The following is a 461373-nucleotide window of genomic DNA, read 5'->3' on the forward strand; positions in this document are numbered from 1 at the left end:
ATTTTAAAAGAAACCGAACCCACTCATATCATTGCCGTCTTCGATCATCACTTACAAGATAGAGGATGGCGAGCAGAAGTATTACCTAAATACAAAGAAGACAGAAAACCAATGCCTGAAGCACTGCAAAAAGGCATGGACAGCATTCAAGATGCATGGTGGAAACTCGGCATTGACTCCTTGTTATCTGATGGTGATGAAGCCGATGATTTAGTGGCCACTTTGGCAAATAAGGTGGCGGCTCATAATGAACAAGTAACCATCATTTCGACAGATAAAGGTTATTGCCAATTACTGTCTCCAACGCTGCGAATTCGTGATTACTTTCAACATCGTTGGTTAGATGCTCCTTTTATTGAAAAGGAATTTGGTTTAAAACCAGAGCAATTAGCTGATTATTGGGGACTAGCTGGAATTAGCTCAAGTAAAATTACGGGGATCCCGGGCATTGGACCTAAAGCGGCCTTAGAAATTTTAACTCAATTCCCAACCATTGAAGCAGCAAACGAATCTGAAGAGTTACCGAAAAAATATCGTAAGAAATTTGATGAGCATTATGACACCGCTATTTTGTGCCGTAAGGTTGCAGGACTAAGAACTGATATTGAACTTGGGTTTAATTTGCAAGATATACGATATGAGAAGCCAGAATCAGGGACTAGGGACTAGGGACTACCAAGTATCATGAATATAGTGTGCTTTTCTGCAAAAGAAAGATGGCTATATTTGATGTGGTTATCAAAACGATGACAAACAGTTTTTTTTGCGCCAAAGCACACCATATTCAACATCGTATCTCAATAATCTCAACGCCGAATAACCATTGTTGAAGATAAATAAAAACGCCCGCTGATTATCAACATCAGCGGGCGTTTTTTATTTCTCAATAATTTGGATTACATCAATATTTGTATAACGAAATATTAATGTGGAGAAATATTTGAAATCGCTTGGATATGAACCGTAATTTCTTCACGGTCATGATACAAGTGCTTAGCTTGAAGCTTGTATTGGAAGTTATTCTTCTTCAAAAACTCTTTTAAGTTTTCAATATCTTGAAGTACTTCATCGTAACGGCCTTTCATTGGTAATTTAAGGTTAAATAGCGCTTCTTTCGCCCAACCTTTAATTAGCCATTCACCCATAAGGTGCGCAACACGAGCTGGTTTCTCAACCATGTCACAAATTAGCCATGTTACGTTCTTTCTTTGTGGCTCAAATTTAAAGCCATCAACCATGTGGTGTTTAACTTGGCCTGTATCCATTAAGCTCTGTGCCATCATGCCGTTATCAATTGCATGAACAAACATAGAACGCTTAACTAATTGGTAAGTCCAACCACCAGGGCACGCACCTAAATCCACACCCCACATGCCAGAAGCTAATCGAGTATCCCACTCATCTCGTGGAATAAATACGTGAAACGCCTCTTCCAACTTAAGCGTTGAACGGCTTGGTGCATCTGATGGGAATTTCAAACGAGGAATACCCATGAAGAATTTTGAGTTATTGTTGGTGTAAGAATAACCAACATAACACTGACCCGGTACAATAAAACAAATATGCATAACAGGGATTCGATCTGAATCTCTTGGTGTTAGCATCTCTTTACCACGTAATGCAATACGCATTGGTACTGTAAATTTACGGCAGAATTTCAATAATTCTTTTGCTTCATTCGTATCAGGCGTTTCAATACGAATATCACCACAACATGGTAAATTTTCAACATCAACTAATGCATTCAAAATTGGTGAGATACGATCTTCAGAAGGTAAATCACTTAATTCAGTTGCTACCGCAAACATTTGACGAGCAAAAATCAGCTCATTAAATTTAATCTCACGGATCAATTTATCTGCATCGCCTTCCTGGTAGCATTCAAATAGCACATAGCCTGTATTATTTTTTAGGCGAGGAAAACCAAACACTTCAAGTTGAGTGGCTTTATCTTGGATCTCACCTGCACACTCTTTCTCAAAACCAGAGCGACAATAGAACATTACTTGTTTCACTTTGAAACCTCAGTCAAACGATAAGTTGAAACAGCCAGCGTTAGCCAACCGATAATAAAACAGAGTCCACCTAATGGAGTAATTGGCCCAAACCATTTTATTCCTGTGAACACTAATGCATATAGACTACCACTGAAAAACAACATCCCAATGGTAAATAGCAAGGCGGCGTATGATACCCCTTTTGAAAATGAATTTCTCAACAAAATTCCACATCCAAATAGAGCAAGGGTATGCCACATTTGGTATTGCACCGCAGTCTCATACACATCAAGTAGATACGGAGATAAAACAGACTTTAGACCGTGGGCACCAAAAGCGCCTAAACCGACAGTTATTGCACCGCTAATACTAGCAATAAGTAAACATAAGCGACTATTCATCATCTGTTATCTCTTGTTCACTGCGCGCTTTACTTAATATCCACTCTCTAAACGTTGCAATACGCCCTGTGTCAGCTTGCTTTTCACTGCATACTAAATAGAACGCGTTCTTACTTATTAATAACTCTTCAAAGGGAGCAACTAATCGACCTGCATCCAGCTCTGGTTGAGCAAGAACATTATTTCCTAGTGCAATGCCCTGCCCATGTGCCGCAGCTTGTAATACCATGGTTGAGTGACTAAAGATCGGTCCTTGATTCACATTCATGCCTTGTAAATCAAACTGCTTTACAAACAACTTCCAATCTTTGCGTGACGTATCGTGCAGTAACGTATGAAAACGTAAATCATCAATTGTTGCTAAGGGCTTTTCATTTAACAACACTTGCGGTGAACATAATGGCAATAACTGTTCTTGGTATAACAAATCAACTCGTAAACCCGGCCAATTACCTCGGCCATAGTAGATGGCAACATCAACATCTTCAGTTAACGAACCTTCATCCATATCAACCGCTTTAATACGCACATCAATATCTGGTTCTTGATTATTAAAATCAGACAATCGAGGCACAAGCCATTGAATTGCAAAACTTGGTGGTAAACTGATGGTTAGAGCACCTTTCGCACTTCTTTCCAATACTTTATCTGTTGCTTCTGATAAAGAAGAGAAGATTTCTTTAATATCCAAAAAGTAACTTTGCCCCTCTTCAGTTAGAAGTAAAGAGCGGTTACGACGACGAAATAGCTTCAAGCCTAGAAATTCTTCTAATGCTTTGATTTGGTGGCTAACTGCCGCTTGTGTAACAAATAATTCTTCAGCAGCACGAGTAAAGCTTAAGTGTCTAGCTGCCGCTTCAAACACACGCAAAGAATTTAAAGGTGGTAATCTACGAGACATAAGAACTCACATTCTGAACCATTAGTTTTTTTAATGCTAAGTATTATAAATTGTCCATTGCCGAACTACCAGATAAAACCTAATATTGGCTCCGTTGTTTAGAGGAAAGACATATATTCCTCCCTGAGTATCTTTTTCGACCCTCTAGACTCCAATGTTGTGTTTGCATATTGGCTCGACTGTTAGAGCCCCGAGTATTGATTTCAAACTATTTGTTAGCAATACCCAATTATTTACTACATTTTGACCTTTTGGTTAAAAAAGATTCTAGCACCGTTTAATACGGTGCTTTTTTTTGCCTGTAATTTTGACTTACAAGCCAGAAATCCGCATCATTGTCGCTGCCCGCTTACCCTATAAAGAAAATCCTTATGACTGCATTTACTGTTGACGCTGTTCGCTCTCAATTTCCAGCTTTAACCCAAGACGTTAATGGCCAACCTATTGCCTACTTTGATAGCGCAGCAACGACACAAAAACCATTGTCGGTATTAAATGCGCTTCAAGATTACTATCAAAAAAGTAATGCTAATGTGCATCGCGGTAGTCATAGCCTAACCGCCTCAGCAACACTGCAATTTGAGCAAGCTCGTGAAACCGTTCAACACTTTATTAATGCTAAAAGCAGTAAAGAAATTATTTGGACTCGCGGTGCAACCGAAGCAATTAATTTAATAGCTCAAACCTACGCTCGTAGTACATTAAAGGTCGGTGATGAAATCCTAATCAGTGAATTAGAGCATCACGCTAATATTGTGCCTTGGCAAATTGTGGCGGAACAAACGGGAGCTACTGTTGTAAAAATCCCAATGAAAACCGATTGCACATTAGACATGGATGCATTTGAGTCATTGGTAACCCAGAACACTAAAATTGTTGCCGTTGCTCAAGTCACCAACGTAACGGGAACCTTAAATCCAATTGATGACATTATTACAGCGGCACATCTGGTTGGTGCTATTGTGGTTATTGATGGCGCTCAAGGAATTGTTCATCATGATATTGATGTGCAAGCAATGAATGCCGATTTTTATGCCTTCTCTGGTCATAAATTATTTGCTCCTGCTGGCATTGGAGCTCTCTATGGCAAGCAGCATTTATTAGAATCTATGCCAGTGTGGCATGGTGGCGGTAAAATGGTTGAGAAAGTCTCATTTGAGAAGACCACTTTTGCAGAACTTCCTGGAAAGTTCGAAGCAGGCACTCCAAATGTAGCGGGCGCTATCGCTTGTGCCACTGCCATTAACTGGGTCAAGCAATTCGCCCATGATGATCTAAATGCTCATATTAGCGAATTACGCCACATGGCAATCGAAGGAATTAAAGATATTGAAGACTTACGTTTTGTCGGTTTACAAGATAACGCGAGCCTATTTTCTTTTGTTATTGATGGCGTCCACCACCAAGATATAGCGACCCTACTTGATCAGCAAGGCATTGCTGTTCGCTCTGGTAACCATTGTGCTCACCCTATGTTGGATGCATTAGGGTTAACGGGGACTGTACGCGTTTCATTTGCCTTGTATAATACAAAGCAAGATGTTCAACGTTTTATCGACGCGCTAAATAAAGCCGCAGATATGCTATAAGCTCAAATTTAAGGTATTTTATTTATGTCTACATTCCCATCGTCACCTTTTGGTTTTGACATCACTCACACGACAGTTCTTGATTTAATGAGTGAAGCAAAAGGTTGGGAGGATCGTTACCGTAACGTGATTCAATTAGGTAAAAAACTGCCTAAAATGCCAGAAGAACTGCAACAAGATAACGTGACCATTTCAGGCTGTGAAAGCAAAGTTTGGCTACAACATGAAGTTGTTAATGGGATTTATTATTTCAGTGCTGATTCTGACGCGCGTATTGTTAGAGGGCTTCTCGCGTTAGTAATGGCTGCTGTTAATAATAAAACCGCACAAGAGATTAGCACATTTGATATGGATGGGTACTTTGCTCAATTAGGGCTAATAGAGCATTTAAGCCCATCACGTGGTAATGGACTTAAAGCGATCATTGAAACGATCAATGAACTAATAGAGCAGGCTTAAGGCCGCTTCGCTTGAAGGATTCAGGGAGGTCGTTGGAATAATAGCGCCTATACCTGAAACCTTTAGGGAGCTTGCGACCGTCCTGAAACCTAGTCCCTATTACTATGTTTCTCAATCAACTTCTCTACAATTCTCGACACCGCAACAAATCCAAACGTCGCAGTTACCACCGTAGCAGCCCCAAAACCACTCGCACAATCCATACGTTTAGGACCTTCAGCGGTTGCTTTAGTCGCACACACAGACCCATCGGCTTGTGGGTATTTCAAATGCTCTGTTGAGTAGACACAATCAATGCCAAATTTACGCTTTGGATTTTTTGTAAAATTATGATGGCGACGTAGAGTATCACGCAATTTCTTCGCTAATGGGTCTTGAATGGTTTTGGTTAAATCCGTGATTTGAATTTGAGTTGGATCGGTTTGCCCACCCGCCCCACCAGTCGTGATCACTTTAATCTTATTGCTCTTACAATAAGCCAGTAATGCCGCTTTAGGTTTCATGCTGTCGATAGCATCAAGTACGTAATCAAACTCTTTAGAAATGTATTCAGCTTGGTTTTCAGGCGTAATGAAATCATCAATTAAATTAATTTTACACTCTGGGTTAATTAATTTAATGCGCCCAGCCATCACCTCAATCTTACTTTGACCAATCGTGCCCGTCATTGCATGAATTTGACGGTTAATATTTGTCACACATACATCATCCATATCAATCAAGGTTATCTCACCAAGACCTGTACGAACTAATGCTTCAACCGCCCAAGAACCAACACCACCAATACCTACTACACACACATGTGCAGCACGCATAATTTCTACTTCACTATTACCATACAAACGGCGAGTGCCACCAAAACGTTGGTCATAACTTTCAGAAGCAGGAGTGGTTAATTCGCGCATGGGGTTACCTTACTCAAAAACAAAAAAAGAGCACGATTTATACGCACTCTTTTTTAGAAGATCAAGTGTTAAGCGATACAAGCGGCCAACACATTATTTTGATTTAGGCATTTCCCAAGGATTTTCAGTTTCAGTATCCTGCAAACCCAATTTCCACACTCGACCAAAATGCTTAAAGTGACCCGCAGCAATACCTGCTTCTGTTCCCATTCCATAATATTGATCTAAATGGTTTTCTTTCACTGCACCACCCGTATCTAAAGCAAGTAATACTTTAAGTACGTGCTTCCCTGTCCACTTACCGTCTTTATTTAATTGAGGGACTTCAGCAAGGATTGGGGTTCCCATAGGCAATAAAGTACGATCAGCAGCTACAGCGGCTCCGGCAATTAAAGGGATACCAGCAGTCCCTAATACATGATGAGCGTCTCTTGGCGAAAAGAAGACATAAGATGGATTAGTCTCTAATAATTCACGAACCGTCGCTTCATCATGTTTAGCAACCCATTCTTTAATCGCTTTAAGTGACATATCTTTACGATCAACCTCACCGCGCTCTATAAGAATACGACCAATACTCACGTAGGGGTGATTATTTTTTCCACCGTAGGCAAAATACTCTAGTTTGTCATCATCACCAAAATGAATAAAACCACTGCCTTGAACTTCCATGATAAACGGGTCAATCATATTATCCGAATAGCCAAGCTCTAACCCTAAACCAGATAAAGCACCTGCATTAATTTCTGCTCGTGTTGGGCAATTAGAGCCACAATCAGGTTTATCATAAACAGGATATTTAAACGTTTCGTTTGGCGTATGACGCATTTCAATCACAGGAGAAAAATAGCCAGTGAACATCACATTCCCTTGCTTATCGCCACCGCCCATTTGAGCAAATTGAATACCATAAGCCGAAAGCTCTGCTGGATTTGAACTTTCATCAATCCACTTTTGTAATTGTACGTACAACTCCTCATAGCGTAATGCCATTGCCTCTGAACGATTCACGACTTCTGCGCTTTGTTTTTTAAAGGCACTAAAATCAGAAGGTTTATCAGAATGAATTTCACTTACTTCATTTAAGTTACTGCTGAACCCGCCATCTAAATATTGCTGAGCTCGTTCAGTGGGGCGATCAGCACAACCCGCTAAAGCCAGAAGAACACACACAAGAGAAAATTTACGAAACACAATAAAGCCTTATTGAAAAATAGTGCAAGAAGAATGACAAACAAATAGAAGGAGAGCAATTCCTTACATTAGAATAAATGTAAGAAAGGGATAATTTTGACAAAAATTGACACAAACTGATGAAGAATTTCCAAGTAAATGCCATTAAGAATATTTACTTGGAAAGTGAAAAGCTTATTGTTTATGAAAAGTAGATTTATAATGCGTTGGTTTTATGCGTAATAACTCTGCGCCATCCCGATCTTCAACCATATAAATATAAGTTGTTTCACCGTGTTTATAACTCAATTTACTACCATCAAATTCAAACTTAGTACTAATTAAACGGCCATGAGTATAAATCCCTCCCTCACTCACAGTAAAACTGTCCTGAGCATAATAAGGCACTCCATCTTCAACCCAATTACCATACAATTGAGATGCTGGCATTTGAGCAAAAGCACCCGATTTATACGTTGCTGCAATCACGGATGCGACCAATCCAACGGCAACAAAACTAATTAAAACTAGTAATCGAATTTTTCTTCTTTTTAACTCTTTTTCTTGAGCGCGACTCATTTTGAGGCCTATTAAAAATAACTATGTTATTAAGCTTATCGGCAATCCTTCAAAATATTAAGAAAAACTTATGTGACCTTGTACTAAACACTTGTAGATATATAAATAAATAGTCATTATAAAAACATAAAAAATCACTCATGGATGAAGTATAGTGAAATTTCGTAGCACTGCGCTAGTTAAAGGCTTCCGTCAATCAGCACCTTATGTAAATGCTCACCGCGATAAAACGGTTGTGATAATGCTTGGTGGCGAAGCCATTGCCAATCCTAACTTTGCTAACATCGTTAATGATATTGCACTTTTAAACTCACTCGGTTTACGTATTGTAATTGTTTACGGCACTCGCCCTCAAATGCGTGAAGAACTTAAGTCAACTGCTCATCATGCGCCTTTCCACAAAGGAATAAGAATTACTGATGAGCAAACCTTAGAGCTCATCAAACAAATTGCAGGACAATTACAGCTCGATATTACCGCCAGATTATCAATGAGTTTAAATAACACTCCAATGGCTGGCGCTCAGATTAACGTTATCAGTGGCAACTTTATTATTGCTCAGCCTCTCGGGGTTGATGACGGGGTCGATTACTGCCACAGCGGTCGTGTACGTCGAATTGACACTAATGGCATTAATCGGATGCTAGACCAACAATCTATCGTCCTACTTGGCCCCGTTGCCAGCTCTGTTACTGGTGAGTGTTTTAACCTTTTATCCGAAGATGTTGCGACTCAATTAGCTATTCGACTAAACGCAGATAAGCTCATTGGCTTTTGTTCTGAGCAAGGCGTACTTAATAACAATGGACAAATATTAGCTGAGCTTTTTCCTAGTGAAGCCGAAGAAATTCTTGAGCGATTAGAAAAAGAGGTGTCACTAAATGATGGCATTTCAACAGGTACAATTCGGTTTTTAAAAGGCTCTATTACTGCTTGTAAAGCCGGTGTACCACGTAGCCATCTTATTAGTTACAAAGAAGACGGAGCATTAATCCAAGAACTATTCTCTTTTGATGGAATTGGCACTCAAGTTGTAATGGCGAGCTCAGAACAAGTTCGTGATGCAGAGATTGATGATATCGGTGGAATAATGGATTTAATCCACCCTCTTGAAGAAGAAGGCATTTTAGTTCGTCGTTCTCGAGAACAACTAGAGCAAGAAATTGCACAATTTACGATTATAGAAAAAGATGGATTAGTCATTGCCTGCGCTGCTCTATACCCCTTTTCTGAAGATGGAATGGCTGAAATGGGATGTGTTGCTGTTCATCCTGATTACCGCGATGGTGATCGTGGTGTGACCTTACTTAACCGTTTATGCACTAAAGCAAAACAATTCAAACTATCACAACTGTTTGTTCTTACTACTCGCAGTCTCCATTGGTTTAGAGAGCAAGGTTTCATTGAAATTGACGTGTCGCACTTACCGATGAAAAAGCAGAAACTGTATAATTTTCAACGTAAGTCAAAGATCTTAGTATTAAAAATACTATAAAAAAAGGCCGCATTAGAGTTATCCAGTGCGGCCTTTATTATAAATAATAAGTAAGCTTAAACTCTAGTGACCAGCAGTGTTAGAAAATAAATTAACGACTAATACACCAGATAAAATAAGAGCGATCCCCGCTACTGCAGGTAAATCTAGTTTTTGCCCATAAGCGAAATATCCAATACCCGCAACTAGCACAATTCCTGCTCCACTCCATATTGCATAGACAATTCCAACAGGCATACTTTTGACAGTAATTGAAAGCAAAAAGAATGCAATAGCATAACCAACACCAACAATTAAGCTTGGCGTTAATTTGGTGAATTGTTCTGTTTTAGGAATATAAGAGGTAGCTATCACTTCTGAAATAATAGCAATAATAAGCGCCATAGCAGGCGGCATTGAAACAAGTAATTTAAACATATAGCAGTAAAACTCTAGATCCAACCATTAATCATCTAATTAACATGGCTGGTAAAAATAGAATATCCGACATTCCTTCCGAATTTTATTGGCGCAATTATAAGCATTTCTTCACTCTTTACTAGATCTAAAGAAGAAAATCATTATTACGTATATGAAATAATACAGTGGTTGATATTTGCGTTATCAACCACTGTCATTCACTTAACTCATCAGCGACGTTAAGCCACTATTTCTCTGAGTTTTAATCATTACCCCTCGAGCCACCACTTTTTCTGTTGCGAACAGATCGAGCTTTTTCTTCGCACGAGTCACACCTGTATAAATTAACTCACGCGTTAAGATTGGGCTAAACTCTGCGGGTAGCGCCAATACTGTATGTTCAAATTCAGAGCCCTGAGATTTATGGATCGTCATGGCATAAACGGTTTCATGCTCAGGTAACTGGCTTGGTAACACACCACGAATCGAACCATCTGGCATATCAAAATAAACACGTAAACGCTGATCAACAGGATCTAGCATCGCAATACCAATATCACCGTTATACAAACCGACACCATAATCATTTTGCGTCACCATGACAGGACGACCTGAGTACCAAATTTCATCACCATGAGGAATTAAATCGGATTTCTTCAGCGCTTTTTCAATACGTTGATTTAATCCAACCACACCAAAATCCCCTTCACGCATCGCACATAATAATTGAATTTTGCTAAATGCTTTCAGTACGATTTCAGGTTTATCACCTGCATGGATATGCCCTAAGTAACTGCGGTAACCATTCACCATCATGGTGATCATTGCGTTATAGCTATCATTACTTAAATCATGAAAACGAATGTCTGAGAACCCTTTGGCCCATACTGCTTCTACTTTAAATTTACTGCCTTCATTAATGGCTTTGGCAAGTTGTCCAATACCTGAACGCGCATCAAAACGGTAACTCTTTTGCAGCATACATAAGCTATCTGCAACGGTGTTATTATGTGATTGTGCCGGTAGATTAAAGCCAGTTAGTTGAGATAATTGCTGCGCTTGATTCTGGCTGTAACCCATTTTGGTAAACTGACAAATATCACCTAACACCGCTCCCGCTTCAACCGAAGCTAGTTGATCTTTATCGCCCAATAAAATAACACGTGCGTGTTCAGGTACCGCATCGAGCAATCGAGCCATCATAGGCAAATCGACCATAGACGCTTCATCCACCACCAATACATCAAGGTGTAATGGATTGGATTTGTTATGACGAAAATCCACTTGATTGGGAATATAGCCAAGCAGTCGATGCAGTGTACTCGCATCAGTCGGGATCGCTTCTTTCACTTCTGGTGCTAAACCAATGGATTGTACCGCCTGACCAATGGATTCAGTCAAACGCGCCGCGGCTTTACCCGTTGGCGCAACCAGTTTAATCGCTATATTTTTATTATCCTGCTGAGCTTGCGTCACTAAGGAGGCCAAAAGCTTAGTTACTGTGGTTGTTTTACCCGTACCTGGACCACCAGAAATAACAGAAAATCGACGAGTTAGCGCCACAGCTGCTGCTACTTTTTGCCAATTAACACAGTGGCTATTTGGAATGAATTGATCTAACGTTTCGAGTTCTGAAGATTTAGTCGCGGCTAATAACACCGTATCAATCGCCTGCCAATCAAGATCATCTGATTGAACAACATCAAGCATATCGCACACTAATTGTTGGCGAGAAACTTGATTATTATTCTCTAACTTTTTCAATGCTGAAAATAAAAAATGATACTGACGAGCAAACAACTCATCCAATGTATTCGATAGCTGAGGATTTACCGCCACACTTTGCGCCGCTTTAGTAATACGGTTAGACACACGTTGCTCAAATGCCCAGTAGCGTTGTAAATACAAGCGAGTACCATCAAAAGCTAAAGGCTTGGCTTCTGTACCATTTGAGACGGTTGATGCATTAATTAATTGTTCTGCCCAAGCGCTTCTTTCTGGAACTAATTCTAATAGCGCATCACGATACTTTGCTGGGAGAGTAAAAAGATCGCCCTGTTCTATCTGCTCAATATCAATACAGACGTGACCTTTTCCTAACTCATGACTTGTAATCGCAGACAACAGCATGATGAGATTTTTATCGCTATTTTTTTCTTGTTGAGCGATAAATTTAGCAAATTGAAGATCCAATGGGCGAAGTACACCGTGAGCCATTAAGTGTTGTAATTGCTTAAGCATCGACTGTTTCTCCATCTACCAATTTCTCTAACTCTTCTAACAACGCTTTACTCGGTTTTGAATAAAATACACCATTAGAATTTGCATCATGTCCTTCATGTGTCTCTTCAACACCACGCAAGAAAATATAATACGCACCACCAAAGTGGGTATCGTAATCATAATCAGCAATACGGCTTTTTAAGAATCGATGAAGCGCTAAAGCATATAACTGGTATTGGAAGTCATAACGGTGATCTCGCATTGCCTCAACTAAGGCTTCTCCACCATAACACTCAGGGGCATCTCCCAAATGATTAGATTTCCAATCGAGAACGTAATATTTACCTTCATGCTCAAACACTAAATCGATAAAGCCTTTTAGCATGCCGCTAACGGTCGAGAAGCCAAGTTCTCCTGCTCGTGCTGATACTTCATCATGCTTCGCTATGGTTTTATTTACTAAACTTGAGTTCAGTAATTTAATAGGAAGTAAAAACTCCATTTCGACTAAGCGTTGAGTTGGACCTTTACTTGCCAAACGTAAGTTCTCACCATCGAGTGGACAATCCAACACTCGTTGCATCATGTTTTGAACGACTTCTAACCATTCTGCATCGTAATTTTCTTTCTCTAGTAGCTTAATGATGATTTGCGTATTTTCTTCACTGTTAATTGGCTGAGTAAATTCAACCTCTTCAAACAATGAGTGTAAAAACGTACCCGCTCTCGCTCCACGAGGGAAAGTAAATATGGTTCGTTCAGGCTCTAAATCCAACTCTTTATCGTCTTTATCTTCTGCTGAATCGATATCTAAATTAATAAGCTCTAATGAAGCATCATTATGGTGATTACCTTGCTTTACTAATCCAGAATAACTGGTCATCCACCAATTACTTTTCACAGGTTCAATTAACTTATTAGCATGCAGCTCAATGTGATCATCTTGAACCTCTTGATACAGCTCATCGGTGATGGTTTGAGGTGATTGGATCACCATAGGCGAATTGCCTGCAATCAACTTTTCAAGACACGCTTGTAGTTCTTCAACATTACATTCATCTGCCTGTTGAATTAGATAACCTAACCCCGATAAATGCACGCCCGTTGGTGGTTTTTTAGAGATACCTTTAGTGATAGGAGCCATGCCGATATAACAAGCATAAACCGCACGAGTTAGTGCTACATAAATCAAACGTAAATCTTCAGCTAAACGCTCTTTCTCTGCCTTCTCAACAGAATCGTCTTCTTTTAATAAATCCAATACCGAGTAACGGTTGGCTTCATCATAAAAACTAACTTCGCCTTTTTTATCTATCGCACGATATGAGCAAACAAAAGGCAAAAAGACTAAGTCATATTCCAACCCTTTAGATTTATGAATAGTGACAATTTGCACCAAGTTACGCTCTGATTCTAAACGTACCGTCTGCTCTTCTGAATCCCCATTAGGTTCTGAAATAGACTCAGACAACCAACGTAATAAACCATAATCACTGTCTAAAGTTTGACTGGTTTGTTGCAGTAATTCGCCGATATGCAATAAATCAGTCAGTTGACGTTCACCGCCATTTTCAGCTAATAAACGCTCTGAAATACCTTGTTGGGTAATGATTTGATGCAACATCGGCATGATACCGCGCTGTAGCCAATGCTTACGATAGGCGCGAAACTCATTAACCGCTTGCTCCCACTGCATTTCATCGACATTAAACTGATGCAATTGATCGGCAGTATAAGCAAATAATGACGATGCTAATGCTGAGCGAACCGCCCTTGCATCTGTCGGCGTCATTGCCGCTTGTAATAAACGCAGCACATCTTTCGCTAATGGAGAAGAAAATACGCTATCACGATTAGATAAATAAACACTCGCAATACCTTGTTTTGATAAGGCTTCACGAACTAATTTACCTTCTTTACCTGTACGAACCAGAACCGCAATATCACCCGCTTTGATGGCTTGTTTTTTCTCACCGTTTTGTAAATACGCAGAGCCTTGCTGAGCCCCAGTCAAAATAGTTTGAATTTGTGCAGCGGTTGATTCTGCCATCACACGCTGATAACTGGTTTTATTTACCGGGTTACCATCTTTACTCTCTTGCAACCAAAAGGTCATCGCGGGTTGAGTTTGATTCTCTAACGCCCATGATTTTTGCTCGGCATTAACAGGATTGAATTTTACTGGGTAAAACGGAATATCGTCATCGTACAAAAAAGGCTGTTTGCCATGTTCAAAAACACGGTTCACTGACGACACCATATCTGCGGTTGAGCGCCAGTTAGTATCCAAGGTGTAATGATCTGCAACTTGGCGGCGCGCTTGAATATAAGTAAAAATATCTGCGCCACGGAAAGCATAAATCGCTTGTTTTGGATCACCAATCATGAATAAACCACACTGTGGCTGATCTTGATAAAGCGTACTAAAAATCGAATATTGCAGCGGATCGGTATCTTGGAATTCATCAATCAAAGCGACTGGATATTGCTCGCGGATTTTTTCTAGCAATAAGGCGTTCTCTTGATTTTCTGTCGCTTGAGATAATTGAGTAAGCAAATCATCAAACGATAACCAATTTTTTTGCTCTTTGGCTTGCTGTAAAGTTTTACGACATTGATGAATCGCCAATGATAGTAGTGGCTGCTTGATTTCTAATGGCTGAGCCAGAAAGTCATCAATGAGTGTAAATACCGCGTGTTCTGGAGCTTCGCCCTTTTTGGTTTTTTCAATTAATAATTCTTGAGAAAACTTTTCTAGCTTATCGTGTACTTGCAATGAGGTGGTTGGGTTATTGGCCCACGATGACACTTGCTCTAACCAATTAGGTAAATTCTTTTTGGTGTAGCTGCGTTTATCCACACCCGAACCTGAGATCAAGGCTTCAAAATCTGCACAATGTGCTGACCACTGTTTTTTTAATTCATCAATACGAGCAATGCCTTGCTGGCAAAATTCTTCTAATGAACTCTCTAACGGCTCTACGGTTAAATGCTTTGGGACACCGGTAAGACTATTGCCCATATCACCCAATAAAGCAGATGGACTTGACCAACAATCATAAACACTTTCAGCCACCATTTTTGGTAGATGATAAAAACTGCGACGCCAAAAATCTGCAGCCACTTGATGCATTAATTTGGCTTGGTCAGTAACAAATTCACTCTCAAACTGCGCACCAGACTCAAAGGCATTTTGAGTTAGCATACGTTGACAAAAACCATGAATGGTGAAGATTGAGGCTTCATCCATGCTGCGTTCGGCATTCAAAAGGATCTGTGCAGCTGATTTATGGTCACCAATAGAAGCCAACAGTGGATCAATAACCGGATCACCGCTCTTATAATCATTATTATGAACAGCACGAGCAAACGCTAAACGAGCATCATGAATTTTTGCTCGAATACGCTCTCTCAACTCAGCCGTTGCTGCCTCAGTAAAAGTCACTACCAATATTCTGTCTACGGTTAACTCTTCACTATGACGGCTATTTTCCTCGCCATGTCCCAGCAATAAACGTAAATACAAACTGGCAATGGTAAATGTTTTACCAGTACCGGCTGAAGCTTCAATTAAACGTGTCCCATGTAAAGGAAACGTCATTGCATTCAATTGATTTGGAGCTGCGATTGTCGTCATCGAACATCACCGTTTTAAACATCAACATCCTGTTTTTACAAGATATCTGTGTGATCCATATCGTAATTCATTGGGAACAACGATAATAAAATTAATAAAGCCATCAATGTGAGATCTTTCTCACGGTTCACTTTTTGAGCTTTGTTACACTCAGCGCCAAATTATACCAACTCAAATAAGCAATCGCTCATTCTTGCTTGTTAAAATCGATTATAATTGCGTTATAAATTTTGTAATTAGACCCACTAGTTCCTTCAATTTATGCCTTATTTTAATCAATTTTTCCTGCGCAATAATCTGAACAACTGCATATCTGAATTGGTATTACAAAGAGCTCATTAAATGTGCATTTGTAATCAGGATTCGGTCAACCTCTGACCTGTGGCCGTACAGCGAACGCCCTACACTAAAAATGATTTACTGGCGGCCACCCTACTCCTACCAATAACAACTCTTCTTTTGATTACAGCTTTTCTTTCTCACTATGCAATAACGCATCGTGCAATACTTTTTGAGCATTCTCAAAAATAGTCTGACCAAACTCATCATTCCATTCTGGCCACATACGCATTACATAATCATTGCTATTTTCGCCCGCATAACGAGTGCCATTGTATTCATCTGCCATTTTTTTCAGGGCTTTTTGATGCGTTTCTTCGTCATCATTCCACACACCTTTTTTATCAACATGCGCTTCGAGCCCTGCTAATGCCGCTTTAGGTAAATAAGGCAATGGTGCACAGTTACCCGAAATATAAAGACTTAAAATGGTTTCTAAATGTTGGTACGCTTTTTCTGTTTCAATCGCTTCAAAGTGATAAATCGCATCTGTACCAAATAGGTGAGTAAATTGCTGCTGGCCCATGGCACATAAACAAAGATGATCGATCCAAGTGGCTAAAATTTCATGCGAGCGAATTTTACCACCACGATAACGTAACATTCCTGCCTGATAACGCTGCTTTAACCAACCTTGTAATTCCATCTCACCATGAGGGAAAGTAAAGCGTAAACGTACTTCTTGATCGTCTAATGGTGACATCGTTAATGGTTGAATATGGGTCACTAAATCTTTAACGGTGTTCACTTCTTTATCTGCCGCTATCTCACCAAAACTACCAATCGGTAATTTGCCTTGGGCTTTTTGCTGCTGATAAAAATCACGACTGATTTGAGATACTTGGTTAGGAGCATCATAGGCCAATAAGTCCTCCAGTAGATCCGATTTCATACCATAGCCAGTACGACCATCGATGGTAAACGGCTCATCATCTTCAACTCGACTCTCTACTGTTTCAAAAAAGACTTTCAAGCCACGGTTAAAAAAATACGCAACAGGTAGACGCCAAAAACGTTGTAGCTCTGTGAGATCTAATTCTTTTGTTTCTGGTGCATAAACTAACGGTGCAGTCTGAAATTCAGGAGCCGCTGCCCCTTCTAGTTTTGCAGTTGGTAACCACTCACTGGCATAACTTGTATTGTCACCAATAAAACTTTGTTGGCTATACGGGACTAATGGATGAACAATGGTTAATTGCTTAACTAAACGCTCTGCTGATTCTTCAGGGTTTAATGATTCATCGCCCTCTAGGCAGTAACCTTGTTGGCAATATTCAAGTAACTCACTGACTAATACTGACGGTGCTTTTTCTGTGTTATCGCGAATTGAACGCCCAATATAACTTAAATAAAACGCTTTATTTGCCGATTGCAGCGCTTCTAAGAACAGATATCTATCATCATCTCGACGTGAACGGTCACCCGGTTTCATGCGTTTTTGCATTAAATCGAAACCTTCAACAGGCATGGTTCGCGGGTAAGACCCATCCGTCATCCCAAGCAAACACACCACATCAAATGGAATAGAACGCATTGGCATTAAGGTACAAAAGTTAACTTGTCCGGCTAAGAATCGTTGACTCGCTTTACCGCCAGATAAATTATTTTTCAGATAATTATTAATAATTGGCGCTGAGATTGGCGCATCAAAACCCGCATCTTCTAGATTTTCTTCCAGTTTTTGCAGTTGATCTCGAATGCTTTTAACGACCAGTTCACCTTCTAATTCAACATCTAAAAAATCATCCATTAATTGATTGATGGTGGTTCGCCATGCACTAATAGTTTGCGGTTGGCCTAGGATGATCTGATAAGTCAAAAGCTGATCAATAAACTGCGCTAAGTTACCGGCAATTTCCGCATTCATGCCCTGCACTTGTTCGTAACTCGCCATGCCTTCGAATAGCCCAGCACCTTGCTCCATCGCATAACCAAGCAACATGCGTTGAATACCAAATAACCAAGAGTTTTGATTGTGTTCAGGAAGATCAAACTGTGCAGATGTGGTGTTATCTAATCCCCAGCGAATACCGGTTTCTTCAGCCCAGCGTTTCACAATTTCAAATTGCTCGGCATTGAATTTAAAACGAGACATTACCGCAGGAACTTCAAGTAAAGTGAGTAATTCAGAAAGACCACAACGGTTCTCAGGCAGCGCCATTAAGCTCATAAAAGCCAATAATACTGGATTTTCTTGCTCGGCACTTTGGTCTGAAATGGCAAAAGGAATATAACGATCAAAAGCCGCATTTCCAAATACCGCTTGAATAGCTGCACTGTAGACATTTATGTCTGCCACCATCACGATAATATCGCGTGGTTTTAAGTCTGGGTCATTAGCAAACATATCCAATAACTGATCATGTAAAACCTCAACCTCTCGCATTGGACTATGACATGAATGCAAAAGAATTGAACGATCATCAGAACTGATTGGCTGTTTATGCTGACTGTTATCAAGCACGTCATCACGACTGCGCTCTTCAAGATTTAAAATATCCGATTGGATAGAATGCAGCAGATTATCGTTATCAACATCGACAAAGGCATCAATCTCCTGTGCTTCCATTTCTGATAATAAACAAAGGTTATCTCTGCCTAATTTACCCCACGAGGCAAGCAAAGAATTCCCCACTTCAGAAGTATGTAATTCATCCTCAAAATTTGCATCAAGCGATCCTTTTAATTGTTCGGAATCACCAATGTGCTCACTATGATCATCTAGCCATTTAACTTGCAGGCGATTACGGGCTTCTAAACGAGCAAGGTATTTTCTGTCTCGAATTTCTCCCCAGTAATAACGGCAAGGATTGGTAAACATTAAATGCACATCAATATGCTGACCTAACGCCGCAAGCGCATCTAAATAACGAGGAGGAAGTGAAGTAATGCCCACCACAAACAAACGCTTAGGCATCCCTTTTGGCAAGGTGCCCGTTTGCAAATAGTTATCTAACGTTTCAATAAAGTGTTCAAACATATTGGCACGATGATAAGGCGAATGACCAAGCGCTAAGGTTTGATCATATAACGCTCGCCATAAAATAGACTGCCAAGGGTGTTCACCTTCGAGATCTACGACCTCTTCACCCGCTTCCCACTTTTGGATCCACTCTGGGCGAAATACTAAATATTGGTCAAAGATATCGGCAATTTTTGCAGCTAATTGGTAGCACTTAAGTTGGTTTTCATCATTTTCTAAATAGCGCTGTAGAGGTGCAAATTCATCTTGTTTTAATAACTCAGGTAATAATGTCACTATCTTCCAAGTCATCGCTTCTTTATGGAAAGCACTGCGCTTTGGCACATCATCAAGAACCTGGGTAAACAGATCCCAAATAAAAGTAGCAGGAAGAGGAAAAGTAAGGTTAGCCGCAATCCCTAACTCTTTTGCGAGTTCGATTTTAAGCCATTGTGACATGCCCGGGCTTTGAACGAGGATTTGCTCATGCTCAAATGGGTTATCTAGAGGGTTAAGACGAATTAATTCAACGACAAGTGATTTAAGAACATCAAGTTGATTTGAATGATAAACAGTAAACACACCCAGCTCGCTTATAAAGAAATGAAAGTCTCTATAGCTTAACGTAACTGGATGTGTTTTAAGAGAAAAAAAGCGTATTAATTAATGTGCATGTTTAGGACTTACTAAACGATTTGCCATGCGAGTAATTGGACGATAATGAGCTAAATAATGAATCGCAACATAACTCACGACACAAGTAGCAACCACTAACTCAACTACCGCCAATGTTCTTACTTGGTATACATAATTAGTAGAAACACCTTGAGATAGCATCCAGTTCGCGGTTTTAAATAATGCCGTTGCACCAATCACCATAGGGAAGGTAAATGCAGCATAACCTGGGCTAAATGGTAATCTCATTAATTTAAAGAAAGCCATGTAAATTACGCTTGTCATTAACACAGCAATACCAAATAGAAGTGCAATAATCACAGGTGATGGTGAAGCTGTCACCGTTAAATAACCTGCTAACGATAAACTTGCTGGTGCCGCCATGATTGCGATGGTTGGTTTTGCTGCATCCGGTACTTCATGACTAAAAATTAAACGATAAATCATAATTGGTAGCATGATTGCATAGATAACCAAACCAAACATAAGAACCCAATGTGCGACAGGTGCTAATGCTTGATTACCTGAAAAAGAAACATCAGCAACCACTAAACCTACTGGTGGAACAAACCAACTAGGCACCATATGATGCAATTCAAAATCTTTTGCTCGATGATAAATAAAAGAGACTAAGAAAATAATATGAAGTGCGATTGCAGCAAGCCATAACGCATCCCCAGCCGCTGGATAAAAATGACCAATGCTACTAGATACCACCATTGTGCCCATAGCAAAAGTTGGAGCAACACTACCTACAACAGGATGAGCAAGTTCACTCCATAATACCGTTGGGTGTAATAAAAATTTAATCGCTAATACCAGTAATAATACTGAAGCGATTGCTGCTGAGATCCATTGCGCATAGCCATTGAGCGGCAATGCATTTTCCCAGCACCAACCTAGACTTGCAATCCCAAGAGCTAACCCTGCCATTGGCGTTGGAGCACCTGCTACTTTTTGTTTTGTGTAATTAAGCATGACATTGTTCTCTTTACTATTTAACGATGAAGCTATTTTACTTCTTGCTAAGCATTAATAAAATTTGAATAAACTTAAGGTTACGTTAATATTAACTAAACGACTTAAGGTTTATTTATTAGGACTTCCTGTCATGAGAATTTCACTAAAACAGCTCAATGTATTTACCGCTATTGCTCAAGAAAAAACAATGACTAAAGCAGCAGAGCGACTTTTTATCACCAAGCCTGCTGTGAGCCTTTCGCTTTCTGAGCTTGAAAAAAACCTTGGTTACAAAGTTTTTGATCGTGTAAATAATCGATTAGTGTTAAATAGTGAAGGCCGCCAACTTCTTCCTTTAGCAGACGAATTACTAGAACGAGCAGAGGCTATCGAGCACCAATTTACGGCAGATAGTCAGTTGACGGGTTCATTAAACATTGGCGCTAGTGACACCATTGGTAATCACATTGCGCCGGTATTACTCAGTCAATTTCAGCAGCAACACCCTTGCGATATTCAGCAACTGTTTATTTCAAATACTGCACAAATTATTAATCGACTGCTAGAGTTTCAGCTTGATATCGGTTTGGTTGAGGGTAAAGCGCATCATCCCAAACTAAATATGATTGAGTGGCAATGCGACGATATGTATATAGTGTGCGCCCCTTCTCATCCTTTGGCAACTAAGAATCAAGTATCTCTCGATGATTTAGATCATTCGACATGGTTACTACGAGAAGAAGGTTCGGGTAGCCGTGAATATTTTATTAATCATATCGCCGCTAATTTAAATGATTGGCATGAATCATTACAACTTCATACAACTGAGGCTATCATTAATTGTTGTTCTGAAAACATGGGATTAGCATGTATTTCTCAACTCGCAGCACAAAATGCCATTAATGATAGACGCCTAGTTAAAATTTCTTATGAAAAACGATTAACTCGCCAATACTGGTTACTACTTCATAAAGAAAAATATCAAACACCCTTATTACAACAATTCCTCGCTTATTGTGAGAAAAGTTAACTCTATCTAACTTTCGTTTCTCTAAGTGGACACATAAGCCTGCTTACTGTATAAAACACCAGTTAATTAAATAGGAGAGACGACCATGGCTGTTATCGTCAAATATGTAGTTGAGCGCAACGGAGAAGAGAAGATGACTTTTACCTCTAAATCGGAAGCCGATGCTTATGACAAGATGCTTGATATCGCAGATGAACTTTTTACTTTTCTTGGTGAAAGTGAATTAATTGAAGATGAAGCGAAGCAAGAAGAGATGTCTTTATACCTAGCAAAACATAAAGAAGATCTGTTAGTTGCTCTTGGTGCTAAACGCAAACCAGCACCAAAAAAAGCAAAGATTGAAGCGGTAAAAGACGAAGAGTCCGACGCGGCTTAATTCTACAAAAAACACATTTTAAAATATAAATAGCAGCTTAGTGAGCTGCTATTTTATTTTCAACTCCCTAACGATTAATCCCCTTTTCTTACACTTTTTCTCCCTACATCGTAAATATTTCTTACTTTCGCCCTTCTATATCACAGCAACTCTCTTTATGATGTGAAGTAAGATTTATTTTTAAATACTCATAATTATATGGAAATGGAGAATCATTACATGGCTCATTTTGCTCTTGCCTTTGGTACCGCAACAAAAAACCGCGACAATAAAATCATTGAAGCATTTTTCCCACACCCAGTATTAAACCCTTCTGAAGCACTAGTTAACTCTATTGCTCAAGCAAGTGGTTATGCTGAAGGCAACCAAGCTATCGAAATTTCTTCTGAAGTTTGTACTGAACTTGCTAATGCATTTGCCGCAAACGGCGATATTGCAAACGCAGCATTTGCAGAAAAAGCAGTTCAATCTAAACAACCTCTTGTTCTTGTTGTGCTAGCGACTGATGAGCAACCTCAATCAGTTGCTGAAGGTTTCTTAAAACTTCAACTTATCTCTAACCGTTTAGTTAAACCACACGGTACTGTACTTGATGGTATCTTTGGTCTTCTGCATAACATCGCATGGACTAACCAAGGTCCAATCGATTTACCTGAACTTGCTGATCGTCAAATCGAAGCTCGCCTAGCTGGTGAAACACTAACTGTAGATTGCGTTGATAAATTCCCTAAAATGGTGGATTACGTGGTTCCTACTGGTGTTCGTATTGCTGATACTTCACGTGTTCGCCTAGGTGCTCATGTAGGTGAAGGCACAACAGTTATGCACGAAGGTTTCATCAACTTTAACGCTGGTACTACGGGTGTTAGCATGGTTGAGGGTCGTATTTCTGCGGGTGTTGTTGTTGGCAATGGTTCAGATATCGGCGGTGGTGCTTCTATCATGGGCACACTTTCTGGTGGCGGTAAGATGGTTATCTCTATTGGTGAGAACTGTCTACTTGGTGCTAATGCCGGTCTTGGTTTCCCAATGGGTGATCGTTGTACGATTGAATCAGGCCTATATGTTACTGCTGGCACAAAAGTAAGCATGTTAGATAATCAAGGCAAAGAAGTTGAAATTGCGAAAGCTCGTGATCTTGCTGGTAAAACAGACCTTCTATTCCGTCGCAACTCTATCACTGGTCAAATCGAATGTTTAACGAATAAATCTGCGGTTGAACTAAATAGCGAATTGCACAGCAATAACTAATTTTTAGTCTAATGGCCTGAGTATATTCATGCTCTATTCATAAAGACCAAGATAGTATTATGGCCAGTAACTAAATAGTTGCTGGCCATTTTTTATTTATATAGGAAACTCAATGAGACTATTACTTGCTTTATTACTGCCTTGGTTACAGTTTTTTACTATAGGTCGTCCATTTAGCGGCATCATTTGTCTTATCTTACAAATAACCTTAATCGGTTGGATCCCTGCCGCTATTTGGTCGGTTTATGCGCTAAGCCAATATAGAACAGATGAAAAAATTAAAGACGCTTTTGGGCGATAAACATTAAATCCAAATAATAATCGAACATTAAACTCTATAAGTAGAAACGCTTTTTTCAATGGTTTGAATGAGTAGTTCTTTGAGCCATTGATAGCGTTTATTTTCTTTATTTCTTGTCTGCCAAATCAATTGAATATCAAACTCACCTACATTAATTGGAGGCTCGGAGTGCGCTAATTTTTCAGAGAAAAGATCTAATTGAGCCATCAACTCAGGCACCACACAAATTAAATCTCTTTTTTTCATTAAATGTCTGATAGTTAAAAAATGTTTAGATGCCACGCTAACAGCACGATTCACACCTAACGCTTTTAACTCTTTATCTACCCCTGTTTTTAATGCTCCATCAGGGCTGACTAATGCGTGAGGCAAAGAAATATAATCATCAAGGCTGATTGGCGTGCTAAACGGGTGCCGCTGTCCATCCCACATGCATACATGTTTTTCTGTATATAATGTTTGATATTGAAATTCTTTTTGCTCAGGCTTCATGCTACCAATCACTAAATCAAGTGGCTCAGAATCAAATCTATCTTGATAATTGGCTTTATCTACTGTGGTGAAACAGAGCTGTGCATTTGGTGCTAATTGATGAATGGCATCAAATATATCAGCGGCAAAAAGAAGCTCTGCGTAATCCGTCATTCCGATTTTAAACGTACCAGTAAATTCACTCACTTCAAATGTATCTACTTTTAAAATATCCCCTGAGATTGTCTGTAATACCTGAGTGATCATTGGATAGAGCTGATTAGCTTTAGCTGTTGGGATCATTTTATGCCCTTGTCGCTCAAACAAAGGATCATTTAATAATTCACGTAAACGAGCAAGGCTATGGCTCATCGCTGATTGCCCAACAAATAATTTATTTGCCGCTAATGAAACACTTTTTGTTTCCATTAATGCGCTAAAAACGACCAATAAATTGAGATCCACCGCCTTCCAATTAATTTCATTCATAGTTAGTAGTAATTTAATCGATTTGAATAATTGGATAGTAACTCGTAATCTTTATCCCATCAAAATGGAATGTCCGAATTTGGATGATACGTCAAAAGTTGAGTAGATTATGTTTGAAATATTTAAGCGATTTTTTTTATTAGGTTGGGTTAGCTTCGGTGGGCCTGCCGCTCATATCGGTTACTTCCGCAATGAATTTGTTCAAAAGCGAGGTTGGATAAGTGAAGAAGAGTACGCGCAACTGATCGCTTTAAGCCAGTTCTTACCTGGTCCAGGTTCAAGCCAAGTAGGCTTTGCTTTGGGTTATCATCGTAAGGGACTCTTTGGCGCTCTACTCGCATCAATTGGTTTTACATTGCCCTCTATTCTTATCATGGTCTTATTAGCAAACATAAGCCATTCATTCTTTGGTTATGACGTCTTTGAAGGCATCATTCATGGATTAAAATTATTAGCCGTTGTTGTCGTTGCTGATGCAATCATGGGAATGTATAAAAGTTTTTGTAAGGACAAAATTACCGTACTTTTATGTATTATGACGGCGAGCTTGTTATTAATTATTCCTTCAATAAGCACTCAATTAATGGCCTTATTAATTGCCGCTATCGTTGGTCGAATTTATCTAAAATCAGACCAAGTAACAGAAATTAAAAAGGAATCAAAAGGTATTAATTGGATACCACTCGTTATCTTTGCTCTTTGTTTCTTTGCTTTACCGGCTATTGTTAATCATTCACCTCTGCTTGTGCTTTTTTCTGATTTCTTCCAAGCCGGTAGTTTAGTCTTTGGCGGCGGTCACGTAGTACTTCCATTACTGCAAAATATTGTTGGCGACCAAATTAGCACTGACAGCTTTTTAACTGGCTATGCTGCTGCACAAGCAGTTCCTGGTCCAATGTTTACCTTTGCTACTTTCTTAGGTTACGAACTATGGAGTGAGCAACCTGTTCTTGGTGCTTTAATTGCAACGGTAGCTATCTTCTTACCGGGTTTTTTATTAGTACTTGGAGTATTTAGTCATTGGCAGGTTCTAGCTCAAAAACCAGCATTAGCAGGGGCTATAACGGGAATTAATGCTTCTGTCGTCGGTTTACTAATCGCAGCACTGTATGACCCTGTATTTACAAGTGCTGTAGGCTCAGGGCTAGATATAGCATTAGTTATTATTGGCTTTGCATTATTGAAAGTACTTAAACTACCGATTGTAGGTTTGGTGAGTTTCTTTATTGTCGTAGGTGCTATGTTGCCTTTTGTTGGATGATTTATAATAAATTAGGTTCAAGCAAATGTTTGAACCTAATAAAATTCACTGTATCTTGATATCATTGTTTGCAAAGTAACTTCTTGAACTTCATTCCATCTGTCACTCCACTCAGCTTTAATATTAATTTCTTTTAGTGTAGTTACATTTGCACCCGAAACAACAATTGGCATGCTATCAATCACATTCCAACTAACTTTATAGCCATTAATAACCTCTGGTGTAGCTTGAGCAACTATCGTCTTAAACTTAATTGTCCCATCTTCACCATCTATTGAACGAGTCCTAAAATATTCAAGTTTAGATTCCGCCGCATACAATGCTTGAATACTATTTGCTGCATATTCTGATTTTTTATCAACGTAAACTTGTAGTTTAATCAGCCCCATAACACCGACAACCAGCAATACAAATGAAATAAGGACTTCAAGTAAACTAAATCCATTTTGTTTAGAAATCATGCCAAGATCCTTTTACCCAGCGTGGTTGTACAAGACCTGAAACTAACTCATTTACAATATCACTGTTATATTTAAAATTTGAACTAGTATAAAAAATAGCAGATTGATCTTTCGTATCAAAAAATTGCCCGCCTAACAGAGTAAATGCACCATGCTGATAAAAAGAGGCCGTAGATAAGAATTCTGATGGATATAATGAGTTAGGCTTTCCTCCATGAGGATATAACTTACTATATGCATCACTCCCATCCCAATTACTCCCATCAGTAGGAACTGAATAATCATGATTAAAATGAAAAATAACACCTTTCATATCTTTAGCAATCGCACCAGAAGGAGCCCCCATTATTGATAAAGAACCGTCATGAATAACAATAAAAGCTCCATTCAAACTATTATTCATAGCCTCTGAAAAACCTTTATATTGCGCCGAAGTAATTTCACAACTACCTTCAACCCAAATATATGCTTCACCTGCATTAAGTCTATTTTTTAATTTGGTACCACATTCAGATAAACGTTTATCATTCTCACTCCCTGAACCATACAAAATATCGAACTTTTCATTGTCTCGAATCGTGTTGTGGTCACTTGGTTCTATACCAAATAGATCTTTAAACGGTGATATTTTATCATCTTTTAAAAAATCAGATTTAAAATTAGAACTACCCGCTGCTGAGTTTGTTTTATGTTCAGGACTACAATCTTTACCTTGATTATCAAAATCACTACTAGGTTTAATGCTATGATTTACCCCTGCATTTTTAACTGTACCAAAAGCACCAATTTTATCTTTATATCTTACAGCTACGCACTCCCATCCATCTGCCCCCAATCTTACAGGGTCAGGAGATGTAAAAAGAATACTTGAATAAAAATATAAATTAGAAGCAGATTGAATAGCACCATCCCCACCAGAACCTCCGATTGTAAAATCTTTTTTTACGATTTGTGATAATTTATCTGCTTTAATTTGATAATTCATCCCTTGTGTAATCTGCAAATCAGTTAGCTCTAAAGACGCACACTCAGGAATTGGTGTGCTAGGAACCGATCCTATCGTCGATACCTTGGTAAATGCACATTCAACACCACCTTCTGCTGCCCAGTATCCTTTTCTCGCCTCGACTTCATTTTGAGCTCGCTTTATCTGATAAAAAATATGCTTATAACTCCCTAAAGAAAAAATCAGTGACGCCATTAAAATGAAACTAGAAACAAGAAGGGTAATTGCACCTTTTTGGTTTTTCATTATTTCCAATTCCTTTGCTTAATGTTGATCTCAGAAGAATACTGATGAGTTGTATTCTTTAATTCTGCGGTTGTTAATATAGATAAATATGCAGAACTTACAGAACTACCAAGTGCTGTATAGTTCAATGTAAAATCAGTTACTTTAATAAGATTATTATCAACAAGTGACAAACATTGTGGTGAAAAATATATATCAGGGATAAATGACATATTTTTCCTTGAGCATATTTTTAATGTTTCAGATTCATATTTAAAACGAGCAAAGCGCCACTCAGAAGGTGAACCTGATTCAGATTGATAAATAAAACTTAGCTGAGCACCTGATATATGAATAACATCATTCGCTCCTGACAATATTTCAGAATAAGAACCGGAACGACTATAACCAGCCCTCTGACTCTCTTCTTTTATAAAACGTAATGCATCATTTAAGTCTTGAATTAATAATAACTTTTGACTTCTATTTGCTGATATTTTTTGTCCCTCAACAAAAACATTACCAATTAACATTAAAGCAATTAAACCAAGACTTGATGCAACAAGAAGTTCAATTAAAGATGCACCTGATTGTTTATGATTAACACTCCTTGTAACCATAAAAAGTACCTCCATTTCCACATAATTTAATACGCCCTGTAATATTATGAGTTGATAGCTTTAATTGCTTACCATTATCTTTATAAAAATAGAAACTTCTTGATAAGTTAGGAGTTGCCCTAACTGAATCAAAAATAATTGATGACACACTCGAGGAGATTTTTATATTAGGATGATTTATTGAATCAATATAAGATAAAGAGGTTAATTTTATGCCTGAAATTGTTGTTGCGGTACTACCTACGGGGTTTAAAGATATAATCCAATCTGTAGATTCATTAAGATAAAATAATTTTAATTCTTTATTTTGTAATACAGCCTCTGATTTTGCTTGAATAAAAAAACCTTCAACTTCACCTGCAAACCTCTTCATACTTTGATTTTCTAACAGATGTGAAAAACTAGGCCCTGCTGCTACCAATAAAGTAGAAAGCACAGCAATAGCTATAACCAATTCAAACAGAGTAAACCCGCGAGGCATTTCGCAATTTCCTTTGCAACATTCCATAATGGAAATTTCATCTTGCTACAGAGAGTAACACCGATTAAAAGTAGGTATATTTTATTTCAATAAGTTATCGGAATGATTCGAATTTTTAGCCAAGTAAAGACATGCAAGTTTCATCACGGCGTGACATTAGTCGAATTACTAATTGTTACTTCAATCATTGCAGTCCTAAGTACAATAGCTTATCCAAGTTATACTTCCTATGTATTAAAAAGCTATAGAACTGAAGCTCTTGAAGCACTCACTAAAACTCAACTTCATATAGAGAGTCTCTACTCAACCAGAACTGAAAGTACTTCAAAGGAAAAATATCAAGCGCTACTAGAACTAACCATCAATAAAAGTAATGGTTCTTGTCTACAAGAACATATCTGTAAAGTTGATGATAATAGATATCTTCTTTCTTACAATTTAACTAACTCTGGTATGAATATTTATACTTTAACAGCAACTCCACAACCTGATCTTGGCCAGAATAATGATAGATGTGGTATTTTAACTTTAAATGCTGGTGGTGTAGGCTTAGGTAATAGTTCAGGGTGTTGGTAATATTATAGGACGTAGGTGACATATAAAGTCGCCCATACCTTTCACGAACTCCCAACACGCGCGTTCTTATGGTGGGGGAATCCGCTGCTCTTTTCTCAATCTGCAAATAGTAAAAAGGCCCATATCTTTCGATATGAGCCTTCTTAAATATGGCAGGGGTGGAGAGATTCGAACTCCCAACACGCGGATTTGGAATCCGCTGCTCTGCCAGTTGGAGCTACACCCCTGTAGTTATTTTAAAGACTTAACTCTGTCTATAAATAAGTGGCGGAGTGGACGGGACTCGAACCCGCGACCCCCGGCGTGACAGGCCGGTATTCTAACCAACTGAACTACCACTCCGCAGTGTCTATTCAGCATAATGCTATTTTTGATTTTACTTTTATTAAAAAGTAAAAATAAATAGGAGCCTGGCGATGTCCTACTCTCACATGGGGAAACCCCACACTACCATCGGCGCTATTACGTTTCACTTCTGAGTTCGGCATGGGATCAGGTGGGTCCATAACGCTATGGTCGCCAAGCAAATTCTTTCTATCTACCTCAATAAGAGATAAATAATAATCTGGAAAGCTGTTTCTCTATATAAAGAGCTGTTCTTAATCACATTCAATACGTTTCTTGCAACTTCAAATCCGTTCAAAACCCCTTGGGTGTTGTATGGTTAAGCCTCACGGGCAATTAGTACAGGTTAGCTCAATGCCTCGCAGCACTTACACACCCTGCCTATCTACGTCGTAGTCTCCAACAACCCTTTAGGATACGTAAAGTATCAGGGATGACTCATCTCAAGGCTCGCTTCACGCTTAGATGCTTTCAGCGTTTATCGATCCCGAACTTAGCTACCGGGCAATGCTACTGGCGTAACAACCCGAACACCAGAGGTTCGTCCACTCCGGTCCTCTCGTACTAGGAGCAGCCCCTTTCAATCATCCAACGCCCACGGCAGATAGGGACCGAACTGTCTCACGACGTTCTAAACCCAGCTCGCGTACCACTTTAAATGGCGAACAGCCATACCCTTGGGACCGACTTCAGCCCCAGGATGTGATGAGCCGACATCGAGGTGCCAAACACCGCCGTCGATATGAACTCTTGGGCGGTATCAGCCTGTTATCCCCGGAGTACCTTTTATCCGTTGAGCGATGGCCCTTCCATTCAGAACCACCGGATCACTATGACCTGCTTTCGCACCTGCTCGAATTGTCATTCTCGCAGTCAAGCGGGCTTATGCCATTGCACTAACCTCACGATGTCCAACCGTGATTAGCCCACCTTCGTGCTCCTCCGTTACTCTTTGGGAGGAGACCGCCCCAGTCAAACTACCCACCAGGCACTGTCCGCAACCCCGATAAGGGGCCAACGTTAGAACATCAAGCATACAAGGGTGGTATTTCAAGATTGCCTCCACCAATACTAGCGTACTGGTTTCAAAGGCTCCCACCTATCCTACACATGTAGGGTCAATGTTCAGTGCCAAGCTGTAGTAAAGGTTCACGGGGTCTTTCCGTCTAGCCGCGGGTACACTGCATCTTCACAGCGATTTCAATTTCACTGAGTCTCGGGTGGAGACAGCGTGGCCATCATTACGCCATTCGTGCAGGTCGGAACTTACCCGACAAGGAATTTCGCTACCTTAGGACCGTTATAGTTACGGCCGCCGTTTACTTGGGCTTCGATCAAGAGCTTCGACCGAAGTCTAACCCCATCAATTAACCTTCAAGCACCGGGCAGGCGTCACACCGTATACGTCATCTTACGATTTAGCACAGTGCTATGTTTTTAATAAACAGTTGCAGCCACCTGGTATCTGCGACTCCCGGCAGCTTAGAGAGCAAGTCTCATCACCGCTAGGAGCGTACCTTCTCCCGAAGTTACGGTACCATTTTGCCTAGTTCCTTCACCCGAGTTCTCTCAAGCGCCTTAGTATTCTCTACTCGACCACCTGTGTCGGTTTGGGGTACGATTCCTTACAATCTGAAGCTTAGAGGCTTTTCCTGGAAGCATGGCATCAATGGCTTCACTACCGTAGTAGCTCGACATCGTGTCTCAGCCTAACAAGAGTCCGGATTTACCTAAACTCTTAGCCTACGCACTTGAACTTGGACGACCGTCGCCAAGCCCACCTAGCCTTCTCCGTCCCCCCATCGCAATTATAAGAAGTACGGGAATATTAACCCGTTTCCCATCGACTACGCTTTTCAGCCTCGCCTTAGGGGTCGACTTACCCTGCCCCGATTAACGTTGGACAGGAACCCTTGGTCTTCCGGCGAGGGGGTTTTTCACCCCCTTTATCGTTACTCATGTCAGCATTCGCACTTCTGATACCTCCAGCATGCCTTACAGCACACCTTCGACGGCTTACAGAACGCTCCCCTACCCAGCACAATAAATTGCACTGCCGCAGCTTCGGTGTATAGCTTAGCCCCGTTACATCTTCCGCGCAGGCCGACTCGACCAGTGAGCTATTACGCTTTCTTTAAATGATGGCTGCTTCTAAGCCAACATCCTGGCTGTCTGAGCCTTCCCACATCGTTTCCCACTTAGCTATAACTTTGGGACCTTAGCTGGCGGTCTGGGTTGTTTCCCTCTCCACGACGGACGTTAGCACCCGCCGTGTGTCTCCCGGATAGTACTTACTGGTATTCGGAGTTTGTAAAGGGTTGGTAAGTCGGGATGACCCCCTAGCCTTAACAGTGCTCTACCCCCAGTAGTATTCGTCCGAGGCTCTACCTAAATAGATTTCGGGGAGAACCAGCTATCTCCAAGTTTGATTGGCCTTTCACCCCTAGCCACAAGTCATCCGCTAATTTTTCAACATTAGTCGGTTCGGTCCTCCAGTTGATGTTACTCAACCTTCAACCTGCCCATGGCTAGATCACTTGGTTTCGGGTCTATATCCAGAGACTGAACGCCCAGTTAAGACTCGGTTTCCCTACGGCTCCCCTAAACGGTTAACCTTGCCACTGAATATAAGTCGCTGACCCATTATACAAAAGGTACGCAGTCACATAACAAGTATGCTCCTACTGCTTGTACGTACACGGTTTCAGGTTCTATTTCACTCCCCTCACAGGGGTTCTTTTCGCCTTTCCCTCACGGTACTGGTTCACTATCGGTCAGTCAGTAGTATTTAGCCTTGGAGGATGGTCCCCCCATATTCAGACAGGATATCACGTGTCCCGCCTTACTCGTTTTCACTGATGATGAGATGTCGGTTACAGGGCTATCACCTTGTATCGCGCCACTTTCCAGAGGCTTCACCTGTCTCATTAAAAGCTTAAGGGCTAACCCAATTTCGCTCGCCGCTACTTTCGGGATCTCGGTTGATTTCTCTTCCTCGGGGTACTTAGATGTTTCAGTTCTCCCGGTTTGCCTCGCTGCGCTATGTATTCACGCAGCGATACTAGCTTATGCTAGTGGGTTTCCCCATTCAGAAATCGTAGACTCAAATGGTTTTTACTACCTAATCTACGCTTATCGCAAGTTAATACGTCTTTCATCGCCTCTGACTGCCAAGGCATCCACCGTGTACGCTTAGTCACTTAACCATACAACCCCAAGAGGTTTCGTATGGACCGTTTGCTTTCACTTTTAAAAAATGAAGACAAAACAGCAACCAAGGTTGAACTCGTCGCTATCTCTGTATAAAAGATAGGGAGTTCTGGTTTTTCGCCGGATTCAAAATACAAGAACACTTGAATGTGTTTTTAATTTGTTTATCTAAGATAAACAAAAGATATTAAGAACTTTTAAATTTTGATTTAACTTAATTACAGCCTAAGCTGTTTTGTTTTACTTTTTCAAAAGTAAAAATAAATTAAGCTAAATCAGTCAGCTTTCCAAATTGTTAAAGAGCGATTTCACGCTAATGCGTGTAACCATTTTTAAATACTCTTAAAGGCGTTACCTAAAAGAACGTTTAAAGATGGTATCCCGTAGGGGAGTCGAACCCCTGTTACCGCCGTGAAAGGGCGGTGTCCTAGGCCTCTAGACGAACGGGACACTGGATACTCTAAATTAAAACCTAATTAATCTGTGTGAGCACTCATAAATCGTAATCTATCGTTTAAGGAGGTGATCCAGCCCCAGGTTCCCCTAGGGCTACCTTGTTACGACTTCACCCCAGTCATGAACCACAAAGTGGTGAGCGTCCTCCCGAAGGTTAAACTACCCACTTCTTTTGCAGCCCACTCCCATGGTGTGACGGGCGGTGTGTACAAGGCCCGGGAACGTATTCACCGTGACATTCTGATTCACGATTACTAGCGATTCCGACTTCACGGAGTCGAGTTGCAGACTCCGATCCGGACTACGACGCACTTTTTGGGATTCGCTCACTATCGCTAGCTTGCAGCCCTCTGTATGCGCCATTGTAGCACGTGTGTAGCCCTACTCGTAAGGGCCATGATGACTTGACGTCGTCCCCACCTTCCTCCGGTTTATCACCGGCAGTCTCCCTGGAGTTCCCACCATTACGTGCTGGCAAACAAGGATAAGGGTTGCGCTCGTTGCGGGACTTAACCCAACATTTCACAACACGAGCTGACGACAGCCATGCAGCACCTGTCTTACAGTTCCCGAAGGCACTAAGCTATCTCTAGCGAATTCTGTAGATGTCAAGAGTAGGTAAGGTTCTTCGCGTTGCATCGAATTAAACCACATGCTCCACCGCTTGTGCGGGCCCCCGTCAATTCATTTGAGTTTTAATCTTGCGACCGTACTCCCCAGGCGGTCTACTTAACGCGTTAGCTCCGAAAGCCACGGCTCAAGGCCACAACCTCCAAGTAGACATCGTTTACGGCGTGGACTACCAGGGTATCTAATCCTGTTTGCTCCCCACGCTTTCGCATCTGAGTGTCAGTGCCTGTCCAGGGGGTCGCCTTCGCCACTGGTATTCCTTCAGATCTCTACGCATTTCACCGCTACACCTGAAATTCTACCCCCCTCTACAGCACTCTAGTTCACCAGTTTCAAATGCGGTTCCGAGGTTGAGCCCCGGGCTTTCACATCTGACTTAATGAACCACCTGCATGCGCTTTACGCCCAGTAATTCCGATTAACGCTCGCACCCTCCGTATTACCGCGGCTGCTGGCACGGAGTTAGCCGGTGCTTCTTCTGTCGCTAACGTCAAGATGTGCAGCTATTAACTACACACCCTTCCTCACGACTGAAAGTACTTTACAACCCGAAGGCCTTCTTCATACACGCGGCATGGCTGCATCAGGCTTTCGCCCATTGTGCAATATTCCCCACTGCTGCCTCCCGTAGGAGTCTGGACCGTGTCTCAGTTCCAGTGTGGCTGATCATCCTCTCAGACCAGCTAGAGATCGTCGCCTTGGTGAGCTCTTACCTCACCAACAAGCTAATCTCACCTGGGCTAATCTTAGCGCGAGAGGTCCGAAGATCCCCCTCTTTGGTCCGAAGACATTATGCGGTATTAGCTATCGTTTCCAATAGTTATCCCCCACACTAAGGCATATTCCCAGGCATTACTCACCCGTCCGCCGCTCGTCAGCGAATTAGCAAGCTAATTCCTGTTACCGCTCGACTTGCATGTGTTAGGCCTGCCGCCAGCGTTCAATCTGAGCCATGATCAAACTCTTCAATTAAAGTTTTTTGGTTGCTCTGTCTTTTCTATATTAAAGAGAAGCAGAAACAAAACCGGCTCAATGATTAATACTGATTGTTACATAAAAGTAATTTTGTGTAGTCACTCAGTTCATTGATTATTTTGTTCGCCTTACTTCGAGAAGTAAGAGCAAACTAGTGATTATCAACTCACAAGTGCCCACACAGATTAATAGGTTTCAAATTTTTAAAGAGCAAACTTCAAGTTTCGAAGCCTTTCGGCTTTCTCTTGAAGCGGACGGCCATAATACTTACTTAATATTAAGTGTCAAGCACTTAACTTAATAAATAATTAAAACAACCTCACTAAACATTAAACTTAGATTTAACTCATCCGTTCCGTGTCAGTGAGGCGGCATTATAGAGAGTCTTTAATATCATGCAACTGTTTTTTAGTAAAACAACAAAAAAACAGTTTAAGTGATTAAAATTAACCCAACCCGCTTATTTACCCATCAAAAGTCGTCATTTTGAGTGGTAATTAGATGATTATCTTTCACCTTTAGTTTAATCGCTTCACCAGTTCTTAATTTGCCACTTAAAATGTCTTGGGCTAACGGGTTTTCTATATAAATTTGAATTGCTCTTTTTAATGGCCTTGCTCCATAAACAGGATCAAATCCAGCTTCTGCAATTAAATTCAATGCATCGCTTGAAATCTCTAATTGATAGTCTTTTTCATTTAATCGTTTTTCCAAACGTTGCAACTGAATAGAAGCAATATCCTTAATATGATCTTGGCCTAACGGATGGAAAACAACGGTTTCATCAACTCGATTTAAAAACTCAGGTCTAAAGTGCTGGCCAACAACTTCCATTACCAACGCTTTAATTCCCTCATAATCTAGCTCTCCAAAATGTTGCTGGATTTTATCTGAGCCTAAATTAGAGGTCATAATGATCACGGTATTTTTAAAATCTACCGTTCGGCCTTGACCATCAGTGAGTCGACCATCATCCAAGACTTGCAAAAGTATATTGAATACATCTGGATGTGCTTTCTCTACTTCATCAAGTAATAAGACCGAGTAAGGTTTACGTCTAACCGCCTCAGTTAAATACCCACCTTCTTCATATCCAACATATCCTGGAGGAGCGCCAACTAATCGAGCGACTGAATGTTTTTCCATAAACTCCGACATATCAATACGGACCATCGCATCTTCACTATCGAACATAAAGTTAGCTAATGATTTACAAAGTTCAGTTTTACCTACACCTGTTGGACCTAAAAATAAAAATGACCCTATTGGGCGGTTAGGATCAGAAAGCCCAGCTCGGCTGCGTCGAATGGCATTGGATACCGCTTCAACTGCTTCTCCTTGTCCTATCACTCGCTTATGTAGTTCACCTTCCATCTTTAATAGCTTATCTCTTTCCCCTTCAAGCATTTTATTAACAGGTATGCCAGTTTGACGAGAAAGAACCTCTGCGATTTCACTGTCAGTTACTTTATTCTTTAATAAGCTCATCTCTTGCATTTCAGCTTGAGCGGCAAGATCCAATTGCTTTTCTAACTCTGGAATACGCCCATATTGCAATTCAGACATACGATTCAAATCGCCTGCACGTCGAGCAATGTCCATATTGCTTCTTGCTGTATCTAACTCTGTTTTTATATGTTGAGTTCCAGAAAGTGCTGCTTTTTCTGCTTTCCAAACTTCTTCTAGTTCAGAGTAATCTCGCTCTTTCTCTCTTAATTCAAGATTTAATGAGTCTAAACGTTTTAAGCTAGCATCATCACTCTCTTTAACTAAGGCTTGTTGCTCTATTTTTAGTTGGATAATTTTACGATCAAGTTTATCTAGTGATTCAGGCTTAGAATCGATTTCCATTCGAATACTCGATGCGGCTTCATCGATCAAATCAATTGCCTTATCCGGTAATTGTCTGTCAGATATATAGCGATGAGACAATGTCGCTGCTGCCACAATTGCAGGATCGGTAATCTCAACGTGATGATGGATTTCGTAACGTTCTTTTAAACCGCGTAATATAGCGATCGTATCCTCGACAGTTGGCTCATCAACAATGACCTTTTGAAAACGTCTTTCTAATGCAGGATCTTTTTCTATATATTGACGGTATTCATCTAATGTCGTTGCGCCAACACAATGTAAATCACCACGAGCTAATGCAGGTTTAAGCATATTACCTGCATCCATAGAACCCTCACCTTTACCTGCTCCAACCATAGTATGAACTTCATCAATAAAGAGAATAACATTACCTTCTTCTTTTGCCAGTTCATTTAAAACCGCTTTTAAGCGCTCTTCAAACTCACCTCGAAATTTAGCACCTGCAACCAATGCGCCAATATCTAAAGACAATACTCTTTTATGTTTTAAGCCTTCAGGAACCTCACCATTGATAATACGTTGAGCTAAACCTTCAACAATGGCTGTTTTGCCAACACCTGGCTGACCAATAATGACTGGGTTGTTTTTAGTTCGTCTTTGAAGAACCTGAATTGTCCTACGTATTTCATCATCACGCCCAATAACAGGATCAAGCTTGCCTTGCTCTGCTCGCTCAGTAAGATCTACAGTAAATTTCTCTAATGCTTGGCGTTTTTCTTCAGCATTTTGATCATTTACTTTCTCACCACCACGGATCTCATCAATAGATTTTGAGATCTTCGCTTCAGTAAGCCCAAGTTCTTTAAATAAATTACCTAGTGGTCCTTTATCTTCGATAGCTGCAAGCATGAATATTTCAGATGAAATATAAGCATCTTTTCGTTGTTGAGCGATTTTGTCACACAGATTAAAAATAACGCCCATGTTTGATGACAATTGTACGTCACCACCAATGCCTGTGACTTTTGGGGCTTTGTCTAGAATTTCAGATAGCTTAGAACGAAGTTGGGTTACATCAATATTAAGCAATGTCAGTAGTGGCCTGATAGTACTGCCATCTTGATTTAATAAAGCCACCATTAAATGGGTTGGCTCAATATATTGATGATCTTGACCCAGTGCTAATGATTGAGCATCTGAAATGGCGATTTGAAATTTACTGGTAAATCGGTCTAAACGCATAACCCTCTCCTAGAGAAGAAAAGTAAGTAACTATTACTTCTTAAATGGGGTTTAGTGCTTTAGAAATCAACTAAGAGGAATGGAAATAAAAAGGTTCATCGCGGCTTTCCGGGGAAAGCCGCTTTTATCTTCATAAAGAAATAGTCTGTATCTCTGTAGCCATACCCCATTCTTTTGATCAGCTTAATTTTGTTATTTATTCCTTCCAGTGTACATGTATTTAATCGATATAAAGCCGAACTAACAATTCCGTGAAGGTATGGTTTTAACTTTCGTGCAAAACTGATTAATGGTTGGATCCCACTCTCATTTACCTGTTGCCACCATACATCCCATAGTTCTATTGCCTGCGTTTCTGAATCACAATACCAGAGCTCTTTTAATTGCTCTCCTAGCAAATGAGTCACCATTAAATCGTGGTTTACCGAAAGTATTTCATCTAGATAACTCTGTTGATTTGCGTCTAGGTTGTCTCTATTTTTCAAAAGGATCCAGCGTGAACGCTTAATCCAACGACGAGCTTTTTTGTCTTCTTTGAGTTGATTCGCTTGATCTACCCTAACTCTATCCATTACCTCTCGTCCATATTTGGCTACCACATGAAAAAGATCGTATACAATACGCGCATTAGGGCAATGAGCTTTCACTTCGAGATCGAAAGCTGTATTCATATCCATAGCTACTGCTTCGATATTTTCGGCATGCTCACCAAGCTCTTCAAAGAAAGGCCTGATATCAGTTCGGCTTCTACCTAAACCAATCCAAAGCACTTGATGTGTCTGCGCATCGGCAATCACTGTTGCATATCGATGTCCTTTAAATATGGCAAACTCATCCATCACTAGTTGACGTAATTTATCCCATGGTATGTCAGGGATAACTCGTTTAAGTCGTTGTTTATCAATGTTCTTTATCGTGTGCCAATGTACTCCAGTCAGTTCTGAAATATGTTTAATCGGCAGCAAAGGCAGCAGTTGTTCAATATATTCTATCAATCGATTAGTCAGGCGTGAGTATGGTTTAAGCCAAGATATTGCTTCCGTTTTTGTACCACATAGCGAACATGTAATGCGCCTAGTCTGAATCAAAAGTTCAACTGGAGTTCCTAATATCATAGCGTCTTTAATAGTTCGCCACTGAGTATCGTGAGTAAATTCAGAGAGTCGCCCACAAGAGCAGAATGCTGGGGAATCAGGCTTTAAGGTTATAGAGATTAATGAATCAGTTTTATGAGATTTTACGATCTGAAAACCTTTCCAGAATGATGATAAAAAAGTATTATTTGGCATGAAAACGGCAGTTTATGAAAAGTTGTGTTTGGCGATGTAACTTTACCACTAACTGCCGTTTTTGTTTTCAATTCCCGCTAATCTGCGATGAACCAATAAAAAGGGATCATTCAAACCAAATTAAGGTTGCTTGACGACCGGTTTCTCCCTCTTTTCTATAAGAGAAAAATTGATCTGTATTTGAATAAGTACACAGATTTGAGTAATAAACCTCTTGAACACCAACACCCTGTAAGCGTTGAGTAGCAAGCAGTTCTAAATTCGCTAGCCATTTGTCTAGATTATGACTTGGAATAAAAGCGTTTATCGCTTGAGGGTCTTGTTCACAAAACAGTTGCTTAACTTCATTACCTACTTCAAATGCAGTAGGGCCAATGGCTGGTCCACACCACGCAATAAGCTCATTCGAAGAAAAATGCTCTACTGTATTTTCTAAAATACCATCAAGAAGACCACGCCATCCAGCATGAGCTGCTGCAACTTCTGTTCCTTCCTTGTTACAAATAACAACTGGCAAGCAATCTGCAGTCATTACACAACATACTTGATTTGCTGTATTTGTATATGCAGCATCAACAGAAGGAGGATTCATTGAATTTGAATGAGGAAGGGTAATAACCTTAGTCGAATGAATCTGATTTAACCACGTTGGTGCAGTAGGTAACTGCGCCAACGTAATAAGTTTTTCACGATTGAGCACAACATCATTATGATTGTCACCAACATGATCACCTAAATTTAAACTCGAAAATGGAGCTTTAGACACACCATCTAAACGAGTCGTACTAACTACGTTAATATTTTTAGGAGCAGACCATTCTGGCAACAATAGTGACATTTAATACTCGTCCTCATGCAATAGACGTTCATCGTCACGTAAAGCTTGAGATAGAGCAATCATGTCATCAGGGATTGGTGCATGGAATTCCATGACTTCACCTGTAATAGGATGATCAAAACGTAACATGGCAGCATGAAGCGCTTGACGGTTAAAGCCACGGATCATGTCAATTAACTCTTGTGACGCACCTTTAGGGATACGAGCGCGACCACCATAAGCAGTATCACCTACTAGTGGATGCTGTAGATAAGACATGTGCACACGAATTTGGTGAGTACGACCTGTTTCAAGACGTAAACGTAAACGAGTATGAATTCGGAAATGCTCAGCAACACGGTAATGTGTTACAGCATCTTTACCTAATTCATGAACTGCCATTAACGTACGCTTTTGAGGGTGACGTCCGATTGGTTTTTCAATCATACCGCCTGCCGTCATACGACCTAATACTACCGCCTCGTATTCACGAGTGATCTTACGTTTTTGTAGCGCACGAACCAAACGCGTTTGAGCTGGTACTGTTTTCGCTACTACCATTAAACCTGTCGTGTCTTTATCTAAACGGTGCACGATACCTGCACGAGGTACCTCTGCGATGCTTGGGTAATGGAATAACAATGCGTTTAGTACCGTTTTATCCGGCGTACCAGCACCTGGATGTACAACGAAGTCACGAGGTTTATTAATTACTAATAAATCATCATCTTCATAAACGATATCAAGAGGAATATCTTGAGCTAACCAACGCTGCTCATCTTCTAACTCCGCTTTAACTGAAATTTCTTCTCCGCCCATCATTTTTACACGAGCTTTAGTGATAACTTCACCGTTAACGGAAATTTTACCCGCTAATACCCACTCTTTAATGCGTGAACGAGAGAAATCAGAAAACAACTCTGCAGCAGCTTGATCTAAACGCTGACCTAGTTGACTTTCTTTTACTGTACTTGTTAACTCTATTTGTTGTGCCATATCGAACTTTTTTTAAATTAGTGGTACTAATACCAAACAAATACGTCATATTTGGTATCATCAACACTGTAAGTGAAATAAACTATCTGCCATTGTATCTGTTAACGACGCATTTCGTAATGGATAACTTCAGTTTTTTTAGTCAAGGATCATTTTCAAGCATGAAACGCTTAACACTTTCTTCATTATTAGCCGTCTCTTTACTGGTGGGTTGCTCAAGCAGTGATGATGTAATCCCTGATATCCCACCATCAGAATTATATTCCCAAGCTCAAATCTCTTTACAGGCAGGTAATTGGACAAGTGCGATAGAACGCCTTGAAGCTCTAGATTCTCGTTATCCTTTTGGGGCCTACTCTGAGCAAGTTCAACTCGATCTAATTTATGTATATTACAAAAATGATGACCTCGCTTTAGGCTTAGCCACCATTGAACGCTTTAATCGTTTAAATCCAACTCATCCGAAAGCAGACTGGGTATTATATATGCGTGGACTGACTCATATGGCTCAAGACCGAAGCTTCATGCATGATCTTTTTAGAGTCGACCGTTCAGACCGAGATCCAGAACCAGCACGTGCCGCATTTAAAGATTTTAAGCGATTACTTGATCGTTATCCAAATAGCCTTTATGCAGAAGATGCCCAAACACGTATGTTCTCATTAAAAAACCGTTTAGCTGAATATGAATTCGCGACAGCTGATTTCTATTTACGTCGAGAAGCGTGGATTTCTGCAATAAAGCGCAGTCAAGAACTGCAACGAACTTATCCAGATACAGAGGCGGCAAGAAAGTCGCTAACGATAATGCTAGCTGCATATAAAGAATTAAAATTGGATGATGCAATAAAACGCACTGAAGAATTAATTGCATTGAACCCTCAATAACAGAGTTTAGTAAAAACAAAAAGCCGCACTTAAAATAAAGTGCGGCTTTTTTATGTCTCTGCTTGTTCTGAAATGCTCAAACTCACAAAACCTACAAGGCTAAAAATTAACCATAAAAAACAATAGGTTGAGGTAAAGCCCTAAAAACAAGAATTTCTAGTAATCAACCCTTTCAATCTACCTACTTTACCCAATTCATCAAGTTTTTTTTCAAAAAAAATCTGAATGGCTTGCCTGAGATCACATTCAACCACCTTCTCTACAAAACACTTTAAAATAGTGATCTAGATCACTTTATTTTTACTGTGGATCCGTAATCTGAATACATGCCAAACGGGGCAAGAGAGAGGAAAATCATATGAAAGTAGAAATCACTGGTAACAACATCGACATCACTCCAGGCATCCGTGAACGTATTGAAGGGAAATTTAAAAAACTAGAAGAAAAAAGAAATCTAGACATTATTGGTCGTCACGCTAGTGTTACAAAGCGCGCAAATGGCAAACATAAGGTAGAAGCGCAAGCAACTATTGCAGGTGGCAAAGTTGCAGCCTCGGCAGAACAAGAAGACCTATTCGGTGCAATTAGAGAGATGTACCAAAAACTAGAACGCCAACTAGATAAGCTACAACACAAAGGCGAGGCTCGCCGAGCAACTCATGCTCAAGCACCTATCGTTGAAGAGCCAGAAGTTGACCTAGAAGAGGAATACGAACAGTAATTAAATTGTCAACTCAAACGTTTTCTGAAACAGCGCTCATTTGAGCGCTGTTTTTTCTTGACGCAAACTTATCGATTCCTTATTGTGAATTAACTCTTAATTTACTAGGTTTGCATATTCATGACTGATACCCGCTATTCTCTGGATGAGATCCGTTTACGCCTTAATGAACTTGATAATGAACTATTAACCCTTTTTTCTGAACGTCGTAAACTCAGTCTTGAAGTTGCTAAAAGCAAAGTCCAAACCGCCAAACCTGTTCGAGACCCAAAACGTGAGCAACAATTACTTGTAAAGTTAATTGAAAATGGCAAAGCATTCGACCTTGATGCTTATTACATCACTCAACTATTCCACATCATCATTGAAGATTCTGTTTTATTACAGCAAGAATATTTTCAAAATCTAGCCAATCCAGAATTAAGCAGAAAGCCTGTTGCAAGAGTTGCTTATCTTGGTTCAAAAGGCTCTTATTCAAACTTAGCAAGTCGTCGCTATTTCAGTAAGAAAAATATTGAGCTGGCAGAACTTGGCTGTGAAAACTTTAGAGAAGTCATTAAAACCGTAGAATCAGGTCATGCTGATTACGGTGTGTTACCGATTGAAAATACCAGCTCGGGCTCTATCAACCAGGTTTACGATTTACTTCAACATACAAGCTTATATATTGTTGGGGAATTAACCCAGCAGATTGATCATTGCTTATTAACCACTACAGAAACCTCTCTAGAAGCAATTAAGACCTTGTACTCTCATCCGCAACCACATGAGCAATGCAGTGAGTTTTTAAACCGTTTGGATAATGTAGAGCTTATCTCTTGTGCAAGCACAGCAGATGCAATGATCACCGTAAAAGAACTAAACTCACCAGAAGTCGCAGCTATCGGTAACTCTGACAGTGGTAAACTGTATGGTCTTCAATCCTTGATTGGTAACATATCAAATCAAACAGATAATCAGACTCGATTCATTGTTGTAGCAAGAAAACCCGTTGATGTATCAGAACAAATACCAGCGAAAACCACACTGATCGTATCAACCTCTCAAGATGCAGGTTCACTAGTAGAGTCACTATTAGTCTTACGAAAATATGGTATTAATATGACGAAATTAGAGTCTCGCCCTATCATGGGTAACCCTTGGGAAGAAATGTTCTATATTGATTTACAAGCACACTTGAAATCAGAAGCAATGAGTGCAGCTATTGAGGAATTAACCTCTATTACACAGTATTTAAAAGTTCTTGGATGCTATCCAATAGAAAATGTAACTCCTACTGATATTCCTCAAATGAAATAATTACTTTTTATGACCTATAAATCAACGAATACAAAAATATATGTTCGTTGATTTATATAAAGGATTACATTTAAACATGATACATAACGTTATTATAGCTTCACTTAACCCAGCTAAAATACATGCAGTAGAAGCAGCATTCACTCAAGCATTCCCTACTATGGATTTTGTTTTTGAAGGGGTCTCAGTTAAGAGTGAAGTTGCTGACCAACCAATGAGCTGCATTGAAACCAAACGAGGAGCAGTAAATAGAGTTAATAATGCCAAACTATTACGCCCAAAAGCCAGTTACTACGTTGGCCTTGAAGCTGGAATAGAAAATACCGCAACGTTTGCCTGGATGGTTATTGATAATGGAAGAATGGTTGGAGAATCACGATCATCTAGCTTACCTCTTCCTCCAATGGTCATCGCTGCTGTAAAAGAAGGGAAAGAATTAGGTCATGTAATGGATGCACAATTTAATACTGAAAATATAAAGCAAAAAGGTGGGGCTATTGGCTTATTAACCAATAACCTATTAACAAGAAGCTCTGTTTATCAACAAGCACTTACTCTTGCTCTGATCCCTTTTCTTCATCCTGAACGTTTTTAGCACTTTGTTGAAGTAATTCCATTAGCCATTCTTTTTCATCATAAGTATGGCTTTTTAATTCATTTGAACCTCGAGTTATTGTCGCAATACCTACACCTAATAATTGGCTGATCTGTCGCTGACTTAACTCACCTTGCAATAATTCATGACAAATATTGACTCGTGCAATTAGGGCATCACGCTCATCAGGGGTCATCAACATGGTCAACAAAGATTGATGCTTACCTTGTTCTGCAGCATTCGCTATCAATGTCATCACTTGTGACCAATCAGAATATTTTGCTGAACCTGACATAAAATCCTCATTACAATAATAAAAAAGGGAGCTCTTAGGCCCCCTACTTTATAATCAATCTAAAATAATTAATACTCTAAATTCAGTTCTTTCTCTGATAGGAAAGATCCTTTTTCACCAAGTAAACTACGATAGTAAGTTTCAAACATTAAAATGTTTTGTACGTAACCACGCGTTTCCTTAAAAGGGATAGCCTCTATAAATGCGTAAGCATCTAGTTTCTCATCAGAGACCGCCCTCCATCGTTTTACACGGTGAGGACCCGCATTATAACCCGCTAATGCAAATATTCGATTCCCATCATAATCATCCATTAAACCTTTTAGATAATTCGACCCTATATGAATATTTACATCAACATCATTTAAACTACTAACGCCTTCATACTTATTATAATCGATCTTTTTCGCCGTATATTTAGCAGTCCCTGGCATAATTTGCATTAAACCACGAGCTCCAACCGGTGATTGAGCCTCTGCATATAAAGCACTCTCTTGGCGAGATAACGACATTAACGTCACTTTATCTAAACCTAGCTCTTTACTGTAATGTCCAAACCACCACTGATGTGCAATAGGAAAACGTAAACTCAAATATCCCCACATTCTCCCCTTAATTGTCGCGAGCACTGTAAAGTGATGCCAACGATGTTGAGCCGCATAACTTGCAAGCTCTTTCACTTCAGTTTTTGATGCCCTATTAAGTAAATATTCCCATTCACTTTTTGCTGTTGGTATTTCATCAATAGCAATCAGCTCCTTAATTCGAGCTAACTCAATGTTATATTTTTCTTTTACAGGCTTAATATTCGTTGGCGCGGTATTCATTGGGTATTGAACTGGCTCCCCTAAAATATTTGCAGCTGCAACACTGTAAAAATTACGCTGACCAAGCAGTTTATGTAGTCTTTCATTCGCTTTAGCGTGCTCACCATTTTCACTCTCAATACGAGCTTGCCAGAACTGCCAACGTAATGACGCTTTACTTTCTGGAGTTAAGTATTCCATCCATTTACTGATATCATTCCAATCCGCAGCACGAATTGCGACACGCATACGGCGCTCTATATAAGAATCTTCTGGATACTTTTCAAGTTGGGTATCTCGCCATTGTGCAAGATCATCAGAGCTGGTCGACATAATGCTACTCACAATGCGATGTGTAACTTTCACTAGCTCTTCTTGAGAAAACTTTTGTTTCTTTGCGATAGCTGGGAGCATCTCAATCGCTTTACGTGGATCTTTCCTTGCTTCCCTTTCCATAGAAATAAAGGTTAATTGTTTGGTAAATTCAGATGATTTATTCTTAACTGAATATGAAACAAGTAAATCAGGATCATTGAATAACGCAATTATATCTTTAGCTTGTTCTTTCGCTTTATCTGACTCTAACATCTTTTCTAAATAGGAGAATAAGCTGTTATTACGAGCCTTATAAACCAATAACATTCGGTCAATAATTAACTCATCCGTTAGCTTGCCAGCATCGGACCACGCTTTAAATAAATCATCACATTCATAGGTAACAGATCCACCTGTTAGCCATAATTTTTCAGCGCCTTTCCATGCTGCTTTTTTATCTCCAAGTTCATTTTTTGCTTGATAGTAATAACATTTTAAGTTTGTACTGCTTGGTTCATTAGGAAAGTAATCCAAAAATTCTTTCCAGCGCTCATTTAAACCAAGTACCACTAAATACTGATAATCTAAAGAATTGCCAATCGCTAAGGTTTTATGGGTATGCCTAAATAGTCGAATATCGTCTGGTGTTTTAGAACTCAAATCCATTCGTAATTCACGATAATCTAAATAAGGAGCAAGAGGATAATCCTTTAGGCTCTCTCTTACTGTTATGTACTCATCAAGCTTCTTTTCAGTAAGCAACTCCTTTGCTTCTTGGTATTGAACTCGTGATTCATCTATCGATAATGCCTCAACGGTATGCACACTCATTCCAATGCACAACACTGCCATCATCCCTAACTTCTGCTGTGTATATTTCATTGATTCTTTAAACACCTAACTTTCCAACCTTTTCATCGACACGTTGAGTATGGGACAGAGTTAAACAACTCTCTAATTTCTTCTTTTAGTTTACTTATATTACCCTAGTAACTACCAGAATGAGTGTTAAACTGTGTATCATAAATAGTAAAATAATATTTCCGTTAACCTACTCTAATAAGTGATTATGGCTGAATACGTATATACAATGTCACGAGTGAGCAAAATTGTTCCTCCAAAAAGACAAATCCTGAAAGACATTTCTCTTAGCTTCTTCCCTGGTGCAAAAATCGGTGTTCTTGGCCTAAATGGTTCAGGTAAATCAACCCTTCTTCGCATTATGGCAGGTTTAGATACCGATATTGATGGTGAAGCTCGTCCACAAGCTGGATTAAAAGTTGGCTACCTACCACAAGAGCCTGTTTTAGATGAATCAAAAACAGTTCGTGAGATTGTAGAAGAAGCCGTTTCGGATGTTGCAGGTGCACTTGCTCGTCTTGATGCAGTTTATGCGGCTTACGCCGAAGAAGGTGCCGATTTCGATGCTCTTGCCAAAGAACAAGGTGAACTTGAAGCGCTTATCCAAGCAAAAGATGGGCATAACCTAGATAATGCTCTAGAACGTGCAGCTGATGCCTTACGCCTTCCTGAATGGGATGCGAAAATCGAATTTTTATCTGGTGGTGAACGCCGTCGTGTTGCAATTTGTCGTCTATTACTTGAAAAGCCGGACATGCTGCTTCTTGATGAACCAACCAACCACCTTGATGCTGAGTCAGTTGCTTGGCTTGAGCACTTCCTTGTTGATTACTCTGGTACTGTTGTGGCAATTACCCATGACCGTTATTTCCTAGATAATGCGGCAGGTTGGATCTTAGAGCTTGACCGTGGTGAAGGTATTCCATGGGAAGGTAACTATACGTCTTGGTTAGAACAAAAAGATGACCGTCTAAAACAAGAATCAGCAAAAGAAAACGCTCGTCAAAAAACGATTGAAAAAGAACTTGAATGGGTTCGTCAAAACCCTAAAGGTCGCCAAGCAAAATCAAAAGCGCGTATGGCTCGTTTTGAAGAACTTCAAAATACAGATCACCAAAAACGTAATGAAACAAATGAACTGTTCATTCCGCCTGGTGAGCGTTTAGGTGATAAAGTTCTTGAAGTAAATAACCTAACTAAATCATTTGGTGATCGTGTTCTTATCGATGACTTATCATTTAGCATGCCTAAAGGCGCTATAGTCGGTATTATCGGTGCCAATGGTGCAGGTAAATCAACATTATTCAAAATGTTAAGCGGTACAGAAACACCTGATTCAGGCACTATTGATTTAGGTGAGACAGTTAAACTGGCTTCTGTTGATCAGTTCCGTGATTCTATGGATGACACTAAAACTGTTTTCCAAGAGATCTCTGAAGGCGCAGACATTATCAAAATCAACAATTTTGAGATCCCAGCTCGCGCTTACTGTTCTCGTTTCAACTTCCGAGGTAATGACCAACAGAAAATAATTGGTGATCTTTCTGGTGGTGAGCGTAACCGTGTTCATTTAGCGAAATTGCTAAAAACGGGTGGTAACGTATTACTACTTGATGAACCAACCAATGACCTTGATGTTGAAACATTACGAGCATTAGAAGAAGCACTTCTTGAATTTCCAGGCTGTGCAATGGTCATCTCGCATGACCGTTGGTTCTTAGACCGTATTGCTACACACATTCTTGATTACCGTGATGAAGGCCAAGTAAACTTCTTTGAAGGTAACTACACAGAATATAGCGATTGGCTGAAGAAAACATTAGGCGCTCAAGCAGCAGAACCTCATAGAATCAAATACAAACGTATAACGAAATAATTCAACATTTCACATATTATTTGATGTTTATCATAAGGGCCGCAGTATTGCGGCCTTTTTATTAGACTTAGAACAAACCAAACATCATACTTAGAAGTTAAGCGTATAATATAAGGATAGTATTATGATCGAACGACGTAAGTTTTCACGCGTGGTCTATCAAGCCAATGCCATTATTTTACATAATGAGACATCATTAAATGGATCTTTAATTGATTTATCTCTTCACGGCTTACTCGTCGCATTAGACGATGATTGTGAACTTGAACCAAATGAAAAAATGACGGTGAGATTTACTCTTAATGAGAGCGATATTCATATCATTGCTGAATGCAAACTCATTCAGAGAACAAATAATATACTAAGACTCTGTATTCAACATATAGATATTGATAGTATTAGCCACCTTAAACGTTTAATAGAACTCAATGTTGGAAATAACGATATGTTGTTACGCCAACTCTCAGAGCTAACCACACTAACCTAATGTAATAAGTTGTTATTTTTATGCCAGATAAAATTCGTATTTCCGTTTCTCATAATAAGGGAACTCGTTTCTTCGCTATTTCTCCTAAACGGAAAAACCTTGTCATTTTATCTCTTTTACTAGGGGTTAGTTCATTCATATTAAGCGGTTTTGGATTACATTACTTTTACCAAAAGCAACAAGCTTCTAAGCTAGCCATCGCACAACTTCAAGTACAAAACAGTAATCTAAACAACCTCATTATTGAAAACAACAATAATAATCATGATTTAACTCAACAACTTGAAGCGAAAGAAAATGAATTTATAGTTATTAGTCAACGAGTTGAAGATGTTGAGTCAGTACTTGGATTACAAGATGTCTCAGAAGAAGATACTCTATTATCTGAAAAAACATTAGAGCAGCGTCTAGATGTAGCAACCATTGATTCTGCAGTTAGAGCGACAATGTTTCGTTTAATACCTAACGATACTCCAATTAATTTTATTAGAAATTCATCCAGTTTTGGAAAAAGAACAAATCCTATTTCAGGTAAAAGACAACGTCATTTAGGGCAAGATCTTACTTGTAAACGTGGTACTGAAATTTATGCTCCCGCCGATGGCGTCGTTGAACTCGCACGTCCAAGTAATAAAGGTTATGGTAATCTACTTAAAGTTCAACACTCATTTGGCTTTATGACCATGTATGCTCACTTACAAAAATTTAAAGTTCGCTCAGGGCAATTTGTAAGGAAAGGTGAGCTAATTGCAACGTGTGGTAATTCAGGAAACTCTACAGGGCCACACTTACATTATGAAGTACGATTTCTAGGCAGAGTATTAAACCCTCAATCTTTTATTGATTGGACGCCAGAGCGCTTTGAAAGCTTATTTGAAAAAGAGCGAAGTGTTAAATGGACGCCACTTGTCGAAATTATGAATAACATGGTAAAGCTTCAATTAAAATTAACTCAAAAGCCAACCGTTGAACAAATTGAAGCCATTAATACAGTAAAAGCAGAACAACAAATACCGATGTCAATAACTCAATAAATTAACTTCATTTACATATAAAAAAGGTGAGCAAGTGCTCACCTTTTTTATTTATCGTAACTTAAAATCTCGTTTTAACTAGCTTCGTTCTCTATGAATCGAATCATTCGCTTGTCTAAGTAAGCCTTTACTTTCGATTAGAAATTGCTCTGCATAATCTCCAAACCAATGTTCAACTTCTTTAAAATTATCAATAAAGCCTTCACGATTATGATTTTCTAATAACACAATTGCATCACCAAATCGTTGATGAAAACGCTTTATCATTTCAATATTTTCTTCTGATGAAAGAATAATGTCAGCATATAGATTAGGGTCTTGTGCAAACAATCGCCCTACCATCAATAACTCCAAACGATAAATTGGAGAACTTAAATTAAGTAGTTGTTCAATATCAGGATTTTCTTTAGCAAGATGTTGACCATATGCAAATGAAGTAAAGTGACGCAGAGCTTGGATTAGTGTCATTCCATGATCATGCTCTGTTGCAGATATATCACGAACGATTGCACCCCAAATTTCAAACTGATTTTTAAGCCAAGCGTAACTTTCTTTGTTACGTCCATCGCACATAACAATCACTTGTTTCGCTAAACTAGGGATATCAGGACCAAACATTGGGTGTAAACCAACTACTGGACCTTTATGAATATCCATCATTGCTTGTAGTGGCTTTTTCTTTATGGACGTTAAATCACATAGAATACAATCTTCAGGTAATCCTGAGAGTTTATTAATTACATCAACGGTCAAATTAATAGGAACAGTAACAACCACCATGCCTGCGTCATTTAAAATTGTCTCTGCATTATTCCAATCTTTACTGCCAAGGATCCGTACTTCATAGCCAGATAATCGAAACATTTTGGCAAATAAACCACCAAGCTGTCCATTACCGCCAACCACTACAATTGGCCGTAATTCAGGTTTTAAACATTTGAAGCCTGAGTCATTTTCACTACTATAAGATTCACGCATTGTGCGACGTAAGATATCTTCGATTAAGGATGGCGGAACTCCTTTCTTTTCAGCTTCTTGTCGTCTTGAAGCAAGCATCGCTGCTTCCCTGCTTGGATCATAAATAGGTAATCCATGTGCACTTTTGACTTCACCAACTTGTTCAACTAAATGCAAACGTTGAGATAAAAGATCCAACATTTGTTTATCTACTGCATCAATTTGGTCGCGTAAATGACTCAGTTCTACCGCCATCTCGTTCTATCCTTTTAAACGATCTTCCAATACTGGAATTAATTCTTTATGAGTATGACGTAATAGTGCCTCAGTTGAATCCCAATTGATACATGCGTCTGTGATAGAAACCCCATATTTCATCTCTGATAATGGAATGTCAGAAGGTTGATTTCCTTCATTTAAATGACTTTCAATCATCAATCCTATGATTGATTTATTCCCTTCACGAATTTGATGAATGACATCTTCGGCAACCAATGGCTGGCGACGGTAATCTTTACGAGAATTAGCATGGCTACAATCGATCATTAGCGCCGCATCAAGATTAGATTTCGCTAACTCTTCTTCACATTCAGTTACTGATACCGAATCGTAATTTGTCTGCTTACCACCACGTAAAATTACATGACCATTGGGATTGCCCTGCGTAGTTAATAACGCTACCTGTCCTTCACTGTTAATCCCCATGAAACGATGGCTTGAAGCTGCTGCTTGCATTGCATTAATTGAAGTAGAAAGACTACCATCCGTGCCATTTTTGAAACCAACAGGAACAGAGAGGCCGCTCGCCATTTCACGGTGTGTTTGCGATTCCGTTGTACGAGCACCAATAGCCGCCCAACTAAATGTATCACCAATGTATTGTGGACTAATTGGGTCTAACGCTTCAGTCGCTAATGGAATTTCCATTTCAGCTAAATCAACAAGTAGTTGTCTTGCTGCATGTAAACCATGTTCTATATCAAAAGAACCATCAAGATGTGGGTCATTAATTAATCCCTTCCAACCCACGGTGGTTCTTGGCTTTTCAAAGTAAACACGCATAACAATATAAAGCTGATCTTTAAGATCTTCAGCGATCGCTTTTAAACGCTTAGCGTACTCTTTCGCTGCATCGATATCATGAATTGAACATGGCCCACAAACGATCAATAAGCGGTGATCTTTCTTATGGATAATATTTGAAATAGTTTGGCGAGATTGCTGGATAAATTGGCGAGCATTATCACTTAATGGAATTTTATTTTTTAACTCTTGTGGTGTGATCAGTACTTGTTCATCGCTGATATTGATATTACTTAGTTCGCTTTTTTTCATACTCTATACCTGTAAACTTTTATTTCCATTAAGTGTCTTTTAAGACGAATAGAAATAATTTAACATCTATAGGATGAAAATCAACTGTTGTAATTAAATAAATACAAATTAACCTAACTGTAAATAATTAATTACACCTTAATTTAGACATAAAAAAAGGTACGCTGATAACAGCGCACCTTCATAGCACATTTGAGAACGTTCTCGTGTGCGTTACTTTTTAGCCAGCTTCTCTTTGATACGAGCTGATTTACCAGAACGCTCACGTAGGTAGTACAACTTGGCACGACGTACTGCACCGCGACGTTTAACTTCGATGCTGTTTACAACTGGAGAGTGTGTTTGGAACGTACGCTCAACACCTTCACCGTTAGAAATCTTACGTACAGTGAACGCAGAGTGTAGACCACGGTTACGAATAGCGATTACAACGCCTTCGAATGCCTGTAGACGCTCACGGTCACCTTCTTTAACTTTAACCTGAACTACTACAGTGTCACCTGGAGCGAATTTAGGTAGGTCTTGTTTTAGTTGCTCATCTTCAAGAGCTTTAATGATGTTGCTCATTTTTGTATATCCTAGAATAAACTGATACTAAATTTCTTAATTACTTACTTTGCTGATGTTCTTCACGAACAAACTCAGCCAGTAATAATTCCTGTTCGTCAGTCAGAGCTAGATTTCCCAGGAGCTCTGGTCTTCTTAGCCAAGTACGGCCTAACGATTGTTTCATTCGCCAACGAGCGATATCTTTATGATTTCCAGATTTAAGTACACTAGGTACTTCCTTACCATCCAAAACCTCAGGCCTTGTATAGTGCGGACAATCTAACAAACCATCTGCAAAAGAATCTTCTTCAGCGGACGTGAAATCCCCTAATACACCCGGAACAAACCGAGATACAGAATCAATCAACGTCATAGCAGGGAGTTCCCCGCCGGTAAGCACAAAATCGCCAATTGACCATTCTTCGTCAACTTCTGATTGTATTATGCGCTCATCTACTCCTTCGTATCGGCCACAAATAAGAATTAAATTCTCATTAGTTGCTAACTCCTCAACACCTGCTTGATTCAGCGTTCTGCCTTGAGGTGAAAGGTAAATCACTTTCGTTTTGCCTGGTGCTGCTTCTCTGGCTGCTGTAATGGCATCGCGCAAAGGCTGTACCATCATTAACATTCCAGGACCACCACCATAAGGTCGGTCATCAACAGTGCGATGTTTATCATGAGTGAAATCTCTAGGATTCCATGTCTCAATAGATAAAAGACCTTTTTTAATTGCTTGGCTAGTTACCCCAAAATCGGTAACCGAACGGAACATTTCAGGAAATAGGCTAATAACCCCAACCCACATGTGCCCTCGCTTTACCTAGGGATTAGAACCCAGGATCCCAGTCAACTTCGATCCGTTGAGCTTCACGATCAATTAATTTGATCACTTGCTCATCAATAAAAGGAATCAATCGTTCCTTTTTACCAAAAGCATCTTTCAGGTTTGCTTTGACTACAAGAACATCGTTTGATCCGGTTTCAAAAATGTCGTCAACAACACCAAGACCGTAGCCTTGCGTTGTAACCACTTCCATACCAAACAATTCACGCCAGTAGAACTCATCTTCTGACAGCTCAGGTAGTACATCTGCTTTAACTGCAATTTCTAGGTTAGTATAAGTTTGAGCTTCTTCTCGAACTTCTAACCCTTCCAGTTTGCACACCAAACCTTTATGACGTTTCCAGCTTTCGACTGAAAACTCGACCCACTCACCTTTAACTTGGATAAGCCAAGGTTTGTAATCGAAAATGCTTTCAGGTTGATCTGTAAAGGAAACTACTTTCAACCATCCACGAATACCATAGGAAGCACCAAACTTACCTATAACAATAACTTCGTCTTGCTTACTCATAAATTCTTTACCTTTAACCAACTAATATTAAGCCGCTTTTTTAGCGTCTTTAACTAGCTTAGCTACACGATCAGAAAGACCAGCGCCTTGCTCAACCCAGTGACCAACACGATCAAGATCTAGACGTAGACCTTCTTCTTGACCTTGTGCTGTAGGGTTAAAGAAACCTACTTTCTCAATGTAACGACCAGTTGCTTTGAAACGGCTGTCCGCTACTACGATTTGATAAAATGGACGCTTCTTAGCGCCGTGACGTGCCAAACGAATGGTAACCATATCGTCCTCTATTTGCTTTGTATAAAAATTAAATTGGCCCAAAAAAAATATTTTTCTTGAGCCCTCGTGCCAAAATAAAGCCCCGAAATTTTACTCTTATGAGCTTTCAATGCAAGGGCTTTAGCTACTTTTTCACCAATTATTTCTGTAATTAATGAAAAAATTGGGTAAAAAAGGTGCGCTAGGTTAAATTTATCAATAAATTAACTTGTCGCACCTTGTTATCTGATTTTTACGTCGAGAGAATAAGAGTTAACAGTTAGCGACCAAAGCCACCCATACCGCCCATTCCACCACCCATCATTCCTTGCATATTACGCATCATGCCTTTCATTCCACCTTTCTGCATTTTTTTCATCATCTTTTGCATTTGAGTGAACTGTTTCAGCATACGGTTTATATCTTGTACTTGGGTACCAGAACCTGCTGCAATACGCTTTTTACGAGAACCCTTAATTAATTCAGGGCGCTCACGTTCTTTTAATGTCATTGAGTTAATAATAGCTTCCATTTGATGGAACATTTTATCATCAACTTTATCTTTTACATTATCAGGTAGTTGAGACATGCCTGGAAGTTTATCCATCATGCCCATCATACCGCCCATGTTCTTCATTTGGCCAAGTTGCTCACGAAAATCTTCAAGATCAAAGCCTTTTTTCTCTTTGAATTTCTTCGCTAATTTTTCCGCCTTTTCTTTATCTACATTCTTTTCAAGATCTTCGATTAAAGAAAGAACATCCCCCATACCTAAAATACGAGAGGCAATACGTTCTGGGTGGAAAGGTTCTAATGCATCAGTTTTCTCACCAACACCCAAAAATTTAACTGGCTTACCGGTAATATGACGAACAGATAGTGCAGCACCACCACGAGCATCACCATCAACTTTCGTTAAGATAACCCCCGTTAGCGGTAACGTATCACCAAATGCCTTTGCTGTATTCGCCGCATCCTGACCTGTCATTGCATCAACAACAAACAAGGTTTCAATTGGGTTTACATGCGCGTGAAGTTGTTTGATTTCATCCATCATTTCGGTATCAACAGCCAAGCGGCCTGCTGTATCGACAATGACTACGTCAAAAAACTTTAATTTTGCGTGACTAATTGCACCATCAACAATATCAATCGGCTTTTGCTCTGCACTTGATGGGAAGAAGTTCACATCAACTTCTGCAGCCAATGTCTCTAGTTGTTTGATTGCCGCTGGACGATATACATCGGCAGACACAACAAGAACTTTCTTTTTATCTCTTTCTTTTAATAGCTTAGCTAATTTACCTGTACTGGTTGTTTTACCTGCACCTTGCAAACCTGCCATTAAAATAACCGCCGGAGGCTGACACGCTAAATTAAGAGCCTCATTAGAGTCTCCCATTATTGCCTCTAACTCAGACTGAACGATTTTTATAAATTCTTGCCCTGGTGTTAGGCTTTTTGAAACCTCAACACCAACCGCATTTTCTTTTACTCGTTTAACAAAATCACGAACAACAGGTAAAGCAACATCCGCCTCTAGTAGAGCCATACGCACTTCACGCAGTGTTTCTTTAATGTTGTCTTCTGTTAATCGACCTTTACCACTGATATTTTTCAGTGTCTTGGATAGTCTATCCGTTAAATTATCAAACATATTCTTGCGCCTACTTTGCGACCATATCTCGATTATACCTAAATCTGAGACGTTATAATTAAAATTTTTTATACTAACTGAATCACACCTACCGAGATGGCCCTCTAAAGGGTATAATCAAATTGTTGATAAATCGGATGATCAGTGAATTATGGATACCATTACAGCAATCAGTGCTGCTCTTTTTTACTTTCTTGCATTGGCTTTTATTGTTCCTGGCTTAGCTGGCCAAAATAAAATTCAAACAAATGTTGTATTTATATGCGCATCACTTGCGTTACTTGTGCACGCCTGGCAGCTAAAAGAGCTGATCTTAAATAGCTTTGGACAGAACCTCAGTATTCTAAATGTTGCATCTCTAATTAGCTTTATTATTTCTTTGGTAATGAGTGCTTCCATGCTCAAATTTAGAGTGTGGTTTATCCTGCCCGTTGTTTATAGTTTCTCTGCAATAAACCTACTGGCTGCAACCTTCTTACCTGGTGCTTTTATTACCCATTTAGAAAACCATCCAAGCCTATTAATTCATATATCGCTAGCATTATTTGCGTATTCAACGTTAATGATAGCAACACTTTATGCTCTACAACTTGCTTGGCTTGATCATAAACTAAAAAGTAAGAAGTCATTAACTCTTAATCCAAATCTTCCCCCTTTAATGATGGTAGAACGTCAACTTTTCAAGATCATCCTTGTAGGTTTAGGCCTATTAACTCTTACATTATTGACCGGCCTCACATTCATTCAAGATATGCTCGCTCAAGGTAAAACGCATAAAGCGGTTCTTTCCTTCTTGGCTTGGATAATCTATGCGGTATTAACTTGGGGACACTATCGTCAAGGTTGGCGTGGACAAAAAGCATTGTGGTTTAGTCTTGCTGGAGCATTTCTACTTACGCTTGCTTACTTTGGTAGTCGTTTTGTTCAAGAAATTATTTTGACTTAACACCGATAACCTACTCATTTTTCACGATCAAAATTGACATCTTTACTATTAGTATTGATAAATACGCTTTACAACTATTTTTAAATTGAGGACTTAGACACTTGGACGACATATCAACCGGCGCCCTATTTACTCTACTTGCTGTACTTATTGTTATCTCTGGTTACTTCTCAAGCTCAGAAACGGGCATGATGTCGTTAAACCGCTACCGCCTAAAGCACCTATCCAATCAGGGTCATAAAGGTGCGAAACGTGTTGAAAAGTTATTAGGTCGTCCTGACCGTCTTATCGGACTCATTCTTATTGGCAATAACCTCGTAAACATCCTAGCCTCAGCAATCGCGACTATCCTTGGTATGCGTCTATATGGTGATTATGGTGTTGCTATCGCTACAGGCATACTAACACTTGTTATTCTTGTTTTTGCTGAAGTAACCCCAAAAACACTTGCGGCTATGTATCCTGAGCGAGTGTCTTACAGTAGTAGTATTGTCTTAAATATATTAATGAAACTTCTTTCTCCATTAGTCATATTAGTTAACTTTATTACAAATGGTTTCTTAAAAATCTTAGGACTTGGAAACCGCAATGATGATAAAGATAATCTGAGTTCAGAAGAGCTTCGAACAGTAGTACATGAGGCTGGAGGCTTAATTCCTCGCCGACATCAAGATATGTTAATTTCAATTCTAGACCTAGAACATGTCACAGTGAATGACATCATGGTCCCTCGTAGTGAAATTACAGGCATCGATATTAACGACGATTGGAAGTCTATTTCCCGTCAATTAGCACACTCTCCTCATGGACGTATTGTACTGTATCGAGATCAAATTGATGAGGTCGTTGGAATGCTGCGCTTACGTGAATCTTACCGATTGATGCTTGAAAAGAATGAGATGACGAAAGAAACCCTATTACGAGCAGCTGATGAGATTTATTTCATTCCAGAAGCAACACCACTAAACAGCCAATTACTCAAATTCCAACGCAATAAAGAGCGTATTGGACTTGTCGTAAATGAATATGGTGATATCCAAGGATTAATTACATTAGAAGATATCTTGGAAGAAATTGTTGGTGAATTTACAACGTCGATGGCACCAAGTTTAGCTGAAGAAATTACACCTCAACCTGATGGCAGTTTCATGATTGAAGGCAGCGCTAATATCCGAGATATAAATAAAGGCTTGAAATGGGATTTACCCACAGATGGCCCAAGAACATTAAATGGGCTGATATTAGAACATTTAGAAGAAATACCAGAGACTGATATAAATCTTGAAATTGATAATCACAATATGAAAATTATTGCGGTTGAAGAAAATAAGATCAATTTAGTTAAAGTATTTCCAACACCTGAAGAAAAGACAAAATAAACCTTTATAAAAAAGCCCGTATTAATTCGCTAATACGGGCTTTTTTAGATCATAAGTAAGTAAACTAATTAACTGATAGCTCTTTTAGCATTGATTCAGGCAGTGCAAGTTCATCATTTTTATTAACTCGAATCCCCGAAGCTAAAATAGCAGTAGCAATCGCCTTGGCTTCTTCTAATGAATGCATTGCATACGTACCACACTGATACTCATTTAATTCAGGAATTTTATTTTGAGCTTCCACTTTTAATACATCTTCCATTGAAGCAATCCAAGCATTTGCCACTGTTTGTTCTGCTGGGGTTCCAATCAAACTCATGTAGAAACCAGTACGACATCCCATTGGCGAAATATCAATAATTTCTACTTCAGTACCATTAAGGTGATTACGCATAAAGCCAGCGTATAAATGCTCTAACGTATGAATACCTTTTTCAGACAAGATATCTTTGTTTGGGGCTGTAAATCGCAAATCGAATACCGTAATCGTATCGCCTTTTGGTGTTTGCATTGTTTTTGCAACACGAACAGCAGGAGCCTCCATACGAGTATGGTCAACGGTGAAACTATCTAATAATGGCATTATTTAATCCTTTAATTTATGAATGGTGACTTACCACCACCAACTACTTTGTCTTTCAAGCTCAGCTTTACATTGTTTTAATTGCCAGCCATAAGTTTTAGCTTGAGACTCAACTCTACGTGCTATCTTAATCAATTGCGGCTTACTTTGATAGCTTTTGCGTTTATAACCACCTCGCCCTTCATGATAAGCAAGATATTGGTTATACGGATCCCACTTTGAAATCCCTAAACGCTTTTGGGTACCATCAGTATACCAACCTATAAACATTATCGCATCATCAAAACTACTGCGTGAGCCGCCACCCGTCGCATCTTCATATTCCTCCCATACAGGATCTTGTGCTTGAGCATATCCATAGGCAGAGCTTGGACGGCTCCATGGAATAAATCCTAATAATTTCGTTCTTGGTGGACGCACATCTGAGCGAAAGCTACTTTCTTGCTTCATTATAGCCATAGCAACATTGATTGGAGTACCATACTCTTCTGTCATGTCTTTGGCATCATCATACCAACCACTTTTCTCTCGAAAGATCTCGCATAAATTATCTTGCTTTGTTGGTGGTGTAGTCGCGCAACCCGATAGTATTAATAATGCTAATGTTGCGATAGAAAATTTATAGTTCATATATTTACTCAATAAAAAAGCACTGCTACTCATAGAATAACAGTGCTTTATAATTTCAGGTGCCGTTACTTCAAATAACTGAAATAATCTTCTAAATATTCAGAAAAGGACTGCTTATCGTTCGATTCAATCTCTTTCTGAGCTAGAATAGAGCGCTTAACTTCAGCATCTAACTCTTCTTTTGTATAAAAGCTATATTGATGACTAAGGTGCGTTTCTCGATGCTGAACCGCAAGATCACAGCCTACCTTACCAATACCACCACCTTTTTTAGTTTCTGCAAGTAGGCGACCTGAAATCGTTAATTCAGGATCTTCAATCATTGCAGTTAAACGCTGATGAGTTTGTTGGTATTCATCATCGCCATTTACCGAATCTATCTCTTTAGCAATAAGAAGCAAATCATCAAAGACGCGTTCTGCCCATGCTTTTTGAGTAAGCCTTTCACCTTGACAACCAATTTGAAGCTCTAGCCCAGGTTTACGGCCTTTCTCAATAATCTTATTCCAATTATCTTTCCAACAAGCCATTTCACTGTCATTCATTGGCGCTGAATCTGTTAATACTGCCCAAGTTAGAAATAGGTCAAGGAAACGCACTTGGTCCTTATCAACACCAACCGAACTGAATGGATTCACATCTAATGAACGAACTTCAATGTATTCAACACCTGAACGTTCTAATGCTTCTGATGGGCGTTCACCCGATTTTGCTACGCGTTTAGGTCTAATCGGTGCATATAATTCATTTTCAATTTGAAGCACATTCGCATTTAATTGAATATGCTTTTCACCTTCCTTTAGTCCAATGTTAGCAAACTCAGCAGATGGAGTGCGAATCGCTTTATTTAAGCCTTCAACATATTCATCAACGCTGTTTAGGCTAATTTTCAAGTCACTTTGAGCGTCATTAGTATACCCAAGATCACTTAGGCGCAGCGAAGTGGCATAGGGTAAATATAATGTATTACCTACAGATTCAAATTCCATTGACGTTTCACGCCCTTGGATAAATGAACTACATAACGCAGGCGATGCACCAAAGAAATAAGGGATTAACCAACCAAAGCGGTAATAGTTACGAATAAGGCTAAAATACGCATCTGACACAGAGGCTTGTCTATCTTGCTCTGTTTGTTCACCAAATAATTCATCCCAAAATTGTGTTGAGAAAGAAAAATTAAAATGCACTCCTGAAATAACCTGCATAACACTGCCATAGCGACGCTTAAGGCCTTCACGATACGTTGTTTTTAATTGACCTACATTCGACTCACCATATTGAGCCAATGCAATGTCGTCATCTTTAGTAACAAAACACGGCATTGATAATGGCCAAAGCTTCTCTTCGCCCATATGAGATACGGTGTAATGATGCACATCTTCAAGTTGATTAATTACACTATCAACATCATTTGATACTGGCGTAATAAATTCTAATAAAGATTCTGCAAAATCTGTTGTTATGTATTTATGAGTTAATGCTGAACCTACGCCTACTGGATGCGGCCTTGAAGAAAGCGATCCGCCAAGAGTAAATCTTAGGGTTTCTCTTTCAATTCCTCGGCCTGCTTTTTTAAATGCCAGAGGATTGGAAGCGACTTTCTGTAATCGGTTGATAAATTCGGTCAAAATACATTCTCGCTATTGAGGTAAGCTCAACATAATGTTGATTTATATCGTGGGATATTAGCAAATTTTAATAACAATTGGATACGAAAAAACGGCAATATTAATTTGATATTGCCGTTTTTCTAACAATAGCTACTCCTTAGGAGTTATCAACTCAACCGGTAATCCTAATGTTTTCAATTTTGGAGTCAGTGATTTTTTATCTCCAACAACAATTATTTGATATTTTGTAGGATCAAACCATTTCGTAGCTAAATCATTAAACTCATCGCGTCCCAGAGTAGCAATCAACTCATTTTGCTCATCAATAAAATCAGTATCTAACGAGTACGTTAATATTTTACCTAATAAATTGGCTTTCTGACTTGGTGTTTCATACTTCAACGCGTCTTGTTGACCAACCGCCAAGCGCATAAAGTTAAGTTCATCCATTGTCATGCCATCATCAGCAAATTTCTGCATCTCTGCGGTAAACTCTTTGATTGATTCAAGCGTCACGTCTGCGCGTACTTGAGCATAAAAAATGGACATACCAACTTCTTTATTTCCAGTTAGATAACCTCCCGCACCATAGGTGTAGCCTTTATCTTCGCGAAGATTTTGGTTAATTCGACTATTGAAGTTCCCACCTAAATTAAAATTAGCAAGTTGCGTTTCGAATAACTCACCAGTGGCATCAAAAGGCATACCTTGTCGAACAAAACGAATCACACTTTGAGGTGCATTAGGTTTATCAATTAAATATACTTTTTGTTGAGTTAACTTTGGTAATTTTTGTGGTGCTAACAATTGTGGTGCTTCACCTTTCCACTGAGACAGAAACGAAAGTTTTGATATCAAATCTGATTTATTAATATCCCCTACAGAAACCACTTGCGTACCTACTGAGGTATAGTTTTCTTTATAAAAACGCTTTACATCATCTAGAGTAAGATTCTTTACTGAAGCAATCGTTCCATCTGGTGAGCGGTCAAATATTGTTCCTTTAAACAAAATTTCTCTTGTAGCTTGAGAGGCTAGCCATGATGGTTTTTGATGACTATAAACCAAACCTTCTACCGCTTGTTTTTGTAGACGATCAAAGTCAGCTTGCTTGAATGCAGGAGAGAACAACATTTCATTTACGATAGACAAGGTTTTATCTAAATTTTTAGTTAATGAAGAGACTGAAACTCCTGTCGTGTAGTTACCAGAGTTAAATGAAATTCCACTGCCTAGTTTATCTAAACGTTTCTGAAGAGCTTCTGAACTTGAGACTGTAGTTCCTTCTTCCATCATTGCTGCTGTTAATGAGGCTAAACCTTCTTGGCCTCGTGGAACGTAACGATTTCCGGCGGGAATAGATATTTGTAATTGAACCGTTGGCGTTTCAATTGCTTCTGAACCTAGCACCTCAATACCATTAGCTAATTGCGCACGGAAAATATCTGGTGTTTTAGCGGTAACAGCTTTTGATGGTAATGGCATCACAGAGCGATCAAAATCATCAACTGCTTTACGTACATCTAAGCTACTGTCATCAATTTTCTTATATTCAGGTAAATCGCGCTTTGGTGTCGTAAAGTTAGGCGCTTTAACTTGCAGTTGCGTTTTTCCTTTTGGTACAACACTTAACGTTACTTTGTACTTATTCGCAATATACGTATCAAAAGCTTGAGAAACTTTTTCTGGAGTAACCGCTTTAAGTTCAGCCAACTGTTTTTCTAGCTGATCAGGGTTACCATAAAAAGTTTCATTAGAAGCAAGCTGAGACACTTTTCCAGAAACTGATTGCAAACCAAAAATAGCGCCAGCTTCTGCACTCCCCTGCACTTCAGCAAGGTCTTCTTGAGATACTCCTTCTTTCTCAAACTTATCTAAAACATCCATCACTTCTTTATATGCAGTAGCAAGGTCATTCTTATCACTAGAGTCAGTCATCGCATAGACATACATAGTACAAGACAGCTCTGCACAATCATGGAACGCTCCAGTATCGACTACTTTGCCCGTCTTCACTAGATCTTGATAAAGCAAACTCGTTTTGCCATCACCAAGTAAGGTGGCTAACATATCAAGACTAGCTTCCGTTTTCTCGCCACGATACGTTGTTGGCCAACCAATCATCACCATCGGTTGTTGAATTCTATCTTCCAAAGTAATAAAACGATCTTCAGTCAGAGTCACTGGTTGCTTAGGTGCATTTTCAACTTCTGGTCCACGAGGAATTGAACCAAAGTATTTATTTACCCACTCTAATGTCTGCTTACTGTCTAAATCACCACCAATGGTAATAACCGCATTATTTGGGCCATACCAACGTAAAAAGAATGCTTTAAGATCATTCACATCTACACGATCTAGGTCTTCAACATAACCAATTGTTTGCCATGAATAAGGATGGTCTTGTGGAAATAAAGCCTCTCCCATACGTTCATAAATTAACCCATAAGGTCTATTATCATAATTTTGACCACGTTCGTTCTTAACTGTACTGCGTTGAATCTCAAATTTCTTCTGGGAAACGGCGTCAATTAAGAATCCCATACGATCTGACTCTAACCAGAGCATTTTCTCTAATTGATTTGCTGGCACGGTTTCAAAATAATTGGTTCTATCACGGTTCGTTGTGCCATTTAACGTACCACCCGCTTCAGTAATAATCTTAAAGTGTTGCTGATCACCTACATTTTCAGAACCTTGGAACATCATATGTTCAAAGAAATGCGCAAAGCCTGATTTACCAATTTCTTCTCGTGCAGAACCAACATGATAAGTAACATCAACGTGCACAAGTGGATCAGAATGATCTGGGCTTAAAATAACCGTCAATCCATTTTCTAATGTGTATTTTTGGTATGGAATAACCGTTGTGCCTTCTTTTGGCAATACTTGTTTAACTAAAGTAACGCCTTGTGGTAAGTCAGCGCTTTTTGGCGCTTCAAATTCAGAGTTACTGCAACCCGCTAGAGCCAGTACTATCGAGAGACCTAATAATTTTTTCATTTTAGTTCCTATAAAATCCCATTAACTGCGAGCGATAACAGAAGATATCGTGCAGCCTTTCCTATCCCAATTAAAATTACGCATGGCCAGAATCTCATTCGTAACCATCCGGCTGCAAGACAAAGAGGATCACCAATAATAGGTAGCCAACTGAACAATAATGTCCAATAACCGTACGTTTTGATCCATTGAATGGCTTTATGACCATGTTTCTGTGAAGAAGTTTTATCAGGAAGTAACAAACCAATCCAATAATTTGTTATTCCGCCTAGCGTATTTCCCAATGTTGCAACGGCGATTACTGTCCACATTGAAAAGCTGTTTAGATTTAATGTTGCAATTAAGCTTGCTTCAGAGGCTCCAGGAAGTAAAGTGGCACTTAAAAATCCAGAACTAAATAATACCCATAATGCTGAATCTGTATTGAACCAATCAAACATGACTGAATTAATTCCATTGATTACGATTTATATTACTACAGCATAAAATAAAAAAGGGCGCGCCTGCACCCTTTTATTGTTAAGTTTTATTTGGAATTACCCAACAAGAGCTAAAAGGATACCTGCCGCAACAGCTGAACCTAATACCCCTGCCACATTTGGTCCCATTGCATGCATTAATAAAAAGTTTTGAGGGTTAGCTTCAAGCCCCACTTTATTAACAACTCGTGCAGCCATTGGTACTGCAGATACGCCTGCTGCACCGATAAGCGGGTTAATGTCTTCTTTTGAATACTTGTTCAATACTTTAGCCATTAATACGCCACCGGCAGTACCAACACTGAAGGCAACTGCGCCCAATAATAAAATACCCAAGGTTTCTACATTCAAAAAAGTTTCAGCTTTTAGTTTTGAGCCAACGCCTAAACCTAAGAAAATAGTAACAACATTGATTAATTCATTTTGAGCGGTATTCGATAAGCGATCAACAACACCTGATTCTTTCATTAAATTACCCAAGCAGAACATCCCAACTAATGGCGTTGCTGATGGTAAAAATAAAATCGTCATTAGTAGTACAGCAAGAGGGAAGATGATCTTCTCTGCCTTACCTACATGGCGTAATTGAGCCATTTTAATTTGACGTTCTTCAGGTGTGGTTAATGCTTTCATTATTGGCGGCTGAATAATTGGAACAAGCGCCATATAACTATAAGCAGCAACAGCTATCGCTCCTAATAAATCAGGAGATAATTGGCTCGCTAAGAAAATAGCCGTTGGGCCATCTGCACCACCAATAATTGCGATTGATGAAGCATCAGCTAGTGTAAATTCCATTCCCGGAACATAGTTGAGTAAGATTGCACCAAACAGCGTTGCAAAAATACCGACTTGGGCCGCAGCACCTAACCACAAGGTTTTTGGATTCGCAATGAGCGCACCAAAATCTGTCATTGCACCTACACCCATAAAGATTAGTAATGGGAATATCCCCGTTTCTATCCCTACGTAATACACGTAATACAATAACCCACCAGGATCAGTGAATCCTGCGTTTGGAATATTAGCCAATACTGCACCAAACCCAATTGGTAGCAATAGTAATGGCTCGAATCCTTTTTTAATCGCTAAGAACAAAAGCCCACAACCCACGAAGATCATAATAAGTTGTTCAAACTTAAAATTCGCAATTGCGGTTTCATTCCACAATGTTAATAAACCATCCATGTTTAACTACCTTACGCTAGAGAAAGCAACGGTGCACCAACTGCTACCGCATCGCCTTCCTTAGTTAAAATATCTTGCACTGTACCATTGCGCGAAGCTCTGATTTCAGTTTCCATTTTCATAGCTTCAAGAATAAGTAGTACGTCACCTTCAGCCACTTCAGCACCTGGTTGCACTAAAACTTTGAAGATTGTACCTGCAAGTGGAGCATCTACAGATTCTGCATCTACCGCTGACAATTGTGCTGATTGAACAGGTACTGCTTGTGCTGATATAGGTGAAACAGAAGAAATAATGCCTTGAGGACCAACCTCAACATTATAAACTTGACCATCCACCTTAACGCTATAAGCTTCAACGCCACCTTTTGCAGGCGCCGCTTTAACATCAGCGTCTGTTTCGGTTCCTGGCGCTGGTTCAAATGCCTCTGGATTATTACGGTTATTAAGGAATTTCAAACCTACTTGTGGGAATAGTGCATAGGTTAGAACGTCATCCACTTGTTGTTCTGCCAATTCAATATTGTCTTCTTTTGCTTTAGCAATCAGTTCATCAGTCAATGTATGAAGTTCTGATTTTAATAGATCCGCAGGACGGCAAGTAATTGCTTCTGCTCCATCTAATACTCGGGCTTGTAACTCAGCATTGACCTCTGCAGGAGCTGAACCATATTCACCCTTTAATACACCTGCTGTTTCTTTTGTGATGCTCTTATAGCGCTCACCAGTAAGTACATTAATAACCGCTTGAGTACCTACAATTTGAGAAGTCGGTGTAACTAGAGGAATATAGCCAAGGTCTTTACGTACTCTAGGGATCTCTAGTAGTACCTCATCCATTTTGTCTGCAGCGCCTTGCTCTTTAAGTTGACTTTCCATATTAGTAAGCATGCCACCAGGAACTTGGGCGATAAGAATACGAGAATCTACACCTTTCATTTTTCCTTCAAATTTCGCATATTTCTTACGAACTTCACGAAAATAAGTTGCAATAGGTTCTAGTTGCTCAAGGTTAAGATTAGTATCACGACCCGTTCCTTCTAACATTGCGACAACAGTTTCTGTTGGTGTATGACCATATGTTTGGCTCATTGAAGAGATAGCTGTATCTAGAATATCGATACCCGCTTCAACCGCTTTTAATGCTGTCGCTGTAGATAAACCTGTTGTAGCATGGCTATGTAACGCAAGAGGTACATCACACGACGCTTTGATACGAGTAATCAGCTCTTCTGCTTCATAAGGCTTAAGCAGACCTGACATATCTTTAATACATAAAGAATGACAACCCAGATCTTCAAGGCGTTTTGCTAAATCAACCCAAGTATCTGAATTATGTACAGGGCTCGTTGTGTAAGAAAGAGTTCCTTGTGCGTGAGCACCAACGTCTATCGTTGCCTTTACTGCTGTTTGAAAGTTTCTAACGTCATTCATTGCATCAAAAATACGGAAAACGTCCATCCCATTCGCGTGCGCTCTCTCAACAAACTTTTCCACCACGTCATCAGCATAGTGACGATAACCTAATAGGTTTTGGCCGCGTAATAACATTTGCATCGGTGTATTTGGCATCGCTTTTTTTAATAAACGTAGACGTTCCCATGGATCTTCACCTAGGTAACGAATACAAGCATCAAAAGTTGCTCCACCCCAAGTTTCTAATGACCAATAGCCGATTTTATCAAGCTGTTCAGCGATTGGCAGCATATCTTCGACACGCATACGAGTAGCAAACAATGATTGATGAGCATCACGAAGTACCACATCAGTGATAGAAAGTGGTTTAGACATACTTACAAACTCCTTGTAATAATTTTCCTAAAACAGTTTATCGATTCTTTTGACGGTGTAATTTAACCGCAGCAGAGATCGCAGCAATAATTTGAGGCTGGACTGTTGTTTGATCGCGATTTTGAACCTTTTGGATCGCTAATGCCTGCTTAGGAGCGAGCTCCACGGGCAGCAATCGAGACATAAGTCGAACGAGGTAAACGAGGATGGTAAGGAATGCGAATACGACGCCCATGCCTGTAAGCATTAACGTTGCAGCTTCCCCTAATAGACTTCCAATGTCTGTCATCTTTTATTCCTTTTTTGATGAGAGTGACAATGTAAAACTTAATAACAAATTGTGTTCTTTTATTCTAAAAAGAAAGAGTGATTATCTCGACATCAATAAATTTGTCAAATACGAAACGATCACAAATTATTCAAAAAAGCGTTTTATAGTGAGGTATGTCCATACACTGCCACTAATCACTTAAGAATAAACTGATTACAATCAAATTACCTAATAATAACCTATAATTCGATCTATTTAATAATAGTACCAATTAATTAACGAAATTTCTTATAGGCATAAAAAAACCCGACCATAAAGATCGGGTTCTTTTAAATAATGGTGCGCCAGGGAGGATTCGAACCTCCGACCGCCTGGTTCGTAGCCAGGTACTCTATCCAGCTGAGCTACTAGCGCACAGTAATTCTAATTGTCTTTGTAACTAAATATTGTAACCAATAAACAGTTACAAAAAGAAATAATGGTGCGCCAGGGAGGATTCGAACCTCCGACCGCCTGGTTCGTAGCCAGGTACTCTATCCAGCTGAGCTACTAGCGCACAGTTAATTCTGATTGTTTTTGTAACTAATATCGTAACCGATAAACAGTTACAAAAAGAAATAATGGTGCGCCAGGGAGGATTCGAACCTCCGACCGCCTGGTTCGTAGCCAGGTACTCTATCCAGCTGAGCTACTAGCGCACAGTTAATTCTGATTGTTTTTGTAACTAATATCGTAACCGATAAACAGTTACAAAAAGAAATAATGGTGCGCCAGGGAGGATTCGAACCTCCGACCGCCTGGTTCGTAGCCAGGTACTCTATCCAGCTGAGCTACTAGCGCACAGTTAATTCTGATTGTTTTTGTAACTAATATCGTAACCGATAAACAGTTACAAAAAGAAATAATGGTGCGCCAGGGAGGATTCGAACCTCCGACCGCCTGGTTCGTAGCCAGGTACTCTATCCAGCTGAGCTACTAGCGCACAGTTAATTCTGATTGTTTTTGTAACTAATATCGTAACCGATAAACAGTTACAAAAAGAAATAATGGTGCGCCAGGGAGGATTCGAACCTCCGACCGCCTGGTTCGTAGCCAGGTACTCTATCCAGCTGAGCTACTAGCGCAAAATAATTCTTTTGCGTTCTTGCTGAATAAATCAACATGAACAAATAATGGCGGTGAAGGAGGGATTCGAACCCTCGATGCGGGTATAAGCCGCATACTCCCTTAGCAGGGGAGCGCCTTCAGCCTCTCGGCCACCTCACCGTTTTGTATTTCGCTTAATTCGTGATCATCTGCAAAAAATCACTACTATTGACAAATAAACTTATCAATAAAAATAATGGTGCGCCAGGGAGGATTCGAACCTCCGACCGCCTGGTTCGTAGCCAGGTACTCTATCCAGCTGAGCTACTAGCGCACTATAATTCTTTTTCATTCTTGCTGACCATAAAGATCAACATGAATCAATAATGGCGGTGAAGGAGGGATTCGAACCCTCGATGCGGCTATAAACCGCATACTCCCTTAGCAGGGGAGCGCCTTCAGCCTCTCGGCCACCTCACCGTCTTGAGGAGGCACATATTACGGTTTACCAAAAATATGTCAATGACTTTTTTAGTAAAAAATAACGCTTTTTGTTCAACAGCCTATGAAATAACCAAAATGAGCAAAAATAGAACGTTATACGTAGTTTGCACCTTTATTTTCTGTTTATTTATCTGTTCTAAAACAGGTAAAAACAAACAAGGCTGACAACGTCAGCCTAATTCATACGAATTAAAAGTTACCTTGTAAAGCAGCCGGTGTTCCTTTTTCCGCTTGAATGCGCATATAAATCTCTTCACGGTGTACAGATACTTCTTTAGGTGCATTAACACCAATACGTACTTGGTTGCCTTTAACGCCTAGTACAGTAACTGTTACTTCGTCACCAATCATTAGAGTTTCACCTACACGGCGAGTCAAAATTAGCATTCGAATGCTCCTTGAGTTATCTCAGTATTATAATAAATGTATGTATTGTCGGTTATCGCTTATTTTCATAAACGTCTCTGCTCAAGAAACAGCGATCATAAGGTTATTATCTTGTGATTGCTCTGTAATAACAAACGTTTTGTGTAAAATTTCTGCCGCTCGTTGTAAATCAGCTTGATTCACGATAACTGACACACTTTTCGGCTCTATATCATATTGATAAATATCAATACTATTCACCATTAGTTGATTGCAAGCAGAGTCTACCATCCCTTCAACATTATCCCCGACTAACGTCAGAATTGATAAGCTACTAATATTGCGTATTTTTGTATTAAATGCCAGTTTCAATTGTAAAAAAGTTGCTTTTGGCACAACAATTTGAAAACAATCACACCTTTCATCTAACACTTTATATTGTTTATATAGCTCTCTTTGTTCCTTTGCTGAAATACCTGCGCATTCAACAAGAAAGAGATCTTGTTTTAAAGCTAACCCAGTTACAGCTAAAACTTCTTTTGGATTCTCACAGATAAGGGTCCCTTCCCCATCATCAAAAGAAGATAAAACTCTCAACGTTACCGATGAGTTCCAAGCATGAGTAACAGACTGCTCTTGAAGAACCTTAGCCCCTGACTTAGCTAATACATGCATATCAGAGAAAGAAACTTCTTTTAAGCGGCGAGTATTAGAAACAAAACGAGGATCTGAAGAATAAACACCATCAACATCCGTAAAGATCTGACACTCGTCTGCATTTAGTGCAGCAGCTAAAGCAACAGCGGTGGTATCAGAGCCACCTCTGCCTAATGTTGTAATATTACCTATGCTATCTCGACCTTGAAAGCCAGCAACAATAATCACATAGCCCTTATTTAGCCATGTTGTAATTAAATCAGTTTCAATATGTTCAATCGTTGCATCATTAAATACATCGTTTGTCTGGATTCCAGCTTGATCTGCAGTTAAAGAAATCGCCTTGATGCCCTTTTGGGTTAAAGACATGGCTAATAGCGCAATAGAAACTTGCTCTCCTGCGGAAAGAAGCATATCTAGTTCACGAGGTTCTGGAACCTCACTAATTTGATTTGCTAAATTCATTAGGCGATTGGTTTCACCAGCCATAGCTGAAACAGCAACAACGACATCATGCCCTTGTTGCTGCGTTGAGATGATACGTTCAGCAACCGATTGGATCCGTTCAATAGATCCAACCGATGTACCACCGTATTTTTGTACAATTAATGCCACTGATACGACCTATTACAGACGCTCAGTTAGCCAAGCTTCAACAGAAGCAAGAGCTGCAGGTAATGCTTCTGCATCAGTACCGCCAGCTTGAGCCATATCTGGACGACCGCCGCCTTTACCACCAACTTGTTGTGCAACCATATTTACTAGTTCGCCAGCTTTAACTTTACCGATAAGGTCTTTAGTTACGCCTGCAATCAAGCTTACTTTACCATCTGAAATATTCGCTAATAGAACAACACCGCTGCCAATTTGGTTTTTAGCGTTATCAACCATGGTACGTAAATTTTTACTATCTGCGCCATTTAAAGCGGTAATTAATACCTTAGTACCTGCAATTTCTTGCATTTTTCCCATGATATTTGCACTTTCAGCAGTCGCTATTTTCTCTTGAAGTAGTTGGATCTCTTTTTCAAGTTGCTTCGCTTTTGATGCTGCTTCACTTAGTTTCTTATCTGCTGCTTTTTGTTGAGCTTCAATTGCATCTAGTGCTGCTTCACCAGTAACCGCTTCAATACGACGAATACCTGCTGCGATACCACCTTCTGAAGTGATTTTAAATAAACCAATATCACCCGTGCTTGCTGCGTGAATACCACCACATAGCTCAGTTGAGAATTGCCCCATAGAAAGTACACGAACTTCATCGTCGTATTTCTCACCAAATAGAGCCATTGCGCCTTTTTCTTTTGCAGCATCAATGTCCATTAGGTTTGTTTCAATCTCATGATTCAAACGAATTTGTTGGTTAACAATACGCTCAACTCTACGCAATTCTTCAGCTTTAACACCTTCAAGATTAGAGAAATCAAAACGTAAGCTTTCAGCTTTAACTAATGACCCTTTTTGAGTTACGTGCTCACCTAATACTTCACGAAGTGCTGCGTGTAATAGATGCGTAGCTGAGTGGTTTAGAGTAATCGCAGTACGACGTTCTTCATCAACTTGAGCCATTGCACTATCAGCCGTTGATAATACGCCTTCAACTAACTTACCGTGATGACCAATAGCATTACCTACTTTTTGAGTATCGGTAACAACAAATTTACCCGCTTCAACAGTAATAATACCAGCATCACCAGATTGACCACCTGACTCAGCATAGAACGGCGTCACATCTAAAATTAGAATCGCGTCATCGCCAGCAGAAAGAGTTTCAACAGCTTCGCCTTCACGGAAAATCTCTAGAACTGTCGCTTTAGCTTCAGTCGAGTTATAACCATGGAATTCGGTTTCTGATTCTACCTTGATAACAGCATTATAATCAGTACCAAATTGGCCTGCTTCACGAGCACGTTGACGCTGCTCTTCCATCGCTTTTTCAAAACCATCTTCATCGATAGTTAATTCACGTTCACGAGCAACATCATTAGTTAAATCTGCAGGGAAACCGTAAGTATCATAAAGTTTAAATACCGTTTCTCCATCAAGAACAGTACCTTCTAGGTTATCTAACGCTTCGTTTAGAATCACCATGCCACGCTCAAGCGTACGGCCAAAGTTCTCTTCTTCAATCTTAAGTACTTTTTCTACAAGTGCTTGTTGCTTTTTAAGCTCTTCGCCAGCCGTACCCATGATTTCAGCTAACGGGCCAACTAGTTTATAGAAGTAAGAACCTTTAGCGCCTAACTTGTTACCATGACGTACTGCACGACGAATAATACGACGTAATACGTAGCCACGACCTTCATTTGACGGCATAACACCATCAACAATTAAATAAGAACAAGAACGGATGTGATCGGCAACAACACGTAAAGATTGGTTTGAAAGATCATCATAACCAACAACTTTTGCTGTTTCTTTAATTAACGTTTGGAAAATATCAATTTCATAGTTTGAGTGTACGCCTTGCATGATTGCTGCAATACGCTCAATACCCATACCTGTATCTACTGATGGCTTTGGAAGTGGTTCCATAGTGCCATCAGCTTGACGGTTGAACTGCATGAAAACGTTGTTCCAAATTTCGATGAAACGGTCTCCGTCTTCTTCAGGAGTTCCTGGACGGCCACCCCAAATATGCTCACCGTGATCGTAGAAGATTTCAGTACATGGACCACAAGGTCCTGTATCACCCATCTGCCAGAAGTTATCTGATGCATAAGGTGCGCCTTTGTTATCACCGATACGGACTATACGATCTGCAGGAATACCCATTTCTTTATTCCAGATTTCGAATGCTTCGTCATCTGTTTCATAGATAGTCACTAACAGACGGTCAGCAGGAAGCTCTAAACGCTCAGTTAAGAATTCCCATGCATATTTAATCGCATCTTGCTTGAAGTAATCACCAAAGCTGAAGTTACCAAGCATTTCAAAGAAAGTATGATGACGAGCAGTAAAGCCTACGTTTTCTAAATCGTTATGCTTACCACCAGCACGAACACAACGTTGTGCTGTCGTTGCACGAGTGTAGTTACGCTTCTCTGAACCGAGGAAACAGTCCTTAAATTGGTTCATACCTGCATTGGTAAATAAAAGAGTTGGATCATTTGCTGGAACTAGAGAAGAACTCTCAACAATTTGGTGTCCTTTGCTTTCAAAAAAAGCAAGAAACGCACGGCGGATCTCGTCAGTGCTCATATACATGTGGATATTCCTGATTGAATCGTAGTTTAACTCACCCTTGTACTCAGTTAAGCCAAGCAGTGTTTTTAAGACAGAATTTCAGATATTGTATACGCAAATGAGAGCGAAATATAGATTGAGAAGAGCGATCAAAGAAGGAAAGGGAAATAATTCTATTTGTGATTAGTACCGTCTCTTTTTATAGACGTAAAAAAGCCAAACAAAAAAGTTTGGCTTTCTATTATTTTATTGAGAATTGAATAAATTAAAACTCTTCGTTTTCTTCTTCAATTTTTTCTTCGATTTCAGGTTGTTCTTCTGCTGGCGTTAATAGCATTTCACGTAGTTTATGATCTAGCTCTGCTGCAATCTCTACATTCTCACGCATGAATTTAGACGCATTTGCTTTACCTTGACCTATTTTATCGCCGTTATAGCTGTACCAAGCACCCGCTTTATCTACAAGTTTATGCTTAACGCCTAAGTCAATTAACTCACCTTCACGGTTAAAACCTTTACCGTATAAGATTTGAGTTTCTGCTTGCTTAAATGGCGCTGCAATTTTGTTTTTAACTACTTTAATTCGAGTTTCGTTACCAACAACTTCATCACCATCTTTTACTGCACCAGTACGACGAATATCAAGACGAACAGATGCGTAGAACTTAAGTGCATTACCACCGGTTGTCGTTTCTGGGTTACCAAACATCACACCAATTTTCATACGAATTTGGTTGATGAAGATACACATACAATTTGATTGTTTTAGGTTCCCCGTTAACTTACGCATTGCTTGAGAAAGCATGCGAGCTTGAAGTCCCATGTGGCTGTCGCCCATTTCACCTTCAATCTCAGCTTTTGGCGTTAGTGCAGCAACTGAATCGACTACGATTACATCAACCGCTCCAGAGCGCGCTAATGCATCAACGATTTCTAATGCTTGCTCACCAGTATCTGGTTGAGAACATAATAATTGGTCAATATCAACACCCAGTTTTTGAGCGTAGATTGGGTCTAGAGCATGCTCCGCATCGATAAATGCACAGGTTTTTCCTGCTTTTTGTGCTTGAGCAATCGCTTCCAAAGTTAGTGTTGTTTTACCTGATGATTCAGGACCGTAGATTTCTACGATACGTCCCATTGGTAAACCGCCAGCACCTAGAGCAATATCAAGAGATAAAGAACCAGTAGACACAGTTTCAACATCCATTGTGCGGTTATCGCCCAACTTCATAATTGAACCTTTACCAAATTGTTTTTCAATTTGACCTAATGCTGCGGCCAGTGCTTTTTTCTTGTTATCGTCCATTTGATTCTCCAGATTTCTAGATCACTAAATCAGTTAATAACCAGTAGTATACTGTCTATTCATACAGTGTCTATAGGCTTGTGATATTTTTTCTTATTTTTTCGAATTAACGCTACAAAAAACAACATTAACCAACTGAATTAATTATAGAACTCCAATCTATTCTTTATTATGAGAAATGCATATTCGATCGCACTTTGCCTTACTTCACTACGATCACCAGTAAAATACACAGTAGTTTCTTGATGCCAATTCGTTTTATCTGCAAAACCAAAACACACAGTCCCAACAGGCTTATCTTCTGTTGCCCCTCCTGGGCCTGCAATGCCACTAATTGAGACACTAATATCAGCATGGCTGTTGCGTAACGTCCCTATTGCCATCTCTTTGACTACCGCTTCGCTTACCGCACCAAAAGCACTTAACGTATCTAAACTAACACCCAATGACTCTTGCTTTGCTTCGTTACTGTAGGTAACAAAACCTCGTTCAAACCAAGCTGAACTGCCTGCATTTTCTGTTGCGCAAAAAGCGACACCACCACCAGTACAAGATTCTGCACAAGCCATCGTTTTACCTTGTTGCATCAATAGTTCGCCAACTTCTTGTGCGAGTTGAGCATTTTTTGTCATATCCATGAAATTCTTCCCATCTTGATTCGAATTTTATTCATTCTATCTTTGATTGCAGTCTTGATTCACGTATTCTTAACGGCAAATATTCTCTCCATCTATTAGGTCTCGTTGTGGCAATAAAATCAACTGAAAAACACACCCCAATGATGCAACAGTACTTGCGTTTAAAATCTGAAAACCCGGATATCTTACTGTTCTATCGTATGGGCGATTTTTATGAACTTTTCTATGATGATGCCAAACGAGCCTCTCAGCTTCTTGAAATATCGTTAACTAAACGAGGCTCTTCTGCTGGTGAACCGATTCCAATGGCAGGTCTACCTTATCATGCCGTTGAAGGTTACTTAGCCAAATTAGTTCAGCAAGGCGAGTCTGTTGCTATCTGTGAGCAAATTGGCGATCCCGCAACAAGTAAAGGCCCTGTAGAGCGTAAAGTGGTTCGTATTGTCACTCCAGGGACGGTAACGGATGAAGCACTTCTTCCTGAACGCTTTGATAACCTAATTGCGGCGATTTATCATCACAAAGATAAATTTGGTTACGCTACATTAGACATTACTTCTGGCCGATTCAAAGTCTCAGAACCAAGTACTGAAGAAGCAATACTTGCAGAATTACAACGAACCTCTCCTACAGAGCTTTTGTTTAGTGAAGATTTCGAACCCGTTCATTTATTAGAAAAACGTAGCGGTAACCGTCGTCGTCCAGTATGGGAATTTGAGTTAGAAACCGCTAAACAACAATTGAACCAACAGTTTGGTACACGTGATCTCATTGGTTTTGGGGTAGAAAAAGCGGAGTTTGGTTTATGCGCAGCTGGCTGTTTAATTCAATACGTAAAAGACACGCAACGTACAACCTTACCTCACATTCGCTCTATTGTAATGGATCATCAAGATGACTCAGTGATCTTGGATGCAGCAACACGCCGCAATTTAGAGATTACTCAAAACTTAGCGGGTGGCTTTAATCATACGTTATCAGAAGTTCTCGATCACACATCAACTGCGATGGGTAGCCGTCTGTTAAAACGCTGGTTACATCAACCAGTAAGAACTCACAATGTATTAAACCAACGCCTTGATGCGATTGGGGAATTAAAAGAGAGCGGATTATTCACAGAACTAGCTCCACAACTAAAACAAATTGGTGATGTTGAACGAATTCTTGCACGCTTAGCCTTACGCTCTGCTCGTCCAAGAGATTTAGCTCGTTTACGTAACGCATTACAACAATTACCTGAATTGGCACAAAGCACTCAAGAGTTTGAACAAAGCCATTTATTAGAGCTTGCTTCCCTTGCACAGCCTATTGATTCTATTTGTGAGTTATTAGAACGAGCAGTAAAAGAGAACCCTCCTGTTGTTATCCGCGACGGCGGTGTATTAGCTGATGGTTATAATGAAGAGCTCGATCAATGGCGAGATCTCGCTAATGGTGCGACGTTATTCTTAGAAAAATTAGAGCAAGAAGAGCGCGAACGTCATGATATTGATACTTTAAAAGTCGGTTATAACAACGTTCATGGTTTTTATATCCAGATCAGCAAAGGTCAAAGTCACAAAGCACCTGCTCACTATGTTCGTCGCCAAACATTGAAAAATGCAGAACGCTACATTATTCCTGAGCTGAAAGAGCATGAAGATAAAGTGCTAAGCTCAAAATCAAAAGCACTAACGATAGAAAAGAAACTGTGGGAAGAATTGTTTGATCAACTTCTGCCTCACTTAGAACAACTTCAATTAATGGCTAATGCGATTTCTGAATTAGACGTATTAAGCAACCTTGCTGAGCGTGCTGATACCTTAAATTATTGCCGCCCTACCTTATCATCAGATATTGGAATGAAGATCGAAGGTGGTCGCCATCCTGTTGTTGAACAAGTGATGAGTGACCCATTTATTGCCAATCCAATCAATCTAAATGATAACCGAAAAATGTTAATCATTACCGGACCGAATATGGGGGGTAAATCAACCTACATGCGTCAAACAGCATTGATTGCTTTAATGGCTCATGTTGGTTGTTATGTTCCTGCCGATTCGGCTCAAATAGGCACATTAGATCGAATTTTTACTCGAATTGGAGCATCAGATGACCTGGCTTCTGGCCGCTCAACTTTCATGGTTGAAATGACAGAGACAGCAAACATACTTCATAATGCCACCAAACACAGTTTAGTTTTAATGGATGAAATTGGTCGCGGTACAAGTACTTATGATGGGCTATCTCTTGCTTGGGCAAGTGCCGAATGGTTAGCTACAAAAATTAATGCAATGACACTATTTGCAACTCATTACTTTGAATTAACTGAATTACCAAATTTATTTAATGGTTTAGCCAATGTCCATTTAGACGCCGTAGAACATGGTGATGAAATTGCCTTTATGCACGCAGTGCAAGATGGCGCAGCCAATAAATCTTACGGCCTAGCGGTTGCTTCACTGGCTGGCGTGCCAAAAACAGTCATCAAAAAAGCAAAACAAAAACTTCAACAACTTGAGAATGGGCAGCCTAAAAATCAACCATTAACAACAACTCAAGTAAAACAAGAGCATCAACTGTCTCTTATTCCTGAACCAAGTGAAGTTGAAGAAGCATTAGCAAAAGTGAATCCTGATGATTTATCTCCACGCCAAGCATTAGAAGAACTGTATCGTCTAAAAGCACTCTTGTAACTTCTATTTCCCCAATTGAATTAAGGCAATGATTTACTGTTATTGCCTTTTTATACATTCCCTTTCCTTCTCTTTATTCTTTCCTATCTTATTTATATAAAAAGTATGATCTCTATAGAAAATTACCTCTCATTATTTTTAACTGAATTTGACTATTAACTCAAAAGGCCTTTTACTTAACATATATTTAACAATAAATAAGAACTATAAATTGCAGGATGCCGCCATGAGCCAATCATTATTCGATCACAATGCTAACCCACAACTCCCTCACGAGGCGATGCTTGAATGGGCTGAAAAAAAACCAAATGATATTTTCCTTCGTCAAATTAAAGAAAGAAATTTTGTTGATTACACTTTCTCGGAAGTTGTAGATAAAGCATTACGACTGGTTACTTCATTACAGCAACTTGGTATACAGCCAAAAGACAGAGTTGCTTTGATTTCTAAAAATTGTGCAGAATGGTTTATTACTGATTTAGCTTTAATGCTTGGGAATTTTATCAGTGTTCCTATTTTCCCAACTGCTAGGTTAGAGACAATTGAACATTGTTTAACGCATAGTGATAGTAAAGCGCTTATCGTTGGGAAACTCGATAATAATGAAGCAACAACGCAAGCCATACAAAATCTTCCTCAACTCTCTACTATCGCTTTTGATTATGATTCCGCGGCTTCGTGTCAGTATCAATTTGAGCAACTAATCCAAAATAACCCACCGTCCGAATTTAGACCCGACCATAATGGCAATACATTAATGTCGATTGTCTATACCTCTGGAACCTCAGGGTTACCAAAAGGAGCAATGTTAACCTTTGGTGGGTTCAGTCGCTCATCCAAGCACTTAGTTAATCATATTGGCATGAAGCCTGATGACCGATTATTTTCTTATTTACCTCTCGCACATATTACAGAGCGAGTTTATATTTTAGGTTCAGCCTTCTTTGGCGGTATTCAAACAGCCTTCCCTGAATCTTTAGACACCTTTATCGATGATGTAAAAATGCATCGCCCAACGCTATTTATTTCTGTTCCACGATTATGGACGGTCTTCCAACAACGAATTCAAGATAAATTGCCTCAGAAAAAACTCAATATATTACTCAAAATCCCGTTTGTTAATAGCTTAATCAAACGTAAATTGGCTGATGGTTTAGGCTTAGATAAAGCTCGAGTTCTAGGTTGTGGATCTGCACCAGTTTCTGCCGGATTATTAAAATGGTATGAAAGCATTGGTTTAAATATTACTGAAGCATGGGGAATGACAGAAACATTTGCTTATAGCACGCTCAACCACCCTTACCGTTCAGATAAAGTTGGTACGGTTGGCTCAGCAGGTCCTGGCGTTGAATTAAAAATAGCAGCCGATGAAGAGATTTTAGTTCGAGGAGACGGACTCTTTGCAGGCTACTATAAAAATGATGAAGCAACAGCAGAAACGTTTAATCAAGAAGGTTGGCTACATACTGGAGATATTGGCTACATTGATTCTGAAGGGTTCTTAACAATACAAGGCCGTAAAAAAGACACATTCAAAACAGCTAAAGGGAAGTTTGTTGCTCCTGTTCCTATCGAAAAACGTATTTTTGATTTAAGTAACTTAGAAATGATGTGTCTTATTGGTTCTGGTCTACCTGGCCCCATTCTACTCGCAGTCCCTCATTCATATACAAACTTCGATCAAGCTCGTTACGAGCGAACAGCTCTCAAGAACTTAGATACCATCAATAGTGGCTTAGAGTCACACGAAAAACTAAAAGGTATACTAATGGTTAAAGAGGCTTGGAGTATAGAAAATGGCATTTTAACCCCAACACTAAAGATTAAACGTCATATTTTAGAGAAAAAGTATCATGACTTTGCTTTTGAATGGCCAAAAGATAAAAAAATAATCTGGGAATAAGCAATAGAACCCAAAGATAACATAGAATAAAATCAATCTAAAAACAAAAAAGACAGTAAACGGCTATAAAAATCACTTTACTGTCTTTTTTATTGAAAAAATAAAGAAAAAAATCGCCGATTGAATAATAAAAATAAAAAACACGTTAAATTTCATTGAATTCTTACAAATAAACTAATCTAGTACAAAACTGAGAATTAATAGCTTATTTATTAAAAATATAAAGTAATGCAACCGTTTGTTATAAATAACAAACAATACAAAGTAAAACAAACAAAATCAATCACTTAAATTAAATTAAACTACATACAAAGAATAGGACTAACTTTTCCTTATTGACATTGTTATTATTTTCTTTAGACTCCTGTCCGTTTATCAAAATACTGACCAAAAAAACATTCAGACAAACGGAGTTACACATGTCTCATGACAATGATTTCAGTTTAGGCCCTGTACCTAAGACCGCAAGAAAAGGCGTTGTTTCACTTACTTTAGTAATGCTTGGACTCACCTTTTTCTCTGCAAGTATGTGGACAGGGGGATCGTTAGGGACAGGGCTCTCTTTTGATGATTTCTTCCTTGCTGTTCTCATTGGTAATTTAATTCTCGGTATTTACACTTCTTTTCTTGGCTACATCGGCGCTTCAACTGGTCTCTCTACTCATCTCCTAGCTCGTTTCTCTTTTGGTTCTAAAGGTTCTTGGATCCCCTCTTTACTTCTTGGCGGTACTCAAATCGGTTGGTTTGGTGTTGGTGTTGCGATGTTTGCAATCCCTGTCCACAAAGCAACAGGCATTGATACCAACGCATTAATCGTAATCTCAGGTCTATTAATGACAGTTACCGTTTATTTTGGTATCTCTGCATTAATGGTTCTTTCTATGATTGCCGTCCCAGCTATTGCCATTCTTGGTGGTTACTCAGTATTAACGGCTGTTGATAGTGTTGGTGGCATTACAGAGCTTCAAAAGATTCAGCCGACAGAGCCGATGGACTTTTCTGTTGCACTTGCCATGGTTGTAGGTTCATTCATTAGTGCAGGTACATTAACCGCTGATTTTGTTAGGTTTGGAAAAAAAACAATGGGCGCAGTTGCTATCACCATGATTGCATTCTTTATTGGTAACTCATTAATGTTCATCTTTGGTGCTGCTGGTGCAGCAGTAACTGGTCAGTCTGATATTTCAGAAGTAATGATAGCTCAAGGTCTACTGATCCCAGCAATCATCGTATTAGGTTTAAATATCTGGACAACTAACGATAACGCTCTTTACGCATCAGGTCTTGGCTTCTCAAATATCACCGGCTTACCAAGTAAGTATATTTCAATGCTTAATGGGTTAATTGGTACTGTTTGCGCATTATGGTTATATAATAACTTTGTTGGCTGGTTAACTTTCCTATCAATAGCTATCCCACCAATTGGAGGGGTTATCATCGCTGACTTCTTTATGAATCGTAAGCGTTACATGGATTTTGAAAACACAAAATTTCAAACGATTAACTGGGCAGGTATAATCGCTGTTGCTATTGGGGTTGCTGCTGGTAATTTCCTACCTGGTGTTGTTCCTGTAAACGCCGTTTTTGGTGGCGCACTAAGTTATCTAGTACTTAACCCTCTTTTAAACAAAGAAAAAGCATCTAAAACAGAAGCTGCACAGAAGAATTCTTATGACTAATTTATTAATTAAAAATGTGGCATTACGAGACCAAGAAGGGTTATTCCAAATCTTGATCCAAGATGGTCAATTCAAAACTATCGTATCAAATGAGCAAGATCTTGCTTTTTCAGGTGATACCTTAGATGCAGAGGGCGGCCTTGCCAATGCACCATTTTGTGAGCCTCATGTTCACTTAGATACGACTCAAACTGCAGGTGAGCCAAGCTGGAATATCTCAGGTACTCTTTTTGAAGGAATTGAACGTTGGTCTGAGCGTAAAAAACTACTCACTATTGAAGACGTTAAGAGTCGCGCTAAGCAAACTCTGAAATGGCAAATCGCTAATGGCATTCAGCATGTTCGTACCCATGTAGACGTATCTGATCCAACTCTTATTGCACTAAAAGCAATGCTTGAAGTAAAAGAAGAGATGAAAGAATGGGTTGATATCCAAATTGTCGCTTTCCCTCAAGAAGGCATTCTTTCTTACCCAAATGGTAAAGAGCTATTAGAAGAAGCGGTTCAGCTTGGTGCTGATGTGATTGGTGCTATCCCTCACTTTGAATTTACTCGTGAATACGGTATTGAATCTCTGCATTACGTTTTTGAATTAGCACAAAAATACGATCGTTTGATCGATGTTCATTGTGATGAAATTGATGATGAACAATCACGTTTTGTTGAAACCCTAGCGGCACTTGCTCATAAATTTAATATGGGTGAAAAAGTAACAGCAAGCCACACCACAGCAATGCACTCTTACAACGGTGCTTACGCTTCTCGCTTATTCCGTTTATTAAAAATGTCAGGCATCAATTTTGTTGCAAACCCATTAGTGAATATTCACTTACAAGGGCGCTTTGATGACTATCCTAAGCGTCGTGGTATTACCCGCGTTAAAGAGATGCTTGCAAGTGATATCAACGTCTGCTTTGGTCATGATGATGTATTTGACCCATGGTATCCATTAGGTACAGCAAATATGCTACAAGTACTGCATATGGGGCTGCATGTATGTCAAATCATGGGTTATGAGCAAATTAACCAAGGTCTTGACCTAATTAGCTATAAATCAGCAAGAACGCTAAATATTCAAGATAACTATGGTATTGAAGAAGGTAAGCAAGGTAACTTAATTATTTTACCTGCAGAAAATGGTTTTGATGCACTTCGTCGCCAAGTTCCTGTTCGTTACTCAATCCGTCAAGGTAATGTGATTTCAGAAACTCAGCCAGCAACAACGACCATTACTTTAGATAAACCAGAAGTGGTTTCATTTAAGCGTTAATTGGAAATTCAATAATCAGATACCAATGGGAGCCTTTGTGCTCCCATTTTTTATGAATATTCTTTAAGGGTGAATGCTATACTTACCCTAATTCAAGATAAATGGCGATATTATGACACAGCAAAATAACCCGCTTCACGGTTTGACCCTGCAGGCAATCTTAACAGAATTAGTTGAACATTACGGTTGGGAGGAATTAAGCTACATGGTTAACATCAATTGTTTTAAATCTAATCCAACCATTAAATCGAGTTTGAAATTTTTGAGAAAAACCGAGTGGGCGCGAGTGCGAGTAGAGAATATCTATTTAAAACTTCAACGTCATAAAGAAAAAGCAGAAAAATTAAATTAATCTTAATAATACCAATCTACATAAGTATTTGATCATTCTTACTTGTGAAAATCGATTAAAAACAAAAAGCCCCGCAAGTAAACTTGCGGGGCTTTTTTAATTAAAGAGCGTTAGCCAGAATTACTTCTTAGCGTTAGCTTCTTTAACGTCAGCAATTACTTGCTCTGCTACGTTCATTGGACAAGGTGCGTAGTGAGAGAACTCCATAGAGAACTGACCACGACCAGAAGTCATTGTACGTAGTGAACCGATGTAACCAAACATTTCTGAAAGAGGGATGTCAGCTTTAACACGAACACCAGTTACGCCAGCCATTTGGTCTTTGATCATCCCACGACGACGGTTAAGGTCACCAATTACATCACCAACGTGATCATCTGGGGTGAACACGTCTACAGCCATGATTGGTTCTAGAAGTTGAGCACCAGCTTTAGGCATAGATTGACGGAATGCACCTTTCGCTGCGATTTCAAATGCTACTGCAGATGAATCGACTGCGTGGAAACCACCATCTAGAAGTTCGATTTCAACGTCAAGAACAGGGAAACCAGCAAGAACACCAGTATCCATCATGCCTTTGAAGCCTTTCTCGATTGCAGGCCAGAATTCTTTAGGAACGTTACCGCCCACGACAGAAGACTTGAATGAGAAGCCTGAACCAACTTCACCTGGCTTCATAACGTAATCGATCTTACCGAATTGACCAGAACCACCAGATTGTTTCTTATGCGTGTAGCTATCTTCAACAGGTTGAGTGATAGTTTCACGGTAAGCTACTTGAGGTTGACCAACAGTAAGGTCTACACCGTATGTACGACGAAGGATATCTACTTTAATGTCTAGGTGAAGCTCCCCCATACCTTTAAGGATTGTTTCGCCAGTTTCTTCGTCAGTTTCAACTTGGAAAGATGGATCTTCTGCAACCATTTTACCGATAGCAATACCCATTTTCTCAGTACTGCCTTTATCTTTAGGCGTTACTGCGATAGAGATTACTGGTACAGGGAAAACCATTGGCTCAAGCGTTACTGCGTGCTTAACATCACATAGAGTGTGACCAGTTTGCACGTTTTTCATACCTACGATAGCGATGATATCACCAGCTTGTGCGTAAGTTAATTCGTTACGATCATTCGCTTGCATCTCAACCATACGGCCAACACGCTCAGTTTTACCTGTGAATGAGTTAAGAATTGTATCGCCTTTGTTCAGTTTACCAGAGTAAATACGAACGAAAGTTAGAGCACCAAAACGGTCATCCATGATTTTGAATGCTAGCGCTTTGAATGTTTCATCAACAGAAACGATAGCGTGTTCGCCAGTTTCTTCGCCTTCTTCGTTCATTAGCGGTTGTGGATCTACTTCTGTAGGAGAAGGTAGGTAATCAACAACAGCATCAAGGATTAATTGCATACCCTTGTTTTTGAACGCAGAACCACAGAATGCAGGGAAGAAGTCCATTGTGCGAGTACCCTTACGGATACATACTTTAAGTTGCTCAATAGTTGGCTCTTCGCCTTCCATGTATGCTTCCATTAGGTCGTCGTCTTGCTCAACAGCAGTTTCAACTAGCATTTCACGGTATTCTTCTACTTGATCAACCATGTCCGCAGGAACATCAGTGATTTCGTAGTTTTCAGGAAGACCAGAGTCATCCCAAACGTATGCTTTACGAGTTAGAAGGTCTACAACACCAACGAAATCGTCTTCGATACCGATAGGTAGAACCATAACTAGTGGGTTAGCACCTAGTACGTCTTTAGTTTGCTTAACAACACGGAAGAAGTCAGCACCCATACGGTCTAGTTTGTTAACGAAAATAATACGTGCAACTTCTGATTCGTTCGCGTAACGCCAGTTAGTTTCTGATTGAGGTTCAACACCACCAGAACCACAGAATACACCGATACCACCGTCAAGTACTTTAAGAGAACGGTAAACTTCTACTGTGAAGTCAACGTGTCCAGGAGTATCGATAACGTTAAAACGGTGATCTTTCCAGAAACAACTTACAGCTGCTGATTGGATAGTAATTCCGCGCTCAGCTTCCTGTTCCATGAAGTCAGTAGTAGATTCGCCATCATGAACTTCACCAGTTTTGTGGATCTGACCAGTAAGTTTTAGGATACGTTCAGTTGTGGTAGTTTTACCCGCATCAACGTGCGCGAAAATACCAATATTTCTGTATTTTGATAAATCAGTCATTGTTTTACTCTATTAATAGGATAGAAAATGCGCGCAGAGTATAACATAAACTGCCAATTGGTATATGCTTTGTTCTATTTTTGGATAGAATTTAGCCCAATTAGCCCCTGCTTACTTTCTGCTATGGCAAATTATAGACGAATTTACACAATTTCAAATACAAAGAATAGTGAAAATTCGTAATTATTATCGATTATAGCTCATCGAAGGCATCAATTGCCTCTGATAATTTCTTCACACCATGAATTTGCATGCCTTCAATACCGCCTTTAGGCATATTGGCAGCAGGAACAATCGCGCGTTTAAAACCATGTTTATAGGCTTCCATTAAACGCTCTTGTCCACTTGGTACTGGTCGAATTTCGCCAGCCAACCCGACTTCACCAAAAACCACTACATCTTTTGGTAATGGACGGTCTTTGAAACTGGATAATAATGCCATGATTAAAGCTAAGTCAGCACTGGTTTCTGCCACTTTGACACCACCAACAACGTTAACAAAAACATCTTGGTCGGCCATCTGTAACCCACCATGTTTATGAAGTACAGCAAGTAACATTGATAATCTATTTTGATCTAAGCCAACAGAGACACGGCGAGGATTTGATAATTGAGAATAATCAACTAGCGCTTGTATCTCTACAAGCAGAGGACGAGTTCCCTCCCAAACAACCATCACTGAGCTGCCTGATGTTTCTTCCTCTCCACGAGATAAGAAAATAGCAGAAGGGTTATTAACCTCTTTTAGTCCCTGCCCTGTCATGGCAAATACACCGAGTTCATTCACAGCGCCAAAGCGGTTTTTATTACAGCGTAATGTTCTAAAACGACTGTCAGCACTACCATCAAGCAATACTGAACAGTCAATAATATGCTCGAGAACTTTAGGCCCAGCTAATGTACCGTCTTTTGTTACATGTCCAACAAGAAAAATAGAAACATTATTTTGCTTTGCATAACGCGTTAGAGTGGTTGCTGACTCCCTCACCTGAGAAACACTGCCTGGGGAAGACTGCACATCATCAACATGCATAACCTGAATTGAATCAATAACCATTATTTTAGGTTTTTCTTTTTCTGCGATCTGGCAAATTTTATCAATACTGGTCTCAGATAACATTTTTAAATTATCTTTTGGCAACCCTAGTCGAGATGCTCGCATCGCTACTTGTTGAAGCGACTCCTCACCAGTGATATACAGGGTAGGCATGTGTGCGGCTAATTGACACATAGTTTGCAATAACAGCGTTGATTTACCAGCGCCAGGATTACCACCAATCAAAATAGCAGCTCCCGGAACAATGCCACCACCGAGTACCCTATCAAACTCTTTAAATGTAGTCGTAAACCTAGGGACTTCTTGCAGATCAATACTCGATAGAGATTGCACTGTCGATTCTATAGTAGAACCAGCATAACCACCTATTAACCGCTCGTTTCGAGCAACTTGAGGAGAAGCTGCCAATCTTACTTCTGTTATCGTGTTCCACGCCCCACAAGCACTACACTGCCCTTGCCAACGAGGGAAGTCTGCCCCACAATCATTACAAACGTAGGCTCGTTTTGCTTTTGCCATATATCACCGACATAAATATTATTAAAGTGATGGGTATTACTATTTAACTCATTAGTGTTAAATATTTTAGCAATTCTGCCGATAACCCCATTAGATTGTTATTACTGTACCAGAAATCATGCAGCAAGAAGAATATCAAAGCTACGTAGATCAACTTATCCCTGTCTTTGGCGAACCTGATTTTGAATTAGTTTGCGCTCAAGTTATGGCACATGAACACCCTTCTGTTCATTTAATCGTAAAGATTGAATTGAAGCGCATCATGACGCCTTGTAAAAAGAACATTGATTTACGTGGTCGAGTAAAAGGACAGTGCCATCAATATGAATTAGATGGTTATACTCACTGGCTGGATGATGTTGCCATTAATACTTACCATAAGACTATTGAGCGTTATGGTAGCTACACTGAAGGTGTATGGGCGGCATTAACTAACACAAGAAATAACTTTCGAGTTCTACATAAAAACAAAGAACTTATTGCTGCTGTTGATGGAAGTAACGACATCAACCTATTTAAAGCAAGATTAATTCGCTTTGGGCATTATTTAACGCGTAGTGAAAATCGATTACGTATGTCTACTCAAGTGACCGTTTTATTACCTAATGGTAATCTTATTCATGGCACAAGCAGCGATTTATCTTCTTCTGGTGCTCGAATTAAAGTACCAACTGCGTTTGAATATGGTTTAGGTCAGATTATCCAAGTCAGCTTCCCAAGTCTTGCAAAAGATACGGGAATCAAAGATCTTAATGGTGACTTTCCTTATCGCATACTTGGTATTCATGACAGCGAAGAAAATGACAGCTACCGTTGGTTACGCTTAAAAATGGAAGCAAATCATGATGTCATCGCGACAGCTATTGATGAGAAATTAAATAAAAATAAGCGCCGAACTCAACATGATCAAAAAGATCAAATAGTACGAGCTAGAACTCAAGGTTATGAACATTGTTTTTTAAAGCATACTACAAATATTCCTCTGTTCTTCTCTGGTGATAGCCTAAAGTACGCCGTAATCACAGAACACAATGAATCCCTTTGGAAGCATTGGCATGATGAAAAAAATCAGCCAGTCATCAATCATCTATTTAAAACTGAACGCATGCAGTTTTTAACCAAACCAGGATTAAAAGCCAGTCGCACGCATTTTTATAGCTTTAAACATGATCATGAAGATCGAGAGCTTTTCTATTCCATGATGTCATCAGAAGCAACTCAAGAAGAACGTCAGTTGTTTTGGCATATCGGCGCAAAAAGAAAAAGCTGGAAAGTGATACGTCTTTCACTATTTGAATTAGAGAAAGGCGATAAAGAAAGACTTCTCACAGTTGCTCCGGAGATGGAGGGCGTACTTTCGACTCTAACACACATGGGGATCTTAACGGAAATTAATCTTTCTGAAACACAGAAGGATTACCTACTAACGGATAAGCCAAGCCTTGAACCGAAAGCGTTAAATTCATATCGCCATCCTGTAACACCACTTTGTCAGGCGCATGCTTTATATTTTGACTCTGCTCCACGTCGAACAGAGCCAAGGTTCAATTATCAAACATTAATTACGTTATCTCACCCTAGTTTTGGAGAGATAACAGGTAGAACTCTCGATATTTCAATTAATGGTTTATCTATTCTTTTGGATAAACCTGCATTGCTAACTAAAAAATCTGACGTAAAAATAACGTTTAATGATCTACAAAATCTAGACAAAAATACGCCATTAAGTCGTATTGGCTATCATGTATTGAAAGTCGCGTCTGATGGAAAAAACATTCAATTACATATTGAAGATAACCTACAAACTCAAAAGAGTAAGGCATTTTTAGGTCGCTTAATCCAACATAATATCGAAAGATTACCAATGGATTATGAACAACTGCCATCAATGGACATGCTAAGAATTATGCATCAATTGTTGTTAACAAAACTAACAACAACACCATTTTTTATTGAGAAAGATAATCATAAAATTAAAACCCGATGTATTGGGGTTAATTTTCCACTTAATCGATTAAATAAAATTTGGCAGCATTTAGGCGATGAACAAAGTTTAAACTTAGAACCCATTTTCAAATCAAGAGTGCAAAAACTACTGATTGAACCATTGAAAACACCAGCGAATCAACGATCTCATCATCATGAGATTTATATTGCTGTCGTAATAAAAGATGGAAAAATAAAATCCGTATTCACTCGAATGCTACAAGAGTTTTCATCGTATAATGACCGTTTGACTTTCATAAGGAAAGCCAAAGAACACGGTGAGTTTTTAGCAATTAGAGTAACAACTACTGCGGTTAAAAACCCATTGTCAACAACCTCTGAAATTGAACTAAGCCAACTAGCACAATATGCAATTCATTATGCAAGAGCGCTAGAAGATGAGTTATCAAGCATTGTGGGTTGTGGCGAAATAGCAGATATTACAGACGAAGTTCTTATCCGACTAGAACTAGGGTAACCCTTGAAAAGTGGAAGATTATTCAATAATTAAATGAATAATCTTCCACTTTAATAATCTACCAACTCAATTTTTTATTAAGTAGAAGGGATGCAGAAAGTATACAAGCAACGCCACCCAAATCAGCATGGCGCACTGCGGTTTGCGCTTGTTCTTGAACTTTTGGTTTTGCATGATAAGCGATCCCAAGCCCTGCGGCTTCCATCATTACTAGATCATTGGCACCATCGCCAACGGCAACGGTATTGCTTATCTCTATGTCATATTTATCCGCTAGTTCTACTAAAATTTCAGCTTTAGTTTCAGCACTTACAATTTCACCTAACACTTTTCCCGTAAGCTTACCGTCTATTATTTCTAGTTGATTTGATTGAGCATGAACTAGATTTAATTCTTCTTTTAGATAATCAGAGAAATAAGTAAAACCACCAGAAGCAATAGCTGGTTTCCAGCCCTGTTGATGCATGGTAGCTATAAGTTCTCTGATTTCAGGCATAAATGGGAGCGTTGATTTCACTTGAGCTAATATTGATTCATCAGCCCCTTCAAGAGTGCCTACACGCTGAAGTAAACTGTCTTTAAAATCGAGTTCACCTTGCATTGCTCGCTCTGTTACTTCAAATACTTGTTTACCTACACCAGCAAGCTTTGCAATCTCATCAATACACTCTATCTCTATAGCAGTAGAGTCCATATCAAATAAAATAATACCCGGCTTGGATAAATCTGGAATGTCTTTTATTTCAGCATAATCAAGTTCTAGAGCATCAAGAATCGTTTTGTGTTCAGAGGTTATTGCACCGGCTATAGCGGCGACTTCATAATGGCCAACTTTCCAAGTCGCTATGACTTTAGGTGACTCACCAACAAAGAAATCGATGTCTTGAAAATGTTCTGGGGACAAATGATATCCATACACTATCCAACCTATTTTTTTTATATCAAGTTGACTTATTTCTAGCGTTGATGAGAACCGCTTTAACAAAGGTATGTTTTTCTTAATTAACAGTGGAGCTATCGTATCCATGATTCGTATCCTTACTAATCCTATCTCAAAAATACCGATTGAAGAGCAGATGAGCAATAGTCAAACGACATAAACTGCTATTTTTTTTTAATTTGGGTATAATTCCGACACTCTAATTTCTCTGGTGCTAATTAATGTTGTCTCAAAATTTTGTCATCAAAGGTCTAATGTTACTTTCTCTTATGGCGTTCAGTTATTTCATCTTAATTAACAGTACAGTGATCAGTGACAGCAACCAAGTTATTCAAAATAAACAATTACAAGACCTAAGTCGAACTATGGCTCGCCAAGCCGCTCTTTTTTCTGTTGATAACATTAAACAAGATAATCATGAAGGATTACTATTATTAGCGAATAACTTAGCTAAAGAATCTTTAGTATTTGATGCCACTATTTATGATTCTGAAGGTGGTATTTTAGCTAAAAGTGATAACGCACTTACAGCATCTCAAATTACAGGCTTAAATACGCCACTATCAATTGATGGGATTGGTCGACAACAACTGATTGAACCGATTGTCAAAAATGACCATTTACTGGGATTTTTAAGAATTACCTTTGAGAAATCAACCTTAACAGGCTTTGCTAACCATCACTATCGCAAAAGTGACCGTTTGATGTTTGGTATGCTAGCAATAAGTTTGGTCTCTGGAATGCTTATTATGGCTTTACTTCGAAAACGTAAAAATTCGAGCAAGCCTATTACTACCTTATTTGGTGGGAAATCATAAAAAGAAAGGCGGTGAAGTTACCTTCATCGCCTTTTTTACATCTAAACGTTTTGGTTATACGTATTATTTGTCGCCAAGTAGGACTGAATCTAATGCGATTAACATCATCTCATCAAACGTTGTAGCACGCTCATCAGAAGTAGTTTGCTCACCAGTCTTAATGTGATCTGATACGGTACAAATTGCCAGTGCTTTTGCACCATATTCTGCAGCAACACCGTACATGCCAGCCGCTTCCATCTCTACACCTACGATGCCATATTTGTCCATTAGGTCAAACATGCTTGGATCTGGCGTATAGAACAACTCAGCAGAGAAAAGGTTACCTACTTTTACATCGATACCACGTGCTTGAGCAGCTAATTCTGCGTTACGAACCATTTCATAATCAGCAATCGCTGCAAAGTCATGATCTTTAAAACGAATGCGGTTCACTTTTGAATCAGTACATGCGCCCATACCGATAACAACATCACGTAGTTTGATGCCATCATTCACAGCACCACAGCTGCCTACACGGATCACTTTTTTAACGCCAAAATCTTTTACTAATTCAGTCATGTAAATAGAACATGATGGAATGCCCATGCCATGGCCCATAACAGAAATCTTACGACCTTTATAAGTCCCGGTAAAACCATACATATTACGTACATCGCACACTTGAACTACATCGTCTAAAAAAGTTTCAGCAATATATTTTGCACGGATTGGGTCTCCAGGCATCAGTACTACGTCTGCAAAATCACCCATTTCAGCATTAATATGTGGAGTAGCCATAAGTTTATATCCTTTCTTTTAACTTTAAATAGAAAAAAGCAGTAGAGAGGGCCCTACTGCTTATCATTTTTATAGGAAAGATTTTCCATATTCCATATCAGAGGTTTCAAAGTACTCTGCTAAGGTTTGACCAATATCTGCAAATGTATCACGACGCCCTAATGAGCCAGCAGGTACTTTATGACCATAAACAATCACTGGGATATGTTCACGTGTATGATCGGTTCCCGGCCATGTTGGATCACAACCGTGATCCGCTGTTAGAATAAGAAGATCATCTTCTTTTAGCATATCCATGATCTCAGGAAGACGACCATCAAAATATTCTAACGCTGCAGCATAGCCAGCAACATCACGACGGTGGCCATACGCTGAATCGAAATCGACAAAGTTAGTAAATACGATAGTGTTATCACCTGCTGTTCCAATCGCATCTTTAGTCGCATCAAACAGTGCAGGAATACCTGTCGCTTTGGTTTTTTGAGTAATACCACAACCTGCGTAAATATCAGAGATTTTACCAATTGAATGAACGTGGCCGTTCCTCTCTTCAACTAATTTTTGCAGTACAGTCGTTGCAGGTGGCTCTAATGATAAATCACGACGATTACCTGTACGCTCAAATTTACCTTTGCCTTCACCAACAAATGGACGCGCAATTACACGGCCAATGTTGTAATCAGCAAGCTCTTCACGAGCAATCTGACAAAGCGTTAGCAAATTATCTAAACCAAATGTCTCTTCATGACAGGCAATTTGGAATACTGAATCGGCAGAGGTATAGAAAATAGGCATGCCTGTTTTCATGTGCTCTTCGCCCAAATCATCAAGTACTTGAGTTCCTGATGCATGGCAGTTACCTAGGTAACCAGAAAGATTTGCACGAGCAAGAATTCGATCAGTCAGTTCTTTAGGGAAGCTGTTTGTTTTATCAGAAAAGTAACCCCAATCAAACAATACTGGAACACCGGCGATTTCCCAGTGACCTGAAGGCGTATCTTTACCTGAAGACAATTCAGCCGCATGGCCGTAAGCACCAATGATCTCAGCGTTCGCATCTAAACCTGCTGCAAATTGACCTGTTGATTCTTTACCCGCCATCGCTAAACCAAGCTTAGAAAGGTTCGGAAGAGTTAAAGGTCCTTGACGATTACTGTTGTCAGCTAGGCCTTTATCACACTGCTCAGCAATATGACCCATAGTATCTGAACCTACATCGCCAAATTTTTCAGCGTCGCCTGCGGCACCGATACCAAATGAATCTAGTACTAAAATTATTGCACGTTTCATGTTTTCTTCCTTACACATCTTCAGGGCGAATTGTGCGATAAACTTCCGGAGTCATTTCTGGTTGTTCATCACTAATCACGATTGCTGCTTTTACCGCATCCGCTGCTTGTTGCCATTGTTCTTCACTGCGAGCATGGATCATCGCTAGTGGTTGTTCTGTATCTGCTGTTTGACCAAGACGGATCATATCACTTAAACCAACCGCATAATCAATAGTATCGGTTGCAACACGACGGCCACCGCCCATACCTACAACTGCCATACCCAAATCACGAGTATCCATTACATTAACGAAACCGGCTTTATCTGCAAATACAGGTTTAATAATTTGTGCGCTTTCTAAGTGGTTATCGTAATTTTCAATAATGTCACTTGGACCACCAAGACCAAATACCATTTTACCAAAGCATTCTGCTGCTTTGCCATTATCTAATACCGTTTGTAATTTAGCTCGAGCTTCTTTTTCATCTTTTGCTAAGTTAGCAATTACTAGCATCTCAGCACATAGTGCCATCGTTACTTCGTATAAACGAGGATTACGATATTCACCCGTTAAGAAACGAATCGCTTCACGTACTTCTAATGCATTACCGGCTGTAGAGGCCAATACTTGGTTCATATCAGTAAGCAGTGCAGTTGTCTTAGTTCCAGCTCCATTTGCTACTGCTACGATAGATTTTGCTAACTCTTCAGATGCTTCGTAAGTTGGCATAAATGCACCAGAACCGACTTTAACATCCATTACTAACGAGTCTAAACCTGCCGCTAATTTCTTAGATAAGATAGAGGCCGTGATCAATGAAATATTATCAACAGTTGCTGTTACATCACGAGTGGCATACACACGTTTATCAGCAGGAGCTAAATCACCTGTTTGGCCAATAATCGCCACACCCGCTTCTTTGGTTACTTTTCCAAAAATCTCATTGCTTGGCATAATATTGTAACCAGCAATTGATTCTAGTTTATCCAATGTACCACCAGTGTGACCTAAGCCACGACCAGAGATCATTGGAACATAGCCACCACACGCAGCAACCATAGGACCAAGCATTAATGAAGTCACGTCACCAACGCCACCTGTTGAATGTTTGTCAACAATAGGTCCGTCAAAGTTCATGTGACTCCAATCAATCACCATTCCTGAATCACGCATTGCACAGGTTAATGCGATACGTTCAGGCATTGTCATTTCATTAAAATAAATCGCCATAGCAAACGCTGCGATTTGTCCTTCCGACACGGTATTATTTGCAACACCTTGAATAAAGAAGTTAATTTCTTCTGTTGTTAGTACTTTATTGTCACGTTTTCTGCGAATAATCTCTTGTGGTAGATACATTAGTGCCTCCCCAATCTTGGTTGGGTAATTTAATATAAGTAGGGTTGAGGTAGGTGAGACGGTAATGCCTCACCTAAGTCGATTTATTTTTTAGCTATAAATCAAGTAACGAGAAACTAGTAAGCAGTTGGATCTGCTGTTTCTTCTGTCACTTCTAATGTATTCAAAAGATTAGTCAGTAGGCTTGAAGCACCAAAACGGTAGTGCATGTTATCAGCCCAATCGCCACCTAAAATATCATCAGCCATTGCTAGGTATGCTTGTGCATCTTCAGCAGTACGAACGCCGCCAGCAGGCTTAAAGCCAACTGTTTTAGCTACGCCCATATCACGAATTACTTCTAGCATCATGCGTGCGTATTCAGGTGTTGCGTTAACTGGCACTTTGCCTGTTGATGTTTTAATGAAATTAGCGCCTGCTTCAATACAGATTTGAGAGGCTTTTTTGATCAATACTTCTTCTTTTAGCTCACCCGTTTCGATGATTACTTTAAGCAGAACATCACCACACGCTTCTTTACACTGTTTAACCAGTTCAAAACCAACTGTTTCGTCACCAGCAATCAATGCACGGTATGGGAATACCACATCAACTTCATCTGCGCCGTAAGCAACAGCGGCTTTCGTTTCTGCAACTGCGATAGCGATATCGTCATTACCGTGTGGGAAGTTAGTTACTGTTGCGATACGCACTTCTGGTGTGCCTTGCTCGCGCAGCGTTTTCTTAGCGATAGGAACGAAACGTGGGTAAATACAAACTGCTGCGGTATTGCCTACTGCTGTTTTTGCATTTTTACAAAGTGCAATTACTGCTTCGTCTGTATCATTATCGTTAAGCGTCGTTAAATCCATTAATTGTAATGCACGTAGTGCCGCTGCTTTTAAATCGCTCATTGTTATCTCCAAAATAGAATAAATTCTTTGATAGTTTTGCTGTTCATATATTTAAGTTCAACAGCAAATGAGCGGACTTGATTCCCTGAAGACTTGAGCAAAACAACGCTCAATCAATATCCATTTTGCCGCCAGTACTTACTCATGAAATGAATAAATACCGCTTTAACGTCTCATCATGAGACACCGTTGAAACATGATTCATCTTATCAATACTTCGTCAGAGGCACTAGTGAAACCATGTTTCCATATAAAGACACTTAGATTATGAAAAGAAACGCTCAATAATCCATTGATACCCCACAGCGCCAAGATAAACACCGACGATACCCATAACGCCAGATAATACTGGAGGTGCCGGAATTGGTAATTTAATTGCTGAAAAAACAACACCAACAATCAAACCAGCAAAGACTGATAACAAAACTTCATTCAACATAATCCACTCTCAAGTTACTTTTTGTGTATGCATTAAATGTAGTTTAGTTTTCAAACTCTAACAGTCTTTCTCCTTGCTATGGGTCTCATTATATCAAGATTAACCCAAGGGAATGTTTCTAGCTGGTAACGCAATCGGTTTGCATCTCAAACTTTTTGCATAAAAAATGTGAAATGCATTTATTCCCACATCACTAATTTTAATTTAATAACAAGCATAAAAAAACCCGCAATAAATGCGGGTTTTTAGGTATCTAACTTACTTTATAACGATTATAGAGATAAGAATAGACCTGCGATTGTTGCAGACATTAGGTTTGATAATGTACCAGCAGCAACAGCTTTCATACCCATCTTAGCGATGTCATGACGACGTTCAGGAGCAAGACTACCTAAACCACCAAGTAAGATTGCTACAGAAGAAAGGTTAGCAAAACCACATAGTGCGAATGAAATGATTGCTTTCGTCTTCTCAGACATTTCAACGCCAGTTTGTGCAACTAACATGCCGCCATCAGCAACGTCTTTTAGGTAAGGTGCAAAGTTTAAGTAAGCAACGAATTCGTTAACTACTAATTTTTGACCTAAGAACGAACCTGCAACTGTCGCTTCTTCCCACGGCACACCGATTAAGAAAGCAACTGGCGCGAATACGTAACCAAGAATAAGCTCTAGCGTAATTTCTGGCATACCGAACCAACCACCAACACCACCTAGGATACCGTTGATTAGCGCGATTAGACCGATGAAAGCAAGAAGCATTGCACCTACGTTTAACGCAAGTTGCATACCTGTTGCAGCACCTGCAGCAGCAGCATCGATTACGTTAGCTGGCTTGTCATCGCCTTTTTGCTCTAAAGCATCAAATTGATCAACAGGCGTTTCTGTTTCTGGTTTCATGATTTTAGCAAACAGAAGGCCACCTGGTGCAGCCATGAATGATGCCGCGATTAAGTACTCTAGAGGAACGCCCATAGAAGCATAACCAGCAAGTACACCACCAGCAACAGAAGCTAGACCACCACACATTACTGCAAACAATTCAGATTGAGTCATTTTTGGAATGAATGGACGAACTACTAGAGGCGCTTCTGTTTGACCTACGAAAATATTCGCAGTAGCAGATAGAGATTCCGCACGAGAAGTGCCTAGTGCTTTTTGAAGAGCTCCCCCTAAGAAGTTGATAACTACTTGCATGATTCCTAAGTAGTAAAGAACCGCTGTTAGTGAAGCGAAGAATACGATGACAGGAAGAACACGCAGTGCGAAGATGAAACCGCCGCCGCCAAATAATTCAAACATTTTACCCGATACTAGGCCACCGAATAAGAATTCGATACCAGTGTTACCGTAGTTTATTACATTAGCAACCGCTTCAGATGCACCTAAAAGTACATCACGCCCCACTGGTACATAAAGTATGAATGCACCTAAAAGAAATTGAATGGCAAAAGCGCCACCGACAGTACGTAGATTGATTGCTTTGCGGTTATCAGATAGAAGTACTGCAAAAGCAAGCAGTGCTACAATCCCAACCAAGCTCATTAACAGGCTCATAGTTAAAAGTTTCCCTAAAATTGATTGTTGGCGTGTTTCAAATTAGCGGGGGCGATTATACTCACTGAAGCACCTATAAAGTAATGCTGTTGTCACATATTCGCCGTCCGTACATCATGCATTCACTCATAATTGTGAGCTTTATCACTAGTTAAAATCTAAAGATTCATCAATTGCACCTAAAGTAATGACAAATAACTCAAATCCCAAACAAAGAGGTGGTATTTTTATAAACAACATTTGCAATCGATTGCTTTGATTCTTTTCTAATCACAGATAAATAATCGCACAAATTTGCGACTTTATCTGGCGTATTTATCTTGCCTTGAAATCCACTCAATGGCATATCAGGAGAATCAGTTTCGAGTAAAATCTTATCAAGTGGAATTTGAGCTATTGCATTCTTTGTCTTAATGGCTCGTTCATAACTGATCACCCCACCAACACCGATATAAAACCCTAGTTGAATGAACTGTTCTGCTTGTTGAAAGCTACCACTAAAACCATGGATAACTCCTCCTTTTTTTAATTTCATCCCTCGTAATATTTTTAAAATAGCATCGTGACTTTTTCGACTGTGGATAATTAAAGGAAGTTGATACTGCTTAGCTAGTAAACACTGCTCTCGAAACACATAAATTTGGGCCTCCCTATCACAGTCAGGGGCCCAGAAATCTAAGCCGCACTCACCAATAGCAACACATTTCTCTCGGTGCTCTTGCAAGGATTGCTTTAAAAGATCAATCTCATTCTGATAATCATTAGAAATAAATAGAGGATGAATACCCAATGCATAATAAATCGATGAATGTTGTTGCGATAACGACAGAACACGAACCCAATTCGATTTATTTACACTAGGGACAATAAACTTAATTACGCCTTTCTCTTGAGCTTTTTGAAGGTAATAAGATTCATTGTCAGCAAACGGAGAGAAGTCTAAATGACAATGAGAGTCGATAAATTCAACGGACATCACTCATCCTCTTTCTTATATGGCATACAACTACGTTTATTCTCAGGCGTTAAACCAAGAGAGTTGCACCAAGCATCATACTTTTTTATCCATTGCTTAATTACATCCCACATAAAAGATCCTTATTATTTTTATATCGACAACATCAACTTAGCTTAATTACTTCTCAGATAACTATAGATACAAAAACGGAGTCCGTTAAGACTCCGTTGTTTATTTTTTAATGATCACACAAATTAGTGTTCACGTGTTGCTCTAAATTGAACATCAGGGAAACGCTCAGATGCTAAATTCAAATTAACCATTGTAGGTGCAATATACGTTAAGTTATTGCCACCATCTAACGCTAGGTTAGTTTGGTTTTTACGTTGGAAGTCATCCATCATCTTACCGTCAGTACATTCAACCCAACGAGCCGTTGCTACACTGATACCTTCATAGATTGCTTCTACGTTATATTCAGATTTCAAACGAGAAACAACCACATCAAACTGAAGTACACCAACCGCACCTACAATCAAATCATTGTTTTGTAGTGGACGGAATACTTGTACCGCGCCTTCTTCAGAAAGTTGAACAAGACCCTTAAGCAATTGCTTTTGCTTTAATGGATCTTTTAGGCGAATACGACGGAACAGTTCAGGGGCAAAGTTTGGAATACCTGAGAATTTTAAACTCTCACCTTGTGTGAATGTATCACCGATTTGAATCGTACCGTGGTTATGTAGACCGATAATATCACCCGCATACGCCGTCTCAGCACGAGAGCGATCTCCTGCCATGAAGGTTACTGCATCAGAAATACTAACGCTCTTACCTGTACGAACGTGGTTCATTTTCATACTTTGAGTATAAGTACCTGACACGATACGCATAAAAGCTATACGGTCACGGTGCTTAGGATCCATGTTTGCTTGGATCTTAAATACAAAGCCTGAGAATTTTTCTTCTGTTGCTTCAACTGGACGCTCTACTGCTTCACGTGTTTGTGGAGCTGGAGCCCAATCGGTTAGACCTTCTAGCATATGGTCAACGCCAAAGTTACCTAGTGCAGTACCAAAGTAAACAGGTGTTAACTCACCAGCAAGGAAAAGTTCAAGATCAAATTCAGGGCAAGCACCCATCACTAATTCTAACTCTTCACGTACGCTTGCAGCCAATTCGGCACCAACCGCTACATCTAACTCAGGGTTATCAAGACCTTTAATTGTACGAACTTCTTGAATTTCATGGCCATGGCCTGATTCATATAAGATCGTTTCATCACGATGAATGTGATAAACACCTTTAAATTCTTTACCACAACCAATCGGCCATGAAATAGGAGCACAAGCCATTCCTAGCTCGCTTTCTACTTCATCAAGCACTTCCATTGGGTCACGTACTTCACGGTCTAATTTGTTCATAAACGTAACGATAGGTGTATCACGTAGGCGTGTTACTTCCATCAATTTACGAGTACGATCTTCGACACCTTTAGCGGCATCGATAACCATTAGGCATGAATCTACTGCCGTTAGTGTACGGTAAGTATCTTCCGAGAAATCTTCGTGTCCAGGAGTATCAAGAAGGTTAACAAGACAACCATTAAATGGAAATTGCATTACCGACGTAGTTACCGAGATACCACGTTCTTTTTCCATTTCCATCCAGTCTGATTTTGCGTGCTGGTTTGAACCACGACCTTTTACGGTACCCGCTTTTTGAATCGCGTTTCCGAATAATAATACTTTTTCAGTAATGGTTGTTTTACCCGCATCCGGGTGAGAAATGATGGCAAACGTTCTGCGTTTACCCACTTCTTGTAAAAAAGACATAAGCGTTGATAATCCTGTAAGATTTCAGAAAGGATGTAAATTAGGCGAGATTATACTCAAAGACGTTCATTATCTAAAGCGCCGAATTAAAAGAATATATAACTCATGATAATGGCGTCTTCCTTACCATTAGCTGTTGGGTAGTAATCGTGGCGTCGAGTCACTTCATTAAACCCTTCAGATTCATACAAAGAAATTGCTTTTACGTTACTTTCGCGTACCTCAAGCCAAGCAGACTCTGCACTTTGCTCCATACACATATCTATAAAAAACTCAGTCAATTTACGACCAAATCCTTTTCTTTGATATGCAGGATCAATAGCAATATTAAGTAAAGTAACCTCTCCCACCACGTTTTGAGCATAAAAATAGCCCACAACTTGATCGTTTTCTAACATCACTCGATGTTGTGCACAACGACTATTTAGATCTCGGATCATCGATTCTGCCCAAGGGTGCGAATGTGCCGCTCTTTCAATTCGCCAAATATCATCTAGATGAGAATCAGAAATGCATTGAATATTAATCGTCATAAGAACAAATTTGTCGCCATAAATCGCGTCGTGATTGAGTATTGGTGTGCATATCAAATAAAGGAGGTGAGCTTAATGTTTGCACGCCTTCTAACTCAGTAATAGGGACACCTGAAAACCAACACCATTTTAAATGGTGTTCAGCTACATATTCTAACGACTCAGAAGGAAGAAATAACGCCTGCTCTGGTAAGAGTTTCATACTCGCAAGAACTTTACCAAATAGGAAAGCATCACGCTCAGTAGGAACAGAAGAAGCGATAAATAATAACTGACAAGTTTCAGACAATGATATTGTACTGTTTTTTAATGCTGCGAAATATTCAGTTTGTCTGACTTGCCAAACAGAAATATCCATTTCATTTAAAAACTGTAACGCTTGTTTTGGCATCTCAATTCACCTGTCAATTTAAGGGTTGGGATATTACCAATATTCTAGAACGGATGCCACTTGAAGTGTCTTAAATAATAAACAGTTCGTTGATTTTACACCCACCTGACTTTGGCATGTATTCATCTTATAGACTCTTCAGCCCTTTTGATTTTAGGCTATGTAGATGAAAAAAAAACTACTTACAGTTGCTGGTATTTGTTCATTACTGGCAATTCTATTACTGGTCTTACTCATTAATGTTATGTCGTTAAATTCTGCTTATGCTAGTGAAAATGAATGGGTTTTAATTAGCGATAAAGTGGTTAATTTTGAACAAGAAGCAGATACCGTCGAACCCATTGCTTTTATTAGTCAAAGAGCATTTTCGAAAATAAAAATAAAATGTATTCAAGGTGCTGTAAATATTAAAAGTATAAACGTCACAATGAGTGATGGTTCAAATAAAAAACTAAAAACAGTAGATAATTTGACGAAAGGAATGTCAACAAGAGCCTATACACTTCCAAGCTCAGACACCGCAAAGTTTGACCGACTAGGGCTAGAATATAGAAGTAGGGGTAATCTTACTTTAAATGCAGCAGGAGTCGTCAAAAAAGCAAAAATAGAAGTTTGGGGATTAAAATGATAGTTTAAAAATGAATGCTCATTATTGAAATGAGCATTTTATTAATACGTTACAATAAATCAAATTCAGGACAATATTCAATAAGGCCTGCTTTTCCTTCAAGAAATTCAGGAGAGCACGCTTTTATCATAAATGCACCTTCAGGTGCTTCCCACTTGCACTTCATATTGTATTGATTCGCAGACTCAAAACCAAAGCGATGGTAATAAGCGGGGTCACCTAATACTACCGATACTGGATAACCAAGCTCCGCTAGGGTTTCTAATCCTTCATTCACTAAAGACTGAGCTATACCTTGTTTCTCAAATTCTTTTTTTACACACAAAGGCGCAAGCCCTTGCCAATTAAAATCATCACCGTTAAGCGTTACTGGGCTAAAAAGGCAATGGCCAATCACTTCACCGTCATCGGTACACGCAACTAACGACAATGTTAAATGACTATTTTCACGTAAAGACATCACTAACTGAGCTTCTGCTTCAGTCTCAAATGTCTCACGAACCAATAGATCAATCGTTAAAATATCCGCAGGAGCTTCAGTTCTAATAAGCATTTATCGTCTCTTTCGCTTCAGGCTTTTGCAAACCTTGTTGGACAAAATTAGCCAACGTCATTAATGCTTGGTTTAAAGGTTTTGGTAATGAATCAAGCTCAACACTGTCCATTAAGTTTTTCACTTCAAGCCCAAGCTCTGTATCACCTTCAATTTTTAGGCGTCGTTGAAAAAACAAAGTGTCAGGATCTTCTTTACGGCCAGCAATTAAAATTAAATCATTCAGCGGACCACTAAAGCTAACATCTTCTTTTTCAGCTTTATTGGAGACTATCAGTTTTTCATCTTGATAACTGATAAACCAGTGCAATTCGAGATCAAGAATTGAAACTTTTAACCACTTATCTTCCAAAAATTCAAAATCACCATCTTCAAGTGCTTCGTGAAAGACTTGTTTTAATCCTTCGAGTAATACCTTTTGTTGCATTGAAACAGGAACTAATTTTGCAGGTACTTTGAGAACTGATGCTGCATTTTCTACTAGTTTTGAACGAATTTGATTAATCACGCTTAATTTCCATTACATTTGGTCGATAACTGTAAGCAAGTATAAATTGATTGTCCGATATCTAACCTGTTTCTTATCAAAAAAAGTACTTATTACAATTTAGGGTAGAAAATAGGGATTCATTCAATGTATATTTTATCGTTCGACTTATAAATACTAATAATTATTACTAATTCTGGAAGTTATTTGTCTTCTTTACTAAAAAGCGGTAACACTATGTCACTTTCTCAAATACAACATTGGCTTCCTTTGCTAACAGATAACAGTCCATTTCTGTTTGCTATTTTGGACACGGACCATAACTACGTTACCGTTAATAATCGTTACTGTGAGATCAGTGGATTAAACCGGGAAGAATTATGTGGACGTTCTGACTCTGAGGTTTTAGGCGCACATTTTTATGCCTCTCTCAGACCTTATTATTGCCGAGCCTTAAATGGTGAAAAAATTGAAGCTGAAATCACGTTAGACGACCATCGTTTTGATACCAGTCTTCATTTTAGTTTGTTCCCAATAGAGCAAGACAATAACACTTACATTGTCTTTCATGCCGTAGATACCTCTGAGCGCCAGCAATTACTTAATTCTTTAAAAGAAAGTGAATCAAAATACCAAAAATTAACAGAGCTTCTTAATGATTCTGTCTTTTTAATTGAAGGCGACATCATTGTTTCTGCTAATACTGCATCAGCAAAGATGCTTGGTTTTAATAAACCAGCCGAATTTATTGGCGAAAGTATTGAACAACTATTAATTTCAAGTAATAAAACCCACTCTCTATCTGAAGTCATTGCTAATTTAGCCTCAGAACAACAACTCACAGTAAGAACGACTGTCAATTGTGGCATTCAAGCTGAGTTACTCTTAACCGTTGAAAAAACACTTATTTTAGGCAGCCCTGCTCACCTTGTTATTTTAAAAGAACATAAGAAACAACTTGCAACAACCAATCAAATGGCAGTTTCTCAAGTTGATTTACTGACAGGGATATATAACCGACACGGCTTTACTCATGTCATAGAAAAGATGATAAAAGAAAACATTCCTTTTTTCATGCTCTACTTAGACATTGATAACTTCAAGAATATTAATGATTCTTTAGGCCACCACATCGGCGATCGTGTATTAAAAGAGATCTCGACTCGTCTACAAAAGCTATTACCAAAACACGCCATTGTTGGGCATTTAGGTGGCGATGAATTTGGCATCCTATTTCCAAAGCCTGAACATAACCAAATTCTTGACCAACTCTCAGATAAAATCATCAAGTTAATCAATCAACCTTTTGACTTAGTTCACTTCTCTAAACGATTAGCTTGCTCTATTGGTAGCGTTCAATACCCTATTGATGGGACTGATGCTCGTAGCTTATTACAAAACGCTGATACCGCTATGTATGAAGCAAAAGATCGTGGCCGAAACCGTTTGATTAAATTCCACGACCAAATGAACAAAGAAGCAAGAATGCGATTATGGCTAGAGATCGAACTTCAAAAGGCATTGCAAAATAATGGATTAGAAGTGTGGTACCAACCAAAAGTCAGTGCCCGTGATTTTAGAATTAATGGCGCAGAAGCGCTTGTTCGATGGAAACATCCTGTAGAGGGTTACATCAGTCCTGCTCGCTTTATCCCTGTAGCTGAACGCTCTGGTTTAATTGAAACCTTAGGCAAAGTGGTAATGCGTGAAGTTTTCCAAACGGTAAAAGAATGGAAAATTCAAGGGATCTTGCCTGGCCGAATCGCGATTAATTTATCTCCGGCACAATTCGGTAACCCTCAATTAATTGAATACATGGAACGGCTACTAAAAACAACTCAAGTAGACCCTAATTGCATCACTTTAGAGCTGACAGAAAGTGCCGTAATGAGCGATGGTGAACACGCGATTCAAATGCTTGATGCAATTAAGAAATTAGGTTTTACACTCTCTATCGATGATTTCGGTACTGGCTATTCTTCATTAGCCTATCTTGCTCGTTTCCCACTTGATGAATTAAAAATTGACCGTGGCTTCATTAGTGAAATTGACACATTACCGAAACAAATTACCATTATAGAAAATGTCATAAACTTAGGTAAAAACCTAAACATGGATATCGTAGCAGAAGGTGTTGAAACAAGACAACAAGCAATGCTTCTCTCTAGTTTAAACTGTGATTCCATTCAAGGATTCCACTTCTACAAACCTCAACCGAAACATGAGATTGAATCGTTATTAGTACAAAATAAACGTTCAAGATAATCAAATAATAGAGGGTTTAACACCTAGAATAAAACTACTTCTTTCTAGGTATTACAGCCTCTTAAATAGCAATAATTAGCATTTAACCCTACTCAACTACAACTCTTTATTTAAGTAACAAAACAACTAAAAACCTGCCTTAAATCAAGTTTCAAAATTATCTTATCATTATCATAGAGCATCAGATTTTTGTAACTAGGTATTCTTATGGAACTCCTCTGCCCAGCTGGTAACTTACCTGCTCTAAAAACCGCCATTGATTGCGGTGCCGATGCCGTTTATATCGGTTTTAAAGACGATACAAATGCTCGCCATTTTGCAGGCTTAAACTTTACAGGTAAAAAACTTGAAAAGGCAGTGCAATACGTTCATGACAACAATAAGCATATTCACGTTGCTTTAAATACATTTGCTCATCCAGATGGATTTAGCCGTTGGACAAAAGCGGTGGATAATGCGGCAGCAATGGGAATTGACGCATTAATCATTTCAGATATTGGCGTATTAGAATATGCCGCAAACGCATACCCAGATTTAGAGCTACACTTATCCGTTCAAGCTTCGGCTACCAACGTTGCTGCGATTGATTTCTATAAGAAAAATTTCAATATTAAACGTGTAGTTTTGCCACGAGTTCTTTCAATCCATCAGGTAAAGCAACTATCGCGTAACTTAACTTCTGATGTTGATTTAGAGGTGTTTGCGTTTGGTAGCTTATGTATCATGTCTGAAGGTCGTTGTTACCTATCCTCATACATGACGGGTGAATCACCAAATACGGTTGGTGCTTGCTCTCCAGCTAAATATGTTCGCTGGCAAGAAACAGAAAATGGTCTAGAATCTCGTTTAAATAACATTCTTATTGACCGCTACGGTAAAGGTGAAAACGCAGGTTACCCTACCCTTTGTAAAGGTCGCTTCGATGTAGAAGGAAAAACATTCCATGCATTAGAAGAGCCTACAAGCTTAAACACCTTATCTCTGGTTCCTGAACTATTTGCTGCTAATGTGGCATCAGTGAAAATTGAAGGCCGTCAACGCAGCCCTGCATACGTAGAGCAAGTCACTCGCACTTGGCGTGCTGCGATTGATCGCTGCAAATCAACCCCTGAAAGTTATTCTGTTGAACCTAAATGGGATGCGACATTAGCAAACGTATCAGAAGGGACTCAAACGACCCTTGGTGCTTATCATAAGAAGTGGCAATAGGAGAACATCATGAAATACTCATTAGGTCCACTCTTATACTTTTGGTCTAAAGAAAACATTGAATCTTTTTATCAAAAAGCGATAAACAGCGAAACTGACATTATTTATTTAGGCGAGAGTGTTTGTTCAAAACGCCGAGAAATGAAACCTAAAGACTGGTTTGCGATTGCCAAAGATATTTCAAGTTCAGGCAAGCAAGTTGTACTTTCAACCATGGCGTTGTTAGAAGCTCCAAGTGAAGTCAATGCGATGAAAAAATACATTGATAACGGTGATTTCATTATTGAAGCTAACGATGTATCTGCGATTCAATTGGCTTCAGAAAGTAAAGTTCCTTTTGTCGTCGGTCCTGCAGTTAACTGTTACAACGCTCAAACGCTCAATTTATTTTTAAAACAGGGTATGACTCGTTGGTGTATGCCCGTTGAGTTATCTCGTGAGTGGCTACAGAATGTTCTACTTCAATGCGATGATTTAGGCATTAAGGGAAAATTTGAAACTGAAGTATTCAGTTATGGCTATCTGCCATTAGCCTATTCTGCTCGATGCTTTACTGCTAGAGCTGAAAATAAACCAAAAGATGAATGCGGGACTTGTTGTATCAAATACCCTAATGGTATTACGGTTAACAGCCAAGAAGGACAAGAAGTCTTTACATTAAACGGAATTCAAACTCAATCAGGCTACTGCTATAACTTAATCAATGACTTACCAAGCATGAATGAACTAGTTAATGTGGTTCGTTTAAGTCCATTAAGCGTTGAAACATTCAGTGAAGTCTCTAAGTTTAAAGCTAATGAAGCCAGTACTGAAAAATTTGCATTAAAAGATGCACGTCAATGCAATGGCTATTGGCACAACATTGCAGGGTTAGATGTTCAAATTTAATTCATATGTACTGTAAATAAAAAAAAGCCCTTACTTACTTTAAGTCAGGGCTTTTGATTCAAAAAATAATCTCAATTTATTCGCTTAGCGCTTCTTCTTTTAACGCTTCTTTTTCAATACCTTCAGATACAGCAGTTTCTTTAGCTTCTAATGCTTGCTGCTCTTTTATTTTCTGTTCTTGTAATTCACGTAATGATTGATAGATCTTTCCTAATTCAACAAACGAATAGCGGTGCTCAACAAATTCATAGACATTACCTGCCATTGCTAATTTATACAGAGCAATTGCACTTGGGTAATCACCATCATGCTGGTAGCCTTTCGCTAAATAAAAATAACCTTCGGTTAATTTCTGAGCTAACTCCACGTTATTACGAGTCGTGGTTAGTAACTTATTAAAAAACTCATCTTCAGTTGTCTCTTTTAGAATCAGGCCTGCAAGATCCCACCCAAAATCATCATCTGTACGTTGTTGATATTGAACTTTGAATTCTTCCGTTGCCGCTAATGGGTCAACTTCAAGGCCAATCCAATATAACCAAATCGCACGATAAGGGTCTGTTGGCGCATCATTATAATGCTTTCTTGCTATCTCATACGCTTGGTCATAACGTTCACCATAATAAAGAGCAATCGCTAAATTTCGCTCTGCAAATTGATTACTAGGATCAAGTTCTAATGCTGAATCTAACGCTTCATAAGCCCCATCAAAATCAGTATTCTGCGTGTAATACACACCCAAAATATTAAATACATCACTTTGATCTGGCTTCAAGTTTAAAGATTGAGTGAAATCAACACGAGCTAAATCACGTAATCCCAGACTATCATTAATTAACCCGCGTTCATAAAACATTTTAGCTCGGGTTATATCATCAACATCTGGACGCAGTAATAGTTGATCCAAACGAGAGCGTTGTATCTCCTGCTGAATACTTGCTTGCAAAGGTACCGCCATTGGAGGGGAAACCCATCCAGAAGTGTTACTTGTTGATGCACAACCTGATAACACCATAACTACGCCAACTAAGGCTACTCGAATCCAATTCACTCATTTTCTCCTATGATAAGCTGACTTCTTCTAACTGTAGTTAAAAGAAAAGGGAGCATTTCTGCTCCCTTTATAACACGCTTTATATTAAAAGACTGTAATCAATAAGATTATTCTGCGTCTTTTGCTTCAGCAGCAGGTGCTGGGTTTAGCTCAGCATTTGCTTCTTTAATACTTAGACGAATACGGCCTTGACGGTCGATTTCTAGTACTTTAGTTTTCACTTCTTGACCAACTTGTAGGTGATCAGCCACTTTCTCTATGCGCTCTTCAGCGATTTGAGAAATGTGTACTAGACCTTCTTTAGGACCAAGAACCGTTACGAACGCACCGAAATCTACGATACGCATAACTTTACCTGTGTAGATCTTACCCACTTCAACTTCAGCAGTAATTTCTTCGATACGACGGATAGCTTCTTTAGCAGCAGCACCTTCAGTCGCAGCGATTTTGATAGTACCGTCGTCTTCGATTTCGATAGTTGTACCAGTCTCTTCACAAAGAGCACGGATAACTGCACCACCTTTACCGATAACATCTTTGATCTTATCAGAGCTGATTTTCATTGTGTGGATACGTGGAGCGAACTCAGAGATATCTTCACGAGCACCAGAGATTGCTTCATCCATAACAGTAAGGATGTGCTTACGCGCACCTTGTGCTTGGTTTAGAGCGATCTGCATGATCTCTTTAGTAATACCTTCGATTTTGATGTCCATTTGAAGAGCAGTAATACCTTCGTTAGTACCCGCTACTTTAAAGTCCATGTCACCTAGGTGATCTTCGTCGCCAAGGATGTCAGAAAGAACAACGAAATCGTCGCCTTCTTTAACAAGACCCATTGCGATACCAGCAACAGATGCTTTAATTGGAACACCAGCATCCATAAGTGCTAGAGAAGTACCACATACAGAAGCCATTGAAGATGAACCGTTAGATTCAGTGATTTCCGATACTACACGTACTGTGTATGGGAATTCTTCAACAGAAGGCATAACCGCTTGGATACCGCGCTTAGCTAATTTACCGTGACCAATTTCACGACGCTTAGGTGAACCAACAAAACCAGTCTCACCTACACAGTATGGAGGGAAGTTGTAGTGTAGAAGGAAGTGATCTTTCTTCTCACCCATTAGGCTATCGATGATTTGTGCATCACGTTGTGTACCAAGCGTTGCAGTAACAAGTGCTTGAGTTTCACCACGAGTGAATAGAGAAGAACCGTGTGTACGCGGAAGAACACCTGTACGTACGTCTAGCGCACGAACCATGTCTTTTTCACGACCATCGATACGTGGGTGACCAGCAATGATGCGGCTACGTACAACGTTTTTCTCTAGAGAACCAAGCATGCCGCGGATTTCGCGCTCGTCTAGTTCTTCATTTTGAGCTAGAAGTGCTTCAACAGCTTCGTTTTTAATTACGCCAACTTGCTCGTAACGCGCCATTTTTTCAGTAATTTGGTACGCTTCAGAAAGACGAGTTTCTGCAAGCTCAGCGACTTGCGCTTTAAGCTCTACGTTTACTTCTGGAGCAGTCCAATCCCAAGCAGGAGTAGCTACTTCAGCAGCGAATTCGTTGATTGCTTTAATTACTACTTGTTGTTGGTCGTGACCAAATACAACAGCAGAAAGCATTTCTTCTTCAGATAGGTTGTCAGCTTCTGACTCAACCATTAATACTGCGCCTTCTGTACCAGACACAACTAGGTCTAGTTTAGAGTTTTCAAGCTCAGTGTTTGATGGGTTAAGAACTAGCTCACCATTGATGTGACCAACACGTGCTGCACCGATAGGACCATTAAATGGTACACCAGCGATAGAAAGTGCAGCAGATGTTGCGATCATTGTGATCATGTCTGGGTTTACGTCAGGGTTGATAGAAACAACCGTTGCGATAACTTGAACTTCGTTTTTAAACGCACTTGGGAAAAGTGGACGAATTGGACGGTCGATTAGACGAGCCGTTAGTGTTTCGCCTTCAGAAGGACGACCTTCACGCTTGAAGAAACCACCAGGGATTTTACCAGCAGCGTAAGTACGCTCTTGGTAGTTAACTGTTAATGGGAAGAAATCTTGACCCGGTACTGCGTCTTTTTTAGCAACAACAGAAACGAATACTGAAGTATCGTCCATGCTTGCCATAACAGCTGCAGTTGCTTGACGTGCCATTACGCCCGTCTCAAGAGTTACGGTGTGGTTACCGTACTGGAATGATTTTACGACTGGATTCGCGAACATTATTTTTCCTTTATTCTTAATAACCAAACCATTTCTGGCTGAAATTAAGAAAATTTAAGTGATAATTCAATCTATTACCAATCGCGACTAGTACAAATTTACTTAAAAAAGATAACTTGTAATAGTCGCGACCTAGTGGCCGACTTCGGTGACTGTAATAGATGAACAAAATTATAGCGTTAAAAACGCACACAGCGATTTCAACGGCCATAGTATACCCCAATTGAGGCAATATGCGAGGTTCAGAAATGAAAAAGGAGAGTTATACCAAGGGACATAATATTGCAGGTATAAAAAAAGGAGCGATAAACGCTCCTTTTCGTCAAACTGTCTTTACAGACATCGCAAATTAGCGACGTAGGCCTAGACGTTTGATTAGATCTTGGTAACGAGCAAGGTTTTTGCCTTTCAGGTAATCAAGAAGCTTACGACGGCTAGAAACCATACGTAATAGACCACGACGGCTGTGGTGATCGTGCTTGTGATTAGCAAAGTGACCTTGTAGGTGGTTGATAGAAGCAGTAAGTAGTGCTACTTGTACTTCTGGTGAACCTGTATCGTTTTCACATTGTGCGTATTCTGCAACGATTGCTGCTTTAGTTTCTGCATTCAGAGACATAATTCTCTCCTGATAAGAGTTGTTTAATATTTGTAGTAGCCAATCTCTGATTCAGCCACTACGCGAAGGGCGAATTATACGGATGAACAATAATAAAGCAATAAAAAAAGAGCAAAAACCACAAGGCATTTGCTCTTTCTTGAATGATGCAATTTACGTAGGCTTACTTATCTTCTTCGACTTCATCTCTAAAAACAACTAAACGTTTCGGAGCAACACGACCATCATTATCGATATGACCAACACCAATGAATAAACGCTCCTCACCCGATGTCATACGAACGATGCCATCTTGTGGTGCGCCAAATACTTGCACAGGTTGACCATGTAAAACATGATCAGCCAATTCTGGGATCATATTTACTTCTGGTAAATCTTGTACTGCTGAATCCATTGGCATAAGCAGTGGATCAAGCAATTCACGAGGTGCTATCTCTTCACGATGTGCTTGCTCAAGTAACGCTTCAAGATGCTCAATAGTTACCATATTTTCATATTTGTAATTTGATACACCAGTACGACGTAAGTAAGTTACGTGCGCGCCACAACCAAGCATTTCACCAAGATCATCGGTAATTGTACGGATGTAAGTACCTTTAGAACAATGTACTTCCATCTCAACTTCATGACCTTCAAAGCGGATCAATTCAATTGAGTATACCGTAATTTTACGAGACTCACGTGGTACTTCAATGCCTTCACGTGCGTATTCATACAAAGGGCGACCTTGGTGTTTTAGCGCAGAAAACATTGAAGGGATTTGATCTGTCGTACCACGGAACTTAGCAATACAACGTTCAAGCTGACCACGGTCAACTTTTACTTCACGAGTTTGAACTAATTCACCATCAGAATCGGAAGTGTTAGTACGTTCACCAAGCTTAGCAACAACGCGGTAGCGCTTATCAGAATCTAATAGAAACTGAGAGAACTTCGTCGCTTCACCAAAACATAATGGCAGCATACCAGTTGCAAGTGGATCAAGCGCGCCGGTATGACCTGCTTTTTCAGCAAAGTAAATACGTTTTACTTTTTGCAATGTATCGTTCGACGTAATTCCTGTTGGTTTATCGATTAAGATAACACCATTAACTGGACGCCCCTTACGACGACGAGCCATTACTCTTCACCTTCATCTGATTCAGTACGACCAGATTCAGCCATTTTACGCTTATCTGTGTTTACAACGTCCGACACTAAATTAGACATACGCATACCTTCAACAAGCGTATTATCGTAAGTAAAGCGAACCTCTGGCGTTAAACGATGACGAATACGTTTACCAAGCATCATTCGAACTGGCACTTCATGTTCTTTTAGTGCTGCTAGGCATGTTTCAGGCGTTTGATCACCAACACAGAAGAAAGTAACGAATACTTTTGCGTATGCAAGGTCACGAGATACTTCAACATCAGAAATGGTAACCATACCGATGCGTGAATCACGAACTTCGCGTTGTAGAATTAGAGCTAACTCTTTTTGTAATTGTTGCGACACACGTTGTGTGCGGCTAAATTCTTTTGACATATCATTTCTCACTTAGAAAGATGGGGGGCTTGGTAATTACCAGCCCCCCATGGTGTATTCAACAACCGATTACTACTTATCATTAATGATAACGTTAGTAATTATAGTCAATTAGTCAAGAGTACGTTTGATCTCAACAATTTCGAATACTTCGATTTGGTCGCCAGCGCGAACATCGTTGTAGTTTTTAACGCCGATACCACACTCGTAACCATTTTTAACTTCAGCAACGTCATCTTTAAAACGACGTAGTGATTCAAGCTCACCTTCGTAGATAACTACGTTTTCACGTAAAACACGAATTGGGTTGTTACGCTTGATTGTACCTTCAGTAACCATACAACCTGCGATAGCGCCAAGTTTAGGAGACTTAAATACTTCACGTACTTGTGCAAGACCAATGATTTCTTGACGGAACTCAGGAGCAAGCATACCGCCCATCGCTTGTTTAACTTCGTCAATCAACTGGTAGATGATTGAGTAGTAACGAAGGTCTAGGTTTTCATTTTCAATTGTACGGCGAGCTGTCGCATCAGCACGAACGTTGAAGCCTAGAAGGATTGCATTAGATGCTGCTGCAAGTGTTGCATCAGTTTCAGTAATACCACCAACACCAGAACCGATGATGTTAACTTTAACTTCATCAGTGGACAGTTTCAGTAGTGAATCAGCGATTGCTTCAACAGAACCTTGAACGTCAGCTTTAAGTACAACGTTACATTCAGCTACTTCACCAGCTTCCATGTTTGCAAACATGTTTTCTAGTTTCGCTTTTTGTTGACGAGCTAGTTTAACATCACGGAATTTACCTTGACGGTAGTTAGCAACTTCACGGGCTTTACGCTCATCACGAACAACTGTTGCTTCGTCACCTGATGCAGGAACACCAGAAAGACCAAGAATTTCTACAGGAATAGATGGACCTGCTGATTCAATGTCTTTACCGTTTTCATCGCGCATTGCACGTACACGGCCATACTCTTGACCACAAAGAACGATATCGCCTTTGTTTAGAGTACCAGATTGGACAAGAACAGTAGCTACAGGGCCACGGCCTTTATCCAGACGAGATTCAACAACAACACCTGATGCCATACCTTCTTTAACCGCAGTTAATTCAAGTACTTCAGATTGAAGAAGGATTGCTTCAAGAAGACCTTCGATATTTGTACCTTGCTTAGCAGAGATATGAACGAAGATATTCTCGCCGCCCCACTCCTCAGGAATAACGTCGTATTGAGCAAGCTCATTTTTAACGTTATCTGGATTAGCGCCTTCTTTATCGATTTTGTTTACTGCAACAATCAGAGGTACACCAGCCGCTTTTGCGTGTTGGATAGCTTCGATTGTTTGTGGCATAACACCATCATCTGCAGCAACAACAAGAACAACGATATCTGTCGCTTGAGCACCACGTGCACGCATAGCGGTAAACGCTGCGTGTCCAGGAGTATCAAGAAAAGTGATCATACCGTTGTCAGTTTCAACGTGGTATGCACCGATGTGTTGTGTAATACCACCAGCTTCCGCATCAGCAACGTGTGCACGACGGATGTAATCCAGTGTAGAAGTTTTACCGTGGTCAACGTGACCCATGATAGTAACAACTGGTGCTCGACCTTCAACCGCTGCATTGTTATCACGATCAGACAGTACTGCTTCTTCTAATTCATTTTCTTTACGAAGAACCACTTTATGGCCCATTTCTTCAGCAACTAGAGCCGCTGTTTCTTGGTCAATAACTTGGTTGATAGTCGCCATAGCGCCCATCTTCATCATAACTTTAATTACTTCAGTCGCTTTTACTGACATTTTGCTTGCCAGTTCAGAAACAACAATTGTCTCACCAATAGCAACATCTTGCTTAGCAACAGTTGCTGACTTATCAAAGCCATGCTGCATAGAAGTTGGTTTGTTTACTTGAGGCTTCTTGTTGCGACCGCCACGTTGGTTACGACCACCGCGAGGTGCTGCTTCAGCTGGTTTCGCTTTCTTCTTACGACGACGAGGCTGTTGCTCATCTTTACGGTCAGCAGCATCTTCTGCTTCACGAGCGTGAGATGAAGTTGTCACATGGTAATCTGCAGTTTTTTCAGCTGCTGATTTCTTTTGCTCTTCTTCTTTCCAACGAGCTTCATTTTCTTCAGCCAGTTTACGAGCATCTTCAACCAGTTTTGCTGCTTCTGCTTCTGCTTTACGAGTTGCTTCTTGTTCTTGACGAAGTCTTAGTTCATCAGCTTCTTTTTTTGCTTGATCATTTTTAGTAGTCATTTCTTTTTTAGCCTTTTCAGTCTCAGCTTGTTTCGCTTTTTGTTCAGCGTCACGTTTTGCTTTAACCTCTGCTTCAGCATCACGCTTAGCTTTTTCTTCCGCTTCACGTTGTGCTTTTTGTTCAACTTCGCGAATTGCAGCATCCTCTGCATCACGTTTTGCTTGCTCTTCAGCTTCTGCTTTCAGCTGCTCAGTTTTCTTCTCTTCTTCAAGTGTGCTTGCTTTTACATAAGTACGCTTTTTACGTACTTCAACTTGCACATCTTTACTTTTACCGCCAGTACCAGCAACACTTAATGTACTACGAGTCTTACGTTGAAGAGTTAGACGGGTTGGTGACGCGCTGTCATCAGCGCTACCATGCTCTTTCTTTAGGTGAACTAGCAATGATTGCTTTTCACCTTCAGAAACAAAATCGCCATCTTTTTTATTAATACCAGCATCCGAAAATTGCTGAAGTAAGCGGTCAACTGGAGTTCCAATTTCATCACTAAGTGCTTTTACCGTAAGCTTTGTCATACCGCTTCTCCTTGCTGAAATAATTATGCTTCGTCGCTAAACCAACAAATATTACGTGCTGCCATGATTAACTCACCAGCACGAGCTTCTGTTAGATCTTCAATATCAGACAGCTCATCAACACCTTGGTCTGCAAGGTCTTCTAGTGTAATTACACCTTTAGCTGCAAGTTTAAACGCTAATTCACGCTCTAAACCTTCAAGAGCAAGTAGGTCTTCTGCTGGTTCAACACCATCAAGAGACTCTTCTTGCGCTAATGCAAGTGTTGTTAGCGCTTCTTTAGCGCGTGTACGAAGAAGATCAACTGTTTCTTCGTTTAACGCTTCAACTTCAAGTAGTTCGTTTACAGGTACGTAAGCTACTTCTTCAAGAGTTGTGAAACCTTCTTCAACTAATAATTGAGCAAAGTCTTCATCAATATCTAAATGCTTAACAAATGCATCAATAGAACCTTGCGCTTCTTCTTGGTGCTTCTTGTTAAGATCTGCAACTGTCATTACGTTTAGTTCCCAACCAGTTAGTTGAGATGCTAGACGTACGTTTTGACCACTACGGCCAATTGCTTGTGCTAGGTTATCAGCTTCAACAGCAATATCCATTGTATTGTTGTCTTCATCAACAATAATAGAAGCAACTTCAGCTGGAGCCATTGCATTGATAACGAATTGTGCCGGGTTATCATCCCAAAGCACGATATCAATACGCTCACCGCCAAGATCGTTCGATACAGCTTGAACTCGAGCACCACGCATACCAACACAAGCACCCACAGGGTCAATACGCTTATCGTTAGTTTTCACTGCGATTTTAGCACGAGAACCTGGATCACGAGCAGCGGCTTTTAATTCAATCAGTTCTTCACCGATTTCTGGCACTTCTACGCGGAATAGTTCAGTTAGCATAATGCCTTTTGAACGAGTCATGAATAACTGGAAACCACGTGCTTCTGGTTTAACTGCGTATAGCAGACCACGAACACGGTCACCTGGACGGAAGTTTTCACGTGGAAGTTGGTCTTCACGTAAAATTACCGCTTCAGCGTTGTTACCAAGATCCACAATGATTGCATCACGATTTACTTTTTTAACGATACCAGTGATTAGTTCACCTTCGTTATCAATAAACTGTTCAACGATCATTGCACGCTCAGCTTCACGTACTTTTTGTACGATAACTTGTTTCGCTGTTTGAGTGGTAATACGGTCAAATGTTACTGATTCAATATCATCTTCAACGTAACCACCGATCTCGATAGTTTCATCTTCAAACTGTGCCGCTTCAATAGAAATTTCAAGCGTTGGGTGTTCAACTTTTTCTACAGCTACCCAACGACGGAAAGTTTCAAAGTTACCTGTTTTGCGATCAATCGCTACACGTACTTCAATTTCTAATTCAGATTTTTTCTTTGTTGCTGTTGCTAGCGCGATTTCTAATGCTTCAAAAATTCGCTCACGAGGAACAGCTTTTTCATTTGATACTGCTTCTACAACAGCTAAGATTTCTTTGTTCATTTTAGCCTCTATCAGCCTTAAAATTTAGGAACTAAGTTCGCCTTTGAAATGTTGCTTAACGCAAATTCTTCATTGTTACCATCAACTGTAACCGTAACAATCTCACCGTTAATGTCTAGGATATCTCCTTTCCATTTACGACGGTTATTCATCGGCATCTTTAATACAAGGCTGACCTCGTGACCAACAAATTGTTGATAATGTGCTGCTTTAAACAGTGGACGTTCAAGACCTGGAGACGAAACCTCTAGGTTATATGCTACTGTAATTGGATCTTCTACATCCATTACCGCACTGATTTGACGACTGGCTTCTGCACAGTCCTCCACAAAGATGCCATTTTCATGATCGATAAATACACGTAACGTTGAATGCTCACCCGCACGAATAAATTCCAAACCGACCAATTCATAACCTAAAGCACCAACAGGAGCCTCAAGCATTTCTGTTAGTTGTCTTTCTAATCCTGTCATTGATATCCCCTGAAAACAAAAAAAGGGCACTAAAGGCCCAATTCTTAAAAAACAGTCTGTTTCAGATAGCAAAAAACCCCGAAAATTGCGGGGTTTAGTACTGCTGGACCCTGAATGCCACTTGCGTGACTTATCTAATAATAGCAATTACTCTTATTAGATAATTGGTTGCGGGAGCCGGATTTGAACCGACGACCTTCGGGTTATGAGCCCGACGAGCTACCAAGCTGCTCCATCCCGCGTCCGAAAAGAACAAAGAAAGTATAGTTTCTTTATCCTTTTATTACAAGAATCAGATTCTTGTCTGAATATGGTGCCGAGAGAGGGACTTGAACCCTCACACCATAAGGCACTAGCACCTCATGCTAGCGTGTCTACCAATTTCACCATCTCGGCTAAAGTCGTTTAAAGAGGTACGTCGCTGTTTTCAGTAGCAGGAACGTCACTCGTATTATCAGTTACTTGCTCTGTTGCTTGTTGATCTAATTTAAGATCAAAGCCTTCAGATTTATGCGTAGACATATTGCCTAGCGCTAAGCTGATAATAAAAAATACTGTTGCACAAAGTGCGGTCATTCGGGTTAAAAAGTTTCCAGAGCCACCAGAGCCAAATACTGTATTTGATGCTCCAGCCCCAAATGAAGCTCCCATATCTGCGCCTTTACCGTGTTGTACCAATACTAGGCCAATTACACCGACTGCGGCAATCAGATAAATCACAAGTAGAATAGTATGCATTCCGTCACCCATGTATCTAATTAATGTACCGGTAGCCCATTGGCAACACCAGCGCCCTCTCAATTAAGAGGCCGAGGGATATTAACCAAACTAGGCTACTATGACAAGTTAAAATTAACAAAAAACGTTCAATTTCATTTAATTGGTTAAATTAACAGCTTTCCTTTACTGCATCAGCAATCTGAAGTGCATATTGCTGAACAAGCTCAGCATTCTCGCCTTCAACCATAACGCGGATTAAAGGTTCCGTGCCTGATTTACGTAGTAAAACTCGACCGTTATCACCTAATTTTGATTCAACATCAGCTTGAGCTGCCTTAACTGCATCAGAATCAAGAGGATTACTATCGCCAGTAAAACGAACATTTTCCAATACTTGTGGAAACATACTCATACCATTGCATAATTCTTGTAATGACATTTTACTTCCTACAATAGAAGCGATTACTTGAAGTGCCGCGACAATTGCATCGCCCGTAGTTACTTTATCCAATAAAATAACATGACCTGAATTCTCAGCTCCAATTAACCAGTTGTTCTCTAATAGTTTTTCCATCACATAACGGTCACCAACATTAGAACGAACAAATGGGATACCTAAATTACGTAACGCCACTTCCATTCCCATATTGGTCATCAAAGTACCAACAACCCCACCCTTCAATTCACCACGACGTAACGCATCACGAGCAATAATATAAGCGATTTGGTCACCATCAACCTTCTCACCAAATTCATCAACCATAATAATACGGTCACCATCACCATCAAAAGCGACACCGAAATCTGCTTTTTCTTCTAGCACTTTTGCTTGTAGAGCACGTACGTCAGTAGCTCCTACTTCATGATTAATATTAGTACCATTTGGTTCACAACCAATAGTAACGATCTCTGCACCAAGTTCTTTAAAAACGTTCGGTGCAATGTGATACGTTGCGCCATGAGCACAATCTACAACCATTTTCACACCGGCTAAACTCAGCTCTTTAGGGAAGGTACTTTTACAAAATTCAATATAACGACCTGCAGCATCGTTTAAACGAGATGCTTTACCTAACAATGCAGATTCAACACACGTCATTGGTTTATCTAACTCAGCTTCAATCGCCATTTCAATATCATCTGGCAATTTTGTTCCTTCAGATGAAAAGAATTTAATTCCGTTGTCATAATATGGATTATGAGATGCTGAAATAACAATACCCGCTTCAGCACGAAACGTCTGAGTAAGGTAAGCCACAGCTGGAGTTGGCATTGGACCCGTAAATTTCGCTTGTAATCCAGCAGCAGCCAAACCAGCCTCTAAGGCAGATTCCAACATGTAGCCTGAAATACGCGTATCTTTACCGATAATGACTTTTTTTGTGCCTTGCTTAGCTAAAACTTGTCCAGCAGCCCAACCGAGTTTCATAACAAAATCTGGGGTAATAGGTGCTTGACCTACCAGACCACGAACACCGTCGGTTCCAAAATATTTACGCTCAGCCATGTTGTACTCCATGTTTTATTTTTAATAATTTATTTTAAAATGAACAATTCTTTAATGAGATACTTGTTCTAACGTTGCTTGGCAAACTTTGATTATATCAATGGTTTGTTCAAAGTCATGAACTCGAATAATTTGTGCGCCTTTCATTGCCGCAATCGTCGCACATGCCAAGCTACCTGACGTTGCCTGTTGAGGTTCAACATCGAGTAATTTAAAAACCATTGATTTGCGAGACATTCCCGCCAAGACAGGTAAACCTAGTTGATGAAAACGCTCTAATTCTGCAAGTAGTTGGTAATTATGCTCCAAGGTTTTACCAAATCCAAATCCTGGATCAAGAATTAACTTATCTTTTGCGATACCAACCGATTGGCACGCTAAAATCCGCTCACTCAAAAAGTCAGAAATATCTGTAAACAAGTCTTGATAAGTAGGATTTGATTGCATCGTTCTTGGTTGACCTTGCATATGCATTAAACAAATAGGCACATTTGCCTTTGCTGCAGCCTCTAATGCATTTGGTTCTTGCAATGCTCGTACATCATTAATTAAATCAGCCCCAGCTTTTACTGCTTCTTTCATTACAATAGCTTTACTAGTATCGATAGAAATCCAAGTATCAAATCGCTGATGAACAGCCTCAATAATAGGGATAACACGATCTAACTCTTGTTGTAATGAAACCTCTGGCGCACCTGGGCGTGTTGACTCTCCGCCGATATCAATAAAGCTGACGCCTGCATTTACCATTTTCTCTGCTTGCGTTAATGCAACGTCTAGATGAGTAAATTGTCCACCATCAGAAAAAGAATCCGGCGTAACATTAAGGATCGCCATAACATGAGAACGGTCTAATATTAACGTTTTATCTTTACTTATTAAGTTCATGTTTAGTCCTTTTAAAATACAAAAACCCCGAGCATAACTCGGGGTTTATTTCGAACTTAATTCATCTTATTTTTCTGATGAATCAGAATCTTTTTTAGTATCTTCAGGCTCTTGAGGTTTTTCGTCCTCAGGATTTTCTTCTACTTTTGACTCTTCTTCGTTTACTGGTTTCTCATTTTTCTCTTGAGGTTTAGTTTGATTATCATCGCCCCAACCTTGAGGTTCTCGGATCTCAGTTTTACGTTCCATCAAATCATCAATTTGACCAGCGTCAATCGTTTCAAATGTCATTAGTGCATCTTTCATTGCATGCATGATATCCATATTATCTTCAAGGATCTGTCTAGCGCGAGCGTAGTTACGATCAATGATAGTACGAATTTCAGCATCAATAAGTTTTAGTGTTTCAGGTGAAACATGCTTTGACTGATGAGAACCGCCGTGGCCTGAGAATGGGTCGCCTTGATCTTCTGCATAAAGCAGAGGACCTAATGCATCAGAGAAACCCCATTGGGTTACCATTTTACGTGCAATATCAGTTGCTCGTTCAATGTCGTTTGATGCACCTGTCGATACTTTATCAACACCGTAGATTAGCTCTTCTGCTAATCGACCGCCGTATAGACTTGAAATCATCGACTCTAAGTGTTGACGGTTCATGCTTACTCGGTCTTGCTCAGGTAAGTACATCGTTACACCTAGCGCACGGCCACGTGGAATGATTGATACTTTATACACTGGATCGTGTTCAGGAACTAAACGACCAACAATAGCATGACCCGCTTCATGATACGCAGTCGAGGCTTTTGTCTCTTCTGTCATTACCATTGATTTACGCTCTGCACCCATCATGATTTTGTCTTTCGCAAGCTCAAACTCAACCATTGATACAACACGCTTATTAGTTCGAGCAGCGAATAACGCAGCCTCGTTCACTAAGTTTGCTAAGTCAGCACCAGAGAAACCCGGTGTTCCACGAGCAATAAGCGATGGTTCAACACCGCCAGCTAATGGTACTTTACGCATATGAACTTGAAGAATTTGTTCACGTCCACGGATGTCTGGTAAACCAACAACAACTTGACGGTCAAAACGACCAGGACGAAGTAATGCAGCATCTAGTACGTCTGGACGGTTAGTTGCAGCAACGACGATAATACCTTCGTTACCTTCAAAGCCATCCATCTCAACCAACATTTGGTTCAGTGTTTGTTCACGCTCATCATTACCACCACCAACACCAGCGCCACGTTGACGACCGACAGCATCGATTTCATCGATAAAGATAATACAAGGAGATGACTTCTTCGCTTGTTCAAACATGTCACGCACACGAGATGCACCAACACCAACAAACATTTCAACGAAATCAGAACCAGAAATAGAGAAGAAAGGTACTTTTGCTTCACCAGCAATCGCTTTTGCAATCAGTGTCTTACCCGTACCCGGAGGCCCGACTAAAAGAACACCTGTTGGGATTTTACCACCCAACTTTTGGAAACGACTTGGTTCACGTAAGTAGTCAACTAATTCTTTAACGTCTTCTTTTGCTTCATCACAACCAGCAACATCATCAAAGGTTGTTTTAATCTGCTCTTCAGTCATCATCTTAGCTTTGCTTTTACCAAAGGACATTGCACCTTTGCCACCGCCGCCTTGCATCTGACGCATAAAGAAGATCCAAACACCAATAAGAAGGATCATTGGGAACCACGAAATAAAGATAGACTCAAGTAAGCTCTGCTCTTCAGGTGGTGTGCCTTTAACGATTACGTTTTGGTTAATAAGATCATCAAGCAATTTAGGATCTTGGAATACAGGCATATACGTTACATAACGACTACCGTCACGCTTCGTTACCTTAATTTCACGATTATTAAACGTTGCTTCTTGTACTTGACTATTACCAACTTCTTTTACAAAAGTGGTGTAATCAATCGAACGACCAGAGCTGTCACCCGGCCCAAAGCTTTGGAATACCGACATTAAAACAACAGCGATAACCAGCCACAATATTAGATTTTTTGCCATGTCACTCAAGGTGTTAACCCCGCGTTAACTAAATAGATGAAAGATAGAGTACTACAGTTTATTAAGTGTAGCTACTACGTACGAATTATCCTTTGTAACCAGTGGCTACAATATACACTTCACGAGAACGAGCACGTGATGAATCTGGTTTTCTAATTTTGACGACTTTAAACATTTTACGGACTTCTTGTAAGTATTGATCAAAGCTTTCACCCTGAAATACTTTAACTGTGAAGCTGCCGTTTGGAGCCAATACTTGACGGCACATATCCAATGCTAACTCAACAAGATACATAGCTCTTGGTTGATCTACCGCTTGGTTACCACTCATATTTGGCGCCATGTCAGACATTACTACATCTACCATATCTGGTTGTATGCGTTCAAGCAATGCGTTCAATACTGCTTCTTCCCTAAAGTCCCCCTGCAGAAAGCTTACACCTGCGATTGAATCCATTGCTAAAATATCACAAGCAATAACTTGCCCTGAATCACCTACTTGTTCAACCGCATACTGTGACCACCCACCAGGAGCAGCACCAAGGTCAACAACCGTCATTCCTGGTTTTAATAACTTGTCTTTATTTTGAATTTCTTCAATCTTAAAAATAGCACGAGAACGATAGCCTCTTTTTTGCGCTTCAAGAACGTATTTATCGTCAAAGTGTTCTTTTAACCAGCGGCCAGAGCTTGCTGAAAGTTTATTCTTACTCATGCATTACCTAAAAATACTTAATTTAAATTAGAAGACTGAAACAAAAAATAGTCTTCAGGGATAGATGGCGTTAGAATAGGCTGTTTTCAACCCTTAATATAGAAAAAATCGGGTATATATGAACCTAAGCACAAAACAGAAGCAACACCTTAAAGGCCTTGCTCACAATTTAAAACCCGTTGTGATGATGGGCTCAAACGGTCTTACTGAAGCTGTAGTAGCTGAAATTGAGATTGCGCTTAATTACCACGAGCTAATCAAAGTTAAAATCGCTTCTGAAGATCGTGATACTAAGCAACTGATTGTTGATGCAATCATTCGCGAAACTGAAGCTGAAAAAGTACAAGTTATCGGTAAGACACTTGTTCTATTCCGCGCTAGCGAAGCTCGTAAAATCGAGATCCCTAGAAAATAATTTCTACACTTATTTTGTAAGAAATTAAAAAGGCCGTCTTAGTTCTCTACTTAAAGATAACTACGCGGCCTTTATATTTTGAATCAATAGTTACAAATCAAATGTACTCGACTTCTTCGATTTCAAATTCTTTAGTGCCGCCTGGCGTTTGAATGTTCACTTCATCACCAGCCATTTTTCCAATCAAACCACGAGCAATCGGTGAGTTTACTGAAATTCGACCTTCTTTAATGTTAGCTTCATCATCCGCTACAATCTGATATTTAACTTCATCGTCAGTATTCACATCAATCAATGTAACTGTAGTTCCGAAAATAATCTTGCCAGTGTTGACCATTTTAGTAACGTCAATCACATGAGCAACTGATAACTTATATTCGATATCACGGATCTGAGCTTCACAGATACCTTGTTCTTCACGAGCAGCATGATATTCAGCATTCTCTTTTAAGTCACCAAGTTCACGAGCCTCGCCAATTGCTTTTGAAATAAGAGGACGACGCTTTAATAACACATCTAACTCATCACGCAGTAACTTTTCACCACGTACCGTCATTGGTACCTTATCCATATTTTCCACCTCTAAAGCTGAAATTACAAATTCAGCAAATAAAAATCCCACCAAGGGCACCCATAGTAGCAAAACATTTGCTAAATAAGAAAACGACCTAAGTGTATCTGTTTAAATTTAATTTGCTCTAGTGTAAACAAAGAAATGGCTTTTATCACCTATCTATTGTTTGTTTCTGGCATTTGTTTTTAAGTAATGACTACAACACACGTAAGAAGTTCGTCTCAAAAATAAAATTAAGCCAGTAAAATAATAGGGTATAAAATATAAAGTGGGACAATTATCACATTATTTTTATAGTTAAAACTAAAAAAAACATAAAACACCATTAAGCTTAAAATCTAAGAAAACTTTATTTAAATTTTATAAACACCTGATTTTCAATGACAAGGCTCACAAAAAAACAATAAAAAACACTGTTCAATTGCAGTTTTTAGATTGTTTTACTAACCTTTTATCCGAAATAACCCTGAAAATAACCTTATTGAAACAATGAATGTAAGCGATAGCTCCCCTTACAAGATAAGAGGCTATCTATTACACTCTTCATTGAAAATGGACATAATCTCCTCCACCCTTATAGGAATTAGAACAATGATGAATAAAAAAGTACTAGCTCTAGCAGTAGCAGCAATTACTTCAGCTGGCGCAGTAAATGCAGCAGAAATTTACAAAGGCGCAGACCAAACTCTAGAAATGGGTGGCCGTGCTGAAGCTCGTCTATTCGCTCAAGATGGTGATGTTTCTGATAACTCTCGTATCCGTCTAAACTTTAAAGGTACTACTCAAATTTCTGACGGCCTATACGGTGTTGGTTTCTGGGAAGGTGAATTTACAACAAATGATAACGGTCTAGTTACTGATTCAGGTACTGATGGACTTGAAAACCGTTACGCATATGCTGGAATCGGTGGCAACTTCGGTGAAGTTTCTTACGGTAAAAACGATGGTGCTCTAGGCGTTATCACTGACTTTACCGATATCATGGCATACCACGGCAACTCAGCTGCAGATAAAATTGCAGTAGCTGACCGTACAAACAACAACCTTGGCTACAAAGGCACATTTGGTGACTTCTCTGCTAAAGTAAACTACCGTTTTAACGATGCTGATAATAACGAAATCTCTAATGATGGTTACGCTCTATCTGGTATTTACGCATTTGGCGATTCTGGCTTCAAACTAGGTGGCGGTTACGCAGACCAAGCAGACTCTAACGAAATGATGGTTGCTGGTTCTTACATCATGGGTGACCTATACCTTGCTGGTACATTCACCAACGGTGAGAAGCAAAAAGCGACTACAGTAAATAATACTACTGTATTCCATAACGGTTCTGTTGATTACACCGGTTACGAAGCAGCTGTAGCTTATACAATGGGTAAAACAGTATTTACTTCTACGTATAACAACGCAGAAACAAATAATGAAACATCAACAGACAACTTTGCTGTAGATGCAACGTACTTCTTCAATGCTAACTTCCGTACATACATCTCTTACAACTTCAACTTAATCAGTGAAGGCGATAAGATGGGTTCTACATCAGGAGTTAACGGAAAAGCATCAAATTCTGACGCTGAAGACTCTCTAGCTCTAGGTATGCGTTACGACTTCTAATCCAGTCCTAACTCCTACTTAAATAAAGCGCTCACCTCGGTGGGCGTTTTTTATTTGTGATATTCCATTAATTTTTGCTCAATCATTACACATCACTCGCTGCAAACGATAATATATACTCAATTATCTTTATATTGAGTTCATCATGTCTTTTTCTCGTTTTACTCTTTTAAGTCTCGCTTTATTTTCTTACTCAAGCTTTGCTCATAATATCCAAGAAAATCTTGATTACCTCCCACCTGGAAGTCGAGCGGCTATTATTGTTGAATCATTACAAACTCATGATATTAAATACCAACAAAAGCAAAACGAACTACTACCTCCAGCAAGCACATTAAAACTCGCAACTGCACTAGCAGCAAGGTTAGCTCTTGGCAAAGACTTCACCTTTACAACCACTCTATATAAAGCAGATAAAGATGTCGTACTGACTTTCACTGGTGATCCGTCTCTTTCACGTAAGCAGCTATCTTCTCTATTTGATGAAAGCGATATCAAAGCTATTCAAGGCGATTTATGGATCGACGGCACGATTTTCACAGGTTATGAGCGAGCTGTTGGTTGGCCATGGGATATTTTGGGCGTATGCTACAGTGCACCATCAAGTGCCTTAAGTATTGATGAAAACTGTGTGCAAGCTTCGCTCACAACCCATGATGACGGTACAACTAGAGTCTTTGTTCCTATTCATCAACCTATCTCTTTTTCTAGCTACGCTAAAAGTGTGAGCAGAGAAGAACAAGAGTCGACCTTCTGCGATCTAGAACTAACCACTCAAGGTAACCATTATGAGCTAAATGGCTGCTTGGTTAATCGTAACAAACCGCTTCCTCTAAAGTTTGCAGTACAAGACACTCAAGATTTCACCGAGCAAACTGTGCTTAAGATTTTAAATGAGCACAATATTAAACTTGATGGCAAGGTGCGTTTTGGTAAACCTCAACAAGAACCTCTACAATCGAGCTTACTAGCTCAGCATCAATCTAAACCTTTAATGGAATTATTGGATCATATGCTTAAAAAGTCCGATAATCATTACGCCGACAATCTAACTAAGATGCTAGGTCATTTAAATTACCAACAAGCAGGAAGCTTCACCAATGGTACTGCTGCAATTAAAAATATCTTACTAAAGCACGCCGATATCGATTTAAGCAATGCGGTGTTAGTGGATGGTTCAGGTTTATCTCGTAATAACCGTATGACCGCAAATCAAATGAGATCAATCCTTCAATATATCTATAAATACGATAAAGAATTAGGTTTGATCGAACTATTACCGACATCAGGCATTGATGGCACACTAAAATATCGTAACAGCATGCGTAAAGAGCCAATTAAAGGCAGCATGAAATCTAAAAGTGGTTCGTTGTTTGGTAGCTATAACATGGCGGGATTTGCCGGCTTAGAAAACAAGGATCCTCTACTGTTTGTGCAGTTTGTTGCAGATTACCACCCTATCGCAGCAAAGAAAGGAGCGACACCGGTTGAGCGCCCTATTGATGCCTTTGAGAAAAGCTTTTATCAAGAGTTAATTGAACTCTCCAAAGATTAGGATTTATTTCTGTAATTTGATTGCATTAGATTAACTAGAAAAGATAAATGAAAAAATCCCGAAGAATTCTCATTCTTCGGGATTTTTATTATTACTTAACTAATACTTTTCTTAACTAACTTAGTAATTAAGCGTATTTAGCCGCTACTTTAGCGTGTAGCTCTTGAACAGAGTTAACCGTATTACGGTCATCTGCTTCATGCGCTAGACAGCTAGCAAATGCTGCATTTAGCGTTGTTGTGTAGTTCACTTTTTCAGCCAGTGCACCACGACGTAATACTTTTGAATCTTCAATCGCTTGACGACCTGCTGCAGTATTAACGATGTAGGTGTATTCGCCATTCTTGATACGGTCAAGAATATGAGGACGGCCTTCGTGTACCTTGTTTACTAAACGTGGGTTAATACCCGCTTCACCAAGAATAACCGCAGTACCGTGAGTTGCATCCAGTTGGTAACCCAATTTAACAAGATGTTTTGCTAAGTCTACAACACGCTTCTTGTCGCCCTCACGAACAGAAAGTAATGCACGACCACCTTCTGGATATTCTTTGCTACAGCCAAGTTCAGCTTTCGCAAATGCTTCTGCAAACGTTGCACCTACACCCATAACTTCACCTGTTGAGCGCATTTCAGGGCCTAACAGTGGATCAACACCAGGGAACTTGTTAAACGGTAATACCACCTCTTTAACTGAGTAGTATGGTGGGATAATCTCTTTAGTAAAACCTTGAGACTCTAAAGATTGCCCCGCCATTACGCGCGCTGCAATTTTAGCCAGTGGTGCACCAGTTGCTTTCGATACGAATGGAACCGTACGAGCAGCACGTGGATTAACTTCGATTAGGTATACTTTGTTATCTTTAACAGCAAACTGTGTATTCATTAAGCCACGAACACCTAGCTCGAATGCCAGCTTACGTACTTGATCACGCATTACATCTTGGATTTCTTCGCTTAATGTATAAGCAGGAAGAGAACATGCTGAGTCACCAGAGTGAACACCCGCTTGCTCGATGTGCTCCATGATACCGCCGATAACCACTTGCTCACCGTCACAAATTGCATCAACATCCACTTCTACAGCATCATCAAGGAAGCTATCAAGAAGTACTGGAGATTCATTTGATACGCTTACTGCTTCATTGAAGTAACGACGTAAGTCTTGCTCGTCATATACGATTTCCATCGCACGACCACCAAGAACATAAGAAGGACGTACTACGAGTGGGAAGCCGATTTCTTTTGATTTATCAATCGCCTGCTCCATTGTAGTAACTGTTGCATTTTCTGGTTGAAGAAGCTCCAAACGGTCTACTGCAACTTGGAAACGCTCACGGTCTTCTGCACGGTCGATAGCATCAGGGCTTGTACCTATGATTGGAACACCCGCAGCTTCAAGAGCGCGAGCCAGTTTAAGTGGGGTTTGACCACCGTACTGAACGATAACGCCTTTTGGTTTCTCAACACGAGCGATAGCTAATACATCTTCCAACGTAACTGGTTCGAAGTATAGACGGTCAGACGTATCGTAATCCGTAGAAACAGTCTCAGGGTTACAGTTAACCATGATAGTTTCGTAGCCATCTTCTCGTAGTGCTAATGATGCGTGTACACAACAGTAATCAAACTCAATACCTTGACCGATACGGTTTGGACCGCCACCTAAGATCATGATCTTATCTTTGTCTGTTGGATTTGCTTCACACTCTTCATCATAAGATGAGTACATGTAAGCCGTATCTGATGAGAACTCAGCAGCACACGTATCTACACGTTTGTATACAGGGTGAATATCATGTTGGTCACGTAGGCGACGAATTTCACTTTCAGCAACACCTAGTAGTTTAGATAAACGCGCATCAGCAAAACCTTTACGCTTAAGTTGACGAAGGCTATCCACAGTTAAGCTTGCGAAACCGCCCGCTTTAACTTCAGCTTCCATCTTAACTAAATCTTCGATTTGAACTAAGAACCAACGATCAACGTTTGTTAGGTTAAATACGCCATCAACTGACATGCCTGCACGGAATGCATCAGCGATGTACCAAATACGTTCAGCACCAGCATCTTTTAATTCATGACGAATTTTAGTTAATGCATCAGGAGCATCAAGATCAACCATTTCATCAAAACCATCCGCGCCAACTTCTAGGCCACGTAATGCTTTTTGTAGTGATTCTTGTTGGTTACGGCCGATAGCCATAACTTCACCAACTGATTTCATCTGTGTTGTTAGACGGTCGTTAGCTCCTGCGAATTTTTCGAAGTTAAAACGAGGGATCTTAGTAACAACGTAATCAATTGTTGGTTCGAATGATGCTGGTGTTGCCCCACCTGTAATGTCATTCATTAACTCATCAAGTGTATAACCAATCGCAAGTTTCGCTGCAATTTTAGCAATAGGGAAACCCGTCGCTTTAGATGCAAGCGCAGAAGAACGTGATACACGTGGGTTCATCTCGATGATAACCATACGGCCATCTTTCGGGTTAATACCAAACTGTACGTTTGAACCGCCTGTTTCAACACCAATCTCACGTAGTACTGCTAGAGAAGCATTACGCATTAATTGGTATTCTTTATCTGTTAGCGTTTGAGCTGGAGCTACGGTGATTGAGTCACCTGTATGGATGCCCATTGCATCAAAGTTTTCAATCGCACATACGATAATACAGTTGTCGTTCTTATCACGAACCACTTCCATCTCGTATTCTTTCCAACCGATAAGAGATTCATCGATTAAAAGTTCATTGGTTGGAGAAAGATCCAAACCACGGCGACAAATTTCTTCAAACTCTTCTTTGTTATAAGCGATACCACCGCCAGTTCCACCCATCGTAAATGATGGACGAATGATACAAGGGAAGCCTACCATCTCTAGAACTCTGTAAGCTTCTTCCATTGTTTTTGCAGTATCAGCCGTTGGACACTCAAGACCAATTGACTTCATTGCTTTATCGAAACGTGAACGGTCTTCAGCTTTATCAATGGCATCAGCCGTTGCACCAATCATTTCAACACCGAACTCTGCAAGCACGCCGTGTTTTTCTAAATCAAGCGCACAGTTCAATGCTGTTTGGCCACCCATTGTAGGTAGAACTGCATCTGGACGCTCTTTTTCGATAATGTTACGAACCACTTCCCAATGGATAGGCTCAATGTATGTTGCATCAGCCATATCTGGGTCAGTCATGATTGTTGCAGGGTTAGAGTTCACAAGGATAACGCGGTAGCCTTCTTCACGAAGTGCTTTACACGCTTGTGCACCAGAGTAGTCAAATTCACATGCTTGGCCGATTACGATTGGGCCTGCACCTAGAATTAGAACGCTTTTAATATCAGTACGTTTTGGCATCTTATTACTACTCCGAATTAAGCTTTATGCTGCTGAATCAATTCAATGAAATGGTCAAATAATGGCGCTGCATCATGTGGACCAGGGCTTGCTTCAGGGTGACCTTGGAAGCTAAATGCTGGCTTATCTGTACGATGAATGCCTTGCAGAGTGCCATCAAACAATGATTTGTGTGTTGCACGTAAATTTTCTGGAAGTGTTTCTTCATCTGCCGCAAAACCATGGTTCTGTGCAGTGATCATAACTACATCACGATCCAAATCTTTAACAGGGTGGTTTGCACCGTGGTGACCAAATTTCATTTTTACTGTTTGAGCGCCTGATGCTAGAGCAAGAATTTGGTGACCAAGACAGATACCAAAGATTGGTAACCCTTTTTCTAGGAACACTTTCGTTGCTTCAATTGCGTAAGTACATGGGGCAGGATCACCAGGGCCATTTGATAGGAATACGCCATCAGGATTCATTGCTAACACTTCTTCAGCTGAAGTTTGCGCAGGAACAACCGTTAGGCGACAACCGCGGTCTACTAACATACGTAGGATGTTACGTTTAGCACCAAAATCGTAAGCCACTACGTGGAATGGTAATTCACTGTCTGCTTTTTCTTCTGGCAAACCGCCAGTTAAAGTCCAAGAACCTTGTTTCCACTGATAAGCTTCAGAAGTCGTAACTTCTTTTGCTAAATCCATTCCTTTAAGACCTGGGAACTCTTTTGCTTGAGCAAGTGCGAACGCTTCATCTAGGTTGTTGCCAGCAACGATACAGCCATTCTGAGCACCTTTCTCTCGTAAAATTCGAGTCAGCTTACGCGTATCGATATCAGCAATGCCGACAATATTTTGAGATTTAAGGTATTCAGAAAGAGTTTGTTCACTGCGGAAATTTGAAGCTAAGAGAGGGAGATCGCGAATCACAAGGCCTTGAGCGTGGATAGAAGAGGATTCTTCATCTTCGGAATTGATTCCGGTATTGCCAATGTGAGGATAAGTAAGAGTAACGATTTGTTGAGAATAGGAAGGATCGGTGAGAATTTCTTGGTACCCCGTCATCGAGGTATTAAAAACGACTTCACCAACGGCCGAGCCATCTGCTCCAATCGATTGACCGCGGAACACTGTCCCATCTTCTAGGACTAACAGCGCTGATTTACTCAAGACAACCTCCAAACATAATAAACATTCAACCTTACAACATAATAATGCAAAGTTGTTTTTTTTAAACCCAAAACTCGAACTTTAAGGTCGAATTTTGACAAATTGGCGAAATTCTAGAGTTCTATAGGATAACTGTCAACACAAAACACATTAATAAGTAACATTTTTAGAGGCTTCATACCAAAAACACTCTTTTAACTATTATTCTTTAAACTATCCAACCCTATTTGTCGATTATTTAACCTTATAATGATTTATTGCATACTCAATCTTTTTTATTAAAAAAAAATTACTCATAAAAATAAAGCAAACGTTAAATTAAAGATTAAACATAACAAAATAAAAGACTAAATGGAAAAATAGACTGTAACAATCAAAAACAACAATAAACTTATGAAAGGAATCCACTCAATCATAATAAATAAATTTATAGGAAAAGCCTAAAGCACTATATACAGCCCACCATACTTGCATAAAATATGATTACAAACTTATTTAGTGTAAAAAAAGCCCGAATCTATTATGATTCGGGCTTAATTAAAAATTAAAGCTGATCTAATTCTAAAACATCATGCATGGTATAAAAACCTGGAGATTTTTGATGTAACCAATGAGAAGCTCTTACCGCACCATTAGCAAATGTCATTCTATCGGTTGCTTTATGTGTGACTTCAACACGCTCACCAATATCTGCAAACATTGCCGTATGCTCCCCTACAATGTCACCAGCTCGAATAGTAGCAAAACCAATTTCATCCTTGGTTCTTTCTCCTGTTATCCCTTCACGAGAATACACAGCTACATCATCCAGTTTATTCCCCATAGCACCAGCAATTGCTTCTCCCATCCCAATAGCAGTACCTGAAGGAGCATCTACTTTATAACGATGGTGCGCTTCTACAATTTCGATATCACAATAATCACCCATTACTTTTGCCGCTTTCTCTAGTAATTTAAATACTACATTCACACCAACACTGTAATTAGGCGCCATCACGATAGGAATAACTTTTGCAGCTTCATTTATTAGTTCTTTGCCTGGCTCACTAAACCCTGTAGTACCAATAACAATCGCTTTCTTATTCTCTTGGCAAAGCTCTATATTTTTAAGCGTAGAGATAGGAAGAGTAAAATCAATAATGACATCAAAATCATCAACAACTTTTGCTAAATCATCAACAATAGAAATACCAGATTTACCTAGGCCAGCCATTTCGCCAACATCAACACCAATTAAGCTTGATTCTGGGTGCTCACTTGCCGCTGCAAGTACCGCAAACTGGGAACCATTTACCGCTTTAATTAAATTACGGCCCATTCTTCCTGCTGCACCAGCAATTGCTACTCTTACCATCTTAATTCTCGCTCCTTTAAATTAGTATCCTTGCACTCTATCTTAATTTTTTTACTTCGGCTATGTGAAGATTTAAGACACGGTTTTAATTTGAAGTTCTTTTGGTACTTCAAAAAACATGTTTTCTTCACGACCACTCAACTCATCAACGGTAGTGCCACCGAAGGCTTTTACTTGTTCAATGATTTGATTCACTAACTCTTCAGGCGCTGATGCTCCAGCTGTTACGCCAACTTTAGCTTGATCGGTTAACCACTCTTCTTTTAGTTCTTCTGGACAATCAATTAAATAACTTGTTGTGCCTAGTTTTTCAGACAATTCACGTAAGCGATTCGAGTTAGATGAATTTTTCGAACCCACTACAATCATTACATCAACCTGACTTGCCATATCTCGCACTGCATCTTGGCGATTTTGTGTCGCATAACAGATATCATCTTTACGCGGCCCTTGGATCTCTGGGAATACTCGGCGAAGTTCATCAATGACATCTGCGGTTTCATCAACAGACAGTGTTGTTTGGCTGACGTAATGCAAGTTGCTTTGATCACGAACACTCAGTTTTTCAACATCAGCTGGTGTTTCAACTAAATACATCCCTCCAGTTTCACTTGCGTATTGCCCCATCGTACCTTCGACTTCTGGGTGACCTGCATGACCAATCAATACGACTTCAATATTTTTCTTACTTGCACGCGCTACTTCCATATGTACTTTAGTTACCAATGGACAAGTTGCATCAAACACGGTCAACGCTCGTTCTTTCGCTTCTTTTCGTACTGCTTGAGAAACACCATGAGCTGAAAATATAACGATATTATCGTCAGGCACTTCACTTAACTCTTCAACAAAAATAGCACCACGTTGTTTTAAGCCCTCAACAACAAAGCGGTTATGAACCACTTCGTGGCGAACATAAATAGGTGCTTCATACAATTCAAGCGCACGTTCAACAATGCTAATCGCACGATCAACACCAGCACAAAAACCACGAGGATTCGCTAATACTATTTTCATCTTTTATCTCTATATCTTGTTGAATTAATCAACCGCTACAATTTCTACGTCAAAGATAACATCTTGGCCAGCTAATGGGTGATTAAAATCAACCGTTACCGAATCACCTGCGATCTCTGTAATAATACCTGGAATATCCATACCATCAGGACCACTAAACCCCATAATAGTCCCAATCTCTGCCGCCGCATCTCCAACGAAGCGACTTTTATCCATATGATGGATATTATCAGGATTTGGCAAACCGAAAGCATCTTCAGCACTAAGTTCAATACTTTTAGACTGCTTTGACTCTAAACCTAATAGACACTTTTCAAAATTTTCACTAATGCTTCCATCACCCATGGTAAATTTCGCAGCCTTACCTGAAGTATGAGTACTATCAGCAATAGAACCATCTTTTAATTTAATGGTGAAATGTAAAGTGACTTCACTGTTGCTTTCAATTTTTGACATTTTCTTTCCCTAGATATCTTATACCAATGTAACTAAATAGATCAGGTAATTAATGGAATTGGTATTAATTTAATACTTAAAAAAAACGCCACCTCGAGTTCTCGGGCAGCGTTAATTTACTTTCTTTTTATTTACTGTTCTTTTTTATTCGTACGAAGACCATCTAGAATGATAAGTCCTGCACCAATACAAATTGCGGCATCTGCTAAATTGAAAGCTGGCCAGTGATAATTCCCCCAATAAAAATCGAGATAATCCACTACAAACCCATGCACTAAGCGATCAAACACATTACCAATGGCTCCGCCAATGATCAGTGCATAAGCCATATTGTTTAGCTTGTCAGTTTGTGGTGTTTTACGCATCCAATACCCTAGCAAGCTACACACAGCTACAGCAATACCAGTAAAGAACCAACGTTGCCAACCAGCTTGATCACTTAAAAAGCTAAATGCCGCACCATAGTTATGAACATAAAGAAAGTTAAAGAATGGCAATACCTCAATTCGGTTTGCCCAACCATAACCCATCTCTTTCATCACAAATAATTTGATGCTGATGTCTGCCATAAAGATGATCCCCGCTAGCCATAGCCAGCGAAGTCCTGATTCTTTAAGCTGCGGGAATGTCTTATTATCGCTAGTCATTATGCAAATTTACGCTCTTCGCCTTCGCCACTAACGTTAGATACACAACGACCACATACTTCTTCGTGACCTTCGATAGTACCTACATCAGCAACATGGTGCCAACAACGCTCACACTTCGCAGCTTCAGAAGCGGTAACATCTACAAACAAACCTTCAAGTTCTGTTGCTTTTGCTGATTCTGTTTTTTCGCTAAGTGGCTTAACTGTGGCACTTGATGTTAGAAGAACAAAACGTAACTCATCTTCAAGTTTGTTAATTTTAACTGCTAGTGCATCATCTGCGTATAACGTTACTTCAGCTTGAAGTGAACCACCGATAACTTTCTCACTACGAGCAGTTTCTAGAAGTTTGTTTACTGACGCACGAACTGATTGAATTTCAGTCCAGAATTCATTATTAAACTCTTCGCCTTCAGCAAGATCAAACAGGCCTTGGTACCACTCACCTGTGAATACGAATTTCTCGCGCTCACCTGGCATTTCATTCCAGATTTCATCAGCTGTGAATGACATTATTGGTGCCATCCAACGAACAAGAGCTTCTACAATGTAGTAAAGCGCAGTTTGACAGCTACGTTGAGCGTGGCCACTTTGCTTCGCTGTGTATTGACGGTCTTTAATTACGTCTAGGTAGAAAGAACCCATTTCGATTGAACAGAAGTGCATCAAACGCTGAGTTACTTCATGAAGGTTATATTCCTCAAAAGACTTAATGATCTCTTCTTGTGCAGCAAATGCACGACCAACGGCCCAGCGATCAAGAGCAACCATTTCTTCAGCAGGAACGATGTCTGTTTCTGGGTTAAAGCCGTTTAAGTTCGCTAAGAAGAAACGTGCTGTGTTACGAATACGACGGTACGCGTCAGCTGAACGTTTTAGGATTTCATCAGAAACCGCAACTTCGTTAGTATAATCCGTTGAAGCAACCCATAGACGAAGAATATCTGCGCCCAGTTTGTTCGTTACGTCTTTTGGTGCAACTACGTTACCGATAGATTTAGACATCTTACGACCATTACCATCTACCACGAAACCGTGTGTTAGTACTTGGCGGTAAGGTGCTTTACCTTTCATTGCAACAGAAGAGATCAATGATGATTGAAACCAACCACGGTGTTGATCTGAACCTTCTAGGTAAAGATCTGCGCTGTGTGTCCTTTCTTCTTTTTCTTCTGGGAAATCATACTCTTCACGAGAATCAACCACAGAGAAGTGCGTAACGCCAGAATCAAACCATACATCTAAAGTATCTAATACTTTTTCGTATTTAGCGGCGTCATCTTCACCCATAAGCTCAGCGGCATCTACATCCCACCATGCTTGAATGCCTTTTTCTTCAACTAACTTAGCTACTTTTTCAATTAGCTCTAGTGAATTAGGGTGTAGTTCAGACGTTTCTTTGTGAACGAATAGAGCGATTGGCACACCCCAAGTACGTTGACGAGAAATACACCACTCAGGACGACCTTCGATCATACCTTCAATGCGGTTTTGACCCCACTCAGGCATCCACTCAACACTCTTCACTTCTTCTAATGCTTTTGCACGAAGACCCGCTTGATCCATTGAGATGAACCATTGTGGTGTAGCACGGAAGATGATTGGCGTTTTGTGTCTCCAGCAATGTGGGTAGCTGTGCTCGTACGCGTGATGATGCAGTAATGCACCTTTTTCTTTCAGTACTTCAAGAACTGAATCGTTCGCTTTAAATACGTGTTGACCAGCAAACAGTTCAGTATCAGGAAGGTATACACCGTTTGAACCTACTGGATTTGCAATTTCTAGATCGTATTTTTTACCAACCACGAAATCTTCTTGACCGTGACCAGGGGCAGTATGAACGATACCTGTACCTGAATCTGTCGTTACGTGATCGCCTAAAATAGCTGGAACCGTAAAGCCATAGAATGGGTGATTGAATTGAAGAAGCTCTAAATCAGCCCCTTTTGCAAAACCTAAGTTATGGAAATGCTCAATACCTGCGCGATCCATTACTGATTTCGCTAGCTCAGATGCAAGGATTAAACGTTGTGCTTTTTGCTCACCGTGTGCTTCAACTTGAACTAATACGTATTCAAGATCAGCATGTAATGCTACTGCACGGTTAGCAGGAAGAGTCCAAGGTGTCGTTGTCCAGATAACAACCGATACTTCACCTTTACCTTGATGACCTTCAGGCGTGCTGAATTTTGCTAATGTTGCGGCTTCGTCTGCAGCAATAAAACGCACATCAATCGATGGAGATACTTTATCTTGGTATTCAACTTCTGCTTCAGCCAATGCTGAACCACAATCTGTACACCAGTGAACAGGTTTAAAACCCTTAAGTAGGTGACCTTGGTCTGCAATTTTACCCAATGAACGGATAATGTTTGCTTCAGTACCAAAATCCATAGTGCGGTATGGTTTGTCCCACTCGCCCATGATACCTAAACGCTTAAAGCTTTCTTTTTGGCCTTCAACTTGGCCTGCCGCGTATTTACGACACTCCTCACGGAATTCCGCCGCAGAGATTTTTTGACCAGGCTTGCCTTTTTTCTTCTCTACCATTAACTCAATTGGTAGACCGTGACAGTCCCAACCAGGAATGTACGGCGCATCAAAGCCAGAAAGTGTCTTTGATTTAATAATAATGTCTTTAAGAATCTTATTTAATGCGTGACCAATATGAATGTCACCATTTGCATAAGGAGGACCGTCGTGTAATACGAACGATTTCTTACCTTTTTTTGCTTTACGGATTTCACCGTAAAGATCTTCATCATACCAACGCTTAAGCATTTCTGGCTCACGATTAGCCAAGTTACCACGCATTGGGAATCCTGTTTCTGGCAGGTTCAAGGTATCTTTATAGTCACTCATTGATTCTTAATTCCGTTACTTGGGCGAAATGAAATGTTATCTGTTTCAGACAGCCACACCCGTGCTGTCTGAGAATCTAATTCTATTTGTTGTTTTAATGCGTCAAATGACTCAAATTTATGTTCATCACGCAACTTACAAAGTAATTCTACATCCAATTGTTGGCCATATAAATTGCCTTTATAATCGAAGAAGTGAACTTCCAGTTGTTGACGAACGCCATTTACCGTTGGACGGTTGCCTATATTGGCAACACCACCTAATTGTTTACCGCTACTGTCTTTGGCTTGAACAACATAAACGCCAGATACAGGCGAAACACAACGCTTTAATGGAATATTTGCAGTGGGAAAACCAATCGTTCTCCCTAGCTTTCGACCATGAGAAACACGGCCTGTAATACTGTAATTTCGCCCCAACATAGTGGCGACGTCTTTAAATCTGTCTTCAGCAAGAGCATTACGAATCGCAGTGCTACTGACTCGTTGTTTCTGAAGACAAAAACTTTGCGTGTTTACTACTTCAAAGCCGTATTTTCCACCTGCTTTTTGTAGCATTTCAAAGTTACCTTGACGATGTTTCCCAAAACAAAAATCATCACCAACAACCAGAAATTTAACACCCAATAGCTTAACCAACAAGTGTTCAACGAATTCATCTGCCGTTTGTTGTGCAAATTTATGATTAAAATTAATACAAAGCAAACGTTCTATCTTCAATTTATCAAGCTGAACAAACTTATCTCGTAAACGAGTCAATCGAGCAGGTGCTTTATCTTTAGCAAAAAATTCCATTGGTTGCGGATCAAATGTCATTACAACAGAAGGCAAACCTAATTGCTTAGCTTTAGCCTTAACTTGTTGTAATACTTGTTGATGTCCTAAATGGACACCGTCAAAATTACCAATAGTCATTACGCAACCATGATGGCTAGGCGTAATATTGTGAATGCCTCGGATTAATTCCATTATCTCAATATCAAGTTATTTGATTAAAAAAACTGACGAATTATATACTAATCTTACTAGCCAAACCACTCAACTCAGTGAATAACAATATTATGCATTAACTCGTAAGTGGCGCAGACGCAATCCTAATACTAACGCAGGGATTAAGTAACTCACCGCTCCTAGTCCAATAAAGCCTAGTAGCATGATAATTCGTTTTAATAAGTCCCATTCTAGCCATACATTCATGGCTGGCATAAACCACAATAAAACGCCAACCATAATGCCACCAGATACCACTAATTTTATAATATAAATAATAGTCTCTTTAGATAGCTTATATACATTTGCCAAATGCAAACCACGATAAAGCAATGCCATGTTAACCAAAGCAGATAATGCTGTTGCCATTGCTAATCCAACATAACCATAGAAATAAGCAAAAATAGCATTAAAAAACATATTAGTTATCATCGCAATGATACCGTAGCGCACCGGGGTTTTAGTATCTTGGCGAGCATAATAGCCAGGAGCCAATACCTTAATTAACATGAAATTTAATAAGCCAGATGAATAAGCAAGGAGAGATAATGAAGCATTATGTACGTCATTAGGAGAAAACTCACCACGCATAAACAATACCATTAACATAGGTTTCGCCAATACCATCAGCCCTAACATTGCAGGGATCCCAAGTAATATCACCATTCTAACCCCCCAATCCATCGTATTAGAGAAGCCAGTTCCTTTTGCATCAACATGCTGGCGAGACAAAGCAGGTAAAATTACCGTAGCAATAGCAATACCAAATAAACCCAATGGGAATTCTAATAAACGATCTGAATAATAGAGCCAACTAATCGATCCCGTAGCTAAGAAACTTGCAATAAAAGTATCAAACAATAAGTTAATTTGACTTACTGATACCCCAAAGAGTGCTGGGATCATTAACGTTCTGATTTTTACTACACCAGGATCATTCCAGCCCCATTGCGGACGAACTAACATTTTCGCTTTATAAAGAAATGGCAGTTGAAATAGAAATTGAATTAAACCACCAAGGAACACACCAATCGCTAAACCGATCTCTGGTTGTTCTAAATTCGGTGAAACAAAATAAGCGCACGCAATAATAGCAATGTTTAAAAAGACAGGCGTAAATGAAGAAACGGCAAATTTACCTAATGTATTTAAAATGGCACCAGATAACGCAACAAAAGTAATAAACCAGAGGTAAGGGAAAGTAATTTTTAGCAAGAAACTAGCAAGTTCAAACTTAGGGGCATTAGGACCATTATTAAGCCAGTCCATAAACCAGCCCGCTCCGAACAAGGCTGTGACAGATCCAGAACCTAAAATTCCGAAAAAAGTAACTATCGTAACGAGAACACCAAGAGTACCCGATGCTTTTGCTATTAATTCACGAGTTTTATTATCATCACCACTGGCGTGATATTCCGTTAGTACAGGAACAAACGCTTGTGAAAAAGCCCCTTCTGCAAATAAACGGCGTAAAAAATTAGGTATTTTATTCGCAAAGAAGAAAACGTCGGCAGACGCCCCCGCTCCCATTAAATTTGCTACCACTACATCACGGACTAAACCGAGTACTCTAGACACTAAAGTCATAATACTGACGATTAAGCCAGAACGTAAAAGTCGTTTACTCACAAAAAAACCTCATAAAGATGCCGTTGATGGCGATAAAGAGCTTACTAACTGGAAAAAATGCTGTTAGAATGCACGCCATCTTAACCGTGTTTTGCCATTCTCATCAAACTTTTGTTTGAGACAGCTTGGTTTTTACACAAATCATTTGACATTTGGGTTCAATGGGTGCATATTTCCCGACCTTAAATTGTCACCGAACTACGTTTTTGGGAGTTAGACCCTTGGCAAATAGTAAATCTGCTAAGAAGCGCGCAACTCAAGCTGAAAGACGTCGCCAGCACAACGCTAGCCGTCGTTCAATGATGCGCACTTACATGAAAAAAACTATCGCAGCTATTGAAGCTGGCGATAAAGAAGCTGCAACTGCTGCACTAGCAACTGCAACTCCACTTCTAGACCGCATGGCGACTAAAGGCCTTATTCATAAGAATAAAGCTGCACGTCATAAAGCGCGTTTCACTGCAGCAATCAAAGCTCTTTAATAGAAATTTGATTCTCAGTTAGAAATAAGAAAAAACCGACCTAGGTCGGTTTTTTTATATCTGCAATTTGAAGAAAAAACAAAAGAAGATTACTTACCCTTTTGCTATCCCATCTATAGCTTACTTTTGACAGTATAAATCATGTAATAGTTGAATTACGGATCTTACTTCATGGCTATTCAATGAATAAAACACCGTTTGAGACTCTTTTCTTGTTGATACTAATTCATCTTTACGTAGCCAGCCTAAATGTTGAGATAGTGCAGATTGGCTAAGTTCTAATTTTTCTGCAATTTGACCAACAGATAACTCACCATCAAGTAATAAACACAAAATAAATAAACGACGTTCATTCGCCATCGCTTTTAATAATGCTACTGCTTGAGGTGCATTTTCTTCCATCATTTGTAAATTCATAAAACAACCTCTAATTTAGTATATTCTACCTCACTATTGCAAATGAAAATCAAATAAATGTGAGAAATCAGCAGCACAGATACTTTTCACTGCAGGATGCTGAATCATTCGCTCAGCAAAAATAACATAATATTCTTCTTTCAAATCTTTTACGTCTGCTATTCGATGTAAAGAAAGGTCTGAATCTGCCTCATTCATGTAAACCGTTGGGGCCAAAAACACTGAATCATTCTCACGAGCAAATGCTTTCATTAAAGCAACGTCATCAAACTCACCTAAAATATTAGGGGTAATGCCTTGTTGATCGCACCATTGGATCACTTTTCTACCCATTGATGTTCGGCTACCAGGAATAAGTACCTTTTTTCTCTCCAATACGTCAGGAAATTGAATATCCGTCATTTCTTTAGAGCAAAAAAAACTCATTCCACACTCACCTAATTTTTTACTAAAAAGCCCTGAGTTTTGACTTGAATCCACAGGACAATCCGACAGGATCATATCTAATTTATGTTGCGATAACTGTTCAAGTAAAAGTTCATGGGTAGATTCAAAACAACGAAGATGGATTGACGCGTCTTCAGGAATCGTTGTTGAAAGGACTTTACTTACTAATCGTTTAGAAAGTGCATCAGCCACACCAACATCAAATAATACATTCGATTGTTGGCTGTAATTTACAATATCGAGCATTTCATAGCTTAATCCAAACATGCGATCAGCGTATTTATAAATAAGTTGACCCAGCTCTGTTGGCTCTACATTACGACCATTACGCTTGGTTAACTTACCATTCACTCTCTCTTCCAGCGCCTTAATCTGCCCGGTAACCGTTTGAGGTGTCAGAAATAAAGCTTCTGCTGCTTTAGTCACTGACCCTTGTTTGCATACCATCCAAAAATAATACAAATGGTTATAGTTTAAATGAGACATTTCGAATCCTATGATTTATAAATCAATGCACTTATCTATTACATTAAGAATGATAGTAATAATTGAAGATACGTCATTTATTACACCAATAGCAAACACTTCGTAAAAACCATCCATTTATCACTTACATTTCGTTTTTTCCGCATCCATATTCTTAAAAGTGTCATTAATCCGCAATATAGAACAAAAAAGTTTTAAAAAAAAATTTATATTCCACTTTAAAATAAAGAATAAAAAACAATAAATATCAAAGACTTAAAAGATAAAAAATAAACATCCAATGCATCAAAATCAAATATGACGCATTTATTACAGTTTTCCTTCTGACTGTAATATTTCTGAAATATTCCTTATCTACTATCGCTTCAGATTAAATAAACCGACAACATACTATTTCGGTACGGAGCTTTACTATGAATACCCAATCAATTTCTGCAGCAACAATGAGCAATACCTCGCGCATGCTGCGTTGGGCAAACTTAGCATTTATGCTTTACCTTCTTCTTTTAGCGGTTGCTATGGTTGGCACAGGCTTTAAATGGTCTGTTGGTGAGGAAGCAAAAGTTCTTTTTGAATTTGCATCTCACCCTATTGCTGGCTTAATGATCGGCTTAGTTGCAACAGCATTAATTCAATCCTCTTCAACTGTGACCTCTATTATTGTTGGATTAGTGGCTGGTGGTTTACCTATTGAAACCGCAATTCCTATGGTAATGGGTGCTAACATTGGTACTACCGTTACCAATACTCTAGTAAGTCTTGGACACGCTCGTTGTAAAAATGAATTTAGACGTGCATTTGCTTGTGCGACGGTTCATGATTTCTTTAACCTATTAGCCGTGTCTATTTTCTTACCTCTAGAAATGATGTTTGGTATTTTCCAAAAACTATCAGCATGGTTAGTGTCTCCGTTCTTAAGTGCGGGCGACATGAACATGAAAGGCTTTGATTTTATCAAACCAATTACCAAGCCAGTTATCAGCGCGATCCAAGAGCCTCTATCTAGCTTTGGAAGCATGACTGGTGGTCTATTAATGATTGCCCTTGGTATTGCGGTTCTTATCATTTCTATTACTCTTATGGGTAAATTAATGAAGAGCTTAATGGTTGGTCGTGCAAAAGAACTGCTTAAGAGTGCAATTGGCCGTGGCCCTCTACATGGCATCGCATCAGGTACAGTAGTTACTGTTCTTGTTCAATCATCTTCAACAACAACAAGTTTAATGGTTCCATTAGTAGGTACTGGCGTTCTTAAAGTACGTGACGTATATCCATTTACTCTTGGAGCAAATATCGGTACTTGTGTAACTGCATTATTAGCCGCAACGGCAGTATCAGGTGAATACGCTATCTTCGCTCTACAAATTGCATTGGTACACTTGTGCTTCAACGTAATTGCAACACTGGTTATCTTTGGTACTCCATTCTTACGTGAATTGCCATTGAAAGGTGCTGAGTGGATTGCAGAGATGGCGAACCGCAATAAAGGTGTGGTAGCAGGCTATTTAAGCTTTGTATTTATCATCCTACCAGGCGGTGTGTTAGCACTAACTGTATAAAAAATAATACGTATATAAAAAAGCCCCAGAGTGAACTTACACTCTGGGGCTTTTTTAATCTATAACTTAGACCGAAAAAGGATACTTAATCGCTTCATGGCTTTCATAGCCAACTACATCAAAATCATCCATTGTTACCCATGTTTCTAAATCTTCTAATGATTTAATCTTAGGGTTTATTTTAAAGACTGGAGCTTTCAATGGCTCACGCTTTAGCTGTACATCTTTCATCAATTCAAGTTGATCTTCATAGATATGACCATTCACAATCTTATGATAAGCCTTACCTGCTTTATGCCCTGTAATCTGAGCCACAATAGCTAACAGAAAATACACTTGAACCATGTTAAAATTAAGCCCTAGCGGAACATCACAAGAGCGTTGAGTACTATTTAAGTATAACGTATCACCTAGCAATGAAAAGTGGTGTGAGTACATGCACGGACGTAAACAGCCCATATCAAACTCACCTGGATTATAGAAATTTAAAATCTCACCACGGTCGTCAATACCATTACTTAAATCATCAATGATCTTTTTCAACTGATCGATAAATTCACCGTTTGGTTTTGCCCATGAACGACCTTGAACACCATATACTCGCCCCATATCATCTTCACCTTTACGGTGAGGATTATTCAGCCAAGCATCATTTAAATTCGAATTAGCATCCCATGTTTTAGTGCCTATTTTACGAAAATCTTCAGCATTATCATAACCGCGAATATAACCAATCATTTCAGCTACTGCTGACTTCCAAAAACTTTTACGTGTTGTAACTAAAGGAAACTCTCCATTAGCAACATCGTAAGTCAGATCGGCATTAATTACCGTCAAACAGCGCTTTCCTGTTCGCTCGTTTTCAATCCAGGTTCCTTCATCAACGATGCGTTGGCATAAATCTAAATACTGCTTCACGGTCATGTTCTCTAAAATTGGCTTAAAAAAATGGCCTCAAACGAGAGGCCATCACTATAAATCGTTATTAACGCTATTCTAACGTATTTTTCTGAGTTTGTTTATTTTGCTTTTGGTTTCGATTTTTTTGACTTCGTCTCATTTATCTGTAAATCAGTAGCAAAAAGATTACGTTTAAATGCCCAAAGCATCATAAGAAGACCACCAATCACCATTGGTAGCGATAAGATTTGTCCCATTGAAATCCAATCGCCAAACAGACCTAATTGAGCATCAGGTTGACGAACATATTCGACTAAGAATCTAAATGTTCCGTAACCAAATAAGAATAAACCAGATACAGCACCCAAAGGACGAGGTTTACGAATAAACCAATTTAAGATTAAGAATAAAACAACCCCTTCAAGTGCAAACTCATATAATTGAGATGGATGACGAGGAAGAGGCCCTCCTGTTGGGAATATCATCGCCCAAGGCACATCAGTAACTCGGCCCCATAGTTCACCATTCATAAAGTTACCGAGACGACCTGCACCTAAGCCAAACGGTACTAATGGCGCTACAAAGTCAGCAATAGTAAAGAAACTGCGATTATTCTTATAACCATACCAAAGCATTGCAGAAATTACACCAAGCAATCCCCCATGGAAAGACATGCCGCCAGTCCATACTTCAAATAAGTACAGTGGGTTATCTAAGAAATAACCAAAGTTATAAAATAAGACATAACCAACTCGCCCACCAATCACGACCCCTAAAAAGCCAGCAAAAAGAAGATCACTGACTTGATCACGAGTCCAACCGCTATTTGGTTTGTCTGCACGCTTATTTGCTAACCATAAGGCAAACATGAAACCGAACAAATACATTAATCCATACCAACGAACAGCTAGTGGACCTATTTGAAATAATATTGGGTCAATATTTGGGAAGGTTAAATACCCTTGGTTCATGATTACTCTCTTATCCTAAGAACATTTTACTGCCGATAAATACTAGAAATACGGCAAAGATTTTTTTTAATGTTGATGTTGGTAAATGCGAAGCTAATTTTGCGCCAACTCTAGTGGTAAAAATAGACGTTACACTAATGCCACATAACGCAGGTAAATATACATACCCTAAACTCATTGACGGCAAATTAGCGACACTAACACCGTGTATAACAAAGCCTATCATGCCAGCTATAGCTATTAATGTGCCACATAAAGAAGAGCTACCAATAGCTTTTCTCATTTCAACACCATGAAAGCTTAAATAAGGTACTGTCAATGAGCCACCACCAATGCCAGCTAAACTAGAAACAATACCGATAATTCCACCAGAAGTAGCTGTTTTTAAAGGAGATGGCATAGCTCTTGTAGCTGTGAATTTAAGTGCTAACAGCATTTGTAATGCTAATAAAAGTACGATAATACCAAATACTTTAGGTAAATATTGTGTTGGAATTAACTCAGTAAGGTAACTACCAACAAAGCCTCCAAGAATGACTCCAGGAGCTAAACTTTTAATTAACCTCACTTCGACATTGCCTAAACGCAAATGGTTCAATGCCGATGAGCTCGATGTAAATATAATTGTCGCTAGCGACGTACCAAGAGCCATTTGCATTGCAATGCTTGAATCGATTCCAGCCAAGGGCAGTAGCCACAGCAAAGCAGGAACAACAAGTAATCCACCACCAATCCCTAATAAGCCGGCCATAACGCCAACCACACTGCCAAGTACAAGATACAGCGCAAAAATAGACCAAAAATCTACTGACATTTATTTACCTGCTCGAATAAACCCTAAAAGATCTTTCTCTTCAAAAAACGTCATCATATCAGCTAAAATTTTCTCAGCATCATCATGATGTAAAAGAATCTCTGTTATTGATTCAATTTCAGCCAAAGTTACTTGTCTAATAATGTATTTAATCTTAGCCACATTGGACGTATTCATACTTAAATTACGATAACCAAGTCCAATTAACAGTAAACAACCAATAGGATCACCCGCTAATTCCCCACACACACTAACAGGTAAGTTATGCTGAGTTGCTGTTTCTACGATTTGCTTTAAAGCCAAAATAACAGCCGGATGGTAAGACTCATAAACATGAGAAACTCTTGAATTGTTCCTATCTACCGCTAATAAATATTGAGTTAAATCATTACTTCCAACAGAAATAAAATCAACAAGTCCAGCCACTCTTGGTAATAAATACAGCATTGATGGCACTTCAACCATCATACCAATACGAGGCTTAGAAAAATCCATGTCAGACTCGTTGAGCACTTCTTCGTATGCTTGATTAATAAAAGCTCTTGCCTGCTTCAACTCAGGGATGCCTGAAATCATAGGTAGCATAATCGATAAGTTTTCATTACCAATATTAGCTCTGATCATCGCTTTTAATTGCAATAAAAATATATCAGGATGATCTAAAGTAAAACGAATACCACGCCAACCTAAGAAAGGATTATCTTCCTCAATAGGTAAATAAGGTAAAGGTTTATCACCGCCAATATCAAGCGTTCTCATGACTACCGGTTTTTTAGGGTATGTTTCTAAAATAGCTTTATATTGTAGGTATTGTTCTTCTTCTGATGGAAAACGTTGATGTAACAAAAATGGAATTTCGGTTCGATACAAACCAACACCATCAACGCCTTTATTCACCGCAATACTTGAATCAACACTCAATCCTGCATTTAAATGAATATTCATTAAATGCCCATCAAGTGTTAATGTGGGTTTATCAAGATCAAGCGTAATCAGCTTTGATAATTCAAGCTCTTCATTTTGAAGATCAGTATATTCTTGAATTAAAGCTTCCGTTGGCTTGATATAAAGTGAGCCACTATACCCATCAACAATGGCTAATGATTTATGATAATGAGCAGGGTTAAACTCAACCCCCATTATTGCAGGTATCCCAAGCGCTTTAGACAAAATAGCAGCATGCGAGTTTGCCGCCCCTTCTAAGGAGATCACCGCTTTTAATTTATCTTTAGGTATACTGGCAAGCATTGATGCTGTCAGTTGAGTTGTTACCAGAATCACAGGATGTGACAGATCAATATCTAGCTTATCTTCATAATTAAGAAAATAAAGTAATCGTTGCCCAAGCTCTCGAACATCGTTTGCTCGTTCACTCAAATAAGAATCACTCATTCGTTCAAAGCGCCCAGCATAAGACTCTATAACTTGACGTAGTGCCCATTCAGCAGAATCACCTTGGTTAATCTGTTTTTTAAGATCAGCCTTTAACATAGGATCATTCAATAAATGACTGAATAAATCAAAAATGGCTAACGTTTCGGTATTAAGCTCTTGTTCAAACCGTTTCTTTGCACGTCGAAAGTCTTTCAATGCAAGTTCAACAGCAGTACCAAGACGATCTTTTTCCAATTCAATATCAAGACATGAACTAGGTAAAATAGCTTCTATCTTCGGTTGAGCATCATCAAACCACAGCGGTGCGATTCCAACGCCATTAGACGCAGAAATACCTTTGAACTGCTTTTGTTGTGTGGAAGAGGCTTGCAGTTGAGTAGACCAACTTTCATGAGCTTTTGCATGAGCTAAAACAACCGCAAGCTGAGCAGATAGAGTCACTAAAAAGGATTCTTCAACTTCGGTAAACTGACGCTTTTCTTTTTGCTGGACAACCAATACACCTAAGTTTTGACGACGATATATGATTGGCGTAGCGAGAAATGAATTAAATTTATATTCGGCAATACTTGGGATGTATTTATATGAAGGATGTACCGATGCATTGGCGAGGTTTAGAGGCTCACAGCTACGAGCGACAAGACCAACAAGTCCTTCATCAATACCCAATGACACCGTATTAGGCTTTGCTTTTAAGCCCTCAGTAGCCATCAATTCTAGTCGAAGATTGTCATTACTCATCAAATAAACTGAGCAACACTCTGTTCTCATAGAGTGCCGAGTATTTTGCACCAGTAGCGCTAAAGCATCATCCAATGACTCTGCTTTAGCGACGTGATCAACTATATCCCTGAGTTGAGTAAGCATACTAAATAATCCTTAAGGTGATAAGGTATAGACAGCTTACCCTTTTTTACCTTTCCTTTTAAATTTTCGTTCCTTAAACGGCATAGCAATCACCGCGAACTCTTTTAGTGCTCGGCGATAAACGTCACGTTTAAATGAAACAACTTGTCTTACAGGGTACCAATAACTTACCCATCGCCAGCCATCAAATTCCGGCGAGCGATCTCTTTGCATATTCACCTTGGATTCGTCACATTCCAAGCGTAACAAAAACCATTTCTGTTTTTGTCCAATACAGACAGGTTTTGAGTCCCATCTAACTAAACGTTTCGGTAGTTTATATCGCAACCAATGACGGCTGCTTGCTAAAATACGTACGTCATTTTTAGTCAGGCCAACTTCTTCGTACAATTCACGGTACATTGCTTGTTCTGGCGTCTCGCCATCGTCAATGCCACCTTGTGGAAACTGCCAAGAATGTTGCCCGTATCGTTTCGCCCAGAATACTTGACCATGGCTATTGCATATCACTATCCCGACGTTCGGGCGGAAACCATCGCCATCTATCACTGGATGACCTCATCATAAACTTATATTCCTTTGATTTTTTCACAGTTCGCCTCTTTGAGCAAACAGGATCACGCTTTCTTGTCACGTTTTACTAAAATAAGCGCTTTCCTTGAATAACTTTTAATCGATTAACGACTTATCAACATAACAATGAGAGCTGACCCACATTTATTCACCTTTTCTGTGTATAACTTTGTGAAGAAGATAAAAACAAATCAAATAGCATGATAAAAATCAATGTATCAATAGAAAGTAGTGGAAAACAAAAGAACAATAAAGTACATATTAAACAGTAAGTTAAATAAAAGATCTTTTACATGATCTTTTAAATTAAAATCGGTAGATTAATATAAACACAGATCGGTTAAAGATCATCCAATCTAATGGTTACCCACAAAGTGCCCCCCTCTAATGTGCTATACACCTGAAAGTCAATAACTTATTCATAAATATAATACTGTACATGGATCCAGACAAATAGATATCGCTTAAAAAAACATCGCCAATGTGGATAACTTAATTAGATCCAATTAAGAGCACTAAAACTATAAAATAATATGATAATCTACCCTCTAAACCATCATCAACGAGTCGCTATGAAACAACCACCTACTACTATTAATGAGTTATTAATAAGAGCTGAAAGTATTGCAGGCTACACGCTATCAGAGCTTGCCGAGCAAGTTGGTGCTCCTGTGCCTGAAAACTTAAAGCGTGATAAAGGTTGGGTTGGTCAATTATTAGAACTGCATTTAGGTGCCTCAGCTGGCAGTAAACCTCTCCCTGACTTCATTGATCTTGGTATTGAATTAAAAACAATTCCGATCAGTTATACCGGTAAGCCACTCGAAACAACTTTTGTCTCAGTAGCCCCATTAACTGGGATTCATAGCTTACGTTGGGAAGAATCACATGTACGCCATAAACTGGCGCACGTTTTATGGATCCCTGTAGAGGGAGAAAGAGAGATCCCTGTAGGAGATCGACGCGTTGGCTACCCCGTATTATGGCAGCCTTCAACTAAAGAAGAAAAACAGCTCAAACAAGATTGGGAAGAATTAATGGATTTGATCGTTTTGGGTAAGGTTGAATCAATTACAGCAAAGCATGGGGAAGTTTTACAACTCAGACCTAAAGCAGCAAACAGCAGAGCACTTACTGAAGCTTATGGTGAAAATGGTCAGCCAATCAAAACATTGCCAAGAGGTTTCTATCTGAAAACCCATTTTACTCACGCTATCCTCACTTCATTTTTTAATTAAAAAAAGGCCTATCTCAATGAGATAAGCCATTTTATTACTCTGTTGATTTACCTTCTATATAAGCCGTCGCTCTAACTTAGCTATAACTTCTTGGTTCAGAGATTAAATTATGTTTATTCAATAAGCGGTACATTGTTGCTCGAGATACACCAAGCTCTTTCGCAGCAGAAGAAACCTGACCATCATGAGACTCTAAAACCATCAATAAAGCGTCTCGCTCTGAGTTTTCTCGAATCACTCGTAAGCTACGTTTTGTATCATTACGCTGAGGAAGATCTAAATGCTCAAGATCAATCGTCATACTATCAGCAAGAAGTACCGCTCGTTTTACTTGATTAACTAATTCACGAACATTCCCAGGCCACGGATAATGCAGCATGGTTTGCATAGAATCTTCAGAAAAAGTACGTGCTTGAGTATTGTATTCTTTTGCATAGCGTTGAAGGAAGTGCTCCGCAAGAATCGCAATATCTGAACTTCTCTCTTTTAAAGAAGGCACATGGATACGCAGTACATTCAGGCGGTAATAAAGCTCTTCTTTAAAACAACCTTCTTCTATCCCTTTCTCAAGATCAATATGACTTGCAACAATCACTCGCACATCAATATCGATAAAACCTTCAGACGTTTCAATATTACCTTCTTGTAAGAAACGTAATAAATGTTGCTGTTGGCTGACTGGTAAATCATTAATATCATTTAAGAATAATGTACCGCCATTCGCTTGAAATAGTTTTGACTCTTTGTACTCTGAAAGATGAAGGCCAAATAATTCTTGCTCTATTTTAGATTCAGATAATGAACCACAATTCAGTGAAACAAATGGGCCTTTGTTACGACCAGATGAATCATGAACGGCTCTAGCTACCGCATCTTTACCTACACCGCTTTCTCCTGAAATTAAAATAGAGACATCAGTTGGTGCAACTCGACGAATTTGATCTCGTAGACGTTTCACTGCTGGCGCTTCACCTAGAATACCTAAGTCTGACTTCTTACCCATATTAGGCCAAACTTTACGCTCTAGCTTTAACATACCTAACTGGTGACCAATAGTACTTAGCAATTGCGCATCAGGAATTGGGGCGGTGAAAAAATCGATACAGAAGTTTACTATGAATTGGCAAATAGTATCTGAGCTCAATTGTGATTCACGAATAAATGCCATCCAGCGAACTTGTTTGTTGTTATTAACCAACGTCGCAATACCATTAAGACTAAAATCGTCTTGGCTTAAGTCTACAATACCAATGCATGGGCCAATTTCGTCAAACAGTGTTTGTGCTGCTCGAAGATCATAACAACGATGACAACGCCAACCTACCTGTTCTAATACTGCTAACCAAGGTTCATAACTTCCGCCAACAACCACTAATGAACCGGGAACAGAATCCATACGAAACTGAGTACTCATATAAGCCTTACCTCTAAATTCTTGAATGAAACTAACTGAGAAATCGTTATAGAACAACTATACAGGTTTTAAGACCCCCCAGCGTCTCACAAACGAGATGCACGTCATCCTTTTAACAAAAACAAAACAACTAAAAGCTAAAGAATAAATGACAGTTAACATATTAGAATTAAAGTTGACTCATTTATAAGAATAAAGGGTAAGTTTGATATAAAAATGGAACTTTTAATTACTTTTAAAGGCGGGGATTGAAGTAAAAAAGAATTGTAAAAGTTAGGTCAATTGATAAAAAAGTGTAATTACTTTCTCATTTTTATACATTATGTAAGAAAATTAATAAAAAAAGAGCAACTTAGTAGTCGCTCTTTTTATTAATTCTATTCTTAATTATGCTTGTGGACGCATAGAAGGGAATAAAATTACGTCACGAATTGTATGAGTGTTAGTGAATAGCATCACTAAACGGTCAATACCAATACCTTGACCCGCTGTTGGCGGTAAGCCGTGCTCAAGCGCTGTAATATAGTCAGCATCATAGAACATTGCTTCATCATCACCAGACTCTTTTGCATTAACTTGCGCTTTAAAACGCTCATCTTGGTCTTGAGCATCATTAAGCTCAGAGAAACCATTTGCTACTTCACGACCACCAATGAAAAATTCAAAACGGTCTGTAATGAAATCATTGTTGTCGTTACGGCGTGCTAATGGAGAAATATCTGCTGGGTATTCAGTGATAAACGTAGGTTGCATTAACTTAGGTTCCGCTGTTTCACCAAAGATCTCTTCAAGAAGTTGACCACATGTCCAGAAGCTTTCAACATCAACATGAACTGATTTCGCGATAGAAACCATTAAATCACGATCTTGAACGCCTTCGTACGTTAGCGCTTGAATCTCAGCATGCTCTGGGTTGTATAGTTTAATCGCGTCTAGCATGCTCATACGTGCGTATTTGCCACCAAAATCAACGGTATACTCACCGTAAGGCATTTTATCGCTGCCTAGAACAGAGATAGCTACTTGAGATAGCATTGCTTCTGTTAGATCCATTAGATCGTTGTAATCAGCATACGCCATATAGAATTCCATCATTGTGAATTCTGGGTTATGACGAGGAGATAGACCTTCATTACGGAAGTTACGGTTAATTTCGAACACACGCTCAAAACCACCAACAACTAAACGTTTTAGATAAAGCTCAGGCGCGATACGTAGGTACATATCAACATCAAGTGCATTATGGTGTGTTACGAATGGACGTGCAGACGCACCGCCAGGGATAACATGCATCATAGGAGTTTCAACTTCCATGAAGCCTTTATCAACCATGAAGTTACGAATTGCAGAAACCACTTTAGAGCGGATAATAAATGCAGTACGTGAATCATCATTTACGATAAGGTCAACATAACGTTGACGGTAACGCATTTCTTGGTCAGTTAGGCCGTGGAATTTTTCAGGTAACGGACGTAATGCTTTAGTTAGCAATACATACTCTTCCATGTTCACGTAAAGATCGCCTTTACCTGATTTATGTAGAGCACCTTTAACACCGATGATGTCACCGATATCTAAACCTTGGTATTTGTCTTTAAGCTCTTTTTGCACTTCTTTTGCTGCATAAGCTTGGATCTTACCAGACACTTCTTGGATCAATAAGAAAGGACCACGCTTAGCCATGATACGGCCTGCGATAGCAACGATATGATTTAATTCTTCTAGCTCTTCTTTGGTCTTCTCACCAAATTCTGCTTGAAGATCCGCAGCAAGGCTGTCACGACGGAAGTCATTCGGGTGGCCATTTGCCTTACATGCTTGACGGATATGGTCTAATTTACCACGACGTTCTGCAATCAGTTTGTTTTCATCTAGTTGTACTTGGTCAGTCATAATGAACCCTTTCTTATAATCCAGATTTTAAGCTGGCTTCGATAAATTTATCTAAATCACCGTCTAATACGGCTTGCGTATTACGATTTTCAATGCCGGTACGCAAATCTTTAATGCGCGAATCATCTAATACGTATGAGCGAATCTGACTGCCCCACCCGATATCGGATTTAGAATCTTCGTTTACTTGTTTCTCTGCGTTTTGTTTCTGAAGCTCAAGTTCAAACAGTTTTGCTTTCAACTGCTTCATTGCTTGTGCTTTGTTTTTATGCTGAGAACGATCATTTTGACATTGCACGACTGTATTTGTCGGAACGTGAGTAATACGTACCGCAGATTCAGTGGTGTTTACGTGTTGACCACCCGCGCCAGAAGCTCGGTATACATCAATACGTAAATCAGCAGGGTTAATATCTACTTCAATGTTGTCATCTATCTCAGGATAGATAAACGCAGAGGCAAATGAGGTATGTCGACGACCACTTGAATCAAATGGAGATTTACGAACTAAACGGTGTACACCAGTTTCAGTACGTAACCAACCATAAGCGTATTCACCAGAGATGCGTACTGTTGCGCCTTTAAGGCCGGCAACATCGCCATCAGAAACTTCAATAATCTCTGTTTTAAATCCTTTAGCTTCCGCCCAACGCAAATACATACGCAACATCATTGATGTCCAATCTTGCGCTTCTGTACCGCCAGAACCTGATTGTAAATCAATATAACAATCTGAAGGATCATGCGCACCAGAGAACATACGACGGAATTCTAATGTCGCTAGTTTTTCTTCTAAGTCAGCAAGCTCTGGTTCAATCTCATCAAACGTTTCTTGATCTTGTTCTTCAACTGCTAACTCAAGTAAGCCTTCAACGTCTTCGCCGCCTTGGTCTAATTGGTCAATAGTTTCTACAATCGCTTCTAAAGAAGCACGTTCTTTACCTAATGCTTGTGCGCGCTCAGGTTCATTCCATACTTCTGGTTGTTCTAGCTCTGCATTGACTTCTTCTAGACGCTCTTTCTTAGCATCATAGTCAAAGGTACCCCCTCAGGATATTTGTGCGATCAGACACATCCTGGAGACGGTTTTTAATAGGATTAATTTCGAACATGGTGTTTTATCATCGCCGAATAAAAAATAACCGAGAGATTTTAACCAAAAGTGTGATAGAAATCGAGGTATTTCAACCTCTGAAAGCAAGAACAATAAGGATTGAGAAAATGGTGTAAATTTAATCACACCAAATTTATTTTTATTTAACCTCTGCTCGGAATACGAGCCTTTCTATTTTCATACAAAACAAGAACGCAACATCTCATTAGGTATTTCTTAACGGCTAGTTTAGTATAAATTAACCTTTTCACGTTATAGAAGGAGCGCTTTACATTGGTTCTATGTATTCAACCATTAATTGCAATGTTTGATTACCTCTAAATTCATTGATATCTAAGCGATAAGCCAACTTCACTTTTTGTACTAATGCATCAGGCCAACGACGAATATCAATATTAAAAGCAATAGCATCTACCATTTTATTGGTTGGAAAATCTCTATGTATTGGCTCTAACATCAATTTAAGGTGTTTCTCACCCACCAAACGCTGATTCAATACTTTAAATTCACCATCAAAAATAGGCTCAGGGAAAGCCTGTCCCCATGGGCCACCTGCTCGAATAATTTCAGCAGTACCTAAGGTGAATTCTTCAGGTGTTAGTTCTCCATCAGATAAAACCACCCCATTAAGGGACTCTTCTTCTACGGATTCACGAACCACATCATCAAAAGCTTGGCTGAATTTTTTATAATCCACTCCTTTAATGGTTAAGCCCGCCGCCATTGCATGGCCACCAAATTTTAGAATCAAGCCTGGGTTACGGGTATCAATCAAATCCAATGCATCACGCATATGAAAACCTGGAATGGAACGACATGATCCTTTAATGAATCCATCACCACCATCAGCAAAAGCAATCACTGGACGGTGATATTTTTCTTTAATGCGCGAGGCTAAAATACCAATGACACCTTGATGCCAATCGCGTTGGAATAACACCAATCCAAAAGGCAATTCTGTCTGTGCACCAAATTCAAGCCGCTCACAAATTGCCATGGCTTCATTTTTCATGCCTTGCTCTATCTCTTTACGAGTTTGATTTAAGGCATCCAGCTCTGAAGCCATACGGCGAGCAGCGTGAATGTTATTCGACATAAGAAGTTCAACACCAAATGACATATCATCCAAACGCCCTGCTGCATTAATTCTTGGTCCAAGTGCAAAGCCAAAATCAGAAGCTACAATTCGAGACGGTACTTTATTTGCTACTTCGATTAACGCTTGTATGCCCGGACGACACTTACCCGCACGAATTCGTTGAATGCCTTGATGCACTAAAATACGGTTATTTTCATCTAGCGCCACCAAGTCAGCAACAGTACCTAGTGCGACCAAATCCAATAAATCAGCAAGATTCGGAATAGGTATATTTTGAGTTTCAAACCAATTGTTTTCACGTAAACGTGCACGAATCGCTAACATCAAATAAAACGCGACGCCAACACCCGCTAAAAATTTAGACGGAAAAGCACACTCTTCTAGGTTTGGATTAACAATTGAATCGGCAATCGGTAAAGAAGCCCCCGGTAAATGGTGATCGGTTACGACCACTTGCATGCCATAAGCTTTAGCTGCCGCGACTCCTTCAATGGATGAAACACCATTATCTACCGTCATAATGATTTCAGCGCCCATAGCCTTAGCCTGATCGACAACATCAGGACTTAATCCATAACCATCTTCAAAGCGGTTTGGAACCAAGTAATCAACATTATTGCTGCCCATCAATCGAAATGCCATGACTGATAACGCAGAACTCGTTGCGCCATCTGCATCAAAGTCACCAACAACGATAATGCGTGTTTGCTTTGCTATCGCTTCAACTAAAATATCAACGGCTTTAGTAATGCCATGCATAGATTGAAATGACAGTAGCGATTTGGCACCACGCTCTAATTGAGAATTTGATGTAATACCACGAGCCGCATAAATCCGTTGTAAAATTGAAGGAATTGAACTCGAAAGAGCTGGGATTTCTGGAATAAGACGACGTTTCACTTCAATCATGATAATGGCCCAAGGTAAGGTTTATAAAGATAAAAAAATCCCCGCACTATACTTAATTTTAATAAGTATTGCGGGGATTTAAATTCAATTACATAAGAATTATTTTTCTAAGTCTTTCAAAAGCTCTTGTGCTGGTTTGTAACCAGGTACGAGATCACCATTAGGTAGCACAATCGCAGGCGTACCATTTACACCCATTTTACGACCTAATAAATACTGTTCTTTGATGATGTTCTTACACTGAGCTGTTGCTGGTTTTGAACCATTAATTGCACGGTTTGATTTTGCATCTTCCATCGCCTGTTGCTTATCATCAGCACACCAAATTTGTGCCATTTTATCAGCAACAGAGCCTTGGTAACCTTGGCGAGGATATGCTAAATAACGAACAGTAATACCAGCATCATTATAGTCTTTCATCTCTTTATGTAACTTAGTACAGTAGCCACAAGTTATATCAGTGAAAACTGTAATGACATGCTTTTCATTTTTCGCAGGGAACACGATCATGTTTTCGCTTTGACTATCAACTAATTTAGCAAAACGAGCCGCTAATAAATCTTTCATATTGCCATTTTCATCAAACTCAAAAATACGACCTTGAATAAAATGCTTACCGTCATCTGATACATAAAAAATACCGAATGGCGTTTCAACCTGTTTAAATCCATCCACTTCAGAATCGTGAATTGCTTCAACAGGCAAGCCTAATGTCGTTAAACGCTGAGTAATCGCTTGCTCTGAATCAACCTGAGATGTTTCAACAACTGACGGAGATACTGCGTGCTCTTTTGCTTGCTCATCAGAACACGCGGTAAAAGAAATAACACTTAATAAAGCAATACACATCGCGCTAGTACGGCGAATAAATGACATAAAAGATACCTATAAAAAAAGTAAAAATAGAAGGTTTAAATTTTAGAGTAACAAACCGACAAGAAGTTCCCTCTAACTATGAACGAGGATGGTGTTCTTGATGAATTTGTTTTAAACGTTCTGTAGCTACGTGAGTATATATTTGTGTCGTCGAAAGATCACTATGTCCAAGTAACATTTGTACGACTCTAAGATCTGCCCCATAGTTTAGTAAATGTGTAGCAAATGCATGACGTAATACATGGGGTGATAATTTATCCGTATCAATACCTGCAATCACGGCATAGTGTTTAATACGATGCCAAAAGGTTTGCCTTGTCATTTGTCTGGCTCTTTTACTAGGGAAGACCACATCTGAACTTTTTTCGCCAAGTAACGCTGGACGCCCTTGATCCAGAAAAGTTTGAATCCAATCTACCGCATTTTCACCCATTGGTACTAAGCGTTCCTTGTCCCCCTTACCGGTAACACGAACAACACCTTGACGAAGACTCAAGTTTTCCATGGTTAAACTTACTAACTCAGTGACACGTAGGCCTGTTGCATAAAGCAGTTCTAGCATTGCACGATCACGAAGCTCTAATGGATCATCAACATTTGGCGCTTCTAATAAATCGTTTACTTGGTCTTCACTTAAATCTTTAGGTAATCGTTGAGGTAATTTAGGGCTCGCAAGCAGCGCCGTTGGATCATCACCACGAATTTTCTCACGATGTAAATACTGAAAGAATCGACGAAGTGCTGACAACATACGAGCTCGTGAAGTCTGCTTGTATTCTTTATCTACCAAGTACGCTTGATATTCATTTAGCCCCATAGCTGAAATAGAGGCACATTTATAATGATTATCTTCTAGCCATTGCAGTAATTTCACCAAATCATTTCGATACGAAGCCAAGGTATTTTCTGATAAGCCACGCTCCATCCACATGGTATCTAAAAACCGCTCAATTAAAGCCATATCATTGTTCATTGCCATCACCATTTACTGAAAACCAAAAATACTGGTTAGAATTACAGTATTAAACAATTATCACCGCTTTCATTGCAAGTTTAATTTTAAGAATCATTTGCGGTACACTAGGCTTTCGTCCTCATTAATATGGTAGTTAAAATGAAAATAGGTCTGTTTTACGGCTCTTCCACTTGTTATACCGAAATGGCTTCTGAAAAAATCAGAGCAATCATGGGTGAAGAACTGGTTGATATCTACAATATTAAAGAGACATCAGTAGCAACAATGAATGATTACGATCTGCTATTGCTTGGGATATCGACGTGGGATTTTGGTGAAATTCAAGAAGACTGGTTAGCTGTGTGGGAAGAGTTAGATGGCCTTTCTCTAGAAGGTAAAACTATTGCTCTATTTGGTCTAGGAGATCAAGAAGGCTATGGCGAATGGTTCTTAGATGCAATGGGTCTATTGCATGATGAATTAAAAGCAACAAACGCTAAGTTTATCGGTTATTGGAAAAATGAAGGTTATCAGTTTGATGCATCAAAAGCGTTGACTGAAGATGAATCTCACTTTGTTGGTTTGGCGTTAGATGAAGACAGCCAATACGATAAAAGTGATGAGCGTATTGAGCAATGGTGTGAACAGGTGTTAGTGGAGTATCACGATTCGCTTTAATAGCTAGAAACGATACGCTTCGCTAACTAGATCGCTTCTCTCCTATAAAAGAAAAGAGCGAGTAAACTTAAACAGTTACACTCGCTCTTCTAGTCTCTAAAATTATGCACTTTCAGTTACTAATTCGTCTTCTTTCGAACCTACAAAACGAACGATAATCATCGATGCAAACGTTGGGATAACCCAAGCCATGCTATGCTCAAACATTGGTAACATAGAGAATACTGACATATCCGCACCCGCGACCTTTGCTGCATCTAATATCGCAAAACACGTCGCAACTAAAATAACAACTCGGTATGCAAGACGAGGATTAGGCATAAATTTGCGAGTAAATGCTAACGCAACTAATGCAATTGCTACTGGGTAAAGTAAAAATAACACAGGAACAGACAGTGTAATCAATTGACTTAATCCTACATTAGCAACTACTGCACACGCAACACCAACGATAATAACCCACGCCTTATATGTCACTTTACAAATTGAACTGAAATAATCTGCACAAGCTGAAATCAGACCAATCGCTGTTGTTAAACAAGCAATCAATACGATAATAGACAATACGATTTGACCAGAAGAGCCAAACAATGCATGAGTGTAAGCCGTTAAGATAGCTCCACCATTGCCAGCACCCGCAGCGACAGTACTTGACGTCGCGCCTAAGTAAAATAGTGAAATATAAACAAATGCCAAGCCTGATGCAGCAATTAAACCAGCAATAGTTAAATACTTAGTTGTTGCTTTATGTTCTGTAATCCCTTTATTCTTCAATGCATCAATAATCAAAATACCAAACATTAAGGCACCAAACGTATCCATGGTGTTATAGCCCTCAAAGAAACCTGTAGTTAAAGGGCTATCAATGTACTTTCCTGTCGCAGCAACAATATCCCCTTGTGGGTTAATAAATACGGCAATAGCAAGAACGATTAATCCAATAAATAACGCTGGCGTTAAGAACTTACCAATCGTATCGATTAGCTTACCTTGAGACCATGCAAAAAACATTGCGATTGAAAAGAATGCGATTGAAAATAGAGTTAGAGAAAGCTGACCCGCATCCGCTCCAAGAAAAGGTTTTGCCGCCATTTCATAAGCAACTAATCCTGTACGTGGCGCCGCAAAAGCAGGACCAATAATGACGAACATTAATATTGCCATTATCATCGCGACTTTAGGTGGTAAGTCACGAGTAAGGTGATGCCAAGAGCCACCAGATACACCTATTGCTATGATAGTTAGCAATGGTAAGCCAACAGCTGTAATTAAAAAGCCACCCATAGCACTATAGACGTGCTCACCTGCCATTTGACCTGCAATTGGTGGAAATATGATATTACCTGCGCCTAGGAAAAAGGCAAAAAGCATAAAGCCAACAGCAATGATATCAGTGAGTTTTAATGATTGTTTCATAAGAAACCCTTGTATAATGTTGTGTGTATTAAATGTTGTGTTTTATATCTTTTTCGATACTTATGTCAGAATAATGAACAAATTATCAATAATTCGCAATAGGCTAGGTAAAAACACCATAATACGATTGCAGAAAGGTTAACAAGCAGTGCTATCCTCTATTTGAGCGCCAAAAAAAAGAGTCATTCACGGTATTTAAAAGATTCAACAAAATATACAAAATAGAGCATCACACCAGTTAACATAAAATAAACAACATTAACAACTATAATCATATTGGGTTAGTTATGAATAAAGGTTTCACTTTCAAACAATTTCACGTCGATATAGGGCGATGCGGTATGCCAGTAAGCACTGATGGTGTTTTATTGGGAGCATGGGCAAACATCAAAAATAGTTTAACCATATTAGATATTGGCTGTGGGACTGGATTATTAAGCTTAATGTGCGCTCAGCGAGAACCATTGAGTCAAATTGATGCAGTTGAGTTAATGCCAACCGCAGCTGAAATAGCACAAACTAATTTTAGTAATAGCCTATGGAGTCAAAGAATAGAATTATTTCATCAAAATATTCTCTCTTACCGCCCTGAAAAAAAATACGATTCTATCGTTTGTAATCCACCTTATTTTAATAATGGAGAGCAATCAAAAAAAGGAGAGCGCTCAACTGCTCGCCATACGGATACCTTACCATTTACAGATCTATTAACTCAGTGCAAAAAATTACTCTCCTTACGAGGTCGTGCAAGTTTCATTCTTCCACTCGTTGAGGGTGAACAATTTATTGAAATCGCTAAAAGTTGCAATTTTATGCTAACTAAACTAACAAAAATAAAAACGACTGAAAAAAAATCCGTTTCTCGCTTATTAATAGAACTTTCTGTTTTTCCTTATGATTATCAAGAGAATACATTAATAATTCATAATCAAGATGGCTACAGTGATGCCTTTATTAACCTAACAAAATGTTTTTATCTCAATATGGATTAAAAGATCGGTGATCCATCTCTAATAAATCACTATAATGCCTGGCTAACATCATATTTATACTCTTTAGACCTGAACGGAGAATCCAACAGTGATCAAAACGTTTGCTGATCTCGATCTATCCCCTAACCTACTGCGCGCTCTTGAGGAGATTGGTTATCAACGTCCAACTCAAGTTCAGGCTATGGCTATTCCTGAAGCATTAGAAGGAAAAGATATCCTTGCTTCTGCTCCAACTGGTACTGGTAAATCTGCGGCTTTTTTATTGCCTGCTTTACAGCATCTTGACGATTTCCCACGTCGTGATCCGGGTCCTGCGCGCGTATTGATCCTGACGCCAACACGTGAACTTGCAATACAAGTAGCTGATGAAGCTCGTGAATTAGCAAAATATACTCACCATAAAGTATTTACCATTACTGGTGGTATCAGCTATCAAGAGCATGCTGATATTCTTGCAAGAACTCAAGATATCGTAGTAGCAACACCTGGACGTTTAATGGAATACATCGAAGCTGAGCGCTTTGACTGTCGTGCTATTGAAACGCTAATCCTTGATGAAGCAGACCGTATGCTAGACATGGGCTTTGGCCCTGTTGTTGACCGTCTTTCAAAAGAATGTCGCTGGCGTAAGCAAACCTTTTTATTCTCTGCAACATTAGAAGGTCGTGGTGTTGAAGGCTTTACAGCTGATCTATTAAATGAACCAGCAACAATAAATGCAGAACCATCACGTCGTGAGCGTAAGAAGATCACTCAGTGGTATCACCGTGCCGATAATATGCCTCATAAAATTGAGCTATTAAAAAGCATCTTAACTCAACAAGCTGAGCGCTCAATTGTCTTTGTTAAAACGCGCGAGCGTCTTGCTGAACTTCGTGGCCATTTAGAAACCGCGAAGATTTCATGTGCATGGTTACAAGGTGATATGCCACAAGAAAGCCGTAATAATGCTATCGCTCGTTTCCGTGACGGCAAAGTTAACGTACTTATTGCAACAGACGTTGCTGCTCGTGGTATCGATTTGCCAAACGTAAGCCATGTTATTAACTTCGACATGCCACGCACTGCTGACGTATACCTACACCGTATTGGCCGAACTGCCCGTGCTGGTAATAAAGGCAGCGCTGTTTCTTTAATCGAAGCACACGATCAACCAATGATGGAACGTGTTGGCCGTTACGTTAAAGAAGAAGATGAGATCATTAAAGAACGCTTTATTGAAGGGTTAAAGCCAACTCATAAAAAACCTGTTTTTAAAAATAAACAGAAAAAGAACGCGAAGAAAAAAGCGGCTTTAGCGAAGAAACTTGCGCCGAAGAAAAAAAAGAAAAAGTAATTTCTGTATGCTTCGCTAGCTAGAACGCTACTCTTTAGAAACGATAAAAGCAGCCTGTATTACAGGCTGCTTTTTTATTAGAAGTCACTTAGGAACTAGGGACAAAAACGCTTCGCTTCGAGTAAAAGCCAAAGCTAAAGACTCGTCCCTACATTCTCGCCTCTAGTCCCTATTACAGACATAAAAAAACCCGCTATTAGCGGGTTTTTATTAACTCAATTCGAGCTGTCTATAATACAAATTATAGTACGTCGATTGCGTTAAGGTCAGCAAATGCTTTCTCAAGACGAGTAACCATTGAAGCTTGACCAGCACGTAGCCATACGCGTGGATCGTAGTACTTCTTGTTTGGCGCAGATTCGCCAGTTGGGTTACCGATTTGACCTTGTAGGAAATCACGGTTTTCAGCTTCGTATGCACGAACGCCATCCCATGAAGCCCACTGAGTATCAGTATCGATGTTCATTTTGATAACACCGTAACCGATTGACTCTTGGATTTCTGCTTCAGAAGAACCAGAACCACCGTGGAATACGAAGTTAAGTGCGTTAGGTGCGATACCAAACTTCTCAGCACAGTAAGCTTGAGAGTCACGTAGGATAGTTGGAGTAAGAACAACGTTACCTGCTTGGTAAACACCGTGTACGTTACCGAAAGATGCAGCGATAGTGAAACGTGGGCTGATAGCGTTTAGTTTCTCGTATGCGTATGCAACATCTTCAGGAGAAGTATAAAGCTCAGACGCGTCCATGTGAGAGTTATCAACGCCGTCTTCTTCACCACCAGTACAACCTAGTTCGATTTCTAGAGTCATGCCCATCTTAGCCATACGCTCAAGGTATTTGCCAGAGATTTCGATGTTTTCTTCTAGAGACTCTTCAGAAAGGTCGATCATGTGAGAAGAGAATAGAGGCTTACCAGTTTCAGCGAAGAACTCTTCACCAGCGTCTAGTAGACCGTCGATCCATGGAAGAAGTTTCTTAGCAGCGTGGTCAGTATGAAGAATAACTGGAACACCGTAAGATGCAGCTACAGCATGAACGTATTTTGCACCAGCTACAGCACCAAGGATTTGTGCACCTTGACCTTCAAGTTTAACGCCTTTACCAGCGAAGAAACCAGCACCGCCGTTAGAGAACTGAACAACAACTGGAGCTTTAACTTTAGACGCAGCTTCAAGAACACCATTGATTGTGTCTGTGTTTACTACGTTTACCGCAGGAAGAGCAAATTTGTTTGCTTTTGCTACTTCAAATACTTTCTGTACGTCGTCGCCAGAAATTACACCAGGTTTTACAAAATCGAAGATCTTAGACATGGAAATAGTCCTATTTATTCTATCGTTTTAAAATTAAAAAACTTACGTTCAAATTTTTGCAAACGTTTGCTCACAACTTTTCTTATTGTATCAATAAACATTGTCATCAACAAACGCAAAAAGCGGGAATGTTTAGATTCCCGCTCTTAAATAATTATGCTTTAGCGCGCTCTTCAAGCATTGCTACTGCAGGAAGTACTTTACCTTCAACGAACTCAAGGAATGCACCACCACCAGTAGAAATGTAAGAAACGTCAGCTTTGATACCGAACTTATCGATAGCTGCTAGCGTATCACCACCACCTGCTACAGAGAAACCTTCAGAATCAGCGATTGCTTTAGAAATACCTGCAGTACCTGCTTCAAAGTTTTTGAATTCAAATACGCCAACTGGACCATTCCAAAGAATTGTTTTTGCGTTACTGATGATTTCAGCAAGAGCAGCTGTTGAATCTGGACCAAGGTCGAAGATCATGTCGTCGTCTTGAACTTCAGAAACGTGTTTGATTTCAGCTTCAGCGTTTTCATCAAATGCTTTTGCACATGCAACGTCAGTAGCAACAGGAATTGCACACTCTTTCATTAGCTTTTGAGCAGTCTCAACTAGGTCGGCTTCGTATAAAGACTTACCTACGTTGTGGCCTTCAGCAGCGATGAACGTGTTCGCGATACCACCACCAACAACAAGTTGGTCAGCGATTTTAGATAGAGACTCAAGAACAGTCAGCTTAGTAGATACTTTAGAACCGCCAACGATAGCAACAAGTGGACGAGCAGGCTTGTCCATTGCTTTACCTAGTGCTTCAAGTTCAGCAGCTAAAAGAGGACCAGCACACGCTACTGGAGCGTTCATGCCAACACCGTGAGTTGATGCTTGAGCACGGTGAGCAGTACCAAATGCGTCCATCACGAAAATATCACATAATGCTGCGTACTTCTTAGAAAGCTCTTCTTCGTTCTTTTTCTCGCCTTTGTTAAAGCGAACGTTTTCAAGAACAACTAGCTCACCAGCATTTAATTCAAGACCATCTAGGTAATCTTTAGCTAGTTTAACGTCACAATCTAGTGCGTCATTTAAGTAGTTAACTACAGGAGCTAGAGAGAACTCTTCGTTGTATTCGCCTTCCGTTGGACGACCTAGGTGAGAAGTAACCATTACTTTAGCGCCAGCTTCCAAGCAAAGCTTGATAGTTGGTAGAGATGCAAGGATACGAGCATCAGAAGTTACTTTACCATCTTTAACTGGTACGTTTAGGTCAGCACGGATAAATACGCGTTTACCTGCAAGTTCCAGGTCAGTCATCTTGATTACAGACATTTTTTGTCCTCTCAATTAAATAATAAAAAGTTTTCAAGCTCGGCATCATTGCCAAACCGATTAAATTCTTACTGCATTATTCAGTAAATAGGGATGGAGTTCACTTTTTTCAAGGTGATAATTAATCTTTTTTCTCTTTCCATCACAAATAGTTTGAATGACGCTTTTATTTTCTCATTACTAATGCGGTATCTAACATTCGATTTGCGAATCCCCATTCGTTATCACACCAAACCAGCATTTTAACTAAGTGGCCATTACTCACTCTTGTTTGTGAACCATCGACAATCGCACTGTGGGGGTCATGATTAAAATCGATAGAAACAAGCGGCGCTTCAGTATAGTCAACAATGTTATGTAATGTACACCGAGATGCGTTCACAATGGTTTGATTTATGTCATTAACTTTCACATTTGTATTAATTGTTACACTTAAATCCATCGCTGTGACGTTTACCGTAGGCACCCTCACGGAAATAGCTTCAAATTTGTTGGAAAATTTCGGGAAAATTCGTTCAATACCTTTATGCAATTTAGTATCGACAGGAATAATAGATTGGCTAGCTGCGCGAGTTCGACGTAAATCAGGATGATAAGCATCAATTACTTGTTGGTCATTCATGGATGAGTGAATGGTTGTAATCGTTCCAGAATCAATCCCAAACGCATCATCAATGGCTTTAATAATAGGAATAATACAATTAGTCGTACATGAGCCATTGGAAACAATTCTATGCTCTGGCAATAAAGTGTCATGATTAACACCATAAATGATGGTGTTATCTAAATCTGTGCTGCCAGGGTGTGAAAACAGTACCTTCTTAGCTCCCGCTTCAATATGTTTTTCACCATCCGCTTTTGAACCATAAATACCAGTGCAATCTAATACTAAATCAACATCTAATGAATGCCACGGCAAAAGTGTAATGTCGGCTTGATGCAGGATCCGTACTTTATCTTGAGTGCCATTAGGTAAATCAATATAAAAATATTCTTGATCATGAGTGACTTTATGCTGAAAGCGCCCGTGGGTAGAGTCATACTGAAGAAGGTGTGCCATTCCCTCAGGTTGCGATAATTCATTCACCGCAACCACTTCAATTTGATCTCTTTTCCCGCTTTCATATAAAGCACGAAGAATACTGCGACCAATTCGGCCAAATCCATTTATCGCCACTCTTAACATAATTCTATTCACTCAGATTTATTTGCTATCTATTGTACTCTTTTCGCTTTTTTCTTAAAGGATCAAAAAAGCGAAGCTACCTTTCGATAACTTCGCTCTCAATCTTATTTATGGCTTATTGCTAAATTAAGCTAATGCTTTTATTTAATTAAGCTAAAAGCTCTTTTGCTGTATTTACTACGTTTTCAGTAGTAAAACCGAACATTTTAAATAGCTCGTCTGCAGGTGCAGATTCACCAAACGTTGTCATACCGATGATCTTTCCACCGAAACCAACGTACTTGTACCAGAAATCAGCAATACCAGCTTCAACAGCAATACGCTTAGTTACTGATGATGGTAAAACCGCTTCACGGTACGCTTCATCTTGCTTATCAAATGCATCTGTAGATGGCATTGAAACAACACGTACAGCTTTACCGTCTGCAGACAATTGAGCCGCTGCTTCAACCGCTAGCTCCACTTCAGAACCTGTCGCAATAAGGATTAGCTCTGGTTGGCCTTCACAATCTTTTAGGATGTAACCACCCTTCGCGATATTAGCTACTTGCTCTGCGTTACGATCTTGTTGTGCAAGATTTTGACGAGAGAAAATAAGTGCAGAAGGGCCATCTTTACGTTCAATTGCTAGCTTCCAAGAAACAGCAGATTCAACTTGGTCACATGGACGCCATGTGCTCATGTTTGGTGTTAGACGTAGAGAAGCAATCTGCTCAACAGGTTGGTGAGTCGGGCCATCTTCGCCAAGACCGATAGAATCGTGCGTATATACTTGGATATTCTGAACTTTCATCAAAGCAGCCATACGCATTGCATTACGCGCGTATTCCATGAACATTAGGAAAGTTGCGCCGTATGGTACGAAACCACCGTGTAGAGCAATACCGTTCATGATAGCTGTCATAGCAAACTCACGTACACCGTAGTGAATGTAGTTACCAGAGAAATCTTCAGCCGTTAGAGATTTAGAACCAGACCACATGGTCAAGTTAGATGGTGCAAGGTCAGCAGAGCCGCCCATGAATTCAGGTAGCATAGCTCCAAACGCTTCTAATGCATTTTGAGAGGCTTTACGTGATGCGATGTTTGCAGGGTTCGCTTGAAGATCAGCAATGATTGCATTTGCTTTCTCTTCCCATTCAGCAGGTAAACCACCATTTACACGACGCTTATATTCCGCTGCTAGTTCAGGGTGTGCGGCAGCGTATGCATCAAATTTTGCATTCCAAGATGCTTCTTTTGCAATACCTGCTTCTTTTGCATCCCACTCGCCATATACGTCAGCAGGGATTTCAAATGCACCATGCTTCCAACCAAGTTTTGCTTTAGTTGCAGCTATTTCATCAGCACCTAGTGGAGCACCGTGACAATCGTGTGTACCTTCTTTATTTGGAGAACCAAAACCAATAATAGTTTTAGTACAAATCAAAGTAGGGCGAGGATCTGCTTTTGCCGCGATGATTGCTGCATTAATTGCATCAGCATCGTGGCCATCAACCGCAGGAATTACATGCCAACCGTACGCTTCAAAACGTTTAGGTGTATCGTCAGAGAACCAACCTTCAACTTCACCATCAATAGAGATACCGTTGTCATCCCAGAAAGCAACCAACTTACCAAGACCTAATGTACCCGCTAAAGAACATGCTTCGTGAGAGATACCTTCCATTAGACAGCCATCGCCCATGAACACGTATGTATTATGGTCAACGATATCGTGACCTTCACGGTTAAATTGTGCAGCTAATGCTTTTTCAGCCATCGCCATACCAACACCGTTAGTGATACCTTGGCCTAATGGACCTGTTGTTGTTTCGATGCCAGGAGCATAGCCGTACTCAGGGTGACCTGGAGTTTTAGAATGCAGTTGACGGAAGTTCTTTAAGTCTTCGATAGACAGGTCGTAACCTGAAAGATGAAGCAGAGAATAAATCAGCATTGAGCCGTGGCCATTCGAAAGAATGAAACGGTCGCGATCAGCCCACTCTGGGTTTTGTGGGTTATGATTTAGGTGGCTACGCCATAATACTTCAGCGATGTCTGCCATACCCATAGGTGCGCCTGGGTGACCAGAGTTTGCTTGTTGAACACCATCCATACTTAAAGCGCGGATTGCATTTGCTAGATGTTTACGTGAAGACATGCCTGCTCCTGAAAATTCGAAGGACTATATGTTTATTGAGCTCATTAACTCTTGATTAGTTACCCATAAATATGGATTAACTTAAATTTGCAGCGCCGTATTGTCGCAAAGCCTTATAACGACTGCAAACGTTTACTTAGGAAATAAAGCGCTTTTTTTCACGATTTAGACAGAAAACCTTATTTCTATGGATAATTATCACAATTAAACGCAAACGATTGGTTATGTCTTATATTCATATCATTCATTGAAATGGGTTGTAATTAATCAATTTTTCTCTATTATGGCCGTCTAGATGGAAGAACACCTACACTGTTAAACGTATAGACTTATATATACTGTGGGTATTTTCTTAAAATTTATTACCTATAGAAGTGGAGCTCATCATGGCTAAGCACCTATTTACCTCTGAGTCAGTATCAGAAGGTCATCCAGATAAAATTGCAGACCAAATTTCAGATGCCGTACTTGATGCGATCTTAGAACAAGATCCAAAAGCACGTGTTGCTTGTGAAACGTACGTAAAAACTGGCATGGTTATGGTCGGTGGTGAAGTCACCACTTCTGCATGGGTTGATATCGAAGAAATCACTCGTGAAACCGTTCGTGAAATTGGTTACGTACATTCAGACATGGGTTTTGATGCTAATTCTTGTGCAGTACTAAACACAATTGGTAAGCAGTCACCAGACATCAACCAAGGTGTTGATAAAGCCGATCCTAAAGATCAAGGTGCTGGTGACCAAGGTATCATGTTTGGTTACGCAACAAACGAAACACCAATTTTAATGCCTGCACCAATTACTTACTCTCACCTACTTGTTAAAAAGCAAGCTGAAGTACGAAAGAGTGGCAAACTGGATTTCTTACGTCCAGATGCAAAATCTCAAGTAACTTTCCAATACGACCAAGGTAAAATTGTTGGCATCGATGCTGTAGTTCTTTCAACTCAGCATTGTGATTCAGTAACCACTCCAGATCTTCGTGAAGCAGTAATGGAAGAGATAATTAAGCCAGTACTTCCTCAAGAATGGTTAAATAAAGAAACTAAGTTCTTTATTAACCCAACAGGTCGTTTTGTTATCGGTGGCCCAATGGGTGACTGTGGCCTGACAGGTCGTAAAATCATCGTTGATACTTATGGCGGCGCAGCTCGTCACGGTGGCGGTGCATTCTCTGGTAAAGATCCATCAAAAGTTGACCGTTCAGCAGCATATGCTGCGCGTTACGTAGCGAAAAACATTGTTGCTGCAGGCATGGCTGATCGTTGTGAAATCCAACTTTCATACGCTATCGGTGTTGCTGATCCAACATCAATCATGGTTGAAACGTTTGGTACAGAAAAAGTATCTCACGACATCATCATTGAAGCGGTTCGTCAACACTTCGACCTACGCCCATACGGTCTACAAGAAATGCTTAACCTTCTTCAGCCAATCTACAAGAAGACAGCAGCTTACGGTCATTTCGGTCGTGAAGAGTTTCCATGGGAAGCAACTGACAAAGCTGACATCCTGCGTGACTTCGCAGGCATTAAGTAAATTATTACTTAAATCTGTTTTAAAAAGGAAGCTTCGGCTTCCTTTTTTACTTTCAGGCCCCATATACTCTTTATAGCTTAAAGCATCACCTTTACAGCAACACTCAAAAATAAAGAGATTCAATGACTCCACTTCAACAAGCATCTATTGCTAAAGCTCAACAATGCATTCAACGAGCCTCAAGTTTTTTTAAACGTCCTTTTTCTTTACCTGAAATTAATTTTACTCAACGTGGAAAAATTGCGGGAACCGCTCGTCTTCAAGGCTGGGAAATACGCATCAACCCTATCCTATTAGAAGAAAATCAACACACTTTTATTAATGAAGTAATTCCTCATGAAATCGCACATTTAATCGTATTCAAATTATATGGCCGAGTTCGACCTCACGGTAAGGAGTGGCAGAGCGTAATGAATCAAGTATTCAATTTACCAGCTAGAACCACCCACAGTTTTAATGTTGAATCAGTCAAAGGAAAAACATTTACCTATCGTTGTAAGTGCACACAACACGAACTCACAGTACGTCGTCACAACCGAGCTCAACGTGAAGAAACTCAATACCTTTGTAAATCATGCCAGTCACCACTAAAACTCTCTAAACACCAAGCTTCATAGGCATAAAATCCCAAAATAAACCGATTTATCATTCTGTTTATCAAATTATCTATAATGCGAATTAACAATAAGCTACTCTTACTGCATTAATACAATAATCAGTAGAGCCTCTTATGAGATTAATTCGCTTAGCTATTGCAGCCTTTATTTTTTCTATCACTTTTCATGCTTTTGCCGCTCCTCCTTCTTCTTTTTCAAAAGCAAAAAAAGAAGCGGTCAAGATTTACCTTGATTACCCAACTTCATTTTATTGTGGGTGCGACATTACTTGGAAAAATAAAAAGAAAGGTATTCCAGATCTAGAAAGCTGTGGTTATCAAGTTCGTAAACAAGAAAAACGAGCCAGTCGTATTGAATGGGAGCACGTAGTCCCTGCCTGGCAATTTGGACACCAGCGCCAATGCTGGCAAAATGGTGGGCGAAAAAACTGCACTAGGAACGATAAACAATTCAAATCAATGGAAGCAGATTTACATAATTTAGTTCCTGCAGTGGGTGAAGTAAATGGAGACCGTTCTAATTTCCGTTTTTCACAATGGAATGATAATAAAGGCGCTTATTATGGGCAATGTGCTTTTAAGGTCGATTTCAAAAACAGAGTGGCAGAACCACCAGTACAGTCAAGAGGTGCAATTGCACGTACTTATTTATACATGAATAATGAGTACCATTTTAATTTATCCAAAGCCCAACGCCAGCTAATGGAAGCATGGAACAAGCAATACCCTGTATCTACATGGGAGTGCGAACGAGATAAGCGCATTGCTAAGATCCAAGGCAACCATAACCAATTTGTCTACAAAGCATGCACGAAATAAATTAGACAGAGCTAGAGGTTGAAAAAGCACATTTTAACCTCCATCCTTAAACATAAGATAGTTAAAGAAAAGTAGACTATGAGAATACCAAGAATCCATCATCCAGAACTGCTTCCTTCACAAGGTAAAGTAAACTTAAGTGATGATGCCGCCAATCATGTTGGCCGTGTAATGCGAATGAAAGAAGGTGAAGCTGTATTACTGTTTGATGGCAGCGGTGCTGAGTTTCCTGCAGTGATTATTTCCGCATCAAAGAAAAGCGTAGAAATTGAAATCAGTGAACGCGTTGAACGCAGCAGTGAATCACCATTAAATTTACATTTAGGCCAAGTGGTTTCTCGTGGTGATAAAATGGAATTCACCATTCAAAAATCGGTGGAGTTAGGTGTAAATATTATTACTCCTTTGATTTCAGAACGTTGTGGTGTCAAATTAAATAAAGAACGCTTTGAAAAGAAACTCGACCAATGGCAAAAAATTGCGATTGCAGCCTGCGAGCAATCTGGGCGCAATATTGTTCCTGAAATACGTCCTATTATGTCATTAGAAGAGTGGTGTGCTGAAGAGTATGAAGGTTTAAAACTAAACCTGCACCCAAGAGCAAAATACTCTATCAATACACTACCAGAACCAGTCACTAATGTTCGCTTGTTAATTGGACCAGAAGGCGGATTATCGTCAGATGAAATTAACATGACTGAGCAATATAAATTTGAAGAGACGCTGCTTGGTCCTCGAGTATTAAGAACCGAGACTGCAGCCCTTACTGCTATAACAGCCCTACAAGTTCGTTTTGGCGATCTTGGCTAACTGGAGAAAAAAAATGATCAAACTCGGTATCGTAATGGATCCAATTTCATCCATTAACATCAAGAAAGACTCTAGCTTTGCCATGATGCTTGAAGCTCAAAAACGTGGCTGGGAAATCCATTACATGGAAATGGCAGATCTACATCTAGATCAAGGTAAAGCAGTCGCTGATACCAAAGTGGTTGAACTAAAAGAAGACCCAACAAATTGGTATGAGTTCAAATCAGAACAAACTATTGACCTAGCTGATCTTGATGCTGTATTGATGCGTAAAGATCCACCATTTGATACCGAATACATCTACGCAACGTACATTCTTGAGCGTGCTGAAATTCAAGGTGCTTTAATTGTAAATAAACCGCAAAGCCTACGTGATTGTAACGAAAAGCTGTTTACTGCTTGGTTCCCAGAACTAACACCAACAACACTAGTTACCCGTAAAGCTGAAAAGATTAAAGCATTCCGTGAAGAACATGGCGACATTATCCTTAAACCACTTGATGGCATGGGTGGTGCATCTATCTTCCGTGTAAAAGCCGGCGATCCAAACGTATCGGTTATCATTGAAACGTTGACTAACCACGAACAAAACTACTGCATGGCACAAACCTTTGTTCCAGATATCAGCAATGGTGATAAACGTATTCTAGTGGTTGATGGCGAACCAATGCCTTATTGCTTAGCTCGTATTCCAGCAAAAGGTGAAACGCGCGGTAACTTAGCTGCAGGTGGTACTGGTGAAGCTCGCCCACTAAGTGAAACCGATTGGGCAATTGCTAACGCCGTTGCACCAACATTGAAAGAAAAAGGCTTAATTTTTGTTGGACTTGATGTTATTGGTGACAAACTGACTGAAATTAACGTAACTAGCCCGACTTGTATTAAAGAAATTGAAGCGGCGTTCGATATTTCAATCACAGGTAAACTAATGGATGCAATTGAGCGCCGAATTAACGCTTAATACTTCCAAGTAATATGAAGGGAGCTTAGCTCCCTTCAATGGAACTGAATAATTTAGGAGGCTATGTGGATTTAAAGAATCATTTTTTAGTCGCAATGCCTAGTATGAAAGATCCTTTCTTTCAGCGAAGTGTTATCTATATTTGTGAACATGATTCAGAAGGAACCATGGGGTTACGCATTAATGAAACGATTCCTATTTCATTAAAAGGTATGCTGGAACAAATTGAACTAGATAACCCCTCTCCAATTATATTTCCAAAAACCTTAACTCAACCAGTACTTAATGGCGGCCCAGTTTCTGACGATCGTGGTTTTGTTCTTCATTCAGAAAAAGACGCTTACACTTCGAGTATACGAGTAACTAACGAGCTTTATGTCACGACATCAAAAGATATTTTAGCGACATTAGGTACAGAATCTCAACCTCGTAAGTATTTGGTTGCTCTTGGTTATTCTGGATGGGATGCGGGTCAGTTAGAAAAGGAGTTGTCAGAAAACACATGGCTTATCCTAGAAGCAGATCCTTCCGTTATCTTTGATACTCCTATTCATGATCGTTGGAGAAAAGCGATTGGGATATTAGGTATCAATCCAGCAAATTTATCCAGCGAGGTTGGACACGCATGAGTTCACGTACCATCATGGCATTTGATTTTGGCACCAAAAGTATTGGCTCAGCCATAGGCCAAGAAATTACAGGTACAGCAAGCCCATTAAAAGCGTTTAAAGCACAAGATGGCACCCCTAATTGGGACGATATCGAAAAGCAAATTAAAGAATGGCAACCCGATTTAATCGTTGTTGGCCTGCCAACCGATCTACACGGCAAAGAGCTAGAAACGATTACACCGAAAGCAAAGAAATTTGCTAACCGTTTACATGGCCGTTTTGGTAATCAAGTTGAATTACACGATGAACGTCTATCAACAGCTGAAGCTCGCGCTGATTTATTTGAGTTCGGTGGTTATAAAGCATTATCGAAAGGCAATATTGACTGTCAATCAGCGGTGGTTATTTTAGAAAGTTGGTTTGAGAGTCAGTGGAGCTAAAATCTAAAAGCAGATGCAACAAGTTGCTTGAGACGCTTCGCTAAAAGACGGCTTCGCCTTGAGAGTTAATAATGTGAACTCTTAAACGAAGCGTCTCTTAGGACAAAGTCCGCCCCTAGAAAATTTATTTTCGTCTGCTCTAATCTAACGATATCGACACATTATCAAACTTCGACGTCGTAAATGAATCACCACGCTTCGTCTTCAGCATCAACCTCAAGTCATTCGCAGAATCTGCACTGTGCAATGCCTCATCTTCCGAAATCTTATTTGCCACCACTAGATCAAATAAACACTGATCAAACGTCTGCATGCCTGATTCTCGCGATTTTGTCATGGTAGCTTTTAATTCATGCAACTCACCTCTACGGATCAAATCCGAAATCCGAGGAGTATTTAACAGCACCTCATAAACGCCATGACGCCCGTGACCATTTATATCAGGAACCAATTGTTGAGCAATGATCCCTTTTAAGTTCATAGAAAGGTCAAATAAGAACTGCTCTTTCTGATCTTTCGGTACTAAGTGGAGAATTCGCTCTAACGCTTGGTTGGCATTATTAGCATGGAGCGTTGCCATACAAAGGTGCCCCGTCTCCGCAAAGGTCATGGCGTACTCCATCGTCTCTCGACTGCGGATTTCACCAATTAAAATCATGTCAGGAGCCTGTCGCAAAGAGTTCTTTAACGCGACTTCATAGCTTTCGGTATCTAAGCCAACTTCACGCTGAGTAACGATGCATTTGTGGTGAGGGTGAACAAATTCAATCGGATCTTCAACTGTTAATATATGACCGGATTTATTATCATTACGATACCCTGTCATTGCTGCCATCGTTGTCGATTTACCAGAGCCTGTTGCGCCAACAACCAGAACTAAGCCACGCTTAGCTATCGCTAGCTCTTTCATCACTTCAGGTAAATGTAATGACTCCATGGATGGAATTTTAGTTTCAATACGACGGATAACCACTCCTGGTTGCTCACGCTGCCAAAATGCACTCACGCGAAAGCGTCCACTTTCTTTTACAATGGCAAAGTTAGCTTCTAATGTTTGATTAAATTCAGTCTGGCGATCTTCATCCATCATCTCCGCTAATAATGCAGAAACAGATTCATTGGTCTGCTTGTGACCAATCGCTCTAAGCTCACCATGAATTCGCAATAAACATGGAGCATCAACAGTTAAGTAAACATCCGATGCTTTTTGTTTTACCATTTGATGTAGTAATTCATCTAACATCATCATTAAAAGCCCATGCTTGTTATTTCAACTTTCTTTGCGACTTCATCAGGATCAACTAAGCCCTGAGCAATAATTTTCTTCGCATTTTGCTCCATCGTCTGCATCCCAAAAGAAGATCCAGTTTGAATGATAGAGTACATTTGAGCGACTTTATCTTCTCGAATTAAATTTCGGATAGCTGGCGTTGCTATCATGATTTCATGGCACGCGACACGACCACCACCCGTACGTTTTAATAAGGTTTGAGCAACAACAGCTCTTAATGATTCCGACAGCATAGAACGAACCATAGATTTATCACTACCAGGGAATACATCTATAATACGGTCAATGGTTTTTGCTGCTGAGCTAGTATGCAAAGTGCCAAACACTAAGTGACCGGTTTCTGCGGCGGTTAATGCTAGACTGATGGTTTCTTTATCTCGAAGCTCACCCACTAAAATAACATCAGGATCTTCACGTAATGCTGAGCGTAGTGCCGCTTTAAAGCTATGAGTGTCACGATGTACTTCACGTTGGTTAATCAAACATTTTTTATTTTTATGTACGAACTCAATCGGATCCTCAATCGTTAATACATGCTTATTATGATTCTCATTAATGTAATCCACCATAGCAGCAAGCGTGGTGGATTTACCTGACCCTGTAGGCCCAGTGATTAACACTAAACCTTTTTGATAGTTAGAAATGGTTGTGAAAATTTCAGGAGCAGAAAGTCGCTCTAATGATGGGATCTCTACCGGAATAGTTCTAAATACCGCAGCACAGCCTCTCGATTGATTAAATGCATTCACACGAAAACGCCCAACATTAGGCAGTTCAAATGAAAAATCGACTTCTAACTTCTCTTCAAACTCACTGCGCTGAGCATCATTCATAATGTCAGTCACTAAACGATGAACCTCTGCGTGTGTAAAATCAGGTAATGTCAGTTTACGCACTTCACCATCAACACGTACCATAGGAGGAACTCCTGCAGATAGGTGTAGATCTGATGCGTTTTGTTTTACACTAAAGTCCAGTAGTTCTGTGATGTCCATAATTTTCCTCGGTAATCGTTTCTATGACTAGTATTAAGCAAAATATCCACCAAATCACTCTTCAGATAGAGAATAGCATTCAAAAATGTGGTCGACGCCCAAATTCAGTGCAATTGCTAGCGGTAAGCAAAACCAAACCTATCGAGTTGCTCGAACAAGCGATAGAAATTGGTCAGCGTGCTTTTGGTGAAAACTACGTTCAAGAAGGCATTGAAAAGGTTCAATACTTTCAAAAAAACCATTCCGATACATCATTAGAATGGCATTTTATTGGCCCAATCCAATCTAACAAAACTCGTCCGATAGCGGAACATTTTGATTGGGTTCACTCTGTTGAACGTCTTAAAATTGCACAACGCTTAAATGAGCAACGTCCAAAAGAGCATGGCGAACTAAATGTACTTATTCAGGTCAATATTAGTTCAGAAGAGAGTAAATCTGGGACGACAAGCAACGAAGTAATGGAACTTGCAGCAGCGATTAATGATATGCCAAATTTAACGTTGCGTGGACTAATGTCGATTCCTGCTAACGAGTCTAATTACGATGAACAACTGGCTGCATTTACACAACTTGCTTCCATTCAAAACCAATTACGCGCACAATATCCTCAAGCGGATACCCTATCAATGGGAATGAGTGGCGATATGGATGCTGCTATCGAAGCTGGCTCAACAATGGTTCGAATTGGCACCGCTATTTTTGGTGCTAGAGACTATAAAAATAAAGAATAACCTCAACTCGAATGATACCAATCTCAATTATAGCGATAGGTATAAAGTAAGGAATACAAATGGAACATCGCAATATTGCTTTTATTGGCGCAGGTAACATGACTCGCTCTATTATCGCCGGTCTAATTAGCAGTGGTTACCCAAAAGGAAAAATTACAGCAACAAATCCAAGCACAGAGAAGCTTGAACATTTAGAACAATGTTACGGCATTAATACCTCGACCAATAACATGACTGCGGCTGAAAATGCAGATGTTATCGTCCTTGCGGTAAAACCACAAATGATGGCAACCGCGGCTGAGCCACTACAAACGATCGATTACTCGACTAAGTTAGTGATCTCTATTGCTGCTGGTATTTCTGCAAAACGTTTAAACGAAATGTTTGCCACAACATTAAACCTAGTTCGAGTCATGCCAAATACTCCTGCATTAGTGGGCAAAGGCATGAGTGGTCTGTTTGCAGTAGAACATACCTCAGAACAAGACAAAATCTATGCTGGTAACTTACTTTCAGCAGTCGGTGAAATCTGTTGGGTTGAGAAAGAATCAGGCATTAATTCTGTTATTGCGGCAGCAGGAAGCGCTCCAGCGTATTTCTTCTTATTTATGGAAGCGATGCAAACAGAAGCAATTAAACAAGGTTTTGATGAAGAAACAGCTCGCCTATTAGTACAACAAGCTGCTCTTGGTGCTGCTGAAATGGTAGTAGCAAACCCTGAAACAGAACTATCAACACTGCGTGAGCAAGTCACTTCAAAAGGTGGCACTACCGCAGAAGCACTACGCACGTTTAATGAACACAACCTGCAAGATATTGTCGCTAAAGCAATGCAAGCCGCAGTCTCTCGTGCAGAAGAGATGGAATCGTTATTTTAAGATAACCTTCTCTACTCAATTACTCTATTTACAAAACCAATGATTTTTAAGGTTAATAAACTATGAATGCAATGAGCTTTTTAATCTCGACCGTTTTTGATTTATACATCATGGTCGTGATCCTACGTATTTGGTTACAAGTCGCACGTGCCGATTTTTATAATCCATTTTCTCAATTTATCGTAAAGGCAACTCAACCCGTCGTTTCTCCTTTACGTCGTATTATTCCATCAATTGGCAGCCTAGACCTAGCAACCGTGTTATTTGCTTATGTGCTATGTGTCGTTAAATTTGTTGCATTACAAGTTGTCGTTGCAGGTGGTATTAATTTTGGCCCAGAATTCTTATTCATTGGTTTAATCGCACTAGCTAAAGCCGCTGGTGGTTTACTATTTTGGATTTTATTAGTACGTGCAATCCTAAGTTGGGTTAGCCAAGGTAGTAGCCCAATTGAGTATGTTATGCACCAATTAACAGAACCAATGCTTGCTCCTATTCGTAAAATATTACCTCAAATGGGCGGATTAGACTTAAGTGTATTAGTGCTGTTTATCGTACTTCAATTTGCTAACTTCTTAATGGGCGACTTAATTGGTCCAGTTTGGTATAGCTTGTAACCCTATTATGCCAATTAAATACGATAACGATGATTTGATCTTAAAACTTTACCTTCAACCAAAGGCCAGTAGAGATCAAATCGTTGGTATACATGGCGAAGAACTTAAAATAGCGATAACAGCACCTCCTGTTGATGGGAAAGCGAACGCGCATTTAATCAAATACTTCTCCAAATTATTTAAAGTTGCTAAAGGAAAAATTACGGTCGAGAAAGGAGAGCTAAATCGTCACAAACAAGTTCGAATTCATTCTCCGGAGATTATTCCAGAAGCAATTAAGCAGCTGTTACCATCAAAAGAATACTAGTGCCGAGTTAACCCTCGGCTTTTTTATATGGAAATCTTTTTATATGAGGATCGTTATGAAAAAAATAACCTTACTTTTGTCCCTGTTCCTTTTTAGCCTACCCACTTTTGCGGGACAATTTGTACAAATAAAAAATGTAGAGGTGCATTACTCTGCATTTAATTCCACCTTTCTAACTCCCAAAGTAGCCCGCGCTTATCAATTAAAACGCTCTGGTTACAACGCGCTAATTAATATCAGTGTGCTAGATACCTCTCAAGCAGGTAAGCCTGCTATTGCTGCAAAAATTACAGGGACCGCTAAAAATTTACTCGGCCAAACAAAAACGTTAACCTTCCGTGAAATTAAAGAGCAAAACGCAATTTACTACATTGCAGAACTACCAATTACTAACGAAGAAACCTTTCGCTTTGATATCGATGTATCTGCCGATACCAAGGGTGCTGGCAAATTAAAATTCAATCAAAAGTTTTACGTAGAAGAATAAGAGAATCATTATGAGCAAAATCGTACTAGCAACAGGCAACCAAGGTAAGGTTCGTGAAATGGCAGATGTGCTGTCTGACTTTGGATTTGATGTGGTTGCACAAAGTGAATTCAACGTATCTGATGTAGCAGAAACTGGCACAACCTTTATTGAAAATGCCATTATTAAAGCGCGTCACGCAGCGAAAGAAACAGGCCTACCTGCCATTGCTGATGACTCAGGTTTAGAAGTTGATGCATTAAATGGCGCACCAGGCGTTTACTCTGCTCGTTATTCAGGTGAAGGCGCAACAGATCAAAAGAACATCGATAAAATGCTTGCAGCAATGGAAGGTGTTCCTACCGAAAAACGCACAGCGCGCTTCCATTGTGTTTTAGTACTAATGAAGCACGAGAACGATCCTACGCCATTAATTTGCCATGGTTCATGGGAAGGTCATATCACCACAGAACAACAAGGCGAAAATGGCTTTGGCTATGATCCTATCTTCTGGGTAAGTGAAGATAACTGTTCTTCAGCAGAGCTTGAACCTGCTCGTAAAAAACAATTGTCTCACCGTGGTCAAGCGCTGAAAAAACTGTTCGCTGCATTAAAAGAAGGTCAATAATTGATGCTAGTCCCACCACCACTTAGCTTATACATTCATATTCCATGGTGTATTCAAAAGTGCCCATATTGCGATTTCAACTCTCACGCATTGAAAACGACAATCCCTGAAGCACAATACATTTCAGCGTTAATTGACGATCTTGATACCGATCTTGCGCGTTATGATATGCAAAATGAATCACGTAAGCTGCACTCTATTTTTATTGGTGGTGGTACACCAAGCTTAATTACCGCTCCTGAGATTAAGCGTTTATTGACCGAAGTTGAAAAACGCTTACCCTTTGCTGATGACATTGAAATCACAATGGAAGCAAACCCTGGAACCGTAGAGGCTGGTCGATTCATTGAATATCGTGAAGCGGGCGTTAATCGCATCTCCATTGGTGTGCAAAGTTTTCAGCAAGAGAAGTTAGAAAAACTGGGACGTATTCACGGTAAAGATGAAGCCATTCGTGCAGCTCGTCTTGCGCATGAAGCCGGATTAAACAGCTTCAACCTTGATTTAATGCATGGCCTACCGAATCAAAGTATTGATGATGCGTTATCTGATTTAAAACAAGCGATTGACCTTAATCCGCCACATTTATCTTGGTATCAGCTGACGATTGAACCAAACACTGTATTTTATTATAAGCCTCCAACGTTGCCTGACGATGATGATTTATGGGATATTTTTGAACAAGGTCATCAAATTCTATCTGATGCCGGTTATGTACAATATGAAATATCGGGCTACAGTAAAGTCGGTTATCAATGTCGCCATAATTTGAATTACTGGCGCTTTGGCGACTATTTAGGGATTGGTTGTGGTGCTCATGGCAAGCTCAGTTTTGCTGATGGTCGCATTGTTCGAACCACTAAAATCAAGCACCCACGCGGCTTCCTGGATTTAATGAAACCTTACTTAATTGACGAACAAGAGGTTACGGATCACGACAGACCTTTTGAGTTCTTTATGAACCGTTTTCGTCTGTTAGAAACGTGTCCAAAACAAGATTTCATTGATAAAACTGGGTTAGGTTTTGAGTCAATTCAAGAAACGATAGATTGGGCCAAAGAGAAGAAATATCTAGATGAAACCGAGACGCACTGGCAGATCACTGAACACGGTAAGTTGTTTTTAAATGATTTATTAGAAGCGTTTGTGAGTGATGAGGATTAAAAGCAGGGTTCAGAACGCTTCGCTTAAAGGTTTCAGGAAAAGCAAAGAATCGAAACTCTAAATTAAACAGCCAGCAACCCCTCCTAACCTTCCCTTATATCAATGCTGACTACCAAATAACAGAGGTGAACAAGGGGAGGAACAGTATTGTGATCGTTGATATACCAACATCAAAGAAGGTTCTCCCCCTTTATCGACCAAGCATTGAGAACGGTTATGTTAATAGAAGGGGGAGTTAGGGTGGGTTGTTAGTGAAAAAATCGAATATTTCACTATTCTGCTTTCTCTTATACCCTACTCTTATCTTAAAATATCGAACGGCCAATACGCTCTGAAAGCAGCTCTAACGCTTTAGTTCCAGCTAACGAATTCCCTGATGGATCCAACTCTGGAGACCATACCGCTATCGTCATCTCACCAGGAACAATCGCGATAATGCCACCGCCAACACCCGATTTACCTGGCATACCAACACGATACGCAAACTCACCAGCACCATCATATAGACCACAAGTCGCCATCAATGCATTAATTTGTTTACTCTGCATTGGCGTTACGATGAACTCATTTGTCTCTGGTTGAATACCTTTATTGGCTAAATAGCCAAATGTTCTTGCCAAATCAACACAGCTCATATTTAGCGCACAAGCGTGAAAGTAATTCTTTAATACTGGCATCACTTCATTATCGAAGTTACCAAATGAACGCATCAAATAGGCAATCGATGCATTTCGATCACTGTGATCCATTTCTGAATTCGCTACCGCTCGATCATACATAATATGTTCATTACCTGAGAGCTTACGTACAAATTCTAATAGTCTGTGTTTAGGCGCAGAAAATCGACTGTAGAGCATATCTGAAATAACAATCGCACCAGCATTAATAAAAGGGTTACGTGGAACCCCCTGCTCCATTTCAAGCTGAATCAATGAGTTAAATGCCTGTCCTGAAGGCTCTTTTCCAACGCGTTGCCATAATTCTTCTGGCTGATATAACTCCATAGCAAGCGTTAAACTCAATGCCTTTGAGATTGATTGAATCGAAAAACACTCTTCTGCATCACCAGAGATAATGACTTCACCATCGTTGGTATATACGGCAATGCCTAATTTATCACTCGGAACACAAGCCAGTGCTGGAATATAGTCCGCTACTTTTCCTTGTCCAATAAGAGGACGCACTTCATTCAAAATATCATCTAATATTTGTTTTGTTGGCTTCATTATTTTTACTTCCTTTTGATAGCAAGGACAAAAAAGCCAACACAAAGGTTGGCTTTAGTACTTATTTAAATTGGCATAAGAGCCATGCAGCGCTTATCGTGCGCTGTCATACCATTTGAAAATAAACGGATTATGCGTTACGACGGAATTTAATATCCCATACGCCATGACCTAAACGGTGGCCACGTGCTTCAAATTTTGTTAACGGACGCTCATCAGGGCGAGGAATAAAATCGCCATCGGTAGCGATATTCTCATAACCTGGTGCAGCGTTCATTACTTCAATCATATGCTCTGAGTAATTTTCCCAGTCTGTTGCCATGTGGAAGATACCACCTTCAATCAGCTTAGGACGGATCATCTCAGCAAACTCAGCTTTAACGATACGACGCTTATGATGACGTGCTTTATGCCATGGGTCAGGGAAGAACAATTGTAATGTATTTACTGATGAATCAGGGATCATTGATTCAAATACTTCAACCGCATCATGACACATTACACGTAAGTTCGTTACGCCTGCTTCTTTTGCTGCTGCAAGACATGCGCCAACACCTGGACGGTGAACCTCAATGCCAAGGAAATTAAGCTCTGGTGCTTTTTGCGCCATCTCAACCAAAGATGCACCCATACCAAAACCGATTTCTAAAACGACAGGGTTGTTATTACCAAACACCTCGTTCCAGTCAAGCATTTGCTCAACAAAATCGATGCCCATGGTAGACCAGCACTCAGTAATAGCGCCTTCTTGGCCTTTCGTTAAACGTCCTTCGCGGCGTACAAAGCTACGAATTTTACGAACGATTTTACCTTCTTCGGTAAAGTCGTTTTTAGTCACTTCAGTCATGATTGGATAACCTGGTTATTCTCTGAACAAGGATTGTGGATCCGGCATTATCCAAAGTTTAGCCCAGTGTTCAAGTATTATCTTTGCTTTTCTCTATAAACAAGCTTAATTAAGGCAATTCTTTACCTGAACTAATAACCCTATTTTCTATCGGGTGTACAAAACCATCACAGTATGATGTGATCCATTCTTAATTATAAAAATGTAATCGAGCATGTCATGACTTCTTTCTCTCACGCCATTCTAGAGTGGTACGACAATTACGGCCGTAAGACCTTGCCTTGGCAATTAAATAAAACGCCTTATAAAGTATGGTTGTCAGAAATCATGCTACAGCAAACCCAAGTAACTACCGTTATCCCTTATTTCGAACGTTTCATGGCTCGCTTTCCAACCGTTGTTGATTTAGCGAACGCAGAGCAAGATGAAGTACTGCATTTATGGACCGGACTTGGTTACTACGCTCGAGCTCGAAATTTACGTAAAACAGCACAGATCATCGCTGAGCAATATAATGGTAAATTCCCTGAAACGATTGAAGAAGTTATTGCTCTTCCGGGAATTGGACGATCTACTGCAGGGGCAGTGTTATCATTATCATTAAAACAACGTCATCCAATTTTAGATGGCAATGTAAAACGCACTCTTTCCCGTTGCTTTGCCATTGAAGGTTGGTCAGGTAAAAAGTCCGTTGAAAATGCCATGTGGGAAGTAGCCGAAGAACATACCCCAGAGTTTGGGGTTGAACGCTATAACCAAGCCATGATGGACATGGGGGCAATGGTTTGTACTCGTTCTAAGCCTAAGTGTGAGATTTGCCCAGTGAATGATCTTTGCCAAGCCAAAGCGCAAGATCGCCAATTAGACTTCCCAACTAAAAAACCCAAAAAAGACAAGCCAACTAAAGAGGCATGGTTTGCTATCTACTATCACGATGGTGATGTATTACTAGAGCAACGACCTCAAACGGGAGTTTGGGGTGGCTTATACTGCTTTCCTGAACAATCAGAAAATACGTTAAATGATTTATCTGATCGTTATGGTATGGAAGTAAAATCAAGCCAGCAATTAATTGCTTTTCGTCATACCTTTAGCCATTACCACTTAGATATCACTCCTGTACTTATCACTCTGACCAAGAAACCGAATATGGTGATGGAAGGAACGCGTGGAGTTTGGTATAACTTATCTCAACCAATGACGGTAGGATTAGCAGCGCCAGTTCAAAAACTGCTGGATGCTTTACCGTTCGAAATTTCTAATGGAGAATAACCATGAGTCGCACTGTATTTTGCGTTCTTTTAAATAAAGAAGCCGATGGCCTAGATTTTCAACTTTACCCTGGTGAACTAGGTAAGCGTATTTTTGATAACATCTCCAAAGAAGCATGGGCTCAATGGCAGCATAAACAAACGATGCTGATCAATGAAAAGAAATTGAACATGATGGATCCTGAGCACCGTAAATTGCTAGAAACAGAAATGGAAGGTTTCTTGTTTGATGGTAAAGACGTTGTTATCGATGGCTACACACCACCAAGTGAATAAGTTATTGTAAATAAAGCAGTCTAATGGCTGCTTTATTTTTATTCTTTTTCAGTTAGAGGGCATTCTGCCGTTAACATTATTATCGAGTTCTTATCTATATTGTCTTTATGAAAAAAATTATCCTGATTGCCTCTGCTTGTCTTTTTCTTACTAGTTGTAGCCGAGAATCAATAGAGTCTACTTTTGGTATTAATTACGATACCACTAATCGCTTTGCTAAAAACCTTGCCCCTCTTCCAGGGCAATTTACTAAAGATATGAAAGCACTCGACTCTTTAATTAACAGTTTTAATGCCAACATTGAAAAGCGTTGGGGTAAAAAGAATCTCGTTATTGCCAGTAAACGCTCATACGTAAAATATACCGATGGCTACTTAAGCCGATCTCAAGTTGATTTTACAACGGGCCGAGTTACGGTTGAGACGGTTGCAGGTACCGAGCCTAAAGCCCATTTACGTCAAGCAATTATTACGACCCTACTTACGCCTGACGATCCCGCAGGTGTCGATCTTTATTCTGATGCTGATGTTGCCCTTGATGGCAAACCCTTCTTATACCAACAAGTCGTTGATCAAGATAAAAAACCAATTGAATGGTCATGGCGTGCAGGTCGTTATGCTGATTATTTAATTGCTAATCACTTAAAAACAAAAAATATCGATTACAAAAAAGCCTTTTATGTCGATATTCCTATGGTAAAAAACCATACTCAGCTACGTGAATATCAATATGCTGATATTGTTCGTGGTGCATCTCAGCGTTATGACATCCCTGAAGATCTCATTTATTCCATAATTAGAACGGAAAGTAGCTTTAACCCATATGCGGTAAGTTGGGCAAATGCCTACGGGTTAATGCAAGTCGTCCCAAAAACAGCTGGACGCGACGTATTTAAATTAATTAAGAAAAAATCAGGCGATCCAACCCCAGAATACCTTTTCAATCCTCACAACAATATAGATACCGGCACGGCTTATTTTCATATTTTAAAAACCCGTTACTTAAAAGACATTCGTAATCCTATTTCAAAACAATACAGTATGATTTCAGCTTATAACGGCGGCGCTGGTGGTGTATTTAATACTTTTAGCAGCAGTAGAAGCAGAGCAGTTAGTGATATTAATAGCTTAAATCCAAATCAAGTCTACTGGGCTTTAACCAAAAAGCATAAAAATGCAGAAGCTCGCCGTTACTTAGAAAAGGTTACAGCCTTTAAAAAAGAATTTAATTCAGGAAAGATTTAGCGATAAAATCGCCTATTCGATGAATTATCCATCAAACAACCAAAAAAATAGCGTATTTTGAAAAAAAAAGTTGACGGTAGGGGCAAAAATCCGTTTAATAGCGCTCGTTGCCCGGATAGCTCAGTCGGTAGAGCAGAGGATTGAAAATCCTCGTGTCGGTGGTTCGATTCCGCCTCCGGGCACCATACAATAAGATTGTTGGTGTAGTTCTAGATTTATTAATTAAATGCTAGATCACGAATAGTCAAAAGAATTTAGTGTGCCGACTTAGCTCAGTAGGTAGAGCAACTGACTTGTAATCAGTAGGTCACCAGTTCGACTCCGGTAGTCGGCACCATTCTTTTGCCTCGATAGCTCAGTCGGTAGAGCAGAGGATTGAAAATCCTCGTGTCGGTGGTTCGATTCCGCCTCGAGGCACCATACAATTCCCTTTTAGTTCAGTTGGTAGAACGCCGGACTGTTAATCCGTATGTCGCTGGTTCAAGTCCAGCAAAGGGAGCCATACAATTTAATCTTTACGTTTTAAAGATTAATAAAAAATTAGTGCCGACTTAGCTCAGTAGGTAGAGCAACTGACTTGTAATCAGTAGGTCACCAGTTCGACTCCGGTAGTCGGCACCATTTCTTCCTTGTAAGAAGAATAAAAAATCTGTTCCCTTTTAGTTCAGTTGGTAGAACGCCGGACTGTTAATCCGTATGTCGCTGGTTCAAGTCCAGCAAAGGGAGCCACATTCAAAAGCCTTGTCGTAGGACGAGGTTTTTTTATTACTGACTTAATTCAGTAATAGCAAAAAATATAGTGTGCCGACTTAGCTCAGTAGGTAGAGCAACTGACTTGTAATCAGTAGGTCACCAGTTCGACTCCGGTAGTCGGCACCATTTTTTTGCCTCGATAGCTCAGTCGGTAGAGCAGAGGATTGAAAATCCTCGTGTCGGTGGTTCGATTCCGCCTCGAGGCACCATATAATTCCCTTTTAGTTCAGTTGGTAGAACGCCGGACTGTTAATCCGTATGTCGCTGGTTCAAGTCCAGCAAAGGGAGCCATATTAAAAAGCCTCATCATTTTGATGAGGCTTTTTTTATGCTTGTTATTTGGCAAACTCAACACTACCATAACCTCCATTCATACCAATCCACAAACATACTATCATTACGATACAATAAGGATTGAGATCACTTATTTCACTAAGGTTACACCATGACAGATACTCCATCAGGTAAACCAGGCAATACTGGTATTAAACGAGTAATTAAAGCTACTGGGTTTTCTATTCAAGGTTTAAAAGCAGCATTTAAACATGAAGCCGCTGTTCGTCAAGAATTTGCGATGTTAGTTATCGCCACCCCTACCGCCCTACTACTTGATGTATCCACGATAGAACAAATCTTATTAATTGGTGTCTTTGTCTTAATCTTTATCGTAGAGCTATTGAATTCAGCTATAGAGGCTGTTGTAGACCGTATTGGGCCAGAACATCACGAATTAAGTGGCCGAGCTAAAGATATCGGCTCTGCAGCCGTATTTGTCGCTCTGTGCTTTGCAGGCTTTACCTGGCTAATGATCCTAGGTAACCATTATTTATAATTTTATTTATCTTGAATAGATAAATAGAACGTATCCATTTTAAAGAGGAAGATTTTAATGAACCCTATTATTCAAACATTAAAAGAACACAATGTTAGCGATGAAAAAATCTCAGAAGTATTTCAAGCACTAACACAAAACCCACTAGCAGCGATTGCAACAATCCAAAGCTTAGGGATTCCACAAGAACAACTTCAACCATTAATGATGCAAGTAATGACAAACCCAAGCTTAATTAAAGAAGCTGTAGAAGAACTAGGTTTGGATTTTTCAAAAGTAGAAGAAGCAAAAGCAAAGCTTGAAGAAAATCAATAAATCTTTTCAATGAGTAATACTAGAGCCCTGACTTCGGTTGGGGCTTTTTTGTATCGAGAGATCGATGGTGTGCTTTCTATGTTCCAGATACAACAAAGCCCCGATTTTCATCGAGGCTTTGTCATTTAAATATGGTACGGTAGGCGGACTCAAAAACACACAATAACACATTGAAATTTAATGTAATTAAAATAACTCGAACACAAAAGGGTTACATTAGGGGTTACATACAGAGTCGCTCATATACTTAAAACCTCTATTTAACTCGAATATAGGGACCTATTATTTAAATTTCTAAAAATGTGATGTAACCCCTAATCTCATTATAAATTATGTTCAGGATATTTAATTACACACAATCAGGATGGCACTCCATATAATACAACTAATTCTCTCACTACTAAATGAGATCATGACCTATTCAGTAAACTGTGGGCTTATTCATGCTAACCCTCTTGCTGGGATTAAAGCTGCTTTTAAAAAACCTAAAAAAGAAAATATGGCAGCTCTTAAGCCTGATGAGTTACCAGAACTTATGATAGCTATTGCTAATGCTTCTATTAAGCGCACTACTCGTTGTTTAATAGAATGACAACTTCATACTATGACTCGACCATCAGAAGCCGCTGGAACACGTTGGGAACATCGTATACCTTTAACTGCTCAAGCTCTTTCTTTACTTGAAGTAATGAAACCTATTAGTGCTCATAGAGAGTTTGTATTCCCTTCTGATCGAGCACCACTAAAACCATCTAATAGCCAAACAGCTAATATGGCAATAAAACGTATGGGTTTTGCTGGTAGGTTAGTAAGTCATGGATTACGTTCAGTAGCCAGTACTACGCTAAACGAGCAAGGCTTTGAATCAGACCTAATTGAAGCGGCTCTTGCTCACGTAGATGACAGCCAAGTACGTGCGGCTTATAACCGTACTGATTATCTTGAACGAAGAATACCGATGATGAAGTGGTGGAGTGGACATATTGAGGAAGCATCGAAAGGAAGCTTATCTATATCAGGGATGAAGTGTTTATCTTTGGTTGGCTAAGCGGCATAAATAAGGCTCCATTAAGGAGCCTTATTCTAAGTAATAAAATCTTTAACTATCCACTGAGCAGCATATTACATTTCAACTGAAACAGCTTATTGGGCATTCTATTACAGTATTTAACTTTGATACATTATGTATCAAATACTCAACACATCACCATATACTTACGATAGAAATAGAAGATCAAATATCATCGTATATAATTTTGAAAGTCAGGAAATCGATTGATGGCATCATATACAGAGAATACAGTCCATCCATTATTCTTTAATACATTTTTATGTTCATTATTCACGATGACGGCAACCTTTTTACTCTTCCAACATAAATCTAATGATATTGATTTCCCTGAAATATTTTCAATGATCCCCAGTTCTCCACAAGGTATGCGGTTAGCTTTACACTTAGATAATAAGCCATTAAATACAGAATCTGCATAACGTATTAAATCATCATAGTTAAATGGGTCTATCTTTCCTTGCTCTCGTCTAAGTTGGTTAATAGTTAATGTATCTTCATTACTAACATAAAGATGACCATGATGAGGTTGCTTTTTATGACAGTCTGCACATAACACTCTAAGATTTTTTCTTTTGTTATCTGCTTTATTTCCATTAACGTGGTGCACATGAAGTACTTTTTTATGCTCTTTGAGAGATACTCCACAATGCTCACAGATATAATCAAGTTCGCTCCGTAAATCGGATGATATTGAGGCCCAATTCGATGTATATCCACCGCTGTAATAATCAGTTGAAGCAATAGGCATCGTTTTAAAATAAGAACTGTATGACTCAAATAGCTTGCCATATGAAAAATTGATAATAAAATCTTTTTGATTTTGGTTATTCTTCTCTAGATAACCCTCAACGTTCAATTCTTTCATGCAGTTAATACAAGGCGATAGATCAGACTCCCCTTCTCTTACTTCATTAGAGGTATAAGATTGACCAAAAACATTAAATTTCCCATCAATTCGATTAGTAACAACATACCTGTTATGAAATCGACCTTTGTCTCTCATTTCAATGATAGTTCGACACTCTGCGATATGAACTCGCTTAACCCCTTTATCTTTTCCGTTAATAAGTGCGCTGTCTATCGAGTTACCCTGATCAGGTATATATAACATAACCTGATGACCTTCATAAAAAAGTACACCATTAGAACCATTAATCTGATCAAGGTGAATGTCTGTTCCTAAAACTTTTCCTTTTAATAAATCATTTGCGACACTTTGAATAGGATCAGAACGCTTTGTGATAGTAAAGCTAGTTATCACAGCCCCTAAAGGGGCTACAGCTTTATGTAAAGCGCTAAAATCAACCATTAGTTTCATTAGTTAGCACCAAGAATTTGTTTAATTTGAATATCTGCATTTGTAATAGCGCGGAAAGATACTCGTCGAGATTTTTCATAATCTTCAACCCCATCTCGCTTAATCAATCGAGATGAAGAAAAACCAACAGCGGCAATGTTTGCTGTAATCCATTCAGATTCAGCAGGCATAATACTATATCCATATTCTAAAACTGATCTCGTTCTGTCTTGAGAGAGTTTCATATTATAAAAATAGGCCTGTTGCTTAGTCGAACCTCGTAAACCAGAACTTGATGTATGACCTTCGATTCTAACTTCATCAAGCGAATCTCGAAATGGTTTTAACACCTCAATGTATCGAGGAAAGAAGTTGTTTAAAATTAACTTATACTCACGGCTAAGTGTGGACTGGTTATTCGCAAATAAAACATCAGGGGATGTAAAATTAAACGATAGTGTTTCTTTGTCTATATTTGCTCCCCAGAGGTTAAGATCATTGTCAAACTCATTCATCAAGGCGTCATAAATTGCGACTTGATTCTCTTGATAAGCAACAGCAACATCTTTTATTTTCTGACTTTCTTTCTCTGTTTTAAGCATAAATACTATTGCAATGAATAGAAATACCATCATCAAACCAGCCATTAAATCTGATATAGATAGCCAATGCTCACCATTATCTTGGTGATGATCGTTATTTGTTCCGAATAACTTATTCACTACGCTGCTCTATCCTTAATAATCTCATTCATAGCCTGAGTTAACTTAACGTAATCTTCTACGAACTTGCCCGTAACTTGAGTAAGTGCTCTTCCCATTTCGGTGATTACACGACTAATCTCTTGCTGCATTGATTCATCAATTAATTTGAGTTGTGAATCAACAGCTTCACCAGTTAACCCAACTTGATTCCGGACTTGCTCCTCCATTGCATCAAAAGTACGCTTAGCTTGGTTAAGCTGTTGCGTTGCCACATCATCAATAACATCTGATAATCGTTGCTGTAGCTTATCGGCTGATTTAGACATAACATCACCTATACTGCTCGCTTCTGATACAAGGTTTTGATTCGCGGTTGTCATCGTAGAACTCATTTCGCTTGTGTTTTTAATGAGAGCTTCAGCCATGCTACGCATAGTATTATTTAATTCAATCACTGAATCTTCTAAGTTTTGTTTAATTACGCTAGTTTGATCTTGCAGGTAATCAGAGGTGGTTTTCAAACTTTCATTCGTTCGAGCCGCATTATGAGTGAATTCAGTCGATGCTAAATCTATTTGCTTACCAATTATTTCCGCACTCGCCACCAATTTATCACTAACTGATTGAATCCCTTCATCTGTTTTAGAAAGTATATCTGTATAGTGTTCATTAACCGTATCAACAGACTTGGTAATATCTTTCAAAACGCTTTCAACATGGTTTTGCATTTGTGGGACGGCTTCAACTGCCTTATCTCGCATGTCTGCAAAAGCTTTTAGGTGAGATTCTAGGTCGGAAATTTGATGACTACAGACATTCATAATTTCTTCTAATTTACTCATTGATTCTGGTATGACTTTGCTATGCTCACTGATTATAGCGATTGATTCTTCCGTAGAGGAAATCGATTCTACACCTAACTCATATTGCTTTTGCATGTGTTCAAGCTGAGACTTGTAATCTTCTTGCCATTTAACTAACAGTAGAACCGCTTCATTTAACTGTTTGAAATTATCACCGAATTGTTCTGTTAGATTGTTATTAAAATCAGAAATAACCTGTTTCAATGCATCAATAATCTGCTCTGTTGCAGACTTAGAGATCGCATCCGTAAAATCTTGCATTTTAATCCAGAGCTTATCTGAAAACTCGTCAAATCTAACGGCTTCTGCATGAGCTTGTTCTTGATATCTAGTATATTCAACATCAGCCTGTTCTTGGATTATCTTACGTGAACTTTTAGAATTATCATTAATATCTCCACGAAGAATTTTCAATTGACCAAATAACGTTGATTCTTCATTTCCGACTAAAGCATCTTTAAGTGCTTTAACTTCATCAACTTGATTATTCATTGCTAACAGAATATCTTCTGGTGTTGCTGCTTTAAGGTCTATACTTTTCAATTCCTTTGGCTTAAATGCAGGAATGGTTGACAGCACTTTTAATACGAGCGAAGCAAATATCCCGATTAAACTGGTTACGAATGCAGTTTTTAAACCCGAAAGCAGCGGAGGTATACTTGCTTCGATATCTACTTGATTAAATTCAAGAAGACCAAGAACGATACCAAAGAATGTACCGAATATACCAAGCGTAGTTAAAAGGGTTGGTGCGTACTGAACAAAATCCCTCCCTAAATTCATTTTCCCTAAAATTAGCGCTACAATAAATGCTGACATAATAAGAATTGCTATAAAAATACTAACTGAATCAGCGTTTATGTTGCGTAATATACTTTCTAAGTAGTTCATTTTATTTCTCTACGTTAATTAATTTGCATTCAGAATCATCTAGAAGCATTGCTATTAATAATAACCTGTGCCGACAATCTTTTTTATGTATGTACAATTCCCCTGTTTTACTTTCGACAAAACGTCTTAAACATAACAGAGGAAGCTCTATATCGAAAAACTAAAAACCACCGATAAACGTATCGACAAAGCCTTTAAACTTCTCAGTTAAACGCCCTACAATCTTTTTACGTTGCAGTATGGTTGGCTTGTTCTCAAGTGTTGCGGCAAAGTCATCACGTAATGGCATGACCTCACTCGTTTCATATCGACTAACTAAGCTCTCTAACTTACCTTGATTAAGCTTTTCTTCTATCGCCATTTTCTCTAGGGCAAGACGTTTTTCTTTTTCCCAGAAGAACTCAAACTCTTCTTCTACATTCACTTGAGCTGGAATGCCATCAAGATGCTCATTCATGAATCGTTCAATCAATTCTTTCTTACTTAATAACGTTGGGTCGGTACTCACTAAATTAGCAATGACTTGACGCTTTTTCACTTTGGCTTCTTCGCTGTCTTCACCATGCCATTCACGCAATAGATGAAGAATGTAAGCCACGTTAATTTCATCACGGTGCAGCAGTTCTAATTCAAAATCGACATCATCTAAAATAGAGACTTTTTCTTTGGTTGAGCCTTCACGTATCTGACGACTTAAATCAGCGTATTTACTAATGAAGTCTTGGAACTCTTGCTCATCCATCCCTGTTGATGCCATATCAAAATCAGCAAAGTTACTCAGCATGTTTTTAAGCTGCATCAGTTTACGAAATTGAAGAACAAACAACTTTTGAGCATCTTCATCTGGTAAATCATCCACCGAATCAGGGGTTGGTGTGATTACCATTAATGCCCCATACGCCTTATCAAAATCAGCTAATAGCTCATCGTAGGCTGGTGTCTCTATCACCTCTTTAGGTTGCTTGTTAGAGAACAGCGTAAATGCCTCATCAGCGGCTTTTTTCAGGTTACGGAAGCACACGATATTACCGTGGGACTTCTTCTCATCTAACAAGCGATTAGGGCGAGAGAACGCTTGAATTAATCCATGATGTTTGAGGTTCTTATCGACATAAAGTGTATTAAGGCACTTCGCATCAAAGCCTGTTAAAAACATATTTACCACAAGAAGAATATCAATCTCTTTATCTTTCACTCGTTGAGACAGATTTTTGTAATACTTATCGAACGAGTGATAATCCTTAGTGGTATAGCTTGAGCCAAACATCGCATTGTAATCTGCCATGAATGCTTCTAGCTTATCTCGACTGTGTAGCTTTACTGCATCCGTATTATTTAAGTACTTCGCTGCGGCTTCTTTAATTTCTACAGCATCAGAGCCACCTAATTCATACTCTTCTTCTTCGTTGGCCTCATAACTAAAAATCGTCGCTATTTTTAGCGTGTGTTTACCCTCTGCTTTTTTCTTAGCAAACAATTCATAGTACTGAATTAGCTCAGGGATACCCGATACACACAACATGGCGTTGTAGGCGCGGCTGTGAGTCTTGCGATTATGATTGGCAATGATGTAATCGGTTATCTTATCTAGACGCTCTGATGACGATAACAGCTCTTTGGTATCAATGTCTTCCACATCAATATCTAAGGTGTTTTTAGAGCCTGTTTTGTATTGATATCGACCTACGTATTCAATCGCAAACTTCAATACATTTTGGTCACGGATAGCATCAACAATCACATAAGCGTGTAGACGCTCATCAAATAAGTCTTTGGTGGTTTTCTTAACTGAGTTCTTAGCTACTGCATTTTCAGCAAAGATAGGCGTACCAGTAAAACCAAATAATTGAGCACCTTTGAAGAACTCAATCAAACTCTTGTGAGTATCCCCAAATTGACTGCGGTGACATTCATCAAAAATAAACACAATGCGCTTATCTTTTAATGACTCCATCTCTTTTAAATAACGAGACTTAGATATCACACTGTTGAGCTTTTGCAGTGTAGTAACGATTAATTTTGAATTGCGGTACTCATTATTTTTTTTACCTTTAAGTGGCTTATCAATGAACTGATGAAACAGCATATTGGTGTTTTCAGTACTGTCTACACACCCTTTAGAAAAAGCATTAAATTCTAAAGCGGTTTGATAATCTAAATCTTTTCTGTCCACCACAAACACAACTTTATCTACTCTGGAAAGTGTTGTCATGATTTGCGCGGCTTTGAATGAGGTTAAGGTCTTCCCTGAGCCTGTGGTATGCCAGATATACCCATTCTTAGTGGTGGTGTTAACTTGGTTAACTATCGCCTCTACCGCATAAAACTGGTAAGGGCGCAGCACCATTAGGCACTTTTCAGTTTCATTTAAGACAATGTATTTACTTAGCATTGCGGTTAAATGCTCAGGCTGTAAAAACACCTTACTGAAATCAAATAACTGACTAATGCGTTTATTGGTTACGTCTGTCCAATCAAAGGTTTGTTTGGCTGACATTTCACTGTTATTAGCAAAGTACTGAGTGTTTACCCCATTAGAGATAACAAACAATTGAATAAAATTAAACAAGCCGTGGTTAGCATGATAAGAATGTTTTTGATAACGCTTTACTTGGTTAAAGGCTTCTTTAAGCTCAATACCGCGACGCTTTAATTCAATCTGAATTAACGGTAAGCCATTAACTAAAATGGTCACATCATAGCGATTGGTGTAGATACCCTTAACCGTGATTTGTTGGGCGACTTGATACAGATTCTTTTGTGTTGATGACGCGGTATCATCAAAGAGTAACGTCAAATGACGGCTATCACCATTATCTAAAGTGATGTCCAACTGGTCACGCAGTGTTTTGGCTTTAGTAAAGATATTACCCTTTTCTAACTTACCTAATACTTGAGTAAACTCACGCTCCGATAAGGTGCAATTATTCACCTTTTCAAGCTGTGTTTTTAAGTTAGCTTCAAGGGCTGCATTATCAGGTAATGCCACCACCTCAAAACCTTGTGTACTCAACTGGACAATTAACTTGTCTTCTAATTGTTGTTCACTTTGATAAGCCATTTGACGTTATTCTCTATGGTAAGGGCGAATACATAAACTCGCCCTTTAGTTACTTTATTGTGTAGCCCTACACAAACATCTGCTGTAATAAGCCTTTTTTGAATTGCTTGGTTTGTTCGACTTGTTGCGTTACTGCGTCAATCTTTTTGTCGATAGATTGTAGGAACTGAACTATTTTTTGTTGTTCTTCTAGGCAAGGATATGGGCATGGCAAGCTCATTAAATCACTCGATGAAATATTCATACGGTCATGTCTTGCACCAAAATTGGCTACACTGTGCATATATTTATGCCATGTTGCCCCATTAAAGAAATGCTCAATAAAATCAAGTTCAACTAAATCATTAAATCTAAACACTGAATACAATGGAGACATAACCCCTCGTACCACTTTATTTCTTCCAATTGGACCAACAGGCGCTAACACTGAAATTCGAGGGTTATATACAAAATCGTCAACATCAACAACATGATAATTATCAGTATTATCTTCTTTTGCTATTTCTTTATCAAAGTATGTACTCTGAAGCAAAATGCCATGCTTTGCAGAGTTCGTAAGTACTTCTTTAACCGTTTTATCTCTATTTTTTTGTGATTGCTTATTAGCCAGCTTATTCAATGGTACAAATATCCACTCAGGAAACGCTTTCCCATCGTCATCTTTAAAGCGAAGCTGCTGACTAAATATCTGCTGCATTACGCCTTTTTTGTATTCTTTTAAAAGACGATGCTTTTCTGTTAGTTGACTGATTTTGCTATCAACTGACGTTAGGAAAGAGGCAATTTTTTGTTGTTCTTTAAATTCTGGATATCGAACAGGTATTTTTTTAAGTTCCGAAATAGGTATTTCTTTTAACGCTGAACCATTTTTACGTTTATCAAAAATTTGTTGAACGTTATCACTATTTAAATATGTTTCAATATAACCAGCATCAAAACGATTAAAATCAGGAGAAACCCTTGCGATCCCTCTTGTCAGGTTACACCCTACAAGTTCATATTTAACACGTTGAGTAAGCCCAATATATCCTCGTAAAGCAATCATCAACTCATTTTTTTCTAAGATAGTCTTTTTATATGATTGGCTTATTTTCGAACTAGTTCTAATCAAGTTATCTGGTTTTACAAGCCCTTTGGTTAAATCAACTACACGAACACACGGCACACCGTTTTCTACATAACTACCAGTTTGAACAATGCCATATGATATATTTTTTGTAGACACTTCTTGTAATTCGCACTCAGTCCAACTATCACTGAAAGCAGAAAATCTTAACCTAGGTATTAACTCACTCATGCCGTCACCTCAAACGGTGCATCAATACCCAACTCAGCACAAAAATCAGCAATGGTTTTATCTGTCTCTAGTATGGTTTTATCGTTATCAACTAACTGCTTGGCTACTACAGCTAAATCGACAAGTTCTTCTTCTTCAAACGTATCCACATAACGAGGAATGTTAAGGTTGTAATCGTTCTCTTTTAACTCAGCTTGTGTAGCTACATGAGCTAATTTCTTTAACTCTTCTTCTGATAGGCCGTCACGCTTAGTCACTGCATTTAAAATACGGTCTAAATCTGATTCACGAATAACGTTATTGTTTGTGCCTTTCTCAAAGTGATTACTCGCATCAATAAACAGCACGTTATCATCATGCTTACGGTTCTTTTTAAGCACCAACACACAAGTAGGGATAGACGTACCAAAGAAGATATTAGCTGGTAGACCAATCACCATATCTAGGTAGTTTTTCTCAGCGATTAAATGCTTACGGATATGCCCTTCTGCTGCTCCACGGAATAACACACCATGAGGCAATACCACGGCCATTGTGCCGTTGTCATTTAATTGATGAACCATGTGTTGAACAAAAGCAAAATCCGCTTTGCCTTTAGGGGCTAACTTGCCGTAATCCGAAAAACGCACGTTATTTAAATGTAATGGATTTGCTGACCAATCCGCAGAGAACGGAGGGTTGGCAACAACCGCATCAAAACGCTCATCAATATGTAATGGCACTTCTAACGTGTCATCATTTTGAATATCAAAACGGTTGTAATGAACATCGTGCATGATCATGTTCATGCGAGCTAAGTTGTAGGTGCTTGGATTTTGCTCTTGTCCGTAGAATTGTAAATCTTCGTTGTTGGCTTCTTTCGCTACACGTAAAAGCAATGAGCCTGAGCCACATGTAGGATCATATACTGATTTAATATTAGCGTTATTAAGTGTGACTAATTTTGCGAGTAACTTAGACACCATTTGAGGGGTATAGAACTCCCCTGCTTTTTTACCTGCACCACTAGCAAACATACCAATCAGGTATTCATACGCATCACCTAGAATATCAATTTCACTGCTTTCTAAGTGGAAATCAATATTGTCTAAATGCTTGAGTACTTGAGAGATAAGCTTGTTACGTGCATCAGGGGTTTTACCTAACTTGTTTGAGGTTAAATCCAAATCATCAAACAAGCCGTTAAAATCTTCGGCACTATCTGCACCCATGGTGCTATTTTCAATGTTGTTCAGTACTTGGGTAACATCATCAAGAATAAACTCACCGTCTTCACCTGCTTTAGCGATAACGTGGAATAACTCAGAAGGCGTAAAGAAATAACCAAGTTTATCTAACGCTTCTTCTTTTACGGCTTCTAGGATTTCTTTACCATCTTCTGTGGTGGCATTCACATTCGCAAAGATAACGCCATCTTCTGACAATATTTCATCTGCGTATTTGTTGAGTTTGTCTGATAGGTATTTGTAGAAGATTAAACCGAGAATGTAATCACGGAAATCATCTGCTGACATATTGCCACGTAAGGTATTGGCAATATTCCAAAGCTGTTTTTTCAGCTCTTGCTGATGTTGTTGTACGTTGGTTTCTGTCATGAGATTTAAGGCTCTTTAATGATAACTCGATGCAATGAATGCTCATTGCTAAATAATGCCGAGATTCTACCAATAAGTGACCCTTTATAGCTAATGTTCTTCTGTTACGTTGCTGATGTATTCACAATAATCACATCATCACAGTGCGCTGCTGTAAATGCCAATGCTTCTGCTTTTTCATTCCCACCAATATAGGCTTTCACCTTGATGACTTCGACATACTTTGTCGCTCGTAATTTATCAACTTGTTGCCATAACTCACGGTAAGCCACTGGCTTTTTATCGCTCTTACGCCATCCTTTTGCTTTCCAATTATCTAACCACTCATTGTACCCTTTTACTATAAACTCACTGTCTGAGTGAATTGAGTCTCCATCAGTGGCGTACTCTAACGCTTCAATTAATGCTAAAAGTTCAATTTCATATTTATATGTTTTTCTTTTTATCGTAATCATTCGCTCATCAATGATATTACTCACCTCATCAAACACGATGATGCCGATACCCCCTTGAGTACACTTGCCGTCACTGCTTGGGGCTACTCCATCTATAAAGATAAAGTAAGGTACTTGGTTTGAGGTTTGGTCTACTTTCATATTCATTCGGTTATTCCTTATTTGGGTTTACTGGCCTTAGTAGACCAGCCTTAATTAATTCTTAAGTGTGGTGAATTTGCTCTTGGGGAGAATTGCTTAGACTTGTTTCTCATCACGCTGGCTTAGGCGTTCGTACATCCATTCTTCAACTTCGCTTTCTACCCACGCTACGGCTCTATCACCTAACGACACGCTTTTAGGAAATCGGCTTTCTTCCATGAATTTGTAAATGCTTGAGCGACCTAAAGCGGTTAGTGCCATGACTTCTTTTAGTTTTAAAAAACGCATGATGGTTATCCTTTGAGTTATAAGTTCAAAAGATTCCTCTCCAAAATACTTTTTTATTTTGCGTGCGCTTCCCCCTACCTCATCAACCTCTACCCACCACGTTTCCAAATAATTTCAATCACATATTACCTCCTTGTATATACCTATCTATTCTTTCAAGGAGTTCCATTATGCATTCAACCGATTACGTCACTACTACCCCTATGACGGCCTTACAAGTCTTTGAGAAAGCCGCTGAGTTACTTGAACACCAATACAAGCGTGAGCAGTCATTCACTAACCCTGAGCACACCAAGCACTACCTATCGATGAAATTAGGCCATCAAGAGCGTGAAGTATTTGCTGTGCTGTTTTTAGATAACCAACATCAACTGATTAGCTATCAAGAGCTGTTCTATGGGACGGTGGATTCTGCCAGCGTGTATCCTCGTGAAGTTGCAAAAGCAGCATTACAAGCCAATGCCGCTGCGGTGATATTTGCGCACAACCACCCTTCAGGTATTGCTGAACCATCAGAGTGCGATAAACGCATTACCACTCGATTAGTCGATGCATTGAAGCTGCTAGATATTCGAGTGCTTGATCATGTGGTGGTTGGCTCACCTTGTGTCTCTTTTGCTGAACGAGGGCTTATCTAATGAAAAGAGAATTAGTAGTTCACGGTAAAAACCTAGCCTTACCGAAAAATCTGCATCGTCATCTTGAAGTGGTACTCGATAGCTTTTCCCTTCGTACTGACATCAACCGACTTTCAGTGAACTTTCGAGACACCAGCTATTACCATCGACGAGAAGGATTACACCCTGTAGAAATGCGCTTTGAGCGAGACGACGTTAATCGCCATATTTGGAAGTTGGTGTTTATTGCCAGCTTTTCTTATCCCGACGAACACAGCCCAAACGTTGCACCTGAGCTATATTTTAACTTTAAGCGTGGTTGGTTCTATCAACCTGACATTCAAGGCTGTGAGCTTGCAAGGCCACAAGTCATCGACCTATTTACTTCATGGGCACTCGCCTTTTGTCGTCAACTTAGAAATCAACATTTCGATGATATTTCAGCTAACGAGATACGCACTTAATCTAATCCAACCTTAATTCGTTTTACCAATCCATTATCTTATTTCAATCATAGGAGGACACACCGTGTCTGAATTACAAACCATCATTACCACCACTAATCTTATTCCTACGTTGTTGCCAGTATCAAACAAGCTGAACCAGTGCCTTGTTGATGCGCTTAATCAACACCCTGAGTTGCATTCTGGTTTAGAGGAAACAAACAGCATCACCTTTAACTTTCGAGATAAAAGCTACAGCGCTGAAAACGGTGGTTTTCATCCTGTTGAGATTGCACTAACCAAAGAAGCCGATAACACATGGCACTACGCCTACATCACAGACTTTGCCTTTGTGGGCAATCAATATCCCGAATTAGCTAAAGAGCTGGATTTTGATTTTCTAAGTGGTGAATGGTTTGCCAGCTACTTAAGGGATTATTCATCCATTAAAAACAATGCGAATGCCGCTGAACTGTACCGCTTATGGGAGCATAATTTTCTAGCTTATGCATCTATGGAGATGTATGACGAAATAGAAATCAACGTATCTTAATCAGCACTCAATTACACATCATGCCGCAGCCTTTTGGTTGCGGTTTTTTTATGCCTAAAAATCAGGATAACTAACTCATGAATAAACAAATAACACCAACCCTTAATCCATTTTCTGTCTTAGTCAATTGGTCTGAATCCAATGAGTTCAATGAAGGCCAGTTGTATGACTTTATGGACTTTGAACGTAAAGCATTGGACGTTGCTAAAAAAAATCCATTAGGCGGTTACGACAAAACCAATGTAACGGTGACGTTTGAAAATGGGGATGAACACCAATGTCGATTAGATTTAGGTTGTGGTGGCAATGACACAGGCTTTGCTGATCATTGTCTTAGTACCCTTGAGTACCATCAAAAACATCACCTAGATGCGGATAAGCCGTGGTTACGTAATGATGCTAATCATCAGCAATTAATCTCTCTTATTAGAACCTATCGTTTTGATATAGCGTTGGTGACTGACGCTCGAATTCAAACCATCAAAGCCACTGAGCTTGCTAAGCAACAAGAGCGAGATAAAGCTCAAGCCAAACGTGAGCAAGAAGAAAAAGAATGGCAAGCCCACCAAGCTAATGAAAAGGCATTTCAAGCGGCTTTAGTGATCCCAGAATGGGCGAAAGGTGTCATCGTAGCCACTTACACCGAATACGACAAAGAACGCTGTGAGCCGTATTCAGGAGAGCATCATACTAAAACCCTTCGCACTCTTATTTTATCGTGGTCTACCCACACCAGACGATTATTTCCTGAGTTACGTAAAGCCTGTTTGAATCATCCTGATACGGTATTTCTAAACGACAAAGAGCAAAGCTGTGAGCATCGTAATAACTACGGCATAGGGCAAGGCTCAGGCTTAACGGATGTGGATTATCTTTATCATGGTTGGTGCGTGGAGAAAATCACCTTTGGAACGTATCGCAGTAAATCACAATACGTGCCATTGGGAGAGATGAGTATTCCTGAATGAAAAGCATAAAAACAATGAGGAGGCTAAACGGCCTCCTCTCTTATTTTATCGATTAAAACCGCATTGGACGCTTGATGCCCAATGGCTATTTACACTCTAGGGAAAGTCATTATTTGAGTTATCACTATGCCAACCATCAATCGAAACACCATCCAAACCAAACTCATTCATGAGCTATTTGAATTAATAAAAACCAGCACATCAACACAAACCAAAGAGATAGCTACGGATGAACTACTCAGACGTGGTTATACCCTTGATGACATTACCCTCATTGCTAATTCAGATAATCAGTAATCACTGAGCATTTACCCATGACTAAACAAACACGCTTTAGTACTCAAGAGCACTTATCTGTTGTGTTTGAGATATATCAGCTCGTTCCTCATCACTTTAAGACCACCACCAGAGAGATTAGAAATCAATTAATTGAAAGGGACATACATCGTGATACGCGCACCATACAGCGCAATCTCAATGTATTAGTGGAACTTAACTTAATTGAGAAAGATGACCGCAGCAAACCTTATGGTTATCAAAACAGATTACACCACCACGCCATACCACCAAGAGACGCACTTATCTTTCAGTTAGCGAATGAGCACTTGGTTCACCTAACACCAGCGAGTCTTTTAAAAGCATTACAGAATCGATTTGAAGATGCTCGACGCTCTTTGTCTTCAATAGCGAGTACAACTAAAGAAAGACAATGGCTTAAAAAAATAAGCAGTCAATTACCACACCAAACTCATGAGGATAACTTTCAAAAAATAAACACGGCTCTTTATCACAATCACTGGCTTACCTTGCATCTGCATGAAACCGCAGCTTTGTATGTCATGCCACTAGGGTTAATTCACCACCACTCACAAATTGAATTAGTCATAGGGCAATACATCAATGAGCAACTGGAAACCCAAATCATAGCCATTGAACACATCAACACCGTAAGCGTATCAACGTTCACCTTTGAATACCCACCCACCTTCAATGTGAAAACGCATTGGAAAAATAATATAACCAATACCATTAAGGAAGAAACACCATGAAAAAGACACTTATCACACTGGCACTAATCGCAAGTACCTTTACGACTCAAGCATTCGCTGAGTCTGCACCAATGGATATTTCAGTAGAAACACTTCCAGCTCAACACAACATTAAAGTAACGGCTCTTGCTAATAATCTAAAGGTGACAGGCATTGTAATGAACCGTGGTAATTGTGACGTGAAGCTGGCTCAAACACGCTTGCAAATAATCCAAAACAAACCACGCCCTCGTTACCCTGTTGCACTGAATTATGGACAAAGCACCATTGCTTACGCATTAACGTATCAATGTGACGTTCGTGAAATTACCGTTCAAAGTAATCAAGGTGATTGGACGTGGACATTTAACTAACGAATTTAAAGGGTTATTAAATCTATTCAGACAATAAAAAAAGCTCGTACCTTATGATACGAGCTTTACTATTTAAATCAAAAAAACAAACACTTATTTTTTGGTTTAATTCTTTTTTTTGTTTGCTTCTAATTTGATAGGACACTCCTCTATTGAACTCACATAACGAGAAAAATAGAAATCATCACGGTCAATAAATAAATCACTCTCACATCTAACTAAGTCATACTTTTCAACATAGTAGTTATTAATGAAATATGGAAAAAAGCCAATGATACATGCTATAAATACAGCTCTTTTTTCCAAGCTAGTTTTATACTTATTATGTTTAAATTCTCTATATTTACACCAACGAGAAATGTGCTGGTAAGCGGTAACGCTAGCTAATCCCACCCAAATATGCCCACCAATTATACCAAGAATCGCATAACGAAAACTCACTACATATGTAGCTGAATCATCAAAAAGCAAATGATAAGACGCTGTCCATAAAAAATACATTGCCCCGTATGACGTAGTAACGATAAGAAATAAGTGTAACAATAATTTAATCATTTAATCATTCTTCTGGTAAATAATGTTCGATTAATCCTTTACTAAAGGTATCCTCGTTAAATTGCGTATCAATAAAATAAACAGCTGTAGACGCTAGGGTAAAAGTAACCCCGGCTGATGCAGAAGCAACCCAAGTAGGAAACATCACACCAGCTACAAAAACAGTACCAGCAGCAGCAATCAACCTAACTACAATTTGCCATTGTGCAATTTTTAACTCTCTTAACGTCAGCTCATCATTAACCATATAGTTAACCACATTCAAAGCAGAGCCTACAATAATTTCAGTCGGTGCACTTAATGTTAAGAATCTACTGGCACCTTTCAACGCGGTTGAACCAAATGCCCATTTAATGATTTGTGGATTTGATGCTGAAAATAACGTTCCTTTTTCTAAAATAGGAAAGTACGCTTTAATGTGATTAAGAATCACGGATTCTTGCCCATCAACGATACGAACAACACCCGTCATTGATGTATTATTGATTAAGAAATTAAGTTTATCTTTTACTGTAGGGTATAAACCAACAACGAAATCTTTAGCCGCGATAACATGAGAAGCATTAGTAAAAAACTCATCGAACTCCGCTTTAGATAATGCTGCTAAGGTAGTAATCTCATCAGTGTATTCAACCTCGTCAAAATATCTATCATCACCCTCTTTAGTAAAATCATACGCAGGCCAATACATGTTCTTAGGGTTTATTCCATGCTTCTTCGCTCGTACATTTATTACTGTTGTATTCTTGGGTATTGAATCCAACTTATGCAGTGTGGCTACCACTGGATGTATCGTTGGTGATTGTGGCTCACTCCATAAATTAGCCCACGAAAATACCGTTTTCTCTTTTGTCACATCAACAGGAGGAAGGGTTTTCCTAACTTGCTTAGTTTCATTCGCTTTCTCCTTATCTCCAATAAACAGCGTATCACCTATTTTTAATGTACTTGGGTCTTGCTCATAGATTGGGTTTAAATTCAATAATGCTTTCGCTGCTAATCCGTATTGAGTTGCTATTTCTCCCCACGTTTCACGCACACCTGTTTCAGGATTAATCTTAACGATATGCTCAGCAGAAATAATATAGGCTTCTGCTTCTTCTAAAACTAATGTATCACCGACTTGAATATGGTCTTCTTTTCCTTGATATTGCGGATTCAAATCAACCAATTGTGATAATGTTAATCCTTGCTTATATGCAATGCCAGATAAGGTATCCCCTGACTGAATAACATAAGTCACTTGACCGTTGCTTTCTTTTTCTCGCTCTACTGCCTTTTCTTTTTTGGTTTCAACGATCTCATTAATATCAAGCAAGCAGCCATTTTCATCAATCCACTGTGCCGTTAACGATTCAAGTTGTTGTGTGGCCATTTTCTCTGAGAGATAAAGCAGGTGCTGACGAGCAACAACAGTACTATCAATCTTCCAAGGTAAAAGAATAAAACTGTATTGATGCGTTGATGTTAACTCATCACTTAAATGGTGCTCTGTAGATTGAGTGACTTGAAATGCCCACTTACCATTTCCCATTAACTTATATTCATGCACTAACGCATCATCAATGAAATGATAAAAATACCCCTCAGTAGGCCAACCAAGACGTTCACCTACCTGAACCGCTGGCTTTACTGGAATGAATGATTCGGTAGCATGAGCAACGCCTTGCTTAACAGGCTTTACGTCATCAAATACCATGGCACTGCCACTTGATATAAAGAACTCTCGACTGAGTGTTTTTGACTCATCAATATCCACACTAGCCGTTAACAGGGTAAAACCTTTCTCATTTTGAGTTTTATTCCATGCGGATATATTGGCTTCTTCTTTAGTTTTGCCTAAAGAGAATACACCCACTTGATAGGTGTTCAGTTCATCTTGAGCACACGCGATTTCAATGGAATATTCAAAGGCGGCCGCTTTAACGGATTTTTCTTTAGCAGGCTCATAATGCGGTACATCAACTTTAGTCGCCTTGGCTAATTCTTCATTCCACGGGAAATACGCATTCACAAACTTTGGTGTTGCTTCATCTACTGGCTCAACAAACTTCTCTAACTTTTCATCCCACACTTTCATTCGTTATTCTTCTCTTTTAAATCACGCTCAAATGTTAATCTAAAATACAACCACCTTTTAACTGAATGACTAGGTAAAATAACCAAAGATATTTTTCTTGGTTGTACGTCACGTAATTTGGTTGTGCGTTTTAAATAGCTATAAAAAATGGGAAGCGATTAGGCTTCCCATTGTGTTTAGTTATATGTCAATCTAAATGGCGTTGAGCTGCATTGTGTAGCCGCTATCGCTTGTTCATCACTACTACCTAATACGTAGCAATAACCACCATCTTGCGCTGATTTAAGGTAGCTGTAGTCACATCCATTAGAGCCGCACAGATTAGAGTAAGAAATTCGATAAGTAACATCATCAAGCATGACAACACTAATATGCCCTGTCATTGCTGCGTCAGTATTCGTGGTGTTCAGATACGTTTCTAACTCGATGGTATTCAAATCCATCCCACCTACTTGAGCGTTAGATTGTGACTGGTAGCTATATGAGTCATTATCATCAAAGTACCCATCACCATGTAATGCAATAGCCGCAGACGCTATTAGGTTACAAACTAACGATAAAACGATTAGCCCTATCGTCCACTTCCATTGCTTACCCATACGGTCATGAATATAACAAGGAGCAAACAGCCACCACCAAGACCAGCCTGTGTAATTGGCTGATTTCTTAAATCGCCATAAGTCTTCTGCCCATGCAGCAAAGATGATTAATAACGAAATTACAGCCATACCTGATGTTGACCATAACCCAAACGCTTGCCTACTGCTTCCCTCAATCAGATAAGACGCAATATACGTTGCAATGGCCGCAAAGGTAGGCGCATAGATAAAACGCCAAATACCAGCGAACTTAGTACTAAAACTTTCTTCATTAGAATTAACGTCTAGCACTGTTTGTAACGGTGGTGGTACATCATTGCTGCTTAGTGGTGGTGGCACATCTTCTAAGTATTGAGCTAATTCACTTTCTTCTAGTGTTACCCATTCTGTCATTCCCTTTTTCCACACTTGAGTTCCTTGATGGATAACCCCTTGAGTAATCAATTCAATTATCTCAATGGTGGATACGCACCCTTCCCTTTTGCCTTTCGATTCATAGAACCACATTGCTTGTTCACTCATTTTATTTACCTAACGTAATAACAATAAAAGAGAAACGTACAATCCGTAGGGGCATCAAGTGTCTCATGCCGTATTAGTGATATGAGTAATGATTTGTTTTGTGATAAGCAACTCAGAAACAAGGAGATATGGGACTTAGGAAGCTCGCTACGCTTCCTAATAATTTAGATAATATATTATTAACTAAAAGCCCTTATTTAGTACTAGACCCAAATGAACGAACTTTAGGCGATATAACTTTGCTATAGTTTTTACAAAGATAGCTACCTCGGTACATCACCTTATCAACTTGATTCTCATATTCATTTGAATTTTTATCAATGTAATGACTACTATTTTTAGGAAAATGAACTAATCCCTTTCGATTTATTTTAGAAATACTTAATGCACCATACCAAGCCTGTTCTATTTTATATGCTAATGATTCTGAAAATGTATAATCACCTAATCGATAATAAGCATCTTTATTAAACAACAATAGTAAATGGTAGTGCTCTCGTTTGCTCTTGATGCCTGTTTCTTTCGCCCATACATAACGTAGGGTATTAGGGTAAATACGTGTTCCTCGCTTACTCCGCTTTAATTCACAGGCTTTCAGTTGTGCTTTAAGGGAATCTATAAAGCGAGTTATTTTCCTATTCACATCAATTAATTCAAAGCCTGATAGATGTAAATCCACTCTCAATGCAAAAACCCTATTATAATCATTCAATGAGTGTTGAAGTGTATCACCAAGAATAGTTAAGTAATTTGGATTTAATCCCTTCCCATTGTTATATTCAGAATATGGTATCGGTAATGTATACATGTTCATTCCTTAAAAGTTAGTCTCAAAGGAATAATTGAGTAGATTATTTTTTATTGGTGATAAGGATTAATCAAATGGGTAATGGATATGTGTTGGTTAGGATTACTAATGAGTATGACTAGGAAGGTATCAGTAGGCAGTATGGTTAGTGTGTATTACTAAAGAACAATGGTATGTATGAGAGAGTATGTATTAAGAAAGAACATATAGTTAATAGGGTATATAAAGAACATATATAATATTATATCCAACACTACACGATTGTTGTTACCTAAAGGATGTTAAGGGCATTAATCAAAAACACCCTAGACATTCACAGGATAGTAGAAATGAAATTACTCTGACGTTAGGTGTATCTTTTTACCTTCAATTCCCAACCATTCTTTCGATTAATGTGCTCATTTTGTTTATACCTCACTACATATGAGTATTCAATCAACGATAGAGCAAGAGAGTCATCACTTAACCTAGATACAATATAAAATTTAGATCGCATTGATGATAGGGTTGAAAATTCCAATTCATGCGGATAAACAATCAAATGCTTACCATTAACTATACTAGGTTCTAACTTAAGACAGTTAATCACCGTTGACGCTATATTGATAACTATTTCTTTAATTATTGTTTCAAATGCTTTCAATTCATTATCGCATTCTTTTTGGATCTTATACTTATCAGAAAACAAATCATTCATCTTACAAAGATTATTAATAAACTCATCTAATTCTTTTTCATTTACCCCTCCAAAGTTAGACAATAGTTTAGATACTAACTTTTCAACTTCAAGCTGGAGTAATACATCTGTTCGCCCATCAAAAATAGAATTAAAAAGTATTGGCGTTATATTACTAGCATCATCAACCAATTTATCTCTAATTGATAATCTTAATCCCATTTTTTTGTAAGTATAATCACAGTTATTTTTATGACAAAAGCTACCTATCAACAATATAGCTAATGACGGAAACAGACTATTTTTAAGTTCAACTCCATTGACTTCTATCTCACTTCCACCATCAAATGAAAATGATGGTCGTTGAATTTTCATTAAATTTAAAAAAATAACACCAGACCGCTTACCAAAAAGATACTTACCAGAAGCTCCTCCTACAGAATTCAATAAATAATTAGTTTTCTTTAACGTCTTTATTTGTGATTTTAAACGATCCTCACTAATCCCTCCCATCATTAATCTAATAGATTTATGGCTCAATTTTTTTACTAAACCAACATCATTAGAATGTAAAATTAAGATATACATTAACAATAAATTTGAATTACGTAACGCTTCCACATTACTTGAAGATCCTTCTATTTTTTTAGGTATTAATATTTTCCTTTTCTCTGGCTCAAATAAACCTAATATCGAATCTTGCTTCCATGAGGGGAACCTTGCCCACTCCTCAACTAAAGTAGCAATATCATCCTGACTAAAAATAAGTTGCCTTGCCTTCGACGGAAGATTTACAAGCTTGATATTTTTCTTCTTAACCAAATACTCAACGACATTCTTAACAACCTTTGTTGTTGAACCAAAATCTGAAACCAAACGAGATACCTCTACGTTAACGATTTCATTCTGATAGAGAACGACTTCAATATATAAGGACAATACCAAATACCACTCTTCAGGAGATAGGTTATTGTCTTCTTTTACTCTCAATTTAAACCTAACCATAAACTCCACATACACCCTGTTATTAACCTACAAGTATATACAAAATTTCAAATTAAATCTAAGTTATAAAATACGGTTTTAAGTGTTTAATTAAGTACTATTAAAGGTATTGTTTAATGTTTGGTTTCAATTGTGTACTATTCAACTAGGGACATTGGATACGGAAGTAAGAAGTATGAGTAATAGCAATAAAACGATTAAAGAAAGATTAAAATGGCTTAAGCCGAAAGATCCTAAAATGACTCTTTGGTTTAGGAGGTATGCTCGAACTCACCAATGGATCTATCGGTATTCTAGAGATGAAATAGGCATTAAAGATCAAGAATTCTGTAACCAATTTATCTTATCTTGGTCTACTGATGAGGCTGAATTAGATGAAAAAAACAAAGACGATTTTTATGACACAGCGAGAGGAAGGCTGAATTTATTAAAGAGTGCATGGCGTAGTCATTCAAGTAAAAATGTTAATTCAACCTTTTCTTTAACACCTTACTCAAAAAAAAGGTTAGGGATATTATCAACGAAAGCAAATGTATCTAAGACTAGAATTGTTGAATCTTTAATATCATTAGCCGATGATATTAATCACTTAGAAGGTGAATTAAGAAAACTAATAAAAAGCAATTCAATTAAAGATATAAACGTTAAAGACGAAGTTAATTTTTTAAATAATATTATTAACTACTCTGAATTACACGAAGAAAAAGAAGAATTGTTTTATACCAATAAAGATATAAACCAGAAAATAAAAGAACTTGAAGTTGAAAATGAAAGACTATTAAAGCTAGTTGGCATTAAAGAATCTGACGAAAATGTATTAGAAACCACCGTTAAAGGATTGCAAGATAAAGAACTTGAGCAAAACATTCCTCAAGAACTTACTAATGAAAAAGAATATCTAAATAGCGAGTTAAGTGAATCAACTACCCAACTAAAACAGTCGAAGAGAAATAGATCAAATATCAGGAAGCAACAGAGAAAACACAAAACAAAAAATAAACTTTACGAGTCTTTAAGTAAATAAAAATCACATAGGTACGTAGCTACTCATACATCAAATGATATAGATTAAAATAAGAACGATAATCAGAAATAAGGTAACAAAAACATCTTATGTATTCCATATACGTATTCCACAAATAAAATCAATATGACTTATTCATTATAAAACAAAATGATATAGAATCAAATCAGATGACCCCAGCGCAGCCGATTATAATTAGTCATAATCGGTTGCACTTTATGATCTCTATTACCAAATATTAACCATTAACAATACTCAAACCTTTATAGCCAACTTCTAAAATCTCTCCGGTTGACGCCCTCTCAATTCTCTCGCTCCACCACTGCATCATTGGTCTTCTACGCTCAAGATAATCTGTTCGATTGTATGCTCGTCGAATTTTATTTTCATCCTCATGAGCTAATGCAGCTTCAATTAAATCACCATCGAATCCCTGAGCGTTTAATGTTGTACTCGCTAAAGATCTTAACCCATGAGCCGTAGTGCGATCTTTAAAGCCCATTCTTTTAAGTGCCATATTTGCTGTCTGAGGATTACTATGATCTTTTGGTGTTCTGTCAGCAGGAAAGATAAATTCTAAATGACTTGATATCGGTTTTACTATATCGAGTATTTCAAGCATCTGAGGCGTTAACGGTACAATATGCTCTCGTTTCATTTTCATTGTTCGAGAGGTAATAATCCATACTTTATTTTTTAAATCTATTTCTTTCCATCTTGCTTTTACAGCTTCTCCGGGACGAACCATCGTATGTAATTGCCACATAAGCAAACAGCGAGTCACTATTTTAGTATTACTAAGATTAATCTTCTTTACTAATTCAGGTAATTCTTCTGGTGTTAAAGCAGGATTATGTACCACTTTTTTTGTAGGATACAATTTAGTTATATCAGCAAGAGGATTAAACTCTATAACTCCTGAAGCTACGCCTAATCGCATTACCTCATTGATAATAATACAAAGACGTTTAACCGTTTCGATCTTTCCATCATCAGCTATAGGATCAAGAATATTTTTAACTAGCATTGGTTTAATATCAGTCATTAAAAGAATTGATAAATGAGGTGATAAGTATTTAGTTAGTAATCTTTCACGCTTTATATATGTACTATGAAGAGTATTTTCTTTTTTTAATGAAAGCCATCTAGTCGATATGCTATCAAAAGTATGACCTAAAGCATCCCTAATTGAAGCTTCAGACTCTAACTTATGTAATTTAGGATCGATGCCATTTGCAACTAAAGACCTTGCTTCATCTCTCTGCCTTCTAGCTTGAGCTAATGTCACATCAGGATAACTACCAAAACTAATCTTAAACCGTTTTTTAGTGATCGGTACTACATAAGTAAAAAACCAAGACTTACCACCTGTAGGTCGAATACGTAATGCAAGGCCATCACCATCATTTAAGGAGTACTCTTTATCTTTAGGCTTTGCTTGTTTAACTTGAGTATTTGTTAGTGGGGTTACTTTCTTTGCCATTAATTTATACCGCAATCAATATAGGGGTTACATTGAGGGTTACATAAATGTCTGGATTCCACAAGATAGCAATGAACGTCTATGGACAAGGATGCACGCTAAAGCCTGATATATAAACGAAAAAAGGACGTCCTAGGACGTCCTTCTTCTTAAATATGGTACCGGTAGGCGGACTTGAACCGCCACTCCTTTCGGAAACGGATTTTGAATCCGTCGTGTATACCAATTTCACCATACCGGCTTTATCAGCATTACTGCTTGATGTGACTGATTATACTCAGAGATGATCATGGCGCAAGCTCTTTATTACTCTAAGATATTTGTTTGCTGAAATATTCAACAGTTATTTACAATCTGATTTTCATTTTTATCGAATCTATCGTTATACTGCTGTCAGTTTTTTAATTTATGGAAGATAAAATGACAACAAAAAAACAAGCAGGATTTATGCGCCGCATGGGGGCTTGGTTTTACGATACTCTAATCATCAGTGCTGTGATGATGTTAACCGGTGGTGCTATCGTAGCAACTCTTGAGATGCTATATGGCGTCGGCATAGTCAGTTATGGCTCATACCCTGATGTTAGTTCATATCTAAACCATGACCCTATGTGGAGCAATCTATACCCTATCACTCTTATTTCTGTTTTTGTTGGCTTCTTTGCTTACTTTTGGTGTCAGGGACAAACACTGGGAATGCGAGCTTGGAAACTACAAGTTCAACAACTTGATGGCTCACCAATTACATTAACTCAAGCCATTATCCGAATGTCTACCTCGGCATTTGGTTTAGGTAACCTTTTAGTATTCATGTCTCATGATAACGCCGCTTTCCAAGATACATGGGCAAAAACTCGAGTAATTGTTCTGGATAAAGCCGTATAGCTCTATTCACGTAAAATCAATTTATAGACACATCGAGTAGGGTGAGGCTTTTGCCTCATCCCTCTCACAGAACCGTACGTACGGACCTCGTATACGGCTCCTGCAATTTACTATTTCTTAATAAAAAGAAGCGAGTACACCTGTTTTAACTTCGTCTATTGAATACAAGCCTAGATTTTTGAACCACTGATTAGGCATCGCATAGCTTGCTAACGGACTCGCACTGTTTCGCCATGAGTCCATTTTTATGGACTTAAATGGCGGTTTGTACTTTAGTTGCTTAAGACGACGATGCAATCTGCACGGCTTCTTCCACAAACTCATTTGTACCGCTCGCAATCTCCGCCTTATCCAAGCCGCAAGGCTTTTCAGTGTGCTCGTAATATTGGCTATTTTGAAGTAGTTTACAAACACTCTGAGCACTGGATTCAGTTGCTTTAGCACTCTCGCTAAATTCAATCCTCCATTACGCTTGGTGAGTTGTCTTACTTTCGCTTTTAATGTTTTGAGCTTCTTTTCTTGAATTGCCGTGTAATTTGTAAAAATTTCCACTCCCAAGAATTTAATACCTGTATCGCTATGTGCTATATGGGTTTTCCGCTCATTCACTTTAAGTTTTAGCGTTACTTCTAAAATATGGCTAGCTACTTTTAATGCATTCTCTGCACCCTTTTTCGAGGTGCAGAATATCAAAATGTCATCCGCGTATCGCACTATTCGATGCTTACGCCTCATCATTTCTTGATCGAATTCATCTAAGTAGATATTAGCAAGTAGTGGACTAATCACCCCACCTTGTGGACTGCCTATTACACTATTCTGCCAGTTTTCACCAACCATGACTCCACTTTTTAGAAATTGACGGATCAAGCCTAAGATACTGCCATCCACGATGCGCTTTCGCACGAACTTGATTATCAGATCGTGGTCAAGCATGTCAAAGCATTTAGACAGATCCATATCAACAACATGCCGCTTATTATATTTACGTATAAAGAGTGTAGCTTTGCTGATGGCTTGATGACAGCTTCGCCCAACCCGATATCCATAACTGGATGGATGAAAGTTTGGGTCAAATATGGGAGTCATTATATTCGTTAAACATTGTTGAACAATTCGGTCTCGAACTGTGTGGATCCCCAATAACCTGATACCGCCATCGTCTTTGGCGATCTCAACTCGTTTTACGGGCCGCGCTTGATAGCGCTTTTCTTGTAGTTCAAGTAATAGTTTTCTGAGCTCTACTTCCAAATTTTGTGTGAAATCATCGATACGCTGCCCGTCAATACCAGCTGCGCCTCCATTCTTTCTCACTTGTTTGTATGCCACGTAAAGCGCTTGCAGTGATAGCATGCGCCCGTAAAGGCTATAGTGTACTCTCAAATTATTATCTCACATCACCTGCTGCTGACTTTATTTATGTTGGTTAGGTTTATTTCGTTGTCGCGTTAAGTTTTCTAGCAAGGCTACGCCCTTTTATTCGCAATATGCTTAACCGCCTCTATGCCTCTAGTAAAGAGAAACACTTACTCCCCGTGCCCAGTTCTATTCACAGCTTTAGTATCACCCTTAGCCATTGAAATAGAGACTTTACCTTATTTGGTAATTCGTGAACCCATCATAAATTACGTCACTTTAAGGTAATTTATAAATCACTTCCCCCCTTCGCAATCAATAAGTGCTTTTGGCTCAAATTGACTCTATCAGATATATTACTGATAGTCGGCTTGGTTTTGTCCTCCACACCATCACTGGCTTTCACAGGCCTAGCCTTACTCACTACTACGGGTTCATCTGCCACCTCACATCGGCATTAGATCTTGAGTTTCTTCTTGAATCTAAGCCACTTACTGACAATTAAGTTTAGATGCCAGGCTTCCCCAGTTATTGCACTGACTCCCTGTTAGATATGCCACCCTCAAGCACAGAATTGGTCTGACTAAGTATTGGGCTTCGCGCTATTTTGGACGCTTACCCACCAATCCCGCCGAAACAGGTTACGGTTAGTTGTGTACATCTAACTTCCTATGGCTTCCTTCAGACCCCACCGTTGGCCAGTGACGCCCTTGCCATTCAGATTGTCTTCCCCTTAGTCGGGGTGACTCTGCTATCTTGCAAGCAGACGGGTTTGCCAGCTTTGCTGGGCAAACAAAAAAAAGGAGATACTTTACAGTATCTCCTTTTTATTGAATCGTTTATAACTTCCGATTTAACAAGGCCAAAGTAATTAACAAGAAAATTAAACTCGGTCCTAATGCACCAAATATGGGGTGGATGTTATACACCAAGGTCATAGGCCCAAACACTTCATTAGATATATAGAAGGTAAAACCAGCAATAACACCTGACAGTATTCTTGCTCCCATAGTCACACTTCGTAGCGGCCCAAAGACAAAAGAAAGAGCTAATAACATCATTACGGCAACTGATATAGGTTGCAATGCTTTACGCCAAAAAGCTAATTCATAACGCGATGCATCTAATTCTGAATCTTTTAAATAAGTAACGTAATCATATAACCCAGTAAGAGATTGCTCTTCTGGTTTTACAGTTACTACAGCCAATTTATCTGGCGTTAATGTAGTTGACCAATTCAGACTATCGACTTTCCTTTCACTAATTGCTGCATCATCTTCCATTTGAGTAATAGAAACATCACTCATTAGCCAACCTGCTTCTTTAGATTGATAATCTGCTTTTCGTGCAAAAATAATATTATTTAATTGGCTGTCATCATCAAATTGCCACACGGTGACACCGTATAGTTTTTCTTGGTTATCAACACGGGATAAGTAAATAAAGTCATCAGCATCTTTAGCCCAAACCCCTGCTCTTACGGCAGCAATATTGCCGCCTGATGTTTCAAAAGTTCGTAAATCACGAGCCATTTTTTGGGCTTGTGGTGCTCCCCATTGACCTAACGCCATAACCATCAACATTAATGGGATTGCCGTTTTCAATACCGATACGCCAATATCTAATTTTGAATACCCCGCAGCTTGCATTACTACAAGCTCAGAGCTCGCTGCTAACATCCCTAAGCCAATCAAAGCACCAAGTAAGGCCGCCATAGGAAAGAACATTTCAATATCACGAGGCATGCTTAAAATAACAAAATAAAGCGCATCTAAAAGATCGTATGTGCCTTTGCCTACTTTTCGTAATTGCTCAACATATTTGATGATCGAAGATAACCCAACCAAGGTCACCAAACATAATGCAGAGGTTGCTATAATCGTACGGCCAATATACCAATCTAAAATCTTAAACATGTTTTGGTTTTCTCCGCATTTTATCTTTTAATTTTCTAACAAACACACTGTCCATTGAGTTCAATACAATACCAATAATTAATAGCACAGCATTTATGGCCCACAAGCCAATATAAGGCGCTAACCCACCGTCTTCTACTGCTGATTTACCCGCACTTAATGATAAGAAATAGGCAAGATACAACAGAACAGCTGGCCCCAATTTAGCAAAACGCCCTTGTCGGGGATTTACGGCTGACAACGGCACCACCACCATGGTTAATAGTGGTATACAAATAATAAGAGAGATTCGCCATTGCAATTCAGCTTTCGCTTCTAGTTCATTGCGTTTAATTAGATCCAACGTAGGAATCGCATCCCAATCACGACGCTTTTCTTTAACTTCTTTTTGTCCAATTAATAGCTCATAAGATTCAAAATTACTTTCAAGATAATCTAAACGAGTTGGAATACCTTCATATCGAGTACCACTTTGAAGATCTAATACTTGACGACCATCAGGCAATTCTTTCACTACACCTCGCTCTGCAACTAAAACACTTGGACGCAATGAGTCACGAGGTATCGGTTGAGCGAGAAAAACATGCTCTAATTCTTTGCCATTTTTCGTATTAATATCATCAATAAATACGACAGCTTGGCCATCAGGAGAGCGCTGAAATTGACCTTTTTGCAATAAATCTACACCTGCATCAGTTTCAACAGTTTCCATTAATTGCGTTGTTTTTTCTTGGCTCCAAGGAGATAGCCATAGTGAATTAAACGCCGCGGCGGTTCCTGTAATTAATGCTAAGTAAAGCGCAGCACGAATAAGGATTGAATTCCCCATACCTGTAGCGTTCATTACTGTGATCTCACTCTCTGCGTATAAACGCCCAAAAGTAAGAAGAATACCTATAAAAATACTCAAAGGTAGCATCAGCAAGCCCATTGCGGGCATGTTCAAACCAACTAAAGATAGGATCAACCCTCCAGGGATATCTCCATCCGAAGCGTCAGCTAAAACGCTAATAAATTTTTGGCTCATAAAGATCAAAAATAAAACAAAAAAGATCGCAAATTGGCTCTTTAATGTTTCCTTGATCAAATATCTAATAATAATCACGTCGAATCTACCTATAGAAAACTTGTATTTTTGCCAGAATCACTATAATTTCCGTGTAAACCATTTATTTTTTAATCTTTGGCTAAATGTTAGCCTGCGAAATCGAAACACTAATAGTATAGTATCTAACTAGATTTTGCTCATTATCTAACATTTAGTTCTATTTGTCTTTAGGATGTAGGAGTACGCATGGAGTTCAGTGTAAAAAGTGGCAGTCCAGAGAAGCAGCGCAGCGCATGTATCGTTGTCGGTGTTTTCGAACCACGCCGTTTATCTCCAATCGCAGAACAGCTAGATAAAATCAGTGACGGTTACATCAGTTCATTACTTCGCCGTGGTGATCTAGAAGGTAAACCTGGTCAAATGCTGTTGTTGCATCAAGTACCAAATATTCTTTCTGAGCGTGTTTTATTAGTCGGTTGTGGTAAAGAGCGTGAACTTGGTGAGCGTCAATATAAAGAAATCATCAAAAAAACCATCAGCACACTAAATGAAACAGGCTCTATGGAAGCAGTATGTTTCCTTACCGAACTGCACGTTAAAGGTCGTGATACTTATTGGAAAGTTCGTCAAGCAGTTGAATCGACTAAAGATAGCTTATACACCTTTAACCAATTCAAGAGTAACAAACCTGAGACTCGTCGCCCATTACGCAAATTAGTATTTAATGTACCAACTCGCCGTGAGCTTAACTTAGGTGAAAAAGCAATTAATCATGGTTTATCTATTGCTTCTGGCGTTAAAGCATCGAAAGATTTAGGCAATATGCCACCAAACGTTGCCAACCCTGCGTACCTTGCATCTCAAGCTCGTCGCTTAGCCGATGACTACGAAACCGTTACCACCAAAGTAATTGGTGAAGAAGAGATGAAAAAACTAGGCATGACTTCTTACCTAGCTGTAGGTCAAGGGTCTCATAATGAATCCATGATGTCAGTGATGGAATACAAAGGTCATTCTAATCCTGATGCAAAACCTATCGTACTTATCGGTAAAGGTCTGACTTTCGATTCAGGCGGTATCTCTATCAAACCAAGTGATGGTATGGATGAGATGAAGTACGACATGTGTGGTGCAGCCTCTGTATTTGGTGCAATGAAAGCGCTTGCTAAGTTAAACCTTCCTTTAAACGTTGTTGGTGTACTTGCTGGTTGTGAAAACATGCCAAGCAGTAATTCTTATCGCCCTGGTGATATTTTAACTACAATGTCAGGTCAAACAGTTGAAGTATTAAATACCGATGCTGAAGGTCGTTTAGTACTTTGTGATGCGCTTACTTATGTTGAACGTTACGATCCAGAATGCGTTGTTGATGTGGCTACATTGACAGGCGCTTGTATTGTGGCTCTTGGCCATCACATCAATGGCTTAATCGCAAACCATAATCCATTAGCTCATGAACTCATTAATGCGTCTGAACAATCTGGTGACCGCGCTTGGCGCTTACCTATGGCTGACGAATACAATGAACAACTAAATAGCCCGTTTGCAGACATGGCTAACATTGGCGGAAAAGCAGCTGGCACAATCACTGCTGGTTGTTTCCTTGCTCGCTTTGCTAAGAAATACCATTGGGCCCACATTGATAGTGCGGGTACTGCTTGGGTCTCTGGTGCCAACAAAGGCTCAACAGGCCGACCAGTCTCATTACTTGTCCAGTTCTTACTGAATCGTTCAGGCCAAGAAAACGTAGAATAAACCACTTCGTTTTATGATATAAAGGGCCTATATACAGGCCCTTTTTTAATGACTTATTTATGGTCATATACGCTGTAATAAATAAGAGAGATTATGAGCCAAGCACTGTTTTATGTTATTGAACCCACATCATCAACAGCGACTCAAGAAGGGCTGTTAAAATTTGTGTGTCAGCTTGCTCATTACTATTACTCTGAAAATGCTCGAATCTATATTTTAAGTAGCGATAAAGCACAAGCGTTATTAATTGATGAAGCACTTTGGCAGAATGAAGTTTCTGAGTTCACACCACATAACCTTATTGGTGAAGGCCCAAAATCTGGATCTCCAATTGAAATTGGTTGGGGAACACTACGTCCATCTGGCCGCCGACATGTGCTAATAAATTTAGCTCAAGAGGTCGCAACTTTTGCGGTTTCCTTTGCTCAAGTGGTAGACTTCGTACCCTGTGAAGAAAAAAGCAAACAACACGCTCGAGAAAGGTATAAAATATACCGAAATGCAGGCCGAGCCATGCAAACCGAGACATTAGAATAATGCCAATCATCATAGCTAAGTAACTTAATTAAAAGATAATTATTAACTTAAGCCATTAATTATGATATTTGGCATTCCACTTTTTAATAGAGATATTCGTGACGAACACTATGGAAAAGACATATAACCCGCAATCAATAGAACAAGCTCTGTATCAGACTTGGGAAGAAAAAGGCTACTTTAAGCCACACGGTGACACATCAAAAGAAGCTTATAGCATCATGATCCCGCCACCAAACGTCACTGGTAGCCTGCACATGGGTCACGCTTTCCAAGATACGATCATGGATACACTTATCCGTGCTGAACGTATGAAAGGTAAGAATACGCTTTGGCAAGTGGGTACTGACCACGCAGGTATCGCAACTCAAATGGTTGTTGAGCGTAAGATTGCGGCAGAAGAAGGCAAAACAAAACACGATTACGGTCGTGACGCTTTCATCGACAAAATTTGGGAATGGAAAGCAGAATCAGGCGGCACAATTACGAAACAACTTCGTCGCTTAGGTGCATCTGTAGATTGGGATCGTGAACGATTCACAATGGATGATGGCCTATCTGCAGCAACTCAAGAAGTCTTTGTTCGTCTATACGAAGAAGATCTTATCTACCGTGGTAAGCGTCTAGTTAACTGGGACCCGAAACTGCACACTGCAATTTCAGATCTTGAAGTTGAAAACAAAGACAAAAAAGGCTTCATGTGGCATTTCCGCTACCCACTAGCAAACGGTGTTAAAACTGCTGACGGTAAAGACTACATTGTTGTAGCAACAACGCGTCCAGAAACCATGCTTGGTGATACTGGTGTTGCGGTAAACCCTGAAGATCCTCGCTATAAAGATCTTATCGGTAAACACATCGAACTTCCTATCGTTGGTCGTTTAATTCCTATCGTTGGCGATGAGCACGCGGATATGGACAAAGGCACGGGTTGTGTGAAAATCACTCCAGCTCATGACTTTAACGATTACGAAGTAGGTAAACGTAATAGCCTACCAATGATCAACATCCTAACATTCAACGCGGATATTCGTGATACTGCAGAAGTATTCACAACAAACGGCGAAGAAAGTGATGTTTATAGCACTGAGATCCCAGAGAAATACCGTGGTATGGAGCGCTTTGCTGCTCGTAAAGCCATCGTAGCTGAGTTTGATGAGCTAGGTCTTCTTGAAGAAATTAAAGATCACGATTTAACCGTTCCTTACGGTGACCGTGGTGGCGTTGTTATCGAACCAATGCTGACTGATCAGTGGTACGTACGTACTGCTCCTCTTGCTGCGCCTGCGGTTAAAGCAGTTGAAGATGGTCAAATCCAATTCGTTCCTAAACAATACGAAAACATGTACTTTGCTTGGATGCGTGATGTACAAGATTGGTGTATCTCTCGTCAACTTTGGTGGGGCCACCGTATCCCTGCATGGTACGACAACGACGGTAAAGTATACGTAGGTCGTACTGAAGAAGAAGTTCGTGAGAAAAACAATCTCGCTCCTGTTGTTGTTCTACGCCAAGATGACGATGTACTTGATACATGGTTCTCTTCTGCACTTTGGACATTCGGCACACAAGGCTGGCCTGAAAACACAGATGCACTAAAAACATTCCACCCATCAGAAGTATTAGTATCTGGTTTTGATATTATCTTCTTCTGGGTTGCTCGTATGATCATGATGACCATGCACTTCGTAAAAGACGAAGAAGGCAATGCACAAGTACCATTTAAGACAGTTTACATGACGGGCCTTATCCGTGATGAAAACGGCGACAAGATGTCTAAGTCTAAAGGTAACGTACTTGACCCTATCGATATGATCGATGGTATTGGTCTTGAAGAATTAGTTGAAAAACGTTGTGGCAACATGATGCAACCTCAACTAGCGAAGAAGATTGAAAAAGCAACACGTAAAACCTTTGAAAACGGTATCGAACCATACGGTACTGATGCTTTACGTTTCACTCTTGCAGCAATGGCTTCAACGGGTCGTGATATCAACTGGGATATGAAACGTCTTGAAGGTTACCGCAACTTCTGTAACAAACTATGGAACGCAAGCCGTTACGTATTAATGAACACAGAAGAGCACGATTGTGGCATGACTGAAGGTGCAGAACTTGAGTTCTCACTAGCAGACAAGTGGATCGAATCTCAGTTTGAAATCGCAGCAAAAGAATTTAATGCTCATCTAGAAAACTACCGTCTAGATATGGCAGCAAATACACTGTATGAATTCATTTGGAACCAATTCTGTGACTGGTATTTAGAGCTAACTAAACCGGTTCTTTGGAAAGGCAGTGAAGCACAACAACGTGCAACGCGTTACACGCTAATTACGGTTCTTGAGAAAACATTACGTCTTGCTCACCCTGTTCTTCCTTACATCACTGAATCTATCTGGCAGAGCGTTAAGCCGCTAGTTAACGGTGTTGAAGGTGAGACTATCATGACTCAAGCATTACCTCAGTTTAATGAAGAAAACTTCAATGCTGATGTTGTTGCTGATCTTGAGTGGGTTAAAGCATTCATTACAAGCATTCGTAACTTACGTGCTGAATACGACATCGCACCAAGCAAAGGCTTAGATGTGATGATTAAAGTCGCTGACGAAAAAGACGCTGCGCGTATTCAAGCGAATGAGATTGTTCTGACTTCTCTAGCGAAACTAGACAGTATCAAAGTACTTGCTGACAATGAAGAGACACCAGCATGTGCAACCTCTCTTGTTGGTAAATCAGAGTTAATGATCCCAATGGCGGGTCTTATCGATAAAGATGCAGAACTTGCTCGTTTAGATAAAGAATCAGCAAAAATCCAAGGCGAGATTAAACGTATTGAAGGTAAATTAGGTAACGAAGGTTTTGTTGCTAAAGCACCTGAAGTAGTTATCGCTAAAGAGCGTGAAAAACTAGAAGGCTATAAAGAAACACTGGCTAAACTAGAAGCACAGAAAGTAACAATTGCTGCGCTGTAAATTACCCTTAATATTATTAAGTTAATTTACTGAAACGCATAAAAAAAGGTCGATGTGAACGCATCGACCTTTTTTATTATCTAAAGAAAATTCACTAATAGCGCTATCAACTATAACGGGAAATGAATGACATTCTCTGTACGACATAAGCCAATTTCTAACTCATGCTGTTGCCCATCAAGCGTCACAATAATTGAATATAAATCATTAGGATTTTGAGCCTTATCATCCCAATATTTTGGCGCCTCAACTTGAAACAATGCAGAAATATGATCGCCTCTTACGTTTACAGGTAACGTCAACGTCATGCCATCAAACTTAACACTTGCTGAGATTAAATCTGGCTTATATGTCTTAAAATATACATCCACCTTTAACTCACAGCCATGATGCCAAATTTGTTCAACACTAATATGCTCCAGCGCCAAGTGTGGGATTGGTTGGAAGAAGCACACTCCAAAAATACCAATATCATCTTTAATATCAACATCCTGAACAGCACCAAAACGGCGATGATAAGCCTGATTTATTTCACAGACTTGCTCACTAGAGTCATCATCCAACAGCCAATCATCTTCATCTTCTTCTAAGAAAAGAACTTCAAAACGATTACCGCCTAATTGAAGGTAGTCTTTAATATTTTTACGGTAACGTGTCATGTTATCAGTGCAATCAAATACAGCGACACCATTAATTCGGACTTCTGCGTAACGGGAAGCGCCACTCATCACTAATTCAATCGCAGGGTAATTTAGTAATGTTTCATCCACCTCAAAAAATCGCATCATATGCCACTCTTGAGCGTTAACTTCAAAAGCGGAAAACGACGAATAAGCAGAGGCAATACCTTGCTGAATTGGAATGTCTTTTATTGGTAATGAGGTATCACTGAGCGGTGAAACTTGCCACAGCGCTTGCTCATTATTAAGTAAAATTCTTGAATTGACTGACATATTCATCCTTAAAAAAATGCCCTAGAAGTAGTTCACATCTAGGGCATATATGTTCTTTTGAATTTTTACTACGAATTAATCTTCGTCGCCATCTTCAATAACGTCGTATTCAGCGTCTTCGCCTTCATAGTAAGTACCCCAACCATCATAGATGATGTCGTGCTTTTCAGCTAGGTTTACTAATTTTTCAACTTGAGCATCAATCACATCAGCGTCTAATGCTGAATCCATTACTGCGTCACAGCATAAGATCTTCGCACCGTCTTCGTCTTCTAGCTCTTCCGCTTCTAGTACTTCAAAGCCCATTTTAAATGCTTCAACAACGGCATTTTCAAGCGCTTTAAAATCTTCAGCCATTAAATGGTGCTCAATCGCATACAGTGCATCCGGCTCACTACCATCGGCTTTTAGCGACTCAATAATTTCACGCGTTTCCGCTTTTTGCAATTCAAGAAATTGCTCAACCGATAGATATTCATCTTCTTGAGACATAGTAAGACTCCACACTGTATTAAATAATAAATGAGTAAGTAGCCATTATAGCCTGACCAACTCAAATCCCCTAATACTTCAATAATTAAAGAATAATCCCCTACTATACGGTATTATTTCTCTTACTAGCTGTAGATATTAGAAAGGAATCTTATGAATAAGCTATTTGTTGGCTCTGAAATTGGTCAATTACGCCGTGTTATTCTTCACCGTCCAGAAAGAGCGCTTGCTCACCTTACCCCAACAAACTGCCACGACTTACTGTTTGATGATGTGCTCTCTGTTGAAAAAGCGTTACTAGAGCACGACCAATTCGTAGCAACGTTAGAATCTCAAGGCGTAGAAGTATTACTGCTACAAAATTTACTTGAAGAAACGCTGCAACATCCTGAGGCCAAACAATGGCTGCTCAAACATCAAATTTCTCATTATCGCTTTGGTCCTACTTTTTCTAATCAAATTAGGGCGTTTCTGCTTGAAAAAGACAACAAGGAGCTGGCTTCAATTTTATTAGGTGGTCTTGCTTTTATTGAGCTTCCATTTAAAGCTCCCTCGATGTTACAGCAACTGAGTGACCCCTTTGATTTTGTCATTGAGCCATTACCAAACCATTTATTTACTCGAGATACTTCATGCTGGATCTATGGTGGTGTTTCCATTAATCCAATGGCTAAAGACGCACGAAAAAGAGAATCGAACCATTTACGTGCAATTTATCGCTGGCATCCTTTGTTTTCTCAGCAAGTATTTTCACAATATTTTGAAGATGAAAACCGAGATTACGACAATGCCACCATTGAAGGTGGGGATGTGTTAGTGATTGGCAAAGGTAACGTACTGGTTGGTATTTCTGAACGAACCACTCCCCAAGGTATTGAGAATCTAGCAAAGCAACTATTCCGAACTCATCAAGCCAAGCAAGTTATCGCCATTAAACTACCTGAAGATCGTTCGTGCATGCATTTAGATACGGTTATGACACATATGGATCATAACGTTTTTTCAGTCTACCCAAGAGTAGTTAATAAAAATATGCCTTGCTGGTCAATTACGCCTTGTGGTGAACAGCACCTTGCGATTAAAGAGATGCCTAATTTTCAAAATGTATTAATGGCAGCGTTAGATCTCGATGAGTTGAATATCATTACGACTGGCGGGGATAGCTATGAAGCCGAACGAGAGCAATGGCACGATGCCAATAACGTGCTGACCATAAAACCTGGCGTTGTCGTAGCGTATGAGCGTAATACTTATACCAATGAGAAATATGACAAAGCTGGTATCAAGGTTCTTCCAATTACAGGCGATGAATTAGGCCGTGGTCGTGGTGGTGCGCGTTGCATGAGTTGCCCAATAGAAAGAGACGGCATTTAGCCTCAATATAAAATAAATTAAATATAAATTCACATTATCTGCATTTACATGTTTAAATGAATTTTATCGGATTAGCATGAATGGCAAGGAGCACACGATGGCTTTTAACTTACGTAATAGAAACTTTTTAAAACTATTAGATTTTTCCCCTAAAGAGATTGCACATTTACTTGAGCTATCTGCTGAGCTAAAAAAAGCAAAATACGCGGGGTATGAGCAACCTCGCCTGTCAGGTAAAAACATTGCACTTATTTTTGAAAAAGCCTCTACTCGCACACGCTGTGCCTTTGAAGTTGCCGCTTTTGATCAAGGAGCAAGAGTCACTTATCTTGGCCCGTCGGGCTCTCAAATTGGTCAAAAAGAATCGATGAAAGATACCGCTCGTGTACTCGGACGCATGTACGATGGCATCGAATACCGCGGCTTTGGTCAATCGATTGTTGAAGAACTGGGTGAGCACGCTGGTGTTCCTGTATGGAATGGATTAACTGATGAATTCCATCCAACTCAAATTTTAGCTGATTTTCTTACTATGCAAGAATATGCAAATGGTAAGCAATTAAACCAACTTACTTTTGCATACCTTGGTGATGCACGTAATAACATGGGAAATTCTCTTATGGTTGGTGCCGCTAAAATGGGCATGGAGATCCGCCTTGTTGCACCAAAACAATTTTGGCCAGAAGAGGAGCTCGTTGCTCAGTGCCAAGAGATTGCGAAGCAAACAGGGGCTAAAATTGTGCTGACCGAAGAGATACAACAAGGCGTGAAGAATTGTGATTTCTTATACACTGACGTTTGGGTTTCTATGGGAGAAGCACCCGAAGCTTGGGATGAACGTGTCGCCTTAATGACCCCTTACCAAGTCAATATGGATGTTATTAAAGCGACCGAAAATCCAAACGTGAAATTCATGCACTGTTTACCCGCCTTTCATAATAATGAAACAACCATTGGAAAAGAAATCTCAGAAAAGTATGGTATGAATGGTTTAGAAGTTACTGACGAAGTTTTTGAATCTGACTACTCTATCGTATTTGATCAAGCAGAAAATCGCATGCACACAATTAAAGCGATTATGGTTGCAACCTTAGGTAATTAATCTAAGTACCCAATAAAGGAAATAGAAATAAGTTTGATGCAAACGCTTGCTTAGGATTTTGATACGAGTATAATCTCGCGCAATTTACTAGGAAATTATGATGTTATTGACTTATATTCATACAGCGGTCGACCCTATGCATGCACTAACAAAGTGTGGTGGTCCCCTATTTTTTGATTTTCCTAATTACCGATATTTTTAAAGCCTCCTATTTTATAGGGGGCTTTTTTTTGATTTAAATATGACTGACACACTAAAGGGAAGAGAGACTATGGCTAACTCGCTATATCAAAAGCATATCATTTCTATTCCAGAACTATCTCGTGAAGAGCTAGAACTGATCGTAGAAACAGCAGGAAAAATCAAAAAAGAGCCTCAACCTGATCTATTAAAGAATAAGGTTATTGCAAGCTGCTTTTTTGAAGCCTCAACTCGTACTCGCCTATCTTTTGAAACTGCAATTCAACGTTTAGGTGGTTCAGTCATTGGTTTTGATACTGCTGGTAATACGTCTCTTGCTCAAAAGGGCGAGACTCTAGCCGATTCAGTTCAAATCATAGCTTCTTATGCCGATGCTTATGTTATGCGTCACCCTAAAGAAGGTGCAGCACGCCTTGCTTCTGAATTCTCAAACGGCACTCCAGTAATTAATGCCGGAGATGGCGCAAACCAACACCCAACGCAAACCTTATTAGACTTGTATACTATTTACGAAACTCAAGGTCGTTTAGATAATATTAATATCGCCTTTGTTGGTGATTTAAAATACGGTCGTACCGTTCACTCTTTAACTCAAGCGTTAGCTAAATTTAATGGTGTTAAGTTCTTCTTTATCGCACCAGAAGTATTAGCAATGCCTGATTACATTTGTGAAGAGTTAGATGAATTAGGCATTGAATACCAGCTACTTAATAGTATGGAAGATGCAATTCCTGAATTAGATATTCTGTATATGACTCGTGTTCAAAAAGAGCGTTTTGATGAATCTGAATATGCGCATATTAAATCAGCTTATATTCTTTCTGCGCAAGATTTACAGCCAGCTCGTAGCAACCTAAAAGTGCTTCACCCGCTTCCTCGTATCGATGAAATTGATACTGATGTTGATAAAACACCACACGCTTATTATTTCCAACAAGCAGAAAATGGCGTTTATGCACGACAAGCTCTATTAGCGCTTGTTCTTAATGAAACACTTTAGGAGAAACGATGATGCCTAATAAAACTCAATTACGTGTTGAAGCTATCAACAACGGAACAGTAATCGACCATATTCCTGCAAATATTGGTGTTAAAGTCTTAAAGCTATTTCAGATGGATAAAACAGTAGAGCGCGTAACGATAGGCTTAAACTTACCTTCTTCTGCTTTGGGCTCTAAAGATTTATTGAAAATTGAAAACACCTTTGTGACGCCAGAGCAAGCAAGTAAATTAGCACTCTATGCACCACACGCAACGGTTAATCAAATTGAAAACTATGAAGTGGCGAAGAAGATCCCTCTTCAGCTACCAACACAAATTACAGGTGTGTTTGAGTGTCCAAACAGCAATTGTATTACTCATGGTGAGCCCGTTGATAGTAGCTTTAAAGTCATTACAAAAAACGAAGATGTTCACTTAAAGTGTAAGTATTGCGAGAAAGTATATTCACGTGAAGTAGTCACTGATTTAAATTAATCCTATTGTTAATACACAATTTTTAGCCTCAGATATTCTGGGGCTTTTTTATTGGTAAAGTTTGTTTTATATTGGGTTTATTGAACCTAATACCAATCTGGATAAGTAGTTGTTCAGAGAATTGCGTAGGAAAAATCGATTAGAGCAAGGCATATGTTTTATAACTAGTAGTTCTAATTATAAAATTTATAACGCAGCTATAATCAATTTTAACAAGCAAGAATGAGCAAATATTTATGTTGATTGGTATAATATTCATCCATTCAAAAAGGAATCATTACAATGACTAAAGTTCTTCATACAGACAATGCTCCAGCAGCAATTGGTCCATACATTCAAGGTGTTGACCTTGGTAATATGGTTCTAACTTCAGGCCAAATCCCTGTAAATCCAGCAACTGGTGAAGTGTCTGATGATATTGCAGAACAAGCTCGTCAATCTCTAGAAAACGTAAAAGCAGTTGTTGAAGCTTCTGGTCTAACGGTTTCTGATATTGTGAAAATGACGGTATTTGTTAAAGACTTAAATGATTTTGGTACCGTGAACGAAGTGTACGGAAACTTCTTTGATGAACATAAAGTAGCAAACTACCCTGCTCGTTCTTGTGTTGAAGTTGCTCGTCTTCCAAAAGATGTTGGTATTGAAATCGAAGCGATTGCTGTTCGTAAATAAATTCAGATAATAATAAATAAAATGATTAAGGCAGAGTTTACTCAATTTCTGCCTTATTTTTTATTTAAATACTGGATAGCTTTAGAGTAAACCGCTCCAAACCACACCGAAAAGATAACGGGGTTTGTTTCTAACTCTTTTTGAATATCACTCTCTCGCCACCACTGAATATCACAGACCTCTTCCGGGTTAATCGTAAAGTTAACATCAGGGCTATTCGCTAATAAAATATAATCCAACTCATGCTCACTTAAACCATTTTCCAACTCAGCTTGATAAATAAACCAGCCTAAATTTTCAAATGTATTTGCCACAACACTGGTAATGCCAATCTCTTCTTCTAAGCGGCGCTCTCCCGCCGATTCAATCGATTCATTAAGTCTTGGATGCGAACAGCAAGTATTACTCCACTTACCCTTACTATGATATTTGCACTCAGCTCGTTTTTGTAAAAGGAACTCTCTTCCTTCTTTCCCATCACGATAAAGTAAAACAGAGAAAGCTAAATGTAATAGCCCTTTCTCATGTGCTTCTAACTTTTCCATTACACCAATGGCTTCACCCTGCTGATTTACAAGGACAACTTCTTCTTTCATTATTCTCTACACGTTTAAAACATACACATCAAAAACAAAAGGGTACACAGCAAGCTGCATACCCTTAAAATTATAATAAAAACGTAAGCTTAGCTGCGTTCTGCAACTTCTTTATTTAATTCTTCTAACTTAGCTTTCATTTGTTCACGACACTCATTCGCTAATTCACGAACGTTTGTTTTATCGTAACCATCAAGACTCACTGGCGGTAAAATCTCAACAATTACCACACCGTTATTCCAACGGTTTAATTTTACACCTTCAGTATTACTACATACGATTGGCGTTACAGGAACCTCAGCGGCTATTGCTGCATGAAATGCGCCTGTTTTAAATGGTAATAAACCACGACCACGAGAGCGAGTACCTTCAGGAAACATCCAAACAGACACATTACGCTTCTTAATGTTATCAGCTACTTGAGCAATCGTACCTACCGCTTTGCTGCGATTATTACGGTCAATCAAGATATTACCAGTGATCCAATACAACTGCCCAAACAGTGGCATCCACGCTAAGCTCTTCTTACCTACCGTTACAGTACGAGGCTGAATAGCCCCAGAAACCGTAAATAGATCCCAGTTATTTTGATGGTTCGCAATATATAAACTTGGGCCAGCATTCTTAACACTATCAGGAACGCGAACTTCAAGTTTGATACCAAATACTCGCGACATACGAGCAAACCATAGACCAAAAGTATAAACGTGTTTTGGATTACGTGGACTTAGTAAACAATAACCACAGCCAAATACAAACGTAAAGACAGCAAAGATAGCCAGAGCAACTAGGCGTAACAATGCGATCATAAGTGTTTCTCCTACATACAAACAATAAAAAACCGGGTCATTATATACCCGGTTTCCGCTTGGTTTTTCAGCAAAATAATCAGTAAGATTATAAATCGCTACTACGAACTCTTTCGATATTCGCGCCTAATGCGGTTAACTTGTCTTCGATCTTATCATAACCACGGTCGATATGATAAATACGATCAACAATTGTTTCACCTTTCGCTATACAACCAGCAATAACAAGGCTTGCAGAGGCACGTAAATCCGTCGCCATCACTTGAGCACCACTTAAACCATCAGTATCACCACAAATAGCGGTATTACCTTCGATTTCAGCATGAGCGCCCATGCGTTGCAGTTCAGGAATATGCATGAAACGGTTTTCAAAAATCGTTTCAGTAATAATGCCAGGGCCTTTTGCCATCATGTTTAACAAAGTAAACTGTGCTTGCATGTCTGTTGGGAATGCAGGGTGTGGTGCTGTACGGATATTTACCGCTTTAAGCTCACGACCAGTCATATCCAGGCTAATCCAATCTTCACCCGTTTCAACTTTAGCTCCTGCTTCTTCAAGCTTCGCTAGTACAGATTCAAGAAGATGCGCTTTAGTGTTCTTACAAACAACTTTACCGCCAGATACTGCTGCTGCAACAAGGAATGTCCCCGTTTCAATACGGTCAGCAACCACTTCATGATAACCACCACCAAGACGCTCTACGCCTTCGATAGTAATCGTATCGGACCCCATACCTGATACTTTCGCACCAATGGCATTAAGGAAGTTAGCAGTATCAACAATTTCAGGTTCACGCGCTGCATTTTCTAAAACGGTGGTACCTTCAGCTAATGTAGCGGCACACATTACTGTGATTGTTGCACCAACACTCACTTTATCCATAACGATATGAGCGCCTTTCAGGCGACCATCAACTTCTGCTTTAACGTAGCCTTCTTCAAGCTTAATCGTTGCACCAAGCTGCTCAAGCCCGTGGATATGAAGATCGACAGGACGAGCGCCAATTGCACAACCGCCAGGTAAAGACACTTGCCCTTTACCAAAACGTGCAACTAATGGACCAAGAGCCCAAATTGATGCTCGCATCGTTTTTACAAGATCATACGGCGCACAGAAATCATTAACGCCACTTGCATCAATATGAACTGAACCATTACGTGATACGTTAGCACCTAAGCGTTGTAACAACTCCATGGTTGTATCTACATCGCGAAGTTTTGGAACATTTGCAACTTCTACTGGCTCTTCAGCAAGCAATGCAGCAAATAAAATTGGCAGTGCTGCATTTTTTGCACCAGAAATCGTAACCTCTCCAGAAAGTGGTTGTTCACTTCCTTGAATTCGAAACTTATACATTCAAAGGGCCTCTTAGAATAAGCTATTTAATTTTTTATCACGTGCCCACTCTTCAGGAGTAAACGCTTTTATTGATAGAGCGTGAATAGTATTTGTTGAGATGTGTTCCATCAAAGGTCCATAGATGGTTTGTTGTTTCTTAACTCGACTCATTCCATTGAACGATTCATCCACAGCAATAACTTCAAAATGGCTTCCTTCACCTTTAACGTGAATCTCTTGAAGTTGAAGTGCTGCGTCTAATAATTCTTTAATCTCGGCGCTATCCATTACTCTACCTTTTGCGTTATTAAGTGATCAGCAAACAATGATTCCACATTACTCAATTGAATTAAAGTAATGAGCTGATCAGGGACGAAAGCAAGCATTATATGACAGTTTTGTTTTTTTGCATGCTCTATTAGGTGTAAAAGTAACACAACACCTGCTGAGTCAATACGATTAACGTAAGTTAAGTCTACCTTTACTTCTGTAATATTAGGTTTCCATTGTGTCAATTTTTTCCAAATATTAGGCACAGTCTCACGTTCAAGAGCACCTTTAAAGCAAATTTCATCAGCATTGGACTCACATATATCCACTTCGCTCATTACTTACCTCCTTCTAAACGAATAGGCTGAGCAGCTAATGAAGTCAATTCTTTGCTTACTGAATCTATGCCATCTTTACGAATTTTTGCACTCCACTCAGACTGCTTTGTTGATAATAAACTCACACCTTCAGCAACCATATCGAATGCTTGCCACTCTGATGTTTTTTTATTCTTACGAAGTTTAAAGTCAACCTTTACCGTTGGTCGAGCAGAGTCAAGAATATCAACACGAACACTAATTATAGATTTCTTTTCAGGAATCGCTTTTGGTTTTTCTAAAATAATTTTTTGATCTGTATATAGCGTTAATACTTGAGCGTACGACGATACTAAATATTCACGAAAAGCCGCCACAAATTGCTCTCTTTCTTCTGCTGTTGTTTTTTTTAAATGCGGACCAAGCAATTTATACGCGGCATATTTTATATTAACGTACGGCATCAACTCTTCTTCTACGACCGTTTTTAATACGTTAGGATTTTTTTGAATTGCCGGTTGTTCCGCTTTTAATCGTGTAAAAGTATCTTCAGATACTTTCGCCATCATTTCATAAGGTTTTGTTTTATCTACATCCTGAGCTTGAACGACTCCAGAAAACAGAGTTATTACTGCTACAAATATACTTAGCCATTGTTTCATTATTCTTCCTCACTCTTATCAGATGAATCACCACCAATGCTATACAGTACTTGTCCAATCATATCTTCAAGAACTAAAGCCGATTTAGTGTCCTCAATATAATCACCATTACCTAACATATCGATGTCTTCATCCACAAATCCAGGAACAATACCAATATACTGCTCACCGATTAATCCTGACGTTAAAATTTGTGCCGCAGAAGTTTCAGGAAATTGACCAAACTGCTTATCAATTTCCATACTAACGACTGGCAGATAACTTTCTGTATCTAAAGTAATCCCTTCAACTCTACCAACTACCACGCCACCAATTTTAACTGGAGAGCGAGATTTCAAGCTGCCGATATTATCAAACTGTGCATTTAACGTGTAATACTCACCGCTACCACCACTGCGAACGTCCGCGACTTTAAGCAATAACATTAATAACGCAGCCATCCCAGCTAAAACAAAAAGACCAACAAAAAACTCTACTTTACGTGTCTGTTGCATAATTAATTCCCAAACATCAGTGCTGTCAGCACAAAATCAATACCTAATACCGCCAGTGACGAATGCACTACCGTTCGTGTTGTTGCCAATGAGATCCCCTCAGAGGTCGGCGTTGCATCGTAGCCATTAAATAACGCAATCCAAGTTACGATAAAAGCGAACACTACACATTTTATAATGCTATTTACTATGTCATAACGCACATCAACCGATGATTGCATTAATGACCAAAAGCTACCGTAATCAATGCCTTTCCACTCAACACCCACTATCTGCCCACCCCAAATACCGATAGCCATAAAGATCATCGCCAATAATGGCATTGAAATAATACCGGCCCATAAACGCGGGGCAATAATTCGACGTAGTGGGTCTACCGCCATCATTTCCATACCAGAAAGTTGCTCAGTCGTTTTCATTAAACCAATTTCAGCGGTTAAGGCTGAACCTGCACGACCTGCAAATAGCAGTGCAGTAACGACAGGTCCCAGCTCTCGTAGTAAAGATAACGAGACTAACTGACCTAAACTGGTCTCTGCACCATAGTCTACAAGGATGACATAGCCTTGAAGGCTAATGACCATTCCAATAAATAGACCAGAAACCATAATGATAACTAAAGAACGAACACCAACTGAATACAACTGGGTTAATAACAATGGAAACATTTTCGCAGGCTGAGGCTTGGCAATAATTGCCCCGAGTAACATAAAAGTGGCTCGCCCAAACATTTCACAAACCGATAAAGCTCGCTTACCAAGTTGTTCAATTGACGAAATAAGTGGAAAGTTACTCATGAGAAAACAGCGCCTCACTTAATGGCTTCGCAGGAAAACGAAAAGGAACAGGACCATCAGAGCGGCCATCCAAAAACTGACGTACTTGAGGGTCAGGGTTATCCTTTAATTCTTGTGGTGAACCTTGAGCAATTATCCGTCCATTAGCTAACAAATAAACATGGTCTGCAATACTCATTACTTCAGGGACATCATGCGATACCACGACCGAAGTAAGCCCTAAAGCATCATTTAGATTACGAATTAAATCAACTAAGACCCCCATTGTTATAGGATCTTGGCCAACAAAAGGTTCATCATACATAATAAGATCTGGGTCCAATGCAATAGCACGAGCCAAAGCTGCTCGACGAGCCATACCACCAGACAATTCACTTGGCATTAACTCAGCAGCGCCACGCAGCCCAACCGCTTCAAGTTTTAACAATACTAATGTATGAATAAACTCTTCTGATAATTTGGTGTGTTCACGTAATGGAAAGGCCACATTATCAAACACATTCATATCTGTAAAAAGGGCACCAGACTGAAATAGCATGCCCATTTTTTTGCGCGCTAAATACAATTCCTTTCTATTTAGCTTAGGTATATTCCACTCTTCAAAATGAATATTTCCAGACTCTGGTGGGATCTGACCACCAATTAATCTTAATAACGTGGTTTTACCGATACCCGACGGCCCCATGATCGCCGTTATTTTTCCTTTTGGCACAGATAAGTTAATGTCATCAAAAATAACTCTATCACCACGTTTAAAGGTTAAGTTTTCGACTTTTATTAGGGTTGTATCTATATACATATCATTACTTTTCATCAAAAGCCCTTCCTAGCAACATAATGATAAGTATACGTTAACTTATCCATCAAACTTATTATTTTTAACATTCTTTCGCATATCCCTTCTCAAAGCAGCCTTTTTTCTTTCCTTTTCGTCAGAGAAGCGTCAAAATTGATGGTTAACTATAAAAACATCTTCTACAAAAGGAAATTAACACCATGACAGAGCTGCTCATGCCATCTCTACTTCTTATCGTTGGGCTCTCTCTACTCGTTTGGGGCGCAGATAAACTGGTATTTGGTTCTGCCGCGTTAGCGAGAAACTACGGGATTTCGCCATTAGTTATTGGTATGACTATATTAGCCATGGGGTCATCTGCACCAGAAATGATGGTCTCTGCTGCCGCTGCGCTTGATGGAAAAACAGATACCGCTGTCGGTAATGTAATTGGCTCAAACATCGCTAACATTGCGTTAATTTTAGGTATTACCGCAATAATCAAACCTCTTGCAATAAGCTCTGGCATCATTCGTCGTGAATTACCATTAATGCTAATTGTAACATTGCTTGCTGGTGGCATCATGTACAACAATTACCTTGGCTTTAATGAAGGTTTATTGTTAATTGCTCTTTTTGCAGCCTTCATTATTGCAATGCTCTACATTAGCAAAAACGAACAAAAAAATGGTGATACTCTTCTTGAAGAACAAGAGTCTGAAATTCCTGAAGGTGTTGAAAACAAAAAAGCCCTATTTTGGGTGGTTGTTGGTTTAATTTTATTGCCTGTTGGCGCAAACATGCTGATCGACAACGCAGTTGTTATTGCAAAATATTTTGGTATGAGCGATCTCGTGATCGGTTTAACCATTATAGCGTTAGGAACAAGCCTTCCAGAACTTGCTGCTTCAGTAGCAGGTGTTTTAAAGGGTGAAGACGATATGGCTGCCGGCAATATTATTGGTTCGAATGTATTTAACATTCTCGCTGTAATGGGTATCCCTGCACTCATTAATCCATCAGAAATCAGCTCTGATTTAATGGAACGAGATTTTTACGTAATGATGGGCGTATCTGTTTTATTATTATTTATGGCCTTAGGTAAGAGCCGTAGCATTAACCGAATTGAAGGTAGCATTTTAGTTACATGCTTCTTGGCTTATCAAGGTTACCTGTTTTACTCAATGTAATACCCTCGTTAAATAACCACTAAAACACGAATAGGTCATCAATAAACGTTGTATTCATTGATGGCCTATCTATTTTTTACGTTCCCTTCCCCATTAGAAACCTCTCTACCTTGAACTACCTCTGGTATATGGCATAATAATTGTATACGCTACTCTTCTAGCTTTTACATCTGCTATAACCCAAATAAAAAGGTGGTAACCCGATGGCAACTCAGTTTGATTTTTGCAAAGCAGGGAAAAATGTTCTTCAAATTGAAATTGATGCACTCACCCAATTGAATAACTACATTAATGATGATTTTACGAAGGCATGCCAATTAATGCTTGAATGTAAAGGGAAAGTAGTTGTAATGGGAATGGGAAAATCGGGGCATATCGGTAATAAAATTGCAGCGACATTAGCAAGTACAGGCACCCCTTCTTTCTTTGTTCATCCGGGCGAAGCCAGCCATGGTGATTTAGGTATGATTGAAAAAGGTGATGTCATTATTGCCATTTCAAATTCAGGTGAAGCTGGTGAAATTTTAGCTTTATTACCCGTAATTAAGCGCCTTAGCATTACTCTTATCACGATGACAGGCAAGCCTGAATCAAGTATGGCTAAAGTTGCTGATGTAAATCTGCAAATAACCGTACCTCAAGAAGCTTGTCCTCTAGGTTTAGCTCCAACATCAAGTACAACAGCCACCTTAGCCATGGGGGATGCCTTTGCCGTTGCTCTATTACAAGCTAAAGGATTTACTGCTGATGACTTTGCTTTGTCTCACCCTGGTGGCGCATTAGGTCGTAAATTGCTGCTATTATTATCTGATATTATGCATAAAGGTGATGAGTTACCAATGGTTACTGCTGATGCTCTTATTAAAACCGCATTACTTGAAGTGTCTGAAAAAGGCCTTGGAATGACTGCGATTATTGATAATGAACAAAAAGTCATTGGTATTTTTACTGACGGAGATTTACGTCGCTTATTGGATAATCGCGTTGATATTCATACTCAAACTATTGGTGAAGTAATGACTCCTTCTCCAGCCGTTGCAAATCCAAATTTATTAGCGGTAGAAGGCCTAAATTTAATGCAAGATAAGAAAATTAATGGCTTACTACTGTGTGATGAAAATAACCGCTTAGTTGGTGCTCTTAATATGCACGACTTATTGAAAGCAGGTGTAATGTAATGACAGCTAAATTCATTCCAACGCTCTATGGCAATGTTGAAGAGTCTATATTCAACATTGCAAAAGACATAAAATTACTGATCTGTGATGTTGATGGCGTTTTTTCTGACGGTCTTGTTTATATGGGCAATAGCGGGGAAGAGCTAAAAACGTTCCATACTCGTGATGGTTACGGTGTAAAATCATTAATGTCTGCAGGTGTAGAGATCGCTATCATTACTGGCCGTAATTCTAAGATTGTAGAAAACCGAATGACAGCGCTTGGTATTAAACTGATCTATCAAGGCCAAGACAATAAATTACAAGCATACCAAGATATTTTAACTACACTCAATATAGCTCCAGAACACACAGGCTACATCGGTGACGATCTCATTGATTGGCCAGTAATGGATAAAGTGGCATTAAAAGTATGTGTCGCTGATGGACACCCACTACTTGTTCAACGAGCAAACTATGTAACCACGATTAAAGGTGGGCATGGTGCTGTTCGAGAAGTCAGTGATTTGATCTTAGAAGCAAAAGGTGAGTTAGAACAGCATAAAGGTTTAAGTATATGACCTTAAAACATCTTTTCATGACAATATTATTAATGATCTCTACCTGGTCAGGGTACTACTTATATTATGAGTATACTCAGAACGATCAACAAATCGCTCCTGATCAGCAAGTTCCTGTTTTTACGGGTAGAAACACAACTAATAATAATTATGATGAAAATGGTGTTCGCAATTATCAAATTAATGCGAAAGCACTAGAGCGTTTTGCTAAAACAGGCGAAACTAATTTTACTACCCCTCACCTTTTTGTCTTCCAAGACGGAAAAATAAAGGAATGGGAAATAATTTCTGATATTGGCGTTTTAAACAAAAAACACGTCCTCTACTTAAGCGGTAACGTGATTGTCAAAAACTTACTGCCTGAAGCAGCATTTGAAACAATGACAACAGACAGCTTAACAATAGAGCTCTCTACTAAAGATTTTATGACAGAAGATGTCGTTAACCTTGTTGGCCCAACGTTTGAAACGACAGGCGTAGGAATGAAAGGTAATTTTACCAGTCAACAAGCGACCCTATTAAAGAATGTACAAGGTATCTATGAAGCTTTCACAAATTAGCCTACTTGCTGGTCTGCTATTTAGCTCCCCAAGCTGGGCACTAAGCAGCGATACAGAACAACCAATTCACATAAACTCAGACTCGCAAAATTTTGATATGCAAAGTAACCAAGTCACTTTTTTAGGTGACGTTACCTTAAAGCAAGGCAGTATCAAAATTTTTGCAGATAAATTAGTGGTAATTAGACCTCAAGGTCAAGAAGGCCGAGAGATCCTAGAAGCTTACGGAAAACCAGCGCGTTTTAGTCAATTGACTGATGATGGTAAAACGCTGAAGGGTAAAGCAAATAAATTACGTTATGAGTTAGAAAATGAATTTCTAAAAATGACGGATAGTGCTGAATTAACTCAAGATGACAGTATTATCCAAGGGAAAGTAATTACTTACAATATGCAAACCCAAAAACTAATTGCTGATGGTGGTAAAAACGAACGCGTTACAACCATCCTTCAGCCTAGCCAATTGAATAAAAAATAATTATGGCCATTTTAGAAGCAAAAAATCTCGCAAAGACATACGGTAGCCGTAAAGTGGTTTCCGATGTAAGCCTGACCGTTGAGTCTGGTAAAATTGTTGGTTTATTAGGACCAAATGGTGCTGGTAAAACAACCTCTTTCTACATGATCGTAGGGTTAGTTTCTCGTGATGAAGGCTCTATCACTATCGATGGCGTTGATATATCACTGCAACCAATGCACAACCGCTCAAAAATGGGGATTGGGTATTTACCACAAGAAGCCTCTATTTTTAGAAAATTATCTGTTTTTGATAACATCATGGCAGTGCTCCAAACTCGTAAAGATTTATCAAAACCAGAACGTTTAGATAAGCTTGAAGAGTTATTAGATGAATTTAATATCCAGCATATTCGTAACAGTAATGGTATGGCACTTTCTGGTGGTGAACGCCGTCGAGTAGAAATTGCGCGTGCACTGGCTGCAAACCCAAAATTCATTCTACTTGATGAACCTTTTGCTGGTGTCGATCCTATTTCTGTAATCGATATCAAAAAAATCATTCAACATTTAAGAGATCGCGGTTTAGGTGTGTTAATTACAGACCATAACGTTCGTGAAACCCTTGATGTATGTGAACACGCTTACATAGTAAGTCAGGGTCATATGATTGCAAACGGCACTCCAGATCACGTCTTGAATGATGAACACGTAAAACGCGTTTATCTTGGTGATCAATTTAAGTTGTAATATATAAAGGTATAGCTAAATAATGAAAGCATCTCTTCAGCTAAAAATGGGCCAACAGCTTGCAATGACTCCACAGTTGCAGCAAGCCATTCGATTACTACAGTTATCGACACTTGACCTGCAGCAAGAGATTCAAGAAGCTCTCGACTCTAATCCTCTTCTTGATGTTGAAGAAGAACAATTGAGCACGCCTGAAAGTTTATTATCTCCAGAGCCGACACCTGAAAAAGAAACAGCAACAGCAGAACAAGAAACACCTGTAACTGACAGCAGTGATGTTATTGAGAGCAATAATATATCTGAAGAATTAGAAATGGATGCTAGCTGGGATGACGTTTACAGCGCCAACAGTGGCAGCACTGGATTAGCTATCGACGATGATACCCCGCTATATCAAGGTGAAACAACAGAAAGCCTTCAAGATTACCTAATGTGGCAAGCTGATTTAACGCCATTCAGTGATATTGATCGTACTATTGCTACTACAATTATTGAGTCTTTAGATGACTATGGCTACCTTACAATTGCTCTTGATGAGGTACTCGAGAGTGTTGGTAATGATGATGTAGAGATTGATGAAGTAGAAGCAGTACTAAAACGAATTCAGCAATTTGATCCATTAGGTGTCGCTTCACGCAATCTGGCTGAATGTCTGCTATTACAACTCGCGACCTATCCTCATGATACACCTTGGCTTCCTGAAACAAAGCTTATTTTAACAGAACATATCAATTTATTAGGTAATCGAGACTACCGACAACTGGCAAAAGAGACTAAGCTTAAAGAGCAAGATTTAAAGCAAGTAATGGTGCTGATCCATAAGCTTGATCCTCGCCCAGGTAACCGTGTAATTGATACAGATACAGAATACGTAATTCCGGATGTTTCAGTATTTAAACATAATGGAAAATGGGTAGTAACAATTAACCCAGACAGCGTCCCTCGATTAAAAGTTAATGCCGAGTATGCCGCATTAGGTAAAGGATTGGGTAATAGTCCTGATGGACAATTTATTCGAACCAATTTGCAAGAAGCGAAATGGTTAATTAAAAGTTTAGAGAGCAGAAACGAGACGCTGCTCAAAGTTGCACGTTGTATAGTTGAACATCAGCAAGATTTCTTCGAATATGGTGCTGAAGCGATGAAGCCAATGGTGCTTAATGACATCGCTTTGGATGTTGAAATGCACGAATCAACAATTTCTCGCGTAACAACACAAAAATTCATGCATACCCCTCGTGGTATTTTTGAATTAAAATATTTCTTCTCTAGTCATGTTAGTACGGATAACGGTGGTGAATGTTCATCAACTGCGATTCGGGCACTAGTGAAAAAATTGGTCGCAGCTGAAAATCAAGCCAAACCATTAAGTGATAGTAAAATAGCTACTTTACTAGCTGAACAAGGGATCCAAGTAGCACGACGAACCATTGCAAAATATCGTGAATCACTTGGGATTGCCCCATCAAATCAGCGTAAACGTTTACTCTAATTAACAGAAAGGAAGTGTTATGCAAATAAACATCGCAGGTCAAAACGTCGAACTAACAGATAGCCTTCGTGAATATGTAGAAACTAAATTCCAAAAATTAGACCGTTTTTTTGAACATATAAATCATGTGCATGTGGTATTAAAATTAGAAAAAGTACTGCATGTGGCCGAAGCAACACTTCATGTAAATCAAGGTGACATACACGCCCATTCTGACGCAGAAGATATGTATGCCGCTATTGATGGTTTGGTGGATAAACTTGTTCGCCAACTCAATAAACATAAAGAAAAACTAAGTAGTCATTAACATGCAATTAAGCACCATTCTTTCATTGGATTGCACTAAAAGTGCAGTCCAATGTACAAGCAAAAAACGCGCATTAGAACTTATCAGTGAAATTGCAGCCCCTCATATAGACCAAAACCCTCAAGATCTTTTTGAAAGTTTATTAAACCGAGAAAAAATGGGAAGTACAGGTATTGGCAACGGTATCGCTATTCCTCACGGTCGAATTTTTAACTGTGATAACGCAGTCGCAGTATTACTTCAATGCCAAGAACCAATTGAGTTTGATGCAATAGACAATCGTCCTGTCGATATTCTTTTTGCCTTACTTGTGCCAGATGAACAATGTAAATTACACCTAAAAACATTGTCCAGTGTTGCTGAAAAACTCAATGATAAACACGTTTTACGTCAACTTCGTCACGCCGAAACTGATCAAGAACTGTATCAACTTTTCACTTCTTAAATCGATTCAAAGGTCATCATAATGAAACTCATGGTAGTTAGTGGAAACTCGGGCGCAGGTAAATCTGTTGCACTGCGAGTATTAGAAGATTTAGGCTATTATTGTGTTGATAATTTACCTGTTGACCTTCTTTCACAATTTGTTGAGTCAATTCAGCACAGCAGCCAAAATGTGGCTGTAAGTGTTGATATTAGAAACCTACCTAAAGATCCGTCATTACTGAAAAATACATTAGCTGAATTAAAACAATCTCATGATGTTACTGTCATATTTTTAGATGCCGAAGATAAAGAGCTAATAAAACGCTACAGTGAAACTCGCCGCTTACATCCATTATCCCTTATTGGAGAGCAATGCTCTTTAGAGCAAGCCGTTGAGTTAGAGAAAAACATTCTTAGTGATTTTAAAGAAGAAGCCGATCTTGTTCTCGATACCACAACAAAATCAATTCATGATCTAAGTGAAACCTTACGATCTAGAATTCTCGGTCGAGAATCAAAAGAGTTAGTTATGGTATTTGAGTCTTTTGGATTTAAACACGGTTTACCCACTGATGCTGATTATGTATTTGATGTTCGTTTCTTACCTAATCCGCACTGGGAACCGGGACTAAGACCAATGACTGGTTTAGATAAACCAGTCGCAGACTACTTAGAAAAACACGATGATGTCATTCAATTAAAAGAACAAATCCAAGGTTTTCTAACCACTTGGCTACCCGCATTAGAAAAAAATAATCGCAGTTATTTAACCGTTGCTATCGGTTGCACTGGTGGGCAGCACCGCTCTGTTTATATAACTCAACAACTAGGTCAGTATTTTAAAGAACAAGGGAAACAAGTCCAAATACGTCATAAAACACTAGAGAGACACTGATCTATGCCAATTTCATCTCGCCACCTCTTAATCAAGAATCGTCTTGGTTTACACGCAAGAGCCGCTATCAAGTTAGTTGAGATGGCACAAAGCTTTGATGCAGTAATAACATTAACGAATGATGAGAACAAACAAGCCACCGCCGATGGCGTTATGGGGTTACTTATGCTTGATTCTGCACAAGGACAATTTGTTGATGTTTCAGCCGATGGCCCTGACGCTGAACAAGCATTGAACGCCATTTGCGAACTTATTGAAGCTGGTTTTGACGAAGAGGAATAAGTTATTATTTACAACATCAATAGTTTGACTCAATCCTCACAAAATTCACTTATCGTCCTCTCTAAATTACGTTACTATTCAGCCCATTATCTAATCTAGATTGTCTATACTCATAATTCGAGTTAGAACAGCGATTAAATGGGGGAGAGCATGCAAGAACCACAAGATTTCGATCAAACCCATCAAACTCTTCAAGAAGTATCTAATGCACTTGATAGTGGGATGTTTGTCCATGTACGACGTTTATTACAAGACATGGAACCCGAGGATATTGCCCATCTATTAGAAGCATCACCCAGAAAAAGCCGTAATGTATTATGGCAACTAACCGATCCTGAAGATTACGGTGAAATTCTTGACGAACTGTCCGAAGATGTAAAAGACGGTATTGTCTCTAGAATGGCTCCTGAGAGCATTGTAGAAGCAACAGAAGGCATGGAGATAGATGATGTCGCTTACGTTCTTCGTAGCTTACCTGACGATGTTTCTCGTGAAGTATTAAGCCAAATGGACACGGTAGACCGGTTTCGTGTAGAAACTGCGCTATCTTACCCAGAAGATACGGCTGGCGGTATGATGAATACCGACTTCATCACCATTCGAGCCGATGTTGAAATAGATGTAGTTCTACGTTATTTACGTATGAAAGGCGATCTTCCAGAATCAACAGATGCCCTTTATGTTCTTGACGAAGAGAGCCGCCTAATTGGCCACTTATCTTTAGCGACTCTTTTAACTACTCAACCAGACATTCTTGTTAATGAAGTCATGGATGATGCAGATGAAGCCATTCCAGTAAATACTGACGATGGTGAAGTCGCCAATCTATTTGAACGTCGAAACTGGGTTTCTGCACCTGTAGTTGATGAAAATCACTTACTGCTTGGTCGTATCACCATCGATGATGTGGTCGATGTTATTCGTGAAGATGCCGAACACTCAATGATGAGTATGGCTGGTATGGATGACGAAGAAGATACTTTTGCACCAGTCGTTAAATCAGCTCGACGTCGTAGTGTATGGCTAGGCATGAATGTATTAGCCGCTCTTGCTGCTGCATCGGTTTCTAATATGTTCGAAGCCACATTGGCGCAAATGGCATCGATTGCCGTACTAATGACGATTGTCCCTTCAATGGGTGGGGTTGCCGGTAACCAAACCGTTGCTCTAGTGATCCGTGGTTTAGCGGTTGGCCACATCGGTGACAGTAACCAGAAGGAGTTATTGCTCAAAGAAGCAGGAATAGGCTTGCTTAATGGTATTTTGTGGGCTTCTATCATTGGCGGTATCGTCATGGTGTGGAAGGGCGACATCATGCTTGGAGCTATCATTTCTGCAGCGATGCTCGTTAACTTAACCGTTGCCGGAATTGCAGGTGTTGCTATTCCTGTCCTTCTAAAGAAAATGAATATTGATCCTGCACTAGCGGGAGGAATGGCATTAACAACCATCACAGATATTATCGGTTTATCTGCTTTTCTTGGCCTAGCAACCATTCTTATGTAATTGTTTTTTAATACTAGAATCAAAAAAGCGCGCTCTCATTCAATGACAGTGCGCTTTTTTATCTTAGATTTAACTTAGTCTAACCGAAGGAAATATTATTGACCCGCAATCTTCATTGATTCAATCAAGATTGAACCCGTTTGAATTTGTGAGCGCGTTTCAACATCATTACCTACTGCTATAATATTTTGGTACATCTCAGCTAAATTACCTGCAATCGTAATCTCTGATACTGGGTATTGGATCTCACCATTTTCAACCCAAAAACCAGCGGCACCACGAGAATAATCACCAGTAACCGTATTTACGCCCTGCCCCATAAGCTCAGTAACTAAAAGCCCTGTACCCATGGTTTTTAGCATCTGCTCAAAACTTTGACCCGTTGATTTTACAAACCAGTTATGAATACCACCCGCATGACCTGTTGGTGTCATATTCAATTTACGAGCAGCGTAACTTGTTAATAAGTATGTAGCTAACACACCATCAGTAATAATTTCACGATCTTGCGTATATAGCCCTTCACTATCAAATGGGCTACTTGCTAAACCTTTTAATATATGTGGACGTTCGCTAACATTAAACCATTCAGGTAAAATCTTTTCGTTTAACTTCTCAAGCATAAATGTTGATTTACGATAAAGGTTCGCACCACTGATGGCCATCACAAGGTGTCCCATCAAGCCAGTTGCTACATCAGAAGCAAACATAACAGGTACTCTCATTGTATTTAGTTTCTGAGCATCTAAACGACTTACGGTTCGTTCAGCTGCATCTAAACCAACTTTCTTAGCATCCCACAAATCATCACGGTGACGAGCAACGGTATAGCTATAGTCACGCTCCATATCCCCATTTTTGTCCACGCCAATAACACTACAACTGATGCTGTGACGGCTTGATGGGTAGCTTGCTAACATGCCGTGACTATTACCATAAACTTTAATGCCATAATGACTGTCATAGCTTGCACCATCACTCTGTTTAATCGACGAGTGATACTCTAATGCCGCCTGTTCAGCTTCAATCGCTTTTTGTGCTGCATAGTCAGGCTCTGGCTCATCAGGATGAAACAAATCTAAATCAGGAATTTTTTTCGCCATTAATTCTTTTGGCGCAGGTCCAGAAAATGGGTCTTCAGAAGTATAATTCGCGATATCTAAAGCCGCAGCAACGGTCTGCTGAATCGCCTTATCACTTAAATCAGATGTCGATGCACTGCCTTTTCGGTGGCCTCGATAAACAGTAATGCCTAACGCGCCATCACGATTAAATTCAACGTTTTCAACCTCTCCCATTAAAGTAGAGACACTGATACCAGTTGTTTTTGTGATTGCGACTTCTGCAGCACTCGCGTGTTGTGTAGCCATTTCTAACGCCTTGGCTACTGCAGCTTCAAGTTCTATTTTTTGATTCATCATTTGGGCTTTTGCATCCATAACATCTGACTGAATATATACATTTTTACTAGAATAACACTCTATGTGATAAATTTGCGCCCAATTATCCATTTATCTTGCTAAAATAGAGAGAATCACCCATTAAAGAATGAAGATCATGGCACGTAAAAATCAAAAAGCTCCTTGGGAAGAAGAAGAAGAGATCATCTGGGTAAGTAGAACCGAGATGAAAAACGACATGGAAGATCTACAAAAATTAGGCGAAGAGTTAGTTGGCTTGAAGCCAGCAGTTCTTGCTAAATTTCCACTATCAGAAACTCTGCAAGTAGCTATTTCTGATGCGCAACGTTTTAAGAACGAAGCAAAACGTCGCCAATTACAATACATTGGCAAGCTAATGCGTCTTGAAGATCCAGAACCAATTCAATTGGCTTTGGATAAAGTTCGTAATAAGCACTCACAAGCGACTATCGCACTTCATAAGTTAGAAATCTTACGTGACCGTATGATTGAAACTCCAGATGTTGTGATTGAAGAAGTGATGGTGAAATACCCTGAAGCGGATCGCCAACGCTTCCGTCAGCTTGCTCGTCAAGCTAAAAAAGAAAAAGCATCGAATAAGCCACCAAAGGCATTCCGTGAGATTTTCCAAATTTTAAAAGACTTGTACTTAGAAGAAGACTTATAAACCTTCTTTTTCGTTCATAAAAAAAGAGCCAAGCATCAAATGATACTTGGCTCTTTTTTATATACCTAGGTTGTAACGAGTAGAGTTACTCAGTACCACCAACGGTTAATGCATCTAATTTCAATGTTGGTTGACCAACACCGACAGGAACACTTTGACCAGCTTTACCACAAACACCAACACCACGATCTAATGATAAATCATTACCAACCATCGAAATTTGCTGCATTGCTTCCATACCTGAGCCAATCAAAGTTGCTCCTTTTACTGGGCGAGTAATTTTACCATCTTCAATTAGATAAGCCTCTGATGCAGAGAACACGAACTTACCAGAAGTAATATCCACTTGACCACCACCGAAGTTTGGCGCATAGATACCTTTTTTAACTGTTGAAATAATTTCTTCAGGCGTATGTTCGCCAGGCAGCATATAAGTGTTAGTCATACGAGGCATTGGCAAATGAGCATAAGACTCACGACGGCCATTACCCGTCGGTGCAACTCCCATTAAACGAGCGTTTAACTTATCTTGCATATACCCCTTCAATACACCATTTTCGATTAATGTATTGTATTGACCAGCAACGCCTTCATCATCAACGTTTAATGAGCCACGACGATCAACTATTGTCCCATCATCGACAATAGTACATACCGAAGACGTTACTTTTTCTCCGATCTTTCCAGAGAATACTGAAGACCCTTTACGATTGAAGTCACCTTCAAGTCCATGACCAACCGCTTCGTGTAATAAAACACCAGGCCAACCAGAACCAAGGACTACGGGCATCATTCCTGCCGGAGCAGCATCCGCATCTAAATTAACTAAGGCCTGACGAATAGCTTCATCTGCAAACTCAAGAGCAATGGATTTACCATTCACTTCAGTTAGAAAATAATCGTAACCATAACGACCACCACCACCAGCACTACCACGTTCACGTTTATCACCACGTTGAACTAATACACTAATCGACAAACGAACCAATGGACGCACATCAGCAGCATAAGTTCCATCAAGTGCAGCAACCAACATTTGTTCGTAAACTCCGCTAATACTTACCGAAACTTCTTGAACTAGTGGCTCTTTTGCTCGGATATAAGCATCAACTTCTTCAAGTAATGCTATTTTTTGTTGTTTATCTAAACTATTAAGAGGATTGATAGGTGCATAGAATTGAGGGATGGCTTGAGATGAAAATGCTTTTACTTTGCCTTCACCACCTTGTTGAACAATACCACGAGCCGCTTTTGCGCTTTGAGTTAATGCTTCAAGATTAATTTGATCAGAATAAGCAAAACCTGTTTTCTCACCAGCAACAGCACGAATACCAACACCACGATCAATATTAAAAGACCCATCTTTAATAATACTATCTTCAAGTACTAACGATTCATGCCAGCAAGACTGAAAGTAGATATCAGCATAGTCTACGTCTCTTTTTGCAATGGTGCTCAAGGTCTGAGACAGTTCCTGCTGACCGATCCCTGCTTGACTCAATAAGGATTGTTCTACTTCTTGCAAACTCATTCGAGGTACTCTTGTTAAGAATTTAAGATCTAGGATCTGATTATGAATAAAAAAGAGTGTATTTTATAGTGAAACTCACTCTTTTCTTTAATAAACCGTATACACACCGAGTTTAGTTTAACTGGCAATTTAATCTTGCATGTTTTTCTACAGGCATTTTTTTACGGATAGACCCTAACTGTGATAAATCAACATCAGCGATAATGACACCCGTGCCCTCTTGTTGCAGGGCCGCTTTATTTCCCCATGGGTCAACGATCATTGAATGCCCCCACGTTTCTCGACCAGCACCATGAGAGCCCCATTGACCAGCGGCTAATAACCAACATTGAGTTTCAATCGCTCTTGAACGCAATAAAATATCCCAATGGGCATATCCCGTTACCTTAGTGAATGCAGCTGGAACGGCAATAATTTCTGCACCTTGTCGACGAAGTTCACTGTACAGTTGAGGAAAACGAACATCGTAGCAAATAGATAATCCTAGTTTCCCAACGGGTGTATCAACAACTTTAATGTCATTACCTGCTGTAAATGTATCAGACTCACGATAGCTTTGGTGCCCATCTTCAACGTCAACATCAAACATATGTAATTTATGATAATGCTCTACAAGCTCTCCGACATCGTTATAAACTAAACACGTTGACGATAAACTTTCATTAGGGTTTCTTATTGGAAAAGAGCCAACGACAAGCCAAATCTGGTATTGCTTTGCCAACCCAGATAACCTCTCTTGTAGCTCTCCCTCCCCAAGGAATTCTGCATGTCGTTCATAATCTTCTTTCTGTCCAAAAACGATACTGTTTTCAGGGGTTAAAGCCAGCTTAGCGCCTTGCTGACGTAATCCTTTTAGCTTGAGATTAAGTTGTTTAATATTATCTTCAGGGTTTACACCTGAATTCATTTGAATAACACCAACCTTTCTCATCATACATCCTTATTATTGACTTTGTTGAAACTCTATATTGCATTAATTATCCGTTTTTTCTGGTAGTTGGTATTCACCTTGACTACGAGATAGTTCTTTTACTGCTGGTGACTCTAATGGGCCTTCAACTTTGTAGTTCACCTGCGTAATAACATCAATAACAGGCGCTATCGCCGTCGTAACAGCAAGTACAATTATTGCAGTCTGTGGGGCAACAGCAAAAGCAGTAAGAATTGGAATACCAGAAGTTAAATCAGGTGTAAAACTCACCTCTGCATCCACTAAACGAGTATTGAGATCAGCCTTGCCTTTAATTGTCATCTCGCCAGCAACCGCATCCATAAGCAAATTATTACTGACAAAAATACCATCCCTCATCTTCCCACTGCCAGTAATCGAGTTGAATGCCATACCATCATCAAAAACATCTCTAAAATCGAGTTTCATCTTACGAATGATAGAATCGATACTAAATAGGCCAAGAAAACGTGCCGCTCCTTTAACATCAGTAATTACACCTTCACCCAAGGTCGAGGAAAGATCTCCTGAAAGTGTATCAACTTGAATGCTCCAAGGTGCCCCTTTCCATTTCAGATCCGCATCCATACTGTATGTTGCTTTTTGGATACCAGAGCTGATACCAAAACGCGCAAGTAATTCGGAATTATTTTCTCCTGATGCTTTCATTTTAAAAGAAGAGAGACTCTTATCTTTATTTAATAGCCAGTCACCTGACATCGCTAATTTATTTTCACCACTGGTGATTTTGAGCTTATCAAGGTAAAAAGTTTTCCCTTTCTTATGCAACTTGGTATCAAGCTTACCTAACTTATAACCTTGTACCCATGTATCTTTAATCGTTAACTCTAAGTTCGGCATCAAACGGAAGAAATGACGATCAAACTCAGAAATAATCGGTTCATGAGCTTTTGCTTGGTTTAGTCGCTTTTGGTTCTCAGGCTCATCTAAGCTTGGAATAAAAATATGAAGATTATCCAATTGAACCAATAGTTCCCCAGTTTCTTTCAAACTTGCCTTTCCATCAACCTCTTGACTATTAACTTGAGCATACCAACCTTGCGATTTTTTACGTGCATTGATATCTACATCATTCCAATCTAACGAAGCTAAATGTAAAGACTTAATATTTGCATCAATACGAGTTGGTATTGGAATGACTGGAAAGTGACTCATTGACGCCTTTTTAGAACTTAACTTTTCTTTATTTAAAATAGGCTCAGATAACCAAGCATCAGCATCAAAAAATTTAGTATTAATAGAGGCAGATTGCCCAACAATAGGGCTCACTCTAAAATTACCACGTCCAACAACGACATGACTGGCTGTAATGACTGGCGTTTCTTTTGTGATATTAATTTCTGTCTGGTATTTCGCATCTGGTAACGTTAAACGCCCCGAGAGTTTTTCTGAATTCCCAGAAACCTGTAATAATGCTGTTTCTCCGTTCCCTTTATTCAACGCCAATGGATAAGGCAACGTTGAACTGACCTCATTTAATGCCGCGTCGACGCCAAGTTGATAAGTGAAGCCAATATCTGCAACCTGTAAATTTATGGTTGAGCTCCATACCGATATACCATCAACTTTATCCATCACTGGCGAATCAATATAGTCTTTAAGCAGTGAAACTTTCCACTGACCTTTCGTTTCAATATTCACACTATAAAAATCAGATTGTGCTTCACCGTTAAAAGAAAGGGATATTGGCTGCCCTAATAACGACGCTTTAATACTTGATGCTTTAACTACATCATTATCAAACTCAATTCGACCTTTTGCATTAGTGAGAACTATATTAGGAGACTGCAATTCGATATGATTATTTGCAAGATCAGCGTAACCCCATGCACGGACATCATCTCCATTAAATGGGATATCAAGACGTAATAACGCATCAACACGATTATCTACTTGAATACTGTTTAATGCTGCACCAACAGAATCAACTAATGGCGTTGCTGTCATATATTCACGAACGGCTTTACCTGAACCATTAGCGGTTGCACGAATAGTTAACTTTCCATCTTCCGATAAGTTAGCAATACGCCCAGTAACACGGGTCGCGTGTACATCCATAAGATCGGCTGAATGTGAGCTTAAGAACATAGAAGCGTTTTGGAACATTAAATCCAATTGAAGATCGGTTAATGGCGGCCACGCAGTATCAAACGAGAACTGAGCATCTTTTAAACCGACTTTAACTTGAAATATGCCATCGTATTTGGTGTAAGGGAAATCAGCGACTTCACCATACCAAAGCAGTTGAACGGTTTTTGCACTACCACCTTGTACGGCTGCAGATAAATAATCCGTTAAATCTTGCCCTAATGCTAAGGTAGGTAAATAACGCCAAGTTTGATCTGCATGAAATGCATCGGCTTCAGCATAAAAAGAGAGTACTGATGGCTTGTCTTTTGGAAAATCTAAACGAAACTCACCTTTAGCTTGCAGATCTGGCGTTGATACTTTGATGTAATCAGACCATAAGCGCCACCCGTTATCATTGACTTCCCAGTAGGCGGTTACATTACCTTGTTTAATATTTAATGGCGCTTGGAATACATCACCATAAGGCAGGGTATCATCCACTAGTGATAATGTTGCTTTGCCCTTTTCTTCATCACCTGCAACTAAAATATCTAATTTATGAAAGCCTGGGAGTAGCTCCCACTGCTTCATTCCTGCAGCATGAATTGATGCTGAATAATTCAACCCTGTGAAGTGATCATACTCAATACGAATATCGTTAATACTTCCTTTGGGATCAAGAGTTGTTAGAAGGTCTGTAATATTATCTTGAGAAGCCGGCAATAACGTTTTCAAGTCTAATGCGCTATGAAGATCAATATGCGCCAGATTTAATACCCACTTATCAGGCTGCCATGTAAAACTTCCTGAAACCTGTGGCCACATATCATTTTGATTCTTAATTCGAATGTCAGAAGCTAATACTTTCCAACCATCTTTATTAGGCTGAAGTTCAAATACCCCAGTCTCAACACTTGCTTGATGTACTTCTTTACCTTCAAGCCAGTTAATATAAGATGGCGATGCCTCAACAAGCGCATCAATTGGTTGGCCATCTTTAAATGACAACCAAGCATTCGCTGAAACTTCACCTTGAGTTACTCCATATTCTTTTTGGATATCATCAGTTATCCACGGAGTGACTTGAATATTTTTGGCCTCGACGTAGAAATTCCCATCCAAGCTTTTAAATGTGCCTTTCTCTTTGAAATTGGCAATGACTTTGAGCTGATTAATCTCACTGCCAAGAATGCTTACAACGCCTTCTGCAAGATGTCTTCTGTTTTCATTTCGCCACTGAAGTGAATCTATTTGAAGTGTTTTATCATTACCATCCAATGCAACAAGAGTTACTTGAGAATCTTTTAATGAAAAGTGATTTAATCTCACTAAAAACAAATCTTCAAGACGCTTTGCCAAAGACTCGTCATTACTTTTTTTACTTGGTTTCTTCGCATCTTCTGCTTCTTTAGAGTCATTACCTAATGACGTCAAATCAGCAACTAACTTATCAATACGTAGGTCAGCAAATTGAGGCTGCAGAGCCCACAGAGAAGAAAGAATATTCAGTTGGATCTCAACCTCCTTAACAGAGATGATTTCATCTCCAGAGATAGGATCTACTGCTGTCAGTTTTTTAAGATTCAATGAGGGATTAGTGTTTCTCCAACGACCATCAAGCTCACCAATAGAGATTGAAAAACCGGTACTTTTGGAAAGAAAAGCTTCAACTTCAGGTTGATATTGATTAAGTGAAGGAAGAAGTAGACGTAGGCTTGTAATGACTAATGCTGCCAGTAAGAATACCAGCAGCAATAATCCCATCAAGCAACGTTCAAAACGAATTAACTTAGTGGTCACGTATTTTTATTCTCTACATCATTACGACATCAAACTGCTCTTGAATATAAAGAGGTTCCGCTTGAATTTTAACCTGTTTACCTATAAATAGTTCGAGTTCAGCAAGTGCATGGGACTCTTCCCCTTCTAGGGCATCAGCGACAGCGACAGAAGCATAAACTACAAATTTATCTGAATCATACGCTCTGTTTACTCGAGTAATTTCACGTAAGATCTCATAGCATACACTTTCTACGGTCTTAACAGCGCCACGTCCTTCGCATGTTGGGCATTGGCCACATAATACATGCTCAATACTTTCACGAGTACGTTTACGGGTCATCTCAACAAGGCCAAGCTGCGTAAAGCCATTTACGTTGGTTTTAACTCTGTCTTTCTCTAATACAGAGCCTAACACTTGTAATACTCTACGGCGATGCTCTTCACTCATCATATCGATAAAGTCGATAATAATAATACCACCAAGATTTCGTAAGCGAAGTTGACGAGCAATAGCCTGAGTTGCTTCGATGTTAGTATTGAAAATCGTCTCTTCTAAGTTACGACGTCCAACAAAAGCACCTGTATTGATATCAACCGTAGTCATGGCTTCAGTTTGATCAATAATCAAATATCCACCTGACTTTAATTCTACCTTACGATCAAGTGCACGCTGGATTTCATTTTCCGTTTCGTACATATCAAAGATAGGCTTGTCGCCAGAATAATACTCAAGTTTTTTGGTTAACTCTGGAACAAACTCAGAGGTAAATTCTTTTAATTTCTCAAACGCCAGCTTTGAGTCAACACGAATTAAATCAAGTTCAGTGCCCACGAAATCACGTAAGATGCGTTGGTCTAAACCTAGCTCACCATACAACATTGATTTCGTTTTGCTCTTTTTACGACGCTCAATAACCTTATGCCATAAACGCTTTAAAAAAGCCGCATCTTGTGAGATTTCAGCTTCACTTGCGCCTTCTGCTGCAGTTCGAATAATAAAGCCACCGAATTCATCGCAATAATCAGAAACCGTATTTTTTAAACGATTGCGTTCTTTCTCACTTTCAATTCGTTGAGATACACCAACATGACTTGCGCCTGGCATAAACACTAAATAGCGAGAAGGAAGAGTAATGTCTGTCGTTAAACGAGCACCTTTAGTTCCAAGAGGATCTTTAACAACTTGCACTACCAAATCTTGCCCTTGGTGTACTAATTGAGAAATATCTCTTACTTGAAATTGACGTTTTTCATTTTCAGATACGCACTCGGTATGAGGAACAATATCTGAGGCGTGCAGAAATGCGGCTTTATCCAAACCGATATCTATAAACGCTGCTTGCATCCCCGGTAATACACGGCTTACTCGACCTTTGTATATATTACCCACAATACCGCGTCTTGCTTCTCTTTCAACATGAATCTCTTGAAGCACTCCGGCCTCAATCATTGCAACTCGAGTTTCGCTCGGAGTTACGTTTATTAACAACTCTGTACTCATTGGAGCACCTCACTAATTTTACAAAAATTGGTGTAAGAGCTGATCTGTTTCCATCAAAGGCAGTCCCATGACAGCGTGATAACTGCCATCAATACGCGAGATAAATCGCCCACCACTACCTTGAATACCGTATGAACCTGCTTTATCGCAAGGCTCTCCACTTTCCCAATATTGTTCTATTTCTTGTATTGAAAGTGTTCTAAACCACACCTGTGTTATTACTGTTTTGGTTCTTTTTTTTTCAGGTGTTGCTAATGTAACGGCTGTCATTACTTGATGTTGACGACCAGACAAAGCTAAGAGCATTCTCTTAGCATCTTCAAAATCTTTAGGTTTTTCTAGAATAACACCATCAATAACAACGATGGTATCAGAGCCCAGCACTGGGATATTCTTATTTTCTATTTGTTCTATGGCTTTCACACCTGCTTGCGCTTTATCTTGTGATAATCGCTCGACGTACATAAGAGGCGTTTCATGTGCTTGATGCACCTCTGCAACATCAACAGACAAGATCTCAAATTGATAGCCCAATTGAGCTAATAGTTCTTTTCTTCGTGGAGATCCTGAAGCTAAGAATACTTGAGTAGTCATTACATTTCCTTATCGAATTGACCAATGACGGCGAACTCTACGCATTAACAAAAATAACCAAGGCCATAAAATAAAGTTTAACACGCCAGCCCATAAGAAGTGTGCGTTGAAAGACACATCATGAACTAAAAATTCACCCATAAACTCTAAAAGTTTACCTAATAAGGTTAATCCTGAAAAAATAGCAGCTTGTTGCCATAATGCTAAGTTTCTCAATACCTTAAAATTAGCGGCCACAAGATAAACTAAAATTGCCATAGTCATACCACGAATACCCAGAGTGGTCCCCAATAGAAGGTCCCAAAGAATACCCAGTAGCATTGCTGTTCCGACATTAACTCGATGAGGTAATGCAAGTACCCAATAAAAGGTAACGAGAATAATCCAAGACGGTCGGAGGACTTCTAACGCTCCAGGCCATGGTGCTGCTTGTAAAGTTAAGGCAATTAAAAAAGAAAGCCAAATAATGATTCTACCGCGCATTAAGTGACTACTGCTCATTTGCCATCTCCTCTGTACTCACTTCTGTTCCTGTTGGCCATACTAATAATAGGTAACGTAACTTATCAAATTCAACCGAAGTTTCTAAATCAATTGAAGCAAAGGGACGCTTATTATCATTATCAACCATAGAAACATAGCCGACAGGGTAACCTTCAGGGTAACGTCCACCTAAACCAGAGCTCACAAGTAAGTCTCCAACTTCAATATCAGTATTTGTCGGTATATGCTCTAGTTGCATAGTATCTAAGTGGCCTTTACCAGAAGCAATCACTCGAATATCGTTTCTAACAACCTGCACAGGAATGGCATTATTTGGATCGGTTAGTAATAAAACTCGACTATTGTGAGCACCAACGTAGTTAATTTGCCCAACAATACCTTTATCACTGATCACCGGCTGACCTTCATAAACACCATCAACTTGGCCTTTATCGATCATAACTTGATGTGTATAAGGAGCTGAATCTACCGCCATCACCTCAGTTACCATTTTTTTCTCATCTCGAATAAACGGTGAACCAAGTAGATCGCGTAATCGACTGTTTTCTTGCTTGAGTTGTTCCATCAACAATAAATTGCTGTTCTGCACAAACATCTCTTGCTTAAGCTTTTGATTTTCAAACATGAGAGTATTACGGCTATTAAACCTGTCATACATGCCATCAAACATAGTACGAGGAAGATTTGCCGCATAATGAATCGGAGAAACAAAACTATTTAATAAATAACGAATGTCGGAAAACGCATTTAAACGACTATCGGCTAGCATGAGGCTAGCCGATACCATTACAGCAATAAACAGGCGAAACTGTAGAGAAGGACCTCTATCAAAGATTGGAGTCATATCCACTCACCCGTTAGTTGTTATTACTCTTCACTAAAGAGATCGCCACCATGCATGTCGATCATTTCTAATGCTTTACCGCCGCCACGAGCAACACACGTAAGTGGTTCTTCGGCAACAACGACAGGGATACCCGTTTCTTCAGTAAGAAGACGGTCTAAATCACGTAAAAGTGCACCACCACCAGTCAATACCATACCATGCTCTGAAATATCAGAAGCAAGTTCTGGTGGACATTGTTCTAGTGCTACCATAACTGCAGATACGATACCTGATAGAGGCTCTTGAAGTGCTTCTAAGATTTCATTTGAGTTAAGCGTAAAGCTACGAGGTACACCTTCTGCAAGGTTACGACCACGAACTTCAATTTCGCATACGTCATCGCCAGGGTAAGCTGAACCGATTTCGTGCTTAATGCGCTCAGCCGTAGCTTCACCGATTAGGCTGCCATAGTTACGACGTACGTAGTTGATGATCGCTTCATCAAAACGGTCACCACCAATACGTACAGATGAAGAGTAAACCACACCATTTAGTGAGATAACGGCAACTTCTGTTGTACCGCCACCTATATCAATAACCATTGAACCAGTTGCTTCTGATACAGGAAGACCCGCACCAATCGCAGCAGCCATTGGCTCATCGATTAGGTACACTTCACGAGCACCAGCGCCTTGTGCTGATTCACGAATTGCACGGCGCTCAACTTGTGTAGAACCACAAGGAACACACACTAATACGCGTGGGCTTGGACGTAAAACACTGTTGTCATGCACTTGTTTGATGAAGTGCTGAAGCATTTTCTCTGTCACATAGAAGTCAGCGATAACGCCATCTTTCATTGGACGGATAGCAGAAATATTACCAGGAGTACGACCTAGCATTTGCTTCGCATCATGACCAACAGCAGCAACACTTTTCGTTGAGCCATTACGGTCTTGACGAATAGCAACTACTGACGGTTCATCAAGAACGATGCCTTGACCTTTTACATAAATAAGTGTGTTGGCAGTACCTAGATCAATCGATAGATCGTTTGAAAACATGCCACGAAGTTTCTTGAACATAATCTTCGTATTTCCTGAAAGCGTGATAATAAGATAAATATATCTAAATGTACCAATGCCTAGCCTAATCAGCAAGGCATTGCTACAGAATCCTGAAGCAAATCAGGATTTTTATTAATATTTTAGTTAGAAGTACCAATTATGTTACTTTCGCCGCGAAATATGATGCGATCATTTCCACGGTAAATACCAAAGGTAACCACAGTTGATGGATCTTCATCGCCTTGGCCTCGCCAATTGTATTGCAACCAAGGTTGTTCGTCATTCGACCACGAAGCATTCTGACAGTTCATATTAGGATCATCTTTTTGTACCGATTCAGGGTCTAGACATAACCAGAAGCGTACTTGTTCACGTAAATTACTGCTGTCTGGCTCAGCAATCAGAGAAGCCGTATTAACACCATTAACGACAACCCCACTCCCAGTTAACTTAGATGCACTCGAATTCGTAGGATCTGACCATATAATTTGTTTATCATGTTTTGCGCCATCAAAATGAGAGTTCTCGTCTGTTTTACTAACAACAAATCGACTCCCATTCCAGAACTCAACTCGGAGTGGGATAATCACACGTTGACCTACAGCCGTTCCAACACTATCTAGTACCATTCGGCCGTATCGAGTACTCGGTTGAGATAACAATTCTTGTTCCAACACTGCTTCTTGATTTTTATCAAAAGAAACAGGATCAACTCCACTTATTGCTAAGCTCAACGCAGTCGTTATCGAATCCCCTCCCTCATTAAATGGACCATCAGCCGTTGTTATTACATTACCAGCCAACATTGATGCACTTTTTCTTGACCAAATGACACTATTTGAAAGATCTGACGTCTCCCAAGTCGCATTATTACTCCAATGAGTATTATCTAAATCAGAAGACGCAATATTCAACCGACTATTATAGCCACCGGTTAATAAGAAACTGGCTTTTAAGTTTGTATCAAACAACCCATAGTTAGCGACGATTGAATCATTATAAGAATAAGCTGTTACTTCAAAGTTTACGTCATCAAAAGGTTGTGCCATATAGGAATAAGTCCCTTCTGAAGATCCTTGATTTTCAGGGTAATCCCATAATGTATTTGTAATGGAAAAATAAGCAGGATAGAAGCGACCTACTGGTTTATAGCCCTTATCTATACCACCTTGAATACCATCATAAAAACCAACACTTGAAGCCTCTACGTTAAATTGAATACTACCAACCTCATCATAAGTCATGTTTTCAAATAGATAATGACTAGTTGAGTTACTGCCTGCATAAATATTATTAGAAAAAGAAAGCAACGGAGATAAAGTACCTAACGCTCCTCCTATGCTTGATTGCGGAGTATTTAACGTCGGATCTAGTGCCGTAATTAACGCCTGAGGAGCCGATGGCTTAAAGAAATTTTGCGTTACTGGCAACTCACATAAATCAGAATTAGGGCTACTGCTATATTGAACTGGTTTAACTTTAAGAGAAAATGCTTCAGCTGCTGCAACAAAAGCAGGGCCATTCGAACTGTTACCATCTGCTGCAACATCACTACAAACTGCAAGCTTCCATGGTCTAGATTCAACATTTACAATTGTTGATAACAAGCCTGAATCAATAGGGTAATCATTACAATCAAAATTAGGAGGGCAAATAAAGCTAGGATCACTCAATGCAAAGTGGAGTGAACCAGCTTCTCCATAAGTTAAATTAGTTGTCGCTATGCCTTGATTAAAAGTAAGTCCAATTTGATTTGGATTTATCAGACTAGCCAACTCTAAATCTGTTCTTATTCCATCATATGAATTAGGAGAATCTAAAATATACGGCGATACCTCTAATTGTTTATTACCATTATAGTCTTGAACAATATCAGGAGATCCGTCATTACAAGCCAATACATTGATATCAAAACTCTGCGATTTATTTGCAATAGCTTTAATCGTATTAACATCAAATTTAAATGGCACAAATTCAAAGTGTTCTTTCTCTGTCTCGTTCAGATTATCACTAGAAGCAGTAACATCAAAAATATCCAAATCGGAGCTATCTAAGTACAGTGTTTTTTCACCATCTACGAACGTTGAACCTGTAATTGAGCAATCAGCAGCAACTGATTTATCTGGAGATTCTGACCAACATGCAGAGCCATTATCTTTAGTATTAATCACTGCAGAAAAAAACTTATTAAATCCGAGAACAGGGCCATTATCATCTTCAACGGTAAATTTCACAGGAATACGTTCACAGGTTAAACTGTAATCAATTTGTGGAGTGACTTTTAAAGTATAGTTTTTAGGAGGGTCAAAGCATTCACTTTGTCCAATAATGCGTGAATTAGAGAATAATTTAAGGGTTTTAGCAGTTACCGCTCCATATACAGAAACACGACCATTTAAGGCTATATTACCTTCACTATATAAATGCGCTTTTAATAAATTAGACCCGGCCATAAGTATATTGGCATTTACTCCATGGGCTGCAATTAATAAGTTATCAGGTTTCGCCTCATGATTATAAATAACATTGCCTGGATCATTCCAATTTTGAACATGAATAATTGTTTTTTCTATATTAGAAAAATGAATTTCAGCGAATCCTGTTGCACTAAATTGATTTACCCAATAGATCCCAGGCTCAATAACTACTTGAATATAATCAACAGCATTCCCCCCCATCAGATTTATCGCGGTGTAATGACCTGGACTAATTGTGATATCACTTAATCCGTTTATAGACCCGTCGACCCCAGTAAACTCTGTAGTTACTGATAAGTGAGGTACAATTAAAGAAGGTTCTGCAATACAATCACCGCTACTTCCATCGCTATCCTCACAGGTATTTCCTGATTTTAGATTCATAGAGCCAGAAGGAAAACCAACCGTACGGTTAGGGGTTTCAATATACGAACGGTTTTGTCCCTTTTCCCCATCAACAATTAATTGTGTTTCTATTCCTCCACCATCAAACCAAGTTTGAGCCGCTGATGGAAAATATTCACACATATCAAATAGATCATTTTTATTTTCAAAAACCAAATAACCAACAGTCTCTAAAGCACCATGCTCTCGAGTAATATGATCTTCATCAAGCATAAATGATAATTCATTATTCTGTTGGCCTTCGCATAAACGTAGCCAACCACCATCCGCACCTTGACGTGTTTGCTTCGATATTAATACGGTATAGTTAGAGTCAAATGACGGTGGTAATGAAATTATATTATTCAGACAAGAGCGTGCCAATGTATTCAAGGCTCCAACGTCATCGCCTTTACGTTTCTTTTGGTTAACATTCTCCTTTTTCCCAACAACAAACGAAGTCCCGCGATCCGTAATTCCACTAAAGTCTTGAATCGCTAAATAGGCTATTTTTTCTGGTTTATCATTCGCAGGCATAATAGAAGAACGCCCTAATTCGAGAGTTGTTTCAAAATTTTGAGGGGATACATATCTATTTGAAGTGGTTGCCCATACATTAGTTTGAGATAACCCTTGAACCTGAGTAAAGACTATTGGAGGCCTTGAAAAAGGTAATTTAAAATCAACATTTAACCACTTCTTATGCTTGTGCTTTACTTTTTTTCCAATATAAGCGACGCCAGAAATAACCCCAGCTTCAGCCAACATAGTAGGCTGTGTTGGATCTAATACAATCTTCCCTTCCTCAACCACTACATATTGAATTGACAACATTTGAATTTGTTCAGATTGTTCATACACCCGAGTTTTTTGACGTATCGTCGCATTAGTTGAAGAAACACTTTCAAGAAATAATGTAGACGACACATCGGTCGTATAATTAGCAGTATCAAAAGAAGAGAATAAAAAAACTAATGGGGATGTATAAGTATTCTCGAATGTAATAGTACAACTTTGTTCTATACAATTTTGATTATTCAGTACTCCAAACTCAAAATTATTATTTGCGCTTGCATGAGAAATAAAAACAATAAAAAGAAAACTTAACTGTAGTAACCGTTTTATATAAACCACAATAGCCATCAATTTATCTCCTTCGCCCATACTTCTTGCACTCGCGTCATTTTATTTGCTCCAGAGCCACAAATAGCCGTGCTCTTTATTTTAAAATATTGAATAATTTCATCATGATAAGAAACTTCACTCCTTTCACACACCACACTAGGGTTATGACTGCATCCACTATTTGCCAAAGCCATATTCGGATTACGCTCAATCCCATCACAAATAGCATCGTCAACACCTGATTGCCCTAAAGGAAATAACTGAACCAAACCCCATTCAGCACCTGAGTGTGCTAAAAACCAAGCTTGTGTTCCTAACACTTCCTTTGAAACCGTATCTGAATTACTGGTTTCGACCTTCAATAAATTTAATGATAAATAGCCGATAACAACCATAACGACAATCGACATGATTAACAGGTTACCTTTTTGCTTTGTTTGATTATGGAACATTAATCACCTGCACATCATGTTGATATTGGGTTGTTTCACCTAGATCATTTTCAAACGCTAACACCATTCTGACCATACTATTTCGGTGTATTGACGCCTGCTCAAAAATGAATTTACCGCTATTAATGTGATTAGCCAACTGATTAGCAACACTTAATTTGGTCTGTGTGTTTGTAATCGTTCGATTCACTTTTCCGGGAACAATACAGTAACTAATGACTTCAGGTTTATAAATAAAAGCACGTCCAGATACCGAGTTAGAAGTAAATGCGGGGTTGTTATTGGTAGAAAAATTAATCGTAGAAACGCCACCAGAAACAGTAACCGAATCAATAGCAACATATCGACTACCGTTAATTTCAATCAACTCATTTTGATTGCTTGGATTAATGGTAAGGTTTAAGCCTGCAATCACACTGGCCTTATTAGAAAGTAGAACCGTATCAATTTGCTTTTCATTAAATAGTGGTAGTTCTAAATAAAAGGCTCTCGCCTCTACAGGAATAAAGCTAACACACTCTTGGGAGCTTGAAACTTCAATACTATTAGGCACGGCATGACGTAATTCACGGCTCAATTTCTCAATCAGAAATTTTGCCTGCATTTGATTATCTTGACGATCAATGCTGTCGTTATAACTTTGAAATCCGAGCTGAAGCGTATTGCTCGCAGCCAAAGCCACAATGCCAACCACTACAACCGTTAAAATCAATTCAATTAAGGTAAATCCACTTAATTTCGTCATTAATAATTACCTCTGTAAGCACTAAAGGTATATTTGGCATATTGGCTTGCATAAAGCGTGATAATTATTTTTTTATATTGCGTAATAGCAGTATTCTGAGCATCTATATCTGCATACATAACATTAATTTCTACGGTAAAATGCTTATATTCATCCGCACTTGATGTATCTATTAATTGGTTTAATTGATATGACGGTAAAGTATTTGATGAACATTCAGATAACACTCCCCAGCAACCAATAAAATCATCCACATCATTAAACGTGATAGCGCTATTTTCTGCTGCTCCATCTCGTCCCAAATTCTTCACCAAAGTACAACTCGGAATCATCATTCCAGAGTGCACTTCTCCACAACGATATTGGCCACCATTAGGATCGCTATGTTGATCGAATTGACGACTTAATATATCCGTCATCACTGAGTGCCCAAGCGCAGCAGCTTGTGCTTGATAAGTTGCTTTATGGGATGTAGCTGAAGAGGTAAACACACCAGAAATCAATACTGATAATGCAAAGCCTAGAATCATAATACCGACGATTGATTCTATTAAGGTTAGCCCTTGCTGATAGGTAGGTTTCAACCTCATATTTGGCACCCTATATCTTGAGTTGAACGATAGATAAATCCTTCACTATTAATACATACAGAACGGCTTTCATTTGAAGAAGGTGTTGTTATGGTAATACGACAGTCGTTACTTATACAAAGTGAAGAGGTAGCAGAAGACGTCACTGCTGTTATTGGTCTACCAAGTAAATCAAATGACAACTCAGAAACAGCTCCACTCCCAGAGTTAAAAGCGTAACTTAGTTTGATTAACTCTAATTGTTGCTGATCCGTATCTTTAGAATAATCAGAAAGTACCGCACTGGACATGCCTTGGCTTTGACAAGATTGAGAGACACCAAACTTACTCGTTATCATTAAAATTGAGCGACAAGAATCGCTATTATCGGGGGTATTAGTTTGCATTGCAGCAATCTGGACTTGACGCAAGATGGATACAACCTGCTCTTGAGTTGCTGCTGCAGAAAAGCGACTCGCCCCCATGTATTTACTAGAGGTGTAAATAGCAATAATCGCTAGAATAACGATCACAACAATCAATTCAACTAATGTGAAACCTTTTGTTTTTATTGTTTTTTTTTGTAGGGATACTACGAGGGGAAAAATCATCATCCGTTACCTTATTGTCTCCTGTTACTAGGATAACGGAATTTATAAGGATAGCGAAGGTAATGTTAATTTTAGATACAAAAAAGCCAGCAAAGATCGCTAATGCCAGTCAGTTAAGCGAACATCAATAAAAACAAGGGCTTCAGACGAATTTATTACAATCATTCTGGAGCCCTTGTTGTATCTATCTTTCACTCTCTTAACGGGTACTTTGCCATATCTATTAGACATTGAATAAATAGTGCATAATTACTCAATAAAGTGACTAACTGATCGGCATTAGCAAAGATCGCTGGCTTTTAGAGGTATATTAAGGTTTATTTATTAACACTTAGTCGCAGTTACAATTGCAGAGACACCAGATGAAAGTGTCGTTGCTTCACTGTATGTTACATAACAATTGGTCTCTGTAATTTTTGAAGCTAAAGTTGGTTTTGGATCTTGTTTAAAACCAACAACTAATGTTGAACCAGAAACAACAGAACTCCAATCCTCATCTAAACCAACAACCGCCGCACCAATACCAGCAGAAGTTGCTTTAGGGTAGCCGTAAACAGTATCAATACCATCAATAGCAACAGTCTTTTCTGATGTTTCTTTACCATCAATTGCAGCCTTACCATACACAATACCAGAAGCTCCTGACATTGCACCTTTTAAACCTTGCAGTGACGATTCACGAGCATCAGATTGCAGGTTAAGAAATTTAGGTGCTGCAGTTACTGCTAGAATACCTAGAATAACGATTACAACTACCAACTCAATAAGTGTGAAACCACCTTGTCTTTTCATGCTACTTCTCTCTTTTATTATTAATATGATGGTACTTAAATGGTGCCACCGTTATTGTTAAAACTAATATATAGATATAATTAAGTCTTATTTTCCAATTAATATTATTTGGAAAATTAAATAAGCATTAATTCTTAAATTTATTATTGTAATGTCACCACAACACGACCTGACTCAGGCTCGTAAGTAAAGAAGTGTCCTTCATTTTCTTGTTGTGTATATTTACATTGATTACGGCTATTTTCGGTTATTACTTCTGCTAGATACTTAGCTTTATTATCTTTATTATCATCAGTAACGTACGGTGCATTTTGTAATAACATTTCCATTAATAATATACATTCTTTTGCCGTTAGTGCTGCTGGATAACTACCTGTATCATTGCCATCTAAATCTTCTCGTGGAGCTATTGGGTAACCCGGACGAAATTCAGATTGATTTGATTGCGATGGATCCGTTAACCAAAATTCTGTTCCATCATAACTCACCGCATTATAACCATCAGTTCTTGGACGAGCTTCTGCTTCCCATTGTGCTCTTGCTGAAAGAACAGCCGTAGCATATCCGCCCGCAACCCCTTCAACACTCGCTTTTTTCGCTTCAAGACTAACATCTAAAAATCGAGGTAGTGCGACAGTTGCCAACAACCCTATAACTACGATCACTATCACTAGCTCAACCAGTGAGAAACCTTTTTGGAACTTCATCGTAATGCTTCTCTCTATTTCTATTTTCTTTCTGAATTGTAAGGGATTTTACAATAAAAAACACAGTGTTCGTCAAAAAAATGCCAACTTAATTTTTATTCAAAAAACCGACGTCAACTTTAAACACGCCATTTACCAACATTACAGAAACAATTTTACCATTCGATATACCATACTCACAACCATACTGAACCACTTTTGCTTTTTTTTTCGTCACATGAATCGCTTCTGTATAAATTTTCTGTTTTTCTGGCAATAAAAGGTGTAGCCATTTTTGACAATTTAACTCTTTATCATCAAGAGTCAGTGGCCAACCTAATTTGGTAAATGTTACTTCTATTCCGTCTTTAACAATAACGTTAGGTTGCCCATTTACAACCCAATAATTTTTAAATTCATTAGCTGAAGATAATATTTCTCGGCTACTCATTAATAACGCAGTATCTTCTACTTCAGGCTCGATTCTGTCCCATTGATATAAAATAACAGCGAGAAATACAATAACAAGCCCACCCCATATAAACCGGGTTATTGACATCATTACGACCCTTTTACTACATCTAACATATTCCACATTGGTAAGAAAATACCTAATGCTAATATCAAAACCATTCCTGAAACAATAACCAATAACAGAGGTTCAATTCTTGCTGTTAATGTCTTTAAGTCATAATCCACTTCACGGTCATAAAAATCTGAGACTTCTAATAATAAATCATCGATTTGCCCTGTCTCTTCACCAACGGCTATCATTTGTTGAACTAAGGGTGTGAAAATACCACTCTGAGCTGCGGTTGCTGACATACTAGTGCCTGACTCAATCCCATTTTTCATTTCAAGCAATCTATTCTCTAGGTATTTATTCTCTAAAGATTCAGCAGAAAGCGCGAGTGATTGGTTAAGTGGTACACCTGATTTTAACATCAAAGCAAACGTTCTTGAGAAGCGAGACATTTGCGCACGCGTTACAATATCACCAACAATAGGCAACCGAAGACGGCACTTATCCCAAGTTTCTCTCCCCTTTGGCTGACCAATCCAGGCTTGAAACGCAAACAATGCAGCCGCCATTCCTGCGATTAAAAAGTGCCAATAATTAACAAAGAAACTAGAGGTTGTAATTAAGATCCGTGTTGGCAATGGTAAATCAACACCAAAGCGAGAAAACATGCTCGCAAACTGAGGAATAACCTTAATATTTAATACAAACATCGCAAGTAAGATGAACGTTAATACAAATATCGGATATCGCATTGCCGATTTAATTCGCTTACGAGTTTCCATCTCTTGTTCGTAATAATTAGCCAATTGCATTAACACAAGATCCAACCGCCCTGTATTCTCACCAACATGTATCATTGATACAAACAAAGAGCTAAATACATGAGGGTGTTGTTGCATTGATACCGACAAACTACGACCATTAGTTAAATCAGCCGTCACCTCTTCCAATGCATTTTTTAATAATTTGTTATTACTGTTCTGTGATAACCCATTCATCGCTCGTAATAAAGGGACACCCGCTTTAGTTAGGCTGTACATTTGACGACAAAAAATAACGAGCACTTCTAAAGGAATAGTTGGTTGGAACCACTTCTTCCAGTCCGTTGTACTTGAGTTCCCAGCAAATTTACTTGCACGAATAGAGGTAGGTATAATCCCATCATTCATGAGTTGCTCTGCCACCGCTTCTTGTGATACTGATTCTAAAGAACCGGAAACTTGCTCACCACGGCTATTGCGTCCGCTATATTTAAATACTGCCATGCTAATGCCTACATCAATATTGGTTGATGAGAAGCCGCATTATCGCCTTCGCCCAATATCATAACTTCATCAAGACTAATAACACCATTCATCGCCAGTTCCATTGCTGACGCTAACAGTGGCTTATAATCGGGATTTTGACGAGCTTGTTGTGAAAAACCAACCGCATCATTCGCTCTTAATGCATCCATCATTGGTTGATCTAATTCTAATAATTCAAACACACCAATACGACCACGATAACCAGTTAAATTACAGCTCTGACAGCCGTAACCACGCTGAAAAGGAACTGAAACTTGATTAGGGAAACGAGTTTGTACCCATTGCTTACGAGCGTCATCAAGCGTATCGATACCAGAACATTCAGGACACACTTTCTTAACCAATCGTTGTGCTAATACCGCACGAACTGCACTGGCAACAAGGTAACCAGGTGCTCCCATATCCATCATTCGTAATGCGCTATCTATCGAATCATTCGTGTGTAAAGTAGATAATACCAAGTGACCCGTTAACGCGGCACGTAATCCTATCTCTACGGTCTCTTGATCTCGCATTTCACCAATCAAAATAATGTCTGGATCTTGACGAAGGAAGGTCCTTAATATTTTTGAAAATGTTAAATCGATTTTACTGTTTACTTGCACCTGATTAATTCGAGGCAAGCGATATTCCACTGGGTCTTCAGCAGTAATTATCTTCTTACTTGGTGTATTTAGCTCACTAAGTGCCCCATATAGAGTGGTTGTTTTTCCTGAACCAGTTGGCCCTGTAACTAAAATCATCCCATGAGGACGTCGTAACTGTTTACGTAAACGAACTAAAAGGTGATCGGGTAAACCAGAATATTCTAACTCACGAAGTCCTGACGTTTGATTTAGCAAACGCATTACCACAGATTCACCATACTGCACTGGCATTGTCGATAAACGAATATCAACCGACTGACCACGGGATTTAATATTAAAGCGTCCATCTTGAGGTAGACGTTTTTCTGAAATATCCAAATTCGCCATCAACTTCAAACGAAGCACTAACGCTGATGCAATATTCACTTCATTTAGTAACGTTTCATGCAATACACCATCAATACGTTGACGCAGACGCAGTACTTTGTCATCGGGTTCAATATGAATATCAGACGCACCAACTTGAATAGCATCTTCAAATAATGAGTTAATGAGTTTTACGACAGTAACTTCGTCATTATCACTATCTGAAATTCCAAAATTAAAATCATTACTGTCTTGATGCTCTGATTGCAACTGCTCTGCAAAAGAAGCGATCTCTTTGGTACGACGATAAAAGCGATCAAAGCTATCAACCAACTGCCTTTCTGAAGCAATAACCATTTCAATTTGATATTGCTGTAATTGAGAAAATAGTGCCTCTTGAGCTGAGAGATCGGCAGGATCACTCATTGCAACTCGAATAGTATTACCTTGCTGGCTCAACACTAAAGCTCTCAATCGCCTCGCATGAACTTCAGGTAACAAATGGACTGCAGCAGCATCAATATCCGCTCGATTCAAATCAACTAAAGGCACATCTAATTGTTGAGATAGAAAAGTGAGCATTTGTTTTTCAGATAAAAAACCTAACTGAATTAAGGTCCCACCTAACTTCCTACCTGTTTTTTTCTGTGCTAATAGCGCTTGCTCAATTTGCTCTTCAGTGACAATGTTTTCTTCGACTAATAAATCACCAAGTCTTTTTCTTAACTTAAGACGCATTATTCATTTCCCTTCATTGTCGCTAATAGTTTTATTCTGTCTCTCACGAAAACCAAAGAAGAACGAGACAACCCAGGCTTAATTAACGCGGTTTGATAAGTATCATACGCCTGTTCTGTTTTCGCTTCTCTTTCATAAACAATCGCTAAACCTAGCCACCAACGACCGTTGTCTGGTTCTTTTTTTACTAACATCTGATAGCTTTCATTTGCTAAATCCATCAATTTTAGTTTTTGAGCTAGACCACCACGAGTCGCTAAATAATCCACACTAGCATCCAGAGGTATATATTCTAATACCGACAATGCCGCCTCTGGCTGTTTTTCTTTTTGCAATAAGCTGGCTAAAGCTAAGCGTAAATTAACGCTATCATTATCAAGTTTTATTCCTTGTTGTAATATTGCAGCTGCCTCTGTTATGTCTCGTTTCCCATAAAGTAATGCCGCGAGTTTTTTACGCGATTCTTCATCATTCGGTTGATATTTTAAGACGGTATAATATTCTTTTGTCGCTTCTTTAAAATCCGATCTATCTAGTGCTTTTTTGGCTGCATCACGACTTTTTTGAGCCAACTCAGAAGGCAGCAGTTCCACCTCCTCAACTTGAAACTCTTGGCTTACCTCTTCACGAGGAGTCTTAGGGATTACCGAAGATTGTTTTGTTGCAGGTAGAGCAACATTGGTATTTGCGGCAATCACCACTGGAGTTTTGATTATCTTTATTTTTTCTTGTTCTAGCTGATTTCCATTCACCACTGATAACTTGTCGCTATTATCGATATAAATAGCACTCACCTCTTTTGCAGAGCTTTTCTGCGTTGGTGAATTAGCTAAAGCTATTGAAGGTACAGAGAGTGCATCTATTTTTGAAATAGTAGGTATTTCACTACTCGCTGTTAATACAGGACTAACCTCTGCTGAGTTATTTAATGTTGCCCAACCAATAAGAGACAATGAGCTAAGCACACCAATAGCAAAAAAGAACGAAGCTTTAAATCTTGATTCTATATTAGGTACATTTGCTGGAGAAATACTCTTTTTAAACCCCGCGTCAGTGTCTTTCTTTGTAATGTTGAGTAAGGCTTTATTCGTTGCACTCACGATGCTCTCCAACCCCAAAATCTGGGAAAGTAATACTTAGGCTGTATGGTATCGGTTGTGTCTAAAATCGCATTAAATACCGATTTTGAAGACACCATACTTAACTGTTCTGAAAAAGAAATAAGTAGCGATTTATGACATATTTGATTAATGAGTCGCGGTACCCCACTGCTTGCTCGCCAAATAGCCTTCATTTGAGAAAGTGAAAATGGATTGCTTAAACAACCAGCCCCCACCATTCGATAATCAATATAAGCTACAGTTTCACTCACATTTAACGGGCGCAACATTGCAGAAAACGTAATCCGCTGTCTGAGTTGACGTAAGTGATATTGTTTTAGCCTTTCATCTAACTCTGGTTGCCCAAACAGGACAATTTGCAATAATTTACAATAATCCGTTTCTAAATTACCGAAGAGACGTAATGTTTCTAATGCTTCATCAGACAAGGCTTGTGCCTCATCAATAAAGACAACTGCTGTTTTTCCTTCTGCATGTAAATCAATCAACTTTTCATGAATACGGTCAGTTAACGCAATACCATCCCCACGTTGGTCAAGCCAAAGTTCCTTTGCTAGTGCTTGCCTTAACTCGTACCCACTCATGACAGGATTAGGTAAGTAAAGCAATTCAACACTCGGAGGCAATTGACTCATTAACATTCGGCATACGAGTGTTTTTCCTGTCCCGATCTCCCCTGTAACTTTAATAACGCCTTCTCCCATGGAGATTGCAGACAATACCGTCTGAATTGCCTCATAGTGAGGCAATAATCCATGAAAAAGAGAAGTATTTGGCGTTAAAGTAAAAGGAAGTTGCTTTAAACCAAAATGTTGTTCATACATAATTTAACGATTACTCGTCAGGAAACCACTCTTGTAATAAATCACGAGAGCGCTCCAATTCTTCTTGCCATGTATCTACACCAACAACGGTTGGTTTTAATAAAATGACCAATTCTGTCTTTTGGGTTAATTTACTCACATTGCGAAATAGGTGCCCTAAAGCAGGAAGGTCTCCTAAGAATGGAACTTTTGAAACTTGATCTACGGTTTGTGACTTCATCAAACCACCAATGACCACGACATCACCACTTTTTGCTCGAATAACCGAATCAGATTCACGAATTGAACTTTTCGCTAATGGAAGCGCTAAAATCCCAATTTTCTCACCCAAGTTAATCTCTTTTATTTCGTTTTCAACATCGATAACGGATGGGTGCACATGCAACATCACATTGCCTTTATCATCAATTTGTGGAGTCACATCTAATGAAATACCAGAGAAGAATGGGGTTAAGGTGACTTCAGGAGAAGCATTTGCATTATCGCCATTACCAATAACACTCGACACATCTGTAACGTAGTATTCATCACGACCAACTTTAATTACCGCTTTTTGATTATTAGCCGCAGTAACGCGAGGGCTTGAAAGCACATTCAAATCACCTTGGGTATCCATAAAACTGAGAACGGCTTCAAAATTCCCATCAGAAACTTTGATATTTGTTTGCCCACCCAATAAGGTTCCGATGGCATCCATACCTGGCAATACCGTTGAGCTTGCTAGTTTATCAACCACAACATCAGTCCCACCAATAGAAGCCGTTAAATTAGACCAATTAATGCCTTGTTGATAACCATCGCTTAATGTAACTTCTAACAACTTAGCTTCTAAAATAACCTGTCGTTGCAAACGCTTATGAGAAGTACCTAAAAATTGTTTAACTTTACGTAGTTCATCAGGAGAAGCAGTAATAGTAAGCACTCCAGCTTGTGGCGAAGCTACGACACTTCGTCCTGAACCACTTCCAATCATAACAGAAACGGCATTCTCTAATTCTTTCCAGAAGTCACTTTCGCTCGTAGTTTCAATTTCGGTTCCACCCGTAGCTGATGAGGATGAAGACGAACTATTATTAGAGTTTGAATTATCACTACCACTCGAATTACTATCAGAGTTTGTAATTGATCCCGTGGTAATCGTAGTTAAAGAGCGACCTTTACGAGTTAATTGTAAATAGTCGATAGGGATAGTTTCAGTTCTAATCGTGGCCGGGTAGATTTGCAGGATTTTACCTGATTTAATGATTTCGTAGCCGTATAAATCTTCAACAGAAGACAGCACATCATCCAATGTCGCGTCATTTACATTCATCGTTATACGCCCTGAAACATCAGGATGAATAACAACACTATATTCTGTGCCTTTGATTAAGCTGGTAAAGAAAGCTTTAGCATTAACGCCATTCGCTTTCACTCTAAAACGTTTAACTGGTTCTTCAACCTCAACATTTGGAGAACTTAAGTCTGGCATTAAATCAGCCTGAACCGAAGCGGGCAGTTCTGTTAATAATTGACCGCCATTTTCATTAATCGATTTATCTAAGGTCTGTTTAATTTCAACAGGATCACGGTGGCCCATAGAGCACCCCGCTAATGACGCTACCATGAATCCAATGATGACATTACGTACTTTCATTACTGCTAACCTTAATTCTTAATATCTTGTGAAAATAGGGAAAGTTGCCATTTCTTACCAGAACGACCAATCGAAACGCTTTCTTCGTTAATAGCTAACAAGGTATACCCAGATATTTTGTCACCTTTTATCATTGATTTATCGTCTAACACCGCGTTACAGTCAGATTCACTATTGCAGCTTATTGCTTGTAAAGAAGGGAAATATTGACGTTTTTTTATTACTTTCTTTTTTACTGGTTCAGGTTGAAACCAACTTAATGGCTCAGTAGGATCATGCCCAACAACGGCTTCTGACGCACTAATAGATGCCGAGAACAACACTACCATTAAAAATAAATGCTTCATATTAACCGCCAATAAACCCTTTACGAGAACCCAACGTATACACTTCAATAGTCAATTCAGCCACTGGGTACTCAACGACTTGATAGCGAAAGTTTCGCCAATAATATTTCACTGGCAACGCTTCTAAATTAGAAAGGTATGTTTCTATATCGAAATAGTTACCAGACAGGACCAATTTAACTGGATGAATATAATAACCTGCATTATTGTTTTCATCTAACAGCCTTTCTGAAGGCAATGTCGTCATCGATTTTAAGGTTAATTTTGATGACTTCTGCAATACTGTTTCTAGTAGTTGAGCCATCTGACTCGGTGAAACCAAAGCAGCAACTCGAGTTGATAGTAATTGAGCTAAATCTTGGCTATCAAGGGTCAATTCCTGATATTGCTTATCAATTGCTACATTTGGGTCTTTTTGCAATCTAAACTGCGCTAATTCGATTTGTTGCTTCAAAGACGTAATTAAACTCGTTAAACGATTTACCTCTCGTTGCGCCTGCTGATGTTGTTCTATTTTCGGTTCGATAATAACAGTCAATGAAATAAAAATTACCGCGACCCAGCCAACCAGAGTAATTAATATTTTCTCTCGTTGTGATAATGCAGAAAATGCCTCTTTGGCTTTAGTCCAATATTCCATTACTTATCCTCTGCTGTCTTAGTGTTTAAAATAAACGACACCAGCCCTTCCTCATCTGTTTTGATTTCTAGCTGATCGAATGTACGACCAACTAAATGTAATTCATTTTCAAAGCTCTTAATCCAATTAGGAACAACATCGGGAGTTCGTGCAAACCCTGTAAAGTTCACATCATCACCTGAAATATAGATCTTAGTTAATGAGATGTTCCCTTTACCTAATTGGGTTAAACTACTCATCACGCCTGAATAACCTATTTGCATACCTTCATCAAAATTATCTATAACTTTTAATGACGCTTTTTTAGATTGAATATCTTCTTGCAAACGCTTAATTGCGGCTAATTTTGCAGCCGAAGGTTTATGGCTTTCGAGCTTTTTATTTAACGTTGATAATTCTTGTCGGTAACCATTCTCTTCTGATGTTAATTGAGAAATATGACTCTCTAACTGACTTAGCTGCCATTGATAATACCCAAGAAATAGACCAGTAAAAATAAGGCCTACTCCCCAGCTAACAATTACATTCTTCAATGAAAAATAGTCAACTTGAGGTTTTAACTTATCATTATATAAATTAATGTTTGGTTGATTAAATAAACCAAGCCAACTTAATAATTCACCGGCTCGAAATACTCTAGGGTCCTCAAGTAATAAAGAGGCAACTTGCACACCTAATCGTTTCTGTAGCTCTGAAACAAGAAGAGAGTCATCTTCATCATCACAACGAACATATAAATGATTAATATTGAGACTATGCAATTGAGCACTTAAATAATCTAACGAACGCTGTAACTCTAGAGCTAAGCTATCAAATTGAAAACTATTTTCTAAATCACCAGTTAAAGGCGGCATAATTCCACGCAAAGAACGGTTAAGATATAAACGCTTCTCATTAAAAGCTAATAACTTAAATTCCGCAGCTTTACTGTATGTAAGTAACATGAAGCTAGTTTCATCTTTTTTAGAATGACTCCACACCAATTCATCCGGTGTGATATTACCAACCTGAATAGAAAAAGATTGTAATAAATCAATCAGTGTTTTAATTATCACTAATTGAGAGATATACACCTGCATTTTACCATTCGATGTTTCTACACCATCAGCTACTATATCGGCAACACGATCTGAAATAAGATCTTTAACTAAGAAAGGTAATGCACCCGTTAATTCTTCTTTAGGCAAATTAGGATTATCAATTTGAAAAGATTGATATAGATGAGAGCCAATAATAATATTTACTTTGCAATCAGAAAGAGCCATTTTTTGGCACGCTTCAATAAGCCCTTCTTTCCATTCATTAGATTGCTCTATCGGCGTAAAATGTTGCTCTTTAAGTTCATTTTCATTATCGCTTTTGGCAATATAAATACCGCCTTGTAGTATCACGATCGATGTAGTGACTTTCACTGAACGAGAGAATTTCAGCTTTTTAAATACACCCATAATATTCATTTATTGTTCAACTCTCATCTCTTACTTTATTAACAACACTCTCAAAAGAGCTACACCATACGCAATAGTACAACATTCTATTCTTTTCGGGTATGGGATTATATATAAAATGAGAGACATTCTACTTCCCCCAGCGATTTCGTCTCTTTGGAATGGATATTTTTTCTTGGTGGTGAAATAACGCTGTTTCTGCTTCAAAAACACGTCCTTGTCCTCCCTCTACACCAAGCTCTTTCAATAGTTTTAATTCTTTTTCGTTATCAACCCCAACGGAAAGAACTTCCGCACCAGTGTTTTCACACGCCCCTAAAAGACTACGTACAAATAATTGATTTTCATAACGTTGATAGATGTCCTTCATTAAACTACGATGAAGTTTAATGTAATCAACATTTAGATCTTTAATATAATGTGTACTTACAATAGTTCTACCGGCTTGCTCTACAACTAACTGGCACCCAAAACTTTTTAATAGCCTTGCAATTGGTCTAACCGCATCTAAATAAGTCACAACTTGCCCCTCAACTAATTCAAAGCTCAAACGTTTGAGTTGAACTCTTGGGGTTTGTAATAAACGGTTTCTTAGTTGTCGTACGAATGCTGGAGTTTGTAAACTCTTTACCTGTAGATGTACTGAAAATGAATATTGAGAGAAGTCAGGGTCACTTAATAAAGGAAATACTTGCTTCAATACTGCACTATCTAATTTTACCTGATAGCCAACTTGTTTAATGGCAGGTAAGAATCGGGACGCTTTTATCTGGACGCCATTTTCATCTCTAATACGAGAAAATATTTCTAAGTGAAGTAGGTCAAGTCCATTACCTTTAAATAAAAAGGTAGGCTGCTTATAAAGAAGTAGTTGCTCTTGCTCAAAAATAGCATCAAATAATGTTCTCCAACGAACGCTACCCAAACTTTCGGTAAGCTGTTGCTGTTTTTTAAATAAAGACCAACTATTATTATTTTGCAACAGTGCACTACGATGAGCCATATCAAGCTCATCCATTAATCGGCCTCTTCCTTCACCACTCACATACATATTAACCCCGATGTGACACCAATTATCACCATTTAAACTCTTGGGTGGTATTATTTTTTCAACAACTTTTAAACACTGAGAAGCTATTATTTTAGCTTCCTTTAATGATTGCTGAGGAATAAGTAAAGTAAAGTCAGAACGGTAATAACGAGAAAGAACACCATCACTATAACGCTGAATAATATTATTCAACTGCTTACCAATCTCAACAATCAAATCATCCGCAACAGCTTTACCTTGATCTTCAATTAGATCATCCCAACCATTAATTCGTAAAAGTAAAAGAACACCTTGGCTTTGCGATTCCTGTAACGTTGACTCTAATTTACTATCAAATAATACTCGATTAGGAGAGCCCGTTAATTTATCTAAAAAAGTATGCGTCCGTATGAAGGTATCAAAACGACTGCGCTCCTTTCGTGCATCTTTTAACTCAGCAATAATTGAGTCCAATGCTAAACTAGCGGTTGCTGGCCACTCTTCCTCACTCCCCACAGAATACTCATCCAATCTTCCGGCAAGTAACATTCTTCCACGCTCTTCCAGTAATTCAGAACCGTGAAGCTGCTTTCTTAACCAAACAACTCCCCATAATAATGAAACAATGATGACTGCGATCGCAGCGGTAATCGAAAATAATGCACCTAAAGAGTAAGTAAACGCACTATAAGGAGGTAGAGATTTAAAGCTAATCGAATAGCCTTTATTTATCTGAAGAGGTAAGGTTTTTTGATATAAAAGGTTATCATCAGGCATCATAGATAACGTTTGAAATGAATAGACTGGCCCCGTAGGTGAAGAAAGCTCCATACTTACAACACTGCTAGCTTTGAGTAGCTTTGGTAACCATTTAGCCATTGATTTCGCTTCTTCAGGAGCGGCTAACTCTTCATCAACAACTTTAACCACACCAGCAAGATAGTGCTCTAAATATTCATTACCAATTTGCTTAAAAGAAACCGCCCCACCAATAAATAAAATAAATATAGCAGCAGAAACCATTAAGGTAACAAATGAAATAAGACGATTACTTAAACGTAAACTAGGAGTTTTTCTCATTAAACTCTTCTTCCTTGAAGCAAATAGATTGTAGATCGTAATACAGTTCTAAATATAATTTTTAGAACTATCTCTAAATACGCATTAGATATGATACAAATATTTTACCTATATCTCTATAGAGTGAATCACCTTAATAACATAAGCCTATTAGAAATAAGCAATGAGTTAATAATTGAATACAAACAAAAAAACCTCGAAAATTCGAGGTTTTTATAACAATACGTTTAATCCTTAAACAGGGTCTAGAACGGAATATCGTCATCAAAATCCATTGGAGGCTCATTGTATTGAGGTTGAGCAGCTTGTGGAGCTTGTTGCTGCTGCGGTGCAAAATTATTTTGCTGAGCAGGCTGTTGAGGTTGACCCCAATTACCTTGCTGCTGCTGTTGACCACCAGCAGGAGCACCCTGACCACGACCACCAAGCATTTGCATTACGCCATTAAAGCCTTGAACAACAACTTCTGTTGTAAAACGATCTTGACCGTTTTGGTCTTGCCATTTACGTGTTTGAAGTTGACCTTCTACATAAACTTGAGAACCTTTACGTAAATATTCACCAGCAACTTCAGCCAACTTTCCAAACAAAGACACACGGTGCCATTCTGTTTTTTCACGTTGTTCACCAGTTGCTTTATCACGCCATGATTCAGACGTTGCAATTGTAATATTTGCTACCGCACCACCACTTGGCATGTAACGGATTTCAGGATCTTGCCCTAAGTTACCAACAAGAATAACTTTATTAATACCACGGCTGGCCATAGTTTGCTCCAGAGATTAGGGTGAACATGATGTCACCCGATTTAATATAAAATGATCTTCAGTCTAACACGTTCATAGTAATTTCTGATAGTCCTAAACTTGGGTTCCTTTCTATAACGTCCTAAAATAGAAGAAGCTTTGCTGTACACCTCACGACTTAACCATTTAAAAAATGCAGATAAGTCAGATATATGAGATATCTACCACAAATAAAACAGATTTATTAAATCTATACCAAGCGCTTTTAAAAGGATAACAGATGACAAATAAAATCACAGTTATTGGTACTCGTGGGATCCAAAATGTACTTGGTGGCGTCGAAACACATTGTCAACATCTCTACCCTGAGATCCATAAACAATTTAATAGTGATATTTGTGTAGTCGCTCGTTCACCTTACGTTGACTACAAAACATCAAGCTATCAAGGCGTAAAAACAAAAGCTATTTGGGCTCCAAAAAAGAAATCATTAGAAGCAATTATTCACTCGACTCTGGCTTCATTTTCTACTCTTTTTGATAAATCAAAAATTGTTCATGTGCACGCTATTGGTCCAGGTCTTGTGGTCCCATTATTGCGCCTACTCGGAAAAAGTAATTTTCACTCATCACGGCCCTGATTATAATCGTCAAAAATGGGGAGGGATTGCTAAGCGTATCCTTCAACTTGGTGAAAAGTTAGCAGTTACTTACGCGAATGAAGTTATTGTTATTTCAGAGGTTATTAATAACATCATTAAAGATAAATACAATCGTCATGACGCTCACCTGATCTATAATGGCGTAAAATTACCAAGGCCATTAGCACAAGAAAAAATAGAGCATGCACTCTCTACATTTTCTCTAAGCACCAATAATTATTTTGTGGCGGTAAGTCGCTTAGTTGAAGAAAAAGGATTTCATGATTTAATTGAGGCTTATAGTAAAGCTAATCTATCAATTCCTTTAAGTTATTATGGGCGATACCGATCACCCAACACCTTATAGTGAAAAACTAAAAGAGCAGGCAAGTAAAGTAGATGGCGTCATCATGACTGGTTTCTTAAAGGGTGAACAGTTACAAGCCCTTTTCTCTCAAGCCAAACTTTTGTAATGCCTTCATATCATGAAGGTTTACCTATTGCCTTATTAGAAGCAATGTCTTATTCATTGCCGGCAATTGTGAGTAATATTCCTGCTAACTTAGAAGTAAAATTGACTAATGAGAGTTATTTCTCTGTTGGTGATATCAATGAATTATCAGCACAATTAGTACATCATGCTCAAATCGACACTAAGAAAATAAACTACGACAAGTATCTTAATTATTATGATTGGAAAAAAATAGCAAAACAGACAATGTCTGTTTATAACCAAACAACATCTAAAAAGAAGTCATGATGAATGCTTAATTGCTCAGTTCTATTCATCTCTTGATGAAACAACCGTAAATGAGCTTACGGATGAGCAAAGAAAATCCATAGAACGTGCAATCATAGCAACAGGACTTGGCTCTAATAATAAAGTCGATATTCATCGAGTAGGGTGAGGCGTTACCGCCTCATCCCTCTCACAGAACCGTGCGTACGGACCTCGTACACGGCTCCTGCTTACTTATATTCGTATGTGAGCACTTTTCCGACACTTACCGTTTCAAGATTAAATAATCCTAACTCGCTAAACCACTGATTTGGCATAGCATAGCTCGCTAGTGGACTCTTTGACGAGTTCCATACTCGCATGTTGATGCATTTGAAGGGCGGTTTGTAACCATGCTGCTTTAACCATCGATGAAGCCTTCCTGGCTTCTTCCATAGCCTTAACTGGATACTACTAAGTCGCCTTCTTATCCAAACTGCTAATGCTTTAAACTGCTTACTGGCATTGGCTATCCGAAAGTATTGGTAAAACCACGCAACAGAGGATTTAGCTCTTTGATTACCTGTAATAGTGGCTTACCACCATTCCTTCGGGTTAAATCTCGAACTTTATCTTTAAAGGCCTTTAATTTCTTAGCTTGAATTTGAGTATATCTACTCTTTATTTCTACACCTAAAAACTTAACGCCCTTATCGCTGTGTGCTATGTGGCTTTTCTCTTTGTTGATCACCAACTTGAGTTCGCCCTCTAGGATCTTTTCCGCCGTCTCATAAGCATTTTCCGCTGCCTTTTTCGAACGGCATAAAATCAAAATGTCATCTGCATAGCGCACCATGCGATGATCTCTTTTCATCATTTGTTGCTCGAATCTATCGAGATAGATATTAGCAATAAGGGGGCTAATTACGCCACCTTGCGGACTGCCTATCGTCGTCGGCTCGTATGTCCCATTTATCATTACTCCACTCTCGAAAAACTGCCTGATGAGTTTTAGGATACTTCCATCTGCTACTCGTCTCTTTATGCTCTCAATTATCAAGTCATGATCGAGCATGTCGAAGCATTTCGATAAACCCATATCAACGACATATTGTCGGATAAACATTGATGCTTTATTGATTGCATGGTGGCAACTTCGCCCTTTTCTGTATCCCTAGCTTGACGGATGAAAGTTTGGGTCCAAAATGGGGTCAAGCACATCAACGATGGCTTGTTGTACAATGCGATCTCGAACCGTCGGAACACCTAATAAACGAATTCCACCGCCATCTTTGGGTATTTCTCCCCGTTTAACAGGTTGAGGTTGATACGTTTTAAGGCTTAATTCCTGATGAAGAGCCGTTAAGTTTTCTACTAAATTTTGCTCAAAGTCACTCAGGCTCTGCCCATCTATTCCGGCCGCACCTTTTGTGTAGTGGTCAACTAAAATTGGCCACGGTTTTAGAGTTTTCCCAATATAACTTTGCTGATTTATTAGGAGCCAGACCAGCATTATATTGATGCGGCCTAAGTTGATTGTAATATCCAATAATATAACGGATAACCTCTTGTTGAGCCTCAGCGAAACTACGATAACCCACTGTTGGCATCCATTCTGTTTTAAAACTTCTAAAGAAGCGCTCCATCGGCGCATTATCCCAACAATTCCCTCGGCGAGATAAACTTTGTTTAATTTGCAATCGCCACAGCAGTTGGCGATATTTACGGCTAGTGTAATGACTGCCTTGGTCGCTATGGAACATTACGCTTTTAGGTTTACCACGCGACTCATAAGCCATCGAAAGCGCTTTACTTGTTAATTGAGTGTCTGGAGATAAAGACATTGCCCAGCCAATTACTTTTCGAGCAAAAAAATCGATAACAACAGCCAAATACATCCAACGATTTCCTACCCAAATATAAGTCACATCACCAACCCAAACTTCATTTGGCGCCATAACAGTAAACTGTCGGTTTAAATGGTTAGGAATGTTAACGTGTTCCTGTGGCCTATGTTGGTAGCGATGTTTTGGTTCTTGACAGCTGACTAAACCAAGGCTTTTCATTAGTTTAGATGCTCTGTAACGACTCAGGTTAATCCCTTGCTCGGTAACTATACCAGCAATGGTTATTGCTCCCGCAGAGCCATTGCTGGCTGAGTGAGCTTCGCTAACTAAGCTGCGGAGTTTTACTGTTTCAGCATTGATTTTCTTTGCCCGCTTCAGCCAGTAGTGATAACTGCTTCGATGAACATTGAATACTTCACATAAAGTTTTTACGCTGTAGCTCTGTTTGAATTTCTTGATTATCAAGAATTGTTCAGTGAGTCCGACATCAACAGAGCCGTAGCCTTTTTTAATACTTCATTATGCTCTTCAAGACGAGCCAACTTCTTTTTTAATTCTCGAATTTCGATTTGCTCAGGGGGTAATAGGTGAAGCTGTTGGTACTTTTCCGTTACGCTCATCTCTTAGCTGGCGAACCCATTTATCCATCGTGGATTTACCGACACTCATCGCTTGAGCTGCTTCAACTACTGAGTAGTTTTGATCTAGAACCAACTGAGCTACTTCTAACTTAAATTCTGCGCTAAATAGACGTCTTGTACGTTTTGTCATAATGTCACCTGTTTATTTATGAGGTGATTATATCACCTCTAACTAAGTGACCAAATTCAATGTACCACTACAATATCCCCCATAATTCTTGTCTAATCATCTCAGGCTTTTTACTTCGAAGGTGATGCTCACTATTTAGAAGTGTCTGTTTCATTTCTCTATAACCGACTTCTATCTCCCAACGCTCACTGTACAGCTCTACCATTTCAGACGATGGAAAACGCATTGGATCAACCATTGAAGTTAAAATTTGAGTCTCTTTTCCTTTCACTTTTTTATTCACTAACCGAGCTTCAATATATTCCGGCAGATCAGGGAACTTCTTTCTAGCTTGTGGCGATGTTTTTAAACGCACTAATTTATCTCGTCGACCTAAAGTTCGTACTTCCTCATATATTGTTCCTTGCTTCACAGGAAGCAACCAATGACGTTCCGATCCTGTTGTAGACCATTTATGAAGTAAGCCAAGTGAATAAAATCCTTTATCAAACAAAGTTATAGAGTTATCTGGAGTGGATGAGATAAGTTGTTCAGCTAAAACCATTTCACTGACTTTTGTGCTATCAAAAGCACTATTGATCAATAAATGGCTAGTGAGCTCCATTTGGAGTGCCATTCTGATAAACATTGATTAATAAATTCAGGAGGTAATATATCACTGAGTTTTCCGAGAGAATCAGAATCAGGGACGAAATCATTAGCCAGTGTTAGAGCTTTAGTTAGTTGCATAAAAAATCCGATATTGGTTACCCAATATCGGATTTTGAAGGTTTTAACGATCAGTCAAATGATCTGGAAAATTTCTTAACTTATCGGCATTACCTGCATAATGCAGGCTTTTTAATATAAGTAATTTAATGGTTAAGCACTATTTAACGACTCTTAAACTTGGGCGGCCAGTAGGACGTGACAACTCAGGCTTATCTTCTGAAGCTGGACTTAATGTCTCTTCTTCAAAAATACCTTCATCAGACGTTAACTCATAAGCTTCCTCTGGTTCAAACATAGTTCCTGCACCATTTTCACGAGCATAGATAGCTTGAATAGCATATAGAGGTAGAATTAATGAGTGTGGACGACCACCGAAACGAGCATTAAATGTTACCGCTTCATTACCCATTTCTAAATTACCAACAGAGTGCGGTGCTACGTTTAAAACGATTTGACCATTTTGAACAAACTCTTCAGGTACTCGAACACCATTCATTGTTGCATCAACAACAAGATGAGGTGTTAACTCATTATCTACAATCCATTCATAGAAAGCTCGCAACAAGTATGGGCGACGCGGCATCATTGAACTCATATCCATTAGTTAGTTAGACGCAGTTCACGCTCAGCTTCAGTTAACGAAGCTAGGAATGAATCACGCTCAAATACACGGCTCATATAAATTTTAAGTTCTTTTGCACCAGGACCTGATAATTCAATTCCCATTGATGGCAAACGCCATAATAAAGGAGCTAAATAACAGTCAACTAGGCTAAACTCATCACTCATAAAGTAAGTGTACTCAGCAAAAATTGGACCTAACATTAATAAGTCATTACGTAGTTTTGCACGAGCGGCTTCAGCTTCTTCAAAAGAACCACCTTCAACAATCTTCGCTAATGAATACCAGTTAGTTTCAACACGGTGCATCATTAGACGGCTGTTACCACGAGCGACAGGGTAAACAGGCATCAATGGCGGATGAGGAAAACGCTCATCTAAATATTCCATGATGATATTTGAGTTGTATAAAGCAAGCTCACGATCAACTAGTGTAGGTACAGTTTTGTAAGGGTTTAATTCTACAAGTTCTGCAGGTAAGTTGGATGGTTCAACCAATTCAACTTCAACACTTACTCCTTTCTCAGCAAGTACAATACGTACTTGATGACTGTACATGTCAGAAGCGTCTGAAAAAAGCGTCATTACTGAGCGTTTGTTGGCAGCAACAGCCATTGAGCCCTCCGGTATTTATCTAGGAGCAAAAAGCACCGCATTTTTGGTGCTTGTCATCTATTATTCATTCTTAAAATAATAGTGACACAAAAACAATGGAGGCTAAGCCTCCATTGCGTACAATTAACGATCTAGAATATCACGATTAGTGGACATCGCGCCAATATTCTTTCTTAAGCAAGTAAGAAACAAAGGCAAATATTACTAAAAAGCCCATCACCCACCAACCTAAACGGTGACGTTCAAGCTGCACTGGATCTCCTGAGTATTCTAGGAAGTTAACTAAATCACGAACCGCTACGTCATACTCACCAGAACTGAGCTCTCCAGTTCCATCGGACTCTACCTCAACAATAACTTTATGCTCAACACCATTTACGGTTGTTGTTTCATAAACAGGAGTAGTTACCCCTTGAAGCTCTTGAAGAACATGGGGCATACCTACACTTGGAAACACCATATTATTTACGCCAAATGGTCGTGTTGGATCAGCATAAAACGTACGTAAGTAAGTATATAACCAATCCGTTCCTCGAACACGAGCTACAAGTGTGAGATCCGGTGGTGGAGCACCAAACCAATTAGCCGCCTGTTTTTCTGGAATCGCATTTTCCATCAAATCACCAATTTTGGCATTTGGATCAAAAACAAGATTATCCATCATTAAGTCTACAGGGATCCCAAGATCCTCAGCCACCCTGCCATAACGTTGGTATTGAGTTGAATGGCAACCTGCACAATAGTTCATAAATAACTTCGCGCCATTTTGTAGTGATGCTTGATCGCGAATATCATTATTTGCTTTATCTAATGGGATGTTAGCTCCAGCAGCCATTGCCATTGATGGCAACAAAGCAAAAAGCACTAAAATCAACTTTCTCATTTGAATGTCACCCTCTCTGGTAATGGTTTTGTTGCTTCATTTTTGCTGTAAACAAATAGCAGAACAAAGAACATAAAATAAGTCAGACTGAAGATTTGAGCCAATAGCGTGTACAACGTCGTAGCTGGTAATGCACCTAAGATACCAAGAGCAATAAAGCTCACTGTAAACTGTGCAATATTCAGTAAATGCAGCTTACTACGGTAACGATATGAACGAACTTTACAACGGTCTAACCATGGAAGAAGGAAAAGTACGACAATTGATGCTCCCATAGCAGCAACACCAATTAACTTATCAGGTACCGCACGCAAAATGGCATAAAACGGAGTGAAATACCAAACTGGAGCAATATGTTCAGGTGTTTTCAATGGGTTTGCTGCTTCAAAGTTAGGTCCTTCAAGGAAGTAGCCACCCATTTCAGGGTTAAAAAACAGCACATAACAGAAGAAGAATAAGAAACCTGCCACACCGATCATATCTTTCACTGTCCCATACGGATGGAAAGGAACTGAATCAATAATGTTATATTTCTTAGTGTAATATTCGTGAAATTTAAACTGTGTTGTATGATCGCCTTTATCATCTTTTCCTTTTGGTAATTTAGTTTCAATACCATCAGGGTTATTTGAACCTACTTCATGTAGAGCAAGTACATGCAGTACAACTAAAAGCAGTAATACAATAGGCAATGCTATAACATGTAAAGCAAAGAAACGGTTTAATGTTGCTCCTGAAATTACATAATCACCACGGATCCATAACGTCAAATCATCGCCAATAACTGGAATTGCACCAAATAATGAAATAATAACCTGAGCGCCCCAATAAGACATTTGTCCCCATGGAAGTAAATACCCCATGAAAGCTTCAGCCATTAGAACTAAAAATATCAACATGCCGAACAGCCATAATAACTCACGAGGCTTTTGGTAGGACCCGTAAATTAAACCTCTGAACATGTGAAGATATACAACAACAAAAAATGCTGATGCACCGGTTGAGTGCATATAACGTAATAGCCAACCATAATCAACATCACGCATGATGTATTCAACAGAAGCAAACGCACCTTCACCAGAAGGAACGTAATTCATGGTTAACCAAATTCCAGTAATAAGTTGATTAACAAGAACTAACATGGCCAATGAGCCAAAGAAATACCAAAAGTTAAAGTTTTTTGGCATTGGATATTCAGATAAATGCTTTTTATATGCATTCATCGCAGGTAGACGTTTCTCTACCCAATCAAGTAATGGTTGCATTAGGCTTCCCCTCCTTCATCAACCCCAACTAGGATACGAGTATCGCTAAGGTACATATGCTTAGGAACCACAAGGTTCAATGGCGCCGGTACACCTTGGAATACTCGACCAGCCATATCAAACTTAGAGCCATGACATGGACAAAAGAAACCAGAGTTAACCCCTTCAACTTGCTCACTAAAACTGTCAGGTAAATAGGTAGGTGAACAGCCAAGGTGAGTACAAATACCAACGGCTAAAAATATTTCAGGCTTAATCGAACGATATGCATTTTGTGCATATTCAGGTTGTTGCTCTTCCCCTGAAGACGGGTCTCGAAGTTGACCATCAATTTCAGTTAATGACTGTAAAAGAGCGTCTGAACGACGAACAACCCATACAGGCTTTCCTCTCCATTCAACACGAACCATTTGCCCATCTTCAAGTTTACTGATATCGACTTCAACCGGAGCACCGGCAGCTTTCGCTCTTGCGCTCGGATTCCACGATTTAATAAAAGGTACTGCCACCGCCACTGCCCCTAAACCACCAACAACAGCTGTTGTTGCAGTCAAGAAACGACGTCGACCATTACTCACTGGCGCATTGCTCATCCAACTTTCTCCCATTTGCTCTTTATATAGTTTTTATTATGTCCATACATTTTCGAGCTGCGGCTAACTTTTAAGGTTTGATACAACAGAATTCCAAGACTAAAAACTCCCAATAAAACCAAAGAATTTATTCATACTTAGTTACACTGATGTTTTAACCCATAAATGATAAAGAAAACCTTACTTTTTGACAAGGTAAAGCTACTTTTTTGCAACATTTGTGAACTAAGTAGGCTTTTTTCAGCGAGGGGGAAGAAAAGATAAGAAAAGATAGAGAAATTCAAGCGATGAAGATAATTTCACCTCACAAAAACAACAAAAGCCCAGCATTTCTGCTGGGCTTTTGACCACAATAACCAAAGTAATTTTGAAACAAAACCACTTGGTAAAGTAAGCGTAATATTAACGCTTAGAGAATTGTGGTTTACGACGTGCTTTACGTAGACCAACTTTCTTACGTTCAACGCAACGAGCGTCACGCGTAACATAGCCAGCAGCACGTAGTGCAGGACGTAGTGATTCATCGTATTGCATAAGAGCGCGTGTGATACCGTGACGGATCGCACCAGCTTGACCAGAAATACCACCACCAGAAACAGTGATGAATAGGTCTAGTTTGTCAGTCATTTCAACTAGCTCTAGAGGTTGATTAACAACCATACGTGCTGTTGGACGACCGAAGTAAACGTCAAGGCTACGCTTGTTGATTACGATGTTGCCAGTACCCGGTTTAATAAAAACGCGAGCTGCTGAGCTTTTACGGCGACCAGTGCCGTAGTATTGATTCTCTGCCATTGCCATAATCCCCGATTAAATGTCTAGTACTTGTGGTTGTTGAGCAGTGTGGTTATGCTCAGCGCCAGCGTAAACTTTAAGTTTACGGTACATAGCACGACCAAGAGGACCACGTGGTAGCATACCTTTAACAGCTAATTCAATAACCATTTCAGGTTTACGATCGATCAGTTTCTCGAAAGAAATAGATTTTAGACCGCCTGGGAACTCAGAGTGGCGGTAGTAGATCTTGCCAGCTGCTTTGTTACCAGTTACGCGTACTTTCTCTGCGTTGATAACGATGATGTAATCACCAGTATCTACGTGAGGAGTGTATTCTGCTTTATGCTTGCCACGTAGGCGAGATGCGATTTCAGTTGCGATACGACCAAGAGTTTTACCTTCAGCGTCTACAACATACCAGTCACGCTTTACAGCGGCTGGTTTAGCAACGAAAGTTTTCATGCTAATGATACCCGTTATTAAATAATTTCACTGATTAGGAGCTTTCGCTCCCACTGTATATTTTTGAGCCCAGTCATCACCCCTTCGAGTGGTTGGCACTCTTGGCAATTACGCCAGTACAGTAACGGTGGGTCGGAGGATTATAGTGAAGCATGAAGAAAAAATCACCTTTTTTTTGAAGATATTTCACATATTAGGTAAAAACCGTAAAAAAAATGAAATTTGGACCTCATCACATCAAATAAACACCTTAAATTATCGTAATGAAGGAGCTACCAATTAAGATAAATGTTCTTTTGCTAAGTATTCATGGCTTTGCATTTCAATTAACCGAGACTGACAACGTTTAAATTCAAACGTTAAGCGGCCTTTTTCATAAATAGCGTTCAAATCCGCTTCTGCAGAGATGATTAATTTGACGTTTCTCTCATAAAACTCATCAACCATAGCAATAAATCGACGAGCAGCATCGTCATTAAACTCACCCATGATTTTAACGTTAGAAAGCAAAACAGTATGGTATAGACGCGATAACTCTATGTAGTCATGTTGACTACGGGCACTTTCACATAATACGGAAAATTCAAAATGAACAACTCCATCATCCTCAGCTTTTACACTCAACCTGCGGTGGTTAATTTCTATTTCTTTCTCTTGACACTTACTATCTATTGTTAATTTATGAAAATACATTCTCATGTCATTTTCAGCTTTATCATCTAGCGGAGAATGAAAAATTTCAGCTTGCTCTAATGTTCTTAAACGATAATCAACGCCACTATCTACATTTACTATTTTACAATGAATTTCAATTAACTTGATGGCAGGGAGAAAGCGAGCACGCTGTAAACCGTTACGATAAAGATCTTGTGGAATGATATTTGACGTCGCGACTAAAGCGATTCCTCGATCAAACAATGCTTCTAATAAGGTAGCCAAAATCATCGCATCAGTAATATCAGAAACAAAAAATTCGTCAAAACAAATAATATCAGTTTCTTGCTTGAATTTATCCGCCACCACAAGTAACGGGTCTGATTGATTCTTTAATTCTCCAAGCTCATCATGGACACGCTGCATAAAACGATGAAAATGAATCCTCATTTTTCGTTGTGTTGGTAGAGCATCATAAAAAGTATCAACTAGATAAGTTTTACCACGTCCTACCCCCCCCCAAAAATACAATCCTTTTTCAGGAGTTAATTTACGAGGTTTCGTTTTTTTGAAAAAATGTTTCCATGATTTTTTCACTTCATTTTGAGGAACTTTTGATTCTAATATGCGTCGATATAGTGCATCTAATTGTTCTACAGCATGTTGTTGAGCATTATCATGATGAAATCCGTCCTGTTTAAGGTCGAGATGATATTTTTCTAATGGTGTCATCAGTTTTAATCTTTTCTTTTGTTGATTGACTCTCTTCATAGTAGCATGATCTCAACATACTCAATGAGTGGGCTAACTCACAGTTATGCCGACTCATATTAATAAATATGATAAGGAGCACTTCATGGCTTGGACCTATGCCTTAACTGGCTTAGCCGTTGGTATTATTATTGGCTTTTTAATTTCTCGTATTACCGTACCGGGTATTAAACAACAAAAATCATTGAAACAAGACTTAGAAAAATCTAAATATGAGTTAGAACAATGCCGTCAAGAATTGGTGGATCACTTTGCTACAAGCGCTACTATGCTAGAAGCTTTAGCAAAAGACTTTAATAAAATGTATGACCACATGGCATCAACATCAAAAGAACTTATGCCTAATTTGCCAGAGCAGGATAACCCATTTTCTGCTCGTTTAGATGAAATGACGCTTTCACCTGAATTAAATAAAAAAGTCGCTCATATAAAAGAAGAAGTCAACAAACAACCAAAAGATTATGCGAATGGTGCTACAGGTTTATTGAATGATGAACCAGTAATTGATATCAACGTAAAAAAAGAAGATAAAATCGCATAACACAAAAGATATAATTCACTTTTACAAAGGTTTCTTTATCATTATACCTAAGTATATTTTGATTCAGAAACCCTTGTCCATTTAAACACATTAAGTTCTACACTCAACAACCTCCTATCCATTCAATCTCTACTTTTTATGAACATTCAATGTTATCCTAACTAATTATTTTTTGATTTTTAAAGGTTAGGAAGGCAATGCTTTCATTCTTATTGCGCTCAGCTATTATAGGTACAATAACCGCCACTGTATTATTACTTGCATTCCCTAACCTACGCTCATCAATTAGCACAGAACAAGCACCAACAGAACAAGCCTCTCAACAAATCAGTAATCAAATTTCATTTAATTATGCTGTTCGCCGCGCAGCTCCTGCTGTAGTAAATATTTATAGCCGAAAATACAGCGATAAAGATCGCCTACGTTTAGATACCGAAGGCTTAGGGTCAGGAGTTATTGTCAGTGACAAAGGGTATATCATTACGAACTACCACGTTGTAGCAGATGCAGATCAAGTTATTGTAGCCCTTCAAGATGGTCGCTTATTTAACTCTCAATTGATAGGGAAAGACAAACGCACCGATCTCGCTGTATTACAAATTAAAGACACAAACCTTCCAGTGATCCCGTTAAACCCTAATTACCAAGCAGACATTGGTGATGTCGTATTAGCCATTGGAAACCCTTACAACTTAGGACAAACAACTACATTCGGTATTATCTCAGCCACCGGTCGTGCCGCATTAAGTGCAGACGGAACACAGGGATTAATTCAAACGGATGCAGCAATTAATAGAGGTAATTCTGGCGGAGCATTAGTAAATACTCGCGGGGAGCTTGTCGGTATAAATACAGCGTCATTTCAACAAACCACTGAATTAGAAACCTACGGTATTTCTTTTGCTATTCCTTATGCACTTGCCGATAAGATTATGCGCCGTCTTATTGCTGATGGACAAGTAATTCGTGGCTATATTGGTATTGATGGCAGAGACATTAACCCTGCAATGGCTCGCCTTATGAATGCTGATAATATCAATGGTATTTTGGTATTAGGTGTCTCACCAAATAGTCCAGCAGAAAAGAGTGGCATTATTACTCAAGATATAATTACAAGTATCGATGGCAAGAGTGTTATTAATCGACAGAATGTCACTGATATTGTTACAGAGCTACGCCCAGGAACAGAGGTCGATGTAGATATCATTCGTAAAGGGATCGCTCAAACAATTAAAGTGACCATTGCAGAAGACCCCTCAAGTTAATTTTCATCTATTGCTTTTTAAAATTGATAGATAAAAAAATAGCGCATTTATTATGCGCTATTTTTATATTTAATTTACAAAGCTAATATCATTGACCATCTTCTGTTGATGAATTTTCACCATTAACATCAATGCGAGTCACTCGCTGTAAACCTCTAGGTAATAAAGAACCACGACGGCCTCGTTCACCTCTGAAGTTATCAAGATCACTCGGTTTTAAACCTAACTTGCGCTTACCCGCATACAAGGTAATAGTTGCACCTTGTGGTAATGGCAGTAAGTGAGATAAGAACTCTTCACGAGACTTAGAGCGTGCAGCTGGAATGTTGATGATCTTGTTCCCTTTACCTTTACCTAACTGTGGTAAATCTTTAATTGGGAACAGTAGCATTCTACCTTCATTTGTAATCGCTAAAATTTCATCATTGTCTAAATCAGAAACTACTTCTGGGTTCATTACCAATGAATTTTCTGGTAGCGTCAATAACGTCTTACCATTCTTATTCTTCGATAATAAATCACTTCCCTTACAAACAAAACCATAACCCGCATCTGAGCTGATTAACCACGCTTGATCTTCTTCACCCATAACAACATGAGTAATTTGGCTGCCTGCCGTTATATTCAATCGGCCAGTAATTGGCTCGCCTTGGCTTCTTGCTGAAGGCAAAGTATGTGATTCTAATGCGTAACTGCGACCGTTACTGCCCATAAAGACCGCAGGAGCATTACTCTTACCTCGCGCATGAGCTAGATATTTATCACCCGATTTGTAGTTTAGTGTTGTAGGGTCTACTTCATGCCCTTTCGCGTGACGGATCCAACCTTTATCAGAAAGAACGACAGTAATCGTTTCGCTTGGAATTAAATCACGTTCAGTTAATGCTTTGGCTTCTTCACGTTCAACCAGAGGCGAGCGACGTTCATCACCAAACTTCTCTGCATCCGCTAAGATTTCTTTCTTAATTAACGTATTTAGACGACGCTCTGAGCCTAATAACTTCTCAATTTGGTCTCGTTCTTTAGCTAACTCATCTTGTTCGCCACGGATCTTAATCTCTTCCAGTTTTGCTAACTGGCGAAGTTTAATTTCTAAGATGGCTTCCGCTTGAATTTCAGTTAAATCAAAGCGTGTCATTAGTTCGTGTTTTGGATCATCTTCGGTACGAATGATTTCGATAACTTCATCGATATTCAAATACGCAGCCAATAGACCATCTAAAATATGCAAACGCGCTAAAATTTTATCAAGACGATGTTGCAAACGCTTACGAACAGTCGTGCGACGGAATTCAATCCACTCATTAAGAATGCTAACTAAGCCTTTAACTTGCGGACGTAAATCCAAACCAATCATATTTAGGTTCACACGGAAGCTTTTTTCAAGATCCGTAGAAGCAAATAGATGATTCATTAACGGTTCAGCTTCAATACGATTTGAGCGCGGAACAATCACGATACGAGTCGGATTCTCATGATCTGACTCATCACGAAGATCGTCTACCATTGGTAGTTTCTTCGCTCGCATTTGGCTTGCAATTTGTTCTAATAACTTACTGCCTGATACTTGATGTGGTAACGCGGTAATAACAATATCACTGCCTTCTTTATGCCACACTGCACGCATTTTAATGCTGCCACGACCAGTACGATAAATTTTCTTTATATCAATATTAGATGAAATAATTTCCGCTTCAGTTGGGTAATCAGGACCTTGAATAAAATCCATGACTTGATCTAAATCAGCTTTTGGATTATCCAATAAATGCACCGTCGCATTCGCAACTTCACGCACATTATGAGGAGGAATATCCGTAGCCATACCAACCGCGATACCCATGATGCCATTCAGCAATATATGAGGAAGACGAGCAGGTAAAATCTTAGGCTCTTTCATCGTACCATCAAAGTTTGGCTGCCATTCAACCGTACCTTGGCTTATCTCACCAAGTAATACATCAGCAAACTTCGATAATTTTGATTCGGTATAACGCATTGCTGCGAACGATTTCGGATCATCCGGCGCACCCCAGTTACCCTGACCATCAACCAATGGGTAGCGGTAAGAGAAAGGCTGAGCCATCAATACCATCGCTTCATAACAAGCAGAATCACCATGTGGGTGGTATTTACCCAATACATCACCAACCGTACGCGCCGATTTTTTGTATTTTGCATTCGCAGATAAACCCAGCTCTGACATCGCATAAATAATACGACGTTGCACTGGTTTCAAGCCATCACCAATGTAAGGTAATGCACGATCCATGATTACGTACATGGAATAATTTAGATAAGCGTCTTCTGTAAACTTGCGCAACGGAAGTTGTTCCACACCTTCTAAGGACATTTCTGCACTCATTTGTTATACCTCTGCCTGATCGCCGTTAGATTGTAGCCAAGCACGACGATCATCTGCACGTTTCTTGCCTAAAAGCATGTCCATCATTTCATTGGTCTTTTCATCGTCATCAATGGTTAATTGCACCAAGCGACGAGTATTTGGATCCATTGTTGTTTCGCGAAGTTGAAGTGGGTTCATCTCACCCAATCCTTTAAATCGTTGCACGTTAATTTTTGCACGCTTATTACTTAAACGATCTAATACACCTTCTTTTTCTGCTTCATCAAGGGCATAAAATACCTCTTTACCGCAATCAATACGATACAGCGGTGGCATTGCCACATAGACATGTCCAGCTCGAACCAAAGAAGAGAAGTGTTTTAGATATAAAGCACATAGCAGCGTTGCGATGTGAAGACCATCTGAATCGGCATCGGCAAGAATACATACTTTACCGTAACGTAAGCCTGATAAATCATCTGAGTCAGGGTCAATGCCTAACGCAACAGAAATATTGTGAACTTCTTGAGAAGCCAATACTTGGTCTGCTGATACTTCCCATGTATTTAGAATTTTACCACGCAGTGGCATTACCGCTTGGAATTCACGATCACGCGCTTGTTTCGCAGAACCACCCGCCGAGTCCCCTTCCACTAAGAAAAGTTCGGTACGAGCTAAATCTTGAATTGAACAGTCTGTCAATTTACCTGGTAATGTAGGGCCTGATGCAATCTTCTTACGAACGACTTTCTTAGCTGCTCGCATACGACGGTGCGCATTAGCAATACAAGCTTCAGCAATCAGTTCTGCTATTTGTGGTTTTTCGTTCAGCCATAAACTAAAGGCATCTTTTACAACACCAGAAACAAATGCTGCGCATTGACGTGAAGATAAACGCTCTTTAGTTTGGCCAGCAAATTGAGGGTCTTGCATTTTAACGGATAAAACATAAGCACAGCGATCCCAAATATCATCCGCAGTTAATTTCACACCACGTGGTAACAAATTTCGGAACTCACAGAATTCACGCATTGCATCAAGTAAACCTTGACGCATACCATTTACGTGCGTACCTCCTTGAGCCGTAGGGATCAGGTTTACGTAACTTTCAGAAACAAGCTCTCCACCTTCTGGTAACCAGGTTACGGCCCAGTCTGCGGCTTCACCTTTACCTAAGAATGCACCAGTAAATGGTTCTTCTGGTAACAGCGTGTAACCTGTAACACCTTCTAAAAGATAATCTTTCAAACCATCTTCATAACACCACTTGTGCTCTTTATCATTTACTTTATCTTTAAACACAATTTCCAAGCCAGGGCATAATACCGCCTTGGCTTTTAAATTGTTAATAAGACGAGTAACAGAGAACTTTGGTGAATCAAAGTAACTTGTATCTGGCCAAAAATGAACGCTTGTGCCGCGATTACGGCGACCACAAGTACCTACAACGGTTAAATCTGATACTTTTTCACCGTGTTCAAATGCGATTTCATAAATCTCACCATCACGACGAACAGTTACTTCTACCCGTTTTGATAAGGCATTTACTACCGAGATACCAACCCCGTGTAAACCACCTGAAAATTCATAGTTTTTACCTGAAAACTTACCACCAGCATGTAGCTTACAAAGGATCAGTTCAACACCTGATACTTTCTCTACCGGATGGATGTCAACAGGCATACCACGTCCATCATCAATCACTTCAAGAGATTGATCGGCGTGTAAAATCACTTCAACTTTTTTCGCATGTCCGGCTAAGGCTTCATCGACACTATTATCTATTACTTCTTGCCCTAAATGGTTTGGGCGAGTAGTGTCGGTATACATACCAGGACGGCGACGAACGGGCTCAAGGCCATTTAGAACCTCAATGGCTCCTGCATTATATTGTTCAGTCATATCTCGGAAGGCTTCTTAAAATTTGTTACATAGTCTGAAAGGGAGGAAGGAAAGTCAAGCAATCGACTCTATTCCTCTTTAAATATGTGGCTTTGTATTAAAGATTGTATAGATACTGTATATTTCGGGTAGATAAAGCGTAACTATAAATTTAGAAATTGAATTATTTTTTCAGGGAAACGTTCAAAGCCAATAAAACTATGGTCCCCTTCTTTCTCAATAGTTTGTTTGCAATTTAAATATTTTTCGACAGCTTGGCGATAATCAAGAACTTCATCCCCTTCTTGCTGCAATAACCATAAGCTTTCAGGAGTGGTTACGGTTTTAACTAATAAATCCTGCAGTTCTATCATATGGTGGCTTTCAAGAAAGTAACCTTCACCAGTATAAGGGTTCGTTTGTTTCCCTAAATAATCAGCAAGTAATTCATAAGGTTTAACAGCAGGGTTAACAAGAACAGCTTTATAACCGTATTGTTCACTTAGCCACGTAGATAAGTATCCACCTAATGAACTTCCAACCAATCCGATAGTAAATTCAGTTTTATGTTTTTCAATAATATAAATTAAAAATTCAACCGCCTCTTGAGGATAAGAAGGCAAACGGGGAACAATAACCTTAATATCTGGACGATTTTCTTTACAGTATTGCACCATTACTTGAGCTTTATGGGAAAAAGGAGAGCTGTTAAAACCATGAATATATAGCAATAAGCTTGGCTTCTTCATTTTAATACCCTCCGGCTTCAGCATCTGCTGAAAAATCACAATCCTCTAGACGATATACTTTTGTATCAATATCTCCATTTGGCAGCAAGTCTAAAGTTCGCCAACCTGGAGATTTAGCATCTAATGCAAAATCATCAGAATCAGGGAGAAATTGCACGCAGGTTGATGGCGTAGCAAGTAAGCGAACACCATTAATCATCCGATCAAGCTCTTGATGAATGTGACCACACACGATCCCTTTTACATTACTGTGTTTAGAAATAACATTCCAAAAATGCTCATTATCTTTCAATTGGTGCTGATCGAGCCATGCACTACCTGCTGGTAATGGATGATGGTGTAATAAAACTAGTGAATGGCGAGTTCTATATTGAGTAAGTGCTTTATTCAAGAGATCTAATTGCTCTATAGATAAAGCACCATGAGGAACTCCTACAACCTGACTATCTAAAATTATTAACTGCCAGTGCTTACCAATAAGAAGGTGCTCAGAAGATCTTATTTGAGGGGAAGGTAACACGCCTCCCATGCTTGGCTTATAGTCATGATTACCTGGTAACCAATAACATGGTTTTTCTAAGGGTTTAATACCATTGACAAAATGCTGGTAGGATTCAACAGTGTGATCTTGAGATATATCACCAGTAGCTAAGATTGCACTAAAACCTGATGTACGCTGTTGCACTTGCTCTATTACGCTTTGAAAGCTGTATAAGGTAGGCACACCAAGTAGCGCTCCTTCTATTGGCGCAAATAAGTGAGTATCTGTTATCTGTAACAACCGTATTGGGCCGTTTTCATTCTTTAGTAGTGTTTCAGAGAGCAAAATAGCTACAACCTTTATATATTCTTTTTTAGAAAATGGGTTCTTGGCTTATCCCATTTTTTAAACAAAACGTCAGCCAGTCATTTAAAAACTGGTTTAATTGGTGTTTCTCATCTTTTTGAAGCATTTTTCCATTTGGATAATCATATTTTGCTTTTATACGAGAAAGTTGCTGACTGGCACAAACTTCTGCCACTCTAGCGTCATGATAAAGTCTAACCGTTAATTTAGGAAGTGGATATATTGGTTTATTATCTATCTGATAAACTTCAACTAACGTTGTATATACAGTTACTTCCAATATTCTAATTTGATATTCTTGTTGACATATTTTATAACTAACAAGTTCACCGATTATTTCATTTTTAGGTAAAAGTGACACTAATTTGGCATAATTAGTTTCATAAACACGCATAAGAGTTGATAAATCAACGTGATATTTACGCATGTTATTGCATATTCCACAGTAACCGTAACCTCGAAACATTTAACTCTAGCCATTGTAGCGCAATAATTGAGGCTGCATTCTCAATTCTACCATTAACAACTAGAGCATATGCATTTTCTCGAGTAACAACATGAACTCTAATATCTTCATCTTCTTCTTTTAAACCATGTACGCCTTCTGCTGTAGATGTATCAACACAGCCTACAAATACATCAAGTTGTTCAGAGCAGCCTCCTGAGGAAGGATAAAAATGCGATATTTTTTGTAATCGAGAAACAATAATTCCAGCTTCTTCATTTGCCTCTCTAATAGCAACTTGTTCAGACGATTGACCTTTATCAATCATCCCTGCAACAATTTCATACTGCCATGGAGATTTTGATTCTAAAGCTCCAACACGAACTTGCTCAACTAAAACAACCTCATCAGTAACGGGATCATAGGGTAAAAGTGCTACAGCATGCCCTCGTTCAAAAAGTTCACGTTCGATAAGTTCACTCCACCCACCATTAAATAATTGATGTCGAAATGTAATTTTCGTCATGTTAAAAAAACCATGATAAAGTGGCTCTTTTGATAAAATATCAATGTCATTAGAAGTAAATTGATTATTGAAGCATTTATTTGATGATGAACTCATTTAGTTCTCCTAAATTTAGCTTTCTTTTTTATCATTCGTTGATAGCTGCAACAATTAATTAACTGAACATTTTTGATGATGCTTACATTTTTTTTAGAACCTTTCCACACTATTGTAACGAGTTAAATCGATAAAACGTAAAAAAACGTAATCTTTACAGCTATAGTATAGGGAGATAAGGTACACTCTATGAACTATATTATATAAAACAATTTTTGCAGGACAAACCACCATGAGAAAACTGCTTCCACTCTTTATTGGAATGGCATTGGGTAGTTTCAGCTCTTTAGCTGCTGCCGATGACCTTGCGCAAGTATACAACCAAGCTAAAGAAAATGATCCTCAATTACTAAGAGCTGCAGCAACAAAAGATGCAGCCTTTGAAGCGGTAAACTCTTCGCAAAGCTCTCTATTACCACAAATTGATTTAAGTGCCGGCTACAATATTTTACGTAGTGATTTAGATACTCGTGAGAATGATCGTTTAACTGCTGGTATTAATTTATCTCAAGAACTTTACCAGCAATCAAGTTGGGTTAGTTTAGATATAGCAGAAAAAAGTGCACGCCAAGCTGACTCAGCTTATGCCGCAGAGCAACAAGGTGTTATTTTACGAGTAGCACAAGCTTATTTTGATGTATTACGTGCAAACGATAATTTAGAATTTGTTCGTTCAGAGAAAGCAGCTGTGGGCCGCCAACTTGAACAAACAAAACAACGTTTTGATGTAGGTTTATCTGCAATTACCGATGTACATGACGCTCAAGCTGAATACGATAGCGTATTAGCTAATGAAGTATTAACTGAAAACCAATTAGTAAACAGCTATGAAGATCTTCGTGTTATTACAGGTCAAGGCCATACTGAGCTAAGTGTATTAGATACAAAACGCTTCTCAGCAAGCCCATCAGAGCAAACATCGGACAGCCTAATTGATGAAGCTCAACAAAAAAACTTGAGTCTATTAGCTGCTCGTATCAGCACAGATGTTGCAAAAGATAATATATCTCTTGCAAGCTCTGGCCATATGCCATCTCTAACTTTTGATGCGGGTTATAATTACACGGATCAAAGTGGTACTAAAAATGGTTTTAATGATAATAGTTATGGAGATATCAACGCAGGTATCAACCTTAATATCCCGCTATACACTGGTGGTAATACAAGTTCATTAACAAGCCAAGCAGAATTTCAATATGTTGCTGCAAGCCAAGATTTAGAAGCTACATATCGAGAAGTTACTAAAGATGTTAGAGCTTATAACAATAATATCAACGCATCTATCGGAGCACTAAAGGCTTACGAACAAACTGTAATCTCTGCTAACTCAGCACTAGAAGCAACAGAAGCGGGCTTTGATGTTGGTACACGTACTATTGTTGATGTTTTAGATTCAACACGTCGTTTATATGATGCGAATCGTAACCTAGCAAATGCTCGCTATGATTACATTTTAAGTGTACTGCAGTTAAAACAAGCTGTTGGCACATTAAGCGAACAAGATATCATGGATATCAATATGGGCTTAAAAGCAGGAAAAACAACTCAAGCTAAATAACATTTGATTAAACTGAATATAATTACTAAACGCTTGATATAATTATCGAGCGTTTTTTTATAAGCAAGACAATATCTAACATATTCCTTAAAGAGGATAGATTAGAACTTTTTAACTAAGGCTCCAATCTGAAAAATAACGATTTCATGATGTCTATTTTCATTTTTCTATAAATATAAAAGTTTTAATACCAATTCCGTTAATTAACTTGTCAACTTTAACCAATCTCTAAAGCAGAGTGAGATGACTCTGCTTTTATCTTCACAAAATCGATTCCACGCTCCACATAATGTCTCTACAATATCGTCATAGTTTTCGAAATATCTGTTTGCTACTTCATTTTGACGGAGCCAACTCCATACCTGTTCTATAGGGTTAAGTTCTGGAGAATAAGGTGGGATATGGATTACGGTGAGATTATTAAATTCATCGGCAGATACCTCTGGTGCCAACTCGCTTGATCCATGATGATAACAGCATGCTTGCCTACTGGCGTGGCTTGAGAAATCAATCTGAGTTGCTCTTTCATCGCTTCCATATTGCTCAGGGGAACCACTATCGCTTCAGCTTCTCCTGTCGTGACACATACTGCTCCGAAAAGGTATGCATACTCAAATTGCTGTTGTTGTACTACTCTAGGCCGCGTACCTTTTTCTGCCCATATCCGCGTTGTTGTATTTCGCTGACCAAATCGAGCTTCGTCTTGAAACCATATTTCAACATCTTTTAAGGCTACATGGCTAGGGATCTTAAGGATCGTTTCGATTGGGAATTTTTTTAAAAGCTTCTTGAGCTTCGACTGACTGCTTAGGATGTTTAGAGCGAGTAGTAATCCAACTCAAACCTATGTCATGTAATAACTGATAGAGCGCCGACTTTTTATATAATGTATTGAAATTGCTTTCTATCTCTCGCTTGAAGACGACCGCCACTCTCATTTACGGCATGTTCGATAACATATTCTTTGAGGTGTAATTTTTGCTCATTTGTTAGGCGATGAGGTCTACCTGGATGTGGTTTCTCTTGAAGCCCTTCAAGACCATTATCGAGATATGCTTTGACCCATTTATTGACGCTTACTCTGCTAACTTTAAAGTACTTAGCTATTTTGGTGCGACTTTTACCGTCAACAAAATGAGAAACGGATAAATAACGCATTCTAAGTCGAGCATTGGATGTGGAATTAATCAAACTCGGAAAATCATGCTTCATAAGGACTCCTTTTAAGAGTCCATATTAGATCATGAAATTAACGGAATTGGTATAATCTTTCAGTTAGTTTTTTTTGGTATTGTAGCGGAGTTAACGGGACTTTCTATTAACCTTAAAAGCGACACGTCCCCCGGCGTGACTGGCCGCTAAGCTCTCCAATAAAAAGCCTAACCAACTGAACTACCGCTTCGCAGTGTCTATTCAGCATCATTCTACTTTATACAAACGTAAAAAAGCCCTAACCTTTCGATTAGGGCTTTTTTGGTATAGTGGCGGAGTGGACGGGACTCGAACCCGCGACCCCCGGCGTGACAGGCCGGTATTCTAACCAACTGAACTACCACTCCGCAGTGTCTATTCAGCATAATGCTATTTTTGATTTTACTTTTTATTAAAAAGTAAAAATAAATAGGAGCCTGGCGATGTCCTACTCTCACATGGGGAAACCCCACACTACCATCGGCGCTATTACGTTTCACTTCTGAGTTCGGCATGGGATCAGGTGGGTCCATAACGCTATGGTCGCCAAGCAAATTCTTTCTATCTACCTCAATAAGAGATAAATAATAATCTGGAAAGCTGTTTCTCTATATAAAGAGCTGTTCTTAATCACATTCAATCTGTTTCTTGTTACTTCAAATCCGTTCAAAACCCCTTGGGTGTTGTATGGTTAAGCCTCACGGGCAATTAGTACAGGTTAGCTCAATGCCTCGCAGCACTTACACACCCTGCCTATCTACGTCGTAGTCTCCAACAACCCTTTAGGATACGTAAAGTATCAGGGATGACTCATCTCAAGGCTCGCTTCACGCTTAGATGCTTTCAGCGTTTATCGATCCCGAACTTAGCTACCGGGCAATGCTACTGGCGTAACAACCCGAACACCAGAGGTTCGTCCACTCCGGTCCTCTCGTACTAGGAGCAGCCCCTTTCAATCATCCAACGCCCACGGCAGATAGGGACCGAACTGTCTCACGACGTTCTAAACCCAGCTCGCGTACCACTTTAAATGGCGAACAGCCATACCCTTGGGACCGACTTCAGCCCCAGGATGTGATGAGCCGACATCGAGGTGCCAAACACCGCCGTCGATATGAACTCTTGGGCGGTATCAGCCTGTTATCCCCGGAGTACCTTTTATCCGTTGAGCGATGGCCCTTCCATTCAGAACCACCGGATCACTATGACCTGCTTTCGCACCTGCTCGAATTGTCATTCTCGCAGTCAAGCGGGCTTATGCCATTGCACTAACCACACGATGTCCAACCGTGTTTAGCCCACCTTCGTGCTCCTCCGTTACTCTTTGGGAGGAGACCGCCCCAGTCAAACTACCCACCAGGCACTGTCCGCAACCCCGATAAGGGGCCAACGTTAGAACATCAAGCATACAAGGGTGGTATTTCAAGATTGCCTCCACCAATACTAGCGTACTGGTTTCAAAGGCTCCCACCTATCCTACACATGTAGGGTCAATGTTCAGTGCCAAGCTGTAGTAAAGGTTCACGGGGTCTTTCCGTCTAGCCGCGGGTACACTGCATCTTCACAGCGATTTCAATTTCACTGAGTCTCGGGTGGAGACAGCGTGGCCATCATTACGCCATTCGTGCAGGTCGGAACTTACCCGACAAGGAATTTCGCTACCTTAGGACCGTTATAGTTACGGCCGCCGTTTACTTGGGCTTCGATCAAGAGCTTCGACCGAAGTCTAACCCCATCAATTAACCTTCAAGCACCGGGCAGGCGTCACACCGTATACGTCATCTTACGATTTAGCACAGTGCTATGTTTTTAATAAACAGTTGCAGCCACCTGGTATCTGCGACTCCCGGCAGCTTAGAGAGCAAGTCTCATCACCGCTAGGAGCGTACCTTCTCCCGAAGTTACGGTACCATTTTGCCTAGTTCCTTCACCCGAGTTCTCTCAAGCGCCTTAGTATTCTCTACTCGACCACCTGTGTCGGTTTGGGGTACGATTTCTTATAATCTGAAGCTTAGAGGCTTTTCCTGGAAGCATGGCATCAATGGCTTCACTACCGTAGTAGCTCGACATCGTGTCTCAGCCTAACAAGAGTCCGGATTTACCTAAACTCTTAGCCTACGCACTTGAACTTGGACGACCGTCGCCAAGCCCACCTAGCCTTCTCCGTCCCCCCATCGCAATTATAAGAAGTACGGGAATATTAACCCGTTTCCCATCGACTACGCTTTTCAGCCTCGCCTTAGGGGTCGACTTACCCTGCCCCGATTAACGTTGGACAGGAACCCTTGGTCTTCCGGCGAGGGGGTTTTTCACCCCCTTTATCGTTACTCATGTCAGCATTCGCACTTCTGATACCTCCAGCATGCCTTACAGCACACCTTCGACGGCTTACAGAACGCTCCCCTACCCAACACAATAAATTGCATTGCCGCAGCTTCGGTGTATAGCTTAGCCCCGTTACATCTTCCGCGCAGGCCGACTCGACCAGTGAGCTATTACGCTTTCTTTAAATGATGGCTGCTTCTAAGCCAACATCCTGGCTGTCTGAGCCTTCCCACATCGTTTCCCACTTAGCTATAACTTTGGGACCTTAGCTGGCGGTCTGGGTTGTTTCCCTCTCCACGACGGACGTTAGCACCCGCCGTGTGTCTCCCGGATAGTACTTACTGGTATTCGGAGTTTGCAAAGGGTTGGTAAGTCGGGATGACCCCCTAGCCTTAACAGTGCTCTACCCCCAGTAGTATTCGTCCGAGGCTCTACCTAAATAGATTTCGGGGAGAACCAGCTATCTCCAAGTTTGATTGGCCTTTCACCCCTAGCCACAAGTCATCCGCTAATTTTTCAACATTAGTCGGTTCGGTCCTCCAGTTGATGTTACTCAACCTTCAACCTGCCCATGGCTAGATCACTTGGTTTCGGGTCTATATCCAGAGACTGAACGCCCAGTTAAGACTCGGTTTCCCTACGGCTCCCCTAAACGGTTAACCTTGCCACTGAATATAAGTCGCTGACCCATTATACAAAAGGTACGCAGTCACATAACAAGTATGCTCCTACTGCTTGTACGTACACGGTTTCAGGTTCTATTTCACTCCCCTCACAGGGGTTCTTTTCGCCTTTCCCTCACGGTACTGGTTCACTATCGGTCAGTCAGTAGTATTTAGCCTTGGAGGATGGTCCCCCCATATTCAGACAGGATATCACGTGTCCCGCCTTACTCGTTTTCACTGATGATGAGATGTCGGTTACAGGGCTATCACCTTGTATCGCGCCACTTTCCAGAGGCTTCACCTGTCTCATTAAAAGCTTAAGGGCTAACCCAATTTCGCTCGCCGCTACTTTCGGGATCTCGGTTGATTTCTCTTCCTCGGGGTACTTAGATGTTTCAGTTCTCCCGGTTTGCCTCGCTGCGCTATGTATTCACGCAGCGATACTAGTTTATGCTAGTGGGTTTCCCCATTCAGAAATCGTAGACTCAAATGGTTTTTACTACCTAATCTACGCTTATCGCAAGTTAATACGTCTTTCATCGCCTCTGACTGCCAAGGCATCCACCGTGTACGCTTAGTCACTTAACCATACAACCCCAAGAGGTTTCGTATGGACCATTTGCTTTCACTTTTAAAAAGTGAAGACAAAACAGCAACCAAGGTTGAACTCGTCATTGCGAGTTCTGGTTTTTCGCCGGATTCAAAATACAAGAACACTTGAATGTGTTTTTAATTTGTTTATTTAAGATAAACAAAAGATATTAAGAACTTTTAAATTTTGATTTAGATAACTCGTAAGTTATTTAAATCAGTCAGCTTTCCAAATTGTTAAAGAGCAATGTTTCTTTCGAAACCATTTTTAAAGACTCTCAAAGAGAATACTTAAAGATGGTGGAGCTATGCGGGATCGAACCGCAGACCTCCTGCGTGCAAGGCAGGCGCTCTCCCAGCTGAGCTATAGCCCCAAAATATAATGTTATCACCAATACTTACTGGAAAAGTATTGGTGGGTCTGAGTGGATTTGAACCACCGACCTCACCCTTATCAGGGGTGCGCTCTAACCAACTGAGCTACAGACCCAACATTATGTCTCTTTTATTTTTTAACCTAATCAATCTGTGTGAACACTCATAAATTGCAATCTATCGTTTAAGGAGGTGATCCAGCCCCAGGTTCCCCTAGGGCTACCTTGTTACGACTTCACCCCAGTCATGAACCACAAAGTGGTGAGCGTCCTCCCGAAGGTTAAACTACCCACTTCTTTTGCAGCCCACTCCCATGGTGTGACGGGCGGTGTGTACAAGGCCCGGGAACGTATTCACCGTGACATTCTGATTCACGATTACTAGCGATTCCGACTTCACGGAGTCGAGTTGCAGACTCCGATCCGGACTACGACGCACTTTTTGGGATTCGCTCACTATCGCTAGCTTGCAGCCCTCTGTATGCGCCATTGTAGCACGTGTGTAGCCCTACTCGTAAGGGCCATGATGACTTGACGTCGTCCCCACCTTCCTCCGGTTTATCACCGGCAGTCTCCCTGGAGTTCCCACCATTACGTGCTGGCAAACAAGGATAAGGGTTGCGCTCGTTGCGGGACTTAACCCAACATTTCACAACACGAGCTGACGACAGCCATGCAGCACCTGTCTCAGAGCTCCCGAAGGCACTAAGCTATCTCTAGCGAATTCTCTGGATGTCAAGAGTAGGTAAGGTTCTTCGCGTTGCATCGAATTAAACCACATGCTCCACCGCTTGTGCGGGCCCCCGTCAATTCATTTGAGTTTTAATCTTGCGACCGTACTCCCCAGGCGGTCTACTTAACGCGTTAGCTCCGAAAGCCACGGCTCAAGGCCACAACCTCCAAGTAGACATCGTTTACGGCGTGGACTACCAGGGTATCTAATCCTGTTTGCTCCCCACGCTTTCGCATCTGAGTGTCAGTGTCTGTCCAGGGGGCCGCCTTCGCCACTGGTATTCCTTCAGATCTCTACGCATTTCACCGCTACACCTGAAATTCTACCCCCCTCTACAGCACTCTAGTTCACCAGTTTCAAATGCGGTTCCGAGGTTGAGCCCCGGGCTTTCACATCTGACTTAATGAACCACCTGCATGCGCTTTACGCCCAGTAATTCCGATTAACGCTCGCACCCTCCGTATTACCGCGGCTGCTGGCACGGAGTTAGCCGGTGCTTCTTCTGTCGCTAACGTCAAGATGTGCAGCTATTAACTACACAACCTTCCTCACGACTGAAAGTACTTTACAACCCGAAGGCCTTCTTCATACACGCGGCATGGCTGCATCAGGCTTTCGCCCATTGTGCAATATTCCCCACTGCTGCCTCCCGTAGGAGTCTGGACCGTGTCTCAGTTCCAGTGTGGCTGATCATCCTCTCAGACCAGCTAGAGATCGTCGCCTTGGTGAGCTCTTACCTCACCAACAAGCTAATCTCACCTGGGCTAATCTTAGCGCGAGAGGTCCGAAGATCCCCCTCTTTGGTCCGAAGACATTATGCGGTATTAGCTATCGTTTCCAATAGTTATCCCCCACACTAAGGCATATTCCCAGGCATTACTCACCCGTCCGCCGCTCGTCAGCGAATTAGCAAGCTAATTCCTGTTACCGCTCGACTTGCATGTGTTAGGCCTGCCGCCAGCGTTCAATCTGAGCCATGATCAAACTCTTCAATTAAAGTTTTTTGGTTGCTCTGTCTTTTCTATAAAGAGAAGCAGAAACAAAACCGGCTCAATGATTAATACTGATTGTTACATAAAAGTAATTTTGTGTAGTCACTCAGTTCATTGATTATTTTGTTCGTCTTACTTCGAGAAGTAAGAGCAAACTAGTGATTATCAACTCACAAGTGCCCACACAGATTGACTTGGTTAAATTGTTAAAGAGCCTTGTCTTTCAACCACTTAGCGCTTCAGCTTCGTAGTTTCAGGCTGCGTATATTACGCTTTCTGATTTGAAAGTCAAGATAATATTTTCAACTTTTACATTTATTTATGAAAGACTTAAAAACGTTATGTTGACTTGGCTCACAGTGACAATCTGAGAGCGAAATAAAAGCCCGTTCTATTGAACGGGCACTTATTCAAATTCAAGCCTGGCGATGTCCTACTCTCACATGGGGAAACCCCACACTACCATCGGCGCTATTACGTTTCACTTCTGAGTTCGGCATGGGATCAGGTGGGTCCATAACGCTATGGTCGCCAAGCAAATTCTTTCTCTTTATATAATAAAGAGTATCTGGAAAGCTAATTTAAGTTCTTAATCACATTCAATACGTTTCTTGCAACTTCAAATCCGTTCAAAACCCCTTGGGTGTTGTATGGTTAAGCCTCACGGGCAATTAGTACAGGTTAGCTCAATGCCTCGCAGCACTTACACACCCTGCCTATCTACGTCGTAGTCTCCAACAACCCTTTAGGATACGTAAAGTATCAGGGATGACTCATCTCAAGGCTCGCTTCACGCTTAGATGCTTTCAGCGTTTATCGATCCCGAACTTAGCTACCGGGCAATGCTACTGGCGTAACAACCCGAACACCAGAGGTTCGTCCACTCCGGTCCTCTCGTACTAGGAGCAGCCCCTTTCAATCATCCAACGCCCACGGCAGATAGGGACCGAACTGTCTCACGACGTTCTAAACCCAGCTCGCGTACCACTTTAAATGGCGAACAGCCATACCCTTGGGACCGACTTCAGCCCCAGGATGTGATGAGCCGACATCGAGGTGCCAAACACCGCCGTCGATATGAACTCTTGGGCGGTATCAGCCTGTTATCCCCGGAGTACCTTTTATCCGTTGAGCGATGGCCCTTCCATTCAGAACCACCGGATCACTATGACCTGCTTTCGCACCTGCTCGAATTGTCATTCTCGCAGTCAAGCGGGCTTATGCCATTGCACTAACCACACGATGTCCAACCGTGTTTAGCCCACCTTCGTGCTCCTCCGTTACTCTTTGGGAGGAGACCGCCCCAGTCAAACTACCCACCAGGCACTGTCCGCAACCCCGATAAGGGGCCAACGTTAGAACATCAAGCATACAAGGGTGGTATTTCAAGATTGCCTCCACCAATACTAGCGTACTGGTTTCAAAGGCTCCCACCTATCCTACACATGTAGGGTCAATGTTCAGTGCCAAGCTGTAGTAAAGGTTCACGGGGTCTTTCCGTCTAGCCGCGGGTACACTGCATCTTCACAGCGATTTCAATTTCACTGAGTCTCGGGTGGAGACAGCGTGGCCATCATTACGCCATTCGTGCAGGTCGGAACTTACCCGACAAGGAATTTCGCTACCTTAGGACCGTTATAGTTACGGCCGCCGTTTACTTGGGCTTCGATCAAGAGCTTCGACCGAAGTCTAACCCCATCAATTAACCTTCAAGCACCGGGCAGGCGTCACACCGTATACGTCATCTTACGATTTAGCACAGTGCTATGTTTTTAATAAACAGTTGCAGCCACCTGGTATCTGCGACTCCCGGCAGCTTAGAGAGCAAGTCTCATCACCGCTAGGAGCGTACCTTCTCCCGAAGTTACGGTACCATTTTGCCTAGTTCCTTCACCCGAGTTCTCTCAAGCGCCTTAGTATTCTCTACTCGACCACCTGTGTCGGTTTGGGGTACGATTTCTTATAATCTGAAGCTTAGAGGCTTTTCCTGGAAGCATGGCATCAATGGCTTCACTACCGTAGTAGCTCGACATCGTGTCTCAGCCTAACAAGAGTCCGGATTTACCTAAACTCTTAGCCTACGCACTTGAACTTGGACGACCGTCGCCAAGCCCACCTAGCCTTCTCCGTCCCCCCATCGCAATTATAAGAAGTACGGGAATATTAACCCGTTTCCCATCGACTACGCTTTTCAGCCTCGCCTTAGGGGTCGACTTACCCTGCCCCGATTAACGTTGGACAGGAACCCTTGGTCTTCCGGCGAGGGGGTTTTTCACCCCCTTTATCGTTACTCATGTCAGCATTCGCACTTCTGATACCTCCAGCATGCCTTACAGCACACCTTCGACGGCTTACAGAACGCTCCCCTACCCAACACAATAAATTGCATTGCCGCAGCTTCGGTGTATAGCTTAGCCCCGTTACATCTTCCGCGCAGGCCGACTCGACCAGTGAGCTATTACGCTTTCTTTAAATGATGGCTGCTTCTAAGCCAACATCCTGGCTGTCTGAGCCTTCCCACATCGTTTCCCACTTAGCTATAACTTTGGGACCTTAGCTGGCGGTCTGGGTTGTTTCCCTCTCCACGACGGACGTTAGCACCCGCCGTGTGTCTCCCGGATAGTACTTACTGGTATTCGGAGTTTGCAAAGGGTTGGTAAGTCGGGATGACCCCCTAGCCTTAACAGTGCTCTACCCCCAGTAGTATTCGTCCGAGGCTCTACCTAAATAGATTTCGGGGAGAACCAGCTATCTCCAAGTTTGATTGGCCTTTCACCCCTAGCCACAAGTCATCCGCTAATTTTTCAACATTAGTCGGTTCGGTCCTCCAGTTGATGTTACTCAACCTTCAACCTGCCCATGGCTAGATCACTTGGTTTCGGGTCTATATCCAGAGACTGAACGCCCAGTTAAGACTCGGTTTCCCTACGGCTCCCCTAAACGGTTAACCTTGCCACTGAATATAAGTCGCTGACCCATTATACAAAAGGTACGCAGTCACATAACAAGTATGCTCCTACTGCTTGTACGTACACGGTTTCAGGTTCTATTTCACTCCCCTCACAGGGGTTCTTTTCGCCTTTCCCTCACGGTACTGGTTCACTATCGGTCAGTCAGTAGTATTTAGCCTTGGAGGATGGTCCCCCCATATTCAGACAGGATATCACGTGTCCCGCCTTACTCGTTTTCACTGATGATGAGATGTCGGTTACAGGGCTATCACCTTGTATCGCGCCACTTTCCAGAGGCTTCACCTGTCTCATTAAAAGCTTAAGGGCTAACCCAATTTCGCTCGCCGCTACTTTCGGGATCTCGGTTGATTTCTCTTCCTCGGGGTACTTAGATGTTTCAGTTCTCCCGGTTTGCCTCGCTGCGCTATGTATTCACGCAGCGATACTAGTTTATGCTAGTGGGTTTCCCCATTCAGAAATCGTAGACTCAAATGGTTTTTACTACCTAATCTACGCTTATCGCAAGTTAATACGTCTTTCATCGCCTCTGACTGCCAAGGCATCCACCGTGTACGCTTAGTCACTTAACCATACAACCCCAAGAGGTTTCGTATGGACCATTTGCTTTCACTTTTAAAAAGTGAAGACAAAACAGCAACCAAGGTTGAACTCGTCATTGCGAGTTCTGGTTTTTCGCCGGATTCAAAATACAAGAACACTTGAATGTGTTTTTAATTTGTTTATTTAAGATAAACAAAAGATATTAAGAACTTTTAAATTTTGATTTAGATAACTCGTAAGTTATTTAAATCAGTCAGCTTTCCAAATTGTTAAAGAGCAATGTTTCTTTCGAAACCATTTTTAAAGACTCTCAAAGAGAATACTTAAAGATGGTGGAGCTATGCGGGATCGAACCGCAGACCTCCTGCGTGCAAGGCAGGCGCTCTCCCAGCTGAGCTATAGCCCCAAAATATAATGTTATCACCAATACTTACTGGAAAAGTATTGGTGGGTCTGAGTGGATTTGAACCACCGACCTCACCCTTATCAGGGGTGCGCTCTAACCAACTGAGCTACAGACCCAACATTATGTCTCTTTTATTTTTTAACCTAATCAATCTGTGTGAACACTCATAAATTGCAATCTATCGTTTAAGGAGGTGATCCAGCCCCAGGTTCCCCTAGGGCTACCTTGTTACGACTTCACCCCAGTCATGAACCACAAAGTGGTGAGCGTCCTCCCGAAGGTTAAACTACCCACTTCTTTTGCAGCCCACTCCCATGGTGTGACGGGCGGTGTGTACAAGGCCCGGGAACGTATTCACCGTGACATTCTGATTCACGATTACTAGCGATTCCGACTTCACGGAGTCGAGTTGCAGACTCCGATCCGGACTACGACGCACTTTTTGGGATTCGCTCACTATCGCTAGCTTGCAGCCCTCTGTATGCGCCATTGTAGCACGTGTGTAGCCCTACTCGTAAGGGCCATGATGACTTGACGTCGTCCCCACCTTCCTCCGGTTTATCACCGGCAGTCTCCCTGGAGTTCCCACCATTACGTGCTGGCAAACAAGGATAAGGGTTGCGCTCGTTGCGGGACTTAACCCAACATTTCACAACACGAGCTGACGACAGCCATGCAGCACCTGTCTCAGAGCTCCCGAAGGCACTAAGCTATCTCTAGCGAATTCTCTGGATGTCAAGAGTAGGTAAGGTTCTTCGCGTTGCATCGAATTAAACCACATGCTCCACCGCTTGTGCGGGCCCCCGTCAATTCATTTGAGTTTTAATCTTGCGACCGTACTCCCCAGGCGGTCTACTTAACGCGTTAGCTCCGAAAGCCACGGCTCAAGGCCACAACCTCCAAGTAGACATCGTTTACGGCGTGGACTACCAGGGTATCTAATCCTGTTTGCTCCCCACGCTTTCGCATCTGAGTGTCAGTGTCTGTCCAGGGGGCCGCCTTCGCCACTGGTATTCCTTCAGATCTCTACGCATTTCACCGCTACACCTGAAATTCTACCCCCCTCTACAGCACTCTAGTTCACCAGTTTCAAATGCGGTTCCGAGGTTGAGCCCCGGGCTTTCACATCTGACTTAATGAACCACCTGCATGCGCTTTACGCCCAGTAATTCCGATTAACGCTCGCACCCTCCGTATTACCGCGGCTGCTGGCACGGAGTTAGCCGGTGCTTCTTCTGTCGCTAACGTCAAGATGTGCAGCTATTAACTACACACCCTTCCTCACGACTGAAAGTACTTTACAACCCGAAGGCCTTCTTCATACACGCGGCATGGCTGCATCAGGCTTTCGCCCATTGTGCAATATTCCCCACTGCTGCCTCCCGTAGGAGTCTGGACCGTGTCTCAGTTCCAGTGTGGCTGATCATCCTCTCAGACCAGCTAGAGATCGTCGCCTTGGTGAGCTCTTACCCCACCAACTAGCTAATCTCACCTGGGCTAATCTTGACGCGAGAGGTCCGAAGATCCCCCTCTTTGGTCCGAAGACATTATGCGGTATTAGCTATCGTTTCCAATAGTTATCCCCCACATCAAGGCATATTCCCAGGCATTACTCACCCGTCCGCCGCTCGTCAGCAAATTAGCAAGCTAATTTCTGTTACCGCTCGACTTGCATGTGTTAGGCCTGCCGCCAGCGTTCAATCTGAGCCATGATCAAACTCTTCAATTAAAGTTTTTTGGTTGCTCTGTCTTTTCTATAAAGAGAAGCAGAAACAAAACCGACTCAATGATTAATACTGATTGTTACATAAAAGTAATTTTGTGTAGTCACTCAGTTCATTGATTATTTTGTTTGAATTCACTTCGAAAAGTAAAAGCAAACTAGTGATTATCAACTCACAAGTGCCCACACAGATTGATTTGGTTAAATTGTTAAAGAGCTTGTCTTTCAACCACTTAGCGTTACCGCTTCGTCGCTTCAGGCTGCGTATAATACGCTTTCTGATTTGAAAGTCAAGATAATATTTTCAACTTTTTCATTTATTTATGAAAGACTTAAAAACGTTATGTTGACTTGGCTCACAGTGACAAACTGGGAGCGAAATAAAAGCCCGTTCTATTGAACGGGCACTTATTCAAATTCAAGCCTGGCGATGTCCTACTCTCACATGGGGAAACCCCACACTACCATCGGCGCTATTACGTTTCACTTCTGAGTTCGGCATGGGATCAGGTGGGTCCATAACGCTATGGTCGCCAAGCAAATTCTTTCTATCTACCTCAATAAGAGATAAATAATAATCTGGAAAGCTGTGTATGCGTTCTTAATCACATTCAATACGTTTCTTGCAACTTCAAATCCGTTCAAAACCCCTTGGGTGTTGTATGGTTAAGCCTCACGGGCAATTAGTACAGGTTAGCTCAATGCCTCGCAGCACTTACACACCCTGCCTATCTACGTCGTAGTCTTCAACAACCCTTTAGGATACTTAAAGTATCAGGGATGACTCATCTCAAGGCTCGCTTCACGCTTAGATGCTTTCAGCGTTTATCGATCCCGAACTTAGCTACCGGGCAATGCTACTGGCGTAACAACCCGAACACCAGAGGTTCGTCCACTCCGGTCCTCTCGTACTAGGAGCAGCCCCTTTCAATCATCCAACGCCCACGGCAGATAGGGACCGAACTGTCTCACGACGTTCTAAACCCAGCTCGCGTACCACTTTAAATGGCGAACAGCCATACCCTTGGGACCGACTTCAGCCCCAGGATGTGATGAGCCGACATCGAGGTGCCAAACACCGCCGTCGATATGAACTCTTGGGCGGTATCAGCCTGTTATCCCCGGAGTACCTTTTATCCGTTGAGCGATGGCCCTTCCATTCAGAACCACCGGATCACTATGACCTGCTTTCGCACCTGCTCGAATTGTCATTCTCGCAGTCAAGCGGGCTTATGCCATTGCACTAACCACACGATGTCCAACCGTGTTTAGCCCACCTTCGTGCTCCTCCGTTACTCTTTGGGAGGAGACCGCCCCAGTCAAACTACCCACCAGGCACTGTCCGCAACCCCGATAAGGGGCCAACGTTAGAACATCAAGCATACAAGGGTGGTATTTCAAGATTGCCTCCACCAATACTAGCGTACTGGTTTCAAAGGCTCCCACCTATCCTACACATGTAGGGTCAATGTTCAGTGCCAAGCTGTAGTAAAGGTTCACGGGGTCTTTCCGTCTAGCCGCGGGTACACTGCATCTTCACAGCGATTTCAATTTCACTGAGTCTCGGGTGGAGACAGCGTGGCCATCATTACGCCATTCGTGCAGGTCGGAACTTACCCGACAAGGAATTTCGCTACCTTAGGACCGTTATAGTTACGGCCGCCGTTTACTTGGGCTTCGATCAAGAGCTTCGACCGAAGTCTAACCCCATCAATTAACCTTCAAGCACCGGGCAGGCGTCACACCGTATACGTCATCTTACGATTTAGCACAGTGCTATGTTTTTAATAAACAGTTGCAGCCACCTGGTATCTGCGACTCCCGGCAGCTTAGAGAGCAAGTCTCATCACCGCTAGGAGCGTACCTTCTCCCGAAGTTACGGTACCATTTTGCCTAGTTCCTTCACCCGAGTTCTCTCAAGCGCCTTAGTATTCTCTACTCGACCACCTGTGTCGGTTTGGGGTACGATTTCTTATAATCTGAAGCTTAGAGGCTTTTCCTGGAAGCATGGCATCAATGGCTTCACTACCGTAGTAGCTCGACATCGTGTCTCAGCCTAACAAGAGTCCGGATTTACCTAAACTCTTAGCCTACGCACTTGAACTTGGACGACCGTCGCCAAGCCCACCTAGCCTTCTCCGTCCCCCCATCGCAATTATAAGAAGTACGGGAATATTAACCCGTTTCCCATCGACTACGCTTTTCAGCCTCGCCTTAGGGGTCGACTTACCCTGCCCCGATTAACGTTGGACAGGAACCCTTGGTCTTCCGGCGAGGGGGTTTTTCACCCCCTTTATCGTTACTCATGTCAGCATTCGCACTTCTGATACCTCCAGCATGCCTTACAGCACACCTTCGACAGCTTACAGAACGCTCCCCTACCCAACACAATAAATTGCATTGCCGCAGCTTCGGTGTATAGCTTAGCCCCGTTACATCTTCCGCGCAGGCCGACTCGACCAGTGAGCTATTACGCTTTCTTTAAATGATGGCTGCTTCTAAGCCAACATCCTGGCTGTCTGAGCCTTCCCACATCGTTTCCCACTTAGCTATAACTTTGGGACCTTAGCTGGCGGTCTGGGTTGTTTCCCTCTCCACGACGGACGTTAGCACCCGCCGTGTGTCTCCCGGATAGTACTTACTGGTATTCGGAGTTTGCAAAGGGTTGGTAAGTCGGGATGACCCCCTAGCCTTAACAGTGCTCTACCCCCAGTAGTATTCGTCCGAGGCTCTACCTAAATAGATTTCGGGGAGAACCAGCTATCTCCAAGTTTGATTGGCCTTTCACCCCTAGCCACAAGTCATCCGCTAATTTTTCAACATTAGTCGGTTCGGTCCTCCAGTTGATGTTACTCAACCTTCAACCTGCCCATGGCTAGATCACTTGGTTTCGGGTCTATATCCAGAGACTGAACGCCCAGTTAAGACTCGGTTTCCCTACGGCTCCCCTAAACGGTTAACCTTGCCACTGAATATAAGTCGCTGACCCATTATACAAAAGGTACGCAGTCACATAACAAGTATGCTCCTACTGCTTGTACGTACACGGTTTCAGGTTCTATTTCACTCCCCTCACAGGGGTTCTTTTCGCCTTTCCCTCACGGTACTGGTTCACTATCGGTCAGTCAGTAGTATTTAGCCTTGGAGGATGGTCCCCCCATATTCAGACAGGATATCACGTGTCCCGCCTTACTCGTTTTCACTGATGATGAGATGTCGGTTACAGGGCTATCACCTTGTATCGCGCCACTTTCCAGAGGCTTCACCTGTCTCATTAAAAGCTTAAGGGCTAACCCAATTTCGCTCGCCGCTACTTTCGGGATCTCGGTTGATTTCTCTTCCTCGGGGTACTTAGATGTTTCAGTTCTCCCGGTTTGCCTCGCTGCGCTATGTATTCACGCAGCGATACTAGCTTATGCTAGTGGGTTTCCCCATTCAGAAATCGTAGACTCAAATGGTTTTTACTACCTAATCTACGCTTATCGCAAGTTAATACGTCTTTCATCGCCTCTGACTGCCAAGGCATCCACCGTGTACGCTTAGTCACTTAACCATACAACCCCAAGAGGTTTCGTATGAACCGTTTGCTTTCACTTTTAAAAGTGAAGACAAAACAGCAACCAAGGTTGAACTCGTCATTGCGAGTTCTGGTTTTTCGCCGGATTCAAAATACAAGAACACTTGAATGTGTTTTTAGTTTGTTTATCTAAAAATAAACAAAAGATATTAAGAACTTTTAAATTTTGATTTATCTAACTCGTAAGTCAGTTAAATCAGTCAGCTTTCCAAATTGTTAAAGAGCTTAAAGCAAAAAGCTTTAATCAATAATCGAAATCATTAATTAAAGCTCTGTCACTTCAACTTATTAAAACCTAATCAATCTGTGTGAACACTCATAAATTGCAATCTATCGTTTAAGGAGGTGATCCAGCCCCAGGTTCCCCTAGGGCTACCTTGTTACGACTTCACCCCAGTCATGAACCACAAAGTGGTGAGCGTCCTCCCGAAGGTTAAACTACCCACTTCTTTTGCAGCCCACTCCCATGGTGTGACGGGCGGTGTGTACAAGGCCCGGGAACGTATTCACCGTGACATTCTGATTCACGATTACTAGCGATTCCGACTTCACGGAGTCGAGTTGCAGACTCCGATCCGGACTACGACGCACTTTTTGGGATTCGCTCACTATCGCTAGCTTGCAGCCCTCTGTATGCGCCATTGTAGCACGTGTGTAGCCCTACTCGTAAGGGCCATGATGACTTGACGTCGTCCCCACCTTCCTCCGGTTTATCACCGGCAGTCTCCCTGGAGTTCCCACCATTACGTGCTGGCAAACAAGGATAAGGGTTGCGCTCGTTGCGGGACTTAACCCAACATTTCACAACACGAGCTGACGACAGCCATGCAGCACCTGTCTCAGAGCTCCCGAAGGCACTAAGCTATCTCTAGCGAATTCTCTGGATGTCAAGAGTAGGTAAGGTTCTTCGCGTTGCATCGAATTAAACCACATGCTCCACCGCTTGTGCGGGCCCCCGTCAATTCATTTGAGTTTTAATCTTGCGACCGTACTCCCCAGGCGGTCTACTTAACGCGTTAGCTCCGAAAGCCACGGCTCAAGGCCACAACCTCCAAGTAGACATCGTTTACGGCGTGGACTACCAGGGTATCTAATCCTGTTTGCTCCCCACGCTTTCGCATCTGAGTGTCAGTGTCTGTCCAGGGGGCCGCCTTCGCCACTGGTATTCCTTCAGATCTCTACGCATTTCACCGCTACACCTGAAATTCTACCCCCCTCTACAGCACTCTAGTTCACCAGTTTCAAATGCGGTTCCGAGGTTGAGCCCCGGGCTTTCACATCTGACTTAATGAACCACCTGCATGCGCTTTACGCCCAGTAATTCCGATTAACGCTCGCACCCTCCGTATTACCGCGGCTGCTGGCACGGAGTTAGCCGGTGCTTCTTCTGTCGCTAACGTCAAGATGTGCAGCTATTAACTACACACCCTTCCTCACGACTGAAAGTACTTTACAACCCGAAGGCCTTCTTCATACACGCGGCATGGCTGCATCAGGCTTTCGCCCATTGTGCAATATTCCCCACTGCTGCCTCCCGTAGGAGTCTGGACCGTGTCTCAGTTCCAGTGTGGCTGATCATCCTCTCAGACCAGCTAGAGATCGTCGCCTTGGTGAGCTCTTACCTCACCAACAAGCTAATCTCACCTGGGCTAATCTTAGCGCGAGAGGTCCGAAGATCCCCCTCTTTGGTCCGAAGACATTATGCGGTATTAGCTATCGTTTCCAATAGTTATCCCCCACACTAAGGCATATTCCCAGGCATTACTCACCCGTCCGCCGCTCGTCAGCGAATTAGCAAGCTAATTCCTGTTACCGCTCGACTTGCATGTGTTAGGCCTGCCGCCAGCGTTCAATCTGAGCCATGATCAAACTCTTCAATTAAAGTTTTTTGGTTGCTCTGTCTTTTCTATAAAGAGAAGCAGAAACAAAACCGACTCAATGATTAATACTGATTGTTACATAAAAGTAATTTTGTGTAGTCACTCAGTTCATTGATTATTTTGTTCGTCTTACTTCGAGAAGTAAGAGCAAACTAGTGATTATCAACTCACAAGTGCCCACACAGATTGATTTGGTTAAATTGTTAAAGAGCTTTTCTTCTACTTTCAAAGCGTTTTCGCTTTTCTGTGAAGAGGACGGTCATTTTATCGATTTAAGTCTCAGTGTCAAGCACTTATTTGAAACTTAATTCTGAACCGTTTTTATAACCAACCCTTAGCTGCTCTATGTTGAGCGCTCCGTGTCAGTGAGGTCGCATTATAGAGAGCTCGATCATATTAGCAAGCTTTAAATGCTCTTTTTTCTATATTTTCTTACTGTTTGATGGTCATTTAAACGATAGTAAAGTTATACTTTATTACCCTTACGGGGAACACAGCTTTCCCACAGACTTATCCACAATTAATGTTTAATCAAAAGAAAATTGATAAATTAAGTCCACTGCACCATCAACTCCAGAAACTGCTTCTATATATAGGTCACTGAGAATTCGATACCTTAATGTAAACTCTCCAATAGAATTAAAGATACCAACACCATATTTAACTTGTAAGTCTGGTGCTATATAACCGCTAATTGTTACTTGAGACTCCTCTCCTGATCCCGCAGTATCTAATTGCAGATCTTGAACTCCAAACGCTTGGCCTATTTCACCAACGACTTTGCCACTCTTTGCTAAGCTTAACCCTATTAAAGTTGTCGTCATTGCATTACCACCAGTATCACTACCAATATCCTGCCCTCTTAGTAAATAAGAAAGAGCGTTAGCTTGTGGCATACTAGGTGAAGAGAAAATTTCTATTTTGGGAGCATCCGCAGGGCCATTAACTCGAACTCCAGCAGTAACATCGTCTCTAGTATTATCAGGATTACGAATAGCTTCAATATCAACATAAGGTTGATCTGCCGGGCCATTAAATAATATCTTACCTTTAGTAATCTCAAGATCCTGACCAAACGAGCGATACGTTCCGTCTTTAATGTTTACCTCTCCAGTAATAAACGGGCCTTTATTCTTCTGAGTGATGTTCAACTTACCAATCAAGCCGCCCTCTAAACCAAATGCTGATAAAAGGACATCATCACCAATACTAATATTGATATCAGTTTCAACCTTCATTGGTAATGCAGTGCTTTTTTCTACTGGTTGTAAGTCATCATTTAAAATGACCTCGTCTTTTGATATCCCAATAGCACTTTCAGGTAATTCTTTAACTACAATCCTTCCCCATGGAATACCAATAGAGCCTGTGATTTTTGCCAATGTCGGAATTATCCTAATTTTCATATCAGGTTTTACTTTTAATTTGACCATAGGTGGAACATTAACTTGAAGCTCTTTGCCATAAACATCTAATCCTACTTTCCAGTTAGCTAAGTCAGACCAATCACCAGTTCCTGTAATATTAAGGTCACCATCTGATGTAGTTATCACTGATGTTAGTTTCCCGCTATGACCAGCAAGGTTTATATTTATATTTCCGTCATTAATGTCTACAGGTGACACTTCCCCCTTTACTTCAATATTCTCAACGTTAAGGTCCCCTGATAATTTAGGGTGTTCTGCTTTACCCGAGATATTAATATCAGAATTAATCATTGCGTTTAATTGACTGTATTCACCAAGAAGGGGTTTAAGCATCTTTAATGAAAGCTGTTCGATCTTTGAGTTACCACTTAATTCTTTGCTTCCAGTAGGATTATCTATCTTAAGGTTTCCTTTCAACAGACCATTGCCCGTTAATGAAATTAACCAATCGGTTGATAGCTCATCATTTTGCATTTCTGCATTAATAAGAATTTTATCCCACCCTACTTTAAGTGTTTCCTCCATTTTTTGTTGCACATTACCTTCTGGTAGATAGAGTGCAGCCTTAATATATGGTTTTGTGCCACTCGACCACTTGGCTAATGCATCAAGGTTAACCTCTCCTGTAATAGCAGTTTCTTCAGGTAAGAACTTCTTAATTTTATTGAATTCAAAATGCTTAATACTCACGTCTGCACTACCTGATTTTCCAGCTCTTAAATCTTTATTAAGACATAAAGAAGTATTCCCCTGACTCCAGCAATTCGCCTGTACAAAAAGCTCTTCTTTTTTAATATCATAAGCAAGAGAGGCTTTCTTATCTAATTTCCATGGGCCAATATCAGTATTAACATCAGCTTCACTCAACTCACCTTGCCATCCTTTATTTCGGTTTAGTGCACCTTTAAATAATAGATGGGAATCAATCACATTCGAATCTAAATCAATTTGTAATTTATGATTATGTTCTTTACCACTAAAACGGATAACCAAATCATTAAGGGCGTGCTTTTGATATTGGCCATCTAATAGATTGATACTCACATCAGCATCAATCATAGGTGTTGGTATAATATATCCCTGAATCGACGCTTTTTTTAATGTGCCTTCTTTAACTTTCAGACCTAAAGCATCTATATCAATATTAATTCGTGGCTCTGCTAGTTTTCCCGTTAATTCAATATTACCAACGATCTTTCCGATAACCTCTGGGACACTATCTGACAACTCAGGGAAATCAATATCAACATCAAGATTCCACTCTTTATCTAAAGAACCTGAAATAGAGAGTCCATTATCGCCATGATTTAGGGTTAACTGTGAAATATCAATGTGTGGTTCACCAGCGCCATTAATATCATCGGCATTTAAGACACCATTAATATGCAACGGATATTTTCTAAATATACCATTAATATCAATAATAGGCGTGCTTACCTCCCAGCCACCTTTTTCTGTTAGATTTCCAGCAGTCACGATTTTCCCACTAATGTTACCTTCTGCTGCAGTCCATTGAAGTCCTGGTTGAATATTTTGTAAATAAACCGTACTTTTCCAATTAGCTAAAGAAGCCCAATTAACTTCAGCATTACCAGAAATAGTTCCGCCTAATGTATCAATCATGAAATCAGAAAAATTAACTTCCTGTAAGTTTCCTTTACCTTCCAGTCGAAGGTCTGTTTGAGGGATAGCCTTCCCGTCTATATATAAAGCTCCCGAAAATCGGTATTTATCAAGCTCTCCCTTTGCCTTTATATTAGGGACCGATAACTTAAACTCTTTTTCTCCGATTAATGGCCAATATAAGTCGGTCTTAGATACATGAAACTCAAAAGGCAACGTTTTCTCTAATGGTTGAACATCTATATCTACCGTCGCCTTTAACCCACCCAAAATGCGCAAATTAACATCTAAATCTGCAATGCTTCCTCCCGCAATCAGTTTAATTTTATGTCCTTTTAATTCAGTTTCTTTTAATTCAGCAGTTGCTTCTAGGTTTAATGGGTAATCATCTTTTAAAGTAATGTCATTTTTTAAAGACACATCTACTTGGGGCATATCTAAATAAAACTCTGAAATGTGTACATTAGATTCACCAGCAAATCCCTTAAAATTTAATTGATTGATCTCTACAGGGACCTCTTGCTCTAAAATGAAATCACGTAACTTAAACTGTTCAACGTTAATATTAAGAGGGATATAAACATCTGGTAGAGTAATTGTCGTCTCATCCTCCGGTGCAGGGACTTTTTCTGTTGAAGGCTCTTTGATTCCCCCCTTAGCTAACTCAACACGAATATGCTGCCACTTCAAAGGAGTAATAGTTAAATCACTTTTATATAGCTCTATACCTGTAGAAAACGCATTCCATTGAAGATGGTTACCTAAAATATTAGCATTAACATTATTAAGAGTAATATTGGATATATTTATGGGTAATGGAATAGAAAGCAGCTTATTTGGTACCTCCTCTTTTTCATTAACTGATTGCTCAGTCGGCTGTGGTAATTTAGGGAAGTCTAAAGTCAATCCATTTATAGATATATCATCAATACAAATAGACGGCTGCATTAAGCATTTAGCTGTAATTGCTAGATGAAAGTCAGAGATATCAACATTAAGTAGCTCTTTATCCTTATAAGATACGCCAGATAAAGAGAATTCAGGAAGCAAACTTCCTTTTGTACTTTTTATTGATAGTTGAGGTAATGCTTTTTCGGCCCCCCAAACAATCAATTTTAATCCTGTGTTAGTAAAAACTAATGCTCCTATCAATAAGAGAGTAATTAGTAGGAAGCTTGGTAAAAATAACGCTAAACAAATACAATGACGGCTTAATTTATGCCTCTTTTTTAATATTTTTTTCTTTGCTTCTATATCTAAAGAACTCATATTTCAGGCCCTAACGTAAAATGAATTTTAAATTCATCACCAGGTTCAGCATCAAAGCCCCACGCAAAATCTAATCGAACAGGTCCAACAGGAGAGGCCCATCGAATCCCCATACCCGCCCCCATTTTCCAATCAGGTGTTTCTATCCAAGCATCACCGTAATCCACAAATGTTGCTAACCACCAATTGCCAACAACTCGATATTGATACTCTAGGCTTGTTGTTGCCATAAATTGACCACCAGTTAAATAACCTTCGCTATCTTTTGGAGACACCTCTTCATAACCATAACCACGAATACTATTGTCACCACCTGCAAAGAATCGGATAGATGGTGGTAATTTATAAAAGTTATCTGTATAAATTGCCCCGACTTCCGCCCTAGCAACACCTCGATGATTATCCCCAAGGCTACGAATAATCGCTCCCTGGGCTTGAAGACGAAGTAGTTTGGCGTCAGAGGTTAGAGCTTGATCTGTAGCTTCAATCGTGAAGGCTTTTTTATCCCCCCACATTGGCATCGTGCCACCACGGTTCCGTGTCTGCGAAAACGAAATACCAGGAAGCACTAGCCATGCAGAACCATCTTGAATACCTTGGGTAAATTCTTCATAAAGAAAACGAGTGTAAATAGTACGGTGCCACCCAGAATCAAATACCCAATGCCTTTCAAAAGCCAAATTTGATTCTAAACTGTCGGTATCTCTATTATCTACATTCTTCAAACCATACTTAACAATGTAATAATCTTTAAGCACTTGCTCGAGAGGTATTTTATATGACACTGTTGCTTCTTGTTCTGGCTTTGAGACAGAAATAGCGCTATCTAGACTGTGCCCATATTGATTTAACCATGGTTTTTTCCAACGAATCTTACCTCTAACACCAACATCTGTGGAGTAACCAATACTTGTTTCGATTTGATTACGTACTTGTGGTGATAAATGAACTTTCATCGGTAACTGCCGGCTTTTTCCTACAGAGTTAAGATCAGGCTCAACATAAACAGAGGAAAACCATTCAGTATTAGAAAGTGATTGGTTTAGATCGCCAATTTGGCTTGCAAGGTATGGGTCACCCTCTTTAAAAGGAATAATTGAGCGGACACGCTTTTCTTCAATCTGGCTTCCTTTAATCGTCGTTACACCAAAGCTATAGCGCTGGCCACTATCATAATGCAAACGCACCATTGCCTGATGTCGCCCAGGAGCAACTTCTAATTGGTTTAATGAAAAGTCTCCATCAAAATAGCCCTTCCTTAACGCTAAATTTTGTAATGTACTTTTCAAACTTTCATAACTACCATGATTTAATACTTGCCCTAAATTCAAACCAGAATTATCTACAGTTTGAATAAAATCGACATCATTTTTAGCCTCACCCGTAATTAATATATCACTGACATAGATATAAACAGGCTCTCCAGAGTCAATAGTGACTAAAAGGGTATGATCTCCTTCTTCCCCTTCAACGGTAAAAGTAGTTACTGGCTGGTAATAGCCTAACGCTTTGAGTGCGTCATTAATGCTTTCCTCAAGGCGAGATTGAAAGCGAAGAGAAACGGAATAATCTTCTTCTGGTATTCCTGAGATGTAAGCTTCTACATTACTCAATAAAGGTCCTTCTAAACCCTCAATGTCTAACTCTGTTTCGGCTATCACGTAAGCTGGCATAATAAGCAAACAGGAAATAAAAAAGAGGGGTAACTTCTTTGTCATACTGATAATTATTCTATTGATTCAATAATACATTCTATGTAATGGTAATTTACTCGCTTTGTAGAGTAGCACAAGGTAAAACTCTTCCAAATGACTCAGTTGAAGGATGCGACATGACGATAAATAAAAGCAACGCGATAAATCTATCCCCTCATTTTATCTTTAACGTTAATTTAGATAACCAGCCTAAAGAGCATGATGTTATTTATTTTGGAATGGGTTGCTTTTGGGGAGCTGAGCGCCTCTTTTGGCAATTACCAGGCGTGTATTCTACCGCTGTTGGATATAGCGGAGGAAAAACGATAGATCCTACGTATAAAGAGGTTTGCTCAGGTAGTACTGAACATGCAGAAGTTGTTAAGGTCATTTTTGACCCTTCAATCATATCTATAGAAACCTTGCTTCATTCTTTTTGGCAAAAGCACGACCCCACTCAAGGAATGCGACAAGGCAATGATATCGGCACACAATATCGATCCGTAATTTATACTCATTCCAATCATCAACAATTAATTGCCGAACAAACAAAACAACAATACCAAACCGCCTTACGAGCACAAAACATTACTCACCCTATTACAACTGAAATTAAGGCAGCATCAACCTTCTATTTTGCAGAAGAAGAACACCAACAATACTTAGCCAAAAATCCAAATGGATACTGTAGCCTAGGTGGGACTGGGGTTTGTTTCATATAATTAAAAAAGGTGCTCAGAAGCACCTTTTCTTTTTATTCATTGATTTTAGGCTGGAACAAGAGAAAGTTGACGAATATGCTGATTAACCTCACTCATAACTGATAGCATTTTTTTATTTTCATTATTTGGCATAAGGAGCTTCCCTCCGTCAAACTCGAATGAACCAATTCCCTCAATATGAAGCTTTCCTTTAAATAACGTTTTTACAAACCGAGCTACTTGAAGTGGTCGATAAGCCTTAAAATTTCTAAACATAGCCATTACCTCAATAATCCATATAAGGTTTTATTAATAGTCCATCAAAACATATTGTACATCGTCACTATGCCTTACCTAAAAAATGTCTTTGAGAGACATCGAATAACATTATAAGACACAGAACAGCGTACAACAAGTTAGGTTTCACATTTAATTAACAAATATCAATAATTACATATTACTGGTCGAATCGCTTTTTCTTTTTCTCTGCATTACACTATCCAAACTCATATCTAAGGATAACTATAATGAAAAAAGTAAAACTATTAGTACTCACAGCTTGCCTACTACCTTCCCTTTCTTTTGCTCACAACATAGTGCTAAATCAACCAGTACCATCAATCTCAGTAACCCAATATGGAGAGATTTTTTATGTTGATAATGCATTCCAATATAGCAAGTGGAATACAGACCAACTCAAAGGAAAAGTAAGAGTCCTGCAAGTTATTGCAGGCCGCAGTAGCGCTAAAGCAATGAATGCTGATCTTATGAGTGCCATTACGCTAGAAAAGTTCCCCGAAACAAAATATCAAACAACAACTATCATCAATCAAGACGATTCTATTTGGGGTACTGGTGGTTTTGTAAAATCTTCGGCTGAAGAAAGTAAAAAGGAATTCTCGTGGTCTTCTATGGTTCTTGATGAAAATGGTGCCGTAGCTAAAGCTTGGGATCTTAAAAAAGAAAATTCAACCATCATTGTTCAAGACCAACAAGGAAGCGTTCTTTTTGTTCAGGAAGGAAAGTTATCCGTTGATCAAATAAAGCAAGTGATCGACTTAATTCATAGTCAGCTTTAAATAAATGGCTTGCTTATAAATTGTTATATTATTACATTTACAACTCTAGATATCTTTAGGGCGGTATAATGCGATCGTATTTTTTTACTAAACAGCGCTGGTTGACTTGGAGTTTTGTTACTCTTTTAGTGCTGTTTGGTTTTCAAATTGCAAACCACCAAATAGATTCAAACATACAGCACCATGAAAATCACCATTGCCAATTATTTCACTCAATGGGTTCAGGCGTTCTTACTCATATTGTCTCTCTTCCAATTATTCCTCAACAAATCATATCTTCATTATTCTCTATTGTAGAAAATAATGACCCATCGTCTATTACCGTACACTCACGCGCTCCACCTTTTCTTATTTTTTAATTCAATAAATACATTAATTTATCACTCTTAAATAATAGGAAGCACATATGCTTATCTCTAATAAAAAAATGCTACTTAGTATCGCTATTTCTAGCTCTTTATTTTCAATTTCTTATGCTGCAAACGCTAATGACCACGACCATCATGATCACGGAAGTGAACATCGCCAACATGGAGCACATGTTCATGGTGTCATAGAGACTAATATTGCTCAAGATGGTGAACACCTACTATTTGAAATTACAGCTCCAGGTGCTGATGTTGTAGGTTTTGAGCATGCCCCTAAAAACGAAGAACAAAAACAAGTTCTTTCTCAAGCAGTAAAAACATTAAATAATCCAACCATGATTTTCACACTGCAAAAAGATGCGAAATGTACTTTAGAAGAGGTTCATGTTTCTCATAATCTAACTGACGATAACCACGACCACGACCACGACCACGACCAGCATGATGGTGAACACCATAAAGAACATAGCAAGCATGGCGAATTTAATGCCCAATATGAATACCATTGTGAAGCCATTTCACAACTAAATGAAATTGAAACTCAATGGTTTAAGCATTTTACTCATAGCCAAAAAATGACAGTTCAATATTTAGGTGACTCAGGGCAGAAAGCTACAACCCTCACTGCTGATGTACCGACTGTAAACTTATAAGCAGGCATGGCGGTGGTAACACCGCCATAATAATGATGAATATTATTGAATTATCAAATCTTACATTTTACTGGCCAAATCAAACAGAACGTACGCTGGACATTCCAATTTATCAACAAAATCAGGGGTCGAAAGTATTTATCAAAGGCCCTAGCGGCAGTGGTAAATCAACCTTACTTAGTCTACTTACTGGGATATTATCGCCAACGGAAGGGACCGTTATCATTAACGGTATAGACATCAATCAACTTACATCGAACCAAAGAGATCGATTTCGAGCTGACCATATTGGTTATATTTTCCAACAATTTAATCTTCTTCCTTATTTATCGGTTATTGATAACGTTATATTGCCGTATCAATTCTCCTCCAAAAAATCGTTATCAAAACAAGAACTCATTAATGAAGCGAAACGTCTTTTAACTACGCTTCAATTACCTTCTTCTCATTTTGATAAGCCAATAACCGACCTCAGTATTGGCCAACAACAACGAGTCGCAGCAGCAAGAGCCTTTATTGGAAAGCCAAAATTAATTATTGCGGATGAACCCACCTCAGCATTAGATCACGAAACTCGATTTGCCTTTATTCAGCTCTTAATGAATGAGTGTGAAGAAAGTGGCGCAAGCTTATTATTTGTCAGTCATGATCCTAGCTTAGAGTCCTTGTTTGACCACAGTATTGATTTGAGAGAACTGAATAACGTAGGAGATATCACATGATAGGTATCGCACAACTGGCTTGGAAAAGTTTAAAAAACCGCAAAACAACCGTAATTCTAACCATTGTAACTATCGCTATTTCTGTCATGTTATTGATGGGCGTTGAACGCATTAGAACACAAGCGAAAACAAGCTTTGCCAACACAATTTCCAATACAGATTTAATCGTTGGAGCACGCTCAGGACAAGTAAACCTCTTACTTTATTCTGTATTTAGAATCGGTAATGCAACCAACAATATTGACTGGAAAAGTTATCAAGAGATTAGCAATCAACGCTCTGTAAAATGGTCAATCCCTATTTCTCTTGGTGATTCACACAAAGGCTTTCGAGTCATGGGAACCAATCAAGATTACTTCCGGTTTTATCAATATGGAAAAAAACAACCGTTAGCTTTTAAAGAAGGTAAGCCTTTTACTCAATTATTCGATGTTGTCCTCGGTGCAGATGTTGCAAAAAAACTGAACTATCATCTTGGAGATAAATTAATTATAGCCCATGGAATTAGTGATAAATCATTCACTCGCCATGATAAATTACCCTTTACGGTGACTGGCATTTTAAAACCGACAGGAACTCCAGTAGATAAAACATTACATGTCTCACTTGGCGCAATAGAAGCAATACATGTCGGTTGGGAAAGTGGGGCTCATCTAGGCAATACGCCAGATGCAAAAATCTTAGAACAACATAAATTTGAACCAAAAGAAATCACAGCATTTATGCTTGGACTTAATTCAAAAATCCAGACTTTTGCCCTGCAACGCTATATCAATGACTACACAAAAGAACCACTAAGCGCCATCCTTCCAGGAATAGCCTTACATGAATTATGGGGAATGATGTCTGTAGCAGAACAAGCATTGCTTGCTGTTTCTATCTTTGTTGTTGTAGCAGGTTTAATGGGAATGCTAACCAGTTTATTGACGAGCTTACAAGAACGGCGTCGAGAGATGGCTATTCTAAGATCAATGGGAGCGCAACCTAAGCATATTTTCACTTTACTGGTTAGCGAAGCAATCGTCATCACCAGTTTTGGGATCATCGTAGGTCTTATAGGCTTATACCTATCATTAGCAATATTACAGCCTATAATTCAGCAATATTATGGCATAGCCCTTGAACTAACACTACCAACATTATATGAGTTAAAATTACTCGCTGTTGTTTTGTTATCTGGCTTTATTATTGGGGTAATTCCGGCTATTCAAGCTTATAAGAACTCACTCAGCGACGGCATGACCATTAGACTTTAAGAGGTATCCCATGAAGAACAAACTGCTCGCTTTTATCTTACTCATATTGCCATTATTCGCACACAGTGATGATGTATTAAAACTGGATTGGATCGATTTAATTCCACAGCAAGAACGTCACCAATTTGATTCCGTAGGTATGCCAAAAATAGACCATAATGGTGGTACCATGCAGCAATCACTTGTTGGTGGGGTTAGGCAAGAGTTAAACGGAAGTATGGTAAAAATCCCCGGCTTTGTTATTCCACTTGAAGGGGATGACAAAATGATTACCGAGTTCTTACTTGTCCCTTATTTTGGTGCTTGCATCCATGTTCCACCACCACCACCAAACCAGATCATCTACGTAAAATTTGAAAAAGGCGCTCCGATTCAACAACTATGGGATGTGATTTACATTGTTGGAAAGCTAAAGACTGAAACTATTAATAGTGAACTTGCAGAAACAGGCTATCTTATTGAAGGTGTTCGCTTAGAAGAATATGACGACGAATAAATAGCGGCAACATAATTGCAAACACTGGTTTATTTTAAATATCATACATAATGAGAAAGATAAATCAGTGTTATTGCGTAACCACTAGCTAAGGTAGCGCCAAGTAATATTTTTTTAAAACTTAATCCTTTCATAACTCTTCCTATCTAGCACAACTAATGAATCAATATTTTAACAAATATTTATCATTTAGCTACATTCCAAGTGGTTTTTTATAAGTATTTTCTAAATATTGCTCCGATATTAAAGTTTTTATTTCCTAATACCGATAATATAAAAATAGAACCATTTAGTGATTAAGGCTAAGCAATCCCATGAGCTCACAACAAAGTGTCATCACAAAAGATGAACAACCTAAAGAACAACAAACACATAAAAAAGAACACTATGTTGTTAGTAGTGCTCGGCGCCTAAAAGAAATCGCACTAAAACAAGGTTTAGCCGCTAAACTTCATCCACCAAAACCAGAAGAAACATTATTAAAACGTGCCCTATATAGAGAGAAGATCCTACGAGAACAACAGCAACAAAACTTAGAACAAATTATCAAGTTTGCTCACGATTATTGTAAAGATGAAACAGCCGGAGATCCTGATCCTGATTGGCTCCATCGATTCTTTGAAATGGCCCAAGACATTCATGATCCCTCAATGCAACGCTTATGGAGTCAAATTTTCAAACAAGAGGTAATAACTCCTGGTTCTACCTCAATGAAAGCATTAAAAGTATTAAAAGACATGACTCAACGTGAAGCTCAAACTTTTCAGCGTGCGGCATCATTAGCTTGTAGTTTTGGGCAAGACAATAGCAAAAAGCTTTTGTTAGGTTATAAGTGTGCAGGCACTTTATTCAATTTCTATAAAGCTGACGGCCCACAATTAGTTCACTTAGGTAACTATAAACTTCCCTATTCAAGCTTGTTATTATTAATTGAGCTCGGTTTATTACTTGGTACTGAACTTGAATCTGGTGAAATTGAATTTGAACCAGCACTGCCCCTTCAATATCAAGGAAAACAATTAGCAATAAAGCCAATGCAAAAAGGCTCTCGCCTTGTGTATTATCGCTTTAGCCCAACAGGTGCAGAACTGTGTAAATTATTAGGTAACAAACCCAACGAAAGTTATTACGATAATGTCATCGCTTTACTCAGCCAAAAGTTTATTGTGGAAACTGACGTAAAGAAAAGCATTTCAACCATGGCTTAAAAATAAGCGTCCAAACCTACCTCGATTTGGGCGCTTAAATATTATTCATTTTAAAGTTAAATAATCTCTCGAACTCTTAATTCATTTAGGCATTGTTCAACAAGCGCATCAATTGACTGACTACCAGCTGGTAAATCAATCTCAGGATTGAGCGGTTGTTGGTATTCTGAATCAATACCTGTGAAATGCTTTATCTCTCCCGCTCTTGCTTTCTTATATAACCCTTTCGGATCTCTTTTTTCGCACTCGCTCAATGATGTGTTTACAAATACTTCTAAGAACTCACTATTAGGTAATAAATTTCTCACCATTTCTCTTTCAGCTCTATGAGGTGAGATGAATGCACTTAATACAATTAGACCCGCATCTGCCATTAGTTTTGCTAGCTCACCAATACGTCGAATATTTTCTTGCCTATCATGATCCGAAAAGCCTAGATCCTGACATAAACCATGGCGAACATTATCACCATCCAACAAATAAGTATGATAGCCAAGCTCAGCAAGTTTAATTTCTAATGCACCAGCAATGGTTGACTTTCCTGCTCCAGACAACCCAGTAAACCATAGCACTGCAGGTTTTTGTTTCTTTAGTATCGAACGAGTTTCTTTCGTTACTAGATGTTGATGCCAAACTATATTTTCATTTTTAACAACGTCTTTAACTGTCATGTTTCGTCCTTGAATTAAAATGGGAAAAAATAAGGGATTAGCGTCAATACCAATATCGAATAAATAATCGACATAGGCAATCCCACTTTTACGTAATCAAGTAGCGTGTAGTTACCCACACTAAATACTAATAAATTAGTTTGATAACCATAGGGAGAAATAAAACTCGCACTGGCTCCAAAAAGAACCGCCATAATAAATGGCATAGGATCAACGCCATAGCCAAGCGCCATACTATAGCCAATAGGAAAAGCGAGAGCCGCTGCTGCATTATTGGTAATTAATTCCGTTAATACGAGAGTAATCAAATAGACAGCAATTAACGCCCCCATCACTCCCCATCCATTAAACAATGTGATAAACATATCGCCAAGCTGAACTGACAACCCTGATGACAACATCAATTGAGCGATTGATAATGCGGCGCCAACAATGACAACGATATCAATGGGAAATCGACGACGTAACTCACCAACATTAATCACCCCTAACGCCAAAAGAGCCAACAAATAAACAGACAACCCCTTAATAATTGGAAATATATCTAACAACTCAGCGGCAACAACTCCTGCAAACCCTAATAAAACTAAAGCGCTTTTATCTCCATCTAGTTTTGCTGCTGAATCTAAATCACTGATAATGACAAACTCTCGCTTAAGCTGCTGTTTACTTTGTTCAAAATTTTTACCTGGCACTAAGACTAACGTATCGCCAGCTTGCAATTCAATTTTCCCCAAGCCACCTTCAAGGCGTTCGTGCCCACGTCGAATAGCTACGACTACTGCATCAAACCGATCTCTAAATTGTGACGATTTAATGCTCTTCCCGCGAATAGAAGCTGACTGGCTTACCACGACTTCAATTAAATTTTGCCCATTTAAATGATGTTGACCAAAAAGTGTTAACCCATTTATTTCTTGCAACGTAGTAACGCTTTCAATATCACCACAAAAAAGCAGTCGGTCTCCTGCAAGCAGCACCATTTCAGGATCAACTGATGCAATGGTTTTTCCTTCTCTTATCACTTCAGCTAAAAATAGTTTTCGTAAGGCTCTCAAATTATTTTCTGCAATCGATTTACCAACCAATGAAGAACCACCTTCAACCCTCGCCTCTAAAAAATAAGGTAATTCATCATTACTACCTTCATCGTATGCCGGTAATAAATAACTCAATGGAATTAAAATTAATAACCCACCAAACAATACCGCCAGTCCAATTGCGGTTGGAGCAAAGAAACTCAAACTTGGTAAGCCAGCATCTTCAACAAAACTATTAATAATAAGGTTGGTTGATGTGCCAATTAGGGTCAGTGTTCCACCTAAAATAGCAGCATAAGAAAGAGGAATAAGAAGACGGGATGGTGCATGACGTTGATTACGTTTTATTGCACCAATTAAAGAAACCACTACCGCGGTATTATTAGTGAAAGAAGAAAGGACAGCCGTCGATAGACCTAATTTGCCTACCACACTCCCTAGCCTTCCTTCTGAAATATAACGCCCTACCCAACTGATAAGACGTGTTTTTTCTAAAGCACAAGAACTCAGGATCAATAGCACTAATGTCAATAATGACGAATTAGTAAAGTTTTTTGCCAAGCTAGGTAAATCAAGCATCCCTACCATAAAAGCAATAAACGCCGAGCCCGCAAAAATCACACTAGGTTTTAATTTACTCGCTAATAAACTAACGATAATAAATGCCAACAATGCTAGAACGAATCCTTGCTCCCATGCCATAAAATATTCCTTTTTAAGCGATTAACTTAACAGCTTAGAAATATCTTGTGCTCCCCAATGAGGGAAATGTTTACGAATTAACGCATTTAACTCCACCTCAAACGCACTGACATTATCATTAATAGGTTTCACATCACTCAGTTCAGAAAGGTTTTGGATCATCCCAGCCCCTACCGTTACATTCGTTAAGCGATCAATAAAAATGAAACCACCAGTATCTGCACAATCTTGGTAGCGATCTAAACTTACCGTCTCAGTTAGTGATACATCACATAAGCCAATACCATTTAATGGTAGCTCTGTGGCATCAAACGTATCTAAGCTATTAATGTTCACTTGGTGATGAATGGCATCAATTTGACCTACCGTTTTCTTACCCGCAATTTTGATATCGTATTGACGACCAGGTTGTAAACCTTTTTCTGTCATCCATACAATTTCAGCTTTAAATTGATCTGTCGCCTGTAGATTTGTATTCGATTTAACTAACAAGTCACCACGGCTAATATCAATTTCATCTTCCAACGTTAATGTCACTGCTTGGCCAGCTTGTGCCGAAGGTAAGTCACCATCAAACGTTACGATACGAGCTACTTTTGATTTTTTTTCCGACGGCAAAGCAACGATCTCGTCCCCAACAGCAATCCCTCCAGAAGAAACGGTGCCAGCAAAACCACGAAAGTCTAAATTAGGACGATTCACATACTGCACTGGGAATCTAAATTCGCCATTACCTCGATCAGCATCAATATCAATATTCTCAAGAACCTCTAATAACGGAGCGCCTTGATACCAAGCTAAGGCTTCGCTAGGGTTAACAACGTTATCACCTTCTAATGCAGATAACGGTAAAATAGAAATTTCTAGATTAGGGTTATTCAGCTTTTTCGAAAACATTAAGTATTCTTCTTTAATCTCTTCAAAACGAGATTCAGAATAATCAACTAAATCCATTTTATTTACCGCTACAACAAAATGACGGATACCTAAAAGATTCGCGATATAAGAATGACGACGAGTTTGATCAAGCACACCTTTACGTGCATCAATCAAAATAACAGCAACATTACAAGTTGATGCTCCTGTTGCCATATTACGAGTGTACTGCTCATGTCCCGGAGTATCAGCAATAATAAACTTACGCTTTTGAGTTGAGAAATAACGATAAGCAACATCAATCGTGATCCCTTGTTCACGCTCAGCTTGTAAGCCATCAACCAACAAAGCTAAATCAGGGCGATCGCCCGTTGTCCCCACTCGCTGACTATCGGCATGAACCGCATCGAGTTGATCTGCATAAATTTGCTTTGAATCATGTAGCAATCGGCCTATGAGGGTACTTTTACCATCATCTACCGAACCACACGTTAAAAATCGAAGTAATGATTTGTATTGATGTTCTTTCAAATAAGCTTCAATACCAAGCTCTTCCAGTTGTTGCTCTACTGCACTATTCATAATTTAACCCTTCCTTAGATGCCTGATATTAAAAGTAACCCTGACGTTTTTTCAGCTCCATCGACCCCGATGAATCATGATCTATCGCCCGTCCTTGACGCTCACTAGAGGTCGCGACTAGCATCTCTTCAATAATTTCAGGCAAGGTATTAGCGGTAGATTCCACAGCTCCTGTCAATGGGTAACAACCTAAGGTTCTAAAGCGAATATCTTTATGTTGAATCTCTTCACCCTCCTCTAACTCTAAACGCTCATCATCTACCATGATCAACATGCCATCACGCTCAACAACTGGGCGTTTTTCAGATAAATAAAGTGGAACGATTTCAATGTTCTCTAAGTAGATATATTGCCAGATATCAAGCTCAGTCCAATTTGATAATGGGAATACTCGAATACTCTCCCCTTTATTCACTTGGCCGTTATAAGTATTCCATAATTCTGGACGTTGATTTTTCGGATCCCACGTATGATTTTTATCTCGGAAAGAATATACACGTTCTTTTGCTCGAGACTTTTCTTCATCACGACGAGCCCCACCAAATGCAGCATCAAAGCCGTATTTATTAAGCGCTTGTTTTAGCCCTTGAGTTTTCATGATGTCGGTATGCTTTGATGACCCATGAACAAATGGGTTAATTCCCATTTCCATGCCTTCAGGGTTTTTGTGTACTAATAGATCAAAACCATACTTTTGTGCGGTCTTCTCGCGAAACTCAATCATCTCTTTAAATTTCCAATCCGTATCAACATGAAGAAGTGGGAATGGAATTTTTCCTGGATAGAAAGCTTTACGAGCAAGATGCAACATTACTGAAGAATCTTTACCAATCGAATACATCATGACTGGATTATCAAACTCAGCAGCCACTTCACGAATAATGTGAATACTTTCGGCTTCTAGTTGTTGTAGGTGAGTTAGTCTTTGTGCGTACATGTGTTTTGTCCTTTAGGCTAAATTTGGTAATGGCACCTATTATCGAAATTGATTGTGTCTTGGTTGCATCAATTCTCTTTTCCATTAGGTGGCTATTTTTCATTCCAATAGAAGCACTATAGACGGGTTACTTTATTACCTGAAATTCGAAAATTTCATTTTTTATTCGATTTAATGCTAACGATTGCGAATAAAAAGGTTTCATTTAAAAAATCGTAAATTAAAAGCAGAAGATGAATTTATAGTTAAGCTGTGATCTAGTTACCGTAAAGCACACGGGAACGAGATCAGCAGCACACATTGAGAGATCGATTACATTTATAACATTATCAATCTGTTATCTTATTTGCGCTTTTATGATTATCACCCTTGGAGAACACCATGAAACTCTCTGCTAAACCTGTTTCACTTGCTGTATTAGCTGGCTTAGGCTTACTCACAATTTCTGGCTGCACACCGTCACCAGTAGATACAAACGAAGTGATTAAATTGCGTGTTGTAGAAACAACAGATATCCATACCAATCTAATGGATTACGATTACTACAAAGATAAACCCTCTCAAAAAATTGGTTTAGCACGTACAGCGACACTAGTAAAAGAAGCTCGCGGCGAAGTGATAAACAGTGTTCTTGTTGATAACGGTGATTTACTGCAGGGTAGTCCAATGGGTGACTATATGGCAGATAAGGGCTTGGAAGCTGGTGAAGTTCACCCTGCTTACAAAGCAATGAACCAATTAGATTACGATGCGGGCAACATCGGTAACCATGAATTCAATTACGGTTTAGATTTCTTAGCGGAATCTATCAATGACGCCGATTTCCCTTATATCAGCGCTAATGTTTATGACGCAAAAACAAAAGAACATTATTTCAAGCCTTATGTAATTAAAACTCACGTGTTTAAAGACACTGCGGGTGTAGAGCATGAAATTAAGGTTGGTTATATCGGTTTTGTCCCGCCACAAATTATGGTGTGGGATAAGAAAAACCTTGAAGGAAAAGTATTCGCTCGTGATATCAAAGAAACAGCGGAAGAACTGATCCCACAAATGAAGAAAGAAGGTGCAGACGTAATCGTTGCTATTCCTCATTCTGGTGTCTCAACAGACCCATACAAACAAGGTGAAGAAAACTCTACTTACTTCCTTTCAGAAGTAGATGGTATTGATGCCATTGCTTTTGGTCACTCTCATGCAGTTTTCCCTGGTAAAGGGTTTGACAACCTACAAGGTATCGATAATGAAAACGGTACGATGAATGGCGTAGCAGCAGTAATGCCGGGACGTTGGGGTAGCCACGTCGGTGTGATGGATTTAACACTTAAACAGAAAGATGGTAAATGGTCGGTTGTTAACGGAGAGTCGGAAGCTCGCCCTATCTTTGATAAAGAAAATAACAAATCATTAGCTGCTGCAGATAAAGGGATTGTAAACGCATTAAAAGCAGATCATAAAGGCACTCGTGATTTTGTTAACCAACCGATTGGTAAAGCTGACGATGTTATGTATAGCTTCTTAGCATTAGTGCAAGATGACCCTACTGTTCAAATCGTGAACCTAGCGCAAAACGATTACGTAGAACGTTTCATCCAAGGTGATCCTGATCTAGATGGCATGCCTGTACTTTCTGCTGCTGCTCCATTTAAAGCAGGCGGTCGTGGAAATGACCCAACAAACTTCACCGAAGTTGAATCGGGCCAATTAACGTTCCGTAATGCGGCTGATTTATACCTATATCCTAATACGCTAGTTGCGATGAAGGTAACAGGTAAAGAAGTGAAAGAATGGCTTGAGTGTTCTGCTGGTCAATTCCAACAAATCGACACCAATAGTACAGCACCTCAACAGTTAATTAATTGGGATGGCTTCCGTACTTATAACTTTGATGTCATTGATGGCGTTAACTATCAAATTGATATTACTCAACCAGCAAAATATGATGGCGACTGTAACGTAATTAACGAAGATTCTGAACGTATTGTCGGTTTAACTTATCAAGGCAAACCGATTAATGCGAAACAAGATTTCCTTATCGCAACTAATAACTACCGAGCTTACAGCAATAAGTTCCCAGGTACTGGCACTGATTTTATCGCGTTTGATTCGCCAGATGAAAACCGTACCGTTCTTTCTAACTACATAACACGAGTAAGCAAAGAAGAGGGACAAGTTAAGCCATCAGCAGATAACAACTGGTCTTTTGCTCCAATTGAAGGTGGAGAAAAACTGGACATCCGCTTTGAAACATCACCAACAGAAAAAGCAGCTCAATTCATTAAAAATAAGGGTCAATACCCAATGAAAAAAGTCGCAACTGATGATGTTGGTTTTGCGGTATACCAAATTGATTTAGCAAAATAAATAGAATCTAAATTTTCTACAACACAAATAGCATGGTGATTTCATCGTGCTATTTTTTATCTGTATACTAAAGTTTGCCTTAACAAAAAGAAATGTCTTCTAATAAAAAATACACTAAAAGTACTTAACTATGAATGATCTTTTTACAGCTCAACTTGAATCTTACGGATTTACTTCTCAAGAAGTTACTCAATTAATTAAATTAAGTGAGCTAAAAGTTCTTCCAGCTAAATCCATACTCATTAACCAAAATAGTACTACTAGTAAGTTTTATTTTCTTATAGATGGATTTTGTCACTCTTGCTACCTCACAGAACAAGGTAAGCAGTTTAGTAAAGAGTTTTATTGGAAAGGCGATTGGGTGGTTGGATTTGAAGAATTATTAGATCAAATCCCATCCCCCTATACTCTTGAGACAATTACTCCAACCACATTAATAGCATTGCCTATCACACTACTAAATCAATGGCGAAAAAACGCTAACCTTCTTTACATCAAACTACTAGAAACTCAATTAGTATATAAAGAAAGAAAAGAACGTTTTATGTTACTTAACTCACCTCAATCGCGTTATGAGATTTTCTGTAACAATTACCCTAACCTTCGAGCACAGTTAAGTGACTATCAAGTAGCTGCTTATCTTGGCATCACCCACATCAGTTTAAGTCGAATTAAAAATAGAATTAAAAAGTTAACATAAGTTAATGCCTAAACATTCTGAAATCGGTATCTTTATGATCTTCTTTCTTCATCGAGATAACGTCTATGATTCATTGGAAAAAAATTAAATTTAACCACTTAACTACCGCTCAATTATATGAACTACTTCGTTTGAGAGTCGATGTTTTTGTCGTAGAACAAACCTGCCCATACCCTGAATTAGATGGTAAAGACTGTCATGATGGGGTTTATCATTTAATTGGTACTAAAAATAATGAAATAGTGGCCTGTGCTCGATTATTACCAAGTGGCGTCAGTTATAACAACGTAAGTATTGGTCGTGTCGCAACAAAAGAAACAGCAAGAGGTAATGGCCTAGGGCACGACCTTCTGTCTCAAGCTTTACTTAGTTGTGAAGAATTATGGCCGGGTAAAACTATTGATATTGGAGCTCAAGAACATTTAACTCACTTTTATCAAAAACATGGGTTTAACGTGATCTCTGATATGTATCTTGAAGATGATATTCCTCATGTCGATATGCGATTGACGAAGTAATACAATAATGAAGCCTACGATTACACCAGTCAATCTTGCTATTACCTTACTTATATTAGGAAATTTCCTGGCATCGCTATCTGATGTGGCGGTAAAAGTTCTTGATGGTGGAGTCTCACCTTTTCAATATATTTTCCTACGCCAGTTAGTCTCTATCGCTCTTCTTTTTCCATTTTGGATACGCCAACCATCAAGACTAAGGAGTTTGAGCAATCCCAAAATAACTGTTTTAAGAGCTCATATTCTTTTAATTGGCAGTTGCTGTATGGTGGTATCAATCACCTATTTAACACTTGCTACAGCCAATGCTGTTTTTTACACAGCGCCACTATTAATGATCCCTCTTTCAATACTATTGCTTAATGAAAGGCCATCAACAAAAAAGGTGTTGCAAACGGTTATTGGATTTATTGGTGTTCTAATTATTCTTCGCCCTTCTCAGTTTCATTGGGCGGCTATTTTTGCTCTGGGAACCGCAACAACATTAGCACTGTACAATCTGTTAGTTAGAAAAATTCCCAATGACCAATCCGTTATTACTACATTGTTTTGGACAACCTGTTTATCTCTACCCGTCTCTGGAAGTCTAGCTTGGTTTTATTGGGAGCCCTTAAATTATAAAGAAGTACTTTGGATTGCATTAAGCGCCGCTTTTATTATTAGCTATAACGGCCTAGCAACCATGGCATATAAAAAAGCACCAGCAACTCAGGTTTCTTTAGCAGAATATTCAGGACTTATATTTGTAGTTTTATTTGGAATAATTTGGTTTGATGAAGTTCCAGACAGTTTAACTCTAATTGGAATCGGACTAATTATTTTTCCTCTTATGCCCAAAAGATGGCTTAAGCGCATAAAAGGAAAAAGAGAGCTTTAATCGAAGGGCGTTGATGAAAGACTATTTACTGCGCCCAAAGTTTCCATCAGACATTCTAAAGAACATAATAGCTTCACCTTGACGCTCAATCTGAACAATATCTAATTCGCCTTTTGTATTTAATTTAAAACGAAAAAGCTGGCCTTTTTTAACATTACTTAATGGCTTATCAGCGCCTTCAATTTTGACAACTTTATTTAATTCAGTCAGTGATAAATTATTTTTCCTAAACACTTGGTATAGTGTGTCACCTTCTTGAATTTTGTAATCATGCCATTTTTCAGCGTTTTGTTCTGGTTGTGATATTGATGTATCTGCTGTTTTTTCTATCGACCTCACTTCCCTTTTTTCTTGCTCAATTTCATAAGATGAAGGCGCATTTCTAAGCTCGGTTTCTTGCTCGCTTAATCCTTCTAAGTCCAAGCTAATGCTTTGTCTTTCCATTTCAGGTGCAGGGACCACTGTAGACTGAATACTTTCCCCCTCTTCTTTCGCACCTCTTGGTAATAAGAACAAAACACAAGTAACAGGTACTAAGATTCGTAATGCTTTTCTATGAAATGCAGGTAGACGTAACCAGTAAGGTGATACTCTCTCAATCAAAGGGACGCATTTTTTCTTAAACACAGTAAACTGTTCTGCAAAATCTGGACGCTTTATGTTCATTTTCTTTTTTTTATTCATGCCATCGCCTCATGCGAAACTGGTGAGCTCACGTTTTATTCTAATATCAGAGTACAAAGAAGTACAAAAGTTTACCTTAAGCTTAGATCTCTGTATCCTTTACTCTTTCGTTTATAACATATAAAGAAAGAGAGACAGCATGTCTGAAGTTAAATTAGAAACAGTAGAGCAAAGAGCAAGCTACGGTATTGGTCTTCAAATGGGCCAACAACTTGTACAATCTGGTCTTGAAGGCCTAAACGTTGCAGCTATCGCTAAAGGCATCGCAACTTCACTAACTGGCGACATGCCAGAAATTGAAGTTGACGCTATCAACGAAGCGCTTCAAGCACTTCACATGCGTGCTGAAGAAGCTCGTGCTGAAGCATCTAAAGCAGCAGCTGCTGATGGCGAAGCTTTCCTAGCTGATAACGCTCTTCGTTCAGAAGTAACTGTACTTGAATCAGGTCTTCAATATGAAGTACTAACTGCAGGTACTGGTGAGATTCCAACTTCTGATAAAACAGTACGTGTTCATTACCACGGTATGCTAACTGACGGTACAGTATTTGACAGCTCTGTTGAGCGTGGTCAACCTGCTGAATTCCCAGTAACTGGCGTTATTGCTGGTTGGGTTGAAGCTCTTCAACTAATGCCTGTAGGTTCTAAGTGGAAACTAGCTATTCCACAAAACCTAGCATACGGTGAGCGTGGCGCTGGCGCTGCAATCCCTCCATATGCTGCTCTAGTATTTGAAGTTGAACTACTAGAAATCGTTTAATCTTTCTCAAAAAAGATTAAAAATAAAATAAGAAAGCGATGCCTATGGGCATCGCTTTTTTTTCTGTCATACTCTAATGGTATGTTATAAAAACAAAACAATAATGTTAAAAGGAAATGACAATGAAAAAAATACTTATTTTATCTACACTCGCACTATCATTAACAGCTGCTGCACCTGCTAACGCTTTTTTATCTAGCCTTTTTGGTGGAGATGATGATGTGAAAAAAGAAGAAGCTACGGCTTCAAATCCATTAGTGGGGATGCTAACAGAAAACTTAGGTATCTCAGCCGATCAAGCCGCGGGTGGTGCAGGCGCGTTACTCGCAATGGCTGGTAATGGATTATCAAGCTCTGAAAGCTCTGAGCTTAATAGCATGGTTCCTGGCCTTGAATCTCTAACTGGAGCAATCCCTGGTGGATTGGGCAGCATGATTTCAAACATGGACAGTGTTAAAACTGCATTTTCTGCTCTAGGTCTAGACCCTGCCCTTATCTCACAATTCACACCTTTAATTACGCAATACTTAACATCTCAAGATGCAAGCTCAGGTCTACTAGATTCGTTAACCTCATTGTGGAAATAATCATTTTTTACCGTAAATAAAAAAGACAGCGATTTTACTCGCTGTCTTTTTATTTATTAATTGTAGTACTATTAGAATTAAATACCAGAACCTTCAGCTTCTGCATCATCTTCATGTAAACCACATTCACGTTTTAACCCAAAAAATCGAGTATCTTCCTCTTTCATTCCTGGAGCCCATTTTTGAGTGGTATGTGTATCACCGACAGATAAATACCCCTCCTCTCTCAATGGATGATAAGGCAATTCTTTCTCTTCTAGATAATAATGTACGTCTTTATTACTCCAGTCGATCACAGGTAAAAACTTAAATACTCCATTTTGAATACTTAAAATCGGTAAATGCGAACGAGAAGAAGATTGATCGCGTCGTAGACCAGAAAACCAAATACTCACTTCTAGTTGATCTAATGCTCTTCTCATTGGCTGAACTTTATTTAAGCGATTATATTGTTTTAGCCCCTCAACGCCTTGTTCCCATAATTTACCGTAACGAGCTTCTTGCCACATAGGGCTTTCATCAGCAGAAAATATCTGTAAATTTAAACTCAGCCGTTTTGTTAACTCATCTATAAATTGATACGTTTCAGGAAAAAGGTAACCCGTATCGGTTAAAATTACCGGAGTATCAGACTTAATCTCCGTAACTAATTGCAACATAACCGCAGCCTGAATCCCAAAGCTTGAAGAAACCGCAGGCTTACCCTCTAAGTTATCTAAAGCCCAAGAAACTCGCTCTTGAGCCGTTAGTTTTTCAAGCTCGGTATTAATTTCAGCTAAACGTAAAATTTGCTCAACTTTATTTAATGACAGCAGCTCTGACAGTTGCAATTTAGGCATAAAAGTCCCTTTTTGATACTTTCACTTCATCTACGATTCCAGCTCTAATGGTAAAATCACCAAAGCCTTCATTACCTTTACGCTCAGTTGCCCAACGACCAACAAGTTCATCTATCTCAGATAAAATCTGACGATCTGTAATGTTTTCTTTATACATTTTAGGGACACGAGTACCACTACGATTACCACCTAAATGGAAGTTATAACGACCAGGCGCTTTACCTACTAAACCTATTTCAGCAAGCATTGCACGGCCACAACCATTTGGACATCCCGTGACACGGAAAATAATATTGTCTTCTTCTGGCAAGTTATGCTTTTTCAGCACACCTTCAATCTCAGTAACAAATTCAGGCAAGAAACGTTCAGCCTCAGCCATCGCTAATGGACAAGTAGGAAACGCCACACACGCCATTGAGTTTTTACGCTGCTCTGAATGCCCATCATCAATTAAGCCATGCTCACGAGCAATTTGCTCTATCTGATCTTTTTGCTCCGCAGGTACACCTGCAACAATTAAATTCTGGTTGGCAGTCATTCTAAAATCGCCTTGGTGGATCTTAGCTATTTCAGCAACTCCTGTTTTTAGTGGTTTTCCCGGATAATCTAATAAACGACCATTCTCAATAAATAATGCTAAATGATGCTTACCATCAATGCCTTCAACCCAACCAATTCGATCACCACGTTCCGTAAGCTCATAAGGGCGGCTTGCTTCAAATTGAATACCTGCACGTTTTTCAACTTCCGCTTTAAATACATCAACACCTACACGATCTAACGTATATTTTGTTTTTGCATTTTTACGATTTGAACGGTTACCCCAATCACGCTGAGTTGTCACAACTGCTGCAGCTACCTCTAATGTTTTCTCTAATGGTATAAAACCAAAATCATCTGCTTTACGTGGGTAAGTTGCAGTGTCGCCATGGGTCATTGCAAGGCCACCACCCACAAGAACATTAAAACCAATCAACTTTCCATTATCAGCAATGGCAATGAAGTTGAGATCATTTGCATGCACATCGACATCATTTTGCGGTGGGATCACAACCGTTGTTTTAAATTTACGAGGAAGATAGTTACTGCCTAAAATTGGCTCTTCATCAGTCGTTTCTAATTTTTCACCATCCAACCAAATCTCAGCATAAGCACGCGTTTTTGGTAGCAAGTGTTCACTGATTTTTTTCGCCCACTCGTACGCTTCTTGATGTAATTCAGATTCAACAGGGTTAGTCGTACACAGCACATTTCGATTTACATCACCTGCTGTGGCAATCGAATCAATACCGATACTATTAAGCGTTTGATGCATTAATTTAATGTTTGGTTTTAGAACACCGTGAAATTGAAACGTTTGACGAGTGGTTAAACGTAAACTGCCATAAGAGGTATTTTCTTCTGCAAACTTATCAATCGCCAACCACTGCTTTGGTGTAATGATTCCACCAGGCATACGCGCACGAAGCATTACGTTATGCAGAGGTTCTAATTTCTGTTTCGCACGCTCAGCTCGAATATCTCTATCATCTTGTTGATACATGCCGTGAAAACGGATCAACTGGAAGTTATCTTTGGTAAAACCGCCCGTAATGCGATCTTGAAGATCCTCCACGATCGTGCCTCTAAGATTCTTACTTTCACGCTTTAGGCGTTCGTTATCCGCTAATGGGCCAAGTTCAGTGCCTGATAAGATTGTTTTTACTGCAATTTGTTCGCTCATTAGTACACATCCCTTTGGTAACGTTTCGCCTTACGCAGATCATTCACAAACTGTTCTGCTTCTTCTCTGTTCTTCTTGCCTTGCTGTTCAACAATGGTAATTAACGCGTCATGTACATCTTTTGCCATGCGAGTTGCATCACCACACAGGTAAATATAAGCGCCATCTTGTAGCCACTGCCACACTTGTGCTGAATGCTCTAAGATACGATGCTGTACATAGACTTTTTCTTGTTGATCACGGCTGAATGCGACATCCAATTGATTTACAACGCCCGACTTAAGGTATTTTTGCCATTCAACTTGGTATAAGAAATCTTGTGTGAAGGTTCTATCACCAAAGAATAGCCAGTTTTTACCTTTTGCATCACGGTTGTCACGCTCTTGCACAAATGAGCGGAATGGTGCGATACCCGTACCAGGACCAATCATGATCACAGGAGCATTATCATCTTGAGGGAGTTTGAAGTTATTGTTATGTTCAATAAATACTTTTACTTCATCACCTTCTTCTAGACGATGAGATAGGAAACTAGAAGCACCACCAAATCGAGTGTCATCACCTTGTTGGTATTCAACAACAGCAACCGTTAGATGAACTTCTTCATCCACTTCTGTTTGGCTTGAAGCAATAGAATATAAACGAGGTGTTAGGCGGCGAAGTAAACCAACTAATTGGTCTGCCGTTAATTTGGTTTTCTTTTCTGATAGCAGGTCAATAACTTGAGTGTTAGCTGCATAATGACGTAATTTATCTTTATCTTGTGCCAATTTTTCTAGTTTTTTACTGCCTGATAACTCTGAAAATTTAGCCACTTGCTGTGGGTTTGATGAGGTAATTTCATATTTCTCAACTAACGCTTTTTGTAGAGAGATTGACTCTCCATCCACATCAACTTGCTCTTCACCAGTAAGGCTTACTTGTTTTAAGATAGCAGCAGCTAACTCTGAACTATTTTCAAACCAAACACCAAGTGCGTCACCCGGTTGATAAGTTAAGCCTGAATCTTCCAAATCAATTTCAATGTGACGAACATCTTTGCCTGAATCTCGGCCCGTTATTTTTTGGCTTGCTAATAACGTTGCCGTATAAGGGTTTTGTTTTGAATATTGAGATTGACTATGCGCGGCTTGACCCACAGGTAATTGCACTACCTGCCCATTTTTAGCATCATCACCGGTTGATAAGGTTTCTTTTACTTTCTCTAACGCTTGCTTGCGCCATTCAACCGCTGGAGCTTCATAATCAACATCAAGATCAATACGCTCAATAAATGGCGTCGCGCCTTTCTTAGATAAGTACTCATCAAAGTCTTTACCTGTTTGGCAGAAGAACTCGTAGCTCGAATCCCCCAAACCAATCACTGCGTATTTTAAGTTATCTAATTTTGGTGCTTTTTTAGATTGAAGAAATTCATGCAATTCAATGGCATTATCTGGCGCTTCACCTTCACCATTAGTCGATGCAACAATAATAACGTGAGTTTCTTTGGCAAGATTTTTACCTTTATAATCACTCGCATCAAACAGCTCAACACTAATTCCAGAAGCAGACGCTTCTTCTTTTAGTGCTTCAGCCACACCTTTAGCATTTCCTGTTTGGGAAGCATAGATAATCGACAGTTTGCCTGCCGGTTCATTTGATACCGCAGGTGCGGCTTGGTTGATTGGTTGTGCAGCACCAGAAGTTTGGCTTACCCCCCAAAAATAACCACTTACCCAAGCAAGTTGTTGTGGAGATAATTCTGAAGCAGCTAGCTGTAATTGACCTATTTGTTGGTCATTAAGTGGGCTAGCGAGTGCGGAGAGTTCCTTTAATAACATGACGACATCCCTATTCATTGCGTCATATTAGATTAGCGACTCTTTTCTATAACAAGAAAGAATAGATAGGTATGTTTTATAACTTTTTGGAAGAAAGAAAAGTTTGCGTTACGTAATTTATACTGAAAATAAACTAATCATTGATCCTGACTTGACTAAATCCAACCGCTAACGCACTCTTTGAGGCAGACTCTAAATCCCTGTATTTCATTTCCCCACCTTTAAAATCCGTAAGTAAAACAAGGCCTCCACGTACATGGCGAAATTCTACAATCCAAGAATCTTCAACCATGACAGGTTCGATTACTGCTTCAACTAATTGATCTTCTTGGTACATCAATTTTAATTCACTTAATGTCGTCATAACTGCATCCTTACCAAATATGAATATCATAGTAATATCCATTCTATAAGCATGGGCAATAAACTGAAATTGAGCAAATTTAAAATAAAAAAATAGCGACCCAGTCACCTGAATCGCTATTTTTAATACTCTTGCTGTCTCTGATTAGAAATCAAATGACAAGCCACCAAACCAACCATCGACCATGACATTAGCTTGGTCGCTATCAAAACCTTCAAAATACCCAAACTCATGATCCATCACGCGATAACCGACTTTAAACTCAACATCAACGGCATCAACAGGAAGAATGTATTTAACCCCTGCTTGGCCATCCATAGTGCGAGTATCACTGCTGCTACCAAAATCATACTGACCGAAGATGTGGAAGTTAGTGTCAGGAATATGCATAGACGCATCGGCATACATGTTTAATGCAGTTTCATCAAAACTTTGATTTGCTAGTTTATTAGGGTCAACAGAGCCCCCTTTATTAAACTCACCATTAGCGAACTGCATTAATGTTAAGCCCACATCAAACTGAAGGCCATTAGTGTCTAATAATTTGTAGTAACCAGTATAATCAATTTGGTCGTATTCAAAACGATCGGCTTTGACCGGTGTGTAACGTACTTTTAAGTTAGGAAGGTATGGATATGGGTGCTCAAACGCAATTGAAAATGCTTGAGAAGCATCGACATCATTATCGCGAACCGCTCCATCTTTAGACCCCACTTTTCCATCAGGGAACCACGCATCAATTGCCACTTTTGTTGTAAACTCCTTTTCTGTCGAGTGTGCAGGAGCTGCCAATACTAAGGCAGCAGAAGCAACAACAGTGGCGAGGGATAATTTGTTCATGCGTAGTCTCCATTTGAAACGCTATTTGGTTCATATTTGGTCATAATAAACGATTTGGTTTATTTATGTACTCTTCTTTTTTATATAACTAATCTATCAACGGTAATAGGTAAGAGGTTATACATCTAATTCTGCTGGGATCTTAGCTAAAGCAGTTTGAACAACTTCAATTCCCGAACCTGGCTTATGAGCATTTTCACTAATGTAGCGACGCCATTGACGAGCACCTGGCATACTTTGGAATAAACCCAGCATATGACGAGTAATATGACCAAGGTGTGCACCATTTTCTAATTGGCGTTCAATATATGGGTACATTGCCTCTACAATTTCACGACGCTTTTTAATTGGTTTATCACTACCAAATAATTGTTGATCGACTTCTGCTAATAAATATGGGCTCTGATACGCTTCACGACCAACCATTACACCATCTAAATGTGCTAAATGCTCTTTCGCTTCTTCGAGGGTTTTAATCCCACCATTTACAGCAACAACCAATTGAGGGAAATCTTTTTTGATCTGATATGCTCTTGGGTAATCAAGCGGTGGAATTTCGCGGTTTTCTTTAGGGCTCAACCCACTTAACCATGCCTTACGAGCATGAATAGTAAATTGATCACACCCACCTTGTTCGTGAACAACAGAAACAAAGCGAGTTAAAAATTCATAGCTATCTTGATCATCAATACCTATACGAGTTTTAACGGTTACAGGGATATCAACAACCGCTTTCATCTCTGCAATACATTCGGCAACTAATTCTGGCTCAGACATTAAACAAGCACCAAAACGACCATTTTGCACACGATCTGATGGACAACCTACATTTAAGTTAATTTCATCATAGCCGCGATCAGCCGCTAATTTCGCACAATGAGCTAAATCTTTAACGTTCGAACCACCTAGTTGTAATGCAACTGGATGCTCCTCTTCATTGTAAGCAAGGAAATCTCCCTTACCATGAATGATCGCACCCGTCGTTACCATCTCTGTATATAACAAAGCATGTTCTGATAGTTGACGGTGAAAATAGCGACAATGACGGTCAGTCCAATCAAGCATAGGGGCAACGGAAAAGCGTTGTAGTGGATATTTATTGGTGTTCTCAGGGTTTGACACAATTTAGCCTTAAAAAAATACTGTACAAATACACAGTGAATAACCTAGAATTTCTTTGAATTTCTTTAACTAGTACCCCTTGAATACCCCTTTTAGGAGTAGGACAAATGGCAAGCTATACAGTAGAAACACGAAAACTTCAGAACGGTGAATCTCGATTCAAAGTAACCATTATAGTTAAAAAGAATTCCGCAATTATACACAGAGAAAGCAAAACTTTTAAAAAGAAATCACTCGCTAAGTCATTTGGTATCAAACAAGTTGCAGAGATTGAGGCTAACGGACTAAAAAAGAACCTAAAAACAAGCACGTTAGCCGTTCTTTTAGACCTTTTTATCAATGATAGGGATTTATGGGATAACACAGGAAGAACTAAGCAATTTGTAATAAAAATGCTTAGAGATTGCGATATAGCCAAAATTAACAGTCACGAACTCCAAATAAGTGATCTAATTGAGCATTGCCGAAACCGAAAAGACCCTCGAAAAAAGAAGGCAACCACATGATCGTCCCTCTCTTAGCAGGGTCATTTGATATTGTTCTACGTCAGAACCAAAACAATGATTTAATTTTTCCCTATAACTGAAGGAGTGTGAGTGCAGGTTTTCAGCGAGTTAGAAATGACTTAAACATTGAAGATTTACGCTATCACGATTTAAGGCGCGAAGGTGCTAGCAGGTTGTTTGGAAAAGGATATTCAATTGAAGAAGTAGCTCAAGTAACAGGACATAGAAACTTGAATGTTTTATGGCAAGTTTATACTCAGCTATTTCCGCATAAGTTGCATGATAAAAAATAATTCAGACTAATTATAATGAAGTGCACATCAATTAATAATTAATATATATCTTTGACCTCTCAAGGTATAATACTTTATGGCTACTAACTCAGAGGTTTTATGACAGATAAAAAAATAACATTTCAATTAGAAATACTAAAAAGACACGATTCTCATATCACATCAGCAAATACAAAATCAGGAATGATTTTATCTTTTAGTGCTACTTATTTAGGTATTCTAATTGCGTTAACACCATATTTTTGGAATTTAAACAATGACCTATGGTTTAGGCTTGCATTTGTTATCACAATTTTAAGTACTGCTATTGGATTAATAGTTACCATTGTTAATTCATTTTTTGCCATTTTTCCCAACACAGCAGCAGGCTCTCAAAGATCACTAATTTCTTTTGTGCATACATCTAACTTTGATGGTGGTGCGGAAGCATATCGACAAGCAGTAATCAATGCAACAGATGAAGATAAGTTAAAGGACCTATGCTATCAATCTTTTGTATTATCCCAAATTGCAGCTGAAAAATTTGCAAATATTAAAAATGCAGTAATGGCAATTAAATTATCTTCATTGGCTAGTACCGTATTGATTATCTGCATCGTTGTAGGAAGTCTTTTAGACCAAGAATCTAGTATGAAAAAAGAAATACCCACACAAGAAGTAAGTATCAATGGCTAATTTAAATGAAGTGACAAAAAAATATTTTAATTTTGATAAGCAATCTCGACCAGTAGCACTAAATAAAAGACATTTAGTCGCTGAGAGTTTTGACTCAGAAATTGGTTGTGAATCATCAATAGAATTACCTATTAGTGAGCAAGAATATGCTTTTCAAGAGATTCTTCGCCCTTTGTTCGGGAAAAGCAGCATTAACTTCCAAGGCATTGGTTCTCATAAAGATTTTAAACATTTAGAACATTCGAATGCTATTGAAAAACATTATATAGTTACATTATTTATCGATATAAAAGGAAGTACAAGACTAAATTTATTATTAGATTTAGATGATGCTTTTTATATCAAGAATAGAATATTACAATCCGCAATTGATATCGTTCGCTCGTTGGATGGACATCCCCATAGGCTAATGGGAGATGCTCTAATGGCATTTTTTGGCGGTAAAGGAATAACAAAAGAAGAAGCAATTGCTGATGCAATTAATGCGTGTGCAATGTTAAGGTTTGTTATGACCGAAAATGTATTCCCACAATTAGATTCTTATATCCAAACTAATTCAAACTTAGCAGTTCGAGTTGGTATTGATTTTGGTGATGATAATGATGTTCTTTGGGCTTGTTATGGATTTGGAAGTGTCACAGAAGTTACTGCTCAAGGACTAAATGTGGATTGCGCTGCAAAACTTCAACATAAAGCTAAAGCAAATCATATAATGTTAGGTTCTAATGTAACTGATTATATTGATTTCCCTAAACAATACTTATCTGTAAAAACAAAAAGTAAAAACAAAGAAACAATATCAATACCTTACTTAGAGCCGAATATTACAGATAAAGAAGGAAGTCCAATCAACTATAAAATGTATCATTTAAATCATTCCGATTATATTGATTTATTACCAATTCCTCCCTCATGGAAACAAAATATTAAAGGCTCAAAAATTGTTGACCACCCCTCAATTAATTTTTATTGTGAAACTTATGAGGATGAACAATGGAAACGTTACAATTCTGTATCTCGTTTCTTAGATGCTAATTTAGATATTCGCTTTGTCATAAAAGTACCAACAGATCTAGTTAATAGACACGGCGGTTTAACTGTTGTGTTTAGTAAGAAAAACAATGGCAAAGAAGCAGGGGATGAAACTGAGGTTCAATCAACAACTAAATACTTTCATCCTAAAAGAGGTGGTATAAATGGCTCACCTCCTCCTTACTCCACAGTAGAATTACCAGAAGGGACACTATATCGAGGGCTTCATACTATGAATATTGAAATTACTAGCTCCTCCCACAGAAATGTAGTTCTTTATTCTAATGTCATAGGTGTTTACATTCGCGGTAATAATACCAATTGATAATATAAGTAAGCCCACACTTTAGTGTGGGCTTTATTTTCTTTTACTTTAAAGTAAAGTTACTCCCAAACATCTGAGCCTGATTTTTTGAGCTTAACATTATCAAATTCAAGCGTTGCTGCTTTACCTAATTGCTCTACTAGGTAGGCCATGCTCATGCATTCAAAATTTTCAATGCGATCCTTTTTATCGTTTTTGACGCCTACTGATTTTCGGATCGAATTATTTAATATATAAATCGATAGATTATCAAAGCTAGTCACCATAATGCCGCGCGGTGGGAAATTAGAGACTGTATAGGTAGGTAAGCCGCCATAAGTAGAAATGACCTGTCTCATTTCAATCTTTGCTTTTTCACTTGGGGTGTTACCGTTCTGTGCATAAAGTCTTGCTTGGTCACTGGCAACTAATTCATTACCGACAATCGCTATCAAATCATTTGTTGAAGCAAATACATGATCTAATAAATTCTTTATCGTAAGAACCGCAAGGTCAATATTAACAAAATCACCACCCTCACCAATTCGAATTTCATTTGAATCAAGTACGACTTCAGATAATACATTTTCAGGTTTATGTTTTCGTAATGCTTCAATCCAACCTTCATTCACATCTTCGCCGTTTGGGTTTGCTTCAATATCGGTATTCTTGGCAACCGATGTGCCATAGAAACCCACTCGAATTTTATCTAAATCAGATTGAATTCGAATTTGATTATTTACTCGCTCTTCAAAATTCTTTAAATGAGCAAAAGCATCAAGCTGATTATAAGTGATATGAGTATCAAAGTTTGTTTGAGTACATTCATACGGCATTGGTGTTAAATCATAGACTGAGCGTGTTTTTCGCTCATTGCCTCCCGATGTGTCAGTTCGTGATGCAATCATGCGACCAACGCCTAAACCGATAGCCTCACCAATTAAATTCTCTACTGTGACAATATTAATATGCGTTAAAAAGTCATCCGTCTCTTTTACATCATCAATTAATGTTTGACTGGCAGCTGGCGAGACATTAAATGTTTCGCTCGCGTCCGATACATCATAGAGAGTTTGAACTGATTCTTTAAAGGCACTGAGTTTTGTTTGTGATTCTGTCTTCATTCGTGTTCCCGTTTTATTCGATTAGATGCTCATTGATACGTTGAGGCTATGCTCATTCAAGTAGGGCTTATACAACCTCATCGCAGACTTTTTGGGGTCTTTTGTTTTAGGCGAAAGCAATTGAAGCATGCAGTCTCTTCGCCTTGCTATATCAGGCTGTAATTGTTTATTTGGTGGCTGGCTTTCCGAGTTTTTTACAATAAAACTTTCTAGCGAGGCGTATTGAAGAAACCGAATATCACAGGCTTTACATTGACAGTGATACTCCCTCGAGCAGATGTCATAATGCGATATGACGAACCACAGTCAGGACAGACAATCATGCTGCCTCCTTTTTACTAGAAGTTACGCCTTTATTAATCATGCTAAGAGATATCAGAAAGGAAGAAGAGCAATTTAAATTACAACATTGACACGTTAATACGCTTTTAATTGGCGTCTCTTCTTTTTGCTCAATGGTACGAGCCTTACAATGACAAATGGGACAAGTGACATACATATGCTTTTCACCTATACCACTAAATAACTGGAATAGAATTAAAGTAACAATACTTCTTTTTGTTGGGTATAGAACCCTTTTCTATATTGGGATTCTAGAAAATGGTAGAGGTCAGAATTAGGTAATCTAGAAGGGGGCACAAGCCTTGTTCGGACTCACCCTCCCCTCCGCACCAAAATTCCGCACGTTAAAAAACGAAAAATTAAGCGTATAACGAAATAGTAGCGAAGCCTTTACAGATAAAGGCTTAAGACCAATAACTAAAAACAACCAAGATCGTTTTTTTGCGTTTTTTTGTTTTAATTAAAAATGTGCATTTAAGAGCTAGGTAAATGTATTTATAGCTAATGTGATGTGACTAGAATGCCTATAAGTTTTTTCTTTCGTCTTATTTCCCTTCATATAGAATAAACAACTAGGAGTTAATTTAATTTCACTCTCTTCTAAAATTAAGAAAATGTTCTATACGTATTGTTATTTTTTATAATCCTTACACCCACTGTCCCGCGACCTAAAACAAGGGACGCTCGTATTATTTTATTTACAATTGTCAAATGAAAACCGTGAATTTATCTTGATTTTTTTTACCAATACTATTTACTTGACTAGAGAAATAAAAAAAACAAATTCGTCCTTAGTTCTAGGACAAGGGACACTAAATGGTTGGTAACAATGAAGAGTCAAGATATATTATTACTTTTAAAGATAATTTCCTTACATGCGGATATCAAAGATCGTAATCTCGATAACGATATCATAAATGTTGACGATGACTGGGCTGACTGGGAAACCAAAGGATTGGCCCCTACATACACAGAGCAAACACATATAGAAAGTAATTTTTCTGTTCGAAGCTTGGAAAACTATACAGGTATAAGTAAGTCCCAAATTAGTCTTAGTTTAAATCGCATGAATGACGTTGGCTTAGCCAAGCCAGATCGAAGATTAAACATTCCTAAAGTAAATACTAAAGCACTACTCGAATTTATTGCTTATGGTATTAAATATGTATTCCCCGCAAAAGAGAGTCAACTTTCAAGAGGAATAGCAACATCAATTGCAGCTCCTGTATTAAATGGGAAGTTAATGAGCTCTGGTGATTTACCACCAATATGGTCTCATTCAAAAGGAAATACAAAAGGTTTAGCTATAGAACCCTTACATCCAAATGTTTTCCATGCAATACAACAGGATGGAAGACTATATGCATTGCTAGCTTTAACAGATGCAGTTCGTATTGGGCGTCCAAGAGAGCGTAACTTAGCATTAGATATGATGGAAAAAATTTTTGAGGGCGTAAAATGAGCACGATAAACTTACAAAAAGATATGCTTATAACAGTAGCAAGCGCTCTGGGTGAAGAGCTTATAAATGATGTCGTTTTTGTTGGCGGATGTACCACTGGATTACTAGTAACTGATGACTTTACTAAGGAACAAATACGCTACACTGATGACGTTGATTTAGTCGTAGATATCATGGGGTATCCTGCTTGGGCAAGGCTTCAAGAGAATTTAAGATCTCAAGGTTTTAGAGACCCTATGGATTTAGATGGTGGCGGCGTAATTTGTAGAATGCTCCTTGGTGAATTACAAGTAGACTTCATGCCTACTGACGCCGCAACTCTCGGCTTTGGTAATCGTTGGTATACAGATTCGGTCCGAACGGCCCAAAACTATCCATTAACAGAAGACGTAAATATAAAGCTTATCCGTCCAGAATATTTTATTGCTACAAAATTAGAGGCTTATTTTGGACGAGGAAATGGTGATCTTCTAGAAAGTCGTGACATGGAAGATATTTTAAATATTTTTGATGGTAGAGAAAGTATAGTGCAAGAAATTCAAGAGGCAGAATATGAACTAAAATGCTATGTTCAACAAAAACTTTCTGAAATCATTACTGAATATGACTTTGAAATGGCAGTACAAAGTACTTCTGGTGGAGATAGTGCACGAGAAGAGATGATTTTTGAAAGATTAGAAAGGTGCATTGAACAATGATAAAAACGATACCATCTTGGAAATTTATCTCTTGCCAAGGAAAAAAAAGAAATGAAAATAAAGATGTCTTCGCAATAATTCGTAGCTCATCTATCACATTAGTTATTGCATTTGACATTTCAACTACATCACCAGCAACTACTGAAATGGCAAAGTTTTTTATAAAAATCATTACGAAAGAGCTTCCTAAAAGCTCTGCAATAAATGCTGATGGTATTAGTGAATTACTTTATAAAGCATTCAATGAAACAAAAAAAGAAATGAAAATTGGCAAGGCTAGTTTTCTAGCTATTTGTAGTTTTACTGGTACACCACCGACTTTTTGTCTACATTCTGGAGATGTTAGACTTGGCCACTTCTTTGAAGGGACTCCTATAGAATGGATTACTAATGTCCACACTGGCGCAAATCCACTAGGTGACTTTTTTACAACTGATATGCTTAAAAATAACAAGAAGCAAATATTAACACGCTGCTTTAACCTTCAAAGACAGCTTAAATTAGAGCTCTCTGAATTACCTAAAACACATGGAAAAATGGTAGTAGCAACAGATGGATTTTGGGCTGAATCTACATTAGATATGCAAGGTTCAATCTTACGTGGAGAACAATGCCAAAATAATGATGACGTTTCTGTTCTAATGTTAGATTGGGTTGGGACATTAGATGGTTTACCCAATAACACTGAGGAAAATCTTATTGTTAGCACTAGTTAAAGTATAAAATATTTATCTAGTATTTTCCCAGTTCAGATTGGAGCTCTGGACTAGGTTTTCCTCCAAACGGCTCAATAATCCGATGTACTGATGTATAAGTTACAAAAATAACACCACAGTTTAAATTCAAACATTGACAATAAGCTTCGCGCGTCTCTTTGGTTATGGCTTTTGAGGTCGCACTGCACGCCTTTAATACTCCAACCTGTCTATCCATGAGGGCTTTTTCTAACGTTGAAATGGAACTTTCTTGAGGCGAGTTACAGTTATTTTCAGTGCTCCAAGGGGCGAAACTCCGTTTCTTTTTAAGAGCAAGAGCAGAAGCAAAGTGCGGTACGTCTTTATTTGAGGGGAAGAAATATAGAACGAATGCATTCGCTCAGGATGACTGCAGTGCATCAAAATAATACCGCTCACTATCATCGTTATACTCAATTCTAACATAATCAGAACACAAACAGCCAACCTATTACTTCTTTTACTCATCAAGGATATTCACTTCAGTAAATAATAATTCTCTAAATAGTGAAGTTAAAATCAAAAAATTTATGATAAACTGCCTCACTTGTTCATAAATAAGACATATATCCTTGAATAGTTCTCAAAAAGAAAAAGTTGAGCTGTTATGCCAACAACGTGGAGTTAGACTGACTCCACAAAGATTAACTGTTTTAGAGCTTATTGTTACCCATCATGGTGCAGTAAGTGCTTATGATCTTTTAGAGCAATTAAAAAAAATAGAGCCTCAGGCAAAACCACCCACTATTTATCGTGCTTTAGATTTTTTAGTGACTCAGGGTTTTGTCCATAAAGTCGAATCAATCAATAGCTATATTTCTTGTTGTGTTATTGGCGAACATGCCCATTTCTCACAACTTTTTATCTGTCGCACTTGCGATGATGTTGTTGAGTTCCATGATATTAAGATTACTGAACAGCTAACAAAGCATGCTGAAAATATTGGTTTTTCTGTTGAAAACCATATTGTTGAAACTCATGGAACTTGCAAAGCTTGTATAGATAGCATTAATAAAAATTAATTAAAAGGACACCCCTACGATGCGCGCTGAATTTGTAAACCCATTCTTAGCTTCATTAATGAATGTACTTAAAACGATGGCTTCAATGGATTTGAAACCACAGAAACCTCGTATTAAAAAAGATGAAATTGCTCGTGGTGATATTTCTGGTTTAATCGGCATGGTGGCATCACAAAGTAAAGGATCGATGTCTATTACTTTTGACGAGCAACTTGCACTGCAAATTATGCAAAACATGTTGGGTGAACGCCCAAACAGTATTAATGAAGAAGTCACTGATATGGTGGGTGAAATCACTAATATGGTTACTGGTGGTGCGAAACGTATTCTTTCTGAAAGCGGTTTTGAATTTAATATGGCGACGCCTATGGTTGTTTCTGGTAAAAGTCATACCATTACTCATAAATGCGATGGCGCGATTATTATCATGCCATTTACTTCTGAATGGGGTAATGCGTTTATTGAGATCTGTTTTGAGTAACGATACTAGATACTAGATACTAGATACTAGATACTAGATACTAGATACTAGATACTAGAACTCTCCGCCTCTATAAGAGCAAAAGCAAGAACTAAAGGATTCAGGATTCAGGATTCAGGATTCAGGATTCAGGATTCAGGAAATGATGGAGGTTGATATTTAGGTATCAGCCTTTTTTATTGTAATATAGATAAATAATACCAATCCAGATAAGTAGCTGATCAGATAATTGCGTAGGAAAAATCGATTTTAACAAGCAAGAATGATCAAATATTTATGTAGATTGGTATAAATACAAAAGAGCCGACCGAAGTCAGCTCTTTTTATTAGCACATGTTGTAATTCAACAATTAAGCTTTGTATGCTTTAAATGCGTTAATTAAGCCGTTAGTTGAACTATCGTGAGAAGTCACCGCTTTATCGTCAGTCAATTCTGGAAGAATTTGGTTAGCCAATTGCTTACCTAGCTCTACGCCCCATTGGTCAAAGCTGAAGATATTCCAAATCACACCTTGTACGAAGATTTTGTGTTCGTACATTGCAATCAAGTTACCTAATGTTTTAGGCGTTACTTGTTTAACAAGAATGGAGTTTGTTGGACGGTTACCTTCAAATACTTTAAATGCAACTAACTCAGCAACTTCTGCTTCTGTTTTACCTGCCGCTGCAAACTCTGCACGAACCGTTTCTTCTGTTTTACCAAATGCTAATGCTTCTGTCTGTGCGAAGAAGTTAGACATCAGTTTTTGGTGGTGATCACCCACTTGGTTATGGCTGATTGCAGGCGCAATAAAATCACAAGGAATTAATTTAGTGCCTTGGTGAATTAATTGGTAGAACGCGTGCTGACCATTTGTACCTGGCTCACCCCAAATGATTGGGCCCGTTTGATAATCTACAGGGTTACCGTTACGGTCTACACATTTACCATTTGATTCCATATTGCCTTGTTGAAAGTACGCAGCAAAACGATGTAGGTACTGATCATATGGAAGAATTGATTCTGATTCTGCACCGTGGAAGTTGTTATACCATAGGCCAATAAGTGCCAGAATAACAGGCACGTTATTTTCAAGATCGGTATTAGCAAAATGGTTATCCACTTCATGAGCACCTTCAAGCAGCTCAACAAAGTTATCAAAACCAACCGCTAGTGCAATTGAAAGACCGATTGCTGACCATAAAGAGTAACGACCACCAACCCAATCCCAGAACTCAAACATATTGTCTGTATCGATACCAAACTCAGACACAGATGGTGCATTAGTTGATAGTGCTGCAAAGTGTTTAGCAACGTGTGCTTGATCGCCAGCCTCAGCAAGGAACCAATCACGTGCACTGTGTGCATTCGTCATTGTTTCTTGAGTTGTGAATGTTTTAGATGCGATTAAGAACAGCGTTGTTTCAGGATTTAATGGCTTCAATGTTTCAACAATGTGTGTGCCATCTACGTTTGAAACAAAGTGCATGTTTAAACGTGTTTTGTATGGCGCTAATGCTTCAGAAACCATGTAAGGGCCAAGATCTGAACCGCCGATACCGATGTTTACGATATCCGTAATTTCTTTACCCGTATAACCTTTCCACTCACCAGAAATCAGACGTTCAGTGAAACCTTTCATTTTTTCTAATACCGCATTTACCGCAGGCATTACGTCTTCACCATCAACGATTACCGGAGTATTGCTACGGTTACGAAGTGCTGTATGAAGTACAGAGCGGCCTTCCGTTTTATTGATTTTTTCACCACTGAACATCGCGCTAATTGCTTCTGATAATTCAGTTTGCTCAGCTAAAGAAAACAAATTTTTCATTGTTTCTTCTGTTACTAAATTCTTAGAGAAATCAACTAAGATATCTTGACCAAACGTCGTTGAGAATTTATCAAAACGTTGAGTATCAGCAGCAAACAAGTCTGACAAATTCATGTTTTGTGCTGTTTCAAAATGTGCAGTTAAGTCTGCCCAAGCTTGAGTTTCTGTTGGGTTGATGTTTTTTAACATGGTAAAAATATCCCGTGTAGTAGGTTTTTTGGCTCAAAAATAAATTTCTGAACGCCCCGTTTATACGAATCTAAAAAATATGGTGAACTTTATATATTATGACCAAAACTACGCTCACCCTTTTTGAGTTAGGTCACATTAAAACTTCTATAAGTGAACATTATCTCTGTCAAAATTACAGAACTCTAGTACTCAAGTCATTTTTCTCGTGATTAATCGATTAAAATGGCTGATTAATCATGACTCGAAAGAGACTTTCTTCAGTGCCTTTTGATAATTCAGTTCTCACAACAATACCTTCAACTTGAAAACGTATTGCTCCGCCTACACTCCATTTCATATCATCATGCAATGTAGAAAATGAAAACTCATCAGCAACTCGCCCAGCATCAACAAATGCAACCCACTGCCACCAAGGCACATCGTAAAGGTTAAAAATAGGCCAATCTTCCAAAGGCTGCCAATCTGGCATTACTCGATATTCTGCAGAATAATTAATGGCTGAGCGCCCATGGAACCGTCCACTACCATAACTTCGTAAACGATAAAGTCCTCCCAATTTTATGCCTGCATATTCTGGAGGTTGATGCGAATCAGATTGCCAACTTGGTGTATCCGCGACATAAAAATCAAAGGCCAAAACCTGTTTATTTATCACATCTCCCAAACTACCTAAATCAAAGAAAGCACTCTGTTGAAACTCCCACGTCCACCACTCTTCCTGTGCACTAGTTTCTGGTGAATAGGTAAAATCTAATTCTGTTCGCGAGCCGTGAGTCGTGTTTCGGACACTATTTCGATTATCCCAATCAAAATTTACCTTCATGCCCCAATTAGCGTCGGGCTCATCCCATCCCGCAACATCGGATAAAACACGCGAGTAATAGAAAGGACTCAACTCAATACTAGAGACACCACTTTCTAATGGGTTATAGCTTTTCACTTCTCGGTTAGGCATATAAGCGGCTTTTGCACCTATATCTTTTGCATTACCGATCGGAAGAATATAATTAGCCGTGAGGTGATATTGTGATTCAACACCATCAGTAAAAACTTCATCATCAACAGAAGAGCTGTTACTACCGGCAGATCCAAGGTGGTAATCCATATCCTTAAAATTAGCATTATAAGCATTGGCCCCCACCAACCATGAATGACCAACTTGGAAGTTATTAGCAGACAAATATGTCATGTAAGACCCTTTATTAGAATAGAGTCCCGCAGAAAATAATGTCGCTTGAGGTTGGCCTACGCCCTTCATTACAGCGGCAGCGCCTATCGTAGTCCCCAAGCTTTCAGACGAAAACATAAAAGGTACCGCTGATGTTTCTGGTAATGAAGTTGGCCAGATATCTTCTTCTGCAAACGCATTGCTGAAAAAAGAAAAAGGGAGAATAAGAAAAAGCGCTAAACCAGTAGCGCTTTTAAGTGAAAACAAATTCAAAGTAGATCTCATTAAATGTATTGCATCTGTACTCGTGATGTTAGTTTAGTCACTAACTCATAAGCAATAGTTCCGATATGCTCGGCAACTTCTTCGGCTGGAAGATCTCGCCCCCATAAAACTGCTTCATCGCCCACTTTATCTTTTGCATCAGGTCCCAAATCAACCGTCAACATATCCATAGAAACACGACCAGCAATTGAAACTTTACGTCCATTCACCAAAACGGGCGTACCATTAGGAGCGGCTATTGGATAACCATCGCCATAACCAATCGCAATGACACCAATTTTTGTATCACGTTCGCTGGTCCACATTGCTCCATAGCCAACACTTTCACCGGCTTTCACATCACGAACTGCGATTAAATGAGAGGTAAGGGTCATGGTAGGCAAGTAACCTAGCTCTTGTGCAGACTGATTCGCAAATGGTGAAACGCCATACATAATAATACCAGGTCTAACCCAGTCTAATTGGCTATCAGGCCATGCTAATAACCCTGCAGATGCCGCCAGAGAACGCTCACCTTGGCAACCATCCGTTAATGACATAAAGGTATCTATTTGCTTATTGGTTGTTGGGTTATCAAGTTCATCAGCACAACCAAAATGGCTCATGTAACGTAATGGTTTAGCTACGTTTTTACATGCATGCAAACGGTCAACATACTCTTGATATTCTTCAGGGCGGATACCTAAACGATGCATCCCTGAATCCACTTTAAGCCAAACAACTACTGGCCCTTCAAGCTCTGCGCCTTCTAATGCTTCTAATTGCTCTTTACAATGTACCGCAGTCTGAATGTTATTTGCGACCAGAATAGGTAAATCACAAGCAGAATAAAAACCTTCAAGTAACAATACTTGCTTAACAATACCGCCAGCGCGAAGCTGTAAAGCCTCTTCAATACGAGCTACACCAAAAGCGTCTGCACCTTGTGCCCCTTTTGCGATATGAAGTAAACCATGGCCGTAGCCATTGGCCTTTACTACAGCAAGAAGTTTACTGTTTGGTGCTTGTTGTTTAATCTTTTGCAAATTATGCGCTAAAGCTGACATATCAACTTGGGCAGCCGCCGCTTTCATGTAGCTCATATTATTGCCTTATTCATCATCAAACGCAGGGCCTGCGTAGTTATCAAAGCGTGAGAATTGTCCTTGGAATGTCAAACTTACCGAACCGATAGGACCATTACGCTGTTTACCCAAAATAATTTCTGCAATGCCTTTACGATTACTCTCAGGGTTATAAACCTCATCACGGTAAATAAACATGATTAAATCGGCATCTTGCTCGATCGCTCCAGATTCACGAAGATCCGAGTTAATTGGACGTTTATCGGCACGTTGCTCTAGGGAACGGTTCAACTGAGATAGAGCAACAACAGGAACGTTCAGCTCTTTCGCAAGTGCTTTTAAAGAGCGAGATATCTCAGAGATTTCTTGAGTACGGTTGTCTTGTAGGCCAGGTACTCGCATTAACTGAAGGTAATCGACCATGATCATACTTAGACCACCTGCTTCACGCGCAACTCGACGAGCACGAGAACGAAGCTCTGTTGGTGTAAGACCTGAACTATCATCGATATACATATTTTTCTTTTGAGTCAAAATGCCCATCGTAGACGAAATACGCGCCCAATCTTCATCATCCAATTGACCAGTACGAATTTTAGTTTGGTCAACACGAGACATCGATGCCAACATACGCATCATCAATTGTTCAGCAGGCATCTCTAGCGAGAAAATAAGCACTGGTTTATCTTGATCCATTGCCGCATTTTCACATAAGTTCATTGCAAAGGTGGTTTTACCCATCGATGGACGAGCAGCGACAATGATCAAGTCAGAACCTTGAAGACCAGCCGTTTTCTTGTTGAGATCAGTAAAACCAGTAGAAACCCCAGTAACACCATCTTGCGGTGTCTGGTATAAGATTTCAATACGCTCTAATGTTTTCTCTAGAATTGAATCGACATTCTGTGGACCTTCATTTTCAGTCGTACGCTCTTCGGCAATAGCAAATACTTTACTTTCCGCCATATCAAGCAAATCTTCAGACGTTCGACCTTGAGGATCATAACCAGCATCTGCAATCTCATTAGCTACACCAATAAGATTACGTACCATGGCACGTTCACGAACAATATCTGCATACGCATTAATATTCGCCGCACTTGGGGTATTCTTGACTAAATCAGCAAGATAGGCAAAACCACCCACTGAATCTAGTTTTTCATGACGCTCAAGATGCTCAGATAAAGTAATCAAATCTAGAGGCATACTATTTTCTAGGATGGATTTAACTGATTCAAAAATCAGTCGATGTGGTCGGCTATAAAAATCACCAGCCACTACTTTTTCTGCAACAGAATCCCAACGCTCATTATCAAGTAGTAAACCACCAAGTACAGATTGCTCTGCCTCTAATGAATGCGGCGGTACTTTTAACGCATCAACTTGTGCATCGTGTTTACGGTTTTGATTTCGATTATCGGCCATTACTACTTTTTCACCATCCTAAATTTAGCTCTACATTATAACCAAAAGAAACATGGATGAAATAACAATCCTTCCATACCAACCTCACCATTCGCAAAATAAAGATTTTGACTCAAATTTAACTCTTTAATCCAATAAAAAACCTATACTATCTAACCTCTTTACTTTTTCTGAGATTGATACGTGTTAAAAAAAGTTTTACTTACAGGGCTTATCGCAATTAATGCATCTGTTCATGCAAGTGAGATCGATACTGAAGACGCGGATACGTCACCTCCCTCTCCTAGGGAAAACCCAGTCGAAATAGATTATGGAAGCGACAACTCACTATCTCTTAATTGTAGCCTAGAACCGGTTTATACCTCTGTAGAGAACACTCATACCAATGAAGTAAAATATTACTTGTCGAAGGATGATTGTGAAGCCGAAACAGAAGAGCTTACTCTTGAAAAAAAACCACGTATTAGCCCTATAGCCAGTGAAATAGAAGCAGAAGAACAGGATACAACCCCACCTTCACCATGGGAAAGCCAAGTCGAATTTGGTTATCAATCAAGTAAAGGTAACGATGACTCCCAGTCTCTCAATGGTCGTCTAGAAGCAAGTTACACCGCAGGACAACATCGTCATACCGGCGAGGTTAAGTATTACTTATCAAAAGATGATGGCGAAACAGATAAAGACCAATTAAGCCTTAATTTACAGAGTGACTATAAAATAAGCCCTGATTATTACCTTTATGCCAACTTTAAAGGTTTAGAGACCAAATATAGTGCCTATTTTAAAGATTATACCTTTTCAGGTGGTTTAGGTTACCAAGCAAGTAATACCGATACCTTAGTATTAGAGCTGGAATTAGGTCCTGGTTACCGTTATCAAAATCCAAACCTTGATGAAATTGATGATGATGATCTTATCTTTCCAGAAACCGTTGCCGAGGCAATTATACGAACAAACATGACGTTATCATGGAAACCGATGGACGTTATTACACTAGCCTCTGAAGTCACCGTTATTAGTGGTAAAAGCAACACTCGTGTCGATTCAGAAATCAGCGTGACGAATAACATTACCGAAGAAATAGCCCTGAAAGTAGCACAATCTCAAGAGTATCTAGATCGTGTACCTCCCGGACTAAGTAAAACCGATTCTGTTTTTTCAGTTAATTTACTTTTCTTATTTTAAGTACCTATCCCTATTAGTGCAGTTCTTCATGTTTCTTTACTAAGCCAAAATCCGCCAATATTGCATAAGCGGCAGGGATCATGAAGAGCACTAATAACGTTGAAGTAAAAATACCAAACACAATAGAAACGACAAGAGGCTGAATAACTTGAGCCTGTAAACTGGTTTCTAATAACAGTGGCAGTAACCCTGCTGCCGTTGTTATTGAAGTTAAAAATACCGCTCTAAACCTTTCTTGGCTCGCTTTTACAACAGATTCATATACCGAATCTCCATCATCAACATGATGTCGAATGTATTGCACTAATAAAATAGAATCATTAACCACTATCCCAGCTAAAGAAACAAATCCCATAATACTCGGCATACTTAAAGGGTGGTTTAATAATACATGCCCCCATAGCACACCAATCAAAGCTAATGGAATCGCAAGCATCACCACAAAGGGTTCAAGGTAACTTCTGAATTGAAAACTTAAGATAACAAAGACACCAAATAAACCCAGCATGAACCCCGTGCCCATTGATTGCCCTGTTTCTGCGGTATCCTTCGCTTCCCCTTCAAAATCAAAACGTAAACTTGGGTATTTTTTCTGAAGTTCAGGAGCAAGCTCTTTTCTAAATTGATTTAGTACTTCGGCCGAGCTCACTTGTGAAGCATGAACATCACCGAAGACACTTAAGGTTCTTAATCCATTGATACGTTGAATTCGAACATAATTACGCTGAAAATCTAATGTTGCAACAGAGGCTAGAGGTATTTGGTCTCCTGTAGGCAAAATGATAGGAAAGTTCTCTAACGTATGTAAATTACCTGCTTGCTCTTTATTCAAACGTACTTCAATTTCAATATTTTCAACACCCAACTGGATCTCATCAGCCGTTTGTCCAAAATACGCTGCACGTAATTGATTGGCAACCAGTTGACCTGTAACCCCATAGGTTTCAGCCCCTGGTCGAAGCTTAACAAGTACTTCTTCTTTCCCCATTCGCATGTCATCAAGCACACCATAAACCCCTGCAAACTCATTTAAATAGGCTTGCACCTCTAATGACGCTGATTTTAACGTATGTAAATTATCATCCATCATGCGAATCTCAATCGCTCGACCACCCGGCCCCATCGTCGGTTGTTTATAAACCATGGTAATTGGCTCAGCTAACTCTCCAACTTCTGCACGCCACGCATCAATAAAATCATCAATTAAAGTATTTCGTTTTTCTGCCCCTAATAAATCTAAACGAATGGTTGCCAAGTGAGGACCTGATTCACTCGCATCTGTATTAGTATTAAATTGCTGAGTAATATGCTCAACAAGTTGACGTCCCCCCTCGTTCTTTTCACTCCATTCTTTATTTAGCTTTTCGGCAGCAGAAACAATTTTATCTACGACAATTTCAGTCTGAGAAAGTGAGGTACCCGGTGGCAAAATAATTCGAGCTTCCGCAATATCGCCATCTAATTCAGGAAAACCCACAAACTTAAGCGCGCCACCAGAAATGAGTGAAAAAGAAATCAATAAACTGGCAATCACGGCACCTAAAAAGGCATAACGCCATTCCACCACTTTTGTTACTGCTTTCACTAAAGTGACATTTCTAAAATGTTCAAAACGATCTAAGATTTTCTTTTTTAAACCCGTAATTGGCTTATCTTTTTTCGCCTTATGTAAAGAGTGGCTTAGGTGATTGGGAAGAATTAAAAATGCTTCAATTAAACTCAGAGTTAATACAAGAATAAGCACTTGAGGAATAACTTTCAGTACCGCCCCCATCTCTCCTTGCAAAAACATCAAGCTACCAAAAATACACACCGTCGTTAAGAAAGAAGACAATACGCCGGGGAATACTTTTTTGACGCCGTTATACACCGCATCATCTATCTCTTGCCCCCGATCTAAATGCGAGGCAATCGACTCTGCAATTACTATGGCATCATCCATCATGATCCCTATTGCCATCAACAGGGCGACGAGTGACATAATATTAATAGAGAGCCCTAAACTCGCCATTAAAAATAAACCACCTAAAAAAGCAACCGGAAGGCCCGCGGCAACCCAAAAGGAATAACGAAACGTAAAGAATAGCCACATGGTAAGGAAAACAAGAATGATCCCTTGCCAACCATTTTTTACCATCATGGTTAATCGATCCCATAGTAAAGAAGAAAGATCATTCGTCATTTCTAATGCTACGCCATCAGGTGCGATAGACTGCTGATATTTAACAAACTCAGTCACCCGATCTTTAATTCGTAAGGCGTCTTCTTCTTTATTTTTACTGATCTTAAGTAGGGCTGATGGCTTACCATCAAATAATACTTTTTGTTCATCAAGCTCAAAGCGATCGGTTATCGTTGCAATATCACCTAAACGGATCAATGCGCCATTATCCGACGCTCCCATCACCGTTTTTTCTAATTCTTGAGGCGTTGTTTTTCTTTCATCAAAGCGAATTAAAAAGTTTTTTTCTGGTGTTTCAATGCTACCACTTGGTAGTTTTACATTTTGCTCAGCCAGTTTATTCGCTATATCACTGACATTTAAGCCAAGCTGGCGAATCGCACTTTCATTTAATTCAACACGGTATTGATGATCAGAAAAACCACTCACTTCAACTAAAGAAACATCATAATCAAGCTTTAAACTTTGTTTCAATTTTTCAGCATATGCCTTCAACTCTGGCCATGTGGTATCCGCAGTAATAGCAACATCCACCACTGGTTCATTCCAATCCAGTTCTTGAACTATCGGAGATTCTATCTCTTTAGGGAAATCATTAATCGAATCAATTTGAGTTTGAACATCAACCAGCATTCGCCCTATATCTGCTTTTTCATTCAGCTTAATCACTAAACGAGCAGAGCCTTCAATTGCTTCACATTTTGTTTCTTCTATATTTCCTAAGCCATCAACGGCATCCTCCATCCGAACACAAATGCTTTCCTCCACTTCTTGTGGCGATGCACCAGGATAAACAACACCAGCCAAAATATAAGGCGGACTAAATTCAGGAAACGTTTCACGCTTTAATTGAGATAAGGACACTAAACCAAGCAGCAATATAGAGAGCATTAATAAATTGGCAGCCGTTGGGTGTCTTGCAAAAAACTTAATCATTCCACAAGCTCCTTCTTAGGAACGACTGAACGCAGTTGCATGCCATTAATAGCAGGAAGAAGATCATTTAAGATCAATAAATCTCCCTCATTAATGCCACCAGAAATAACCACTTGGTTATCTCTTCTAAAGACTATGTTTACAGGAAGTATGGTTAATTGATTATCTTGATTTAACAAATAAATCTTATCGCCATGAAGGGCACTTTCTGGGATCACCCACTGCGGTGAAGCCTCTCCTTTAATTAATGCTTTTACAAACATGCCATTAACCAACGGAGGTAATGAGCTTGGCTTAAGCATTTTATAATCTTGTTGGATCTCTAAAATCACACCAACAGTCGCTTGGTTTGGATCGACAGTTTCACTGATACGCTCAACTTGAGCTTTCCACTGAGCATTAAAACGACCACTGCTCAACTGCACTATTGCTTGAAGCGGTAATGAATCAATATTTGGCATCCCTTGCTCATTAGGCAGAAATACATGAAAGCTTTGCGCTAAAGTTTGCATATCATGAATCGATACTTGTGCTTCCATTTCCATGGTTTGAATGCCATGTGCAATAAACATTTCTTGTTGTAGATTCACCACTTGATCGGCTTCAATATTCACTTCTGAAATACGAACATCTGTAGGTAATACGATGGAGGTTTTATCTAAAGATCGTTGTGCTTCTTTTAACTTTGCTTGATTCACTTTGACCATTGCTTGAGCGACTTTCCGCTCATCTGGCAATAACAAAATTTGGTTTTGAATATCTTGCACGACTTTCTGTTGTGCTAAATACGATTGATTTTGTTGGTCCAGATCCGATTGAGAAGTTAGCCCTTTTTTCTGTAGATTTACTTTACGATTTAGCTCTTTCTTACTGATGGATAATCTATTTTTTTCAATTTTTAACGTGTTTCTAATGTTTTTTTCTTCAAGATCGACTTTCGCTAACTGTGTTTCACTCGAACCCAAATCAGCCTCAGCTTGAGCAAGCTTCAATTCATAATCGAGTGGATCTATGCGTAAGACTTCAGTTCCCGCTAACAAGACATTACCTTTGTTTAGATCCGGATGGCGATACACGACTTTACCCGAAACTTCTGCAATCGCCTTCCATTCAAATTTAGGTCTTATTTTGCCAAAGCCTATCACTTGAGGTGCAATATTCTGTTGCTCTAAAGAGAGAGTTTTCACTATTTTCGAACGGTCTTCTAATGGTTTTACTTCAGCTGATGAACGCAATTTTGTGACCGTAATTAAAATAATGACACCCGCAGCAACCACAGGAAAAAAGAGGAGTTTTTTATTTATTTTCATTAGTATTATCTCTCTTATTTTGTAACAAACCTTCAGTTAACAATCGGATATTATGCTCGAGTAAATCAGTTAAAAATGCTTCATTTAACTCAATATTATGAAAGTCCAACATTTTCTTTGGTGCCAAAAAAGGAAAAACCATCAAACTCATCATTGATAGTCTAGCTTTACTTGGATCGACCCCTTTTTTAAATAATGCATGGCTCATATCTGGTGCAAATAGCTTGTCTTGCATCGGTTGTAAAATACCAAAAATGATTTGCTGAAGGTTGGCTTGCTGTTCATTATCCGCCTCCATAATTCTTAGTATCAGTTTAGGAAATGCAGGCACTTTTATCATTGCTTGATAATAAGCACGCATGAAATCAACCAAATCTTGTTCACTATTATTGACTAAAGCTAATTGAAACTGACTTACCACTGGAGATATCGTTTCCTTAAACATCGCTTCAAACAACCCTTCTTTGTTACCAAAGTAATAACGGATCATTGCGATATTTACCTTCGCATTATCAGCAATTAACCTTGTTGATACTTTATTATAAGGCTGAGATACAAAAAGCTCACGAGCATGAAAAATAAGCTGCTCCCTCACTTCTGATTCCCCTTTTGGTCTGCCTAATTGCTTTGCCATTGATAACACCTTATTTACACTACATTCAATTTATGATTATTAATCACACGATTAATTATAAGTAAGTAATAAAATTGTGCGATCCCTTTAATTCATCCATATTTAATCATTTGATTAATTAATCTCTACTATTCAAAAAAAACATCTCTTTTGTGCAGTAATCCATCACAGCAATCGTTTTTCTTTCTATTTTGTAACATTTAAGCAAAAAAACATTAATAAGTAGTGAAAATGGGATTTAGGGGTTGACGATACTTACTGAGTGCGATATTAATTTGTTAATTATTTTTATGGATTGTATTTCAAATGAAAACAGCATCTTCTTTATTTCTAAACCTCCTCCTGATCGTGAACATCTCACGCGGGTAGGTTGTGGAACAAAAGAAGCCATAAACCAAATTTTAAAACCCGCTGAACATGGCGGGTTTTTTTATGGAAAACCGTCGTTAAAGCGCACGACATACACAAGGAAGCAAGCCCATGAACGATCAAGTCATTATCTTCGACACCACCCTACGTGATGGCGAACAAGCACTATCAGCAAGTTTAACCGTAAAAGAAAAATTGCAGATTGCGTACGCACTTGAACGCCTAGGTGTTGATGTAATTGAAGCTGGCTTCCCTGTCTCTTCCCCTGGTGATTTTGAATCAGTACAAACCATTGCAAAACACATTAAAAATAGCCGAATTTGTGGTCTAGCTCGTGCTGTCCCTAAAGATATTGATGCGGCAGCTGAAGCGTTAAAAGTCGCAGAAGCGTTCCGAATTCATACCTTTATTTCTACTTCGACCGTTCACGTTCAAGATAAATTACGCCGTAGCTACGATGATGTGGTTGAAATGGGTGTAAAAGCGGTTAAACACGCACGTAAATACACCGATGATGTAGAGTTTTCTTGTGAAGATGCTGGCCGCACTCCAATTGATAACCTTTGTCGTATGGTTGAAGCTGCAATCAATGCCGGTGCGAATACTATCAATATTCCAGACACGGTTGGTTACACCATTCCAGGTGAATTTGGTGGCATTGTTCAGCAATTATTTAACCGAGTTCCAAACATTGATAAAGCTATCATCTCTGTTCATTGTCATGATGATTTAGGGATGTCAGTTGCCAACTCTATTGCTGCGGTTCAAGCAGGCGCTCGACAAGTTGAAGGTACAATTAATGGTATTGGTGAGCGTGCAGGCAACTGTTCTTTAGAAGAAATTGCGATGATTCTACAGACTCGTTCAGAATATCTAGGCGTTCATACGGGTCTTAAAAATGATGAAATCCACCGCACAAGTAAGTTGGTAAGTCAGCTTTGTAACATGCCAATTCAAAGCAATAAGGCTATCGTAGGCGCAAACGCCTTTAGCCACTCTTCTGGCATTCACCAAGATGGCATGCTTAAGAATAAAAATACCTATGAGATCATGACACCTGAGTCTATCGGTCTTAAAAACAAAGCGTTAAACCTAACCAGTCGTTCAGGTCGTGCCGCGGTTAAGAGCCACATGGATGCGATGGGTTATAAAGACGAAGAATACAATCTAGACACGCTATATGCAGATTTTGTGAAGCTAGCGGATCGTAAAGGCCAAGTGTTTGATTACGATTTAGAAGCGCTAATGCATTTTGCCAACTTACGTGATGAAGATGACTTCTATAAGTTGAACTACCTAAGCGTTCAATCTGGCAGCGTAATGGCGACAACTAGTATCAAACTACTTTGTGGTGATGAAGAAAAATGTGAAGCCGCTGTCGGTAATGGTCCTGTTGATGCCCTTTACCAATGTATCTACAAACTAACAGGCTATGAGATTGTTCTAGATAAGTTTGATCTAACTGCAAAAGGCGAAGGTGAAGATGGTTTAGGTCAGGCGGATATTATTGCGAACTATAAAGGTCGTAAGTATCACGGTACTGGTCTAGCTACCGATATTATCGAAGCCTCTGGTCAGGCATTACTTCACGTAATTAATAGCATTCATCGTGCAGATCAAATTGCTGAAATTAAGCAAAAGAAAGTAGCTACGGTTTAAAAAAGCCGAAACAAATTTTAAATCAGAGAAGTATAGGCCTTCTCTGATTAAGCAAATTAAATAGAAAAGATTAAAGGATTAACATGACAAATAAAACATACAAGATTGCGGTTCTACCTGGCGATGGTATTGGTCCAGAGGTGATGGAACAAGCACATAAAGTTCTGGATGCGATTGAGAAAAAATACGCCATTTCATTTTCACGCGAGCAGCACGATGTAGGTGGTATCGCGATTGATAACCATGGCTGTCCGCTACCAGAGAGCACAGTCAAAGGTTGTGAAGAATCAGATGCCGTATTATTTGGCTCAGTTGGCGGTCCTAAGTGGGAACATCTTCCACCAAATGACCAACCAGAGCGTGGCGCCCTACTTCCTCTTCGTAAACATTTCCAACTGTTCTGTAATCTTCGTCCTGCGCAAATCCATAAAGGATTAGAAAACTTCTCTCCACTGCGTGCTGATATTTCAGGTAACGGCTTCGATATTGTTGTTGTTCGTGAACTGACTGGTGGTATCTACTTTGGCCAACCAAAAGGGCGTGAAGGCGAAGGCCCTCAAGAAAAAGCGTACGATACTGAAATTTACCACCGCTACGAAATCGAACGTATTGCAAAGATTGCCTTTGAATCGGCTCGTCTACGTAATAAAAACGTCTACTCAATTGATAAAGCCAACGTTCTTCAAAGCTCTATTCTATGGCGTGAAGTGGTAGAAGAAGTGGCACAAGATTACCCAGATGTAAAACTAAGCCATATGTACATTGATAACGCGACTATGCAGCTAATCAAAGATCCATCTCAGTTTGACGTAATGCTATGTTCAAACATCTTTGGTGACATTATCTCTGATGAGTGCGCAATGATCACAGGCTCTATGGGTATGCTTCCTTCTGCAAGTCTGAATGAGAGCAACTTTGGTCTGTATGAACCAGCAGGTGGCTCAGCTCCAGATATCGCAGGTAAAAATATTGCTAACCCTGTTGCTCAAATCTTATCTGCAGCACTCATGCTACGCTATAGCCTAGGTGAAGAAGCAGCAGCACAAAGTATTGAAGCTGCCGTATCTAAAGCGCTATCAGCAGGCGAGCTAACGGCTGACTTAGCTGGCGATAAACCAGCACTAACTACATCAGCAATGGGCGATAAAATCGCTGAGTACATTTTGAATTCGTAATTCAAGGAAGAAGCAATGTCTAACGCAAAAACATTATACGAAAAAATTTACGATGCCCATGTTGCTGTAGCGGCAGAAGGCGAAAACCCAATTTTATACATCGACCGCCATTTGGTTCATGAAGTTACATCACCACAAGCCTTTGATGGCCTGCGTGAAAAAGGACGTAAAGTTCGCCAAGTAGGTAAAACCTTCGCAACGATGGATCACAACGTATCGACACAAACCAAAGACATTAATGCCTCTGGTGAAATGGCTCGAATCCAAATGGAGACGCTATCAAAAAACTGTGAAGAGTTTGGCGTTACCCTTTACGATCTAAACCATAAATATCAAGGCATTGTTCATGTTATGGGCCCAGAACTTGGTATTACCTTACCAGGTATGACGATTGTGTGTGGTGATTCACACACAGCAACTCACGGCGCATTTGGTTCATTAGCTTTTGGTATCGGTACCTCTGAAGTTGAGCACGTATTAGCGACACAAACGCTAAAACAAGCACGTGCTAAAACCATGAAAATCGAAGTTAAAGGCAAAGTAGCCGAAGGCATTACCGCTAAAGACATCGTTCTTGCGATCATAGGTAAAACAACGGCTGCTGGTGGTACTGGTTATGTGGTTGAATTCTGTGGTGAAGCGATTACCGACCTTACGATGGAAGGTCGTATGACGGTATGTAACATGGCAATCGAATTAGGTGCTAAAGCAGGTCTTATCGCACCAGACCAAACGACGTTTGATTACATTGCAGGTCGTAAGTTCTCACCACAGGGTGCAGATTTAGACGCCGCTATCGACTACTGGTCATCATTGAAAACTGATGATAATGCTGAGTTTGATGCCGTAGTAACACTTGAAGCCTCTGAAATTAAACCGCAAGTCACTTGGGGTACAAACCCAGGGCAAGTGATCGCAGTAGACGCTCCAATCCCTGCACCAGAGAGTTTTTCTGACCCTGTAGAAAAAGCATCTGCTGAAAAAGCCTTAGCTTACATGGGACTTGAAGCTGGAAAGTCCCTGTCTGATTACAATGTTGATAAAGTATTTGTTGGTTCTTGTACTAACTCACGTATCGAAGACATGCGTGCTGCGGCTGCGGTAGCAAAAGGCAATAAAGTCGCTTCTCATGTTCAAGCCTTGATTGTTCCTGGCTCTGAGCAAGTAAAAGCACAAGCAGAAAAAGAAGGCCTAGATGTGATCTTTAAAGAAGCTGGCTTTGAATGGCGCCTACCGGGTTGCTCTATGTGCCTTGCAATGAACAACGACCGTCTAGGTCCACATGAACGTTGTGCATCTACATCAAACCGTAACTTTGAAGGTCGCCAAGGCCGTGATGGCCGAACTCACCTAGTGAGTCCTGCAATGGCTGCTGCTGCTGCAATTGCGGGTCACTTTGTTGATATTCGCACCATTACAGAACAAGCATAAAAGGAATTTACTATGTCAGGTTTTAAGCAACATACAGGTCTAGTCGTTCCTTTAGATACGGCGAATATTGATACCGATGCGATCATTCCAAAACAATTTCTACAGAAAGTAAATCGCACTGGTTTTGGTAAACACCTATTTCACGATTGGCGTTTTCTTGATGATGCTGGTGAGCAACCAAATCCAAAATTTGTCATGAACGCACCGCGCTATCAAGGCGCTAGTATTCTGCTTGCTCGTGAAAACTTTGGTTGTGGTTCGTCTCGTGAGCACGCTCCTTGGGCATTAGCGGATTATGGCATCCAAGTAATGATCGCACCTAACTTTGCTGATATTTTTTATGGCAACTCAATTAACAACCAAATGATCCCTGTTCGTTTGACTGACGCTGAAGTGGATGAGATTTTCCAGTTCGTCGAAGCAAATGAAGGTGCTGAAATTACCGTTGATTTAGAAGCAATGTTAGTAACTGCTAACAATAAACAATACCGTTTTGAGATTGATGAATTCCGCCGCCACTGTTTACTGAACGGTTTAGATAATATTGGCTTAACGTTACAACACGCGGACAAAATTTCAGAATATGAAGCGAAGATCCCTAATTTCTTAAAATAAGATTCAGGAAATAATAGAGGTTGATATGAACGTATCAACCTCTTTTTTGTCTATAAAACACAGGCCATCTATAATAAATAATTATTAGTAAACAAAAGTCAGGTACCTTTCTATGAAAACCCTTATTTCCTCGTTACTTTTGCTTTTCTCATTCAATACGTTCGCTGCACCACAATCTGAGTTATGGGATTATTGGGATGTCAGTAATGAAAAAAATGCCACCACTATTTCACATCAATATTGGCAACAAACCTTAGATAAATACCTTATCACTCAAAGGGAATATACCCTTTTTGATTATGGCAACATCACTGATGCAGATGAGCGAACATTAAATAGTTACTTACGCCAAATGCGACGAATTGACCCAAGAGAGTACAAAAAATCTGAACAATACGCTTATTGGGTAAACCTTTATAATGCAATTACAGTAAAAATAATTTTAGATAATTACCCTATCAAGTCGATTACTAAATTAGGAGGGCTATTTAGCTTTGGACCTTGGGATGAAGAAGTCATTACTGTTGCTGGGAAAGCATTAACCCTTAACGATATCGAACACAGAATTCTTCGCCCAATATGGAAAGATCCTAGAACGCATTACGCTGTGAACTGCGCAAGCTTAGGTTGCCCTAACTTACAACCAAAAGCCTTCACTGCCAGAAACAGCGATAAGTTATTAAATAAAGCCGCAACTGAATTCATTAATAGTGAAAAAGGTGTGCTCATTACTGATAACAAGTCCCAACTCTCGTCTATTTATGATTGGTTTGCGGTCGATTTTGGTAATCAACAGCAACTTTTTGAGCATCTAAAAAAATATCGCCCTGAATTAAAAAAATTCAAAGGCGATATCAGTTACGACTATAATTGGAAGTTAAATAAACAATAAAAATTAAAAGGGATTACTTAATCCCTTTTGCTTTTTTAATTAAATCGTAAGCGCCTTGAATTTCTTGTGCTTTTTCTTTAGCCATATCCATCATCTCTGGTGGTAATCCTTTTGCTACCAATTTATCAGGATGATGCTCGTTCATTAACTTACGGTGTGCACGTTTAATGGTTTTAGCATCCGCATCTTCATTGATACCTAGTAAATTATACGCATCTTTCAATTGGTCCGCAGAACTTGCTTTCTGCCATTGACCTTGATGAGAGCCACCTTGCTGACCAGAAAAACCACCACTGCGCTGAAAACGAAAGGCCGCTTCTTGCATTTTCAAACGTTTTTCAAGTTGTTCAGCACTAAAGCCAAGTTCTTCAGCTACAATGTGTAAAATGTCTCTTTCACTTGGATGAATATCACCATCTGCAATTGCTGATGCTATCTGAAGCTCTAAAAAGAACTGCAACAGATCATAGCGACCACCGGTAATTGAACGGATTTTCTGTAACGTTTCACGTAATGGAAAATCGTTTTCTTTCCCTTCTCTAAATGCTTCTTGAGCTTCTCTTTTTTGCTCAGCACTTAGATTCATACGATCCATCATCATCGCAGCAAGCTGAATTTCTTGAGCAGTAACTTGCCCTTTGGCTTTAGCTACATGACCCATAACGGCAAAAGCCGCATGGAAAAACTCTGCTTGTTTTTGAGTTTGAGAAGCCCCGCCAGTTTGAAAAGTAAAGCCACTGTTTGCCATGCGCTTTGCTTTATCAAATTGATGGCCAATAAAGATCCCTAATGCCGCGCCAAAAAAGCCGCCAAATAGAAAACCAAAAAAACCACCCAATATCTTGCCGAATATTTGCATTTTAAATTCCAATTAATGAATTATTTTATTTTTACTCTGTCACATAATGAGCAAACGCAGCCTACTACTTTACAACCATTAATAGATGATAGCGACATCTTATAGGTGGTTTGGGCATAGCTTTTGCTTTATTATAAACAAGTGACTCTGTCTAGTCTCTTTGAGTATATCAGCGGATTAATATAACGAACAGGAACGTCTAACTCGATGCCTTTTACCTCTCGCAGCCTACTTGCTTCATTTGCTGGATGCCTTCTTTACGGTTCTCCCGTCATTGCTGATGATGGAAGCACAACCGTACCTCCAGAAAATAGCATTATCTTCCCTTTACAGACCAACGCAGTTAATTCTTGCCCGGTGCCTGAAAAAATGTCAAAAGAGGAAGAAGATCAACAACCAGTACTAATTCAAGCTGACAGCGTTGAAGCCAAAAATAATTCTAAGGCGACCTATAAGGGTAATGTTCATATTATTAAAGGTCGTCAAGAAATAAAAGCAGATAACATAACGTTACACCAACAAGAAAACATTGCGATTGCAGAAGGTAACGTTGACTATTCAAGCATGGAAATGAGGTCAAAATCAGACAAAGTCACTACTGATTTAAGCACCGAAGATACCACAATGATTAATGCGGCCTATAAAATGTCATGCCAACCAATTCGTGGTACTGCTAGCCGTGTATTAAAAACCGGTCAAGAAATCTATCAGTTAGAAGATGCTTCATTCACTACTTGTCCGGCAGACGATAACAGTTGGCGCTTTAAAGCCAGCGATATTGAACTCGATCAATCTGATGAATGGGCAACCTTCTATAATGCACGTTTTGAAGTTCTTGATGTGCCGATTTTATATCTTCCTTATATTACCGTTCCAGTTGGCGATAAGCGTAAAACAGGGGTATTAATTCCAAGTGCAGGTTTAGACAGTAAAGATGGTTTTGAACTTTCAGTCCCTATTTATTGGAATATCGCACCAAATTACGATGCGATTACCACGATTAATTATATGGAAAAACGTGGTACTCAATTAGAAGGTAATTTCCGCTATTTAACCGATTTAGGCGTTGGTGAATTAAATGCAGAATATCTTGGGGACGATGCCAAAAACCAAGATAAAGGCGCTCGTTGGGGGGCCAGTTGGAATCATTCCGGTATATTTAGGCAACACTGGAAATTTGAAGTTGAATACGCTCAGGTTAGTGATGTTACTTACTTCCAGGATTTAAACTCTAGTATTGGTACACGTGATGAAGGTCAATTAAGTCAATCAGGGGAAGTCTCATATCGTTCTCAAGATTGGGATCTCACCATGCGTGTGCGTGATTTTCAGGTTTTAGTCGAAAATCAAAAACCATATAGACTAATGCCTCAGGTTGAGTTTAATTACTACGCTCCGCAATTTTATAATTCTCTAGATTTTAATTTTCATAGTCATGTTAGTGAATTTGCCACAGATGATAAAACCAAACCATCTGCAACTCGAGTTCATATGGAACCTAAATTAAGCTTACCACTGAGTGATACTTGGTGGTCTTTAACCCCTGAAGCCAGCTTACTTTATACCCACTATACTCAAGATTTTGATAAGAATAATCCTTCTCTATCCAGCTTGGAAGAAGATACATCACGAACCATTCCAGAAGTAAGGGTTAATGGTGCTATTTATTTAGACAGTACACAGAAGTTCTTGGGAGAGTATTTACAAACCCTCGAGCCAAAAATTCAATACTTATACGTACCAGAAGTTGACCAAAGTGAGATCTATGGCGGTCAAGGTGAAGGTGGCTACGATAGTAGTAAACTTCAGTTAGATTATTATGGCCTATTCAGAGATCGTCAATACAGTGGTGTTGATTATATTGCCGCTGCAAACCAATTTAGTATTGGCGCAACATCTCGATTTTACGATGATTCTTATAAAGAACGAATGAATATATCTTTTGGGCAGATATTATATATGGATGGTTCTGGTACATCTAAAAATAATGATAACAAGAATTCATCTGCATGGGCGATAGAAAGTGATTTTAACTATAATGACTATCTATTCTATCATGGTGGTATTCAATACGACTCTAACGAAAGTGAACTACAAGTAGCAAACAGTACCTTAGAATACCGCCACAGTCGTGGCTATATTCAAGCTAACTACCGTTATGTTAGTAAGAGTTATATCGATGATAATGTATCCTATTCTGATCCTGGACCGTCATCTGTGACACGTTATGGTATTTATCAAGCAGGTTTATTAGCACGATACAACATTGGTAATAATTGGAATCTCAATGCTCAATACTTTTACGATACAAAAGAAGAGTTCATGCTAGAAACTTTAGTTGGCGCGACCTATTTAAGTGATTGTTGGTCATTTGGCTTAACCTATAGCGATCAAATTATTGCACCAGAAACCTCAGGTTTAATTGGAAGCTACGAACCAGAATATGAAAGTAACCTCATGCTTTCCATCGCGATTCGAGGTTTAGGCACTAACACTGGCATCACCTCTGGTTCAGCAACCAACGCTTTAGGCTATGGTCGCCCGTTTTATTTAAATAATTAATTTATATGGATATACATGGAATGCTGTTTCCCTAAAGGCATTTCATGCTCCTTACTCTTGGATGACACTATGAAAAACTGGAAATTTCCATTTATTAGCACTCTATTAATGATGCTAGCTATAAATGTACAAGCTGCTCCTGTCGAATTAGACCGAGTTGTTGCCATTGTTAATGAAGGTGTTGTCCTTCAAAGTGATATCGACACATCAATTAAAACAGTAAAAATTAACGCTCAGGAAAAAAAACAACCATTACCTGAAGAATCAGTACTTCGCGAACAAGTACTTGAAAAACTAATTGTAGATACCATTCAAAGCCAACAAGCAGAAAAAATGGGGATTAGAATTGACGACACTCGTTTAGAAGAAGCACTAAAAGGCATTGCAAAAGAAAACAACATGACTCTTGCGCAGTTACAACAAAAAACAGCAGCTCAAGGGCTACCGTATGCAAGTTTTCGTGAACAAATCCGTAAGGAGATTGCAGCAAGTGAAGCTCGAAACGCACAAGTTCGTCGTCGTATTAATATTCTTCCTCAAGAAGTAGAAAGCCTTGCTTTATTACTGTCTGAAGAAACACAAGCAACGGTTCAATACAAAATTAGTCACATTCAACTAAGAACAGAAGATGGCGCGACCCAAGCGGATAAAGAAGCGGTAGAACAACAGGCTAAAGATTTAACTGAGCGTTTAAAGCAAGGTGCAGATTTTGCCACTATGGCATACACCTACTCAAAAGGTCCTAAAGCTCTGCAAGGTGGAGATTGGGATTGGATGCGAAAAGAAGAAATGCCGACCATTTTTGCCGACCAGATCACAGGAGAAGGAAAGAATAGCATTATCGGTCCTTTCCGCTCAGGCGTAGGTTTTCATATTCTTAAGATTGATGATGTAAAGGGACTTGAAACGATTGCAGTTACTGAAGTAAATGCGCGTCATATCCTAATCAAAACCTCAGTAATCATGAGTGATGAAGGTGCAAAGCGCCAATTAAATAATATTATCGCAGACATAAAAGCGGGTAATGCTACTTTTGGTGAAATGGCTAAACGCTATAGCCAAGATCCAGGCTCAGCGGCAAGAGATGGTGAGCTAGGTTTTCAAACTCCTGATTTATACGTACCTGAATTTAAACATCAAGTAGAAACTCTGCCTGTAGATCAAATCAGCGCACCATTTAAAACGGTTCATGGTTGGCACATTGTTGAAGTATTAGAGCGTCGCCAAGTCGATAGAACTGATGCCGCAATGAAAAACAAAGCTTATCGCATCCTAATGAGTCGTAAATTTAATGAAGAAGCCGGAGCTTGGCTACAAGAAATCCGTGCAAGTGCTTATGTTGAAATTCTACAAGATGATAATGGTGAAGAAAATAATGAATAAGATTAAGCGTATCGCAGTTACTCCAGGAGAACCTGCAGGTATCGGACCAGATCTTGTTTTAACTATTGCACAACAAGATTGGCCTCACCAATTAGTTATTTGTGGTAATAAAAACGCACTAAAGCAGAGAGCCAAACTGCTCGGTATTAATATTGCTATTGAAGACTACAACGCTCATGAACCAGCAAAAATGCATAAGGCAGGCTCTTTAATTGTCGATAATATCGAATTGAATGACGATGTCGTTGCAGGTGAGCTAAATGAAACCAATGGTCATTATGTTCTTGATACCTTGCGTCGAGCAGCACAAGGTAATATGGACGGTGAATTTGACGCAGTCGTAACTGGTCCTGTGCATAAAGGCGTTATCAACCGTGCAGGTGTTGCCTTTAGTGGCCACACTGAATTTTTTGCTGAGCAATCCAATACACAGCAAGTTGTAATGATGCTAGCGACAAAAGGGTTACGTGTTGCGTTAGTAACTACTCACATACCTCTTGCTTATGTTGCCAAGGCCATTACAGCGGATCGCTTAAAACAAGTTACTCGAATCTTACATCAAGATCTTATCACCAAGTTTGGAATTGCTAACCCATCCATTTTTGTCTGTGGATTAAATCCACATGCAGGCGAAGATGGCTGTCTTGGACGTGAAGAAATTGATATCATAGCGCCAGCATTAAATGAATTGCGTAAAGAAGAAGGAATGAACCTTATTGGTCCATTGCCGGCTGACACGTTATTTCAAGATAAATATTTACAAGAAGCAGATGCGGTACTTGCAATGTATCACGATCAAGGACTTCCTGTGCTAAAATTCAAAGGTTTTGGAAAGTCAGTAAACATCACATTAGGTTTACCGTTTATCCGAACCTCAGTAGACCATGGTACTGCATTGGAATTAGCAGGTACTGGAAAAGCAGATGCAGGAAGCTTTATTACCGCACTAACCCATGCAATTGAACTGGTAGAAAATAAATGAGTACAAGAAATGATGTCCATCTAGGCCATAAAGCGAAAAAACGCTTTGGTCAAAACTTCTTAAATGACCCTTATGTGATCGATGGAATCGTATCTGCAATTAACCCTTTATCAGGTCAAAACCTAGTAGAAATTGGTCCTGGTCTTGGCGCTATCACAGAGCCAGTTGGTCGTGAAGTTGATAAGTTTACGGTTATCGAGCTTGACCGTGACTTAGCCGCTCGTTTGCGCACTCACCCTGAATTGGGTAGCAAACTAACTATTCATGAAGGCGATGCAATGCGCTTCGACTTCACGCAACTTATCCAAGAAGGTAATAAATTACGTATTTTTGGTAACTTGCCATACAACATTTCAACACCGTTAATGTTCCACCTTTTTGAATTCCATAAAGACATTCAAGACATGCACTTTATGCTACAAAAAGAAGTGGTAAACCGTTTAGCAGCAGGACCTGGTACTAAAGCTTATGGCCGCTTAACAGTAATGGCTCAATATTTTTGTAAAGTAATGCCAGTACTTGAAGTGCCGCCAACTGCATTTGTTCCGCCACCAAAAGTGGATTCTGCGGTTGTTCGCTTAGTACCTTATGAGGTACTTCCATACCCAGCTAAAAACCTGAAATGGTTAGACCGTGTATGTCGTGAGGGCTTTAATCAACGTCGTAAAACAATTCGTAACTGTTTTAAAGCATTGCTAACAAAAGAACAGCTAGAAGAATTAGGCATTAACCCTTCTCTTCGTCCTGAGAACCTAACGTTAGAACAATTTGTAACGATGGCAAACTGGTTAAATGACAACTTCCAAGCTGAAGCTTAAGTTAAGCGTATAATCAATAACAGTTAAATATAAAGGTGACTTCATTGTCACCTTTTTTCTATCTAAGCTTTAATAATGAGATGAGAGGAAAGAGACATGGCGACCTATTTTGTAGGTGATATTCAAGGATGTCTAGACGAACTATTATTATTGTTAGACCAAGTTAGCTTTGATAAAGAAAAAGACCAACTATGGTTAACAGGAGATCTCGTCGCTCGTGGTCCAAAATCATTAGAAACCCTTCGCTTTGTGAAATCATTAGGGACAGCAGCAGTTACTATTCTTGGCAATCATGATCTGCATTTACTTGCCGTCTCTCAAGGCATTTCTCGTGTAAAAGAAAAAGATAAAACAGCCCCTATTTTCTCTGCCCCAGATAGCAAAGAATTATTAGCTTGGTTACGCCAACAACCTTTGTTATCTGTTCATTCTGAACATAATATTGTCATGAGTCATGCTGGTATTTCTCCTCAGTGGGATATTAGCACTGCAATTAAATGCGCGCGTGAAGTTGAATCGGTTTTACAATCGGATAAATGGGTTTGGTTATTAGAGAATATGTACGAAAACCAACCCGATTTATGGCAAAATGATCTTACTGGTATCGAGCGTTATCGCTACATTATCAACGCTTTTACACGCATGCGCTTTTGTTTTCATGACGCAAGATTAGATATGGACTGTAAACAACCTCCACAAGATTTATCAGAAGAAGATAAAGATAAATTAGTCCCTTGGTTTGAGTTAAGCTCTCGCCTTCCCCTAACTCACAAAGTCATATTTGGTCATTGGGCAGCTCTCATGGGACATGAAGGAAATGACGTAATAGCGTTGGATACAGGCTGCGTATGGGGGGAATGTATGACGATGTATCGTGTTGATGATGGGAAGTATTTTACGCAGAAGGCGATAGAGCAATAACGAGATGCGAGGACGCTACGCTCGAGGGACGAGTAAGTGCAGAAACTAGAAACTATACGCTTTGCTGACTAGAGGCTATAACAGCAAAAAATAAACGACTTATTTAACTCATCATTAGCAACCCCTCCTAACCTCCCCTTATATTATTAATTACTGTCAATGAATATGATTAACCAAGGGGAGGAACCGTTATTCATGTGCTGAAACTACAGCGACAAAGATGGTCCTCCCCCTTTTTTTGATAAGTTATTGAGATCAATAAAGCAAATATAAGCGGGAGTTAGTGGGGGTTGCTAATAAATATATGGAATACTTCGCAGAACATCGCTTTTCCTGACACCTTAAGCGAAGCTCCCTTTAGAACGAAGTTCGTCCTGCTCTTACTTTTCTAGAACCACAAATTCCATGTCGTACTTATTCTTTTCATCTTGCAAATACATTTCAGAATGAGTTTGTTTCCAACCCTCACCCCAATCAGGAAATTGAGTATCACCATCAATGTCTGCGTCAATAAAGGTAAGATAGAGTTTGTCAGCATCAGCAAGACACCCTTGGTAAATTGAACCACCACCAATGATCATTAGCTCTTCAATATCACCAGCGGCTTGTTTCGCTTCATCAATTGAAGTCACACAAGTAACACCTTCAATCTTCAAGTTCGCATCACGGCTTAGTACAATGTTCAAACGACCCGGTAAAGGACGACCAATCGACTCATAGGTTTTACGCCCCATCACAATTGGTTTACCCATAGTACATTGCTTAAACCATGCAAAATCAGCAGGTAAGTGCCATGGCATTTGATTATCAACACCAATAATTCGGTTCTTTGCCATTGCGGCGATCATGCTAATTTTCACAATTATTCCTTATACATTTGGATTTAAACAATCGACTTTCTACGGTAAAACAGCAGCCCCGGCATAGCAAGGCCAATTGCTAATGCCGCAATGGTAAATAGCGTTTTTACTAAGTTATCAATCATCATGGCCCATAATTCTGGAGAATAACCAAGATGATTAATTTCTACCACAGCGATCATCGCCTTAAAGGCAAAAACGCCAGGGATCATAGGAATTAAGGCTGCAACCGTAAAGACTTTAGGATGCGCAAGAAAACGATGTGACCAATGCACTCCTATCATACCAACTGTTGTTGCTGCACATAATGTCGCCCATTCTAATGGAGATCCATAATGCATTAATAAAAATCGAGTACCATGGCCAATTGCACCACCAATTGCACAGTATTTTAATGCTTTCACTGGAACATTAAAAACCAGAGCAAAACCAACAGCAGGGATCATTGCAAAAAACATATCGTTTAATAACGCTATAAATAAATCAAAAAAAGAACTCATCGCTACACTATTCATCAATTAATCCATCCCCATACACCGACTAAATTCATTGCACCAACAATACCGATACTGGTTGATAAAGTAAGTAAGGTGGCAAATGTCCAGCGTGCTATTCCCATATTTACGTAGCCTTTCACCATATCAGCCACAGCATTAATTAACGGGAAGCCAGGAACTAACATCAAAACGGACGAGGCCATTGCGAGAAAAGGGATATTACCAATATTGTAAATAACAGCTTGAGAAGAAATAAGAGTGGTAACAAAAGCTGTGATGCCAAAGTTAAGTAAGGGATTAAAATGTCGATGTCCAATCTCTTGTCTCACAATCATACCGAGAGAAGAAGCAAGAAATGTCATCATAAATACTGGCCAATCACCGCCAGCCAATCGGCTAAAACTAGCACAAGAAAGTCCGATCATAACAACCACCAACCAACGATTGTATCTTTCAGGGCTAATAGCATCTAATTTTACTGCAGCTTCATGACGATCTAACAAGCCCTTTTCAGACATAATGCAGATCCTTTGAATCTCAGTGACCGCTCGCATGTTAATCCCACGATCAGGCGCTCTTCGGGCAGTTGTCATACAATGTTCATCAATCATTGTTGTGATAACAAGTGAGCTGGCTGATAATGAAATTTCAACATCATCCGCACCTACTGCAAGTCCTAATCGTCGACTAACATCTGATACTAAACTACTTTCAGCACCATGCTGAAGTAACATCTGCCCAGCTTTAGCGACTAAACGTGATATTTCCCTTTGTTTTTCGTCCATTTTATTCGTAATAGTTAACTAAATGAATCCTCTATTCTATGCTATTCATTTCTATCTTTAATGACCTAAATAAAAAAAACCGCAACAAGTGCGGTTTTTTATAATAATTATCTTGATTAAGATTTAGTCACGGACATAGATAACATGACCGTCATCTTCTTCGTCATCCCAATCATCATCATCACCGTCTTCAGTAATAACGTTTTGACCTGAAATAGCATCTTTATGGTAATCATCCCACATGAAGTCGACTTTATCAGCCGCTTTCTCTTCATCAGTTTGAATCTCTTTTGGTAGAGTATCCATAAAGTCAGATAGCTCATCACATACTTCTTGAGTACCAGTGCGACTTACCGCTGCAATTTTAAAGTAGCGATCATCCCAAGCAAGTGCTTCTAAGATCTCAGCGATCTTTTCATCAGTTTCTTCTTCACGTAGAAGATCAGTCTTATTAAATAATAACCAACGAGGCTTACCAGCAACTTTCTCACTGTAACGCTCTAATTCATCAATGATAGTTAGTGCATTTTGAACAGGATCACTGCCATCAACTGGAAGGATATCAATTACATGAAGCAATACACGACAACGCTCAAGGTGCTTCAAGAAACGAACACCAAGACCTGCACCTTCAGCAGCCCCTTCAATTAGACCAGGAATATCAGCAACAACGAAGCTCTTATTACCACGTGCACGTACAACACCTAAGCTAGGAATAAGCGTAGTAAATGGGTAGTCAGCTACTTTTGGTTTTGCAGCAGATACAGCGCGGATAAATGTCGACTTACCAGCATTTGGTAAACCAAGCATACCAACATCAGCAAGCAAAAGAAGTTCTAAACGAAGTTCACGAACCTCACCTTTTGTTCCCATTGTCTTTTGACGAGGTGCACGGTTAACAGATGATTTAAAACGAGTGTTACCTAAACCATGCCAGCCGCCTTTAGCAACCATGATCTTCATGCCATGAGCCATTAGCTCTGCAACTTTCTCACCAGTATCAATATCAATAGCACGCGTACCAACAGGTACTTTCAACGTAATATCTGCACCACGTCGACCAGTACTGTTTGTGCCACCACCATTTTTACCACGCTCTGCATCATAAAAACGGTTAAAACGGTAATCAATTAGGGTGTTTAGATTTTCATCCGCTTCTAGGTAAACATCACCACCGTCGCCGCCATCGCCGCCATCTGGGCCGCCCTTAGCTACGAATTTTTCACGCCAAAAACTAACAGTACCGTTACCGCCGTCGCCTGCATCTACTTTAATTGTCGCTTCATCAACGAATTTCATTTTCTTCTCCGAGCTGTAGCGCTGGTAATCTTTTCATTAACTGTTCTATTCTGATACAGATTATTTACTGCAAATCAAAATTACATTATGAGAGTGGATCTTCTATGATCTTTACGCTACGTAATATATCAATATAGTCACTAGGTAAGTATTCTAGCATTTAAACTCATTAGTTATACCAACCTAAAATAAGTATAAACGACAAAATAATTAACTGGTGACTATCCATAAATAAAAAGCCCCGCCAAGTGGCAGGGCTTTTAAAATTAGTTTTTAAAAACGATTATTCAGCGTCGATAGAAACGAATTTACGGTTTTTAGGACCTTTAACTTCAAACTTCACTTTACCTTCAGATAGAGCGAATAGAGTGTGGTCTTTACCGATGCCTACGTTAGTACCAGCGTGGAATTTAGTACCACGTTGACGTACGATGATGTTACCTGCAAGAACAGATTCGCCACCGAAACGCTTAACACCAAGACGTTTGCTTTCTGAATCGCGGCCGTTACGAGTAGAACCGCCAGCTTTTTTATGTGCCATTTGTTATTCTCCTTAAATTAAGCGCTGATGCCAGTGATTCTGACTTCAGTGAACCATTGACGATGGCCCTGTTGCTTACGAGAATGCTTACGACGACGGAACTTAACGATTTTAATTTTATCGCCACGACCGTGCTGAACTACTTCCGCAGTTACTTTACCGCCAGCTACTAAAGGTGCACCAACAGTGATTTCTTCACCGTTAGCAATCATAAGAACGTTGTCGAAATCAACTGTTGCGCCAGTCTCAACGTCTAATTTTTCCAAGCGAAGAGTTTGACCTTCACTTACACGGTGTTGTTTACCACCAGATTGGAAAACAGCGTACATATTTTACTCCGCTACTTTCGCACTACCATTTAATTTGTTTACTCAACAATTTTGGTGTGCGTTAAACTTGTCATCAATAGGGCGTGGATTCTACGCGAATGATTTCAATCTGACAACCCAAAATTGAAGAAAAATGATGAAAAGATAAACGAAATAGTCAATCGGCTAAAAGAGAGGAATTTACGACTGTATTGCGACCCTCAATTTAGTGTATTATTTATGTAATCACTTATTACAATAAAGCCTAACTTAGGCCCTAACCTTGCTGGAAGAATAATGGATTTTAAAGCTATCCAAGCCCTCACGGCTGATGACATGGCAATCGTAAATGAAACTATCTTAGCTCAACTGAATTCAGATGTTGCGCTTATCAACCAACTTGGTTTCTACATTGTAAGCGGCGGCGGAAAACGCTTACGTCCTGTGCTTGCCATTTTATCTGCAAAAGCACTTGGATACGAAGGTAAAGACCACACTATGGCAGCTGCCTTTATTGAATTTATTCACACTGCAACATTACTTCATGATGACGTTGTCGATGAATCAGATATGCGTCGTGGTAAAGCGACGGCTAATGCTGAATTTGGTAATGCCGCAAGTGTACTCGTTGGCGATTTTATTTACACTCGCTCATTCCAAATGATGACAAGCTTAGGATCCATTAAGATCCTTAGTTTAATGAGTGAATCAGTTAATGTGATCGCTGAGGGTGAAGTTCTTCAATTAATGAACTGCAACGATCCTAATACGACCGAAGAAAGTTACATGCAAGTAATCTATTCTAAAACTGCTCGCTTATTTGAAGCGGCGACTCAGATCGGCGCGCTCCTAAATAACGCTCCATTAGAAATCGAAACAGCACTACAAAATTACGGTAAATATTTAGGCACGGCTTTTCAATTGATCGACGACGTGATGGATTACACTTCAGATGGCGAAGACATGGGTAAAAATGTCGGTGACGATCTTGCTGAGGGTAAACCAACACTTCCTTTATTACATGCTATGAATAATGGTAATGAAGAACAAGCAGCAATGATCCGTGAAGCAATAGAAAAAGGAAATGGCATAGATAAATTAGAGCCTATCCTTGCTTGTATGAAAGAAGTGGGATCATTAGAATATACAAAACAAAAAGCAGATGAAGAAGCAGATAAAGCAATTGCAGAGTTAACTATATTACCCGAATCTGAATATAAAGAAGCATTAAAAGCGTTAGCGCACTTAGCCGTTAAACGCAGTAAATAACACTTTACGCTTAAAAATAAGAAAATAAAAAAGGCAGATAAATAACTATCTGCCTTTTCTCTTTTAATAACTCTAATTGGTATTATTTAACGAACTCTTCACCAATTTTAATATCTGCTTGTAGCGTTTCTAGCATGCTATCAAGTGCTTCTTGTTCAAGTGCGCTCAACTCACCATAAGACTGAATCTCTTCAACCCCATTTTTACCAAGTAAAATTGGTTGCGCAAAGAAACGAGCATGCTCACCGTCACCTTCAACATAAGCACATTCAACAACACCTTTCTCACCGCTAAGCGCTTTAACTAGTGATAAACCAAAACGACATGCTGCTTGACCCATTGAAAGCGTTGCAGAACCACCACCCGCTTTTGCTTCTACTACTTCAGTACCCGCATTTTGAATACGTGGAGCTAATGCAGCAACTTCTTCAGCAGTGAACTCAACACCTTCAACTTGAGAAAGAAGAGGAAGAATTGTTACGCCAGAGTGACCACCAATAACAGGTACACGGATCTCACCTGGATCTTTATCTTTCAACTCAGCTACAAATGTTTCAGAGCGGATCACATCCAATGTCGTGACACCAAATAGCTTATTCTTATCGTATACACCCGCTTTCTTTAATACTTCAGCGGCAATTGCTACTGTTGTATTTACCGGATTAGTAATAATGCCTATACATGCATTTGGGCAAGTCACTGCAATTTTTTCAGCTAATGACTTAACAATACCGGCATTAATATTGAAAAGATCTGAACGATCCATTCCTGGTTTACGAGCAACACCAGCAGAAATTAAAACCACATCGGCGTTATCAAGAGCTGGCGTTGGATCCTCACCACAATAACCTTTAATAGAAACTGGTGTTGGGATATGGCTAAGATCCGCAGCAACACCAGGTGTTACAGGAGCAATATCATAAAGAGCAAGATCAGATCCTGCTGGTAATCGATTCTTAAGAAGTAATGCTAACGCTTGTCCGATGCCTCCTGCGGCGCCAATAACAGCAACTTTCATGTTCGTTCTCCTTGAGTGGTAGAGGTATATTTTTATTATTAATTTACTTTCAAACTGAAAGTGACGTTATAGCAAGCTCAAATTAAATTCAATGCTATTTGCTTCGCTTTGCGACCTTACGCAATGACATCCGAACCCAGCCACAAACTGAACGCGACTCTACTTGCATTTATCCTTGTTTGTAAATGAAATTGTCTAACGAATTAGAGATCTTGGGCAAAAAGAAATGAATAATTCATGAGTAAGTATTCACATAAATGCCATTTTGATTTGGTTATACTTAAATAATTATGCGAGAATAGTTATAATTATTGCAAAAAGAATCAAAACATCATGCGAAATAATGAAAAGCAAGAACTATTAGTTAAAGAATTTAAATCCATTCTTAAAGCAGAACGATTTGGTTCTCAAGGTGAAATTGTTGATGCGCTTCGAATCTCAGGTTTCGATAACATAAATCAATCAAAAGTATCCCGAATGCTAACTAAATTTGGTGCTGTACGTACTCGCAATGCGAAAATGGAAATGGTGTACTGCCTTCCTATTGAGCTTGGTGTACCTACGGTTTCAAGCTCTTTACGTGAATTAGTGATGGATATTGATTACAACAATGCATTAGTTGTTATTCACACAGGCCCTGGCGCTGCTCAATTAATTGCTCGCTTATTAGACTCTTTAGGTAAATCTGAAGGTATTTTAGGTGTCGTTGCTGGCGATGATACTATCTTCATTACACCAACCAGAAACATTGAAGTCTCGAAGTTATTCGATTCTGTTTGTGACCTATTTGAATACAGCATTTAAACCAGCTTCTTTTAAAGGTCGCTTTTCTTTTATTAAAGCGACCTCTCTCCGTATATTCTTCTCCATTAAAATCATTAGTAAATACAGCAGAAATGTTAAAACCACACATTGTGCTAATTATTAATAGAATCAATAGTTATTTATTTCACAGTTTTGGCATAATTTAATTAACACTATTTTAAAAAGTGCGCATTAGTTTGCTATCATTCACATGCCATTTCTGTAACAGGAAATTTAAAACACTTTACAATGAAGTGAATAAATACGGTTTCTTACTTTCATTATCTCTCACTTTTAGAGATCTTTTAAAACAGTAAAGAAACACAATAATAAGGAAAGGAATAACATGGCATTAAAAACCTTAATTAAAGCAAGCGCTATTGCTGCAGCAATGTTTGGTGCAGGCATGAGCTCAGCAAGTGCTCAAGATTTCATTACTATTGGAACAGGCTCTGTAACAGGTGTTTATTACCCAACGGGTGGTGCTATCTGTAAATTAGTGAATAAAGATCGCAAGGAGCATAATGTTCGCTGTTCTGTGGAATCAACTGGTGGTTCTATCTATAACGTAAATACTATCCGTTCAGGCGAACTGGACTTTGGTATCGTACAGTCAGATTGGCAGTACCATGGTTACAACGGCACAAGTAAATTTGAAGCTCAAGGCCCTTATAAGAAACTCCGTGCGATGTTCTCTCTTCATACAGAACCTTTTAACATCATCGCTCGTAAAGATTCAGGTATTAACAACGTTGCTGATCTTGAAGGTAAACGTGTAAACATTGGTAATCCAGGGTCTGGTGACCGTGCAACAATGGGTGTCGTAATGGGTGCCATGGGTTGGACAAATGATAGCTTTAAGCTTGCTTCAGAGCTAAAAGGTTCAGAGCGTTCTCAAGCTCTTTGTGATAATAAAATTGATGCTTTCATTTACATGGTTGGTCACCCAAATGGCTCAATCAAAGAAGCAACTACATCATGTGACGCAAAACTAGTATCTGCTACTGGACCTAAGATTGATAAAATCGTTGCTGATAACCCTTACTATGCATACAGCACAGTTCCAGCAGGTATGTATCGTGGTACAGAAGGTGCTGTTAATAGTTTTGGTGTAGCAGCAACAATGGTAACAACATCAGATGTTTCAGACGAAGTTGCTTACAGCGTAGCAAAAGCAGTGTTTGAAAACTTTGATACATTCAAACGCCTTCACCCAGCATTTGCAACCTTGAAAAAAGAAGACATGGTAAAAGCAGGTCTTTCTATTCCACTACACCCTGGTGCTGTGAAATATTACAAAGAAGTTGGTCTACTAAAATAGTTTTTCTTCTACGTACGTAACTTTTGATAAGTAACGTGACTATAAAGTGAAGAGGCCATTGGTCTCTTCATTTCTTCGCTCCCCCCTGATCTTTCCATACAACGGATAACAATCAATAATAAAACGGATTTGAAGATCGGTTATTTCTAGCCTATATATTGGCTTATATTCAGTAATCTAATACTTAATGATTGAGTGTTAGATTCGACCATCACTAAGGAAAAGTACATGACGCAGTCGTCAAATACGTCACAAGATGTGCAAGAAATGGTGGCCCAATCTGATACAGGTGCTCGTTCACCGCAAGGATTATCTGGCCGAATTCTATGGTTTGTTCCACTATGTTGGTCTTTATTCCAACTCTGGTATGCTTCCCCTTTACCGTTCATTTTTGATTTCGGCATACTTAATGATACAGAAGCTCGCTCAGTACATTTAGCGTTTGCTATCTTTTTAGCTTTCACCGCGTATCCCGCCTTAAAAAACTCACCACGAGATCGTATTCCAGCCATTGATTGGGCTCTTGCTTTCGCTGGTAGTTTTTCTGCTGCTTATATTTATATTTTTTATACACAACTTGCTGATCGTTCAGGGGCACCAACAACTCCTGACATCATTGCATCAGTCGTTGGTATGGTGTTATTGCTTGAGGCAACTCGTCGTGCTTTAGGTCCACCACTTATGGTTGTAGCTGCAGTATTTTTGCTTTACACCTTTGCTGGCCCTCATATGCCAGATGTAATTGCACACAAGGGCGCGAGTCTAAACAAAGCAATGTCACACCTATGGTTAACAACTGAAGGTGTTTTTGGCGTTGCTTTAGGCGTTTCAACCTCATTCGTTTTCTTATTTGTGCTTTTTGGTGCCATGCTAGAAAAAGCAGGCGCAGGTGCTTATTTTATTAAAGTGGCTTTCTCTTTACTTGGTCATATGAAAGGCGGTCCAGCAAAAGCGGCGGTAGTTGCTTCTGGCTTATCTGGCCTAGTATCTGGTTCTTCTATCGCTAACGTAGTAACCACAGGTACGTTTACGATTCCACTAATGAAACGTGTTGGCTTCTCTGGTGAAAAAGCAGGAGCTGTCGAAGTTGCCGCCTCAACCAATGGACAGTTAACACCACCAATTATGGGTGCTGCAGCATTCTTAATGGTTGAATACGTTGGTATCTCTTATGTAGAAGTAATTAAAGCTGCGTTATTACCCGCCCTAATTTCTTATATCGCCCTACTTTACATTGTTCATCTAGAAGCATGTAAAGCAGGAATGACCGGCCTTCCTCGTCGCCATACACCAAAGTTACTTCACAGCTTACTTTCATTCACAGCAACCATTTTAGGTCTTTGTGTTATGAGCGCTGCTGTTTATTACGGTATTGGCTGGACTAAAGATGCCTTTGGTGATGCCGCAATCCCAATTGTAACCGTTGCTCTATTACTTTCTTATGTTGGCTTAGTTAGCATCTCTGCAAAATATCAAGAACATGCCATGATGGCGATTGATGAAGAACTGACTGAAGTACCTGATCCAGGACCAACCATTAAATCTGGCCTGCATTTCTTATTACCAATCGTCGTATTAGTATGGTGTTTAACAGTAGAACGCTTCTCACCGGGTTTATCTGCTTTTTGGGCATCAGTATTTATGATTTTCATTTTACTGACTCAGCGCCCATTAATTGGTTTCTTTACCAAAGAAGGCAATGCCGCTGAACAAGTAAAACAAGGGTTTGATGATTTACTAGAGAGCCTAGTATCAGGAGCTCGAAACATGATTGGTATTGGTGTGGCGACCGCAGCGGCTGGTATTGTTGTTGGTGTCGTAACCTTAACGGGTATCGGACTAGTCATGACTGATTTTGTAGAGTTTATCTCTGGTGGTAGCATCATTCTTATGCTGTTATTTACCGCGGTAATTAGCCTAATCTTAGGAATGGGCTTGCCAACAACGGCTAACTACATTGTTGTATCCACTTTGATGGCTCCAGTTATTGTAACTCTAGGTGCTGCGCACGGTCTGATTATTCCATTAATTGCGGTTCACTTATTTGTGTTTTATTTTGGTATTTTAGCCGATGACACTCCTCCTGTAGGTCTAGCCGCATTTGCAGCTGCCGCGATTGCTAAATCAGATCCAATCCGCACAGGTATTCAAGGTTTCACCTACGATATTCGTACCGCTATTTTGCCTTTCATGTTTGTCTTCAATACCCAACTATTGCTAATGGGCATTGATTCTTGGTGGCATTTAGCTCTAACAATTATCTCTTCGATCATTGCTATGTTGACCTTCTCAGCGGCAACTCAAGGCTGGTGGTTTACGAAAACAAAATGGTGGGAGGTCGTTTTACTACTTCTGATCACTTTTTCATTATTCCGTCCTGGTTTTTGGTGGGATAAGATCTATCCTGCCAAAGATTATTATCAAGGTATTGAGATTGCTCAAATTGCTGAAGACTTAAATGTGGGACAATCACTGACATTAGAAGTTGTCGGTCAGAATCTTGAAGGTGATGTCGTAAGTAAAACGGTTCGTTTGCCTTTTGAAGATCGAGCAGTTACTGGTGAAGATCGAGTTGGCTCTATGGGACTTATGTTATCTGAGGTTGATAACAAAATGATCGTAGACATGGTCGAGTTTGGCAGTCCTGCTGAAGCTTCAGGAATAGATTTTGATTGGGAAATAAAGAATGTGGTTCTTGATGCAGACCGACCATTAAAAGAATGGGTATTTGTACCAACTCTTCTTTTATTGTTTACACTAGGCTTTAATCAGCGTCGCCGAGCTAAAAAGGAAAACTTAGCGGCATAAATTAATGAATGGAATCTAAGGGGAGAAGTACTCCCCTAATTAGGTAATAAAAATTATGTATAAACAAATTTTGGTTCCAGTAGATTTAAATGATAAAGGCTTTGCTGATAAAGCGGTTGAACTAGCAGTTTGGCACGCAAAACATTCTAATGCTGAGCTTCATTTGCTGAATGTATTACCTGGGATTCATATGTCGATGGTGTCGACTTATTTTCCTAAAGGCGCAGCAAAACAAATGAAAGACGATGTATCAAAACAACTGAATGAATTTGCGGCTAAGTTTGTAGATGAAGACGTGGTATATAGAGTACACGTTGCGGAAGGTAAACCTTACGTCACTATTTTAGATTATGCTGAACGTCTAGGCGCAGACCTAATCGTAATGCCAAGTCATAAACGCTCTAAAATAGATAAAGTCATGCTCGGTTCTGTAGCGAGTAAAGTAGTCGAAAACTCTCCAATCAACGTTATGGTAGTTAAACCTCAAGGTTAACTTATCTGTAACTAAAAATAAAAAGGAGCTCATCGGCTCCTTTTTTGTTTTTAGTCGTATATGAAAACCCTTACTGCTTAGGTAAAGTTTTATAATCAGGTCTTATTGGCGCAATATCCATTGAATCTAACACACCAGATTTTGCTTCTGGGTAAAACTCACAAGGCGCAAATAAACTGATAAATTGCTCAGTCTCAGGATGATAAAAACTCAATTCAGCTGAGTGCAATTGCAAACGTTCAGAAAACGCCAGAGCCTCTTCACATGCGTAAAACTCATCACCGACAATCTCATGACCTTCTTCCATCATATGCACACGCAGTTGATGAGAGCGGCCCGTAATCGGTAATAAACGCACTAATGTTGTCTTATCTTCAACCTGTATCACTTGATACCCCGTTTGTGATGGCTTTCCATGCTCGTAACACACCATTTGGCGTGGACGATTTGGCCAATCACAAATTAGCGGTAAATCAATATGACCTTCTGTTTTCTCGACTTTTCCCCATACTCGTGCGTAATACACTTTATGAGTTAAACGGTACTGAAACTGTTTTTTAATGTGCCTTTCAGCTTCTTTATATAAAGCAAAAATCATCAGTCCAGACGTCGACATATCAAGGCGGTGTACAAGTTGAGCTTCTGGAAACTCAGCAATAACACGGGACCATACACTGTCATAGTGCTCTGGCGCCCTGCCGGGGTTAGAGAGTAATCCGGCAGGTTTATTCACCGCAAGAATCGCTTCGTCTTGATAGACAATATCAAGCGGTTCCATTGGTGGATTGTATTCAAGCATTGCCATGATTAGTTATGGCTCACAACGATTAAACGCAGTGAATCAAGCTGAACTTGCGCTTTACCTATGTATCCAGAAAGCTCACTCATTTGAGTTTCGATTTGAGTTAACTCTTCATCACGGATATTTGGGTTTACCGCTTTCAATGCTTGTAAACGCTCTAGCTCTGCATTTAATGCAGCTTTCATCTCTGCGTTTGCATCGACTCGAACCGCTTCAATACGATCTTCAATGCTTACTTCAGCCGTATCAATTAGCGCATGGATCTCTTTTTGAACAGAGTTCACAAGCTTACTTGCCATATGGCGGTTGACCGGACTTAACTGACGATTAAAGCTTTCAAACTCAACTTGAGCTGAAAGATCATTACCTTTACCATCCATCATTAAACGGATTGGCGTTTTAGGTAAGAAACGACCGATACCACTTTGCTTAGGCGCTTGTGCATCCACCACATAAACCAATTCAAGTAATAAAGTACCCGCTGGTAGAGCTTTGTTCTTTAATAAAGAAACAGCCGTAGCGCCCACACCTTCAGTTAATACTAAATCAATACCACCTTGGATCATTGGGTGTTCCCAGCTGATCAAATTCATGTCTTCACGAGAAAGTGCCGTTTCACGATCAAACGTAATCGTACAACCTTCGTAAGGTAAACCTGGGTAGCTTGAGACCAACATATTTTCTGCCGGAGTAACAACAATGGCATTTTCGCCTTTGTCATCCTGATTCAAACCAATCGTATCAAATAGGTTTAATGCAAAATTAACTAAGTTCGTATCACCATCAGTTGCTGCAATTTTCTCAGCAAGGGCTTTGGCTTTCTCACCACCATTAGAGTGAACTTCTAATAAGCGATCTCGACCTTGCTCTAATTGCGCTTTTAATTCTTTATTAAGTGCTGCAGATTCTTCAATCAGAGGTTCTAATCCATCTGATTTACCCGTCGCCAAAATGGCAATGATCGTATCAGAGAATTTTTCATATACCGCTCGACCTGTTGGACAGGTTTCACCAAAAGCATTTAAACCTTCATCAAACCAACGAGCTAATAATTCTTGAGATGTGCCTTGTAAATACGGAACATGAATCTCAATATCGCGTTTTTGACCAATACGATCCAAACGACCAATACGTTGCTCAAGTAGATCAGGATTAAACGGTAAATCAAACATCACCAATTGGTTAGCAAACTGGAAGTTACGACCTTCAGAGCCAATCTCTGAACAGATAAGTACTTGTGCACCACCTTCTTCTTGTGCGAAGTAAGCCGCTGCTTTATCACGTTCAATGATAGACATACCTTCATGGAAAACCGTACCACGAATACCTTCACGCTCACGTAACGCTTGTTCTAGTTGCAACGCTGTTGAAGCACGAGAAGCAATAATTAGTACTTTCTCATTACGGTTCTCTTTTAATAACTCAAGCAACCAGTTAACTCGTGGATCAAACTGCCACCACGTTGCACTATCACCTTCAAACTCTTGAAAGATCTCTTCAGGATAAAGCATCTTCATTGCACGAGCTTCATCACTCATGCGGCCACCCATCATCGTCGCCACACGCATAGAAGTCGCATATTGTGATGGTAAAGGCATTGGCATTAAGTTCAAGTTACGTAATGGGAAACCTTTAATAGCAGCACGAGTATTACGGAATAACACACGCCCTGTACCGTGACGGTCCATTAAGTTATCGACTAACTCTTGACGCGCCTGTGCTTGCTCTTCTTCTGATACAGAAGACTCAATAATTCTAAACAGAGGCTCAGCATCTTGCTCAGACAGTAGATCTGCAATGCGATTTTTCGCCTCATTCGATAGCTTGTCGCCACTCATTAATGCGGTTACGGCATCAGCAACAGGCTGATATTGACGCTCTTCTTCAACAAATGCGTCATAGTCGTAAAAACGATCTGGATCTAACAAACGTAAACGAGCAAAGTGACTTTCGTGACCTAGTTGCTCAGGCGTTGCTGTTAGCAGTAGAACACCAGCAGTCTCTTCTGCAATCGCTTCAATCACTTGGTATTCACGACTTGGTTTTGTTTGGTTCCACTCAAGGTGATGCGCTTCATCGACAACAAGAAGATCCCAATCCGCTTCAACCACTTGCTCAAAACGACGCTTACTCTTACGAATAAAATCTAATGAACACAACACAAGTTGAGCTGTATCAAATGGATTTTCTGAATCAGCGTAAGATTCAATGCAACGCTCTTCATCAAAAATAGAGAAATGTAGGTTAAAACGACGCATCATTTCAACTAACCATTGGTGCTGCAATGTTTCAGGCACAACAATTAATACACGCTCAGCACGGCCAGAAAGCACTTGTTGATGAATGATCATGCCAGCTTCAATTGTCTTACCTAAACCAACTTCATCAGCCAGTAAAACACGCGGTGCGTAACGACGACCAACTTCTTGAGCGATAAATAATTGGTGCGGGATCAAACCTGCGCGCATACCACACAAACCACGCATTGGGTTTTTATGTTGCTCATACTGATTTTGAAGTGCACGATAACGCAAAGCAAAGCGATCCATGCGATCTATTTGACCTGCAAATAATTTGTCTTGAGGTTTATTAAAGCGGATCTGGTGACTTAATAACGTCTCACGAAGAACAACATTTAATTCATCTGTATCTACACGAGTACCTATATAAGTAAGTAGTCCACCGTCTTCAATAACATCTTCAACTTCAAGTGACCAGCCCTCATGGCTTTCAATTGTGTCTCCCTTATTGAACATCACTCGGGTAACGGGTGCATCATGTTTTGCGTATAAACGGTTTTCTTCTGATGCGGCAAAAAGTATGGATACGGTTCTATCGTCAACAGCAACCACTGTTCCTAAACCCAAATCACTTTCTGTATCACTGATCCAACGTTGGCCCAAAGCAAATGACATAGTAGTAATACACCTCAAAATTAATTAATTGATTTTATATAGAGTGAGAATTTTAGAACCGAGAATAGACAGCCTAAATGGCGAGGTTCAAAAGGGCGCCAATCTTACTGTATGAGAGCAGTTAGGTCACGCCTATTTATCATAAAACTGAGTGTAAACGATTATACCTAACTTGAGAGCGAAAAGTTTACTTAACCGCATCTAAATATCGGCTTAATTCTGGAGGCGTTACTTGCGTCATTAGCTCTGATATTAAACCATAACTTAATACTTTATGGCTGCAGACAAAAGCATAATGAGAAGCAAGTGCTTTGGCATCTTGAATGCTATGCGTCACCATGAGTACCGTTAACTTTTGGCTCTTAATGAGTTCTCGGATTAATGCAATCATCTCCTCTCTCAACATAGGATCAAGCGCAGAAAAAGGCTCATCTAATAATAAAACAGGCTTCTTTTGGACTAAGCAACGAGCTAAAGCGACTCGTTGTTTTTGACCACCAGAAAGTTGTTCGGGTAATCGATGTAATAATTCACCTACCCCCACCTGCTGAGCGGCGCGAGTGACTTGCTCTTTTTCTTTATCACTGAGACGTAAATTAGGCTTAATTCCCAGGCCAATATTATCGGCAATCGATAAATGAGCGAAAAGATTATGTTCTTGAAATAACATAGACAATGGTCGCTGATGAGGCGCTAGTGATAACAACGATTGTTGCTCAATACTAATATTGCCAGATTCAGGGGCAATAAATCCTGCAAGCAAACTAAGTAACGTACTTTTTCCTGCACCACTTGGACCGAGAATAGCGACCACATCTCCTTCATTCACAGTTAAGTCAAATTCAAACAACTCTGAATAGTAACGATATTTCACACCCGAAAAATTCAACATTACGCTTCACCTTTACGTTTAGAAGAAAATAACCATTCCACCACAGCAAATACTCCTACACTTAGTACCAATAAGCTCAGAGAGATAACCGCTGCAGCTTCCATTTGATAGCTGCCTAATAATTGAAAAAGATATAAAGGCAATGTCCGAAAATCCTGACTACCAAACAAGGCAATTGCACTTAAATCTCCTACCGACATAATAAATGCTATTGCAAACGCATGAGCCATTGGTTTTCTTAACGCTCGCCATTCAATTAACCGAAAACGAGTAAAGCCATTTAAGCCTAGGCTTCCACATAGTAAATGATATTGCTGTGCGATATGAAGTAATGGCTGAGCAAGCGTTTTTATCACATAAGGCAACGCCATTAATGCATTAACTAATACCACTATCCAAATCGCAATTGAAAAAACATCTGTAATGTTTCGCAATAACAAAAATAATCCAGTACTAATCACTAATCCAGGAGTAACCAAGATCATCGTACCAATCAAATCCAATTTATCAGCCAACAAACGTTTTTCATTTAATCTTAATGCTCTTGTCGTATGCAATAAAATAACACCAAAAATCATAGCTAATACTGCTGCACTTAACGCGACAATCAAAGAATTGACCAATGCTAACCAAAATTCAGGCGATACTAATACTGTCGTCAACTCTGAATTTAGACCGCTAATTACGACCATAAATAGTGGTGGCAATAAAAAGAGAATAAGAAATACAATCCAAATTCTATCCCATAATCGCTCTTGTTTTGAATCTTGGTACAACACTGCTTGATGTATAGAAGAGCCAGAATCAATGGCAACTGAGATTGAGAAACGCTGGATAATTAAAGAAAGTACACCGCATAATAGCATTTGCCATAAAGCTAAAATGGCACCCGACTGCAAATCAAAATCAAATTTAATTGCTTGGTAAATAGCAAGTTCAATGGTGGTTGATTTAGGTCCTCCCCCCAGTGCCATTACCGTTGCAAAACTGGTAAAGCACAACATAAAAACTAAACCTGCGACATGAGGAAGTTGTTGCTTCACTCTAGGCCAAGCTACTAATTTATATTTATTCCATCCTGAAAGCCCTAAGTGCGCAGATAGTTGATGTTGCTCAGCAGGAATAGAATCTAATGTCTGTAAAAGAAGGCGAGTGGCAAAAGGAAAGTTAAACAGAACATGTGCTAATAAAATGCCATTTAAGCCATATATAGAAAAAGAAAGAGAATAACCAAACCTTTGGAACAAATCAGCGATTAAGCCACTATTACCATAAATAGAAAGTAAACCAAAAACACCTACTAATACAGGAAGTACAAGTGTCGTAGCACAAAGCTTAAGCAGCAAATCTCTGCCTATAAATTGTCGGCGTGATAATGCATACGCAGTGGGGATCGCAAGACTAATACTCAATAAAGTGGATAGAAAAGCTTGGTATAAACTGAATTTCGTAATATACAAATAATAAGGATCAGACCAAATTAGACTTAAATCTAGGCTTGGTGATTCTAAAAACAGGGCGCTGATAGCACCACCAACAAAGCCAATAATAATAATGGCAATAATATATCCCCAAATAGGGACTGAATTATAAGAGGAGGTATTTTTCATAGTTACCAAAAAGAAAGGAGCACACCAGCACCCCTTATTTAAAATTAGAAGGTCAGAGCGTGTTGCCATTCACGGATCCACGATTTACGTTGCTGTGAGATCTCTTGTGAACTAAACGACAACCCTTTATTTGGTACCGTTAATGTTTCAAAACCATCAGGTTGTTTAACATCGGTTACTGGGTACATCCAATTTCCTGTAGGCATTGCTGACTGAAATTTATCATTCAAAATAAAGGCCAGAAATTCATCTGCCAATTTATTATTCGCTGTATTTTTCACTTTAGCAGCAACCTCAACTTGCATATAATGGCCTTCTGAAAAGTTAGTTGCCGCAAAACGATCGTCTTTTTCAGCAATCAAATGGTAGGCTGGTGATGTCGTATAAGACAAAACTAAATCAGACTCTCCTTCTAAGAACATACTATAAGCTTCAGACCACCCTTTGGTTACTGTCACTGTTTTCTTAGCAAGCTGTTTCCATGCTTGTGCTGTATCATCACCATAAACTGACTTCATCCATAGCAATAAACCTTGACCCGGTGTAGAGGTTCTTGGATCTTGATAAATAATTTTTAAATCATTACGAATTTCAACTAGCTCTTTCAAACTTTTTGGAGGATTTGCTACTTTCTCTTTATTGTAAACAAACGCAAAGTAACCAAAATCATAAGGTACAAACGTTGTATCATTCCAGCCACCAGGCAAAGTTACTGAATCAGTATTAATTTGATGCTCAGCTAATAGTCCTGTCGCTTTTGCCTCCGCCATTAAGTTGTTGTCTAAACCAAGAACAACATCCGCTTTCGTATTTTTACCTTCAAGGCGTAGACGATTTAAAATAGACACGCCATCATCTAAAGCGACTAGCTTTAAGTCACATTCACACTGAGCTTCAAATGCTGCTTCAATCGTTGGTCCTGGGCCCCAATCAGCCGCAAAAGAGTCATAAGTGTAAACGGTTAGAGTCTCTGTATCTGCAGCAGAAACAGAAGACGTCGCGATGATAGCTAACGCTGTCGGTAATAATTTAAATGGAGAGGAAATAGAAAGAGTGTTCATTATGTGCGCTTACATCCTTTTGAGCGGCACAGAATTAAGGTGATATTCTCTAAGAGGATGCCATCCCAATCCCTACGCCAGCATTATCTGATTCAGGTAGTACGGGTTTAAGCGAGCATTATCCAATGCTTACTAATCTCAGCGAATACCAATCTAGATAACTAGTTGATATAGGTTGCTCCCCGATGAGAGGCCATATTGTATGTGTGAATGCTTTATTGAGCCAGAGGTTTATTAATCCCTCTGACGCTGATCATACCCCCAACGAGGAACAAGCCCTTGCTCAACGCCTAAATGATCTAATATCCGAGCAACCATAAAATCAATTAAATCTTCAATAGAGTTAGGTTGATGATAAAAACCAGGAGCTGCAGGCATGATCGTTGCTCCCATTTGAGATAACTTAAGCATATTTTCTAAATGCAACGTCGAAAATGGCGTTTCTCTTACGACCATAATCAGTTGGCCACGTTCTTTTAATACGACATCGGCAGCCCGTTCAATAAGGTTGTCTGAAATGCCATGGGCAATAGAAGCAACACTACCAGCAGAACATGGGCACACGACCATTTTCTTTGGTGCTGCAGATCCAGAAGCAACCGGTGAGAACCAATCTTCTTTACCACAAACAGTTAAATTATCAGCATTACACTTAAGATGTTCAACCAATGCTGTTTTCATTGCATCAGGGCCACTTGGTAACTTTAAATCGTGTTCAGTCGCCATCACTACACGAGCAGCTGATGATATTAGAAAATAAACATGATAGTCAGCAGCAAGCAAACATTCTAATAACCGTAAACCATAAGGAGCGCCTGAAGCTCCCGTCATAGCTAACGTAATTGCTTTTTTTTGAGATTTCATTTATTGGCTCAACTTATCAAGTAATTTACCGTGAATCCCTTCAAAACCACCATTGCTCATAACTAATATTTGATCACCTGGTTGCGCTTCGGCCACAATCATATCAACAAAGCAGTCAATATCATTATGAGTATATGCAGGCTGAGAACACTGCTGTACTACATCCTTAACTGACCACGAAATATTATCAGGCTGGAAAAGGTAAATACTATCAGCAGCATGCAAAGAAGCTGCCAACGTATCCTTGTGCACTCCTAACTTCATGGTACTTGAACGAGGCTCTAGTACAGCAATAATTTTCTTATTACCCACTTTATTACGTAAGCCACCTAAGGTTAGATCAATCGCTGTTGGGTGGTGAGCAAAATCATCATAAACCGTAACCCCGTTCACCTCACCTTTAAACTCAAGACGACGCTTAGTATTAATAAACTTACCTAAAGCTTCACACGCTAGATCAGGAGTAACCCCAACGTGACGAGCAGAAGCGACAACCATAAGCGCATTACTGACGTTATGATCACCTACTAAGTCCCAATGAACTTGTCCTACTTTCTCGCCTTCAAAATAAACTTCAAATAGACTGCCATCCTTTTTTAGCTTTATTGCCTTCCAATGACCATCTTCACCGGTAAATTCAAGTTCACTCCAACAGCCCTGCTTTAAAACCTGCTCAAGTGGTTTATCTTGCTCAGGTGCAAAAATACGCCCTGTACTAGGAACCGTCCTAATTAAATGATGAAATTGACGTTGAATAGCAGCAAGATCATCAAAAATATCAGCATGATCAAACTCTAGATTATTTAGAACTAACGTACGAGGACGGTAATGAACAAACTTTGAACGCTTATCAAAAAAAGCACTATCATATTCATCAGCTTCAACAACAAAAAACATACTTTCGCCTAAACGAGCCGATTCGCCAAAGTTACCAAGTACACCGCCCACTAAGAAACCAGGTTTATAGCCACACTCTTCAAGTACCCATGTAAGCATGCTCGCGGTGGTCGTTTTACCATGGGTTCCGGCAACCGCCATTACCCAGCGATCTTGTAATAAGAACTCTTGAAGCCACTGTGGCCCTGAGGTGTATTTCAGATTTTTATCCAATACATATTCAACGCACGGGTTACCGCGACTCATTGCATTACCAATTACCACTAGGTCTGGTGCAGGGTCTAACTGGCTTGGGTCAAAGCCTTGGATGATCTCAATACCTTGAGACTCTAATAACGTACTCATTGGTGGATAAACGTTAGCATCGCATCCTGTGACTTTATGTCCAAGCTGACGAGCTAATGTAGCAGCGCCTCCCATGAAGGTGCCACAGATACCAAGGATATGAATATGCATAATTACAACCGTCTTATTATTAAATTAGTGAGCAACCTCAATTCAAAGTTACTTCAATACTCTTAAAAAGTTCTATGCTATAGAATGAATTACAGCAAACAGTAACACAACTATTATAAAAATAAATCAGTACCTAACCCTACTTATCGTTGATATCTAATAACAGAGAATAAAGGAATAACTATGTCTGAAATAAGAACCCTAGGTGAGTTTATTGTTGCTAAGCAGCATGACTTTCCTCATGCAAGTGGAGAGTTGTCATCGTTAATTGGGTCAATTAAGTTGGCAGCTAAAATTGTAAACCGTGAAATTAACAAAGCGGGACTTGTTGATATTACGGGGGCTTCTGGTGAAGAGAATATTCAAGGTGAGCAACAACAAAAGCTAGATCTTTACGCTAATGACAAATTTAAAGCTGCATTAGAAAACCGTGACCAAGTTTGTGGTGTAGCCAGCGAAGAAGAAGATGAAGCGGTTGCTTTTAATAAAGAACTCAATCAAAACGCTAAATACGTTGTTTTAATGGATCCATTAGATGGTTCCTCAAACATTGATGTAAACGTCTCTGTTGGAACCATTTTTTCAATATATCGTCGTATATCTCCAATCGGGACACCAGCAATAGAGGAAGATTTCCTACAGCCAGGTAATAAGCAAGTCGCTGCTGGCTATATTATTTATGGTTCTTCTACCATGCTAGTTTATACGACAGGTAATGGGGTTCATGGTTTTACTTATGACCCATCCCTTGGTGTATTTTGTCTATCTCATGAAGATATGAAAGTTCCGCAAGATGGGAACATCTATTCCATTAATGAAGGAAATTACATCCGATTCCCTGAAGGAATTAAACAGTATTTAAAGTATTGTCAAGAAATGAAGCCTGAAGATAACCGTCCATATACTTCACGTTACATTGGTTCCCTTGTCGCTGATTTTCATAGAAATTTACTGAAGGGTGGAATATACCTTTATCCAAGTACTCAAGCCTATCCAAACGGTAAATTACGGTTACTTTATGAGTGCAACCCAATGGCAATGTTAATTGAAGAGGCAGGGGGAAAAGCGACAGATGGTGAACAACGTATTCTTAATATCAAACCAACAGAATTACATCAACGAGTCCCTTTCTTTGTTGGCTCTAGCAATATGGTAGATAAAGTTCAGGATTTTCTTGATGAATGGCAAGATTAATCATTAATTTGCCACAATTCAGATACAAAAAAACCGAGTCCTAAGACTCGGTTTTTTCTTGAAACTACTACTGATTACTCAGCTGCAGCTTCTACTTCTGGACGATCTACAAGCTCAATGTATGCCATTGGTGCTTTATCGCCTGTACGGAAACCGCACTTCAGAATACGAGTGTAACCACCAGCACGTTGTGCAAAGCGTGGACCTAACTCGGTAAATAGTTTTGCTACAACTTCGTTATCACGAGTGCGAGCAAATGCTAGACGACGGTTAGCAACACTGTCTGTCTTAGCTAATGTAATCAAAGGCTCAACTACACGGCGAAGCTCTTTTGCTTTTGGTACAGTCGTCTTGATAATCTCGTGACGAACCAAAGAGCAAGCCATATTGCTAAACATAGCTTTACGGTGGCTGCTGTTGCGGTTGAGTTGACGACCACTCTTACGATGGCGCATGACCTAATCCTTCTAACTAGATAATTAGTGAACTGATTAATCTTCAGCGATAGACGCTGGTGGCCAATTCTCTAGGCGCATGCCCAAAGAAAGTCCACGTGAAGCTAGAACATCTTTAATTTCAGTTAAAGATTTCTTACCAAGGTTTGGCGTTTTAAGTAGCTCAACCTCAGTGCGCTGCACCAGATCACCAATGTAGTGAATCGCTTCTGCTTTCAAACAGTTAGCAGAGCGAACCGTTAGTTCAAGATCGTCTACAGGACGCAGTAGGATCGGATCGAACTCTGGCTTTTCTTCTTTCTCTTCAGGAACTCGTACATCACGAAGATCTACAAATGCATCCAGTTGCTCAGCTAAAATTGTAGCTGCACGACGGATAGCTTCCTCAGGATCAAGTGTACCATTTGTTTCCATATCGATAACAAGTTTGTCTAAGTCAGTACGTTGCTCAACACGTGCCGCTTCAACCGAGTAAGAAATTTTATCTACTGGGCTGTAAGTTGCATCGATAAGCAAACGACCAATTGGACGCTCATCTTCTTCAGTATGGATACGCGCTGTTGACGGTACATAGCCGCGACCACGCTCTACCTTGATTCTCATGCTGATTTCAGCATTACCATCAGTTAAGTGGCAGATTACATGCTCTGGGTTCGCAATCTCAACATCACCATCATGGGTGATGTCACCTGCAACAACAGGGCCTGCACCAGACTTGTTAAGAGTAATGATAACTTCATCTTTACCCTCAACCTTAACGGCAAGGCCTTTAAGGTTTAGAAGGATTTCAAGGATATCTTCCTGAACACCTTCTTTGGTGCTGTACTCATGTAATACGCCTTCGATTTCTACTTCAGTTACGGCACAACCCGGCATTGAAGATAGTAAAATACGACGTAGAGCGTTACCTAGAGTATGGCCAAAACCACGCTCTAACGGCTCAAGAGTTACTTTTGCGTGAGTCTGGCTAACTTGTTCGATGTCAACTAGACGCGGCTTTAGAAATTCTGTTACAGAACCCTGCATTGTGTCCTCTCTTTATTTAAGCCTTACTTAGAGTAAAGCTCGACGATCAAGTGTTCGTTGATGTCGGCAGACAAATCAGAACGTTCAGGAAGACGCTTAAACGTACCTTCCATTTTGCCAGCATCTACTTCAATCCAAGTTGGTTTTTCGCGTTGTTCAGCAACTTCTAGAGCAGCTTTAATACGTGATTGCTGTTTAGCTTTTTCACGAATCGAAACAACGTCGTTAGCCGCAACTTTGAAAGAAGGAACGTTAACTACTTTACCATTAACTAGAATAGACTTATGGCTAACTAGTTGACGAGATTCAGCACGCGTAGCACCAAAGCCCATACGGTAAACTACGTTATCTAGACGACCTTCAAGAAGTTGAAGTAGGTTTTCACCTGTGTTGCCTTTAATACGAGCAGCATCTTTGTAGTAGTTACGGAATTGTTTTTCTAGAACGCCGTACATACGACGAACTTTTTGCTTCTCACGAAGCTGAACGCCATATTCAGATAGACGACCGCGACGAGCGCCGTGTACACCTGGAGCGTTATCGATCTTACACTTGGTATCGATCGCACGTACGCCTGATTTAAGGAATAAATCAGTGCCTTCGCGACGGCTAAGCTTCAGCTTAGGACCCAAATATCTTGCCATGTTCTTTCTCCAATATTCCTAGAAACGAAACTTAAACGCGACGTTTCTTAGGTGGACGACAACCGTTATGAGGGATCGGAGTAGCATCAACGATGTTTGTGATGCGGTATCCAGCAGCGTTTAGTGCACGGATAGTTGACTCACGACCAGGACCTGGGCCCTTAACCATAACTTCAAGGTTCTTAACGCCATATTCTTTGGCCATTTCACCACAACGTTCAGCAGCAACTTGTGCAGCAAACGGAGTAGATTTACGAGAACCACGGAAACCAGAACCACCTGCAGTAGCCCAAGCTAGTGCATTACCTTGACGGTCAGTAATGGTTACGATTGTGTTGTTGAAAGAAGCATGGATATGCGCTACGCCATCCGCTACTTGCTTGCGAACGCGCTTACGAGCGCGAGTAGGTTGTTTTGCCATTGTACTCTCTACCTTATCCGATTATTTTTTGATCGGCTTGCGCGGACCTTTACGGGTACGTGCGTTGGTTTTAGTACGCTGTCCACGTAATGGTAGACTGCGACGGTGACGAAGACCACGATAACAACCAAGGTCCATAAGACGCTTAATGTTCATCGATACTTCACGACGTAAGTCGCCTTCGACAGTGTATTTGGCAACACCATCACGCAGAATATCAATCTGCTCATCATTCAGTTCACTGATCTTAACATCTTCAGCAATACCAACTGCAGCTAAAATAGCTTGCGAGCGAGTCTTACCGATGCCGTAAATCGCTGTTAAAGCGATTACTGCGTGTTTATGATCAGGAATGTTAATGCCTGCTATACGGGCCACTATTCACTCCTAGTACTTTTTCTTAAGAAGAGTCACAACAAAGCCCGATGAGGATACGTTGCGACTATAACTACTTCTTTTGCACACAAAAGGTAGGCCGAGAATAATACTCGGCCTAACTTAATATATCAAGTAAAAATTTCTGCTAATTAACCTTGGCGTTGCTTATGCTTTGGTTCAACACAAATTATACGCACAACACCGTTGCGCTTAATAACTTTACAGTTGCGGCAGATTTTCTTAACGGAAGCACGAACTTTCATTGCTAAACTCCGTAAATGGACCTGAAATTAACGGCCGTAGCCTTTCAGATTAGCTTTCTTCAAAACGGACTCATACTGCTGAGACATCAGATGAGTCTGAACCTGTGCCATAAAGTCCATGATAACAACAACTACGATTAGTAGGGAAGTACCGCCGAAATAAAAGCGAACGTTCCAAGCTATCATCATAAACTCAGGGATCAGACAGATAAAGGTAATATACATCGCACCAGCTAAGGTTAAACGGGTCATAACTTTATCAATATATTTCGTAGTCTGTTCACCTGGGCGGATTCCGGGTACGAATGCACCAGACTTCTTCAAGTTATCAGCTGTTTCACGCGGGTTAAACACCAACGCTGTATAGAAGAAACAGAAGAAGATAATTGCTGCTGCATAAAGCATTACGTATAACGGCTGACCAGGGCTTAACGCCATGGAAACATCAGTTAACCAACCGAATGTTCCTTCACCATTACCACCAAACCACTGAGCCAATGTCCCAGGGAATAGTATAATACTAGATGCAAATATTGCAGGAATTACACCAGCCATATTAATTTTAAGAGGCAAGTGAGTACTTTGAGCTGCAAATACCTTACGGCCTTGCTGACGCTTCGCGTAGTTAACGACGATACGACGTTGACCACGTTCCATGAACACTACAAAGTAAATTACTGCAAACGATAACACTGCAATTAGTAATAGAAGAAGCACGTGCAGTTCACCTTGACGCGCCTGCTGGATCGTTTCACCGATAGCTGGTGGTAAACCTGCAACGATACCTGTGAAAATAATCAAAGATATACCGTTACCGATACCACGCTCAGTAATTTGTTCACCTAACCACATTAAGAACATGGTACCAGTTACTAAACTTACTGTAGCTGTCAGATAGAACATCATGTCAGGATTAGCAACTAACCCTGGAATCATGCTTGGTAAACCGGTTGCAATCCCAATTGCTTGGAATGTCGCCAGCACCAAGGTGCCATAACGTGTGTACTGGTTAATCTTACGACGACCAGACTCACCTTCTTTTTTCAATTCTGCTAGAGGTGGATGAACAACTGTTAACAGCTGAACAACGATAGATGCCGAAATATACGGCATAATACCTAGAGCAAGAATTGAGGCACGCGACAGTGCACCACCAGAGAACATGTTAAACAGTTCAATGATGGTACCCTGCTGCTGTTCGAAAAGATCAGCAAGGACAGCAGCGTCAATCCCAGGAATTGGCACAAATGAGCCTGCTCGGAACACTAAAAGCGCACCTATAACAAATAACAGACGCGATTTCAGTTCAGCTAGGCCGTTCTGAGCACTATTTACTTCTTTTCCTGGTTTCTTTGCCATTGTACCTCATCCTTCGAGGATTATTCCTCGATCTTACCGCCTGCAGCTTCAATCGCAGCTTTAGCGCCTTTCGTTACGCGTAGACCTTTAACAGTTACAGCAGTAGCGATTTCACCAGAAAGTACAACTTTCGCGAACACAATGTTCTTAGTGATTACGTTAGCAGCTTTAAGACTGTTTAGATCGATAACGTTACCTTCAACTTTAGCAAGTTCGCCTAAACGAACCTCTGCAGTTACTAGGCTCTTACGTGAAGTAAAGCCAAATTTAGGTAGACGTTGTTTCAGAGGCATTTGACCACCTTCAAAACCAACGCGAACTTTACCGCCAGAACGTGATTTTTGGCCTTTGTGACCACGGCCACCAGTTTTACCTAGGCCTGAACCGATACCGCGACCTACGCGCTTCTTAGAAGCGTTAGAACCAGCAGCCGGTGATAGAGTATTCAAAAACATTACTGATTACTCCTCAATATTAACCATATAGCGAACTTTGTTGATCATACCGCGGTTACACGGAGTATCAGCAATTTCTACTGTATGGTTGATGCGACGAAGACCTAGACCTTTAAGACACAAAACGTGCTTAGGTAGGCGACCGATAGAGCTTTTAGTCTGAGTTACTTTGATAGTTTTAGACATGGTACTTACTCCGAAATAGATTCAACAGTTAGACCACGCTTAGCAGCTACCATTTCAGGTGACTTAACACTACTTAGGCCAGAAATCGTTGCACGAACAACGTTAATTGGGTTAGTAGAGCCGTAAGCTTTAGCTAGTACGTTGCGGACACCCACAACTTCTAGCACTGCACGCATAGCACCACCAGCAATGATACCTGTACCTTCTGAAGCAGGTTGCATGTACACTTTTGAACCAGTGTGGCGACCTTTAACAGAGTGGTGAAGAGTACCTTCGTTAAGTGCAATCGTAAACATGTTACGACGTGCTTTTTCCATTGATTTTTGAATCGCTGCAGGTACTTCACGGGCTTTGCCGTAACCGAAACCTACGCGACCATTACCGTCACCAACAACTGTTAGTGCAGTAAAACTAAAGATTCGACCACCTTTAACCGTTTTAGAAACACGGTTAACAGCAATTAGCTTTTCGTTCAAATCTGTAGCTTGTTGTTGTTCTTTAGCCATCTTCCAACCCTACCTTAGAATTTCAGACCAGCTTCGCGAGCAGAATCTGCTAGCGCCGCTACTCGGCCGTGGTATTGGAAACCAGAACGATCGAAAGCAACATTAGTAATGCCTTTTTCGATAGCGCGCTCAGCAATCAGTTTACCAATTGCTTCAGCAGCCGCTTTGTTGCTAGTGTTTCCAACTTGCTCACGGATTGCCTTTTCTACAGTAGAAGCGGCAGCGATAACCTCTGAGCCGTTTGGTGCGATTACCTGAGCGTACGTATGACGCGGAGTACGGTGCACTACAAGGCGAGTTGCACACAGTTCAGCAATCTTACGACGTGCACGTGTAGCACGACGGATGCGAGATGCTTTCTTATCCATAGTGATACCCTACTTCTTCTTAGCTTCTTTAGTACGCACGATTTCATCGGCGTAACGAACACCCTTGCCTTTGTAAGGCTCAGGTTGACGGTATGAACGAAGGTCCGCAGCAACTTGACCAACTAATTGCTTATCACAACCAGTTAAAACGATCTCAGTTTGAGTTGGACACTCAGCTTTAATACCTTCCGGTAGAGCGTGCTCTACAGGATGAGAGAAGCCAAGAGTAAGGCCTACAGCGTTGCCTTTCATAGCAGCACGGTAACCTACGCCTTTAAGAATTAGCTTCTTAGTAAAGCCTTCATTTACACCGATAACCATATTGTTTACTAGTGCACGAGCTGTACCAGCTTGTGCCCAAGCATTAGCAACGCCTTCGCGTGGACCAAATACAATAGAGTTATCTTCTTGTGAAACAACTACAGCGTCGTTAAGTACGCGAGTTAGTTCACCTTTACCACCTTTAATAGTGATTTCCTGGCCGTTCAGTTTAACTTCTACGCCAGCAGGAAGAACCACAGGTGCTTTAGCAACACGAGACATATCCTACTCCTATTAAGCTACGTAGCAGATAATTTCGCCACCAAGACCAGCTTTACGCGCAGCGCGGTCAGACATAAGGCCTTTTGATGTAGAAACAACAGCAATACCAAGACCACCCATAACAGATGGTAACGCGTCGTTCTTCTTGTAAACACGAAGACCTGGACGAGAAACTCGTTGGATTTGCTCGATAACTGGTTTAGCTTGGAAATACTTAAGAGTGATTTCTAGCTCAGGTTTGATTTCGCCTTCAACAGCGAATTCAGCGATGTAGCCTTCAGCTTTAAGAAGTGCAGCAATTGCAACTTTAAGCTTTGAAGAAGGCATTTTAACAGCAACTTTATTTGCTGATTGACCGTTGCGAACGCGGGTCAGCATATCCGAAATCGGATCTTGCATGCTCATAAGATTTACTCCAAATGATTAAGTGGCAATTACCAGCTAGCCTTACGAAGACCCGGAATCTCGCCTTTCATGCAAGCTTCGCGAACCTTAATACGGCTTAAACCGAATTTACGTAGGTAACCGTGTGGACGACCAGTTTGGTTGCAACGATTACGCTGACGAGATGCACTTGAATCACGAGGTAGAGCTTGCAATTTAAGAACTGCATCCCAACGCTCTTCTTCAGAAGCATTTACATCGCTAATTAGAACTTTTAACGCAGCACGCTTTTGAGCGAACTGAGCTACAAGTTTTGCACGTTTAGCTTCACGTGCTTTCATAGATTGTTTAGCCATAACAGTAACCCTTCACCTTACTTACGGAATGGGAAGTTAAAGGCAGTCAGCAGAGCTCGGCCTTCCGCATCTGTATTCGCTGACGTCGTGATAGTAATATCAAGACCGCGTACACGATCAACTTTATCATAGTCGATCTCAGGGAAGATGATTTGCTCGCGAACGCCCATGCTGTAGTTACCGCGACCGTCAAAAGACTTCGCGCTAACACCACGGAAATCACGTACTCGTGGAAGTGCAATAGAGATTAAACGCTCTAAGAATTCCCACATACGTTCGCCACGCAGGGTTACTTTACAACCGATTGGGTAGCCTTCACGGATTTTGAAACCAGCAACAGATTTACGTGCTTTTGTAATCAATGGTTTTTGACCAGAGATAATTGCCATATCGGCAGCAGCGTTTTCTAGTAGTTTCTTATCGTTGATTGCTTCACCAACACCCATGTTTAGGGTAATTTTTTCAACCCTAGGGACTTGCATGACGCTTGTGTAGCTGAACTCTTTGGTAAGCTCAGCGACTACAGACGACTTGTAGTAATCATGCAGTTTCGCCATAGTAGAACTCCAAATTACTTCTATTAGTTAGAAACAGTTTCGCCGTTAGATTTAAAGAAACGAACTTTCTTACCATCTTCAAAACGGAAACCGATACGGTCCGCTTTACCAGTTGCTTCATTGTAGACCGCGATGTTAGAAGCATCAATTGCTGCTTCTTTCTCAACGATTCCACCTTGTTGACCAAGAGCCGGAACTGGCTTCTGGTGCTTTTTAACAAGGTTGATGCCTTCAACGATAACTTTACCGGTCTCAAGAACCTTAGTTACTTTACCTTTCTTGCCTTTATCTTTACCGACAAGAACGATTACTTCGTCATTACGACGGATTTTAGCTGCCATCTGACCGCTCCTTACAGAACTTCTGGTGCTAGTGAAACAATTTTCATGAATTTCGCATTACGAAGTTCACGAGTCACTGGACCAAAGATACGTGTACCGACTGGTTGCTCAGTAGTGTCATTCAACAATACGCAAGCGTTACGGTCAAAGCGAATGATAGAACCGTCTGGGCGACGAACGCCTTTACGGGTGCGCACTACTACCGCCTTCAGAACATCACCTTTTTTAACTTTACCGCGAGGAATTGCTTCCTTAACAGTAACTTTAATGACGTCTCCGATATGTGCATAACGGCGGTGAGAGCCACCCAGGACCTTAATACACATTACCTTGCGCGCGCCAGAGTTATCTGCAGCGTCAAGTGTACTTTGCATTTGGATCATTGTTAGTGCTCCGCTAAATATTTAAATAGACCCATCACGGGTCGGACTGCCTCTCTAAAAGAGGATGGGGAGTGTATCACCATTCTTTTCATAAAGGTAGTCAAAAAATAAACAGCTCCAAAAAAAATTAATTGGAGCTGTTTACATGTATCGCTATCGAATCAGCAAAAATTAAGCTTTTGCTTTTTCAATAATGTTTACCAGAGTCCAAGACTTAGTCTTAGACAGTGGACGACATTCACAAATCGCAACTAGGTCGCCTTGGCCACACTCGTTGTTTTCATCATGTGCGTGAAGCTTAGTCGTACGCTTGATGTATTTACCGTAGATCGGGTGTTTCACCATGCGTTCAATAGCAACAACAATAGACTTGTCCATTTTGTCGCTAATTACACGACCTTGCATAGTACGAATTTTCTCGCTCATTATGCGCCAGCCTTCTCATTCAGTAAAGTTTTAACACGTGCGATATCACGACGTACAGCTTTCAGAGTATGAGTTTGCTGTAGTTGACCAGTCGCAGCTTGCATGCGCAAGTTAAACTGTTCACGTAGCAAATTCAAAAGCTCTTCATTTAGCTCTTCAACGTTTTTCTCGCGTAGATCTTGTGCTTTCATCACATCACCTGCTTAGTTACAAAAGTAGTTTTGATAGGCAGTTTACGTGCCGCTAGGCGGAACGCTTCACGTGCCAACTCTTCAGGTACGCCGTTCATTTCGTACATAACCTTTCCAGGTTGGATTTGGGCTACCCAGTACTCAACGTTACCTTTACCCTTACCTTGACGAACTTCAAGCGGTTTTTCTGTGATAGGTTTGTCTGGGAACACACGGATCCAGATTTGACCTTGACGCTTAATGTGACGCGTCATAGCACGACGTGCCGCTTCAATTTGACGAGCAGTTAGACGACCACGGCCTACAGCTTTAAGACCGAATTCGCCGAAGCTCACTTCAGTACCTTTAGCAAGACCACGGTTACGACCAGTCATAACCTTACGGAACTTAGTACGTTTTGGTTGTAGCATCAGTCAGCTCCTTACTTACGGCTTCTACGCTGCTTCTTAGGCTTGTCAGCCTTAGGCTCTACTGCATTAGCAGCTGGCATACCGCCTAGAACTTCACCTTTGAAGATCCAAACTTTAACGCCGATCACACCGTATTGAGTGTGAGCCGAAGAAGTTGCGTAATCAATGTCAGCACGTAAAGTATGTAGAGGCACACGACCTTCACGATACCATTCAGAACGTGCGATTTCAGCACCGCCAAGACGGCCGCCTACTTGTACTTTGATGCCTTTCGCGCCTAGACGCATTGCATTTTGTACCGCACGCTTCATAGCGCGACGGAACATAACACGACGTTCTAGTTGAGAAGCAATGCTATCAGCTACAAGTTGAGCGTCTAGCTCTGGCTTGCGAACTTCTGCAATGTTGATTTGCGCTGGAACACCTGCGATTTTAGCTACGCCTGCGCGTAGTTTTTCTACATCTTCGCCTTTCTTACCGATTACTACGCCTGGACGAGCAGTGTGAATAGTCACACGGATGCTCTTCGCAGGACGCTCGATAACGATGCGAGATAGAGATGCTTTTTTCAGTTCTTTAGTAAGATACTGACGTACCTTGAAGTCGCCGTCTAGGTTGTCAGCGAACTCTTGGCTACTAGCAAACCATGTAGCATTCCAAGGCTTAACGATGCCAAGACGAATACCATTAGGATGTACTTTTTGACCCATTTGCTTAATCTCCTAGTCTTTAACGATCAGCTACAACGATAGTGATGTGGCTTGAACGCTTCAAGATGCGATCTGCACGACCTTTAGCACGAGGCATAATACGCTTCATGATAGGGCCTTCGTCTACGAAGATTTTAGCGACATTTAGATCGTCGATATCTGCACCTTCGTTGTGTTCAGCGTTTGCGATAGCAGACTCAACAACTTTCTTAATTAATACTGCAGCTTTTTTGTTGCTGAAAGTAAGAATTTCAAGAGCTTGGTCTACTGATTTCCCACGAATTTGGTCCGCAACTAAGCGAGCCTTTTGTGGAGAAATGCTGGCAAAACGATGTTTAGCAATAGCTTCCATATTCTACCTCCTAACGCTTTTTAGCTTTCTTATCTGCAGCATGGCCGCGATAAGTACGAGTAGGTGCAAATTCGCCCAGCTTGTGACCAATCATGTCTTCTGTAACGAAAACTGGTACATGCTGGCGACCATTATGGACAGCGATGGTCAAGTTGATCATAGTTGGAATGATCATTGAACGACGGGACCAAGTCTTAATAGGCTTTTTGTCTCCGCTTTCCACCGCTTTCTCTACCTTCTTCAGCAAGTGTAGGTCAATAAAAGGACCTTTCTTGAGAGAACGTGGCATGGCGATTCCTCTTTATAGATTATTTGTTACGACGACGTACGATGTACTTGTCAGTAGATTTATTCTTACGAGTCTTGAAGCCCTTAGTTGGCATACCCCAAGGTGATACTGGGTGACGACCGCCTGATGTACGACCTTCACCACCACCGTGTGGGTGATCCACTGGGTTCATTGCAACACCACGTACCGTTGGACGAACACCGCGCCAGCGTGTAGCACCGGCTTTGCCTAGCTCACGTAGCATGTGTTCAGAGTTACCAACTTCACCGATAGTCGCACGACCTTCAGAAAGAACTTTACGCATCTCACCAGAGCGTAGACGTAATGTCACGTAAGCGCCATCACGAGCAATGATTTGTGCGTATGCACCAGCAGAACGTGCAACTTGTGCGCCCTTACCAGGTTTTAATTCAACACAGTGAACAGTAGAACCTACTGGAATGTTGCGCAATGGTAAGCAGTTACCTGCTTTGATTGGCGCATCAACACCTGATTGTACTGTATCGCCGGCTTTAAGACCTTTTGGTGCGATAATGTAACGACGCTCACCGTCTGCGAACAGAACTAGTGCAATGTTTGCACTACGGTTTGGATCATATTCTAAACGTTCAACGATAGCTGGGATGCCATCTTTTGTACGTTTAAAGTCAATTAGACGGTAGTGTTGCTTATGACCACCACCAACGTGACGTACTGTAATACGACCGTTATTGTTACGACCACCAGATTTAGAGTTTTTCTCTAAAAGAGGTGCGTATGGCTTACCCTTATGTAGGTCAGCGTTAACGATTTTTACAACGTGACGACGACCAGGGGAAGTCGGCTTACATTTAACAATAGCCATTTTTAACTACTCCTGTTATTCCGCGCCGCCAACGAAGTCTAGGTCTTGACCTTCTTTCAAGATTACGTACGCTTTTTTCACGTCTGAACGACGGCCTTGGCGTGCACCTTGACGTTTGGTCTTGCCCTTAGTGATAAGGGTATTTACAGACTTAACTTCAACTTCAAACAACTTTTCTACTGCTGCTTTAATCTCTTTCTTAGTTGCATTGATTGCTACTTTGAAAACAATAGTGTTATTGCCTTCAGCAGCCATCGTTGCTTTTTCAGAGATATGTGGGCCACGTAGGACTTTTAGTAGACGCTCTTCACTGATCATGCCAGCATCTCCTCAACTTGCTTAACTGCAGCTGCAGTCATTAGAACCTTGTTGAATGCAACTAGGCTTACTGGATCAATACCAGCAACGTCACGTGCGTCAACTTTATATAGGTTACGAGCAGCTAAGAATAGATTCTCGTCTACTTCGCCAGTTACGATAAGAACATCGTTAAGCTCAAGCTCTTTAAGCTTAGCAACTAGCTCTTTAGTCTTTGGTGCTTCTACAGAGAAGTTGTCAACAACGATCAAACGATCTTGACGAACTAACTCAGAAAGAATGCTCTTTAGAGCACCGCGGTACATTTTTTTGTTTACTTTTAAGCTGTGATCTTGTGGTTTCGCAGCAAAAGTAACACCACCTGAACGCCAGATTGGGCTACGAATAGTACCCGCACGAGCTCGGCCTGTACCTTTTTGACGCCATGGCTTAGCGCCACCGCCAGATACTTCTGAACGTGTTTTTTGAGCGCGAGTACCTTGACGAGCACCTGCTGCATAAGCAACAACTACTTGGTGTACAAGAGCTTCGTTAAACTCACGTCCGAAAGTAGTTTCGGAAACAGTTAGTGCCGCAGCACCTTTAACCATTAGTTCCATTACATACTCCTAAGACGTTATGCTTTAACAGCTGGTTTAACGATCACGTTGCCACCTGTTGAGCCTGGTACTGCACCTTTAATAAGAAGCAGATTGCGCTCAGCGTCAACACGTACGATCTCTAGGTTTTGAGTCGTACAACGCTCAGCACCCATGTGACCTGCCATTTTTTTGCCTTTAAATACGCGACCTGGAGTTTGACATTGGCCAATTGAACCCGGAGCACGGTGAGACAAAGAGTTACCGTGAGTCATATCTTGAGTACGGAAGTTCCAACGCTTAACAGCGCCTTGGAAGCCCTTACCTTTAGATGTACCAGTAACGTCTACTTTTTTGATTTCGTTAAAGATTTCAACACTTAGCTCAGCGCCAACTGCGAATTCTTCACCGCTTTCTAAACGGAATTCCCAAAGACCGCGACCTGCTTCAACACCTGCTTTCGCAAAGTGACCAGCTTCAGGCTTAGATACGCGGTTAGCTTTCTTAGAACCACAAGTAACTTGAATTGCGTTGTAGCCATCTGTTTCTACAGTTTTCACTTGAGAAACACGGTTAACTTCAACTTCAACTACTGTTACTGGGATAGAAACGCCTTCTTCGGTAAAGATGCGGGTCATGCCCACTTTACGACCGACTAGACCAATCATAATAATCTCCCCTTAACCTAGGCTAATTTGAACATCAACGCCAGCAGCAAGGTCTAAACGCATTAGTGCGTCAACAGTTTTATCTGTTGGCTCAACAATGTCGATTAAACGCTTGTGAGTACGAATTTCGTACTGGTCACGTGCGTCTTTGTTAACGTGAGGAGAAGTAAGAACAGTAAAACGCTCTTTACGAGTAGGTAGTGGAATAGGACCACGAACCTGAGCGCCAGTGCGCTTAGCTGTTTCAACGATTTCCGCTGTAGACTGATCGATTAGCTTGTAATCGAATGCTTTTAGGCGGATACGTATACGTTGGTTCTGCATGAGACAGAGCTCCAATAATAAATACACAAACAATATCGCCACTCAATCCCGTTAAAACGAGAGAATGCCGATTGATTTATGTGAAACCATAGGTCCAAAATTAGGACACATTGTCAGTTAACTTATATTAGAATTTAGTCTAATGATTGCTCAACAGTCTAATTTCAAATAATGTTAACCGCGAACATAAGCTGAGTATTCATTCTAAGTACTAACCCTACTCTGTAGGAATCAGCACTTTCCTCGCTGCTCATTGGTTCACAACTGACTTAAGCCAGTGCGATGCATTATACAGATCACACTTTTAGTTGCAAGCATTGTTTGAAAAACAAACGAAAAAATTATATTTTCTTACAAGCAACAAAAAGGGAAGCCTAAGCTTCCCTTTTTTAGTCATGCGATTTATCGCAAAATCTTTAGCTATTAAGCGAAGATTTTAGCAACAACACCAGCACCAACTGTACGGCCACCTTCACGGATTGCGAAGCGTAGACCTTCGTCCATTGCGATTGGAGCGATTAGCTCAACCGTCATTTGAACGTTGTCACCAGGCATTACCATTTCAACACCTTCTGGAAGTGTGATATCGCCAGTTACATCCGTTGTACGGAAGTAGAACTGTGGACGGTAGCCTTTGAAGAAAGGAGTATGACGGCCGCCTTCATCTTTAGAAAGAACGTATACTTCTGACTCAAATTTAGTGTGTGGGTTGATTGAACCTTTAGCAGCAAGTACTTGGCCACGTTCAACGTCATCACGCTTAGTACCACGTAGAAGTGCACCAACGTTCTCACCTGCACGACCTTCGTCAAGCAGCTTACGGAACATTTCAACACCAGTACATGTAGAAACTGTTGTGTCTCTGATACCAATGATTTCTACTTCGTCACCTACACGTAGGATACCACGTTCGATACGACCAGTTACAACTGTACCACGACCTTGGATTGAGAATACATCTTCAATTGGTAGTAGGAACGGTTGGTCTACAGCACGCTCTGGTTCTGGGATGTAAGAGTCAAGTGCAGCTGCAAGCTCAACAATCTTGTCTTCCCACTCTTTTTCGCCGTTTAGTGCGCCAAGAGCTGAACCTTGAATTACTGGTAGATCATCACCTGGGAAGTCGTACTCAGAAAGAAGTTCACGAACTTCCATTTCAACTAGCTCTAGAAGCTCTTCATCATCAACCATGTCACATTTGTTCATGAATACGATGATGTAAGGAATACCAACTTGACGACCAAGTAGGATGTGCTCACGTGTTTGTGGCATTGGACCATCTGTTGCAGCAACAACTAGGATACCACCATCCATTTGAGCAGCACCTGTGATCATGTTTTTAACATAATCGGCGTGTCCAGGACAGTCAACGTGTGCGTAGTGACGTGCAGGAGTATCGTACTCAACGTGAGAAGTTGAGATTGTGATACCACGCTCGCGCTCTTCAGGAGCGTTATCGATTGATGCGAAATCTTTAGCAACACCACCGTACACTTTTGCAAGTGTAGTACAGATAGCAGCAGTTAGAGTTGTTTTACCGTGGTCAACGTGGCCGATAGTACCAACGTTTACGTGCGGTTTCGTACGTTCAAATTTTTCTTTAGACACGATCGTGTTCCTTCCTAGTTATGATTCGCCTTACCGAACAGTGATAAGGCGCGCCAGAATTTGCTATTTTATGCGTCAATTGCTCTTGACGCAAGGGTATTGAGTATTTTATCCGCGTTCAGCGATGATTCTGTCGGCAACATTCTTCGAAACTTCGCCATATTCGGAGAATTCCATAGAATAAGATGCTCGACCTTGAGTCGCAGAACGTAGAGATGTTGCATAACCAAACATTTCAGAAAGTGGAACTTGAGCACGGATTGTTTTTAATCCAGCGATGCCATCGTCCATACCTTCAATCATGCCGCGGCGACGGTTTAAATCACCAACAACATCACCCATCCAGTCTTCTGGAGTGGTTACTTCAACTTTCATCATTGGCTCAAGAATAACAGGTTGTGCTTCAAGCGCACCTTTCTTGAATGCCATTGAACCAGCGATCCTGAACGCCATTTCATTGGAGTCAACATCGTGGTATGAGCCATCAAACAGCGTCGCTTTAACGTCGAGTACAGGATAACCTGCTAACACGCCGTTATTCATTTGCTCTTCGATACCTTTTGCTACAGAGCTGATGTATTCACGAGGAACAGCACCACCTACGATTTCGTCAACAAAAACGAAACCTTCATCTGGTTGTGATGGTTCGATTTTTAGCCATACGTGACCGTATTGACCGCGACCACCAGATTGACGTACGAACTTACCTTCCACTTCCGCACTTCCGCGAATAGTTTCACGGTACGCTACTTGAGGCTTACCAACGTTACATTCAACGCTGAATTCACGCTTCATACGGTCAACGATAATATCTAAGTGTAGCTCACCCATGCCAGAAATCAGTGTTTGTCCTGATTCTTTATCCGTTTCTACACGGAAAGATGGATCTTCTGCCGCTAGTTTACCTAGTGCAATACCCATTTTTTCTTGGTCAGCGAGTGTTCTTGGTTCAACTGCAATCTGAATAACCGGTTCAGGAAATTCCATACGCTCAAGAATTACTTTTGCGTTTTGATCACACAGTGTATCACCCGTAGTTACGTCTTTTAGACCAATCGCCGCTGCGATATCACCAGCACGTATCTCTTTCACTTCTTCACGCTTGTTTGCATGAAGCTGAACAATACGGCCAAAACGTTCGCGCTTTTGTTTTACTGAGTTATAAACACCGTCACCAGTATTAACAACACCAGAGTAAACACGCATGAAAGTCAACGTACCTACAAATGGGTCGGTTGCAATTTTGAATGCTAACGCTGCAAATGGTTCGTTGTCGTCAGCATGACGCTCAACTTCATTTTCATTTTCATCAATGCCCTTAATTGCAGGAACATCAACTGGCGCAGGTAAGAATTCAATAACAGCATCAAGAACTGCTTGAACGCCCTTGTTTTTGAATGCCGAACCACAAGTTGCTAATACGATCTCGTTATTCAATGTACGAGTACGTAATGCACCTTTAATCTCTTCTTCTGACAGTTCTTCACCTTCAAGGTATTTGTCCATCAGTTCTTCAGAGGCTTCAGCTGCTTCTTCAACTAGGTTTTGACGCCATTCATCAGCAAGCTCTTGCATATCAGCTGGAATATCTTCATAAGTGAAGGTCATGCCTTGATCGGCTTCATTCCAGTTGATTGTTTTCATCTTGATAAGGTCAACAACACCTCTAAAATCTTCTTCTGCACCAATGTTTAATTGGATTGGAACAGGGTTAGCACCAAGACGATTTTTAATTTGCCCTACAACACGTAAGAAATCTGCTCCAGCACGGTCCATCTTATTTACGAATACAATACGAGGAACTCCGTATTTATTCGCTTGACGCCATACTGTTTCAGATTGAGGTTCTACACCCGATGAGCCACAGAACACAACAACCGCACCATCAAGTACACGCAAAGAACGCTCTACTTCGATAGTGAAGTCAACGTGTCCAGGAGTATCGATGATATTAATACGGTGATCGTCAAATTGGGCATCCATACCACGCCAGAAAGTCGTAGTTGCCGCAGAGGTAATAGTGATTCCACGCTCTTGCTCTTGCTCCATCCAATCCATGGTAGCTGCACCATCGTGAACTTCGCCGATTTTATGAGAAAGGCCAGTATAGAATAGAATACGCTCAGTAGTAGTAGTTTTACCTGCATCTACGTGAGCACAGATACCGATATTACGGTAGCGCTCAATAGGTGTATTTCGAGCCACGGTTGTATCCTCTTATCTTAGGGATTATTGCTATTTCCCAACGCAAATGCATTGAAATAGCGATAATGGCTAAGTGTTTTACTAAATGGGAAAGAAAGAAGTAAGGTGCAGCAAGGACTGCTGCACCTTCGGTATTACCAGCGGTAATGAGCGAATGCTTTGTTAGCATCAGCCATACGGTGAACGTCTTCACGTTTCTTAACCGCAGTACCTTTGTTCTCAGACGCGTCTAACATTTCGTTAGCAAGACGTTGAGCCATAGATTTTTCACCACGCTTACGCGCAGCTTCAACCATCCAACGCATAGCAAGTGCGTTACGGCGAACCGGACGTACTTCTACAGGAACTTGGTAAGTTGAACCACCCACACGGCGAGATTTAACTTCCACCGATGGACGAACATTTTCAAGAGCTTCTTCGAATACAGCTAAGTGATCTTTACCAGATTTCTCAGCCATTAATTCTAGTGCACCGTAAACGATTTTTTCAGCAGTTGATTTCTTACCGTCAACCATTACGATGTTTACAAATTTTGCCAACAGCTCAGATTTGAACTTAGGATCTGGAAGGATCTTACGTTGGCCTATTACGCGACGACGTGGCATGGAATATCTCCGTTGTTGTCTTCAGGTTATCCAAAACTTTTCAGTTTCTTCAAATTACAAATATTTAGTGTTTGGCCTTACTTAACGGATTCCATTAAGACTTAGGACGTTTCACACCGTACTTAGAACGACCTTTCTTACGATCGTTTACGCCTGCACAGTCAAGTGCACCACGAACAGTGTGGTAACGCACACCTGGTAAATCTTTAACACGACCACCACGGATAAGAACAACTGAGTGCTCCTGAAGGTTGTGACCTTCGCCGCCGATGTATGAAGTAACTTCAAAGCCGTTAGTTAAACGAACACGACATACTTTACGTAAAGCTGAGTTCGGTTTTTTTGGAGTAGTAGTATATACGCGAGTACATACACCACGTTTTTGTGGACACGCTTCTAGCGCAGGCACGTTGCTTTTAACAACTTGCTTTGCACGTGGCTTGCGTACCAACTGGTTAATAGTTGCCATTAAAATAGCTCCTGATTAGAGGTTCGAAAACTTTTGAAAAATCTATATCCCTATGAAAATAGGGACGCGAAATTCTAAGGCTGAACGTGATATGTGTCAAGAAATATACAGCACTATTAATAAACAATTTAAAAATAATTTATGTTTCTCGAACATAACACATGATTACCAAGTCACTACAGGTGAGTGGTCTTGGGTTAACGATACAAAGAAGTCATAACTAACCAGTTGAATTTTATCATCAATTAATGATTTAACGCCCCTAGCTTCTACATCTTCTTGCAATAAATAGCATTGCTTAAACGAAAGGATCAATGAATGATCTTTATGATCCAACATTCCCGCATAAATACTCTCCTGCGTTAATAAAAGCACGTCATGTGTGGTATTTATTGGCAACTCATTACAACAAAGCGCTTGAATGTTCTCTTTTTTCGTTAAAATATGCAGCATAACCTAAAACACCATTACTTGAGCACATTGTGATAATTTCTCATTAATCTCTTGATTTGTTATAACATCAACATCAATCAATAAATTTTTTTCTTTCAAGCCACGATTATGTAATGCGGTTTGGCATACATATAGCTCTTCAAGATCGCATAACGACAACATTTTAAATCCCGCAACATAATCACGTGACAATACAAGTTCTGGTTGCTGATTTTCTAATAATTGGAATACCCCATCCCCAATAAAGAAAATTTGAATATCTTCACTGTATGCAGAAGCCGCAAGAATAGCATCTAGCCCTTCCCTGCCCTTCGTCGTTGAGTGCGGTGAACTTTGAAACACAAATCCAATACGATTCATGACTTGCCTACTATACTAATACTCAAAAATTAAAATTGAATCACACGATCAAACTTCAGCAATGCCGTAGCTAGACCACCTAAACCAGCCTGTTGAAAGCCTTGCGATAGGTTATGCTGCTCTATCTTATGTTGTTCAGCTTCTTCTTGACCGATGACGCCACGACGTAATGCAGCCGCAACACAAGTCTCTAATTCTACATTGTGTTCTTGTGCCAATGCTTGCCATGCTTTCGTTATATCAAATTCATCATTAGCAGGTAAAATCAATGATGAAGCATTCAATACTCCATCCTGATAAAAAAAGACTTTTTCCAACTGGTGACCTTGCTTAATAAGCGATTGTGCAAACTGAAAAGCTTGCCTAGATGCTTGAGTTCCATAAGCAGGACCATTAACAACCACCCCATAGCATAAACTCACTTTTCACCATCCTCTGTTTTTCTCTGGCGAATATAGAGATACACCGTATGTTTAGAGATATTCAACTGATCAGCGACACGGTTAATTGCATCTTTAATGTCAAAAATACCTTTATCGTATAAATCCATTACAATCTGTTTATTCTTAGCATTATTACCGACTTCTTTATCTGCATTAATTTCATCAATGGTGCGTTTAACAGTTTGATCAACTAATTCATCAACATCACTGGCAAAGTTTACACTTGAAGCCGCTTCATTTGCTTCTTCACTTGGCATAAAAGAATGTAAAACTTGGGAAAACGGTGCATCTAAATTGATATTAATACATAACAAACCAATAATTCTTTCATCACCATTGCGAATAGCTACGGTGATCGATTTCATTAACACCCCGCCTTTAGCGCGAGTGAAATATGAACGTGAAAAATTACGCTTTGAACGCTGAATATCTTTCAACATTTGCAAAGCTAAATCGGTAATAGGAGAGCCAACTTTACGGCCAGTATTCTCACCATTAGCAATTCTAATCGCTGATTTATTGATATCTTCTAATGAGTGCAGAACAATTTCACAATAGCTACCAATTAAACTAGCAATACCATCAACAACAGCTTCATACGAGCGTAGAATATGATGATCAAACTCAGTAAATGGTACTACCTCAGATAAACTTTCTTCTGCGATATTCTCAATATTCATATACACCAACTTAATATCCATTTATCCAACGAGCAGAAAAAGCCTGTTGCTTAAAATAATTCCATCAAGTTTATCAGAATATTTGCATGAAAATAAAAAACCCCAGCCAGTGCCGGGGTTAATTCAGTGATCTAAAACAAAGTTTAGATTATTTAATCTCCGTAAAGATTATTTTGTTGGTTTTGCTGCGTCTTTAATCTCTAGCAACTCAACATCAAATACCAATGTAGAATTTGCAGGGATAGATTGATTACCTTGAGCGCCGTAACCTAGTTCTGCTGGGATAACAAACTTGTATTTAGAGCCAACATTCATTAGTTGAACACCTTCAGTCCAACCTGGAATTACTGCATTTAGAGGGAAAGTTGCTGGTTGGTTACGATCGTAAGAGCTATCAAACTTAGTACCGTCGATTAGTGTACCTGAGTAATGTACAACTACAGTATCTGTTGCTTTTGGTTTAGGGCCTTCAGCAGGAGTAATTACTTGGTATAAAAGACCTGATTCAGTCTTCATTACGCCGTCTTGTTTTTCAAACTCTGCACGGTAATCTGCACCAGCTTTGATGTTTGCTTCAGATTCAGCCGCTGCTTTCTTTTGTGCAATTTCAGCAACGCGTTGATCTAGCGCTTGTAGAGCACCTTGAATTTCTTCATCAGTTAGACGTTCTTTGCCGTTGAATACATCAGTAACACCTGCAAGTACATCAGCTTTCTTAAGGTCTAAGCCAAGTTCTGTTTGCTTCTCTAGGTTAGAGTTTAAGTATTTAGCTAATGATGCACCAATTGCATAACCTGCTTTTTCATCTTCAGATGCGAACGTTGATGCCGTTGTACCTTCTGCTGATGCTTCAATTTTTGCAGGTAATGTTGTTGCTTCTGTTTTTGGTGCTTCTTCTTTTTGACAACCAACAACGAATGCAACAGTTGCAGCAAGTAACGACACTTTAAAGATAGATTTCATTTCAAAACTCCGGTTATTTGAGGTCCTGCCTCAATTTCTTATTCAATTTTTAGATAAAGATGTGAAATACTGTTCATCACAATATACTAGTACTTATAGACACATTACAAACGAGTAGTTCAATTTGATGCGCGTTATCTCTCAATACACTGCAATTTTTTTCATTACGTTGACATTAGTGGGCTGTTTCTTTAATAACTCTGACGTTCAACGATGGGAAATGGCAACACAAGGCACTACCAGTTTCGCGTTAAGTCGTGATGCTCGCTTTGGGCTTTTCTTTGTTAAAGAAGGATCAAATGCTGCTAATACGAACAGTGAAATAAAAAGTGGATTGCATTTTTGGGATCTTGTCGATAATAAAGAATTGACCTATTTCGGAGCTCAAGATCAACACGATTCTACCGTTTCCCATATTACTATCTCTGACAACTCTCGCTTTGCCATTACAGCAACTCAAACTAATTTTGCAGTTTGGGATTTAGGGATGGGGATCTCCGAAGGTTTATGGTCTATCTCTGATGGCATCATTCGCGATGTTGATATTGCAAGTAATGGTCAACAAGTTTTGCTTGGTTTATCTAACGGCAAAGCCATTTATATTGATTTAGCCACAGGACGTAGGCTTGAATTTCTTGCCCATCGAGAAAAAGTAAATTCAGTGGCTTTATCAGCCAATGGGAAATTTGCCTTATCTGGTGGTAATGACCATTTTGCTTATTTTTGGGATACACAGACAGGACAAATATTACAAACCTTTGAGCATGAAAAACGCGTAAGTCGTATTGCACTACAACGAGATGGCAAATATGCACTCACTGCAGATGGTGGTAATGAAGCCTTTATTTGGAATTTAAAAACGGGCGATAAAATTACAGAGTTAAGTACCTTTGCTCGCCAACAAGTGTTCTCAAGTGCTCGCTTTAGTGATGATGGTCAATACCTTGTTACAGGCTCTCCCGCTGGCACGGTCATGCTATGGAATACTCTTTCAGGTAAGAAAAAAGAACAATGGCGTGCCGAACCATTAAAAGATGCACGTCCACCAACAGCGGTAGTGTATGATGTCGCCATTGATAAAAAACAACGAGTCGTTTCCGCTACCTCAGCCGGAATAGCTCAAGCTTGGTTGATAGAATAATGACGACAGATATAAAAAAACTAGAAGATAGAATCAGTGATTTAGAGTACAAAATAGCGTTCCAAGAGCAAACAATCGAAGAGTTAAACGATGCGTTATCTCAACAACAATTATTGATCACTAATATGCAAGTTCAAATGAAATTTATGGTTGGTAAAATGAAGACCATGGATTCATCGAATATGGCGGATGCGTCAGAAGAGACACCACCACCGCATTACTAAGAACAGACTTCAGAAAGAGCAGGACGCAACAAGTAGCTAAAGGACGCTACGCTTAAGACGGCTTCGCTTGAGAAGAGCATAGAGCTAAAAGTAATTGTTCAAATAACAGCGACAAAGATAGTTCTCCCCCTTTAACTCTATGATTATGAAATCGGAATAGTTAATACAAGGGGGAGCTAGAGGGGGTTGGTAATAAAAACGTTTGAGATATACAAAAATTAAACTCAATCACTAACAACCCCTCCTAACCTCCCCTTATATCAACATAATCAATCCCAATGATTTATCGCTCAAGGGGAGGAACTCATAAGAATTCTCTGTAATAACCCGATCACCCCTGAACCCTCTTAAACATCGAGTAGGGTGAGGCGTTACCGCCTCATCCCTCTCACAGAACCGTGCGTACGGACCTCGTACACGGCTCCTGCTTACTTATATTCGTATGTGAGCACTTTTCCGACACTTACCGTTTCAAGATTAAATAGTCCTAACTCGGTAAACCACTGATTTGGCATAGCATAGCTCGCTAGTGGACTCTTTGACGAGTTCCATACTCGCATGTTGATGTGCTTAAAAGGCGGTTTGTAGTTATGCTGCTTTAACCATCGATGAAGCCTTTCTGGCTTCTTCCATAGCCTTAACTGGATACTACGAAGTCGCCTTCTTATCCAACCTGCTAATGCTTTAAACTGCTTACTGGCATTGGCTATCCGAAAGTATTGGCTAAAACCACGCAACAGGGGATTTAGCTCTTTGATTACCTGCAATAGTGGCTTACCGCCATTTCTTCGGGTTAAATCTCGAACTTTATTTTTGAAGGCGGTTAATTTCTTAGGTTGAATTTGAGTATATCTACTCTTTATTTCTACTCCTAAGAACTTAATACCCTCATCACTGTGTGCTATGTGGCTTTTCTCTTTGTTGAGCTCCAACTTGAGTTCACCCTCTAGGATCTTTTCCGCCGTGGCATAAGCATTTTCCGCTGCCTTTTTCGTGCAGCATAGGATTAAAATATCATCCGCATAGCGCACTATGCGATGATTTCTCGCCATCATTTGCTGATCGAATCTATCGAGATAGATATTAGCAATAAGGGGACTAATTACGCCACCTTGCGGACTGCCTATCGTCGTCGGCTCATATGTCCCATTTATCATTACCCCACTTTCGAGAAACTGCCTGATGAGTTTTAGGAGACTTCCATCTGTTACTCGTCTCTTTATGCTGTCAATTATCAAGTCATAATCGAGCATGTCGAAGCATTTCGATAAATCCATATCAACGACATATTGTCGTTGATATTGTCAGATAAACATTGATGCTTTATTGATTGCATGGTGGCAACTTCGCCCTTTTCTGTATCCGTAACTTGACGGATGAAAGTTGGGATCAAAAATTGGGTCAAGCACGTCGACGACAGCTTGTTGAACAATGCGATCTCGAACCGTTGGAACACCCAACAAACGCACTCCACCATCATCTTTAGGTATTTCTACCCGTTTGACCGCTTTGGGTTGATACGTCTTGAGTGTTAACTCTTGATAAAGAGCGGTTAAATTTTCTACTAAATTTTGCTCAAAGTCACTCAGGCTCTGCCCATCTATTCCGGCCGCACCTTTTGCTCTTTTCACTTGTTTAAAAGCATTATACAACCCTCTTAAATTGAGCAAACGGCCATATACGCTGTAGAATTTTCTCATCGTTTCTCTATCAATTAAGTGCGCTATTATTTCGTATTTTCTTGTCTGTATGGTGAGTGTGTTTCATCACAGATTTGAGACGTTCTAGCCAGTTGGCAATCTACCTCAAGGTCTGTGATTACTCCTCTGTACGGCTCTTGGTATCAGTCCACTTATTCCTAAGTAACCAAATCCAGGTGTCCTATTTCGTCAAATAGCTTGTGTACCCATATAACATCGCTAATATTCCGTAATAGTCTTTAAGTAAGCTTCCCCCCTTCGCAATCAATTGCACTTTTGGTAGCAATAGACTCTATCAGACATGCTGCTGATAGTCGGCTTGGTTTTGTCCTCCACACCATCACTGGCTTTCACAGGCCTAGCCTTACTCACTACTACGGGTTCATCTGCCACCTCACATCGGCATTAGATCTTGAGTTTCTTCTTGAATCTAAGCCACTTACTGACAATTAAGTTTAGATGCCAGGCTTCCCCAGTTATTGCACTGACTCCCTGTTAGATATGCCACCCTCAAGCACAGAATTGGTCTGACTAAGTATTGGGCTTCGCGCTATTTTGGACGCTTACCCACCAATCCCGCCGAAACAGGTTACGGTTAGTTGTGTACATCTAACTTCCTATGGCTTCCTTCAGACCCCACCGTTGGCCAGTGACGCCCTTGCCATTCAGATTGTCTTCCCCTTAGTCGGGGTGACTCTGCTATCTTGCAAGCAGACGGGTTTGCCAGCTTTGCTGGGCAAACAAAAAAGACCACAGGTTCAACACCTGTGGTCTTCTCAATTCTTAAGGACGAAGTCCGCCCTTTAGCGAAGCGTCTTCGTTCCTGCTCTTAAGAGATTACTTAGAACAGTTGCCGCTACCACAACATTCGTGATCTTCTTTGTGATCGTGAGAATGACCTTCGCCACCACAACAACCACCTTCGTGATCATGGTCGTGTCCGTGATCGTGACCACAACCACCTTCTTGGTGAATATGACCGTGTGCAGCTTCTTCTTCAGTTGCTTCACGTAGCGCTACAACTTCAACTTCAAAACCTAGCGTTTGACCAGCAAGCATGTGGTTACCATCAACAACAACTTCGTCGCCGTCAACTTCAGTCACTTCTACAGGGATTGGACCTTGGTCTGTATCAGCAAGGAAACGCATGCCAACTTCGATTTGCTCAACGCCTTGGAATACGTCAGCAGGAACACGTTGAACCATCTCATCCATGTGCTCGCCGTATGCTTCTTCAGGAGTAACAGTGATGCTGAATTTATCGCCTGCAACTTTACCTTCAAGTGCTTTCTCAAGACCAACAATTAGGTTGTTGTGACCATGTAGATAATCAAGAGGAGCCTCAACTGTTGATTGATCAACAACTACGCCTTCTTCAGTTTTTACTTGGTAAGCAAGACTTACAACAACGTTCTTTTCAATTTTCATTTTAACTCCGGATGCACTTGGCATTAGTGGATGGTATTCAGTGTTGCGACATAATACTATTCAGGCTTAAAAACGCCAATAACATCATCTTGCGCATGTTTGGTTTTTTCTATCGATTTTGGTGTTTTTCGGTCAGTATGACCACACTCCACACATTCGACATGTTCAATATTACTTTCCTCCCACCAACGTAGCGTATCCGTAGTGCTACATGATGGGCAAACCGCACCTGCAATAAATCGTTTTTTCACGGTTATTATCCTTGTGCTAATTCACTCTTTATAATATCAGTCCCAATCGTTCTGATTTGATCGTTCGCTTTCCATCTCTAAACCAAAAATCTCTTCTAACTCTATTCGAGCCGCTTTCGCCTTAGAAGCCAGAACCTTGTCATCTGAATGCAATGGTAACAATTCTTTTAGCATAGCAACATCTAACTTTTTAAAATGCGATTCTGCGCGTTTGGCCTGATAAGGATGCATACCCAAAGATGTGAGGGTTTGTCGGCCTAAATCAAGGGCACCATAAAAAGTTTCTCGTGAAAAGTGATCTACCCCTTCATTTAGTAACTCATACGCTTCAACTCTGCTTCTTGCCCTTGCTAGAATTTTTAGATGCGGAAAGTGCTGTTTACATAAGGCAACAACATCCATCACTTTTTGAGGGTCAGTCTTACAAACCACGATCGCCTCTGCTTTCTCAGCTCCTGCAGCTCGTAATAACTCAACTTGGGTTGCATCACCGTAATACACTTTATACCCGAACTTTCTCAACAAACGAATTTGACTTGGATCGCCCTCTAGAATCGTTAGCTTAATTTTATTAGCAAACAGTAAACGCCCGACAATTTGTCCAAAACGACCAAAGCCCGCAATGATAACTTGTGGCTGAGTTGCATGAGTAAAATCAGATTGCGGCATCTCTTCTTCACCGTTTAAGGTTCGACCAAACCACCAATCTTGAGCAATAAGAAGTAAAGGCGTAGTCATCATCGATAAGCTCACTACAACTAATAAGAAAGCCGTAAGCTCTCGACTTAATAACCCTTCCATTTGCGCAGCAGTAAATAACACAAATGCAAACTCACCACCTTGGCTCAATATCATTGCCATCTGGCTACGTGCTTTTGCTCTGGTTCCAAACAAACGCGCCAAGCCATAAAGTAGAAAACCTTTTGATGTCACCAATAAAGCAACTGCCACTAATATCTCTAATGGATATTGCAACAATAACCCTAAATTAACCGACATCCCTACGGCAATAAAAAATAATCCAAGCAATAAACCTTTAAAGGGTTCAATCGCCACTTCTAACTCATGACGAAATTCACTCTCAGCAAGTAAAACACCCGCAAGAAATGCCCCAAGCGCCATTGATAATCCCAACTGTTTCATCGCAGCAGAAACACCAATAACCAAAAGCAGAGCCGCTACCGTAAACAACTCACGGGCCCCACTCTTCACAACATAACTAAATAACGGTCGTAATAAAAAATGACCAAGAGTGAAAATACCTATCACACCAACCAAAATCCATAAACCGTCTAGCCAATTACCACTCGCACCACCAGCAAGCACTGGTAATATCGCAAGCATTGGGATCACTGCGATATCTTGAAATAACAACACCGCAAAACCAGACTGACCACTTTCATAAGCCGATAGTTTACGCTCTTCAATCACTCGCAAAGCAATCGCGGTTGATGACAAGGCAAGCCCCATTCCAATCACGACACTTGCTTGCCATTCTAAACCATAAAGCATCATTGCAGCAGTGATGATGCAGGAGGTCACCACCACTTGACTACCACCCAAGCCAACAATCGGTTTTCTCATCTTCCATAATTTATTTGGGTTTAACTCTAAGCCAATTAAAAAGAGTAACAACACCACCCCAAACTCGGAAAAATGCAAAATCGCATCCACATCAGAGATTAATTTCAATCCCCATGGACCAATCGCAATCCCTGCCAATAAGTAACCAAGCACTGCGCCTAAACCAAATCGTTGCGCCAAAGGAACAGTGACAACCGCAGCAGCTAAAAATATTGAACTAGTATGTAACCAATCTCCCGCCATTAGCTTTCTCCTTTAGGATTTGATAACCATTGTTTGTACTCATCAATAAACTTCTGGCGCTTTTCTATACTAATTTTACGAGCCCAATATTGAACGGATGGCGTTAACCACTCCATCTGGCATAACGCCGCGGTGATCTTAAAAGGTATTAAAATATCATCCATTGAATGTTGGTTATAACCTGTTTCAGAGAAAGCCTCTTCAATACCACCCGCAGTGATTACACTGCGCCATTGCTTACCTTTTAGAGCATTACCCTCACCATAGGCAAATCCCTTCCCAAGCACGCAATCCATCCACTCTTTTAACAAAGAAGGACACGAGTAAAGATAAAGTGGATGTTGAAATATAATAATGTCATGCTGAGCAAGTAATTCATGCTCATAAATAACATCAATGAAAAATTCAGGATAATGAGCATAAAGATCATGCACAGTGACATGTGATAAATCTTGATACGCAGATAAGATCGCCTTATTGGCAACCGAGTGTTCAGGATCAGGATGAGCGAGGATCACTAATATTCTAGGCAACTGAGTCATAAATTCCTTTCTAGACTTCACTTCTTATTATTTTAAATGGGACTTCTACTCCATCATACAGACTATTTCTATATCGACAATCTTCGCTCTTACGCCTACTATGCTTACCGTATTCACCATTTTGCCAACAAGAGAAGCACACCACAGCATGATTACGTTTTCAGACATTCAATTACTTCGTGGCGGTAAGCCATTATTAGAACAAGCCTCTGCCACCATTCATCCCGGTGACAAAGTCGGTTTAGTCGGAAAAAATGGCTGTGGTAAATCCACTCTTTTTGCCCTAATTAAAGGCGAACTAAGCGTTGATGCAGGTTCAAATCGTGTTCCTCAAAACTGGGAAATGGCATGGGTAGCGCAAGAAACTCCCGCGTTAGAACGCAAAGCGATTGATTATGTTATCGATGGTGATCGGGAATTTCGTGGTTTAGAGGAACAGTTACTCAAAGCTGAAGAAGCAGATAACGGCACATTAGTTGCTGAGCTTCACAGTAAAATAGACATTGCTGGTGGTTATACGATTAACTCACGTGCAGCTGAATTACTGAACGGTTTAGGTTTCTCCCAACAACAAATGGACTGGAACTTAACTCAGTTCTCTGGTGGTTGGCGTATGCGTTTAAACTTAGCTCAAGCCCTGATTTGTCGCTCCGATTTGTTGCTACTCGATGAACCAACCAACCACTTAGATTTAGATGCGGTAATGTGGCTAGAGCGTTGGCTACAAAACTACCCTGGCACCTTAATGCTAATTTCTCATGACCGTGATTTTCTTGATCCTGTTATTAACCGTATTATTCATGTTGAGAACCAACAATTAAACGAATACACAGGTAACTACTCGTCATTTGAAGTGCAACGTGCTGAGAAACTGATACTGCAACAAGCGAAATATCAGAAGCAACAAAAGAACATGTCACACATGCAGTCATACATAGACCGCTTCCGTTATAAAGCATCAAAAGCGCGCCAAGCGCAAAGCCGTATTAAAGCGTTAGAGAAGATGGAAAAAGTGCTACCAGCACAGTTAGATAACCCATTCAGCTTTAACTTTAGAGAGCCAGATGCACTACCAAACCCAATTCTAATGATGGACGAAGTGAGTGCCGGCTATGAAAACAACACCATTCTAGAACAAATTCGTTTAAACCTTGTTCCGGGTAGCCGTATTGGTCTACTGGGTCGAAATGGTGCCGGTAAATCAACACTAATTAAATTACTCTCTGGAGAGTTAGCTCCACAAAGTGGCGTATTTAGCTATTCTCAAGGTGTAAAAATTGGCTACTTTGCACAGCATCAATTAGAAACTCTACACGTAGAAGAGACACCACTACAGCACCTAATGCAGATTGCCCCAAATCATACAGAGCAACAACTGCGTGATTACTTAGGCAGCTTTGGTTTTCAAGGTGAAAAAGCGCTCGATAAAATTGGGCCTTTCTCTGGTGGCGAAAAAGCACGTTTAGTATTAGCACTTGTTGTATGGCAAAAACCCAACATGTTGCTACTCGATGAACCAACCAACCACCTTGACTTGGATATGCGCCAAGCCTTAACCATGGCTTTGCAAACTTTCGAAGGTGCAATGGTTATCGTCAGTCACGATAGATACCTACTGCGAGCGACTACTGATGATCTGTACTTAGTTCATGATCGCCAAGTGGTTCCTTTTGATGGTGATTTAACGGATTACTACAAATGGCTTACCGAACAAAATAAATCAGAACGTAAAGAGCAGCTTCAACAAGATAAGCAAGACAGCCCAAGCACTTCAACAAGCTTAAGTGCCGCAGACAAAAAAGAGCAGAAACGTAAAGAAGCAGAGTTCAGAAAACAGATAGCGCCACTTCGTAAAGAAGTAACTAAACTTGAAAAGAAAATGGACAAACTCAACGAAGCATTAAGCCAATCTGAAGAAGAACTTGGCGATGTGTCTTTATATGAAGCTGAAAACAAAAAACGTTTAACCGAAGTGTTGGCCATTCAAGCATCAGCAAAGTCAGAGCTTGAAGAAGTAGAGATGGAATGGATGGATCTTCAAGAACAAATTGAAGAAAAAGAGAATGCCTCTCAACAGTAACCTCCCTATCAATAAACAACAAAAGGCTTTGCTTACCGGCGAAGCCTTTTGGACCTTCTCGTTATCTCATTATAAAAAACAAGGCGTACAATCCGCCGCTCTCGCCTTACAAGATAAGCATAAAGGCAATGTAAATCTTGCCCTACTTTTGATCTGGCTTGATTCTCTCAATATTCAATTTCCATCATTACACATTACACTTCTTGAAAGCTCACTCAATATAACAGATGCCTTACTTACCTCTTATCGAGCATTAAGAAAAAAAATTAAACAAACGGGTGTTATTGAACTTTATCAGCAAGCTCTACAATTTGAATTACAGCTAGAAAAACAGCAACAAACTGATCTTATTGAAACAGTTCTACGTATTGAGTTGAAGCGAGCAAACCAGCAGAACAGCTTACTACACATTTATTGTTGCTCACTTAATGCCGAATCATTATACCTTTCTCTACAAGCCAAAAAAGGAGCCTAATTCATGATGGACTCATTTACTCCTGCCTCAGGATTATCCAACGCACACATCCAAACTTTATTGCCACGTTTACTGCGTAGAAATCCTTTGTTTAATGCATATTGGCAACGTTTAGAGTTACCTGATGGTGATTTTGTCGATTTAGCGTGGAGTGAAAACCCAAATAAAGCCGGAGATAAACCCATCTTCATTTTATTTCATGGGTTAGAAGGCAGCTTTGAGAGTCCATACGCGAATGGATTATTAGCCGCCGCTAAAGAACAAGGTTGGCTTGGCGTAATGATGCATTTTAGAGGATGTAGTGACGTACCTAACCGTTTAGCTAGAGCTTATCACTCAGGTGAAACCGAAGACGCTCGCTTCTTTATTCAAATGCTAGATAAACGTTTTCCAAACCGAATAAAAGTCGCCACAGGGATATCTCTTGGCGGCAATATGTTGGTAAATTATCTTGCTAAATACAGCGCCAAAACATTATTGAATGCAGCCACCGTGATTTCTGCACCACTAGACTTAGCCGCCTGCTCAGAACGCATTCAACACGGTTTTTCTCGTGTTTATCAAACCTATTTATTACGCTCATTAAAAGCCAGTAGTATTAGAAAAATAAACGGAAATAGACAAGCAATTGTAGGCTTAGATAAAGCCATGATAGCTGCAATTCCAGACCTACTACAATTCGATAATTTACTCACAGCTCCTATGCACGGTTACGAAAATGCACAAGACTATTATCAGCAATGCAGTGGTTTACAGTTTTTAGAGCATATCGATATACCAACACGGATCATTCACGCAAAAGACGATCCTTTCATGACAAAAGCAGTGATACCTACTCAAGCTCTGCCTAACTGTGTACACTATCAACTAACAGAACATGGCGGCCATGTTGGCTTTATTAATGGCTCGTTCAGCAAACCAACATTTTGGTTAGAAAATAGCGTAAACCACTGGTTTCAAAAAATTCTCTAGCCTTAGTAATTAATAAAATGGATGAGTAAGAAGTATGATCATTCCTTGGCAAGATATCGCACCAGAAACTTTAGAAAATTTGATTTCAGAATTTGTTCTTCGTGAAGGCACCGATTACGGTGAAATGGAATGCAACCATCAAGATAAGATAGAGCAAATAACCCTGTTATTAAAAAATGGTGAAGCGATGGTCGTTTTCTCTGAACTACACGAAACCGTAGATATTCAAACCAAAGCCCGCTTTAACCCTAACCTCAGCAATCATAAGTTTGAATAATCATTTTCAATCAATCACAAATTTTAAACGATAACGTATCATTTAAATCAACCCTGTTATAACATCTTCACCATCAAGGAAATATAGACAGGGTTTGTCATGTCCGCAAAGCATCCAATTATAGCTGTTACTGGTTCCTCCGGTGCAGGCACCACCACCACTTCTGAAGCCTTCCGTAAGATGTTCAATATGATGGACATCAAAGCATCATGGCTTGAAGGCGATAGCTTCCATCGATTCACTCGCCCTGAAATGGATGTCGAAATTCGTAAAGCAAAAGAGCAAGGCAAGCATATCAGCTATTTTGGCCCTCAAGCCAATGATTTCCCTGCACTTGAACAATTCTTCCACCAATATGGTATTGATGGAACTGGACAATATCGTCGCTATTTACATACCTTTGATGAAGCCGTTCCATTCAATCAAATGCCTGGCACATTTACTCCATGGCAAGACCTTCCAGAGAATACTGATGTTCTTTTTTATGAAGGATTACATGGTGGAGTCATGGACTGTGAGATTGATGTTTCTCAGCACGTTGATTTATTGATTGGCATGGTACCAATTGTAAACCTTGAATGGATCCAAAAATTCGTTCGAGATACTCGAGATCGCGGTCATTCTCGAGAAGCGGTAATGGACTCCATTGTTCGCTCAATGGATGATTATCTCAACTACATCACACCGCAATTTTCTCGTACTCACATTAACTTTCAGCGCGTACCTACGGTTGATACTTCAAATCCACTCAACGCCAAAGGTATTCCAAGCTTAGATGAAAGCTTTGTGGTGATCCGCTTCCGCGGCATACGTAATGTTGATTTCCCTTACCTGCTTGCCATGATTGATGGATCATTTATGTCTCGCCATAATACACTTGTGGTTCCCGGAGGAAAGATGAGTTTTGCGATGGAATTAATCATTCGTCCACTACTTCAGCAACTGATTGAAACGGGAAAAATAGGGTAATCCTTTTCCTCTTTTGCTTTCAAATTTGGGGTTCTTCCAAAAATAGTGAATAATAGAGAGTCTATTCACTATTTTTGCGATGCTATGAAAACTTCTCCTTTTGCTATTTGGCTCAGTGCTGCTCGACCTAAAACACTTCCTCTTGCGCTTGCATCAATTATGACAGGCTCGGCATTGGCATATTGGAATAACCATGCTTCTGCAACCATCACCCTCATGGCATTTGTTACTGCAACCTTATTACAAATTTTATCTAACCTTGCTAATGATTATGGTGACGCAGTAAAAGGCACCGATAATGATGACCGTCTTGGTCCACAACGAGCAATGCAATCAGGCTTAGTCACGCAAGCGACAATGAAGAAAGCCATTGGTATTAATATTGTGCTCACAATTATTAGTGGCTTAACATTAGTATTCATTTCTCTTCACCAAACCATGGATATTATTGGTTTTATTGCTCTTGGCTTATTGGCAATTGCAGCAGCCATTGCGTATACCATGGGAGACAAACCTTATGGCTACCGTGGGTTAGGTGACATTTCAGTATTTATCTTCTTTGGCTTACTTGGTGTTGCTGGTACTTATTACCTACATACAGGTCATTTATCTTCAGCGTTATTTTTACCCGCGATTGCTTGTGGTTTATTAGCTGTTGCTGTCTTAAACATTAATAATTTACGAGACATTGAAAATGATGAAGCGTGTGGAAAAATGACACTCGTTGTCCGTATGGGTGCGGCTTGGGGTCGTAAATATCACGCAATCATTATGGCACTCAGTTTTATCTGCCTTGCCATTTTCAGTGCAACTCAGATCCACTCATTAACGGGATGGTTATTTTTAGTGATTACCCCATTCGTTGTTAATCATGTGATATCTGTTATTCGCGCATCGAGCGGCGAAGCCATTCGCCCAATGATGGGAACAGTAGTCCAATGTGCGTTGTTCACTAATATTTTGTTTTCAATCGGTCTTTATTTATCCATATAAGCTTGTTATTTATCATAGTAATGACTTATTAAGCCCGTATATTAAGAAGCTCTAGAGAGAACTAACACCAAAAAAGGTAGGCATCATTATGGAATACAATACTTCTGCACTTTGTGACATTTATTTAGATCTCGTTGATGTTGTTGAACCAATGTTCAGCCATTATGGTGCTAAAAGCTCTTTTTCTGGACAAATCACAACGATTAAGTGTTTTGAAGACAATGGGTTAATCAGCCGATTACTGGATGAAAAAGGCGAAGGCCGAGTATTATTAGTGGATGGTGGCGGGTCATTACGTCGCGCTCTTGTTGACGCCGATTTAGCCTCTAAAGCCGCTCATAATGGTTGGGAAGGTTTGGTGATTTATGGCTGTATTCGTGAAGTCGATTATCTAGAAGAAATTAATATCGGTATCCAAGCACTCGCCTCTATTCCTGTTGGTGCTGCAAAGAAAAACATTGGTGAAATTGATGTAGCCGTTAACTTTGGTAGCGTAACCTTCTTACCTGAAGATCACCTGTATGCAGATTCAACTGGGATCATTATTTCTCAAGAACCATTAGAAGAGATGGGTGAAGAAGAGTAGAGCTAGAGTTCAGATCGCTTCGCTGGCAGAATTCAGAGGTGATCGTTGAGATTACAGCGATAAAGAATAGTTCTCCCCCTTTTATCGCCATTGCAATAAGATCTGCATAGTCAATCCAAGGGGGAGTTAGAGGGGGTTGGTTATGCCATGTTCATGTTATGCGGATAAACTCAACTTCATTATTTGCAACCCCTCCCAACCTCCCCTTATATTGATACTCACAACCAAGTAACAGCTGCGATAAAGGGGAGGAGCTAAAAGCACCACTGCATCTCCTCCTGATACCTGAACCCTCGCTTTTTGCTCTTATAGAAGCAAATCGATCTAGTCAGCGCAGCGTATAGATTCTAGGTTCAAAAAAAACCGCAGGTGCTTTCACACCTACGGTTTCAAATTTACTCGTTAACCAATTTTAACTTTTGGCTAAATAGATTCCATTAGTTCAAGGCGGAGACGCAGAGCTTACGGTAGTAAGTGAGCTCAGCTATAAACTAAATTATTCTCAATTTTTGATAAGTAAATCTTTCATCTTCAAGGCGGAGGCGCGGAGCTTATGATAATAAGTGAGCACCGACAACACAGAAGATGGAAGAGTTACGACTCAAAAAATAGAATTACTCTACTTCTTCCATCTTACCTAGTAAACCACGGATGCGAGCTTCAAATTGAGCTTGATCATCACGTGCTTTTTGAGCTTCTTGCTCAACTTCAGAACGACCGTTGTTTGCTTGCTCAAGATTTTGAGCTAGCTCAGCGTTCGCTTCTTTTAATTCTTCAACTTCCATTTGTAGCAGTGCGATTGTATCTACTGCCATCTGAACTTTAGCTTCTAGTTGTTCTAATATTTCTAAAGACATTCCTGCCACCTTAACTGTAATCTTCATTGAGATGCAGAGAGTTTATCTTTCTCTGCCGACTTATTTTCTATTCTACTCAGCAATTGTAATTCTGCCATAGTGTTATTCATTAAAATGCATCATATGAACAAAAAAACAGCAATTTTTACCAACATCTGACTTACTTTCTTAAGATTAAAACGAACCGCATACTAAAACTAGATGTTTCAATGCATTATTTGAATTAAAGCATAAGGTCCCCTCTATAAACCAGCCTAATAATTTTTAAAATATAAGATTAGCCAACCAAAAAGCAAACGTTTCCCTTTTTGTTGTGATAAAATCCTCGCGATTTTTAAATTCATCGATTTATTCGGAGCAAATATGAAACGCGATTTAGCAATGGCTTTTTCTCGAGTTACTGAAGGTGCCGCACTGGCAGGTTACAAATGGCTTGGCCGTGGCGATAAAAACGCTGCTGATGGTGCTGCTGTTGAAGTAATGCGTACACTTCTTAACAAAACTGATATCAGTGGTGAGATTGTTATTGGTGAAGGTGAGATCGATGATGCACCTATGCTATACATTGGTGAGAATGTAGGTACTGGTGGCGACGCGGTTGATATCGCAGTTGACCCAATTGAAGGTACTCGCATGACTGCAATGGGCCAATCAAATGCACTTGCTGTATTAGCAGCAGGTGAGAAAGGAAGCTTCTTAAAAGCACCTGATATGTATATGGAGAAATTGGTTGTTGGTCCTGGTGCTAAAGGCGCTATCGACTTAGCGCTTTCTCTAGAACAAAATCTAGAACATATCGCAAAAGCACTAGGTAAAACACTAGATACACTAGTAGTGACAACGCTTGCTAAACCTCGTCACGACGAGACGATAGCTAAAATGCAAAAGATGGGCGTTCGTGTTTTTGCTGTGCCAGATGGTGATGTTGCAGCTTCAATTCTAACTTGTATGCCAGATAGCGAAGTTGACGTAATGTACTGTATCGGTGGCGCACCTGAAGGGGTGGTTTCTGCTGCGGTTATTCGAGCTTTAGATGGTGACATGCAAGCTCGTCTTCTTCCTCGTCATGAAGTAAAAGGTGATACAGAAGAAAACCGTATTCATGGTGAAGAAGAATTAAAGCGTTGTGAAGAAATGGGCGTGAAAGCGAACGTTATCTTAAAAATGACTGACATGGCACGCAGCGATGATGTTGTTTTCGCAGCAACTGGTATCACGAAAGGTGATTTGCTAGAAGGCATTACTCGCCAAGGTAATATCGCGACAACTGAAACTCTACTTATCCGTGGTCGTTGCCGTACAATTCGTCGTATTAAGTCGATTCACTACCTAGAGCGCAAAGATAAAGAAGTTAGAGATTTTATTCTTTAATTAAAGCGGGAAGGCGCTTCTATGGGCCTAGTTCCTGTGAAGTGAATTTGAAGCCGTGGATGTGAAAGCATCTGCGTTTTTTTTGTTTTAGAGAGTTCAGGTTTCAGATCGGTCGCAGGCTCCCTTGCAGGGTTCAGAAGTGCTCGTAGTTAGACTAAATACTATACACAGCGCTAACTAGCGCTGCTTCTATAAGAGCAAAAGCGAGTAAAAGATTCAGATATATTCGTTGTAGTTACAGTAACCAAAGAACGGTTCTCCCCCTTGAACACTTTATTTATGAGATAGACACACTCAATACAAGGGGGAGTTATAAGGGGTTGCTTATATAATATTTATGTTATTCAGATAAACCAAGATTCATCATTAACAACCCCTCCTAGCCTCCCCTTATATCGACATCACTAACCTCAAAAATATATCTATCAAGGGGAGGAACTGTATTGTGAACGCTGTAATTACAGCGACAAAGCACGGTTCTCCCCCTTAATCGCTTTAGTTATGAGATCGACATAGTCAATACAAGGGGGAGTTATAAGGGGTTGCTTATATAATATTTATGTTATTCAGATAAACCAAGATTCATCATTAACAACCCCTCCTAGCCTCCCCTTATATCGACATCACTAACCTCAAAAATATATCTATCAAGGGGAGGAACTGTATTGTGAACGCTGTAATTACAGCGACAAAGCACGGTTCTCCCCCTTAATCGCTTTAGTTATGAGATCGACATAGTCAATACAAGGGGGAGTTAGAGGGGGTTGGTTATACAATATTTATGTTATTCAGATAAACCAAGATTTATTACTAGCAACCCCTCCTAACCTCCCCTTATATCAACATTACTAATCTCAAGAATATATCTATCAAGGGGAGGAACTGTGTTTCGTTCGCTGTGGTTACAACGATCACCTCTGAATCCTTTAAACGAAGCGATCTAAACCCTGCCCTTCCTTCTCAAAATAGAGACGCCCCTTCAATATCCCTTATTCCACTTTCTCAAAATCTAAAAACGCCAACTAAGCTGAATATATTGTTCAAAAGACAAGGAGTCAGCCAATGCCGCATTCATATCATCAAACAGTCTTACCTTCATTTGACGAACTCAAAGCATTAGCAGAAAGAGATCCCAAACAACTTGAAGAGTTACGCCATAAACTGAGTATGGAATTCATCGAGAGCGTACCAAAAGATCATCAAGGACCATTGCTAGCCCAACAAAATCACATTGATAGAATCATTGAACGAGGTAACAACCCTAATCACATCAACATATTACTAGGGCATGAGTTAGGAAAACAATTTGTTCGCTTTGCCAATTCATTAAACAAACCCATTAATGAGCATCAAGCAGCAGATGTTATTCAATTTTCAAATTCCAACAACCGCCCATCAAATAATCCTAAGCATTAAGAGAGTTAATCTTATTTTCTACCCTACCTTTTGAAAGCTCTCTTGCTCCATATCTCTCACATTGATAGTTAAACTATCAATGTTACTGGCTTGATCTGCCAATACATCCATCAAAGCACGACTTAACTCTCTTTTTTGCTCTGCAGTACGACCTGATAATAATTCCAAAGTGAGATGAATAAAATCAACACTATTCCCTTTATCTCCCACCAACCAAGAGTGCACTCGAACCGCTCTTGATTTCACATCCTTAGTTGAGAATAACCCCGAATCAATCGCTACTTGATGTAAATCTTCTAACAAACCTTGCATATTTAAGCGTTCTTCGGCTGAATTTGAATATTCCATAACTAAATGCGGCATCGTGACTTCCTTTTATACGGCTGATTAAGTGATTACTTTTCCATCATTAGTGCAAAGAGAATGAGTTACAATCCTCTCAATAGAAAAGTGCCTAACGAATCACACTTAAGAACAGTCATAAATATCTCCCATTCAGTTAATAATCTTTCGCACTTCGAAATAAAAGCATTAAAATTATGCATAAAAATGATTTTAGACACTAAATCTGTCGTAAAATCTGTTATATTTTTACGCAAGTTTTTTACATTAATTTGAATTGGAGAGAATCCTATGCGTCATCCTGTAGTTATGGGTAACTGGAAACTAAACGGCAGCAAAGAAATGGTTGTTGATCTACTAAACGGTCTTAACGCTGAACTTGAAGGCGTTACAGGCGTAGACGTTGCAGTTGCTCCACCAGCACTTTTCGTTGACCTTGCTGAGCGTACGCTTACTGAAGCAGGCAGCGCAATCATCCTAGGTGCTCAAAACTCTGACCTAAACAACAGCGGTGCATTCACTGGCGACATGTCTCCAGCTATGCTTAAAGAATTCGGCGCTACTCACATCATCATCGGTCACTCTGAGCGTCGTGAATACCACAACGAATCAGACGAGTTTGTTGCTAAGAAATTTGCATTCCTAAAAGAGAACGGCTTAACTCCTGTTCTTTGTATCGGTGAATCTGAAGCTCAAAACGAAGCAGGCGAAACTGTAGCGGTTTGTGCACGTCAACTTGACGCAGTTATCAACACTCAAGGTGTTGAGGCTCTTGAAGGCGCTATCATCGCTTACGAACCAATCTGGGCTATCGGTACAGGTAAAGCGGCTACAGCTGACGATGCACAACGCATCCATGCTCAAATCCGTGCTCACATTGCTGAGAAATCTGAAGAAGTTGCTAAGAACGTTGTTATCCAATACGGCGGTTCTGTTAAGCCTGAAAACGCTGCAGCTTACTTCGCACAACCAGACATCGATGGTGCTCTAGTTGGCGGCGCAGCTCTTGACGCGAAAAGCTTTGCAGCTATCGCGAAAGCAGCAGCTGAAGCAAAAGCTTAATTAAAGAACGAAGACGCAAGCAAGTTGCTTAAGAGCACTTCGCTTTAGACGGACTTCGTCCTTGAGAATAAAAAGACCACAGGGTTTAATTAACCTGTGGTCTTTTTTTGTTGTTAAATATACGCTGCGCTGTAGAGGTTATAAGAACAAAAAGTGAGATTTCAGATTTCAGATTTCAGATTTCAGATTTCAGATTTCAGATTTCAGATTTCAGATTTCAGATTTCAGGCAGAATTATAATCGCTAAAATTACAGCGACAAAGAACGGTTCTCCCCCTTAATTTCTAGGGTTATGAGATCGGCATAGTTAATATAAGGGGGAGTTAGAGGGGGTTGTAACTAAATATACTTTTTTATACAAAGAAGCACATTATCACAATCATCTAAAACATCTTGATTCGTAAATCTAACGACTCTTATTCCTAAACTTTCCATAAACAAATTTCTAATTTCATCATACTGCTGAGCTTCAATAGAAAAATGGCTATCTCCATCAATTTCAATAACTAACTTTCTTTCACTACAAAAGAAATCAACAACATAACTTCCAATTCCATGCTGTCTTCTAAACTTAACCCCTAACTGATTTTTTCTTAAGTAGTACCACAACTCTTTTTCTGCATGTGGCATATCATTTCGTAGATTTTGTCTTAGTGTTCTTTGTTTATTCTGGTTAAAAATATTTGGCATATTGATTACTTATCGAAAAATTAATCTCAATAAACAATAGAGAACAAGGAGTAGATATGATGAAAAAATCAGAATAATTGCGATCACATTCAACATTATTTATTTACAACCCCTCCTAACCTCCCCTTATATCAACATTACCGATCCCAATAAATCATCACTCAAGGGGAGGAACTGTTTTGTGATAGCTGTTATTACAACGACAAAGAACAGTTCTCCCCCTTCATAGCTAGGGTTATGAGATCTACATGGTCAACACAAGGGGGAGTTATAGGGGGTTGAACATGTTCTCTTAATTATGCAGATAAATTCAAACCCATCACTAACAACCCCTCCTAACCTCCCCTTATATCAACATCATCAATCTCAATAAATAATCACTCAAGGGGAGGAACTGTATTGTGATCGCTAAAATTATAGCGACAAAGAACGGTTCTCCCCCTTAATTACTAGGGTTATGAGATCGGCATAGTCAATACAAGGGGGAGTTAGAGGGGGTTGCTCATGTTTTCTTAATTCTGAAGAGAAATTAAACCCATTACTAACAACCCCTCCTAACCTCCCCTTATATCAACATCATCAATCCCAATAAATCATCACTCAAGGGGAGGAACTGTATTGTGATCGCTAAAATTATAGCGACAAAGAACGGTTCTCCCCCTTAATTACTAGGGTTATGAGATCGGCATAGTCAATACAAGGGGGAGTTAGAGGGGGTTGCTCATGTTTTCTTAATTCTGAAGAGAAATTAAACCCATTACTAACAACCCCTCCTAACCTCCCCTTATATCAACATCATCAATCCCAATAAATCATCACTCAAGGGGAGGAACTTTATTGTGGTCGCTGTAATTTCCACGATCACCTCTGAAATCTGCAAGCGCAGCGTATTACCTCTAATTTCAAAGCATAAAAAACCGAGGCACTTACGAATAAGTTAACCTCGGTTCTCAATTTGAACGCTTGTCTATTTAGACAACAAGCTCAGGGGATGTTTACATCATGCCGCCCATTCCACCCATGCCGCCCATATCAGGCATAGCAGGACCAGAATCTTGTGGCTTGTCAGTAATCATCGCTTCAGTTGTGATCATAAGACCCGCAACAGATGCTGCGAACTGAAGTGCAGAACGCGTTACTTTCGTTGGGTCAAGAATACCCATCTCGATCATGTCGCCGTAAACGCCAGTTGCAGCGTTGTAACCGTAGTTACCTTCACCAGCGCGAACGTTGTTAGCAACGACTGAATCTTCTTCACCCGCATTTTTAGTGATTTGACGGATAGGCGCTTCCATTGCACGAAGTGCTACACGGATACCTACGTTTTGCTCTTCGTTGTCGCCTTCAAGGCCAGCAACTTTAGATGCTGCGCGGATAAGTGCAACACCACCACCAGCAACAACACCCTCTTCAACCGCAGCGCGAGTTGCGTGAAGAGCATCTTCAACACGATCTTTCTTCTCTTTCATCTCAACTTCAGTCGCAGCACCCACTTTGATTACTGCAACACCGCCAGCTAGTTTAGCCACACGTTCTTGAAGTTTTTCTTTATCGTAGTCAGATGTTGCGTCTTCGATTTGTTGACGAATTTGAGTAACACGGCCAGAGATAATAGTCTCTTCACCAGAACCATCGATGATAGTTGTTGTTTCTTTTGTGATAGTTACACGCTTCGCTTGACCAAGATCTTCAAGAACCACTTTTTCAAGCTCTAGACCAATCTCTTCTGAAATTACAGAACCCGCAGTTAGAACCGCGATGTCTTGTAGCATTGCTTTACGACGATCACCAAAGCCAGGAGCCTTAACCGCTGCAACTTTAACGATACCGCGCATGTTGTTCACAACTAGAGTCGCAAGCGCTTCGCCTTCAACATCTTCTGCGATGATAAGAAGAGGACGAGATGCTTTCGCTACTGCTTCTAGCGTTGGAAGCAATTCACGGATGTTTGATACTTTTTTATCAACAAGCAAGATAAATGGGCTGTCTAGATCAACAGAACCTGCTTCTTGGTTGTTTACGAAATATGGTGATAGGTAACCACGGTCAAACTGCATACCTTCAACAACGTCTAATTCGTCTTGAAGTGCTTGGCCTTCTTCAACAGTGATAACACCGTCACGACCTACTTTTTCCATTGCTTCAGCAATAAGATTACCAACAGTAGAATCAGAGTTTGCAGAGATAGTACCAACTTGTGCGATAGCTTTTGTATCCGCACATGGAACAGATAGCTCTTTAAGTGCTTCAACTGCAGCAACAACGGCTTTGTCGATACCACGTTTTAGATCCATTGGGTTCATGCCAGCAGCAACGGCTTTTAGGCCTTCAGCAATGATAGCTTGAGCAAGAACGGTTGCAGTAGTTGTTCCGTCGCCCGCCGCGTCATTCGCTTGCGAAGCCACTTCTTTAACCATTTGTGCGCCCATGTTCTGGAACTTGTCTTCAAGTTCGATTTCACGAGCAACAGAAACACCATCTTTAGTGATAGTTGGTGCGCCAAATGATTTATCTAAAACAACGTTACGGCCTTTAGGCCCTAAAGTTACTTTTACCGCGTCAGCCAGAACGTTTACACCTTCTAGCATTTTGATTCGTGCGTCATTACCAAATTTAACGTCTTTAGCAGCCATCTTTATTTTCCTTTTTAAATCTGTCTTTATATCGCTTATTAATATCGAGAATAGTTGAGTTCGAAAAACGAATTACTCAACGAATGCTATTATTCAACAATCGCTAGAATGTTAAATTCAGACATGATCAACACTTCTTTACCTTCGATCTTCTCTGCTTTGATATTACCTTCTGCAAAGATTACTGAATCGCCAACTTTTACGTCTAATGGTTGTACAGAACCATTCTCTAGAATGCGGCCCTTGCCAACAGCTAGAACCGTACCGCGCGTTGATTTTTCAGCCGCTGAGCCAGTTAGCACGATACCACCTGCTGATTTTGATTCAACTTCTTGGCGTTCAACGATCACACGGTCATGTAAAGGACGGATATTCATTGGGCGTCTCCTGATAATTTTCCATTTAAGAATAAAGTGCCATGATTTGGCTTTCGTTTATTAATGGGGTTTTTAGGGGGGGATTGCAAGGGTTAAGGCTAAATATTTAAAGAACTAGAGCAGGATTCAGGTCTCAGGTTTCAGGAAGGTCAAAAGCGAGTGCCCCTGAAGCCTGCGAGCGTAACGCCCTGAAACCTAGTTCATTACTAGCAACCCCTCCTAGCCTCCCCTTATATCAACATTTTCAATCTCAACAATGTACCTATCAAGGGGAGGAACAGTATTGCGAACGCTGTAGCCACCACGATCACCTCTGAACTCTGCTCTATGCTCTCCTATGGGACAAAGTTCTCCTTAAGCGAAGCGCCCTTTAACCTTAAGCAACTTGTTGCGCCTCAGCTCTTACTGCTACACTACCCACTCCACCACCACCTGAGAAAACCATGCTAGATAAACACGGTTTACTAACCCAACCTATCGCCGGAGTATTACAAAAACTCACCACTCCAATGGTGTTTGGCATGGTTGCGATCCTGCTATTCAACTTGGTGGACACCTTCTTTATCTCACTGCTTGGTACTGATGCTCTTGCTGCGGTGAGCTTTACTTTCCCGGTTACCTTTGCAGTGAACTGCATTACGATGGGAATTGGCGTGGGTTTGTCAGCTTCAATTGGACGCTTACTCGGACAAGGCAACAGTAAACACGCAAGTCAATTAACAACACACGGCTTAATATTGGCCGTCATCCTTATCCTTATTGCTTGCGTCATTGGCTTCTTTACCATCGACCCGCTGTTTCGATTATTAGGCGCAGAAGACACACTATTACCTTTGGTCAACCAATACATGTCAATTTGGTATCTCACCATACCACTACTGGTTATTCCGATATCGAGCAACAGTGCTATTCGCGCCACCGGTGATACCACCCCCCCCGCGAAAATCATGATGTTGGCAGGATTGATCAATGGCGTACTCGATCCTCTACTTATCTTTGGTTATGGTCCTTTTCCAGAATTAGGTATTCAAGGTGCTGCAATTGCCAGTGGCATCAGTTGGTTTGGGGCTTTATGTGCTTCTTTCTATGTATTAACTCGAAAAGTAAAACTGTTAGCCCCACCAAAACCATCAGAGATGAAACAGGATTGGCATCAAATCTTAAAAATTGGCTCACCAGCAGCACTCTCCAATGCATTAAACCCAATATCGGGGGCGATTTTAATGATGATGCTTGCTAGCCAAGGGACGGTGGCGGTTGCTTCATATGGTGCAGCCCAACGAGTCGAATCATTAATGCTACTAGTGATGATGGCTCTTACTTCGTCACTAAGCCCATTTGTAGCGCAAAACCTTGGAGCCAAACAGCCAGAGCGAGTCAAAGAAGCGATTTTCTTAGCGATGAAGTTCTCTGTGTTATTCCAACTATTTCTGTATATTTTAATTGTCCCACTCAGCATTCCGCTCTCCCATCTATTTAGCCAAGATGACGCCGTACAACATGGCCTGTGGATGTACTTAATTTGTGTACCATTCAGTTATGGGTTCCAAGGTATTGTGATGGTACTTGTTAGCAGCTTGAATGCGATGCAAAAAACGTTACATTCTTTCTGTTGGAGTTTCATGAGATTGTTTGTGTTTACTTTGCCAACGGCGTGGATTGGCAGTCACTTTTATGGAATGGAAGGGTTATTTATAGGGATTGCGATAGGGAATGTGATGGGTGGATGTTCAGCGCTTTGGTATTTAAGAACAGGGATGAGGTTCGAAGACGCTGCGCTCGAGGGGCGAGGAAAGGCGGAGAGTTAGGAAGAGCAGAGCGCTGCGCTTAAGACGGACTACGTCCTTGAGACGCTTCGCTTGAGAAGTTCAAGTTCAAGTTCAAAAGAATAAGACTCAGAGCAGATCGTTGTAATTGCAGCAACAAAGATGGTTCTCCCCCTTAATCGCTTAGAGTTATGAAATCGGTACAGTCAATACAAGGGGGAGTTAGAGGGGGTTGGTTATGCAATATTTACATTATTTCCAATCTCAACAATAAACCCATCAAGAGGAGGTACTGTATTGCGATCACTGTAACCACTACGATCACCTCTGAAATCTGCAAGCGTAGCGAGCTCTGCTCTTTAATTACGAAAAAATATATTTTAGCGAAGCAATTAACACCGTCACACCAATACCCAACATCAGCTTTTTTATCCAATCCAAATCTTTTTTAATCGTAGATAACTCATCCGTCATATGTGCTTTTACATCATACATATCTGCCTTTGTAGATATTTGAGTTTCTAGCATTGCAAGTTGGTTTTCAGCTAGCACTTCCGCTGTCTTTTCTTCCATACCAGATTTAACGAGCTCTTTAATAAAAGTATGAGTATTAAATAATTCTACTTTTTGCATATAAACCTCTATTTTAGATATAGTGAAGAATATGAGTGTTATTGATTTAAAATTATACATTAAGTTAAGGCTAGAGACTATACGCTTCGCTAACTAGAAACGAGACCGCTTCGCTTCTAATAAGAGCAAAAAAAAACTCCTAACCTCCCCTTATAGCAACATTTCCAATCTCAACAATACACCTATCAAGGGGAGATACAGTATTGCGATCACTGTAGCCACCACGATCACCTCTGAATTCTGCAAGCGTAGCGAACTGAACTCTATGCTCTTAGCTTTTGCTTTTATAGGAGCGAAGCGGTCTAGTCTCTCGTTAGCGCTGCGTATAGTCTCTGGCCCATTTTCAAACTTTGTAGTAAAATTACACAAAGTTATTTATTCGAATTTATTAAGTTATTGACGAGGAACACCTTTATGTCAGCTAAAAAGCCTATGGCTCTAGTTATTCTTGATGGTTACGGTCACCGTGAAGCTCAAGCAGATAACGCAATCACAAACGCAAACACGCCAGTTCTTGATGGCCTAATGGCGAATCAGCCAAACACACTAATTTCAGCTTCAGGTATGGACGTTGGTCTACCTGATGGTCAAATGGGTAACTCAGAAGTAGGTCACACAAACATCGGCGCAGGTCGTGTTGTATATCAAGATCTTACTCGCATCACTAAAGCAATCTCTGATGGTGAGTTCCAACAAAACGAAACACTAGTTAACGCTATCGACAAAGCAGTTAAAGCAGACAAAGCAGTACACATCATGGGTCTTATGTCTCCAGGTGGCGTTCACTCTCATGAAGATCACATCTACGCAGCTGTAGAAATGGCAGCAGCACGTGGCGCAGAAAAAATCTACCTACACTGCTTCCTAGACGGACGTGATACTCCACCTCGTTCAGCTGAAAACTCTCTGAAAAACTTCCAAGAGCTATTCGCTAAATTAGGCAAAGGTCGTGTTGCCTCTCTAATTGGTCGTTACTACGCAATGGACCGTGACAACAACTGGGATCGCGTACAAAAATCTTACGAGTTAATGACAGAAGCAAAAGCAGAATTCACATTTGCAACCGCTGTTGAAGGTCTTGAAGCAGCTTACGCTCGTGAAGAGAACGATGAGTTTGTACAAGCAACTGAAATCAAAGCAGACGGCGAAGAATCAGCAGCTATCGTTGATGGTGATGCGGTTATCTTCATGAACTACCGTGCTGACCGTGCTCGTGAAATCACACGTGCATTCGTTCCTGATTTCGATGGTTTTACTCGTAACGTATTCCCAGCAATCGATTTTGTTATGCTGACTCAATACGCTGCAAACATCCCTCTTCTTTGTGCATTCGCTCCTGCGTCTCTAGCAAATACTTACGGTGAGTGGTTATCTAAAGAAGGAAAAACACAACTACGTATTTCTGAAACTGAAAAATATGCACACGTGACTTTCTTCTTCAATGGCGGCATCGAAGACGAGTTTGAAGGTGAAGAGCGTCAACTGGTTGCTTCTCCAAAAGTAGCGACTTACGATCTACAACCTGAAATGAGCGCACCTGAGCTAACTGAGAAATTAGTAGCAGCTATCAAATCTGGTAAATACGACGCTATCGTTTGTAACTTCCCTAACTGTGACATGGTTGGCCACACTGGCGTATACGAAGCTGCAGTTAAAGCAATGGAAGCGCTTGATGAGTGTATCGGCAAAGTCGTTGAAGCGATCAAAGAAGTGGATGGCCAAATGCTTATCACAGCTGACCACGGTAATGCGGAAATGATGATCGACCCTGAAACAGGCGGCGTTCACACAGCTCACACTAACCTTCCTGTCCCTCTTATCTACGTAGGTAGCAAAGCGGTTGAGTTTAAAGAAGGCGGTAAGCTTTCTGATCTAGCACCAACAATGCTAGCACTGACTGATACAGCGATTCCTGCTGAGATGTCTGGTGAGATCTTAGTAAAATAAGAAAAGAGCAGAGCGCTTCGCTTTAGACGGACTTCGTCCTTGAGACGCTACGCTTGAGAAAATCAAAATAAAATGCCCACAGGTTTATAGCCTGTGGGCATTTTTGTTTAGATTTCAGGGCACTTCGCGCAGAGTCTAGTCTTAAATCTTCATTTTGCTAATAATAAACATCTTACCTTTATGCTCATTATCTTGCCCCCAACCTAAGGGCTCATACTCTTCAAGAAACTCATCCACTGTATTTATCTGGATAAGCTGCGAACCCAACTGAAAAGAATCATAAAAATAAACAAAATGACCATTTTTTAAAGACTGGATTAATCTTCGTTCCCAAAATCGCTTACCATCATTGGTTTGCTCTTCATCACTAATCATGATTACATATTCTTCAAGCAGTGCCGAAAATACTTTCTTAGGTAACCCGATGGTAAGCTCTTCTTCTACAGGATCAGACCAAACCATAACTTGCGTACAAGAGCGTTGGCCTATTTTTTTATCTGATAATTCAATATTAACTGCATAGATTATACGAGGATTACTGCTATCTGTTTTATCTATTAATCGTATCTGTTTCCCTTTCTTATTAGTCACAAAGCGATAGCCTTCAGGTATGATAAAACCTTCTAACTGATAAGGTTTTGGATATTTAGTTAAAAACTTTTTTGCAGCCGCTTTATTCGTGCTGGGCCTTCTCAGCTGATCTGAAAAATCAGTTTCAGGGATCAGTAATGGCATAGATTAACCTTTAAGAATATGGAATTATCATCAGTATAAACTTTGAACAAATAGACGTAAAGAAGATCAAAAGTAAGTGCAGTTCTTAGGTTTCAGGGGTGATCGCTGAATGAACAGCACCAAAGAAAATTCTCCCCCTTAAACGCTATAGCTATAAGATCGATAACGTTAATACAAGGGGGGTTAGAGGGGGTTGGTTCATCTATCAAGGGGAGGAACCGTATTGTGATCGCTGTAATCACCACAATCACCTCTGAACCCTTTAAGGGAGCTTGCGACCGATCTGAACCCTACTCTTTCTTTAAGCCTTTATCATAGGACCAAAGGACCGCTCTTACCCCGCCTTTGCTCTTCCGCTCTTAATACCCTTCCGGATTATTCGACTGCCAGCGCCACGTATCTTCTGTCATATCATCAAGAGACAATTTAGCCTCCCACTTCAACTCTTCACGCGCTTTAGCTGGGTCAGCCCAACATTCAGCAATGTCACCTGGGCGACGTGGTGCTATTTTATGAGGAACAGGAACACCAGCCGTTTTAGAGAAAGCTTCTGCCATCTGTAACACACTGTAGCCTTTACCCGTACCTAAATTATAAATATGAAGACCCGCTTCTTTACCTTTGTATTTTAGTGCAGCTAAGTGACCATCAGCCAAATCCACTACATGGATATAATCACGAACTCCAGTACCATCTACTGTTGGGTAATCATCACCAAAAACTGATAAAAATTCACGACGGCCAACCGCAACTTGTGAAATAAATGGCATTAGGTTATTTGGAATACCTTGTGGATCTTCACCCATAGTTCCTGATTTATGAGAGCCTACAGGGTTAAAGTAACGAAGTAGAGTTACGCTCATTTCAGGATGCGCTTTTTGAATATCAGTTAGGCACTCTTCGACAATCAGCTTACTACGCCCATATGGATTCGTTGCTGATGTTGGGAAGTTTTCATTGATCGGCACAGATGCAGGATCACCATAAACCGTTGCAGATGAACTAAATACAATACTGTTCACACCCGCTTTACGCATCGCTTCAACCAACACCAACGTACCCGATACATTGTTATCGTAATACATGATTGGCTTTTCAACCGACTCACCTACTGCTTTCAAACCAGCAAAGTGGATCACGCTATCAATTTGGTTTTCAGCAAAGATGGTCGCTAAGATTTGAGGATCACGAATATCACCCTCATAGAATTTAGGTTTTACACCAACCAAAGCTTCAATGCGATCAAGCACCACTTCTTTACTGTTGTATAAGTTATCTAGAATGATTGGTGTTAAGCCCGCTTCAATCATTTGTACACATGTGTGGCTACCGATGTAACCCATTCCGCCAGTGACTAATATGTTCATTGTTTTTCTCTGTTTTAAATTTATTGAATAAGAGTCTATACGCTGCGCTAACTAAAGACTAGGTTTCAGGACACTTCGCTTGCAGGCTTCAGGGACTTATTGAACTAACAGCACCAAAGAAGGTTCTCCCCCTTAAACGCTATAGCTATGAGATCAATAGCGTTAATACAAGGGGGAGTTAGAGGGGGTTGGTTCACCATATTTAATGATACAGATAAACTAAACTTCATCACTAACAACCCCTCCTAGCCTCCCCTTATATCTACATTACTAATCTCAATAATACATCCATCAAGGGGAGGAACCGTATTGTGATCGTTGCTACAACCACGCTCACCTCTGAACTCTGCAAGGGAGCTTGCGACCGACCTGAATATGCCCTTAATACTTCCCTTCAACCGCAGTAATAAACTCAACAATTCTCTCTTTCGGCAACGCATCAATTCCCGCCGCCGCTTCACGCCCGCCACCCGTATCAAACAAGCTACAGATCTCACCCGCACCTTGTTTATTATTCAGCGGTGCGCGTAGCGAAACCATATATGTTCCATCTGCATTTTTCGTTAAAACCGCATGAGCTGAATCAGGAGATTGGTTAGCTAACAAGTTACCATAAACACCGCTAATACGACGTGCCCATGCCTCATTTGGTAACTCAAATAAACCCAGTTTCTCACTTTTGTGCTGCGCTTTAATCGCAAGGACGTTATCCATATCGGATTGATACGCCGCTTGTAGCTGATAGAAAGGCGACGCTTTATCCGCAATCACATCAAAAGGCGAGGCGTATTTTAACAACATTTGATATAAAACCGCCGGAGAAAAATGTAAATCCTCAACTCTCGCCCCATACCCATTATAGTTTATTAATGTCCCAAGCTCTTTTAATTGTATTTTTTGCTCAACAGATAAACCAGCTATATCCGCCAACTCATCAGCTTTAGCAATTAAATTATCACCATAAGCAGCCGTAATCGCCCATGCGTGAAACTGGCCATCTAATAGGTTATCAATAATTAAGGCAGTACAGGTATTGGCATCTAAATCGATATGAGCAGATAGATTCTCGTGCTCAGGAACATCACCCGCACGATGGTGATCTGCATAAAACACTTCAGCGCCTGAGACCAAAGCGAGCTCTAGAGCTACCATGTTCTTTTCCATTGAGATATCAAGAACGGTCAGCTTATCACCGGCTTTAGCATCAACTTTAGCTACTAAATTGATGTCACGTTTAACGCCAGTAATAAGTTGAGACTCTTGAGGATGCGCTAAACGAAGTTGAAGAAGTGCGATGATGCCATCAGCGTCACCGTTGAAGATATCGTAGTTCATGAAAATCCTTTTTTTAAGAACGGAAGAGCGGTCCTATGGTCCTGACTGGGAGTCAAGGTCATAAGATTGAAGTAGACGCAACAAGTTGCTTAAGGGCGCTACGCTTAAGATGGACTTCGCCCTTGAGACGCTACGCTTGAGGAAAGCAAAAGCAGAGTTCAGATCGCTTCGCTAGCAGAATTCAGAGGTGCTCGTTAAAATTACCGCGTTCACAATACAGCTCCTCCCCTTTATCACCATTAGTCACTTGGCTAAAAATATCAATATAAGCGGAGGCTGGGAGAGGTTGGTTATAAAAAACTAGGATTCAGGGTGCTACGCGCAGAGGTTTCAGGTGTACTCGCTTTTGATCTTCCAGAAACCTGAGACCTAAACTCTGCTCTCTCCCTTAAACATTATAGTCATAAAATCGGCATAGTTAATACTGAGAAATTAAAACCAATCGTCATCGAAACCAAACAACTCTGAAGGGTCCATTCTCAAAAATTGAGCCCCAAAGCGAGAAGCATTAACTCGATCTTTTAAATGCAACTGTAATTGTTTAACTGTTTTTATCTCTTGGCACTTTTCAAATAACGCTTTCGTTTCTCTCAGTAACGTATCTCGGTACTGTCTTAACTCTTTTTCACGAGCCGCTTTGCTACCACCACCAAATTTTTGCCAAATAACACTCTTTAAATCATTACCATATTGAAGATCTTGATGCTCGATATTTAATTGTCTAATTTTTTCTTTAAGCGTCGCTTGCAAACGCTCAATCATATCTTTATCCATCACCATCTCATGATTAGGAAGATACTGCTGAGCCATCAATAGTAAAGCAATCACATCTTTATCTTTCTTGGTTTGTGATAATTGCTGCATTAAAGCACTTTTTTCTGACTTCTTGACTTCATCCATCTCCCTATCGGGATGCAGCTGCTTTGCTAACTGGCGATAGAGCTTCGTTATCTGTTTATCGCTAAAAAACGCTTTACTGGTCTCATTATGTGACGAGTCAACATTTGCTTGACCATTCTCTTCAGAGAAAAAGCCATCTGCTCCCCAATCAATCTCGTCCTCTCCTTCTGAGTGCTCACCTTCCATTTTTTCTGCTATTAACTCTTGCAGATAATCATGAAACTTCTGGGGTTCCTTAACCATCTCCAATAACTCTTCATCACTGATATCAATATCATAACCGAGCATCATAGACATCTCTTCACGAAAATAACCTAGTTCCTCATCTGTGATCGAATCTGTTTCAGATTGATTTGATGAATCAGCCATAAGCGCTTCAGTAAAAGTATCACGTAACTCTGTCGTATTAACCGTATTGAATGGGTTCGCCTCTAAAACGGTCAACTCTTCTTGTATCCAATCGTACAGCGCTTCACGTTGCGCCCCTTTAATTGTTTTACGCGGGATAAAAGAAAACAAATGATGAATCCACTTCTCAGCCGCAAAACAAACTTCTTGCTCTTGCTCTTCTGTGGACGTTTTGAAGTAGTGATAAAAATCATCTAATTTAGCTTGATAACGTTGATTACGTTGCCGCTTTTTCTCAACATCGCTCCATAGTTGATTAAGCTTACTCTTTTTTGTTTTCGTAGATTGTGTGGTCGTTAAAGAAGAAAGAATTACAGTAGTCATAGCTGTGATACGGTTGAGAATGATGACAATACTCTACCTTTAATCGACCTCTAAGAAAATTAAATATGAAAAATTTGAATAAAGGCCACGAATCTGAAAGGGAGGCTGGGAACGATCTGAATTATTCTCTTCAAATTAGCTTAAAAATAAAGCTAAAAAAGCAACGGCAATAGCTATAACCGCTAAAATCTTATTTGAATTTGATTCAATTCTTTTTTCTAAATTCTTTTCAACTTGATAAATATCCGCTCTTGTTGCTATCTGTGTATCAAGAATGGCCCTTTGCTGCTCAGCAAGAAACTCGGCTTGCTTCTCATCCATTCCTCTTTCCATTAGTCCTTTAACAAAAGAATGAGAATCAAATAATCCTGTTTTATTTACTGTTTCATTCATAAGTACACCTCAAAGAATTGATTAATAAATATACTATAACAATAAACGATACGCTGCGCTAACTAGAGGCTAGACCGCTTCGCTGCTATAAAATCAAAAGCAAGCTCTGAATTCAGCTCTTACATCTCTACTGTTTCAGGTTTTAGGAAGATCAAAAACGCCCTCCTTGAAAACTAGTTCAGCGCTAAATAATCCAGTCCAGACATAGCAAATTTTTCTAAATCATCAAACTTTCGCGCACTAATAATAAATTCAACCGTTGATTGATCAATATTGAGGTAATCATGCACTAGAGCATTACGCATACCAATAATCGGCTTCCAATCCGTTGCTATCACTTCTTGGATATTATGATCTTGCAAGCGCTGAAAAGCACTGTAAGCATCAGCAGGGGAAACACCAATAACTGCTTTACTCCAATGCTTAGCTATACCAATGCATGCTTCTATTAAAATTTGAATAGTTCGCTCCGCTGCACGATATTCATAACGATTAAAAGGACGTTCAGCAAGGATCTCGTGTAGCCCTTCAAGCTCAGAAATAACAAGTGCCACATGCTCTTTCATCGATTGTGTATAAG

At 39.8% G+C, this 461373-nt stretch carries 408 protein-coding genes, 29 tRNA genes, 12 rRNA genes and 8 pseudogenes (2 of these 457 running past the window's edge); 155 read left to right on the forward strand and 302 right to left on the reverse strand.

What is annotated here, in order from left to right:
- Positions 1 to 669, forward strand: the 3' portion of a protein-coding gene (xni, locus tag AC2IP4_RS10745; protein ID WP_486310254.1) for a flap endonuclease Xni. It extends 120 nt beyond the left edge of the window; 669 of the gene's 789 nt are visible here — the last part of the coding sequence; the start codon falls outside the window, past its left edge; it ends in the stop codon at positions 667 to 669.
- Between the two features lie 254 nt (positions 670 to 923).
- Here the strand turns inward: xni and rlmM are convergent, their stop codons facing one another.
- The 3 genes from rlmM to AC2IP4_RS10760 are packed head-to-tail and all read right to left on the reverse strand — an operon-like array spanning position 924 to position 3299.
- Positions 924 to 2015: a 23S rRNA (cytidine(2498)-2'-O)-methyltransferase RlmM gene (gene rlmM / locus AC2IP4_RS10750; RefSeq protein WP_486310255.1), complete on the reverse strand. Its 1092-nt coding sequence runs from the start codon at positions 2013 to 2015 to the stop codon at positions 924 to 926.
- Complete coding sequence (locus AC2IP4_RS10755; RefSeq protein ID WP_486307294.1) at positions 2012 to 2398, reverse strand: DUF423 domain-containing protein; 387 nt, start codon at positions 2396 to 2398, stop codon at positions 2012 to 2014. Before AC2IP4_RS10755 ends, rlmM begins: the two co-directional genes overlap by 4 nt.
- The gene (locus tag AC2IP4_RS10760; protein ID WP_105054108.1) at positions 2391 to 3299 is read right to left on the reverse strand and encodes a transcriptional regulator GcvA; all 909 of its coding nucleotides are present in this window, start codon (positions 3297 to 3299) and stop codon (positions 2391 to 2393) included. Before AC2IP4_RS10760 ends, AC2IP4_RS10755 begins: the two co-directional genes overlap by 8 nt.
- 371 nt (positions 3300 to 3670) lie before the next feature.
- Between AC2IP4_RS10760 and AC2IP4_RS10765 the strand changes: the two genes are divergently transcribed.
- Together AC2IP4_RS10765 and csdE are read left to right on the forward strand one after the other, a co-directional pair.
- Positions 3671 to 4888 (forward strand): aminotransferase class V-fold PLP-dependent enzyme, encoded by a 1218-nt coding sequence (locus AC2IP4_RS10765; protein WP_375321867.1) that lies wholly within the window; start codon positions 3671 to 3673, stop codon positions 4886 to 4888.
- A 24-nt stretch (positions 4889 to 4912) separates the two neighbouring features.
- Positions 4913 to 5347, forward strand: a complete 435-nt coding sequence (csdE, locus tag AC2IP4_RS10770; RefSeq protein WP_375321866.1) for a cysteine desulfurase sulfur acceptor subunit CsdE — start codon at positions 4913 to 4915, stop codon at positions 5345 to 5347.
- Between the two features lie 89 nt (positions 5348 to 5436).
- Here the strand turns inward: csdE and tcdA are convergent, their stop codons facing one another.
- The 3 genes from tcdA to AC2IP4_RS10785 form a co-directional block, all read right to left on the reverse strand.
- Positions 5437 to 6252: a tRNA cyclic N6-threonylcarbamoyladenosine(37) synthase TcdA gene (tcdA, locus tag AC2IP4_RS10775; RefSeq protein WP_486310256.1), complete on the reverse strand. Its 816-nt coding sequence runs from the start codon at positions 6250 to 6252 to the stop codon at positions 5437 to 5439.
- A gap of 93 nt (positions 6253 to 6345) precedes the next feature.
- Entirely contained in the window at positions 6346 to 7446 is a 1101-nt protein-coding gene (mltA, locus tag AC2IP4_RS10780; protein ID WP_486310257.1) for a murein transglycosylase A, read from the reverse strand.
- A gap of 174 nt (positions 7447 to 7620) precedes the next feature.
- On the reverse strand, positions 7621 to 8004 hold the full coding sequence (locus tag AC2IP4_RS10785; RefSeq protein WP_375321863.1) for a DUF2850 domain-containing protein: 384 nt from the start codon (positions 8002 to 8004) through the stop codon (positions 7621 to 7623).
- 154 nt (positions 8005 to 8158) lie between these two features.
- Here AC2IP4_RS10785 and argA point away from each other — a divergent pair, with 154 nt between their 5' ends.
- Positions 8159 to 9499: an amino-acid N-acetyltransferase gene (argA, locus tag AC2IP4_RS10790; RefSeq protein WP_486310258.1), complete on the forward strand. Its 1341-nt coding sequence runs from the start codon at positions 8159 to 8161 to the stop codon at positions 9497 to 9499.
- Between the two features lie 63 nt (positions 9500 to 9562).
- Here argA and AC2IP4_RS10795 read toward each other — a convergent pair whose 3' ends face one another.
- The 5 genes from AC2IP4_RS10795 to AC2IP4_RS10815 form a co-directional block, all read right to left on the reverse strand.
- Complete coding sequence (locus AC2IP4_RS10795; RefSeq protein WP_486310759.1) at positions 9563 to 9895, reverse strand: DMT family transporter; 333 nt, start codon at positions 9893 to 9895, stop codon at positions 9563 to 9565.
- A 225-nt stretch (positions 9896 to 10120) separates the two neighbouring features.
- Positions 10121 to 12139 (reverse strand): exodeoxyribonuclease V subunit alpha, encoded by a 2019-nt coding sequence (gene recD, locus AC2IP4_RS10800; protein WP_486310259.1) that lies wholly within the window; start codon positions 12137 to 12139, stop codon positions 10121 to 10123.
- Entirely contained in the window at positions 12132 to 15758 is a 3627-nt protein-coding gene (recB, locus tag AC2IP4_RS10805; protein WP_486310260.1) for an exodeoxyribonuclease V subunit beta, read from the reverse strand. Before recB ends, recD begins: the two co-directional genes overlap by 8 nt.
- 463 nt (positions 15759 to 16221) lie before the next feature.
- Positions 16222 to 19641, reverse strand: coding sequence for an exodeoxyribonuclease V subunit gamma (gene recC, locus AC2IP4_RS10810; RefSeq protein WP_486310261.1), 3420 nt, complete (start codon positions 19639 to 19641; stop codon positions 16222 to 16224).
- Positions 19642 to 19722: 81 nt separating this feature from the next.
- On the reverse strand, positions 19723 to 20712 hold the full coding sequence (locus tag AC2IP4_RS10815) for a TDT family transporter (RefSeq protein WP_486310262.1): 990 nt from the start codon (positions 20710 to 20712) through the stop codon (positions 19723 to 19725).
- Between the two features lie 133 nt (positions 20713 to 20845).
- On the opposite strand from AC2IP4_RS10815, the gene AC2IP4_RS10820 reads away from it, so the two are divergent.
- The 4 genes from AC2IP4_RS10820 to AC2IP4_RS10835 all read left to right on the forward strand — a co-directional run bounded on the left by AC2IP4_RS10820 (position 20846) and on the right by AC2IP4_RS10835 (position 23652).
- Positions 20846 to 21724, forward strand: a complete 879-nt coding sequence (locus tag AC2IP4_RS10820; protein WP_486310263.1) for a LysR substrate-binding domain-containing protein — start codon at positions 20846 to 20848, stop codon at positions 21722 to 21724.
- A gap of 85 nt (positions 21725 to 21809) precedes the next feature.
- Positions 21810 to 22100, forward strand: a complete 291-nt coding sequence (locus tag AC2IP4_RS10825; protein WP_130088082.1) for a YebG family protein — start codon at positions 21810 to 21812, stop codon at positions 22098 to 22100.
- A 219-nt stretch (positions 22101 to 22319) separates the two neighbouring features.
- Positions 22320 to 23351 (forward strand): 2,3,4,5-tetrahydropyridine-2,6-dicarboxylate N-succinyltransferase, encoded by a 1032-nt coding sequence (gene dapD / locus AC2IP4_RS10830; protein WP_130047290.1) that lies wholly within the window; start codon positions 22320 to 22322, stop codon positions 23349 to 23351.
- A gap of 112 nt (positions 23352 to 23463) precedes the next feature.
- Positions 23464 to 23652: a YqaE/Pmp3 family membrane protein gene (locus AC2IP4_RS10835; protein WP_045101342.1), complete on the forward strand. Its 189-nt coding sequence runs from the start codon at positions 23464 to 23466 to the stop codon at positions 23650 to 23652.
- Positions 23653 to 23679: 27 nt separating this feature from the next.
- Here the strand turns inward: AC2IP4_RS10835 and AC2IP4_RS10840 are convergent, their stop codons facing one another.
- Complete coding sequence (locus AC2IP4_RS10840) at positions 23680 to 24612, reverse strand: LysR family transcriptional regulator (protein ID WP_486310264.1); 933 nt, start codon at positions 24610 to 24612, stop codon at positions 23680 to 23682.
- A gap of 109 nt (positions 24613 to 24721) precedes the next feature.
- On the opposite strand from AC2IP4_RS10840, the gene chrA reads away from it, so the two are divergent.
- Positions 24722 to 25873, forward strand: a complete 1152-nt coding sequence (chrA, locus tag AC2IP4_RS10845; protein WP_486310265.1) for a chromate efflux transporter — start codon at positions 24722 to 24724, stop codon at positions 25871 to 25873.
- A 35-nt stretch (positions 25874 to 25908) separates the two neighbouring features.
- On the opposite strand, the gene AC2IP4_RS10850 is transcribed toward chrA, so the two are convergent.
- The 4 genes from AC2IP4_RS10850 to AC2IP4_RS10865 are packed head-to-tail and all read right to left on the reverse strand — an operon-like array spanning position 25909 to position 28666.
- The gene (locus AC2IP4_RS10850) at positions 25909 to 26334 is read right to left on the reverse strand and encodes a type IV pilus modification PilV family protein (RefSeq protein WP_375321853.1); all 426 of its coding nucleotides are present in this window, start codon (positions 26332 to 26334) and stop codon (positions 25909 to 25911) included.
- The gene (locus tag AC2IP4_RS10855) at positions 26324 to 27586 is read right to left on the reverse strand and encodes a hypothetical protein (protein ID WP_486310266.1); all 1263 of its coding nucleotides are present in this window, start codon (positions 27584 to 27586) and stop codon (positions 26324 to 26326) included. The genes AC2IP4_RS10850 and AC2IP4_RS10855 overlap by 11 nt, the downstream gene beginning before the upstream one ends.
- Positions 27586 to 28185, reverse strand: a complete 600-nt coding sequence (locus AC2IP4_RS10860) for a PilW family protein (protein WP_486310267.1) — start codon at positions 28183 to 28185, stop codon at positions 27586 to 27588. The genes AC2IP4_RS10855 and AC2IP4_RS10860 overlap by 1 nt, the downstream gene beginning before the upstream one ends.
- Positions 28166 to 28666, reverse strand: coding sequence for a pilus assembly FimT family protein (locus tag AC2IP4_RS10865; RefSeq protein WP_486310268.1), 501 nt, complete (start codon positions 28664 to 28666; stop codon positions 28166 to 28168). The genes AC2IP4_RS10860 and AC2IP4_RS10865 overlap by 20 nt, the downstream gene beginning before the upstream one ends.
- A 102-nt stretch (positions 28667 to 28768) precedes the next feature.
- Here AC2IP4_RS10865 and AC2IP4_RS10870 point away from each other — a divergent pair, with 102 nt between their 5' ends.
- On the forward strand, positions 28769 to 29242 hold the full coding sequence (locus tag AC2IP4_RS10870; RefSeq protein ID WP_486310269.1) for a type IV pilin protein: 474 nt from the start codon (positions 28769 to 28771) through the stop codon (positions 29240 to 29242).
- Between the two features lie 150 nt (positions 29243 to 29392).
- Here the strand turns inward: AC2IP4_RS10870 and AC2IP4_RS10875 are convergent.
- The 10 genes from AC2IP4_RS10875 to rluD all read right to left on the reverse strand — a co-directional run bounded on the left by AC2IP4_RS10875 (position 29393) and on the right by rluD (position 41017).
- A tRNA-Trp gene (locus AC2IP4_RS10875) sits at positions 29393 to 29469 on the reverse strand.
- Between the two features lie 38 nt (positions 29470 to 29507).
- Positions 29508 to 29584, reverse strand: a tRNA-Asp gene (locus AC2IP4_RS10880).
- Between the two features lie 66 nt (positions 29585 to 29650).
- A 5S ribosomal RNA gene (gene rrf, locus AC2IP4_RS10885) occupies positions 29651 to 29766 on the reverse strand.
- A gap of 136 nt (positions 29767 to 29902) precedes the next feature.
- A 23S ribosomal RNA gene (locus tag AC2IP4_RS10890) occupies positions 29903 to 32793 on the reverse strand.
- Between the two features lie 378 nt (positions 32794 to 33171).
- Positions 33172 to 33247 (reverse strand) — tRNA-Glu (locus tag AC2IP4_RS10895).
- A 65-nt stretch (positions 33248 to 33312) separates the two neighbouring features.
- Positions 33313 to 34855: ribosomal RNA gene (locus AC2IP4_RS10900) — 16S ribosomal RNA — on the reverse strand.
- The 16S, 23S and 5S rRNA genes sit together here with 3 tRNA genes alongside, the layout of an rRNA operon.
- Before the next feature lie 474 nt (positions 34856 to 35329).
- Complete coding sequence (gene clpB, locus AC2IP4_RS10905) at positions 35330 to 37915, reverse strand: ATP-dependent chaperone ClpB (RefSeq protein ID WP_486310270.1); 2586 nt, start codon at positions 37913 to 37915, stop codon at positions 35330 to 35332.
- A 95-nt stretch (positions 37916 to 38010) separates the two neighbouring features.
- On the reverse strand, positions 38011 to 39204 hold the full coding sequence (locus AC2IP4_RS10910) for an ISL3 family transposase (protein WP_375320385.1): 1194 nt from the start codon (positions 39202 to 39204) through the stop codon (positions 38011 to 38013).
- Positions 39205 to 39310: 106 nt separating this feature from the next.
- Positions 39311 to 40042, reverse strand: coding sequence for a peptidoglycan editing factor PgeF (gene pgeF, locus AC2IP4_RS10915; protein WP_486310271.1), 732 nt, complete (start codon positions 40040 to 40042; stop codon positions 39311 to 39313).
- Complete coding sequence (rluD, locus tag AC2IP4_RS10920; RefSeq protein WP_060992388.1) at positions 40043 to 41017, reverse strand: 23S rRNA pseudouridine(1911/1915/1917) synthase RluD; 975 nt, start codon at positions 41015 to 41017, stop codon at positions 40043 to 40045.
- A 161-nt stretch (positions 41018 to 41178) separates the two neighbouring features.
- Here rluD and bamD point away from each other — a divergent pair, with 161 nt between their 5' ends.
- From bamD to yjjX, 4 genes are all read left to right on the forward strand, one after another.
- On the forward strand, positions 41179 to 41904 hold the full coding sequence (gene bamD / locus AC2IP4_RS10925; RefSeq protein ID WP_375321847.1) for an outer membrane protein assembly factor BamD: 726 nt from the start codon (positions 41179 to 41181) through the stop codon (positions 41902 to 41904).
- A 358-nt stretch (positions 41905 to 42262) separates the two neighbouring features.
- Positions 42263 to 42625 (forward strand): ribosome hibernation-promoting factor, HPF/YfiA family, encoded by a 363-nt coding sequence (gene hpf / locus AC2IP4_RS10930; RefSeq protein ID WP_060992389.1) that lies wholly within the window; start codon positions 42263 to 42265, stop codon positions 42623 to 42625.
- A gap of 120 nt (positions 42626 to 42745) precedes the next feature.
- Positions 42746 to 43924, forward strand: a complete 1179-nt coding sequence (pheA, locus tag AC2IP4_RS10935; protein ID WP_375321846.1) for a prephenate dehydratase — start codon at positions 42746 to 42748, stop codon at positions 43922 to 43924.
- A gap of 76 nt (positions 43925 to 44000) precedes the next feature.
- Positions 44001 to 44519, forward strand: coding sequence for an inosine/xanthosine triphosphatase (gene yjjX, locus AC2IP4_RS10940; protein ID WP_105054087.1), 519 nt, complete (start codon positions 44001 to 44003; stop codon positions 44517 to 44519).
- Here the strand turns inward: yjjX and trpR are convergent.
- The gene (gene trpR, locus AC2IP4_RS10945; protein WP_375321845.1) at positions 44476 to 44814 is read right to left on the reverse strand and encodes a trp operon repressor; all 339 of its coding nucleotides are present in this window, start codon (positions 44812 to 44814) and stop codon (positions 44476 to 44478) included. The genes yjjX and trpR overlap by 44 nt on opposite strands.
- Positions 44815 to 44882: 68 nt before the next feature.
- Positions 44883 to 46832, reverse strand: a complete 1950-nt coding sequence (gene sltY / locus AC2IP4_RS10950; RefSeq protein WP_486317124.1) for a murein transglycosylase — start codon at positions 46830 to 46832, stop codon at positions 44883 to 44885.
- Between the two features lie 172 nt (positions 46833 to 47004).
- Between sltY and ettA the strand changes: the two genes are divergently transcribed.
- From ettA to AC2IP4_RS10965, 3 genes are all read left to right on the forward strand, one after another.
- Positions 47005 to 48672, forward strand: a complete 1668-nt coding sequence (ettA, locus tag AC2IP4_RS10955; RefSeq protein ID WP_486310272.1) for an energy-dependent translational throttle protein EttA — start codon at positions 47005 to 47007, stop codon at positions 48670 to 48672.
- A gap of 124 nt (positions 48673 to 48796) precedes the next feature.
- Complete coding sequence (locus AC2IP4_RS10960) at positions 48797 to 49159, forward strand: PilZ domain-containing protein (protein ID WP_486310273.1); 363 nt, start codon at positions 48797 to 48799, stop codon at positions 49157 to 49159.
- A gap of 20 nt (positions 49160 to 49179) precedes the next feature.
- Positions 49180 to 50193: a M23 family metallopeptidase gene (locus tag AC2IP4_RS10965; RefSeq protein WP_486310274.1), complete on the forward strand. Its 1014-nt coding sequence runs from the start codon at positions 49180 to 49182 to the stop codon at positions 50191 to 50193.
- A gap of 78 nt (positions 50194 to 50271) precedes the next feature.
- Here the strand turns inward: AC2IP4_RS10965 and tyrA are convergent, their stop codons facing one another.
- From tyrA to ffh, 7 genes are all read right to left on the reverse strand, one after another.
- Positions 50272 to 51405, reverse strand: coding sequence for a bifunctional chorismate mutase/prephenate dehydrogenase (gene tyrA / locus AC2IP4_RS10970; protein WP_486310275.1), 1134 nt, complete (start codon positions 51403 to 51405; stop codon positions 50272 to 50274).
- A 6-nt stretch (positions 51406 to 51411) separates the two neighbouring features.
- On the reverse strand, positions 51412 to 52485 hold the full coding sequence (locus tag AC2IP4_RS10975; RefSeq protein WP_375321839.1) for a 3-deoxy-7-phosphoheptulonate synthase: 1074 nt from the start codon (positions 52483 to 52485) through the stop codon (positions 51412 to 51414).
- Between the two features lie 213 nt (positions 52486 to 52698).
- Complete coding sequence (gene rplS, locus AC2IP4_RS10980; RefSeq protein WP_005417803.1) at positions 52699 to 53052, reverse strand: 50S ribosomal protein L19; 354 nt, start codon at positions 53050 to 53052, stop codon at positions 52699 to 52701.
- Between the two features lie 40 nt (positions 53053 to 53092).
- Complete coding sequence (gene trmD / locus AC2IP4_RS10985; RefSeq protein WP_486307022.1) at positions 53093 to 53842, reverse strand: tRNA (guanosine(37)-N1)-methyltransferase TrmD; 750 nt, start codon at positions 53840 to 53842, stop codon at positions 53093 to 53095.
- Between the two features lie 22 nt (positions 53843 to 53864).
- Positions 53865 to 54392: a ribosome maturation factor RimM gene (gene rimM, locus AC2IP4_RS10990; RefSeq protein ID WP_130044251.1), complete on the reverse strand. Its 528-nt coding sequence runs from the start codon at positions 54390 to 54392 to the stop codon at positions 53865 to 53867.
- Between the two features lie 27 nt (positions 54393 to 54419).
- Positions 54420 to 54668: a 30S ribosomal protein S16 gene (gene rpsP / locus AC2IP4_RS10995; protein WP_005417799.1), complete on the reverse strand. Its 249-nt coding sequence runs from the start codon at positions 54666 to 54668 to the stop codon at positions 54420 to 54422.
- Between the two features lie 259 nt (positions 54669 to 54927).
- On the reverse strand, positions 54928 to 56304 hold the full coding sequence (ffh, locus tag AC2IP4_RS11000) for a signal recognition particle protein (RefSeq protein WP_486310276.1): 1377 nt from the start codon (positions 56302 to 56304) through the stop codon (positions 54928 to 54930).
- 151 nt (positions 56305 to 56455) lie between these two features.
- Here ffh and AC2IP4_RS11005 point away from each other — a divergent pair, with 151 nt between their 5' ends.
- Positions 56456 to 57250, forward strand: a complete 795-nt coding sequence (locus AC2IP4_RS11005) for a cytochrome C assembly family protein (protein WP_375321836.1) — start codon at positions 56456 to 56458, stop codon at positions 57248 to 57250.
- Between the two features lie 101 nt (positions 57251 to 57351).
- A complete protein-coding gene (locus tag AC2IP4_RS11010; RefSeq protein ID WP_486310277.1) occupies positions 57352 to 58629 on the forward strand; it encodes an HlyC/CorC family transporter in 1278 nt (425 codons plus the stop codon).
- A 64-nt stretch (positions 58630 to 58693) separates the two neighbouring features.
- Here the strand turns inward: AC2IP4_RS11010 and luxS are convergent, their stop codons facing one another.
- The 22 genes from luxS to AC2IP4_RS11120 all read right to left on the reverse strand — a co-directional run bounded on the left by luxS (position 58694) and on the right by AC2IP4_RS11120 (position 75932).
- Entirely contained in the window at positions 58694 to 59212 is a 519-nt protein-coding gene (gene luxS / locus AC2IP4_RS11015) for an S-ribosylhomocysteine lyase (protein WP_375321834.1), read from the reverse strand.
- Between the two features lie 30 nt (positions 59213 to 59242).
- A complete protein-coding gene (locus AC2IP4_RS11020; protein ID WP_375321833.1) occupies positions 59243 to 59842 on the reverse strand; it encodes a transglycosylase SLT domain-containing protein in 600 nt (199 codons plus the stop codon).
- A gap of 65 nt (positions 59843 to 59907) precedes the next feature.
- Positions 59908 to 61473, reverse strand: coding sequence for a glutamate--cysteine ligase (gene gshA / locus AC2IP4_RS11025; RefSeq protein ID WP_375321832.1), 1566 nt, complete (start codon positions 61471 to 61473; stop codon positions 59908 to 59910).
- A gap of 132 nt (positions 61474 to 61605) precedes the next feature.
- A complete protein-coding gene (locus AC2IP4_RS11030; RefSeq protein WP_486310278.1) occupies positions 61606 to 64458 on the reverse strand; it encodes a M16 family metallopeptidase in 2853 nt (950 codons plus the stop codon).
- An 8-nt stretch (positions 64459 to 64466) separates the two neighbouring features.
- The gene (locus AC2IP4_RS11035; RefSeq protein ID WP_486310279.1) at positions 64467 to 64898 is read right to left on the reverse strand and encodes a YqaA family protein; all 432 of its coding nucleotides are present in this window, start codon (positions 64896 to 64898) and stop codon (positions 64467 to 64469) included.
- Positions 64899 to 64994: 96 nt separating this feature from the next.
- Positions 64995 to 66125, reverse strand: a complete 1131-nt coding sequence (locus tag AC2IP4_RS11040) for a sodium ion-translocating decarboxylase subunit beta (protein ID WP_486307019.1) — start codon at positions 66123 to 66125, stop codon at positions 64995 to 64997.
- Between the two features lie 11 nt (positions 66126 to 66136).
- Positions 66137 to 67915, reverse strand: coding sequence for a sodium-extruding oxaloacetate decarboxylase subunit alpha (gene oadA / locus AC2IP4_RS11045; RefSeq protein ID WP_375321828.1), 1779 nt, complete (start codon positions 67913 to 67915; stop codon positions 66137 to 66139).
- Positions 67916 to 67952: 37 nt separating this feature from the next.
- Positions 67953 to 68204, reverse strand: coding sequence for an oxaloacetate decarboxylase subunit gamma (locus AC2IP4_RS11050; RefSeq protein WP_375321827.1), 252 nt, complete (start codon positions 68202 to 68204; stop codon positions 67953 to 67955).
- A 319-nt stretch (positions 68205 to 68523) separates the two neighbouring features.
- Positions 68524 to 68600, reverse strand: a tRNA-Arg gene (locus AC2IP4_RS11055).
- Positions 68601 to 68665: 65 nt separating this feature from the next.
- Positions 68666 to 68742, reverse strand: a tRNA-Arg gene (locus AC2IP4_RS11060).
- A 65-nt stretch (positions 68743 to 68807) separates the two neighbouring features.
- Positions 68808 to 68884: transfer RNA gene (locus AC2IP4_RS11065), tRNA-Arg, on the reverse strand.
- Between the two features lie 65 nt (positions 68885 to 68949).
- A tRNA-Arg gene (locus AC2IP4_RS11070) sits at positions 68950 to 69026 on the reverse strand.
- 65 nt (positions 69027 to 69091) lie between these two features.
- Positions 69092 to 69168: transfer RNA gene (locus AC2IP4_RS11075), tRNA-Arg, on the reverse strand.
- Between the two features lie 65 nt (positions 69169 to 69233).
- Positions 69234 to 69310: transfer RNA gene (locus AC2IP4_RS11080), tRNA-Arg, on the reverse strand.
- A gap of 49 nt (positions 69311 to 69359) precedes the next feature.
- Positions 69360 to 69452: transfer RNA gene (locus tag AC2IP4_RS11085), tRNA-Ser, on the reverse strand.
- 77 nt (positions 69453 to 69529) lie between these two features.
- A tRNA-Arg gene (locus AC2IP4_RS11090) sits at positions 69530 to 69606 on the reverse strand.
- Positions 69607 to 69659: 53 nt separating this feature from the next.
- A tRNA-Ser gene (locus AC2IP4_RS11095) sits at positions 69660 to 69752 on the reverse strand.
- A 213-nt stretch (positions 69753 to 69965) separates the two neighbouring features.
- On the reverse strand, positions 69966 to 70163 hold the full coding sequence (gene csrA, locus AC2IP4_RS11100; protein ID WP_375321826.1) for a carbon storage regulator CsrA: 198 nt from the start codon (positions 70161 to 70163) through the stop codon (positions 69966 to 69968).
- Between the two features lie 81 nt (positions 70164 to 70244).
- Entirely contained in the window at positions 70245 to 71414 is a 1170-nt protein-coding gene (locus AC2IP4_RS11105; RefSeq protein WP_486307017.1) for an aspartate kinase, read from the reverse strand.
- Positions 71415 to 71426: 12 nt separating this feature from the next.
- On the reverse strand, positions 71427 to 74006 hold the full coding sequence (alaS, locus tag AC2IP4_RS11110) for an alanine--tRNA ligase (protein WP_486310280.1): 2580 nt from the start codon (positions 74004 to 74006) through the stop codon (positions 71427 to 71429).
- A gap of 244 nt (positions 74007 to 74250) precedes the next feature.
- Positions 74251 to 75294 carry a recombinase RecA gene (recA, locus tag AC2IP4_RS11115; protein WP_105054064.1) on the reverse strand — a complete coding sequence of 348 codons (1044 nt, stop codon included), beginning with the start codon at positions 75292 to 75294 and terminating at the stop codon, positions 74251 to 74253.
- 140 nt (positions 75295 to 75434) lie between these two features.
- On the reverse strand, positions 75435 to 75932 hold the full coding sequence (locus AC2IP4_RS11120; protein ID WP_375321823.1) for a CinA family protein: 498 nt from the start codon (positions 75930 to 75932) through the stop codon (positions 75435 to 75437).
- Positions 75933 to 76045: 113 nt separating this feature from the next.
- On the opposite strand from AC2IP4_RS11120, the gene mutS reads away from it, so the two are divergent.
- The 5 genes from mutS (at position 76046) to AC2IP4_RS11145 (ending at position 83811) form a co-directional block, all read left to right on the forward strand.
- Positions 76046 to 78607, forward strand: a complete 2562-nt coding sequence (mutS, locus tag AC2IP4_RS11125; RefSeq protein WP_375322848.1) for a DNA mismatch repair protein MutS — start codon at positions 76046 to 76048, stop codon at positions 78605 to 78607.
- Between the two features lie 226 nt (positions 78608 to 78833).
- Entirely contained in the window at positions 78834 to 80510 is a 1677-nt protein-coding gene (locus AC2IP4_RS11130) for an AMP-binding protein (RefSeq protein ID WP_375321822.1), read from the forward strand.
- Positions 80511 to 80929: 419 nt separating this feature from the next.
- Positions 80930 to 82189, forward strand: coding sequence for a cytosine permease (gene codB / locus AC2IP4_RS11135; protein WP_486307016.1), 1260 nt, complete (start codon positions 80930 to 80932; stop codon positions 82187 to 82189).
- Entirely contained in the window at positions 82182 to 83459 is a 1278-nt protein-coding gene (locus AC2IP4_RS11140) for a cytosine deaminase (RefSeq protein ID WP_375321820.1), read from the forward strand. The genes codB and AC2IP4_RS11140 overlap by 8 nt, the downstream gene beginning before the upstream one ends.
- Positions 83460 to 83571: 112 nt before the next feature.
- A complete protein-coding gene (locus AC2IP4_RS11145) occupies positions 83572 to 83811 on the forward strand; it encodes a VF530 family protein (protein WP_375321819.1) in 240 nt (79 codons plus the stop codon).
- Between the two features lie 120 nt (positions 83812 to 83931).
- Here AC2IP4_RS11145 and fusA (AC2IP4_RS11150) read toward each other — a convergent pair whose 3' ends face one another.
- Both fusA (AC2IP4_RS11150) and radA read right to left on the reverse strand, forming a co-directional pair.
- Positions 83932 to 86016, reverse strand: a complete 2085-nt coding sequence (gene fusA, locus AC2IP4_RS11150) for an elongation factor G (protein ID WP_105054058.1) — start codon at positions 86014 to 86016, stop codon at positions 83932 to 83934.
- A gap of 193 nt (positions 86017 to 86209) precedes the next feature.
- The gene (gene radA / locus AC2IP4_RS11155; RefSeq protein ID WP_105054057.1) at positions 86210 to 87592 is read right to left on the reverse strand and encodes a DNA repair protein RadA; all 1383 of its coding nucleotides are present in this window, start codon (positions 87590 to 87592) and stop codon (positions 86210 to 86212) included.
- A 118-nt stretch (positions 87593 to 87710) separates the two neighbouring features.
- Here radA and AC2IP4_RS11160 point away from each other — a divergent pair, with 118 nt between their 5' ends.
- Positions 87711 to 90056, forward strand: coding sequence for a PilZ domain-containing protein (locus AC2IP4_RS11160; RefSeq protein WP_375321818.1), 2346 nt, complete (start codon positions 87711 to 87713; stop codon positions 90054 to 90056).
- A 58-nt stretch (positions 90057 to 90114) separates the two neighbouring features.
- Here the strand turns inward: AC2IP4_RS11160 and serB are convergent, their stop codons facing one another.
- The gene (serB, locus tag AC2IP4_RS11165) at positions 90115 to 91083 is read right to left on the reverse strand and encodes a phosphoserine phosphatase (protein WP_375321817.1); all 969 of its coding nucleotides are present in this window, start codon (positions 91081 to 91083) and stop codon (positions 90115 to 90117) included.
- Positions 91084 to 91217: 134 nt separating this feature from the next.
- Here serB and AC2IP4_RS11170 point away from each other — a divergent pair, with 134 nt between their 5' ends.
- Positions 91218 to 91814, forward strand: a complete 597-nt coding sequence (locus AC2IP4_RS11170) for a YtjB family periplasmic protein (RefSeq protein ID WP_105054055.1) — start codon at positions 91218 to 91220, stop codon at positions 91812 to 91814.
- 63 nt (positions 91815 to 91877) lie between these two features.
- On the opposite strand, the gene deoD is transcribed toward AC2IP4_RS11170, so the two are convergent.
- The 10 genes from deoD to AC2IP4_RS11220 form a co-directional block, all read right to left on the reverse strand.
- Entirely contained in the window at positions 91878 to 92594 is a 717-nt protein-coding gene (gene deoD / locus AC2IP4_RS11175) for a purine-nucleoside phosphorylase (RefSeq protein WP_105054054.1), read from the reverse strand.
- Positions 92595 to 92663: 69 nt separating this feature from the next.
- Positions 92664 to 93884, reverse strand: coding sequence for a phosphopentomutase (gene deoB / locus AC2IP4_RS11180; RefSeq protein WP_375321816.1), 1221 nt, complete (start codon positions 93882 to 93884; stop codon positions 92664 to 92666).
- Positions 93885 to 93894: 10 nt separating this feature from the next.
- A complete protein-coding gene (gene deoA / locus AC2IP4_RS11185; protein WP_486310281.1) occupies positions 93895 to 95226 on the reverse strand; it encodes a thymidine phosphorylase in 1332 nt (443 codons plus the stop codon).
- A gap of 116 nt (positions 95227 to 95342) precedes the next feature.
- On the reverse strand, positions 95343 to 96119 hold the full coding sequence (gene deoC, locus AC2IP4_RS11190; RefSeq protein WP_375321814.1) for a deoxyribose-phosphate aldolase: 777 nt from the start codon (positions 96117 to 96119) through the stop codon (positions 95343 to 95345).
- A 265-nt stretch (positions 96120 to 96384) separates the two neighbouring features.
- Positions 96385 to 96555, reverse strand: coding sequence for a XapX domain-containing protein (locus AC2IP4_RS11195; protein WP_023604119.1), 171 nt, complete (start codon positions 96553 to 96555; stop codon positions 96385 to 96387).
- Positions 96556 to 96830: 275 nt separating this feature from the next.
- Positions 96831 to 98114, reverse strand: a complete 1284-nt coding sequence (locus tag AC2IP4_RS11200; protein WP_375321813.1) for a NupC/NupG family nucleoside CNT transporter — start codon at positions 98112 to 98114, stop codon at positions 96831 to 96833.
- Between the two features lie 199 nt (positions 98115 to 98313).
- Positions 98314 to 99090: a TatD family hydrolase gene (locus AC2IP4_RS11205; protein ID WP_486307013.1), complete on the reverse strand. Its 777-nt coding sequence runs from the start codon at positions 99088 to 99090 to the stop codon at positions 98314 to 98316.
- A gap of 236 nt (positions 99091 to 99326) precedes the next feature.
- Positions 99327 to 100907, reverse strand: coding sequence for a peptide chain release factor 3 (gene prfC, locus AC2IP4_RS11210; protein ID WP_375321811.1), 1581 nt, complete (start codon positions 100905 to 100907; stop codon positions 99327 to 99329).
- Between the two features lie 86 nt (positions 100908 to 100993).
- Positions 100994 to 101440: a ribosomal protein S18-alanine N-acetyltransferase gene (gene rimI, locus AC2IP4_RS11215; protein ID WP_375321810.1), complete on the reverse strand. Its 447-nt coding sequence runs from the start codon at positions 101438 to 101440 to the stop codon at positions 100994 to 100996.
- Entirely contained in the window at positions 101430 to 101831 is a 402-nt protein-coding gene (locus tag AC2IP4_RS11220) for a DNA polymerase III subunit psi (protein WP_486307011.1), read from the reverse strand. The genes rimI and AC2IP4_RS11220 overlap by 11 nt, the downstream gene beginning before the upstream one ends.
- A 166-nt stretch (positions 101832 to 101997) precedes the next feature.
- Here AC2IP4_RS11220 and AC2IP4_RS11225 point away from each other — a divergent pair, with 166 nt between their 5' ends.
- Positions 101998 to 102459 (forward strand): hypothetical protein, encoded by a 462-nt coding sequence (locus AC2IP4_RS11225; RefSeq protein WP_486307010.1) that lies wholly within the window; start codon positions 101998 to 102000, stop codon positions 102457 to 102459.
- Between the two features lie 49 nt (positions 102460 to 102508).
- Here AC2IP4_RS11225 and AC2IP4_RS11230 read toward each other — a convergent pair whose 3' ends face one another.
- Positions 102509 to 103012 carry a GNAT family N-acetyltransferase gene (locus AC2IP4_RS11230; RefSeq protein ID WP_486307009.1) on the reverse strand — a complete coding sequence of 168 codons (504 nt, stop codon included), beginning with the start codon at positions 103010 to 103012 and terminating at the stop codon, positions 102509 to 102511.
- On the reverse strand, positions 103002 to 103520 hold the full coding sequence (gene ubiT / locus AC2IP4_RS11235; protein WP_486307008.1) for a ubiquinone anaerobic biosynthesis accessory factor UbiT: 519 nt from the start codon (positions 103518 to 103520) through the stop codon (positions 103002 to 103004). The genes AC2IP4_RS11230 and ubiT overlap by 11 nt, the downstream gene beginning before the upstream one ends.
- A gap of 216 nt (positions 103521 to 103736) precedes the next feature.
- On the opposite strand from ubiT, the gene AC2IP4_RS11240 reads away from it, so the two are divergent.
- The 3 genes from AC2IP4_RS11240 to AC2IP4_RS11250 all read left to right on the forward strand — a co-directional run bounded on the left by AC2IP4_RS11240 (position 103737) and on the right by AC2IP4_RS11250 (position 107861).
- Entirely contained in the window at positions 103737 to 105764 is a 2028-nt protein-coding gene (locus tag AC2IP4_RS11240; protein ID WP_486307292.1) for a sensor domain-containing protein, read from the forward strand.
- Positions 105765 to 105971: 207 nt separating this feature from the next.
- Positions 105972 to 106973, forward strand: a complete 1002-nt coding sequence (gene ubiU, locus AC2IP4_RS11245) for a ubiquinone anaerobic biosynthesis protein UbiU (protein WP_486307007.1) — start codon at positions 105972 to 105974, stop codon at positions 106971 to 106973.
- 9 nt (positions 106974 to 106982) lie between these two features.
- Complete coding sequence (locus AC2IP4_RS11250) at positions 106983 to 107861, forward strand: U32 family peptidase (RefSeq protein ID WP_486310282.1); 879 nt, start codon at positions 106983 to 106985, stop codon at positions 107859 to 107861.
- 76 nt (positions 107862 to 107937) lie between these two features.
- Here the strand turns inward: AC2IP4_RS11250 and nlpI are convergent, their stop codons facing one another.
- The 15 genes from nlpI to rlmE form a co-directional block, all read right to left on the reverse strand.
- Positions 107938 to 108912, reverse strand: a complete 975-nt coding sequence (gene nlpI / locus AC2IP4_RS11255) for a lipoprotein NlpI (RefSeq protein ID WP_375321803.1) — start codon at positions 108910 to 108912, stop codon at positions 107938 to 107940.
- A gap of 110 nt (positions 108913 to 109022) precedes the next feature.
- Positions 109023 to 111152, reverse strand: coding sequence for a polyribonucleotide nucleotidyltransferase (gene pnp, locus AC2IP4_RS11260; RefSeq protein ID WP_375321802.1), 2130 nt, complete (start codon positions 111150 to 111152; stop codon positions 109023 to 109025).
- A gap of 349 nt (positions 111153 to 111501) precedes the next feature.
- Positions 111502 to 111771 (reverse strand): 30S ribosomal protein S15, encoded by a 270-nt coding sequence (rpsO, locus tag AC2IP4_RS11265; RefSeq protein WP_130044297.1) that lies wholly within the window; start codon positions 111769 to 111771, stop codon positions 111502 to 111504.
- Between the two features lie 163 nt (positions 111772 to 111934).
- Positions 111935 to 112891, reverse strand: coding sequence for a tRNA pseudouridine(55) synthase TruB (gene truB, locus AC2IP4_RS11270; RefSeq protein ID WP_486310283.1), 957 nt, complete (start codon positions 112889 to 112891; stop codon positions 111935 to 111937).
- On the reverse strand, positions 112891 to 113298 hold the full coding sequence (gene rbfA, locus AC2IP4_RS11275; protein ID WP_060992443.1) for a 30S ribosome-binding factor RbfA: 408 nt from the start codon (positions 113296 to 113298) through the stop codon (positions 112891 to 112893). The genes truB and rbfA overlap by 1 nt, the downstream gene beginning before the upstream one ends.
- Before the next feature lie 111 nt (positions 113299 to 113409).
- Positions 113410 to 116088 (reverse strand): translation initiation factor IF-2, encoded by a 2679-nt coding sequence (infB, locus tag AC2IP4_RS11280; RefSeq protein WP_375321799.1) that lies wholly within the window; start codon positions 116086 to 116088, stop codon positions 113410 to 113412.
- Positions 116089 to 116111: 23 nt separating this feature from the next.
- Positions 116112 to 117599 carry a transcription termination factor NusA gene (gene nusA, locus AC2IP4_RS11285; protein WP_486307003.1) on the reverse strand — a complete coding sequence of 496 codons (1488 nt, stop codon included), beginning with the start codon at positions 117597 to 117599 and terminating at the stop codon, positions 116112 to 116114.
- 17 nt (positions 117600 to 117616) lie between these two features.
- On the reverse strand, positions 117617 to 118072 hold the full coding sequence (gene rimP / locus AC2IP4_RS11290; RefSeq protein WP_012549404.1) for a ribosome maturation factor RimP: 456 nt from the start codon (positions 118070 to 118072) through the stop codon (positions 117617 to 117619).
- A gap of 165 nt (positions 118073 to 118237) precedes the next feature.
- Positions 118238 to 118314, reverse strand: a tRNA-Met gene (locus AC2IP4_RS11295).
- Between the two features lie 69 nt (positions 118315 to 118383).
- Positions 118384 to 118468 (reverse strand) — tRNA-Leu (locus AC2IP4_RS11300).
- Positions 118469 to 118477: 9 nt separating this feature from the next.
- Positions 118478 to 118810, reverse strand: a complete 333-nt coding sequence (gene secG / locus AC2IP4_RS11305) for a preprotein translocase subunit SecG (protein WP_105054034.1) — start codon at positions 118808 to 118810, stop codon at positions 118478 to 118480.
- Positions 118811 to 118961: 151 nt separating this feature from the next.
- Positions 118962 to 120299, reverse strand: coding sequence for a phosphoglucosamine mutase (gene glmM / locus AC2IP4_RS11310; RefSeq protein ID WP_375321797.1), 1338 nt, complete (start codon positions 120297 to 120299; stop codon positions 118962 to 118964).
- A 51-nt stretch (positions 120300 to 120350) separates the two neighbouring features.
- Positions 120351 to 121187 carry a dihydropteroate synthase gene (gene folP, locus AC2IP4_RS11315; RefSeq protein WP_486307002.1) on the reverse strand — a complete coding sequence of 279 codons (837 nt, stop codon included), beginning with the start codon at positions 121185 to 121187 and terminating at the stop codon, positions 120351 to 120353.
- Between the two features lie 66 nt (positions 121188 to 121253).
- Positions 121254 to 123218 (reverse strand): ATP-dependent zinc metalloprotease FtsH, encoded by a 1965-nt coding sequence (gene ftsH / locus AC2IP4_RS11320; RefSeq protein WP_375321795.1) that lies wholly within the window; start codon positions 123216 to 123218, stop codon positions 121254 to 121256.
- Positions 123219 to 123303: 85 nt separating this feature from the next.
- A complete protein-coding gene (gene rlmE, locus AC2IP4_RS11325; RefSeq protein WP_060992450.1) occupies positions 123304 to 123933 on the reverse strand; it encodes a 23S rRNA (uridine(2552)-2'-O)-methyltransferase RlmE in 630 nt (209 codons plus the stop codon).
- Between the two features lie 118 nt (positions 123934 to 124051).
- Between rlmE and yhbY the strand changes: the two genes are divergently transcribed.
- Positions 124052 to 124348: a ribosome assembly RNA-binding protein YhbY gene (gene yhbY, locus AC2IP4_RS11330; RefSeq protein ID WP_486310284.1), complete on the forward strand. Its 297-nt coding sequence runs from the start codon at positions 124052 to 124054 to the stop codon at positions 124346 to 124348.
- Between the two features lie 97 nt (positions 124349 to 124445).
- Here yhbY and greA read toward each other — a convergent pair whose 3' ends face one another.
- Complete coding sequence (greA, locus tag AC2IP4_RS11335; protein ID WP_105055535.1) at positions 124446 to 124919, reverse strand: transcription elongation factor GreA; 474 nt, start codon at positions 124917 to 124919, stop codon at positions 124446 to 124448.
- Positions 124920 to 125516: 597 nt separating this feature from the next.
- On the opposite strand from greA, the gene AC2IP4_RS11340 reads away from it, so the two are divergent.
- On the forward strand, positions 125517 to 126539 hold the full coding sequence (locus AC2IP4_RS11340) for a porin (RefSeq protein ID WP_486310761.1): 1023 nt from the start codon (positions 125517 to 125519) through the stop codon (positions 126537 to 126539).
- A 145-nt stretch (positions 126540 to 126684) separates the two neighbouring features.
- Entirely contained in the window at positions 126685 to 128094 is a 1410-nt protein-coding gene (dacB, locus tag AC2IP4_RS11345) for a serine-type D-Ala-D-Ala carboxypeptidase (RefSeq protein ID WP_486310285.1), read from the forward strand.
- Positions 128095 to 128221: 127 nt separating this feature from the next.
- Here dacB and carB read toward each other — a convergent pair whose 3' ends face one another.
- From carB to murJ, 9 genes are all read right to left on the reverse strand, one after another.
- Positions 128222 to 131452: a carbamoyl-phosphate synthase large subunit gene (carB, locus tag AC2IP4_RS11350; protein WP_375321792.1), complete on the reverse strand. Its 3231-nt coding sequence runs from the start codon at positions 131450 to 131452 to the stop codon at positions 128222 to 128224.
- 17 nt (positions 131453 to 131469) lie between these two features.
- Positions 131470 to 132609 (reverse strand): glutamine-hydrolyzing carbamoyl-phosphate synthase small subunit, encoded by a 1140-nt coding sequence (gene carA / locus AC2IP4_RS11355; RefSeq protein ID WP_105054026.1) that lies wholly within the window; start codon positions 132607 to 132609, stop codon positions 131470 to 131472.
- 544 nt (positions 132610 to 133153) lie between these two features.
- The gene (gene dapB / locus AC2IP4_RS11360) at positions 133154 to 133963 is read right to left on the reverse strand and encodes a 4-hydroxy-tetrahydrodipicolinate reductase (protein ID WP_375321791.1); all 810 of its coding nucleotides are present in this window, start codon (positions 133961 to 133963) and stop codon (positions 133154 to 133156) included.
- A 72-nt stretch (positions 133964 to 134035) separates the two neighbouring features.
- Complete coding sequence (gene ispH, locus AC2IP4_RS11365) at positions 134036 to 134980, reverse strand: 4-hydroxy-3-methylbut-2-enyl diphosphate reductase (RefSeq protein WP_105054024.1); 945 nt, start codon at positions 134978 to 134980, stop codon at positions 134036 to 134038.
- A 24-nt stretch (positions 134981 to 135004) separates the two neighbouring features.
- Positions 135005 to 135436 carry an FKBP-type peptidyl-prolyl cis-trans isomerase gene (gene fkpB / locus AC2IP4_RS11370; protein ID WP_375321790.1) on the reverse strand — a complete coding sequence of 144 codons (432 nt, stop codon included), beginning with the start codon at positions 135434 to 135436 and terminating at the stop codon, positions 135005 to 135007.
- 131 nt (positions 135437 to 135567) lie between these two features.
- Positions 135568 to 136083 carry a signal peptidase II gene (gene lspA / locus AC2IP4_RS11375; protein ID WP_375321789.1) on the reverse strand — a complete coding sequence of 172 codons (516 nt, stop codon included), beginning with the start codon at positions 136081 to 136083 and terminating at the stop codon, positions 135568 to 135570.
- A complete protein-coding gene (gene ileS / locus AC2IP4_RS11380; protein WP_486310286.1) occupies positions 136083 to 138947 on the reverse strand; it encodes an isoleucine--tRNA ligase in 2865 nt (954 codons plus the stop codon). Before ileS ends, lspA begins: the two co-directional genes overlap by 1 nt.
- Entirely contained in the window at positions 138944 to 139915 is a 972-nt protein-coding gene (ribF, locus tag AC2IP4_RS11385) for a bifunctional riboflavin kinase/FAD synthetase (RefSeq protein ID WP_375321787.1), read from the reverse strand. Before ribF ends, ileS begins: the two co-directional genes overlap by 4 nt.
- 90 nt (positions 139916 to 140005) lie before the next feature.
- Complete coding sequence (murJ, locus tag AC2IP4_RS11390; protein WP_375321786.1) at positions 140006 to 141565, reverse strand: murein biosynthesis integral membrane protein MurJ; 1560 nt, start codon at positions 141563 to 141565, stop codon at positions 140006 to 140008.
- Between the two features lie 221 nt (positions 141566 to 141786).
- On the opposite strand from murJ, the gene rpsT reads away from it, so the two are divergent.
- A complete protein-coding gene (gene rpsT / locus AC2IP4_RS11395) occupies positions 141787 to 142047 on the forward strand; it encodes a 30S ribosomal protein S20 (RefSeq protein ID WP_005417629.1) in 261 nt (86 codons plus the stop codon).
- Between the two features lie 120 nt (positions 142048 to 142167).
- On the opposite strand, the gene AC2IP4_RS11400 is transcribed toward rpsT, so the two are convergent.
- Both AC2IP4_RS11400 and nhaR read right to left on the reverse strand, forming a co-directional pair.
- Positions 142168 to 142464 carry an ArsR/SmtB family transcription factor gene (locus tag AC2IP4_RS11400; RefSeq protein WP_105054019.1) on the reverse strand — a complete coding sequence of 99 codons (297 nt, stop codon included), beginning with the start codon at positions 142462 to 142464 and terminating at the stop codon, positions 142168 to 142170.
- Between the two features lie 33 nt (positions 142465 to 142497).
- Positions 142498 to 143397 carry a transcriptional activator NhaR gene (nhaR, locus tag AC2IP4_RS11405; RefSeq protein WP_060992464.1) on the reverse strand — a complete coding sequence of 300 codons (900 nt, stop codon included), beginning with the start codon at positions 143395 to 143397 and terminating at the stop codon, positions 142498 to 142500.
- Between the two features lie 413 nt (positions 143398 to 143810).
- Here nhaR and AC2IP4_RS11410 point away from each other — a divergent pair, with 413 nt between their 5' ends.
- On the forward strand, positions 143811 to 144956 hold the full coding sequence (locus tag AC2IP4_RS11410) for a Na/Pi symporter (protein WP_486306997.1): 1146 nt from the start codon (positions 143811 to 143813) through the stop codon (positions 144954 to 144956).
- Positions 144957 to 145022: 66 nt separating this feature from the next.
- On the opposite strand, the gene AC2IP4_RS11415 is transcribed toward AC2IP4_RS11410, so the two are convergent.
- From AC2IP4_RS11415 to rppH, 5 genes are all read right to left on the reverse strand, one after another.
- Complete coding sequence (locus tag AC2IP4_RS11415; protein WP_486306996.1) at positions 145023 to 145874, reverse strand: thymidylate synthase; 852 nt, start codon at positions 145872 to 145874, stop codon at positions 145023 to 145025.
- Positions 145875 to 145975: 101 nt separating this feature from the next.
- Complete coding sequence (gene lgt / locus AC2IP4_RS11420) at positions 145976 to 146827, reverse strand: prolipoprotein diacylglyceryl transferase (RefSeq protein WP_105054017.1); 852 nt, start codon at positions 146825 to 146827, stop codon at positions 145976 to 145978.
- Positions 146828 to 146837: 10 nt separating this feature from the next.
- Entirely contained in the window at positions 146838 to 147641 is an 804-nt protein-coding gene (locus tag AC2IP4_RS11425) for a sulfite exporter TauE/SafE family protein (RefSeq protein WP_486306995.1), read from the reverse strand.
- Entirely contained in the window at positions 147642 to 149903 is a 2262-nt protein-coding gene (gene ptsP, locus AC2IP4_RS11430) for a phosphoenolpyruvate--protein phosphotransferase (protein ID WP_105054015.1), read from the reverse strand.
- Between the two features lie 36 nt (positions 149904 to 149939).
- The gene (gene rppH, locus AC2IP4_RS11435) at positions 149940 to 150452 is read right to left on the reverse strand and encodes an RNA pyrophosphohydrolase (RefSeq protein WP_005417607.1); all 513 of its coding nucleotides are present in this window, start codon (positions 150450 to 150452) and stop codon (positions 149940 to 149942) included.
- Between the two features lie 596 nt (positions 150453 to 151048).
- On the opposite strand from rppH, the gene mutH reads away from it, so the two are divergent.
- Positions 151049 to 151714: a DNA mismatch repair endonuclease MutH gene (gene mutH, locus AC2IP4_RS11440; protein ID WP_375321781.1), complete on the forward strand. Its 666-nt coding sequence runs from the start codon at positions 151049 to 151051 to the stop codon at positions 151712 to 151714.
- Positions 151715 to 151790: 76 nt separating this feature from the next.
- On the opposite strand, the gene AC2IP4_RS11445 is transcribed toward mutH, so the two are convergent.
- The 6 genes from AC2IP4_RS11445 to xerD form a co-directional block, all read right to left on the reverse strand.
- Positions 151791 to 153128, reverse strand: coding sequence for a VpsR-related response regulator (locus tag AC2IP4_RS11445; protein ID WP_375321780.1), 1338 nt, complete (start codon positions 153126 to 153128; stop codon positions 151791 to 151793).
- A gap of 387 nt (positions 153129 to 153515) precedes the next feature.
- Complete coding sequence (gene lysS / locus AC2IP4_RS11450) at positions 153516 to 155021, reverse strand: lysine--tRNA ligase (RefSeq protein ID WP_375321779.1); 1506 nt, start codon at positions 155019 to 155021, stop codon at positions 153516 to 153518.
- 13 nt (positions 155022 to 155034) lie between these two features.
- Positions 155035 to 156133 (reverse strand): peptide chain release factor 2 gene (gene prfB / locus AC2IP4_RS11455; RefSeq protein ID WP_105054011.1). Its coding sequence is split into 2 segments (ribosomal slippage): positions 155035 to 156057 and positions 156059 to 156133, totalling 1098 coding nucleotides; the frame shifts between segments, so codons are not numbered across the junction.
- Between the two features lie 270 nt (positions 156134 to 156403).
- Complete coding sequence (recJ, locus tag AC2IP4_RS11460; RefSeq protein WP_375321778.1) at positions 156404 to 158143, reverse strand: single-stranded-DNA-specific exonuclease RecJ; 1740 nt, start codon at positions 158141 to 158143, stop codon at positions 156404 to 156406.
- Between the two features lie 99 nt (positions 158144 to 158242).
- Entirely contained in the window at positions 158243 to 159019 is a 777-nt protein-coding gene (dsbC, locus tag AC2IP4_RS11465; RefSeq protein WP_105054009.1) for a bifunctional protein-disulfide isomerase/oxidoreductase DsbC, read from the reverse strand.
- A 76-nt stretch (positions 159020 to 159095) separates the two neighbouring features.
- On the reverse strand, positions 159096 to 159992 hold the full coding sequence (gene xerD / locus AC2IP4_RS11470; RefSeq protein WP_486306993.1) for a site-specific tyrosine recombinase XerD: 897 nt from the start codon (positions 159990 to 159992) through the stop codon (positions 159096 to 159098).
- Positions 159993 to 160133: 141 nt separating this feature from the next.
- Here xerD and fldB point away from each other — a divergent pair, with 141 nt between their 5' ends.
- Positions 160134 to 160652: a flavodoxin FldB gene (gene fldB, locus AC2IP4_RS11475; RefSeq protein WP_375321774.1), complete on the forward strand. Its 519-nt coding sequence runs from the start codon at positions 160134 to 160136 to the stop codon at positions 160650 to 160652.
- 102 nt (positions 160653 to 160754) lie between these two features.
- On the opposite strand, the gene brnQ is transcribed toward fldB, so the two are convergent.
- Entirely contained in the window at positions 160755 to 162068 is a 1314-nt protein-coding gene (gene brnQ / locus AC2IP4_RS11480; protein ID WP_375321773.1) for a branched-chain amino acid transport system II carrier protein, read from the reverse strand.
- Positions 162069 to 162355: 287 nt separating this feature from the next.
- Between brnQ and AC2IP4_RS11485 the strand changes: the two genes are divergently transcribed.
- Complete coding sequence (locus tag AC2IP4_RS11485) at positions 162356 to 163060, forward strand: tRNA1(Val) (adenine(37)-N6)-methyltransferase (RefSeq protein WP_486310287.1); 705 nt, start codon at positions 162356 to 162358, stop codon at positions 163058 to 163060.
- Positions 163061 to 163148: 88 nt separating this feature from the next.
- Positions 163149 to 164396: an ATP-dependent RNA helicase SrmB gene (srmB, locus tag AC2IP4_RS11490; protein ID WP_105054005.1), complete on the forward strand. Its 1248-nt coding sequence runs from the start codon at positions 163149 to 163151 to the stop codon at positions 164394 to 164396.
- 241 nt (positions 164397 to 164637) lie between these two features.
- On the opposite strand, the gene fbaA is transcribed toward srmB, so the two are convergent.
- From fbaA to tkt, 4 genes are all read right to left on the reverse strand, one after another.
- On the reverse strand, positions 164638 to 165714 hold the full coding sequence (gene fbaA / locus AC2IP4_RS11495; RefSeq protein ID WP_375321770.1) for a class II fructose-bisphosphate aldolase: 1077 nt from the start codon (positions 165712 to 165714) through the stop codon (positions 164638 to 164640).
- 154 nt (positions 165715 to 165868) lie between these two features.
- Positions 165869 to 167032 (reverse strand): phosphoglycerate kinase, encoded by a 1164-nt coding sequence (locus AC2IP4_RS11500; protein ID WP_105054003.1) that lies wholly within the window; start codon positions 167030 to 167032, stop codon positions 165869 to 165871.
- Between the two features lie 166 nt (positions 167033 to 167198).
- Positions 167199 to 168218: an erythrose-4-phosphate dehydrogenase gene (gene epd, locus AC2IP4_RS11505; protein WP_486310762.1), complete on the reverse strand. Its 1020-nt coding sequence runs from the start codon at positions 168216 to 168218 to the stop codon at positions 167199 to 167201.
- A 148-nt stretch (positions 168219 to 168366) separates the two neighbouring features.
- Complete coding sequence (gene tkt, locus AC2IP4_RS11510; protein ID WP_375321769.1) at positions 168367 to 170361, reverse strand: transketolase; 1995 nt, start codon at positions 170359 to 170361, stop codon at positions 168367 to 168369.
- A 386-nt stretch (positions 170362 to 170747) separates the two neighbouring features.
- Here tkt and metK point away from each other — a divergent pair, with 386 nt between their 5' ends.
- The 7 genes from metK to ruvX all read left to right on the forward strand — a co-directional run bounded on the left by metK (position 170748) and on the right by ruvX (position 176159).
- Entirely contained in the window at positions 170748 to 171902 is a 1155-nt protein-coding gene (gene metK, locus AC2IP4_RS11515) for a methionine adenosyltransferase (protein ID WP_105054000.1), read from the forward strand.
- Between the two features lie 122 nt (positions 171903 to 172024).
- Positions 172025 to 172519 (forward strand): SprT family zinc-dependent metalloprotease, encoded by a 495-nt coding sequence (locus AC2IP4_RS11520; protein ID WP_375321768.1) that lies wholly within the window; start codon positions 172025 to 172027, stop codon positions 172517 to 172519.
- Between the two features lie 113 nt (positions 172520 to 172632).
- Complete coding sequence (locus tag AC2IP4_RS11525; RefSeq protein ID WP_375321767.1) at positions 172633 to 173337, forward strand: endonuclease; 705 nt, start codon at positions 172633 to 172635, stop codon at positions 173335 to 173337.
- A gap of 78 nt (positions 173338 to 173415) precedes the next feature.
- Positions 173416 to 174147 carry a 16S rRNA (uracil(1498)-N(3))-methyltransferase gene (gene rsmE / locus AC2IP4_RS11530; RefSeq protein WP_375321766.1) on the forward strand — a complete coding sequence of 244 codons (732 nt, stop codon included), beginning with the start codon at positions 173416 to 173418 and terminating at the stop codon, positions 174145 to 174147.
- A 13-nt stretch (positions 174148 to 174160) separates the two neighbouring features.
- The gene (gene gshB, locus AC2IP4_RS11535; protein ID WP_061004609.1) at positions 174161 to 175108 is read left to right on the forward strand and encodes a glutathione synthase; all 948 of its coding nucleotides are present in this window, start codon (positions 174161 to 174163) and stop codon (positions 175106 to 175108) included.
- A gap of 65 nt (positions 175109 to 175173) precedes the next feature.
- On the forward strand, positions 175174 to 175737 hold the full coding sequence (locus AC2IP4_RS11540; protein WP_060992745.1) for a YqgE/AlgH family protein: 564 nt from the start codon (positions 175174 to 175176) through the stop codon (positions 175735 to 175737).
- Positions 175734 to 176159 carry a Holliday junction resolvase RuvX gene (gene ruvX / locus AC2IP4_RS11545; RefSeq protein ID WP_060992489.1) on the forward strand — a complete coding sequence of 142 codons (426 nt, stop codon included), beginning with the start codon at positions 175734 to 175736 and terminating at the stop codon, positions 176157 to 176159. Before AC2IP4_RS11540 ends, ruvX begins: the two co-directional genes overlap by 4 nt.
- A gap of 139 nt (positions 176160 to 176298) precedes the next feature.
- On the opposite strand, the gene AC2IP4_RS11550 is transcribed toward ruvX, so the two are convergent.
- Both AC2IP4_RS11550 and AC2IP4_RS11555 read right to left on the reverse strand, forming a co-directional pair.
- Entirely contained in the window at positions 176299 to 177405 is a 1107-nt protein-coding gene (locus AC2IP4_RS11550; RefSeq protein WP_375322844.1) for a PilT/PilU family type 4a pilus ATPase, read from the reverse strand.
- A gap of 2 nt (positions 177406 to 177407) precedes the next feature.
- Entirely contained in the window at positions 177408 to 178445 is a 1038-nt protein-coding gene (locus tag AC2IP4_RS11555; protein ID WP_375321765.1) for a type IV pilus twitching motility protein PilT, read from the reverse strand.
- 23 nt (positions 178446 to 178468) lie between these two features.
- On the opposite strand from AC2IP4_RS11555, the gene AC2IP4_RS11560 reads away from it, so the two are divergent.
- The 7 genes from AC2IP4_RS11560 to hemW all read left to right on the forward strand — a co-directional run bounded on the left by AC2IP4_RS11560 (position 178469) and on the right by hemW (position 183239).
- Positions 178469 to 179179 (forward strand): YggS family pyridoxal phosphate-dependent enzyme, encoded by a 711-nt coding sequence (locus AC2IP4_RS11560; protein ID WP_375321764.1) that lies wholly within the window; start codon positions 178469 to 178471, stop codon positions 179177 to 179179.
- A gap of 59 nt (positions 179180 to 179238) precedes the next feature.
- Positions 179239 to 180057 carry a pyrroline-5-carboxylate reductase gene (gene proC / locus AC2IP4_RS11565; protein ID WP_375321763.1) on the forward strand — a complete coding sequence of 273 codons (819 nt, stop codon included), beginning with the start codon at positions 179239 to 179241 and terminating at the stop codon, positions 180055 to 180057.
- A gap of 62 nt (positions 180058 to 180119) precedes the next feature.
- Positions 180120 to 180674 (forward strand): YggT family protein, encoded by a 555-nt coding sequence (locus tag AC2IP4_RS11570; RefSeq protein WP_375321762.1) that lies wholly within the window; start codon positions 180120 to 180122, stop codon positions 180672 to 180674.
- 7 nt (positions 180675 to 180681) lie between these two features.
- A complete protein-coding gene (yggU, locus tag AC2IP4_RS11575; RefSeq protein WP_375321761.1) occupies positions 180682 to 180981 on the forward strand; it encodes a DUF167 family protein YggU in 300 nt (99 codons plus the stop codon).
- A 55-nt stretch (positions 180982 to 181036) separates the two neighbouring features.
- Positions 181037 to 181468 (forward strand): DUF4426 domain-containing protein, encoded by a 432-nt coding sequence (locus AC2IP4_RS11580; protein ID WP_486306991.1) that lies wholly within the window; start codon positions 181037 to 181039, stop codon positions 181466 to 181468.
- Positions 181469 to 181478: 10 nt separating this feature from the next.
- On the forward strand, positions 181479 to 182075 hold the full coding sequence (locus AC2IP4_RS11585; RefSeq protein ID WP_486310288.1) for an XTP/dITP diphosphatase: 597 nt from the start codon (positions 181479 to 181481) through the stop codon (positions 182073 to 182075).
- Between the two features lie 3 nt (positions 182076 to 182078).
- Positions 182079 to 183239 (forward strand): radical SAM family heme chaperone HemW, encoded by a 1161-nt coding sequence (gene hemW, locus AC2IP4_RS11590; protein ID WP_486306990.1) that lies wholly within the window; start codon positions 182079 to 182081, stop codon positions 183237 to 183239.
- A gap of 305 nt (positions 183240 to 183544) precedes the next feature.
- Here hemW and glsB read toward each other — a convergent pair whose 3' ends face one another.
- Both glsB and trmB read right to left on the reverse strand, forming a co-directional pair.
- Positions 183545 to 184465 carry a glutaminase B gene (gene glsB, locus AC2IP4_RS11595; RefSeq protein ID WP_130046899.1) on the reverse strand — a complete coding sequence of 307 codons (921 nt, stop codon included), beginning with the start codon at positions 184463 to 184465 and terminating at the stop codon, positions 183545 to 183547.
- Between the two features lie 130 nt (positions 184466 to 184595).
- A complete protein-coding gene (gene trmB / locus AC2IP4_RS11600) occupies positions 184596 to 185312 on the reverse strand; it encodes a tRNA (guanosine(46)-N7)-methyltransferase TrmB (protein WP_486306989.1) in 717 nt (238 codons plus the stop codon).
- Between the two features lie 219 nt (positions 185313 to 185531).
- Between trmB and mutY the strand changes: the two genes are divergently transcribed.
- The 15 genes and pseudogenes from mutY to AC2IP4_RS11675 all read left to right on the forward strand — a co-directional run.
- Positions 185532 to 186584, forward strand: coding sequence for an A/G-specific adenine glycosylase (mutY, locus tag AC2IP4_RS11605; protein ID WP_486310289.1), 1053 nt, complete (start codon positions 185532 to 185534; stop codon positions 186582 to 186584).
- Positions 186585 to 186586: 2 nt separating this feature from the next.
- Positions 186587 to 186859: an oxidative damage protection protein gene (locus AC2IP4_RS11610; protein WP_130046902.1), complete on the forward strand. Its 273-nt coding sequence runs from the start codon at positions 186587 to 186589 to the stop codon at positions 186857 to 186859.
- 107 nt (positions 186860 to 186966) lie between these two features.
- Positions 186967 to 188103 (forward strand): membrane-bound lytic murein transglycosylase MltC, encoded by a 1137-nt coding sequence (gene mltC, locus AC2IP4_RS11615; RefSeq protein WP_375321757.1) that lies wholly within the window; start codon positions 186967 to 186969, stop codon positions 188101 to 188103.
- A gap of 109 nt (positions 188104 to 188212) precedes the next feature.
- Positions 188213 to 188288: transfer RNA gene (locus AC2IP4_RS11620), tRNA-Phe, on the forward strand.
- Between the two features lie 76 nt (positions 188289 to 188364).
- Positions 188365 to 188440 (forward strand) — tRNA-Thr (locus AC2IP4_RS11625).
- A 7-nt stretch (positions 188441 to 188447) separates the two neighbouring features.
- A tRNA-Phe gene (locus AC2IP4_RS11630) sits at positions 188448 to 188523 on the forward strand.
- 6 nt (positions 188524 to 188529) lie between these two features.
- Positions 188530 to 188605, forward strand: a tRNA-Asn gene (locus AC2IP4_RS11635).
- A 43-nt stretch (positions 188606 to 188648) separates the two neighbouring features.
- Positions 188649 to 188724: transfer RNA gene (locus tag AC2IP4_RS11640), tRNA-Thr, on the forward strand.
- A gap of 32 nt (positions 188725 to 188756) precedes the next feature.
- Positions 188757 to 188832 (forward strand) — tRNA-Asn (locus tag AC2IP4_RS11645).
- 74 nt (positions 188833 to 188906) lie between these two features.
- Positions 188907 to 188982 (forward strand) — tRNA-Thr (locus AC2IP4_RS11650).
- Between the two features lie 7 nt (positions 188983 to 188989).
- Positions 188990 to 189065: transfer RNA gene (locus AC2IP4_RS11655), tRNA-Phe, on the forward strand.
- Positions 189066 to 189071: 6 nt separating this feature from the next.
- A tRNA-Asn gene (locus AC2IP4_RS11660) sits at positions 189072 to 189147 on the forward strand.
- A 154-nt stretch (positions 189148 to 189301) separates the two neighbouring features.
- Entirely contained in the window at positions 189302 to 189688 is a 387-nt protein-coding gene (locus AC2IP4_RS11665) for a diacylglycerol kinase (RefSeq protein ID WP_105053984.1), read from the forward strand.
- 57 nt (positions 189689 to 189745) lie between these two features.
- Complete coding sequence (locus AC2IP4_RS11670) at positions 189746 to 190003, forward strand: DUF2999 domain-containing protein (RefSeq protein ID WP_105053983.1); 258 nt, start codon at positions 189746 to 189748, stop codon at positions 190001 to 190003.
- Between the two features lie 397 nt (positions 190004 to 190400).
- Positions 190401 to 191051: pseudogene (locus AC2IP4_RS11675) on the forward strand (tyrosine-type recombinase/integrase); the annotation flags it as partial.
- Positions 191052 to 191244: 193 nt separating this feature from the next.
- Here the strand turns inward: AC2IP4_RS11675 and AC2IP4_RS11680 are convergent.
- The 8 genes from AC2IP4_RS11680 to AC2IP4_RS11715 all read right to left on the reverse strand — a co-directional run bounded on the left by AC2IP4_RS11680 (position 191245) and on the right by AC2IP4_RS11715 (position 201667).
- Positions 191245 to 192393: an HNH endonuclease gene (locus AC2IP4_RS11680; protein WP_486310290.1), complete on the reverse strand. Its 1149-nt coding sequence runs from the start codon at positions 192391 to 192393 to the stop codon at positions 191245 to 191247.
- A complete protein-coding gene (locus AC2IP4_RS11685) occupies positions 192393 to 193094 on the reverse strand; it encodes an OmpA family protein (protein WP_486310291.1) in 702 nt (233 codons plus the stop codon). The genes AC2IP4_RS11680 and AC2IP4_RS11685 overlap by 1 nt, the downstream gene beginning before the upstream one ends.
- A complete protein-coding gene (locus AC2IP4_RS11690) occupies positions 193094 to 194830 on the reverse strand; it encodes a hypothetical protein (protein WP_486310292.1) in 1737 nt (578 codons plus the stop codon). Before AC2IP4_RS11690 ends, AC2IP4_RS11685 begins: the two co-directional genes overlap by 1 nt.
- Before the next feature lie 160 nt (positions 194831 to 194990).
- Positions 194991 to 197891: a type I restriction endonuclease subunit R gene (locus tag AC2IP4_RS11695; RefSeq protein WP_486310293.1), complete on the reverse strand. Its 2901-nt coding sequence runs from the start codon at positions 197889 to 197891 to the stop codon at positions 194991 to 194993.
- A gap of 67 nt (positions 197892 to 197958) precedes the next feature.
- The gene (locus AC2IP4_RS11700) at positions 197959 to 199188 is read right to left on the reverse strand and encodes a restriction endonuclease subunit S (protein ID WP_486310294.1); all 1230 of its coding nucleotides are present in this window, start codon (positions 199186 to 199188) and stop codon (positions 197959 to 197961) included.
- Positions 199185 to 200783: a type I restriction-modification system subunit M gene (locus AC2IP4_RS11705; RefSeq protein ID WP_486310295.1), complete on the reverse strand. Its 1599-nt coding sequence runs from the start codon at positions 200781 to 200783 to the stop codon at positions 199185 to 199187. The genes AC2IP4_RS11700 and AC2IP4_RS11705 overlap by 4 nt, the downstream gene beginning before the upstream one ends.
- A gap of 104 nt (positions 200784 to 200887) precedes the next feature.
- On the reverse strand, positions 200888 to 201379 hold the full coding sequence (locus AC2IP4_RS11710; protein WP_486310763.1) for an RNase H family protein: 492 nt from the start codon (positions 201377 to 201379) through the stop codon (positions 200888 to 200890).
- Between the two features lie 96 nt (positions 201380 to 201475).
- Positions 201476 to 201667 (reverse strand): AlpA family transcriptional regulator, encoded by a 192-nt coding sequence (locus tag AC2IP4_RS11715; RefSeq protein WP_486310296.1) that lies wholly within the window; start codon positions 201665 to 201667, stop codon positions 201476 to 201478.
- A 170-nt stretch (positions 201668 to 201837) separates the two neighbouring features.
- Here AC2IP4_RS11715 and radC point away from each other — a divergent pair, with 170 nt between their 5' ends.
- The 7 genes from radC to AC2IP4_RS11750 all read left to right on the forward strand — a co-directional run bounded on the left by radC (position 201838) and on the right by AC2IP4_RS11750 (position 205650).
- Positions 201838 to 202305: a RadC family protein gene (radC, locus tag AC2IP4_RS11720; protein WP_486310297.1), complete on the forward strand. Its 468-nt coding sequence runs from the start codon at positions 201838 to 201840 to the stop codon at positions 202303 to 202305.
- Entirely contained in the window at positions 202305 to 202748 is a 444-nt protein-coding gene (locus AC2IP4_RS11725) for a DUF2787 domain-containing protein (RefSeq protein WP_486310298.1), read from the forward strand. Before radC ends, AC2IP4_RS11725 begins: the two co-directional genes overlap by 1 nt.
- A 64-nt stretch (positions 202749 to 202812) precedes the next feature.
- Entirely contained in the window at positions 202813 to 203280 is a 468-nt protein-coding gene (locus AC2IP4_RS11730; protein ID WP_486310299.1) for a DUF2787 domain-containing protein, read from the forward strand.
- A gap of 77 nt (positions 203281 to 203357) precedes the next feature.
- Complete coding sequence (locus tag AC2IP4_RS11735) at positions 203358 to 204248, forward strand: LPD25 domain-containing protein (protein ID WP_486310300.1); 891 nt, start codon at positions 203358 to 203360, stop codon at positions 204246 to 204248.
- Between the two features lie 126 nt (positions 204249 to 204374).
- Entirely contained in the window at positions 204375 to 204545 is a 171-nt protein-coding gene (locus AC2IP4_RS11740; RefSeq protein ID WP_155654533.1) for a hypothetical protein, read from the forward strand.
- Positions 204546 to 204562: 17 nt separating this feature from the next.
- The gene (locus tag AC2IP4_RS11745) at positions 204563 to 205297 is read left to right on the forward strand and encodes a WYL domain-containing transcriptional factor (protein WP_486310301.1); all 735 of its coding nucleotides are present in this window, start codon (positions 204563 to 204565) and stop codon (positions 205295 to 205297) included.
- Positions 205294 to 205650 (forward strand): hypothetical protein, encoded by a 357-nt coding sequence (locus AC2IP4_RS11750; protein WP_486310302.1) that lies wholly within the window; start codon positions 205294 to 205296, stop codon positions 205648 to 205650. The genes AC2IP4_RS11745 and AC2IP4_RS11750 overlap by 4 nt, the downstream gene beginning before the upstream one ends.
- Before the next feature lie 105 nt (positions 205651 to 205755).
- On the opposite strand, the gene AC2IP4_RS11755 is transcribed toward AC2IP4_RS11750, so the two are convergent.
- The 5 genes from AC2IP4_RS11755 to AC2IP4_RS11775 all read right to left on the reverse strand — a co-directional run bounded on the left by AC2IP4_RS11755 (position 205756) and on the right by AC2IP4_RS11775 (position 211880).
- Positions 205756 to 206205, reverse strand: coding sequence for a hypothetical protein (locus AC2IP4_RS11755; RefSeq protein ID WP_486310303.1), 450 nt, complete (start codon positions 206203 to 206205; stop codon positions 205756 to 205758).
- Positions 206206 to 206209: 4 nt separating this feature from the next.
- Positions 206210 to 208285, reverse strand: coding sequence for a LysM peptidoglycan-binding domain-containing protein (locus AC2IP4_RS11760; protein WP_486310304.1), 2076 nt, complete (start codon positions 208283 to 208285; stop codon positions 206210 to 206212).
- Between the two features lie 176 nt (positions 208286 to 208461).
- Positions 208462 to 209406 (reverse strand): DUF4339 domain-containing protein, encoded by a 945-nt coding sequence (locus AC2IP4_RS11765; RefSeq protein ID WP_486310305.1) that lies wholly within the window; start codon positions 209404 to 209406, stop codon positions 208462 to 208464.
- Between the two features lie 193 nt (positions 209407 to 209599).
- Complete coding sequence (locus tag AC2IP4_RS11770) at positions 209600 to 210214, reverse strand: inovirus Gp2 family protein (RefSeq protein WP_165366877.1); 615 nt, start codon at positions 210212 to 210214, stop codon at positions 209600 to 209602.
- A 346-nt stretch (positions 210215 to 210560) separates the two neighbouring features.
- Entirely contained in the window at positions 210561 to 211880 is a 1320-nt protein-coding gene (locus AC2IP4_RS11775; RefSeq protein ID WP_486310306.1) for a hypothetical protein, read from the reverse strand.
- 190 nt (positions 211881 to 212070) lie between these two features.
- On the opposite strand from AC2IP4_RS11775, the gene AC2IP4_RS11780 reads away from it, so the two are divergent.
- Positions 212071 to 212919, forward strand: coding sequence for a hypothetical protein (locus tag AC2IP4_RS11780; protein ID WP_486310307.1), 849 nt, complete (start codon positions 212071 to 212073; stop codon positions 212917 to 212919).
- A gap of 238 nt (positions 212920 to 213157) precedes the next feature.
- Here AC2IP4_RS11780 and AC2IP4_RS11785 read toward each other — a convergent pair whose 3' ends face one another.
- The gene (locus AC2IP4_RS11785; protein ID WP_130086909.1) at positions 213158 to 214402 is read right to left on the reverse strand and encodes a tyrosine-type recombinase/integrase; all 1245 of its coding nucleotides are present in this window, start codon (positions 214400 to 214402) and stop codon (positions 213158 to 213160) included.
- Positions 214403 to 214558: 156 nt separating this feature from the next.
- Positions 214559 to 214643 (reverse strand) — tRNA-Leu (locus AC2IP4_RS11790).
- Positions 214644 to 214822: 179 nt separating this feature from the next.
- Between AC2IP4_RS11790 and AC2IP4_RS11795 the strand changes: the two genes are divergently transcribed.
- Positions 214823 to 215287, forward strand: coding sequence for an RDD family protein (locus AC2IP4_RS11795; protein ID WP_375321756.1), 465 nt, complete (start codon positions 214823 to 214825; stop codon positions 215285 to 215287).
- A gap of 117 nt (positions 215288 to 215404) precedes the next feature.
- Here the strand turns inward: AC2IP4_RS11795 and ltrA (AC2IP4_RS11800) are convergent, their stop codons facing one another.
- The 3 genes from ltrA (AC2IP4_RS11800) to lptF form a co-directional block, all read right to left on the reverse strand.
- On the reverse strand, positions 215405 to 216640 hold the full coding sequence (gene ltrA, locus AC2IP4_RS11800) for a group II intron reverse transcriptase/maturase (protein WP_486310308.1): 1236 nt from the start codon (positions 216638 to 216640) through the stop codon (positions 215405 to 215407).
- Between the two features lie 842 nt (positions 216641 to 217482).
- Entirely contained in the window at positions 217483 to 218559 is a 1077-nt protein-coding gene (gene lptG, locus AC2IP4_RS11805) for an LPS export ABC transporter permease LptG (RefSeq protein ID WP_375321755.1), read from the reverse strand.
- Complete coding sequence (lptF, locus tag AC2IP4_RS11810; protein ID WP_105053980.1) at positions 218552 to 219664, reverse strand: LPS export ABC transporter permease LptF; 1113 nt, start codon at positions 219662 to 219664, stop codon at positions 218552 to 218554. Before lptF ends, lptG begins: the two co-directional genes overlap by 8 nt.
- A gap of 189 nt (positions 219665 to 219853) precedes the next feature.
- On the opposite strand from lptF, the gene pepA reads away from it, so the two are divergent.
- The 3 genes from pepA (at position 219854) to AC2IP4_RS11825 (ending at position 224871) form a co-directional block, all read left to right on the forward strand.
- Positions 219854 to 221362, forward strand: coding sequence for a leucyl aminopeptidase (gene pepA, locus AC2IP4_RS11815; RefSeq protein ID WP_375321754.1), 1509 nt, complete (start codon positions 219854 to 219856; stop codon positions 221360 to 221362).
- Positions 221363 to 221455: 93 nt separating this feature from the next.
- Entirely contained in the window at positions 221456 to 221899 is a 444-nt protein-coding gene (locus AC2IP4_RS11820) for a DNA polymerase III subunit chi (protein WP_375321753.1), read from the forward strand.
- A 110-nt stretch (positions 221900 to 222009) separates the two neighbouring features.
- Positions 222010 to 224871: a valine--tRNA ligase gene (locus AC2IP4_RS11825; protein ID WP_486307290.1), complete on the forward strand. Its 2862-nt coding sequence runs from the start codon at positions 222010 to 222012 to the stop codon at positions 224869 to 224871.
- Positions 224872 to 224981: 110 nt separating this feature from the next.
- Here AC2IP4_RS11825 and AC2IP4_RS11830 read toward each other — a convergent pair whose 3' ends face one another.
- Together AC2IP4_RS11830 and rraB are read right to left on the reverse strand one after the other, a co-directional pair.
- A complete protein-coding gene (locus tag AC2IP4_RS11830; protein ID WP_375321752.1) occupies positions 224982 to 225824 on the reverse strand; it encodes a glycosyl hydrolase 2 galactose-binding domain-containing protein in 843 nt (280 codons plus the stop codon).
- A 75-nt stretch (positions 225825 to 225899) separates the two neighbouring features.
- The gene (gene rraB, locus AC2IP4_RS11835) at positions 225900 to 226316 is read right to left on the reverse strand and encodes a ribonuclease E inhibitor RraB (protein ID WP_130044378.1); all 417 of its coding nucleotides are present in this window, start codon (positions 226314 to 226316) and stop codon (positions 225900 to 225902) included.
- 153 nt (positions 226317 to 226469) lie between these two features.
- Here rraB and arcA point away from each other — a divergent pair, with 153 nt between their 5' ends.
- The 5 genes from arcA to AC2IP4_RS11860 all read left to right on the forward strand — a co-directional run bounded on the left by arcA (position 226470) and on the right by AC2IP4_RS11860 (position 231141).
- On the forward strand, positions 226470 to 227690 hold the full coding sequence (gene arcA, locus AC2IP4_RS11840; RefSeq protein WP_375321751.1) for an arginine deiminase: 1221 nt from the start codon (positions 226470 to 226472) through the stop codon (positions 227688 to 227690).
- A gap of 97 nt (positions 227691 to 227787) precedes the next feature.
- Positions 227788 to 228792 (forward strand): ornithine carbamoyltransferase, encoded by a 1005-nt coding sequence (argF, locus tag AC2IP4_RS11845; RefSeq protein WP_375321750.1) that lies wholly within the window; start codon positions 227788 to 227790, stop codon positions 228790 to 228792.
- A 271-nt stretch (positions 228793 to 229063) separates the two neighbouring features.
- A complete protein-coding gene (pyrB, locus tag AC2IP4_RS11850) occupies positions 229064 to 229993 on the forward strand; it encodes an aspartate carbamoyltransferase (RefSeq protein ID WP_375321749.1) in 930 nt (309 codons plus the stop codon).
- Positions 229994 to 230004: 11 nt separating this feature from the next.
- Positions 230005 to 230469, forward strand: coding sequence for an aspartate carbamoyltransferase regulatory subunit (pyrI, locus tag AC2IP4_RS11855; RefSeq protein WP_105055531.1), 465 nt, complete (start codon positions 230005 to 230007; stop codon positions 230467 to 230469).
- A 282-nt stretch (positions 230470 to 230751) separates the two neighbouring features.
- The gene (locus AC2IP4_RS11860) at positions 230752 to 231141 is read left to right on the forward strand and encodes a RidA family protein (RefSeq protein ID WP_005417516.1); all 390 of its coding nucleotides are present in this window, start codon (positions 230752 to 230754) and stop codon (positions 231139 to 231141) included.
- A gap of 53 nt (positions 231142 to 231194) precedes the next feature.
- On the opposite strand, the gene idi is transcribed toward AC2IP4_RS11860, so the two are convergent.
- From idi to mlaF, 9 genes are all read right to left on the reverse strand, one after another.
- Positions 231195 to 231737, reverse strand: a complete 543-nt coding sequence (gene idi, locus AC2IP4_RS11865) for an isopentenyl-diphosphate Delta-isomerase (RefSeq protein WP_375321748.1) — start codon at positions 231735 to 231737, stop codon at positions 231195 to 231197.
- 89 nt (positions 231738 to 231826) lie between these two features.
- Positions 231827 to 232546, reverse strand: a complete 720-nt coding sequence (locus AC2IP4_RS11870) for a 1-acylglycerol-3-phosphate O-acyltransferase (protein WP_375321747.1) — start codon at positions 232544 to 232546, stop codon at positions 231827 to 231829.
- A gap of 88 nt (positions 232547 to 232634) precedes the next feature.
- Entirely contained in the window at positions 232635 to 233903 is a 1269-nt protein-coding gene (murA, locus tag AC2IP4_RS11875) for a UDP-N-acetylglucosamine 1-carboxyvinyltransferase (protein ID WP_375321746.1), read from the reverse strand.
- Positions 233904 to 233915: 12 nt separating this feature from the next.
- Complete coding sequence (gene ibaG / locus AC2IP4_RS11880; protein ID WP_060992521.1) at positions 233916 to 234173, reverse strand: BolA family iron metabolism protein IbaG; 258 nt, start codon at positions 234171 to 234173, stop codon at positions 233916 to 233918.
- Positions 234173 to 234493 (reverse strand): STAS domain-containing protein, encoded by a 321-nt coding sequence (locus AC2IP4_RS11885; RefSeq protein ID WP_375321745.1) that lies wholly within the window; start codon positions 234491 to 234493, stop codon positions 234173 to 234175. The genes ibaG and AC2IP4_RS11885 overlap by 1 nt, the downstream gene beginning before the upstream one ends.
- Positions 234493 to 235134 (reverse strand): phospholipid-binding protein MlaC, encoded by a 642-nt coding sequence (mlaC, locus tag AC2IP4_RS11890; protein WP_375321744.1) that lies wholly within the window; start codon positions 235132 to 235134, stop codon positions 234493 to 234495. The genes AC2IP4_RS11885 and mlaC overlap by 1 nt, the downstream gene beginning before the upstream one ends.
- Positions 235134 to 235628, reverse strand: a complete 495-nt coding sequence (gene mlaD / locus AC2IP4_RS11895; protein ID WP_375321743.1) for an outer membrane lipid asymmetry maintenance protein MlaD — start codon at positions 235626 to 235628, stop codon at positions 235134 to 235136. Before mlaD ends, mlaC begins: the two co-directional genes overlap by 1 nt.
- A gap of 2 nt (positions 235629 to 235630) precedes the next feature.
- On the reverse strand, positions 235631 to 236425 hold the full coding sequence (gene mlaE, locus AC2IP4_RS11900; protein ID WP_375321742.1) for a lipid asymmetry maintenance ABC transporter permease subunit MlaE: 795 nt from the start codon (positions 236423 to 236425) through the stop codon (positions 235631 to 235633).
- Positions 236418 to 237224, reverse strand: a complete 807-nt coding sequence (mlaF, locus tag AC2IP4_RS11905) for a phospholipid ABC transporter ATP-binding protein MlaF (RefSeq protein ID WP_375322842.1) — start codon at positions 237222 to 237224, stop codon at positions 236418 to 236420. Before mlaF ends, mlaE begins: the two co-directional genes overlap by 8 nt.
- Before the next feature lie 197 nt (positions 237225 to 237421).
- Here mlaF and AC2IP4_RS11910 point away from each other — a divergent pair, with 197 nt between their 5' ends.
- The 12 genes from AC2IP4_RS11910 (at position 237422) to mgtE (ending at position 246802) form a co-directional block, all read left to right on the forward strand.
- The gene (locus AC2IP4_RS11910) at positions 237422 to 238390 is read left to right on the forward strand and encodes a calcium/sodium antiporter (protein WP_375321741.1); all 969 of its coding nucleotides are present in this window, start codon (positions 237422 to 237424) and stop codon (positions 238388 to 238390) included.
- 203 nt (positions 238391 to 238593) lie between these two features.
- Complete coding sequence (kdsD, locus tag AC2IP4_RS11915) at positions 238594 to 239568, forward strand: arabinose-5-phosphate isomerase KdsD (protein ID WP_486306985.1); 975 nt, start codon at positions 238594 to 238596, stop codon at positions 239566 to 239568.
- A complete protein-coding gene (gene kdsC, locus AC2IP4_RS11920; protein ID WP_375321739.1) occupies positions 239568 to 240128 on the forward strand; it encodes a 3-deoxy-manno-octulosonate-8-phosphatase KdsC in 561 nt (186 codons plus the stop codon). The genes kdsD and kdsC overlap by 1 nt, the downstream gene beginning before the upstream one ends.
- Before the next feature lie 17 nt (positions 240129 to 240145).
- Entirely contained in the window at positions 240146 to 240688 is a 543-nt protein-coding gene (gene lptC, locus AC2IP4_RS11925) for an LPS export ABC transporter periplasmic protein LptC (RefSeq protein WP_486306983.1), read from the forward strand.
- Entirely contained in the window at positions 240669 to 241166 is a 498-nt protein-coding gene (gene lptA, locus AC2IP4_RS11930; protein ID WP_105053964.1) for a lipopolysaccharide transport periplasmic protein LptA, read from the forward strand. The genes lptC and lptA overlap by 20 nt, the downstream gene beginning before the upstream one ends.
- 2 nt (positions 241167 to 241168) lie before the next feature.
- Positions 241169 to 241894: an LPS export ABC transporter ATP-binding protein gene (gene lptB, locus AC2IP4_RS11935; protein ID WP_060992531.1), complete on the forward strand. Its 726-nt coding sequence runs from the start codon at positions 241169 to 241171 to the stop codon at positions 241892 to 241894.
- 64 nt (positions 241895 to 241958) lie between these two features.
- A complete protein-coding gene (locus AC2IP4_RS11940; RefSeq protein WP_486310764.1) occupies positions 241959 to 243386 on the forward strand; it encodes an RNA polymerase factor sigma-54 in 1428 nt (475 codons plus the stop codon).
- Positions 243387 to 243405: 19 nt separating this feature from the next.
- Positions 243406 to 243693: a ribosome hibernation promoting factor gene (gene hpf / locus AC2IP4_RS11945; protein ID WP_060992533.1), complete on the forward strand. Its 288-nt coding sequence runs from the start codon at positions 243406 to 243408 to the stop codon at positions 243691 to 243693.
- Between the two features lies 1 nt (position 243694).
- Entirely contained in the window at positions 243695 to 244138 is a 444-nt protein-coding gene (gene ptsN / locus AC2IP4_RS11950; RefSeq protein ID WP_060992534.1) for a PTS IIA-like nitrogen regulatory protein PtsN, read from the forward strand.
- 21 nt (positions 244139 to 244159) lie between these two features.
- Complete coding sequence (gene rapZ / locus AC2IP4_RS11955; protein WP_105053961.1) at positions 244160 to 245014, forward strand: RNase adapter RapZ; 855 nt, start codon at positions 244160 to 244162, stop codon at positions 245012 to 245014.
- A gap of 3 nt (positions 245015 to 245017) precedes the next feature.
- Positions 245018 to 245296 (forward strand): HPr family phosphocarrier protein, encoded by a 279-nt coding sequence (locus tag AC2IP4_RS11960; RefSeq protein ID WP_486306982.1) that lies wholly within the window; start codon positions 245018 to 245020, stop codon positions 245294 to 245296.
- Between the two features lie 150 nt (positions 245297 to 245446).
- A complete protein-coding gene (mgtE, locus tag AC2IP4_RS11965; RefSeq protein WP_375321736.1) occupies positions 245447 to 246802 on the forward strand; it encodes a magnesium transporter in 1356 nt (451 codons plus the stop codon).
- Between the two features lie 95 nt (positions 246803 to 246897).
- On the opposite strand, the gene pmbA is transcribed toward mgtE, so the two are convergent.
- Entirely contained in the window at positions 246898 to 248241 is a 1344-nt protein-coding gene (gene pmbA, locus AC2IP4_RS11970; RefSeq protein WP_375322841.1) for a metalloprotease PmbA, read from the reverse strand.
- Between the two features lie 118 nt (positions 248242 to 248359).
- On the opposite strand from pmbA, the gene yjgA reads away from it, so the two are divergent.
- Positions 248360 to 248890, forward strand: a complete 531-nt coding sequence (yjgA, locus tag AC2IP4_RS11975; protein ID WP_486306981.1) for a ribosome biogenesis factor YjgA — start codon at positions 248360 to 248362, stop codon at positions 248888 to 248890.
- 85 nt (positions 248891 to 248975) lie between these two features.
- Here yjgA and tldD read toward each other — a convergent pair whose 3' ends face one another.
- The 26 genes from tldD to AC2IP4_RS12105 all read right to left on the reverse strand — a co-directional run bounded on the left by tldD (position 248976) and on the right by AC2IP4_RS12105 (position 279990).
- Positions 248976 to 250421 carry a metalloprotease TldD gene (gene tldD, locus AC2IP4_RS11980; protein WP_486310309.1) on the reverse strand — a complete coding sequence of 482 codons (1446 nt, stop codon included), beginning with the start codon at positions 250419 to 250421 and terminating at the stop codon, positions 248976 to 248978.
- Positions 250422 to 250533: 112 nt separating this feature from the next.
- Positions 250534 to 251352, reverse strand: a complete 819-nt coding sequence (locus tag AC2IP4_RS11985) for a carbon-nitrogen hydrolase family protein (protein WP_105053956.1) — start codon at positions 251350 to 251352, stop codon at positions 250534 to 250536.
- Positions 251353 to 251394: 42 nt separating this feature from the next.
- Positions 251395 to 255261, reverse strand: coding sequence for a YhdP family protein (locus tag AC2IP4_RS11990; RefSeq protein ID WP_375321732.1), 3867 nt, complete (start codon positions 255259 to 255261; stop codon positions 251395 to 251397).
- A 13-nt stretch (positions 255262 to 255274) separates the two neighbouring features.
- The gene (gene rng, locus AC2IP4_RS11995) at positions 255275 to 256744 is read right to left on the reverse strand and encodes a ribonuclease G (RefSeq protein ID WP_105053954.1); all 1470 of its coding nucleotides are present in this window, start codon (positions 256742 to 256744) and stop codon (positions 255275 to 255277) included.
- Positions 256745 to 256762: 18 nt separating this feature from the next.
- Positions 256763 to 257338 carry a Maf family protein gene (locus AC2IP4_RS12000; protein ID WP_375321731.1) on the reverse strand — a complete coding sequence of 192 codons (576 nt, stop codon included), beginning with the start codon at positions 257336 to 257338 and terminating at the stop codon, positions 256763 to 256765.
- 9 nt (positions 257339 to 257347) lie between these two features.
- Positions 257348 to 257839, reverse strand: coding sequence for a rod shape-determining protein MreD (gene mreD / locus AC2IP4_RS12005; protein ID WP_105053952.1), 492 nt, complete (start codon positions 257837 to 257839; stop codon positions 257348 to 257350).
- Positions 257829 to 258686 (reverse strand): rod shape-determining protein MreC, encoded by an 858-nt coding sequence (gene mreC, locus AC2IP4_RS12010; protein ID WP_375321730.1) that lies wholly within the window; start codon positions 258684 to 258686, stop codon positions 257829 to 257831. Before mreC ends, mreD begins: the two co-directional genes overlap by 11 nt.
- A gap of 23 nt (positions 258687 to 258709) precedes the next feature.
- Positions 258710 to 259753, reverse strand: a complete 1044-nt coding sequence (locus AC2IP4_RS12015) for a rod shape-determining protein (protein ID WP_060992546.1) — start codon at positions 259751 to 259753, stop codon at positions 258710 to 258712.
- 122 nt (positions 259754 to 259875) lie between these two features.
- Positions 259876 to 263739, reverse strand: coding sequence for a DUF6701 domain-containing protein (locus AC2IP4_RS12020; protein ID WP_486310310.1), 3864 nt, complete (start codon positions 263737 to 263739; stop codon positions 259876 to 259878).
- Positions 263739 to 264173, reverse strand: coding sequence for an MSHA biogenesis protein MshP (locus AC2IP4_RS12025; RefSeq protein ID WP_375321728.1), 435 nt, complete (start codon positions 264171 to 264173; stop codon positions 263739 to 263741). Before AC2IP4_RS12025 ends, AC2IP4_RS12020 begins: the two co-directional genes overlap by 1 nt.
- On the reverse strand, positions 264163 to 264918 hold the full coding sequence (locus AC2IP4_RS12030; RefSeq protein WP_375321727.1) for a PulJ/GspJ family protein: 756 nt from the start codon (positions 264916 to 264918) through the stop codon (positions 264163 to 264165). Before AC2IP4_RS12030 ends, AC2IP4_RS12025 begins: the two co-directional genes overlap by 11 nt.
- Positions 264918 to 265508 carry a type IV pilus modification PilV family protein gene (locus AC2IP4_RS12035; protein ID WP_486310311.1) on the reverse strand — a complete coding sequence of 197 codons (591 nt, stop codon included), beginning with the start codon at positions 265506 to 265508 and terminating at the stop codon, positions 264918 to 264920. The genes AC2IP4_RS12030 and AC2IP4_RS12035 overlap by 1 nt, the downstream gene beginning before the upstream one ends.
- Positions 265505 to 266101, reverse strand: a complete 597-nt coding sequence (locus AC2IP4_RS12040) for a prepilin-type N-terminal cleavage/methylation domain-containing protein (RefSeq protein ID WP_486306980.1) — start codon at positions 266099 to 266101, stop codon at positions 265505 to 265507. The genes AC2IP4_RS12035 and AC2IP4_RS12040 overlap by 4 nt, the downstream gene beginning before the upstream one ends.
- A 321-nt stretch (positions 266102 to 266422) precedes the next feature.
- Complete coding sequence (locus AC2IP4_RS12045; protein WP_375321724.1) at positions 266423 to 266890, reverse strand: type II secretion system protein; 468 nt, start codon at positions 266888 to 266890, stop codon at positions 266423 to 266425.
- A 143-nt stretch (positions 266891 to 267033) separates the two neighbouring features.
- Positions 267034 to 267597, reverse strand: a complete 564-nt coding sequence (locus tag AC2IP4_RS12050) for a prepilin-type N-terminal cleavage/methylation domain-containing protein (protein WP_375321723.1) — start codon at positions 267595 to 267597, stop codon at positions 267034 to 267036.
- An 88-nt stretch (positions 267598 to 267685) separates the two neighbouring features.
- A complete protein-coding gene (locus AC2IP4_RS12055) occupies positions 267686 to 268138 on the reverse strand; it encodes a type IV pilus, mannose-sensitive hemagglutinin protein MshF (RefSeq protein ID WP_375321722.1) in 453 nt (150 codons plus the stop codon).
- Positions 268138 to 269364: a type II secretion system F family protein gene (locus tag AC2IP4_RS12060; RefSeq protein ID WP_375321721.1), complete on the reverse strand. Its 1227-nt coding sequence runs from the start codon at positions 269362 to 269364 to the stop codon at positions 268138 to 268140. Before AC2IP4_RS12060 ends, AC2IP4_RS12055 begins: the two co-directional genes overlap by 1 nt.
- Positions 269365 to 269372: 8 nt before the next feature.
- Positions 269373 to 271097: a GspE/PulE family protein gene (locus AC2IP4_RS12065; RefSeq protein ID WP_375321720.1), complete on the reverse strand. Its 1725-nt coding sequence runs from the start codon at positions 271095 to 271097 to the stop codon at positions 269373 to 269375.
- Entirely contained in the window at positions 271097 to 272197 is a 1101-nt protein-coding gene (locus tag AC2IP4_RS12070; RefSeq protein ID WP_375321719.1) for a tetratricopeptide repeat protein, read from the reverse strand. Before AC2IP4_RS12070 ends, AC2IP4_RS12065 begins: the two co-directional genes overlap by 1 nt.
- Positions 272194 to 273042: an ExeA family protein gene (locus AC2IP4_RS12075; RefSeq protein WP_375321718.1), complete on the reverse strand. Its 849-nt coding sequence runs from the start codon at positions 273040 to 273042 to the stop codon at positions 272194 to 272196. Before AC2IP4_RS12075 ends, AC2IP4_RS12070 begins: the two co-directional genes overlap by 4 nt.
- A 10-nt stretch (positions 273043 to 273052) precedes the next feature.
- Entirely contained in the window at positions 273053 to 274678 is a 1626-nt protein-coding gene (gene mshL / locus AC2IP4_RS12080) for a pilus (MSHA type) biogenesis protein MshL (RefSeq protein WP_375321717.1), read from the reverse strand.
- 11 nt (positions 274679 to 274689) lie between these two features.
- Entirely contained in the window at positions 274690 to 275025 is a 336-nt protein-coding gene (locus AC2IP4_RS12085) for a type IV pilus, mannose-sensitive hemagglutinin D (MSHK) (RefSeq protein ID WP_375321716.1), read from the reverse strand.
- Between the two features lies 1 nt (position 275026).
- Positions 275027 to 275665, reverse strand: coding sequence for a type II secretion system protein GspM (gene gspM / locus AC2IP4_RS12090; protein ID WP_375321715.1), 639 nt, complete (start codon positions 275663 to 275665; stop codon positions 275027 to 275029).
- A complete protein-coding gene (locus AC2IP4_RS12095) occupies positions 275665 to 277113 on the reverse strand; it encodes an MSHA biogenesis protein MshI (RefSeq protein ID WP_375321714.1) in 1449 nt (482 codons plus the stop codon). The genes gspM and AC2IP4_RS12095 overlap by 1 nt, the downstream gene beginning before the upstream one ends.
- Before the next feature lie 130 nt (positions 277114 to 277243).
- Positions 277244 to 279223: an RNase E specificity factor CsrD gene (csrD, locus tag AC2IP4_RS12100; RefSeq protein ID WP_375321713.1), complete on the reverse strand. Its 1980-nt coding sequence runs from the start codon at positions 279221 to 279223 to the stop codon at positions 277244 to 277246.
- A 245-nt stretch (positions 279224 to 279468) separates the two neighbouring features.
- On the reverse strand, positions 279469 to 279990 hold the full coding sequence (locus AC2IP4_RS12105) for a single-stranded DNA-binding protein (protein ID WP_375321712.1): 522 nt from the start codon (positions 279988 to 279990) through the stop codon (positions 279469 to 279471).
- A 259-nt stretch (positions 279991 to 280249) separates the two neighbouring features.
- On the opposite strand from AC2IP4_RS12105, the pseudogene AC2IP4_RS12110 reads away from it, so the two are divergent.
- Positions 280250 to 281369: pseudogene (locus tag AC2IP4_RS12110) on the forward strand (glycosyltransferase family 4 protein).
- Between the two features lie 209 nt (positions 281370 to 281578).
- On the opposite strand, the pseudogene AC2IP4_RS12115 reads toward AC2IP4_RS12110, so the two are convergent.
- The 13 genes and pseudogenes from AC2IP4_RS12115 to zapE form a co-directional block, all read right to left on the reverse strand.
- Positions 281579 to 282453: pseudogene (locus tag AC2IP4_RS12115) on the reverse strand (reverse transcriptase domain-containing protein).
- Between the two features lie 48 nt (positions 282454 to 282501).
- Complete coding sequence (locus AC2IP4_RS12120; RefSeq protein ID WP_486310312.1) at positions 282502 to 282840, reverse strand: hypothetical protein; 339 nt, start codon at positions 282838 to 282840, stop codon at positions 282502 to 282504.
- A pseudogene (locus AC2IP4_RS12125) lies at positions 282767 to 283945 on the reverse strand (IS3 family transposase). The gene AC2IP4_RS12120 and the pseudogene AC2IP4_RS12125 overlap by 74 nt, the downstream one beginning before the upstream one ends.
- A gap of 70 nt (positions 283946 to 284015) precedes the next feature.
- A pseudogene (locus AC2IP4_RS12130) lies at positions 284016 to 284567 on the reverse strand (IS4 family transposase); the annotation flags it as partial.
- A complete protein-coding gene (locus AC2IP4_RS12135) occupies positions 284525 to 284674 on the reverse strand; it encodes a hypothetical protein (RefSeq protein WP_375322849.1) in 150 nt (49 codons plus the stop codon). The gene AC2IP4_RS12135 and the pseudogene AC2IP4_RS12130, both read right to left, overlap by 43 nt.
- 139 nt (positions 284675 to 284813) lie before the next feature.
- Positions 284814 to 285257, reverse strand: coding sequence for a ClpXP protease specificity-enhancing factor (sspB, locus tag AC2IP4_RS12140; RefSeq protein ID WP_375321711.1), 444 nt, complete (start codon positions 285255 to 285257; stop codon positions 284814 to 284816).
- On the reverse strand, positions 285257 to 285892 hold the full coding sequence (gene sspA / locus AC2IP4_RS12145) for a stringent starvation protein SspA (RefSeq protein WP_375321710.1): 636 nt from the start codon (positions 285890 to 285892) through the stop codon (positions 285257 to 285259). Before sspA ends, sspB begins: the two co-directional genes overlap by 1 nt.
- A gap of 145 nt (positions 285893 to 286037) precedes the next feature.
- Complete coding sequence (locus tag AC2IP4_RS12150) at positions 286038 to 286775, reverse strand: cytochrome c1 (protein WP_375321709.1); 738 nt, start codon at positions 286773 to 286775, stop codon at positions 286038 to 286040.
- Positions 286772 to 288040, reverse strand: coding sequence for a cytochrome b (locus tag AC2IP4_RS12155; RefSeq protein ID WP_375321708.1), 1269 nt, complete (start codon positions 288038 to 288040; stop codon positions 286772 to 286774). Before AC2IP4_RS12155 ends, AC2IP4_RS12150 begins: the two co-directional genes overlap by 4 nt.
- Positions 288040 to 288633 (reverse strand): ubiquinol-cytochrome c reductase iron-sulfur subunit, encoded by a 594-nt coding sequence (gene petA, locus AC2IP4_RS12160; protein WP_105055596.1) that lies wholly within the window; start codon positions 288631 to 288633, stop codon positions 288040 to 288042. The genes AC2IP4_RS12155 and petA overlap by 1 nt, the downstream gene beginning before the upstream one ends.
- Before the next feature lie 402 nt (positions 288634 to 289035).
- A complete protein-coding gene (gene rpsI, locus AC2IP4_RS12165; protein WP_375321707.1) occupies positions 289036 to 289428 on the reverse strand; it encodes a 30S ribosomal protein S9 in 393 nt (130 codons plus the stop codon).
- A 15-nt stretch (positions 289429 to 289443) separates the two neighbouring features.
- Positions 289444 to 289872, reverse strand: a complete 429-nt coding sequence (gene rplM / locus AC2IP4_RS12170) for a 50S ribosomal protein L13 (RefSeq protein WP_045101173.1) — start codon at positions 289870 to 289872, stop codon at positions 289444 to 289446.
- Positions 289873 to 290151: 279 nt separating this feature from the next.
- On the reverse strand, positions 290152 to 291258 hold the full coding sequence (zapE, locus tag AC2IP4_RS12175) for a cell division protein ZapE (RefSeq protein ID WP_375322839.1): 1107 nt from the start codon (positions 291256 to 291258) through the stop codon (positions 290152 to 290154).
- A 124-nt stretch (positions 291259 to 291382) separates the two neighbouring features.
- On the opposite strand from zapE, the gene zapG reads away from it, so the two are divergent.
- Positions 291383 to 291838 carry a Z-ring associated protein ZapG gene (zapG, locus tag AC2IP4_RS12180; protein ID WP_375321706.1) on the forward strand — a complete coding sequence of 152 codons (456 nt, stop codon included), beginning with the start codon at positions 291383 to 291385 and terminating at the stop codon, positions 291836 to 291838.
- Between the two features lie 197 nt (positions 291839 to 292035).
- Positions 292036 to 293103, forward strand: coding sequence for an outer membrane-stress sensor serine endopeptidase DegS (gene degS / locus AC2IP4_RS12185; RefSeq protein WP_375321705.1), 1068 nt, complete (start codon positions 292036 to 292038; stop codon positions 293101 to 293103).
- A gap of 88 nt (positions 293104 to 293191) precedes the next feature.
- On the opposite strand, the gene parC is transcribed toward degS, so the two are convergent.
- The 6 genes from parC to nudF form a co-directional block, all read right to left on the reverse strand.
- Complete coding sequence (gene parC, locus AC2IP4_RS12190; RefSeq protein ID WP_375321704.1) at positions 293192 to 295465, reverse strand: DNA topoisomerase IV subunit A; 2274 nt, start codon at positions 295463 to 295465, stop codon at positions 293192 to 293194.
- Between the two features lie 3 nt (positions 295466 to 295468).
- Positions 295469 to 297349: a DNA topoisomerase IV subunit B gene (parE, locus tag AC2IP4_RS12195; RefSeq protein ID WP_375321703.1), complete on the reverse strand. Its 1881-nt coding sequence runs from the start codon at positions 297347 to 297349 to the stop codon at positions 295469 to 295471.
- A 143-nt stretch (positions 297350 to 297492) separates the two neighbouring features.
- A complete protein-coding gene (gene yqiA / locus AC2IP4_RS12200) occupies positions 297493 to 298077 on the reverse strand; it encodes an esterase YqiA (protein WP_486310313.1) in 585 nt (194 codons plus the stop codon).
- Between the two features lies 1 nt (position 298078).
- Positions 298079 to 298903 (reverse strand): 3',5'-cyclic-AMP phosphodiesterase, encoded by an 825-nt coding sequence (gene cpdA, locus AC2IP4_RS12205; RefSeq protein WP_105055519.1) that lies wholly within the window; start codon positions 298901 to 298903, stop codon positions 298079 to 298081.
- 28 nt (positions 298904 to 298931) lie between these two features.
- Complete coding sequence (locus AC2IP4_RS12210) at positions 298932 to 299351, reverse strand: DUF1249 family protein (RefSeq protein ID WP_486310314.1); 420 nt, start codon at positions 299349 to 299351, stop codon at positions 298932 to 298934.
- 1 nt (position 299352) lies between these two features.
- Complete coding sequence (nudF, locus tag AC2IP4_RS12215) at positions 299353 to 299991, reverse strand: ADP-ribose diphosphatase (protein WP_375321700.1); 639 nt, start codon at positions 299989 to 299991, stop codon at positions 299353 to 299355.
- Positions 299992 to 300223: 232 nt separating this feature from the next.
- Here nudF and tolC point away from each other — a divergent pair, with 232 nt between their 5' ends.
- Complete coding sequence (gene tolC, locus AC2IP4_RS12220; protein WP_486310315.1) at positions 300224 to 301549, forward strand: outer membrane channel protein TolC; 1326 nt, start codon at positions 300224 to 300226, stop codon at positions 301547 to 301549.
- A gap of 203 nt (positions 301550 to 301752) precedes the next feature.
- Here the strand turns inward: tolC and AC2IP4_RS12225 are convergent.
- From AC2IP4_RS12225 to tamA, 17 genes and pseudogenes are all read right to left on the reverse strand, one after another.
- Positions 301753 to 302761: pseudogene (locus AC2IP4_RS12225) on the reverse strand (IS630 family transposase).
- 270 nt (positions 302762 to 303031) lie between these two features.
- Positions 303032 to 303108, reverse strand: a tRNA-Asp gene (locus AC2IP4_RS12230).
- Between the two features lie 67 nt (positions 303109 to 303175).
- A 5S ribosomal RNA gene (gene rrf, locus AC2IP4_RS12235) occupies positions 303176 to 303291 on the reverse strand.
- A gap of 136 nt (positions 303292 to 303427) precedes the next feature.
- A 23S ribosomal RNA gene (locus AC2IP4_RS12240) occupies positions 303428 to 306318 on the reverse strand.
- Between the two features lie 301 nt (positions 306319 to 306619).
- Positions 306620 to 306695, reverse strand: a tRNA-Ala gene (locus AC2IP4_RS12245).
- A gap of 39 nt (positions 306696 to 306734) precedes the next feature.
- Positions 306735 to 306811 (reverse strand) — tRNA-Ile (locus AC2IP4_RS12250).
- 70 nt (positions 306812 to 306881) lie between these two features.
- Positions 306882 to 308424 (reverse strand): 16S ribosomal RNA (locus AC2IP4_RS12255).
- Positions 308425 to 308840: 416 nt separating this feature from the next.
- Positions 308841 to 308956: ribosomal RNA gene (rrf, locus tag AC2IP4_RS12260) — 5S ribosomal RNA — on the reverse strand.
- A 114-nt stretch (positions 308957 to 309070) separates the two neighbouring features.
- Positions 309071 to 311961 (reverse strand): 23S ribosomal RNA (locus AC2IP4_RS12265).
- 301 nt (positions 311962 to 312262) lie between these two features.
- Positions 312263 to 312338: transfer RNA gene (locus AC2IP4_RS12270), tRNA-Ala, on the reverse strand.
- 39 nt (positions 312339 to 312377) lie between these two features.
- Positions 312378 to 312454, reverse strand: a tRNA-Ile gene (locus AC2IP4_RS12275).
- A 70-nt stretch (positions 312455 to 312524) separates the two neighbouring features.
- A 16S ribosomal RNA gene (locus AC2IP4_RS12280) occupies positions 312525 to 314067 on the reverse strand.
- Between the two features lie 416 nt (positions 314068 to 314483).
- A 5S ribosomal RNA gene (rrf, locus tag AC2IP4_RS12285) occupies positions 314484 to 314599 on the reverse strand.
- 124 nt (positions 314600 to 314723) lie between these two features.
- Positions 314724 to 317614, reverse strand: a 23S ribosomal RNA gene (locus AC2IP4_RS12290).
- A 362-nt stretch (positions 317615 to 317976) separates the two neighbouring features.
- Positions 317977 to 319519: ribosomal RNA gene (locus AC2IP4_RS12295) — 16S ribosomal RNA — on the reverse strand.
- A 526-nt stretch (positions 319520 to 320045) separates the two neighbouring features.
- A complete protein-coding gene (tamB, locus tag AC2IP4_RS12300) occupies positions 320046 to 323837 on the reverse strand; it encodes an autotransporter assembly complex protein TamB (protein ID WP_486310316.1) in 3792 nt (1263 codons plus the stop codon).
- On the reverse strand, positions 323834 to 325555 hold the full coding sequence (gene tamA, locus AC2IP4_RS12305) for an autotransporter assembly complex protein TamA (protein WP_486310317.1): 1722 nt from the start codon (positions 325553 to 325555) through the stop codon (positions 323834 to 323836). The genes tamB and tamA overlap by 4 nt, the downstream gene beginning before the upstream one ends.
- Before the next feature lie 113 nt (positions 325556 to 325668).
- Between tamA and msrA the strand changes: the two genes are divergently transcribed.
- Positions 325669 to 326253: a peptide-methionine (S)-S-oxide reductase MsrA gene (gene msrA, locus AC2IP4_RS12310; protein ID WP_375321696.1), complete on the forward strand. Its 585-nt coding sequence runs from the start codon at positions 325669 to 325671 to the stop codon at positions 326251 to 326253.
- A gap of 45 nt (positions 326254 to 326298) precedes the next feature.
- Here msrA and AC2IP4_RS12315 read toward each other — a convergent pair whose 3' ends face one another.
- The gene (locus tag AC2IP4_RS12315; protein WP_375321695.1) at positions 326299 to 326508 is read right to left on the reverse strand and encodes a DUF1107 domain-containing protein; all 210 of its coding nucleotides are present in this window, start codon (positions 326506 to 326508) and stop codon (positions 326299 to 326301) included.
- Positions 326509 to 326759: 251 nt separating this feature from the next.
- On the opposite strand from AC2IP4_RS12315, the gene AC2IP4_RS12320 reads away from it, so the two are divergent.
- From AC2IP4_RS12320 to AC2IP4_RS12350, 7 genes are all read left to right on the forward strand, one after another.
- Positions 326760 to 327311: a YtfJ family protein gene (locus tag AC2IP4_RS12320; protein WP_375321694.1), complete on the forward strand. Its 552-nt coding sequence runs from the start codon at positions 326760 to 326762 to the stop codon at positions 327309 to 327311.
- Between the two features lie 68 nt (positions 327312 to 327379).
- Positions 327380 to 327670: a DUF2607 family protein gene (locus tag AC2IP4_RS12325; RefSeq protein WP_105056880.1), complete on the forward strand. Its 291-nt coding sequence runs from the start codon at positions 327380 to 327382 to the stop codon at positions 327668 to 327670.
- 47 nt (positions 327671 to 327717) lie between these two features.
- Complete coding sequence (gene zrgA, locus AC2IP4_RS12330; RefSeq protein WP_486310318.1) at positions 327718 to 328332, forward strand: zinc uptake protein ZrgA; 615 nt, start codon at positions 327718 to 327720, stop codon at positions 328330 to 328332.
- Between the two features lie 35 nt (positions 328333 to 328367).
- On the forward strand, positions 328368 to 329054 hold the full coding sequence (locus AC2IP4_RS12335; protein ID WP_105056897.1) for an ABC transporter ATP-binding protein: 687 nt from the start codon (positions 328368 to 328370) through the stop codon (positions 329052 to 329054).
- Complete coding sequence (locus AC2IP4_RS12340; protein WP_105056878.1) at positions 329051 to 330310, forward strand: ABC transporter permease; 1260 nt, start codon at positions 329051 to 329053, stop codon at positions 330308 to 330310. Before AC2IP4_RS12335 ends, AC2IP4_RS12340 begins: the two co-directional genes overlap by 4 nt.
- Positions 330311 to 330320: 10 nt before the next feature.
- Positions 330321 to 330806 carry a DUF3299 domain-containing protein gene (locus AC2IP4_RS12345; protein WP_105056877.1) on the forward strand — a complete coding sequence of 162 codons (486 nt, stop codon included), beginning with the start codon at positions 330321 to 330323 and terminating at the stop codon, positions 330804 to 330806.
- Between the two features lie 314 nt (positions 330807 to 331120).
- Positions 331121 to 332014, forward strand: a complete 894-nt coding sequence (locus AC2IP4_RS12350) for a TIGR03899 family protein (RefSeq protein ID WP_105056876.1) — start codon at positions 331121 to 331123, stop codon at positions 332012 to 332014.
- 56 nt (positions 332015 to 332070) lie between these two features.
- On the opposite strand, the gene cysC is transcribed toward AC2IP4_RS12350, so the two are convergent.
- The 4 genes from cysC to cysD are packed head-to-tail and all read right to left on the reverse strand — an operon-like array spanning position 332071 to position 336822.
- Entirely contained in the window at positions 332071 to 332685 is a 615-nt protein-coding gene (gene cysC, locus AC2IP4_RS12355) for an adenylyl-sulfate kinase (protein ID WP_486310319.1), read from the reverse strand.
- A gap of 14 nt (positions 332686 to 332699) precedes the next feature.
- Positions 332700 to 334427 (reverse strand): SLC13 family permease, encoded by a 1728-nt coding sequence (locus AC2IP4_RS12360; protein WP_486306969.1) that lies wholly within the window; start codon positions 334425 to 334427, stop codon positions 332700 to 332702.
- Between the two features lie 21 nt (positions 334428 to 334448).
- Entirely contained in the window at positions 334449 to 335885 is a 1437-nt protein-coding gene (gene cysN, locus AC2IP4_RS12365; RefSeq protein WP_486306968.1) for a sulfate adenylyltransferase subunit CysN, read from the reverse strand.
- A gap of 28 nt (positions 335886 to 335913) precedes the next feature.
- The gene (cysD, locus tag AC2IP4_RS12370) at positions 335914 to 336822 is read right to left on the reverse strand and encodes a sulfate adenylyltransferase subunit CysD (RefSeq protein WP_486310320.1); all 909 of its coding nucleotides are present in this window, start codon (positions 336820 to 336822) and stop codon (positions 335914 to 335916) included.
- 381 nt (positions 336823 to 337203) lie between these two features.
- Here cysD and AC2IP4_RS12375 point away from each other — a divergent pair, with 381 nt between their 5' ends.
- The 4 genes from AC2IP4_RS12375 (at position 337204) to AC2IP4_RS12390 (ending at position 341281) form a co-directional block, all read left to right on the forward strand.
- On the forward strand, positions 337204 to 339186 hold the full coding sequence (locus AC2IP4_RS12375; RefSeq protein WP_486310321.1) for a bifunctional 2',3'-cyclic-nucleotide 2'-phosphodiesterase/3'-nucleotidase: 1983 nt from the start codon (positions 337204 to 337206) through the stop codon (positions 339184 to 339186).
- Between the two features lie 130 nt (positions 339187 to 339316).
- Entirely contained in the window at positions 339317 to 339886 is a 570-nt protein-coding gene (locus AC2IP4_RS12380) for a Crp/Fnr family transcriptional regulator (protein WP_486306965.1), read from the forward strand.
- A gap of 65 nt (positions 339887 to 339951) precedes the next feature.
- Complete coding sequence (locus AC2IP4_RS12385; protein ID WP_105056862.1) at positions 339952 to 340404, forward strand: GNAT family N-acetyltransferase; 453 nt, start codon at positions 339952 to 339954, stop codon at positions 340402 to 340404.
- A gap of 19 nt (positions 340405 to 340423) precedes the next feature.
- Positions 340424 to 341281 carry a DMT family transporter gene (locus AC2IP4_RS12390; protein WP_375322838.1) on the forward strand — a complete coding sequence of 286 codons (858 nt, stop codon included), beginning with the start codon at positions 340424 to 340426 and terminating at the stop codon, positions 341279 to 341281.
- Positions 341282 to 341302: 21 nt separating this feature from the next.
- Here AC2IP4_RS12390 and AC2IP4_RS12395 read toward each other — a convergent pair whose 3' ends face one another.
- Positions 341303 to 341965: a LysM-like peptidoglycan-binding domain-containing protein gene (locus AC2IP4_RS12395; RefSeq protein WP_375321686.1), complete on the reverse strand. Its 663-nt coding sequence runs from the start codon at positions 341963 to 341965 to the stop codon at positions 341303 to 341305.
- A 139-nt stretch (positions 341966 to 342104) separates the two neighbouring features.
- Here AC2IP4_RS12395 and bamJ point away from each other — a divergent pair, with 139 nt between their 5' ends.
- Both bamJ and AC2IP4_RS12405 read left to right on the forward strand, forming a co-directional pair.
- Positions 342105 to 342725: a BamJ family beta-barrel-assembly machinery protein gene (gene bamJ, locus AC2IP4_RS12400; protein WP_375321685.1), complete on the forward strand. Its 621-nt coding sequence runs from the start codon at positions 342105 to 342107 to the stop codon at positions 342723 to 342725.
- A 122-nt stretch (positions 342726 to 342847) separates the two neighbouring features.
- On the forward strand, positions 342848 to 343312 hold the full coding sequence (locus AC2IP4_RS12405) for a DUF2780 domain-containing protein (protein ID WP_375321684.1): 465 nt from the start codon (positions 342848 to 342850) through the stop codon (positions 343310 to 343312).
- A 77-nt stretch (positions 343313 to 343389) separates the two neighbouring features.
- On the opposite strand, the gene AC2IP4_RS12410 is transcribed toward AC2IP4_RS12405, so the two are convergent.
- From AC2IP4_RS12410 to dusA, 6 genes are all read right to left on the reverse strand, one after another.
- Positions 343390 to 344151 (reverse strand): phosphoadenylyl-sulfate reductase, encoded by a 762-nt coding sequence (locus AC2IP4_RS12410; RefSeq protein ID WP_486310322.1) that lies wholly within the window; start codon positions 344149 to 344151, stop codon positions 343390 to 343392.
- Positions 344144 to 345874, reverse strand: a complete 1731-nt coding sequence (cysI, locus tag AC2IP4_RS12415; RefSeq protein WP_486306964.1) for an assimilatory sulfite reductase (NADPH) hemoprotein subunit — start codon at positions 345872 to 345874, stop codon at positions 344144 to 344146. The genes AC2IP4_RS12410 and cysI overlap by 8 nt, the downstream gene beginning before the upstream one ends.
- Positions 345874 to 347697, reverse strand: a complete 1824-nt coding sequence (locus AC2IP4_RS12420; protein ID WP_486310323.1) for an assimilatory sulfite reductase (NADPH) flavoprotein subunit — start codon at positions 347695 to 347697, stop codon at positions 345874 to 345876. Before AC2IP4_RS12420 ends, cysI begins: the two co-directional genes overlap by 1 nt.
- Before the next feature lie 133 nt (positions 347698 to 347830).
- Positions 347831 to 348061: a hypothetical protein gene (locus AC2IP4_RS12425; RefSeq protein WP_105056854.1), complete on the reverse strand. Its 231-nt coding sequence runs from the start codon at positions 348059 to 348061 to the stop codon at positions 347831 to 347833.
- A 144-nt stretch (positions 348062 to 348205) separates the two neighbouring features.
- Positions 348206 to 348901, reverse strand: coding sequence for a TIGR04219 family outer membrane beta-barrel protein (locus tag AC2IP4_RS12430; RefSeq protein WP_375321681.1), 696 nt, complete (start codon positions 348899 to 348901; stop codon positions 348206 to 348208).
- Between the two features lie 117 nt (positions 348902 to 349018).
- Positions 349019 to 349966 (reverse strand): tRNA dihydrouridine(20/20a) synthase DusA, encoded by a 948-nt coding sequence (dusA, locus tag AC2IP4_RS12435; protein WP_486307287.1) that lies wholly within the window; start codon positions 349964 to 349966, stop codon positions 349019 to 349021.
- 164 nt (positions 349967 to 350130) lie between these two features.
- Here dusA and AC2IP4_RS12440 point away from each other — a divergent pair.
- From AC2IP4_RS12440 to AC2IP4_RS12450, 3 genes and pseudogenes are all read left to right on the forward strand, one after another.
- Positions 350131 to 350822: pseudogene (locus AC2IP4_RS12440) on the forward strand (tyrosine-type recombinase/integrase).
- Positions 350823 to 350921: 99 nt separating this feature from the next.
- Positions 350922 to 351497, forward strand: coding sequence for a Pycsar system effector family protein (locus tag AC2IP4_RS12445; RefSeq protein WP_486310324.1), 576 nt, complete (start codon positions 350922 to 350924; stop codon positions 351495 to 351497).
- Positions 351490 to 352854, forward strand: coding sequence for a nucleotide-binding domain-containing protein (locus AC2IP4_RS12450; protein WP_486310325.1), 1365 nt, complete (start codon positions 351490 to 351492; stop codon positions 352852 to 352854). Before AC2IP4_RS12445 ends, AC2IP4_RS12450 begins: the two co-directional genes overlap by 8 nt.
- A gap of 59 nt (positions 352855 to 352913) precedes the next feature.
- Here the strand turns inward: AC2IP4_RS12450 and AC2IP4_RS12455 are convergent, their stop codons facing one another.
- Entirely contained in the window at positions 352914 to 353957 is a 1044-nt protein-coding gene (locus AC2IP4_RS12455) for a phage major capsid protein, P2 family (RefSeq protein WP_486310326.1), read from the reverse strand.
- A gap of 1171 nt (positions 353958 to 355128) precedes the next feature.
- Between AC2IP4_RS12455 and AC2IP4_RS12460 the strand changes: the two genes are divergently transcribed.
- Genes AC2IP4_RS12460 through AC2IP4_RS12470 form a run of 3 tightly spaced genes read left to right on the forward strand, consistent with a single transcriptional unit; the run spans position 355129 to position 357175 of the window.
- The gene (locus tag AC2IP4_RS12460; RefSeq protein WP_486310327.1) at positions 355129 to 355761 is read left to right on the forward strand and encodes a hypothetical protein; all 633 of its coding nucleotides are present in this window, start codon (positions 355129 to 355131) and stop codon (positions 355759 to 355761) included.
- Complete coding sequence (locus AC2IP4_RS12465) at positions 355758 to 356459, forward strand: hypothetical protein (protein WP_486310328.1); 702 nt, start codon at positions 355758 to 355760, stop codon at positions 356457 to 356459. The genes AC2IP4_RS12460 and AC2IP4_RS12465 overlap by 4 nt, the downstream gene beginning before the upstream one ends.
- Positions 356456 to 357175 (forward strand): PP2C family serine/threonine-protein phosphatase, encoded by a 720-nt coding sequence (locus AC2IP4_RS12470; RefSeq protein ID WP_486306957.1) that lies wholly within the window; start codon positions 356456 to 356458, stop codon positions 357173 to 357175. Before AC2IP4_RS12465 ends, AC2IP4_RS12470 begins: the two co-directional genes overlap by 4 nt.
- A gap of 16 nt (positions 357176 to 357191) precedes the next feature.
- Here AC2IP4_RS12470 and AC2IP4_RS12475 read toward each other — a convergent pair whose 3' ends face one another.
- A complete protein-coding gene (locus AC2IP4_RS12475) occupies positions 357192 to 357392 on the reverse strand; it encodes an ogr/Delta-like zinc finger family protein (RefSeq protein WP_486306956.1) in 201 nt (66 codons plus the stop codon).
- Between the two features lie 373 nt (positions 357393 to 357765).
- Between AC2IP4_RS12475 and zur the strand changes: the two genes are divergently transcribed.
- Positions 357766 to 358215 carry a zinc uptake transcriptional repressor Zur gene (gene zur, locus AC2IP4_RS12480; RefSeq protein WP_105056850.1) on the forward strand — a complete coding sequence of 150 codons (450 nt, stop codon included), beginning with the start codon at positions 357766 to 357768 and terminating at the stop codon, positions 358213 to 358215.
- Between the two features lie 19 nt (positions 358216 to 358234).
- Positions 358235 to 358696, forward strand: coding sequence for a chemotaxis protein CheX (locus tag AC2IP4_RS12485; RefSeq protein WP_375321655.1), 462 nt, complete (start codon positions 358235 to 358237; stop codon positions 358694 to 358696).
- A 350-nt stretch (positions 358697 to 359046) separates the two neighbouring features.
- Here the strand turns inward: AC2IP4_RS12485 and pgi are convergent, their stop codons facing one another.
- From pgi to AC2IP4_RS12505, 4 genes are all read right to left on the reverse strand, one after another.
- A complete protein-coding gene (gene pgi / locus AC2IP4_RS12490) occupies positions 359047 to 360699 on the reverse strand; it encodes a glucose-6-phosphate isomerase (protein ID WP_375321654.1) in 1653 nt (550 codons plus the stop codon).
- 220 nt (positions 360700 to 360919) lie between these two features.
- Positions 360920 to 362155 (reverse strand): BamA/TamA family outer membrane protein, encoded by a 1236-nt coding sequence (locus AC2IP4_RS12495; RefSeq protein ID WP_486310329.1) that lies wholly within the window; start codon positions 362153 to 362155, stop codon positions 360920 to 360922.
- The gene (gene alr, locus AC2IP4_RS12500; protein ID WP_105064312.1) at positions 362155 to 363237 is read right to left on the reverse strand and encodes an alanine racemase; all 1083 of its coding nucleotides are present in this window, start codon (positions 363235 to 363237) and stop codon (positions 362155 to 362157) included. Before alr ends, AC2IP4_RS12495 begins: the two co-directional genes overlap by 1 nt.
- Positions 363238 to 363246: 9 nt before the next feature.
- Positions 363247 to 364644, reverse strand: coding sequence for a replicative DNA helicase (locus AC2IP4_RS12505; RefSeq protein WP_060993923.1), 1398 nt, complete (start codon positions 364642 to 364644; stop codon positions 363247 to 363249).
- 462 nt (positions 364645 to 365106) lie between these two features.
- Here AC2IP4_RS12505 and AC2IP4_RS12510 point away from each other — a divergent pair, with 462 nt between their 5' ends.
- A complete protein-coding gene (locus tag AC2IP4_RS12510; protein ID WP_486310765.1) occupies positions 365107 to 365829 on the forward strand; it encodes a DUF481 domain-containing protein in 723 nt (240 codons plus the stop codon).
- A gap of 13 nt (positions 365830 to 365842) precedes the next feature.
- Here the strand turns inward: AC2IP4_RS12510 and AC2IP4_RS12515 are convergent, their stop codons facing one another.
- From AC2IP4_RS12515 to AC2IP4_RS12525, 3 genes are read right to left on the reverse strand one after another with little or no spacing between them, the layout of a single operon-like run.
- The gene (locus tag AC2IP4_RS12515; RefSeq protein WP_486310330.1) at positions 365843 to 368947 is read right to left on the reverse strand and encodes an efflux RND transporter permease subunit; all 3105 of its coding nucleotides are present in this window, start codon (positions 368945 to 368947) and stop codon (positions 365843 to 365845) included.
- Positions 368944 to 370257: an efflux RND transporter periplasmic adaptor subunit gene (locus AC2IP4_RS12520; protein ID WP_486310331.1), complete on the reverse strand. Its 1314-nt coding sequence runs from the start codon at positions 370255 to 370257 to the stop codon at positions 368944 to 368946. Before AC2IP4_RS12520 ends, AC2IP4_RS12515 begins: the two co-directional genes overlap by 4 nt.
- Positions 370244 to 370891: a TetR/AcrR family transcriptional regulator gene (locus AC2IP4_RS12525; RefSeq protein WP_105056842.1), complete on the reverse strand. Its 648-nt coding sequence runs from the start codon at positions 370889 to 370891 to the stop codon at positions 370244 to 370246. Before AC2IP4_RS12525 ends, AC2IP4_RS12520 begins: the two co-directional genes overlap by 14 nt.
- A 480-nt stretch (positions 370892 to 371371) precedes the next feature.
- Between AC2IP4_RS12525 and leuA the strand changes: the two genes are divergently transcribed.
- The 5 genes from leuA to AC2IP4_RS12550 all read left to right on the forward strand — a co-directional run bounded on the left by leuA (position 371372) and on the right by AC2IP4_RS12550 (position 377032).
- Entirely contained in the window at positions 371372 to 372919 is a 1548-nt protein-coding gene (leuA, locus tag AC2IP4_RS12530; RefSeq protein ID WP_486310332.1) for a 2-isopropylmalate synthase, read from the forward strand.
- An 83-nt stretch (positions 372920 to 373002) separates the two neighbouring features.
- Positions 373003 to 374094, forward strand: coding sequence for a 3-isopropylmalate dehydrogenase (gene leuB / locus AC2IP4_RS12535; RefSeq protein ID WP_486310333.1), 1092 nt, complete (start codon positions 373003 to 373005; stop codon positions 374092 to 374094).
- A 15-nt stretch (positions 374095 to 374109) separates the two neighbouring features.
- Positions 374110 to 375525, forward strand: coding sequence for a 3-isopropylmalate dehydratase large subunit (leuC, locus tag AC2IP4_RS12540; protein WP_486310334.1), 1416 nt, complete (start codon positions 374110 to 374112; stop codon positions 375523 to 375525).
- A gap of 12 nt (positions 375526 to 375537) precedes the next feature.
- Positions 375538 to 376140, forward strand: a complete 603-nt coding sequence (gene leuD, locus AC2IP4_RS12545; protein ID WP_486310335.1) for a 3-isopropylmalate dehydratase small subunit — start codon at positions 375538 to 375540, stop codon at positions 376138 to 376140.
- A 112-nt stretch (positions 376141 to 376252) separates the two neighbouring features.
- A complete protein-coding gene (locus tag AC2IP4_RS12550; RefSeq protein WP_486310336.1) occupies positions 376253 to 377032 on the forward strand; it encodes a DUF547 domain-containing protein in 780 nt (259 codons plus the stop codon).
- 13 nt (positions 377033 to 377045) lie between these two features.
- Here AC2IP4_RS12550 and djlA read toward each other — a convergent pair whose 3' ends face one another.
- Positions 377046 to 377891 carry a co-chaperone DjlA gene (gene djlA, locus AC2IP4_RS12555; RefSeq protein ID WP_105056836.1) on the reverse strand — a complete coding sequence of 282 codons (846 nt, stop codon included), beginning with the start codon at positions 377889 to 377891 and terminating at the stop codon, positions 377046 to 377048.
- A 207-nt stretch (positions 377892 to 378098) separates the two neighbouring features.
- On the opposite strand from djlA, the gene lptD reads away from it, so the two are divergent.
- From lptD to apaH, 5 genes are all read left to right on the forward strand, one after another.
- Complete coding sequence (gene lptD, locus AC2IP4_RS12560; protein ID WP_486310337.1) at positions 378099 to 380453, forward strand: LPS assembly protein LptD; 2355 nt, start codon at positions 378099 to 378101, stop codon at positions 380451 to 380453.
- Between the two features lie 69 nt (positions 380454 to 380522).
- Positions 380523 to 381836 carry a peptidylprolyl isomerase SurA gene (gene surA / locus AC2IP4_RS12565; protein WP_486310338.1) on the forward strand — a complete coding sequence of 438 codons (1314 nt, stop codon included), beginning with the start codon at positions 380523 to 380525 and terminating at the stop codon, positions 381834 to 381836.
- Positions 381829 to 382818, forward strand: a complete 990-nt coding sequence (gene pdxA, locus AC2IP4_RS12570) for a 4-hydroxythreonine-4-phosphate dehydrogenase PdxA (protein ID WP_486306948.1) — start codon at positions 381829 to 381831, stop codon at positions 382816 to 382818. Before surA ends, pdxA begins: the two co-directional genes overlap by 8 nt.
- Positions 382815 to 383636, forward strand: coding sequence for a 16S rRNA (adenine(1518)-N(6)/adenine(1519)-N(6))-dimethyltransferase RsmA (rsmA, locus tag AC2IP4_RS12575; RefSeq protein WP_486310339.1), 822 nt, complete (start codon positions 382815 to 382817; stop codon positions 383634 to 383636). The genes pdxA and rsmA overlap by 4 nt, the downstream gene beginning before the upstream one ends.
- 96 nt (positions 383637 to 383732) lie before the next feature.
- On the forward strand, positions 383733 to 384557 hold the full coding sequence (gene apaH / locus AC2IP4_RS12580; RefSeq protein ID WP_375321640.1) for a bis(5'-nucleosyl)-tetraphosphatase (symmetrical) ApaH: 825 nt from the start codon (positions 383733 to 383735) through the stop codon (positions 384555 to 384557).
- Positions 384558 to 384937: 380 nt separating this feature from the next.
- On the opposite strand, the gene folA is transcribed toward apaH, so the two are convergent.
- From folA to rplU, 6 genes are all read right to left on the reverse strand, one after another.
- Positions 384938 to 385417: a type 3 dihydrofolate reductase gene (folA, locus tag AC2IP4_RS12585; protein ID WP_486310340.1), complete on the reverse strand. Its 480-nt coding sequence runs from the start codon at positions 385415 to 385417 to the stop codon at positions 384938 to 384940.
- Positions 385418 to 385440: 23 nt separating this feature from the next.
- A complete protein-coding gene (locus AC2IP4_RS12590; RefSeq protein WP_375321638.1) occupies positions 385441 to 385932 on the reverse strand; it encodes a threonine/serine exporter family protein in 492 nt (163 codons plus the stop codon).
- Positions 385932 to 386699, reverse strand: coding sequence for a threonine/serine exporter family protein (locus AC2IP4_RS12595; protein ID WP_105056829.1), 768 nt, complete (start codon positions 386697 to 386699; stop codon positions 385932 to 385934). The genes AC2IP4_RS12590 and AC2IP4_RS12595 overlap by 1 nt, the downstream gene beginning before the upstream one ends.
- Before the next feature lie 123 nt (positions 386700 to 386822).
- A complete protein-coding gene (cgtA, locus tag AC2IP4_RS12600) occupies positions 386823 to 387998 on the reverse strand; it encodes an Obg family GTPase CgtA (protein ID WP_060993941.1) in 1176 nt (391 codons plus the stop codon).
- A gap of 283 nt (positions 387999 to 388281) precedes the next feature.
- Positions 388282 to 388539, reverse strand: coding sequence for a 50S ribosomal protein L27 (gene rpmA, locus AC2IP4_RS12605; protein ID WP_012549189.1), 258 nt, complete (start codon positions 388537 to 388539; stop codon positions 388282 to 388284).
- A gap of 17 nt (positions 388540 to 388556) precedes the next feature.
- Positions 388557 to 388868: a 50S ribosomal protein L21 gene (rplU, locus tag AC2IP4_RS12610; protein WP_060993942.1), complete on the reverse strand. Its 312-nt coding sequence runs from the start codon at positions 388866 to 388868 to the stop codon at positions 388557 to 388559.
- A 276-nt stretch (positions 388869 to 389144) separates the two neighbouring features.
- Here rplU and ispB point away from each other — a divergent pair, with 276 nt between their 5' ends.
- Positions 389145 to 390116, forward strand: a complete 972-nt coding sequence (ispB, locus tag AC2IP4_RS12615) for an octaprenyl diphosphate synthase (RefSeq protein WP_105056827.1) — start codon at positions 389145 to 389147, stop codon at positions 390114 to 390116.
- A gap of 82 nt (positions 390117 to 390198) precedes the next feature.
- Here ispB and mdh read toward each other — a convergent pair whose 3' ends face one another.
- Complete coding sequence (mdh, locus tag AC2IP4_RS12620; RefSeq protein ID WP_486310341.1) at positions 390199 to 391134, reverse strand: malate dehydrogenase; 936 nt, start codon at positions 391132 to 391134, stop codon at positions 390199 to 390201.
- A 333-nt stretch (positions 391135 to 391467) separates the two neighbouring features.
- Between mdh and argR the strand changes: the two genes are divergently transcribed.
- From argR to AC2IP4_RS12640, 4 genes are all read left to right on the forward strand, one after another.
- Positions 391468 to 391938 carry a transcriptional regulator ArgR gene (argR, locus tag AC2IP4_RS12625; RefSeq protein ID WP_060993945.1) on the forward strand — a complete coding sequence of 157 codons (471 nt, stop codon included), beginning with the start codon at positions 391468 to 391470 and terminating at the stop codon, positions 391936 to 391938.
- A gap of 346 nt (positions 391939 to 392284) precedes the next feature.
- On the forward strand, positions 392285 to 393259 hold the full coding sequence (locus AC2IP4_RS12630) for a TAXI family TRAP transporter solute-binding subunit (RefSeq protein ID WP_375321637.1): 975 nt from the start codon (positions 392285 to 392287) through the stop codon (positions 393257 to 393259).
- Positions 393260 to 393487: 228 nt separating this feature from the next.
- Positions 393488 to 396067, forward strand: coding sequence for a TRAP transporter permease (locus AC2IP4_RS12635; RefSeq protein ID WP_486310342.1), 2580 nt, complete (start codon positions 393488 to 393490; stop codon positions 396065 to 396067).
- A 55-nt stretch (positions 396068 to 396122) separates the two neighbouring features.
- Complete coding sequence (locus tag AC2IP4_RS12640; RefSeq protein ID WP_060993948.1) at positions 396123 to 396560, forward strand: universal stress protein; 438 nt, start codon at positions 396123 to 396125, stop codon at positions 396558 to 396560.
- A 70-nt stretch (positions 396561 to 396630) separates the two neighbouring features.
- Here AC2IP4_RS12640 and AC2IP4_RS12645 read toward each other — a convergent pair whose 3' ends face one another.
- The 7 genes from AC2IP4_RS12645 to mpl form a co-directional block, all read right to left on the reverse strand.
- The gene (locus AC2IP4_RS12645; RefSeq protein WP_486310343.1) at positions 396631 to 397365 is read right to left on the reverse strand and encodes a pseudouridine synthase; all 735 of its coding nucleotides are present in this window, start codon (positions 397363 to 397365) and stop codon (positions 396631 to 396633) included.
- Positions 397366 to 397367: 2 nt separating this feature from the next.
- Positions 397368 to 400277 carry an RNA polymerase-associated protein RapA gene (gene rapA / locus AC2IP4_RS12650; RefSeq protein WP_375321634.1) on the reverse strand — a complete coding sequence of 970 codons (2910 nt, stop codon included), beginning with the start codon at positions 400275 to 400277 and terminating at the stop codon, positions 397368 to 397370.
- A 187-nt stretch (positions 400278 to 400464) separates the two neighbouring features.
- Positions 400465 to 401169: a thiamine ABC transporter ATP-binding protein gene (gene thiQ, locus AC2IP4_RS12655; protein WP_375321633.1), complete on the reverse strand. Its 705-nt coding sequence runs from the start codon at positions 401167 to 401169 to the stop codon at positions 400465 to 400467.
- A complete protein-coding gene (gene thiP, locus AC2IP4_RS12660; RefSeq protein ID WP_375322836.1) occupies positions 401169 to 402779 on the reverse strand; it encodes a thiamine/thiamine pyrophosphate ABC transporter permease ThiP in 1611 nt (536 codons plus the stop codon). The genes thiQ and thiP overlap by 1 nt, the downstream gene beginning before the upstream one ends.
- Before the next feature lie 44 nt (positions 402780 to 402823).
- Positions 402824 to 403840, reverse strand: a complete 1017-nt coding sequence (gene thiB / locus AC2IP4_RS12665) for a thiamine ABC transporter substrate binding subunit (protein WP_375321632.1) — start codon at positions 403838 to 403840, stop codon at positions 402824 to 402826.
- 234 nt (positions 403841 to 404074) lie between these two features.
- On the reverse strand, positions 404075 to 404704 hold the full coding sequence (locus AC2IP4_RS12670; RefSeq protein WP_486310344.1) for a flavin prenyltransferase UbiX: 630 nt from the start codon (positions 404702 to 404704) through the stop codon (positions 404075 to 404077).
- Positions 404705 to 406057 carry a UDP-N-acetylmuramate:L-alanyl-gamma-D-glutamyl-meso-diaminopimelate ligase gene (gene mpl, locus AC2IP4_RS12675; protein WP_375321630.1) on the reverse strand — a complete coding sequence of 451 codons (1353 nt, stop codon included), beginning with the start codon at positions 406055 to 406057 and terminating at the stop codon, positions 404705 to 404707.
- A gap of 183 nt (positions 406058 to 406240) precedes the next feature.
- Between mpl and fbp the strand changes: the two genes are divergently transcribed.
- On the forward strand, positions 406241 to 407251 hold the full coding sequence (gene fbp, locus AC2IP4_RS12680; protein WP_375321629.1) for a class 1 fructose-bisphosphatase: 1011 nt from the start codon (positions 406241 to 406243) through the stop codon (positions 407249 to 407251).
- Between the two features lie 74 nt (positions 407252 to 407325).
- Here fbp and rplQ read toward each other — a convergent pair whose 3' ends face one another.
- From rplQ to fkpA, 37 genes are all read right to left on the reverse strand, one after another.
- Positions 407326 to 407706, reverse strand: a complete 381-nt coding sequence (gene rplQ, locus AC2IP4_RS12685; protein WP_012549173.1) for a 50S ribosomal protein L17 — start codon at positions 407704 to 407706, stop codon at positions 407326 to 407328.
- 36 nt (positions 407707 to 407742) lie between these two features.
- The gene (locus tag AC2IP4_RS12690; protein ID WP_375321628.1) at positions 407743 to 408732 is read right to left on the reverse strand and encodes a DNA-directed RNA polymerase subunit alpha; all 990 of its coding nucleotides are present in this window, start codon (positions 408730 to 408732) and stop codon (positions 407743 to 407745) included.
- Between the two features lie 23 nt (positions 408733 to 408755).
- A complete protein-coding gene (rpsD, locus tag AC2IP4_RS12695) occupies positions 408756 to 409376 on the reverse strand; it encodes a 30S ribosomal protein S4 (RefSeq protein WP_045103035.1) in 621 nt (206 codons plus the stop codon).
- A gap of 31 nt (positions 409377 to 409407) precedes the next feature.
- Positions 409408 to 409797: a 30S ribosomal protein S11 gene (gene rpsK, locus AC2IP4_RS12700; RefSeq protein WP_005303517.1), complete on the reverse strand. Its 390-nt coding sequence runs from the start codon at positions 409795 to 409797 to the stop codon at positions 409408 to 409410.
- A gap of 21 nt (positions 409798 to 409818) precedes the next feature.
- A complete protein-coding gene (gene rpsM / locus AC2IP4_RS12705; RefSeq protein WP_012549170.1) occupies positions 409819 to 410175 on the reverse strand; it encodes a 30S ribosomal protein S13 in 357 nt (118 codons plus the stop codon).
- Positions 410176 to 410324: 149 nt separating this feature from the next.
- On the reverse strand, positions 410325 to 410438 hold the full coding sequence (rpmJ, locus tag AC2IP4_RS12710; RefSeq protein WP_044583162.1) for a 50S ribosomal protein L36: 114 nt from the start codon (positions 410436 to 410438) through the stop codon (positions 410325 to 410327).
- Positions 410439 to 410465: 27 nt separating this feature from the next.
- Positions 410466 to 411797 (reverse strand): preprotein translocase subunit SecY, encoded by a 1332-nt coding sequence (gene secY, locus AC2IP4_RS12715; protein WP_045103036.1) that lies wholly within the window; start codon positions 411795 to 411797, stop codon positions 410466 to 410468.
- A 20-nt stretch (positions 411798 to 411817) separates the two neighbouring features.
- Entirely contained in the window at positions 411818 to 412252 is a 435-nt protein-coding gene (rplO, locus tag AC2IP4_RS12720; RefSeq protein ID WP_105056815.1) for a 50S ribosomal protein L15, read from the reverse strand.
- Positions 412253 to 412258: 6 nt separating this feature from the next.
- A complete protein-coding gene (gene rpmD, locus AC2IP4_RS12725) occupies positions 412259 to 412438 on the reverse strand; it encodes a 50S ribosomal protein L30 (protein WP_045103038.1) in 180 nt (59 codons plus the stop codon).
- Between the two features lie 5 nt (positions 412439 to 412443).
- Positions 412444 to 412944: a 30S ribosomal protein S5 gene (rpsE, locus tag AC2IP4_RS12730; RefSeq protein ID WP_060993960.1), complete on the reverse strand. Its 501-nt coding sequence runs from the start codon at positions 412942 to 412944 to the stop codon at positions 412444 to 412446.
- Positions 412945 to 412958: 14 nt separating this feature from the next.
- On the reverse strand, positions 412959 to 413312 hold the full coding sequence (rplR, locus tag AC2IP4_RS12735) for a 50S ribosomal protein L18 (RefSeq protein WP_045103040.1): 354 nt from the start codon (positions 413310 to 413312) through the stop codon (positions 412959 to 412961).
- A gap of 9 nt (positions 413313 to 413321) precedes the next feature.
- Positions 413322 to 413855 (reverse strand): 50S ribosomal protein L6, encoded by a 534-nt coding sequence (gene rplF, locus AC2IP4_RS12740; RefSeq protein WP_105056814.1) that lies wholly within the window; start codon positions 413853 to 413855, stop codon positions 413322 to 413324.
- A 12-nt stretch (positions 413856 to 413867) separates the two neighbouring features.
- The gene (gene rpsH / locus AC2IP4_RS12745) at positions 413868 to 414260 is read right to left on the reverse strand and encodes a 30S ribosomal protein S8 (RefSeq protein ID WP_045103042.1); all 393 of its coding nucleotides are present in this window, start codon (positions 414258 to 414260) and stop codon (positions 413868 to 413870) included.
- A 29-nt stretch (positions 414261 to 414289) separates the two neighbouring features.
- The gene (rpsN, locus tag AC2IP4_RS12750; protein WP_060993962.1) at positions 414290 to 414595 is read right to left on the reverse strand and encodes a 30S ribosomal protein S14; all 306 of its coding nucleotides are present in this window, start codon (positions 414593 to 414595) and stop codon (positions 414290 to 414292) included.
- Between the two features lie 17 nt (positions 414596 to 414612).
- Entirely contained in the window at positions 414613 to 415152 is a 540-nt protein-coding gene (rplE, locus tag AC2IP4_RS12755) for a 50S ribosomal protein L5 (RefSeq protein ID WP_061005632.1), read from the reverse strand.
- 23 nt (positions 415153 to 415175) lie between these two features.
- A complete protein-coding gene (rplX, locus tag AC2IP4_RS12760; RefSeq protein WP_060993964.1) occupies positions 415176 to 415493 on the reverse strand; it encodes a 50S ribosomal protein L24 in 318 nt (105 codons plus the stop codon).
- Between the two features lie 11 nt (positions 415494 to 415504).
- Positions 415505 to 415876 (reverse strand): 50S ribosomal protein L14, encoded by a 372-nt coding sequence (rplN, locus tag AC2IP4_RS12765; RefSeq protein WP_012549159.1) that lies wholly within the window; start codon positions 415874 to 415876, stop codon positions 415505 to 415507.
- A gap of 171 nt (positions 415877 to 416047) precedes the next feature.
- Positions 416048 to 416302: a 30S ribosomal protein S17 gene (gene rpsQ, locus AC2IP4_RS12770; RefSeq protein WP_486310345.1), complete on the reverse strand. Its 255-nt coding sequence runs from the start codon at positions 416300 to 416302 to the stop codon at positions 416048 to 416050.
- Positions 416302 to 416493 (reverse strand): 50S ribosomal protein L29, encoded by a 192-nt coding sequence (gene rpmC / locus AC2IP4_RS12775; RefSeq protein WP_005417238.1) that lies wholly within the window; start codon positions 416491 to 416493, stop codon positions 416302 to 416304. The genes rpsQ and rpmC overlap by 1 nt, the downstream gene beginning before the upstream one ends.
- A complete protein-coding gene (gene rplP, locus AC2IP4_RS12780; protein ID WP_045103048.1) occupies positions 416493 to 416903 on the reverse strand; it encodes a 50S ribosomal protein L16 in 411 nt (136 codons plus the stop codon). The genes rpmC and rplP overlap by 1 nt, the downstream gene beginning before the upstream one ends.
- Positions 416904 to 416914: 11 nt before the next feature.
- Positions 416915 to 417613: a 30S ribosomal protein S3 gene (rpsC, locus tag AC2IP4_RS12785; protein ID WP_045103049.1), complete on the reverse strand. Its 699-nt coding sequence runs from the start codon at positions 417611 to 417613 to the stop codon at positions 416915 to 416917.
- A gap of 19 nt (positions 417614 to 417632) precedes the next feature.
- Complete coding sequence (gene rplV, locus AC2IP4_RS12790; RefSeq protein WP_045103050.1) at positions 417633 to 417965, reverse strand: 50S ribosomal protein L22; 333 nt, start codon at positions 417963 to 417965, stop codon at positions 417633 to 417635.
- Positions 417966 to 417975: 10 nt separating this feature from the next.
- Complete coding sequence (rpsS, locus tag AC2IP4_RS12795) at positions 417976 to 418254, reverse strand: 30S ribosomal protein S19 (RefSeq protein ID WP_012549154.1); 279 nt, start codon at positions 418252 to 418254, stop codon at positions 417976 to 417978.
- A 19-nt stretch (positions 418255 to 418273) separates the two neighbouring features.
- Entirely contained in the window at positions 418274 to 419098 is an 825-nt protein-coding gene (rplB, locus tag AC2IP4_RS12800) for a 50S ribosomal protein L2 (protein ID WP_012549153.1), read from the reverse strand.
- A gap of 15 nt (positions 419099 to 419113) precedes the next feature.
- Positions 419114 to 419416 (reverse strand): 50S ribosomal protein L23, encoded by a 303-nt coding sequence (gene rplW, locus AC2IP4_RS12805; protein ID WP_060993966.1) that lies wholly within the window; start codon positions 419414 to 419416, stop codon positions 419114 to 419116.
- Positions 419413 to 420015 carry a 50S ribosomal protein L4 gene (gene rplD / locus AC2IP4_RS12810; RefSeq protein WP_060993967.1) on the reverse strand — a complete coding sequence of 201 codons (603 nt, stop codon included), beginning with the start codon at positions 420013 to 420015 and terminating at the stop codon, positions 419413 to 419415. The genes rplW and rplD overlap by 4 nt, the downstream gene beginning before the upstream one ends.
- Before the next feature lie 17 nt (positions 420016 to 420032).
- Positions 420033 to 420662, reverse strand: coding sequence for a 50S ribosomal protein L3 (gene rplC, locus AC2IP4_RS12815; protein WP_060993968.1), 630 nt, complete (start codon positions 420660 to 420662; stop codon positions 420033 to 420035).
- Positions 420663 to 420674: 12 nt separating this feature from the next.
- Complete coding sequence (rpsJ, locus tag AC2IP4_RS12820) at positions 420675 to 420986, reverse strand: 30S ribosomal protein S10 (protein ID WP_005417222.1); 312 nt, start codon at positions 420984 to 420986, stop codon at positions 420675 to 420677.
- Between the two features lie 423 nt (positions 420987 to 421409).
- The gene (tuf, locus tag AC2IP4_RS12825) at positions 421410 to 422594 is read right to left on the reverse strand and encodes an elongation factor Tu (protein ID WP_375321364.1); all 1185 of its coding nucleotides are present in this window, start codon (positions 422592 to 422594) and stop codon (positions 421410 to 421412) included.
- A 108-nt stretch (positions 422595 to 422702) separates the two neighbouring features.
- Positions 422703 to 424799, reverse strand: coding sequence for an elongation factor G (gene fusA, locus AC2IP4_RS12830; protein WP_105056811.1), 2097 nt, complete (start codon positions 424797 to 424799; stop codon positions 422703 to 422705).
- Positions 424800 to 424933: 134 nt separating this feature from the next.
- On the reverse strand, positions 424934 to 425404 hold the full coding sequence (gene rpsG, locus AC2IP4_RS12835) for a 30S ribosomal protein S7 (RefSeq protein WP_060993284.1): 471 nt from the start codon (positions 425402 to 425404) through the stop codon (positions 424934 to 424936).
- 94 nt (positions 425405 to 425498) lie between these two features.
- Positions 425499 to 425873 carry a 30S ribosomal protein S12 gene (gene rpsL / locus AC2IP4_RS12840; protein WP_005417208.1) on the reverse strand — a complete coding sequence of 125 codons (375 nt, stop codon included), beginning with the start codon at positions 425871 to 425873 and terminating at the stop codon, positions 425499 to 425501.
- 165 nt (positions 425874 to 426038) lie between these two features.
- Positions 426039 to 426326 (reverse strand): sulfurtransferase complex subunit TusB, encoded by a 288-nt coding sequence (gene tusB / locus AC2IP4_RS12845; protein ID WP_105056809.1) that lies wholly within the window; start codon positions 426324 to 426326, stop codon positions 426039 to 426041.
- Between the two features lie 3 nt (positions 426327 to 426329).
- Positions 426330 to 426686, reverse strand: a complete 357-nt coding sequence (tusC, locus tag AC2IP4_RS12850; RefSeq protein ID WP_105056808.1) for a sulfurtransferase complex subunit TusC — start codon at positions 426684 to 426686, stop codon at positions 426330 to 426332.
- Between the two features lie 29 nt (positions 426687 to 426715).
- Complete coding sequence (gene tusD / locus AC2IP4_RS12855) at positions 426716 to 427108, reverse strand: sulfurtransferase complex subunit TusD (protein WP_375321627.1); 393 nt, start codon at positions 427106 to 427108, stop codon at positions 426716 to 426718.
- On the reverse strand, positions 427105 to 427809 hold the full coding sequence (locus AC2IP4_RS12860; protein WP_060993508.1) for a helix-turn-helix transcriptional regulator: 705 nt from the start codon (positions 427807 to 427809) through the stop codon (positions 427105 to 427107). Before AC2IP4_RS12860 ends, tusD begins: the two co-directional genes overlap by 4 nt.
- A 168-nt stretch (positions 427810 to 427977) precedes the next feature.
- Positions 427978 to 428772, reverse strand: a complete 795-nt coding sequence (gene fkpA, locus AC2IP4_RS12865) for an FKBP-type peptidyl-prolyl cis-trans isomerase (protein ID WP_105056806.1) — start codon at positions 428770 to 428772, stop codon at positions 427978 to 427980.
- A 127-nt stretch (positions 428773 to 428899) separates the two neighbouring features.
- On the opposite strand from fkpA, the gene AC2IP4_RS12870 reads away from it, so the two are divergent.
- Positions 428900 to 429913 carry a WD40 repeat domain-containing protein gene (locus tag AC2IP4_RS12870; RefSeq protein ID WP_375321625.1) on the forward strand — a complete coding sequence of 338 codons (1014 nt, stop codon included), beginning with the start codon at positions 428900 to 428902 and terminating at the stop codon, positions 429911 to 429913.
- Entirely contained in the window at positions 429913 to 430137 is a 225-nt protein-coding gene (locus tag AC2IP4_RS12875) for a SlyX family protein (RefSeq protein WP_375321624.1), read from the forward strand. The genes AC2IP4_RS12870 and AC2IP4_RS12875 overlap by 1 nt, the downstream gene beginning before the upstream one ends.
- A 428-nt stretch (positions 430138 to 430565) precedes the next feature.
- Here AC2IP4_RS12875 and AC2IP4_RS12880 read toward each other — a convergent pair whose 3' ends face one another.
- The 6 genes and pseudogenes from AC2IP4_RS12880 to kefG form a co-directional block, all read right to left on the reverse strand.
- Positions 430566 to 431069 carry a group II intron maturase-specific domain-containing protein gene (locus AC2IP4_RS12880; protein WP_486310766.1) on the reverse strand — a complete coding sequence of 168 codons (504 nt, stop codon included), beginning with the start codon at positions 431067 to 431069 and terminating at the stop codon, positions 430566 to 430568.
- Positions 431058 to 431837: pseudogene (gene ltrA / locus AC2IP4_RS12885) on the reverse strand (group II intron reverse transcriptase/maturase); the annotation flags it as partial. The pseudogene ltrA (AC2IP4_RS12885) and the gene AC2IP4_RS12880, both read right to left, overlap by 12 nt.
- Before the next feature lie 837 nt (positions 431838 to 432674).
- Entirely contained in the window at positions 432675 to 433265 is a 591-nt protein-coding gene (slyD, locus tag AC2IP4_RS12890) for a peptidylprolyl isomerase (protein WP_375321622.1), read from the reverse strand.
- Between the two features lie 56 nt (positions 433266 to 433321).
- Entirely contained in the window at positions 433322 to 433522 is a 201-nt protein-coding gene (locus tag AC2IP4_RS12895) for a YheV family putative zinc ribbon protein (RefSeq protein ID WP_174213438.1), read from the reverse strand.
- A 30-nt stretch (positions 433523 to 433552) separates the two neighbouring features.
- On the reverse strand, positions 433553 to 435343 hold the full coding sequence (kefB, locus tag AC2IP4_RS12900) for a glutathione-regulated potassium-efflux system protein KefB (RefSeq protein WP_486306944.1): 1791 nt from the start codon (positions 435341 to 435343) through the stop codon (positions 433553 to 433555).
- Positions 435343 to 435885: a glutathione-regulated potassium-efflux system ancillary protein KefG gene (gene kefG / locus AC2IP4_RS12905; RefSeq protein ID WP_375321620.1), complete on the reverse strand. Its 543-nt coding sequence runs from the start codon at positions 435883 to 435885 to the stop codon at positions 435343 to 435345. Before kefG ends, kefB begins: the two co-directional genes overlap by 1 nt.
- Before the next feature lie 148 nt (positions 435886 to 436033).
- On the opposite strand from kefG, the gene AC2IP4_RS12910 reads away from it, so the two are divergent.
- The 7 genes from AC2IP4_RS12910 to rraA all read left to right on the forward strand — a co-directional run bounded on the left by AC2IP4_RS12910 (position 436034) and on the right by rraA (position 442237).
- A complete protein-coding gene (locus AC2IP4_RS12910; RefSeq protein WP_486310346.1) occupies positions 436034 to 437965 on the forward strand; it encodes an ABC transporter ATP-binding protein in 1932 nt (643 codons plus the stop codon).
- On the forward strand, positions 437949 to 438440 hold the full coding sequence (locus tag AC2IP4_RS12915) for a TIGR02444 family protein (protein WP_486310347.1): 492 nt from the start codon (positions 437949 to 437951) through the stop codon (positions 438438 to 438440). The genes AC2IP4_RS12910 and AC2IP4_RS12915 overlap by 17 nt, the downstream gene beginning before the upstream one ends.
- Before the next feature lie 3 nt (positions 438441 to 438443).
- Positions 438444 to 439412, forward strand: a complete 969-nt coding sequence (locus tag AC2IP4_RS12920; RefSeq protein ID WP_375321617.1) for a hydrolase — start codon at positions 438444 to 438446, stop codon at positions 439410 to 439412.
- A 34-nt stretch (positions 439413 to 439446) separates the two neighbouring features.
- The gene (locus AC2IP4_RS12925; protein ID WP_375321616.1) at positions 439447 to 439689 is read left to right on the forward strand and encodes a YheU family protein; all 243 of its coding nucleotides are present in this window, start codon (positions 439447 to 439449) and stop codon (positions 439687 to 439689) included.
- A gap of 99 nt (positions 439690 to 439788) precedes the next feature.
- Complete coding sequence (locus AC2IP4_RS12930; protein ID WP_375321615.1) at positions 439789 to 440658, forward strand: phosphoribulokinase; 870 nt, start codon at positions 439789 to 439791, stop codon at positions 440656 to 440658.
- Positions 440659 to 440742: 84 nt separating this feature from the next.
- Entirely contained in the window at positions 440743 to 441651 is a 909-nt protein-coding gene (locus AC2IP4_RS12935; RefSeq protein ID WP_375321614.1) for a 1,4-dihydroxy-2-naphthoate polyprenyltransferase, read from the forward strand.
- A gap of 88 nt (positions 441652 to 441739) precedes the next feature.
- The gene (rraA, locus tag AC2IP4_RS12940) at positions 441740 to 442237 is read left to right on the forward strand and encodes a ribonuclease E activity regulator RraA (protein ID WP_105056794.1); all 498 of its coding nucleotides are present in this window, start codon (positions 441740 to 441742) and stop codon (positions 442235 to 442237) included.
- 614 nt (positions 442238 to 442851) lie between these two features.
- On the opposite strand, the gene zapB is transcribed toward rraA, so the two are convergent.
- Complete coding sequence (gene zapB, locus AC2IP4_RS12945) at positions 442852 to 443094, reverse strand: cell division protein ZapB (RefSeq protein ID WP_486310348.1); 243 nt, start codon at positions 443092 to 443094, stop codon at positions 442852 to 442854.
- Positions 443095 to 443457: 363 nt separating this feature from the next.
- Between zapB and glpX the strand changes: the two genes are divergently transcribed.
- Both glpX and AC2IP4_RS12955 read left to right on the forward strand, forming a co-directional pair.
- Positions 443458 to 444465, forward strand: a complete 1008-nt coding sequence (gene glpX / locus AC2IP4_RS12950) for a class II fructose-bisphosphatase (protein ID WP_375321612.1) — start codon at positions 443458 to 443460, stop codon at positions 444463 to 444465.
- Positions 444466 to 445527: 1062 nt separating this feature from the next.
- A complete protein-coding gene (locus AC2IP4_RS12955; protein WP_375321611.1) occupies positions 445528 to 445881 on the forward strand; it encodes a DUF3135 domain-containing protein in 354 nt (117 codons plus the stop codon).
- An 18-nt stretch (positions 445882 to 445899) separates the two neighbouring features.
- Here the strand turns inward: AC2IP4_RS12955 and AC2IP4_RS12960 are convergent, their stop codons facing one another.
- Positions 445900 to 446244 (reverse strand): 5-carboxymethyl-2-hydroxymuconate Delta-isomerase, encoded by a 345-nt coding sequence (locus AC2IP4_RS12960; RefSeq protein ID WP_375321610.1) that lies wholly within the window; start codon positions 446242 to 446244, stop codon positions 445900 to 445902.
- Between the two features lie 270 nt (positions 446245 to 446514).
- Between AC2IP4_RS12960 and tpiA the strand changes: the two genes are divergently transcribed.
- Positions 446515 to 447285 (forward strand): triose-phosphate isomerase, encoded by a 771-nt coding sequence (tpiA, locus tag AC2IP4_RS12965; protein WP_060993305.1) that lies wholly within the window; start codon positions 446515 to 446517, stop codon positions 447283 to 447285.
- A 339-nt stretch (positions 447286 to 447624) separates the two neighbouring features.
- Here the strand turns inward: tpiA and AC2IP4_RS12970 are convergent, their stop codons facing one another.
- From AC2IP4_RS12970 to AC2IP4_RS12980, 3 genes are all read right to left on the reverse strand, one after another.
- The gene (locus AC2IP4_RS12970; RefSeq protein ID WP_375321609.1) at positions 447625 to 447975 is read right to left on the reverse strand and encodes an endonuclease domain-containing protein; all 351 of its coding nucleotides are present in this window, start codon (positions 447973 to 447975) and stop codon (positions 447625 to 447627) included.
- Positions 447976 to 448970: 995 nt separating this feature from the next.
- Entirely contained in the window at positions 448971 to 450608 is a 1638-nt protein-coding gene (gene groL / locus AC2IP4_RS12975) for a chaperonin GroEL (protein ID WP_061030329.1), read from the reverse strand.
- An 89-nt stretch (positions 450609 to 450697) separates the two neighbouring features.
- Positions 450698 to 450985, reverse strand: coding sequence for a co-chaperone GroES (locus AC2IP4_RS12980; protein ID WP_060993308.1), 288 nt, complete (start codon positions 450983 to 450985; stop codon positions 450698 to 450700).
- A gap of 443 nt (positions 450986 to 451428) precedes the next feature.
- On the opposite strand from AC2IP4_RS12980, the gene AC2IP4_RS12985 reads away from it, so the two are divergent.
- Positions 451429 to 452793 (forward strand): MATE family efflux transporter, encoded by a 1365-nt coding sequence (locus AC2IP4_RS12985; protein ID WP_375321608.1) that lies wholly within the window; start codon positions 451429 to 451431, stop codon positions 452791 to 452793.
- Positions 452794 to 453114: 321 nt separating this feature from the next.
- On the opposite strand, the gene AC2IP4_RS12990 is transcribed toward AC2IP4_RS12985, so the two are convergent.
- Entirely contained in the window at positions 453115 to 453384 is a 270-nt protein-coding gene (locus AC2IP4_RS12990) for a hypothetical protein (RefSeq protein ID WP_044583354.1), read from the reverse strand.
- 414 nt (positions 453385 to 453798) lie between these two features.
- On the opposite strand from AC2IP4_RS12990, the gene gpmM reads away from it, so the two are divergent.
- The gene (gene gpmM, locus AC2IP4_RS12995; RefSeq protein WP_375321607.1) at positions 453799 to 455331 is read left to right on the forward strand and encodes a 2,3-bisphosphoglycerate-independent phosphoglycerate mutase; all 1533 of its coding nucleotides are present in this window, start codon (positions 453799 to 453801) and stop codon (positions 455329 to 455331) included.
- Positions 455332 to 455472: 141 nt separating this feature from the next.
- On the opposite strand, the gene AC2IP4_RS13000 is transcribed toward gpmM, so the two are convergent.
- The 6 genes from AC2IP4_RS13000 to hepT all read right to left on the reverse strand — a co-directional run.
- Complete coding sequence (locus AC2IP4_RS13000) at positions 455473 to 456066, reverse strand: hypothetical protein (protein ID WP_375321606.1); 594 nt, start codon at positions 456064 to 456066, stop codon at positions 455473 to 455475.
- Positions 456067 to 456425: 359 nt separating this feature from the next.
- Positions 456426 to 457433 carry a UDP-glucose 4-epimerase GalE gene (gene galE / locus AC2IP4_RS13005; protein ID WP_105056784.1) on the reverse strand — a complete coding sequence of 336 codons (1008 nt, stop codon included), beginning with the start codon at positions 457431 to 457433 and terminating at the stop codon, positions 456426 to 456428.
- Positions 457434 to 457814: 381 nt separating this feature from the next.
- Entirely contained in the window at positions 457815 to 458768 is a 954-nt protein-coding gene (locus AC2IP4_RS13010; protein ID WP_486310349.1) for a DHH family phosphoesterase, read from the reverse strand.
- 432 nt (positions 458769 to 459200) lie between these two features.
- Positions 459201 to 460430 carry a J domain-containing protein gene (locus AC2IP4_RS13015; RefSeq protein ID WP_486307285.1) on the reverse strand — a complete coding sequence of 410 codons (1230 nt, stop codon included), beginning with the start codon at positions 460428 to 460430 and terminating at the stop codon, positions 459201 to 459203.
- A gap of 105 nt (positions 460431 to 460535) precedes the next feature.
- Entirely contained in the window at positions 460536 to 460793 is a 258-nt protein-coding gene (locus tag AC2IP4_RS13020; protein WP_375321604.1) for a hypothetical protein, read from the reverse strand.
- Between the two features lie 173 nt (positions 460794 to 460966).
- Positions 460967 to 461373 carry the 3' portion of a type VII toxin-antitoxin system HepT family RNase toxin gene (gene hepT, locus AC2IP4_RS13025; protein ID WP_130046177.1) on the reverse strand. Its footprint extends 10 nt past the window's final position, so only the last 407 of its 417 coding nucleotides appear in the window; the start codon falls outside the window, past its right edge — the gene reads right to left on this strand; the stop codon is at positions 460967 to 460969.

This window comes from Aliivibrio thorii (genome assembly GCF_057368585.1).

What these genes read in the sequence shown, in the direction of transcription:
- AC2IP4_RS11170 (WP_105054055.1), top strand. Translation starts at nt 91,218, where the DNA reads ATGTTGTCTCAAAATTTTGTCATCAAAGGTCTAATGTTACTTTCTCTT.
- AC2IP4_RS12025 (WP_375321728.1), bottom strand. Translation starts at nt 264,173, where the DNA reads ATGTTCCATAATCAAACAAAGCAAAAAGGTAACCTGTTAATCATGTCG.
- rpsL (WP_005417208.1), bottom strand. Translation starts at nt 425,873, where the DNA reads ATGGCAACTATTAACCAGTTGGTACGCAAGCCACGTGCAAAGCAAGTT.
- rplS (WP_005417803.1), bottom strand. Translation starts at nt 53,052, where the DNA reads ATGAGCAACATCATTAAAGCTCTTGAAGATGAGCAACTAAAACAAGAC.
- tusC (WP_105056808.1), bottom strand. Translation starts at nt 426,686, where the DNA reads ATGAATCGTATTGGATTTGTGTTTCAAAGTTCACCGCACTCAACGACG.
- mshL (WP_375321717.1), bottom strand. Translation starts at nt 274,678, where the DNA reads ATGAAAGTACGTAATGTCATCATTGGATTCATGGTAGCGTCATTAGCG.
- AC2IP4_RS12520 (WP_486310331.1), bottom strand. Translation starts at nt 370,257, where the DNA reads ATGAAAATAAATAAAAAACTCCTCTTTTTTCCTGTGGTTGCTGCGGGT.
- AC2IP4_RS12425 (WP_105056854.1), bottom strand. Translation starts at nt 348,061, where the DNA reads ATGACGACATTAAGTGAATTAAAATTGATGTACCAAGAAGATCAATTA.
- AC2IP4_RS11520 (WP_375321768.1), top strand. Translation starts at nt 172,025, where the DNA reads ATGACTCCACTTCAACAAGCATCTATTGCTAAAGCTCAACAATGCATT.
- lptB (WP_060992531.1), top strand. Translation starts at nt 241,169, where the DNA reads ATGGCCATTTTAGAAGCAAAAAATCTCGCAAAGACATACGGTAGCCGT.
- ftsH (WP_375321795.1), bottom strand. Translation starts at nt 123,218, where the DNA reads ATGGCAAAAAATCTAATATTGTGGCTGGTTATCGCTGTTGTTTTAATG.
- codB (WP_486307016.1), top strand. Translation starts at nt 80,930, where the DNA reads ATGTCTCATGACAATGATTTCAGTTTAGGCCCTGTACCTAAGACCGCA.
- csrA (WP_375321826.1), bottom strand. Translation starts at nt 70,163, where the DNA reads ATGCTAATTTTGACTCGCCGTGTAGGTGAAACTCTAATGATTGGTGAC.
- radC (WP_486310297.1), top strand. Translation starts at nt 201,838, where the DNA reads ATGCATTCAACCGATTACGTCACTACTACCCCTATGACGGCCTTACAA.
- AC2IP4_RS11860 (WP_005417516.1), top strand. Translation starts at nt 230,752, where the DNA reads ATGACTAAAGTTCTTCATACAGACAATGCTCCAGCAGCAATTGGTCCA.
- rpsN (WP_060993962.1), bottom strand. Translation starts at nt 414,595, where the DNA reads ATGGCTAAACAATCTATGAAAGCACGTGAAGCTAAACGTGCAAAACTT.
- rsmE (WP_375321766.1), top strand. Translation starts at nt 173,416, where the DNA reads ATGAGAATACCAAGAATCCATCATCCAGAACTGCTTCCTTCACAAGGT.
- tpiA (WP_060993305.1), top strand. Translation starts at nt 446,515, where the DNA reads ATGCGTCATCCTGTAGTTATGGGTAACTGGAAACTAAACGGCAGCAAA.
- AC2IP4_RS12015 (WP_060992546.1), bottom strand. Translation starts at nt 259,753, where the DNA reads ATGTTCAAGAAACTTCGTGGCATGTTTTCAAACGATCTATCGATTGAT.
- AC2IP4_RS11740 (WP_155654533.1), top strand. Translation starts at nt 204,375, where the DNA reads ATGCCAACCATCAATCGAAACACCATCCAAACCAAACTCATTCATGAG.
- AC2IP4_RS10785 (WP_375321863.1), bottom strand. Translation starts at nt 8,004, where the DNA reads ATGAGTCGCGCTCAAGAAAAAGAGTTAAAAAGAAGAAAAATTCGATTA.
- AC2IP4_RS10860 (WP_486310267.1), bottom strand. Translation starts at nt 28,185, where the DNA reads ATGGTTACAAGGAGTGTTAATCATAAACAATCAGGTGCATCTTTAATT.
- pyrI (WP_105055531.1), top strand. Translation starts at nt 230,005, where the DNA reads ATGCCTAATAAAACTCAATTACGTGTTGAAGCTATCAACAACGGAACA.
- rpsG (WP_060993284.1), bottom strand. Translation starts at nt 425,404, where the DNA reads ATGCCACGTCGTCGCGTAATAGGCCAACGTAAGATCCTTCCAGATCCT.
- AC2IP4_RS12470 (WP_486306957.1), top strand. Translation starts at nt 356,456, where the DNA reads ATGATAAAAACGATACCATCTTGGAAATTTATCTCTTGCCAAGGAAAA.
- AC2IP4_RS12935 (WP_375321614.1), top strand. Translation starts at nt 440,743, where the DNA reads ATGAAAACTTCTCCTTTTGCTATTTGGCTCAGTGCTGCTCGACCTAAA.
- rpsD (WP_045103035.1), bottom strand. Translation starts at nt 409,376, where the DNA reads ATGGCAAGATATTTGGGTCCTAAGCTGAAGCTTAGCCGTCGCGAAGGC.
- AC2IP4_RS10870 (WP_486310269.1), top strand. Translation starts at nt 28,769, where the DNA reads ATGATTCGAATTTTTAGCCAAGTAAAGACATGCAAGTTTCATCACGGC.
- AC2IP4_RS12670 (WP_486310344.1), bottom strand. Translation starts at nt 404,704, where the DNA reads ATGAAATCTCAAAAAAAAGCAATTACGTTAGCTATGACGGGAGCTTCA.
- mutY (WP_486310289.1), top strand. Translation starts at nt 185,532, where the DNA reads ATGACTTCTTTCTCTCACGCCATTCTAGAGTGGTACGACAATTACGGC.
- AC2IP4_RS11610 (WP_130046902.1), top strand. Translation starts at nt 186,587, where the DNA reads ATGAGTCGCACTGTATTTTGCGTTCTTTTAAATAAAGAAGCCGATGGC.
- rpsI (WP_375321707.1), bottom strand. Translation starts at nt 289,428, where the DNA reads ATGGCAGAGAATCAATACTACGGCACTGGTCGCCGTAAAAGCTCAGCA.
- AC2IP4_RS11820 (WP_375321753.1), top strand. Translation starts at nt 221,456, where the DNA reads ATGAGCCAAGCACTGTTTTATGTTATTGAACCCACATCATCAACAGCG.
- rpsJ (WP_005417222.1), bottom strand. Translation starts at nt 420,986, where the DNA reads ATGCAGAACCAACGTATACGTATCCGCCTAAAAGCATTCGATTACAAG.
- AC2IP4_RS11030 (WP_486310278.1), bottom strand. Translation starts at nt 64,458, where the DNA reads ATGAAAAAATTATTAGGTCTCTCGATAGTACTGGCTCTAGCGGGTTGC.
- AC2IP4_RS11140 (WP_375321820.1), top strand. Translation starts at nt 82,182, where the DNA reads ATGACTAATTTATTAATTAAAAATGTGGCATTACGAGACCAAGAAGGG.
- rplQ (WP_012549173.1), bottom strand. Translation starts at nt 407,706, where the DNA reads ATGCGCCATCGTAAGAGTGGTCGTCAACTCAACCGCAACAGCAGCCAC.
- leuD (WP_486310335.1), top strand. Translation starts at nt 375,538, where the DNA reads ATGTCAGGTTTTAAGCAACATACAGGTCTAGTCGTTCCTTTAGATACG.
- AC2IP4_RS11250 (WP_486310282.1), top strand. Translation starts at nt 106,983, where the DNA reads ATGAAATACTCATTAGGTCCACTCTTATACTTTTGGTCTAAAGAAAAC.
- AC2IP4_RS11780 (WP_486310307.1), top strand. Translation starts at nt 212,071, where the DNA reads ATGAGTAATAGCAATAAAACGATTAAAGAAAGATTAAAATGGCTTAAG.
- AC2IP4_RS12595 (WP_105056829.1), bottom strand. Translation starts at nt 386,699, where the DNA reads ATGGACGAAAAACAAAGGGAAATATCACGTTTAGTCGCTAAAGCTGGG.
- rpsO (WP_130044297.1), bottom strand. Translation starts at nt 111,771, where the DNA reads ATGTCTCTGAATGCAGAAACTAAAGCAGCAATCGTTGCAGAATACGCA.
- tamB (WP_486310316.1), bottom strand. Translation starts at nt 323,837, where the DNA reads ATGAGTTCTTTAGATATAGAAGCAAAGAAAAAAATATTAAAAAAGAGG.
- kdsC (WP_375321739.1), top strand. Translation starts at nt 239,568, where the DNA reads ATGACAGCTAAATTCATTCCAACGCTCTATGGCAATGTTGAAGAGTCT.
- clpB (WP_486310270.1), bottom strand. Translation starts at nt 37,915, where the DNA reads ATGCGTTTAGACCGATTTACCAGTAAATTTCAAATCGCCATTTCAGAT.
- rplU (WP_060993942.1), bottom strand. Translation starts at nt 388,868, where the DNA reads ATGTACGCTGTTTTCCAATCTGGTGGTAAACAACACCGTGTAAGTGAA.
- chrA (WP_486310265.1), top strand. Translation starts at nt 24,722, where the DNA reads ATGTTTGAAATATTTAAGCGATTTTTTTTATTAGGTTGGGTTAGCTTC.
- zapB (WP_486310348.1), bottom strand. Translation starts at nt 443,094, where the DNA reads ATGTCTTTAGAAATATTAGAACAACTAGAAGCTAAAGTTCAGATGGCA.
- parC (WP_375321704.1), bottom strand. Translation starts at nt 295,465, where the DNA reads ATGAGTGCAGAAATGTCCTTAGAAGGTGTGGAACAACTTCCGTTGCGC.
- brnQ (WP_375321773.1), bottom strand. Translation starts at nt 162,068, where the DNA reads ATGAAACAATCATTAAAACTCACTGATATCATTGCTGTTGGCTTTATG.
- AC2IP4_RS11570 (WP_375321762.1), top strand. Translation starts at nt 180,120, where the DNA reads ATGAATGCAATGAGCTTTTTAATCTCGACCGTTTTTGATTTATACATC.
- rng (WP_105053954.1), bottom strand. Translation starts at nt 256,744, where the DNA reads ATGAGTACAGAGTTGTTAATAAACGTAACTCCGAGCGAAACTCGAGTT.
- AC2IP4_RS12045 (WP_375321724.1), bottom strand. Translation starts at nt 266,890, where the DNA reads ATGAAAAGACAAGGTGGTTTCACACTTATTGAGTTGGTAGTTGTAATC.
- AC2IP4_RS12630 (WP_375321637.1), top strand. Translation starts at nt 392,285, where the DNA reads ATGGCATTAAAAACCTTAATTAAAGCAAGCGCTATTGCTGCAGCAATG.
- mpl (WP_375321630.1), bottom strand. Translation starts at nt 406,057, where the DNA reads ATGCATATTCATATCCTTGGTATCTGTGGCACCTTCATGGGAGGCGCT.
- zapE (WP_375322839.1), bottom strand. Translation starts at nt 291,258, where the DNA reads ATGACACCATTAGAAAAATATCATCTCGACCTTAAACAGGACGGATTT.
- rpsS (WP_012549154.1), bottom strand. Translation starts at nt 418,254, where the DNA reads ATGCCACGTTCTCTCAAGAAAGGTCCTTTTATTGACCTACACTTGCTG.
- AC2IP4_RS11500 (WP_105054003.1), bottom strand. Translation starts at nt 167,032, where the DNA reads ATGTCTGTAATCAAGATGACTGACCTGGAACTTGCAGGTAAACGCGTA.
- AC2IP4_RS12075 (WP_375321718.1), bottom strand. Translation starts at nt 273,042, where the DNA reads ATGTATGAACAACATTTTGGTTTAAAGCAACTTCCTTTTACTTTAACG.
- recD (WP_486310259.1), bottom strand. Translation starts at nt 12,139, where the DNA reads ATGCTTAAGCAATTACAACACTTAATGGCTCACGGTGTACTTCGCCCA.
- rsmA (WP_486310339.1), top strand. Translation starts at nt 382,815, where the DNA reads ATGAGTACAAGAAATGATGTCCATCTAGGCCATAAAGCGAAAAAACGC.
- nudF (WP_375321700.1), bottom strand. Translation starts at nt 299,991, where the DNA reads ATGAGTTCATCATCAAATAAATGCTTCAATAATCAATTTACTTCTAAT.
- alr (WP_105064312.1), bottom strand. Translation starts at nt 363,237, where the DNA reads ATGAGCTACATGAAAGCGGCGGCTGCCCAAGTTGATATGTCAGCTTTA.
- dusA (WP_486307287.1), bottom strand. Translation starts at nt 349,966, where the DNA reads ATGCTTGATTGGACTGACCGTCATTGTCGCTATTTTCACCGTCAACTA.
- AC2IP4_RS10760 (WP_105054108.1), bottom strand. Translation starts at nt 3,299, where the DNA reads ATGTCTCGTAGATTACCACCTTTAAATTCTTTGCGTGTGTTTGAAGCG.
- gpmM (WP_375321607.1), top strand. Translation starts at nt 453,799, where the DNA reads ATGTCAGCTAAAAAGCCTATGGCTCTAGTTATTCTTGATGGTTACGGT.
- slyD (WP_375321622.1), bottom strand. Translation starts at nt 433,265, where the DNA reads ATGAAAATTGAAAAGAACGTTGTTGTAAGTCTTGCTTACCAAGTAAAA.
- AC2IP4_RS11555 (WP_375321765.1), bottom strand. Translation starts at nt 178,445, where the DNA reads ATGGACATCACAGAACTACTGGACTTTAGTGTAAAACAAAACGCATCA.
- lysS (WP_375321779.1), bottom strand. Translation starts at nt 155,021, where the DNA reads ATGACTGACCAAGTACAACTAGATGAAAACAAACTGATTGCAGAACGT.
- AC2IP4_RS11585 (WP_486310288.1), top strand. Translation starts at nt 181,479, where the DNA reads ATGAGCAAAATCGTACTAGCAACAGGCAACCAAGGTAAGGTTCGTGAA.
- fbaA (WP_375321770.1), bottom strand. Translation starts at nt 165,714, where the DNA reads ATGTCTAAGATCTTCGATTTTGTAAAACCTGGTGTAATTTCTGGCGAC.
- ribF (WP_375321787.1), bottom strand. Translation starts at nt 139,915, where the DNA reads ATGGAATTAATCCGAGGCATTCACAATATTACGCCTAGCCATCATGGT.
- rplV (WP_045103050.1), bottom strand. Translation starts at nt 417,965, where the DNA reads ATGGAAGCTATTGCTAAACATCGTTTTGCCAGCATTTCTCCACAAAAG.
- mlaD (WP_375321743.1), bottom strand. Translation starts at nt 235,628, where the DNA reads ATGCAACAGACACGTAAAGTAGAGTTTTTTGTTGGTCTTTTTGTTTTA.
- tldD (WP_486310309.1), bottom strand. Translation starts at nt 250,421, where the DNA reads ATGAGTTTGCAAGAAGTAGAACAATCCTTATTGAGTCAAGCAGGGATC.
- AC2IP4_RS12505 (WP_060993923.1), bottom strand. Translation starts at nt 364,644, where the DNA reads ATGGCCGATAATCGAAATCAAAACCGTAAACACGATGCACAAGTTGAT.
- rplW (WP_060993966.1), bottom strand. Translation starts at nt 419,416, where the DNA reads ATGATCAGTGAAGAGCGTCTACTAAAAGTCCTACGTGGCCCACATATC.
- AC2IP4_RS11745 (WP_486310301.1), top strand. Translation starts at nt 204,563, where the DNA reads ATGACTAAACAAACACGCTTTAGTACTCAAGAGCACTTATCTGTTGTG.
- recJ (WP_375321778.1), bottom strand. Translation starts at nt 158,143, where the DNA reads ATGATTGAAGTGAAACGTCGTCTTATTCCAGAAATCCCAGCTCTTTCG.
- metK (WP_105054000.1), top strand. Translation starts at nt 170,748, where the DNA reads ATGGCTAAGCACCTATTTACCTCTGAGTCAGTATCAGAAGGTCATCCA.
- AC2IP4_RS12395 (WP_375321686.1), bottom strand. Translation starts at nt 341,965, where the DNA reads ATGAATAAAAAAAAGAAAATGAACATAAAGCGTCCAGATTTTGCAGAA.
- AC2IP4_RS12345 (WP_105056877.1), top strand. Translation starts at nt 330,321, where the DNA reads ATGAAGAACAAACTGCTCGCTTTTATCTTACTCATATTGCCATTATTC.
- leuC (WP_486310334.1), top strand. Translation starts at nt 374,110, where the DNA reads ATGTCTAACGCAAAAACATTATACGAAAAAATTTACGATGCCCATGTT.
- AC2IP4_RS11220 (WP_486307011.1), bottom strand. Translation starts at nt 101,831, where the DNA reads ATGCCAAAACAAGCGTTACAGTTTTTAAATGAAATGGATATTTCTGTT.
- AC2IP4_RS12925 (WP_375321616.1), top strand. Translation starts at nt 439,447, where the DNA reads ATGATCATTCCTTGGCAAGATATCGCACCAGAAACTTTAGAAAATTTG.
- AC2IP4_RS11200 (WP_375321813.1), bottom strand. Translation starts at nt 98,114, where the DNA reads ATGAGCCTGTTAATGAGCTTGGTTGGGATTGTAGCACTGCTTGCTTTT.
- AC2IP4_RS12325 (WP_105056880.1), top strand. Translation starts at nt 327,380, where the DNA reads ATGCGATCGTATTTTTTTACTAAACAGCGCTGGTTGACTTGGAGTTTT.
- yqiA (WP_486310313.1), bottom strand. Translation starts at nt 298,077, where the DNA reads ATGAAGAAGCCAAGCTTATTGCTATATATTCATGGTTTTAACAGCTCT.
- leuA (WP_486310332.1), top strand. Translation starts at nt 371,372, where the DNA reads ATGAACGATCAAGTCATTATCTTCGACACCACCCTACGTGATGGCGAA.
- AC2IP4_RS12360 (WP_486306969.1), bottom strand. Translation starts at nt 334,427, where the DNA reads ATGGCATGGGAGCAAGGATTCGTTCTAGCATTGTTGGCATTTATTATC.
- AC2IP4_RS10820 (WP_486310263.1), top strand. Translation starts at nt 20,846, where the DNA reads ATGAGAATTTCACTAAAACAGCTCAATGTATTTACCGCTATTGCTCAA.
- csdE (WP_375321866.1), top strand. Translation starts at nt 4,913, where the DNA reads ATGTCTACATTCCCATCGTCACCTTTTGGTTTTGACATCACTCACACG.
- rbfA (WP_060992443.1), bottom strand. Translation starts at nt 113,298, where the DNA reads ATGTCAAAAGAATTTAGCCGCACACAACGTGTGTCGCAACAATTACAA.
- AC2IP4_RS12450 (WP_486310325.1), top strand. Translation starts at nt 351,490, where the DNA reads ATGGCTAATTTAAATGAAGTGACAAAAAAATATTTTAATTTTGATAAG.
- AC2IP4_RS13020 (WP_375321604.1), bottom strand. Translation starts at nt 460,793, where the DNA reads ATGAATGAAACAGTAAATAAAACAGGATTATTTGATTCTCATTCTTTT.
- AC2IP4_RS11145 (WP_375321819.1), top strand. Translation starts at nt 83,572, where the DNA reads ATGACACAGCAAAATAACCCGCTTCACGGTTTGACCCTGCAGGCAATC.
- arcA (WP_375321751.1), top strand. Translation starts at nt 226,470, where the DNA reads ATGAATAAGCTATTTGTTGGCTCTGAAATTGGTCAATTACGCCGTGTT.
- ispH (WP_105054024.1), bottom strand. Translation starts at nt 134,980, where the DNA reads ATGAAAATAGTATTAGCGAATCCTCGTGGTTTTTGTGCTGGTGTTGAT.
- AC2IP4_RS12430 (WP_375321681.1), bottom strand. Translation starts at nt 348,901, where the DNA reads ATGAACAAATTATCCCTCGCCACTGTTGTTGCTTCTGCTGCCTTAGTA.
- AC2IP4_RS11400 (WP_105054019.1), bottom strand. Translation starts at nt 142,464, where the DNA reads ATGAATTTACAAATGATGGAAGAAAATGCACCTCAAGCAGTAGCATTA.
- tyrA (WP_486310275.1), bottom strand. Translation starts at nt 51,405, where the DNA reads ATGGCGGTAGAACTGAGTCATTTACGCGACCAAATTGATGCAGTAGAT.
- AC2IP4_RS11005 (WP_375321836.1), top strand. Translation starts at nt 56,456, where the DNA reads ATGGATACCATTACAGCAATCAGTGCTGCTCTTTTTTACTTTCTTGCA.
- yhbY (WP_486310284.1), top strand. Translation starts at nt 124,052, where the DNA reads ATGAACCTAAGCACAAAACAGAAGCAACACCTTAAAGGCCTTGCTCAC.
- leuB (WP_486310333.1), top strand. Translation starts at nt 373,003, where the DNA reads ATGACAAATAAAACATACAAGATTGCGGTTCTACCTGGCGATGGTATT.
- AC2IP4_RS11940 (WP_486310764.1), top strand. Translation starts at nt 241,959, where the DNA reads ATGACTCCACAGTTGCAGCAAGCCATTCGATTACTACAGTTATCGACA.
- msrA (WP_375321696.1), top strand. Translation starts at nt 325,669, where the DNA reads ATGACGATAAATAAAAGCAACGCGATAAATCTATCCCCTCATTTTATC.
- glmM (WP_375321797.1), bottom strand. Translation starts at nt 120,299, where the DNA reads ATGGCTGAGCGTAAATATTTTGGAACCGACGGTGTTCGTGGTCTGGTA.
- AC2IP4_RS11340 (WP_486310761.1), top strand. Translation starts at nt 125,517, where the DNA reads ATGAATAAAAAAGTACTAGCTCTAGCAGTAGCAGCAATTACTTCAGCT.
- AC2IP4_RS12155 (WP_375321708.1), bottom strand. Translation starts at nt 288,040, where the DNA reads ATGCAACCATTACTTGATTGGGTAGAGAAACGTCTACCTGCGATGAAT.
- groL (WP_061030329.1), bottom strand. Translation starts at nt 450,608, where the DNA reads ATGGCTGCTAAAGACGTTAAATTTGGTAATGACGCACGAATCAAAATG.
- AC2IP4_RS11670 (WP_105053983.1), top strand. Translation starts at nt 189,746, where the DNA reads ATGAACCCTATTATTCAAACATTAAAAGAACACAATGTTAGCGATGAA.
- mlaF (WP_375322842.1), bottom strand. Translation starts at nt 237,224, where the DNA reads ATGTATATAGATACAACCCTAATAAAAGTCGAAAACTTAACCTTTAAA.
- AC2IP4_RS12960 (WP_375321610.1), bottom strand. Translation starts at nt 446,244, where the DNA reads ATGCCGCATTTAGTTATGGAATATTCAAATTCAGCCGAAGAACGCTTA.
- AC2IP4_RS12645 (WP_486310343.1), bottom strand. Translation starts at nt 397,365, where the DNA reads ATGGCAATGCTTGAATACAATCCACCAATGGAACCGCTTGATATTGTC.
- AC2IP4_RS12590 (WP_375321638.1), bottom strand. Translation starts at nt 385,932, where the DNA reads ATGAATAGTGTAGCGATGAGTTCTTTTTTTGATTTATTTATAGCGTTA.
- recA (WP_105054064.1), bottom strand. Translation starts at nt 75,294, where the DNA reads ATGGACGATAACAAGAAAAAAGCACTGGCCGCAGCATTAGGTCAAATT.
- infB (WP_375321799.1), bottom strand. Translation starts at nt 116,088, where the DNA reads ATGACAAAGCTTACGGTAAAAGCACTTAGTGATGAAATTGGAACTCCA.
- rimP (WP_012549404.1), bottom strand. Translation starts at nt 118,072, where the DNA reads ATGACAGGATTAGAAAGACAACTAACAGAAATGCTTGAGGCTCCTGTT.
- ffh (WP_486310276.1), bottom strand. Translation starts at nt 56,304, where the DNA reads ATGTTTGATAATTTAACGGATAGACTATCCAAGACACTGAAAAATATC.
- hpf (WP_060992389.1), top strand. Translation starts at nt 42,263, where the DNA reads ATGAAAGTAGAAATCACTGGTAACAACATCGACATCACTCCAGGCATC.
- djlA (WP_105056836.1), bottom strand. Translation starts at nt 377,891, where the DNA reads ATGCAAATATTCGGCAAGATATTGGGTGGTTTTTTTGGTTTTCTATTT.
- deoD (WP_105054054.1), bottom strand. Translation starts at nt 92,594, where the DNA reads ATGGCTACTCCACATATTAATGCTGAAATGGGTGATTTTGCAGACGTA.
- AC2IP4_RS12150 (WP_375321709.1), bottom strand. Translation starts at nt 286,775, where the DNA reads ATGAGAAAGTTGATTTTAGTGCTTTTTGCTTTGTTGCCATCAATGGCA.
- rplO (WP_105056815.1), bottom strand. Translation starts at nt 412,252, where the DNA reads ATGTTTTTGAATACTCTATCACCGGCTGCTGGTTCTAACGCTTCTAAG.
- argF (WP_375321750.1), top strand. Translation starts at nt 227,788, where the DNA reads ATGGCTTTTAACTTACGTAATAGAAACTTTTTAAAACTATTAGATTTT.
- AC2IP4_RS12980 (WP_060993308.1), bottom strand. Translation starts at nt 450,985, where the DNA reads ATGAATATCCGTCCTTTACATGACCGTGTGATCGTTGAACGCCAAGAA.
- AC2IP4_RS12640 (WP_060993948.1), top strand. Translation starts at nt 396,123, where the DNA reads ATGTATAAACAAATTTTGGTTCCAGTAGATTTAAATGATAAAGGCTTT.
- AC2IP4_RS11695 (WP_486310293.1), bottom strand. Translation starts at nt 197,891, where the DNA reads ATGGCTTATCAAAGTGAACAACAATTAGAAGACAAGTTAATTGTCCAG.
- thiB (WP_375321632.1), bottom strand. Translation starts at nt 403,840, where the DNA reads ATGAACACTCTTTCTATTTCCTCTCCATTTAAATTATTACCGACAGCG.
- AC2IP4_RS12335 (WP_105056897.1), top strand. Translation starts at nt 328,368, where the DNA reads ATGAATATTATTGAATTATCAAATCTTACATTTTACTGGCCAAATCAA.
- rpsC (WP_045103049.1), bottom strand. Translation starts at nt 417,613, where the DNA reads ATGGGTCAAAAAGTACATCCTAATGGTATTCGTCTTGGCATCGTTAAG.
- recB (WP_486310260.1), bottom strand. Translation starts at nt 15,758, where the DNA reads ATGACGACAATCGCAGCTCCAAATCAATTGAATGCAATGACGTTTCCT.
- rpsP (WP_005417799.1), bottom strand. Translation starts at nt 54,668, where the DNA reads ATGGTTACCATTCGTTTGGCACGTCACGGCGCTAAGAAGCGTCCATTT.
- rapZ (WP_105053961.1), top strand. Translation starts at nt 244,160, where the DNA reads ATGAAACTCATGGTAGTTAGTGGAAACTCGGGCGCAGGTAAATCTGTT.
- pdxA (WP_486306948.1), top strand. Translation starts at nt 381,829, where the DNA reads ATGAATAAGATTAAGCGTATCGCAGTTACTCCAGGAGAACCTGCAGGT.
- AC2IP4_RS10815 (WP_486310262.1), bottom strand. Translation starts at nt 20,712, where the DNA reads ATGCTTAATTACACAAAACAAAAAGTAGCAGGTGCTCCAACGCCAATG.
- rraB (WP_130044378.1), bottom strand. Translation starts at nt 226,316, where the DNA reads ATGTCTCAAGAAGATGAATATCTATCGGTTGAGCAATTTCTTGAATTG.
- AC2IP4_RS11760 (WP_486310304.1), bottom strand. Translation starts at nt 208,285, where the DNA reads ATGAAAGTGTGGGATGAAAAGTTAGAGAAGTTTGTTGAGCCAGTAGAT.
- lspA (WP_375321789.1), bottom strand. Translation starts at nt 136,083, where the DNA reads ATGACTAGCGATAATAAGACATTCCCGCAGCTTAAAGAATCAGGACTT.
- ibaG (WP_060992521.1), bottom strand. Translation starts at nt 234,173, where the DNA reads ATGGATAGCGCCGAGATTAAAGAATTATTAGACGCAGCACTTCAACTT.
- AC2IP4_RS11735 (WP_486310300.1), top strand. Translation starts at nt 203,358, where the DNA reads ATGAATAAACAAATAACACCAACCCTTAATCCATTTTCTGTCTTAGTC.
- rpsK (WP_005303517.1), bottom strand. Translation starts at nt 409,797, where the DNA reads ATGGCAAAACAACCTACTCGCGCTCGTAAGCGCGTTCGCAAGCAAGTA.
- AC2IP4_RS13000 (WP_375321606.1), bottom strand. Translation starts at nt 456,066, where the DNA reads ATGCCATTACTGATCCCTGAAACTGATTTTTCAGATCAGCTGAGAAGG.
- AC2IP4_RS13010 (WP_486310349.1), bottom strand. Translation starts at nt 458,768, where the DNA reads ATGAACTACGATATCTTCAACGGTGACGCTGATGGCATCATCGCACTT.
- rplR (WP_045103040.1), bottom strand. Translation starts at nt 413,312, where the DNA reads ATGGATAAGAAAGCATCTCGCATCCGTCGTGCTACACGTGCACGTCGT.
- rplN (WP_012549159.1), bottom strand. Translation starts at nt 415,876, where the DNA reads ATGATCCAAATGCAAAGTACACTTGACGCTGCAGATAACTCTGGCGCG.
- rimM (WP_130044251.1), bottom strand. Translation starts at nt 54,392, where the DNA reads ATGAGTAAGCAAGACGAAGTTATTGTTATAGGTAAGTTTGGTGCTTCC.
- tamA (WP_486310317.1), bottom strand. Translation starts at nt 325,555, where the DNA reads ATGACAAAGAAGTTACCCCTCTTTTTTATTTCCTGTTTGCTTATTATG.
- AC2IP4_RS11725 (WP_486310298.1), top strand. Translation starts at nt 202,305, where the DNA reads ATGAAAAGAGAATTAGTAGTTCACGGTAAAAACCTAGCCTTACCGAAA.
- dapB (WP_375321791.1), bottom strand. Translation starts at nt 133,963, where the DNA reads ATGGTAAGAGTAGCAATTGCTGGTGCAGCAGGAAGAATGGGCCGTAAT.
- AC2IP4_RS12315 (WP_375321695.1), bottom strand. Translation starts at nt 326,508, where the DNA reads ATGTTTAGAAATTTTAAGGCTTATCGACCACTTCAAGTAGCTCGGTTT.
- AC2IP4_RS12000 (WP_375321731.1), bottom strand. Translation starts at nt 257,338, where the DNA reads ATGACTACTCAAGTATTCTTAGCTTCAGGATCTCCACGAAGAAAAGAA.
- sspA (WP_375321710.1), bottom strand. Translation starts at nt 285,892, where the DNA reads ATGGCTGTTGCTGCCAACAAACGCTCAGTAATGACGCTTTTTTCAGAC.
- fldB (WP_375321774.1), top strand. Translation starts at nt 160,134, where the DNA reads ATGAAAATAGGTCTGTTTTACGGCTCTTCCACTTGTTATACCGAAATG.
- AC2IP4_RS11120 (WP_375321823.1), bottom strand. Translation starts at nt 75,932, where the DNA reads ATGGATATGACAAAAAATGCTCAACTCGCACAAGAAGTTGGCGAACTA.
- AC2IP4_RS12055 (WP_375321722.1), bottom strand. Translation starts at nt 268,138, where the DNA reads ATGATGTCAATAACCCGGTTTATATGGGGTGGGCTTGTTATTGTATTT.
- yggU (WP_375321761.1), top strand. Translation starts at nt 180,682, where the DNA reads ATGCCAATTAAATACGATAACGATGATTTGATCTTAAAACTTTACCTT.
- AC2IP4_RS11035 (WP_486310279.1), bottom strand. Translation starts at nt 64,898, where the DNA reads ATGTTTGATTGGTTCAATACAGATTCAGCATTATGGGTATTATTTAGT.
- AC2IP4_RS11690 (WP_486310292.1), bottom strand. Translation starts at nt 194,830, where the DNA reads ATGAACTACTTAGAAAGTATATTACGCAACATAAACGCTGATTCAGTT.
- yjjX (WP_105054087.1), top strand. Translation starts at nt 44,001, where the DNA reads ATGATACATAACGTTATTATAGCTTCACTTAACCCAGCTAAAATACAT.
- fbp (WP_375321629.1), top strand. Translation starts at nt 406,241, where the DNA reads ATGTCTGAAATAAGAACCCTAGGTGAGTTTATTGTTGCTAAGCAGCAT.
- AC2IP4_RS10855 (WP_486310266.1), bottom strand. Translation starts at nt 27,586, where the DNA reads ATGAAAAACCAAAAAGGTGCAATTACCCTTCTTGTTTCTAGTTTCATT.
- AC2IP4_RS12455 (WP_486310326.1), bottom strand. Translation starts at nt 353,957, where the DNA reads ATGAAGACAGAATCACAAACAAAACTCAGTGCCTTTAAAGAATCAGTT.
- AC2IP4_RS10910 (WP_375320385.1), bottom strand. Translation starts at nt 39,204, where the DNA reads ATGCCAAATAATACTTTTTTATCATCATTCTGGAAAGGTTTTCAGATC.
- murA (WP_375321746.1), bottom strand. Translation starts at nt 233,903, where the DNA reads ATGTATAAGTTTCGAATTCAAGGAAGTGAACAACCACTTTCTGGAGAG.
- AC2IP4_RS12085 (WP_375321716.1), bottom strand. Translation starts at nt 275,025, where the DNA reads ATGAAGCATTTATTTTTAATGGTAGTGTTGTTCTCGGCATCTATTAGT.
- rplM (WP_045101173.1), bottom strand. Translation starts at nt 289,872, where the DNA reads ATGAAAACTTTCGTTGCTAAACCAGCCGCTGTAAAGCGTGACTGGTAT.
- AC2IP4_RS11885 (WP_375321745.1), bottom strand. Translation starts at nt 234,493, where the DNA reads ATGAGCGAAGTGGATATATGTGAGTCCAATGCTGATGAAATTTGCTTT.
- AC2IP4_RS12930 (WP_375321615.1), top strand. Translation starts at nt 439,789, where the DNA reads ATGTCCGCAAAGCATCCAATTATAGCTGTTACTGGTTCCTCCGGTGCA.
- trmB (WP_486306989.1), bottom strand. Translation starts at nt 185,312, where the DNA reads ATGACTGAAGTGACTAAAAACGACTTTACCGAAGAAGGTAAAATCGTT.
- alaS (WP_486310280.1), bottom strand. Translation starts at nt 74,006, where the DNA reads ATGTATATGAGCACTGACGAGATCCGCCGTGCGTTTCTTGCTTTTTTT.
- cysC (WP_486310319.1), bottom strand. Translation starts at nt 332,685, where the DNA reads ATGACAGTTAAAGACGTTGTTAAAAATGAAAATATAGTTTGGCATCAA.
- AC2IP4_RS11665 (WP_105053984.1), top strand. Translation starts at nt 189,302, where the DNA reads ATGACAGATACTCCATCAGGTAAACCAGGCAATACTGGTATTAAACGA.
- rplD (WP_060993967.1), bottom strand. Translation starts at nt 420,015, where the DNA reads ATGGAACTAATGGTTAAAGGTGCTGCGGCACTAACTGTTTCCGAAACT.
- argR (WP_060993945.1), top strand. Translation starts at nt 391,468, where the DNA reads ATGCGAAATAATGAAAAGCAAGAACTATTAGTTAAAGAATTTAAATCC.
- fusA (WP_105054058.1), bottom strand. Translation starts at nt 86,016, where the DNA reads ATGACTGATTTATCAAAATACAGAAATATTGGTATTTTCGCGCACGTT.
- AC2IP4_RS12035 (WP_486310311.1), bottom strand. Translation starts at nt 265,508, where the DNA reads ATGAGGTTGAAACCTACCTATCAGCAAGGGCTAACCTTAATAGAATCA.
- mltC (WP_375321757.1), top strand. Translation starts at nt 186,967, where the DNA reads ATGAAAAAAATTATCCTGATTGCCTCTGCTTGTCTTTTTCTTACTAGT.
- AC2IP4_RS12920 (WP_375321617.1), top strand. Translation starts at nt 438,444, where the DNA reads ATGATGGACTCATTTACTCCTGCCTCAGGATTATCCAACGCACACATC.
- nusA (WP_486307003.1), bottom strand. Translation starts at nt 117,599, where the DNA reads ATGAACAAAGAAATCTTAGCTGTTGTAGAAGCAGTATCAAATGAAAAA.
- AC2IP4_RS10965 (WP_486310274.1), top strand. Translation starts at nt 49,180, where the DNA reads ATGCCAGATAAAATTCGTATTTCCGTTTCTCATAATAAGGGAACTCGT.
- petA (WP_105055596.1), bottom strand. Translation starts at nt 288,633, where the DNA reads ATGAGCAATGCGCCAGTGAGTAATGGTCGACGTCGTTTCTTGACTGCA.
- AC2IP4_RS12210 (WP_486310314.1), bottom strand. Translation starts at nt 299,351, where the DNA reads ATGCGTAAATATCACGTTGATTTATCAACTCTTATGCGTGTTTATGAA.
- hpf (WP_060992533.1), top strand. Translation starts at nt 243,406, where the DNA reads ATGCAAATAAACATCGCAGGTCAAAACGTCGAACTAACAGATAGCCTT.
- AC2IP4_RS12050 (WP_375321723.1), bottom strand. Translation starts at nt 267,597, where the DNA reads ATGAAGTTCCAAAAAGGTTTCTCACTGGTTGAGCTAGTGATAGTGATC.
- pgi (WP_375321654.1), bottom strand. Translation starts at nt 360,699, where the DNA reads ATGTTAAAAAACATCAACCCAACAGAAACTCAAGCTTGGGCAGACTTA.
- proC (WP_375321763.1), top strand. Translation starts at nt 179,239, where the DNA reads ATGGAACATCGCAATATTGCTTTTATTGGCGCAGGTAACATGACTCGC.
- mdh (WP_486310341.1), bottom strand. Translation starts at nt 391,134, where the DNA reads ATGAAAGTTGCTGTTATTGGCGCCGCAGGAGGCATCGGACAAGCGTTA.
- AC2IP4_RS12875 (WP_375321624.1), top strand. Translation starts at nt 429,913, where the DNA reads ATGACGACAGATATAAAAAAACTAGAAGATAGAATCAGTGATTTAGAG.
- prfC (WP_375321811.1), bottom strand. Translation starts at nt 100,907, where the DNA reads ATGTCTTTTTTACAAGAAGTGGGTAAACGCAGAACGTTTGCCATCATT.
- galE (WP_105056784.1), bottom strand. Translation starts at nt 457,433, where the DNA reads ATGAACATATTAGTCACTGGCGGAATGGGTTACATCGGTAGCCACACA.
- AC2IP4_RS11410 (WP_486306997.1), top strand. Translation starts at nt 143,811, where the DNA reads ATGAATACCCAATCAATTTCTGCAGCAACAATGAGCAATACCTCGCGC.
- lptG (WP_375321755.1), bottom strand. Translation starts at nt 218,559, where the DNA reads ATGTTTAAGATTTTAGATTGGTATATTGGCCGTACGATTATAGCAACC.
- mgtE (WP_375321736.1), top strand. Translation starts at nt 245,447, where the DNA reads ATGCAAGAACCACAAGATTTCGATCAAACCCATCAAACTCTTCAAGAA.
- AC2IP4_RS12970 (WP_375321609.1), bottom strand. Translation starts at nt 447,975, where the DNA reads ATGCCAAATATTTTTAACCAGAATAAACAAAGAACACTAAGACAAAAT.
- AC2IP4_RS10975 (WP_375321839.1), bottom strand. Translation starts at nt 52,485, where the DNA reads ATGAAAAAAAGCGAACTAAGTAATATCAATATCAGCGATGAACAAGTA.
- truB (WP_486310283.1), bottom strand. Translation starts at nt 112,891, where the DNA reads ATGGCTCGTCGTCGTAAGGGGCGTCCAGTTAATGGTGTTATCTTAATC.
- ubiU (WP_486307007.1), top strand. Translation starts at nt 105,972, where the DNA reads ATGGAACTCCTCTGCCCAGCTGGTAACTTACCTGCTCTAAAAACCGCC.
- thiQ (WP_375321633.1), bottom strand. Translation starts at nt 401,169, where the DNA reads ATGTTGAATTTTTCGGGTGTGAAATATCGTTACTATTCAGAGTTGTTT.
- AC2IP4_RS11020 (WP_375321833.1), bottom strand. Translation starts at nt 59,842, where the DNA reads ATGAACTATAAATTTTCTATCGCAACATTAGCATTATTAATACTATCG.
- ltrA (WP_486310308.1), bottom strand. Translation starts at nt 216,640, where the DNA reads ATGCTATCACTGCAAGCGCTTTACGTGGCATACAAACAAGTGAGAAAG.
- AC2IP4_RS12915 (WP_486310347.1), top strand. Translation starts at nt 437,949, where the DNA reads ATGCCTCTCAACAGTAACCTCCCTATCAATAAACAACAAAAGGCTTTG.
- AC2IP4_RS11445 (WP_375321780.1), bottom strand. Translation starts at nt 153,128, where the DNA reads ATGAGTACTCAGTTTCGTATGGATTCTGTTCCCGGTTCATTAGTGGTT.
- AC2IP4_RS12340 (WP_105056878.1), top strand. Translation starts at nt 329,051, where the DNA reads ATGATAGGTATCGCACAACTGGCTTGGAAAAGTTTAAAAAACCGCAAA.
- lptA (WP_105053964.1), top strand. Translation starts at nt 240,669, where the DNA reads ATGAAGCTTTCACAAATTAGCCTACTTGCTGGTCTGCTATTTAGCTCC.
- ptsP (WP_105054015.1), bottom strand. Translation starts at nt 149,903, where the DNA reads ATGCTTACTCAACTCAGGGATATAGTTGATCACGTCGCTAAAGCAGAG.
- oadA (WP_375321828.1), bottom strand. Translation starts at nt 67,915, where the DNA reads ATGTCTAAACCACTTTCTATCACTGATGTGGTACTTCGTGATGCTCAT.
- AC2IP4_RS10840 (WP_486310264.1), bottom strand. Translation starts at nt 24,612, where the DNA reads ATGAATGAAATTAATTGGAAGGCGGTGGATCTCAATTTATTGGTCGTT.
- ruvX (WP_060992489.1), top strand. Translation starts at nt 175,734, where the DNA reads ATGAGTTCACGTACCATCATGGCATTTGATTTTGGCACCAAAAGTATT.
- degS (WP_375321705.1), top strand. Translation starts at nt 292,036, where the DNA reads ATGCTTTCATTCTTATTGCGCTCAGCTATTATAGGTACAATAACCGCC.
- AC2IP4_RS12320 (WP_375321694.1), top strand. Translation starts at nt 326,760, where the DNA reads ATGAAAAAAGTAAAACTATTAGTACTCACAGCTTGCCTACTACCTTCC.
- AC2IP4_RS11770 (WP_165366877.1), bottom strand. Translation starts at nt 210,214, where the DNA reads ATGTATACATTACCGATACCATATTCTGAATATAACAATGGGAAGGGA.
- cysN (WP_486306968.1), bottom strand. Translation starts at nt 335,885, where the DNA reads ATGAATAGTGCAGTAGAGCAACAACTGGAAGAGCTTGGTATTGAAGCT.
- glsB (WP_130046899.1), bottom strand. Translation starts at nt 184,465, where the DNA reads ATGAAGCCAACAAAACAAATATTAGATGATATTTTGAATGAAGTGCGT.
- AC2IP4_RS11040 (WP_486307019.1), bottom strand. Translation starts at nt 66,125, where the DNA reads ATGGATGGTTTATTAACATTGTGGAATGAAACCGCAATTGCGAATTTT.
- rlmE (WP_060992450.1), bottom strand. Translation starts at nt 123,933, where the DNA reads ATGAGTAAGAATAAACTTTCAGCAAGCTCTGGCCGCTGGTTAAAAGAA.
- pnp (WP_375321802.1), bottom strand. Translation starts at nt 111,152, where the DNA reads ATGTTCGCGAATCCAGTCGTAAAATCATTCCAGTACGGTAACCACACC.
- AC2IP4_RS11240 (WP_486307292.1), top strand. Translation starts at nt 103,737, where the DNA reads ATGTCACTTTCTCAAATACAACATTGGCTTCCTTTGCTAACAGATAAC.
- tcdA (WP_486310256.1), bottom strand. Translation starts at nt 6,252, where the DNA reads ATGCGCGAATTAACCACTCCTGCTTCTGAAAGTTATGACCAACGTTTT.
- mutH (WP_375321781.1), top strand. Translation starts at nt 151,049, where the DNA reads ATGAAACAACCACCTACTACTATTAATGAGTTATTAATAAGAGCTGAA.
- AC2IP4_RS12095 (WP_375321714.1), bottom strand. Translation starts at nt 277,113, where the DNA reads ATGGGTGTATTTAAAAAGCTGAAATTCTCTCGTTCAGTGAAAGTCACT.
- rpmC (WP_005417238.1), bottom strand. Translation starts at nt 416,493, where the DNA reads ATGAAAGCACAAGATCTACGCGAGAAAAACGTTGAAGAGCTAAATGAA.
- AC2IP4_RS12040 (WP_486306980.1), bottom strand. Translation starts at nt 266,101, where the DNA reads ATGATGATTTTTCCCCTCGTAGTATCCCTACAAAAAAAAACAATAAAA.
- AC2IP4_RS11130 (WP_375321822.1), top strand. Translation starts at nt 78,834, where the DNA reads ATGAGCCAATCATTATTCGATCACAATGCTAACCCACAACTCCCTCAC.
- AC2IP4_RS11550 (WP_375322844.1), bottom strand. Translation starts at nt 177,405, where the DNA reads ATGATGTTAGATGAATTACTACATCAAATGGTAAAACAAAAAGCATCG.
- trmD (WP_486307022.1), bottom strand. Translation starts at nt 53,842, where the DNA reads ATGTGGGTTGGGGTTATTAGCCTATTTCCTGAAATGTTCCGTTCGGTT.
- AC2IP4_RS11680 (WP_486310290.1), bottom strand. Translation starts at nt 192,393, where the DNA reads ATGAAACTAATGGTTGATTTTAGCGCTTTACATAAAGCTGTAGCCCCT.
- AC2IP4_RS10960 (WP_486310273.1), top strand. Translation starts at nt 48,797, where the DNA reads ATGATCGAACGACGTAAGTTTTCACGCGTGGTCTATCAAGCCAATGCC.
- rplF (WP_105056814.1), bottom strand. Translation starts at nt 413,855, where the DNA reads ATGTCTCGTGTTGCTAAAGCACCTGTGGTTCTTCCTGCTGGCGTAGAA.
- AC2IP4_RS12635 (WP_486310342.1), top strand. Translation starts at nt 393,488, where the DNA reads ATGACGCAGTCGTCAAATACGTCACAAGATGTGCAAGAAATGGTGGCC.
- hemW (WP_486306990.1), top strand. Translation starts at nt 182,079, where the DNA reads ATGCTAGTCCCACCACCACTTAGCTTATACATTCATATTCCATGGTGT.
- zrgA (WP_486310318.1), top strand. Translation starts at nt 327,718, where the DNA reads ATGCTTATCTCTAATAAAAAAATGCTACTTAGTATCGCTATTTCTAGC.
- rplE (WP_061005632.1), bottom strand. Translation starts at nt 415,152, where the DNA reads ATGGCGAAACTGCATGATTACTACAAGTCGTCTGTAGTCGCTGAGCTT.
- AC2IP4_RS12410 (WP_486310322.1), bottom strand. Translation starts at nt 344,151, where the DNA reads ATGCCTAAATTGCAACTGTCAGAGCTGCTGTCATTAAATAAAGTTGAG.
- AC2IP4_RS12420 (WP_486310323.1), bottom strand. Translation starts at nt 347,697, where the DNA reads ATGTTATTAAAGGAACTCTCCGCACTCGCTAGCCCACTTAATGACCAA.
- glpX (WP_375321612.1), top strand. Translation starts at nt 443,458, where the DNA reads ATGAAACGCGATTTAGCAATGGCTTTTTCTCGAGTTACTGAAGGTGCC.
- AC2IP4_RS12105 (WP_375321712.1), bottom strand. Translation starts at nt 279,990, where the DNA reads ATGGCCAGCCGTGGTATTAATAAAGTTATTCTTGTTGGTAACTTAGGG.
- AC2IP4_RS11050 (WP_375321827.1), bottom strand. Translation starts at nt 68,204, where the DNA reads ATGACAGACATTGGAAGTCTATTAGGGGAAGCTGCAACGTTAATGCTT.
- AC2IP4_RS11230 (WP_486307009.1), bottom strand. Translation starts at nt 103,012, where the DNA reads ATGCTTATTAGAACTGAAGCTCCTGCGGATATTTTAACGATTGATCTA.
- tusB (WP_105056809.1), bottom strand. Translation starts at nt 426,326, where the DNA reads ATGCTGCATATTTTAACGAAAAAAGAGAACATTCAAGCGCTTTGTTGT.
- pyrB (WP_375321749.1), top strand. Translation starts at nt 229,064, where the DNA reads ATGGCTAACTCGCTATATCAAAAGCATATCATTTCTATTCCAGAACTA.
- AC2IP4_RS10865 (WP_486310268.1), bottom strand. Translation starts at nt 28,666, where the DNA reads ATGCCTCGCGGGTTTACTCTGTTTGAATTGGTTATAGCTATTGCTGTG.
- AC2IP4_RS10765 (WP_375321867.1), top strand. Translation starts at nt 3,671, where the DNA reads ATGACTGCATTTACTGTTGACGCTGTTCGCTCTCAATTTCCAGCTTTA.
- AC2IP4_RS12465 (WP_486310328.1), top strand. Translation starts at nt 355,758, where the DNA reads ATGAGCACGATAAACTTACAAAAAGATATGCTTATAACAGTAGCAAGC.
- AC2IP4_RS12485 (WP_375321655.1), top strand. Translation starts at nt 358,235, where the DNA reads ATGCGCGCTGAATTTGTAAACCCATTCTTAGCTTCATTAATGAATGTA.
- rplB (WP_012549153.1), bottom strand. Translation starts at nt 419,098, where the DNA reads ATGGCTATTGTTAAATGTAAGCCGACTTCCCCTGGTCGTCGTCACGTT.
- surA (WP_486310338.1), top strand. Translation starts at nt 380,523, where the DNA reads ATGAAAAACTGGAAATTTCCATTTATTAGCACTCTATTAATGATGCTA.
- bamJ (WP_375321685.1), top strand. Translation starts at nt 342,105, where the DNA reads ATGTCTGAAGTTAAATTAGAAACAGTAGAGCAAAGAGCAAGCTACGGT.
- AC2IP4_RS12385 (WP_105056862.1), top strand. Translation starts at nt 339,952, where the DNA reads ATGATTCATTGGAAAAAAATTAAATTTAACCACTTAACTACCGCTCAA.
- deoA (WP_486310281.1), bottom strand. Translation starts at nt 95,226, where the DNA reads ATGTATCTACCACAAGAGATTATTCGCAGAAAACGTGACAATAAAGTA.
- rapA (WP_375321634.1), bottom strand. Translation starts at nt 400,277, where the DNA reads ATGTCATTTGCTTTGGGCCAACGTTGGATCAGTGATACAGAAAGTGAT.
- secG (WP_105054034.1), bottom strand. Translation starts at nt 118,810, where the DNA reads ATGCATACTATTCTACTTGTGATTTATCTGATTGCCGCAGTCGGTGTA.
- fkpA (WP_105056806.1), bottom strand. Translation starts at nt 428,772, where the DNA reads ATGAAATCTATCTTTAAAGTGTCGTTACTTGCTGCAACTGTTGCATTC.
- tkt (WP_375321769.1), bottom strand. Translation starts at nt 170,361, where the DNA reads ATGTCTTCACGTAAACATCTAGCAAATGCAATCCGCGCTTTAAGTATG.
- AC2IP4_RS12690 (WP_375321628.1), bottom strand. Translation starts at nt 408,732, where the DNA reads ATGCAGGGTTCTGTAACAGAATTTCTAAAGCCGCGTCTAGTTGACATC.
- parE (WP_375321703.1), bottom strand. Translation starts at nt 297,349, where the DNA reads ATGACTGAACAATATAATGCAGGAGCCATTGAGGTTCTAAATGGCCTT.
- rplX (WP_060993964.1), bottom strand. Translation starts at nt 415,493, where the DNA reads ATGGCAGCTAAAATCCGTCGTAATGACGAAGTAATCGTTCTTGTCGGT.
- lgt (WP_105054017.1), bottom strand. Translation starts at nt 146,827, where the DNA reads ATGAACCAAGGGTATTTAACCTTCCCAAATATTGACCCAATATTATTT.
- deoB (WP_375321816.1), bottom strand. Translation starts at nt 93,884, where the DNA reads ATGAAACGTGCAATAATTTTAGTACTAGATTCATTTGGTATCGGTGCC.
- AC2IP4_RS10835 (WP_045101342.1), top strand. Translation starts at nt 23,464, where the DNA reads ATGAGACTATTACTTGCTTTATTACTGCCTTGGTTACAGTTTTTTACT.
- AC2IP4_RS12990 (WP_044583354.1), bottom strand. Translation starts at nt 453,384, where the DNA reads ATGCAAAAAGTAGAATTATTTAATACTCATACTTTTATTAAAGAGCTC.
- AC2IP4_RS11985 (WP_105053956.1), bottom strand. Translation starts at nt 251,352, where the DNA reads ATGAGAAAGGTTGGTGTTATTCAAATGAATTCAGGTGTAAACCCTGAA.
- AC2IP4_RS12350 (WP_105056876.1), top strand. Translation starts at nt 331,121, where the DNA reads ATGAGCTCACAACAAAGTGTCATCACAAAAGATGAACAACCTAAAGAA.
- dapD (WP_130047290.1), top strand. Translation starts at nt 22,320, where the DNA reads ATGGCTCATTTTGCTCTTGCCTTTGGTACCGCAACAAAAAACCGCGAC.
- AC2IP4_RS11765 (WP_486310305.1), bottom strand. Translation starts at nt 209,406, where the DNA reads ATGAGTGAACAAGCAATGTGGTTCTATGAATCGAAAGGCAAAAGGGAA.
- csrD (WP_375321713.1), bottom strand. Translation starts at nt 279,223, where the DNA reads ATGAGAAAAACTCCTAGTTTACGTTTAAGTAATCGTCTTATTTCATTT.
- rraA (WP_105056794.1), top strand. Translation starts at nt 441,740, where the DNA reads ATGGAATACAATACTTCTGCACTTTGTGACATTTATTTAGATCTCGTT.
- pepA (WP_375321754.1), top strand. Translation starts at nt 219,854, where the DNA reads ATGGAGTTCAGTGTAAAAAGTGGCAGTCCAGAGAAGCAGCGCAGCGCA.
- deoC (WP_375321814.1), bottom strand. Translation starts at nt 96,119, where the DNA reads ATGAGCGATTTAAAAGCAGCGGCACTACGTGCATTACAATTAATGGAT.
- AC2IP4_RS12375 (WP_486310321.1), top strand. Translation starts at nt 337,204, where the DNA reads ATGAAACTCTCTGCTAAACCTGTTTCACTTGCTGTATTAGCTGGCTTA.
- AC2IP4_RS11870 (WP_375321747.1), bottom strand. Translation starts at nt 232,546, where the DNA reads ATGATCGCATTGTTACGCCTAGTTGCTCTGGCTATCTTTGCTGTCTTT.
- AC2IP4_RS11715 (WP_486310296.1), bottom strand. Translation starts at nt 201,667, where the DNA reads ATGCGTTTTTTAAAACTAAAAGAAGTCATGGCACTAACCGCTTTAGGT.
- lptD (WP_486310337.1), top strand. Translation starts at nt 378,099, where the DNA reads ATGCCTTTTACCTCTCGCAGCCTACTTGCTTCATTTGCTGGATGCCTT.
- AC2IP4_RS10755 (WP_486307294.1), bottom strand. Translation starts at nt 2,398, where the DNA reads ATGAATAGTCGCTTATGTTTACTTATTGCTAGTATTAGCGGTGCAATA.
- AC2IP4_RS11700 (WP_486310294.1), bottom strand. Translation starts at nt 199,188, where the DNA reads ATGAGTGAGTTAATACCTAGGTTAAGATTTTCTGCTTTCAGTGATAGT.
- AC2IP4_RS12475 (WP_486306956.1), bottom strand. Translation starts at nt 357,392, where the DNA reads ATGGATAGACAGGTTGGAGTATTAAAGGCGTGCAGTGCGACCTCAAAA.
- AC2IP4_RS11710 (WP_486310763.1), bottom strand. Translation starts at nt 201,379, where the DNA reads ATGAAAGTAGACCAAACCTCAAACCAAGTACCTTACTTTATCTTTATA.
- AC2IP4_RS12870 (WP_375321625.1), top strand. Translation starts at nt 428,900, where the DNA reads ATGCGCGTTATCTCTCAATACACTGCAATTTTTTTCATTACGTTGACA.
- radA (WP_105054057.1), bottom strand. Translation starts at nt 87,592, where the DNA reads ATGGCAAAAGCAAAACGAGCCTACGTTTGTAATGATTGTGGGGCAGAC.
- AC2IP4_RS12985 (WP_375321608.1), top strand. Translation starts at nt 451,429, where the DNA reads ATGCTAGATAAACACGGTTTACTAACCCAACCTATCGCCGGAGTATTA.
- apaH (WP_375321640.1), top strand. Translation starts at nt 383,733, where the DNA reads ATGGCGACCTATTTTGTAGGTGATATTCAAGGATGTCTAGACGAACTA.
- rluD (WP_060992388.1), bottom strand. Translation starts at nt 41,017, where the DNA reads ATGGCACAACAAATAGAGTTAACAAGTACAGTAAAAGAAAGTCAACTA.
- kefG (WP_375321620.1), bottom strand. Translation starts at nt 435,885, where the DNA reads ATGACTCAGTTGCCTAGAATATTAGTGATCCTCGCTCATCCTGATCCT.
- kdsD (WP_486306985.1), top strand. Translation starts at nt 238,594, where the DNA reads ATGGCAACTCAGTTTGATTTTTGCAAAGCAGGGAAAAATGTTCTTCAA.
- AC2IP4_RS12405 (WP_375321684.1), top strand. Translation starts at nt 342,848, where the DNA reads ATGAAAAAAATACTTATTTTATCTACACTCGCACTATCATTAACAGCT.
- AC2IP4_RS11785 (WP_130086909.1), bottom strand. Translation starts at nt 214,402, where the DNA reads ATGGCAAAGAAAGTAACCCCACTAACAAATACTCAAGTTAAACAAGCA.
- AC2IP4_RS11910 (WP_375321741.1), top strand. Translation starts at nt 237,422, where the DNA reads ATGACAGAGCTGCTCATGCCATCTCTACTTCTTATCGTTGGGCTCTCT.
- AC2IP4_RS11225 (WP_486307010.1), top strand. Translation starts at nt 101,998, where the DNA reads ATGAAAAAAAAACTACTTACAGTTGCTGGTATTTGTTCATTACTGGCA.
- nhaR (WP_060992464.1), bottom strand. Translation starts at nt 143,397, where the DNA reads ATGTCTCATTTAAACTATAACCATTTGTATTATTTTTGGATGGTATGC.
- serB (WP_375321817.1), bottom strand. Translation starts at nt 91,083, where the DNA reads ATGGATACGATAGCTCCACTGTTAATTAAGAAAAACATACCTTTGTTA.
- rpmA (WP_012549189.1), bottom strand. Translation starts at nt 388,539, where the DNA reads ATGGCACATAAAAAAGCTGGCGGTTCTACTCGTAACGGCCGCGATTCA.
- ptsN (WP_060992534.1), top strand. Translation starts at nt 243,695, where the DNA reads ATGCAATTAAGCACCATTCTTTCATTGGATTGCACTAAAAGTGCAGTC.
- idi (WP_375321748.1), bottom strand. Translation starts at nt 231,737, where the DNA reads ATGAAAGAAGAAGTTGTCCTTGTAAATCAGCAGGGTGAAGCCATTGGT.
- pheA (WP_375321846.1), top strand. Translation starts at nt 42,746, where the DNA reads ATGACTGATACCCGCTATTCTCTGGATGAGATCCGTTTACGCCTTAAT.
- rpsQ (WP_486310345.1), bottom strand. Translation starts at nt 416,302, where the DNA reads ATGAGCGAGAAAATTCGTACTATGCAAGGTCGTGTAATTAGCGACAAA.
- thiP (WP_375322836.1), bottom strand. Translation starts at nt 402,779, where the DNA reads ATGAAAAATACCTCCTCTTATAATTCAGTCCCTATTTGGGGATATATT.
- AC2IP4_RS11485 (WP_486310287.1), top strand. Translation starts at nt 162,356, where the DNA reads ATGAATAAAGGTTTCACTTTCAAACAATTTCACGTCGATATAGGGCGA.
- AC2IP4_RS12550 (WP_486310336.1), top strand. Translation starts at nt 376,253, where the DNA reads ATGAAAACCCTTATTTCCTCGTTACTTTTGCTTTTCTCATTCAATACG.
- AC2IP4_RS11160 (WP_375321818.1), top strand. Translation starts at nt 87,711, where the DNA reads ATGCAGCAAGAAGAATATCAAAGCTACGTAGATCAACTTATCCCTGTC.
- AC2IP4_RS11825 (WP_486307290.1), top strand. Translation starts at nt 222,010, where the DNA reads ATGGAAAAGACATATAACCCGCAATCAATAGAACAAGCTCTGTATCAG.
- AC2IP4_RS12525 (WP_105056842.1), bottom strand. Translation starts at nt 370,891, where the DNA reads ATGGCAAAGCAATTAGGCAGACCAAAAGGGGAATCAGAAGTGAGGGAG.
- AC2IP4_RS12495 (WP_486310329.1), bottom strand. Translation starts at nt 362,155, where the DNA reads ATGAGATCTACTTTGAATTTGTTTTCACTTAAAAGCGCTACTGGTTTA.
- AC2IP4_RS10825 (WP_130088082.1), top strand. Translation starts at nt 21,810, where the DNA reads ATGGCTGTTATCGTCAAATATGTAGTTGAGCGCAACGGAGAAGAGAAG.
- AC2IP4_RS11960 (WP_486306982.1), top strand. Translation starts at nt 245,018, where the DNA reads ATGCCAATTTCATCTCGCCACCTCTTAATCAAGAATCGTCTTGGTTTA.
- yjgA (WP_486306981.1), top strand. Translation starts at nt 248,360, where the DNA reads ATGGCACGTAAAAATCAAAAAGCTCCTTGGGAAGAAGAAGAAGAGATC.
- xerD (WP_486306993.1), bottom strand. Translation starts at nt 159,992, where the DNA reads ATGAACAATGATATGGCTTTAATTGAGCGGTTTTTAGATACCATGTGG.
- AC2IP4_RS11795 (WP_375321756.1), top strand. Translation starts at nt 214,823, where the DNA reads ATGACAACAAAAAAACAAGCAGGATTTATGCGCCGCATGGGGGCTTGG.
- kefB (WP_486306944.1), bottom strand. Translation starts at nt 435,343, where the DNA reads ATGGCGGGAGATTGGTTACATACTAGTTCAATATTTTTAGCTGCTGCG.
- zapG (WP_375321706.1), top strand. Translation starts at nt 291,383, where the DNA reads ATGGCTTGGACCTATGCCTTAACTGGCTTAGCCGTTGGTATTATTATT.
- dsbC (WP_105054009.1), bottom strand. Translation starts at nt 159,019, where the DNA reads ATGTCATTTATTCGCCGTACTAGCGCGATGTGTATTGCTTTATTAAGT.
- AC2IP4_RS12445 (WP_486310324.1), top strand. Translation starts at nt 350,922, where the DNA reads ATGACAGATAAAAAAATAACATTTCAATTAGAAATACTAAAAAGACAC.
- AC2IP4_RS11750 (WP_486310302.1), top strand. Translation starts at nt 205,294, where the DNA reads ATGAAAAAGACACTTATCACACTGGCACTAATCGCAAGTACCTTTACG.
- dacB (WP_486310285.1), top strand. Translation starts at nt 126,685, where the DNA reads ATGTCTTTTTCTCGTTTTACTCTTTTAAGTCTCGCTTTATTTTCTTAC.
- mlaC (WP_375321744.1), bottom strand. Translation starts at nt 235,134, where the DNA reads ATGAAACAATGGCTAAGTATATTTGTAGCAGTAATAACTCTGTTTTCT.
- ettA (WP_486310272.1), top strand. Translation starts at nt 47,005, where the DNA reads ATGGCTGAATACGTATATACAATGTCACGAGTGAGCAAAATTGTTCCT.
- rimI (WP_375321810.1), bottom strand. Translation starts at nt 101,440, where the DNA reads ATGACGATTAATATTCAATGCATTTCTGATTCTCATCTAGATGATATT.
- pmbA (WP_375322841.1), bottom strand. Translation starts at nt 248,241, where the DNA reads ATGGATGCAAAAGCCCAAATGATGAATCAAAAAATAGAACTTGAAGCT.
- lptC (WP_486306983.1), top strand. Translation starts at nt 240,146, where the DNA reads ATGACAATATTATTAATGATCTCTACCTGGTCAGGGTACTACTTATAT.
- AC2IP4_RS12860 (WP_060993508.1), bottom strand. Translation starts at nt 427,809, where the DNA reads ATGAATATTGAGAATATCGCAGAAGAAAGTTTATCTGAGGTAGTACCA.
- mreC (WP_375321730.1), bottom strand. Translation starts at nt 258,686, where the DNA reads ATGACTCCAATCTTTGATAGAGGTCCTTCTCTACAGTTTCGCCTGTTT.
- AC2IP4_RS11755 (WP_486310303.1), bottom strand. Translation starts at nt 206,205, where the DNA reads ATGATTAAATTATTGTTACACTTATTTCTTATCGTTACTACGTCATAC.
- pgeF (WP_486310271.1), bottom strand. Translation starts at nt 40,042, where the DNA reads ATGTCACTATTGTTGCCAGAATGGTCTGCTCCTAAAAATATTAACGTA.
- trpR (WP_375321845.1), bottom strand. Translation starts at nt 44,814, where the DNA reads ATGTCAGGTTCAGCAAAATATTCTGATTGGTCACAAGTGATGACATTG.
- rplC (WP_060993968.1), bottom strand. Translation starts at nt 420,662, where the DNA reads ATGATTGGTCTAGTCGGTCGTAAAGTGGGCATGACCCGCATCTTTACC.
- rpsE (WP_060993960.1), bottom strand. Translation starts at nt 412,944, where the DNA reads ATGGCTAAAGAACAACAACAAGCTACAGATTTGAACGAAAAGCTAATT.
- AC2IP4_RS12955 (WP_375321611.1), top strand. Translation starts at nt 445,528, where the DNA reads ATGCCGCATTCATATCATCAAACAGTCTTACCTTCATTTGACGAACTC.
- AC2IP4_RS10795 (WP_486310759.1), bottom strand. Translation starts at nt 9,895, where the DNA reads ATGCCGCCTGCTATGGCGCTTATTATTGCTATTATTTCAGAAGTGATA.
- AC2IP4_RS12380 (WP_486306965.1), top strand. Translation starts at nt 339,317, where the DNA reads ATGAATGATCTTTTTACAGCTCAACTTGAATCTTACGGATTTACTTCT.
- AC2IP4_RS12065 (WP_375321720.1), bottom strand. Translation starts at nt 271,097, where the DNA reads ATGCGTCTTAAGTTAAGAAAAAGACTTGGTGATTTATTAGTCGAAGAA.
- AC2IP4_RS11425 (WP_486306995.1), bottom strand. Translation starts at nt 147,641, where the DNA reads ATGTCAGTAGATTTTTGGTCTATTTTTGCGCTGTATCTTGTACTTGGC.
- AC2IP4_RS11205 (WP_486307013.1), bottom strand. Translation starts at nt 99,090, where the DNA reads ATGTCCGTTGAATTTATCGACTCTCATTGTCATTTAGACTTCTCTCCG.
- folP (WP_486307002.1), bottom strand. Translation starts at nt 121,187, where the DNA reads ATGAACTTAATAAGTAAAGATAAAACGTTAATATTAGACCGTTCTCAT.
- AC2IP4_RS11830 (WP_375321752.1), bottom strand. Translation starts at nt 225,824, where the DNA reads ATGTCAGTCAATTCAAGAATTTTACTTAATAATGAGCAAGCGCTGTGG.
- sspB (WP_375321711.1), bottom strand. Translation starts at nt 285,257, where the DNA reads ATGGATATGAGTTCAATGATGCCGCGTCGCCCATACTTGTTGCGAGCT.
- AC2IP4_RS11705 (WP_486310295.1), bottom strand. Translation starts at nt 200,783, where the DNA reads ATGACAGAAACCAACGTACAACAACATCAGCAAGAGCTGAAAAAACAG.
- gshB (WP_061004609.1), top strand. Translation starts at nt 174,161, where the DNA reads ATGATCAAACTCGGTATCGTAATGGATCCAATTTCATCCATTAACATC.
- mreD (WP_105053952.1), bottom strand. Translation starts at nt 257,839, where the DNA reads ATGAGCAGTAGTCACTTAATGCGCGGTAGAATCATTATTTGGCTTTCT.
- AC2IP4_RS12060 (WP_375321721.1), bottom strand. Translation starts at nt 269,364, where the DNA reads ATGGCAGTATTTAAATATAGCGGACGCAATAGCCGTGGTGAGCAAGTT.
- AC2IP4_RS12515 (WP_486310330.1), bottom strand. Translation starts at nt 368,947, where the DNA reads ATGATTAAGTTTTTTGCAAGACACCCAACGGCTGCCAATTTATTAATG.
- rplP (WP_045103048.1), bottom strand. Translation starts at nt 416,903, where the DNA reads ATGCTACAACCAAAACGTACTAAGTTCCGTAAGGTTATGACTGGTCGT.
- greA (WP_105055535.1), bottom strand. Translation starts at nt 124,919, where the DNA reads ATGGATAAGGTACCAATGACGGTACGTGGTGAAAAGTTACTGCGTGAT.
- AC2IP4_RS12030 (WP_375321727.1), bottom strand. Translation starts at nt 264,918, where the DNA reads ATGACGAAATTAAGTGGATTTACCTTAATTGAATTGATTTTAACGGTT.
- mlaE (WP_375321742.1), bottom strand. Translation starts at nt 236,425, where the DNA reads ATGAGTAACTTTCCACTTATTTCGTCAATTGAACAACTTGGTAAGCGA.
- cysI (WP_486306964.1), bottom strand. Translation starts at nt 345,874, where the DNA reads ATGAGCGAACAAATTGCAGTAAAAACAATCTTATCAGGCACTGAACTT.
- AC2IP4_RS11580 (WP_486306991.1), top strand. Translation starts at nt 181,037, where the DNA reads ATGAAAAAAATAACCTTACTTTTGTCCCTGTTCCTTTTTAGCCTACCC.
- AC2IP4_RS11560 (WP_375321764.1), top strand. Translation starts at nt 178,469, where the DNA reads ATGACTAGTATTAAGCAAAATATCCACCAAATCACTCTTCAGATAGAG.
- AC2IP4_RS12120 (WP_486310312.1), bottom strand. Translation starts at nt 282,840, where the DNA reads ATGCTGGTCTGGCTCCTAATAAATCAGCAAAGTTATATTGGGAAAACT.
- bamD (WP_375321847.1), top strand. Translation starts at nt 41,179, where the DNA reads ATGAAACGCTTAACACTTTCTTCATTATTAGCCGTCTCTTTACTGGTG.
- rpsH (WP_045103042.1), bottom strand. Translation starts at nt 414,260, where the DNA reads ATGAGCATGCAAGATCCGATTTCGGATATGCTGACCCGCGTTCGCAAC.
- carB (WP_375321792.1), bottom strand. Translation starts at nt 131,452, where the DNA reads ATGCCAAAACGTACTGATATTAAAAGCGTTCTAATTCTAGGTGCAGGC.
- secY (WP_045103036.1), bottom strand. Translation starts at nt 411,797, where the DNA reads ATGGCAAAGAAACCAGGAAAAGAAGTAAATAGTGCTCAGAACGGCCTA.
- AC2IP4_RS10850 (WP_375321853.1), bottom strand. Translation starts at nt 26,334, where the DNA reads ATGATTTCTAAACAAAATGGATTTAGTTTACTTGAAGTCCTTATTTCA.
- gspM (WP_375321715.1), bottom strand. Translation starts at nt 275,665, where the DNA reads ATGGAATATTGGACTAAAGCCAAAGAGGCATTTTCTGCATTATCACAA.
- ileS (WP_486310286.1), bottom strand. Translation starts at nt 138,947, where the DNA reads ATGAGTGACTATAAAGATACCTTGAACCTGCCAGAAACAGGATTCCCA.
- luxS (WP_375321834.1), bottom strand. Translation starts at nt 59,212, where the DNA reads ATGCCATTATTAGATAGTTTCACCGTTGACCATACTCGTATGGAGGCT.
- rpmJ (WP_044583162.1), bottom strand. Translation starts at nt 410,438, where the DNA reads ATGAAAGTTCGTGCTTCCGTTAAGAAAATCTGCCGCAACTGTAAAGTT.
- ispB (WP_105056827.1), top strand. Translation starts at nt 389,145, where the DNA reads ATGGATTTTAAAGCTATCCAAGCCCTCACGGCTGATGACATGGCAATC.
- cgtA (WP_060993941.1), bottom strand. Translation starts at nt 387,998, where the DNA reads ATGAAATTCGTTGATGAAGCGACAATTAAAGTAGATGCAGGCGACGGC.
- AC2IP4_RS12910 (WP_486310346.1), top strand. Translation starts at nt 436,034, where the DNA reads ATGATTACGTTTTCAGACATTCAATTACTTCGTGGCGGTAAGCCATTA.
- epd (WP_486310762.1), bottom strand. Translation starts at nt 168,218, where the DNA reads ATGTTAAGAGTGGCGATAAATGGATTTGGCCGAATTGGTCGCAGTATT.
- rpmD (WP_045103038.1), bottom strand. Translation starts at nt 412,438, where the DNA reads ATGTCTAAAACTATCAAAGTAACTCAGACTAAAAGCTCTATCGGTCGC.
- AC2IP4_RS11525 (WP_375321767.1), top strand. Translation starts at nt 172,633, where the DNA reads ATGAGATTAATTCGCTTAGCTATTGCAGCCTTTATTTTTTCTATCACT.
- fkpB (WP_375321790.1), bottom strand. Translation starts at nt 135,436, where the DNA reads ATGTCAAAAATTGAAAGCAACAGTGAAGTCACTTTACATTTCACCATT.
- AC2IP4_RS12460 (WP_486310327.1), top strand. Translation starts at nt 355,129, where the DNA reads ATGAAGAGTCAAGATATATTATTACTTTTAAAGATAATTTCCTTACAT.
- AC2IP4_RS12135 (WP_375322849.1), bottom strand. Translation starts at nt 284,674, where the DNA reads ATGCAACTAACTAAAGCTCTAACACTGGCTAATGATTTCGTCCCTGAT.
- tolC (WP_486310315.1), top strand. Translation starts at nt 300,224, where the DNA reads ATGAGAAAACTGCTTCCACTCTTTATTGGAATGGCATTGGGTAGTTTC.
- cysD (WP_486310320.1), bottom strand. Translation starts at nt 336,822, where the DNA reads ATGTACGCACAAAGACTAACTCACCTACAACAACTAGAAGCCGAAAGT.
- AC2IP4_RS12020 (WP_486310310.1), bottom strand. Translation starts at nt 263,739, where the DNA reads ATGGCTATTGTGGTTTATATAAAACGGTTACTACAGTTAAGTTTTCTT.